Source organism: Paenibacillus sp. RC67, from assembly GCF_030020805.1.
Classification (GTDB): Bacteria; Bacillota; Bacilli; order Paenibacillales; family NBRC-103111; genus Paenibacillus_S.
In genome coordinates this window covers 1,406,931-1,868,303 of sequence record NZ_CP125098.1, presented here as the reverse complement: position 1 = coordinate 1,868,303, position 461,373 = coordinate 1,406,931, and the positions used below count along the sequence as shown (strand labels likewise).

Annotated in this window: 393 protein-coding genes, 2 tRNA genes, 11 pseudogenes, 2 riboswitches and 1 other annotated feature (1 of these 409 cut by a window edge); of the genes and pseudogenes, 121 read left to right on the top strand and 285 right to left on the bottom strand. The window is 46.0% G+C overall.

The features are described from left to right. From QMA13_RS08470 to QMA13_RS08445, 6 genes are all read right to left on the bottom strand, one after another. Positions 1-126, bottom strand: the beginning of a protein-coding gene (locus QMA13_RS08470; RefSeq protein ID WP_282940855.1) for a sulfatase family protein. 1,386 nt of this gene lie to the left of the window's left edge; only the first 126 of its 1,512 coding nucleotides appear in the window; the start codon lies at positions 124-126; the stop codon falls past the left edge of the window. Positions 127-308: 182 nt separating this feature from the next. Continuing rightward, a complete protein-coding gene (locus QMA13_RS08465; RefSeq protein ID WP_282940854.1) occupies positions 309-1,082 on the bottom strand; it encodes a diguanylate cyclase domain-containing protein in 774 nt (257 codons plus the stop codon). 14 nt (positions 1,083-1,096) lie between these two features. After that, complete coding sequence (locus tag QMA13_RS08460) at positions 1,097-1,450, bottom strand: hypothetical protein (RefSeq protein ID WP_282940852.1); 354 nt, start codon at positions 1,448-1,450, stop codon at positions 1,097-1,099. Between the two features lie 12 nt (positions 1,451-1,462). Next, a complete protein-coding gene (locus QMA13_RS08455; RefSeq protein WP_282943340.1) occupies positions 1,463-1,735 on the bottom strand; it encodes an EAL domain-containing protein in 273 nt (90 codons plus the stop codon). Beyond that, positions 1,726-2,193, bottom strand: coding sequence for an EAL domain-containing protein (locus QMA13_RS08450; RefSeq protein WP_282943338.1), 468 nt, complete (start codon positions 2,191-2,193; stop codon positions 1,726-1,728). The genes QMA13_RS08455 and QMA13_RS08450 overlap by 10 nt, the downstream gene beginning before the upstream one ends. Before the next feature lie 395 nt (positions 2,194-2,588). Beyond that, entirely contained in the window at positions 2,589-3,176 is a 588-nt protein-coding gene (locus QMA13_RS08445) for a sugar O-acetyltransferase (RefSeq protein ID WP_282940850.1), read from the bottom strand. 162 nt (positions 3,177-3,338) lie between these two features. On the opposite strand from QMA13_RS08445, the gene QMA13_RS08440 reads away from it, so the two are divergent. Together QMA13_RS08440 and QMA13_RS08435 are read left to right on the top strand one after the other, a co-directional pair. Continuing rightward, positions 3,339-3,992, top strand: a complete 654-nt coding sequence (locus QMA13_RS08440) for a TetR/AcrR family transcriptional regulator (protein WP_282940849.1) — start codon at positions 3,339-3,341, stop codon at positions 3,990-3,992. Positions 3,993-4,059: 67 nt separating this feature from the next. After that, a complete protein-coding gene (locus QMA13_RS08435; RefSeq protein WP_282940848.1) occupies positions 4,060-4,545 on the top strand; it encodes a hypothetical protein in 486 nt (161 codons plus the stop codon). A gap of 184 nt (positions 4,546-4,729) precedes the next feature. Here the strand turns inward: QMA13_RS08435 and QMA13_RS08430 are convergent, their stop codons facing one another. The 6 genes from QMA13_RS08430 to QMA13_RS08405 all read right to left on the bottom strand — a co-directional run bounded on the left by QMA13_RS08430 (position 4,730) and on the right by QMA13_RS08405 (position 9,637). Continuing rightward, a complete protein-coding gene (locus tag QMA13_RS08430) occupies positions 4,730-5,485 on the bottom strand; it encodes an HAD family hydrolase (protein WP_282940846.1) in 756 nt (251 codons plus the stop codon). A 14-nt stretch (positions 5,486-5,499) separates the two neighbouring features. After that, entirely contained in the window at positions 5,500-6,228 is a 729-nt protein-coding gene (locus tag QMA13_RS08425) for an amino acid ABC transporter ATP-binding protein (protein ID WP_282940845.1), read from the bottom strand. Next, positions 6,225-6,872, bottom strand: a complete 648-nt coding sequence (locus QMA13_RS08420; protein WP_282940843.1) for an amino acid ABC transporter permease — start codon at positions 6,870-6,872, stop codon at positions 6,225-6,227. The genes QMA13_RS08425 and QMA13_RS08420 overlap by 4 nt, the downstream gene beginning before the upstream one ends. Positions 6,873-6,877: 5 nt before the next feature. Then, a complete protein-coding gene (locus tag QMA13_RS08415; protein ID WP_282940841.1) occupies positions 6,878-7,549 on the bottom strand; it encodes an amino acid ABC transporter permease in 672 nt (223 codons plus the stop codon). 67 nt (positions 7,550-7,616) lie between these two features. Further along, positions 7,617-8,441: a transporter substrate-binding domain-containing protein gene (locus QMA13_RS08410; protein WP_282940840.1), complete on the bottom strand. Its 825-nt coding sequence runs from the start codon at positions 8,439-8,441 to the stop codon at positions 7,617-7,619. A gap of 29 nt (positions 8,442-8,470) precedes the next feature. After that, the gene (locus QMA13_RS08405; RefSeq protein ID WP_282940838.1) at positions 8,471-9,637 is read right to left on the bottom strand and encodes a mandelate racemase/muconate lactonizing enzyme family protein; all 1,167 of its coding nucleotides are present in this window, start codon (positions 9,635-9,637) and stop codon (positions 8,471-8,473) included. Positions 9,638-9,861: 224 nt separating this feature from the next. Here QMA13_RS08405 and QMA13_RS08400 point away from each other — a divergent pair, with 224 nt between their 5' ends. The 6 genes from QMA13_RS08400 to QMA13_RS08375 all read left to right on the top strand — a co-directional run bounded on the left by QMA13_RS08400 (position 9,862) and on the right by QMA13_RS08375 (position 14,923). Then, the gene (locus QMA13_RS08400; protein WP_282940836.1) at positions 9,862-10,188 is read left to right on the top strand and encodes a GntR family transcriptional regulator; all 327 of its coding nucleotides are present in this window, start codon (positions 9,862-9,864) and stop codon (positions 10,186-10,188) included. Then, on the top strand, positions 10,127-10,504 hold the full coding sequence (locus QMA13_RS08395; protein ID WP_349254221.1) for an FCD domain-containing protein: 378 nt from the start codon (positions 10,127-10,129) through the stop codon (positions 10,502-10,504). The genes QMA13_RS08400 and QMA13_RS08395 overlap by 62 nt, the downstream gene beginning before the upstream one ends. Positions 10,505-10,760: 256 nt before the next feature. Then, positions 10,761-11,612 (top strand): creatininase family protein, encoded by an 852-nt coding sequence (locus QMA13_RS08390; RefSeq protein ID WP_282940834.1) that lies wholly within the window; start codon positions 10,761-10,763, stop codon positions 11,610-11,612. A gap of 218 nt (positions 11,613-11,830) precedes the next feature. After that, entirely contained in the window at positions 11,831-13,147 is a 1,317-nt protein-coding gene (locus tag QMA13_RS08385) for an ABC transporter substrate-binding protein (RefSeq protein WP_282940833.1), read from the top strand. 71 nt (positions 13,148-13,218) lie between these two features. Beyond that, positions 13,219-14,097: a carbohydrate ABC transporter permease gene (locus QMA13_RS08380; protein ID WP_282940832.1), complete on the top strand. Its 879-nt coding sequence runs from the start codon at positions 13,219-13,221 to the stop codon at positions 14,095-14,097. Beyond that, complete coding sequence (locus QMA13_RS08375; protein ID WP_282940831.1) at positions 14,084-14,923, top strand: carbohydrate ABC transporter permease; 840 nt, start codon at positions 14,084-14,086, stop codon at positions 14,921-14,923. The genes QMA13_RS08380 and QMA13_RS08375 overlap by 14 nt, the downstream gene beginning before the upstream one ends. 189 nt (positions 14,924-15,112) lie before the next feature. On the opposite strand, the gene QMA13_RS08370 is transcribed toward QMA13_RS08375, so the two are convergent. From QMA13_RS08370 to QMA13_RS08355, 4 genes are all read right to left on the bottom strand, one after another. Beyond that, a complete protein-coding gene (locus QMA13_RS08370; RefSeq protein WP_282940830.1) occupies positions 15,113-17,380 on the bottom strand; it encodes an Ig-like domain-containing protein in 2,268 nt (755 codons plus the stop codon). A gap of 89 nt (positions 17,381-17,469) precedes the next feature. After that, positions 17,470-19,017 (bottom strand): extracellular solute-binding protein, encoded by a 1,548-nt coding sequence (locus QMA13_RS08365; RefSeq protein WP_282940828.1) that lies wholly within the window; start codon positions 19,015-19,017, stop codon positions 17,470-17,472. 39 nt (positions 19,018-19,056) lie between these two features. After that, entirely contained in the window at positions 19,057-19,923 is an 867-nt protein-coding gene (locus QMA13_RS08360; protein ID WP_282940827.1) for a carbohydrate ABC transporter permease, read from the bottom strand. A 16-nt stretch (positions 19,924-19,939) separates the two neighbouring features. After that, the gene (locus QMA13_RS08355; protein ID WP_282940826.1) at positions 19,940-20,848 is read right to left on the bottom strand and encodes an ABC transporter permease; all 909 of its coding nucleotides are present in this window, start codon (positions 20,846-20,848) and stop codon (positions 19,940-19,942) included. Positions 20,849-21,104: 256 nt separating this feature from the next. Here QMA13_RS08355 and QMA13_RS08350 point away from each other — a divergent pair, with 256 nt between their 5' ends. Then, positions 21,105-23,393: a helix-turn-helix domain-containing protein gene (locus tag QMA13_RS08350; protein ID WP_282940824.1), complete on the top strand. Its 2,289-nt coding sequence runs from the start codon at positions 21,105-21,107 to the stop codon at positions 23,391-23,393. A 151-nt stretch (positions 23,394-23,544) separates the two neighbouring features. Here the strand turns inward: QMA13_RS08350 and QMA13_RS08345 are convergent, their stop codons facing one another. The 5 genes from QMA13_RS08345 to QMA13_RS08325 form a co-directional block, all read right to left on the bottom strand. Next, entirely contained in the window at positions 23,545-24,777 is a 1,233-nt protein-coding gene (locus QMA13_RS08345) for an N-acetylglucosamine-6-phosphate deacetylase (protein WP_282940823.1), read from the bottom strand. A 4-nt stretch (positions 24,778-24,781) separates the two neighbouring features. After that, on the bottom strand, positions 24,782-25,555 hold the full coding sequence (locus tag QMA13_RS08340; RefSeq protein ID WP_282940822.1) for a glucosamine-6-phosphate deaminase: 774 nt from the start codon (positions 25,553-25,555) through the stop codon (positions 24,782-24,784). Continuing rightward, complete coding sequence (locus QMA13_RS08335) at positions 25,552-26,472, bottom strand: sugar phosphate isomerase/epimerase family protein (protein ID WP_282940821.1); 921 nt, start codon at positions 26,470-26,472, stop codon at positions 25,552-25,554. Before QMA13_RS08335 ends, QMA13_RS08340 begins: the two co-directional genes overlap by 4 nt. Before the next feature lie 38 nt (positions 26,473-26,510). Beyond that, on the bottom strand, positions 26,511-27,428 hold the full coding sequence (locus QMA13_RS08330; protein ID WP_282940820.1) for a Gfo/Idh/MocA family protein: 918 nt from the start codon (positions 27,426-27,428) through the stop codon (positions 26,511-26,513). 66 nt (positions 27,429-27,494) lie between these two features. Then, a complete protein-coding gene (locus QMA13_RS08325; protein WP_282940818.1) occupies positions 27,495-28,526 on the bottom strand; it encodes a Gfo/Idh/MocA family protein in 1,032 nt (343 codons plus the stop codon). 315 nt (positions 28,527-28,841) lie between these two features. On the opposite strand from QMA13_RS08325, the gene pdxK reads away from it, so the two are divergent. Further along, a complete protein-coding gene (gene pdxK, locus QMA13_RS08320) occupies positions 28,842-29,651 on the top strand; it encodes a pyridoxine/pyridoxal/pyridoxamine kinase (RefSeq protein ID WP_282940817.1) in 810 nt (269 codons plus the stop codon). A gap of 83 nt (positions 29,652-29,734) precedes the next feature. On the opposite strand, the gene QMA13_RS08315 is transcribed toward pdxK, so the two are convergent. Further along, the gene (locus tag QMA13_RS08315) at positions 29,735-30,961 is read right to left on the bottom strand and encodes an RtcB family protein (RefSeq protein WP_282940815.1); all 1,227 of its coding nucleotides are present in this window, start codon (positions 30,959-30,961) and stop codon (positions 29,735-29,737) included. A gap of 408 nt (positions 30,962-31,369) precedes the next feature. Next, complete coding sequence (locus QMA13_RS08310) at positions 31,370-32,560, bottom strand: MFS transporter (RefSeq protein WP_282940813.1); 1,191 nt, start codon at positions 32,558-32,560, stop codon at positions 31,370-31,372. A gap of 327 nt (positions 32,561-32,887) precedes the next feature. Here QMA13_RS08310 and QMA13_RS08305 point away from each other — a divergent pair, with 327 nt between their 5' ends. Next, positions 32,888-33,088, top strand: a complete 201-nt coding sequence (locus tag QMA13_RS08305) for a hypothetical protein (protein ID WP_282940811.1) — start codon at positions 32,888-32,890, stop codon at positions 33,086-33,088. A 47-nt stretch (positions 33,089-33,135) separates the two neighbouring features. Here the strand turns inward: QMA13_RS08305 and QMA13_RS08300 are convergent, their stop codons facing one another. Beyond that, positions 33,136-33,921 carry a DUF1906 domain-containing protein gene (locus tag QMA13_RS08300; protein ID WP_282940810.1) on the bottom strand — a complete coding sequence of 262 codons (786 nt, stop codon included), beginning with the start codon at positions 33,919-33,921 and terminating at the stop codon, positions 33,136-33,138. Between the two features lie 132 nt (positions 33,922-34,053). Here QMA13_RS08300 and QMA13_RS08295 point away from each other — a divergent pair, with 132 nt between their 5' ends. Beyond that, positions 34,054-34,659 carry a pentapeptide repeat-containing protein gene (locus tag QMA13_RS08295; RefSeq protein WP_282940809.1) on the top strand — a complete coding sequence of 202 codons (606 nt, stop codon included), beginning with the start codon at positions 34,054-34,056 and terminating at the stop codon, positions 34,657-34,659. 93 nt (positions 34,660-34,752) lie between these two features. On the opposite strand, the pseudogene QMA13_RS08290 reads toward QMA13_RS08295, so the two are convergent. From QMA13_RS08290 to QMA13_RS08280, 3 genes and pseudogenes are all read right to left on the bottom strand, one after another. After that, positions 34,753-35,931 (bottom strand): annotated as a pseudogene (locus QMA13_RS08290) (DNA-binding protein); the annotation flags it as partial. A gap of 49 nt (positions 35,932-35,980) precedes the next feature. Continuing rightward, positions 35,981-43,288, bottom strand: coding sequence for an immunoglobulin-like domain-containing protein (locus QMA13_RS08285; protein ID WP_282940808.1), 7,308 nt, complete (start codon positions 43,286-43,288; stop codon positions 35,981-35,983). A gap of 340 nt (positions 43,289-43,628) precedes the next feature. Further along, positions 43,629-44,597, bottom strand: coding sequence for a carbon-nitrogen hydrolase family protein (locus QMA13_RS08280; RefSeq protein WP_282940807.1), 969 nt, complete (start codon positions 44,595-44,597; stop codon positions 43,629-43,631). Between the two features lie 297 nt (positions 44,598-44,894). On the opposite strand from QMA13_RS08280, the gene pdxR reads away from it, so the two are divergent. Then, on the top strand, positions 44,895-46,331 hold the full coding sequence (pdxR, locus tag QMA13_RS08275) for a MocR-like pyridoxine biosynthesis transcription factor PdxR (RefSeq protein WP_282943334.1): 1,437 nt from the start codon (positions 44,895-44,897) through the stop codon (positions 46,329-46,331). A 77-nt stretch (positions 46,332-46,408) separates the two neighbouring features. Here pdxR and cyoE (QMA13_RS08270) read toward each other — a convergent pair whose 3' ends face one another. From cyoE (QMA13_RS08270) to QMA13_RS08245, 6 genes are all read right to left on the bottom strand, one after another. After that, entirely contained in the window at positions 46,409-47,287 is an 879-nt protein-coding gene (gene cyoE, locus QMA13_RS08270; protein ID WP_282940805.1) for a heme o synthase, read from the bottom strand. After that, a complete protein-coding gene (gene cyoD, locus QMA13_RS08265; RefSeq protein ID WP_282940804.1) occupies positions 47,284-47,610 on the bottom strand; it encodes a cytochrome o ubiquinol oxidase subunit IV in 327 nt (108 codons plus the stop codon). The genes cyoE (QMA13_RS08270) and cyoD overlap by 4 nt, the downstream gene beginning before the upstream one ends. A gap of 1 nt (position 47,611) precedes the next feature. Beyond that, positions 47,612-48,223 carry a cytochrome o ubiquinol oxidase subunit III gene (cyoC, locus tag QMA13_RS08260; RefSeq protein ID WP_282940803.1) on the bottom strand — a complete coding sequence of 204 codons (612 nt, stop codon included), beginning with the start codon at positions 48,221-48,223 and terminating at the stop codon, positions 47,612-47,614. After that, positions 48,220-50,205 carry a cbb3-type cytochrome c oxidase subunit I gene (locus QMA13_RS08255; RefSeq protein WP_282940802.1) on the bottom strand — a complete coding sequence of 662 codons (1,986 nt, stop codon included), beginning with the start codon at positions 50,203-50,205 and terminating at the stop codon, positions 48,220-48,222. Before QMA13_RS08255 ends, cyoC begins: the two co-directional genes overlap by 4 nt. Before the next feature lie 25 nt (positions 50,206-50,230). After that, positions 50,231-51,139, bottom strand: coding sequence for a ubiquinol oxidase subunit II (gene cyoA / locus QMA13_RS08250; RefSeq protein WP_282940801.1), 909 nt, complete (start codon positions 51,137-51,139; stop codon positions 50,231-50,233). Positions 51,140-51,342: 203 nt separating this feature from the next. Next, the gene (locus QMA13_RS08245) at positions 51,343-52,263 is read right to left on the bottom strand and encodes a hypothetical protein (protein WP_282940800.1); all 921 of its coding nucleotides are present in this window, start codon (positions 52,261-52,263) and stop codon (positions 51,343-51,345) included. Between the two features lie 169 nt (positions 52,264-52,432). Here QMA13_RS08245 and QMA13_RS08240 point away from each other — a divergent pair, with 169 nt between their 5' ends. Further along, the gene (locus QMA13_RS08240) at positions 52,433-53,335 is read left to right on the top strand and encodes a LysR family transcriptional regulator (protein WP_282940799.1); all 903 of its coding nucleotides are present in this window, start codon (positions 52,433-52,435) and stop codon (positions 53,333-53,335) included. A gap of 91 nt (positions 53,336-53,426) precedes the next feature. On the opposite strand, the gene QMA13_RS08235 is transcribed toward QMA13_RS08240, so the two are convergent. The 4 genes from QMA13_RS08235 to QMA13_RS08220 all read right to left on the bottom strand — a co-directional run bounded on the left by QMA13_RS08235 (position 53,427) and on the right by QMA13_RS08220 (position 55,053). Beyond that, positions 53,427-53,873, bottom strand: coding sequence for a FixH family protein (locus QMA13_RS08235; protein WP_282940798.1), 447 nt, complete (start codon positions 53,871-53,873; stop codon positions 53,427-53,429). Between the two features lie 237 nt (positions 53,874-54,110). Further along, positions 54,111-54,212, bottom strand: a complete 102-nt coding sequence (locus QMA13_RS08230; RefSeq protein ID WP_282940797.1) for an Mpo1-like protein — start codon at positions 54,210-54,212, stop codon at positions 54,111-54,113. A gap of 23 nt (positions 54,213-54,235) precedes the next feature. Beyond that, positions 54,236-54,562: a low molecular weight protein tyrosine phosphatase family protein gene (locus tag QMA13_RS08225; protein ID WP_282943332.1), complete on the bottom strand. Its 327-nt coding sequence runs from the start codon at positions 54,560-54,562 to the stop codon at positions 54,236-54,238. A gap of 5 nt (positions 54,563-54,567) precedes the next feature. Continuing rightward, on the bottom strand, positions 54,568-55,053 hold the full coding sequence (locus tag QMA13_RS08220) for a GNAT family N-acetyltransferase (RefSeq protein ID WP_282940796.1): 486 nt from the start codon (positions 55,051-55,053) through the stop codon (positions 54,568-54,570). Positions 55,054-55,508: 455 nt separating this feature from the next. On the opposite strand from QMA13_RS08220, the gene QMA13_RS08215 reads away from it, so the two are divergent. Continuing rightward, positions 55,509-56,471, top strand: a complete 963-nt coding sequence (locus QMA13_RS08215) for a cation diffusion facilitator family transporter (protein WP_282940795.1) — start codon at positions 55,509-55,511, stop codon at positions 56,469-56,471. A gap of 125 nt (positions 56,472-56,596) precedes the next feature. On the opposite strand, the gene QMA13_RS08210 is transcribed toward QMA13_RS08215, so the two are convergent. From QMA13_RS08210 to QMA13_RS08190, 5 genes are all read right to left on the bottom strand, one after another. Continuing rightward, entirely contained in the window at positions 56,597-57,727 is a 1,131-nt protein-coding gene (locus tag QMA13_RS08210) for a glycoside hydrolase family 88 protein (RefSeq protein WP_282940794.1), read from the bottom strand. Positions 57,728-57,784: 57 nt separating this feature from the next. Beyond that, positions 57,785-58,846 (bottom strand): LacI family DNA-binding transcriptional regulator, encoded by a 1,062-nt coding sequence (locus QMA13_RS08205; protein ID WP_282940793.1) that lies wholly within the window; start codon positions 58,844-58,846, stop codon positions 57,785-57,787. Between the two features lie 174 nt (positions 58,847-59,020). Continuing rightward, positions 59,021-59,785, bottom strand: coding sequence for a succinate dehydrogenase iron-sulfur subunit (gene sdhB, locus QMA13_RS08200; protein WP_282940792.1), 765 nt, complete (start codon positions 59,783-59,785; stop codon positions 59,021-59,023). A 2-nt stretch (positions 59,786-59,787) separates the two neighbouring features. Further along, entirely contained in the window at positions 59,788-61,545 is a 1,758-nt protein-coding gene (gene sdhA / locus QMA13_RS08195) for a succinate dehydrogenase flavoprotein subunit (RefSeq protein ID WP_282940790.1), read from the bottom strand. 16 nt (positions 61,546-61,561) lie between these two features. Continuing rightward, the gene (locus QMA13_RS08190) at positions 61,562-62,212 is read right to left on the bottom strand and encodes a succinate dehydrogenase cytochrome b558 subunit (protein ID WP_282940788.1); all 651 of its coding nucleotides are present in this window, start codon (positions 62,210-62,212) and stop codon (positions 61,562-61,564) included. A 305-nt stretch (positions 62,213-62,517) separates the two neighbouring features. Between QMA13_RS08190 and QMA13_RS08185 the strand changes: the two genes are divergently transcribed. Beyond that, positions 62,518-63,414: a LysR family transcriptional regulator gene (locus QMA13_RS08185; RefSeq protein WP_282943330.1), complete on the top strand. Its 897-nt coding sequence runs from the start codon at positions 62,518-62,520 to the stop codon at positions 63,412-63,414. Here QMA13_RS08185 and QMA13_RS08180 read toward each other — a convergent pair. The 3 genes and pseudogenes from QMA13_RS08180 to QMA13_RS08170 all read right to left on the bottom strand — a co-directional run bounded on the left by QMA13_RS08180 (position 63,398) and on the right by QMA13_RS08170 (position 66,765). After that, positions 63,398-64,672: a cation:proton antiporter gene (locus QMA13_RS08180; RefSeq protein ID WP_282940786.1), complete on the bottom strand. Its 1,275-nt coding sequence runs from the start codon at positions 64,670-64,672 to the stop codon at positions 63,398-63,400. The two genes, QMA13_RS08185 and QMA13_RS08180, sit on opposite strands and share 17 nt — an antisense overlap. Before the next feature lie 62 nt (positions 64,673-64,734). Further along, entirely contained in the window at positions 64,735-65,397 is a 663-nt protein-coding gene (locus QMA13_RS08175; protein WP_282940784.1) for a potassium channel family protein, read from the bottom strand. A gap of 16 nt (positions 65,398-65,413) precedes the next feature. Continuing rightward, a pseudogene (locus tag QMA13_RS08170) lies at positions 65,414-66,765 on the bottom strand (TrkH family potassium uptake protein). A 62-nt stretch (positions 66,766-66,827) separates the two neighbouring features. Beyond that, a riboswitch (cyclic di-AMP (ydaO/yuaA leader) is annotated at positions 66,828-66,977 on the bottom strand. 259 nt (positions 66,978-67,236) lie between these two features. Between QMA13_RS08170 and QMA13_RS08165 the strand changes: the two are divergent. Continuing rightward, a complete protein-coding gene (locus QMA13_RS08165) occupies positions 67,237-68,877 on the top strand; it encodes a CPBP family intramembrane glutamic endopeptidase (RefSeq protein WP_282940783.1) in 1,641 nt (546 codons plus the stop codon). A 50-nt stretch (positions 68,878-68,927) separates the two neighbouring features. On the opposite strand, the gene uvrC is transcribed toward QMA13_RS08165, so the two are convergent. Together uvrC and trxA are read right to left on the bottom strand one after the other, a co-directional pair. Beyond that, positions 68,928-70,901, bottom strand: coding sequence for an excinuclease ABC subunit UvrC (gene uvrC / locus QMA13_RS08160; RefSeq protein ID WP_282940781.1), 1,974 nt, complete (start codon positions 70,899-70,901; stop codon positions 68,928-68,930). Positions 70,902-71,023: 122 nt separating this feature from the next. Then, complete coding sequence (gene trxA, locus QMA13_RS08155) at positions 71,024-71,341, bottom strand: thioredoxin (RefSeq protein WP_028547380.1); 318 nt, start codon at positions 71,339-71,341, stop codon at positions 71,024-71,026. Between the two features lie 261 nt (positions 71,342-71,602). On the opposite strand from trxA, the gene QMA13_RS08150 reads away from it, so the two are divergent. Beyond that, positions 71,603-71,749 (top strand): YqzM family protein, encoded by a 147-nt coding sequence (locus QMA13_RS08150; RefSeq protein WP_282940779.1) that lies wholly within the window; start codon positions 71,603-71,605, stop codon positions 71,747-71,749. 69 nt (positions 71,750-71,818) lie between these two features. Here the strand turns inward: QMA13_RS08150 and QMA13_RS08145 are convergent, their stop codons facing one another. The 5 genes from QMA13_RS08145 to QMA13_RS08125 all read right to left on the bottom strand — a co-directional run bounded on the left by QMA13_RS08145 (position 71,819) and on the right by QMA13_RS08125 (position 75,519). Continuing rightward, a complete protein-coding gene (locus QMA13_RS08145; protein WP_282940778.1) occupies positions 71,819-72,235 on the bottom strand; it encodes an ester cyclase in 417 nt (138 codons plus the stop codon). 157 nt (positions 72,236-72,392) lie between these two features. Further along, positions 72,393-73,343, bottom strand: a complete 951-nt coding sequence (dnaI, locus tag QMA13_RS08140) for a primosomal protein DnaI (protein WP_282943328.1) — start codon at positions 73,341-73,343, stop codon at positions 72,393-72,395. A 24-nt stretch (positions 73,344-73,367) separates the two neighbouring features. After that, positions 73,368-74,879, bottom strand: a complete 1,512-nt coding sequence (locus QMA13_RS08135) for a replication initiation and membrane attachment family protein (RefSeq protein WP_282940777.1) — start codon at positions 74,877-74,879, stop codon at positions 73,368-73,370. Between the two features lie 128 nt (positions 74,880-75,007). Then, positions 75,008-75,205 carry a YwbE family protein gene (locus tag QMA13_RS08130; RefSeq protein WP_282940776.1) on the bottom strand — a complete coding sequence of 66 codons (198 nt, stop codon included), beginning with the start codon at positions 75,203-75,205 and terminating at the stop codon, positions 75,008-75,010. A 29-nt stretch (positions 75,206-75,234) separates the two neighbouring features. After that, complete coding sequence (locus tag QMA13_RS08125; protein ID WP_028547376.1) at positions 75,235-75,519, bottom strand: YuiB family protein; 285 nt, start codon at positions 75,517-75,519, stop codon at positions 75,235-75,237. A 215-nt stretch (positions 75,520-75,734) separates the two neighbouring features. Here QMA13_RS08125 and hemQ point away from each other — a divergent pair, with 215 nt between their 5' ends. Further along, entirely contained in the window at positions 75,735-76,481 is a 747-nt protein-coding gene (gene hemQ / locus QMA13_RS08120; protein WP_028547375.1) for a hydrogen peroxide-dependent heme synthase, read from the top strand. A 77-nt stretch (positions 76,482-76,558) separates the two neighbouring features. Here the strand turns inward: hemQ and QMA13_RS08115 are convergent, their stop codons facing one another. Both QMA13_RS08115 and QMA13_RS08110 read right to left on the bottom strand, forming a co-directional pair. Continuing rightward, entirely contained in the window at positions 76,559-76,834 is a 276-nt protein-coding gene (locus QMA13_RS08115) for a hypothetical protein (RefSeq protein ID WP_282940775.1), read from the bottom strand. Positions 76,835-76,836: 2 nt separating this feature from the next. Further along, the gene (locus QMA13_RS08110) at positions 76,837-78,027 is read right to left on the bottom strand and encodes an NAD(P)/FAD-dependent oxidoreductase (RefSeq protein WP_282940774.1); all 1,191 of its coding nucleotides are present in this window, start codon (positions 78,025-78,027) and stop codon (positions 76,837-76,839) included. 394 nt (positions 78,028-78,421) lie between these two features. Between QMA13_RS08110 and QMA13_RS08105 the strand changes: the two genes are divergently transcribed. Both QMA13_RS08105 and QMA13_RS08100 read left to right on the top strand, forming a co-directional pair. Beyond that, positions 78,422-79,408: an NAD(P)/FAD-dependent oxidoreductase gene (locus QMA13_RS08105; RefSeq protein WP_282940773.1), complete on the top strand. Its 987-nt coding sequence runs from the start codon at positions 78,422-78,424 to the stop codon at positions 79,406-79,408. A gap of 220 nt (positions 79,409-79,628) precedes the next feature. Further along, the gene (locus tag QMA13_RS08100; protein ID WP_282940772.1) at positions 79,629-80,600 is read left to right on the top strand and encodes an aldo/keto reductase; all 972 of its coding nucleotides are present in this window, start codon (positions 79,629-79,631) and stop codon (positions 80,598-80,600) included. Positions 80,601-80,657: 57 nt separating this feature from the next. On the opposite strand, the gene sda is transcribed toward QMA13_RS08100, so the two are convergent. From sda to erpA, 5 genes are all read right to left on the bottom strand, one after another. Then, positions 80,658-80,801, bottom strand: a complete 144-nt coding sequence (sda, locus tag QMA13_RS08095) for a sporulation histidine kinase inhibitor Sda (RefSeq protein WP_481858146.1) — start codon at positions 80,799-80,801, stop codon at positions 80,658-80,660. A gap of 275 nt (positions 80,802-81,076) precedes the next feature. Then, positions 81,077-81,367: a hypothetical protein gene (locus QMA13_RS08090; protein WP_282940770.1), complete on the bottom strand. Its 291-nt coding sequence runs from the start codon at positions 81,365-81,367 to the stop codon at positions 81,077-81,079. Between the two features lie 490 nt (positions 81,368-81,857). Further along, complete coding sequence (locus tag QMA13_RS08085) at positions 81,858-82,193, bottom strand: YolD-like family protein (protein WP_282940769.1); 336 nt, start codon at positions 82,191-82,193, stop codon at positions 81,858-81,860. 66 nt (positions 82,194-82,259) lie between these two features. Next, positions 82,260-82,502 carry a hypothetical protein gene (locus QMA13_RS08080; protein ID WP_282940768.1) on the bottom strand — a complete coding sequence of 81 codons (243 nt, stop codon included), beginning with the start codon at positions 82,500-82,502 and terminating at the stop codon, positions 82,260-82,262. Positions 82,503-82,726: 224 nt separating this feature from the next. Then, on the bottom strand, positions 82,727-83,104 hold the full coding sequence (gene erpA, locus QMA13_RS08075) for an iron-sulfur cluster insertion protein ErpA (protein WP_282943327.1): 378 nt from the start codon (positions 83,102-83,104) through the stop codon (positions 82,727-82,729). 425 nt (positions 83,105-83,529) lie between these two features. Here erpA and mqnE point away from each other — a divergent pair, with 425 nt between their 5' ends. Together mqnE and QMA13_RS08065 are read left to right on the top strand one after the other, a co-directional pair. After that, on the top strand, positions 83,530-84,630 hold the full coding sequence (gene mqnE / locus QMA13_RS08070) for an aminofutalosine synthase MqnE (protein ID WP_282940766.1): 1,101 nt from the start codon (positions 83,530-83,532) through the stop codon (positions 84,628-84,630). Positions 84,631-84,673: 43 nt separating this feature from the next. After that, positions 84,674-85,736: pseudogene (locus QMA13_RS08065) on the top strand (NAD(P)/FAD-dependent oxidoreductase). Positions 85,737-85,745: 9 nt separating this feature from the next. Here the strand turns inward: QMA13_RS08065 and QMA13_RS08060 are convergent. Next, positions 85,746-86,000: a YuzB family protein gene (locus tag QMA13_RS08060; RefSeq protein WP_282940764.1), complete on the bottom strand. Its 255-nt coding sequence runs from the start codon at positions 85,998-86,000 to the stop codon at positions 85,746-85,748. A 78-nt stretch (positions 86,001-86,078) separates the two neighbouring features. Here QMA13_RS08060 and QMA13_RS08055 point away from each other — a divergent pair, with 78 nt between their 5' ends. Further along, positions 86,079-86,324, top strand: coding sequence for a NifU family protein (locus QMA13_RS08055; RefSeq protein WP_028547362.1), 246 nt, complete (start codon positions 86,079-86,081; stop codon positions 86,322-86,324). 104 nt (positions 86,325-86,428) lie between these two features. Here the strand turns inward: QMA13_RS08055 and QMA13_RS08050 are convergent, their stop codons facing one another. The 5 genes from QMA13_RS08050 to QMA13_RS08030 form a co-directional block, all read right to left on the bottom strand. Continuing rightward, positions 86,429-87,226, bottom strand: a complete 798-nt coding sequence (locus tag QMA13_RS08050) for an SDR family oxidoreductase (RefSeq protein ID WP_282940762.1) — start codon at positions 87,224-87,226, stop codon at positions 86,429-86,431. Positions 87,227-87,334: 108 nt separating this feature from the next. Then, positions 87,335-88,075: a Cthe_2314 family HEPN domain-containing protein gene (locus tag QMA13_RS08045; protein ID WP_282940760.1), complete on the bottom strand. Its 741-nt coding sequence runs from the start codon at positions 88,073-88,075 to the stop codon at positions 87,335-87,337. Positions 88,076-88,310: 235 nt separating this feature from the next. Then, positions 88,311-90,074 carry a UbiD family decarboxylase gene (locus QMA13_RS08040; RefSeq protein ID WP_282940758.1) on the bottom strand — a complete coding sequence of 588 codons (1,764 nt, stop codon included), beginning with the start codon at positions 90,072-90,074 and terminating at the stop codon, positions 88,311-88,313. Positions 90,075-90,191: 117 nt separating this feature from the next. Continuing rightward, positions 90,192-91,106, bottom strand: a complete 915-nt coding sequence (locus tag QMA13_RS08035) for a COX15/CtaA family protein (RefSeq protein WP_282940756.1) — start codon at positions 91,104-91,106, stop codon at positions 90,192-90,194. Positions 91,107-91,453: 347 nt separating this feature from the next. Then, positions 91,454-91,798, bottom strand: coding sequence for a thioredoxin family protein (locus QMA13_RS08030; protein ID WP_349254205.1), 345 nt, complete (start codon positions 91,796-91,798; stop codon positions 91,454-91,456). Between the two features lie 181 nt (positions 91,799-91,979). Here QMA13_RS08030 and QMA13_RS08025 point away from each other — a divergent pair, with 181 nt between their 5' ends. Further along, positions 91,980-92,822 (top strand): SPFH domain-containing protein, encoded by an 843-nt coding sequence (locus QMA13_RS08025; RefSeq protein WP_282940752.1) that lies wholly within the window; start codon positions 91,980-91,982, stop codon positions 92,820-92,822. Between the two features lie 12 nt (positions 92,823-92,834). After that, positions 92,835-93,038: a type II toxin-antitoxin system antitoxin gene (locus QMA13_RS08020; RefSeq protein ID WP_282940751.1), complete on the top strand. Its 204-nt coding sequence runs from the start codon at positions 92,835-92,837 to the stop codon at positions 93,036-93,038. A 183-nt stretch (positions 93,039-93,221) separates the two neighbouring features. Here QMA13_RS08020 and QMA13_RS08015 read toward each other — a convergent pair whose 3' ends face one another. Continuing rightward, complete coding sequence (locus tag QMA13_RS08015; RefSeq protein WP_282940749.1) at positions 93,222-94,802, bottom strand: copper amine oxidase N-terminal domain-containing protein; 1,581 nt, start codon at positions 94,800-94,802, stop codon at positions 93,222-93,224. A 175-nt stretch (positions 94,803-94,977) separates the two neighbouring features. Here QMA13_RS08015 and QMA13_RS08010 point away from each other — a divergent pair, with 175 nt between their 5' ends. Next, positions 94,978-96,243 carry a DUF2515 domain-containing protein gene (locus QMA13_RS08010; protein ID WP_282940747.1) on the top strand — a complete coding sequence of 422 codons (1,266 nt, stop codon included), beginning with the start codon at positions 94,978-94,980 and terminating at the stop codon, positions 96,241-96,243. On the opposite strand, the gene QMA13_RS08005 is transcribed toward QMA13_RS08010, so the two are convergent. From QMA13_RS08005 to QMA13_RS07930, 16 genes are all read right to left on the bottom strand, one after another. Then, positions 96,244-96,690, bottom strand: coding sequence for a hypothetical protein (locus QMA13_RS08005; protein ID WP_282940745.1), 447 nt, complete (start codon positions 96,688-96,690; stop codon positions 96,244-96,246). 121 nt (positions 96,691-96,811) lie between these two features. Beyond that, positions 96,812-97,261, bottom strand: coding sequence for a GNAT family N-acetyltransferase (locus QMA13_RS08000; protein WP_282940744.1), 450 nt, complete (start codon positions 97,259-97,261; stop codon positions 96,812-96,814). Positions 97,262-97,344: 83 nt separating this feature from the next. Further along, positions 97,345-99,093, bottom strand: coding sequence for an alpha-glycosidase (locus QMA13_RS07995; RefSeq protein ID WP_282943326.1), 1,749 nt, complete (start codon positions 99,091-99,093; stop codon positions 97,345-97,347). A 142-nt stretch (positions 99,094-99,235) separates the two neighbouring features. Further along, on the bottom strand, positions 99,236-100,102 hold the full coding sequence (locus QMA13_RS07990; protein ID WP_282940743.1) for a CheR family methyltransferase: 867 nt from the start codon (positions 100,100-100,102) through the stop codon (positions 99,236-99,238). A gap of 14 nt (positions 100,103-100,116) precedes the next feature. Continuing rightward, the gene (locus QMA13_RS07985; protein WP_282940742.1) at positions 100,117-103,794 is read right to left on the bottom strand and encodes a response regulator; all 3,678 of its coding nucleotides are present in this window, start codon (positions 103,792-103,794) and stop codon (positions 100,117-100,119) included. Between the two features lie 201 nt (positions 103,795-103,995). Then, positions 103,996-105,672: a putative polysaccharide biosynthesis protein gene (locus QMA13_RS07980; RefSeq protein ID WP_282940741.1), complete on the bottom strand. Its 1,677-nt coding sequence runs from the start codon at positions 105,670-105,672 to the stop codon at positions 103,996-103,998. A 33-nt stretch (positions 105,673-105,705) separates the two neighbouring features. After that, a complete protein-coding gene (locus QMA13_RS07975) occupies positions 105,706-106,191 on the bottom strand; it encodes a DUF456 domain-containing protein (protein ID WP_282940740.1) in 486 nt (161 codons plus the stop codon). A 36-nt stretch (positions 106,192-106,227) separates the two neighbouring features. Then, positions 106,228-106,965: a Cof-type HAD-IIB family hydrolase gene (locus tag QMA13_RS07970; RefSeq protein WP_282940738.1), complete on the bottom strand. Its 738-nt coding sequence runs from the start codon at positions 106,963-106,965 to the stop codon at positions 106,228-106,230. Between the two features lie 13 nt (positions 106,966-106,978). Next, positions 106,979-108,856, bottom strand: a complete 1,878-nt coding sequence (gene asnB, locus QMA13_RS07965; RefSeq protein ID WP_282940736.1) for an asparagine synthase (glutamine-hydrolyzing) — start codon at positions 108,854-108,856, stop codon at positions 106,979-106,981. A 342-nt stretch (positions 108,857-109,198) separates the two neighbouring features. After that, positions 109,199-109,813: an SGNH/GDSL hydrolase family protein gene (locus QMA13_RS07960; RefSeq protein WP_282940735.1), complete on the bottom strand. Its 615-nt coding sequence runs from the start codon at positions 109,811-109,813 to the stop codon at positions 109,199-109,201. Positions 109,814-110,010: 197 nt separating this feature from the next. Beyond that, entirely contained in the window at positions 110,011-111,555 is a 1,545-nt protein-coding gene (locus tag QMA13_RS07955) for an extracellular solute-binding protein (protein WP_282940733.1), read from the bottom strand. Between the two features lie 80 nt (positions 111,556-111,635). Next, complete coding sequence (locus tag QMA13_RS07950; protein ID WP_282940731.1) at positions 111,636-112,511, bottom strand: carbohydrate ABC transporter permease; 876 nt, start codon at positions 112,509-112,511, stop codon at positions 111,636-111,638. 14 nt (positions 112,512-112,525) lie between these two features. Continuing rightward, positions 112,526-113,491, bottom strand: a complete 966-nt coding sequence (locus QMA13_RS07945; protein ID WP_481858145.1) for an ABC transporter permease — start codon at positions 113,489-113,491, stop codon at positions 112,526-112,528. Positions 113,492-113,610: 119 nt separating this feature from the next. Further along, the gene (locus tag QMA13_RS07940; protein ID WP_282940729.1) at positions 113,611-115,458 is read right to left on the bottom strand and encodes a sensor histidine kinase; all 1,848 of its coding nucleotides are present in this window, start codon (positions 115,456-115,458) and stop codon (positions 113,611-113,613) included. Between the two features lie 16 nt (positions 115,459-115,474). Continuing rightward, positions 115,475-117,094 (bottom strand): response regulator transcription factor, encoded by a 1,620-nt coding sequence (locus tag QMA13_RS07935; RefSeq protein WP_282940727.1) that lies wholly within the window; start codon positions 117,092-117,094, stop codon positions 115,475-115,477. 143 nt (positions 117,095-117,237) lie between these two features. Further along, a complete protein-coding gene (locus QMA13_RS07930) occupies positions 117,238-118,647 on the bottom strand; it encodes an FAD-dependent oxidoreductase (protein ID WP_282940726.1) in 1,410 nt (469 codons plus the stop codon). Positions 118,648-118,815: 168 nt separating this feature from the next. On the opposite strand from QMA13_RS07930, the gene QMA13_RS07925 reads away from it, so the two are divergent. Together QMA13_RS07925 and QMA13_RS07920 are read left to right on the top strand one after the other, a co-directional pair. Next, positions 118,816-119,322, top strand: coding sequence for a LacI family DNA-binding transcriptional regulator (locus QMA13_RS07925; RefSeq protein WP_282940725.1), 507 nt, complete (start codon positions 118,816-118,818; stop codon positions 119,320-119,322). Then, positions 119,315-119,860, top strand: a complete 546-nt coding sequence (locus QMA13_RS07920) for a substrate-binding domain-containing protein (protein WP_282940724.1) — start codon at positions 119,315-119,317, stop codon at positions 119,858-119,860. Before QMA13_RS07925 ends, QMA13_RS07920 begins: the two co-directional genes overlap by 8 nt. Positions 119,861-119,884: 24 nt before the next feature. Here QMA13_RS07920 and QMA13_RS07915 read toward each other — a convergent pair whose 3' ends face one another. From QMA13_RS07915 to QMA13_RS07900, 4 genes are read right to left on the bottom strand one after another with little or no spacing between them, the layout of a single operon-like run. Continuing rightward, on the bottom strand, positions 119,885-120,769 hold the full coding sequence (locus tag QMA13_RS07915; RefSeq protein ID WP_282940722.1) for a metal ABC transporter permease: 885 nt from the start codon (positions 120,767-120,769) through the stop codon (positions 119,885-119,887). Then, positions 120,766-121,734 (bottom strand): metal ABC transporter permease, encoded by a 969-nt coding sequence (locus tag QMA13_RS07910; RefSeq protein WP_282940721.1) that lies wholly within the window; start codon positions 121,732-121,734, stop codon positions 120,766-120,768. The genes QMA13_RS07915 and QMA13_RS07910 overlap by 4 nt, the downstream gene beginning before the upstream one ends. A 6-nt stretch (positions 121,735-121,740) precedes the next feature. After that, a complete protein-coding gene (locus QMA13_RS07905; RefSeq protein ID WP_282940720.1) occupies positions 121,741-122,508 on the bottom strand; it encodes a metal ABC transporter ATP-binding protein in 768 nt (255 codons plus the stop codon). Positions 122,509-122,532: 24 nt separating this feature from the next. Beyond that, positions 122,533-123,498 (bottom strand): metal ABC transporter solute-binding protein, Zn/Mn family, encoded by a 966-nt coding sequence (locus QMA13_RS07900; RefSeq protein ID WP_282940718.1) that lies wholly within the window; start codon positions 123,496-123,498, stop codon positions 122,533-122,535. Positions 123,499-123,750: 252 nt separating this feature from the next. Here QMA13_RS07900 and QMA13_RS07895 point away from each other — a divergent pair, with 252 nt between their 5' ends. After that, positions 123,751-124,983 (top strand): aminopeptidase, encoded by a 1,233-nt coding sequence (locus QMA13_RS07895; protein ID WP_282940716.1) that lies wholly within the window; start codon positions 123,751-123,753, stop codon positions 124,981-124,983. 174 nt (positions 124,984-125,157) lie between these two features. On the opposite strand, the gene QMA13_RS07890 is transcribed toward QMA13_RS07895, so the two are convergent. From QMA13_RS07890 to QMA13_RS07865, 6 genes are all read right to left on the bottom strand, one after another. Beyond that, entirely contained in the window at positions 125,158-125,697 is a 540-nt protein-coding gene (locus QMA13_RS07890; protein WP_282940715.1) for a hemerythrin domain-containing protein, read from the bottom strand. A gap of 119 nt (positions 125,698-125,816) precedes the next feature. Next, a complete protein-coding gene (locus QMA13_RS07885; protein ID WP_282940713.1) occupies positions 125,817-127,859 on the bottom strand; it encodes a peptidoglycan D,D-transpeptidase FtsI family protein in 2,043 nt (680 codons plus the stop codon). Positions 127,860-127,880: 21 nt separating this feature from the next. Beyond that, positions 127,881-128,594 carry an HAD-IA family hydrolase gene (locus QMA13_RS07880; protein WP_282940711.1) on the bottom strand — a complete coding sequence of 238 codons (714 nt, stop codon included), beginning with the start codon at positions 128,592-128,594 and terminating at the stop codon, positions 127,881-127,883. 170 nt (positions 128,595-128,764) lie between these two features. After that, positions 128,765-129,922, bottom strand: a complete 1,158-nt coding sequence (locus QMA13_RS07875; RefSeq protein ID WP_282940710.1) for a transglutaminase domain-containing protein — start codon at positions 129,920-129,922, stop codon at positions 128,765-128,767. Positions 129,923-129,967: 45 nt separating this feature from the next. After that, positions 129,968-130,390, bottom strand: coding sequence for a hypothetical protein (locus tag QMA13_RS07870; protein ID WP_282940709.1), 423 nt, complete (start codon positions 130,388-130,390; stop codon positions 129,968-129,970). A 51-nt stretch (positions 130,391-130,441) separates the two neighbouring features. Continuing rightward, positions 130,442-130,600: a hypothetical protein gene (locus QMA13_RS07865; RefSeq protein ID WP_282940707.1), complete on the bottom strand. Its 159-nt coding sequence runs from the start codon at positions 130,598-130,600 to the stop codon at positions 130,442-130,444. Between the two features lie 164 nt (positions 130,601-130,764). On the opposite strand from QMA13_RS07865, the gene QMA13_RS07860 reads away from it, so the two are divergent. The 3 genes from QMA13_RS07860 (at position 130,765) to QMA13_RS07850 (ending at position 134,032) form a co-directional block, all read left to right on the top strand. Next, a complete protein-coding gene (locus QMA13_RS07860; protein ID WP_282943323.1) occupies positions 130,765-131,931 on the top strand; it encodes an MFS transporter in 1,167 nt (388 codons plus the stop codon). Positions 131,932-132,072: 141 nt separating this feature from the next. Then, entirely contained in the window at positions 132,073-132,165 is a 93-nt protein-coding gene (locus tag QMA13_RS07855) for a YjcZ family sporulation protein (RefSeq protein ID WP_282940705.1), read from the top strand. 283 nt (positions 132,166-132,448) lie between these two features. Beyond that, a complete protein-coding gene (locus tag QMA13_RS07850) occupies positions 132,449-134,032 on the top strand; it encodes an S-layer homology domain-containing protein (protein ID WP_282940703.1) in 1,584 nt (527 codons plus the stop codon). A 119-nt stretch (positions 134,033-134,151) separates the two neighbouring features. On the opposite strand, the gene QMA13_RS07845 is transcribed toward QMA13_RS07850, so the two are convergent. After that, positions 134,152-134,934 (bottom strand): pirin family protein, encoded by a 783-nt coding sequence (locus QMA13_RS07845; protein WP_282940701.1) that lies wholly within the window; start codon positions 134,932-134,934, stop codon positions 134,152-134,154. A gap of 298 nt (positions 134,935-135,232) precedes the next feature. Between QMA13_RS07845 and QMA13_RS07840 the strand changes: the two genes are divergently transcribed. Continuing rightward, positions 135,233-135,601 carry a toprim domain-containing protein gene (locus QMA13_RS07840; RefSeq protein WP_282940699.1) on the top strand — a complete coding sequence of 123 codons (369 nt, stop codon included), beginning with the start codon at positions 135,233-135,235 and terminating at the stop codon, positions 135,599-135,601. 23 nt (positions 135,602-135,624) lie between these two features. Here the strand turns inward: QMA13_RS07840 and QMA13_RS07835 are convergent, their stop codons facing one another. The 9 genes and pseudogenes from QMA13_RS07835 to QMA13_RS07795 all read right to left on the bottom strand — a co-directional run bounded on the left by QMA13_RS07835 (position 135,625) and on the right by QMA13_RS07795 (position 143,271). After that, on the bottom strand, positions 135,625-136,548 hold the full coding sequence (locus QMA13_RS07835; protein ID WP_282940697.1) for an AEC family transporter: 924 nt from the start codon (positions 136,546-136,548) through the stop codon (positions 135,625-135,627). 21 nt (positions 136,549-136,569) lie between these two features. Next, positions 136,570-137,184, bottom strand: coding sequence for an SCO family protein (locus QMA13_RS07830; RefSeq protein WP_282940696.1), 615 nt, complete (start codon positions 137,182-137,184; stop codon positions 136,570-136,572). A gap of 83 nt (positions 137,185-137,267) precedes the next feature. Beyond that, positions 137,268-138,218: a heme o synthase gene (gene cyoE / locus QMA13_RS07825; protein ID WP_282940694.1), complete on the bottom strand. Its 951-nt coding sequence runs from the start codon at positions 138,216-138,218 to the stop codon at positions 137,268-137,270. Positions 138,219-138,496: 278 nt separating this feature from the next. Continuing rightward, positions 138,497-139,366, bottom strand: a complete 870-nt coding sequence (locus tag QMA13_RS07820) for an urease accessory protein UreD (RefSeq protein ID WP_282940692.1) — start codon at positions 139,364-139,366, stop codon at positions 138,497-138,499. Beyond that, a pseudogene (gene ureG, locus QMA13_RS07815) lies at positions 139,359-140,020 on the bottom strand (urease accessory protein UreG). The gene QMA13_RS07820 and the pseudogene ureG overlap by 8 nt, the downstream one beginning before the upstream one ends. Positions 140,021-140,061: 41 nt before the next feature. Next, positions 140,062-140,766: an urease accessory protein UreF gene (locus QMA13_RS07810; protein WP_282940691.1), complete on the bottom strand. Its 705-nt coding sequence runs from the start codon at positions 140,764-140,766 to the stop codon at positions 140,062-140,064. Between the two features lie 36 nt (positions 140,767-140,802). Continuing rightward, a complete protein-coding gene (gene ureC, locus QMA13_RS07805) occupies positions 140,803-142,578 on the bottom strand; it encodes an urease subunit alpha (protein ID WP_282940690.1) in 1,776 nt (591 codons plus the stop codon). Next, a complete protein-coding gene (locus QMA13_RS07800; protein ID WP_282940688.1) occupies positions 142,559-142,948 on the bottom strand; it encodes an urease subunit beta in 390 nt (129 codons plus the stop codon). Before QMA13_RS07800 ends, ureC begins: the two co-directional genes overlap by 20 nt. Before the next feature lie 2 nt (positions 142,949-142,950). Next, entirely contained in the window at positions 142,951-143,271 is a 321-nt protein-coding gene (locus tag QMA13_RS07795) for an urease subunit gamma (protein ID WP_282940686.1), read from the bottom strand. Between the two features lie 435 nt (positions 143,272-143,706). On the opposite strand from QMA13_RS07795, the pseudogene urtA reads away from it, so the two are divergent. From urtA to gerQ, 7 genes and pseudogenes are all read left to right on the top strand, one after another. Beyond that, positions 143,707-144,973: pseudogene (urtA, locus tag QMA13_RS07790) on the top strand (urea ABC transporter substrate-binding protein). A gap of 98 nt (positions 144,974-145,071) precedes the next feature. Continuing rightward, a complete protein-coding gene (gene urtB, locus QMA13_RS07785) occupies positions 145,072-145,977 on the top strand; it encodes an urea ABC transporter permease subunit UrtB (protein WP_282940685.1) in 906 nt (301 codons plus the stop codon). Positions 145,978-146,058: 81 nt separating this feature from the next. Next, positions 146,059-147,180: an urea ABC transporter permease subunit UrtC gene (urtC, locus tag QMA13_RS07780; protein WP_282940684.1), complete on the top strand. Its 1,122-nt coding sequence runs from the start codon at positions 146,059-146,061 to the stop codon at positions 147,178-147,180. Between the two features lie 153 nt (positions 147,181-147,333). Then, on the top strand, positions 147,334-148,122 hold the full coding sequence (gene urtD, locus QMA13_RS07775; RefSeq protein WP_282940683.1) for an urea ABC transporter ATP-binding protein UrtD: 789 nt from the start codon (positions 147,334-147,336) through the stop codon (positions 148,120-148,122). Continuing rightward, on the top strand, positions 148,109-148,804 hold the full coding sequence (urtE, locus tag QMA13_RS07770; protein ID WP_282940681.1) for an urea ABC transporter ATP-binding subunit UrtE: 696 nt from the start codon (positions 148,109-148,111) through the stop codon (positions 148,802-148,804). The genes urtD and urtE overlap by 14 nt, the downstream gene beginning before the upstream one ends. Positions 148,805-149,059: 255 nt before the next feature. Further along, a complete protein-coding gene (locus QMA13_RS07765; RefSeq protein ID WP_282940680.1) occupies positions 149,060-149,887 on the top strand; it encodes an aldo/keto reductase in 828 nt (275 codons plus the stop codon). Positions 149,888-150,032: 145 nt separating this feature from the next. Next, positions 150,033-150,497: a spore coat protein GerQ gene (gene gerQ / locus QMA13_RS07760; protein WP_282940678.1), complete on the top strand. Its 465-nt coding sequence runs from the start codon at positions 150,033-150,035 to the stop codon at positions 150,495-150,497. Positions 150,498-150,787: 290 nt separating this feature from the next. On the opposite strand, the gene QMA13_RS07755 is transcribed toward gerQ, so the two are convergent. The 13 genes and pseudogenes from QMA13_RS07755 to QMA13_RS07695 form a co-directional block, all read right to left on the bottom strand. Continuing rightward, a complete protein-coding gene (locus QMA13_RS07755) occupies positions 150,788-151,609 on the bottom strand; it encodes an ABC transporter permease (protein WP_282940676.1) in 822 nt (273 codons plus the stop codon). 5 nt (positions 151,610-151,614) lie between these two features. Beyond that, positions 151,615-152,427, bottom strand: a complete 813-nt coding sequence (locus QMA13_RS07750) for an ABC transporter permease (protein ID WP_282940674.1) — start codon at positions 152,425-152,427, stop codon at positions 151,615-151,617. Continuing rightward, the gene (locus QMA13_RS07745; protein WP_282940672.1) at positions 152,424-153,470 is read right to left on the bottom strand and encodes an ABC transporter ATP-binding protein; all 1,047 of its coding nucleotides are present in this window, start codon (positions 153,468-153,470) and stop codon (positions 152,424-152,426) included. Before QMA13_RS07745 ends, QMA13_RS07750 begins: the two co-directional genes overlap by 4 nt. 212 nt (positions 153,471-153,682) lie before the next feature. Next, positions 153,683-153,775 carry a hypothetical protein gene (locus tag QMA13_RS07740; RefSeq protein ID WP_481858142.1) on the bottom strand — a complete coding sequence of 31 codons (93 nt, stop codon included), beginning with the start codon at positions 153,773-153,775 and terminating at the stop codon, positions 153,683-153,685. Between the two features lie 185 nt (positions 153,776-153,960). Continuing rightward, on the bottom strand, positions 153,961-154,482 hold the full coding sequence (locus QMA13_RS07735) for a hypothetical protein (protein WP_282940671.1): 522 nt from the start codon (positions 154,480-154,482) through the stop codon (positions 153,961-153,963). A gap of 161 nt (positions 154,483-154,643) precedes the next feature. Then, on the bottom strand, positions 154,644-155,207 hold the full coding sequence (locus tag QMA13_RS07730; RefSeq protein ID WP_282940670.1) for a HupE/UreJ family protein: 564 nt from the start codon (positions 155,205-155,207) through the stop codon (positions 154,644-154,646). A gap of 24 nt (positions 155,208-155,231) precedes the next feature. Next, complete coding sequence (locus tag QMA13_RS07725; RefSeq protein WP_282940669.1) at positions 155,232-156,215, bottom strand: hypothetical protein; 984 nt, start codon at positions 156,213-156,215, stop codon at positions 155,232-155,234. A 212-nt stretch (positions 156,216-156,427) separates the two neighbouring features. Next, a complete protein-coding gene (locus QMA13_RS07720; RefSeq protein ID WP_282940667.1) occupies positions 156,428-157,438 on the bottom strand; it encodes a Gfo/Idh/MocA family protein in 1,011 nt (336 codons plus the stop codon). After that, positions 157,431-158,450: a Gfo/Idh/MocA family protein gene (locus QMA13_RS07715; RefSeq protein ID WP_282940666.1), complete on the bottom strand. Its 1,020-nt coding sequence runs from the start codon at positions 158,448-158,450 to the stop codon at positions 157,431-157,433. The genes QMA13_RS07720 and QMA13_RS07715 overlap by 8 nt, the downstream gene beginning before the upstream one ends. A gap of 16 nt (positions 158,451-158,466) precedes the next feature. Further along, positions 158,467-159,558 (bottom strand): ComEC/Rec2 family competence protein, encoded by a 1,092-nt coding sequence (locus QMA13_RS07710; protein ID WP_282940664.1) that lies wholly within the window; start codon positions 159,556-159,558, stop codon positions 158,467-158,469. Beyond that, positions 159,558-161,193: pseudogene (locus QMA13_RS07705) on the bottom strand (type 2 periplasmic-binding domain-containing protein). The gene QMA13_RS07710 and the pseudogene QMA13_RS07705 overlap by 1 nt, the downstream one beginning before the upstream one ends. A gap of 51 nt (positions 161,194-161,244) precedes the next feature. Next, the gene (locus tag QMA13_RS07700; protein WP_282940663.1) at positions 161,245-162,126 is read right to left on the bottom strand and encodes a carbohydrate ABC transporter permease; all 882 of its coding nucleotides are present in this window, start codon (positions 162,124-162,126) and stop codon (positions 161,245-161,247) included. A gap of 15 nt (positions 162,127-162,141) precedes the next feature. Next, positions 162,142-163,035 carry an ABC transporter permease gene (locus QMA13_RS07695; protein WP_282940661.1) on the bottom strand — a complete coding sequence of 298 codons (894 nt, stop codon included), beginning with the start codon at positions 163,033-163,035 and terminating at the stop codon, positions 162,142-162,144. 231 nt (positions 163,036-163,266) lie between these two features. Here QMA13_RS07695 and QMA13_RS07690 point away from each other — a divergent pair, with 231 nt between their 5' ends. Next, entirely contained in the window at positions 163,267-165,522 is a 2,256-nt protein-coding gene (locus QMA13_RS07690; protein WP_282940659.1) for an AraC family transcriptional regulator, read from the top strand. Positions 165,523-165,589: 67 nt separating this feature from the next. Here the strand turns inward: QMA13_RS07690 and arfA are convergent, their stop codons facing one another. The 3 genes from arfA to QMA13_RS07675 form a co-directional block, all read right to left on the bottom strand. Further along, on the bottom strand, positions 165,590-167,107 hold the full coding sequence (arfA, locus tag QMA13_RS07685; protein WP_282940658.1) for an arabinosylfuranosidase ArfA: 1,518 nt from the start codon (positions 167,105-167,107) through the stop codon (positions 165,590-165,592). Positions 167,108-167,252: 145 nt separating this feature from the next. Further along, positions 167,253-168,266, bottom strand: coding sequence for a LacI family DNA-binding transcriptional regulator (locus QMA13_RS07680; protein WP_282940656.1), 1,014 nt, complete (start codon positions 168,264-168,266; stop codon positions 167,253-167,255). Positions 168,267-168,375: 109 nt separating this feature from the next. Then, positions 168,376-170,151 (bottom strand): methyl-accepting chemotaxis protein, encoded by a 1,776-nt coding sequence (locus QMA13_RS07675; RefSeq protein ID WP_282940654.1) that lies wholly within the window; start codon positions 170,149-170,151, stop codon positions 168,376-168,378. 248 nt (positions 170,152-170,399) lie between these two features. On the opposite strand from QMA13_RS07675, the gene QMA13_RS07670 reads away from it, so the two are divergent. The 4 genes from QMA13_RS07670 (at position 170,400) to QMA13_RS07655 (ending at position 172,915) form a co-directional block, all read left to right on the top strand. Further along, positions 170,400-170,771: a GntR family transcriptional regulator gene (locus tag QMA13_RS07670; RefSeq protein ID WP_282940652.1), complete on the top strand. Its 372-nt coding sequence runs from the start codon at positions 170,400-170,402 to the stop codon at positions 170,769-170,771. Further along, positions 170,768-171,661 (top strand): ABC transporter ATP-binding protein, encoded by an 894-nt coding sequence (locus QMA13_RS07665; protein ID WP_282940651.1) that lies wholly within the window; start codon positions 170,768-170,770, stop codon positions 171,659-171,661. The genes QMA13_RS07670 and QMA13_RS07665 overlap by 4 nt, the downstream gene beginning before the upstream one ends. Beyond that, complete coding sequence (locus QMA13_RS07660) at positions 171,661-172,344, top strand: hypothetical protein (protein ID WP_282940649.1); 684 nt, start codon at positions 171,661-171,663, stop codon at positions 172,342-172,344. Before QMA13_RS07665 ends, QMA13_RS07660 begins: the two co-directional genes overlap by 1 nt. Positions 172,345-172,423: 79 nt before the next feature. After that, positions 172,424-172,915, top strand: coding sequence for a CcdC protein domain-containing protein (locus QMA13_RS07655; protein ID WP_282940647.1), 492 nt, complete (start codon positions 172,424-172,426; stop codon positions 172,913-172,915). A 112-nt stretch (positions 172,916-173,027) separates the two neighbouring features. Here the strand turns inward: QMA13_RS07655 and deoD are convergent, their stop codons facing one another. Next, complete coding sequence (gene deoD / locus QMA13_RS07650; RefSeq protein ID WP_282940645.1) at positions 173,028-173,741, bottom strand: purine-nucleoside phosphorylase; 714 nt, start codon at positions 173,739-173,741, stop codon at positions 173,028-173,030. Positions 173,742-173,966: 225 nt separating this feature from the next. After that, complete coding sequence (locus tag QMA13_RS07645) at positions 173,967-175,082, bottom strand: glycoside hydrolase family 88/105 protein (RefSeq protein ID WP_282940644.1); 1,116 nt, start codon at positions 175,080-175,082, stop codon at positions 173,967-173,969. 394 nt (positions 175,083-175,476) lie between these two features. Here QMA13_RS07645 and QMA13_RS07640 point away from each other — a divergent pair, with 394 nt between their 5' ends. The 3 genes from QMA13_RS07640 (at position 175,477) to QMA13_RS07630 (ending at position 178,113) form a co-directional block, all read left to right on the top strand. After that, the gene (locus QMA13_RS07640; protein WP_282940642.1) at positions 175,477-176,343 is read left to right on the top strand and encodes an alpha/beta hydrolase; all 867 of its coding nucleotides are present in this window, start codon (positions 175,477-175,479) and stop codon (positions 176,341-176,343) included. 227 nt (positions 176,344-176,570) lie between these two features. Beyond that, complete coding sequence (locus QMA13_RS07635) at positions 176,571-176,852, top strand: ArsR/SmtB family transcription factor (RefSeq protein ID WP_282940640.1); 282 nt, start codon at positions 176,571-176,573, stop codon at positions 176,850-176,852. 70 nt (positions 176,853-176,922) lie between these two features. After that, positions 176,923-178,113 (top strand): MFS transporter, encoded by a 1,191-nt coding sequence (locus QMA13_RS07630; protein ID WP_282940639.1) that lies wholly within the window; start codon positions 176,923-176,925, stop codon positions 178,111-178,113. Positions 178,114-178,222: 109 nt separating this feature from the next. Here QMA13_RS07630 and QMA13_RS07625 read toward each other — a convergent pair whose 3' ends face one another. The 4 genes from QMA13_RS07625 to QMA13_RS07610 form a co-directional block, all read right to left on the bottom strand. Then, a complete protein-coding gene (locus tag QMA13_RS07625) occupies positions 178,223-181,162 on the bottom strand; it encodes a pectinesterase family protein (protein ID WP_282940638.1) in 2,940 nt (979 codons plus the stop codon). After that, positions 181,074-185,801, bottom strand: a complete 4,728-nt coding sequence (locus QMA13_RS07620) for a pectinesterase family protein (protein ID WP_282940636.1) — start codon at positions 185,799-185,801, stop codon at positions 181,074-181,076. The genes QMA13_RS07625 and QMA13_RS07620 overlap by 89 nt, the downstream gene beginning before the upstream one ends. 443 nt (positions 185,802-186,244) lie before the next feature. Continuing rightward, positions 186,245-187,762 (bottom strand): extracellular solute-binding protein, encoded by a 1,518-nt coding sequence (locus tag QMA13_RS07615; protein WP_282940634.1) that lies wholly within the window; start codon positions 187,760-187,762, stop codon positions 186,245-186,247. A 296-nt stretch (positions 187,763-188,058) separates the two neighbouring features. Next, positions 188,059-190,395, bottom strand: coding sequence for a helix-turn-helix domain-containing protein (locus QMA13_RS07610; RefSeq protein ID WP_282940633.1), 2,337 nt, complete (start codon positions 190,393-190,395; stop codon positions 188,059-188,061). Between the two features lie 148 nt (positions 190,396-190,543). Here QMA13_RS07610 and QMA13_RS07605 point away from each other — a divergent pair, with 148 nt between their 5' ends. Continuing rightward, on the top strand, positions 190,544-191,386 hold the full coding sequence (locus tag QMA13_RS07605; protein ID WP_282940632.1) for a helix-turn-helix transcriptional regulator: 843 nt from the start codon (positions 190,544-190,546) through the stop codon (positions 191,384-191,386). 49 nt (positions 191,387-191,435) lie between these two features. On the opposite strand, the gene QMA13_RS07600 is transcribed toward QMA13_RS07605, so the two are convergent. From QMA13_RS07600 to QMA13_RS07590, 3 genes are all read right to left on the bottom strand, one after another. Then, positions 191,436-193,001: a glycoside hydrolase family 43 protein gene (locus QMA13_RS07600; protein WP_282940631.1), complete on the bottom strand. Its 1,566-nt coding sequence runs from the start codon at positions 192,999-193,001 to the stop codon at positions 191,436-191,438. Positions 193,002-193,017: 16 nt separating this feature from the next. Further along, complete coding sequence (locus QMA13_RS07595; protein ID WP_282940630.1) at positions 193,018-194,505, bottom strand: glycoside hydrolase family 28 protein; 1,488 nt, start codon at positions 194,503-194,505, stop codon at positions 193,018-193,020. A 150-nt stretch (positions 194,506-194,655) separates the two neighbouring features. Next, the gene (locus QMA13_RS07590) at positions 194,656-196,803 is read right to left on the bottom strand and encodes an endo-alpha-N-acetylgalactosaminidase family protein (protein ID WP_282940629.1); all 2,148 of its coding nucleotides are present in this window, start codon (positions 196,801-196,803) and stop codon (positions 194,656-194,658) included. A 277-nt stretch (positions 196,804-197,080) separates the two neighbouring features. Between QMA13_RS07590 and QMA13_RS07585 the strand changes: the two genes are divergently transcribed. Then, positions 197,081-198,457 carry a dipeptidase gene (locus QMA13_RS07585; RefSeq protein ID WP_282940628.1) on the top strand — a complete coding sequence of 459 codons (1,377 nt, stop codon included), beginning with the start codon at positions 197,081-197,083 and terminating at the stop codon, positions 198,455-198,457. A gap of 60 nt (positions 198,458-198,517) precedes the next feature. On the opposite strand, the gene QMA13_RS07580 is transcribed toward QMA13_RS07585, so the two are convergent. Both QMA13_RS07580 and QMA13_RS07575 read right to left on the bottom strand, forming a co-directional pair. Beyond that, complete coding sequence (locus tag QMA13_RS07580) at positions 198,518-199,177, bottom strand: MgtC/SapB family protein (protein WP_282940627.1); 660 nt, start codon at positions 199,175-199,177, stop codon at positions 198,518-198,520. Positions 199,178-199,230: 53 nt separating this feature from the next. Beyond that, complete coding sequence (locus tag QMA13_RS07575; protein WP_481858211.1) at positions 199,231-200,544, bottom strand: ABC transporter substrate-binding protein; 1,314 nt, start codon at positions 200,542-200,544, stop codon at positions 199,231-199,233. Between the two features lie 206 nt (positions 200,545-200,750). Between QMA13_RS07575 and QMA13_RS07570 the strand changes: the two genes are divergently transcribed. The 3 genes from QMA13_RS07570 to QMA13_RS07560 all read left to right on the top strand — a co-directional run bounded on the left by QMA13_RS07570 (position 200,751) and on the right by QMA13_RS07560 (position 204,096). Beyond that, positions 200,751-202,562 (top strand): cache domain-containing sensor histidine kinase, encoded by a 1,812-nt coding sequence (locus QMA13_RS07570; protein WP_282940625.1) that lies wholly within the window; start codon positions 200,751-200,753, stop codon positions 202,560-202,562. Continuing rightward, complete coding sequence (locus QMA13_RS07565; protein WP_282940624.1) at positions 202,534-203,340, top strand: response regulator transcription factor; 807 nt, start codon at positions 202,534-202,536, stop codon at positions 203,338-203,340. The genes QMA13_RS07570 and QMA13_RS07565 overlap by 29 nt, the downstream gene beginning before the upstream one ends. Before the next feature lie 63 nt (positions 203,341-203,403). Further along, a complete protein-coding gene (locus QMA13_RS07560; protein ID WP_282940623.1) occupies positions 203,404-204,096 on the top strand; it encodes a metal-dependent hydrolase in 693 nt (230 codons plus the stop codon). 221 nt (positions 204,097-204,317) lie between these two features. Here QMA13_RS07560 and QMA13_RS07555 read toward each other — a convergent pair whose 3' ends face one another. Next, positions 204,318-204,650 carry a winged helix-turn-helix transcriptional regulator gene (locus QMA13_RS07555; RefSeq protein WP_028549431.1) on the bottom strand — a complete coding sequence of 111 codons (333 nt, stop codon included), beginning with the start codon at positions 204,648-204,650 and terminating at the stop codon, positions 204,318-204,320. Positions 204,651-204,859: 209 nt separating this feature from the next. Between QMA13_RS07555 and QMA13_RS07550 the strand changes: the two genes are divergently transcribed. Then, entirely contained in the window at positions 204,860-206,026 is a 1,167-nt protein-coding gene (locus tag QMA13_RS07550) for an MFS transporter (protein ID WP_282940622.1), read from the top strand. Between the two features lie 136 nt (positions 206,027-206,162). Here QMA13_RS07550 and QMA13_RS07545 read toward each other — a convergent pair whose 3' ends face one another. Further along, positions 206,163-206,999 (bottom strand): AraC family transcriptional regulator, encoded by an 837-nt coding sequence (locus QMA13_RS07545; RefSeq protein WP_282940621.1) that lies wholly within the window; start codon positions 206,997-206,999, stop codon positions 206,163-206,165. Between the two features lie 725 nt (positions 207,000-207,724). On the opposite strand from QMA13_RS07545, the gene QMA13_RS07540 reads away from it, so the two are divergent. Beyond that, positions 207,725-211,054 (top strand): S-layer homology domain-containing protein, encoded by a 3,330-nt coding sequence (locus tag QMA13_RS07540; RefSeq protein WP_282940620.1) that lies wholly within the window; start codon positions 207,725-207,727, stop codon positions 211,052-211,054. Between the two features lie 92 nt (positions 211,055-211,146). Here QMA13_RS07540 and QMA13_RS07535 read toward each other — a convergent pair whose 3' ends face one another. After that, entirely contained in the window at positions 211,147-212,448 is a 1,302-nt protein-coding gene (locus QMA13_RS07535; RefSeq protein ID WP_282940619.1) for an MFS transporter, read from the bottom strand. Between the two features lie 265 nt (positions 212,449-212,713). Between QMA13_RS07535 and ssuE the strand changes: the two genes are divergently transcribed. From ssuE to QMA13_RS07500, 7 genes are all read left to right on the top strand, one after another. Beyond that, complete coding sequence (ssuE, locus tag QMA13_RS07530; protein WP_282940618.1) at positions 212,714-213,277, top strand: NADPH-dependent FMN reductase; 564 nt, start codon at positions 212,714-212,716, stop codon at positions 213,275-213,277. Between the two features lie 281 nt (positions 213,278-213,558). Next, a complete protein-coding gene (locus QMA13_RS07525) occupies positions 213,559-214,902 on the top strand; it encodes an LLM class flavin-dependent oxidoreductase (RefSeq protein WP_282940617.1) in 1,344 nt (447 codons plus the stop codon). Between the two features lie 46 nt (positions 214,903-214,948). Then, positions 214,949-216,298: an LLM class flavin-dependent oxidoreductase gene (locus QMA13_RS07520; protein ID WP_282940616.1), complete on the top strand. Its 1,350-nt coding sequence runs from the start codon at positions 214,949-214,951 to the stop codon at positions 216,296-216,298. Between the two features lie 79 nt (positions 216,299-216,377). After that, on the top strand, positions 216,378-217,742 hold the full coding sequence (locus QMA13_RS07515) for an LLM class flavin-dependent oxidoreductase (protein WP_282940615.1): 1,365 nt from the start codon (positions 216,378-216,380) through the stop codon (positions 217,740-217,742). Positions 217,743-217,776: 34 nt separating this feature from the next. Then, the gene (locus QMA13_RS07510; RefSeq protein WP_282940614.1) at positions 217,777-218,826 is read left to right on the top strand and encodes an aliphatic sulfonate ABC transporter substrate-binding protein; all 1,050 of its coding nucleotides are present in this window, start codon (positions 217,777-217,779) and stop codon (positions 218,824-218,826) included. A 178-nt stretch (positions 218,827-219,004) separates the two neighbouring features. Beyond that, positions 219,005-219,154 carry a hypothetical protein gene (locus QMA13_RS07505; RefSeq protein ID WP_282940613.1) on the top strand — a complete coding sequence of 50 codons (150 nt, stop codon included), beginning with the start codon at positions 219,005-219,007 and terminating at the stop codon, positions 219,152-219,154. A 106-nt stretch (positions 219,155-219,260) separates the two neighbouring features. Further along, the gene (locus QMA13_RS07500; RefSeq protein WP_282940612.1) at positions 219,261-219,821 is read left to right on the top strand and encodes an SMI1/KNR4 family protein; all 561 of its coding nucleotides are present in this window, start codon (positions 219,261-219,263) and stop codon (positions 219,819-219,821) included. Positions 219,822-219,929: 108 nt separating this feature from the next. Here the strand turns inward: QMA13_RS07500 and QMA13_RS07495 are convergent, their stop codons facing one another. The 5 genes from QMA13_RS07495 to QMA13_RS07475 form a co-directional block, all read right to left on the bottom strand. Further along, the gene (locus QMA13_RS07495) at positions 219,930-220,799 is read right to left on the bottom strand and encodes an ABC transporter permease (protein WP_282940611.1); all 870 of its coding nucleotides are present in this window, start codon (positions 220,797-220,799) and stop codon (positions 219,930-219,932) included. Between the two features lie 25 nt (positions 220,800-220,824). Then, complete coding sequence (locus tag QMA13_RS07490; RefSeq protein WP_282940609.1) at positions 220,825-221,598, bottom strand: ABC transporter ATP-binding protein; 774 nt, start codon at positions 221,596-221,598, stop codon at positions 220,825-220,827. A 185-nt stretch (positions 221,599-221,783) separates the two neighbouring features. Further along, positions 221,784-222,836 carry an aliphatic sulfonate ABC transporter substrate-binding protein gene (locus QMA13_RS07485; protein WP_282940607.1) on the bottom strand — a complete coding sequence of 351 codons (1,053 nt, stop codon included), beginning with the start codon at positions 222,834-222,836 and terminating at the stop codon, positions 221,784-221,786. A gap of 276 nt (positions 222,837-223,112) precedes the next feature. Next, positions 223,113-224,000: an NAD(P)-dependent oxidoreductase gene (locus QMA13_RS07480; protein WP_282940606.1), complete on the bottom strand. Its 888-nt coding sequence runs from the start codon at positions 223,998-224,000 to the stop codon at positions 223,113-223,115. Positions 224,001-224,254: 254 nt separating this feature from the next. Next, positions 224,255-225,571 carry an ABC transporter substrate-binding protein gene (locus QMA13_RS07475; protein ID WP_282940604.1) on the bottom strand — a complete coding sequence of 439 codons (1,317 nt, stop codon included), beginning with the start codon at positions 225,569-225,571 and terminating at the stop codon, positions 224,255-224,257. A gap of 484 nt (positions 225,572-226,055) precedes the next feature. On the opposite strand from QMA13_RS07475, the gene QMA13_RS07470 reads away from it, so the two are divergent. Further along, positions 226,056-227,069, top strand: a complete 1,014-nt coding sequence (locus tag QMA13_RS07470; protein ID WP_282940602.1) for a LacI family DNA-binding transcriptional regulator — start codon at positions 226,056-226,058, stop codon at positions 227,067-227,069. A 29-nt stretch (positions 227,070-227,098) separates the two neighbouring features. On the opposite strand, the gene QMA13_RS07465 is transcribed toward QMA13_RS07470, so the two are convergent. Both QMA13_RS07465 and QMA13_RS07460 read right to left on the bottom strand, forming a co-directional pair. Beyond that, complete coding sequence (locus tag QMA13_RS07465; RefSeq protein WP_282940600.1) at positions 227,099-227,659, bottom strand: VanZ family protein; 561 nt, start codon at positions 227,657-227,659, stop codon at positions 227,099-227,101. A 34-nt stretch (positions 227,660-227,693) separates the two neighbouring features. Further along, positions 227,694-228,611 (bottom strand): M15 family metallopeptidase, encoded by a 918-nt coding sequence (locus QMA13_RS07460; RefSeq protein WP_282940598.1) that lies wholly within the window; start codon positions 228,609-228,611, stop codon positions 227,694-227,696. Positions 228,612-228,799: 188 nt separating this feature from the next. Here QMA13_RS07460 and QMA13_RS07455 point away from each other — a divergent pair, with 188 nt between their 5' ends. Continuing rightward, positions 228,800-230,473 carry a ribonuclease J gene (locus QMA13_RS07455; RefSeq protein ID WP_282940597.1) on the top strand — a complete coding sequence of 558 codons (1,674 nt, stop codon included), beginning with the start codon at positions 228,800-228,802 and terminating at the stop codon, positions 230,471-230,473. A 114-nt stretch (positions 230,474-230,587) separates the two neighbouring features. Here QMA13_RS07455 and QMA13_RS07450 read toward each other — a convergent pair whose 3' ends face one another. The 6 genes from QMA13_RS07450 to QMA13_RS07425 form a co-directional block, all read right to left on the bottom strand. After that, positions 230,588-231,286, bottom strand: coding sequence for a response regulator transcription factor (locus QMA13_RS07450; RefSeq protein WP_282940596.1), 699 nt, complete (start codon positions 231,284-231,286; stop codon positions 230,588-230,590). A 65-nt stretch (positions 231,287-231,351) separates the two neighbouring features. After that, on the bottom strand, positions 231,352-232,575 hold the full coding sequence (locus QMA13_RS07445; RefSeq protein ID WP_282940595.1) for a hypothetical protein: 1,224 nt from the start codon (positions 232,573-232,575) through the stop codon (positions 231,352-231,354). Further along, complete coding sequence (locus QMA13_RS07440; RefSeq protein WP_282940594.1) at positions 232,562-233,122, bottom strand: RNA polymerase sigma factor; 561 nt, start codon at positions 233,120-233,122, stop codon at positions 232,562-232,564. Before QMA13_RS07440 ends, QMA13_RS07445 begins: the two co-directional genes overlap by 14 nt. Positions 233,123-233,381: 259 nt before the next feature. Continuing rightward, positions 233,382-234,380, bottom strand: coding sequence for a C-terminal binding protein (locus QMA13_RS07435; protein WP_282940593.1), 999 nt, complete (start codon positions 234,378-234,380; stop codon positions 233,382-233,384). Positions 234,381-234,405: 25 nt separating this feature from the next. Continuing rightward, complete coding sequence (locus QMA13_RS07430) at positions 234,406-235,674, bottom strand: MFS transporter (protein ID WP_282940592.1); 1,269 nt, start codon at positions 235,672-235,674, stop codon at positions 234,406-234,408. A gap of 41 nt (positions 235,675-235,715) precedes the next feature. Then, positions 235,716-236,729, bottom strand: a complete 1,014-nt coding sequence (locus tag QMA13_RS07425; protein ID WP_282940590.1) for a zinc-binding alcohol dehydrogenase family protein — start codon at positions 236,727-236,729, stop codon at positions 235,716-235,718. A gap of 239 nt (positions 236,730-236,968) precedes the next feature. Here QMA13_RS07425 and QMA13_RS07420 point away from each other — a divergent pair, with 239 nt between their 5' ends. Further along, positions 236,969-237,649: a GntR family transcriptional regulator gene (locus QMA13_RS07420; protein ID WP_282940588.1), complete on the top strand. Its 681-nt coding sequence runs from the start codon at positions 236,969-236,971 to the stop codon at positions 237,647-237,649. Between the two features lie 114 nt (positions 237,650-237,763). Here QMA13_RS07420 and QMA13_RS07415 read toward each other — a convergent pair whose 3' ends face one another. Beyond that, positions 237,764-239,101 carry a sulfatase family protein gene (locus QMA13_RS07415; protein ID WP_282940586.1) on the bottom strand — a complete coding sequence of 446 codons (1,338 nt, stop codon included), beginning with the start codon at positions 239,099-239,101 and terminating at the stop codon, positions 237,764-237,766. 182 nt (positions 239,102-239,283) lie between these two features. Here QMA13_RS07415 and QMA13_RS07410 point away from each other — a divergent pair, with 182 nt between their 5' ends. After that, positions 239,284-240,156, top strand: coding sequence for a helix-turn-helix domain-containing protein (locus tag QMA13_RS07410; protein WP_282940584.1), 873 nt, complete (start codon positions 239,284-239,286; stop codon positions 240,154-240,156). Positions 240,157-240,298: 142 nt separating this feature from the next. Here QMA13_RS07410 and QMA13_RS07405 read toward each other — a convergent pair whose 3' ends face one another. The 3 genes from QMA13_RS07405 to QMA13_RS07395 are packed head-to-tail and all read right to left on the bottom strand — an operon-like array spanning position 240,299 to position 244,347. Then, entirely contained in the window at positions 240,299-241,420 is a 1,122-nt protein-coding gene (locus tag QMA13_RS07405; RefSeq protein ID WP_282940583.1) for a Zn-dependent alcohol dehydrogenase, read from the bottom strand. A gap of 37 nt (positions 241,421-241,457) precedes the next feature. Next, positions 241,458-242,990 carry an aldehyde dehydrogenase family protein gene (locus QMA13_RS07400; protein ID WP_282940582.1) on the bottom strand — a complete coding sequence of 511 codons (1,533 nt, stop codon included), beginning with the start codon at positions 242,988-242,990 and terminating at the stop codon, positions 241,458-241,460. After that, positions 242,974-244,347, bottom strand: a complete 1,374-nt coding sequence (locus tag QMA13_RS07395; protein WP_282940581.1) for a lyase family protein — start codon at positions 244,345-244,347, stop codon at positions 242,974-242,976. Before QMA13_RS07395 ends, QMA13_RS07400 begins: the two co-directional genes overlap by 17 nt. 349 nt (positions 244,348-244,696) lie before the next feature. Here QMA13_RS07395 and QMA13_RS07390 point away from each other — a divergent pair, with 349 nt between their 5' ends. The 3 genes from QMA13_RS07390 to QMA13_RS07380 all read left to right on the top strand — a co-directional run bounded on the left by QMA13_RS07390 (position 244,697) and on the right by QMA13_RS07380 (position 248,665). Further along, complete coding sequence (locus QMA13_RS07390) at positions 244,697-245,452, top strand: IclR family transcriptional regulator (RefSeq protein ID WP_282940580.1); 756 nt, start codon at positions 244,697-244,699, stop codon at positions 245,450-245,452. Positions 245,453-245,857: 405 nt separating this feature from the next. Then, on the top strand, positions 245,858-247,189 hold the full coding sequence (locus QMA13_RS07385) for an MFS transporter (protein ID WP_282940579.1): 1,332 nt from the start codon (positions 245,858-245,860) through the stop codon (positions 247,187-247,189). Positions 247,190-247,258: 69 nt separating this feature from the next. After that, positions 247,259-248,665, top strand: a complete 1,407-nt coding sequence (locus QMA13_RS07380; protein WP_282940577.1) for an NAD-dependent malic enzyme — start codon at positions 247,259-247,261, stop codon at positions 248,663-248,665. 135 nt (positions 248,666-248,800) lie between these two features. Here the strand turns inward: QMA13_RS07380 and QMA13_RS07375 are convergent. After that, positions 248,801-248,872 (bottom strand) — tRNA-Lys (locus QMA13_RS07375). A 203-nt stretch (positions 248,873-249,075) separates the two neighbouring features. Here QMA13_RS07375 and QMA13_RS07370 point away from each other — a divergent pair. The 7 genes from QMA13_RS07370 (at position 249,076) to QMA13_RS07340 (ending at position 257,035) form a co-directional block, all read left to right on the top strand. After that, entirely contained in the window at positions 249,076-249,750 is a 675-nt protein-coding gene (locus QMA13_RS07370) for a response regulator transcription factor (RefSeq protein WP_282940576.1), read from the top strand. Positions 249,751-249,753: 3 nt separating this feature from the next. After that, the gene (locus tag QMA13_RS07365) at positions 249,754-251,196 is read left to right on the top strand and encodes a HAMP domain-containing sensor histidine kinase (protein ID WP_282940575.1); all 1,443 of its coding nucleotides are present in this window, start codon (positions 249,754-249,756) and stop codon (positions 251,194-251,196) included. Positions 251,197-251,239: 43 nt separating this feature from the next. Further along, positions 251,240-252,025: a DUF3919 family protein gene (locus QMA13_RS07360; RefSeq protein WP_282940573.1), complete on the top strand. Its 786-nt coding sequence runs from the start codon at positions 251,240-251,242 to the stop codon at positions 252,023-252,025. 25 nt (positions 252,026-252,050) lie between these two features. After that, positions 252,051-253,085: an ABC transporter substrate-binding protein gene (locus QMA13_RS07355; RefSeq protein WP_282940572.1), complete on the top strand. Its 1,035-nt coding sequence runs from the start codon at positions 252,051-252,053 to the stop codon at positions 253,083-253,085. A 102-nt stretch (positions 253,086-253,187) separates the two neighbouring features. Next, on the top strand, positions 253,188-254,846 hold the full coding sequence (locus QMA13_RS07350) for an ABC transporter permease (RefSeq protein ID WP_282940571.1): 1,659 nt from the start codon (positions 253,188-253,190) through the stop codon (positions 254,844-254,846). Between the two features lie 19 nt (positions 254,847-254,865). Beyond that, a complete protein-coding gene (locus QMA13_RS07345; RefSeq protein WP_282940570.1) occupies positions 254,866-255,954 on the top strand; it encodes an ABC transporter ATP-binding protein in 1,089 nt (362 codons plus the stop codon). 97 nt (positions 255,955-256,051) lie between these two features. Continuing rightward, positions 256,052-257,035, top strand: a complete 984-nt coding sequence (locus tag QMA13_RS07340) for an extracellular solute-binding protein (protein WP_282940568.1) — start codon at positions 256,052-256,054, stop codon at positions 257,033-257,035. 30 nt (positions 257,036-257,065) lie between these two features. On the opposite strand, the gene QMA13_RS07335 is transcribed toward QMA13_RS07340, so the two are convergent. The 13 genes from QMA13_RS07335 to QMA13_RS07275 all read right to left on the bottom strand — a co-directional run bounded on the left by QMA13_RS07335 (position 257,066) and on the right by QMA13_RS07275 (position 280,466). Then, positions 257,066-259,141 (bottom strand): glycosyl hydrolase family 95 catalytic domain-containing protein, encoded by a 2,076-nt coding sequence (locus QMA13_RS07335; protein ID WP_282940566.1) that lies wholly within the window; start codon positions 259,139-259,141, stop codon positions 257,066-257,068. 60 nt (positions 259,142-259,201) lie between these two features. Beyond that, positions 259,202-260,758, bottom strand: coding sequence for a type 2 periplasmic-binding domain-containing protein (locus tag QMA13_RS07330; RefSeq protein ID WP_282940564.1), 1,557 nt, complete (start codon positions 260,756-260,758; stop codon positions 259,202-259,204). Positions 260,759-260,830: 72 nt separating this feature from the next. Then, the gene (locus QMA13_RS07325; RefSeq protein ID WP_282940562.1) at positions 260,831-261,700 is read right to left on the bottom strand and encodes a carbohydrate ABC transporter permease; all 870 of its coding nucleotides are present in this window, start codon (positions 261,698-261,700) and stop codon (positions 260,831-260,833) included. After that, positions 261,700-262,551, bottom strand: a complete 852-nt coding sequence (locus tag QMA13_RS07320) for an ABC transporter permease (RefSeq protein WP_481858210.1) — start codon at positions 262,549-262,551, stop codon at positions 261,700-261,702. The genes QMA13_RS07325 and QMA13_RS07320 overlap by 1 nt, the downstream gene beginning before the upstream one ends. 351 nt (positions 262,552-262,902) lie before the next feature. Next, positions 262,903-265,203, bottom strand: a complete 2,301-nt coding sequence (locus QMA13_RS07315) for an AraC family transcriptional regulator (RefSeq protein WP_282940561.1) — start codon at positions 265,201-265,203, stop codon at positions 262,903-262,905. 254 nt (positions 265,204-265,457) lie between these two features. Beyond that, positions 265,458-266,753 (bottom strand): Gfo/Idh/MocA family oxidoreductase, encoded by a 1,296-nt coding sequence (locus QMA13_RS07310; RefSeq protein ID WP_282940560.1) that lies wholly within the window; start codon positions 266,751-266,753, stop codon positions 265,458-265,460. Between the two features lie 370 nt (positions 266,754-267,123). Next, a complete protein-coding gene (locus tag QMA13_RS07305; RefSeq protein WP_282940558.1) occupies positions 267,124-269,931 on the bottom strand; it encodes a discoidin domain-containing protein in 2,808 nt (935 codons plus the stop codon). A 158-nt stretch (positions 269,932-270,089) separates the two neighbouring features. Continuing rightward, the gene (locus QMA13_RS07300; protein WP_282940556.1) at positions 270,090-273,212 is read right to left on the bottom strand and encodes a glycosyl hydrolase family 95 catalytic domain-containing protein; all 3,123 of its coding nucleotides are present in this window, start codon (positions 273,210-273,212) and stop codon (positions 270,090-270,092) included. 12 nt (positions 273,213-273,224) lie between these two features. Next, positions 273,225-274,100, bottom strand: coding sequence for a carbohydrate ABC transporter permease (locus QMA13_RS07295; RefSeq protein WP_282940554.1), 876 nt, complete (start codon positions 274,098-274,100; stop codon positions 273,225-273,227). Positions 274,101-274,112: 12 nt separating this feature from the next. Next, positions 274,113-275,009 carry an ABC transporter permease gene (locus QMA13_RS07290; RefSeq protein WP_481858209.1) on the bottom strand — a complete coding sequence of 299 codons (897 nt, stop codon included), beginning with the start codon at positions 275,007-275,009 and terminating at the stop codon, positions 274,113-274,115. A 118-nt stretch (positions 275,010-275,127) separates the two neighbouring features. Next, entirely contained in the window at positions 275,128-276,744 is a 1,617-nt protein-coding gene (locus tag QMA13_RS07285; protein ID WP_282940550.1) for a type 2 periplasmic-binding domain-containing protein, read from the bottom strand. A gap of 250 nt (positions 276,745-276,994) precedes the next feature. Continuing rightward, positions 276,995-279,379, bottom strand: coding sequence for a helix-turn-helix domain-containing protein (locus QMA13_RS07280; protein ID WP_282940549.1), 2,385 nt, complete (start codon positions 279,377-279,379; stop codon positions 276,995-276,997). 760 nt (positions 279,380-280,139) lie between these two features. Further along, positions 280,140-280,466: a hypothetical protein gene (locus QMA13_RS07275; protein WP_282940548.1), complete on the bottom strand. Its 327-nt coding sequence runs from the start codon at positions 280,464-280,466 to the stop codon at positions 280,140-280,142. Positions 280,467-281,060: 594 nt separating this feature from the next. Here QMA13_RS07275 and gap point away from each other — a divergent pair. Continuing rightward, entirely contained in the window at positions 281,061-282,071 is a 1,011-nt protein-coding gene (gap, locus tag QMA13_RS07270; RefSeq protein WP_282940547.1) for a type I glyceraldehyde-3-phosphate dehydrogenase, read from the top strand. A gap of 252 nt (positions 282,072-282,323) precedes the next feature. Here the strand turns inward: gap and QMA13_RS07265 are convergent, their stop codons facing one another. Both QMA13_RS07265 and QMA13_RS07260 read right to left on the bottom strand, forming a co-directional pair. Further along, positions 282,324-283,274 carry a methylenetetrahydrofolate reductase gene (locus QMA13_RS07265; protein WP_282940545.1) on the bottom strand — a complete coding sequence of 317 codons (951 nt, stop codon included), beginning with the start codon at positions 283,272-283,274 and terminating at the stop codon, positions 282,324-282,326. A 315-nt stretch (positions 283,275-283,589) separates the two neighbouring features. Continuing rightward, positions 283,590-284,012, bottom strand: coding sequence for an Lrp/AsnC family transcriptional regulator (locus QMA13_RS07260; protein ID WP_349254220.1), 423 nt, complete (start codon positions 284,010-284,012; stop codon positions 283,590-283,592). Positions 284,013-284,181: 169 nt separating this feature from the next. Between QMA13_RS07260 and QMA13_RS07255 the strand changes: the two genes are divergently transcribed. Continuing rightward, entirely contained in the window at positions 284,182-284,664 is a 483-nt protein-coding gene (locus QMA13_RS07255) for a VOC family protein (protein ID WP_282940544.1), read from the top strand. Between the two features lie 141 nt (positions 284,665-284,805). Here QMA13_RS07255 and QMA13_RS07250 read toward each other — a convergent pair whose 3' ends face one another. The 4 genes and pseudogenes from QMA13_RS07250 to QMA13_RS36360 form a co-directional block, all read right to left on the bottom strand. Then, positions 284,806-285,201 (bottom strand): VOC family protein, encoded by a 396-nt coding sequence (locus QMA13_RS07250; RefSeq protein ID WP_282940542.1) that lies wholly within the window; start codon positions 285,199-285,201, stop codon positions 284,806-284,808. A 146-nt stretch (positions 285,202-285,347) separates the two neighbouring features. Then, entirely contained in the window at positions 285,348-285,695 is a 348-nt protein-coding gene (locus tag QMA13_RS07245; protein WP_282940540.1) for a hypothetical protein, read from the bottom strand. Positions 285,696-285,821: 126 nt separating this feature from the next. Continuing rightward, positions 285,822-286,019, bottom strand: coding sequence for a hypothetical protein (locus QMA13_RS36365; RefSeq protein ID WP_349254204.1), 198 nt, complete (start codon positions 286,017-286,019; stop codon positions 285,822-285,824). Between the two features lie 99 nt (positions 286,020-286,118). Then, a pseudogene (locus QMA13_RS36360) lies at positions 286,119-286,301 on the bottom strand (methyltransferase domain-containing protein); the annotation flags it as partial. 676 nt (positions 286,302-286,977) lie between these two features. Here QMA13_RS36360 and QMA13_RS36355 point away from each other — a divergent pair. From QMA13_RS36355 to QMA13_RS07225, 3 genes are read left to right on the top strand one after another with little or no spacing between them, the layout of a single operon-like run. Beyond that, complete coding sequence (locus QMA13_RS36355; protein WP_349254203.1) at positions 286,978-287,154, top strand: hypothetical protein; 177 nt, start codon at positions 286,978-286,980, stop codon at positions 287,152-287,154. 3 nt (positions 287,155-287,157) lie between these two features. After that, positions 287,158-287,580 (top strand): SRPBCC family protein, encoded by a 423-nt coding sequence (locus QMA13_RS07230; RefSeq protein ID WP_282940539.1) that lies wholly within the window; start codon positions 287,158-287,160, stop codon positions 287,578-287,580. After that, positions 287,577-289,169: an MFS transporter gene (locus QMA13_RS07225; protein ID WP_349254202.1), complete on the top strand. Its 1,593-nt coding sequence runs from the start codon at positions 287,577-287,579 to the stop codon at positions 289,167-289,169. Before QMA13_RS07230 ends, QMA13_RS07225 begins: the two co-directional genes overlap by 4 nt. Before the next feature lie 374 nt (positions 289,170-289,543). Here the strand turns inward: QMA13_RS07225 and QMA13_RS07220 are convergent, their stop codons facing one another. The 5 genes from QMA13_RS07220 to QMA13_RS07200 form a co-directional block, all read right to left on the bottom strand. After that, complete coding sequence (locus tag QMA13_RS07220; protein ID WP_282940537.1) at positions 289,544-292,765, bottom strand: pectinesterase family protein; 3,222 nt, start codon at positions 292,763-292,765, stop codon at positions 289,544-289,546. 74 nt (positions 292,766-292,839) lie between these two features. Next, entirely contained in the window at positions 292,840-297,684 is a 4,845-nt protein-coding gene (locus tag QMA13_RS07215) for a fibronectin type III domain-containing protein (protein WP_282943295.1), read from the bottom strand. 51 nt (positions 297,685-297,735) lie between these two features. Beyond that, positions 297,736-299,037 (bottom strand): S-layer homology domain-containing protein, encoded by a 1,302-nt coding sequence (locus QMA13_RS07210; protein WP_282940536.1) that lies wholly within the window; start codon positions 299,035-299,037, stop codon positions 297,736-297,738. Positions 299,038-299,084: 47 nt separating this feature from the next. Next, entirely contained in the window at positions 299,085-299,450 is a 366-nt protein-coding gene (locus tag QMA13_RS07205) for a cohesin domain-containing protein (protein ID WP_282940535.1), read from the bottom strand. Positions 299,451-299,472: 22 nt separating this feature from the next. Next, the gene (locus QMA13_RS07200) at positions 299,473-302,256 is read right to left on the bottom strand and encodes a pectate lyase family protein (RefSeq protein ID WP_282940534.1); all 2,784 of its coding nucleotides are present in this window, start codon (positions 302,254-302,256) and stop codon (positions 299,473-299,475) included. 1,013 nt (positions 302,257-303,269) lie between these two features. Here QMA13_RS07200 and QMA13_RS07195 point away from each other — a divergent pair. Then, positions 303,270-303,887: a TVP38/TMEM64 family protein gene (locus QMA13_RS07195; RefSeq protein ID WP_282940533.1), complete on the top strand. Its 618-nt coding sequence runs from the start codon at positions 303,270-303,272 to the stop codon at positions 303,885-303,887. A gap of 210 nt (positions 303,888-304,097) precedes the next feature. Here QMA13_RS07195 and rarD read toward each other — a convergent pair whose 3' ends face one another. The 14 genes from rarD to QMA13_RS07125 form a co-directional block, all read right to left on the bottom strand. Further along, complete coding sequence (gene rarD / locus QMA13_RS07190) at positions 304,098-304,976, bottom strand: EamA family transporter RarD (RefSeq protein WP_282940531.1); 879 nt, start codon at positions 304,974-304,976, stop codon at positions 304,098-304,100. A 278-nt stretch (positions 304,977-305,254) separates the two neighbouring features. Then, a complete protein-coding gene (locus QMA13_RS07185; protein ID WP_282943294.1) occupies positions 305,255-305,722 on the bottom strand; it encodes a GyrI-like domain-containing protein in 468 nt (155 codons plus the stop codon). Between the two features lie 204 nt (positions 305,723-305,926). Next, positions 305,927-306,484, bottom strand: a complete 558-nt coding sequence (locus tag QMA13_RS07180; protein WP_282940530.1) for a DEAD/DEAH box helicase family protein — start codon at positions 306,482-306,484, stop codon at positions 305,927-305,929. Positions 306,485-306,688: 204 nt separating this feature from the next. Next, the gene (locus QMA13_RS07175) at positions 306,689-307,117 is read right to left on the bottom strand and encodes an SMI1/KNR4 family protein (RefSeq protein ID WP_282940529.1); all 429 of its coding nucleotides are present in this window, start codon (positions 307,115-307,117) and stop codon (positions 306,689-306,691) included. Between the two features lie 389 nt (positions 307,118-307,506). Beyond that, the gene (locus QMA13_RS07170; RefSeq protein ID WP_282940527.1) at positions 307,507-307,995 is read right to left on the bottom strand and encodes a hypothetical protein; all 489 of its coding nucleotides are present in this window, start codon (positions 307,993-307,995) and stop codon (positions 307,507-307,509) included. A 249-nt stretch (positions 307,996-308,244) separates the two neighbouring features. After that, positions 308,245-308,610, bottom strand: coding sequence for a hypothetical protein (locus tag QMA13_RS07165; protein ID WP_282940525.1), 366 nt, complete (start codon positions 308,608-308,610; stop codon positions 308,245-308,247). A 195-nt stretch (positions 308,611-308,805) separates the two neighbouring features. Then, positions 308,806-309,594, bottom strand: coding sequence for a class I SAM-dependent methyltransferase (locus tag QMA13_RS07160; RefSeq protein ID WP_282940524.1), 789 nt, complete (start codon positions 309,592-309,594; stop codon positions 308,806-308,808). A gap of 282 nt (positions 309,595-309,876) precedes the next feature. Then, positions 309,877-310,206, bottom strand: coding sequence for a MazG nucleotide pyrophosphohydrolase domain-containing protein (locus tag QMA13_RS07155; protein ID WP_282940522.1), 330 nt, complete (start codon positions 310,204-310,206; stop codon positions 309,877-309,879). Between the two features lie 181 nt (positions 310,207-310,387). Beyond that, positions 310,388-311,383 carry a phosphotransferase enzyme family protein gene (locus QMA13_RS07150; protein WP_282940520.1) on the bottom strand — a complete coding sequence of 332 codons (996 nt, stop codon included), beginning with the start codon at positions 311,381-311,383 and terminating at the stop codon, positions 310,388-310,390. A gap of 319 nt (positions 311,384-311,702) precedes the next feature. Next, positions 311,703-312,119, bottom strand: a complete 417-nt coding sequence (locus tag QMA13_RS07145) for a hypothetical protein (RefSeq protein ID WP_282940517.1) — start codon at positions 312,117-312,119, stop codon at positions 311,703-311,705. Between the two features lie 193 nt (positions 312,120-312,312). Further along, positions 312,313-312,675, bottom strand: coding sequence for a hypothetical protein (locus tag QMA13_RS07140; protein ID WP_282940516.1), 363 nt, complete (start codon positions 312,673-312,675; stop codon positions 312,313-312,315). 127 nt (positions 312,676-312,802) lie between these two features. Continuing rightward, positions 312,803-313,438, bottom strand: coding sequence for a hypothetical protein (locus QMA13_RS07135; RefSeq protein WP_282940514.1), 636 nt, complete (start codon positions 313,436-313,438; stop codon positions 312,803-312,805). A 197-nt stretch (positions 313,439-313,635) separates the two neighbouring features. Continuing rightward, complete coding sequence (locus QMA13_RS07130; protein WP_282940512.1) at positions 313,636-314,007, bottom strand: VOC family protein; 372 nt, start codon at positions 314,005-314,007, stop codon at positions 313,636-313,638. A 158-nt stretch (positions 314,008-314,165) separates the two neighbouring features. Next, complete coding sequence (locus QMA13_RS07125; protein WP_282940510.1) at positions 314,166-314,885, bottom strand: SDR family NAD(P)-dependent oxidoreductase; 720 nt, start codon at positions 314,883-314,885, stop codon at positions 314,166-314,168. Between the two features lie 183 nt (positions 314,886-315,068). Here QMA13_RS07125 and QMA13_RS07120 point away from each other — a divergent pair, with 183 nt between their 5' ends. Beyond that, positions 315,069-316,334, top strand: a complete 1,266-nt coding sequence (locus QMA13_RS07120; RefSeq protein WP_282940508.1) for an IS110 family RNA-guided transposase — start codon at positions 315,069-315,071, stop codon at positions 316,332-316,334. A gap of 720 nt (positions 316,335-317,054) precedes the next feature. Here the strand turns inward: QMA13_RS07120 and ahlS are convergent. Beyond that, on the bottom strand, positions 317,055-317,903 hold the full coding sequence (gene ahlS / locus QMA13_RS07115; RefSeq protein ID WP_282940506.1) for an AhlS family quorum-quenching N-acyl homoserine lactonase: 849 nt from the start codon (positions 317,901-317,903) through the stop codon (positions 317,055-317,057). A 194-nt stretch (positions 317,904-318,097) separates the two neighbouring features. Here ahlS and QMA13_RS07110 point away from each other — a divergent pair, with 194 nt between their 5' ends. Further along, positions 318,098-318,496: a winged helix-turn-helix transcriptional regulator gene (locus QMA13_RS07110; RefSeq protein WP_282940505.1), complete on the top strand. Its 399-nt coding sequence runs from the start codon at positions 318,098-318,100 to the stop codon at positions 318,494-318,496. Between the two features lie 265 nt (positions 318,497-318,761). Here the strand turns inward: QMA13_RS07110 and QMA13_RS07105 are convergent, their stop codons facing one another. Next, the gene (locus QMA13_RS07105) at positions 318,762-319,106 is read right to left on the bottom strand and encodes a hypothetical protein (RefSeq protein WP_282940503.1); all 345 of its coding nucleotides are present in this window, start codon (positions 319,104-319,106) and stop codon (positions 318,762-318,764) included. 907 nt (positions 319,107-320,013) lie between these two features. On the opposite strand from QMA13_RS07105, the gene QMA13_RS07100 reads away from it, so the two are divergent. The 3 genes from QMA13_RS07100 to QMA13_RS07090 all read left to right on the top strand — a co-directional run bounded on the left by QMA13_RS07100 (position 320,014) and on the right by QMA13_RS07090 (position 322,069). After that, positions 320,014-321,027 (top strand): LacI family DNA-binding transcriptional regulator, encoded by a 1,014-nt coding sequence (locus QMA13_RS07100; RefSeq protein ID WP_282940501.1) that lies wholly within the window; start codon positions 320,014-320,016, stop codon positions 321,025-321,027. 120 nt (positions 321,028-321,147) lie between these two features. After that, complete coding sequence (locus tag QMA13_RS07095; protein ID WP_282940499.1) at positions 321,148-321,846, top strand: sensor histidine kinase; 699 nt, start codon at positions 321,148-321,150, stop codon at positions 321,844-321,846. Between the two features lie 146 nt (positions 321,847-321,992). Further along, positions 321,993-322,069, top strand: a tRNA-Met gene (locus QMA13_RS07090). A gap of 282 nt (positions 322,070-322,351) precedes the next feature. Here QMA13_RS07090 and catA read toward each other — a convergent pair. Next, positions 322,352-323,011 carry a type A chloramphenicol O-acetyltransferase gene (catA, locus tag QMA13_RS07085; RefSeq protein WP_282940497.1) on the bottom strand — a complete coding sequence of 220 codons (660 nt, stop codon included), beginning with the start codon at positions 323,009-323,011 and terminating at the stop codon, positions 322,352-322,354. Between the two features lie 435 nt (positions 323,012-323,446). On the opposite strand from catA, the gene QMA13_RS07080 reads away from it, so the two are divergent. Beyond that, complete coding sequence (locus QMA13_RS07080; protein WP_282940495.1) at positions 323,447-323,665, top strand: hypothetical protein; 219 nt, start codon at positions 323,447-323,449, stop codon at positions 323,663-323,665. 323 nt (positions 323,666-323,988) lie between these two features. On the opposite strand, the gene QMA13_RS07075 is transcribed toward QMA13_RS07080, so the two are convergent. From QMA13_RS07075 to QMA13_RS07065, 3 genes are all read right to left on the bottom strand, one after another. Beyond that, on the bottom strand, positions 323,989-324,402 hold the full coding sequence (locus tag QMA13_RS07075; protein ID WP_282940493.1) for an NUDIX hydrolase: 414 nt from the start codon (positions 324,400-324,402) through the stop codon (positions 323,989-323,991). Between the two features lie 586 nt (positions 324,403-324,988). Further along, entirely contained in the window at positions 324,989-325,447 is a 459-nt protein-coding gene (locus QMA13_RS07070; protein WP_282940492.1) for a hypothetical protein, read from the bottom strand. A 199-nt stretch (positions 325,448-325,646) separates the two neighbouring features. Beyond that, on the bottom strand, positions 325,647-326,012 hold the full coding sequence (locus tag QMA13_RS07065; RefSeq protein WP_282940491.1) for a hypothetical protein: 366 nt from the start codon (positions 326,010-326,012) through the stop codon (positions 325,647-325,649). A 426-nt stretch (positions 326,013-326,438) separates the two neighbouring features. On the opposite strand from QMA13_RS07065, the gene QMA13_RS07060 reads away from it, so the two are divergent. Further along, positions 326,439-327,656 carry an IS110 family RNA-guided transposase gene (locus tag QMA13_RS07060; RefSeq protein WP_282940490.1) on the top strand — a complete coding sequence of 406 codons (1,218 nt, stop codon included), beginning with the start codon at positions 326,439-326,441 and terminating at the stop codon, positions 327,654-327,656. Between the two features lie 340 nt (positions 327,657-327,996). Here QMA13_RS07060 and QMA13_RS07055 read toward each other — a convergent pair whose 3' ends face one another. Then, on the bottom strand, positions 327,997-329,001 hold the full coding sequence (locus QMA13_RS07055; protein WP_282940489.1) for a hypothetical protein: 1,005 nt from the start codon (positions 328,999-329,001) through the stop codon (positions 327,997-327,999). A gap of 188 nt (positions 329,002-329,189) precedes the next feature. Between QMA13_RS07055 and QMA13_RS07050 the strand changes: the two genes are divergently transcribed. Then, positions 329,190-329,591, top strand: coding sequence for a DUF6843 domain-containing protein (locus tag QMA13_RS07050; protein ID WP_282940488.1), 402 nt, complete (start codon positions 329,190-329,192; stop codon positions 329,589-329,591). A 234-nt stretch (positions 329,592-329,825) separates the two neighbouring features. Here the strand turns inward: QMA13_RS07050 and QMA13_RS07045 are convergent, their stop codons facing one another. Continuing rightward, the gene (locus tag QMA13_RS07045) at positions 329,826-330,284 is read right to left on the bottom strand and encodes a GNAT family N-acetyltransferase (RefSeq protein ID WP_282940487.1); all 459 of its coding nucleotides are present in this window, start codon (positions 330,282-330,284) and stop codon (positions 329,826-329,828) included. A gap of 138 nt (positions 330,285-330,422) precedes the next feature. On the opposite strand from QMA13_RS07045, the gene QMA13_RS07040 reads away from it, so the two are divergent. Further along, a complete protein-coding gene (locus QMA13_RS07040) occupies positions 330,423-331,616 on the top strand; it encodes an RNA polymerase sigma factor (RefSeq protein WP_282940486.1) in 1,194 nt (397 codons plus the stop codon). A gap of 188 nt (positions 331,617-331,804) precedes the next feature. Here QMA13_RS07040 and QMA13_RS07035 read toward each other — a convergent pair whose 3' ends face one another. The 9 genes from QMA13_RS07035 to QMA13_RS07005 all read right to left on the bottom strand — a co-directional run bounded on the left by QMA13_RS07035 (position 331,805) and on the right by QMA13_RS07005 (position 337,688). After that, the gene (locus tag QMA13_RS07035; RefSeq protein WP_282940485.1) at positions 331,805-332,413 is read right to left on the bottom strand and encodes a YdcF family protein; all 609 of its coding nucleotides are present in this window, start codon (positions 332,411-332,413) and stop codon (positions 331,805-331,807) included. A gap of 142 nt (positions 332,414-332,555) precedes the next feature. Then, positions 332,556-333,107 carry an HAD-IIIA family hydrolase gene (locus QMA13_RS07030; protein WP_282940484.1) on the bottom strand — a complete coding sequence of 184 codons (552 nt, stop codon included), beginning with the start codon at positions 333,105-333,107 and terminating at the stop codon, positions 332,556-332,558. A gap of 171 nt (positions 333,108-333,278) precedes the next feature. Then, positions 333,279-335,204, bottom strand: a complete 1,926-nt coding sequence (locus QMA13_RS07025) for an acetylxylan esterase (protein WP_282940482.1) — start codon at positions 335,202-335,204, stop codon at positions 333,279-333,281. Positions 335,205-335,221: 17 nt separating this feature from the next. Further along, positions 335,222-335,581 (bottom strand): WecB/TagA/CpsF family glycosyltransferase, encoded by a 360-nt coding sequence (locus tag QMA13_RS07020; RefSeq protein ID WP_282940480.1) that lies wholly within the window; start codon positions 335,579-335,581, stop codon positions 335,222-335,224. Between the two features lie 139 nt (positions 335,582-335,720). Beyond that, the gene (locus QMA13_RS07015; RefSeq protein WP_204822874.1) at positions 335,721-336,197 is read right to left on the bottom strand and encodes an NUDIX domain-containing protein; all 477 of its coding nucleotides are present in this window, start codon (positions 336,195-336,197) and stop codon (positions 335,721-335,723) included. A gap of 207 nt (positions 336,198-336,404) precedes the next feature. Beyond that, positions 336,405-336,638 (bottom strand): tyrosine-type recombinase/integrase, encoded by a 234-nt coding sequence (locus QMA13_RS36350; protein WP_349254201.1) that lies wholly within the window; start codon positions 336,636-336,638, stop codon positions 336,405-336,407. Then, positions 336,595-336,822 (bottom strand): hypothetical protein, encoded by a 228-nt coding sequence (locus tag QMA13_RS36345; protein ID WP_349254200.1) that lies wholly within the window; start codon positions 336,820-336,822, stop codon positions 336,595-336,597. Before QMA13_RS36345 ends, QMA13_RS36350 begins: the two co-directional genes overlap by 44 nt. 147 nt (positions 336,823-336,969) lie before the next feature. Continuing rightward, positions 336,970-337,248, bottom strand: a complete 279-nt coding sequence (locus tag QMA13_RS36340; protein WP_349254199.1) for a site-specific integrase — start codon at positions 337,246-337,248, stop codon at positions 336,970-336,972. A gap of 110 nt (positions 337,249-337,358) precedes the next feature. Further along, on the bottom strand, positions 337,359-337,688 hold the full coding sequence (locus QMA13_RS07005; RefSeq protein WP_282940477.1) for a hypothetical protein: 330 nt from the start codon (positions 337,686-337,688) through the stop codon (positions 337,359-337,361). Between the two features lie 371 nt (positions 337,689-338,059). Here QMA13_RS07005 and QMA13_RS07000 point away from each other — a divergent pair, with 371 nt between their 5' ends. Continuing rightward, entirely contained in the window at positions 338,060-338,836 is a 777-nt protein-coding gene (locus QMA13_RS07000; RefSeq protein ID WP_282940476.1) for a YheC/YheD family protein, read from the top strand. A gap of 681 nt (positions 338,837-339,517) precedes the next feature. Here QMA13_RS07000 and QMA13_RS06995 read toward each other — a convergent pair. The 4 genes from QMA13_RS06995 to QMA13_RS06980 all read right to left on the bottom strand — a co-directional run bounded on the left by QMA13_RS06995 (position 339,518) and on the right by QMA13_RS06980 (position 340,787). Then, the gene (locus tag QMA13_RS06995; RefSeq protein WP_282940474.1) at positions 339,518-339,667 is read right to left on the bottom strand and encodes a hypothetical protein; all 150 of its coding nucleotides are present in this window, start codon (positions 339,665-339,667) and stop codon (positions 339,518-339,520) included. Positions 339,668-339,757: 90 nt separating this feature from the next. Beyond that, positions 339,758-340,093 carry an NPCBM/NEW2 domain-containing protein gene (locus QMA13_RS06990; protein ID WP_282940473.1) on the bottom strand — a complete coding sequence of 112 codons (336 nt, stop codon included), beginning with the start codon at positions 340,091-340,093 and terminating at the stop codon, positions 339,758-339,760. Next, on the bottom strand, positions 340,077-340,469 hold the full coding sequence (locus QMA13_RS06985; protein WP_282940472.1) for a stalk domain-containing protein: 393 nt from the start codon (positions 340,467-340,469) through the stop codon (positions 340,077-340,079). Before QMA13_RS06985 ends, QMA13_RS06990 begins: the two co-directional genes overlap by 17 nt. A 135-nt stretch (positions 340,470-340,604) precedes the next feature. After that, positions 340,605-340,787 (bottom strand): hypothetical protein, encoded by a 183-nt coding sequence (locus QMA13_RS06980; RefSeq protein ID WP_282940471.1) that lies wholly within the window; start codon positions 340,785-340,787, stop codon positions 340,605-340,607. Positions 340,788-340,839: 52 nt separating this feature from the next. Between QMA13_RS06980 and QMA13_RS06975 the strand changes: the two genes are divergently transcribed. Then, complete coding sequence (locus QMA13_RS06975) at positions 340,840-341,325, top strand: hypothetical protein (protein WP_282940470.1); 486 nt, start codon at positions 340,840-340,842, stop codon at positions 341,323-341,325. A gap of 35 nt (positions 341,326-341,360) precedes the next feature. Here QMA13_RS06975 and QMA13_RS06970 read toward each other — a convergent pair whose 3' ends face one another. The 9 genes and pseudogenes from QMA13_RS06970 to QMA13_RS06930 form a co-directional block, all read right to left on the bottom strand. Beyond that, positions 341,361-341,645 (bottom strand): DUF4367 domain-containing protein, encoded by a 285-nt coding sequence (locus tag QMA13_RS06970; RefSeq protein WP_282940469.1) that lies wholly within the window; start codon positions 341,643-341,645, stop codon positions 341,361-341,363. 610 nt (positions 341,646-342,255) lie between these two features. Next, a protein-coding gene (locus tag QMA13_RS06965) for an IS3 family transposase (RefSeq protein ID WP_282940468.1) occupies positions 342,256-343,400 on the bottom strand; the annotation gives its coding sequence in 2 pieces (ribosomal slippage) (positions 342,256-343,127 and positions 343,127-343,400; 1,146 coding nt in all). A 216-nt stretch (positions 343,401-343,616) separates the two neighbouring features. Beyond that, on the bottom strand, positions 343,617-343,955 hold the full coding sequence (locus QMA13_RS06960) for an RING finger protein (RefSeq protein WP_282940466.1): 339 nt from the start codon (positions 343,953-343,955) through the stop codon (positions 343,617-343,619). A 353-nt stretch (positions 343,956-344,308) separates the two neighbouring features. Next, on the bottom strand, positions 344,309-345,982 hold the full coding sequence (locus tag QMA13_RS06955; RefSeq protein ID WP_282940464.1) for a DUF6138 family protein: 1,674 nt from the start codon (positions 345,980-345,982) through the stop codon (positions 344,309-344,311). Between the two features lie 943 nt (positions 345,983-346,925). Next, positions 346,926-347,306 (bottom strand): hypothetical protein, encoded by a 381-nt coding sequence (locus QMA13_RS06950; protein WP_282940463.1) that lies wholly within the window; start codon positions 347,304-347,306, stop codon positions 346,926-346,928. A 411-nt stretch (positions 347,307-347,717) separates the two neighbouring features. Then, positions 347,718-348,179, bottom strand: coding sequence for a transposase (locus tag QMA13_RS06945; protein WP_282940461.1), 462 nt, complete (start codon positions 348,177-348,179; stop codon positions 347,718-347,720). 251 nt (positions 348,180-348,430) lie between these two features. Continuing rightward, positions 348,431-348,640: pseudogene (locus tag QMA13_RS36555) on the bottom strand (DDE-type integrase/transposase/recombinase); the annotation flags it as partial. A 144-nt stretch (positions 348,641-348,784) separates the two neighbouring features. Then, positions 348,785-349,072: a transposase gene (locus tag QMA13_RS06935; RefSeq protein WP_282940458.1), complete on the bottom strand. Its 288-nt coding sequence runs from the start codon at positions 349,070-349,072 to the stop codon at positions 348,785-348,787. Positions 349,073-349,319: 247 nt separating this feature from the next. Further along, positions 349,320-353,255 carry a cadherin-like beta sandwich domain-containing protein gene (locus tag QMA13_RS06930; protein WP_282940457.1) on the bottom strand — a complete coding sequence of 1,312 codons (3,936 nt, stop codon included), beginning with the start codon at positions 353,253-353,255 and terminating at the stop codon, positions 349,320-349,322. Between the two features lie 384 nt (positions 353,256-353,639). Between QMA13_RS06930 and QMA13_RS06925 the strand changes: the two genes are divergently transcribed. Then, entirely contained in the window at positions 353,640-354,779 is a 1,140-nt protein-coding gene (locus tag QMA13_RS06925) for a response regulator (protein WP_282940454.1), read from the top strand. A gap of 408 nt (positions 354,780-355,187) precedes the next feature. Here QMA13_RS06925 and QMA13_RS06920 read toward each other — a convergent pair whose 3' ends face one another. Continuing rightward, positions 355,188-358,271, bottom strand: a complete 3,084-nt coding sequence (locus QMA13_RS06920) for a hybrid sensor histidine kinase/response regulator (RefSeq protein WP_282940453.1) — start codon at positions 358,269-358,271, stop codon at positions 355,188-355,190. Between the two features lie 560 nt (positions 358,272-358,831). Between QMA13_RS06920 and QMA13_RS06915 the strand changes: the two are divergent. Continuing rightward, positions 358,832-359,646, top strand: a pseudogene (locus tag QMA13_RS06915) (transposase). Positions 359,647-360,026: 380 nt separating this feature from the next. Here the strand turns inward: QMA13_RS06915 and QMA13_RS06910 are convergent. The 7 genes from QMA13_RS06910 to QMA13_RS06880 form a co-directional block, all read right to left on the bottom strand. Then, positions 360,027-360,314 (bottom strand): GNAT family N-acetyltransferase, encoded by a 288-nt coding sequence (locus QMA13_RS06910; RefSeq protein ID WP_282940452.1) that lies wholly within the window; start codon positions 360,312-360,314, stop codon positions 360,027-360,029. An 807-nt stretch (positions 360,315-361,121) separates the two neighbouring features. Further along, on the bottom strand, positions 361,122-361,754 hold the full coding sequence (locus QMA13_RS06905; RefSeq protein WP_282940451.1) for a hypothetical protein: 633 nt from the start codon (positions 361,752-361,754) through the stop codon (positions 361,122-361,124). A 204-nt stretch (positions 361,755-361,958) separates the two neighbouring features. Further along, entirely contained in the window at positions 361,959-362,426 is a 468-nt protein-coding gene (locus QMA13_RS06900; RefSeq protein ID WP_282940450.1) for a phage tail protein, read from the bottom strand. 214 nt (positions 362,427-362,640) lie between these two features. Continuing rightward, entirely contained in the window at positions 362,641-363,042 is a 402-nt protein-coding gene (locus QMA13_RS06895; protein WP_282940449.1) for an SRPBCC family protein, read from the bottom strand. Continuing rightward, positions 363,039-363,368, bottom strand: coding sequence for an ArsR/SmtB family transcription factor (locus QMA13_RS06890; RefSeq protein WP_282943293.1), 330 nt, complete (start codon positions 363,366-363,368; stop codon positions 363,039-363,041). Before QMA13_RS06890 ends, QMA13_RS06895 begins: the two co-directional genes overlap by 4 nt. A gap of 166 nt (positions 363,369-363,534) precedes the next feature. Beyond that, positions 363,535-363,822, bottom strand: coding sequence for an alpha/beta fold hydrolase (locus QMA13_RS06885; protein ID WP_282940448.1), 288 nt, complete (start codon positions 363,820-363,822; stop codon positions 363,535-363,537). 25 nt (positions 363,823-363,847) lie between these two features. Beyond that, positions 363,848-365,560, bottom strand: coding sequence for a methyl-accepting chemotaxis protein (locus QMA13_RS06880; RefSeq protein ID WP_282940447.1), 1,713 nt, complete (start codon positions 365,558-365,560; stop codon positions 363,848-363,850). 79 nt (positions 365,561-365,639) lie between these two features. Next, positions 365,640-365,724: riboswitch (cyclic di-GMP riboswitch) on the bottom strand. 273 nt (positions 365,725-365,997) lie between these two features. Here QMA13_RS06880 and QMA13_RS06875 point away from each other — a divergent pair. Beyond that, positions 365,998-367,029, top strand: a complete 1,032-nt coding sequence (locus QMA13_RS06875) for a BMP family protein (RefSeq protein WP_282940446.1) — start codon at positions 365,998-366,000, stop codon at positions 367,027-367,029. Between the two features lie 127 nt (positions 367,030-367,156). Here QMA13_RS06875 and QMA13_RS36335 read toward each other — a convergent pair whose 3' ends face one another. The 4 genes from QMA13_RS36335 to QMA13_RS06860 all read right to left on the bottom strand — a co-directional run bounded on the left by QMA13_RS36335 (position 367,157) and on the right by QMA13_RS06860 (position 369,439). Next, entirely contained in the window at positions 367,157-367,855 is a 699-nt protein-coding gene (locus QMA13_RS36335; RefSeq protein ID WP_349254198.1) for a CD3324 family protein, read from the bottom strand. Between the two features lie 15 nt (positions 367,856-367,870). Next, positions 367,871-368,545 (bottom strand): hypothetical protein, encoded by a 675-nt coding sequence (locus QMA13_RS06865; protein WP_282940445.1) that lies wholly within the window; start codon positions 368,543-368,545, stop codon positions 367,871-367,873. A gap of 194 nt (positions 368,546-368,739) precedes the next feature. Then, entirely contained in the window at positions 368,740-368,895 is a 156-nt protein-coding gene (locus QMA13_RS36550) for a DUF4083 family protein (protein WP_481858208.1), read from the bottom strand. 169 nt (positions 368,896-369,064) lie between these two features. Continuing rightward, on the bottom strand, positions 369,065-369,439 hold the full coding sequence (locus tag QMA13_RS06860; protein WP_282940444.1) for a hypothetical protein: 375 nt from the start codon (positions 369,437-369,439) through the stop codon (positions 369,065-369,067). Between the two features lie 1,105 nt (positions 369,440-370,544). On the opposite strand from QMA13_RS06860, the pseudogene QMA13_RS36545 reads away from it, so the two are divergent. Next, positions 370,545-371,317 (top strand): annotated as a pseudogene (locus QMA13_RS36545) (IS110 family RNA-guided transposase); the annotation flags it as partial. A gap of 62 nt (positions 371,318-371,379) precedes the next feature. Here QMA13_RS36545 and QMA13_RS06850 read toward each other — a convergent pair. The 3 genes from QMA13_RS06850 to QMA13_RS06840 all read right to left on the bottom strand — a co-directional run bounded on the left by QMA13_RS06850 (position 371,380) and on the right by QMA13_RS06840 (position 372,686). Then, positions 371,380-371,604, bottom strand: a complete 225-nt coding sequence (locus tag QMA13_RS06850) for a hypothetical protein (protein ID WP_282940443.1) — start codon at positions 371,602-371,604, stop codon at positions 371,380-371,382. Then, positions 371,601-371,927: a YbjQ family protein gene (locus tag QMA13_RS06845; RefSeq protein ID WP_282940442.1), complete on the bottom strand. Its 327-nt coding sequence runs from the start codon at positions 371,925-371,927 to the stop codon at positions 371,601-371,603. The genes QMA13_RS06850 and QMA13_RS06845 overlap by 4 nt, the downstream gene beginning before the upstream one ends. 222 nt (positions 371,928-372,149) lie before the next feature. Next, positions 372,150-372,686 (bottom strand): hypothetical protein, encoded by a 537-nt coding sequence (locus QMA13_RS06840; RefSeq protein ID WP_282940440.1) that lies wholly within the window; start codon positions 372,684-372,686, stop codon positions 372,150-372,152. A 93-nt stretch (positions 372,687-372,779) separates the two neighbouring features. Here QMA13_RS06840 and QMA13_RS36540 point away from each other — a divergent pair, with 93 nt between their 5' ends. Both QMA13_RS36540 and QMA13_RS06830 read left to right on the top strand, forming a co-directional pair. After that, positions 372,780-372,914 carry a transposase gene (locus QMA13_RS36540; protein ID WP_481858207.1) on the top strand — a complete coding sequence of 45 codons (135 nt, stop codon included), beginning with the start codon at positions 372,780-372,782 and terminating at the stop codon, positions 372,912-372,914. A 486-nt stretch (positions 372,915-373,400) separates the two neighbouring features. Then, entirely contained in the window at positions 373,401-375,887 is a 2,487-nt protein-coding gene (locus QMA13_RS06830; protein WP_282940439.1) for a winged helix-turn-helix domain-containing protein, read from the top strand. A gap of 324 nt (positions 375,888-376,211) precedes the next feature. Here QMA13_RS06830 and QMA13_RS06825 read toward each other — a convergent pair whose 3' ends face one another. The 3 genes from QMA13_RS06825 to QMA13_RS06815 form a co-directional block, all read right to left on the bottom strand. After that, positions 376,212-378,323 (bottom strand): ABC transporter ATP-binding protein, encoded by a 2,112-nt coding sequence (locus tag QMA13_RS06825; RefSeq protein ID WP_282940437.1) that lies wholly within the window; start codon positions 378,321-378,323, stop codon positions 376,212-376,214. Further along, positions 378,320-380,128, bottom strand: a complete 1,809-nt coding sequence (locus QMA13_RS06820; protein ID WP_282940436.1) for an ABC transporter ATP-binding protein — start codon at positions 380,126-380,128, stop codon at positions 378,320-378,322. Before QMA13_RS06820 ends, QMA13_RS06825 begins: the two co-directional genes overlap by 4 nt. A gap of 134 nt (positions 380,129-380,262) precedes the next feature. Beyond that, on the bottom strand, positions 380,263-380,589 hold the full coding sequence (locus tag QMA13_RS06815) for a hypothetical protein (RefSeq protein ID WP_282940434.1): 327 nt from the start codon (positions 380,587-380,589) through the stop codon (positions 380,263-380,265). A gap of 187 nt (positions 380,590-380,776) precedes the next feature. Between QMA13_RS06815 and QMA13_RS06810 the strand changes: the two genes are divergently transcribed. Further along, complete coding sequence (locus QMA13_RS06810; protein WP_282940432.1) at positions 380,777-381,757, top strand: metal-dependent hydrolase; 981 nt, start codon at positions 380,777-380,779, stop codon at positions 381,755-381,757. A 216-nt stretch (positions 381,758-381,973) separates the two neighbouring features. On the opposite strand, the gene QMA13_RS06805 is transcribed toward QMA13_RS06810, so the two are convergent. After that, positions 381,974-382,198 carry an alpha/beta-type small acid-soluble spore protein gene (locus QMA13_RS06805; protein WP_028549480.1) on the bottom strand — a complete coding sequence of 75 codons (225 nt, stop codon included), beginning with the start codon at positions 382,196-382,198 and terminating at the stop codon, positions 381,974-381,976. 151 nt (positions 382,199-382,349) lie between these two features. Here QMA13_RS06805 and QMA13_RS06800 point away from each other — a divergent pair, with 151 nt between their 5' ends. Further along, entirely contained in the window at positions 382,350-382,529 is a 180-nt protein-coding gene (locus tag QMA13_RS06800; RefSeq protein WP_282940430.1) for a DUF5325 family protein, read from the top strand. Positions 382,530-382,532: 3 nt separating this feature from the next. Here the strand turns inward: QMA13_RS06800 and trpS are convergent, their stop codons facing one another. Beyond that, positions 382,533-383,516 (bottom strand): tryptophan--tRNA ligase, encoded by a 984-nt coding sequence (trpS, locus tag QMA13_RS06795; protein WP_282940429.1) that lies wholly within the window; start codon positions 383,514-383,516, stop codon positions 382,533-382,535. A gap of 62 nt (positions 383,517-383,578) precedes the next feature. Further along, positions 383,579-383,856: a binding site (T-box leader), on the bottom strand. A 178-nt stretch (positions 383,857-384,034) separates the two neighbouring features. Here trpS and QMA13_RS06790 point away from each other — a divergent pair. The 3 genes from QMA13_RS06790 to QMA13_RS06780 all read left to right on the top strand — a co-directional run bounded on the left by QMA13_RS06790 (position 384,035) and on the right by QMA13_RS06780 (position 387,271). Next, positions 384,035-385,153: a permease gene (locus tag QMA13_RS06790; protein WP_282940427.1), complete on the top strand. Its 1,119-nt coding sequence runs from the start codon at positions 384,035-384,037 to the stop codon at positions 385,151-385,153. A 14-nt stretch (positions 385,154-385,167) separates the two neighbouring features. Beyond that, positions 385,168-386,139, top strand: coding sequence for a TIGR03943 family putative permease subunit (locus QMA13_RS06785; protein ID WP_282940426.1), 972 nt, complete (start codon positions 385,168-385,170; stop codon positions 386,137-386,139). Between the two features lie 184 nt (positions 386,140-386,323). Next, entirely contained in the window at positions 386,324-387,271 is a 948-nt protein-coding gene (locus QMA13_RS06780) for an aldose 1-epimerase (protein WP_282940424.1), read from the top strand. A gap of 96 nt (positions 387,272-387,367) precedes the next feature. Here the strand turns inward: QMA13_RS06780 and QMA13_RS06775 are convergent, their stop codons facing one another. The 3 genes from QMA13_RS06775 to QMA13_RS06765 all read right to left on the bottom strand — a co-directional run bounded on the left by QMA13_RS06775 (position 387,368) and on the right by QMA13_RS06765 (position 391,750). Further along, the gene (locus QMA13_RS06775; RefSeq protein WP_282940422.1) at positions 387,368-388,201 is read right to left on the bottom strand and encodes an alkaline phosphatase family protein; all 834 of its coding nucleotides are present in this window, start codon (positions 388,199-388,201) and stop codon (positions 387,368-387,370) included. A 184-nt stretch (positions 388,202-388,385) separates the two neighbouring features. Further along, positions 388,386-390,266 carry a rhamnogalacturonan lyase gene (locus QMA13_RS06770; RefSeq protein WP_481858140.1) on the bottom strand — a complete coding sequence of 627 codons (1,881 nt, stop codon included), beginning with the start codon at positions 390,264-390,266 and terminating at the stop codon, positions 388,386-388,388. Positions 390,267-390,439: 173 nt separating this feature from the next. Continuing rightward, positions 390,440-391,750: an ABC transporter substrate-binding protein gene (locus QMA13_RS06765; protein WP_282940420.1), complete on the bottom strand. Its 1,311-nt coding sequence runs from the start codon at positions 391,748-391,750 to the stop codon at positions 390,440-390,442. 111 nt (positions 391,751-391,861) lie between these two features. On the opposite strand from QMA13_RS06765, the gene QMA13_RS06760 reads away from it, so the two are divergent. Continuing rightward, a complete protein-coding gene (locus tag QMA13_RS06760; RefSeq protein ID WP_282940419.1) occupies positions 391,862-392,707 on the top strand; it encodes a helix-turn-helix domain-containing protein in 846 nt (281 codons plus the stop codon). A gap of 81 nt (positions 392,708-392,788) precedes the next feature. Here QMA13_RS06760 and QMA13_RS06755 read toward each other — a convergent pair whose 3' ends face one another. Further along, positions 392,789-393,328, bottom strand: a complete 540-nt coding sequence (locus QMA13_RS06755) for a hypothetical protein (RefSeq protein ID WP_282940417.1) — start codon at positions 393,326-393,328, stop codon at positions 392,789-392,791. Between the two features lie 132 nt (positions 393,329-393,460). Between QMA13_RS06755 and QMA13_RS06750 the strand changes: the two genes are divergently transcribed. After that, a complete protein-coding gene (locus QMA13_RS06750; RefSeq protein WP_028549492.1) occupies positions 393,461-393,688 on the top strand; it encodes an alpha/beta-type small acid-soluble spore protein in 228 nt (75 codons plus the stop codon). A 223-nt stretch (positions 393,689-393,911) separates the two neighbouring features. Here QMA13_RS06750 and QMA13_RS06745 read toward each other — a convergent pair whose 3' ends face one another. After that, on the bottom strand, positions 393,912-394,292 hold the full coding sequence (locus QMA13_RS06745; protein WP_282940414.1) for an O-methyltransferase: 381 nt from the start codon (positions 394,290-394,292) through the stop codon (positions 393,912-393,914). A gap of 244 nt (positions 394,293-394,536) precedes the next feature. Beyond that, entirely contained in the window at positions 394,537-394,929 is a 393-nt protein-coding gene (locus tag QMA13_RS06740) for a VOC family protein (RefSeq protein ID WP_282940412.1), read from the bottom strand. Between the two features lie 230 nt (positions 394,930-395,159). Between QMA13_RS06740 and QMA13_RS06735 the strand changes: the two genes are divergently transcribed. Further along, complete coding sequence (locus QMA13_RS06735) at positions 395,160-396,419, top strand: methyl-accepting chemotaxis protein (RefSeq protein ID WP_282940410.1); 1,260 nt, start codon at positions 395,160-395,162, stop codon at positions 396,417-396,419. Positions 396,420-396,537: 118 nt separating this feature from the next. Here QMA13_RS06735 and QMA13_RS06730 read toward each other — a convergent pair whose 3' ends face one another. Further along, positions 396,538-398,325: a M3 family oligoendopeptidase gene (locus QMA13_RS06730; RefSeq protein ID WP_282940409.1), complete on the bottom strand. Its 1,788-nt coding sequence runs from the start codon at positions 398,323-398,325 to the stop codon at positions 396,538-396,540. A gap of 158 nt (positions 398,326-398,483) precedes the next feature. Here QMA13_RS06730 and QMA13_RS06725 point away from each other — a divergent pair, with 158 nt between their 5' ends. Genes QMA13_RS06725 through QMA13_RS06715 form a run of 3 tightly spaced genes read left to right on the top strand, consistent with a single transcriptional unit; the run spans position 398,484 to position 400,051 of the window. Then, positions 398,484-398,663 carry a YycC family protein gene (locus tag QMA13_RS06725; RefSeq protein ID WP_282940408.1) on the top strand — a complete coding sequence of 60 codons (180 nt, stop codon included), beginning with the start codon at positions 398,484-398,486 and terminating at the stop codon, positions 398,661-398,663. A gap of 4 nt (positions 398,664-398,667) precedes the next feature. Continuing rightward, on the top strand, positions 398,668-398,907 hold the full coding sequence (locus tag QMA13_RS06720) for a hypothetical protein (RefSeq protein ID WP_282940407.1): 240 nt from the start codon (positions 398,668-398,670) through the stop codon (positions 398,905-398,907). Positions 398,908-398,959: 52 nt separating this feature from the next. After that, complete coding sequence (locus QMA13_RS06715; protein WP_282940406.1) at positions 398,960-400,051, top strand: diguanylate cyclase; 1,092 nt, start codon at positions 398,960-398,962, stop codon at positions 400,049-400,051. A 66-nt stretch (positions 400,052-400,117) separates the two neighbouring features. On the opposite strand, the gene QMA13_RS06710 is transcribed toward QMA13_RS06715, so the two are convergent. Continuing rightward, a complete protein-coding gene (locus QMA13_RS06710; RefSeq protein WP_282943289.1) occupies positions 400,118-400,813 on the bottom strand; it encodes a DUF2225 domain-containing protein in 696 nt (231 codons plus the stop codon). A 91-nt stretch (positions 400,814-400,904) separates the two neighbouring features. Beyond that, positions 400,905-401,300 (bottom strand): globin domain-containing protein, encoded by a 396-nt coding sequence (locus QMA13_RS06705; RefSeq protein WP_282940404.1) that lies wholly within the window; start codon positions 401,298-401,300, stop codon positions 400,905-400,907. Positions 401,301-401,797: 497 nt separating this feature from the next. On the opposite strand from QMA13_RS06705, the gene ylbJ reads away from it, so the two are divergent. From ylbJ to QMA13_RS06685, 4 genes are all read left to right on the top strand, one after another. Then, a complete protein-coding gene (gene ylbJ, locus QMA13_RS06700; RefSeq protein ID WP_282940402.1) occupies positions 401,798-403,039 on the top strand; it encodes a sporulation integral membrane protein YlbJ in 1,242 nt (413 codons plus the stop codon). A 50-nt stretch (positions 403,040-403,089) separates the two neighbouring features. After that, positions 403,090-405,636, top strand: a complete 2,547-nt coding sequence (gene glgP / locus QMA13_RS06695) for an alpha-glucan family phosphorylase (protein WP_282940400.1) — start codon at positions 403,090-403,092, stop codon at positions 405,634-405,636. Between the two features lie 141 nt (positions 405,637-405,777). Beyond that, positions 405,778-406,455 (top strand): flagellar brake protein, encoded by a 678-nt coding sequence (locus QMA13_RS06690; protein WP_282940398.1) that lies wholly within the window; start codon positions 405,778-405,780, stop codon positions 406,453-406,455. 97 nt (positions 406,456-406,552) lie between these two features. Then, entirely contained in the window at positions 406,553-407,380 is an 828-nt protein-coding gene (locus QMA13_RS06685) for an NAD kinase (protein ID WP_282940396.1), read from the top strand. A gap of 45 nt (positions 407,381-407,425) precedes the next feature. Here QMA13_RS06685 and QMA13_RS06680 read toward each other — a convergent pair whose 3' ends face one another. From QMA13_RS06680 to lipA, 4 genes are all read right to left on the bottom strand, one after another. After that, positions 407,426-408,277: an IS3 family transposase gene (locus tag QMA13_RS06680; RefSeq protein WP_481858139.1), complete on the bottom strand. Its 852-nt coding sequence runs from the start codon at positions 408,275-408,277 to the stop codon at positions 407,426-407,428. Next, the gene (locus QMA13_RS36535) at positions 408,274-408,459 is read right to left on the bottom strand and encodes a hypothetical protein (protein ID WP_481858138.1); all 186 of its coding nucleotides are present in this window, start codon (positions 408,457-408,459) and stop codon (positions 408,274-408,276) included. The genes QMA13_RS06680 and QMA13_RS36535 overlap by 4 nt, the downstream gene beginning before the upstream one ends. A 334-nt stretch (positions 408,460-408,793) precedes the next feature. Beyond that, the gene (locus QMA13_RS06675) at positions 408,794-409,402 is read right to left on the bottom strand and encodes a YutD family protein (RefSeq protein WP_282940394.1); all 609 of its coding nucleotides are present in this window, start codon (positions 409,400-409,402) and stop codon (positions 408,794-408,796) included. 133 nt (positions 409,403-409,535) lie between these two features. Further along, positions 409,536-410,444, bottom strand: a complete 909-nt coding sequence (lipA, locus tag QMA13_RS06670; RefSeq protein WP_349254196.1) for a lipoyl synthase — start codon at positions 410,442-410,444, stop codon at positions 409,536-409,538. A gap of 126 nt (positions 410,445-410,570) precedes the next feature. On the opposite strand from lipA, the gene larB reads away from it, so the two are divergent. Both larB and larC read left to right on the top strand, forming a co-directional pair. Next, complete coding sequence (gene larB, locus QMA13_RS06665) at positions 410,571-411,359, top strand: nickel pincer cofactor biosynthesis protein LarB (RefSeq protein WP_282940391.1); 789 nt, start codon at positions 410,571-410,573, stop codon at positions 411,357-411,359. Positions 411,360-411,361: 2 nt separating this feature from the next. Next, positions 411,362-412,438: a nickel pincer cofactor biosynthesis protein LarC gene (gene larC / locus QMA13_RS06660; RefSeq protein ID WP_282940389.1), complete on the top strand. Its 1,077-nt coding sequence runs from the start codon at positions 411,362-411,364 to the stop codon at positions 412,436-412,438. Between the two features lie 83 nt (positions 412,439-412,521). Here larC and larC2 read toward each other — a convergent pair whose 3' ends face one another. Then, on the bottom strand, positions 412,522-413,007 hold the full coding sequence (gene larC2 / locus QMA13_RS06655) for a nickel pincer cofactor biosynthesis protein LarC2 (RefSeq protein ID WP_282940388.1): 486 nt from the start codon (positions 413,005-413,007) through the stop codon (positions 412,522-412,524). Between the two features lie 205 nt (positions 413,008-413,212). Here larC2 and QMA13_RS06650 point away from each other — a divergent pair, with 205 nt between their 5' ends. Further along, positions 413,213-414,250, top strand: a complete 1,038-nt coding sequence (locus QMA13_RS06650; RefSeq protein ID WP_282940387.1) for a M23 family metallopeptidase — start codon at positions 413,213-413,215, stop codon at positions 414,248-414,250. 129 nt (positions 414,251-414,379) lie between these two features. Here the strand turns inward: QMA13_RS06650 and QMA13_RS06645 are convergent, their stop codons facing one another. The 8 genes from QMA13_RS06645 to QMA13_RS06610 all read right to left on the bottom strand — a co-directional run bounded on the left by QMA13_RS06645 (position 414,380) and on the right by QMA13_RS06610 (position 423,240). Beyond that, a complete protein-coding gene (locus tag QMA13_RS06645) occupies positions 414,380-414,868 on the bottom strand; it encodes an NUDIX domain-containing protein (protein ID WP_282940385.1) in 489 nt (162 codons plus the stop codon). 151 nt (positions 414,869-415,019) lie between these two features. Next, entirely contained in the window at positions 415,020-415,805 is a 786-nt protein-coding gene (gene yunB, locus QMA13_RS06640; RefSeq protein WP_282940384.1) for a sporulation protein YunB, read from the bottom strand. A 176-nt stretch (positions 415,806-415,981) separates the two neighbouring features. Then, complete coding sequence (locus QMA13_RS06635; RefSeq protein ID WP_282940382.1) at positions 415,982-417,031, bottom strand: Ger(x)C family spore germination protein; 1,050 nt, start codon at positions 417,029-417,031, stop codon at positions 415,982-415,984. Continuing rightward, a complete protein-coding gene (locus QMA13_RS06630; RefSeq protein ID WP_282940380.1) occupies positions 417,028-418,098 on the bottom strand; it encodes a GerAB/ArcD/ProY family transporter in 1,071 nt (356 codons plus the stop codon). The genes QMA13_RS06635 and QMA13_RS06630 overlap by 4 nt, the downstream gene beginning before the upstream one ends. Beyond that, entirely contained in the window at positions 418,091-419,437 is a 1,347-nt protein-coding gene (locus tag QMA13_RS06625) for a spore germination protein (RefSeq protein WP_282940378.1), read from the bottom strand. The genes QMA13_RS06630 and QMA13_RS06625 overlap by 8 nt, the downstream gene beginning before the upstream one ends. Before the next feature lie 191 nt (positions 419,438-419,628). Beyond that, positions 419,629-420,693, bottom strand: coding sequence for a dienelactone hydrolase family protein (locus QMA13_RS06620; RefSeq protein ID WP_282940377.1), 1,065 nt, complete (start codon positions 420,691-420,693; stop codon positions 419,629-419,631). 6 nt (positions 420,694-420,699) lie between these two features. Then, complete coding sequence (locus QMA13_RS06615) at positions 420,700-421,518, bottom strand: sugar phosphate isomerase/epimerase family protein (protein WP_282940375.1); 819 nt, start codon at positions 421,516-421,518, stop codon at positions 420,700-420,702. Between the two features lie 102 nt (positions 421,519-421,620). Beyond that, positions 421,621-423,240 carry a hypothetical protein gene (locus QMA13_RS06610; RefSeq protein WP_282940373.1) on the bottom strand — a complete coding sequence of 540 codons (1,620 nt, stop codon included), beginning with the start codon at positions 423,238-423,240 and terminating at the stop codon, positions 421,621-421,623. Between the two features lie 392 nt (positions 423,241-423,632). Between QMA13_RS06610 and QMA13_RS06605 the strand changes: the two genes are divergently transcribed. Continuing rightward, on the top strand, positions 423,633-423,860 hold the full coding sequence (locus tag QMA13_RS06605; protein ID WP_282940371.1) for a hypothetical protein: 228 nt from the start codon (positions 423,633-423,635) through the stop codon (positions 423,858-423,860). A 26-nt stretch (positions 423,861-423,886) separates the two neighbouring features. Here QMA13_RS06605 and QMA13_RS06600 read toward each other — a convergent pair whose 3' ends face one another. The 8 genes from QMA13_RS06600 to QMA13_RS06565 form a co-directional block, all read right to left on the bottom strand. Continuing rightward, a complete protein-coding gene (locus QMA13_RS06600) occupies positions 423,887-425,392 on the bottom strand; it encodes an extracellular solute-binding protein (protein ID WP_282943288.1) in 1,506 nt (501 codons plus the stop codon). Positions 425,393-425,425: 33 nt separating this feature from the next. Beyond that, on the bottom strand, positions 425,426-426,949 hold the full coding sequence (locus QMA13_RS06595) for an extracellular solute-binding protein (protein WP_282940369.1): 1,524 nt from the start codon (positions 426,947-426,949) through the stop codon (positions 425,426-425,428). 325 nt (positions 426,950-427,274) lie between these two features. Further along, positions 427,275-434,507 carry an OmpL47-type beta-barrel domain-containing protein gene (locus QMA13_RS06590; RefSeq protein ID WP_282940368.1) on the bottom strand — a complete coding sequence of 2,411 codons (7,233 nt, stop codon included), beginning with the start codon at positions 434,505-434,507 and terminating at the stop codon, positions 427,275-427,277. A gap of 42 nt (positions 434,508-434,549) precedes the next feature. Then, positions 434,550-435,077 (bottom strand): phage tail protein, encoded by a 528-nt coding sequence (locus tag QMA13_RS06585; protein WP_282940366.1) that lies wholly within the window; start codon positions 435,075-435,077, stop codon positions 434,550-434,552. A 16-nt stretch (positions 435,078-435,093) separates the two neighbouring features. After that, entirely contained in the window at positions 435,094-435,606 is a 513-nt protein-coding gene (locus QMA13_RS06580; RefSeq protein WP_282940365.1) for a phage tail protein, read from the bottom strand. A gap of 76 nt (positions 435,607-435,682) precedes the next feature. Beyond that, entirely contained in the window at positions 435,683-436,198 is a 516-nt protein-coding gene (locus tag QMA13_RS06575; protein ID WP_282940364.1) for a phage tail protein, read from the bottom strand. A 32-nt stretch (positions 436,199-436,230) separates the two neighbouring features. Beyond that, a complete protein-coding gene (locus QMA13_RS06570) occupies positions 436,231-436,524 on the bottom strand; it encodes a DUF6916 family protein (RefSeq protein ID WP_282940362.1) in 294 nt (97 codons plus the stop codon). A gap of 21 nt (positions 436,525-436,545) precedes the next feature. Beyond that, the gene (locus QMA13_RS06565) at positions 436,546-437,019 is read right to left on the bottom strand and encodes a GNAT family N-acetyltransferase (RefSeq protein WP_282940360.1); all 474 of its coding nucleotides are present in this window, start codon (positions 437,017-437,019) and stop codon (positions 436,546-436,548) included. Between the two features lie 150 nt (positions 437,020-437,169). Here QMA13_RS06565 and QMA13_RS06560 point away from each other — a divergent pair, with 150 nt between their 5' ends. Then, positions 437,170-438,849, top strand: a complete 1,680-nt coding sequence (locus QMA13_RS06560; RefSeq protein WP_282940358.1) for a PhoX family protein — start codon at positions 437,170-437,172, stop codon at positions 438,847-438,849. Between the two features lie 92 nt (positions 438,850-438,941). On the opposite strand, the gene QMA13_RS06555 is transcribed toward QMA13_RS06560, so the two are convergent. From QMA13_RS06555 to QMA13_RS06545, 3 genes are all read right to left on the bottom strand, one after another. Further along, positions 438,942-441,251: a helix-turn-helix domain-containing protein gene (locus tag QMA13_RS06555; protein ID WP_282940356.1), complete on the bottom strand. Its 2,310-nt coding sequence runs from the start codon at positions 441,249-441,251 to the stop codon at positions 438,942-438,944. Between the two features lie 441 nt (positions 441,252-441,692). Next, on the bottom strand, positions 441,693-443,066 hold the full coding sequence (locus QMA13_RS06550) for an ABC transporter substrate-binding protein (protein WP_282940355.1): 1,374 nt from the start codon (positions 443,064-443,066) through the stop codon (positions 441,693-441,695). Between the two features lie 160 nt (positions 443,067-443,226). After that, complete coding sequence (locus QMA13_RS06545) at positions 443,227-444,771, bottom strand: helix-turn-helix domain-containing protein (protein ID WP_282940353.1); 1,545 nt, start codon at positions 444,769-444,771, stop codon at positions 443,227-443,229. Between the two features lie 322 nt (positions 444,772-445,093). Between QMA13_RS06545 and QMA13_RS06540 the strand changes: the two genes are divergently transcribed. After that, entirely contained in the window at positions 445,094-447,088 is a 1,995-nt protein-coding gene (locus QMA13_RS06540; protein ID WP_282940351.1) for a beta-galactosidase, read from the top strand. Positions 447,089-447,288: 200 nt separating this feature from the next. Here the strand turns inward: QMA13_RS06540 and QMA13_RS06535 are convergent, their stop codons facing one another. From QMA13_RS06535 to QMA13_RS06475, 14 genes and pseudogenes are all read right to left on the bottom strand, one after another. Beyond that, entirely contained in the window at positions 447,289-447,933 is a 645-nt protein-coding gene (locus QMA13_RS06535; protein ID WP_282940349.1) for a thioredoxin family protein, read from the bottom strand. Between the two features lie 211 nt (positions 447,934-448,144). Then, positions 448,145-449,413, bottom strand: a pseudogene (locus tag QMA13_RS06530) (serine hydrolase domain-containing protein); the annotation flags it as partial. Positions 449,414-449,537: 124 nt separating this feature from the next. Next, positions 449,538-449,873, bottom strand: a complete 336-nt coding sequence (locus QMA13_RS36530; RefSeq protein WP_481858137.1) for a GNAT family N-acetyltransferase — start codon at positions 449,871-449,873, stop codon at positions 449,538-449,540. Positions 449,874-449,875: 2 nt separating this feature from the next. Next, on the bottom strand, positions 449,876-450,064 hold the full coding sequence (locus tag QMA13_RS06525; RefSeq protein WP_282940348.1) for a hypothetical protein: 189 nt from the start codon (positions 450,062-450,064) through the stop codon (positions 449,876-449,878). A 157-nt stretch (positions 450,065-450,221) separates the two neighbouring features. Continuing rightward, positions 450,222-451,031, bottom strand: a complete 810-nt coding sequence (locus tag QMA13_RS06520; RefSeq protein ID WP_282940347.1) for an inositol monophosphatase family protein — start codon at positions 451,029-451,031, stop codon at positions 450,222-450,224. Continuing rightward, positions 451,028-451,843, bottom strand: coding sequence for an HAD family hydrolase (locus QMA13_RS06515; protein WP_282940345.1), 816 nt, complete (start codon positions 451,841-451,843; stop codon positions 451,028-451,030). Before QMA13_RS06515 ends, QMA13_RS06520 begins: the two co-directional genes overlap by 4 nt. A gap of 23 nt (positions 451,844-451,866) precedes the next feature. Next, positions 451,867-452,631 (bottom strand): MgtC/SapB family protein, encoded by a 765-nt coding sequence (locus QMA13_RS06510; protein WP_282943286.1) that lies wholly within the window; start codon positions 452,629-452,631, stop codon positions 451,867-451,869. Between the two features lie 42 nt (positions 452,632-452,673). Then, positions 452,674-453,813, bottom strand: coding sequence for an ABC transporter ATP-binding protein (locus tag QMA13_RS06505; protein WP_282940344.1), 1,140 nt, complete (start codon positions 453,811-453,813; stop codon positions 452,674-452,676). A gap of 1 nt (position 453,814) precedes the next feature. Further along, a complete protein-coding gene (locus tag QMA13_RS06500) occupies positions 453,815-455,653 on the bottom strand; it encodes an ABC transporter permease (protein WP_282940342.1) in 1,839 nt (612 codons plus the stop codon). A gap of 29 nt (positions 455,654-455,682) precedes the next feature. Beyond that, positions 455,683-456,582 (bottom strand): sugar phosphate isomerase/epimerase family protein, encoded by a 900-nt coding sequence (locus QMA13_RS06495; RefSeq protein WP_282940340.1) that lies wholly within the window; start codon positions 456,580-456,582, stop codon positions 455,683-455,685. 36 nt (positions 456,583-456,618) lie between these two features. Further along, entirely contained in the window at positions 456,619-457,827 is a 1,209-nt protein-coding gene (locus QMA13_RS06490) for an ABC transporter substrate-binding protein (RefSeq protein ID WP_282940338.1), read from the bottom strand. Positions 457,828-457,858: 31 nt separating this feature from the next. Further along, positions 457,859-459,079 (bottom strand): ABC transporter substrate-binding protein, encoded by a 1,221-nt coding sequence (locus QMA13_RS06485; protein WP_282940336.1) that lies wholly within the window; start codon positions 459,077-459,079, stop codon positions 457,859-457,861. Between the two features lie 86 nt (positions 459,080-459,165). After that, positions 459,166-460,368 carry an ABC transporter substrate-binding protein gene (locus tag QMA13_RS06480; RefSeq protein ID WP_282940334.1) on the bottom strand — a complete coding sequence of 401 codons (1,203 nt, stop codon included), beginning with the start codon at positions 460,366-460,368 and terminating at the stop codon, positions 459,166-459,168. 84 nt (positions 460,369-460,452) lie between these two features. After that, positions 460,453-461,319 carry a phosphatase domain-containing protein gene (locus QMA13_RS06475; RefSeq protein WP_282940332.1) on the bottom strand — a complete coding sequence of 289 codons (867 nt, stop codon included), beginning with the start codon at positions 461,317-461,319 and terminating at the stop codon, positions 460,453-460,455. Positions 461,320-461,373 lie beyond the last annotated feature (54 nt).

The following is a 461,373-nucleotide window of genomic DNA, read 5'->3' as shown; positions in this document are numbered from 1 at the left end:
TGTGAACATCGTTCCCTGAGCAGCGAGTCGATCCAGATTGGGGGTTTGAATTTCAGGATTATGTGCCCCAATCGTGTTCCAATGCTGCTGATCGCTTGTGATGAGCAAAATATTTGGTTTTTTCATCCGATAGCCTCTCTTCTGCTTGTTTTATTTCATCATACAGTTCGAAGATCGCTTGGAAAATGGCATTTCGTCGGATGATCCTATTGTCATTTTGTCTGCTCTTTTACACATATCAAAGAGACTCGCCATATCCCTCTCCAAAAGAGATTAGCGAGCCTCCCATAGTATCGTTCTGTTGAATGTCATTTTTGTTTTTTCTCCGTGGACTGTAAGCTAGCTTTACTGAGACATTCCCGGTAAGACAGTGCAATCCCGTTATCGTCATACCCACTCAAAACTCCGATGGCAGCGGATATGGCGAATGAACTCAGAGAATCCATGCTCATAGGCTGAGACAATCGGTCTACAAGCTCCTGAACCTCCGAATACTTCCTTGTCGTAATGATAACAAACTCATCCCCACCGTACCGGCAAACGTAATCCTGTTCGTGCGCTGCTTCCTTAAGCAGTACGGAAAATTGGATCAGCAGATCGTCCCCGACAGCATGTCCGAACTTTTTGTTCACGCTGCCGAAATCATTCAAATCGATAAACAACAAGTAGAACGCTGTCCCCTCGTTAGCCAGATAATCGTAAATATACTCTATGTATTTGGACCGGTACAAATGGGTCGATTGATCAATATAGCTTCCTATCGTGCTTCTGAGCCTTTCCCGGGTTATAATGCCTTTCATCTCATTGCCGTCCTTCACGATAAGACGCTCCACATGGTGCTGTTCCATTGCATACAGAGCATTTCCGATAAAGGCCGTCTCAGATATTACCAACGGATTATGTGTCATCGCGTCGGCAACAATCCGATTAGGGTGTGCAGAACGGATGTCCCGAGAAGTAATGATGCCTACGACTTCCTCTTCATCGACAACGACCAGCGACCCGATCTTTTGCTCATTCATCAGGTATGCAGCGTATCTCACGCTTTTGCCGGAAGAGATGCAGCATACTTTTTCCGACATGATCTGCCCCACCTTCACTGAAGTTCAACCTCCCGTTGAATGGATATCGTAATGTTCAACTCCGCCTTCAATACCATCTGCTCATTGATCAGCCTGTCGGCCTCTCCGAGTATGATCTCCAGAAGCATCTGTTTATCCAACATCTCAAGCAGTGATTTTCTTAATAAAACCGCTTCCACCTTGGGATGATCTACTTTAAGTATCGAGAATTGCTCTGGCGATAACGCTTCGGCCATTCTTCTCACGGCCTCCGGGCCTATAGGAGCCCCCCTGCCGATAATCAGCAAATCCTGCATAGGAGGCACTTCGAATTCGGTTAATTTCATCGATAAGCTTGCTCTGCGAGAGTAATTCAATTTATTGCTCATGGTAAACTCCCTTTACAAAATGGATTTGGCGAACATAAGATTTTCCAATGGCTGAGGCTTGGCAAATAAATAACCTTGACCATAAATGACGCCCAGCTGCTCAAGGATTTCAAATTGCCGCTCGTTCTCAATGCCCTCTACTATGAGTTTGGATTGTTCGCCGCAAAAATCGGCTAGCATTTTGATGACTTTCTGTTTGCCTCTTGAATGCTCTAATCCGTTAGTAAAATATTTGGACAATTTAATATAGTCTGGCTCAAAGTCTACCAATTGTTTTAAAGAAATGGCTCCTTCGCCAACGTCATCGAAAGCGATGAGAATAGCTTTTTTTGCAGCAGCTTTAATATATTTTGATCAAGCAATTCCTTCCATGTATCAAACTCTTCAATCGCTTCGTTAATTTCAAAGACGATGTCCAGTTCATGGTTCGTGCGCTGTTGAAGAAGCAAATCCAGAAAGGAAGTAAAATCTTGATGCAGCAGCGTGGACGGATATATGTTAACAAACAGCTGACTTTTCTTAGCCATAGTCATCATTGCATTGCACTGCTCTACCGCTCCCAGAACGGATTGCGTATCCAGGTCGAACAGTTTATCGTCTTGACGTGCCTTCTCAAACAACTGCTCGGGATTTCCTCTGTTGCTTCGAATCAGTGCTTCGAATCCCAGTACCTCTCTATTGTTCATATAGACAATAGGCTGATATACATGCGAGAACGAGTAACCGGATTTTAAGTCTTGCATTGTCAATATTCCTTTCTTCCTATTAAAGGTACTTCATAGAGCTGTACAATTGTATAATTTTACAAACACATTATTCAATTTTAAATGAATTCTCCCTGCAAATCTAGCTATTGTATACATTAATCGACAATAATTTTACAATTGTTAGGTCAGACCGCCCTAAAAAAGACAAAATCTTCTTTTTTTCGCTCTAGTTCCTATTACCTATTAAATATTGAAAAAGAATTATTCATTGACCAAGTTCGTATACACAAAAAAATAACAAGCCAAACGAGGTGACCGCTTGGCTTGCTGCTGCTAGATTTATATGCTGCGAAAGTTGTCGCTTCCTATGAGCCTTTGGGGAAGGCTACCAACCTCTCCCAATGGCTCTACCACGTGAATCGGACTATTTATCAATCCCTGCGATATTTGGTTTTATCCGCTTCCGTAATTTCTCGGATGACACGGCATGGGTTGCCCACGGCAATAACATTAGCGGGAATATCCTTGGTGACCACGCTTCCCGAGCCAATGACAGTGTTATCCCCGATCGTCACGCCTGGCAGAACTGTTACTCCACCACCGATCCAAACGTTGCTCCCAACAGTAATCGGGTAGGCGTATTCCAATCCCTGATTACGCTGCTCCACATCCAGCGGATGGCCCGCCGTGTAAAAGGCGCAATTTGGCGCGATAAACACATTGTCGCCGAAAGTAATTTTAGCCCCATCCAGCATGATACTGTTATGATTGATATAGAAATTATCACCAATCTCGATATTGTAGCCATAATCGCAAACAAAGGGCTGCTCGATAAGAAACTGCTCTGACGTTTTCCCGAGCAATTTTTTCAACAGTGCTGTCCTCTCCTCCATCTTCTGCGGATGCAGTTGATTGTATTCATAGCACATACTCTTGGCATAAAGACGCTCTTCTATTAAAGCCTTGTCGTTATTAGCATCGTACAGCAGTCCTTTTTGCGCTTTTTCTTTTTCAGTCATGATCATTTCTCCTTTTATGTAGGGATTTTGAGGAAATTGAATTTGATTGTATTATATCGCAAGTTGGTGCAGAGGGAAAAATGGGCAATGTTGACTTACCCTGGCCCATAATTGTATTCTTATGCTGCACCAAACAAGTCAAATAAAAAGGTGAATAAAGACATGTCTCCTCGTACTAAAGAACAAAATGAAGAAATTCGTCAACAGCGGAAACAAGAAATATTACAGGCGGCTCTTCGCGTTTATGTCGATAAAGGCTATGCAGCATCTGAAATGGGAGATATAGCGGATCAATCCGGTCTTGCCCATGGGCTGGTTTTTTATTATTTCAAAAACAAGAAAACTTTGTTCCGTGAACTATATGAATATATGATGGATGAGTCCGAACGATTTACGAAGTCCTATTTTGAGCATGAGAGTCCGGATTTGGATTTGTTTAAAAATTATACCCGGATCGTTTGTGAGCGTGTACTGGATAATCCGGCAATCCCTCGCTTTTATACGCGGATTAGCTTGGATTTGCATCACTTGTACTCCCCAGATGAATTTTCTCCGTTCGAATGGGTTAAAAGCTTTATGCAGCCTATGACTCAAGCCATTGAAAAAGGGATCAGACAAGGTGCCCTTCAACAAGGCGACGCTAGCCTGATGGCTGTGCAATTCTGGGGGTCTGTCTCTCAAGGGATGCATTATTTGGATCAAATGCGGCAAGAGCTTGTCACTCATGGAATCCCTGATGCAGAATTGAAGGAACAACTGAGAAAAGTTTTGGATCAAGTGGTAGGGTCGTCCGTTGCTTTATTTAAGCATCCATAAATTTTTTTGATTTTAATATTGACTTATAAATCAATCAAAAATATGATGTCATAAGGAGGGTGATATTATGTTATTGGAAATAGAGCAACAGGAGTTTAATTCATTAGGTAGTACTGAGCTTTTTATTAGGTGCACGGAACCGACCCTTGTGCAGATGCGAGTAAGTGACCCATCTGAAAAAATTCAGATTATGACCGAGCTTAACCGTAGTCAACAAGCTATGTTTATGTTCAGATTGTTGTATCCCGCACAAAATTCAGCAGTTGATTATTACTCTTGGTTATCGTACTTGATCGAGCAACCAGGTTACTGGTCTGGCGTTATCAGCGGTTTGCGATTCTTTAGTGAATATTCCTTGATCCAACTGCTGGAGGAATCGGAAACGATTCTTGAAGCTCATGATAAGGGAATTCAACCCGAACACAATACGGAGCTTCAAGCAAGTCTCCACCCTCTATTTGCAAGATTTCAAAGCCTCCTTCCAGAAAGCATTGAGAGGATTAGTGGGTATATCCGATCCAATCCGGAGGAATTTGTTCAATTAATAAACTAATGAATCCGTTTTTTAGAGTCTCACCATGGACTTAATAAACACTTCCGGAATTAATAGACAAATTGTCAATCATCTCAAGGGTTAGGGTTAGACCCGGAAACTTATATTTGTGGGCGATAAGAAACAAGCGGACCCTTGAAAATCATTCAGAGGTCCGCTTTTTTTATTGCATTATGAATAATCATTACGAGAACACAATCTCGATTTCCGTTAACGAGCGAATAAGATAATCCGCTTCTTCTCTTAATATGTCTTCGGACCCTTCATGTGTAACCAGACCTACCGCAATGCTTCCCGCATCTTTGGCCATACGCATATCCACGATGGAATCGCCTACAACAACCATACTCCCCGGATCGATACCCAACTGTTTGCAAGCTAATAAGACCATATCGGGGGACGGTTTGCCATTCTCAACTTTTTCAGGAGTTACGATAAAATCCAAAGCTCCATGCATGCCTAGTAGCTCCATACAAGCTTCTGTTCTTAACGAACTGTCCGAAGTCAGTATGCCCACTTCCATGTCAGCGCTCTTTAATTGCATAAGCAAATCCGGAACGCCGGGAGCAGGGGCAAAAGCCTGGCTGTAATCCAACTTCTTATCGGCTTCTATGAATAAATCTCTGGCTAATTTCTTGCATTGAAACCAGGGCCAGCCGTACAATTGGAACATGACACCGGCAACCAGTACGATTTCTTCCTCAGTCGTAGCCACAGCCAGCACACCATTATAGTTGATTGCATCGGGGTGGATGAAACCCATGATGGATTCCCAGGCTTTTTCATGGCCGGAACCGACGATGTTCAAAAACAGCTCTTTGCGGATCTGATCCATATATCTCCAATAGCTCAGTGCGTCGAATAACGTTCCATCCTTATCAAAACCGACCGCCTGAGCTTTAATTTTATGCGTTCCAATACGTAATTCCGTGACCTTCATACAATCACTGCCTCCTATCGTTGGATGACTGCTTTAAGAAATTCTTGAGTTCTGGCATTTTGCGGATGGGTAAAGATGGTCTCCGGTGAACCTTGCTCAATAATACGTCCTTCTGCCATTACAACAACACGATCGGCTACTTCCCGGGCAAAATTCATTTCGTGAGTCACTATAATCATCGTCATGCCTTCCTTTGCCAGTTCTTTCATGACGGATAAAACTTCACCGACCAGCTCAGGGTCCAAGGCGGAAGTAGGCTCATCGAACAGCATCACTTTAGGTTGCATCGCCAGTGCACGTGCAATGGCTATTCGCTGCTGCTGCCCGCCCGACAGCTGCTCCGGGTATCGGTCTTTTTTATCGAGAAGGCCTACCTTCATAAGAAGATTCTCGACGATTTCCTTTTCTTGCTTTCGATTTAATTTACGTACATGGCGGGGCCCTAAGGCAATATTATCAAAAACGGTTAAATGCGGAAACAAATTGAATGATTGGAAAACCATCCCCACTTCCGTTCCCATCCTCCTGATAGTCCGTTTCTTCCCTGTTGCCGGTAGCCCCTCTATAGTAATCTCCCCCGAATCGATAGATTCCAAATGGTTGATGCAACGAAGCATGGTGCTTTTACCGGAGCCGCTCGGACCGATGACAACCACAACTTCCCCTTGTTTCACTTGAAGGGATACATCGTGAAGAATTTTAAGCTGACCGAACGATTTGTTCAGATGTTGTAATGAAATCATTTAATGTAAATTCTCCTTTCCATCCAGGTTACAAACAAAGAGAGCGGATAACATAGGATAAAGTATACAAGAGATATGCACAGTAAAATTTCAAATGGTTTGCCAGAAATATTCATAATCGCCTTTCCCTGATTTAACAGTTCCACATAACCGACGACGGATGCTATAGATGTGTCCTTGATTAGTGTGATATAAAATCCGATTAATGGCGGCAGGGCTACCTTTAAAGTTTGAGGAAGTATGATTTTGGACATGAGGAGAAGATAGGAGAAACCAAGAGCCTTGGCTGCCTCGAACTGCCCCTTGGGGATTGATTCTATTCCGGCTCTGAATATTTCGGCAATATATGCGCCTGAGTACAAAGTAAATACGATTGTGGTCGCTTCGAATACATTAATATTTACTCCAACATAAGATAAACCGAAATAAAACATGAATAGCTGGATGAGAAGCGGCGAGCCACGAAACAGTTGAATATACGCTTCAAATGGGGCTTTTAACCACTTTGCCCCGCTAGTCTTAGCCATGCTTACTATCAATCCGGCTAGTGTACCCAAAACAATGGCTGTAATGGAAAGCTTGCAAGTTACTATAAATCCGTCCCATAAAAGATATCGGTACTCATAGATTACGCTCCAATCCATAGTTGTCACCTTACTTCACGTTTAATAGGAAATAATCGGCGATTTGCCCAATGCAATACCGTGGAAACTATAAAATACAGCACATAATAAATTCCGGTAACGAAAACAAATATCTCTAACGTCCTGAATGTCTGACCGTTCAATATTAAAGCTCGGTCGGTAAGTTCTTTAACGTCAAGAATTGCGAGCAAACTCGTATTGAAGATAACCATAATAAACTGATTCGCGGTGACTGGAAAAATATGCTTGCATGCTTGCGGGAAAATGACATATTTAAACATTTGCGTGTAGGTAAGCCCTAAAGCTTTACTTGCTTCCCATTGCCCTTTGGATATCGATTGAATACCGGCTCTTATAATCTCCGCCATATAAGCTGAATTGTTGATGGTCAAAGCTATAATGCCTGCTTCAATGGGCGTAAAATGGATGCCGAACTGGGGAAGACCGAAATAAATAAAAAAGACTTGGACAAGAGCGGGTGTGTTGCGAATTAACTCCACATACATCGTTGAAACGAAGTAGACAGGATAGATTTGTTTATTAAACCGACATACCGCCAAGATAACCCCGAGAACAAAAGACAAAGCAAAAACGAGAACGGTTAACCACAGGGTCATAACAGCTCCCCCCACCAAATAATCCAGGTTGCGGATGGGGACAGACCAATCGAATATCATCTGGTTTCCTCCTTACAATAAGAGGCCCGCCTTTTTGGGGCAGCAGGCCTCGCATTCATGCTTGGTTCTAGTACTGCGGGTTAAGCGGGTAAGGAGGATTAATACCGAACCACTTGGTATATATCGTTTTATTCGTTCCTTGATTATTAATTTGGAATACGAAGAAATTCAAGTAATTCAACCAGTCCTGGTCTCCTTTGCGGACAGCTATGCCTTGATAAAGCGTAGGCACAAGCGGATCGCCGACCACTTTTAGCTCGGAGTAAAGCTTGGCCTGGTAAGCAAGGAAGCTCTCGTCCTCAACGAACGCATCGGCTTGGCCATTTTTAACCGCGAGAACGCATTCCGCGGCATTCGAGAAATAGGCAAGCTGTGCTTTGGGAGCAAGCTCCGTAACGGCTTGATTGGTCGAACCCTTTACTACGGCAACCTTCTTATCGTTTAGATCCGGGACTTGATGAATCGAGCTCTCCTTCTTGACCAGCATTTTCTCACTGGCAGCAGAATAAGGCGCAGAAACATTGACCTTCTGCAATCGTTCGTAGGTACGCGAGAAACTGCCTATAACGGCATCTACTTTACCTGTTTCAAGAGCCGGAATTCGCGCAGACGAATCGACGTCGATGATCTCAAGCTCCGCATTAAGCGATTTTGCCAATTCCTTGGCAATGTCTACGTCATAGCCTTGAGGATTGCCTTGGTTGTCTTTAGAACCAAACGGCGGGTACGAGAGAATGACTCCTACCTTTAATTTTTTGGATTGAATAACCTTCGATAAAATGGAACTTTCTACGCTGTTGCTCGTATTGGCGGTTCCTGTGAAAGAGCACCCTGTGACTGCAAGGATTAGTGAAGACAAGACTATCCATATACCAATATGAAATTTTTTCATATAGAGCCCCTCACTTCCACCATGAAGATTTATAGAAGATTTCCGATACGAGGAATAAATTCATCGTCTTGCTGTTGTGAATCATAGAATACCATCTCACGAACTTCTTCCTTCGAAAGTGCGGCCAAACGCTCCTCGCTCAAGTCTACGCCTAAACCTGGCTTGTTCGGAACAACCATTTGTCCGTTACTGAAGGACAGGTTCTCTGTTAAAACATCGCTGTGATAGTAATCGTAGTGCGTATCGTTGGCAAATGGAAAGTTTCGGGACGAGGCTATCAGATGGACATTGGCCATGGTTGCAATACCTGTCTCAGCCCAAGTTCCCGTAACGCACCAAATTCCGTTTTCATTGGCCAAATCGACAATTTGCTTGGCTTTCAGCAAGCCCCCTGCCTCGGAAGGATACACAGTGAATGCAGCAACGGCACGTTGATCAATTAGTTTCATAGCGCTTTCAAAATCCGTGCAGGACTCATCCGCAGTGATGGGTACGGACACGGATTTGCTGACCTGCGCCAGACCCTCGATATCATAATACGGAGTAGGCTGCTCCACCAATTGCAAATCGTATTTCTCCATCTTATTAATTGCCTTGATAGCCGTGGACACACTCCAATTCTGATTGACATCAATTCTTAGCTTGACGTTCGGGCCGACAGCAGCACGAATTTCCTTTAATCTCGCCGTATCGAATTCGACATCGCGCCCTACCTTGATCTTGATTTCTTTGTACCCCTGCTGTACGATTTCCTCCGCGTCTTTGGCATTGGCGAGCGGCTCGTCAATAAACAAATAACCTGCAAAGTCAACGCGGCTGCGATACATCCCGCCCAGCAAGTTATATAATGGAGTTTGCAGTACCTTGGCTTTGAGATCCAGCAGGGCAATATCGATTCCCGCCAAAGCATACAGCCCCAATTGCTTCCAATTGAGCGTATATTCCTCTAATCGGTGAAGAATCCACTCGGTTCGCATCGGATCGCAGCCTATAAGGAAAGGCTTGAACTCCTTCTCAACAATGGTTTGAATCGTTGGTATGGTTGGCCCTACACATTCCCCGATACCGAATATTCCCTCGTCTGTAATTAGTTTAACGAGTAGAGCCGGAGCGCTTCTTCTTGTCCCTCCCGACCATTTCGCCGGTTTACGAAATGGAATCTGTACTTGTGTTGTCATTACGTCAATAATTTTCATGTTTCTACCTCCCGCATGGATTAGGGTTTATTTTGCGCCATAAGGCGCAGCGCCCCTATTATTTTCACGATGCATGTAAAAATATAGTAGGGAACGCCTATGAACGGATTGTACCATCGCGCTTTTTTAATTGTCAACAATGACATTAACAAAAACGTTATTTGTTATTTTGCCATAACCATGTATAATGATAAAAGAACATTATTAGCGCAGGAGGATATGTGATGAATGAATACGGCTTTACCGTCAAGAAAACCGATACACTAAGAAATCAAGTGTACAAAGACATAAAAAGCGCAATCATAAGAGGCAAAATTGAACCGGGTACACGACTGAGGGAAAATGACATTTCCAAGGAAATGGGCGTTAGCAGAGGACCGATTCGTGAAGCCATCTTACTGCTCGAAAGAGAAGGATTGCTGGTAACTCAAACTCATAAAGAAACCATGGTTGCCAAAGTGGAGAAAGACGAAGTAACGATGTTATTAAATCCTCTCAGAGTTCTTCTGGAATCTTTTTCTATTCAAAAAAATCCTCCCGCTTCTTGGTGAAGCCCACTTTACTCAACTTGAAAAAATTCTCAATGAGCTCTACCAGGCGTGCAGACAGAGAGAAATCGAAGTTATTGTTGAGAAGGACCTGGAATTCCATGAATACCTGGTCTCGCTCACAGGCGAGCCCTATCTTATTACTCTTTGGAAAAGCGTATCCTCCAGAATTGTGTTTCACTTTATGACGAACACACGGGAACAGCATCAGGCTGACAATTTCACAAAATTGATTAATGAACATAAAGAGCTGCTTGAGGCTATTAAGACAAAGAATTGGGAGCATATTGAACCCATTTTAAAAGAGCACATTTATTGATTTTTTCTGCCACAACGTTGGACTTATCTTTCCAAATTACAGGTACAACAGAGCGAAACTTATTGGATGTTCATAACTCCAAGGGTTTCGCTATTTGCCGTTTGCGTAGGGTTCCCGACAAATGAATGAATGTGTTAATTTTCAAAAAAATCGATACTTTAATTGTTGACAATAACAATAACGTTTACTATAATTCCATTTGTAAGCGTGGTCATTTATAATTTTTGAACCAAAACTACATTGGAGGTTGATTGAAATGAGCACCAAACTACCGACATTTTTTTACGAAAAGCTGACTTGGGAAGAAATTCAACAGGGCATTGATGAGAATAGGGTCATTCTGCTTCCCGTTGGTTCCACGGAGCAGCACGGCAGACATTTACCGATGGAGGTCGATAACTATTTGGCAAGAGAAGTTGCGATCGGTGCAGCCCATTTGGTTCCCGACGACGTGCTGGTCATGCCTAACATACCCTATGGATTTAATACGCATCATATGGACTTCCCCGGACAAATCACCATAACCGGCAAAACCTTCATCGAATATTGCTTATGTGTAACCAAAAGCCTGATCTATCACGGCTTTAAAAAAATCATTATTGTAGACGGCCATGGATCTAATATGCCGTTCCTTGATATCGTGGCAAGACAAACCAATATCGAATCCAAAGGAATGGCGCTCTGCACCGCTTTGATTCATACCAGTCTGGCGCTGGATGTGGCAGGTAAGATCAGGACGACTGAAAAAGGCGGGATGGGCCATGCCTGCGAATGGGAAACTTCGATGTACCTGCACCTAAACGAAAAAGAAGTCAGGTCGGAGAAAATCGAGGACGAATACGGCTTGCCTGAATCGGAGTTTCATTGGAACGAACTGCAGGCACCCTCCCCTATTCTGATGATGGAATGGTGGACTACCTTCTCCAAGTCCGGCGTATCCGGAACCGCGAGTGCCTCCACGAAGGAAAAAGGAAAAATACTGTATGACACGACAATCGAACGACTAGCCCGACTGGTTAAGGAATTTAAAGCACGCGAAATTAGACCGAGACACGACAATCATCCTCGTAAGCCCGACCTTGAACTTGATAATTTGCTTCATTTTTAGAAGACCGGTGAAATAATGAGCGGAGGTTCTATTTGAATCTGGAAAAGCGGCGGTGTTCGCCTTTGAAAACGGAATCTCTCCGGCAACACGATGAAGATAATCAAAAGATTCCGATTTCAACAGCGATTGGAAGATCAAATGGCCGCCGTAGTGAATTCACCACAATTTTAGTAAGAACGGTGATGTGCTAACGATCGGCTTGAAAAGGAGGGGCAGAAATGAAAGGATTGCACCGTAAATTCGTCTTATGGTCTGCATGCCTACTTTCGACGCTGCTAATAGTAAGCGGTTGCAGCAAGAATGCGGAACTTATGAAAGATACTCAACCTAATAATAAGATCACATTGCGCATTTTATCCGTAGAGCAGACGGAGAAGCCCGAAGGGCCGGCAGAAAGAGCGCTGGCTGATCAATACGAAGCCCAGCACCCGGATATCAAAATTGAATTTATAAGCGTTCCCTATAACGACCTGTACAAGAAGGTTACGGCTCTTGCTACAGGAGGAGATTTACCTGATGCTTTCTTCAATACACCTGAGTTTATGAGAAACTCCTATAAGATGAAGATAACAACCGACCTCACTCAACTGCTCGGCAAGGAATATATCGCAGCATTTTACCCTAACATGATCAACGAAGCCAGTGTTGATGAAAAACTGCAGTTTCTCCCCTGGTTCGCTACACCTCAAGCTTTAATATACAGGGGCGATTGGTTTGAAAAAGAAAGAATTGCCCCTCCGGAGACATGGGACGATTTTCTTCAAGCAGCCCAAAGATTTACCAAGGACACCAATGGTGACGGCACTGTCGATCAATGGGGCTTTGGGATGATAGGCACGCGAAACTCTTCGGGAGCTGCGCGGTTCATACCATTTTTACGTACTTTCGGGGTAGATGAAATAAAAAAAGATTCCAATGGAAAGTGGATTACGGAGCTTAACAAGCCGCAAGCCAAAGAAGCGTTTCAATTTTTTGCGGATCTTAACAATAAATACGGAGTTGTCCCGCCAGGTACATTAGAGAACGGATTCCCTGAAATAGCCAATCTTATGGCTAACAACAAGATTGCAATGACAATTAGCGGCCCAAATGCCATGGGTACGATCACAGCACAAAATCCCGATCTAAAAGGCAAGCTCTACAGCGCCCCCCTTCCTAAGAAGGAACGGCATTCCGCTACCTTTGGTTTATTCGGTTATTCGATCTCGGAAAGCAGTAAGCATAAAAATGAAACGGCCGATTTTTTAAAATTTCTTGTTACGAAGGAAAATTCTTTGAAGTTTAACGCTATAAGCGGCCGTCTGCCCACCCGAATGGAAGTCGGGAAAGATCAGCAGCTAGCCAGCCCGGATTATGCAGGGTTCGTTAAAGCGATTGAGTATGCATTCCCTACTCCTGATTTTGACTCTTATTCGCAATTTAACGATATTGTAACAGAAGCTTATCAGTTGATGATCAGTAAATCGGCAACAACAGATGAAGCCCTGGCCAAAGCGGCAGGTAGGGCAAATGAACTGATTTCCAAGCAAAAATAATTCAGGTCGAACTACAATCGGCGTTTGGAGGGGCGGACTGTCCCTTCCGAATGCTAGGAGGGCGTATGCAGGTGAAGGAGTTGTTCGAAAAAAAACAATGGAGCGGGTATGTATTTATTCTCCCCTCAGTTATCACTTTAATGCTGTTAGTGACCTACCCTCTTCTATACGGAATATACATCAGTTTTTTCAACACTAACTTATTAAACCAGTGGGATTTTGTCGGCTTCAGCCATTATGTGGAAATATTTAGAAACCTTGAGTTTGTCAATCGGATTGTTCTCACATTGAAATTTACAGTTGCGACAGTCGGCGGCCATGTCATCCTAGGGGTAGGGCTTGCCATTTTATTGAATAGGAAGCTTCCAGGGCAAACGCTTTTCCGGGCCATTCTTATTTTACCGTGGCTATTGCCTGAGGTTGTTGTGGGTTTGCTATGGAAATGGATTTTCAATCCGATGTATGGGCTGATTAACCATTACTTGATCAAGCTTCATATGATTTCGGAACCATTCTCTTGGCTGAGCAATATCTCCGTCGCTTATGGCGCTGTCGTTATCGTCTGTATTTGGAAGGGCTTCCCTATGCTGATGCTTATGGTGCTGGCTGGTTTGCAAACGATCTCTGAGGATTTATATGAAGCGTCTAAGATAGACGGCTGCTCCGGTGTTCAGTCCTTTCGCTACATTACAATCCCCAGTCTGGTTCCTGTGTTACTCGTCTCCCTTATTCTAGATACCGTATGGTGGTTTAAGCATTTCACCATCATCTGGCTGTTAACGCAAGGAGGACCGGCTAACGAGACGAATATCGTGAGCATTGATATTTATAAATCAGCGTTTGACTATTTTGAGTTCGGTAAGGCTGCAGCAATGGCGGTCATCGTCTTATTCGTCTGTTCTTTTATAGGCTATATATACAGGAGGATGCTCAACCGTGACAACGACTAGAGGCAAAAAGTTGCTCCTTGACCTTCTCAGTTACTTTATCCTGATCGTATCATCTTTAGTTGTGCTCGTACCTTCTCTATGGATGGTTTCCACTGCATTTAAACCGTCGGAACTTGTTATGTCCACACCCTTGAAATGGATACCGGACAAGATAACGTTTACCTCGTTCCTTAGAATATGGGAGGATTATCCATTCGGTGATTATTTCTTAAACAGCGTGTACATAGTCATCGCGGCTACCGTTATTTCACTGATTTTCTCCGCATTGGCAGGTTATGGAACTTCACGTTTTACTTTCCGCGGTAAAGGTTCGTTTCTTACCTTTCTACTAATGACTCAAATGTTTCCGTCCATTATGCTGTTGATTCCCTTTTACAAAGTATTAAAAGCATTCGGTTTAATCGATACTCATCTTGGGCTGATCCTTGTCTATATTTCATTTACGATACCGTTTTGCACGTGGATGATGATGGGTTACTTCCAAAGCATCCCCAAAGAGCTGGATAGTGCCGCCATGATTGACGGCTGCAGCAGACTGCGTACTTTCGTACAAATCATTCTTCCTCTGTGCCTGCCGGGATTATCGGCCACTGCGATTTATGCCTTCCTCGTAGGTTGGAATGAGTACATGTTCGCATTTATCTTAACTACTTCCGAGAACATGAAGACATTACCTGTCGGCATTGCTCAACTAAACGGATTTTATAAAATAGAATGGAACGATATGATGGCTGCGTCCCTTGTGTCGAGCTTGCCTTTAATTATTCTATTTCTCTTTTTGCAAAAATATTTTATTAGCAGTTTGACAGCGGGAGCCGTGAAATAAAGGAGTGTCTCGGGCCGGACCGGCTTGCCCGTCTCGAATAAGGTTTCTGTGATTCGCCAATTCACTCCCCGGCATCATACCTGTTTTACAGCATTTAAATGGAATTCATAAAATACAAAAAAACACCGGCATCGAGGGACTTCATCTTCCAAGTCCCTCGATGCCGCTTTACAGAGCCTTAATTCCTGATTACCGAGGCGGATACAAGCTGACCGTATGGGGCTCATCGTAAGCCTGAGCCCAATAATAGCCCGGCGAGGTAACGCGTCGCGGCTCGAAGCCGACCTGTCTTCCTGACGGAATCGTCTCTGAAGTGAGGGTGATCATCCCTTTCGCGTCGGTCCGGCCTCCCGTGTATTTGCCGCCTGCGAACTGAAAGCGGCCTTCGATCAAGGCGTTGGCCAGCGGCTGCCCTGTATTCTTATCCACCGCCTGCATCGTAACTGCGGCGAGGGAGCCTTTCATCGTAATGCTCATCCCTGTGAGCACCATCGGTTTCAAGGCGGTTGTCTTCGTCTTAACAAGTGCAGGCATGGAAGCCGGGCCGATGTTCCCCTTCATATCCCGTGCAGCTACTTTGTAATAATAGACGGTGTCCGGGAGTAAGCCGCTATCACGGAATGTAAGCGATCGGGACTCCCCCGCCATTTGGTCTGGACCAGGTGTAAACCAGGGCGTCATACCGCGGTAGATGACATACCGATCGATGTCCGTATTATCGCTTGCCATGCCGTACGAAAGCTCGGTCCGCTGGTAATCAACCGCTACAGCTTTCAAGAGGCCGTGTACGAGAGACGGCGCTTTCGTATCGGCAGGCGGCTGCCAAGAGACGCTGCCTGGTCCCCAATAGGACGGCAAGGCGCGAAGCGAATCATAATGATGCATGGCGATCCCGCCGAACGATGCTCTGCTGCCGTATACGGCGTAGACCTTATCCAGCTCTGCCTCCATGACGGTTCGCCCTTCCTCGCGGAACGTAATCGTCTCCGGGTCGCCGCTGTTCGCAATATCGAGGGTTTCCACTGCAATGATGACCGATTGCGGCTTGCCAATCGAGTCCGCATAATCGATCTCGCCCTGTGCTCCGGCGATGATTCCTGCCGATCCGTCCGCCGTATCACGGTAATCCATAATCGATATGTAGTCGGTTATATCTTGCACATGCTCCGACAGCCATTTGGCGCTGCCTTTCCAAACGATGTTTTGTGCCTGCGCGGACGAATCGAACCATTTGGGGATCGCCGGTCCGAAGGGGAGATTCAATCCGGACGCATTGCGGCGGTCTATCATTTTCTGCAGCATATCCAGATATTGAAGCTGCAAGGACGGATAGTCGTCTTTAAAATCCGGTGAAATATAAGGCTCGATATCGGCATTCACCCCGTCGAAACGTTCATTGGAGGCAGAGGCTATGTTGTAGTTCAACACTCGCTCCATTTCCCGCACGGCTTTGTCATGATAGATCGTATAAGCCCCCATATAGGGTGGCGTCGTTCCCCCGGAAATACAGGCATACACCTGATAACCCTGGCTATGCGCCCATGCAATGAAATTTCTCAGCTTGCCGGGATCGTCCGCCAGTATATCCATATCTGCCATTGGTCCGACCGCCAAGTACAGTGTAGTAACCGGATCCGAGCCGAAGGTTGCCGTGTCCTTGGCGAAGGCATTCAGAACCGTCCTTGAGCCCGGATTCAGCAGCAGCCGATAAGCTTCCGGCTCCCAAATCCACATCGCCCGGTCCTGTGGCTTCACCGTTACCTGCTCGTGCGTGCCTCGCCCCACCGTCGCGTAGGTCGTACCGCTGAAGCCAGTGCGGCCTCTCACATCCGTCACCTTAGCCTCTATACTGCTCGTTACGTCTCCTAGTCCCTTCGTGTTCCATGAATATATATACTGCTTCCCATGACGGATCGCATGCTGCCACGGCCCGCCGTTCACTCGTACCTGAACGCTTATTACTGGTACATCGCCATAAACCGCAACGGTGACTGGAACCGTTCCGCTCAAGGGGTTCCCTTCTATTGGGCTCTCAATGATAACCTGCGGAGCCGCTCCTCGGGAAGGATCGGCCTGCAGCTCTAGCGTTTGACTCCACACTCCGTAACGCGTCTGTACGTCCGACCCGCTGGCGCGAAGCCGGACGACACCGCTGTAATCCCGCGTGTCCAGCTCAAAGCGCCATGTTCCCGCATCATCAGCGTCCGGGTCATCCATCGTTACGCTGACCTGGGACTCTCCGTTGATGCTAAGCTTGATGTCGTACAGGCCTGTGTAGGTGCCGGTCAGCACCATTTTCGGCCATGTGAGGCTTCCGCCTGAAGCCGGCGAATCGATTGTGATGGCGGAAGCCGCCCAAGCCGAAGGAGGAGGAACTACTAAAGAAGAACTTATAACTAGGAATGACAGACATACGGCCAAAATAAAGCGGCTCCAGACGCTTATTCTGCTTACCATCTCGTTAGCCTCCTTGTTAATAATGACGGTTCTCCCGATCGTTTCGGAAGAACCGTTCACTTTTGACACCTAATGCCTTGATGAAGAGCTTATGGCTTCAGCTGAGTGCTTTCCACCCGTTTGTACGCAGCCTTGTACGTATCGACCAGCTTTTGCACACCCAAATTGTTCATTTCCTCCACATATTTGCCCCACTCGCTCATGTTTCTTGTTCCGAGCACGAACTTGGCGAAGCTTTCCTCCCGATGCTTCTTAAGCGCCTGACCGGTTACGGACAGCACCTCGTTCTCCTTTTCCGTGAAGGACGGTCTCGGCTGCATCGCCGAAGGATCGTATTTGGCTGCTTCCTTGTACGCATTTTGCAAATCTTTGGAGAATAAGGACAGATGAGCATTGTAATCGATCCAGGTGTACGTCCCTCTGCTCGATTGCAGGCCGGTCTTTTTGCGCATTTCCGTCACATCAGTGAATTCGGGCTTGAATTTCTTTTGCCCATTTTCGTTAACGTAGGATTCACCTTCCTTGCCCCAGCTCGTCAGTGTCCGGCCTTCCTCCGTATAGAAGAAATCCATGTACGCCATAACATCCTTAATGTTTTTGGAGGTGGAGGCCACCGTCAACCCGCCATCCAAATAATGAAAGTAAGGATTAAGCTGCTTGCCGCCAGTCAGACCGGCCGGCGGAGCCATGAACTGCATGTTGTAATCGGGCCGTTCTTTTTGCATCGCATTGTTGAAGAAGTCGACCCGGCTAATATAGTCGATCGTAATGAACGATTTGTCGGTAGACATCGTGTCCTGCCACTGCTTCGTCTGAATGGACAGGAAATCAGGAGGAATAAGGCCTTCGGCGTAAAACCGGTGCCACATCTCCACCATCGCCTTATAGTTATCCTCAATCGGTCCGTATCGCCATTCCTTCTTGTCGAAATCGTAATAGGTTTCTGCTCCGGTTCCGAAGTTGGTTGTCAGATTCGTGTACATTTCATCGGGAATTTGACCGAAGCGAAGCGACAGTGGGTAGCTGTCCGGGTAAGCCTGCTTCAGCTTTTTCATCGCCTGGTACAGCTCTTCATAGGTTTTGGGCGGAGTCAGGCCGTTCTTCTTAAAAATGTCTTCGCGGTACAGCCAGATCATGCGGTTCGTTTCACCGAAGCCTTGATTCGGGAACATGTACATTTTGCCGTCCGCCGAAATCATCGCTTTCGCCTCGTCCGGATACTTCTCCATCCACTTTTTCAAATTGGGCATTTGACCCAGATAATCTAGAATGTTCACAAGTGCGCCCTGCTGCCCAAAACGGTCGGAATCGCTGCGGCTAGGCATGCTCATCAAATCAGGCAAATTGTTCGAGGCGATGGTCAAATTGAGCGTATCGTTCAGCTTGCCGGACGGGGTCTGCACCTGCAGCGTTACCCCCGTTTTCTCTTCGAGCCATTTCCAGATGGGCCAATCCTTGCTGTACGGGAACGTTGCGTTATTGTCGAGCAGCGCTGTGAACGTCTTCTTGGCCGGTGTTCCTGCCGGTCCGTTTGGAGCAGCCCCTCCTCCCGGTTCCTTCCCTTCATTCCCGCTGCAGCCGGCCACGACGGATAACGCCATGACGGAAGCGAGCGATAGCGATGCCATTTTGTTCATGAAGACCCTCTCCTTCATATAGGTTTGAGTAAAAAAAGGCTAACCTTTGACGGCGCCGATCATCGCGCCCTTGACGAAATATTTTTGAACGAACGGATACACGAGCAAAATTGGCAGCGTCGAGACCATAATCGTAGCGAATTTCAAAGAATCCTCGACCACCAGATTGTCTCCGCCGATACCGGTCACGCTTCCTGAGCTGACGCTTCCGGCCAGCACCAGATTGCGAAGCAGCACCTGCAGCGGGAACAAATCCGGATTGCGCAGATACAGCAGCGGAAGCATGAAATTATTCCACATAGCAACGGCATAGAACAAAGCGATCGTGGCGAACACCGCCTGCGACAGCGGGATGACTATGCGGAAGTAGATGCCGATATCGGTCAAGCCATCTACACGGCCGGAATCCTCCAGCTCCTTCGGAATACCGCTGAAAAACGTCCGCATCAAGATCAGATTCCAGGTGTTCACCGCACCAGGCAGCACCATGCCCCATACTGTATCCATTAGCCCTAGTGAGCGAACAACAAGGAAGGTCGGGATCATTCCCCCACTAAAAAACATCGTAAACACAATGAAAAGTGTAAGAAACTTATGATAGCCCATATCTTTGCGGGATAACGCATACGCTCCCATCGAGGTAACGATGACAGAGATCAGCGTCCCAAGGACGACGTATACGATCGTATTTTTATAAGCCAGCCATATTTTCGGATCGTCGAACACCAGCTTATACATCTTCAGATTAATCCCTTTTGGCCAAAGAGTCACTTCCCCCTTCATGACATAGACGTCCTGACTTAAAGAAACCGACAGCATGTAGACGAACGGATACAGCGTAATGACGATGACGCCTAGCAAAATGATGGTATTCACGATCGTAAACAAGCCTATTTTCTCTCTCACACTCACTCCCCCCTTGTTACCACAGACTCGTTTCTCCCACCCTGCGGCTAATAGTGTTAGCTGTCCAAATAAAGATCAGACTGATGATACCCATGAACAAATCGATCGCTGCCGCATAGCTGAAATTGCCCTGCTCAAGCCCCACCCGGTAGACGTACGTGCTGATAATATCTGCGGTGCCATAGGTCGCCGGATTGTACATGAGGAAGACCTTCTCAAAACCGATTTCCAGCACTTTACCGACGTTCAGAATAAACACAATGACGATCGCCGGTGCGATACCGGGTACGGTCACATGCCACAGCTTTCTCCAGCGATTCGCGCCGTCGATGCCCGCCGCCTCATAGAGCTGAGGATCAACCGCCGTCAAAGCTGCCAAGTAAATGATCGTCTCCCAGCCGATATGCTGCCAAATTTCCGAGATCACGTATACCGTACGGAACATACCAGGCTCCATCATGAAGTTGATCGGTTGAAAACCAAGAGCTTTGATCATCTGGTTAATCAGCCCGCCAGTAGGCGACAGAAACATGATGACCATGCTCGCCACGATCACATTCGAGATGAAATGCGGCAAATAGCTGACTGTCTGCACGAATTTTTTGAACAACACGGTCCGCACTTCGTTCAACAATAGTGCCAGCGCTATCGGTGCTGGGAAGCTGAACAACAGTTTGTACGCCCCCAGCAGGAAAGTATTACGAAGCAGCAGGAAAAAATCCGGGTTCTCCAGAAACATCCGGTAATACTTGAGCCCGACCCATTCGCTCGCCATAATGCCCTTGAACGTATTGTAGTTTTTGAACGTAATGACAAGACCGAACATCGGGGCGTACCGGAACAGAATAAAATACACAAGACACGGTAGAAACAGCAGCCAGAGATATTTGCTTTTGCGCCATGTTTTGGACAAGGACGCCGTCATTCTCCATACACCCCCTTGCATTTTGTCGTTGGCAGTCCATCCTGCTTGTAGGGCTATCATAATCCAACTGGAGGCCCGGAATAAATCTGCATGTTATTGATCCCATCCGCTTTTTCTTGATCAGATAGAGGAGTGTGCATGAAGTGGAGAAAGTGCATATTGTTCCGAACCGAAAAAACAACGTATGATAGAGGTACTCGCACCTGGAGACGTCAGTTTTCATTAGAGGTGACTACAGCGACGAAGGGTTGGAAGCATGATGGCCGAATTTGTCCCCAGATCGATCAAACCGAAATCCCTCTTTAGCAAAATGCTGACCGGCTTCCTGGTTGTCATCGTGCTTCTCGTTACCTTTAATTTTGTCACTTCCATTTATTTGAAAAATAAAATTCACGACGAGATCGTGAAATACAATGAGCTGAGCATCAACCATACCGTAGAAGGATACGAGAATCATTTCCGCTTATCGAAAAATATGGTGCTGGGGCTTAACCAGAACGACCGGTGGATCACCAACTTGAACATATTAAGGAAGGTTAAGGAGAACAACGGCTACGCCAGTATCGAAGATATTAAAGCCGAGCTGAAAACGCTCTATGCCAACCCGTTCCTCCAGTTCGAGAACGTCATTATCTATTTCAAGAACGATGCTTATGTCGTTGAAAAAGACGGCACCAGCAGCGCACAGGACATGTTCGGTAAATTTTACCGCAGTCCGGACTACCCGCTGTCGTTCTGGAACCGCCAGTTCGAGGAGCGCATCGGCTTCCGCGTGCTGCCCGCCTCCCGCTTCACCGAGAAATCCGCCGGGATCGAGACTAGTAAAGGGCTGCTGCTGCCGATGCTGATGAAGCCGCTGCCGTACAACGACATGTACCTGATCGTCATGCTCGACGCTCAGAAGTTGTTCCAAATTCACAATATTTCGTCTGATCAGCATTTCTACATATTGGACCCTGACGGACACCCGATCTACACGTCAACGCCAGATATGCCGATCGAGCCGTTATCCGCCTTCGATACGACAGGACAGCCTGTCATGAAAGGCCATTATTATTACTTTTTCCGCAAAGGTCAGGAGACCGGCTTCACCTATGTCAGCATGGTGCCGACCGAGTCGATCTCCCTGCAGCTGATCCGCTTGAATACCATTCTTATCTCGCTTCTCATCGTGGTAGCTCTTGTCAGCATTGCCGCTTCCGTCGTGTTCAGCCGGAGCCTCCAAACGCCCTTGCGTAAAATCATCGACTCGATGCAGGCTTGGGATACCGGAGAGGGGCAGTCAAAGCATGGGCCGATCCGCGAATTCGACCTGATCAGCCATAAAGTGAACCAAATGATGCAAACAAATAAAAGCATGACCCAGGACTTGGCTCACAAGACATCGCTGCTGCGCAAATACGCGCTAACCAATAAGCTCAAAAACATCCATATGAATCTGGCGGAGTTAAGAGAAATGGCCGATACGAGCATGCCGTTCATGATTCTTCTTTTTGAAATCCACTTCAAGGAGCAGTACGCGGAGCTCGGCATCGATCAGGAAAAAGGAACCTATTATATCCGTGAATTCATCGATAGCGTGCTGCTCCGATCCTACGAAGAATCGGTGACGTTCCAGATGGAGCGCAATCTCGTGCTCTCGCTTATTTTTACAGCGGATACCGAACAGGGCAGCGTCAACCAGCCTATCGATTATTTGAAAAACATGTTCGATATCGAGCACGATCTGTATTTGGTCACGATGGCCGTCAGCCCTCTATACCCAGCCTCCTCGGCGTTTACGACCGCCTACGAGGAAATGACGCAGGTCATCAAGCAGCGGAAGCTGCTCAACTTAACTCAAGTGATCCACGGTAAGCAGTCTATTCCTGAGCCATATCCTTTCACCGTTCTGATGGAGGAGGAGTTTCATACGAGGCTGATGAGCGGCCATGAGGAAGCCGTTTATGAATGGGTAGCCAAGCATTTGGAGCAGCTCGGCAAACGGGGGGCCCCAGTGGAAGCCTACTGGCAGTTTGCCAAGGAGGTTTCTCTGCAGACAGATAAGTCGCTGCAAAAGCTGAACCTTCACGGGCAGCGCGGCAGCGGCATAGTGAAGCCATCCTTCCATATGCTGAGCGGATTTTACAGCACGGAGCAGTTTCAAGAGTGGTTCGCTGCGCTGCTGCAGCCGGTCATTCAGCTGGTTCGAGAGCATACGGAGGATCAGGACCCGATCACCCGCTTCGTCATCGACTATTTGGACGCCCATCTGCATGAGGACATTACCCTCGATCTGATGGCTGACAAGCTGAATATTACACCAGGTTATTTATCGACGTATTTCAAGGAAAAGACGGGGATGAACTTTAGCGATTATTTGAATGATCTCCGTATTCAGCGAGCGAAGCTGCTGCTGGACAATCTGGAGCTGAAAATACAGGACGTGGCCGCTCATGTCGGCTATCAGAACGCCAATTCGTTCATCCGGATGTTCAAACGGTACTCCGGGATTACGCCAGGGGAATACCGCAAGAAATATGCTTCGCGGTTGTCGGTTGAATAAACGGAGTTAATGCTTACTGAACTGAAAGCTTACTTCTATTAAAAAAAGTCTCCGTCTTCCTGTGCAGTTCGATCTATCGCTGCTTGGAGTTCGGAGACTTTTGGACTGCCAATTCCTAGTTTAAATCCTTGATAAGAAGAGATCGTATCATCTACCGTTTACAAAGCGTTCCGTCTTCAGAGGCAGCAGCGGCATATTCGTCAGCAACGTGTGCAGCCTCATAGACCGGCTTGCCGCTCTTATAAGTCCTCTCTATTCGTATCCCATCATCGCTGCGACCAAAAAGCACAAGATCACCTGGAGCTCCCACGGCAAGCCCTTCCGCCGTTGGGAGCCCCATGCATTCCGAGGGCCGCAGCGACGCTAGCTCCCACGCTTCGGCGAAGCTGCACAGCCCCTCGGCCCACATGTGCCGAACCCCCGCCGTCAGCGGCAGCGCCGAACCGGCCAATAGCTTGGGCTGCCCGGACAGATGCAGCCGTCCTTCAGGAGTCAGTGTCACCCTTCCTCCGATATGCGTCTCGTACTCTCCCGGCTCCATCCCGCTCAAGTACACGGCGTCGCTGACCATCAGCAGCTTGGCGCCCTTGGCTCTAAGCGCCACCTTCAGCACAGAGGCCGGCAGATGGAAGCCGTCCGCGATGACGCAGCCCCACAGCCGGTCGTCCGCCAGCTGCTCCCAAATATAGTTGGGATGGCGCGGCAGCAGGGGATGGGCGCCGTTGCCGAGATGCGTCGACATGCTCGCTCCCGCCGCAGCCGCTTCCCTGATCTGCTCGGGCGCTGCCGACGTATGCCCGATCGATACTTTCACGCCGCTGTCCACACAGCGGGCGATAAATTGTGCGGCGCCGTCCCATTCCGGCGACAAGGTGATGATCTTGATGCGACCCTCGGCCGCATCCTGCCAGCGCTCGAACAAAGCCCAATCCGGGGCTTTGACGTAGCGGCGGTCATGCGCGCCGCGGGAGCCGTCCTGCGGCGAGATGAACGGGCCTTCCAGATGCAGGCCCGGGATGCATGCATTCAGCCACTCGCTGCCGCTGCAGGCTGCGGCTATCGTACTCATCGCCGCCTCAATCGCTTCGTCGCTGTTGGTTATAATGGTCGGACAGTAAGCGGTCACCCCCTCACGCCATAAGGCCTCAGTCAACTGAGCTACTGTTTTCTCCGACAGAGGGAGCGTATTCAGGTCAAGGCCGTTCCAACCGTTGACCTGCAAATCGACCAATCCCGGGGCAACCCACGGTAGTTCATCGGGATTCCCGTTAGCATCTTCGGATTTCGTTATCGCAGCAATCCGGCCTTGGCTCAGTTCGATCGAGATCCGCTCTCCTGTCCGGTAATGAATAGCTTCCAGACGTTCTTCTGTATTCTCCTTCACTGGGTCACCCTCCATACGAATCGCTGTCGACATAAAGCACGCAGCTTGGATGTCTGCGAAGAATGGACGCTGGGCAAGCCGTGGAGACCGGCGCGGTCAAGGTCGCCTGCACGGCCGCCCGCTTGGTCGGGCCGGGCACCATGCAGAACAGCTGCGCCCCGGCGAATAAAGCTGAGATCGTCAAGGTCAGTGCATGCGTCGGCACCGAGGCCAGATCAGGGAAGCAGCCATCATTCACCTGTTGCTGCCTGCACGCTTCATCCAGCTCGACACATTTGATGGTATGTGGATCTTCGAAATCGGCTACAGGCGGATCGTTAAAGGCGATATGCCCGTTCTCTCCAATCCCGAGACATACAAGATCAAGGGGGACTTCCCGTAAAAGGTCGGTATAGCGAGCGCATTCCTCCTCGACGTCGTTGCTTCCGTCGATATAATGAACTTGTCCCAAGCTGATTTTGTCAAAGAAGCGCTGATCTAAATAATGAGAGAACCGCTCCGGCGCATCTGGAGCGAGCCCTATGTATTCATCCATATGAAACGCTGTAACCCGGCTCCAGTCGATATCCGGCTCCTCGCAGAGTCGATCCAAAAACTCGTTCTGCGACGGTGCGGCGGCAAATACGATACGAATGTTCGCTTGGCTGCGCAGCCTGGCGCGTATCGCTTCGGCCGCAGCGGCAGCTGCCGCTTCCCCGAGTTCTCTGCGGTTCCGGTAAACTTCTACCTTTAACTGATCTACGGCAAAGCTGCTTTCCGGCAGCTGCAAGCTCCTCATACTTCTTCTCCTCCTCTATGCACTGAGCTCAGCCAAGTTGGCACTATCTCCTTCAGCAAGCTGAACAAGTGCTCCAGACACTGTCTGGAAGCTTGTTCTCCGCCTTCGGAGAAGGAATAACCGGAAGGGCGCTTTAACTGCTCCTCCGTCAATGTCGATTGTAAGCGGTAGTGGGTTTCCACCATCAAATACCCGTCATATCCATCTTCCAGCAGCTTTACAAGCAGCCCTTTATAATCGACCAGCCCTGTGCCTATGGCCACCGCTTCTATTTTCCCGCCTTGTCGGACAGCGTCCTTAAGATGGATGTGACACAGATGATCCTTCAGATGCCGATAGCCGTCAGGATACGGAATCTCGCCGTTCGGGTCCCATACTGCATTGCCGGGATCATAGAGAGCCTTGAAGTAGGGTGAATCGACCGCCTCCACCAGGCGCGCTACCATGGATCCGTTGGTGGCGTAGACTGCCGGGTCAAACTCCAGCATGAAGGTGACCCCTGATTCCTCCAGCAGCGGCACGATGCTTCTCAGCTCTTCGACGATATCCGTGAACACCGCATCGAACGCCACTCCTTCCTTCGCCCAGAAGCTGAAGCCTCGAACCTTCTGTGCTCCGAAGAGCTGCGCGATCGCCAAATCCCGAACCAATAGAGCCTTGCTCTGCGCGATTTCCTCCGGGTTATCCAGCTGGCATTTGAACACCGGCGTTGATAGCGCGCATACATGCAAGCCCGCTGCCTGAATCTGACGGTGCAGCTCATCCAGCCGTTCAGGCTCAAGCTGATGGAGCTGTACGCCGTCCACAGATCTCAGCTCCAGTGCCGTAAGCCCGAATTCCCGAGCCAAAGCTATCGAGTCTTCGATCCGCTGTGACACCTCGTCGGTTATAATGCCTAATTGAAAAGGCAACTTCATTGTTTGGTTCAGCTCCTTTACATGAGTTTGCTCTCAATCTAACAACCCAGCTTTACGACAGCACCCGTTTGCCTGCTTTCGTTAACCGCCTCAATAAACCGGATGACCTCCAACGTCTCCTTCATGTCGATAGGAGCTGCTCCCGTACGGAACATCTTCAAGATCGCTTCCAGCATACTGGCGTAATAAGGCTTCGGGGCAGCATACACATCGACGAACTGACTTGCCTTCTCTCTATGGACTAGCGCGCCGAACGTCCGGTTGCCCTTGCGGTTGCCGCGAATCGTACCTATTCTACCGTCTTCCCATACACCGACGACTTCATCGTGGTCGGCATTTGTGAACGCCCTCACCTCTTTGCAGCCTTTGCCCATCACAGCATACAGCATATCCGCTGTATGGATGCCGTACCAAAACAGCCCTGGCTGCGTCGGCTGCAGCTCCATCGGTCCGTAGCAGTCGGCCCCGATAATGCGGCCCCTCGCATCGTCCGCAATTGCTTCGCTAAGCCCCTGCGCGTAGCGGACAGACGAGCAGCTCATCAGCGGTATGCCGTGCTCGTTGGCGATCTCTGCCATCGCTATGGCATCCGCACTACTGACGGCAAACGGCTTGTCGATGAATACCGGCTTGCCGTAAGCCGCTATTTTCTCGAACTGCTCCAGATGGACCCGCCCGTCCACCGAGAGAAGCAGGATGGCGTCGGAACGCTTAGGTACCTCCTCGATCGTTCCGACCATCTCCACACCCAAGTCACCCCGCAGCTTGGCGGTAAACCCGTCGACCCGTGAATAGCTCAGCTCAAAGTCCGGAGAACCGCCGGGATAAGCGATCGTTACCGGCGAACCGGCAATATGATACGGATGCTTCGGATCATTGAGAAGCTCCGTAAAGGCTGGAGCATGACTTGTATCTAATCCGATCATTCCGATGTTTAATGTTTTTGTATCATTCATAAACTTCTCTCCGTTTCCTAATTCTTAAGAGACTTTTCAGCCATTCGCCTTCAGTAACTGTCTTGTTTAAAGCTTAATTTCCTTACCGGTCCTCGCCGATTCATAGATCGCCAGGATCAGCTCTACCGATTTACGCGCCTCTTCACCGGAGATTAACGGTTCCCGGTCTTCCCGGATAGCATGAATCAAGTCATCAATCAGAATATAATGACCGTCCTCGGAAATCGCCTGAGGGTTATCACTGCCCTCCGCTTTATGTTCGGAGCTTGCTGCAGGCGGCTCTTCGCCATCCAGCGTCTTCCAGAGCTTAATGCCGCTGTCCGCATAAATGATCGAGCCGTGCTCGCCATGGATTTCGAATCTCGGCTCCTGTCCAGGATTGACTGATGTCGCTCCTTGAATAACGCCGAAAGCCCCGTTCTTATAACGCACAACCGCAACTGCCGTGTCTTCAACCTCGATATCCCGGACAATCGGAGCCGCATAAGCGAATACGCTGTCCACATCACCCATGATCCAACGAATAATATCTACGCCGTGAACACCTTGATTCATTAAGGCACCGCCTCCGTCGACCTCCCACGTCCCCCGCCAATCGGCACTTTTGTAATACTCTGGGCTACGATAATATTTCAAATAAGCATCCCCCAGCACAAGCTTGCCAAGCTTGCCTTCCTTAACAGCCTGCCGTGTTTGAATCGCCAGCTCGGTCGTACGTTTCTGAAACACGGTAGCTAGCTTGACGTTATTATTGCGGCATGCTGCAATCATCCCATCCATATTCGCGAGTGTAATATCCAGCGGCTTTTCACATAATACATGCTTGCCGGCCTCAGCCGCAGCAATCGTTACTTCACTGTGGAGCCCGCTTGGCAGGCAGATGCAGACTGCATCTACATCACACTGCTGAAGCAGTTGATCGATATGCTCATAAATAAAAGGTACGCTATATTCGTCTGCGAGCTTCTGTGCTTTCTCCATCACGCTGTCCACAATAGCGACAAGTTCTGCTTCCGGATGGAGCTGAATCGCTCTTGCATGAAGTGGTGCAATAACTCCCGCCCCGATAATTGCAAACTTGATTTTGCCTGATCCCATCGATTATCCCCTCTCGGTTCCTTATGATCACAGCTGTACCTCAACGGTCCAAGCTGATCAGCAGTTTTGCTTCTCCGCTATCATAACGAACATAACAGCCTTAGCCTATCGCTTGTTTTTCTGCTTTTACCTCAGGATTCAGGGTATCGGAAAGATTGACGATGAATCTAATAAAATGAATATTCTTGTTTTTCCATTGAAAATTCCACGTAAAGTGATAGGATAAAGATTACCAACCTATGGTTAAGAAGACGTCTCAAAGACGATCGCTTACCAACCATTATTTATGCACATAGCTATAAGGAGAGAAGCATTATGAGTATGCACAAAGCATTAACGATTGCCGGTTCGGATACAAGCGGGGGCGCTGGAATTCAAGCCGATTTGAAAACGTTCCAAGAAAGAGACGTCTACGGAATGACGGTCCTTACGACTATCGTTACGATGGACCCTGCCAACAACTGGCATCACGGCGTTCATCCTGTGGCGCTGCCAACAATTGAAGCGCAGCTTCAAACCGTTCTCGGCGGTATCGGCGTCGATGCGCTGAAGACCGGCATGCTCGGGTCTGTCGAGATTATCGAGCTTGTGACCCATACGATTAAGAAGCAGGGCTTAAGCCGTATCGTCATTGATCCGGTTATGGTATGTAAAGGTAACGATGAAGCACTTCATCCGGAAACAACAGTTGCTCTAAGAGAGCTGCTTGTACCAGTGGCTGATGTAGTGACACCGAACCTATTTGAAGCCGCTCAGCTCGCTGACCGCGCTCCAATCAAAACATTGGACGACATGAAGGACGCCGCTCAAACCATTCACGCTTCCGGTGCTAAGTACGTTCTTATTAAAGGCGGAGCCAAGCTTGATCATCCGACAGCTATCGATTTACTGTATGATGGTAAATCCTTTGAACTGTACGAATCGGAAAAAATCGCTACAACCTATACTCACGGAGCAGGCTGCACTTATTCCGCTGCTATTACCGCTGAATTGGCCAAAGGCAGCGACGTCAAGCAAGCCATCTCCACAGCTAAAGCTTTCATTATGAGCGCGATTCAGCACGGCTTCCCGATCAATTCCTTTGTTGGTCCAACGATGCATTCCGCTTACAGAAAGTATCAATAATTTTATGTATGACAAAGCCCTGCTCATCTGCTTCCCTCTTTTTTAGAGCGAACAGATGTCAGGGCTTTACTAATTTTCTTCTCTTAATCCTTATAAGGGTCGAACTCATCCGCTCCAGCCATGCAGACGCCTATCGGTTTCAGCACATGTAGAACTTCAATCGTTTCCGCGTGAGCATCCAGCACATCCTGCAGCATACGATAGACGAACGGGCTCTCATCCGTTCCTGCTCCACGCAGCTCGACTCCGAAGCTTTTTACCGCCTCCCGCATTTGTGCAGCTGTTATTTGTCCTCCTGTTCGGCTTCGCGTTTTCCAGTTCATTTTCCCTGCAGCTTGGGTCCGGCTCATTATTCTCCCTGCCCCGTGAACGGTACTGTACAACGACTCACGATTTTCTTCCGTGTCTTTCCCACGTACAATGACAGAGATATCGCCCATGCTTCCACCTATAAAACCCATCTGACCTGGAGCTGAAGGTGTCGCTCCTTTACGCACAACGATAGTATCCTTTCCTTCATGCTGTTCTTTCCAAGCAAAATTATGATGGTTATGGACTTCTAAATCAGCCTCAGCACCCACTATAGACAGAAGCTGGCGAATTACATAGTCCCTTCCTGCGTACGCATACCGACCTGCAAGCTTCATAGCACGGTAATACATTTCACCAAGTTCACTGTCCATGTCAAGCAATATGGGCGGCTGATCCATCTTTTCTCCAGGCGCGTTACCCAAGAATTCGCGACCCGATGACAAATTCATAAAGCCGCTGGCCGTTTTATGACCGAAGCCTCGGCTTCCAAAATGATTTCCAAGCCATAAGCGGCCGGTTTCGATCTCCTGGAACAAATCCACATAATGATTTCCGCTGCCTACCGTTCCAAGCTGCTCACGGGCTAACGCCTTCAGCTTGTCATGCTCCTGACGTCCCACTGCCTTATAGACGGACCAATCCGGATCGTCGAACAGCTCGTGATCGACTCTTTCATTGTTGACACGTCCTACGCCAAAAGATATTTTCCGCGCGATCTCATCCATCACTTGTTGCAATCGCGGGCGGATGTCAGCAGCCATCAGATTCGTTCGGACCGCTTTATTGCCACAGCCGATATCATAGCCGACACCGGAAGGAGAAATCTGTCCATCGTAAGCAACAACGCCTCCAATTGGCTGGCTGTAGCCTTTATGATGATCTGCCATTAGGAGCGTTTGTACAACGTTCCCGTGCACTGAACAGGTTTTGGCCTGCGCCAAGGCTCCCGCATCCGGATTTCCCCATACTTTTACTCCGTCTATCGTTTGAAAAGTCATTCTTGCTCAACTCCTTGTAAACTACGAACTGTTGAATCCCACAGCCGTGTAATATTTGAATTCATTTTCCCACAGCTTCTACCTTTTGAACATGGCAAAAGTATTACGAGCAGGAGCATACCATAAGGAGTCGTAATTAAAAAATCCCTGAGGACAGGGATTCAGAGTGTCGCGAAACCAGAAAAACTTGAAATATTGCTAGTATACTCCAGTGGGGTATGCCCCTCCAGCCACTGTTGAAACCCGTGAATTTGATTAGAACTAGTGGTATATTCACGGATTTCAAAGACGGACGTAAACTCCTCCGAGGCATACCCCACTTACCTATATAGCATATTTCCCGAAGAATTAGGTTTATCGACAGACTCAATCCCTGAGGACAGGGATTTTCTTATTTTCTGCTACAATTTAACCTTGCAGCGTAGACGGCTTATTTTTTAACGATAAATTAGCAAGCACACCGGCGCACAAAAGTAAAATCCCCGTAACCCAGAAGACACTATGAATCGAGAATATCCCGCTAATTGCTCCGCCTACCAGCGGCCCCAGCATGCCCCCGAGCTGATTCGCCGTCTGGTTAAGACCAAAGGCTCGTCCACGGAAATCTGTTGGCGTAGACCGGACTACCAATCCGTTCAAAGCTGGGAATACCGCACAGAAAAAGGCGCCATATACAAACCGTACAATGGAGAAGCCCCAGATGCCGTGAAACAGGATTTGCGCCAAATTCCCAAGTCCTCCGACAAGCAGACCGATGACCAGTATTTTATGAAAGCCGATTTTATCCGCTAATTTGCCCCACCGCGGGGCAAACAATATACTTGCAATCCCGACCAAAGAAAACACAATACCTGCTAGCAGAGACGCATCCTTAGCCGATCCGCCAATTTGCACAATGTACAACGGCAGTACAGGCTCTATGGTCATTACGGAGAACTGTGTAAGCAGTGTCAGAAGCAGAACCGTCAAGAAAGGCTTGTTATTCACCGCCAGCCTCATCGACTCAATAATGGAAGTTCGATCCTTGCTCGGGACGAATTTTTCCTCATTGACCCAAAACAATACGAGCAATGTGCTTAGCAACACGAATACGCCCGCACTCGCAAAAGCTACTCTGCTATCGAAAATTTTGGAAATAATCCCTCCGAGCAGCGGGCCCATAATACTTCCTGTAGCTGTAGAGGTAGACATTAGAGATAGCGCGTAGCCTACATGCTTCTCAGGTGTATTGGTACCGACCAGCGCAATCGAGCCAGGAATAAAACCGCTCAACAGCCCTTGCAGCAAGCGCAGTACCAGAAGCTGATAGGAATTCGTTACCATGGATGTCAGTATGTAAATGACAAAAAGGACAAAGCCCGCACGAATAATCATAGGCTTTCGCCCATATTTATCCCCAAGAGCACCCCAATAGGGTGCAGAAATAGCACCTGCAAAAAACGCAGAGCTGAACAACAGGCCGGACCACAATTCAATATGCTGGCTTACACCGATATGCAACAGAAACAGCGGCAAAAAAGGAATAACCATCGAAAAGCTCGCTGACGTTATAAAGCATCCTACCCACAGGAGCCATAAGTTTCGTTTCCAGGTAACCATAATAGCCTCCGCAGTTGATGACTTTGTTAATCATTTCTTTACAAAGTTCATCGTATCACCCGCATTTCCTTCTGTAAACCCATATGGGTCCTTCGCCGCTGCGTATAATCCTTGTTCATCTATATTTTTTTATCAGGAGGTCCCTTAAATGCAATCGCTTCATAATATAAGAAAGAACCAGCCCACACCATAATAAACCCATTTAAACTGACAAATAGTTACTTTGGCTTTAATTTTTCGACGAATTCCTATAAAATTATGATGAACGCAAGTCTATGCCACTCGTCAGCGCATAATGGAATAGTCTAGGAAAAGAGGGTGGATTTGATGCCGAGATTGCTATATGAATATATTTACGTCAACATGTGGATCTTGTTATTTTTAACACTAATGTGGGCAAATGACGGTCATATTTCATTCTTTGAAGGCTGTCTTCTTATAGCATTTTCTATAACCGTGATGATTTTCGTTGCCAAAAAACAATTGCGTACCGCAGGCAGCGCCCGTTTCCGCAAGCCTCCCTTGTAATCGAGCTCCCCGTGGCCCATTGCCACAGGGATTTTTTATTATTGGCTTTATTCTTCCTGCTGCCCTGATGCTTTACGCAATTCGTTCGCCAAACGATGAAAGTCCTCTTTGCCAGCAGCATCGTTAATTGCCGCATAGCCGGCTTTCATAAAACCAATGAGCTTATTGGCATCGTCCGCACTCAGCATATAATTAGCCGGAACCGTACTCCACCAGCCTTCTTGTCCGTAAGATTCATTCAAATCGATGCCAACCCCATTAACAACAATATCGTTTAAATATTGATAAATGTTTGCGACAGCTGATTTCTTCCCCCCACTCCAAGCATAGGTTTGCCAAAACCGCGAACAAGCCCCTGCACTATAAACCGCTTCGACAACGGCATACGACCCATAAACCCCGGTATTATATCCAGGAGTGGCATCACTTGCTCCCTTAATATAGGCAATAACAGTAGACATTTGGGCAGGAGTCGCATCGAAGTCTACAGCAAAATAGATCGTACTGCCCTCAGGTTGGCCCATTTGCGCAGCTAAAGCCAATGCGGTAGCTCCATCGTTCAAGCCAGCAGTTCGCCCTCCTAACGCACGGTCTGCCGTCGTCTCAAATACGGAAACGATCTGCAGTCCCACATTGCAAATGGATGCAACCTCCTTCGTAGTTAACGCCTTCCAGCTGCTTGGCACGAGATAGCGAGCTACGAACTCATAGCCGTCTTGTTTAAATGCCGCGGCCGTACTATCCGTCAGCGGTGTTGCGCAATCGAATCCCTTGGCCATATCGTATCCTCTCCCCTCACTAGCTGCTAAACGCAGCGATTCTTTATAGTACAAAGTATGCGCAAGAAGTCGTAGAGTCCTCCTTCGGAAGCCCTACTATATGGAAACGGGCGACTGGTGCGCTTACTCTTGCAGCTGTAAAATTGAAGGTTCATAATAGGATAAAAAGCAGAAGGGGTGCGTGAAGTGTACCAATACATAGATCAGCAATATACGGAAGTTGACTTCAGCCATAAAGATTTGCGCGAAGGCGAGCTTCGCAATTGTACATTTATCCGCTGCCGATTCAGGAGTGCTTTGCTTGAGGAAATGTGGACTATCGGATGCCAATTCTCGGATTGCGATTTTACAGGAGCTCAGCTCAACGCTTCCGTTCATAATGGATCGGCTTTCACAAACTGCAGGTTTGCAGGAGCTACTCTATTTGTTGCCAAATTCGAGGAGTGCAAGATGGTTGGATCGGATTTCTCTGAATGTAACCTTGACGGCATTACATTATTACGTGGTGATTGGTCCTATACGAATCTGCGTCACAGCAATTTAAGCAAGCAATCCCTTCGCGGAATTCGCTTCGTAGAAGCTGATTTATATGAATGCAATCTGGAAAAATGTGATCTTAGGGATACTGACTTGACAAGGGCACAGTTGGGTAAAGTAAAGCTTCAAGGGGCAGACTTACGGGGAGCCGTTCTGGACGGCGTAAATTTCAAGTCATTCGATGTGAAAGGTGCACGTATGGATCCGGGACAAGCCATAGCGTTTCTGCGGTCATACGGGGCCAAAGTGGAGTGACTGGGACTCATTTGGAAAATTAAATAGGAGCTGCCGACTTAAAGTCGGGCAGCTCCTTCTTTCATTTGTGCTTTTGAAATTTATTTACTATTTGCTGTACCCGTACGATCCAGGGGCAAAGGTAGAAGGATCATACCATTTGTACCCTGCCGCTGGAGCGGACCAAGGCTCAGGCTGAGGCTCGATGCTTTGCTCTGGAATCTCGTTTTCCGGACCGGAAGTAATGATCGGAGTCACTTGATCGAGCTGCAAGCTTTGAACTTGGCCGAGGTTTTTGTACGATTCACTCTTAGCAAGCCAATTGATAACATTCACGAGAAGAACACCGTCATCGCCTTCTTTGAAGCCGTCGTAGGTTGTTTTCGCTTTGCCAGTATCCTCACGCTTATATTTCGGTGTTGCGTCTTCTACTGGAGAAGAATCTCCAATGAATGCAGCTTTACCTAGGCCAACCTTCGAAATGGCTACAAAAGGCCCTTCCGCTACGCCACCGCCAGCATAAACACCTTTATCCACTGCATTTGCCCAATTCACATTCGTCTTAGGCATATACACGATGCCTTTAGCTTTGAGCGGGTCCGTGATCAGGAGCGTACCGCCGGCATGCATTTCAACTTTACTCACACCGTTAGTAATACCAAAGGACTGAGACGGGCTAACAATATCCGCACTCGTCGCTTCGATGTCGCCAAGCGCATTATAACGGAATTTCGCGCCAAAATTTTGGCTAAGCCATTCTGAACTCACCACACCCTGCATCTCTTCCGACATACGTTCGCCGGAATCCATGCCTTTGGCCGGATCGTTCCATGCCCCGCGGCGATAGCCGTTCATAACTTCGGATGCATCCCAACGGTTTACGTTGCGGTCCGCATTATAATGGTCTGCGATAAAGAAGATGCTTCCGCCCTTTTGCACATATTCTGTCATAGCGGCTTGCTCAGATACTTTATATGGAATATTCGCTTCGCCTATTACCAATACGGCGTAGTCTTTCAAATCCTCGTAGGTGATCGGCGTAGTTTTGCGGAGCTCCTTCACATAATAGCCTTCCTTGGCTATCGCATCTGCAAAGTCAGAAAAGCCTCCGTCGATAACCCAGTCGGCCGCACCGGCCGTTTGTCCGTGAGTGTTGTCGAACAGCACTTTTTTCCCGTTAGGTACTCCCGTCGGATTAATGAAAGGAGCAGGATCGTTCGCTCCTTCTGCCCATACGGAAGGCAGTGCTGCTATATTCAGCGCCACGACCCCTGCCAATACGGTAGGGATCATGCGGCGCATAAGTTGACGCCATGTTTTCAATGCGTTTCCTCCTGTTCGGTTATGGTTTAACTGAAATCGTAACGTCGTCGATAAATACTTCTTTATTGTTATTGTCTACTTTAAGAACTGAGAAAATAATGCCATAATCACCTGATGTCTTTGGAGTAAACTCATAATCATAAAATTTCTCCCAAGTGGAAGTCAATACATGATATTTGGAATAGATGGGATCTACACTAGTTGTAGTTCCATTCACCAAAACATTACCGTTCCTTACTTGGGCATTCCCCTTGGCATAATAAGTGATAACATATGTTTTACCTTGTACCAGCGGAATAGCTTGGCTTACAAATCTCTCATGGCTGCTTCCATTATTCTCTAGTCTTACAGCATAGCTTCCCGAATGTGAATCTACCGTCTGATATACGCTGCCTGCTGAAATATTAGTACCTGCTGCCATCCAAGCATCAGGCTTTCCAGCAGTCCAAGATTCAAATCCACCATTAGCAATAGTTAAAGGACCGGTAGCCTGACTCACAGTCACATCTACGATAGGTGAAACCGTAACACCAGGAATCGCAACAGTAAGCTTGTGCGTGCCTACTTGATTCAGTGTCAATTTTACAGATGCAGAACCAGCTATGAACTGAACGGGAGCGGAATAAACGTTCCCATATACACTACTGGACACGCTGATTGCGATGCTGCCATTTAATGCATTGCCATCCTGACCCTTCGCATTCAGAATGCTTAGCGTGAAGGATTCACCTGCAGCAGGAGTATTGGGGGAAACGTTAAGTGTTGCTCCTGAAGGATCGTTGCTGGCTTTTTCAGTCACAAGCATATAGTTCGAATCACTTGTGTAGCCAGAGCCAGATGCGGAAATTTCCAGCAATGTACCTGCAGTTTGCGGTGCAATCGTTACAGAGAAATCTCCTGTTCCTGCCGCAGCGGCACCACTACCCAACGTTTTGCCTGCAGTGCTTACCGTTACGGTTGTTCCTGCTTTTGCGGTACCTGTTACTACGCTATCATTAATTGTAACTGGATTAACGTTTGGTTGTTCTTTTACCGCATTCACGGTAATCGTAAATGATTTCACAGCCGACTTATTACCACGAGTAATCGTTGCATTTAAGGCAACTTGTGTATCGGTAGTCAATGCGGAGCGAACAATTTTACCGTTTGCGATATTGACGATGGAAGCCTGTGCAGCATCGGCCAGCTGCCAAGTTACTTTGGTACCATCAACTCCACGGTCAGCAAGCACGACATTTTCTTCAACACCGTCATAGAAAACATATAGTACTGCTGCCTCATTCGCTACTGCTTGGGTATCGGAAATGGCTTGAGCCTTCACCGTTACCACGAATGTTTTGCTTGCCAGGTTACCGTTCAAATTCAAATTGGCAGTAAGAGTAACCGTTTGATCCGGCTCTCCATAGGCAGGTTGCTTCACTTGACCGGCCGCTGTTAGGATGCTTGTATTACTTGTGGTCCATGTAATAGCTGACCCGTTATTCCCTACTGTTGGTAATAAAAGATCTGCATAAACAGCAGAAACATCTCCCAGATTCAGAGTGCTTTTGTCAAGCTGTACTTTATCCGCATCGGATACTTTGCCTTGCTTAACGATATCTGCTGCAGAAAGCGGATAGATCTCAACGGTCGAGTTGAACATGACGGATACACCTGTTGCATCCACGATGTCTCCATTAGCAATCGCTCCGTTGTAATTCACTTTATACTTTTGACCATAAATTTTAATCAAATTACCATCTAAATCAGTTGCATCAAAATTGCTGCCAGACAAGTTAGATACGATTAAGTGCTTAACCGTCACCAACTGACCACCTTTGGCCGGAACCTCGGTTGCAGCAACAACTTGCGGAGCCGGAACATCCGTGTGGCCAATGATAATGAATACAGCCCCAGTTAGCTCAATTTCCCCGTTATACGTTGTTTTCACACCAGAAGAAATTGCAACTTGATCGCCAGGAACTACTGCAGTTTTCGTAGTAGGAGAGTAAACAAGAACCCCTCCTGTTGCATCCTGCATATAGAACGTGTTGGATGTGTCGCCTTTCGTTGTTACTACACCAGAAGTAGCTACTACCGCAGATTCCGCTTTACTTCTTACTTCAGCAAGCGTCAATCCATTAGCAGTTTGAGCTTTAACGATGACATCAAATGTGCGATTCGTCGAATACGTATTGCTAGTAACGGTAGCCGTCAATACTGCATTAGCATCCGGTTGTCCGATTGCCGGACGTGTTACAGTACCTGCAGTTGTTACCGCAGCGGCATTATTGGTTGCCCAAGTAATAACCGAACCATTAGCCCCTGATGTAGGCAATGTCAAATCTGACGTTACCGCAGACAAATCACCAAGGTTCAGTGCATCCGTATCTGCTTGTGCTTTTTGCTGATCGGTCATTCCCTGCTGATTGGAAATAATGACTTCCGATGCATTACGCGGAGCGATCTCAATGGTCGTATTCAGTAGAGTTGAGATTCCCGTTACGTCCACTACGTCTCCATTTTTAAGAGTAGGGAAGGTCACGCCGTACTTGGTTCCATAAATTTTTAGGACAACACCATTAGCGTCCGTACCATTAAAAGTACTTCCAGATAAACTGGAAACTTTCAAGTTTTTCACAGTAACCAATTGTCCACCCTTGTTAGCAACTTCACTAGCCGGGATGACGATTGGAGCTGGTGGCGTTATTGTTCCGGTTTTCTTAAATACTGCATTTTTTAGTTCAATTTCGGCATTATACGTAGTTTTAGTTGAAAAGCTGATAGTTACCTGATCTCCGACATCAACTGCTGTTTGAGTAGTCGGACGGAAAATATAGATTCCGCCTGTACCATCCTGTAAATAAAAACTATTGGTACTATCAGATTTAGAAATAACAATGCCAGAGGTTGCGGCATCCGTATTATCGGCCTTACCTCTGATTTCCGCGATGGAGTATACAGGTGTATTTCCACCACTTCCACCCTCAACCGTTTTGATGCGGCCTTCTGTTGCTGGATAAGCTATCGGTTGGTTTCCGAAGCTTTTCACGTAGTTAACTAGCGCAGGCAGATCTTCCGGACCAATAACCGGGTTCTTTCCGCGTTTGCCCATTTCCACATACTTCGCACCCGTCGCTGTATACATGAAGTTATTGACGGTCAAAGTGTAAGTCTTGTTTGGATCAATTGGAGATCCGTCTTTCAGCTTAATATCAGTTACCTTGAATGTGGATTTATCCCATGTGTAAGAGAAACCAGAGATACTGAAATCAGAACCGTATTGAGAAGAAATTTGCGCATTTAAAATTGGCGCCAAATCGGAGCCTTGTATTTCAACTTTTTGCAAGATGTTATTAAAAGGTAAAATGTTGAACAAGGATTCCCATGTAATCGGGCCAGCTTGCAAATCTTGACGGATTCCTCCGCCATTCATCATTGCAAAGTCAGTTCCCATTTCATTACGCATGCTATCGGCAATCAGGTTACCTAGTGCGTTATCTTCATAACTTGCATAACCACCGGCCATAGTTACGGATGCATAGCCCTCTACTTCATTCAGCTTAGGTGCTATGAGGTCGGAGAATTTCTTAATGGTTTGAGCTACTTGAGGGTCAGGACTTACTTTGGATTGATCGATAAAGACGATTTCCGCTTTTTTATCGACTATATCTCCTGTAGTAGGATCTACTGCCAAATCAATATCAAGCATTGCTTTACCATACTCATAAGCTTGAGTGACCAAGATGTCTTTACCGGATTTCGTTTTGACCATTCCATTAGCCAGCTTGTGACTGTGCGCGCCGAGAATAACATCGACTTCATCATCCACATTTTTGGCTAGATCTGCAGCAGGTCCTGTGATATTGCCTTTGTTGTCCATCGTTGCATCCATATGAGCCAGTACAACGATCGCTTTGACACCTTTAGCTTTTAATTCCGGAACGTACTTGTTAACTGCAGCCGTTTCATCCGTAAACTGAATGCTGCTGATGCCTGCCGGCATGACCATACCCGCTGCGGATGTCGTAACGACACCGATAAAACCTATCTGAACGCCTCCTACTTTTTGGATGAAATAAGGAGGAAGTACAGGCTTGCCTGTATCCTTGTAGGAAACGTTAGCCGCTACTAGCGGGAAGCCCATTCCCAAGTAGTCTGGAGTGCCTTTCGGTTCACCAGCGTTGATCAAGCGGAGCATTTCGTCTACACCTTTATCAAACTCATGGTTACCTACAGTACCCACATCAAAGCCGAGTGTATTCAAAATATCTACAGTTGGTTCTTCCTTGTTCAGAGCAGATACCGGAGAGCTTCCGCCCACTGCATCTCCTTCATGAATAAGGATTGTATTTGGATTGGTTGCTTGACGTTGTTTTAAATAGGTTGCAAAATAGTCCATACGGCCATAATTGCCGTTAAGTACATACTTGCCGTCACCGTTAATATCGGTATTAACAAAAGGATAGGTTTGATCGATTTTGCCATGAAGATCGTTAAACCCTAGCAATTGTACGTTAACTAATCCTGAAGGTGTGTTGAACGTTACGCTTGTGTCTTTTTGACCTACATCAGCTGTTCCTTTTTTGAAATCAAAATGCAGCTGGTATGTACCTGCTTCATCAGAGAATACGTAGATATTCTGATGAACGGTTGAACCAGTGACAGGAACGGTTACAAAATCGTTAGCTGCAAGATGATTCAACTCAATCCAATCACCGTTATTGTTCTTCGTCCAAAGCTGCGTATCGCTGTTGCGGTCAGAAGCTGCACGGAACGAGTAAGGCTCTTGGTAATGATCGAAATTTACCTGCATAGGAACGATGCCTGCAATGGATTGCTCCAAGGAAGCATTAAGATCAGCCTGTGTACGGTTCAATGTGTTGATGAGGCGTGTAGGCAATGGATTGCTTGGCAATCCTGTAATCGAGATGGCAGTGGACGGCTGTCCATTTGAATAAACTAAAATAATATCCGAAACATTCCAGGTTTGACCAGCTGCTAGAGTAACAGCTTCACCGTTGTATGACTCGTAACCGGACAGTTCTACTTTCAACGAATAAGAGCCCGGTTGAATATTGCTGATCACATATTCTCCTTGGCTTCCTGTAACAACTGTATAAGTTCCCAACGTTACACTTACACCAGAGAGTGGCTCGTGCTTATCGTTATACACAAATCCTTTTACGAGGGCCGTTAATGATTTGACTGTAATATTGAAGGTCTTTGTCGTGGAATAGCCATTGCTTGTAATTGTCGCTGTCAGAACAGCTTGGGCATCAGGCTGACCGCTGCTTGGCAGTGTCACAACTCCCGCTACAGTAACAACTCCAGCATTACTGGTTGCCCAAGTAATAACCGAACCGTTGGCTCCAGTTGCAGGCAGAGTCAAATTCGTCATCACAGCAGACAGATCGCCCAAGTTCAAGGCATCTTTATCCGCTTGTGCTTTTTGCTCATCTGTCATGCCCGGCTGTCCAGGCAATCCTTTAACCTTGAAAGTAAAGCTGATTTCCTGAACCGCTTTACCGATTGTAATCTTGACGGTAAGCGTTACAGTCGTATCCGTTTCACCGCGTGTAACTTTCACATGAACGCCATCGATGATTTTCAAGGCATCCGAGCTGCTAGTCCATTGCAGTGCTGCTTGGGATGCATTTAATACGGGCAAATCAAAATCAGCTGTCAGCTCATTGGACGATAGCTTATTTTTTAGCTCCATAGCGGCTTGCGCTGCATCCTTAATATTGGACAACAATTGGTCCAGCAAAGACTGAGCTGAAGCATCCGTAGTAGCTATAGAAGCGTTGCGGTCTTTGGAAACCAGAACTTGGCTGAAATCACCGTTCAAGGTCAGGTTACCCAGTACGTTCAAGCTCTGAACATTGTTTCCGGTACCAAGCTGCAACGTAGTGCCCGCTGCCTGTGGATTGACAGTAATGCTGCCAATAGTACCACTGCTCATTAAATCCAATGTCGAAGGAGAGATAACATTCAAATCTCCGAAAGAGGTAGTTCCCTCCGTTACTACATGGACGGGATTATCTTGGCCCGTTGCATTGATATTAACCGCCCCGGTTACTAGCACGTTCACAAAGTGAATCGAGTTCGCAGCACCTGATTTTACTTCAAGATTGCTGACCTTTACATTCCTCAGTGTGATTTCTCCGGATGGTCCCGGATCTAAAGTGAGTGTACCGTTAATAACGGAAGTTCCGTTAATAGGCCCATATGTACCGCTGGAAGTAATGTTAAAATCGGATTCATAAGTCCCTGCAAAAGCAAATGGATCGGAAGGATTGAATGGAAGCGAAGAGCTTCCTCCGGTTCTTACAGCTACTCCGGTTGCTTTGATGCCAGTTTGCTTGCCTTTGTATGTTAGATTATAAACTTGACCTGCCGTTTGAGCGCTTGTAGTAAGCTGGACAACATTCGGCATGCTTGACTTGATCGAAGCCGCTGAGACAGTTAGATCGTTATCGAATTGAAAATCCGTTGTGCTTACCGCATCAACCGGTGCTTTGAAAATGACTTCCATAGTCGTATTAGTGGTAGCGACAAGATCGCTTACAACTGAGGTTGTTTCTGCGTTGTCCTTGCCAGTTGAGCCTGTGGAGCCGCTGTTTGTGCCGCTGCCCGCTTTGTTGAGCTCTTCCGCTTTGCTCATGTACTTAGCATTATTGAGTTTAAATTCATAGCCTAAGCGCGCTAACGCTTGTCGTTCGGCGGTATCTTTCGGCTGGAACTTCACACCGCCTTTGCCATCATCTATACCCCCGATAAATCCGATTTTAAACGCAAACGCCACGTCAGCCTTCGCCCAGTCCGACACAGAGCTCATATCGCTAAGCTTTGCATCTGTACCACTTTGAGAGGCTTGCCCCTCAAGTCCAAACGAACGGATGAAAAAAGTAGCAAGCTCTTCACGCGTTACCGTTTTTTCAGGAGAAAATTGGTTAGCATCGGTTCCTTGCGTCACTCCGGATTTCACCAAAGCTCCAACAAAACCGCGGTACCAAGCATCCTGGGGCACATCAGTAAAACCAGCTGCTGAGGATGCATCCTCCTTCAGGCCCATTGACATGACTAGAATTTTGGCAAGCTGCGCACGTGTTACTGCATCATGCGGTTTGAAGAAACCTCCATCAAACCCGGATAAAATTCCCATTTCAGACAATGTCTGAATTTCTTTGACAGCATAAGAATCATTCAGATCCTTATACCCGTTGGCTGCTGCATCTTTGGTATCTTGAGCCATTACAGAAGCCCCGAATCCAAAGAACGTTGAGACCAGCAAACACCCAACTACCGATTGGGCCGCCCATTTCTTTACTCTCTTGTTAATCAAAAATAATCTCCTCTCTCCTTTGGGATACGAGCATTATACAGCATTTTTACTGACCGTCGTATAAATAAAGTGTAAATTATTTGTAAAATCGAACGAAAAATTATTAAAAAAATAGATCAAATAAAAAAGGGAGAACAGCCACCAGGCCGCCTCCATCAGTTTATTCCTTATATGGGATTATATTGACTAGATAAGTGATGCCGACAAAGTTAATTTAACCCTAATGCTTACAGCCGCACGTTGGACGGTCTCCAATTGGGACTGCTACCAAGCCTCTATTATGAGATTAATCGAAGTGGAAATATAAGACAAGAACCCTAAGGCCTGTTCGGTTCAAAGATTAGTTCTGGCCTTCTAATGTCCTATTAAACTGTACAATCTCTTGTTTCTTCTCATTCACAACCAATTGAAAAATATCCGGACGACTGTAATGCCCAACAACATCAAAATCGAACCGGCTTCGGATGATCTCGTTAAGATCTAATCTCGCAATTAAAATTCCTTCTTCATTATAGAGCGGTTCGACAATATATTCGCCAAGCGGGCCGACAACGGCACTTCCCCCTCTACTAAGAATGTCTCCATCATCCTTGATGTCCTCATAACAAGTCAAATCTGATGGATAAGACACCTTGGTTGCAAACTGATTGGAGGAAATAACATAACAACGGCCTTCACAAGCAATATGCCGTATCGTAGATTGCCAAGTATCGCGCGCATCTGCTGTAGGAGCAATATAAATGTCAATGCCTTTTGCGTACATCGCGGTACGGGCAAGCGGCATATAATTCTCCCAGCAAATCAAACCGCCGATTCTGCCGAAGGGGGTATCAATAACAGTCAGTGTACTCCCGTCCCCTTGTCCCCATAATAGCCGCTCGGATCCCGTTGGAACAAGCTTTCGATGCTTGCCTAGCAGTTCGCCATCCGGTCCGATGTACAACATAGAATTAAATAACGTGCCTGAACTAAACTCCTGATCCCGCTCCACAACGCCAATGACCAGATAAACCCCCAACTCTTTCGCTAAGTCGCCAAGAATCTGGGTTTCCACTCCCGGTATATCGATAGCGCTTGCCCAATAGCGTGCCCAGTCCTTTCTTCCGTCAGCCGTACGGCTTCCGACTCTTGTCCCGAAGCTCAGACCTCGTGGGTACCCCGGTAAAAACACTTCCGGAAAAACAATCAAATCCGCCCCTTGATTAGCCGCTTCCTTCGTCATGCTTGCAATCTTGTCCATAGCCGATTGTTTATTAAACAAGATAGGTGCGGCTTGGACGACTGCCACTTTCATAGTCTGTTTCTTCATTCGGTCATCCCCTCACTGTGCCGATGCACTTTGATAGTCATGAGCTATTAAAGAACTCACACTCCTCAACCCATTCCGATTTGATTACTATGTTAAAAGAAAACAGGTCAAAATAAACCATCCAAAATGAGTTAAAATAAACCCATCCACTTCGGATAGATTAAACCCATCCATGTTCAATAAATAGATAAACAATTGTCAACGTTACGATGCAAACCGGTACCTCTGCTTTTAAAATAGAATGGTATGATAAATATCACAACGACGTTTTATTTACGAACAAAGGGTGATGAAATGATGTGGAAACCCGACCGACAAAGCAAGAAGCCTATTTATGAACAAATTGCTGACCATCTGGAATTAAGAATTTCTTACGGCGAATTTCCCCCGGGCAGCTTGCTTCCATCCGAAAGAAAACTAGCTGAACAACTGGGTGTTAATCGAAGCACCGTCATTCTGGCGTTTTCCGAGCTTCGATCGATGGGTATCATTGAAAGTCGGCCAGGTAGCGGAACGCGCGTAAGCAGAACCAAGTGGGAAGCCATGCCGAAGCATACACCTAACTGGAGCCGGTACGCCGAGGGCGGGAGCTTTCTACCCAATCTGCCCTTTTTGCGCAGAATTCGGGAAGCGTTGACTCAGCAGCCCTCCTTGATTGATTTTGCAAGTGGTGAATTATCTCCGGATTTAGCTCCTGTTGACGAAATTGCGACTCTAATGAGCGAACATCGTTACACCTCTTATTTGGGCTATGACAATCCACAAGGCTATGTTCCGCTAAGAGAAGCGCTCGTTTCGTATTTGGATACGTATCGAGGAATCCAGACAACCGAATCATCCATTTTGATAACATCCGGCTCTCAGCAGTCGTTATATTTAATTACGCAATGCTTGTTGTCTCCTGGAGATGCCGTCGCGATGGAGGATCCTTCTTATTACTACTCCTTGCCGATGTTTCAATCCGCTGGCCTCCGCCTGTTTCGGCTGCCCGTTGACCCATATGGAGTGTGTCCCGAAGACATCCGTTCCTTATATAAAAAGCATCGTATCAAGATGGTTTTCATGAACCCCAATTTTCAAAATCCAACAGGGACTGTATTCAGCATGGAACGGCGTAAACAATTGTTTGACGTTACAAGTGAATTAGGGCTCCCTGTCGTAGAGGATGATCCTTTCAGTTTGACGGCGTTTGAAGGGGAATTTCCCATGCCGCTCAAGTCTATGGATAGGAATGGTTCCATTCTGTATATAGGCTCTTTTTCCAAAATCGCCGCTTCGGGTCTGCGAATCGGTTGGATGGTTGCCCCGCGTTCGATTGTGGAAAGGCTGGCGGATGCCAGACAGCAGATGGATTTTGGGCTAAGTGTTATTCCTCAACAGGTAGCAGCTCAATTTATCAAGTCATCGTACTTTAAGCCTCATCTGGAACGTTTACAAATCCAATTGCAGTTTAAAAGAGACCTGCTAATCGAAGCCTTACAGAAGGAACTACCGGATTTGGTTACTTTCATACCACCTCAAGGCGGGCTTCATTTGTGGTGTAAGCTGCTATACGAAGTGCCAGACGGTAAATTGCTTGAAGAAGCTATTAAAAAAGGAGTCGTTTTTGTTCCCGGCAGCGTGTATGGCTCGGATTCGGGCTTCGTTCGGTTCACGTATGCAAGAGCAAAAGCAGAGGAAATAAGTGCTGGAATCTCCAAATTCGCCGAAGCGCTACGGGAATTGATGGTCTAGCCTCCTAGTAACCATATAGCAAAAAGGTTGGCATTCTCCATGCCAACCTTTTTTCCATTCCTCCCATTTCGTTTAACTCAAAAAGGGCGCCCTGGCGTATCCAGAATCATTATGACAAACACAATCATCAAGTAATTGACCGAAAACAAAAAATTAGTTTTGGCCCAAGCATCGTTGTTGACGGTCATGCTCCCGCGAAGCGTATGCCATCCCCAAGCTGCACCTGCCAGCAAGGATACGATCAAGAAGACAGGCCCGGAATATCCAAATCCATAGATCAAAAGCATCGTCGGAAGCAGTAAAAAAACATAAGGAATCATTTGCAGCTTCGTTCGTTTGATGCCTTTTTGGACTGGCAGCAGCGGATAACCTGCGGCTCTATATTCTTCCACGCGCCGAATAGCGAGAGACCAGAAGTGGGCTGGCTGCCAAAGAAACAGCAGTGCGAATAAAAGCAGCGCTCCCGCATCTATCTCGTTGGTATACGCGCAATAACCGATAACCGGCGGTATCGCTCCGGATATCCCGCCAATCGATGTGCTCCAGGTAGAGGTTCGTTTCAACCACATGGTGTAGACAACCACGTAGACGAACATGCCGATAAGGCCGAGCCAGCCGCAAAGTAAGTTTACTTTCCAAAACAAAATAGCTTCTCCCGCAATCCCAAGCGCCAATCCGTATGCCAATGCGCTTCTGCGTTTAATCCTTTCCGTTGCAAGCGGCCGATCCTTGGTTCTGTTCATTTTTCGGTCCAGCCTATAATCCCATACATTATTCATGACACAAGAGGAAGCCATCGTAAGAGTGGTTCCTATTAAAGCCCACAGCAAAAGTGCCCAATCCACCGTCCATTTGGAGGCTAACCAGTAGCCCCCAAACGCGGCAATAAGATTTAATTGAAGAATGCGCGGTTTGGTCAGTTCAATCCAATCTTTGAATGAAGAGGTCTGGCTCATACAGCCACCGTGTTGTATAACATGATCCACATCGACCCTGCAACGATAACTATCAGAATCACGAGCCCGAGAAGGAGGGAAATCAGATTGTAGCGCGGCTTCTTCTCTTCCCGCAGATGCATGAAGAAAAACAGCTGCACGACCAATTGCAATACTCCGGCCGCCATCAATACTATAGCTTTCGTGCTTCCCGCAAGCCAGCCCCCTAACACAATGGCCACCGGAATGGCGGTTAGGATAATGGAGAATAAGAATCCTATCGTATACGATCGAAAAGATCCGTGCATTTCTTCCTGTGAATGAGCCGAATCCACGTGTGCCATCTTAGTTCACCCCCATCAAATAAACAACGGTGAATACGAAAATCCAAACCACGTCCAAAAAGTGCCAAAACAGGCTAATGATATGGACCTTTCGCTTGGTTACGGGTGTGATTCCTTTTTGGGTCAGTTGTATCATTAATCCGATCATCCATACCAATCCAATGGTCACATGCAATCCATGGGTACCTACCAGCGTATAAAACGCGGATAAAAAAGCGCTGGTGCTCATTGTTGCCCCTTCGTTCACAAACGCTGCAAACTCTTTAATCTCCAGTCCGATAAACAAAGCTCCAAGCATTGCGGTTAGGCCAAGCCATCCTATCAGTGCCCGCTGCTTTCCTTTGTGCATCGCAAGCACGGCCAAGCCGCAGGTATAACTGCTTGTAAGCAAAATCAATGTGCTGGCGATCACTCCATTCAATTCGAATAGATCGGCTGGACCCGGTCCTCCATTAGTGTTGTTTTTCAGTACGATATATGCGGCAAAGAAGGTGCCGAAAATCATAATATCCGTCATAAGGTAAATCCAGAAGCCGAATGTACGCATCTCCTCCAAGTCGGGGTGATCGTGATTCCCTGCTGCGGATGATTGGGTCAAATGGGTTCCACTCACGGTTTATTCACCTTCCTTATTGCCGCCTCCGTGCGCTGTATTTCTTTGACCGGAATATAATAGTCGGTATCATAGTTGAAAGAATGGACAAGCATGCAGGCTGCTACGCCCGCTAATCCAGGTATAATTAGCCACAGCCAATGGAACACGAAGCCAAATCCGGCCACAAACCAGAAACCTGCCATCACGATTGGAATGCCCGAGTTTCGAGGCATATGGATCGGCTCCAATGTTTGTGCAGAAATAGGAACACGTACAGCTTGTTCCCTGCGCTGCTTCTTCTCCCACCATTCATCCTGCTCCGATACATGTGGTATCACAGCGAAGTTATAAAGCGGCGCCGGTGAAGGAATGGACCACTCCAATGTACGTCCGTTCCATGGATCTCCCGTCGTATCGAGATTTTTCCGGAAATGCTTGACACCATGGGCAATTTGCCATACTTGGAACAGAAACGCAATCCCCATCAATCCAGCACCTATGGTAGATACTAGATTGAGTTCCCACCAGCCTTTATCCCAGCTATAGGTGACGACACGTCGAGTCATTCCCATTAAACCTAGTACATATTGAGGCATAAAGCATACATAAAATCCGATATTCCAGAACCAGAATGCCCACTTGCCGATCCGCTCGTTCAGCTTGAAACCAAACAACTTGGGCCACCAGTAATACAAACCGGCAAAGTAGCCGAACACGACACCGCCGATGATCACTTGATGAAAATGGGCGATCAGAAAGTAGCTGTTATGGTATTGAAAATCTGCCGGCGCAACCGACAACAGCACTCCCGTCATACCGCCTATTACAAAACACGGAATAAACCCGACCGTCCACAGCATCGGCGATTCGAAAGTAATTTTGCCTCGAAACATCGTAAACAGCCAGTTGAACACTTTAACCCCGGTGGGAATGGCAATCAGCATAGTCGATAAAGCGAAGAACGCATTGACGTCCGCTCCCGAGCCCATCGTAAAGAAATGATGCGCCCACACAAGAAACGATAAAACGCTGATAATCATCATGGCATACACCATCGATTTATAGCCGAACAGCTTTTTCTTGGAGAACGTCGCCACCACTTCGGAAAAAATACCGAAAGCCGGCAGTACAATAATATAAACCTCGGGATGTCCCCACATCCATATCAGGTTAATGTACATCATAGGATTTCCACCGCCATCCAGCGTAAAAAAGTGAGCTCCGGCATAGCGGTCCAGGAACAATAGCGCCAGTGTCGCTGTAAGGATAGGGAATGAGAAAATAATAGCAATACAGCTCGAAAGCACCGACCAAACAAACATCGGCATTTTCATCAGCTTCATTCCCGGCGCGCGCATCTTGATTATGGTGACGATAAAGTTGATACCGGTCATCAAGCTGCCGATCCCGGAAATCTGGATACCCCATATATAGAAGTCTTGTCCGACACCAGGATTGTACATCAGTTCCGAATAAGGCGGATAAGCGAGCCAGCCTGCGTCAGGCGAACCACCGATAACAAAGCTAAGATTGAACAGCATGGCTCCAGCGAAGAACAGCCAGAAGCTGAGTGCATTCAAGAACGGATACGCTACGTCCCGCGCCCCGATCTGTAGCGGCACAACCACATTGAACAGACCGAACATGAAGGGCATAGCCATAAATAAGATCATAATGACGCCATGCGTTGTAAATATCGAGTTGTAATGCTCAGGCTGCAGAAAATCCAGCTCTGGCACAGCGAGCTGTGCTCTCATCAGCAGGGCATCCACCCCACCGCGAAACAACATTAGAAAAGCGGAAAGAATATACAAAATGCCAATTTTCTTATGATCGACCGTCGTCAGCCATTCCCGCCACAGCCACCCCCATCTCTTGAAATAAGTCAGTGCAAATAAAATGGCCAACAGCGTCAGTACGATACTTACATCCGCCCCATAGATCAACGGATCACCGGTTACGAAAAATTCGGAAGCGAAGCTTTTGGCATGATCCAGCATGAAGTTAATTCTCCTTTCCTACAGTTCACTTATGCTCGTGCATAATAGTATTCATTTCCTGTACTGACATATCATGATGATGAGATGCCGCATATTTGGTTACGATCTTTTCAAACAGACCCTCGGGGAATGATGAGTAAGTTAATACTTTCGAAGAAGACGGCTCAGCTAACTGATTGTAGCCATCCAGTGTAAGTACCGGCGAGTCCGCTTTGACCCCTTTTACCCATTGATCAAATTGGTCCTGTGTTATGGAATCGACGTCAAAATACATTTTCGCAAAGTCCTTACCGGTAAAATTAGCGCCTGAGCCCCAAAATTTCCCTAGTTCATCTGCTTGCAAATAAAGCGTCATAGCCATCCCGGACATGGCGTAGATTTGACCGCCAAGCTGAGGAATCCAAAAAGAATTCATCGGAGAATCAGCCGTTATCTGGAAGCGGATAGGCACGCCCTTAGGGATTTTCAGTTCATTCACGGTAGCGATTCCTTGTTCAGGATACTGAAACAGCCACTTCCAATTCAGCGAAGTCACCTGGACCGTTATCGGCTTAACGTCTGACTTTATCGGTTTAGAAGGTTCTAAAGCATACGTGGATTGGACGGTAATAACCGCGATCGCCAAGATGACGATAATCGGAATCCCCCACCAGATAACCTCCAGCTTGGTGCTGTGTTCCCAATTCGGCGAATAGGCCGCCTTTCTGCCTTTTCTGTCTCGATAACGCCAAATGATGATAGCCGTAAGAATGAGAACAGGAACAATGACGATGGAGCATAGAGCGGTGGTCAGGAACATCAAATCCCTCTGCTGCTCTGCAATCGGCCCCTTCGGATTAAGTACGCTGACATCGGAACATCCGGTGAAAACGAACAGCACAACCATTAGCATAGATAGTGCTGCGAACCATCGCAGCGTTTGGGGTAATTTCATATTTCTCAACTCCTTGTATCAGCTTGCTTGCATTACGTATCACTCTAAAAGAGAGCAGCAGAAGTGTCACCAACCGCTTGAGGACATAGTCCCACCCTCCAAGTTCAACGTTTTGATATGAATTGGTCATAATTTGGACCTATTTTAAGAATGGTTGATGACCCGCCGACTCCGATCCATCCTGGATTGGAATCTTTATTTACTTACATAGAAACGTCCGTACTTTTAGATTTGGCTAGTGCATTATATTGTTTATAAACCGTTACTATAGCAAACATGAATATACATGTAACGAACGTTCCGAGCGGCAAATTCAAAACCATTTCTTTGGGAAGAATAAAGGGGAACAGTGGAAAGGCATAGATGGCAGGCATACGAATCTTCATCATCTTTTGCAAAATAAGCATTAGGGACATATCGAGTAATGTAATAACGATCAAAGACTCTATAGATAAAAACAATAAAGTACCGATCGTTGAAGATATCGTTAACGCTAATCCCTGCTTAAGCGCTATCGTTCCACTATAGTCCGCTTTCTGAAGCGATTCATAGACAACAACAAGGATCGGGGGAATGACGGCCAACTTTTCAAATCCAGTGATCCAGCAAATACCGAACCAGAGAAATGTTAAGCCTAAGAAAAAGATTGTGTTCTTATAAGACATGTTCACTTTCTTATTTAGCGAGCTATGCATTCCAAATAGGATGACTACAAGCATTAATACAAAGGTTGCTGCAAAAATCAGCAAGATCAACGACCCATCATGTGAATCCGTGATTAGAGGAAGCAGACCCGTGGCAAGCGATGGAGCAAAGTTCGATTGAATAAGACGTAAACAGAGCATGATAAGTACTAATGTAATGCCTACTTTCTCCAGATGAGCTAAGTTTAATTGATTGATAGTGAAGCCAATGACCGAAGTCATAGATGGTGCCAGACATATCTTGAGAGGATCTCTTAACCAATTGGGATCCCGATAGGCCCACATAGCAATAGCCATAGCCGCTATTTCGGGGAGAATAAACTCATGATTATGAAATATAACGGAGCAGCTAACCATACTGATGATTAGAGCAAAGGCAGCCGTGTATGAATAAAGATGAATTTTTCTATCTCTGTTCATTTACTTTCCTTCCTTGGCAAAGACCGCCCGTACCTATAACTCGATGTAAGTCTCTCTTGTCCATAATCCCATCCCCTTTCTCAATTATTTGAAGTATACCTTCGCAATGCATAAAATAATAATATAGGTTTTATATTATGCATTAACAAAATGTATAGAAGGTGCTGGAATGTCCATTAATCTGCATGCCTTGATGTTGTTTTATCATGTCGCTATGGCTGGGAGTGTTACAGAGGCATCCAAAAGACTTAACATCAGCCAACCCGCCATTTCAGCACAAATCCGAAATTTCGAAAAGCAGTATAGCGTTATTTTATTCGAGAAGAAGGGTAGAAACTTGGTGCTAACCCCTTTCGGACAAAAGCTTTTCAAACCAACAGAGAAACTGTTTATTTTGGAAGAACAGATCCAAGGAATGATAGAAGATTACCAAAGTCATCCTAAGGGGAAATTGCGGATATCCGGCAATTATCTTGCGACGAGTGTCCTCCTACCGAAGTGGGCTTCTCTATTTAAACAAAAATACCCTCAGGTAGAAGTCGAAATCTCGACAGTCAATTCACAAAATGCATTTGAGAGCTTGAATAATTACGAAGTAGATATTGCTATATTCGGGAATAGTAATATAACAACTCAAACTAGCCACTCCTTGCAGTGCTTGGAATTATACAGCGACGAATTTGTATTCGTAGTGGCGCCTAACCATAAATATGCAAATCAGCATATTACCATGGAAGAAATGATCATGGAACCGTTTATCATGAGAGAAGAAGGAAGCACGACTAGAAAGAGGTTAAATGAAGTATGTGCAGCTCACAACGTAAGTCCGCCAAGTATCGAACTGCAATTTAACGGACTAAATGAAACGATTCAGGCGGTTGTAGCGGGATATGGGGCTAGTTATGTTTCTCTTCTCGTAGCAAGCCAATTCATCCGTCGCGGTGAGCTGGCTATGGTAGAGGTTGAAGGGATTCGGCTTACTAATAAAATCGTGCTATGTTCCCACCCACCGGCTTATCTGGAAGGCTATATTCGCGATTTTATTTCAATCGTTCTTAAAAATAAAGCTTAGCAGGAAGAGTACACAAGCAAAAGAACCCCTTGGAAACAGTCATTTCCGCGGAGTTCTCCTGAGCTATCTAAAATATGAATTAATGACGACATTAGGACTGTGCTAGGCTACTGGAAGGAAGTACATCTTTAACGATCAATTCTTGTTCAGTTGTTGTAACATCACCTGCTTGATCCTTGACATGAGCTCGCACATAATAGGTTCCGCTCTCTGGAAACATCGTCTTAATACGATAAGTGCCGTCAAGCCAATGAGTCGCAGTAATCATTTGATGGTTCTCGCTATCTTTTTTCCAAAGCTCTACCTTGACATCCTTCGCATCTTTTACATTATTATTCCCTTGGGTTACATGGGTATCGATAAGAATAGCTCGTCCGGGCAAAAGCGCCTTCTGAACCGTTTTAACATCAACATTAACCGCTTGTGCTGAGCTGCTTTTTGTATCAATGGCTCCGGAACAAGCAGAAGACATAAGCAAACAAGCTAGACCGATGAGCGATAATACGCTTTTTCTCATATACTTCGTCGTCTTGATCATGTGTCAACCTCCTTTGGTAGCTCAAGTATACACAGACCATTCTTCCATTAATAATATATTATTTGTACGATGTATAAATAAAAGTAATGAATACACAAGAAAGTCCGTCAGAGCAGCTTACCCTAACGGACCCTTTTGGTTAGACTTAGACTCCAAACGTTATTCCATCCAACGCTTTAACACCTCTTGCCGCGTTATCCCTTCCAAAGTGCGTATGAAAAACCAAGCAAACCCGATTTAGAAACCGATATGCGGATAACGAAAGGAAGCCGGCTTATTGCCCTCGAAATAGAAATGCCCGATCCAGGATAGCAAGTAATGGAGGAAAGCAAGTAGCACGGTCCCCTCCAATCGTATAAATTTTAAATTTCGATATAATCAGCGACTCTTGATTCCAGAATTTCAATCAATTCTTCATCCATATATCGGTAATCATCAGGAATATCCAGACAGATCAGCTGTTTATTCATCATTTGAGCCGGAAATCGTTCCTTCAGTCTTCTTACATGCTTCTTTTCCATCGCAAAAATAATATCCGCCCAACCGACATGGCCTTCAGTTACTTTAATTCTTGCGCCTTCCTCTGTGCCCGCCGATTTAACCTCCACCCCGCATCGTCCCTTAAAAATGGTTTCTGCCGTTAAGCTTCTCCACTTATTTCTGCTGCACACAAATAACAATTGAAAAATACGTTTCACATCCCTTCAACATCGATTGCCAGCTCTAATAAGACTAATTTATTGCCCTGCTTATCCAAAAGCTCCTTAAAATCGAATGGCTTGAAGCCCATTTTATTATAAAAAAGCAGTGCTCTTGTGTTGATATTATGACACATGAGTCGTAACTGTCTGACTCCTCGATCCTGCTTGGCTTTTTGCTTCATTACGTTAATCAAGTAGGCTGCAGCCCCTTGCCCCCTATAGTCCGGTGCAATAATGACATTACCGAGATAACCATGTTCCCGCTCCGTTACATTATATAGGTTGCAGTATCCAACGACTTCCTGATTATGAGTGATGACGGTTGCATTGTACCGTTGACTAGCCACTTCCTCCATTTGTTCTGGCTGAACGGGATAGTTCCACTTCGGATATATAAAAAATAACTCCGACTCATTCTGAGGAAAAGTTGCAATGATTTGAAAATCTTCCTTTGCGACTGGACGGTTGTCGTAATTCATGGCTAGATCACTCCTTTATATGAGCAACTATCTTTTTGGGGATTACTTGGTTCAGCATTCTCACCCTTGAGTGTCCTATTCCCAACCCTATAAGCCAAAGAACCCCTAGGAAGCAACTCCAAATTCAAATATGGGCAAAAAAAGAGACCCGGCCAACGGGGCCAGGTCTTGAAGTGTTTATATTAAAAAGGGGGTCTTGGTTATTATAATACACAAGAAACATGTTAAAACGATAACAGAATTATTTCAGTTATGTAACAATTAAGAAAACGCTTACTTATAAAGGTTATCAATCAATTGAGAAAAGCTATCAAAACAATGATAAAACTTCTCAAAACGGTGATAATACCTCTCAAATCAGCGATAAACGCTCTCAATTAAAGTATTTGCCAAAATTCCGGACTTGACGTATAATCCGAACATAGAAAATTATCAACTAAGGCAGGTGAACATAGATGAAAGAGTACGATTACCATCATCTACATCATGTAAAAGAACAATCCAAATCCAAGAAAACATTATGGGTTACCCTAATCCTAACTTTGTTTTTTACGATCGTGGAAATTATTGGAGGGATTCTCTCCAACTCGCTCGCTCTATTATCCGATTCAGCCCATATGATATCCGACGTGCTAGCGCTGGGACTCAGCATGGTAGCCATTTATTTGGCTACTCGTCCACCTAATGCCCGGTTTACCTTCGGCTACTTACGTTTTGAAATCATCGCTTCCTTCTTGAATGGACTAGCTCTCGCTATTATTGCCATCGGCATTTTTGTCGAAGGGGTTCGCCGATTCTTACATCCCGAAGAGATTGATTTCAAGCTTATGCTCATTATCTCTTCCATAGGTCTTGTGGTCAACGTAGTACTGACCGTCGTATTAAGCCGCAGTATGAAGGAAGAAGAGAATTTGAACGTCCAGAGCGCGCTGTGGCACTTTATCGGGGATTTGCTCAGCTCTGTCGGTGTTATCATCTCAGCTACGCTTATTTATTTTACGGGCTTGCAGTGGTTCGACCCGTTAATCAGCGTTGTCATTGGCGGCATCATCTTTATCGGCGGCTGGAAAATCATCAAAGAGTCCTATATGATTCTGATGGAATCCGTACCGGATCGATTCAACTTGGATGAAATCCGCAGTGCAATCGCACAGGTAGAGGGCGTTGAAGATGTGCATGAAATGCACTTCTGGGCCATTTCCTCCGATCACTATTCCTTGACCGCTCACGTATTCATCGATAATAAAATACAACCGTTTTGCATTATTTTGGCCATAAACGAAACGTTGAAAGAAAAATACGGCATCGAACACTCTACAATCCAGATGGAAAATGCTAATATTCACCCGCATGGCGAATACGGCAAAGAGTTTTTACGCCATCAAGAGGAAGAAAAAACCAAGTTCAAACCCGTTTAATACCTTGTATCTCTTACTTTAAAGCAGCAGCCCCCTCAGTCTTTGCATGAAGCTTACGCTTCACTCTCAGAGCGAGGGTGCCTGTTTTTTATAGCTTATGTTGTTATATTATCGTCATTGCAGGATTATCTTTCGTACCAATATCCCTTGATTCCTTTTTCCATACGTACCAAAGCTTCCAGATAGTAATAGTCGCCCCAGATCATATAATCATCCGGCGCATTGTTGCCGCGGACATGGTAGGAGCCGTGCTCCAGGAAGCCTTCAGCATCAGGCTGTCCGATAGTAGCGTAGCCTTTGATTAGTCCTTTCAAAGAACGCTCCAGTCCTTCTTCCAGGAACTTGCGGTCTGCATCATCCGCATCCAGATGGGATAGCAGTTCAATCAAGCCGGCAGCCGTAATGGCTGAAGCAGAGCTGTCCCGTTCGGTTCCTTCGTGAATCGGAACGTTGAAGTCCCAGTACACAACATCATCTTCAGGAAGTCTTTCCAAGAAAAAGCGCGCCATTCTTTTCGACGTTTCGAGGTACAACGGATTTTTCGTATAGTGGTAGGAAAGCGCAAATCCGTACACACCCCAAGCTTGTCCGCGAGTCCAAGTGGAGCCGTCCTGATAGCCTTGATGCGTGCCGCCGCGAATCGCCTCGCCATTTTCCGGATTGAAATAAAATGTATGATAAGAAGAATCATCTCCGCGAACCAAAAATCTGCGGGATTTATCGGCGTGCTTAATCGCAACGTCTCTATATTTCTCATCGCCTGTTTGCTCATAAGCCCAGTACAGGAGTGGCAAATTCATCATGCAGTCGATAATGATTCTTCCGCCGTTTTGAGGATCGTCTTTAGGGCCCCATGCTTGAATGAACTGACCTTCTTCTCTCCAGCGAGTCATCAACCAATCTGCAGCTTCGATAGTAAGCTGTTTGGCCGCTTCATCACGCTCAATGATCCATTGTGCTTTGGAGGACAGGGAGTATAGGAAACCGATATCGTGATGATCGATTTGACTTTTGGCGTCCATCCGTTTGCGGAAGCTCGCTACCGTTTGCTCAGCTGCTTCTTTAAATACAGGATCACCGGAATATTCATAGCACAGCCACAAAATCCCCGACCAGAAGCCGTCCGTCCAATCGGTATTATCGTTGAGCAAGTAACGCCCGTCGTTGCTTACATGAGGGAACTGACCGTTATATTTTTCAATATTCGCTCTCGTCTTTTGTACTGCATCTTCAATTGCTTGCTGCCACATACTCATCCTGATCTCTCCTCTAATCATTTCATTTTGCTATACACCGTTTTTGCGATGAACACATTAAAGCTTTGCTGCGGTAGACTTTCGAAACGTAGGTATCAATGGAATTTTGATTTCGTGCTCTTCATGTTCTGGCAGCTGCGCAAGCTGCGGTGCCCTATCCAGCTTCTCCTCTTCTCCCAGCTCTCGAAGCATGAGACGAATCGCTAATTGTGCCTGCTGACTGTACGGGATGTCCAAGGTCGTCAGCTGAGGGTAACAGGAGGAGGAGATGATGTCGTTATTGATTCCGTGAATCTTATAATCCTCCGGTACCCGAATTCCTTGCTCAATAGCTGCCGACATGAATCGAAGCGCTACCAAATCGTCAAAAGCGAGAATTCCAACCGGACCCTTGCCTCCGCTCATTTCCTTCGTCTTCCGAACGAGCTCCTGAATCGGCTGCTTGTCTCCATCAATGACATAAGCAGAAATGTTATCGCCTGCTTGAGCAATCCCAGTTTGAAAACCAAGCAACCGCTGCTTATTCGTCTCGTGAGCTCTTGTCCTTTCCAAATAAAACAGCGTTCGGCAGCCCTGTTCCACTAAATGCTTGACCGCCATGACACAGCCTTCGGCAAAATCAAGATTGACAGCGCCAATAGCGATATCCTCGGGCCAATTCCAACCATTGAATAAGACAAGAGGCGTTCCATCGCTGACAATCTGTCTGGTCGTTTCTGTAGACATGGCAAGACCATGACAGAAGAGTCCGTCTACCCTGCGCTGCAGTAGCACCTCCAGATGCCTTTTCTCCATATCAGGATCATAGCCTCCGGCGGAAAAGACAGACATATGGTAGCCGAACCTATGCGCTGTACGCTCCATCTCTTCAGCAAAAAGACCGTAATAACCGATATAGCCAGGAACGATTAAGCCTAACTCATTGGACTTCTTACGGCTTAAGCTGGCCGCCATTACATTACGACGGTATCCTAGCTCCTCAGCGGCTTTCTCAACTTTGCGAATTGTTTCCTCCGACATAGGAACCTTACGGCGGTTCAATACATTGGATACGGTAGCAATGGAGACTCCGACGGCTTCTGCTATGTCTACAATTGTAACGGAACGGTGTTTGCTCATAGCCATTTCCTTTAATTGTTATTTAAACGTTTCAATTAAAACGTTTAAATAAATTGTATTCAATAAACAGCATCCAGTCAATCCTTTTTTTCTAACGCCGTCTTTCTATGCAGAAAAGCCCTTCTATGAGTATTAAGCTCACAAAAGGGCTTTTGATTGAATGAATAGATAAGACTACATACCAAGCCAGTTTTTGAACAATTGCTTTGTTGTATCCAAGTTCATTGCAGCAATCGAAGTTGTCAATGGAATGCCTTTAGGACATGAGCGCACACAGTTCTGCGAGTTACCGCAGCCCTCGATACCGCCATCTTCCATCAGGGTTTGCAGACGCTCAGCTGCGTTCATCTCACCTGTTGGATGAGCATTGAACAGACGCACTTGAGACACGGCTGCAGGTCCGATAAACGTCGTTTTATCGTTTACGTTCGGACAAGATTCAAGACAAACACCACAGGTCATACATTTGGACAGCTCGTAAGCCCATTGACGTTTGGATTCCGCCATACGTGGTCCAGGACCCAAATCGTACGTACCATCGATAGGAATCCAAGCTTTAACACGCTTCAAAGCGGAGAACATACGCTCACGATTAATAACCAAGTCACGAACGACAGGGAAAGTACTCATTGGCGCGATACGAACCGGCTGCTCCAGCTTGTCTACAAGCGCAGAACAAGCTTGGCGCGGCTTGCCGTTAATGACCATCGAACATGCGCCGCATACTTCCTCCAAGCAGTTCGATTCCCAACATACCGGCGTCGTTTTGCCGCCGCTAGCATTTACCGGATTCCGCTGCACTTCCATCAATGCACTGATGACGTTCATGTTAGGGCGATACGGGACTTCGAACTCCTCGGTATAAGGCTTGCTCTCAGGTGAATCTTGACGGGTAACAATGAATTTAACCTTTTTGTTGGTCGTATTCGTTTCTGCCATGATTAATGTCCTCCCTTCTTGTCTGTCGAGTAGTCGCGTTTACGCGGCTTGATCAACGATGTGTCTACATCTTCCCATTCGATAGTCGGGCCATCTGGTGTCCATTTGGCTTTCGTCGTTTTCAAGAAGTCTTCATCGTTACGCTCAGGGAAATCTGGTTTGTAGTGAGCGCCGCGGCTCTCGTTACGCAGCAAAGCACCCAAAGTCATCGCATGGGACAGCTCCAGCATGTTCCACAGCTGACGTGTGAACGCTACGCCTTGGTTGTTCCAACGAGCTGTATCCGTCATGCTGATGTTGCGGTAGCGCTGCTTCAATTCATTGATTTTGGCAATGGTTTCTTCCAGCTTCTTGTTGTAACGAACAACGGTCATGTTGTTAGTCATCCACTCACCAAGCTCTTTGTGAATCACGTACGCATTTTCCTTACCTTCCATTTTCAGCAAGCCTTCGTATTTGTCGGTTTGCTTCTTCTTCTCACGGTCGAAGATGGAGGAGGAGATGTCATCTACATGCTTGTTCAAACCTTTAATGTATTCAATCGCTTTAGGACCCGTAATCATACCGCCATAAATAGCAGACAACAGCGAGTTCGCTCCCAAACGGTTAGCACCGTGGTATTGATACTCGCACTCACCACAGGCGAACAAGCCCGGGATGTTAGTCATTTGGTTAAAGTCAACCCACATTCCGCCCATCGAATAGTGAACGGCAGGGAAAATTTTCATTGGAATTTTACGCGGATCGTCGCCCATGAATTTCTCATAGATTTCGATAATACCGCCTAGTTTAACATCCAATTCATGCGGATCTTTATGGGAAAGGTCAAGGTAAACCATGTTTTCGCCATTAATACCAAGCTTCTGGTCAACGCAGACTGCGAAAATTTCACGAGTCGCGATATCCCGAGGCACTAGGTTTCCGTATGCAGGATATTTTTCCTCAAGGAAGTACCAAGGCTTACCGTCTTTATAAGTCCAAATACGACCGCCTTCACCACGTGCAGATTCAGACATCAAGCGCAGCTTGTCATCGCCTGGAATCGCTGTAGGGTGGATTTGAATGAACTCACCATTTGCATAGTTAACGCCTTGCTGGTAAACCGCACTCGCAGCCGTTCCAGTATTAATAACGGAGTTCGTCGTTTTACCAAAGATAATGCCTGGACCACCGGATGCAAGAATAACGGCATCGGCACCGAACGTCAAAATTTCCATGCTGCGAAGATCTTGAGCAGACACGCCTCGGCAGACGCCATCGTCATCAACTACGGCTCCAAGGAACTCATAGTGCTCATATTTCGTAACAAGACCAGCAGTTTCCCAACGACGTACTTGCTCATCCAATGCATATAGCAATTGTTGGCCTGTTGTAGCGCCGGCAAATGCGGTACGGTGATATTGTGTTCCCCCGAAACGGCGGAAATCAAGCAAGCCCTCCGGCGTACGGTTAAACATAACCCCCATACGGTCCATCAAGTGGATAATACCAGGTGCAGCATCACACATTGCTTTTACAGGAGGCTGGTTGGCAAGAAAGTCTCCACCATATACTGTATCGTCAAAGTGCTCCCAAGTGGAGTCGCCTTCACCTTTCGTATTCACCGCTCCATTAATACCGCCTTGTGCGCAAACAGAGTGGGAACGTTTCACAGGAACCAAAGAGAACAGGCTTACGTGAACCCCGGCTTCTGCGGCTTTAATGGTAGCCATTAACCCGGCCAAACCTCCACCGACTACGATAACTTTTTGATTAGCCATTGTTGTTCACTCCTCCTTAACCTTTAGTCATCTGCGGCACGCTTTGGAATTCCGGATTAACAAACGCGCTCAGAGACATGATAAACATGATTGACATAACAACGAAAACAACCATCCAGATAACGGTGGATACCCGTTGCGCCCGTGGACCAATAGTTATCCCCCAGCTAACTAAGAATGACCACATTCCGTTGCTGAAATGGAATACCGCGGACACAATCCCAATACAGTAAAGCACGAAGAATAACGAGTTCGAAGCAATGTTATGCATTTGAATCCCGATTTCATCCTGCGGCAAGCCCAAAGTGATTTGCAGGCGTGTTTGGAAAAAGTGAAACGCCACGAACAAGAACGTAATGACTCCAGTTACGCGTTGCAAGAAAAACATTTGGTTACGGAAATAACCGTAGTTGGATACGTTATTTCTCGCTGTATAAGCAACATACAAACCATATACTGCGTGATACAACAAAGGAAGCCATATCCCTACAATTTCCAAAAGCAGCATTAAAGGCAAATCATGAAGCCAATTCACATGTTCCATGAACTTCTCAGGGCCTTTAGTTGCCGAGTAGTTCGTTAGCAGGTGCTCGATCAGGAAGAAGCCGACCGGGATTACACCAAGCAATGAATGCAGCTTGCGTGAAAAATACGAATTACGAAACATTGAAATCCTTTCCCCCCTCAAAAGTATGTAGATTTTTCAGTTCACATCATTGACAAACCATTTTTCATTGTACTCCCGCAAGAAACAAGCGTCAACATGATTCGCTACGCCTATTTTCCATGAATCGACAAATTTTTATGCAGTCCTGTTGAAAAAATGTGAACGATAAGTGACATACACCATAGTACTCCATTATCGCTTATAATGGAAGTGCCGATTATTTATATACTCTTATTCAGTTTTGACATATGCTATAAACTTAATCACAATAAGAAACCATTTTTATGAAAGAAGGGATTTTTTTGCTGGAAAATATCGATATTTTCGCCAAGGTTGTCGAGCTGGAAAGCTTGAACAAAGCGTCTCAAGTGCTCAATATATCCCAGCCTGCCCTTTCGCGTAAAATCATGAGGCTGGAAGAAGAGCTCGAGGTAGATCTTTTCATCCGCAAAGGGAAACGGCTGGAAATTACCAAGGCAGGCCAAATCGTTTACGAACACGCTATCGAGCAGCGGCATCTGGAAAGAAAGCTGATGCGCTCCATCGAGGAATTCAAAACAACTATTAAGCCCGCAAGCATTATTATCGGCGCCAGCCTGACAACGCTCCAATCGACACTTCCGGATCTCATTACGATCTATACTAAGAATTACCCCAATACCGATATTAAAGCCGTAACAGGCAAGACTCACGAAATTGTTCCCATGGTAAAAGAACGGAAAGTGGATATTGGTCTTGTCGCTTCCAAAATCGAGCATCCGGGACTTAAATGCGTACCTTTGTTTGACGATCATTTATGCCTTGTCCTGCCGCTTGGGCATCCTTTTGTAGATAAAGCTTCTATTGAAATCAGCGACCTGCATGAGCTGCCCATGATCCTATTTTCTCGCGGAACCTGGTATCGCATTTTAATGGATGAAATGTTTCACCGTTATGCGGTCCAACCCGACGTTAAAATGGAGATTGACTCGTTCGAGGCGATCATCCGTCTTGTATCTACCTGCAAGACAGCGACGCTGCTGCCGGAATCGTACTTGCGAAGCAACCTAGTCAAAGATAACGAGCTGGTCGTTCGTTTTATTCCTTCATTAGAGCAAATGACAAGAACGACCTCCCTGCTATTCACAGAAGAGGTAGTCCATCATCCATCAGCGGAACGTTTCATAGAGAAAGCCAAGGAATTTTTCAGACAGCCGGTTTAGGCTCGGAATTCAATCGGTCATCGGTCGATCCCTTTGTTTCCTCTATACCGAGCTTTTTGGCGACAAACGCGGTTGTTCCTGCCTGCAGCAAAATGGTTAAGAGGACAGCCAAGAATGTAACGGAAGAGATCACATCAGCGTGCTGAACTCCTAGCCCCGCCACCATGCCTGATAATGCGGCCGGAATAACCCCAGTCTCACGGACCCAGAACATGAACACGATCTCTCTCCAGCTCCACTTGGCTCTGCGGTCAGGAAGTGTACAGGCTAGCACAGCCAACGGTCTAGCAATTAGCATAAATACAGCGATGACAGCTAAGCTTGGCCACAAATGCGCCCAAATCACTTGAAAGTTAACCTGGCTACCGAGCAGAATAAAGATTAGCATACGCATGATTACGGTCATATTTTCGCTAAAATGGCCCATCTCATGCAGCTTGTCGTTCATATCCAGCCTGAACACATCCGAGTTGCCCCAGACAAGGCCAGCCGTAAAGGTCGCCATAAATCCGCTGACATGCAGTGTATCTCCTACCCAGTAGGAGCCCAGAGCTGTTACGACGAGCGCAATGGTGGCATAATCACGGAACCAGCCAAGCTTCAAATGGGCGGTTACAAAGGCCAACACCATTCCAATCACGGCACCGACCACTATACCGCCGACAGCCGTAACTAGAAACTCCTTCACACTCCCAACAATGGAGAATGCTTGGCTCCCCGTAACAATAGCCAACACAGTAAAGGTTAGAATCGAGCCTGTCGCATCATTAAATGCGGATTCACTTTCTACAGTCTCTCTCACTTTCGTTCGGATCGTCACCTGCTTGAACACAGGGATTAAAGTCGCAGGATCTGTGGAGGAAATAATAGCCCCAAGCAGCACAGCATATAATAACGGAATGCCTAGCAGCCAATGGGCTGCAATTGCGACCACTCCGCAAGTAATTAATACTCCTGGCACGCTCAATAACGTGACGGTTATCCATACCTTTTTCAGTCCGGACAGCCGGATGTTGCGTCCCCCATCAAACAAAATCAGTACAGAGCCTATCGTCAAAATAAATTGATTCGTCAATGAGCTGCTTGTCTCAGATACCCAATGCAGCCCTTGGCCTACAATGATGCCTGCAATAAGAAACAAAGCGACATCGGGCAGCTTCAATTTACCGGCGACTCTTCCAAAAATCATCCCTAATGTAAGAATTAATATTAACAATAGCAATATATGGTGGACTATTTCCGAAACGTCGTTTGCCATACTACCTTTCACTCCATTTGTCCCAGGTGTGCAGCGTTCCCGCTATGCCGGCCATAGTATTGTTATCGGATCACTTCACTCTCGAACAAATCAATCTGCTCGTTCGTTCCAATGATGACCATAATATCCTGTTCATCCAATGTATCCACAGCTGTTGGAGCGATAATGACACCATGCTTTTTATTAATAGCAACAACGCTGCATCCGTATTTTGCCCTTGGGTCCAGCTCCTTAAGCGTGCGCCCAGACAACCGTTTAGGCACTGAAAGCTCCGCGATCGTGTAGTCATTGGACAGCTCGATATAGTCGAGCAAGTTCGGGGAAACCAACTGATGCGCTACGCGAATTCCCATGTCCCTCTCTGGAAAAATGACGCGGTCGACGCCGATTTTATTCAGCACCTTCCCGTGGAGCTCCGTGAGTGCCTTCGTGACCACCATTTTAACACCTAGGTCCTTGAGCAGGATCGCTGTCATGATACTTGCCTGAATATCATCGCCGATCGAGACAACCGCACAATCAAAATTACGCATACCAAGCGACTTCAGCACATCTTCATCCGTAGAATCCGCGACGACTACATGCGTCAGCACGTCGCTCATCTCCTCCACGGCTTCCTCATCCTTATCGATCCCTAATACCTCGTAACCGAGATCCACCAGCTCTCTGGCCAAACTCGATCCAAATCTCCCCAATCCAATCACTGCATACTGACTACGTTTCATTGTCTTAATTTTTCCCCTATCCAATGGTAATTTTCCCTTCTGGGTATCTATACAATTCTTTTTCCGTTTTGGGTCCGAGGGCATATGCCAGCGTAAGTGGACCTAGACGGCCAGCAAACATCATTAAGGAAATCAATATTTTCCCGATATCGCTTAAATCCGTCGTCATTCCCATCGTTAAGCCCACCGTGCCAAAGGCGGAAGTGACCTCAAACAAAATCATTAGGAATGGATGATTTTCAGTCGTGGATAAAATCATCGCTACGAAAATAACCATAAATAAAGCGATCATCGTAAGCGTAATAGCTTTCAAAATACGGTCCTTACCTAAGCGGTAATGGAACAGAACAATATCTTCTTTTCCCCGTACCATAGCTATCATTGCACCAATAAGTGTTGTGAAGGTGGTCGTCTTGATACCGCCCCCCGTCGAGCCCGGCGATGCACCGATGAACATGAGAATGATCATGAAGAACTGTGTCGCCTGCCGCAAGCTTCCTAAATCCACTGTGTTGGCTCCTGCTGTTCTTGGGGTAACAGACTGGAAGAAGGCTCCCCAAATTTTCCCCCCCAGGTCAAGGACCCTAATGTTTTGGCATTCGTAAATTCAAAAATGAAGATGACCAGTGCCCCGACCAATACGAGCAATCCAGTCGCGCTAAGCACCACTTTGGAATGCAGAGAGAGCCGCTTGCTCTTTTTGTAATCCATAACATCAGCCATGACGATAAAGCCTAGACCACCTAATATAATTAACCCCATCGTGACGATGTTGACAACAGGATCATTCACATAAGAGGTAAGACTGGTGAACGGTCCATTGATGGATCCGAACAAATCAAAGCCTGCGTTATTGAAGAACGATATGGCATGCCAGAAGCCAAAATAAATACCTTTCGCGGGGCCCAAATCAAACGACCATCGAATGGAGAATATAATGGCTGCAACCAATTCAATCGTTAACGAGTAGCGAATGACCTTACGAATCAGACGGACGATCCCTTCCATGCTCCCTTGATTCATTGCTTCCTGCAAAATCAGCCGTTCTTTTAATGAAATTCGCTTCTTCAACGCAAAAGCAAACAAGGTCGCCATCGTCATAAAGCCCAGACCGCCGATTTGAATCAGCAGGATGATAACGATTTGTCCAAATTTGGTGAAAAAGGTTCCCGTATCAACAACAACTAGCCCCGTTACACAGGTTGCGGAAGTCGCTGTAAACAACGCATCGAGAAATCGCAAGGGTTTTCCTGACGCCGAAGCCATGGGCAGAGACAGCAGCGTTGCTCCAACCAGAATAATGGCTGCAAAGCCGATAACTAAAATTTGTGGCGGCGTTAGTTGAAATTTCTTCGTTACGGGCTTCATTGTTCACCTCAATTTCGTTTTCAGACAACAAAAAAAGACACTGGAAACCCAATGCCGTGTATAGGTTCCTGTAACAAAGCCTACGAGGTTAGCTGACGGATTCGGATGCACAGGTACCCTATCAATTCCATCTCGCGATCAATGGAATCGAATTCACCCCTTACTACAAATGGTTCCCCCGTTTTCAAAAAGAAATTCGGCTTTTTATTCAATTGATATGAATTATAATGTTCTTTTCAACTATTCACAAAGTCGCTTTTGCTCGAAAACAAGTAATAAACAGATTATTAGAATACTTGGCATGAAACAGATAGAGGTGTCGCTCTGCTTTTCTACGATTTTCCCTTCCTTGCTCTTAATTTCATTGGATTTTGGCTGGGCATGTATGCTAAGTTTAATGAATACAATGACATATCCTCACAAATTTATATTTTTTGTGTAAGCTTCTAATCCAAAGTAAGGAGACCTTTCATGGCAAAACGTCAAGCGGATTTTTCTCTAGTGATGTTAGCAGTAATCGGAATTATCCTGTATGTATCCATAGCTATTGCCTCTTCCTGGCTGCAGGACGAGCCGACGGGACAGGAGAAGGATGCATCACTTCCTGCCGTTACCAAACAGCAGGCCTCGGAGGCAGCCATCCACTTTGTTAAGGAGCGATTCGGGCTATCCACCGATTACCGAAGCGGAACGCTGTTTCAGTCCCATTCCGATAGAAGCGGCTATTTACAAAAGGAAGAGCTTCTGGATGATTACGTCAAGCGGTTTGCAGCCTACCCGATTGATTATTTCGAAGTAGAGATTAACGATAATGCCTCACAAACAACCTACTATGTGGATGTTAATTTTACTAATCTGAATATTATGGGCTGGAATGCATACACGGCCCCTTCTGCCAAGAAGCAGACTATCCCAACAGGTGCCATGGATTCTCAGGCAATTGCAGAAAAAACGTTGAAGGACCAAGGCTTTGTCCTAACCGATTTCACAATGATAAATCCAGTTCCATCATCGGAACAGCAAAAATCCGATGCGCGTGGCACCGGCTTCATCTATGAGAGCAACGACAAAAAGATCGGGGACGCCAAGCTGCGCCTTAGCATATCCATAGACAACGGCAAGGCCGTATCGTTCCATTCCTTTTTTTCGATTCCTACTTCGTTCACCGATTGGAAGGAGCAGCAAAACAACAACGCCTCTCAAATGACCCGGATTAGCCTTGGAGCGTCTGTCATTATGGCTGCTGCCGCTTTATTCATCGTCATCCGTTATCGTAAAGAACTAACCTTTCGTCGTGGACTCTTTTTGACCGTTCTTTTTCTCGGTATTTACATCAGCAATATGATTCCAGCTTTACGGACAATGCACTCCAATGGACCCTCTCAATGGGAGGCCATGTTTAACGTTTGGTTTCTTAATATCGTCATTACGATTATGGCGATCAGCGTTTACTTCTCATTCCAAGCAGGCCGCCATATGTGGCAGCGCCAGGGCTTAGTTACATGGCCTGTGTGGAAGGATTCCACCTTTGCTGCTCATGTGCGAACATCGATGATTCGGGGCTATCTGCTCTGTATTTTTATATTGGCCGTTCAGCAGACTTTGTTCTTTATCGCAGGAGAATACTTTGACGTGTGGGCTGTCAACGATCCGGCAGATTCGGTGCTGAATATGACTTGGCCGGCTGCATTTCCTTTGATGGCATGGGCTGCGGCCATTTCCGAAGAAGCGATCTACCGGCTTTTCGGGATTGCCTTCTTCCTGAAGCTTGTGCGCAATCGGTTCCTTGCTATATTACTGCCAAGCATGATTTGGGCACTTAGCCATACTCAATACCCTATTTATCCTGTTTACACACGTTTTGTAGAGGTAACGATTATCGGGATTATTTTCGGCTACGCCTTTTTGAAGTACGGCTTGATGACAGTTCTCTTTGCCCACGCAACGATGGACAGCATTCTAATGGGGCTATCTCTGTTTGATATGAAAAGCACACCGCTTATTGCAGTAGGCATATTCTATATCGTTTTCCCTGGTCTTGTAGGCTTAGCTGTAGCTTGGCTGCACACGAAATTTAGGAGGAATCCGCCGACCCTGAATCTGGATCATTAGACTCCTCCTCTTAGAAAGCTTGGTATGCTCTTTATTGTCCCGCAACGGAGCTATTCGTTGACATTATCATCCTGCTGCTCATCCAGCTCGTCGTTGTGATCGGCTTGTGACTCATCCTCTGCTTCACCATTCAGTGAACGCAAAATTTGCGACGCCAGCTTCTCCCCGATTCCTAGAGGCCGGAAATCTTCTATTCCGGCTTCTTTTATTTTTTTAAGCGAGCCAAAATGCTTCAAGAGCGCTTTGCGCCTCTTCTCCCCGATCCCTGGAATCGAATCGAGAGTAGAGACGACCATCGACTTCGCCCTCGTCTCCCTATGGAAGGTGATGGCGAATCGATGCACCTCGTCTTGAATTCTTTGCAGCAAATAAAACTCCTGACTATCTCGTGGCAGGGGGACAATCTCAGGCGGATCTCCCATCATCAGCTCCGCCGTCTTATGCTTAGCATCCTTGACCAGTCCGCAGACCGGGATATAAAGACCCAGCTCGTTCTCCAGCACATCGACAGCAGCCGAAATTTGACCTTTACCTCCGTCGATAACAACCAAATCAGGCATAGGCAAGTTATCCTTAAGAACCCGCTCGTATCTGCGGCGTACAACCTCACGCATCGTCTCATAGTCGTCAGGGCCTTGAACGGTACGGATTTTGTATTTGCGGTATTCCTTACGGTCCGGTTTGCCATCCGTAAACACAACCATGGCTGATACGGGATCAGATCCCTGAATATTCGAGTTATCGAAGGCCTCGATCCGGTGGATGACACCGGTGCCAAGCCATTCTCCTAAATTCTCCACCGCTTTAACCGTACGCTGCTCGTCTCTCTCGATAAGCCGGAACTTCTCTTCCAGCCCAACGCGGGCATTGTCGCAGGCCATATGAACCATGTTCTTCTTCAAGCCGCGGCGAGGAATATGGACCTTTACCTTGAGCCAGCTTTCCAGGGCATCCTTAACATCCGTTTTCAAGCTTTCAGCCTGTGCGCTGTCCTCATCTGTAGAACCCTCGACAGCAGCATCTTCAGCCGTTTCCCCAAGCTCTTGCCCTTGCTCTGGTTCCCCGGGCAAAAAGACCTCACGAGGCAGCGCTGGATTGTCACTGTAATATTGGGTAACGAACGAAACGAAATCCTCATACTCCTCCCCATAGTAAGGGAACATAGAGGCTCGACGCTCGATCAGCTTACCTTGACGCATGTACAAAATCTGCACACACATCCAGCCCTTATCAACGGCGTAGCCGAACACATCACGATCTACAACATCGTTCGTTGTAATCTTCTGCTTCTCCATAACGGCATCGATATGGACAATATGATCGCGCAGTTCTTTAGCGCGTTCGAAGTTAAGCTCCTCCGCCGCCTCGTGCATTTTACGGGTCAGATCCTGTTTAATCTCATCATGACCACCGTTCAAGAAGCGCGAAATCTCCTGAACCATGCGGTCATACTCTTCCTGGGCTACTTCATACTCGCACGGTGCTACGCACTGTCCAAGGTGGTAATATAAGCAGACGCGATCCGGCAGCGTCTTGCATTTGCGAAGCGGATACAGCCGGTCGAGCAGCTTCTTGGTCTGCTGTGCGGCAAATGCATTCGGGTAGGGCCCGAAATATTTGCCCTTATCCTTGAACACCTTGCGCGTGACCTCGAGCCGCGGATGCTTCTCGTTCGTAATTTTTATATAGGGAAACGACTTGTCGTCCTTCAGCAGCACGTTGTACCGAGGATAATATTTTTTAATCAGATTACATTCAAGAATAAGTGCCTCAACGTTACTTCCCGTTACGATATATTCAAAATCGGCTATCTCATTCACCAGAGCCTGCGTTTTGGCGCTGTGGCTTCCTGTGAAATAAGAACGGACCCGGTTGCGAAGCACCTTGGCCTTGCCGACATATATGATTTTATCTTCTTTATTCTTCATCAAATAACAGCCGGGCTTCTCCGGCAGAAGCGCCAGCTTGTTACGGATCGCTTCCGTTCGCCGTTTGCGCTCCTGCTCCTCTTCGTGCATCGTCATTGCTTTGACTTCTCCCTTCTACCAGCAAACCGTTGGAAAATGATCCTAAACAACAAAAAAGCTCTTTTTCAGCATAGCAGAAAAAGAGCTTTTTCTCATTAACAGTTTTCGTTAGAAACTGATTATTGATTGCGGGTTACAACGTTTTTCAAAGCGTCCTTCGATTGGAAACCTACCACTTTATCAACCGGTTGTCCATCCTTGAACACGATCAATGTTGGGATGCTCATCACTCCGAAACGGGATGCGGACTCAGGATTGTCATCCACGTTCACTTTAGCGATTTTCACGCTGTCCCCCATTTCTTGATCAAGCTCTTCCAATACAGGCGCGATCATTTTACAAGGTCCACACCAAGGGGCCCAGAAATCAACAAGAACCGTACCGGATCCTTCAACTTCATTCTTGAAAGATTGGTCCGTTACATTAACGATAGCCATTGTATGTCTTCTCCTTCCACCGGATAAAATAAAAATGTTGTCAACAAGTAAAGTATACCACAATACCCCCTATTTTCAACCGCCCATCGACTCGTCCATCTGTTTCCATCCGGCTTTAGCAATTCAGATCGAAAATAGAAAAACGTCGCATAATTGTCACTTTCACCTGCTTTACAATTATCTTCGAATTTGGGTATACTATTCATAATTAGGACTATGCACAAGACTTTCCTACGGAAATTCTTAAGGAGGAAATCAATAATGAGCGATCCAAAACACCCAGAACTTCACGTTATGGAAGAACCAACCAATGACTTTATGGACGTTGCATTGGCATTCGGCGCATTTTTCGGTGTTCTTCTGCTAATTGCTGTAGTCGCAACCGTTATTCAGGTTATGACACGCTAAGAGGTTATCAAAGGTCTGTCCTGCTGCTGAAGCCGCGGGGCAGGCTTTTTTATTTCAGCATACTATGAATCAAAGCATTCCCAACTGCTGCATAAGATGGTTTACATTGAAATAACCTCTAACCGAAGCAATTTTATCTTCTTGGATTGAGAAAATATCTACTCCTTCAATAGAGAACCGATTGCCCGTAGATGGGAACCCATTAAATGAACTTTGGTTCGTTCCGCTCAACACCCACTCGATAAAAGCCGTTCCATCTGGCTGCACGCCCGATCTGCCAGATTCAAAGCGCAGGTCAGGAAAGGCCGTCCACAAGCTTTTGGCATACACTCCTATCGCCTTGCCTGTTAAAGGGACACCTGTAGCGCTATCCTGATAGCTCCCCTCCTCAGTAAAGAGACTGATTAAAGCATCTTCATCATACTGATTCCACGCTACTATGTACTTTTGAATAGCTTGAGCTCCCTTTTCCGCAATCAGTGTCATAAGTTCCCTCCCCTATCTTCACCATAATGCTCCTATTATTAATTACCCATTATCGGATGATTTTTACAGGGGCAAGGTTCCAGAAACAGCCTTTTTTTCATAACAAAAAACCGGCCTGCAGCTGATGCCGACAAGACCGGTTCCATACTCTTATTGTTTAACTGCCACGCTTGTTATATCCGTTGACCAGAACAACCTCGACAAAAGGCCGGATACGATCCATAATTCGCCGTCCCTTGAATTCCTCGTCCCCGTCCTTGCTGGTGAAGCTGAAATGCTGCTCTAATGCCTTCAGATCATGATTGGAAGTGAAGAAGGTAGGCTTCCGGTTCATACGGTAATTCAGAATGGCCCCCATGACATGATCGCGCAACCATGGATTCAAATTCTCCGCTCCAATATCATCAAACACCAACAGATCCGTTTCCTTAAGAACATCAATCGTTTCCTTTAGCTTCATAGGGTCCTGGAACATTGCCTTAAGATCCTCGGCAAAATCAGGCATATAGACAATAGCCCCCGTAAATCCGCTCTTGGCCAGCTCATGAAGCATGTAGCACATCAGAAACGTTTTACCGGTACCAAAGGTTCCTGCCAGGTATAATCCCTTCTTCTGAAGCCCTTCCTGCTTCGTCTGCAAAATATAACTGATCAGCAGGTCGACCGCTTCCTCGCGGTTCGGATCTTTATCGAAGATTTCGGTTGACGAATATCCTTGAGAAAGCGCCTGCTCGTCTACATAAAAGCTGCGAATACGGCTTCGAATCGCGTCCTGCGATTGTTGGGCCACAAACTTTTTGCAGGATACTTTATAGTCGTACAGCCGGGGTCCTTTGTCAGATTCCTCTACGGACAGCATCGTATAGTGTCCTGTGAAATCATTCGGACATTTGTCCAGCCCCGGACAGCTGGAGCATGTGTTGTGCTCGGTCACATATTGATACAGTCGGTTCATATTGATCTTTATCGTGTAGTCATCCAGCATCGGATATTTGGCGCGAAGCTTTTGCACCAATGGATCAGCCATGATCTGCTTGATCTTTTCTTCCGCCTGCTGGCGGTATTTAGGATTAGGCAACGACCTCAACATTTCGCCGAGTGATTCCATGCCTTGCTGCACCCCTTCCCCGTCTTATAGCTTGCCGTCGAGCATTTGTGCTCTGCGGCGCATTGCTTCTCGTTCCTCTGCCGTACGCTGATTGGCCGTTACCGGATTGTCTCCCACCACTGGAAGCTGCGGCTTCTGTTTGCCGCTACCACGTACGCCACCCCGCTGGTTGCCTGACGCCGCAGCCGGTCTTGTTCCTCCGCGCGCTGATTTGGTTTCCTTGTACTTGTTCTGCTCACGGATATACTGTACTGCCTGTTCGTACGTGCCGACCTGCTTAGCCAACATATCCGTAACGCTGAATTCAATGGATGCCTTGGACCAGGAACGTTTATTTACATAGAGGTAATGAATGAGAACATTTATAACCTCTTCGCTTAACCGATAGTTCAGATCTACCTTGGACAATGTGTCCAACAAGCCGTCCGGAACCGTTCCTTTGGAAAAAATCTTCTCAAGAAGAAACGTATAGGGCTCATTGCGCAAAATGTAATTATATTGGTGCTGGTTGCACTCTCCCTGGAATATATCCGGTACCTCCAGATAAAACTCCATCTCTACCGCCTTGTCCTCGACTTCTTCAGACGGTACGGCTGATTCTGACGCCGCTGCAGCTCGCCCCTGCTCTACACGAGCCATATAGCGTGTCCGTTCTTCGGTACGTTTCTTGTCCTGCCGGAACACGGCATTCGCTTTATGCTGAAGCACCTCGAGCGCAACTTCTCCATCTGGGTCAAAAACGCCGTCCTCATCCAGCAAACGGCACATATCCGTCAAATACAAACCGTATTTCTTGGCGACATAATTGATTTTGGCCATTTGCTCAGGCTCGTATTTGAGCCGTTCCACATAGGAGCGATTCACTGACCCTCTCGGAAAATGCATAATAATATCCGAATACTGGAATCCTTTAATGACGACCTCTGGTCTCTCCGCAGGCTTAGAAGCTGCCGATTCGAACAAGGCTTGCTCCAGCTCATAATCAACCACCTGGGTATTTAGGCGGAACAGTTCATAGAACGGAACCGACAAATTTTCCGAGTTAGCCTGACTCAGCTCATCGAGATCCGGCAACACCAGCTCATCCTTTAATGAAAATACCATATATTTACCAACCTTGTCGCGCAGAAGCAGCGTCAGATGCTGGTTTTTGAAAAATTCGTTCGGTGAAAGCGGAGCATACAGCGTGTATTCGTACACATAATCATCCGATGCCTCAACGAACCGCCGGTTCGTTCTCAACAGTCCTATCGCCTCTAGCTTGGATGTCTGCTCTATGAAAAATTTACGTCCCCGCTCTCCGCCTTCCAGCTCCAATCCCAAGAACAGCTTGCGCTGCTGCTCCATCAAGGAGCACCCGACCTTATCGGCTGGAAGCTGCTGAAATAGCGTATGATACAGACTGATCGCAAAGGCTCCAATCATCGGCTGGTAGATAGTTGATAACATCTTCATATCCAGACTGCTCAATGAAAAATCGCGTATGACATAATAGCGATGATACTCCGAAAAGTGCAGCAAATTCGTAATCCGCATTTACTCAATCCCATCTTTGGTCTAACGTATTAACCTCCATTTTACCACATAAATCGACAGCTGCGCGATGAGTAGAAAAGAAAAAAACATGGTAAACGGATGCTGCCGCCACCATGTTTTTCACAAAACTAGTCCGCATTGATTTCCTTTACCCTGCCGACGGTCCCGTCCGTAAGGCGAACCTTAATTCCGTGCGGATGGCTAGGTGAATTCGTCAATATATCTTTCACTATGCCCGATGTGAGCTTACCTGAACGTTGATCCTGCTTCTGAACGATTTGGACCTTGATGCCTGGTATTACGTCTTTGCGCAGCTGGCCGTTCATGAGCAGCACAACCTTTCTATGGAGTTATATTAAAACATTCTGAAGCCTTTTTCACGAAGAGACTTAATAGTAGACCCGCTCAAAATAGCGCCGATTAGACCGCCGATAGCCGGAATATAATCCGCAAAGGAATATTCAGAAAGATTGGTAGTCAGCGAGCCTGTCTCCCAACCCCAATATATGACCAGTCCAATAACGAGAGCGATGTAACCGTAGATAGGGAACCACGTTGTTTTCATCAGCATGTTCAATATAAAACCGAGTCCGAAAAATAGCACGAACAACAGTACCGTTACGATGATCAACTGCAGCAATTCGGTCAACTCCTTTAATCAAAACATTAGATATAGTTATGTTTATTTTATATAACTTTAGTCATCTGGTAAAGTGAACGCTTCATGAACATGAGATTTTATTTTTACCCTGCTTTCCTTTCAAATACACGGCATTCATTTGCCCTTTAAGCTTGATTTAGATACAATGAAACAAGTTGTTAGTGAAAAATCTTACATATAAAGGAGTGTACCCCATGAGCGATTTAGTAAACACATTGGAAGGCTGGTACGTTCTGCACGATTTTCGTGCTATTGATTGGACAGCTTGGAAAAGTTTGACGAACCAGGAAAGAAACCGCGCCGAGGACGAACTGTACAGCTTGCTGGCGCAATATCAAAGTACGGAAGATCAGAAGCTCGGCAGTACTGCTTTCTACAGCATCGTAGGACAAAAAGCCGACTTCATGTTCATGCACCTTCGCGAGACGTTGGAAGAACTGAACGAGCTGGAAACAGCATTCAACAAAACGTTGTTTGCTCAAGTAACAGTTCCTACTTATTCCTACGTCTCGATCGTAGAGCTTGGCGGCTACATGGCCAAACCGGGCGTTGATCCAATGCAGGATCCAGATATCCTGGCCCGCTTGAAACCGATCCTTCCTAAAGCTAAGCATGTGTGCTTCTATCCAATGGATAAACGCCGTGAAGGCAACGATAACTGGTACATGCTTTCCACTGAGGAGCGCCGCAATTTCATGCGTGCCCACGGTATGATCGGCCGCAACTATGCCGGTAAAATCAAACAAATCATTTCTGGCTCCATCGGCTTGGACGACTGGGAATGGGGCGTTACGCTGTTCGCAGACGACGCTTTGCAATTCAAGAAAATCGTTCATGAAATGCGCTTCGACGAAACAAGTGCACGCTTTGGTGAATTCGGTGACTTCTATGTCGGCAATTTGCTCGACCGCACTAAAATGGAAGCTATGCTTAAGCTGTAAGCCAACAAAAACCGGGTTCGAGCGAATGCTCTTGAACCCGGTTTTTATATATGTTCTATGAGACTGTTATTCACAGGCTATTCATCTTCGTCATCGTCTTCAAACCTAGCATCACGGCTTGCTTCCGCCTTGCTTGCCAAATACGCTTCTGTATCCCGGTCACGCTGACGGGATTTCTCCTTCAGGCGCTCGATAGCTGGGATAATCAACGTATCGATTTCTTTTTGCACGGTATACACCAAATCATAACGGGTTTGGCTTTCGAGAAAATGGCCTACTTCTATGAGAGCATTGTAGCGATCGAGTTCGTCCCGAGTCAGCAATCCGCGTACCTGTACGCTGCAGTGCCGCATGATTAGAAGCGACCTTTCTTCAATACTAGTGGAATACCGCCGATAATATACAGGTATCGCATATCAACGATCTTTTTCATAACGGCAGCTGCTCCACCTTTAATTTTGCGTGAGCCTACAATGCCGATAGCTTCACCGCGTCCCAAGGATGCAACGGTTCCTTTGCTTTGGTATTCAAAGGTTTTGAGCTGCTCTCCTCGTATGGATGCAACCAGATTGTGAGCACATACATCCGCTTGCTGCATCGATATTTGCGCTGTCGGCGGGTATGGACGTCCTTCCGGATTCATCACGATGGAACAGTCGCCCAATACATAGATATGGTCATAACCTGGAGCGCGAAGCTGCTCATCGACCTTAATGCGTCCGCGCATCGTCTCAAAGCCCGCTTCATCGAGCATGTGATTTCCGCGAATACCTCCGGTCCATACAACCGTCGTCGATTTAATCTCCTCGCCAGTAGCTAGAAGAACGCCCTCCGGCGTGCATTCTTTAATAGCTGTCGCAATTTTGAAAATGACTCCTTTGTTCTCAAGCACTTTCATGGCATACTCCACTAATTCGGGATCGAAGCCCGGCAATGCAGTTGGAGCCGCTTCAATGTTAACTATTTTGACCAGTGATGGATCTACGTCATATTCCTTGCACAGCTGCGGAAGACGGTCTGCCAACTCGCCCACGAATTCAATACCCGTAAATCCTGCACCACCCACTACGAACGTCAAATAATCCGTACGGGAAGGCTCACGCTTAAACTTGGCAAATTGATATTCTATATGTTCACGGATAAAACGAACGCTGTTGATACTACGAATGCTTAGCGCATACTCTTTCAATCCGGGAATTCCAAAAGTTTCGGGCTCACCGCCCAAGCCGATAACCAGATAATCGTAAGACAACGTTCCTTCCTCCAGAATAACTTTCTTTTCATGAGGTCGGATCTGTACGACGGTGGATTTAACAAAATCAATCTTAAACTCGTCGATCAGCTTAAGAATATTTACCCGTGCGTTCTCCGGATTATCCGTTCCTGCCGCCGGCATGTGCAGATGGGTCGTAATGTAGTGGTAGTCATGTTTGTTAACCAGTGTAACGTCCGCTTCGTTATAATTTAATTCCTTCTGTAAGCGAATAGCCGTTACGATGCCGCCGTATCCTGCTCCCAAAATGACTATTCTTGGTATTCGACTCATGGTTTAATCCCTTCCATCACGTTATTTTCTGTATTGTATGATAGTACAAAAATGATTGTGAAAAATTACACAAAGTAAATTAAAATTCGATTTCCGCACCTTGATTTCAAAGAAATCCTTGAAAGAAAAAACATTTTTGTTCTTTATTTACAGTTAGCTTTTAATCAGTTCTCAAGACATAATATAATTTATATTGACAAATAGCAAGTATTATTTTGATTAAAAATAACGGAATAAACCTAGACCACATAAGGTATTATTACTGACCCTGCCAAATATAGTTTATCTCTATCTTCATTTTTTTATCTATAGCGTTTGGAACAGTTTCCCTTTATTCCCATAAGTTTTATAATATAGTTTGATTGATATTATGCCCCGGAGGTGTTTACTATCAATGCAAAACGAAATAGTTGATATTATCATTGTTGGCGGTGGTCCGACCGGTATGTTTGCCGCTTTTTACGGCGGTATGCGTCAGGCATCGGTAAAAATTATCGAGAGCATGCCTCAAATGGGAGGTCAGCTGGCTGCTTTGTATCCAGAAAAATACATTTATGACGTAGCCGGATTCCCGAAAGTGACAGCTCAAGAGCTGGTCAACAATTTGGCACGGCAAATGCAGCATTTCCCCATCGATATCCGTTTGGAAGAAAAAGTACTGAAGGTTGAGAAGAAAGACGAGCGTTTGTTTGAAGTTACAACGGATAAAGGCGTTCACCAATCCAATACCGTTATTATTACCGGCGGCGTGGGGGCTTTCGAGCCAAGACGTCTTGAGCTTGCGGAGGCTGCTAAGTATGAGAAGAAAAACCTGCACTACTTCGTCAGCGATCTGAGCAAGTTCGCAGGCCAAAAAGTTCTCATCAGCGGAGGCGGAGATTCCGCAGTAGACTGGGCGCTCATGCTTGAGCCAATCGCAGATAAAGTAACTTTAATTCACCGCAGAGACAAGTTCCGCGCACATGAGCATAGCGTTGAGAATTTGATAAATTCCAAGGTTGAAGTGCTGACGCCTAAAGAAATTACGGCTCTTCATGGTGAAGATACGATTACAAAAGCAACGCTTGCCGATTGCAAGTCCGGTGAAACCTTCGATTTGGACGTTGATGCGGTTATCGTCAACTTCGGCTTCATCTCATCCTTAGGCCCGATTGCGGAGTGGGGCTTTGAACTCGATAACGGCTCTATCGTTGTTGACTCGCGTATGGAAACCAGCATTCCAGGTATTTTCGCTGCGGGCGACATTACGACTTACCCTGGTAAGCTGAAGCTTATCGCCGTAGGTTTCGGTGAAGCTCCGACAGCGATCAATAATGCCAAAGTGTACATTGATCCGAATGCCAAATTGTCTCCTGGGCACAGCAGCAGCATGAAAATGTAATCATATACAGCTTTCAATCGAAGATGCTTCTTCGTTGATCTTTTCAACAGAAGCGTCTTTTTTTATTACCAAATATGGATACGCGCAACACCTTACTTTCAGTATACTAATACAACTAAATGTAACTGCTTACAATGCACTCTTGGTTTACTTATAATTACGGTAGGATGGCAAGAATCAAACAATCTAGTAATAATAACATGTTGGAGGCTGATTCATCATGAAGGTTAGACATCTACCAGGGACGGAATTGTTCCCTTCCGTAATTTGCCTAGGAACGTCCAGTTTCGGTGAAACGATTACTCGTGACGGTTCCTTTGCGCTCATGGACCGCTTCTTAGACCATGGAGGCAGCTTTCTGGATACGGCCAAGGTATACAGCGACTGGGTACCCGGAGAGCTAAGCCGAAGTGAAAAGGTAATCGGGCAATGGATGAAGGAGCGAAATAACCGAAGTCAAATCATCCTTGCCACCAAAGGCGCTCACCCCGAGTTGGATACCATGCATATCCCTCGTTTGTCGAAGGAAGATATTGCTCACGATCTGGAGCAGAGCTTACGGAATTTGCAGACGGATTATATTGATCTGTACTGGCTTCACAGAGACGATCCACAGCAACCGGTCGAAGGAATTATTGATGCGCTAAATGAATACGTTCATCAGGGAAAGATCCGGTATTTCGGATGCTCCAATTGGAGCTCGGAACGAATTGATGCCGCTCAGCAATATGCCAGCCAACAGGGCTTACAGGGCTTCGCAGCCAGTCAAATCAAATGGAGCTTGGCAACTTATCGCCCTGGAAATGATCCAACGATGATAACCATGAACGAAAGAGAGCTGGCTTATTATGAGCGAACAGGCTTGCCTGTTATCCCTTACAATGCTCAGGCCAACGGTTTTTTCAGCGGAAGATATACAAGTGAAATGCTCCAGGAGCCAACCGCAGACAACAAAAAGGTGTGGAAGCTGTGCAGCGAGAACAACCTTCACAAATTAAAAGCGGTCAAGGCCATCGCAGAACGGCTTCAGCTTACCATGTCTCAAGTAGCTTTAGGGTATTTGCTAGCTCATTCGTTTCCTGTGTTCCCAATATCAGGCTGCAAAACCGCGGCGCAGCTTGACGATTCTTGTGCGGCAGGCGATGTAGTGCTGGATAGGGATGCCTTCGAGGAACTGCGAAACATTGACTAATCTTAAACCGTACCACAGCTGAAGCCAATCGGACCAACAGCCAAAAAAAGAGCCAGGTCAATTGACCTGAGCTTCTCTATGAAAGTATTCCAAATTAAGCTGACGACGTCTGATCTCTTCCAACAACAATTCGACAAACTCCTGTTCCAACTGCAGGTTCAGTGCCTTGAAGTACGAATCGATTAAAATCTCATTGCTCATCAATCTCATTTAGATCACCTAACTTCGTTAAAGTAAAATTATAGTATCATGCCTAGAAAAATAGAACAAGCGTTCGAATATCCACAGCTTTTTGTGCATAACCTGTGCGCACACTGTTAATAAGTGTAATTTCCTGTATGATTATGGGGTGGATTATGTGGACAAGGTTATACACAGGTTATCCACCCTCATCATGATAAAAAAAATTAATTCAGAAAATGGAAAAAGCAGTCTTTCCTTATCAGAAAGACTGCCCTTTTTTTGCTGCATAATGGTTATGCAAGCGCATTTCCGGCATGACCCCAAGGAAGCTCTATCATTAGCTTTCTATTTTGCATACTAATAAACTCCAATTGAGGGTCAACCACAATGTAAGGATTGGATATATCACGCACGTCATCCCAGTGACATTGAACGCTCTTTCCTTGCTCCGCTCCTCTATTCATCTTACAGCCGCTGCAATAGTCCGTAATTTGAGATTCATTCAATCTCACAATTTTATTGCGCAGACAGCAGTAAACGTTTCCCGTCGTATTGGCAAGATTAATATGATTGATATGGGTCATTCGCATCTCCCTATTCCTGATGGATTTCATAGTCTTATGGCCGATATGTTGGATTATAAAGGATCTTTGCTGAAAAGGTGCTCGAAATTTGAAGTCAAAAAGTAAAAATTTTGTATTGTTTTCTGGAATGCTCCATAGCTTGACGAGAACCCCTTGCAAGAGAGAAAAAACGACGCCATCCGCAGGCATCGTCCAATTTTGTTATCGGGAAATGTTGATCCTCCGAAAAAAGGCCTCATAATGAGGTTCCCAGAGTGTCGAGAAACCTGCAAAACTTGAAATATTGCTAGTATACTCCAGTGAGGTATGCCCCTCCAGCCGCTGTTGAAACCCGTGAATTTGATTAGATTTTAGTGGTATATTCACGTATTTCAAAGGCGGACGTAAACTCTTCCGAGGCATACCCCACTTACCTATATAGCATATTTCTCGGAAATCAGGTTTCTCAACAGACTCAGAACCTCATAATGAGGTTCCTCTTCATTCATCGTTATTTAGCTAAAACGGATTCAGCGGTTAAATCGCTAGTAATAATCTCAATATCCATTACATCGTCAAATTGAATCCAGGTGTACTCTTCTTCATTCTCTATTCGGATCGTTCTATGTACTTTGTCCAGCTCGGTTATTTTGCCTCGGAACGTCTGGTCTTCGTATTCGCTCCAAACGGTCACTATATTCTCCCGCTCCGTAAAAATAGCTACGGCAAGAGTTCGTATAAGTGATTCCAGCTCCTGCTCGTCTTTCTCCGGGCGTTTTCTTTTATGCTGCTGTTTATTTATGTATGTAGGCTCATCAAGTTTTAAAAATGGATTGTTCGCTTTCATTACCTCACCTCTAAATAAGAACATTTGTTCTATTATTATAGAGATAACCGAGTTCAAAAGCAAATGTTAACGCCAGCAATTATTAAAAAAGGCGCTGAACCAACCTACATCACGATAGGTAAAGTCCATTCCAGCCCCTTCCCCTACCCATTCAAATCCTATGTATTTGGTTTTACCATGATCACTCACTACCACATAGTGACTATCCGTTTGATAATCAATGGGATAGTAGACTCCCGCTGTAAATAAAGGTTTATCTGAATATCCAACGGTTAAGTTGGCTCTTAAATACGACATTCGCTTCTCCATCTGTGGCTAGTTGTATATATTTTACAGATAAATTCTACGGTATCGTCTGGAATTCCTGCTGTGATCATGTACCATTTTTACAAATTAATAGAAAAATAGAAAAGAGCTTACGGAATTCTTCCGCAAGCCACTTTGTTGTTTATTTAAAACAAAAATAAAAGCCTCCCCTTCGGCACGTACCGTAAGAGGAGACTATAATTAAACAGTTTAAAAACCAGAGCCTATTACGCCTCTACTTTATCGTCGCATTTCTCCGGAGCGCCCTCTTCATCCTTCACTTTGAAGGAAGAGCCGCAGCCACAGCTTGCTACCGCATTCGGGTTATCGATGGTGAAGCCACCGCCCATACCGGATTCCTTGAAGTCGATCTCCACGCCATATAAATATTTGGAGCTGTCGGCGTCAACAACGACCTTCAAGCCGTTGATTTCAAAGCTTTTGTCGCCTTCCTGTGCTTGATCGTCAAAGCCCATACCATAAGAAAAGCCGCTGCAGCCACCAGCCTTCACGCCAAGACGCAAAAACAAGTTCGGCGTTCCTTCGTTCTCCAATAACTCTTTAATTTTATCGCATGCTGTATCGCTAATTTTAACCATGTTGATTTCCTCCTTGCTTTTATAAGTTAGCTTAAGTCAGCTTATTTAGAACATTCGTTTTTTTCATAAAGCTACTTCTATTACAGTATACTCCTTATAAGGATTCTGCTCAAGGACTTCCATCTAAGTAGAGCTTTATAAATTCATCCTGCCAGGCTCCTATGGCCTTTTGTCGAACTATGTATTGCTCGTCCCCATTATGAGGTTTATAATAAGATGTAATGTTTACTGGTTCTAGACTCTCCATTCTCTACTTCACGGAAATGTATGTGCAAGGTTTCACAGCTTCAGCTGAAGCACGTTATCCAACCGCTAGATGATGATCCGAGGGTCGAGCGGTTTTCTGGCATGCTATGCTACATCACCGGTTCCATGCGTGCTGGACACGTATTCTTTTTATATTATAACACTACTAATCTGGAGGTGGCTTTATGAGCATTGTAATTAGCAATCCTGATCAAAGGATGGCGGAGATCGCCGAGAAAGTAAAGCATGGAGAACGACTTTCCCTGGAGGACGGCGTTTTTCTATATCAATCCGATGATTTGTTGACTATTGGCCAATTAGCCAATGAAGTTAACTTAAGGAAGAATGGCAAAAAAGTTTATTTCATTGACAATATGAGCCTGTACTTCACTAACGTTTGTGAGGCGCACTGTGCGTTCTGTCATTTCCGCCGCGATGAAGGTGAAGAAGGAGCTTATACGCTAAGCCCCGAGGAAATGTTCGAGTATATCGACGCTCACATTCAACCGGGTATGCGTGAATTCCACATTGCCCAAGGGCATAATCCGCATCTTCCATTCGAGTATTATGTGAACTGCATCCGTGCTCTGAAGGAGCGTTATCCTGATGTAACAATTAAAGCTCACACAGCGGCTGAGATTGAGTTTTATTCCCGCATCAGTGGGTTAAGCTATAAACAAGTCCTACAGACTTTGATGGACGCTGGGCTTGCTACTCTGACCGGCGGCGGAGCGGAAATCCTATCCGAACGTTACCGCAAGAAAATGGGCGTAGGCAAAGCGACTACAGACCAATGGCTTCAAGTGCAGCGGGATGCTCATTCCCTTGGCCTTAAAACTCATGCAACCATGCTGTACGGATCGATTGAAACGTTGGAAGAACGTATCCAGCATATGATTTTATTGCGTGAGCTTCAAGATGATACGAACGGCTTCATGGTCTTCATTCCGAATTCTGTGCAACCTGCTAATGTCAATGCAGGCATTAAACGCCGTGTCGCGGCTTTTGACGACTTGAAAACCATCGCAATCAGCCGACTTATGGTTGACAACATTCAGCATATTAAAGCTTACTTCATCAATCTTGGTACTCAGCTTGCTCAAATCGCCCTCTCCTTCGGAGCTTCAGACGTTCACGGAACCATCGTGAAGGAAAGAATTAGTCATGCTGCAGGCGCATTGTCTCCAGAAGGTTTGACACGCGATGAACTTGTTTGGCTCGTTAAAGGAGCAGGCCGTATTCCAGTCGAACGCGATACCTTCTACAACGAAATTAAAGTTTACTAAGCTGAAACGGAAACGGATGTTCCTTATAGAAAGGGTTAACTAAATGAAGAAAATGGTTATATTAGGCGGCGGTTATGGCGGTTTGACCGTAGCGAACGAGCTGCTGGAAAAAGATTTGCCTAAAGACACGGTACTAGTACTCGTTGACCGCATGCCTTACCAAGGCTTGAAGACCGAATATTATGCTCTTGCTGCCGGTACGTTGGCCGATATCGATATTCGAGTGCAATACCCTGTAGACCCAAGACTAATTCTTAAGTTCGGTGAAGTAACGGGTGTTGATCTGGACAGAAAGCTAATTCTGTTCGAGAACGATGAGCCGCTTTCGTATGATTGGCTTGTTCTTGGTCTCGGCTGCGTCGACAAATATCACAACCTGGAAGGCGCTGAGCAATACTCAGAAAGCATTCAGACCCTATCCTCCACTCGTAAGACGTTTCAAAAAGTGAATGATATCGCTCCTTATGGTCAGGTTACCATTGTCGGCGGCGGACTCAGCGGCGTAGAAATGGCAGCTGAGCTGCGTGAAAGCCGTTCGGATCTGAATATCCGTGTATTGGACAGGGGTGCGAGTGTATTATCAGCATTCCCTGGCAAGCTTCAATCCTTCGTGCGCGACTGGATGCTGGAGCATGATATCGAAATGAGATCTCATATCTGTCTCAGCCGTCTAGAGGGGGGGAATCCTGTACAATCAGCAGGAGCTCATCCATACAGATGTCACCATCTGGACGGCCGGTATTCAACCAAGCCCGATTGTTCAGCAGCTGCAGCTTCCTAAGGACAGCCAGGGAAGAGTTGTCATCAATCCGTATCATCAGATCCCTGAGTATCCGGAAGTGTATGTAATAGGCGACTGCGCTTCTCTACCATTTAGCCCAAGCGCTCAAGCAGCGCAAGGACAAGGCCGTCAAGTTGCTGAAGTGATGAGAGCTGTCTGGAAAAACGAAACCCCTCGGCTTGGCAAAATCAAGCTCAAAGGGGTTTTGGGATCGCTCGGCAAAAAATCAGGCTTTGCATTATTGGGCAAACGTCCTATGACAGGCATGGTGCCTCGTGCTATAAAAAGCGGCGTGCTTTGGATGTCCAAGCGTCACTTCGGATAGTACAGACTGTTATTCACCCAAGAGATCGAACATCGCTTCGATCTCTTTTATTTTATTATCGATTTGAACCTCAAGCTCTTCTACGTTGGGTGCGGCAACAATTTCGCCATTAACTAGGGCATAAGGAAACATGTAGCATTCTCCGCAGTTACCAAGACATCCATATTCAATAACGTCATAATCCAGATTGGCTTCAAGCTTTTTCATCAGCTTTTCGGTGCCGTGGTGCATATTATTCGTACAAAATTCTATGATAGGTCTCATTGCTTGTCAGCCACCTTGTTAACCATTTTATTTTTGTTACTATTGTAATATAATAAGTATAGAAAGGAGTGAATCAAAATGAGTGAAAATGCACAAAGCACCATGTACGATGAAGTACTGGAAGTTTTAGATAAGTTGCGTCCGTTCCTGCAGCGCGACGGCGGTGACGTTGAGTTAGTTGATGTTGAAGACGGCATCGTTAAATTGAAGTTGATGGGTGCTTGCGGCAGCTGCCCAAGCTCGACCATTACACTGAAAGCGGGTATTGAACGCGCATTGCTTGAAGAAGTGGAAGGCGTTCAAGAAGTCGTTCAAGTGTTCTAATTCCATCTTCTTTGAGGATAGAGAAGTAAAAAGACCCTTTGCGTTCGTCTCCTTATCGGATCGATCACAAGGGGTCTTTTCCCGTTTACCCGCTTCCCACGGCTTCAATTAAAGCCGGACATCTTCTGAGAACCGATCATCGTACGAATAGGGTCTAACCCGCCTGACACATCCATAATGTTGCCTGTTATGAAATCGGAGCGCTCTTCGCACAAGAAAGCGATGACTCTGGCAATATCCTCTCCAGTCCCCGGTCGGCCGCGCGGTGACTCTTCATCCTGTTCGTGCTCTACCTCTGCGATGGTTTTCTCCTTATTGGCTCCTCTTATATCACCTGGACAAATCATATTGACAGTGATTCCTTGGGGCGCTTCCTCGACAGCTAACGTTTTGGTAAAGGAGACGAGCCCGACTTTAGCAGCGGCATAAACCGCACGATGAGGCCAGCCTCTTGCCTCGGCAGCATGTCCGAAACCGAAATGAACGATTCTCCCCCATCGTTTGCGTCTCATATAAGGGAGCACCAGATGGTCCAACTGCATGACGCCAAGCAAATTGCCTTGCATCAAATAATTGATTTCCTCTGGCTCATATTCAGCGAACAATCGACGTTCACGAACGAATGGGCCAGCGTTATTGATTAGTATATCGATACTGCCAAGCTCATCGATGGCATGATGGACAAGCTCCTTCATTTGCTCCTGAATGGTAACATCGCCTTGAAGGGCCAGACAGCGCACACCCTTGCTCCTAATGTGCTCCTTTAGCTCCATTGCCTCTTTATCGCTATTCACATAATTAATAATAATATCGCAACCGGAATCGGCCAGCAACAGCGCAGCCATCTTCCCTAACCCTTTGGCACTTCCTGTTATGAATGCAACTTTTCTCTGTTCGTCCATGAGCTTCCTCCTCATATGTTCTTTAGTCTTTCGAGATTCTCATATTCAAAGGTTTGGACGGACCTTTTGTACATTCTATTCAAAGTATAGAGGAACCATGCCCATCATTCAACCCTGTGACTGTTCATGTGGATAACGGCTGGAAGACATCGCCATTTTCGTTATATAAGTAAATATCATGCGGGCAGCATGATAAGTCATGTCGCAGCCGGATGAAAGGTCTCTGAGATGTTCCTGAATGTTTTCCGTCTGGATTCGTTGTTCTTTGCCGTTCTTTGCTTCAGCGGCTTTCAAGAGGTCATCCAATAAATCCGCATTGATCGTATGAATCTCCAAATTGCGTTCGCTTCGCAAACGTTCTACCGGGTCATTGAATTGTTCCTTCAGCTCATAAAGCTGTTCTTCTAGTTCAACATACAATCGATTCGTATGCATGTTCCTAAGCACGGTAAAATAAGAAAAACGCGCCTTAATTTCCTCAGTTTTAAGCCTGAACCGCTCATTCATGAACTGACCTAGCTTATCTAAAATTGCGAAAAGACGAATAATCGCATTTTTATAAAAGTAAAGGTGGCGATGATAGTCATCGAGCTCTTCTTCGTTCATTTCATCTAAATATACGGACCTGACCCGTTCTCCGAAGCGTTCAGCCGCATATTGGCTTTGCTCCAGCTCATCGAGCGATCTTATGAAACTGCCGCTCCATATCATATAGCGCCTCTCCTGGTGATTGCGCTCATTTTCCGGGATATCATTTATCAATTGAATATAGTCGCGGATCGATTGATTGGCTCTCTTCAGCTCGCCCTGGTCATTGCGGCGCGGGTCATTAAATAGCATTCTTAACATAATGCACAGCCTCCTTGCGGGCTTTGAGAAGCAGCGGATACGGACGCTTTGGCCTTCGAGCCAAACTATCTCGCTACTAAGCAAATAATTGTAAGTATACCCATAGAAACAGCTTGTTAATTATGCTCGGAGTCCCATTAAATGCCATCCCCCTTATAAAGTGCAAAAACCGATATGCTTCAGCAAACGCCGCAGCATACCGGTTACAAGAACCATCAAACACCAATCATTATATTTAGTTGAAATATTCGTTCCAGCGACTATCGACCAATTTCACAATATCTTCGCGCGGAATCAGCTCGTCCGGATACCCCGGCTTCATACGTGCATCGATAACGATAGGCAGCTCATAAGCCAAATGATGCCCATTAACCTGAGTTCGGGCAAAAATATCGCTGGCCGGGTTAAACCGAGTGAATACCGTCCATAAGAATGCCGTCTGGTTAGCTGTAGCTGCCTTGGCATCATCGACAAGGATAACGAGAGGCCACTGCTTCAAGCGATCGCCGGAATGCTCAACAAGCCGCTGAGCTAATTGGGGCTCCTGCACATAACTAGCCCCGGAGACAACGAGGCAGCCTCGGCAGTAAACCGCTAAACGGTCGATCTCTGGAATCTCCCCGGCTTCGTACGCACCTGGCAAGCTGCGAACGGGCTCTCCTACCCCAAGCATAATCGCTTTGCTTCCGTGGTTGAGACGGCCTCCAGTATAATCGAGTGTGTCATGGGAAGTATTGTTAAAAATAAATAGATCGCAAGACGGATCAAAGCGTTCCAGCACAGCCTCCAATAAAGGGGTGAACTGATCAAGAGAAATCGGCTGATCCGTAAGCATTAGAAATTTGGTCAAGGTCAGCTGACCTTGTCCCAAAATTGCAAAGCCAGTCGTTAATGCCTCACGACTGTAACTCTCACGAACGACTGCTGCTGCAAGGGAGTGAAAACCGCTCTCAGCGTACGTCCACAGTTCTTTGACACCTGGCATAACCATAGGGAATGCCGGTGAGAGCAGACGCTGTAGAAACTCTCCCAGGTAGTAGTCCTCTTGTCTAGGCTTACCTACAATCGTCGCTGGATAAATAGCATCCTTGCGATGCCACACATGATCAATATTAAACACAGGGAAATCATGTGTTAACGAATAATATCCGAAGTGGTCGCCGAAGGGTCCTTCAGGTCTGCGTACATGCGGCGGAACGGAGCCGCAGAAGGCGAACTCGGCCTCAGCCACAAGCCTGTGGCCCCCATTCGGATTTTCTACCATCGGCAGCTTCTGCCCGATAATGAGCGATGTGAGCATCAGCTCAGGCAGATGCTCCGGCACCGGCGCTATGGCTGATGCAATCAATGCAGGCGGGCCGCCCAGAAATACGGTAACCGGCAGCGCAGCTCCCCGCTGCTCCGCTTCGTAGTGATGGAAGCCGCCGCCCTTATGAATTTGCCAATGCATCCCTGTCGTCCGGTCATCATAAACCTGCATGCGGTACATGCCAAGATTATGATGTCCGTTAGCAGGATGCTCGGTATATACAAGCGGCAGTGTAAAGAACGGGCCGCCATCCTCCTGCCAGCAGGTCAGCACAGGCAGTCCTGCTAGCGGAGCATCTTTGCGCTGCTGCTGCATAACAGGTGCAGCCGATGAGGGTACGGTTTTAGTACCGACCTTCATCAGATCCATAAGAAGGCCACGTTCATTCCATAATGCTTTTGGCGTTGGAGGCATAAGCGTATCGGTTGCATTAATGATTTGCTTCATGAACTGCTCCGGTTTCGGGCCAAAGGCGAGATCCACTCTTCGGCTCGTGCCGAACAAATTGGTAACGACCGGGAATGAACTGCCTTTCACATTAGTAAATAAAAGAGCAGGTCCTTCCTCGTCAATTACTCTCCGGTGGATTTCGGCCAGCTCCAAATTCGGATCAACCGGGGCACTGATTTCTACCAGCTGCTTTTCTTTGCGCAGCGCTTCCACAAATGCTCGTAGATTCGTAAATACCATATGTCACCTTCTCCTTTTCCCCTAGCGTTATGTATAACGAATGGAATTTCATTACGTTTCTTTCAAACGAATAATAAAGGCTTACGCAGCTCATAAGAAAGCTCCGTAAGCCCGTCTTTAGCGGATACCTCTTCTGCCCTGCAAGGTAAGCACGCATAAGTAGCACAAGATTCCGAATAAGCAGGAGATGAGTATCGTGTGAAGCATACTTGCAAGCAAGTACCAGTCATACCCCATCGACAAAGTTACATAGCCGCCGCTGAATATTTGCAGCACGACGAAGATCAATGCCCATTTGCCCGCTTGATAAATATTATTCCTTGTTCCCATCTTTGCCTTAACGTTGAGATAAAACCATACGATAAGTAGAAGCATCAGAATCGCACCCAAGCGATGGATGAACACGATGAGCGTAGCTCCTGATAGCTCAGGAATAACTTGTCCGTTACATAACGGCCATCCTATACAGCCGCCTGCCGAATTCGTGTGTCTTACGAAAGCGCCTAAATACACAACCCCATAACAATAAATGGTAATAATCCATATCGCCCATTTGATTCCCGGTGATAAAGAATGATTTGTCTCCGACAGCATCGATCCGAATCGGGTATATACCAAGGCAAGCAGCAGTGTTAATGCAAAGGCTACCAAGGAGATCCCAAAATGCAGCGCAAGGGTTGCCGAGGATTGAGGCCACATCACAGCCATCGCCCCAAGAATCGCTTGAAGAATGGTAAAGAACATCGCTAAGCTCACAAACCATTTAGCATCTTTTCGGTGACTATATCGGAGTACCAAGATCAGTGTAACAAGTAAAATCATACCTACAATGCCTGTCACAAAACGGTGACTGTATTCAATGATGGATTCGATGGTGTAAGCTGGAACGAATTTTCCGTTGCATAACGGCCAATCATCTCCGCAGCCGCGACCCGACTCTGTTTTGGTGACCAGAGCGCCCATGATCAGAATCAAGAGCATTCCATACATACTGGCAAAGGAAAACCATTTCAACCATTTTTGCGTATTCATGTGATGAACTCACCTACTTTTTTAAGTCTCGACATGATGAGTCAAGTCAATCGCTCATGTTTCATTATAGCCATAAAACTGGAGCAAATCCATGCGGAATTGTTACAAACCATTGAAACAAACCATACGGTTTTCATAGCATTCCCATAAACCTAGACAGGCCGTGCGGTATGCAAAAATGACATTTTCTTGTCCGTGAAATAACCCCACAAAGTGGAGCCTTTAGCTTCGAAGAGGATTCAGGTACTTTGCGGGGAGCCCCGAAACTAATAAATTATTATAATGATGAAAAAAGCCGCCCTTTCTTCAGGTTATCCTGAACAAAGAGCGGCTTTTACATGGCGAATTTATTTCTTTAAAGCATCGGAAACTTCCAGAGCCCGATCGAGGAATTGCTCGATTTCGTCTCTTGTTTTACGTAATTTGCTTACGAAGCGAACCAGCTCCTGCCCTTCGCGAAAAGCAATAAAGCTAGGGATGCCGAGAATGTTCAGCTTCTCGCACAAATCAGGCACTTCATCACGGTCAAGCTGGATGAATTCTAACCGATCTTTATAAGCTTCCACCACTTCTGGCATGAAAGGGTCGATAAAGTGGCAGTCTTTACACCAGGTTGTTTTAAAAATAGCTATTGTCGGTTTAGCACCCGCTATTTTTTCTTGGAAAACTTGCTCGGAATTGACTTGTTCCATCGTATACACCACCTTAAATGAGTCTTTACAACCACTTTATAGCATGCCACATGAAATGTGTCAACGTGAGAATGCCTTTTGGTAAATACAGGAACTTTACAATTATTAACAAAAATGATATCATAAAAATATCAAAAGGATATTCATTTGATAACAAAACGACTCAGAAGGAGTGCTGAAAATGAAAGAACAAAAAGCGTGGGTTCTCAACGGATTTCTCGGGGTACTATTAATGGCAATCTTTGTTGCAGCAGGAATTGTTTTTTTGATTAACGATAGCAGCCTGCTTGGCGTTATTTCAATAATTGTCGGTGCAATCATTGCAACGGGAATTACTGTAGTTCAGCCGAATCAAGGCTATATCGTCACCTTCTTCGGAAGCTATGTTGGAACGATTCGCCAAAGCGGAATATGGTTAACCTTACCTTTCTCCGCGCGTAAGAAAGTATCGCTTCGGGTTCGCAACTTTAATAGCGCTAAGTTAAAGGTGAATGATATCGAAGGCAATCCGATTGAAATTGCAGCGGTTGTTGTTTTCAAAGTCGTCGATTCAGCTAAAGCTACATTCGATGTAGATCGTTATGAACAATTCGTTGAAATTCAAAGCGAAACGGCACTGCGCCATGTCGCTAATAAATATCCTTATGATGTGTTCGAGGATACCGGATATTCGCTGCGGGGCAATTCGGAGGAGATCGCGGAGGAACTCAGCAGAGAGCTGCAAGAGCGATTATCCGTTGCAGGGGTTGAGGTGATTGAAGCGCGTCTGACTCACCTTGCCTATTCCACGGAAATCGCAAGTGCTATGCTGCAGCGCCAGCAGGCTTCGGCTATCATCTCCGCACGCTCCAAAATCGTGGAAGGCGCTGTGGGTATGGTGCAATTAGCCATTGCACAGCTGCAAAGAGAAGGCGTCATTGAACTCGACGAGGAACGTAAAGCCGCTATGATCAATAATTTGCTGGTAGCTATCGTATCTGACCGTTCCGCTAATCCTGTCATTAATACCGGAAGTCTGTATTAAGGCTTTGCGCCTATGGCACCTAAGAAAAACTTCGCCCTGAGATTGGACCCGAAGCTGTATCAAATACTTGAACGATGGGCTGAGGATGAATTCCGCAGTGTGAACGGACATATTGAGTTCTTGCTGCGCGAAGCGGCATCACGTGCAGGTAGGCTTCCAGGGCCTCGTCCTCCCGGTATTCCGGCTGAACCAGCAGATTCCGTGGAAGAAGAATAAGGGCATATAATTAATAAATACGAAAAAGCCTGATCCGGCGGAATCAGGCTTTTTTTGTGCTTTCAGGACTAGCGTTTATGCTTCCTAGTGTATTGTTGAATCTGTTATGAGACGAGAAAAGAAGGCCGCTTCTCAGCGGCCTTCTTTTACACAATGCTTATGATTCCACAAGAAACGGATATACTAATCACGAGTAATAGTTACCATTTTAAGCTCTTGATTCCATTCAACCTTCGCTCCCATGCTCTCCGCAATGAAACGGACAGGCACGAACGTTGTACCGTTAGAAAGCTCCGCTTCCGTTTCCAGAGCTTTGATTGCTCCGTTTACGGATGCCTGCTTGCTGCCGATATTCAGCTTGATAACTGCGCCGCTGACAGGATCGGTAATGGTCACTTGCTTAGTAGCAGGGTCCCAAGCCACATCGGAGTCCAACTGTTCAGTAACAAAACGGACAGGCACCATAGTGACATCGTGACTAATGTACGGTTTTGTTGACTCATCATAGTAATCGTCCATGAACAGATTAATTTGTTTCTTCGTAATCCTCAAATCATTCTTAAGCAGCTGGTACAACTGAGATTTAGGGTCAAGCGCCGCAAGAATTTTGCTTGGTTTGCTGAGAGTGTTCATCTCCAGCAGACCAGCGCTAGTGTTGATCGTATCTGCAATGACTGGCTTGTTAATATTCCATGTTTCTTGAGTCGATGTAATTTTGATACCGCTTATTGGTTCATCAGTGCTATCAGGAACAGTAATCTTAACTTCCATAGTCGACTTGCGCGGCATAAGATCACTATCTACATAAAGATCAAATGTGAAACTTTGTTTGTCACTGAGCAGCGTTTGCAAGTTAGTACCGGCATTCGGTGAGCTTAGTGCAGATTGCAAGGATTGATCATAGTTATCGACAAGCTCTTTCAGCTTCGTTTGAAGGAAGGTGAAGGCTAATTCGACAGCCAATGTTTTGTTGTTCAAATAAGGGGTAATCATGTCATCCATCGGGCTGCCGCCTTGAGCCTTGCTTTCTTTCATTGCCTGCTGCACTAATGGAAGCACAAGATCATACAACTGACCGAGAATATCTTTCATTCCCTTTTCGTCTTTAAGTATGTTCGTTAAAAAGCCTTTAATTAGATCGGCTAACTCGTCGCCTTTAATTTCAGCATGAATCCGTTTCAAATTCAAGCCTTCGTTATTGACGTATTCCTTTGCATCGAAAATCGTTATATTTTTCGGGTTAGGCAGGTTGCCTCCGAAATAAGCTGCAAAGGATGGAGCCAAGTCGGTAGACTTTTTGTACAATTGTTTAATTTGCTCTTTCATTTCCTGGGATAGCTGATCTTGAATCTGATCCATGGATGATACGCTGTTATGTAGAATGATCGGCTTGTTCGCGCCCTCTACGGTAAAAATATAATCTTGCTCGGACATCACCAACAGAAACGGAATTTGTCCTTTGTTATATTCAAATGCTCCCTTTACCGATACATGCGTAGTATCCTGCTGCTTCATGTCGGTAATTTTCAGCTTCACATTGCTGAATAAATCCATCATACGCTTCTGCTCATCAGTTAGCTTAGCCGATGCGTTAGGAATCAGCTCCAGAGTCATCGTCTGCGTTCCTTGAGAAGACTTCACGCTTGCTGAGTTTTGAATCACCTTGTTCAGATCGACTCCGCTTACGGACTGACAACCTGCCAGAACCACAAGCATGACGACCAATAACAAAGGCAGCCATCGGTTCATTCTTTTGTTTTTCATTCCGTACCTCCATAAATTATAATAAGTGCGCGTTGCATCAAAGCATAATTATATACGCACAAAGTGGAAAAATGATTCGTTTTCACACATATATCTAATTCGACAGCAGGAATTCAATTCCTTTTTTTACCGATAATAAAGTGAAAGACTGCTGCAGGAAGGGCTGAAGGCGCAGATGAAGCGAGGGAAATTCAGATGGAACAGCTGGGATTTGCTTAGCAAGCTCGCAGACGTGCCCCATGAAATTGTCCAATGGACAAAAGAAAAAACTTCAACGCTGCTATATGAGAGCGCCCAGCTCGATCATATCGAAGGCATCCGCTTGCCTCAAGAGACGGTGGAAGAGCTGCGCTCACGGCTGAGTATAGCCCATTCAACGGCAACCGTACCTTTAACGAGCCCGCAAGCAAATACAGCGCTGCTTGATCGCATCCGTTCGACGACCACATTTCATAATCGTAATAATGTTACGAGGACGCAAGCTTACTTGAATATGTATCGGCAGCATCCTGAGCTGCATTGGTCGTTGTTAGCCCATATGGTCTCTCGCAATGGCGGCTGGAATATGACCGACTTGAAGGGAGAGCTGCTGCCTCATCTGCTGAACACTTCTCAGCAGGAACACTTATTTGCGTTTCTCGAAAGAGCTAACGCACTGATTTTCCAAGATGCTTATCCTCAACTGCTGCTGTACGAAGCCAGCTTGCACGCAGGCAAGCCGCTGTTTCATTATCTGCATCACTTCAACGTTTCCGCCCTCATGCAGCCGGTATGGGAGCAGTTCTGGGAGCGCCGTAACTCCGCTCTTCTGACAATGGCACTCATCGTAAACGAGCAGAATTATATCGAACAACGGGTTGTGCAGCATCCTATATTCCGCAAAACCGTGCTGGACACGTTTTTTTTCGGTGCACAGTCATTACTTCAGCTGAACCAAGTCGTGCTTCCTTACATGGATATTGGAAAGCTGCGAATGGCAGGTCTCATTCTGGAAAACTTCAGCCGACTAGAAGAACGGATCGAGGTCGGGAAGAAGCTGTACGCCATTTTATTCGGAATCCCTGTTGTAACAGAAGGGGCCTTGCAATTCGCATCAACCATTCACCATACCGGTTCCCGAGCGGATTATTGGCCTCACCTGTTCGCTCCCATTCGCCAAGGACCTCCCGTCCCTAGAGGGCAGCTCAAGGAATGGCTTGACGGATGCAGCCTCCGCCCAGGTGCTTCGCCTCTGTACAGCCCACGCTTGAGGGATGTATGGAGAGACCGCCCATTAGCAGCGGCTGAGGCAGGGGATTGGTACCAGCCTTCGAAGCGCGAGGAAAGCCTTGCCTATTTAACTTCGGTTGAGCCTCCGTTCTCCTTCGAAATGACTCATGAGTACTGCTTCGGCTTGAACAAGATTGAGCTTGCGGTGTTGGCTGGGGATTTGCTGCCATAATTATTCGTAGCGCTGCCACGTTTGGTAGGCATCAACCTCCTGAACTCTAGGGTCAAAGTTATATCGGTAATATTCGGCGGAATATTCATATTGCGGCTTTGATGCTTTACGATCCGTCTCGATAAGCAGCCTTATTCTCCAAACATGATCATTCCAGTGAACCTTGCGAGCAATCTCGTCAAGATTTTCCAATGTGGAGAATGCCTTGACCTTCACTAGAATGGACTCTAGCAGCTGCTCATTCGGCTCGCGGGACATGGCAACTCTGCATGTGAGCTGCGGACGCGTAAAAGAACAGCGAAAGCCCGTTATCATTTCGGACATCTCTCGCAGCTCTTTCTTTAAAGCTGTGGTGGAGGCTGTCGTAACTGAATACGTCTGGCTGCAAGCCGAAATTGTAGCTATAACCACACAGAAGATGCAATAAAGCAGCAACCTTTTGCTCATCTCATCCCTCCTTTGCCCAAGACGAAAAGAGTAACCTCAGCTCGCGACTCATCACACCCTGCAGCTGAATTTGGTGTAAAGAGAGACAACGTGTCGAGATTACTCTATCTTCATGAAATCATTAGCTTATTTCATAGACTAGCCAATCGGAACGATGGCCGCCCATTTTGTCATAAAACGACTGGGCTGCTGTATTATCCTGAGCTGTTTCCCAAGTCATATAGGCATAACCGTTAGACCTAATGTACTCCAGGCAAGCTTGAAACAGACCTTCGCCTATTCGCGAACCCCTTTGCGCTGAGGCTACAAACAGATCATTCATTATAGCAGCACGTTTCAACTGAAGGGTGCTGAAAGTGAAGTAGAGCGTCGCAAAGCCTACCAATACTCCTCCTTGCTCAGCTACGAACTGCATGCCGGAAGAGGGCTCCTGCTGCAAGTTTGCAATAAAAAGCCGAAGAGTACCCTCATCCGGACGCGGTCTTTCATAGAAGTCGATGTATTGGTACATCAACTGTATCAGCTGATCTGTATCTTTGGGTTCCACAGGTCGAATCGTTCTATCTATCATCTTTATTCCTATCTCCTTACTGTCTGTACTCGGTTACTTTTTTAATATAGTAACACGGGTAGCAGTAACTGCAAATACAAACTTTAACTCAAGCTGCGCCACAGAATACGGTAGCCGAGGGGCTCTAATTCAATGTTCATGACTCCATCAACAGGATGAACCTCCTCATCTGTTAATGCATCGCACCAATCATTGGTATCCATTGGATGCGAAAGCACTGTAGGTTCATCTGTATTATTCATCCATATCGTAAAATGCACGTCATCGCCGAGCCGCTCATAAATGACCCTTTTGTCCCCACGGTCTGCCTTTAGGAAACGAAAGCTTCCCTTAACTAATGCCTCCTGATTTCGGCGAAGCCCTATCAACAGCTTGTAAAAATCAAACAGCTCCCTATCTTGTTTCTCAGGGTCCCATTCCATGCATTTGCGACAATCCGGGTCGTCGTTGCCAGTGAGGCCAATCTCATCCCCGTAAAAGATACAAGGCGTTCCCATATACGTCATCAAAAAAACGATGCATAGCTTTAAGCGCCGCTTGTCTTCTCCGACCCTCGTTAGAACTCGTGGAGTATCGTGGCTGCACAGCAGATTAAATACGACTTCGTTCGTCTGCTTCGGGTAACGCATCAGTAATCCGCCCATGCTATTGGCAAACGTAGAGCCATCCATAGCCGATGATGAGAAAAATTCCAGCACTTTATTCGAAAACGGATAATTCATGACCGAATCGAATTGGTCACCCATCAGCCATTTTAAAGAGTCGCTCCATACCTCTCCTACTATGTATGCTTCCGGATTGGCCGCCTTAACAACCTTACGGAAATCCCGCCAAAAGTGGTGATCAATCTCATTAGCTACATCCAACCTCCAGCCATCGATGCCGATTTCTTTAATCCAGTATTCGGCCACGTCCAGCAAATAATGCTTCACCTTCGAATTAGCCGTATTCAGCTTGGGCATATTGCCAAAAAAACCAAACGTATCGTAAGTCGGGACTCCATCTTTAAACTCTAACGGATAGCTATTAACGTGAAACCAGTCAGCATACTTCGATTCTTCCCCTTTTTCCAATACGTCCTGAAACGGCGGAAACTGCTCACTGCAATGATTGAATACCGCATCCAGCATGACACGGATATTTTTGCTATGACAAGCATCCACCAGTTTGCGCAGCATCTCATTATCCCCGAACGATGGATCCACTTTTTTATAGTTAACCGTATCATATTTATGATAGGACGGAGCTTCGAATACAGGTGTTAAATAGATCGCATTGATCCCTAGATCCGCTAAGTAATCCAGCTTGTCGATGATGCCTTGCAAATCACCTCCGAACCGATTATCCATGGTTGGCTCTGCTCCCCAAGGAGACACACCTTCCGGGTCATTGGACGGATCACCATTAGCAAAACGATCGGGTAATATTTGATAAAACACCGCTGACTTGGCCCACTCAGGTACAGAATTCGTATCAATTGGATGAATATACGGGAAATCGTAGAAATCTCCGGTAGGCGTCGGCCGATCATGTCGGATATCATTCTCCGTCATCCACACGGTCTCTGACCCCGCTCGCAACCGAAAGCAATAGCTAACCCGTCGGAATGGCGGTTTAATGCTAGTTTCCCAATAGTCGAACCATCCGTCAGCAGCAGTCTTAACCAGCGAATACTCTGTGTAGGTCCGGTCCCAATCGTATTTATCGCCTGTCTCCGCTACGACCTCTTCCACATCATCGCGCTTGGTTCTAAGCCTCAAATGAATCATCTCATTATCGTAAGCATAAGCCCAATTGCTTTGTGCCACATGGTAAAAGCATTCCAACAGCATAGCGTCAGCCTCCATCCAGGGTTTAAGTTCTAACATCTCTTTAACCCTCGCGGTATTCCTCTAAACAAAAGCAAGCTCCAACAAAAAAACCTCCCAATCTCTCCTGAAGGAAAAAGTGGGAGGCTAGAAGGTTTCTCTATGGTTATTTGATTTTTCGATATATTTTTTCCGATTCGCTCAAAGGCTCATAATAGGCCTCGAAACCGGTGAACCGCATCGTCTCTCGTTCTCCAAGAACAAGCACGCCAAAGCGAGGGAGACTCTCGTGGAATAAGCTGTGAACCCGCTTCTGTAAATTCCGGTTAAAGTAAATCATAACATTTCGGCAAAAAATGACATGGAACTCATTGAAGGATTGATCGGTTACCAAATTATGCTTGGCAAAAATAACTTGCTTTAAGAGCGAGCTATTAAAGGTCACTTTATCAGCCTGATCGACAGCATAGTAATCCGAGAACGAGCCTCTCCCGCCGGATAAAATATAATTTTGTGTATACTGCTGCATATTGCTGAGTTGTACTTTCCCCGACTGCGCTTGCTCTAGCACTTCCTGATCTATATCGGTAGCATAGATGCGTGTCTTTTCGTATAGTCCTTCCTCCTGGAGAAGAATGGCCATGGAAAGCACCTCCTCGCCTGTCGAGCAGCCCGCATGCCATATCCGGATCGATGGGTACGTATGCAGGAAAGGCACTACCTTCGTTCGAAAATCCAAAAACAAGGAGGGTGTACGAAACATTTCGGTCACATTAATGGTCAAGCAGCGCAGGAGCTGCTCCATCGCTTGCGAGTTGTGCAGCACCAGATCCAGCAGGGCCGTGATCGAAGGCAGCCCCAACTGTCTAACAGTATGCGTAATGCGACGACTTATGGAATCGTAGGCATAATCTCGAAAATCGTTGCCATACATACGGTAAATACCTTCAAGCAGCAGCTCGATTTCGATCTTCTGCCTTTCATCATCAATAAGTTCTTCGGAATGTGGCGGATGGCCTGGGTAATCCGTCAACCTCTCCCCCCTAACTACTTATATAACCATACCTTTAACATGGAGAGCAGCTTTTCCGTATTAATAGGCTTGCTGATGTAATCGGAAGCACCGGCATCGATGCATTTTTGCCTATCCTCTTTCATCGCCTTCGCGGTGAGTGCGATAATCGGCAGCTGCTCGTGCACCGGATTGCTGCGAATTTGCTTCATCGCTTCATAGCCGTCCATTTCCGGCATCATAATATCCATCAGCACCAAGTCGATATCCGGGTTCATCTCCAGCACATTCAATGCTTCCCGTCCGTTCTCGGCATAGGTTACTTTCAATTTATGTTCTTCTAACACATTAGTAAGCGCAAATACGTTACGGATATCATCTTCTACCAGCATAATGTGCTTGCCTTCGAATACATCCTCCGCGTTGTTCAGCTTGTGCAGAAGCTTACGCCGTTCCTCCGGCAGCTGTGATTCGACACGGTGAAGATATAACGCCGTTTCGGCATATAGCCGTTCTTGCGATTTTACATTTTTCACGATAATGCTCTCGGCATACTTACGAAGCTCACGCTCCTGCTTCATATCCAAATCTTTGCCTGTAAAAATAATAATCGGCAGTGTTCGCAGCTTTTCTATATTACGAATCCGGTCCAGCAGCTCGAATCCGGACATGTCCGCCAGCTCCAAATCGAGCACCATGCAGTCAAAATGTACGGCATTCAGCTCTTGAAGCGCTTCTTCTCCATATCCTACCGCAGTAATAGCCACATCGTCATGAGCAATTAGTTCTACTAGGCTGTCACGCAGCGGCATATTGTCCTCGACAATAAGCAATCGTTTTGGAATCCGGTTCAATAAATCTTCTATGCTGTTAAATGCCTGCTCCAGCATTTCCTTGCTGATCGGTTTTTTCAAATAAGCCATGGCTCCCGATACGAGACTTTGCTGAGGCTCATCCACAACGGAAAGCACATGAACCGGGATATGGCGCGTTTCCGGATTTTGCTTGAGCATATCCAAGACGGTCCAACCGTCCATCACAGGCAGATGAATATCCAACATGATCATACTAGGCTTATAAGTGTACGCCAGAGCCAGCCCCTTATCTCCTTGTGTGGCTACTAAGCCTTTAAAACCACGGGAACGAGCCATCTCTAGAATGAAGCTCGCGAAAGGCGCATCATCCTCCACAATGAGCATGACCTTATCGCCCACCTCGATCTGCTCTCTATCGTCATCAACCTCACCAGGTGATAGCAGCATAGGATCGGACAATACGACTTGCGGTATCACAATATCGCTGATATGGGGAACATTATTGGAGCTTATTGTTTCCATGACCGCTGACTCTACAGCCGCGGCGACTTCTTGGGTCGTTGTAGCTAACACCATCGATTCGTCCTGATCGGTAATCGCTGGCATAAAGAGCGTAAACGTACTGCCTTGTCCGTTATAACTTTCAACGCGTATTTCTCCACCTAACAGCTGAGCAAGCTCTCTGCTAATGGTTAGTCCCAATCCGGTTCCTCCGTATTTACGGCTTGTTGTGCCGTCTACCTGTTGGAACGCCTCAAAGATCAAATCCTGCTTGTCCTCGGGAATTCCTATTCCAGTATCTGTAACTGCGAATGCAATAGCTGGCTGTTTGGCTGTACCCGGTACATCGGCAAATGCAAATTCCGTCATGTAAATGCGAAGAGCAACATGACCTTGTACCGTAAATTTAAATGCATTGGATAAAAAGTTTTTCAAAATCTGCATCAATCTATGACTGTCCGTATAGAAGAAAGGTGGCACATCAGCCCCAGGCTCGAAACGGAATTCGAGTCCTTTTTTCGTCGCAACCGGTTGGAAATTACGGCGAAGCATTCCTGCTATTTCATCAACAACGGTCATATCTACATTCAAATCAAGTTTGCCTGCTTCCACCTTCGATAGATCGAGTATTTCGTCAATCAGACGCAGTAGGTCACTGCCTGAACCATGGATAGTGTGGGCAAATTCAACCTGCTTGCCACTAAGGTTGCCGTCCTTATTCTCAGCAAGAAACTGCGATAAGATTAGCATGCTATTAAGCGGAGTCCGTAATTCATGAGACATATTCGCCAAAAACTCGGATTTGTATTTGGACATGGTTGTGAGTTCTTCGGTCCTTTTTTGCAAAACTTCCTTCTGTCGCTCAATCTCCACATTGACTTCTTCAGAAAAACGTACCTGAGCCTCTAGCTGATAGGAGCGCTTGGACAATTCGGTATTGACCTTCTCGAGCTCCTCCTGCTGACGTTGGAGGCGTTCTTCGGATTTCTTCAATGAATCATTGGAGGCTTTCATTTCCTCCTGCTGACTGATTAGCTCCTCTGATTGAGCTTGAAGCTCTTCGGACTGCGTTTGCAGCTCCTCGGTAAACGCTTGTGACTCGGCCAGTAAGCGAGCGATTTCCATTCGTCCTTGCACACTATTCACTGCAACACCGAATGAAGTTCGAATTTGCTCTAGCAGCTCTCGATGAAGATCATTGAACGGTTCGAAAGATGCCAATTCAAAAACAGCTTCTATTTGGCCCTCGTATTGTACAGGTGTAACCATAATACACTTCGGCGCTGCCTGACCCAGCCCTGAGGAAATCTGGATATAGGATTCAGGAATATTATCCAAGTGCAATATTCTGTTCTCTAAAGCCGCTTGCCCAACAAGCCCTTCTCCCAAGCGTATATCAGTCCTGCCTATCTTTGCACTACCTGCATAGGAGGCGATCTGAATAAACCGCTGCTGATCTCCTTGCCCTCTACGAATATAGAACGCCCCGTAAGACGCATTCATAATGATTGCCAGCTTGGTCACAAACAATCGGGCCAATTCCTCTAAATTGTTCACCCCCTGGTTCATTGACGCAATCTCCGCAATTCCCGTCTTTAACCAATCCTGTTTCTGGACATTGTCCAGCAGTAGATTGGTCGCCTCTGCGAGGTCGCGAATTTCATCTCTCGTCCTCACATCAATACGGGTATTCAGATTTTTCTCGGAAGAAGCAATTTGCTTGATGGCAAAGACCACTTGTTGAATCGTGCTAACGATAGATCGGGAAACGGTCATGGTCCCAACAATCGAGAGCACTAGTGCAAGCAGCATTAACAAATATAATTCAGTCTGAAGTTCATTGTTCTTAGACTCCAGATCTTCGACGCGGGTTGCCGTCAATTGCTTCTCAATAGTACGGAAATCGTCCCATTGGGTACGCATTAGATCCATGTATTTCTTGCCTTTGTCATTCTTGTAATACTGAAGCAATTCCTCAGTCTTATTATCCTTGCGAAGCGGAATTACAGTATCTCCGGATACAGACATCCATGTTTCAATATTGTTCTTGATAACGTCCAGATTTTTTTGTTGATCTGGATTATCGGAAAGACGTTCATAAAGCTGGCTGTAGCCCTGGCGCCAATTCTTTTTGCCATCATTATAGGGCTCTAAATAACTGCTATCCCCCGTGATGACATAACCTCTCTGGCCCGTTTCCATGTCGAGAATGTTCTTTTCGATTTGGTTGGCCAAATTATGCACTTCGATGTCGTGATCCGCAATGAAACGAACTTCTTTTTGCAGATCATAAATCCGATTCATAAGAAAAAAGATAGAAATACCCATACACAAAAAGACCAAAATATAACCTAGAGCGATTTTGGAACTGATATTCCATTTCCTGTTCTTCAGCATAGTTTAACCCCTTAAAAAAATACGAATGTTAAGATTCTCTGTATTATAACATATTTTCAAGATACAGCCGGGCGCGTAACATAACAGAAGCTTCTTAACTAGCCCAGGCGGGGAGACGATTTTCAGCAAAAAAAACCGCCGTTCCAAGGCATCTCAACCTTCAACGGCGGTTAGTTCATTTATTAATGATGACAATGGTTTCTAGCTATTGGACTTGGCTTTTTGAAGAAGTCTCGGCGCAACCCGTCCGATCAAGCGCTGAAGCGGACGCGGCATATGCTGCAGATCAGACAACCCTACTGTTCGAGTCACGAACAGTAGAAGCGGATAAGCGCCCCCTACGATAGCACATATAATGATCGTTTGAATACAAGCATCCCACCGCAAATTACCGAAGGGAGTTACATAACTCTGTGTCAGCCAATCTAATGCTATGCCCACGATAACCATGACTACAGTTGTAACTGTCAAGCCAACCCAGCGCCGTACTCCAAGCACCCGGAAAGCGACTTTCCCACGAAGGACTCGCAGGTTAAGCCAGGTCATAATAACGAAACATAAGCAGGTCGCAGCGATAATACCGTAAATGCCGATGGATGGTGCCAGTACAAAGCTGACAACCAGCTTCACCGCAATACCGGCAACCACATGCAGCATAAGCGCACGCATTTTGCCCATACCCATGAGCACCGCACCGGATGTCTGCATGACGATTTGAAATATAGCGCTGATCGTTAAGACAATAATGATCGGAGCCGCATACGTCTCTACGATCGCCGAATCCTTAGGTATCCCGAAAATGAAAGCATTCATAGGCGAGGCTGCCAGACAGATTAGAAGTACCATCGGCAGGCCGCTCAATATGGAAAGCTGAAGCACTTTACCCGTCTGATCGGAAACCTGATTCATGTCCTTTTGTGAATACGCGGACGAGATAATCGGAACAACGGATTGACTTAGCGCTACCGCTAGAATAATCGGAATCCCTGCTAAGGATTGCGCACGTCCTACCAGTATTCCAAGAATTTCCCGAGCACTTTCTTCTCCTACCTGATCTTTAAGCAGCAGCGTCACGATGGAAGAATCAATCGTATAGATCAGTGTTACCGTCATAGAGAAAATAACGATAGGAATCGAGAGCTTGAACATTTGACTGTATATCGTTTTAAAAGAAAGCGTGCTGCGTGCAACGCCTTCCTTGGAAGCATCGGTGCCTGCCGTCACAGCAGCCCCTTCAGCCGCATCACTGCGTCGAAGTCGCAGCGCATAATATACCATGACCGCTGCTGCCGCAATACTGCCGATTACGCCGCCAAACGATGCGCCGGCAACCGCCCACTCCACACTATGTCCAAGAAGAATATAGGCCAGTATCACTGAGGTCACGACACGGAAAATTTGCTCAATAATTTGTGACAAGCCATTGGGCATCATCATCCGACGGCCCTGAAAATATCCGCGCATAATCGCGATCAGCGGGAACAAGAGCAGTGCTGGGGCCAACGCCTGAATAGGAAGCAGCGCCTGCGGATTAATGATGCTCTCCGCATAATAAGGCGCAATGACGTACAGGAACAGCGTCATGACAACGCCAGCTGCGGCAGCAAACCACAGCGCCGCCCGATACACACGGTTCGCTTCAGCGTGGAGTCCAAGAGCTGTCCGCTCGGAGATCATTTTGCTAAGTGCGCTAGGAATCCCTGCCGTTGCGACAACAAGCAGCATTGAGTATAGGTTGAACGCGATTCCGTAAGCCGCCATCCCGATATCGCCTAACAGTAAAATAAGCGGAATCCGCTGTACCACGCCTAAAGCCCGTGCCACCAGCGCCGCCAAAGTCAAAATCAACGTACCTTTTACTAGCGAATCCTTTGCCAAGACTTTCCCTCTTCCCCAATAAAGAATGGATTGCTAAAATTTCAGCACCCAAATAACGAACAATATGATCATTAAGAGCTGTAAAATTACTTTAACGACTAGACCTGAGAAAAACCCAACCAGCGCGCCTACGCCGGCTTTTACTGCCTGTTTCCACTCGGTCCCAACGATCATTTCTCCAATCACCGCTCCAAGAAATGGGCCGATCAGGAGTCCTGCCACAGGAATAACGAAGGGCCCCAGCAGCAGGCCAATTGTACTGCCGATTACGGACGCTTTGGTTCCTCCAAATTTTTTGACCCCAAGCGCGCTAACCAAGTAATCAGCTATCATCAGTACTATCACAATCGTCGTTTGGATAAACCAGAACCAAAAGCCGAATGGTTCAAAACTAACCATCCAGCCATAAATGAAAAATGCCGCATAAATAGCTAAAGCTCCGGGAAGGACCGGATACACGGCACCGGCCATCCCAACAGCAAACAATAAGACGACGATTATCCAGGCAGCTACGACCATGAGCAGACACCTCGCTTCATTCCTTTTGCCCTCTGTTTAGGACAAAATATACTGTTCAATAATCCGCGCTACTCCATGCTCCTCATTCGATACGGTTACAACATCGGCAACCCGCTTTACTGAATCCTGAGCATTTCCCATTGCTACGCCTAAACCCGCCTCACGAATCATCGTAACATCGTTCAGGCTATCTCCCATTGCAATGACTTGGGACATCTCGATGCCCAACAATCCGCACACTTCTCTAAGACCACTTGCTTTGCTTATCCCTTTAGGATTGAGCTCAATGTTGCAGGGATGGGAATTCGTCACTTCCATCTCTCCCCACTCGATCATTTTCTCTCGAATCGCATTCAAGGTAGGCTCATCTTCATAGTAATAGCCAAATTTGAGCCACTGCTCGTCCCATACCTTATCAGTCCAGCGCTCTTTGTTGAAAAGTCCGTTAACGGAATATGCCCAATACCAAGTATCATATTTTAATGCAAGCTCACGCATTTGGATTACAAGCTCCGGCTTGAACAGACTCCGGCTGTGCAGCTTGTTTGGTGTAGACCATACCTCGCTGCCGTTAACCGCAACGATCGGCGACCGCAGATTCAGCTCTTCCACGTATGGCTGGACATTAGGGATGCCGCGGCCTGTTGCAAACATTACCGTGACACCTGCTTCTGCTGCGGCTTTGACAGCCTTGCGGTTCTCCTCTGAAACTGTTTTATCCTCCATCAGGAAGGTTCCGTCCATATCCAAAGCAACCAGCTTGTAATTACCCATGCAGCTATTCCTCCTATAACGCTTCTGCAAGCGTCGGTCTCGGCAATTCTTCCATATAAGTAACATGCCACAATGCGAACATGTAAATGGTCCATAAACGACGCGCATAGTCCCCTTGACCATTCTGATGCTTGCTCAGCATTTGACGAACCGTATCCAGATTAATGTAATCCTCGATACCGCTCGCAGCAATTTGCTCCATCATCACCTTGCCTTGGTTACCCTTTACCCAATCGCGAATCGGTACAGGGAAGCCTAGCTTCGGACGGGTCAAAATATTGTCGGGAATAAGCCCCTCCATCGCCTTGCGGAATATATATTTTGTTGTGCCTTCAGCAATCCGGTATCGAGCCGGAATTTTACGCGCCACTTCGTACAGCTCTACGTCCAAGAACGGAACGCGCAGCTCCAGAGAATGAGCCATCGTCATTTTGTCCGCCTTCATCAGAATATCTCCAGGCAGCCAAAGATTCATATCGATGTACTGCATCCGTGTAACCGGGTCTAGATGGCGGGTCTTATCGTAAAACTTCTTCGCGATCTGGAGCGGATTCGTGTAACTGCCCAGCATTTCACGGTCAATACGGACGATATCGGCTTTCATATCTTCGGTAAATATTTTGGCATTACCGATAAACCGCTCTTCGAGAGGAGTTGTTCCGCGCAAAATGTAATTTCTGCCGTACACTCCGTTAGGAAGAAGTCTCGCTAGAGCATGCATCATCCGTTTCAACGCATGAGGAAGCCGTTCGATTGGCTGCAAAGCCTGCGGCTCGCGATAGATGCGGTAACCGCCGAACAGCTCGTCGGCGCCTTCGCCTGAGAGCACCACCGTGACTTGCTCCCGTGCCAGCTGAGCCACATGATAAAGCGCGATAGCCGATGGATCGGCAACCGGCTCATCTTGATGCCATACAGCCTTTGGCAGCGTTTCGAAGAAATCCTTTTGCGTAATAATTTTGGCAAAATGCTCCGTATCCAGCGCTTGTGCCGTTTGACGAGCAATCTCGGTCTCATTGTTAGGCCCTTCAAAGCCTACGGAGAACGTGCGAATCGGCTCAATGCTGCGCATATGCGCCGCAATGGCGGTAGAATCAATCCCGCTCGACAAGAAACAGCCGCGCTCCACATCACTTTGCATATGATGAATAACCGAATCCTTCAAGCCTTCGCGGATTTGCTCCACATACTCCTCGAACGGACGCTCCACAGGCTCGAACATCGGATCCCAATAACGTTGGATTTTCATATCTCCGTCATACGTCACCGTTATGGAATGACCCGGAGGAAGCTTATGAATACCTCTGAACATGGTATCCGGTTCTGGAACATATTGGAATGTCAAATAATTCAGCAAGCTTTCCGTGTGAATCGTGCGATCCATCCCGTCGGCTGCCAGCAAGCTTTTAATTTCTGATCCGAACAAGAAACGTTTATTATTCTTGAAATAATAAAACGGCTTAATGCCGAATTGATCGCGCGCCCCGAACAACAGCTTTTTGCGGCGATCCCAAATGACGAAGCCGAACATTCCGCGAAGCTGCTTCACGCAGTCCTCGCCGTACTCCTCATACATATGTACGATAACTTCGGTATCGGAATGCGTCTTAAATATGTGACCTCTCTCTTGCAGGGTGTGACGCAAATACTTGTAATTGTAAATCTCGCCGTTGAACACAATCCACACGGTGTCATCTTCGTTGGCCATTGGCTGATGCCCTTCGCGAATGTCAATAATGGATAACCTTCTGAAACCTAACCCAATCCGGTTCTCGCTCCAAAATCCTACATCATTAGGTCCGCGGTGAATAATAACATCCGTCATCGCCTTAAGCATGGCTTGGGATGGTTCTCTATCTTCAAAATACATTGCTCCAGTAATCCCGCACATCGTATTGCTTCCTCCTCAAACGTCCGTACAGTAACGGTTAGAATTCGATAGTCTAGTATACCATATTCGCAGCGAGTTCAGGAAATGGAACCTAAAATCCGTCTTTTTTTCGTTTTTAACGCTTTAAGAGCTGCTGTATCTGAATTTAATGTTTCAAAAAAATCATAAGATTCAATGAAAAAAGCCTCCCTTTTGGAAGGCTCCAGAATAACGAGAAACCTATATAACTTAAGATGTCACGTGGTGCTCTGGTGGGGTATGCCCCTCCAGCCGCTTTTGAAACCCGAGAATTTGATTAGAAATTAAGTGGAGGTATATTCTCGAGTTTCAAAGGCGGATGTATTACAACTGCAACAAAAAGTCCGATACGAGCGAAGCAATCCGATGATGACCGGCTTCATTCGGATGCAATCCGTCCGAGGTGTACTGGGGCAATGTATCTTTAGTAAAACCACTCAAGGAGTATAGATCCAGAACGGGAATAGTATACGTTCGACCGATAAGCTTCACCGCTTCCACGTAGTCGATCAGGCGGTGTCCCGCTTCATTGACATAATGAATATCATATCCGTCTTTATCCCGCTGAAGAGGTGTCCATACCGATAGCTTTGCAGCCGGATTTTGACAGATGATATGTTCCACCACGGAAGCATAAGCTCCGAGAAATGTTCGCTCGTCGAAGGATCCCGGTACTCCAATCGGCTTGTTTAAACGAAAATCATTCACGCCGGCAAAAATTGTGACACAGTGCAGCGAAGGAGCAATTCGTTTCCCGACATGAACCGTAGCGCCATCGTCTGTTTCCCCGCCCGCTGTCATAGGACGGCCGCTTACCCCGTAATTCAATACATCACGAAACCCCACAGCCTTCTGGACAATCGGCTGATAGCCGAAGGCAGCGGTGATACTGTCGCCAAGTGTCCCCCACGTTTTTCCATGCCATATTAATTCATTCATAAATGCGTTCACTCCACCTTGCTCCCTTATTTAAGTAAAGCGCCCTCTGCTTCCAGTATGTACTGCATTGATGCCTGCAGGCCCTCCTCCGCAGACGACTACGTCAGCAACAATCCTTTTACCTTTATACTGAAACAAGCTGACACAAGTCTCCTGTGCGCCAGCCTGCTTGAAGTTTTATTCCCTTACTGTGCCGATTACTTTTTTACGGTTGCATACCAGTCGTTGACTTCCTTATAGCTTGCATCTCCACCGGCAGCTTTGAATTTTTGCTGAAACGCCTCCAATCCGCTCAGCGGCTCAGCGCCAAAGATCAGCTTCACGGTGTAATCGCTCACCATTGTATTTAGCTGTTGGAAATTTTTGGAGTATTCAGGCATGAATGGGGAGATGCCCAGCATATCCACTTTTCTCGTTTCCGGCGGCTGCTTCACGTTCAGATACTCCCATGCCTCGAACAAACGTGGATCTTTACGTACACGCGCCTGCCAGTAGGTCGGATAATTTTTCTCATCGACTCCCATCAGGAAGTTGTTCGCCTGGTTACGCTCATCGGTAAAGATAGGCAGGATCGGTGTATACGCTCCGTCCTTGAACGTATAGTGCTTGCCTTCTTCCCCGATAGCCATCAGCTTGAACGTATCTTTGTCCAGCTTGGCGTTGATCCATTTGATCGCATCCTCGGGATGTTTGGATGCTTTAGGAATAAAGGTGATCCTATCAAACCCGGCAGATGCCGAGTGACCCATTTTGCCGTCTTTTCCTTTTAGCGTCGGAATAAAGAACATCTTGCCGTCCGGCTGAGTTTTCTTCAGCGCATCCGCCACTGTTGGAACATCGGACCAGTTCAGCGGGATCATGCCCGCTCTTCCACTTGAAAACTTCTCTTTCATCGTTGCGTCTTTATTGACTCCGAATTCCTTATCTAGCAAACCTTGTTTGAACAAATCGGTCATAAACGACACATATTCTTTATAACCTGGATCGAGCACGCGGGGAGTCAGCTTGCCGTTGAGGTCATTGTAAAAGTTAGGCAGTCCAAAGGCACCAGCAATATTGGCTACGATCGGATCATCACCTTTAATCGTGAATGGGATATTTTTATCCCCGTTACCGCCAGGATCCTTCTCTTTGAAAGCTTTTAATACAGCTACCAGCTCATCCAATGTTGTAGGCGTTTTCATTCCTACTTTATCAAGCCAATCCAGCCTTATCATGAGGCCAGTACTAGCGAACGAAAGCGTTGTTGTCGGAATCGCATACAGCTTACCGTCAACTTTGGCAGCATCCAGCGTCGCCTGGGTAATCGACGATTTAATATTGGGACCAAATTTGTCGATCAACGGGCCAAGGTCGGTCAAAGCTCCTTTTTTTGCATAATCAGCATAGATCGCTTTGAACTCGCTCCCCCCCGTTGTCGTAACGGCATCATAGGGCTCGGAAGAAGCAATGAGCAGGTTCAGCTTATCCTGCGGTTTGTCCTGCGGCAGCATATCATACTGAACTTTGTAGCCCGTTTTTTCTTCAAGCAATTTGGCAACAGGATACGTATTGTAATCATCCTTCTGCCAGATTTGCAGCGATTTGAGCTGCGGCTTCGCTTCATTTTTGCTGCTTGCAGCCGTTTCGGTAGAAGCTGTGGAGGTGCCTCCGTTCCCGGTTCCTCCTTTAGTTGAAGAGCATGCGGTGGAAGTGAGCGTTACAGCAGTCAGCGCTAAGACAAGCCATTTCTTTTTGTTCATGTTGAACCCTCCTTGGATTTGTCCTCTATGGCATCAATTCCTCAAGCCGGGACCCCGGCCCATGAAACCTATCCCTTCATTCACCCTTTGACGGAGCCTATCAGTACGCCTTTAATGAAATATTTTTGCAAGAACGGATATACGAGTAAAATGGGTACGGTAGAGGCTATAACCGTAGCAGCCCGTACTCCTTCAGGCGAAACATTCATCAAATCGTCCACGCTCTTGTTGACGGCTGAAGAGGAATCGGCATCCATGACTATATCGCGTAAATACAGCTGGAGCGGCTTGAGCGAAGGGTCGTTGATGTACAGCATTGGATTGAAGAAATCATTCCAATAATACACTGCGTAGAACAACGCAATCGTCGCGATAACCGGACCGCTAAGCGGCAATATAATGCGAAACAAAATCGTGAAGGTGCGTGCTCCGTCTATTTTCGCGGAATCCTCCAACGCCTCAGGCAAGCTCTCGTAGTAGCTCTTGATCACCAGCAGATTGAACACGCTGATCGTGGCTGGAAGAATCAAAGACCATAAGCTGTTGATGAGTCCAAGATTTTTCATCAGCAAGTAATTCGGTATAATGCCTCCGCTGAACATCATCGTAAAGACGAACAGCACCATGATGACATTCATGAAGGGAAGATTCCTCTTGGACAGCGGATAAGCTGTCACAGCCGTAATGAGGATGGAGAGTGCCGTACCTGCGACCGTTACCAGAACAGAAATGATAAACGAATTCAAAAACTGGCTGGACGTCACTACGTACTCCATCGTCTTTAATTGAAAGCCCACCGGCAAAATGCCTACTTTTCCTGAGACAACCGCCCATTCCTCGCTTACCGATTTGGACAGCACATTGGCAAAGGGCAGCAGCGTAGCTACAGCCATCAGCAAGAGAAGCGTGTAGGAGAACAAATCCAGGCTAATATCGCCGATCGTTTTTTTGCGCATCGGAAGTTCCTCCTTTACCAAATGCTGCGCTGAAGCAGTTTTTTGCTGAGCATGTTGCCAAATACGATAAGCAGAAAGCCAACCACCGAGTTGAAGAGTCCGACGGCCGTGCTGAAGCTGTAATCCATTTTGCCAAGACCAATGCGGTATACATAGGTTCCGATAACATCACCAGTTTGATAGACGACCGGATTGTATAGCGTCAATATTTGCTCCGTGCCTGCATCCAGCAGATGGCCTATCCGCAAAATGAACATGAGGACAATAGTAGGCAAAATGCCTGGCAGCGTGATGTACCACATTTGCTTAATTCGTCCTGCTCCATCAATGGCTGCGGCCTCATATTGCTCCTGCTCGATGCCGGATATGGCGGCTATGAAAATAATGGCGTTCCAGCCGACTTCCTTCCAGCCTGCCGTGAACACGACGACACTGCGGAAAAAGTCATTATCGAGCAAGAAGGAGATCGGCTCCATTCCAAGCCATGCAATCATTTGATTGATGAGTCCTCCGGAAGGCGACAAAATATTGATGAACAATCCAGAAATAATGACCCAGGATAGGAAGTGCGGCAAATAAATGATGGTCTGAACCGTTCGTTTAAAGAACATTCTCCTAATCTCGTTCAACAGCAGCGCCACGACGATCGGGATTGGGAACAGCAATACGATTTTGTACATGCTGATGAGCATGGTGTTCAGAAACACCTGAATAAATTCTTCCGACTTTATCAGCTTGCTGAACTGCTCTAGCCCTACCCACTTACTGCCCGAAATCCCATCGAAAATGTTAAAGTCCTGAAACGCAATAACAATGCCGTACATGGGCGCATACTTGAATAGAAACAGAAAGATAAGACCCGGCACCAGCAAGATATACATGTCGAGATGGCTTCGGAATAGCTTCCAGCGGCCATCCTGCTTAATGTTAACTCTTGCCGCCTGCTTGTTGTCGATTTCGGCAGCCGTTGTGTTACTCATGGTAGCGTCACCTCCAAATGCTTATATTGTCATTATAGGAGGCGACGGACAGCGGCTGTAGAGGGTAAAGCTATGGTTTCTGGTTGAATCCTATGGAGTTTGGGGACAGCTTGAAGAAGTCACTTATTTGCCCCTCCGTCTTGCGATGGGTTGATCCTTACTGGTTTAAGCAGCACCTTCACTGTTGTACCCTCTCCCGGTCTGGAGCGTATGGATACACCAAAGCCTTCGCCTGCGAACAGCCGGATGCGCTCATTCACATTGTACAAACCGTATGAACTGCCAGTTCCATCCGTCCGGACTTGAGAAAGAGGCTCAACCAGCAGCCTTCCAGCAAGTTCTTCTTCCATCCCCGCCCCATCGTCGGTAACGGAAAGCATCAGGGATTCTCCTTCCAAACGTCCTTCAATGCGAATAAAACCTTTCCCCCAGCTAGATTTGCGAATACCGTGAAGAAGTGCGTTTTCCACTATCGGCTGCAGCGTCAGCTTGGGCATCATCAAATCCATCACCCTGGGATCTGCTTCAATAGTAAAATCAAAGCTTTGCGGAAATCGGCTCTGCTGAATCTCCAGATAGACTCTAGCCAAATTCAGCTCATCCTCGACGCTGACATTGTCTTTGCCTTTGTTCAAGCTAAGCCGAAAATATTTGGCTAGCGCATCAATCATTTGGCTGATATCCGTTGCCCCGCGTCCAACGGCAATCCAATTGATCATATCGAGCGTATTGTACAAAAAATGCGGGTTGATCTGGGCTTGTAACGCCCGAAGCTGAGCCTCCCGCTCCTGAACCTTGGCGGTATAGGTTTCTTCCATTAATCCTTTGACCTTAAGCATCATGTGGTCGACGCTCCGCTCCAAAAGGTTCAGGTTGCCCCCTTCCCGAATGTTATAGTCGTCCAACCGCTCGATGCCTTCCCGGTGTATAGCACGAATAACGAGCTGTACTCTGCGGTTCATTCCGCGGATCACGAAGGCTAACAGCACGAAGACAAGCAGCAGAAATAACACGGAAACACCCAACAGAACGGCTGCCCCCGAAAAACGGTTCAGTGTCACTGCTTGACGCGAAATTTCACCTGCCGGCACTTCCGCTACCAGCTTCCAGTTCGTGTTACGGATAGACGTATAGACCGCATATTTGCCCTCATGGCCCTGAGAAATCTTTTCTATTCCTTCCGGGGCCGAGGCGAGTCGGGATAGAAGCTCTGGAGCTGCAGCCGGCTGGCCGATCCTAGATTTATCCGCATGCCAAATAAGGGTACCGTCCTTGTCCATGAGATACAGTGACTTAGATTTGGACAGCTCCACCTTACCCAACAAATCGCCTACTGTCCGCTCGTTCATATCGACGATTAGGATTCCCGCAAACCGATCGTATCGCGTTGGATCACGCAGCATCCTTGCTGCGGAAAACACGTAGGCGTCGTCCCTGTCAATGTAATGCTCGTTGTAGGCCCCCGTCCATACGAGCGTGCCGCTCGCTTCAAGAACACGGGGATACCACGGGCGTCCCTTCAGTGATTCCACTGAAAAAAAATTAACCTTTTCTCCGGCATACAGCTTGGAGTCATCAACGAACAATCGGACCCGGAAAACGTTCTCATTGTTCTCCGCAACCTCGAGCAGCGATCGCAAATTTTTCATTACATCAATAGGAAAAGCCTCTTCCGACTCAACCAAATATTTATATAGACTGGGACTCATAAACAAAGAGTTGGAGGTGTCGCGCACACGATCCAATTGATACTGCAGGTTGATCCCTGCTTGCTTGATCGTTTGCAGCATCGTTCTTGTGATCTCCTGCTCCAGAATGGCGGAGGATTTCTGATAATAGGTATAAAGCAGAAAGCCGGCAGGTACTAAGATGAGCAGGACGTAAGCCAGCAGCCAGTTTCTGGCTTCAATCATGCCTCGAAGCAGCGCAGGCAGGTGGTGCATCCATCTAGGGTAGGCCCTTTTCATCCGAATCGATCCCCTTTTATGTCAACTGATCCCTGAAGCTGCTCGGCGTGAAGCCTGTATATTTCTTGAAAATTTTGCTGAAGTGGCTCGGATCGGAATAGCCGACCGCCTCGCATACCTCATAAAATTTGTATTGGGGATCGCCCAGCAGCTCCTTGGCCCGTTCGATACGCACCTTGGTCAAATATTCGTACACCGTTTCTCCGGTTTCCTGCTTGAACAGAAGACTCACATAAGTAGAGCTTAAATAGACGCTCGCCGCCACGTCCGCTACGGTGAGATTTTCGCCGTAACGATGATCCATCACTGCCCGAATGCGGTCGATGACGTTACGGGCTTTGCCGCTCCGCTTATCCTGAATCCGCTCGCAAACATCAAGAAGATGCTCTTCGAGCAGCAGACGCACATCACGGATCGTTTCCTGTTTATGAATTCGGCTCCAGAGCTCTGTCTCTCTCTTCTCCAGCTCCCGGTCGTTAATGTTAAGCTCCAGCAGCAGCCGGTTTGACAGTAAGATCAGCTCCAATGAAAAAATACGTCCATAATGAAACCCGTCCTTACGGTTTCGAGCTACACGCTCAAACCATATATCCAGCTCCTGAAGCAGCGGCTCCGGCTCTCCCGCCTTCAAAGCCGACGAAAATCGCTCGTTCTGTGACGTATCGAAGCGGTAAGGGCTGTCCTCGTCCGTTTCCAGACTGTCCATCGTGATGATGCGGTTTTTGCCCAGATACCATTTGCGATCAGTCGCCTCCCTAGCTCGCATATACGATATTGGCAGGGCGGTCAATCCAGTTACCCGCTCTCCAACGCCGATGGTTACGCTAATTTTTAAGTAACGGGACAAGTTGTCCCGAATATCCTCGGCAAGCAAAAACAGCTGATCCTCCACTCCCTCACGGTCGTTATGGCCATATACGATTCCGACGTATTCGCCGCTTCGGTTCTCGAAAGCGTATCCATCCAAATAGCTTGCAATAAGCTCCTGGCATACATTCAATACCGCATAGGCGAGCAGTTGCTGATCTCGGGCCGAGCGAACGTCAACAACATCGGCGCTATCGTCGATCTGCACGATGATAACCCAATACGACGCTTCCACAGGAAGTCTCAGGCCGAGGAAATCAAGGCGATCTTGTAACCCCAGCGGCCGTGCAGCTCCGTCACGAATCATCGACATAAGAAACTTCTCCCTCAACAATGGCATGCTTTGGGTCAGCTTCACCTGCATATCAGCAACGAGGCTCTGCTCTCTCCGCTCTTCCTCCAGCTCATCGGTGACGCGCTTGACTACCGTCTCGAGCTCCTGCATGTTGACGGGCTTGAATATATAATCGATGGCATTGACCTGCAGAGCAGATTTCAAGTAATCCGCGTCGTCGTGACCGCTTACAAACACAATTTTAATATGCGGGTATTTCGCGCGGATTTCTGTAGACATCCGAATCCCGTCCATGTGCAGCATCCGAACATCGGTCAGCACGATGTCCGGTTTGACTCTATCGACCAACTGCAGGCCTGCAAGTCCGTCGTCTGCTTCGTCTACTACCTCGATATGAAAATCACTCCAGCGAAAATAGTGTCGAAGGCCGGATCGGACATGCGGTTTGTCGTCCACTATGACAAGCTTATACATAAGGAAGGCCACCCTTCGTGATTTTGATTTCATTATCTTACAGGAGCACAAAAGAGAATAGCCCCGGGAGGCAAAAACTCCGAGGGCTGAATCCCTATATCTCTAGAGCACGTAGAGCAAGAAGCTGCATGTAATCAAAGCGGTCAAGCATTCTCCTCGTCGTAGGCGATATGCCCTGCAGCCATCTTAATTCCGCTATCAGCTCTTCCCGGCTCCTCACCTAGCCACGCTCCTTGCTCCACTAGCTTGCGCTGCAGCTCTTTTACCGGAACCTCGCGGAAGCCTGCTCCAGACACACCCGCCATCGCCGCAGCTGTACCCGCAGCCTGCCCCATGGCAAAGCAGTTGGGCATAACCCTAAGCGAACCCTGAACCGGACGATCGGAGGAGACGGATCGGCCTGCTACGATCAGATTGGATTTGCCCTGCGGGAGCATGCAGCGGTAAGGCACACCGTGTGATTGTCCTTTGGGCAAATGCTTGATCGTCATCGTGCTTGAGGCATTAGCCAGATGAATATCGATAAAATAAGAGTTTCTTGCGATATCGTCCTCGAACGTTCTCATAGATAAAAAGTCGTCCACTACAATCGTATAATCTCCTGCTATGCGCCGCGTCTCACGGATGCCGATCTGATCGCCCGAATGAACGAGAAATACGTTCTCAAAGCCTGGAACATACTTGCGCAAAAATCGGATTTGTGTGTCGATCAGCCTGCGGCCTTCCACGGCCGCCCGTGTCAAATCCTCCGCCTTGGAGCCGTCGATTCCGAAAATATGTCCAAAATTGAAACCAGCAACCGTATCCGAAATCCAGGCAATACCGGAAACCCGTTTCCGTCCGTCTGGTAAATCGCCGTTTTGTTGGGCTTCCACTATCGTTTTTTCCAGCTGGCCTCCCTGCCCCGTTTCCTTGATAAACTGGTCAAACCGGCTCTTATCGGCCCCTGTGACGACGTAGCACATCGTGCCCGGCTGAAGCTCACCCTGATCTCCTCCCAACAGAAATGGAACCCCGGCTAACGCAGCCAGATCCGCATCGCCCGTTGCATCAATGTACAGCTTCGCCTGTACGACGGAGCGGCCTGTCTTGTTGCTGATGACAAGCCCTTGAATTCGGTCACCGTCAAGAAGAACCTGATCGGCGAACGTATGGAAGAGCAGCTTCGCTCCACTCTCGAGCACTGCATCGTCGTAGACACGCTTGAGCGTTTCCACATCAATCGGCACCCAATCCAGCCGCTCCTTGTATCGACTGAGAAAATCGGCTCCTGCCGCCTGCTTCATCTTATCCAGCAGCTCCAAGCCGATTCCGCGGATGACCGGCTTGTCCCCATCCGTATACGGGCAAAAAGCCGGAACTAATGCCGCTGTTCCCATGCCCCCCAAATATCCTCTTTGCTCAATAAGCAGCGTATGGGCTCCATTGCGTGCTGCCGCGATCGCTGCTGCGATGCCTGATGGACCGCCTCCTACAACTACCACATCGGGAGTATACGATACGGGCAACTGCTGGGAAGGAACGGTAACCGTCGATTGGTGATTCGATAACATCTTGAACATCCTCCTTAACCCGACTCACGGGTTTATTTACCTTCATTATAGATTTCCGGTTGGAGGGAACTAGTTTAACTTTAGTTTCACTAAAAAAAGAGAACATGGTACGATGAAGCTAATTTGAGGAACTGCAATCGATAGGGAATACGAGGAGGAGTCGTAGGCATGCCGGTCCGCAAAAAAGTAACGCTGAAAACAATAGCTAATGAACTGGGGCTTACTATACAAACCGTATCCAAAGCGCTGAAAGGCAAGCCTGGAATGTCCGAAGCGACCCGACAGCTTATTGTCCTAACGGCTGAGAAATCGGGTTATTACACGAAGGAACAGATTCGCAGTCTGCGGCTGCAGCATATCGCCCCTTATCCAATAGAAAGACAGCGCTTCCTACTCGTTCAAACTCAGGAATCTGTCAATTACAATCGATTGCTGCTTGAAGGGCTGCATGAACGATTCGCTTCCTTCGGTCATCAGATCAATACGCTGCTGCTGCCCAAAACAATCCGCGAAAAAGCTATGGGACGATGGCTGGAAGAGCATGAAGTCCATTATGCTGACGGAGTCTTTATCGCTCCCAGCATACTGCCGAAAGCTTGGGAGAAGCCTCTGTTCGAGCTTGAAATGCCACGTATGCTGCTCAGCTTTCCTCCCCCCAGGAACCAGGGTGGATAGTGTCATTTGGGACGTATACGAGGCGACGTATCAATCGGTCGCCTATTTGCGCAGCATTGGTCATACGAACATCATGTATGTGGGGGACATCCAACTGCAGAGGGGGTTCGCTCTCCGCTGGCAGGCCTTCTGCCAAGCCATGAACGAATATGGAGAAGCCATTGATCCTGCTCTTCACTCTACACACCATCGAAGACCCGAGGCGGAATGGCTTGAGGAGCTAAAAGGGCAATTGAAGCGGCACAAGCCCAGCGCAATCATTTGCGGCATCGACGGAGAAGTGCCGCTGATACTTCGGCTTTGCACGCAGCTTGGGCTGCGAGTACCTGAAGATGTTTCCCTAATCGGCTTTCTGAACGAGCAGCGCGAGGACAGCCCGCTACCTGTATTCACGCGCCCGCTCTTGCCGATACGCGAAACAGGCTACCGCGCCGCAGACCGAATGCTGTGGCGGATAGCCAATCCGACATTACCCTATGAGCATATTCGTATTCAATGCGAAATGTTTGTCGGGAGCACAACCCGGACACACGACTAGTGTCCAGACTAACGCCCTTGAAGATTAGGCGGTTGTTTCCATCATGCTGCGCCGCTGCCTCAGCTTCCGCCAGACGACGCCGTGAGACGGCGAGAACAGCAAAGCCAGCACGAACAGGGCTCCAGCTACCGTAATCATGCAGCCGGCAATCGACGCGTCGAGCAGCATGGATACATAATAGCCCGCTATCGCGCTGATGATGCCTACAATCATGCTGTAGACAATCATGATGCTTAGTCGCTCCGTAAGCAAGTAGGCCGTTGCTGCAGGAACTACTAGCATGCCTACGACTAGAATGGCTCCTACACTCTCAAAAGAAGCAACCGTTGTAACGGAGACGAGTCCCATCAACAAATAATGAAACAAAACGACTGGGATGCCTACTGCAGCTGCCATCGCCGGATCGAAGGAGCAAATTTTAAACTGCTTATACAATAATCCGATTACCGTTCCGCTAAGTACCAGCACTAGCCCGAGTATCCAGACGGCTTTCGGGCCTATATCCATTCCTGCCAAGGTTATCGTATCCCAAGGTACTCGGATAATTTCACCGTAAAGCACGCAATCCAAATCGAGGTCCACCTGACGCGTATACATACTTACCAGTACGACACCGATGGAGAACAGCGCTGTGAATACAACGCCTATCGAGGCATCCGATTGCACTCCGCTTTGCTGAAACAGTTGGATGAGGAACACGGTGATCAATCCAAGTATAGATGCTCCTAACAGCATAAAGAACGAGTCGCGCGAGCCGCTAATCAGAAATGCAATGACAATGCCAGGCAGCACGGAGTGGCTGATTGCATCCCCTATCATCGCCATGCGCCTCAGCACGAGGAAGCAGCCTAATAAGCTGCAGGAGCAAGCAACAAGCGCAGCCGTTACGATAATCCAAAAATCGTTCATGCTCCCCGCCCCTCCTTTCCAGTTTCAAACGAAGCTATCTCTAAACCCCTTTGGAGCAAGGCTTTTTCCTCCAACACCGCTCTTCTAACCGATAGCCGCTGGAGTACTTTGGAGAGCACCCCTCTCCTAGGCGCAACGAGCACCGATACAACGAATAAGGCCGTCGCTGCCAAAACGCTAAGAGGACCTGTCGGCATATTGTTAGCCGTAGTGCTGACTAACGTGCCTACAAAACCGCTTACGGCTCCGAAGAAGCCAGAGAGCACGACCATCACGCCAAGACGTTCGGTCCAATACCTTGCCGTAACCGCAGGTGTAATTAGCAGCGCCGACATCAGCACGACACCTACCGCCTGAATGCCGACTACAACGGCTACAACGATCAGAAACATCATGAACTGCTCCAGAAAAGCAACAGGGTATCCCAATCCCTTGGCAAACCCCGAATCGAAGCTCAGCAGCTTGAATTCCTTAAATAGCAAGGCACAGACTACTAGCAGCACACCAGCCACTGCCGTCATAATAACGACATCCTTATGCACCATAGAAGCCGCCTGCCCGAACAAAAACTTATCCAGACCGCTTTGATTGCCGCTGCTGCCATGTTGAATCTGCGTTAACAGCACAATACCGAGACCGAAAAATACCGATAGAACGATCCCCAGCGCAGAATCCTGCTTTATTCGGGAGTTTCTTGTGACAAAGCCAACTCCGAATGTAGCAATTAACCCGGAAACAGCCGCCCCAATCAGGAAAAATGCAATCGACTTGGACCCAGTCAGCATAAAAGCGATACACACACCCGGCAGTGCTGCATGTGCTAGCGCATCCCCCATTAAGCTTTGCTTGCGCAGATAAGCGAAGCTGCCTAGCACCCCGCTGCTCAAGCCAAGCAGAATGCTGCCGAGCAAAATCCACTGCGTATTCGGGTCCGATAACAGCTCCAACCAGTTTATACCCGCCATCTTTCCTCACCTCGCACTGACGATAAGCGATTCATCGTCACGTTCTAACAGCGCTAATCTGCCGCCGTAGGTTTGCTGCAAATGTTCTTTTGTAAAAATATCCTGCGTCGGTCCGATCCCCATTAATTTCACATTGAGCAGCATCACCCAATCAAAATATTCCTTCACCGTAGCAAGGTCATGGTGTACGACCAGCACCGTTTTCCCTTGCTTTTTCAGCTCGTTAAGAAGGGTGATAATAGCCTTTTCCGTTGCGGCGTCGACACCGACAAATGGTTCATCCATGAAATACAACCGCGCATCCTGTGCAAGAGCCCGTGCTAGAAAAATTCGCTGTTGCTGTCCTCCTGACAGCTGGCTGATCTGTCTGCCAGCAAAATCGGCCATACCGACCTTTTCCAGACAGTCCATCGCTGTTTGCCGCTCTTTGGCACCCGGTCTTTTAAACCAACCCAAATGCCCGTAACGGCCCATCATGACTACATCCAACGCGTTTGTCGGGAAATCCCAATCCACCGATTCCCGCTGCGGTACGTAACCCACCATCTTACGCTGCTCAGTGTAACGTTTCCCGTATATGGACACCTCTCCGGTAACCCGCGGAATTAAGCCCAACGCCGCTTTAATAAGCGTCGATTTGCCAGCCCCATTCGGGCCGACGATGCCGACTAATTTCCCTTCCGGAATAGAAAAGGAAATCTCCCGGAGCACAGGCTTTTTCTGATAAGCTACCGTCAAATTTTCAACGCTCAAAGGAGCTTCTTCACGCTTCATATTTCATCCTCCCGTTCATCTTATTTATTTCAATGCCTTCACTATCGTATCCACATTGTGGCGTACCATCCCGATATACGTTCCTTCCGGCGTGCCGTCCTCACCCATTGCATCGGAGAACAATTCTCCGCCGATCTTCACTTCGTGACCCTGTTTTTTGGCGCCTTCAATAACGGCTTCAATAGACTTTTTCGGAACGCTAGATTCTACGAACACCGCTTTAATTCGATTGCTAACCAAAAACTCGCGCAAATCACTGACATCCTTCGAGCCGTATTCGGATGCCGTGCTAATTCCCTGCAGCCCCAAGACTTTAATGTGATAAGCATCCCCAAAATAACCGAATGCATCGTGAGCGGTTACCAGCACTCTCTGCGCTTCCGGAATGGAACCAATTTGTGTCATCGCATATTGGTCCAGCTCCTTCAGCTGCTTGATATAGGCTTCCGCATTATTCTTGTAATCCTCCGCGTGAGCAGAATCGAGTTTGCCTAATTCGTCCCGTATAACTTCTGCAGCCGAGATCCAGTGCTTGACGTTGAACCAAATATGGGGGTCGTGTGATGCCTCACCGCCTTCCCATCCTCTCAGCTGGGCTTCAGGAATATTTCTGGATACAGCGACTGTCGGCTTATCCTTTGCCATCTTCTCGAATATTTCCACCATCTTTCCTTCGAGATGTAGACCGTTGTAAAAAATCATTTGCGCCTGCTCCAGCTTCTTAACATCTCCCTGAGAAGCCTTATAAAGATGGGGATCGACTCCCGATTTCATGAGACCGGTTACTTCTACATGCTGTCCTCCAACCTGCTTTACCACATCGGAGATCATACCAATAGTCGTTGTGATTTTGATTTTGCCCTCTGCTTGACCTCCCTTTGTCTGCCCTTTTTCTTGGTCACCACATGCTGTTAATGCAATAGCTACCGATAAAAACATCAGTGTCATGATGAATCTCTTGAACGATGACGCAATGCCTCTGCTCCTCATGTTTCTCCAACTCCCATAGAATAATGTTTGTTTAGAACCAAAAAGTTTGCCTAATACTTAAAAGTTTCCCGTGATAATATTTGTTTCCTTTGTGCAACTTTAGTTTATTATATACAAAAATGTTTCCGTAGTGCAACAATTTTTTTCAAAGTCCGAATTTTTGTTGTGAAACGGTCCTCCGAAGGAACTTGGAGTTCTTCCCCTATTTTTGATAAGATATTAAAGAAAACATTTTTTAACAGGAGGCCTCTGATGGCAAATTTCGAACAGCAGTTGAATCAATATGCCGACATCATTGTAAACATCGGTGTCAACATTCAAAAAGGGCAAATCTTGGTTGTTAATGCGGCTATCGACGCGGCGGAGCTTGTTCGCTTGCTCGTCAAAAAAGCTTATGAAGCCGGCGCTCATCAAGTCAAAGTGAATTGGTCTGACGATACGGTTGCCCGCCTGCGGTATGATTTGGCACCGGACGCTTCTTTTCTGGAAGAGCCCAAATGGTATGCGGGGGAAATGCTGGAGCTTGCGGAGAAAGGCTTCGCGGTCATCAGTGTGGTTTCATCGGATCCCGATCTGCTGAAAGGCGTGCCTCAAGAACGGATTGTGAATCATCAGAAAACGTACGGTAAAGCGATGGCCAAATATCGTCAGTACATGCAATCCGATAAATTTAGCTGGTGTGTCGTTGCGGCTCCTTCCAAGGCTTGGGCGGCCAAAGTATTCCCGAACATACCAGAAGAAGAACAGCTCAGCAAATTGTGGGAAGCTATTCTCAAAACCGTACGCGTCGATCAGGCCGATCCAGTAGCCGCATGGGAAACGCACATCCGAACCTTAAACGAAAAATCCGATTATTTGAACGCCAAAAAATATAAGAAGCTGCACTACGTCGCACCAGGTACAGATTTAACTATCGAGCTGCCAGAGGGTCACATCTGGGTAGCTGCCGATAGTATTAACGAGCAAGGGAATGCTTTCGTCGCCAACCTGCCTACCGAGGAGGTCTTTACCGCTCCACTCGCAACAGGTGTTAACGGCAAAGTGTCCAGCACCAAGCCGCTAAGCTATGGAGGCAATATTATCGACGGGTTCACCCTTACGTTCGAACAAGGCCGTGTTGTCGATGTATCTGCCGAGCAAGGCTTGGAGACGCTGAAAGGGCTCATCGAGATGGACGAAGGGGCACACTATCTTGGAGAGGTAGCCCTTGTACCTCATCAATCTCCGATTTCACAATCGAATATTTTGTACTACAATACGCTTTTCGATGAAAATGCATCGAACCATTTGGCTATCGGCAGCGCGTATGCTTTTTGCTTGGAAGGCGGCAAAGGCTTGTCACAGGAAGAGTTGAAGGAAAGAGGTCTCAACACGAGCATGGCTCATGTCGACTTCATGATCGGCTCGGCGGAAATGAATATTTTCGGGGTAACAGCAGAAGGCAAGGAAGAGCCTGTGTTCCGTAACGGGAACTGGGCGTTCTAGCCTGTGTAGAAAGGGGGCGCTTTGCACGCCCTTGAGTCTGTTGTGATGCCTGTTTCCGAGAAATTTGCCCTATAGGGAGATGGGGTATGCCCCATCGGAGTCTAGTGGTAACATTTCAAGTTTCTTTAGGCTTCTTAACAAACCAAAAGGGGACGCTAAGCGCCCCCTTTTTTGTTATGAAAATAAATAATCGATATCGGTAAGTACTCGCTCCGTCAAAGGAAAAACAAACTCCTCTTCCTTCTCCAAATGATCTATCAGGATACGGCATGCATGAGTCAAATACGCTCCCGCGCGTTTGATCTGCATCGCATCGGAATCCGGCTTCAAAGCATGGACGGCTCTAAAAAACGCGTTCAAATGATCCATCGCCAGCTCGTGATCTTTTTCAAGCATCCATAATGAAGGTACGATCGAAGGCTTATTATTTTTGTGAAAATATATATTCAGAAAAGGATACAGCTCTTGCTCCTCCCAGTCCGAATGACGACTCAGCTCCTCTTGAAAAGCCATCGCCCATAGCCTTAAATGCACCAGCATCGCTCTTGCTTTGCCCTTGTCGGCTTCTTGTTCCGCCTGGATCGATTGCTCCTTCATATCAAGGAGCACCTGCATTAATTCGGTATGATCCTGCTTCAAACGCTCCACCAGCTCGGAAAGCTCCGTATAATGAGCGGTTCCCGACGTAACCTGAGGCTTGTAGTGCATATTCATGGTTCGCACCTCCAAGGAATGTGTAATAATCTATTCTTTACAGATTACTACGCTACCCCTTGGTTGTATGTGCGACTTATCACAATGGCTTGGTCCCTTTTTTTAATCTTGACGATCGATCAAGGCTTCTGCGTATCTGTTTTAGTTCCTTTCGGCACTCCGTCCAAGCCATAGGCTTGATCATAGGCGTCGAAAATTTTACGAGCAATAGGAGCTGCATTCCATGCTCCGAAACCACCCTCTGGTACGACTACTGCGATTGCAAGCTTCGGCTTCTCGGCAGGAGCATAAGCGATGAAGACCGCATTATCGATCATTTTACCGCCGACGGATTGGGTTGAGGTTCCCGTTTTACGGGCAACTGAGTATGGAAAGCCTTCGAAGCCCTGCACATTAACCTTCAGCATCCCCTTGGTAATTGAATCCCAATAAGCATTAGGGAATGTGGTTTCATCCAATACCTCCGGCTTAATCTCCTTGACCGGCTGAAAATCATAAGTTTCAATCTTGTCCACTAAGAGCGGCTTCATTTTTTTGCCGCGATTCGCTAATGTCGCCGCATACTGGGCCATCTGCAATGTCGTGTATTTCTCGTTCTGTCCCCAGGAAGCATATACCATCCGGGACTGCAGCGTCTCCTTCGTGTTCGTCTTGAACTCGCTGATCCCTGCAGATTCTCTAGGCAGTCCGCTGCCCGTCAACACGCCCATGCCGAACTTGTTTAAGTACGATTCCCATATATCGACGGCCTTTTGGCCGCTGCGCATATAGAGCGGATTCCCAATCATCGCAGACATGAATGTATTCGAAGAATGCCAGATCGCATCCGCAGCATTAATGGGTCCATAAGCGGCCCTGTCTGAGTTCGTCAGCTTGGCGTTATTGTCTTTACCGTAGCTGAATTCGCCAGTATCGTTGTAGGTCGTGCCGACCCCGAATAATCCTTCATTAAGGCCAATCAATACAGATAGTGGCTTGATGATCGAACCGACATATACGATGGATGTTGGATGGTTCTTCAGCTCATTCTCCGGATAATCCGGATAAGCGGTCGTAATCGTTCCGTTGTTGATAAAAGGCTGGATGCGGCGGTATTCATCTCCAGTCAATCCACCGTTCCACACGCCTGGATAATAATCCGGCATACTGGCCATAGTCACTACCCGTCCCGTATCAACCTCCATGGCCACGGCATAGCCAGCTTTAGCATTGGGAGCATAACCGTAATGGGAAGCACGGGCTGTTGAACTCTTGGCATAAACCAATTGATCCATAATCGCCTGCTGAGCAACCTTCTGCATGTCTTTATTGATGGTTAAAGTAAGGTTATTGCCTTTCTTGGGAGCTTCAATCGAAACCTTCCCTATGATCTTCTGAGAGGCGTTGACAGGATAAGTTTTCATCCCGTTTTTCCCGCGCAAATCTTCCTGATACATCAGTTCAATACCGTCGTACCCTACATCCTCGGTATCCAGATAGCCATCCGTATTGTTTTTATTTTTATAAAATTCAAGCCCGTTCTTTGGCTCCCTTGCTTGAGAAAACGGCCGCATATAGCCAACCAGTTGAACGGCGATTTGTCCGGGATCATAATTCCGAATACTTTCTTCCATGACCTCAAGCCATTTCAGCTCATCCCGATGCTCCAGCAAATAAGCAATCTCTTTATCCGTTAAACCGGATTTGATCCGCCGCGGAACAAAGGAATAGCTTGGAGATGTCGTCGACTTTTTGTCCAAATCGTACCCTACATCCATCGACTTAATAATGTCCGCAGCCGTCAATGGAGTTTTGGCAGGGTCGCCGAACTGCTTAAATAAGCTCTCCAGATTTTGAGCCAATGCGATAACATCATCCTTCTTCTGGTCCGATTCCATCCGGAAATACAGCGATTGTGTTGAGTTGGTGTAAGCTAGAGGGTAACCGTTGCTATCGAAAATATTGCCGCGGATCGGCGCGATTGGTGTATCCCGCTTGGTCGTCTGGGCTTCCTCCGCCTTCAGCTGCTTGCCCTCCACAAATTGCAGAATAGCTAGCCGAACGATAAGAACTGAAAATAAAAAGAATGTACAAAAGAACAATAAATTAATTCGAACGGTAAAATGACGCCGCTTGTTCGTTTCATGCTTTTGCGGATCATCCGTCGACATGGATTTTCTCATGATGTGACAGCTCCTTTAAAATTACGCGAGCAGCTCACGTAAAGAATGAATGCCTACGCCCGAATGATAATCGTAACGTTTGATTTTAACAGCATCGATACCCGCCTGATTCGGCGCCCAAATATCGTTCCTATCATGATCCCCGACGTACAGCACATCGGCTGCCGACAAACCGGAACGCTCCAATGCCAAATGGAAAATGGCTGGATCCGGCTTCTCCAAGCCGACCAGAGTCGATACAATGACAGGCTCAAAGTGATGCAAAATGCCTTTTTGCTCCAAAATGGTGGGCAATGTAGCGGCAAAGTTAGATATGATCCCAAGACGCAGGCCGCGCTCCTTAAGCGCGATAATGCTCTCATGGACATCTTCGAACAATTGGTAAGGCTCCGGTCCCGTGAACAAATCATACATTCCGTGACAGCATTCATGAATTTGATCCTCTGTCCACTTCTCCTCTTGAACACCGAGCTTCTCCAATATGTAGTTGTACAGCTTCATCCAAAAGGCACGGTCCGATTCCGGCGTACAGACTTCAAAAGGATCCAGCTGTTTGCCGTAATAAAACAAACGGAATGCTTCCGTAAATAAATCTCCCACCTGCTCTTCTCCGCGATGAAGGGAGCGGCTAGCCAAAAATTGCTGCATAATAATCCTTGAGGCCGGTATGGTCATCAGCGTATCTCCCACGTCAAAAAAGACCGCTTTATACGCTTCTAAAGGTTTGGGTAACATGGAATAGTACTCCTTTTGTTGTATTTCTCCTAAAGATATCCATAAATCATTGATAATTCGACAACTTTCCACCCAAATCGGGGCTATACAGTAGTTTATCACAATTTGTACGAAAGAGAAAAAGCCGGAATCCCTCTAAACTTAATTGGGGATAACCGGCCTGCCTATAGTTAAGCTTCACGAATATGTGTTTCATTGAAATTCGGCGGGTTAAACCAATTCCCTCCACTGGCAACCCAGGTCGAGTCTAACGGTACCCATTTTTTACTTTCCGACAAGTACACCTCGTTCCAAGCATGAGGACCATAGCCTCCTCGCCCATCATAGCCAAGTCCCGTTACCACCTTCACATCAAGTCCTGCGGAACGGGCCATAACGGCATACAACCGCGAGAAGTCAATACAGACACCTTCTTTGGTAGCGAACGTTTCCTCCGGAGTTTGCTCCTTCCAGATTCGCTTTTGCTCATATAAGTTGACCTTATCCCAATCATATTGAATTCGTGTTCCCACCCAACGGTAAAGCAGTCGTGCCTTTTCTTCGTCCGTACTGCCTTTGGCTGTTACTTCTTTGGCTGCCTCGGCAATATCATTCGGAATTTTGGCATCCAGTACTTCGTATTTGCGCTGCAGTATGTTATCAAATTCTTGCTCAACGGCTCTGGTAAACACGGGAAGCCTATTGGTGAGAAAATCTCCAGTTACAGGCCGAATGATCTCATTTGCCCCTTTTTGATACAAATCCGAGGCCTGAATGTAATTGGCTGCCGGTGTTTGCGGGAATAATGAAGCGGCAATAAACAGGATGGCAATGATAAGCAAAGAGCGTCCAGCCCCCGTTATACAGCCTATGACTCCACCCAGAAGACTGCTGATCACGGTAGGAGCCCCACTTCGTCGACGTGCCTCATGCCTCAATGTTTCTGCAACCCAACCATCCATCACGGGATCAATGATTCGATACAGCACTTGCTTAATCAGTACATAGCCGAGGACGAACAAGATACCATAACGAAGCAGCGTAAAATCTCGCGTACTTGTCATCAACGTATAATACAGCTGCTCGAAAAATCCGATATCTTTGGCTGGAATAGTCAGCTGCAGCGAAGTTAACCAAGCTTGTACCTGAGGTGATAGCCAGGATGCCAGTCTCCAGGCTAACAGCACGCTAACGACACTGGCTACGGCTTCCGCCACCATTAGCATCAAGTGACGAGCTGAAGAAGAAGCTCCACGAAACATTCCTTGAATGACGGATGCGCCCAGCGTTACCGCCAATAGTAAAGTAATCCAATTTGTCGATCCGATAACGCCGATCCAATCCGTCACGTTCTCACCTCATTAATATCAACCTTCTAAGTAGCAGGTTCTAGCTTATATCTTCGTATTTTTTTTCGCTTGTTCTATGAGTGCATTAACCACATCGTCCATTTTCATTGTAAAGGTTTGATTCATAAAGGTAACCTTAACCTCATTGGACCCCGGGTTTCCTTCCAGCTTCAAGCTTTTGGTCGTTACAGTAAAGGTTCCGTCCGGATTTTGCTTATATTGAGCGTCCTTCATTTCCCCGGAAATGGCTTTGATGGCCTGATTCTTAGCCTCAGCCGTCACAGCAGTTCCCATGTCCATCAGTTGATCCTTGTAATTGGCTCCATAGTAGAAAAGCCCTGCAATAACAGCCAGCACGATTACCCATTTTACTACTGTCTTAACAATTTTAATAACCAGAAACAAGACGACAATCGCCGCCACAATAATAAACCAACGTTCCTGTAAAAATGGCACCAAAAAATCCAACTTCCATCTCTCCCCTAATCTTAGCCTGTTTTCCTTCTCCCTTACCTTGCCTTACTGATCTTCTTCCTCTTTACGGCGCCTAAGCTCCGCAAGCTTTCTTTGAATTTGCTCCGACTCGTCCGTCTGTCTTGTTTTGCGGAACGTAGATCTTAATCGCATTAAAGCAAAAAGAACGATAATGACTACCATCATGAGTATAACCGGATCCACACTAAGCCGCCTTTCTTACTCATCAGCGCCCGCCATCTAATTGTACGCATACGGTCACAAAGAGTTGCAAAATAATGGTACTAACCCTACAGCTCGTCACGTACAAGTAATGATAAGGCATTCCAATGAAACGATACACAAACATGAGATACGAGGTGAAGATGTTGAAAACCGCAATATGGCTCTATTTGTTTATGTTCGTCGCCTTTTTCGATCTTCATGCGCAGTACCCCATTCTATCGCCGTTTGCCATTTCACTTGGTGCCGCCCCTTCTTTTATAGGGCTTATATTAGGTGTGTACTCTATCACTCATCTGCCAGGAAATCTGTTGGCCGGATATGGTGTCGATAAGTACGGCAGCAAACGGTTTATTGTGTTTAGCCTGATTGTAGCAGGTATCGTACTGTTAGTTCAATCCCGCGTTACCGATCCATGGCAGCTGCTCTATATCCGTTCTATAAGTGGATTCGTACTAGCATTCCTGTCCCCCGCCTGTTTGTCCATGCTGGCCAAGATCGCCAAGGATAAAGTACAGCAAAGCAAGCTGATGGCGGGCAACGGCTTTGTTCATACTATGGCATCGGTGCTAAGTCCGGCGGCCGGCGCTTACTTAGTAGCCAAGCTAGGTTTTGTCCAATCATTTACCCTTCTCGGCTGGATCCTTATTATTACCGGGGTGCTGGCTATATTCGGAGTCAAGGAAAAGCAGTATACCGAGTCTGCAGCGGAATTGTTCCCTCAGGTACACGGCGCTCCGTCAATCCCACAAGAAACCGATAGTGAGAATGAAACATTGAACCGGGCAATCCCATGGCTATTTTTTGGCATCCCGCTTGCCCTCTCCTGTTCGCAAGGCATTCTGTTTTTCGAGCTCCCTTTAATGAAAGAAGCCAGTGGATCGATCCTGACATCAGGTATCCTTTTCTCACTGGTGAGCCTCGGTGCCTTGGTAACATTGAGCATGCTGTTTATCAACCGCATCTCCGCCTTTTTACGAACAAGCATGGGAAGTCTTGCCTTGGCGCTGATCTTTTTTGGAATGTCAGTGAACTGGCCTATTCCTCTCCATGTATCTTTGTTCCTGATCGGTATGGCCAAAGGGGTCATTTACCCTGCTATCGCTTCCTTGTTAGCCAGCTTATCGAGCGCACAGCGGTACGGCCGCATTTTTTCCTTTTTATCGATCTCCTACTCCATCGGAGCTTTTATAGGTCCCATTGTTGCCGGACATCTAAGGAGTCATACCTCTCCATTTTTTATGGCCTTTCTCTGCCTAATGCTGGCTCTCAGCCTGCTTCCGCTCAAAACGTTCAAAACTGTCCAGGCCTGATAAATGTACCGTCACAACAAAGATTCCCTGTCGACTAACCATCTATTTTGCTGAAAATAGGTCAACACACAGACCATTACGCCACATCCACATATTATAAACCGTGTCAGGAGAATTCTTCTGAGTGAGGAGGTGGAATCAATGGGAGATGTAGGAGGTATCTTTACTTCGACAGGTGTTATCTTGGTCCTGTTCATTCTTTTGGTTATCGTACTGAGAGGCTGCTTTATCTAATTAAATACACTGGCAAACAAACCGTCCGTTTCGGACGGTTTTTTATTTTATGTTTCAAAAAAATCTCCCTAGGGTAAAGCATTGTTATGTCGAATCCGTATTCACTTTTTGAGGGGGTTAGATACTACTGGATTTAATTCCCAGATTTAGACGGCCCCAAAAGTTGAATTGCCTTCGAATGTTTGTAAATGAGAATTCGCGAGGAGGAGGTGAAAGTATTTCGATGCAGGAGCCTACTGGCAATTCAAAACATTTTTCAGGTAAAGATAGGAGTGAACCATTCATGAAGCCAGCTGTCTTTAAAAAGACGGCGCAAGTAACCGCACTGATGTTACTCATTTCGGCCTTGCTTCCCGTTCTAGCTTTTGCGGCGACCGGTTTTAAAGACGTCACTTACCGCAATGGCACCGTTTCCGGATCAGTCTATTCCGATGTATACAGCGTGAATGCGCAGGTGTACCTTTATGATCCAAGCGGAAATTATGTAGGTACAGCCAACACCGCTACTTATAGCGTATATGAGGGCGTGTACACCTACAATTTCTCATCAAGTGTTCCAAATATCCATAGTTACTTGAACCTGCTGGAAAAAGTAACGGATTCCGTTTACACCACAGTGTATAACACAACAAGTAGTGGCGGCGGCAGCGGCGGTAGTTCCGGCGGCGGTGGTGGCGGCGGATATATTCCATCCGGACCGAGCATCAACGTTCCTTCCGATGGTACTATTGACGCTAACACGCTGAAAACAGCCTTGACTAACAACGACGTTATTGAATTGGTATTGAACGGTGACATCGCACTGATTCCTGCCAAAGCTTTGGTTGACTTTGTAGGCGACAAAAACAAAGCGCTGAAAATCACCAACAGCAAAGGAACTTATACGCTTCCTATATATGTTCTGAATTTGAGTGATCTTGCTAGCAAGCTTTCCATTGACACAGATGACATGTTCATCAAAGTGGGAATCAGCGCTGCAAGTGACACGAACGTAAGCGACATTAAAGCAGCTGCAGAAGCGTTAGGCGCTACAGTAGCAAGCGATTCTGTTGACTTTACATTGGTAGCATTGGGCAGCGATGCCGACAAAACGCAAGCCATCGACCTGGGTAGCAACTACATCAGCCGTACGATTCCACTTGCAAAAGCAGTTGATTCTTCCAAAGCAACTGCCGTTGTATTCGATCCAACTACCAAAAAACTTAGCTTCGTACCTGCTTTGTTCTCTTCTTCGGATGACAGCAGCGAAGCTACTATCAAACGTAACAGCAACAGCATCTATTCTGTAATTGAAATGAACAAAAGCTTTGCTGACAGCAAAGGCCATTGGGCACAATCCTACATCGATTTACTTGCTAACAAGCTCGTCATTGACGGTGTTACTGACACATCCTTCGAGCCTGAACGCAACATCACCCGCGCTGAATTCGCAGCATTGGTCGTTCGCGCATTGGGTCTTGACCAAAACACAGGAGCAAGCTCCTTCACGGACGTATCTTCGACAGACTGGTTCTCCAGTGTAGTTGCAACAGCTGTTAAAGCTAAAATCATTGACGGCTATGAAGACAACACTTTCAGACCGAACCAGCCTATCAATCGCGAAGAGCTAGCTGCTATGGTTGTACGCGCATTGGCTTATGCGGGCGCTAAACCGGATGTATCTTCCGATCGTCAAGCAGAGCTGTTGGCTAAATTCAATGATGCCAACCAAATCGTTTGGGCTAAGCAAGAATTGGCCGTAGCTATCGAAGCAGGCATTGTAGACGGTATGACTGATACTACAATCGCTCCTACGAAACAAGCTACTCGCGCTCAATCTGCTGCTATGCTGAAACGTTTGCTGACGAAATCCAATTTCATTAACTAGGTTTTACCAGGTTATTCTCCACTCTCCATTTCTTCTCTATTAAATAAGACGGCCTGACAATATGTCGGGCCGTCCTTTTATTTTGCCTTCTTAAATGCCATGCGATACGTGGAGCTAGTTTATCTTTTTTGATATAAAGGGTAATCTACCTCGGTCGGAATCTCAATTAACACTATCCGCAAACCCTGTTCCGATCTCAGCAAAACATCCGTTGCTTGCTCGGAATCAGCTTCCAGAACAGAGAAATCGCGATGATTAAAATCCGTTGCTGCCATTACTCTCCCAACTTCGGCTTGAGACCAGCTTCCATCACCTCGGATAGCGAGTGCAGCCAAAGTACGTCCAGCAGATAATGAATACGAGTATTCTGCTCCAGCAGCAAGCTCAACATCCCACATCCGCACGTCCGCTACCAGCTGAACCGGTGAATCCTCGCCTATTACCGTCTTCACAGTTGCACCTTCAGATAAAGCTACAGGAAACTGCTCATGTTCATATTGATTGTACGTCGGAGTACGTGTCAAGGCTTCACGAATAAAAGGCTCGAACCATATTTGGAAACCTTCCGAGTTGGGACCAATGAAACGCTCGCTGTGAGAGACCCCGGAACCGGTCTGCATGACTTGAGCACCTCCTGCTGAGACAAGGCTTTGCGTACCTAAGCTATCTGAATGCTCGGCATGACCATGAACCATATAAGTTATAATCTCAAATGCTTGGTGAGGATGCATAGGAATATACCCTTCCTCCGGAGCCAGCGCCCATGCCCAGTAAAATAAAGGCCCTATTCTCTTCACTGCCGATCCTTCACCAGGAAACCCTATGGGTTTTAACTCGGTAATTTTTCCTCCATCAAAAGCTCCTTTGGCTTGTTTAGCTGGTGGATAAATGGTCAGTTTCATGTGTAGTCCTCCTTCTAACTATTTATAACTAATGTAAAAATGATAATCGATACTCGTTAATAACTTACTATTTTATAGTTACTGAATTAAGTATAATACAAACTAGCAGCTTTCGTCAACCATTGGTCGTTATAATTCCCAGTGAATCCACTTTTAAGACACAAGACCCGTTACCCCTCTCATCTGTTTATTCGACATTTCCTGGGAAATTACTGGCATTCTTTGTACTTGGAACCCATAATAAAACTGGATATACTACAGAAGTAGTCGAAATTATTGGGGATCAGGAGGTAACTGGATGACTATAGCTATTATTGTAGAAGGTAAAAACGACAAGAGCCGGCTGCGTCGGCTTTTATTAGAGGAAGTAACCATCTTGTGCACATTCGGATCGCTTAACACGGATCGGCTGGAGGATTTAAAGAAAAAAGTCGGTACTAGCGACGTCTATCTGTTCACCGACAATGATTCATCCGGCAAAAAAATACGGGGCATTCTGAGGGACACATTCCCCGATGCTGAACAAATCTATACTCGGCGAGGCTATGCTGGTGTGGAAGGTACGCCGGACGAATATTTAATTCAGCAATTAGAAAAAGCCGGTCTGGAAGAGTACATTATATACCCTCCACAGGATCCGGCCTTAGGCTATCCTACTTCTATTTAAATTACATGATTGTATTATTCGTCCTAAGCGATGAACTTCATCAAGTAGATGACCAGTGTCACAGTAAAAATACTAAGTATCGTCGAAGAAAACACCGCCTGAGAGGAAAATTCAGGCTCATTATCATACTCCACAGCAATTAAAACACTACTTAACGAAGTAGGTACAGAACACGATAACACAAGCGCTTGAGCCATAACGCCGTGAATCCCCATCATACTGACAATGGCGAACCCGACTGTCGGCCCTATCAATAAACGCAGTACGTTCGACAGCACAACATCGGATAGCTTTAGCTTCCATTTCATACTGCCTAGCTGAACGCCCAGCGTTATGAGCGCTGTAGCTATGAAGGCATTGGAAACATAATTGATTGGTGCATAGATCGGTTCCGGCACCGGTATGTGCAGCCAACGCATTACGAAGGCCAGTGGGATCATATAAATCACCGGCAGGGATAGAATCGTTTTCAACGTCTGCCTCGTATCCTTCTTGTGGGCGTTGACACTGTAAATGCCATATGTATTGGGCAGCAAATTTTGCATCATCATAATGATGATCTGGATAGAGAGTGTAAACGCATCCCCGACAAAGACAAGCTGGTTGAGGGGAATCGCATAATTGGCGCTATTATAAAAAATAACGCTGTTGCGCATGGCTGGCACCATTCCACCCTTATAGCCTCTCCACCGGATAACCACTTCAACCAAAATAAACATGGCGATAAAAAATAAAATAAAAAAAGCAAGCGTTTGGACCAATAGCCCAAACGTCAACGTCGATTCATATAGCATTTTAAATACAAGTGCAGGTGAAAATAAATAGAAATTAAGCTTTGACAAGGTTTTGATATCCAGCTTAAACGCTCGGTACAAAATAGCTCCCAGAGCGATCATAACCGACAGCGGGATCACATTGTTCATTAAGATGTGAGTAAAATACGTCATCCTTAGCTCCTTAATTCCGAACTATTCTTTGCTGAGCGTGATCATATCCTGGGCAATTTTATCTATATTAAGATCGGCGTCGTTACCGTTGTAATAGGTCCGTAAATCACCTTTTTTGTCAACAAGGAGAATGACGTTATTATGAGTAAAGTTTCCTTGCTGATCTTTGACAACCATAACACCGAATTTATTAGCTAAATCCATTGTTGCCGCTTCATCCCCCCGCAGGAAATACCAGCCCTTCGGATCCGCGTGATAACGTCCGGAAAATTCCTTCAATTGAGCAACCGTATCCTTAGTAGGATCGAAGGAAATAGATACGATGGCTGTTTTATCTCCAAAAACACCTTTTTTCACAAGCTCATCCTGTACTTTGGAAAGCGAATAGGTAGTAGGTGGGCAAACATCCGGGCACGTAGAGAAGAAGAAATAAATCAGCTTCGACTTTCCTTGCAGGTCCGTTAAGCCTACTTGCTTGCCATCTATATTTTCAAGCTTGAAATCGGGAGCTTTTTTAATGACACCCATCTTTTCTTCCTTGCCTTTTAATAGCATGTAACCGAACGTTCCGATCATAGCCAAAAGAATGACCATGGTTACAATTTTAAACACGTTACTTTGAGCTTTTGCATTCACCGTCGATCTCCCACTTTCTTCAAAAAAAATATCCCATGTTGCCATGGGATTAGTCACTTTATTTCACCTAAACTCCCGCCACATTATCCTTGTTTCACTGTTGTAATAACCATGATAATGAACAGCAGCGTCAAATAGTTAATGGAGTAAATAAACGTCTTTTTCGCCCATAATACTTCATCTTCTGCTTTAAAGCCCTTCATGGAAAGGAATGCCCAGTACAAGCCCATAATCACAGCGGCAATGAAAAAGAAAACATTCACATAGCCGTAAACATAAAGCAGCAATGATACAGGTACAAGCAATACGATATAGCGCATCATACTGATCTTAGTTACATAGGTCCCTCTTACAACAGGTAGCAGCGGAAATCCTGCAGCACGGTACTCTTCCATACGACGGATACCCAGTGCCCAGAAGTGCGGCGGCTGCCACAAGAACAAAATACCGAACAAAATCAAAGCTCCCGCATCGAGTGTCGGATGAACAGCACAGTAGCCGATTACCGGAGGCACAGCTCCTGAGAAGCTGCCTACAAAGGTGCTCCATACGGAAGTGCGTTTAAACCATGCCGTATAGATCCATACATAAACGAATAACCCGATCATACCGAGAAGCGCAGACATCGGATTGACGAGAAGCCATAGCCCCGACAAACCAATGACTCCCAAAATGATGCCGTAGGTCAGCACCACTTGCGGAGAAATTTTACCGGTCGCCAATGCACGCTTCTGTGTACGTGCCATTTTGATATCCATGTCCCGGTCCAAATAGTTATTGAGTACACAACCAGAAGCCATAACCAAGGCTGTTCCGATCATTGTATACAGAAGTTGAAGCCAGTTGACATTCCATCCGGAAGCAACCCAGAACCCGCCGAATGCCGTAATGGAATTTGAAAAAATAATACCCGGTTTGGCAAGCTGTACAAAATCTCTCCAAGTAACGGGTTCATGTTGAGTGGTCTCCAGTTGTGTTTCCGACGCCGCTGCTATCCCATCCGACGGAAGGTCAAGCCTCATTCGCTCTTCCACATTATAGCCCCCTTAAAGTTTCCCCGTAAGAAAACTTATATGTTCAAACAAAGATGAAGGAGGAACCTAATGTCCTCCGATTTGTCCTCTTAATAATATCAACACGGAACCCATTTGACAACAAAGTAGACCCGGAGTTCAAAATATTGTCGATATATATCCTTAAGCTCCTTATAAAACCCATTATAGGCAATAAAAAATGAGTCACTTTTGTGACTCACGGCCATTCTTGGTTTTTTCGACATCCTGTGAGCCAACTGGAGCGACCCCATTCTCTATTATTTACGTACAACAAATGGATCCCCAGAGAACAACCGACCTCGGGCGAATTTCCAGGCTCTTTCCAGAAATTCCTGTAATTCATATACCTTTACTCCCATTACCGATACGAGAATACCGTATTTGTATGTCCGGCTTATGCCATAATATAATGCTGATCCGCCGCTAGACACTAGATCGTCAGTAACGACTTTGTCCAAATAATCTCTCAATGCATCGGCGAATACGATATCAGCACGCTCGGAGAACACGTACAGTGTCCCGTAATGCGTGTAGTTTTCCCAACCACCAATATGTTGAAGCCGCTGCATGCTAGGCTCTATCCTTTGCTTGGCGCAATAAATTAATTCATTCTCATAATAAACGGTGAACTCGTTCTTATACTGAAGGTATTGAAAAAGCTCTCCTCGTTGCGTTCGTCCCGGGCATACAACCTCAGAGATGAGCAGTGTCGAATCATTCTCCATCCTAATTTCCGTACGACTGTCAAAGCTAGCGTCTTTATACAGCATTAACGGCTCCGGCAAATACTCGACATAGCTGCCTCGTGAAAGGTGAAGTCTCTGAATCTGCTGGCTAGGCCCGTCAGAATAACCCCCCTCAGCATCACAAAGCATAGGATGTACCTTCGTGTAAGACTGATTCGTAATAAATGCTTTCGTATTTTCCCCAAAGCGCCATTCCAGCTCATACGCGTCTCCGGACATAATGCCTGGGGAAGCATCCATCATATAGATCCCCAGTTGACCTTCATCAAATGAGAATGCTTTAGCAATTTTAAGCGGATAGGAATGATATCGGTCTCCGAGCCGTGTTACCCCGTCCACATCGGTAAACGAGGCAGCTACACGGCCGGTTACTCTAGGCATGACGATATTCCTTTTCGATCCATGCGACGATATCGTCAAGTCCCTGACCGCCGAACAGATTGGAAAATACGAATGGGCGGTCTCCGCGCATTTTCAACGTGTCTTCTTCCATGACAGCCAGACTGGCGCCGACATAAGGAGCCAAATCGATTTTATTGATAACCAGCATATCGGATCGGATGATGCCTGGGCCGCCTTTGCGCGGAATCTTCTCTCCTGCGCCACATCGATAATATAGATGAAGCGATCTACCAACTCCGGGCTGAACGCAGCAGCCAGATTATCACCGCCGCTTTCAATAAAGATAATATCCAAGTGGGAGAACCGAGCCTCCAGCTCTTCGATAGCCTCGAAGTTCATTGACGCATCTTCGCGAATTGCCGTATGCGGGCATCCTCCGGTTTCCACACCGATAATCCGTTCCGCAGGCAAAGCCTCCGAACGTATAAGAATGTTAGCATCCTCCTTCGTATAAATATCGTTCGTAATAACTGCGATGCTGTATTTATCGTTCAATTTGCGGGCCAGGCGCTCCACTAAAGCGGTTTTACCGGAGCCTACAGGTCCTCCGATTCCGATTCTCATCGGGCGTTCATGATGGGTATGCTTGGGTGTTTCCCATTGATGGTGGTGATGCGTTCCTCCTTGACACATAGGCGTTGCCTCCTTTTATATAATGAACAAATGATAAATAGTTACGACATAAATAATCGAGAATAGAGCGACTCGTGGCGCATCATGGCTATTTCAGCGGAAGGAACATTGGCATATCCGTCCTCATACGGATCGAGATGCCTTACATCCTGCCAAGCACATGAAATGACAGGCAGCAATTGAGCAAGCATTCGCTGTCCTTCGGTCTGACCTATCGACATCAATCTCAGACCACTATTAATAGAAGTCATCGTGCAAGTGTACAAATACCCTTCAGCAGCCATATCCAGCGGCACCTGCAGATGATAGCTGATCCATCCATGAATCAGGGGATGGGTACCGAAGCATTGCTTCGTTCGGATCGATTCCTGGAGTGGCTCCCATGGAAGCTCTGGGTGGATTGCTTTGGCTAATTGATTCAGCCTCCGTCCCATTTTGAGTACGCCTTCTCTCGTCTCTAACGCTGCACGCTGTACATGCTGTATCTGATCGACCTTCCATAATGACGGCCAATCCTGTTTAGGAGCATATAAATACACTGCTTTGACCGCGAGGGCATCGACCGGAGCCCAACTCTGCTTGAGCATCGTTTCAATATATTGTTGAAGCTGCTCCGGCTTCTGCACAGCTCCCAACTGCACAAGGGTCTCCAAGCCAAAAGAATGGGAGAATCCGCCGATGGGCAAAGCGGAATCCAGAAGCTGCACGTAGGAGAGCCATGATGTCGCGGACTTGTCAGTCTGCATGTGCGATTCCTCCTCCTGCGTTATGGTAGTTCCTTGTTAGAATAAGAAATACCGCTGCGCCATCGGCAGCTCCTGAGCAGGCTCACACGTAATTACGTTACCGTCCACCTTCACTACATAGGTTTCGGGGTTCACATCAATTCTCGGTGTTTCTCCATTATGAATCATGTCTTGCTTCGTAACAGTTCGGCAGTTCTTCACCGGCTCGATTCGCTTCTGCAAACCCAGCTCGTTATGAACGCCCTTATCGAAGGCTGCTTGCGATACGAACGTAATGCAGTGATTCAGTGCCTTGCCGAAAGACCCGAACATCGGTCGACCGAACACCGGCTGCGGTGTCGGAATGGAAGCGTTCGGATCGCCCATTTGCGCGTAAGCGATCAAACCACCCTTGAGCACAAGCTCTGGTTTGATCCCAAAGAACATCGGGCTCCATACGACTAGATCCGCCAGCTTCCCTACCTCAACGGAACCGACGAGGTGCGCTACGCCGTGAGTAATCGCGGGATTGATCGTATATTTGGCCACATAGCGCTTAATTCGGAAATTATCCTGTTCGAAGGAAACCTGCTCAGTCGAATGACCTGATGTGACCCCCTGGCCATGCGCTTCTGCTGATGGTTCATCCGGCGCTGACAGGTAGCCGCGCTGTTTCTTCATCTTATCTGCCGTCTGCCACGTGCGGAGAATAACTTCACCAACCCTGCCCATAGCCTGCGAATCGGAGCTTAACATGCTGAACACGCCCATATCGTGGAGAATATCTTCCGCCGCGATCGTTTCGGGGCGTATACGCGAATCCGCGAAGGCAACGTCTTCAGGAATGCGGCTGTCCAGATGATGGCACACCATCAGCATATCCAGATGTTCCTCAACCGTATTGATCGTATACGGTCGGGTTGGATTCGTGGAGGAAGGCAGCACATTGGACTCCGCTGCTGCTTTAATGATATCTGGGGCGTGGCCACCACCGGCACCTTCCGTATGATACGTATGGATGGTCCTGCCGCCAATGGTTGCCAACGTATCCTCCACAAAGCCGGACTCATTCAATGTATCGGTATGAATAGCTACTTGAACGTCAAAGCGATCGGCTACTCTAAGACAAGCATCGATAGCCGCAGGAGTCGTCCCCCAATCTTCATGCAGCTTTAACCCGATTGCTCCCGCTTCGACCTGCTCTATCAATGGCTCTACAAAAGCCGCATTCCCTTTTCCCGTAAACCCTAGGTTCATCGGGAACGCTTCCGCTGCCTCCAGCATGCGATACATATGCCAAGCACCGGGAGTGCATGTCGTAGCGCTTGTCCCCGCAGCTGGCCCCGTCCCCCCACCAATCATAGTTGTTACACCAGAGGCGAGCGCCGTCTCAATCTGCTGCGGACATATATAATGAATATGCGTATCAATACCTCCGGCCGTTATGATCTTACCTTCACCTGCTATCACTTCCGTTCCTGCTCCGACGATCATATTCGGTTGAACACCATCCATTAGATCCGGATTCCCTGCTTTGCCGATTCCAACAATGATGCCATCTTTAATTCCAATATCTGCTTTTACGATACCCCAATGGTCAATGATGATAGCATTGGTGATCAACGTATCCAGAACGCCATCGTCCCGAGTATGTCGGCTTGACTGCCCCATCCCGTCCCGAATAACCTTACCGCCGCCAAACTTGCATTCATCTCCAAAGACGGTGTAATCCTTCTCTATTTGTGCCCAAAGCTCGGTATCCGCCAATCGTACGGAATCTCCCATCGTCGGGCCGAACATCTGCGCATAAGCTTTACGATTGATTTGCACCATATGTTAGCGGGCCCTCCTTCCATACATCCAATCGCTGCTTGACTTCTTCGGACATCGAACCGTGTTCCGCCTTACCTTTGGACAAACCGTTTAAGCCGTAAGAAAGCTTTTCTCCACCCAATTCAACAAGCTGCACCGGTTTTTCTTCGCCCGGCTCGAATCTTACAGCCGTACCCGCAGGAATATCGAGCCTCATACCGAAGGCTGTCTCCCTATCAAAGGAAAGCCCGCGGTTCACTTCAAAGAAATGATAATGAGATCCTACCTGAATAGGTCTGTCACCTTTGTTGGTAACAAAGAGCCTCAAGGTCTTTTTTCCCTTATTCAATTCAATGTCCCCCGTACGGACACGATACTCGCCAGGAATCATCTTCAAACCCCCTTCGCTCTATAAACGATGGGGTGATGCACGGTGACCAGCTTGGTGCCGTCTGGAAAAGTCGCTTCTACTTGAACCTCATGAACCATTTCCGGCACACCCTCCATCACTTGATCTGCTGATAATATTTTTGTTCCATGCTGCATTAGCTGAGCAACCGTCAGTCCATCGCGTGCCCCTTCCAAAATTTCAGATGTGATCAAGGCAATGCTTTCCGGATAATTGAGCTTCACTCCGCGCTGCAGCCTGCGTCTTGCCAAATCGGCTGCTACCGTAATAAGCAGCTTTTCTTTTTCCCTTTCTGTTAAATGCATGATGAAGCGTCCTCCTTATCAAAACATATGTTACTTTATATAACATTAAAATACGAATATTCAAGAACCTTTTCGTTTATTATATTCGCAATTCCATCTCATGTAAACTGATAATGTTATATTTTATAACAATAACCCGGTTATATTTTCCGTTATTATGCATATTTTTACCCAAAATGATGATTTTCTGAATAAATACACAAAAGAAAACCTGATAATTTATTCATTTCTAAAATTTTATGTAAACTATATTGACATTTATGTAACGCGCAAACTATGATATGTCATGTGAGAATTATTCCCATGGTGGTTAAACTTCCCCAAATGGGATAAAGGCATCGCTCGAACAGGTTAGCCAGCCCCTCTATAAAAACCATACTGTCTATGGCGGCGAGCTTTCGATTGTGAATGAAATATGAAGAGGAGTGGATGGTCATGAAATTAAAGAGAAAAGGAATTCCCGTATTAATGGCAGTCTGCATGTCGATTTCAGCATTACTGGCAGGATGCGCCACTGAAACGAAGCCGGCAGCTGCTCCTGCTTCAACCCCAACAACCGCCAAAGCGGATACGGGAAAAGATGACACCATTCCAGTCGGTATTTTGCATTCACTTACTGGCACTATGTCCATCAGCGAGGTTTCTGTAAAAGATGCAGAAATGATGGCTATCGAAGAAATTAACAAAGCCGGAGGTGTACTAGGTAAGCAGCTGAAACCGATTATTGAAGACGGCGCATCGGATTGGCCTACTTTTGCAGAGAAAACGAAAAAGCTGCTGCAAAAAGACAAAACGGCGGTCATCTTCGGCGGTTGGACATCGGCTAGCCGGAAAGCGGTTCTCCCTTGTCGTGGAGCAAAACAAAGGCCTCTTTTTCTATCCTGTACAATACGAAGGACTTGAAGCATCCCCTAACATTTTCTACACAGGGGCTACAACGAACCAACAAATCGTTCCCGCGGTCACCTGGCTGTTACAGAACAAGGGTAAAAAATTCTTCCTCCTCGGTTCTGACTACGTCTTCCCTAGAACGGCCAATAAAATTATTAAAGAGCAGCTGAAAGCCGAAGGCGGCACCCTGATTGCTGAAGAATATACACCGCTTGGACATACGGACTACAACACCATTATTAGTAAAATCAAAAAAGAGAAGCCGGATGTTGTCTTCAATACATTGAACGGAGACTCTAACGTAGCCTTCTTCAAACAGCTGAAGGATGCAGGAATTACATCCAAAGACTTGACTACGTTGTCAGTGAGTATCGCTGAGGAAGAAATTCGTGGTATCGGCGCTTCCGTACTGGAAGGTCACTATACAGCTTGGAACTACTACCAAACAACAGATACGCCGGAGAACAAAAAATTCGTTGAAGCCTATAAAGCAAAATACGGCAAGGAACGTGTGACGGACGATCCGATCGAAGCTGGCTATTTCGGCGTCTATCTGTGGGCTGATGCTGTGAAAAAGGCCGGTAGCGTGGACGTAGACAAAGTGAAGGAAGCAGCTAAAGGTATTGAATTCAGTGCGCCGGGCGGCAAAGTCAAAATCGACGGTGATAATCAACACGTGTTCAAAACCGTTCGTATCGGTCAAATCCAGGCGGACGGCATGATTAAAGAAGTATGGAATTCAGGTCAACCCGTTAAACCGGATCCATTCTTAAAAACATACCCTTGGGGAGCAGAAGTAACCAAAAAATAGCCGCAGTCCAGTTCGAGCACTAAACAACCAATGAATCTTGAAAACGGGGCTGCCCCTTCAGCGGGCGGTCCCCCGTTTTATCACGGAGGATGAGGCCAATGAGTTTACTGTTTCTACAATTATTTAACGGCATCTCGCTAAGCTCCATCCTGCTGTTAATCGCGCTCGGTTTGGCTATTACGTTCGGACTGATGAATGTGATTAACATGGCGCATGGAGAGTTCATCATGATTGGCGCTTATATGGCTTATACGATCCAACAGCTGTTTCAAAAATTTATGCCTGCCTCAGCGTTTGGCTGGTACTTCGTTATTTCACTGGGCGTAGCCTTCACGGTCGCTTTTGGAATCGGATGGCTGCTTGAAGCCACATTAATTCGCTTCCTTTATGGCAGACCCCTCGACAGCCTACTCGCCACATGGGGCGTGAGTCTTGTGCTTCAGCAGCTGGCACGGCAAATCTTCGGTGCGCCCAATGTGGCTGTTAAAGCTCCGGAATGGCTCGACGGAGGCTGGGCGATCACCGCAGACCTTATGCTGCCGTATAAAAGGCTCTTTATTATCGGGCTCGTCATCGTGTGCATCACGGTTATCTATATTTACCAATACCACACTCGGGGTGGCCGCAATATGCAGGCCGTTATGCAAAACCGCAGCATGGCCTCGTGCCTTGGCATCTCGACTCGTCGTGTCGATGCGCAAGCCTTTGCCTTCGGCTCCGGCATGGCAGGTATCGCAGGCTGTGCGTTAACGCTGCTAGGTCCGATCGGACCTACGATCGGTACGTACTACATCGTCGATGCCTTCATGGTCGTCGTTCTCGGCGGCATAGGCAAGATCATCGGCACGGTCGCCGGAGCTCTGGGCATCGGAGTGCTTAACACCGCATTCGAGTACACGACGAGCGCAACCATCGGGAAAGTCATCGTGTTCACTCTCATTATCGCTTTCCTGCAATGGAAGCCTTCCGGACTTGTCACGATCAAGTCGCGTGCGCTGGATTAAAAGAGTGAGTTTCCTCTCGGAAACTCAGCCTATGCTTTCGAAGTCAGTTTTGCTTTCGCAAAACTCTCAGGAGTTGATACCATGACCATATCCAATACAAAAATGAAAATCGTCTTCAGCGTAATTCTGCTCATCATTATGCTGGCAGCACCTATGTTTTTGTCCGAATTCCGCCTCTCGCTGCTTGGCAAATTTCTGGCCTACGCCATACTCACCATGGGACTGGACCTCATCTGGGGCTATACAGGAATACTAAGCCTGGGACATGGCGTATATTTTGGGCTCGGAGCCTACTGCATGGCCATGCATTTGAAGCTGGTCGCTTCTGATGGTGAACTTCCCGACTTCATGTCTTGGAGCGGCATCGATAAGCTCCCTTGGTTCTGGGCACCCTTCCATTCCGCAGCCGGGGCTTTTATACTAGCGCTGCTAGTCCCTATGGCTGTTGCCTTCGTCCTTGGATATTTGACCTTTCGCAATCGCATCAAAGGCACTTTCTTCTCTATCTTGTCTCAGGCGCTCGTCATCATTACCGTCACCTTGTTCGTCGGCCAGCAAGGCTATACCGGCGGGACAAACGGACTTACTAACTTCAATACGTTTCTTGGTCTATCCGTAGCGGAGCATTCCACCAAGCTGGCGTTATACTACATTACCGTTTTTGTGGTCATTGGCACCTTGCTGCTCTGTCTATGGCTTGCCGGAACCCGGCTTGGGAAAATTCTCGTAGCTATTCGGGATGCAGAGAACCGCGTCCGGTTCATCGGCTACAACCCTGTAACGTACAAAGTGTTTATTTACTGCTTTTCCGCCGGACTTGCGGGCTTAGCCGGAGTGCTGTTTGTTCTTCAGGAGGGTATCATCTCTCCTGCACAGATGGGCATCGTACCTTCCATTGAAATGGTGCTATGGGTTGCTATTGGTGGCCGGGCTTCCATATTTGGGGCCATTCTTGGGGCAGTCATTACCAACTCGGCCAAAACAACCTTCAGTGAAGCTTATCCCGAGTGGTGGCCTATTATTATGGGGGCTATGTTTATCGTCGTTGTGCTCTTCCTGCCCAAAGGAATCGTCGGTACCTGCAAGCAGTTTGCTTCAAAGCGAGGATGGTTCCATCCCAAAGCCAGTTCCGCTCCATCAGCCTCGCCCCCATTGACGTATCCTGGTTTGGAGCCTGAAGTGAATCCGCTTCAAACGAAGTAGTCGAGAAAAACGAACCCTTTTGCCGGGACTTCAGCCGTTTGCATAATCATACCCACCGCATACTATGACGTGTTGCTCAAAGAGCGATGTTTTCATCCGGATAACTATATTCAATGATTAAGACTTCGGAAAACTCTAGGGAGGTCATAACCCATGATAAAATCATCAGCAAGAAAAGAAACGGCAGCCGAATTGGTCCGTATCGAGCAGCTAGAGGTAGACTTCGATGGCTTTAAGGCAATCCGGGGGCTCAATTTCTCTATTCAACCCGGAGAACTGCGCTTTTTGATCGGTCCCAATGGTGCCGGAAAAACCACACTGTTGGATGTACTATGCGGAAAAGTAAAGCCGTCCAAAGGAAAAGTAAGCTTCAAGCATACGGATTTGACCAAGTTTCAAGAGCATCAAATTGCGCAGCTCGGTATCGGCAGAAAGTTTCAAGCTCCTTCTATTTTCGTCACGCTGACGGTCTTAGAAAATTTGCTGCTTTCGATGCGCCAAAAACGCGGTTTGCTCAGCTCCCTTATTGCGAAAACAACGCCAGAACAGCGCGACCGCATCAAATATTATTTACACATGATCGGACTCGCTGAGAAAGCAAAGCAAGTCGCAGGCTCCCTCTCCCACGGGGAAAAGCAATGGCTTGAAATCGGCATGCTGCTTATTCAGGAGCCGGAGCTTCTGCTGCTTGATGAGCCTGCAGCCGGGATGACAGATAGTGAAACCGAAAAAACCGGAGAGCTGCTGCATAAAATCAGCAATCAACAAACCGTTATCGTCGTTGAGCACGATATGGAATTCGTACGCAATTACGCCAAGACCGTTACCGTTATGCATGAAGGTACGGTATTGCGGGAAGGAACGATGGAGGAGATTCAAAACGACGATAAAGTAGCCGAGGTTTATTTGGGCAGACGAGGTGAACGCGATGCTGATTCTTAATGCACTGGAGGCCGCATATGGCGAAAGTATGATTTTAAGGGGCGTTAATATGACCGTGGAGCCAGGTCAAGTGGTCTGCTTGATGGGACGCAACGGCGTAGGTAAAACGACGCTTATGAAGACCGTTATGGGCTTAATCAAGGCAAAGGGAGGCAGCATTTCTTATGCAGGGAAACCGATAACGGATTATACTCCAGATCGCCGTGCTAAAGCCGGAATCGGCTATGTACCACAGGGGCGAGATATATTCCCTCAGCTTACCGTTGAAGAAAATCTGCTGTTAGGACTGGAAGCTTCCATTAATCGCAAGCATAAAATACCGGAAAATGTCTATGAGATGTTTCCTGTACTGTGGGAAATGCGTCGCCGGAAAGGTGGGGACTTGAGTGGCGGACAGCAGCAGCAGCTTTCTATCGCCCGCGCACTCGTTGGAGAACCGGAGCTGCTGCTGCTCGATGAACCGATGGAAGGGATTCAGCCTTCTATTGTAATGGAGATTGAGAATGTTATTGAGTCGATAAAAGCACGCAGAGAAATGTCTGTTCTGCTGGTTGAGCAGAGCCTGACTTTTGCCACCCGTATTGCAGATTACTACTACGTGCTCGATAAAGGCACTATCGTTGCTGAGGGCAGCTCAACAGATTTAAGCGAAGAACAGGTTAAGAAACATCTTGCAGTGTAAACAGGGCAACGTATTATCGGTCAAGGGAGTTCTCCCTCACTTTATGCTTTCAACCTATGTTTGCCTCAGCAAATCATATGACGGCCTTTACCCCAGTGGGTATTAATAGGGCCGTCATTTTAATTTTCAACATACCCTTGGCGGTTCGTACTAAGAGGTCCCCTAGGCTGTGTTATAACCGTTACGCATTTTTTCCTGAAAAAGATATATGGTATGATGAATGAGGAAAACTTAACTTATGGAGGAGGAACCCTTATGACTCAGCATATTTCCGACAGCACCGTTCTTAGCAACGGCGTCAAAATGCCATGGCTAGGACTTGGCGTTTGGAAAACCCAAAATGGAGAAGAAGTCATTCAATCCGTTAAAGCTGCCATTCAAGCAGGCTACCGAAGTATCGATACTGCCGCCGCTTATGGCAATGAAGACGGCGTTGGCACAGCAATCAAGCAAAGCGGTATCTCCCGCGATGAATTGTTCATTACAACCAAAGTATGGAATTCCGATCAAGGGTACGATACTACCTTGAAAGCATTCGATGATAGCCGCCGCAAGCTGGGCCTGGATGTCATCGACCTTTATCTTGTTCATTGGCCGGTAAAAGGCAAATATAAAGATACTTGGCGTGCATTAGAGAAGCTGTATAAAGACGGCTCTGTACGCGCGATCGGTGTCAGCAACTTCCTGGTTCACCATCTTGAAGATCTCATTGCTCATAGCGAAATTAAGCCTATGGTCGATCAAGTGGAATTCCATCCGCTGCTCAATCAATCGGAGCTGCGAAGCTTCTGCCCGCAGCATCAGATTCAGCTTGAGGCATGGAGCCCGTTAATGCAAGGAAATCTCGATCTTTCTCTACTTAAGGAGCTTGGAGCCAAATACAGCAAATCGCCTGCACAGATCGTGCTGCGTTGGGATTTGCAGCATGGCGTCGTCACAATTCCGAAGTCAATTACAGCTCGCCGAATTCAGGAAAACGGGAATGTGTTTGACTTCCAGCTGACTCAAGACGAAATGGCACAACTTGATGCATTAAACAAGGATCACCGCTTCGGACCGCATCCGGATCATATTAACTTTTAAACCTATAATGATAACCTGTAGCAGCTGCCGTTCCTATACACGGCGGCTGTTTGTTTTTTCAACAAAACAAGTCTAATTGTCCAAGCCATCATAATAGGTATTAATGTAGGAGTAATCATTCTTGTCTAAGGAGGAATTTGTGAAGATGATAAACAACCCTTACAACAATGTGGGACCCCAGCAATTCCGCAGCTATGGCGGATACCCAGGGTATCCGCAAGGCTTTCAGGGGTATGGTCAGGGTCAACAAGGCTCACAGCCGATGCCCCCTCCCGGCCCTAGCGGAGCGTACATAGCACAAACGCCTGGCGGCGGCTCAACTCCACCCATCTCTCCGCCTGGGATATTGCCGATCGAGCAGTCCTATATCGAGAATATTTTACGCTTGAATCTCGGCAAAATGGGTACCTTTTACATGACCTATGAAAACAACAGCGAGTGGAACGCCAAAATTTTCAAAGGACGCATTGAAGCTGCCGGACGTGACCACATTATTATCAGTGATCCGAAGACAGGGATGCGCTACCTTCTTCTGATGGTCAATCTGGACTACGTAACCTTCGATGAAGAGCTGGCGTACACTTATCCGTTCGCTCCAACTCCACGTTAAAACGGACCACAATAAAAAAGAGTGCTTAGCAGCACTCTAGGTTGACAAGAAACCCATAAAACTTGAAATATTGCTAGTATACTCCGGTGGGGTATGCCTCTCCAGCCGCTGTTGTTCTCGGAAAATTTTCAATTTATTCGCTTTACGGCGGAGATTTCCCAAGAACAAAGGCGGACGCTTTCGCTCCTCCGAGGCATACCCCACCTACCTATATAGCATATTTCCCGGAGAAACAGGTTTCTAGACAGACTCAGAGTGCTTAGCAGCACTCTTTTTTATGTGATCAAAGACTATCCCGCTACGCTCGAATAACGCTTTATACCGAAGCTCCAAATGCAATAAGTTATAGACATCACCACTACCGCCGTAGCAGGTACTACCCACAGCGCCCAACCGTATTGTTCAGGCCTGAGCAAGAACGCTGCTGGAAAAAAGCTTCCGATGGCATAAGGAATCAAATACGTCAAAAGCCCGCGAAGCAGCGGATGAAAAATTTCCAACGGATACCGTGTGAAATCGTAGAGCCAATTGACAGGATAAATGACCGAACGTATTTCCTGAACCCAGAAGGTCAACACACTTATCGTCAAAAGAACAGCAAACTGGATCACCGCGCTGCTGATCAGTGCGATAATCACGTACAGCACCATCCCGACAGACCAATGCATGTCCAGATGAGCAGCTGCGAAGCCCATAATCGCAATTCCTGTAACCAGCTGCCCAACACCGTTCAGTTCCTGTGAACCTCCTATCGTCTGAAACAGCACTCCAACCGGGCGTATCATCATAACATCCAGCTGTCCGCGACGAATCAGACTCGTTAAGGAAAAAGGAGCATTAAATAATGTCTGATTCAGCGCCTTTCCTGTTGCCGCTAAACCAAATATAAATACAAGCTCATAAAAGCTCCAATCCGCCAGCTTAGGTATGCGCTGAAAGATGATTGACAAAAATACGAGCGTACTCCCTTGAGCAATAATCCCAGCTATCAAAGCAATCAACGTATCCGCCCGATATTCTACTAACGTCTTGAAATATATTTTCAAATATTGTCCATACATCCCTATTAAATAGGCGGCTTGCTGAACCCCATTGCGTTGTGGCGCAATCATTGATATTACCCCCCGTTGATCGTTAACCGCTTGGCAGCCTTCATCCAAAGCAACCGGCTGATCAAAATCATTACAAGAGCCCAACCCAGCTGCTCCAGCAGCGACTGAACCATATCCCAGCCCGTCAGACGTCCCGTATAAATCGACAGCGGTATGTAAGCCATCGACTGAAATGGCAAATACTCCATCACTTTGCGCAAGGTATCCGGAAAGAACTCAAAAGGAATAAGCGTACCCGCAAAAATATCCACTACCGCTCTCTTGGCTAACTGAACGCCAAACGTATTGGTCGTTATAAATGAAATCATCATAATGATGGAATTAATGCTGAACGCAACGAGAAAACCGATACAGAGACTGATCCCAAAGCCTAAGGCCGCGGTTATGTCCGCTGGAGGTGATACACCTAATATAAAAATCAGCAGCAGCATCGCCGGGATATTGACCCATAACATTTCCACAATGAAAAATCCTGCCGCCTCCAAAAACCGCTGCGTTTGAAAATCGACGGGCCGAATTAAATCGAGCACAATATCGCCATTCTTGACTCTTTGTGCCATAGCATAGGTTGGAGCCCTCTCCGCAGGTGACCAACGGGCAAAATTGATCGCTTGTCCTACCATCACATAAGTGATCAACTGCTCCCATGGCAGTGCCGTATCTGTCGAATAAAGATAGATCGCCTTCCAGAGCATATAATACATCACGCTGAACATGAGAGTAGAAAGCAGCGTCATTATAAAATCAAAGCGAAACTGCATCCTTTGGCGGACGGCAATCTGCGACATGCCTACCATGCGTTCCACGGCTTGCATCATCTGCTTGATCCCCCCATGGTTGCATAATCCGCTTTCGGCTTGACCTCAATGCCTTCCCGGTAAATGCGGCTGATTAGCGCATCGATGTTCTCGTCCTGCATGGTTAAATCCCGCGGGTCCGCCTTTTGCAGCAGCAGTCTTAGCAGCTCTGACGTATCTGTCCGGTGCTGATCATACGTTACTTTAATAACCTGCTCTTCCGTATGTACGGAAACCTCTGCCATTCCAGCAAATACTCCAGCTGCCGCTATAGCCGCTTGCGCGTCCGGGAACACGGCTCGAATTTGGCGCTCCGTCGCAAAATGATCTTTAATATATTGAAGGCTTCCATCGTAAATCAAGCTTCCTTTATCGATAATCATCGTGCGCGAACAAAGTCTCTCAATATCATGCATGTCATGGGTTGTCAAAAGCACAGTGACATCTTTCTCACGGTTTATACTTTGAATAAATGACCGGATGCGTTCCTTGGCAACCACATCTAGACCTATCGTCGGCTCGTCCAGAAACAAAATCTCGGGTTCATGCAGCAATGCTGCCAATATTTCACAACGCATTCTTAGTCCGAGCGATAACGTTCTTACAGGTCGTTTCAATAGATGACCGACTTCAAGTACGTCCGAAAAGTCTTTTAAATTTTTATGATAGCGCTCCCATGGAATGCTATACATATACCGCAGCATATCAAAGGAATCATGCACCGGAAGATCAAAGAGAAGCTGGCTCCGTTGTCCGAATACGACTCCGATTTGATAGCTGCTAAGCTTCCGGTTCTGCGTCGGCACCCTGCCAGCCACTCGAATATCTCCACCGCTCGGTTCCAGGATTCCAGTAAGCATTTTGATGGTGGTCGATTTCCCTGCTCCATTGGGACCCAGATAAGCTACACTCTCTCCCCTTTCAATCGAAAAGCTAATGTCCTCTACTCCCACGACCTCACGCTTTTCCGGGCTTATCAAGCTGCGCAGCGCTCCAAATCTCCCTGAACGTCTTACATTTGTCTCAAACACTTTTCTCACGTGATTCACTTCGATTAATGACATTCTCTATCATCTCCCCCTGAAGCTTGTGAAGCGGATAATGTAGTATTATAGCAGATAATTTCCATTTTTAGCATATAAAACAAAAAAATCTGATCGAAATCAGAATTTTTCCGTTATTGAACTATTTACGCGCGCTATCTATCAAACACAGCATTCCAATTCAGCTCCTTGTTATAATCCGAATCCCATAGCCTTACGAACCTCTTCGCTCTTCAGGCTGGAAGCCTACATTTAATGACATGATCAATAATGCGCAGCACGGCAGGCTGGAAAGGTTCCGTCAAGTAGAAAAGCCGTTCATTCATCCGATCCGCAGCCATCACATAGCAGTTAGATGAATCTGCATTTTAACAATAGTTTAACACAGCAGCTTTGCAAAGATTCAACATCTTGCACCATCGTTCGTGAGGCATATTGAATGAATAAACAAATAAGCCGACACTCCTGATACGGAGGTCAGCTTAAAATTTCCTTTTGCAAGCGTAAGCATTCATGGAGCCGATTGCGAAACGGCTTCTTCTGGGGACTCTTCAGAGCCGGATACAGGTGAAGATGCAGTCGCAGGCACAGGACCCACTCCAATCAATTCATTGGTTTGCACCATAATCTGTCCCTCTGCTGCCCAGAACGTCTTAAGCTGCCGCTCTAGCTCAGCAAACTCCGGAAGCGCTGCAAAATTCGGGGCATATCTTGCCTTATCCAAGTACAGCATCGCCTGCTTAAAGCTATCGTTCGCCGGATACACCAGCTGATGTGCCCAAATCCGGATCGACTTCAAAGAATAGCTGTCCGTTGACAGGAAGCATTCTACAAAGCCTTGAGATCGATAATGAAAATAAAGCCCCTTATTAAAAAAATGATGAAATCCGTTCCATGCCTGAGGAAGTACTAACTCCCTTCTCTTTGTAATCTGAAAAAGAATGTCCTGGATCTGCTGGCCGCTCACACTCAGCTGCAGCAGCAATCCATACATTTTATCGAATGAAGCAGCGTACGGTTTATTCAATGCCATTGTACTAGATTCCACCTTTGCCTATGGATATCTTTACTATATGCACCATAAGCCTAAACTGCCTCACCAAGGTCTTGGTCATGTGTGTGACACTCCGCTCATTATGCAAAACTTGGCATCCATGTGTCCATGAGCATCATAAAAAGAGCTTTAAGATCACGTCACGCCATCCAGCCTAAACGCTGTACGACCCAGTACAGCCCCACGGCGAAAATACAAGCTGACGTTCCTCTGAAAAACCACGAATAGACCGATCTTTGCCGCCTCAGCTGCGCAAATAGTGGAAGCAGGATAGCAACAACTCCGAGCTGTCCGAGTTCTATTCCTACATTAAATGAAATAAGCGATGTGACCAAATAGCTTTGGTGAAACCCGATTTCGCTAATCGCGCTGGCAAATCCGAGACCATGGATCAGTCCGAACAGGAAAGTAAGCACCCACCGCCAACGAAACGATTGGACGAAAAAATTTTCAATAGCAACATAGCATATCGTAAGAGCTATTCCCGTTTCAATCCATTTAGGATATACCGGAACGAGACCGAGCGCAGCCAAACAGAGCGTTATGCTGTGGGCAATCGTGAATGCCGTAATGATTTTTAAAATGACCGTAAACCGCTCTGCTGCGATAATTAAAGCCAATAGAAAGAGCAAATGATCGTACCCGGTAAGGATGTGTTCCAGCCCCAGATTCATATACATGAAAATGACCGTCATGATATCCATATGCCTTGCCCTCTCTTTCCAAAATTATTGGACCAGCCAAGCTGTTACGAACACAAGAATAAGCATCGGCTTGTACAGCAATCTCATTCCCATTTCACTGATCCAGCAGTTTCCAGTCGATGCAGGAAGCTGCATGACACCGATATGCAAAACATAGAGTATCCCAAGCCATGCAAGCCAGCCACCGGATGCGTATAGAAGCAGAGAAACCATTTTGAACTGATGATTCAGCTCCAGCTGCCCAATCAACGAAATGGAGCCGGTGCCCCAAGCCAATCCGAACAGTGCAGAAGTTAGCCTTACCTTACTCGTTAAATCCTTCATAAGCCGATACATAATAACCCCACCAAGTGCAATCAATACACCGTAATGAAGCCATTCGACAGGAAGCCTCGGGGACAGCTTATCCGCAGCAGTAAGTCCGATCAAGCTGTATAGTGAAGCGATGGATAGTGAAATAAACGATTCTTTCATAGATCTTATAGGGAACACAATGCATAACAAAATAAGCCACGCGAACACACTGCGAATCGTATGTTGAGCACCGAATGTCACGTAGGCTCCCAGTAGCGCTGAATGAAATTGAAAGTTACCATCCGGCAAATATCGGATAGCTCCAGAATCCTTTTCGACAATCCAGTGCCCGACAAGCTCGTGCCCCTCCTTATATAACTGAATGTAATTCTGATGACCGTCATCTATATCATGGATAAACAAATCATATAGTATCGACAAATTGCCCATCGGCATCGGGGAAACGAACACAAGAATCATACGGACAACGGTATCCTCCGTCTGTTTCTGAACCGTCGTCTGAAGGCTTAACACATCGACATCCATACGCTGCTCATTATTAAACAGCTCAAGATGTGTCTTTACATATTCAGTAATATCGTTTTTATGCGCTGCGAGCTCTCCGTCGTCCAGCAGCTCATCACCATTCATGTCATACTTCAGCATGATCGGAAACGGCAGGAGCAGCTCATATTCCACCCTATTGTCTTTCATGGTGAGATACGAGTATCCGTTATTATAGTTGTGCGCCTGAACTGATGGATAGGATAAAAAGACCAACAGTACACATCCAATGAAACCTAAGATGAAGCAACGGCTCACCGGCTACCAACCTTTCTTAACCAACGATAACGTAAAGTTATTTACAAATAACAAACGGCGCTATATCCATGCTTACCAAGCCATGGATAAACGCCGTCCGCGTACTATCCTAATATCTCGCTCATATCGATAGCAGCTTTTCTTTTAACGGATTCATAAGCAGCCAATGCAACAGCAGCGGAATGCATGCCGTCTTCACCACTGATAGGTACTTCTCCGTTTTCTTTGATAGCTCGCACAAAGTCCTTCAGCATATAGGCATCCATCCGGTCGCCCCAGTGGCTCCACTGCGCTTTCTCAGCGTCGTTGCTGTACACTTCGTTCTTCTGTCCGAACGCATCGACACGGATAACTCCGTTCGTTCCTATGAGCTCCATCGTAACGTCACCCCAGAACGGGAATGACTTGCTGCGTGACCAGCTCGTATCGAGCACGGCGATGACGCTGTTCGCGAAGGTAACATGCACCATCCCCGAGTCCTCTACGGGCAGATCATGGAACAGCGTCCCCATCTCCGCGTAAACTTGAGATGGCTCGCTCCCAAGAAACCAACGCATCAGGTCCATGACATGGACCGTATGATCCAGCACTGCTCCGCCTCCGGACAAGGAAGGATCTACGAACCAACTCCCAGGCATCGAACCTCGGTTCGTGCCTTTAATGGCGACGATCTGACCGATATCACCACGATCCACAGCTTCCTTCGCCTCGACTACCGCTGGCAAGTACCGACATGGAAACGCGGTCATCAGGCGAACCCCGTTCTCTTCACAAGCTTGGATCATCGCCTTCATATCTTGTACCGTGGTACCGAGCGGCTTCTCGCAGATTACATGCTTGCCTGCTTTAGCAGCATCTATAGTTAGCCTTGCATGATGAACATTCTCCGAGCAGATGACAACCGTATCCAACTGCTCCAGCGCTAGCAGGTCGCCATAATCTTCATAATAAACGATTCCGTGAGAGTCAAGGATAGGCTGCACTCTCTGCTTATTTTCATCCGAAATACCTACGATTTCAACGTCTGGCATCGACACCAGCTCACGGAAATAGCTGCGCCCGTGGGAATGGGCAAAGCTGATCATGCCAATCTTTACTTTCTTTGATTTAGACATGTGGCACCCCTCCTTTCAAGCCGAATCCGTTTGCGTCCATTCGGACAGGTTGACCCGATTGAGCGGAAGTTAGTGCGGCAAAAGCGATTTCCATCGCCTTGTATGCATCCTCCGTACTGACGATCGGCTCTGTTCCCTTCAGAATACAATCAGCAAAATGCTCCAATTCATAATAATACGGGTCGTGGTAAGCCGGACTCCTCGGCACAGCAACACGAGGCCTATCTTCATCCGGTTGACGCGAAGTTTGCACCCGTAAAGAAACTGCATCATCCGAATGAAAGCGGAGAATGCCTTTTGTCCCAGCAAACTCGACTGCCGTCGTAAACGGCCCAGGATATCCCCAATACCCTTCCAGATTCGCTATAGCCCCTTTATTGAAGCGAAGCGTCACAAGCGCATAGTCCAATGACTCAGACGTCCGTTTCATCGCAAACACTGAATCGACCTCTCCAAATACGCTGCGCATATAATCGATGTCATGAATCAACAGATCGAGAATGACACCTCCGCTTTTCTCCTCGTCATAGTACCAGGATTTCGCACGTCCCGGATGGCCGCCGATCCGCTTGGTATGCATAACGCCCGGATCTCCAATCACACCCGCACGCACCTTGGCGGCCAAATCCTTGTAGCTCGGAAAAAACCTCACCACATGGGCGATAAACAGTCTTACGTTGTTTAAACGGCACGCTGCGATCATCTCCTCCGCATCAGCAAGAGAAGGAGCGATCGGCTTCTCGCATACGATGTGAATACCCGCCTGCGCTGCCTGCAGCACGAGCGGTTTATGCAGGTAAGTCGGCACGCAGATGCTCACCATGTCCGGTTGCTCTGCCGCCAGCAAATCTTCAAAGCTCGTATAAGCATTAGTTCCATTCGAAGCGGCTATTTTATCAGCCAGCTCCTTGTCGATATCGCATACTCCGACTAATTGGACTCCTTGAACGGAGCTCCAGTTGCGTGCGTGTGTTCTACCCATAATACCGCAGCCTACAACAGCTACCTTCATATGACATGAACTCCTCTCACTTCTCATCCATTTGTGTACCTGCCATACCCGATTTGATAGGACGCTTGCCCTCTCGTTCCGTTACGACATTCAGCGTCTTGCCATCTGAGGTGATCAGCACATTACCGTGCATACCGGTAGAATATGCTGTAATTCCTTTCTTCTTGTAACGCTCCATCAGATTCGGACTGACGAACAGATTCTGACTTAAAACAGAAATTTTCGGACTCACCGTTTTAAGAAAAATGTCCGATGAAGATGTCGACTCATTACCATGATGCGGCGCATGCATCATATCACTCTTCAGCTTCGGTTCCGCAGAGGAGCCAATGAGCTCCAACTCCCGATGTTTATAAATATCCGCAGTAAACAGGAACGAAGTATCTTTATAGGTTAGCTTGAACACCAAAGCAAAATCATTAATTTCCGCTGCTGAGTAAGACTTAATAGCATCAGGCAGCACTCCCTTGGGAGGACTCAACACTTCAATGGACACATCACTGCCCAGTTGGAAATTGGAACCTTCCTCGAGAAAGGTGACCGGAATCTTCTTCGCGTTGACGGCTTCCATCGTTCTACGGTAGTAGCTTGAATTGGTATAAGGGAAGTTCTCCATATAAAACGCTTTCACTTCTTTGCCGTTAACCACTGAAGCAAATCCGCCGATATGATCGGAGTGCGGATGGGTGTTGAGCGCAATATCAATGCTATTGATCCCGAGCTTGGTCAAATACTTCACTACCTGATGACCCGCATCATTAACCCCTGCATCGATCAGCATGGTCTTCCCGTCGGGCGATTGAATGACGATGCTGTCACCCATAAGCACTTCACCATCCAAGTACAAATACCGAACGGTCAGCATCCCTTTATAGAGGGATGCATCGAACACCTCATCGGTTCGTAACTTCTCCTCAGGTGCCGTGCTTGGAGCTGCGCTGGAGACCGCAGCCGGCTCCGCCTGCTGAATCGGCTTCCATTGATACAAACCGACTCCTACCAACGCGAGCAGCACCAGCACTGCCCCGGCCAGCTCGAGCCGTTTGCGTAAACGGCTCTTGCCGACCGGAGTACCTTCATGTTTCCATTCAGGCTCCCGGTCCGTCATTATTTTTTACTATACCTTTCATAAGCGGCTTGGTATGTTTTCATGTATTGATCCAATCCCATTTTTTGCACGGTTGCGACATATTTGTCCCATTCATCGAACGATGCGGACCCATTAACGAACTTCGCTTCCATCTCGGAAACGTAAGATTGAATGTCTTTACCTACAGAGGACATCAGCTCGGTCTCTGCATCGGTGAAGTTAAAGTTGTTCCAAATTTCTTTAACAGCGTTAGGTTGAGCCTTTTTCCCGGTTGCCACTGCTTCCGGAAGCGTCTCGGAGCCTTTGAAATATTTTTCCTGCACATAGCCCGGGTAGCTGCCTCCAAGCCATGTAAAGTATTTAGCTAATGCTTGGTCCTGCGTCAGGCCCTGAGGGTTTTTCGTAATATCATCTACGTACTCCATCTTGCCATCGGAGCTTTCTTTATAGGTAACGTCCTTCTGACCCATGAAGTAAAACTTCGCGCCTTCCTCGCTGTAGAAATAATCCATCCAACGCAAGGTAGCTTCCGGATTTTTGTTCTTGTTCGTAATCGCAAATGCACCCACATGGACCATTGGCACTTTGACATGAGAATACAATTGATCGCCTTGAGGCCCTTTCAGGGCGCCTAAGCCGATAAATTTTTTCTGATTCATCAATGTCGCCGGATTCGGAATAACGGTGGAACCGAGCACTCCTTTCTGACCTTTAGCGTATAGCGCGCTGTCCTTAATCGTGAAGATTTCCTTATCCAACAAACCCTCGGCATACAGCTTGTTCACATACTGCAGCATTTCCTTATACTTCGGATCTGTCTTGGTGAATCTTAACTTGTTCGTTGCAGGATCAACATCAACATAGGCATGTCCGAGACCTCGGTTTCCAAGCCCCCAAGCTCCCTTCACCTGATTGATCAGGTTGCCGATGCCAGCGCTGCTATAAGGTATTTCATCCTTTTGACCGTTTCCGTTAAGATCCGTATCTTTTACTTTCTTCAAATATTGGTAAAATTCCTCTGTTGTTTTCGGTTCTTCCATGCCGAGCTTATCCAGCCATTCCTTGTTAACCCACAGCGGCGTACCGATCAGCATAGGTAAGAAGGAAGGATCGTAGAAGGAGGGAAGCGAATAAATATTGCCGTCCGGCATCGTCAGCCCTTTTTTAATATCCGGGTATTTATCCATCAGCTTCTTGAAATTCGGCGCATATTTATCGATCATATCGTTCAGCTTGATGAATACCCCTTGGCTTCCATATTTGGATAGTTCGGCTGCAGACAATCTGGCAGAGTAGAAGGCATCCGGATAATCGCCGCCGGCCAGAACGAGATTTTTTCTTTTCCGTTAAGTTTTCGAAGGGAACGAGCTCGAAGGTCACATTCATATTGGACATTTTGGCGTATTCTTTCCATACCAGCGTATCTTCGAACTTGTTACCGTTGGTTGCGGATTTACCTGTAAAAAACTTCAATGATATCGGCGCATTCACGATCGGCATCCCGCTAGGATTGACGCTCTTGTCCGCAACTGCTGCACCAGGCTTCGCCCCTCCAGAGTTATCCGTATTCGACGAGCAGGCGGCAAGCATTCCCCCGGCCATCGTCATTGTCAGCATGGAAGCGATCCACTTATTCCGTTTGTTCATTACCATTTCCTCCTCAATCATTCCCAAGATTAATTATAGCGTGAATCGTAAACATAGTTATCCCTTAATAGCTCCTACCATAATGCCTTTGACAAAATATTTTTGTAAAAAAGGATAAAGCAGCAGCACCGGCAAGTTAGCGACGATGACCGCCGCATATTTGATCGCTTCCGCATCCATGACGCTCTTGGCAAGCGTAGAGTCGCTGACATCGACCATCTCCTGCATCTGCCCTTGCACGAGAATCTCCCTCAATATAAGCTGCAGCGGGTACTTGGCCCGATCTGTCAAATAGATAAGTGCGTTAAAATAAGCATTCCAGTGGCCTACACTGTAGAACAATACCATCACGGCAAGAATCGGAGCTGATAAAGGCAGTACGATGCGCAGCAGCGTCTGCATATTAGAGCATCCGTCGATGGAGGCAGATTCCTGAATTTCATTAGGAATACTGTTCTGAAAAAACGTGCGCATGATGACAATGTTCCACACCGATACGGCTGATGGTATGACCAGCGCCCAGAAGGTGTTCAGTATCCCCAGCTTTTTGACCAGCAAATACGAAGGAATCATCCCCCCGCTGAAGAACATCGTGAATAATATGAGCGCCGTGAACACATTTCGCCCAAGGAAGTCTTTACGGGACAATGGGTACGCCGCAGCTACCGTCATAACCAGATTGATAGCTGTTCCAACCAAGGTATAGGCAATCGTGTTCATGTAACCGGACAATATTTCTTTATTTTGAAAAATCCGCTCGTACCCTACGACCGTCAACCCCTTGGGCCACAGCCATACCTCTCCCCGGATAACCATCTCGGGACTGCTGACCGATGCAATCAATACAAAGATCAGGGGGTACAGAACGGCTGCGGTGACTAACGCCAGAATCAAGTTAATGCTAATCTCTATCCCTTTATCCGTCCGGCTTTCCAGCATTGCAGCTCCCCCTCTCTACCATAGACTTGTTTCGCTGACTTTGCGCGCAATCCGGTTTACCGACAGCAGCAGAACAAAGTTGACCACGGAATTGAATAATCCGACCGCCGCGGAATAACTGAATTCCGCCCCAAGAATACCGCTTCGATATACATTGGTGGATATGACATCCGATGCCGACATGTTCAGCGAGTTTTGCATTAGGAACACTTTCTCAAAGCCTACTCCAAGAATCGAACCCACGTTCAGGATCAGCAGGATAACGACCGTAGGCAGGATTCCAGGCAGATTAATATGCCATATTCGCTGCAGCCGGCTTGCCCCATCCATCCTTGCGGCTTCATGAAGCTGAGGATCAATGCCTGATAATGCAGCCAAATAAATGATCGAGCTCCACCCCATTTGCTGCCACACGCCGGATAATACATAGACCGTCTTGAACCAAGCCGGCTCCGTCAGGAAGGAAATCGGCTCACCTCCGAACCATTGGATGAGGATGTTGATCATTCCGCTTTCCGGCGCAAGAAACATCATAATCATCCCGACCGCTACGACCGTCGATAAAAAATGCGGCGCATAAGTTACCGTTTGAATAAAGCGCCGGTAGAGGCTCGAACGCACTTCATTAATCATGAGCGCCAGCAGGATGGGAACAGGAAAACCGACGAGCAGTTGATACAAGCCGATCCCGAGTGTATTTTTTATAATCCTCCAAAAATAAAAGCTGGAGAAAAAACGTTCAAAATGTTTGAACCCGACCCATGGACTCCCCCATATTCCTTTAGTTGCAATGAAATCCTTGAATGCAATTTGAACCCCATACATTGGCACGTACTCGAATACGATGAAGAAAATAAGGACCGGCAGGAACAGCAAATACAAATCCGCATTTCTTCGTATTCGTTTCATCGCTGTATTCATGGTCACCTTCCTTTCTGCGTTAAACGCTCGTGGTGGTCTGTTCCTGTTTCGGATCATACGACGTTCAGGCACGCTCTGACTATTGTCTTTTCTTTTGTTTTCGGGCTTTACCTTGGTTTCTAAAAAAATGATAACAATCTAAAATCTTGTTCCTTCCCTGTGCTAACCGCATCCTGTAGAATAGAAAGAACAACCAACGTTGCCAAAGGGGTCTCTCGAATGAAACGAATTCAAACCAAAAAAACATCTTTGTTTTTAACCATCCTTATTAGCTTTTTGGTCATCATTCTGTTGTTCTTCACGTTCAACATGGTTGCGTTTGCCTTCTTTAAAAGCAAGTATCAGGATGAGCTTATCCGCTTCAACCGACTCAGCCTGCAAAATACAGCGGAACGCTACAACACCCATTTTGCTCGAATCAAGTCCGTTTTATATAAGGTTTACAATGACACGGATGTTACCGGATTTAACCGGCAGCTATTGTCCAAAAGGGATCTGGAAGTCAACTATCTTCAAGGGAAAAAAATCATAGAAGCTTTGCGTGCAGAGGTCTACAATCCGCAGTTGTTTCTGGACAATATTATGGTGTACTACGGCACTAACTCCTTTACCCTGGATAAAGAAGGCAGCAGCGATGCGGAGGATCAATTCAATCTGCTGTATACGAGCGGGATCTATCCTTTGTCGTTCTGGAACTCTCAGCTGAGCCAGAAATCTAATTTCAACCTGCTGCCTGCCTCCGGGTTTCAGACCACCTGGAACATGCCGGACAAGAAAGAACTGCTCCCCATCAGCTTCAAGCTTCCGGACAGCAGCTATATGGTTACGGCTTTTTTGGATATTAACAAAGCTCAGCAGGCTTTCTTTGACGATAAAGATGAGGCACGTCAATTCATCATTTTGGATAAAGACAAATCCGTTTTATATCAATCGTCTAAGGACACGTCAGCTTCTCAGTTCCCTATCTTCTCCTCCGGTCTTGATTACGAGTTGAAGAACGGCATTTATTATTTTAAGGAAAAAGACAGTGAAGGACTGACTTACATTACCGCTGTGCCCAATGCCGCTATGGCAGCTCAGTTAAATCGCCTGATGGTCACTTTGCTGGTCATCTTCATCATGTCGCTGGCCATCGCGTTGGTTGTCTCTTTTTTCTACAGCAAACGGATTCATCGACCGGTCAAACAGTTAATCTCATCTATCGTGAACGGGCAATCCGCTGACCTGACCAGCTCTATCAGTGAATTTGCCTTTATTCATCAAAAAATTCTCGATCTGGCGTCCGAGAAGAACACGATTCAGACCGAGCTGTCCAGCAAGCAGTCGATACTCAAAAGCTATAATTACATCAATAAGCTGAAAAGCATCAATACAGACATTAACGAATGGAAAGGTTTTATTGCAGCAGAGGAAAGCTTTACGATCGTACTCTTCATGCTCCGGTTCCGAAGCGGCTCCTTCGATGATACGATATTGAAAAAAGATCGTGCTGCCTATTACTTCAAGGAACATATTTCGCTTATTTTCTCGGAGAAAATCCCGGGTTGCCATACGTTTCAAATGGAGAAGAATCAAATATTGACGGTCATTAACGGCCGATATGAAAGCGACATAATGGAAGAGGTGCTGCAGGAGCTTAAAGTCGTGTTCGATCGGGACAGCAAGTACAGCCTGTTTACCGTAGCCGTTAGCTCTTGGTTCGAGCATTCGTCACAGTTCAATCATGCTTACCGCCAAGTATTGGAGATTGTCCGACAGGCTAAGCTGGTGGAAGAGACCCAGATCATGTTCGGAAGTCGCCTTCTTCCCGCTACCTTTACTTTAAGCCCTGCCCAGGATCAGGAACTGAACGCCTGCCTTCAGGCAGGGGATGAGGCAGGCTCTATAACGCTTATCGGAAGATTTCTCGACGATATGTATGGCAAAGAGGCCAGCGTAACGCAGTTTACATTATTTGCTGAATCCATCGAAGCGAAAGTATGGAAGTTCATGGATATTTACAAAATTGAGCAGGGAGACTCGTGGCCGCTTAAACCATTGATGCAGCAATTAAAGGAATGCTGTACGTTAGAGGAATATAAGAAGGTATACAGCGAAATGTTCGAGCTCGCAGCCTCCCTGATTACGGAGAAAAAGGGGGAAAGTGACCCGATCATTACCTTCGTTATGGATATTCTTCATACCCAGTATGGTGAAGAGCTATCTCTCGATTTCTTGGCGGATAAGCTCAATATGTCGAGTGCCTATTTATCTGTGTACATCAAGGAGAAGACCGGAACGAACTTCAGCGATCACTTGAATGATATCCGGATCCGCAAAGCCCAGGAGCTATTGTCCAGCACCGATACAAGCATTAATGACGTAGGTCAACAGATCGGCTACAGGAACACTACGTCATTCAACCGGATGTTCAAGAAATGGACCGGGATGACGCCAAGTGAGTATCGCAGAACCGCTATGGTTGCTCAGGGGTGAGAAGTGAAAAAGGACAAGCTCGCAGAAAGCGACCTGTCCTTTGTTGTATAATCGATAGATTAATAGATTAGTGTTGTTGCTTAGCCAAGCGGATGACATTCCAAGAAAACTTCGGTAATAAGGATTCGATAATACCGTCTTTAACTTGAGCGTTGCCGCGGTTATGAGGCGCTACACGATTGGTGTGAGTCACCGTATTTCTTGCTTTGACATCATTGTCTTCAAGCACGATATGCTCAACTACTTGGTAATCCTTGAAGTTGCGGATATCGCATTCCAGCAATAAGGATTCGCTCAAATGACGGTTGACGGCGAAGATGACCAGCTCATCCTTCTCTTCATTGTACACAGCGGTCGATTCCAAATACGGAACGTCCGTGAAATCTTTACTATCGTACTTTGGAGACGAAACAATAGGATTAAGCGCCACGCCTCTGCCATACACGGAAGTATGCATGTATGGGTAGAAAATCGTTTGCTTCCAAGCTTCGCCGCCCTTTTGGGTCATGATAGGGGCGATTACGTTCACCAGCTGTGCCATGCAGGCAATTTTGACGCGGTCAGCGTGCTTGAGCAAAGTAATCAGCATGCAGCCTACAAGGATTGCATCCTCAAATGTGTACACATCCTCCAACTGTGGCGGGGCAATTTGCCATGGGTCCAGCTTTCGATCAGCATCATGAGAATGGTACCATACATTCCATTCGTCAAAAGATAGATTGATCGTCTTCTTGCTCCGTTTTTTAGCCTTCACGTAGTCGCAAATAGCGGTTACCGAGCGGATGAACGCATCCATATCAAGGGAACGGGCTACGAAGTTAGCCGTATCGTTATCTTTATTGCCGTAATAAGTATGTAGCGAAATGTATTCTACATGGTCATAGGTATGATCCAATACCGTCGCTTCCCAATCGGCAAAGGTCTTCATTCCTCTGCTGGAGCTCCCGCATGCTACAAGCTCAATGGTAGGGTCCACCCATTTCATGACCTTTGCCGCTTCGCAGGCGATACGCCCGTATTCCTCGGCGGTTTTATGCCCGATCTGCCATGGACCGTCCATCTCGTTGCCTAAGCACCAAGTCTTGAATTTATGCGGCTCCTTATAGCCGTGAGATATCCGCAAGTCACTCCAATACGATCCGGATGGATGGTTGCAGTACTCTACCAGATTTCTTGCTGCATCGATGCCGCGTGTTCCGAGGTTGACCGCCATATTCACTTCGGTATTGGCCTTCTTCGCCCAATCAGCAAACTCGTTCGTGCCCACTTCATTCGTTTCAATAGTTCTCCATGCGAGCTCCAACCGACGTGGTCTATTCTCCAGGGGACCTACTCCATCCTCCCAATTGTAGCCGGACACAAAGTTACCGCCAGGGTAACGTACTATCGGCACATTCAGCTCTTGCACCAGTTCAATGACATCCTTACGGAAGCCCTGCTCGTCGGCGAGCGGGTGCCCCGGCTCATAAATACCTTCGTAAACCGCACGGCCCAAGTGCTCAATGAACGACCCGTAAATTCTTTTATCGATGGATGAAATAATGAAATCCTTATCTAAAATCATCGTTGCTTTGCTGCTGCTCATAAGTGTACATCCTCCTTAGAAATGTCATTGTATTTGGGCCGTGTGCGTACACGGTTTAGGGAAAAAGAGTGCCCCTGAGGGTTGATTATGCTCCTTCACCCGTTTCCGTGTGCGCACACGATAAAAGCCGAAAAATTTACCGGGATCAAATGGATTCACCGGTAATGATTTGATACGGCAGCAGCGGCACAGGTGTACAGGTACCTTGCTCGATCTGCTCGATCATGCATTGAATGGCTCTGGAGCCGAATTCCTCTACAGCATATTCCACTGTAGTTAAGGCAGGCGAGACGTACTTCAATACGTCGATGTTATCGAAGCCCATGAGCCCTACATCATCTGGAATGCGGAGGCCTCTGCTTTTCAAATGATTCATTACTTCCAAAGCGTAAATATCGCAAGAGCATATAATGGCCGTCTTCGAATTGCCCGCGAGGTCAAGCTGACTTATAGCCCCGATGTAATCTTTATTCGTGATGATGATCGGCAATTGCTCGATCCCGCTTTCCTTTAGCCCTTCCAGGCAGCCAGCAAGCCGTTCCTCCTGCGTGAAAATGTTCGTCCTTCCGCGATAAGATAGCGGCGGGCATACATAGATGAAACGCTCGTATCGCTTCTCGCAAATATAGCGAACGGCCTCTTTCATCGCCTGCCGGTCATCGATACCGATGTAGCTCCATTCGTCGGACACATAGTTGCATATTGTGACGATGGGGATGCTCAAGCTTTTTAAATAAGCGTTGAATGCTTCTCCTTGGTTAATAGCAAAGATGATAATGCCATCCACCTTGCGAAGGAGTAAGTGCTCGATGCACTTCTTCTCGTTCTCCGGGTCTTTATTCGTGAGCACCAGATCGACAAAGTAGCCTTGCTGTCTGGAAGCCGCTTCTATCGAATTCATCAGCTGTGAAAACGATCGGTTGTACAGATCGAACAGCACAACGCCGATGGTCATCGTTCGCCCCTTAGCTAAGCTTCTCGCCATGTGATCAGGCTGATAGTTCATTTGCTCGGCAACCTTCAATATTCGAGCCTTGGTCTTCTCGCTGATTCCTGGCCGATGGTTCAGGGCGCGATCCACGGTACCGGGAGATACCCCACAGAGGACTGCAATTTCTTTAATCGTAACTCCCATAGCTCCTCCTAGAACAGTGCGCATAATATCCAAAACCTCTTTTCGTGTGCGCACACGAAAAGGATACTAAAATCAATATAGGCTTATTTGCCATCACTGTCAATCCTATTCCAAGGCTTATTTTGGGATTTTTTCACACAGTAAACATCTTGACCTGCTGACGCAAATTTTGAGATATCGCACTCAATGCATTCGCCGATTGAGCCAAATCGTTCACAGATTCAAGCTGCCTGTCCGTAACTGTCACAACGGATTGAGCGGCAGTGGCTGAATGCTGGGCCGATTGATTCATTTCCTTAATGGAGGCATGAGCATGCTCAGCGCTGTCTGCAAGCCTTTGAGCCGCATGGGAAATCTGTTGAATATTCGTGCTCACCTCTTCAGCACTTTGCACAATATCTGTGAAGGATGATTCTGCATGGGTCATAGAAGCTAATCCGATCTCCGCTTCGTGCATCCCTTGCTTCATAGTCTCTGCTACTTTATGGGTGTCGGCTTGCACCACTCTAATAATGCCGGCGATATGCTGACCCGCTTTGGCCGATTGGTCCGATAGCTTCCGCACTTCGCTGGCAACTACAGCAAAGCCTCGACCATGCTCTCCTGCTCTCGCCGATTCAATAGCCGCATTCAAGGCAAGCAGACTCGTCTGACTGGCCAGCTCACCGATCAGTTGAACAATGCCGCCGATTTGCTGCGAGTGTTCTCCAAGCTGCTTCATCCCTTGCTCCGCACGCATCACAACAGAACTAATATTACGCATGGCATCCATAGCCAATTGCATCGATGCATGGCCTTCCTGGGCCTGCAGGGAAGCTTCCGCGGCGACGTCGGACACTTCTGTAGTAGACTCGGCTATAAGCCGTACGCCTTCAGTCATGGCTTCAATCGATTGTCCAGTCTCGCCTGCGCTAGCCATTTGATGCTCCGATCCAATGGCTACGATTCGAATCGATTCGCTAACCTCTCCAGCAGCTTGAGCATTGTGCTCACTATAGCTGAGAAGCTGCTCAGAAGAAGCAGCCACCGCATTCGAGGCATCATGAATATGCAATATGGTGGTCCGCAGTTGCACCCTCATCTGATTCAGAGAATGCACGAGCTGTCCGATTTCATCCCGATTATTGACTTGTAGAGAGGCACGGGACAGGTTCCCCTGGGCAATATGCTGAAGAGCTTCTGACACCTGCCGGACGGGATTAGCCACGTTGCCCGCCATCACGACTGCTGTTACGATCGATACGATAACCGTAAGCAGCATTGTGATCCCGATCCCTCTCACCGCGCTGTCATACAACTGCTGGCTCTGTCGAGTAGACGCCTGCGCACCGTCCTCATTCAGCTTAACTAATGTATCGATCTCCTGCTGCATAGCTTTATAGGCTTGCTCTGATTTGGTTAGCATAGCTGTAATTTGACTTGCATAGGCACCAGCCCCTTCAACGAAGTTGACTCTGTTAGCCATTACAAAGGAATCTGAGTACACGTTTTTGTATTCGGACCACCGCTGCTGCAGCTTTTCCAAATGCTCTTGGTCTTCCTGATTTCCGGCTCGCTGTCCGTACAGCTCAAGAAGATCGTCAATTTGCTTGAAGATAGTACCCGATTCCGGCATGAACATCTTCTTCTTGTCATCACTTGGCTCCATGATCATTGTGGCTTGAAGAGCCAGCATATGTTTCCCCAGAAGGTTAATCTGGTTAATGGTTTTAATCCCGGCCATCCATGAACCTGTAATTTCATTCATTTCCTGCTGCATTAAGGACATCCGACTCATAGCGGTTGCTCCTACAATCAACAGCATTATGATTATGACCAGGAAAGAACTAATTAATTTTTTTCGAACGGTCAGTTGTGCAGCGCCACTCACAGCCTTCAAGTTCAATAGTCGCCCTAAACGATTACGCATCAAAAACAATCCCCTCTATGCTCTCAGTTGTACACCCATTTATTACAAAACTAGTTTCAGTTTACTAGCTTAAGTAATGAGATATGTTATCTGAAACTAAAGGTTATGTTAATTTTATCTATGTAAAATATTTAGATCCATAGATTTATTCTATAGTCTAATGACCATTGACAAATATGCCTCTCGCTTATATAGTTAGTTACATGAGTAATTAACCAGTTTGGTAATGGAGAGTTGGTGAATACATTATGGGGTTGATAATAGATGACAGCCGTCCGATCTTCGTGCAGATCGCCGAAAAAATCGAGGACGACATCGTAGAAGGGCGGCTGCCCGAAGAATCGCAGGTTCCTTCAACGAATCAATTCGCCGCCTTTTACCAGATCAACCCGGCAACGGCTGCTAAAGGTGTCAATCTGTTGGTGGATCAAGGAATTTTGTACAAGAAGCGAGGGATCGGTATGTTTGTATCGACGGGAGCCCGTGAAGAATTGCTGGAAAAGCGGAAGCATCAGTTTTATGAGCAGTTTGTCGTGACAATGATCCGGGAAGCGGAGAAGCTTGGGATAACGAAGGAGCAATTGACGGAGATGATCCGGAAAGGAGATGCCTATTCATGAGTTATGTTGTTGAGGTTCAAGGACTTAGCAAATCATATGGCAGCGTCAAAGCGGTTGATAATATCAGTTTTGTCATCGAATCCGGCAAAATTTACGGGCTGCTCGGAAGGAACGGCGCCGGAAAGACGACGATCATGCATATGATCACAGCACAGCTGTTTCCTACGCACGGAGATGTGAAAGTGTTCGGGGAAGCTCCTTATGAGAACAACGGTGTTCTGAGTCAAATCTGCTTTATCAAGGAAAGCCAGAAATATCCGGAGCACTATCGGATTGAAGACATCATGAAGCTTGCTCCAACCCTCTTTCCGAATTGGGATGAGGAATTTGCCTATTCCCTCATCGAGGAATTTCAGCTTCCTCTGAAGCGAAGAATCAAGAAGCTGTCGAGAGGAATGCTCTCCTCCGTAGGTATTGTTATCGGCTTGGCAAGCCGGGCACCTCTAACTATATTCGATGAGCCATATTTGGGGCTTGATGCCGTTGCAAGAGGCTTATTTTATGATCGATTACTTGAGGATTATGCCGCATATCCAAGGACGATTATTTTATCTACCCATCTGATCGATGAAGTCAGCCGCATGCTGGAGCATGTCATCGTCATTGATAAAGGGAAGCTGATTCTTGACGAAGAAGCGGATTCACTGCGTGGGCAAGCGGTTGCCGTGGCAGGTGCGGCTTCTGTAGTCGATGCTTTCATAGCCGGTAAACAAATCATCTCAAGCGAGCCGTTCGGCGCGTTAGTTACGGCTACCATCATGGGAAGCTTGAGCGATGAAGAGCGGAGGCGTGCGGCAGATCAAGGATTGGAGCTTGTTCCGGTTTCCTTGCAGCAGCTGGTCGTACATCTCACAAACGGGAAATTCAATAAAAAGGCGGTGGAAACCTGATGAATCGCGTTTCAGCCATTATCAAAATGCATTTAAGAGACAAGTGGATATCGTTCTTTCTCCCATGGGCCATTCTGCTCTCAAGCTTTCTTATTAATGTGTTTATAAGCTATTTGATCCATAACCAACAGTCATTTTATACCGGAGGTCTTTCATCAATTTTCATAAGCATTACGATCATTGGCGCAGTTACGATGGCTCATACCTTTCCATTTGCCCTTGGCATGAGCGTACGGAGAACCGATTATTTTCTAGGCACTTCCTTAGCCGCGATACTTATCAATGTGGTTTCCGCCCTCTTGTTGAGCTTATTATCGGTTGTGGAGAATGCTACGGATGGCTGGGGGGTCAAAATGCATTTCTTCAACCTGCCTTTGCTTGATACCTTCAATGTGTTAGGACATTTCGTGGTTTATTTCGTTCTCCTGATGCATCAGCACTTTCTTGGATTTGCCATCTCCAGTATCCATCGCCGGTTTGGCTTGGTAGGATTATTCACGTTCTTAGCCGCTGCATTAATTGTGATTAGCAGCCTTGCACTTCTATTGACTCATTATAAGCTATGGGTAGGAATCGCTCTCTGGTTTGTCGGACACTTTGCCCTATTCCTAGGTTGTCTGGCGCTGGCGATTATCCTTTATGCATTGGTTTCCTATGCTCTGCTGCGCAGGGCGACAGTTTGACTCCTTTGAAACGGGTTCCTTCAGTACTCGAATAATACCCAAGCAAACTTAGCACAATAACATAAATTGGGGGTAGATTATGACGACTCAAACGTTAATCCAATTCATCATCATTGCCGCAGTCATTGTACTTGTCGTCTGGCTCAGATCCCGGCGCCAAAATAAGCCCATACGGAGTAAAGGCTATCGCATGCTGCTCCCCTTGGTTCTGCTGCTCGTCGTTTTCGGCTTTTCAATCAATTCCTTAGCCCATATTCCCAATCATCCGTTCCAGCTTCCTGCGATATGGGAGATGCTGATTGCCGGCGTTCTCGGAATCGCCCTAGGCAGTATTATGCTCTATCACACAGGGTATGAGAGACGTGAGGACGGATTGATCTATGCCAAGCGCAACAAAAACTTCAAGTACGTGATCATCGCGGTCATTTTGATCAGGGTGGGCTTGTCCCAATATTTCAAAGGCCTGGATTATACCGAATTCACCGTATTGACCATGGTCATGGCATACGTATATATCTGTGTGTGGCGTATAGGCAGCTTTATTAAATTCCGTCAAGTTAGCCATAGCTAGCAGGTAAAAGCACTCAATATTAACAATATGATGACACAGCAAGAGCACCTCCAAATGGGGAAGTGCTCTTTTTAAAATTCTTTGTTAGAGGGAAGTCATATCAGTAACAATATTAATCTTCACTAGTCGCAGCTTCAAGCGCAACAACGATCATATCATTAAACGTTGTTTGGCGCTCCTCCGCTGACGTATCTGCTTCACCGCTGAACAAATGGTCGCTAACCGTGAGAATCGACAAGGCCTGTACGCCATATTTTGCTGCTATCGTGTACAATGCAGTAGTTTCCATTTCTACCGCCAGTACGCCGTATTCGGCCATCTTTTTGACCAAATCCATGCTGTCCCGATAAAAAGCGTCTGCCGTCAGGACGCTTCCGACTTTTATAGAAAGGCCTTTTTCTAATCCGGCAAGATAGGCTTGTCTTAGCAGCTCAAAATCCGCATGAGGGGCATAATCACATCCAGGAAAAATATGCTTGTTCATGTTGGAGTCTGTACTCGCCGTCATGGCGATGATTACATCACGAATTTTCACATCCTGCTGAATTCCACCGCAAGTCCCTACACGAATAAGCTTCTTGGCTCCATAATCCCGAATCAATTCATTCGCGTAGATCGAGATGGACGGCATCCCCATGCCAGTTCCTTGAACGGAGATACGCTTTCCTTTGTACGTTCCCGTAAATCCGAGCATGCCTCGAACCTGGTTATAACAAATAACATTATCCAAGTAAGTTTCCGCAATATGCTTCGCACGGAGCGGATCTCCTGGCAATAAGATAGCTTCTGCAATTTCGCCTGTTTGGGCGTTAATATGGATACTCATTTAAATACCGTTACATGTTGAATGTAGCGGTATTCACCTCCCTTTGTCCTACTTTTATTTACTTTACGGTTTATAATGTACCATGAAAATGAAAATTGTTCTAACCTTGAGTTAAAGAGCTTTCCGGTAGCTCCGCTTTGCTTCCCTATAATAAAAAAGAGCTGCCTCTCGACGTTTGCCGAAAGACAACCCTGTACTGTATTCATGCTGCAACCATTATTTTTGCTATTCGTCCGCAGCTTCAATTTCAAGGCAAGCCATAATGAACGGAGCTGAGCCTTTCGGATCGTCTCTGCGCGTAGGCTCGCTGATGTAGTATGCGTAGGAGCCGTCACGGTAAGGTCTATTCCCAAGGCCTGCCACACTGCAAATGTGATCGAGATACCAGTTGCCGTTCTCGTCTTTGCCTACACAATGTTCGATGAGTCCAGCATGTCCGCGGCGTGCCGCATTCAAGGCGTCTTTACCCAAGTAGCCTTTGCGTGCGCCTTTGGCTAATGCACAAACGAACATCGAGGAACCGGAAGCTTCCAAGTAGTTGCCTTTACGGTCCCCATGATCCACCACTTGATACCACAGACCCGATTCTTGATCCTGATAACGCATGATAGCTCCAGCCAAACGATGGAAAATCCCGACGATTTGTCCGCGTTTTGGATGATCCAAAGGCAAGAAATCGAGCACGTCTACGATCGCCATTACGTACCAACCAATAGCACGGCCCCAGAAATGAGGAGAGCAGCCGTTTTCTTTATTAGCCCAACGCTCTTCCTTAGTCTCATCCCAGCCATGATAGAGAAGTCCAGTAGCCGGATCGCGGGAAACCTTTTCCATCAATAAAATCTCGTTAGCTACATCGTCATACCATTCGTGCTCACCGGATAGCTTAGCGTAAGCTGCGAGCAGCGGAGATGTCATATATACACCGTCCAGCCACATTTGGAACGGATAAATTTTCTTATGCCATAGCCCGCCTTCGCTTGTACGAGGGTGACTTTTCAGTTGAGTAACGAGCAGCTCGATAGCTTTTTTATATTTTTCCTCGCCCGTTTTTTCATATAACAAGAATAAGGATTTGCCCTGATTGATTTGATCCACGTTATATTCATTCAACTCGTAGGTATCAATCGTTCCGTCTTCATGGATGAACAGATCCATGTTCTCTTTAATGTAACGATAATACTTATCATCGCCTGTTTTCAGCCACAAACGCTCCATCGCAGTCAGTGCGCATCCGTTTTCATAATTCCATCTTCTTCTTTTTTGAAACGGCATATCGGAAACGATAGGGTATTTTGTCATAAAGGAATCTGCCATTACTGTAGACCAAATCGTACTCATTATTTAGTTCCTCCTCTTATTTGATTAAAAGTTGGGTCATTTACACTTTTTTTCTTCTTATAGCCAACAGGAGCCTCACATTCGCCCCCGATAATCTGGATTGTCGTGCAAAAGGCTGTCTACATAGTTTCTTCGATATTACATTAGCATATCTAAAGACAAGAAGCCTTACGTTTTTTGCTGTTTTGTAGACAGAAATAATAGTATATTGTTCCGTTGGGCGTTCAAAAGCCCCCTGCCCTGCTTCATACCACTATTTAGACGCGTGAGGCTTAACAATTGTAACTGCAATAGCAGGCGTATTCCAACCTTGCAAGAATGATGTGAAAGTCAAATAATAAGGGTAAAAAATGATCCAAAGAAGTATTATGATAGAACAAGGAGGGTGATTTTTATGGAGAATGAAATTTTGTTATTTCCAGGTGGTGCACCTGGATCTGAGAATTTGGAGATAGAAGAAATTATTTTCGAAGAACCATGGGACCAAAATAAATACAAAAAGATTGTTCAGGGTGTAACGGCCCCATCCATTATTCCTTATATTCCGGAAAAACCTAACGGAGTTGCACTTTTAGTTATACCAGGAGGCGGCTACAGAAGACAGGTTCTCAATCTGGAGGGTACCGATATCGCAGAATGGCTGAATTCTTTCGGGGTAACGGCGTTTGTTTTAAAGCACAGAATGCCAGTTGACGGACATAGGAATGCATCGGATGTTCCGCTTCAGGACGCTCAAAGAGCCATAAGAATGATTCGCGGCAATGCATCCCGATTTGGAATAAACCCGGATAAGATTGGCGTCATGGGATTTTCTGCAGGCGGTCATCTCGCGTCTACCTTAGGAACCTGTTATGACAAACCGGTTTATGAGCCTGTTGATACTATGGATAGCTTTAGTGCAAAGCCTAGCTTTCTTGTGCTTTGTTATCCTTTTATATCCACAAAGGGTTGGGAGCTTGATAGGGCGTGGTTAAGTCAGAGGCCAGCCATATTTACCGAATTGCTTACGAAATATAGTACCGATGAGCTTGTTACCAAGGATACCCCCATTAGCTTTATTATGGTTGCAGATGATGATGCAACAACGCCTGCAGAACACAGTGTGAACTTCTATCTAGCACTTAGAAAAGCAGGTGTTTCTGCGGAACTGCATGCTTATAAAGCCGGGAAGCATGGTTTTGGCATGGGGACTACGGAAGGTCCGGTAAAAGGTTGGACTGACGTATGCAGGAGTTGGCTGGAGACAGTCCTGTCCTTATAATAGTGGCTGTCGAAGCAGAATCCTCCCTCCATCTCCATCTAGGCGAGATTCTGCTTCTGCACTCTGAGGAAGGGAATGTCCCCAGTGCTTCTGCTCTCGTAGAAGAAGGTTTATAAATTTATAATTGCCCAATTCCAAAATAAGTTATTTACTTCCACTGAAAACTGTGGTATTTTAAATTTCGATACATATAGAAATATCTAACTAAGGGCAAAGGTGAGGTTACTATGGTCGAGGAAAACGCAGATGTTCGGCAAGCCGTCAAAGTATACAAAGCACTTGGGGAACCAACCCGGCTCAAAATTGCCTTACTGCTAACCGAGGAAAGGAATCTGTGCTGCTCAGATATTATGGGTAAGCTGGAATCCGTCGCCGGCTCAACACTGTCTCATCACCTGAAACAGCTGACTGATAGTGGACTGCTGGATCTTCGCAAAGACGGTACGTACATTTATTACAGTGTGAACCGTGAGATCGCGCAAAAATATGCACCCTATTTGTTGGAGTAATTTTTTTAGTCTTTATTTCTATATTTATAGAAATATAAAAATAATAAAAGTGGAGAGGAGCAACACCATAATGTCCTATGCATGGAAAATTTATATGCTTGCGGCTGTCAGCTTCCTGGTCGGCACGTCGGAATTTATTATTGCAGGAATTTTAGATAAAGTTGCAGCAGATATCGGGGTTCCCGTATCCGCTGCGGGTCAGCTCATTACCGTTTTCTCGCTCGCTTATGCCTTTGGGACTCCTGTTCTGATGGCTATCACATCTCGGATGGAGCGGCGAAAGCTGCTGGTCTATTCCCTCGGGGTATTCGTTATTGGCAATGCAATTGCCGTTCTATTACCGGGGTTTGCCTTCCTGGTTGCTTCACGTATCATTTTGGCGCTTAGCACCGGCGTATTCGTCGTTACCGCCTTGACGGTTGCATCCAAGCTTGCTCCTTCAGAGAAGCAGGGCAGCGCTATCGCTACTCTTGTGATGGGTTTTTCAACCGCACTGATCGTTGGAGTTCCGATTGGTAGAGTCGTCGCTTCCTTCTATGACTGGAAGATGGTATTTGGAGGAATTGGCGTGCTAGGGTTGTTCGCCATGCTTGCTGTGTCCCTCACTATACCGAAGTCTGAGGGAGAGGAGCCCGTGCCGATAGGCAAACAGCTCGCGCTGCTGAAAGAGCCGAGAATCGCGGTGGCACTGCTTATTACGTTTTTCTGGATCGCTGGTTATGCGATTGCTTATACCTACATCTCCCCTTTCCTTCTAACGGTTACCGGCATGAGCGAGCAAGGGGTAAGCATAGGGTTGTTCGCTTTTGGTATCGCCAGCTTACTTGGTTCCAAATTCGGGGGCTACAGTACAGACAAATGGGGCGTTCCCCGTACGTTGATCGGGGGCATGCTGGTTCACGCGGTAGCTCTGGTCCTCATCTCCGTTGCTGGTCAATCTCCCGCCTTCATGATCCCGCTGCTTGTGCTGTGGTCCTTCTCAGCCTGGTCGTCTGGGCCGACCCAACAATATAATCTGATTCAACAGGCACCGGAGGCTTCCGGGATTATGCTCAGCTTGAACAGCTCTGTGCTGCAATTGGCCATGGCAGCAGGCGCTGGCATTGGCGGAGTTGTCGTGGAGCAAGCATCCCTCACATCCATCAGCTGGATAGGAGCAGCTGGAGTGACCGTCGCTGCTGCAACTGCTGCCGCATCCTTAGGGCTGTCGCGATCAGAAGCACGGCGCAAAGCAGAGAAACGTAAACTGCAAGGAGTATAAGGCTCCCATGCTAAGTTGAAGCACTTCGTTCCAATGCTCTGCGGGACGCCTAAGCTAAATTAGAAAACCGCGAGATCGTAATATAGCTTTACGACCCCGCGGTTTGGTATTAGTTAATAAAATTTAATTTCTGAAGCATTCTCATCAGCATTACGGCTGCTTGTGCTCGGGTGGCAAGCTCTTCTGGAGCGAATGAACGCTCATCAGTGCCTTGCATAATACCTGCTTTCACAGCCCATCCAACTGAGGTTTGTGCCCAGCCGCTGATCGATGAAGCATCTGAGTAGGCTTGAGATAAACTCGCTGATTCGGTTGTGCTCATTCCCGCGAATTTTGCTGCCCTTTCCACCATAACGGCCATTTGCTCTCTCGTAATGGTCGCGTCAGGCTGGAACTGACCTGTTTCAAAGCCTTGCACTAACCCTGCTGCCGCTGCTGTACCAACTGCACCTGCATACCATGTATCAGCTTTCACATCGGTAAATGCAGTACCTGCCGCCTGTTCTTGGAGACCAAGTGCACGAACCAGAATAGACGCAAATTCAGCACGAGTGATCGAACGATTCGGTTCAAATGCATTCAAGGAGCTTCCTTGAATAAGCCACTTGGAAGCGAGCAATTCTACTTCCTTTTGCGCCCAGTGATCTTTCATGTCTTCAAAAGCTTTAGATGATTCAATAATTGCATATACGCCGTTGCCAGGGTGCATCCATTTTGCCTTTGTTACCCCGTTCTCTGTCACAAAAAGAGTAGGCACAAAGTTCATTCTACCTGTAACCGGATCTACGATTACACCAGTTACTTTATTAGGATCAACAGCCTTAGAAAGAATCATCGTGTGGGCAATATACAAGCCGCTGCTCAGCACCTCCTGCGCTGCACCATTCACTGTAATTGATAAACGATATTCCATCGGCTGCTGAAGCAGCGTCCCTCCTGCTTGTTTCGCTTGAGCAGCTGCAAGCTGCTGAACCTGTTGATTCGCTTGACTTATACTCACAAGCAGCGTCCCCTCCTTCGAGTTGGCGGTTGCCAGCATGGAGATGACTTGAAGAGGCAGCTCATAGGAAGCCGATTTGGTATTGATAATAACAACTGCGTTTGGTGATGCTGCCGCAGCTTGATATAAGACTTGAGAAGGCAGTGCAACATTCACAGATGACGAAGAGCTCAGATCCAATACCACAGCAGTTGTCTTTTTATTGGCTGATTCTTTAAGAGCTTCGGCAAGCTTAGCCCCGTCAACCGTTACCTTGGAGGATACCGTTCCATCTGGATTCGTTTCATTCTTCACTTGCATCGCATCAGTCGGCAGCTTCACTTGCCCGTTCGACGAAGCACCTGTTGCTCCGTTATCTCCGCCCATAGAGGTACTTCCACTACCGGTGCCGTCACCACTGCTCGCTCCTCCGGTAGAAGGACCACGACTACTGCTGCTATAGGTTCTTACAGCAGCAGATAGAGGCTGACTGCTATTTCCTGCTGCATCCATCGCCGTTAATTGGAACGTATAGGGGGCTCCAGGCAGCAGCTCTGTTACGGTATAAGACTGAGTATTGCCGTCTAAGACTACCTCAATGTTGTTCCATACAAGCTTGTATTGCGCTATTCCAGCATAGTCTTTTGCGGCAGGCCAATTCAAAGCAATTGACGTATGGGTCACGATGCCTGCACTTAGCGTACCGCTGCTCCACACCGGCGCTTTCGTATCCACGACCGTCACGTTCACACCCGTGCTGTACGTCGAGTACGTTACACTCGTTACCGTTGCTTTTGCCGTTCCCGGCTTCAAGCCGCTAATAAGCCCTGTTGAGCTTACACTCGCTTTGTCATTACCGCCTGACCATATTACTTTCTGGTCCACTGTTGCAGGCTGTACCGTCGCTTGGATCTGTACCGAGTCGCCCGCTTCCAGCTGCACGATCGATTTATCTACCGTGATGCCGGTCGCTCCTTGTCCGGGCTTAGGTGGATTAGTACCTGGATCAACATCGGCCTTCGCTGTTGTCGCCACAGTCGATAAGCCGTTTGCACTTTCATTTCCTGCCCCATCCCTTGCCGTTACCTTGAACGTATATGCCGTATCGGCGTTCAACCCAGATATTGGAAGGCTTAGCATATTGCCTTGAACAGTATTATTCAACTGACCATTTACATAGATCGCATAGCTGCTCACACCAACAAAGTCCGTTGCCGCAGGCCAGCTTAATGTCACTCCGCTGCTTGTGATGCTTCCAACCGACAAGCGGCTGCCTGCGTTCCACACCGGCGCTTTTGTATCCACGACCGTCACGTTCACATCCGTGCTGTACGTCGAGTACGTTACACTCGTTACCGTTGCTTTGGTCGTTCCCGGCTTCAAACCGCTTATAAGCCCTGTTGAGCTTACACTCGCTTTGTCATTACCGCCTGACCAGGCTACCTTCTGGTCCACTGTTGCAGGCTGTACCGTCGCTTGGATCTGTACCGCTTCTCCCGCTTCCAGCTGGACTGATGGCTTATCTACCGTGATGCCTGTTGCTCCTTGTCCCGGCTTAGGTGGAGCCGCCGTATCTGCCCATAGCCATACAGAATCCTTCGGATTCCAATTATCAGCACCTGCGAGGGTGGACTGAATAGTGAACTGCTCTGCTTCTGTGGCAGTCAATTGTTTTGACCATGTATAACGCTTGTCAGCATTGGCCCCAAGCCCTTTGCTTAAATACTCCGCATATCTTGCCGTAGCTTCATTTGCAGTATTTCCCCAATTGTTCCAACCGTTTGGCTTAATGTGGTCACCTATTGTACTGTTAATATAGGTTACGCTAGCATTCGGACGCCATGGTCTCCCAAGCTCGACTTGTGCCGTTAAGCCGGGATCGGCTGTCAATGTGCTGTTAATAAATACATAGCCGGGTTGACCGTCAGCAGAAGAGGCTGCCGTCACATAGCCAGGTGCTCTGCTGTGAAGAATGGAATTCTCAAACACAGCCGGAGAGCTGCCAAAAAATAAAATCGACGCTGCCCGCAATATAACTGTCCGTAAAATACTGTCTGCCTTTATCGGCAAACAACGTGTCTTGGTAACCGAGCAGCTTCACATTGCGATATATGCCGCGATCCCCTTCAGCATACAGTGCAACCGCTTGACCCGCTGTGAGTCCCGCGCTGTTTTCAATCGTCATATTTTCCAATGTAAAATCGGTTCCGCCGGCTCTTAGTGTGTAGCTGCCGTTGGTGCCCAGCTCCGTTCCATTCGGACCAGGAGTCTTGGCTGAATCTCCGTTCACCAGTACGGTTCCGTCGCGACTTTCCCCTATCATGGTGATCATTTTCTTGGAAGAAGTAATATACAGCTTCTCATGATAAGTCCCGTTATTAACGCGGATGATGGTAGGGATTGTACTGTTGTCCGGTACCGCATTAACCGCCTCGGTAATGGTAGCATAATCTCTCCTATCAGCTGCATTTTGTGACACAAGAATCACATTTGTAGGTACTGCTTTAACCGGCTCCGACGTATAGCTCGAACCTTTATCATTCAACGCTGCGACCGCATAATAATATGCAATCCCTAGAGTCAAGCCATGGTCTGTAAATGCTGGTGCTGTCACATTGCTGCCTACTGAAGTATAAGGTCCGGTTTTACTCGTGCTGCGAACGATTTGATAGGATGAAGCTCCGCTTACAGCGTTCCACGTCAGTGTAACCTGCTCTTTTCCCGCTTCAGCCTTCAGACCTGTCGGCACGTCCGGCTGCCCAAAGGCTGCCCCTGGCTTTACAGCAACAACAGACGAATCCATTCCTGTCGCATTTGCTCCAGCAGCAGACACTTTGTAATAATGCGGTGTCCCATCTGTAAGATTTTTGTCCATATAGCTGGTTCCCATTGCATTAGAAGTAATAACCGTATAAGTTCCATCTGGAGACGACGAACGTTTCACCACATAATGATCAGCTCCTGGGATAGAAGACCATTGAAGCGTCACTTGACCGCTTGATGCTTGAGCCGTCACTTGTGGCGTATCCAGAGGGGCATAGGCTGAAGCCGTAATTGGTGCCGAGTTCGCTCCCTCTCCCCCTACGTTGGTTGCTGAAACAACATAGGTCGACGACGTGTTATTAGTCAACCCTCCTACTCGATAGGAATTTCCGGTAATTTTTGTTGCGACAATTTCAAATGTCCCCGGTGGGTTGATCGCTCTTTTCACCGTGTAAAAATTAACATTGTTCATCACATTCCAGCTTAAATCAATCTGTGAATTTCTTGATTCTGCTCTCAAACCACCGGGTGCAGATGGCTTCTCCGCTGTTTCTGTCGGCGTCACCTGCACTTGATTGGAATTGCCTGTTTCCCCTCCAACTCCATTAGCGGTAATAATATAGTAATAGGTAGTATCATTTGTCACTGTAGTATCGATATAAGAACTTCCAGTTACATTGGCTTTAATGACCGTATAAGGACCACCGCTCGTCTCGCTTCGCTTAATGTTATAAGAGTCAGCGCCTTGAGGCTCGGTCCATGTCAGCTCAACAGCTCTATTGCCCGGTAACGCCTTCAGTCCTTTTGGAGTCGCCGCCGGTTCGACGTATACTTTCATATTATCGAAATAGAAGCTTCCGTTTCCTCCACCAGGCGTTTTGGACAATATACGACCTATTCCGTAATCCTTGAATTTGGTTGTTGTAAAGTCAAAGGTTTGCACGAAGGCATTGTCGATATATATATCTACCTTATCCGCTGCTACATTAGCCACCAATTTCATGTTGTGCCAGGTCTTAGTGCTTTGCGGAGGGTCCATCAGCTTAAAATAGTTACTGCTTCCTTTATTGTAAGTTAAAGTATATGAGCCTGAAGCTGCAGGCAGGGTCGGCTTCCTGACTTCGATAGCAAAAGCCGTCTTCGATCCATCTGCATTCTGCACTTGAAGCGGTACCGAGGTTCCGGACTCTTCCGGGAAATAAAAATCCGTATCAATAATCACGGTCCCGAATTGAGGTGTGAACTTTCGGATAAATTGAGTATTCACATTGCTTTTGTCATATAAATACAGTGCTTTGCTCGATGAATTCCCTGTTGAATCTGCCGTTACTCCTGAAACGACCACTTTATTTAGGGATGTTTGCGGATTTGGCGTTATTTCATAGTTCGCCGGTGTCGTATCCAACGTGACATTTTCAAAATCTTCATCAACATAATAAATCGGTTCTGGTTCTCCCGTAGGCTCTATGCTGATCTCGGAAGAGTCGAAGCTTTCTCCCTTACTATTCACAGCACTGATTACATAGTAATAAGCCTTACCTGGTATTAGCTTCGTATCCGAGTAGCTTGTATTCGTAATGTGGGTCGCTATAGTAGTGTAAGATCCGCCCGATACATCACTGCGCTTCACATTATAGGAATCTGCTGAAGCGTCCTGATCCCAGCTGAGTACAGCTGATTTATCCCCAGCCGTGCCCTTAAGGCCTGTCGGTTCTGCCGGATAGTCTGCTTCCAAAGCATGGATTTCTACGCCGCTAAAGCGAGATGTATTATATTTATCAATATCATTATCGACCTTGGAAGCATCTGCTGCTAAGCCGTAGAACACATCGTCAGCCATATCGATAGTAATGGTACCGATTTTTTGCCAGTTAACCGCATCGTCCGAGATAAGTCCTGTGAATTTATCCCCAAGCCGAACCAGCTTAACCCAATAAGGCGTATTAATGAACGTTTCCGGTTCAATTCTGGCTGTCTTTCCTCCCATAGAGGAACGGCTGATCATGACACCTTTTTTACCCATTTTTACATAAGGAATGGAGAGGAAAGCCATTTTGGATGAAGGATCAAGCGATTCACGAATCATCACGCCCGCTTCCGCGTTATCATCCGTTCCAGTCACCTGCTCTACTCTTGCAATAATTTCTCCATTGCCGATTTGCTTCTGATAAGCATATTGAAAAGCATCCGACGCCCCATCGATATCTCCAGCTGATTTGACCGTAAGTGTTTTAGAGTCAGCACCTAGTTGGGTATGCCCTTTAATTCCCACATTTCCAATATCCTTCGATTGCCACGGACCTAGCGACCCGGTTGTATTGACATGAACCGTCACATTATCGGATTGTGTCCCGACACCGGTATTATCGATAGCGCGAGCGACCACATAATGTGTCCCATCCTCGACATTTGTCCAATTATAGCTATAGGGGGCATTGTTAGCCTCGCCTACCTTCGCTCCGTCTATGAAAAATTCAACTTTGGCTATACCGTCCTTATCACTTGCCGTTGCATGGATCATTACATCACTACCGGCTTCTTTGATGATATTGTTTGCCGGAGAAGTGATCACCGCAATCGGATTATCGATATTGCTGCCAGAAGCATTGCCTTTTTCAACCAGATCGTTCAAATAAACCTCAAGATTCGTATAGCCTTCCGGAGAAAGCGTTGTTGCATTGCGGTCATTTGGATTCGTCGAGGAAAGCCCGTGTGCCGCCTCCCAAGCGTCATCCATGCCGTCACTATCTTGGTCCACAACCGAAGAAACAACCTCCGGATATTCGGCAAAGCCTCCCACTTCTTTCGGAGAATTAATGTGCTGCCCGGTTCTATTCTTGACGTCGTTAATAACCCTTGCATCAATAGCATCCCGTTTAGGCAGCGTGGCACCCACGTTGGCCAGTACACTAACATAAGCATCTTGAGCTGATTCCGGAACGTAGCCGGCAACATCGGCTCTGGTGGATTGCTTAGAAGATAATGGATCAATTACGCTTAAAACCCCTTTCCAGTTATCGGCGGTAACATCCGGGTCGCCATCCATATAGTTGCCGTTGATGAACATTTTGCTTTCAGGAATGACCTCGGTGAACAAAATATTACGCACGTTGCGATAAGTATTCGGACCGTATTTATAATAGTTATGGTCGAGATTGTAGAAGCCCTCTCCACCTCCGTAAGAGGAAGCAAAGCCCCAGTTATAAATAACATTGTTAGTTGCATCCGTTATATCAAGAAGCTGCTTTATGGTAGGAAACCGTGGATTGCGGCTTACGCTATGGGCGATCAGGTTATGATGGAACGTAGCGTTATTTCCTCCCCATATACCCCCATACCCGTGACGTCCTTTATGATGGCTCGTCATCAGCATGCTTTCTTCCGAAATAGACCATTGCACCGTTGTATTTGTATTCTCATACAGACTTACTACTTCATCGACGGACCAGCTAAACGAACAATGATCAATAATGATGTCCTTGTGATAGCGTACTCCGAACGAATCATCCTCACTTGCAAAACGGTCGCCTAAACGAAAACGCATATAGCGTATGATGACGTTGTCCGCTTCGATGCTCGTCGTGTAATCACTTACCGTGATACCGTCCCCGGGGGCGGTTTGTCCAGCAATAGTAAGATTGGAGCCCAATATTTTGAGGGATTCCTTCAAATGAATGGTGCCACCGACACGGAATACGATGGTACGGTTGCTTTGACTCACTGCGTCCCGTAAGGAGCCGGGAATGACGACTTCACCTTTTTTATAGTCGGCCAACGTATTCACGATATATACTTCTTGACCGCGTCCGCCAGTCGTATATTTGCCTCCCCCTTCGGCTCCCGGAAATGCGGGCAACTGCGATTCGGGTGTGTCTGCAAATACTTGAACGGGCACAAATGATAGCATCATAGCAGCTATTAATACATAACTTAAAACCTTTTTCAAAATACTTCCCCTCCTATGCAGCCTTTGTAAGCAAATACTTCTTTAAAATGGATACGGTTACAAAACATCGTTTTTGAACTATTCTTTATTGCCCTTCCACCCCCCGATCCTTGATTTCTCACCCTATTGTGGCGTTACTTGAAAACGCTCTAATAAAATTTAACCTATTACGATCCGATTATGCTCCGAACCTTCATACATAGCTATACCTCCAAGACAACTTCATCGTGATACAGCCAGAATATTATTCGGTATCCACGGCTATAGCTTATATATAACTTGCGATACGCTCGATTTAACCATCCGTTAACTAAATGAGAGCACCGCTTTAGCGCCCACACGGTTGAGCGGATGCTCGCCGCTTAAATAAAAAAACATCCTTCCCGCAATGCGAGACCTGGATGTCTTAGATCGGTTGTTTGTAAGGAGATGCGTATTAACACTTACCTTTTTAGGCTTTTCTCGTAAGCCTCCTTGTACTCTTGAGCCATTTTGTTACCGCCAGCTTTTTTCCATTTTTCGATTTCTTCTTTCCATGCCAGCTCATCGATTTTTCCCATAATGAAGTTGGTTTCCGCGTCATTAATCATTTGCTCGAGCAGCCTGCCTCTTTCGGAGAAGGTCGCTGAATCCAGTGTCAACGCCGGGTTTGCAACGATGTATTTCTCGTTTTCTTTGGTTATTTGATTGTTTTTGCGGAACAGATCCGTCTGCTTCATAGGCTTCGTAATGTTATAGCTTTCGTTACGCTGAGGCAGCGTGTCCCGGTAAGGCTTTACTTCTTTGGCATCTGCTTCGGGATCCAATGGCGCCGTAAACTCCCCCTTGTCCTCCCAGTGCCTGCCTTCAATTCCTTTGACAAGTAATGTCGCCATCTGGGGATCAAGCAGTTTATCCATGAATGCAAGCACCTTTTTCATCTCATCGACCGATGTTACTGTATCCTTCGGAATGGCAAGAAAGCCGGCGTTGCCGCTTTCACCAGGCAGTCTTCTGCCATTGGGGCCTTCTAAGGCGGCCACCTCTACCACTGGGGAAGGTACGCTCTTCACCAGTTTGTCCTGCATAGTTTGCGCATTCCCCCCGGAAATGCGGATAGCTGTATGGCCCGATTCGAAAGCTTTGTCAATTTCGGCTGCGTCAACTACTGCGAAGTCCTGGTTAATCAGTTTCTCATCATACAGCTTACGGAACAGCTTCATCGTATCAAAGAAGGGCTCAGTCATAAATTCCGGAATAAAGCTGCCATTCTCCACCTTCCATTTATTCGGTCCGCCTTGGGTAACCGAGAGACGGGTCAAGGTCGAGGAGGCATCTTGATTATATCGTTTGTCCAGCATGAATCCATACGTATCCTCTTTACCGTTTTTGTCCGGATCGACCTTGGTCATTATTTTGATCACGTTATACCAATCATCAAGGCTTTTGGGCAGCTTCACACCTGCAGCCTCGAACCAATCCTTACGGTAATGAATGGCAGCGCGACCCAGCTCACGGAATAGCGGAACCCCATATATTTTGCCGTTTACGGCAATGTTATCGTAGAACTGCTGATTTTGCGCAGACAAGTTTTTATAATCGTTTAAATAAGGTCCGATCTCCCAGAATAAATCTGATTTCAATACCCCAGTAATTGTAGCCGTATAGTTCAGCTTAATCAGCTTAGGCAGCTCATTGGAAGCGATCATTACATTCACTTTCTCGTCATAGCTGGAGGTTGGAATCCATTGAATTTGCAAATCGGTATTCGTATAAGCTTGAATTGCTTTCTTCATAGCGTTATCTTTAGGTGGAATTTCTCCTACCTGATTCACAACCAGGGTTAGCGGATACGGTGGGCCGGTATCATTTGCCATTGCATCTTTCATTCCATCCGATGATTTCTCGCCAGAGCAACCCAGCAGTAAGGATAGCAACAGAAATAAAGAGCCCCATGTTAGTATCCACCGCTTATTCCCCATCTGCGAGCCCTCCATTTTACTCTGTCTCTATTGTGACCTACCCAATTCATTAAAAGTGATGCGCCGGCCAAAAGTCTGATATTCACGTATTATCCAACGCGAGTCTATGTATGGCTATAGCTTGCATTTAACTCTTTTTACGCACAATCGCTGGGATAAGCTAATACAACAATGTGATTCGACAATAGTCTGCACATAACTCTACTATAGCCCTTAACAAACTTGCGTGGTAAAGAGTTAACTCAAGTGCAGGCCATTCGGCAGTTATAGCTTCTGGTTGCGAGACACCACACCTTCTACTTATCAAGCAGCTCTCTGTATTGTCCTGGGGTCGTCCCGAATGTTTTACGGAAGGTGCGTATAAAAGCACTAATGTTCTTATACTGAAGCTTTTCGCCGATCTCCGAAATTTTCATCGTCGTTGTCTCCAGCATGACCCTCGCCATATTCATCCGGTATTCGGACAAGTAATCGCTGAACGACACCCCCATTTCTTTTTTGAATACACGACTTAAATAAACCGGATGAAAATGTAACGCAGCAGCGCACGACTCCAGCGTAATTTCTCCGTCGTACAGATCATGGATCATTTTGACGATACGGTCGGCAATATTTACATACTGGCTATCTGCCTTCTCGGAAAGCAATGTGATAATGGGAGCAAACAATCGGGATTGAAACCATAGAGCAATTTCCTCCCGGGTTTGCAGCTTTAAGAGACGCTCTACAGCACTTTCACCATCCAATATTCTCCTCACAGACACTCCTTGGTCTTGAACAATATGCAATATTCGTGACATGAGCTGAACGAGCAATATATGATGCTCACTCATGTAGCCCTCATTATTCAAAACAGAGGATAAATACTGGTTAAAAATATCAACAGCCTTTTCCAGCTTGATCTCCTTAAGCGCTTGAATGAGCTGATCCTCCATCAACTTCAGATGAGAGTATACAGCCGACTCTACCTCTTCGTTGTGCTCAATATCCTCATAATGGGCGATAATATCTGGCCCCAAGCTGATCCTGCACTTCAATGCAGCTATGCTTTCGCCATAAGCCTTAACCGTCTCGGATAACTGGCTGAAGGCCCTACTAATCCCAACGCTGACTTGAAGCTGCAAATACTGCTCCACTTTGATTTTGATCAATTCAGCAGCCTGATACATATACGTCTTCAATTGTTCTGGATCATCGGTTGCTGCCGCCAGCAAAGTGACTTGAGAGGTGCCGAGCAGTATCGGGCTGAACCGTCTCCCGGCAGGCAGAAGCTCTCCAACTATGTTATTGATAGCGAATAAAAGCAGCTCGCGATCCTGCTCCTGGTATCGCGTATCCTGCAGATTATCGATCTGCAGTGTAAGCACCCCAAGACGCTTCCATTCGGTTGGAAAACCGTAAAGCCTGGAACGGTACAAAAAATCACCGTCAGAGATTTGACCCGTAAACAGCTTCAGAACAAAAAATTCCTTCAAATGCCCCGATTGTCCCTGCATCTGCTCTTCCAAGCGACTGCGGGACACTGCCAACGTTTCAATGCTTCCCTTGATGTATTCCAGCTCATCTCTTTTAGCGCCTTCATACGCGTACTCCAACTCGATCTTTTGCGTTAGCTCCAGCAAGCCGCGAATCGGCGAATACATGCGTCGGCTTCCGAAATATCCGATGATCAATACAATGATGAAGATAAAAGCGCAAGCAGCAACGGTAAGCACAGCAATTTTTTTCGTATCCTTCGTAATTTCAGCAATGGAAACGACAGAGACGTAAGTCCATCCGTTATAGCCGGAAGCACGGTACAGCACTGCGACTTCCTTTCCATTTAGCGTTGCATTCAGAAAACCTTGCTTCGGCGATGTACCGCGAACCTGCCCCAGGACGTTGCGATTAATTTCTTCATAAGCTGCTTTTTGATCCGGTGAGGACACAAAAGCTTGCCCTGAAGAGTCCAGAATATAATTATCCGTGCTCCCTGCACTGCTGTTCGGCATCAATATGGACTGTAGGTCTGCAGCTGCTACCTGAATAATGATCAAACCTCTTGGCGTGCTCGTTCTTGGCAGCAGCGGAATTTTCTCTACCAGACTGACCGTATCCAATGTCGGATCCTGCCCTGTCTTGGACCGATTGACGGGAGCATCTTCATCCGAGGACTCGCTTGAAGGGTGAGCCCACTTTTGTGTACTCCAAAACATGCTTGCAGGGTGGGCTGCGTAATTGAGGAATTCGCTTTTATTCCCATACTCGCTCAGCTTCTTCATGACCCCGAGGTTCACGACCCAATTCTTTTCCAGATTGACAAGATATGCCTGCTTTATAACGGAGGTGGACTGCAAATTAGTTAGTTCTGCCGTAAGCTCCCGCACCTGAATGAAATCTTCACCTGTAAGAGAACCGTTCATAGCCGTTTGCACTAACCAAGAATTAGCCAGCTGGGTTGCCGACATCTCTAATGATTTCAACGTTTGCTCGACCCGCATTTGAGTTTGCAGCAGCAGCTGCATATTGCCCTCATTGACCTTTTTCTCCATATCCTGTGATAACAAATAATAAGAAACAAGACCTATAAATACGGTTGGCAGCGCCCCAAGCAGGAGACTGAAGCTAAGCAGCCGAACTAAAAATTTGGACATCTTCTTATCCCCCTTCCCTTGCGTTGCAACCGTTAGTTCGAGCATAAAGCAGAGTTCATCATTATCAGCTTGGTAATCCGGCTGTTATACCTACCCTTGCACTCCCGACCTTGTCTTGCTATGCTAGGCGAAGAGGGGGGAACCCGCATTGAATACGGATTTTGAAATCCATTTTGCCAAGCAAGCCGAGAATCCGGCAATGGATATGTACCATTACCATGACTTTTATGAAATTTATTATTTGTTCGGCGGAGAACGCTACTACTATTTAGAAAATCATATATATCACGTAACCAAAGGGTCCGTAGTTTTCGTAAATAAGAATGATATTCATAAAACACTTGAAGGCGGAGTAGGACATGATCGGGCGGTCATTTACTTTACAGACCGATTTTTAAGCCGGTTTCAACCGGAACAGCTGAGCTTGCTGCTGTCCCCTTTTCGCTCAAGCAGCAAGGTGATCCCTTTCAATAACCAACAGCAGAGCTTTATCGAGAACCTGCTTTTTCAAATGAAGAAAGAATATATGGACACTAAGCTGCCGGGCCGGGCGGAATTCTTCGAGGCGCTGCTCGTTCAATTGCTGCTCTATACGTCCCGAATCTGCATGGAATCCGAGCAAATCACGCCAAAGCCGATGGATGGCAAAATGACGGAGATCATCCGTTACTGCAATGAGCATTATAGGAAACCGCTTACTCTAGAAACCGTATCTTCCCAGTTTTTTATAAGCCCATACTATTTCAGCCGCTTGTTCAAACGCTCAACGGGGTTCCACTTCCCGGAATACATCAATACACTTCGCATCCGTGAAGCACAAAGAATATTGAAGGAAGAACATGGTAAAATGATCGACATCGCTGAGATGGTCGGATATTCCAGCATTACGCACTTTAATCGAACGTTCAAGCAAGTAACGGGCATGGCACCGCTTACGTACAAAAAAATGATTCAAATCGAGCCGGACGGTAAATCCCGAAGCGAAAAGTAAAGATGGATACGGGACCGGTATGGATACCGATCCCGTTGATGTATCCCGTCTATTCGATTCGGAACCAATCGAAATCCGCAAAACCTTTGGAGCTGGACGAAGCATCTTGTTTTAAGCAGAACAATCCTAGCTTAGCGCCAACCCAATGACCAGGAACAGCTTCGAATGGTTCTCCGATCGCTGTATAGATTGTTCCATCCAAGCTGTATTCGAAGGTGCACTGCGCCTCCAGTACGACCTTGACTCTGAAATATACCGTCTTCGTGGAAGCAGGTATCGCGATTGTCTCAGCCGTTTCTTCAGAAGAACCTTCCTTGTTGCCTCTTCCTTTGACGAATACGAGCTGCAGCCCTTCTTCCAAGGATTCCAAGGCCACATAACGGTAATCGTGGCCAAATACCGTCAAACCAGCTCGTTCATGTGCCGTACCAGGCGTGAATTCCAGCTTGGCTGTTGCCGTAAATTCTGGCGCAGGCAGCTTCTGACATAGAATGCTTGGCACATCATAGAAGGTGTTCGTTCCTTCCCTAAGCGGCTGCGCATGAAGTCGAAGATGCCCCGGCCGATCTTCAAGAGAGTACCATTCCGTACGGTTATTCGCCTGCCACTGCCATTGGAGTCCCAATACAGACTCTTCGAACTCGTCACTAGTTTCTGGTACTGCTGACGGATACTCATGTCCAACATTCGGTTTCTTATGAACAAGCACCGGCTCGCCGATCCCGTCTCCGTTCGTATCGATGCCCATGACCGGCCAGTCATTCTCCCATGTCATTGGCTGTAGATGAGCAATCCGTCCGTACGCCTCGCGGTCTTGGAAATGAATGAACCAGGATTCTCCTGACTCCAGCTCCACATACCCACCCTGATGAGGACCATTAACAATGGAATCTCCTTGATGAAGAACAATTTTATCCTCGTAAGGTCCAAAAATATGTTTAGACCGCAAAATGGTCTGCCATCCTACCGATACGCCGCCCGCTGGAGCGAAGATATAATAATATCCATTACGCTTATAAAATTTCGGGCCTTCAAGAGTTGGATGATTCTCCGTACCATCAAAGATCAAAGTTCCTTCATCCAAAAGTGCTGTGCCATCTGGATTCATCCGACACACCTGCAGCTTGCTTTTGATGCCACAGCGGCTTTTGGCAAAAGCATGCACCAGATAAGCTTGACCGTCCTCATCCCAGAACGGGCATGTATCTATATAGCCCTTGACTTCCTTCACCAGATGCAGAGGAGTCCATGGACCCGCAGGATTGGTCGCCGTTGTCATAAAAATCCCTTCGTCCGGCGCGCCGAAATAAATCCAGAACTTCCCATCGTGATAGCGAATGCTTGGAGCCCAAACTCCGTCTCCATGACGTACACCATCAAACTCTTGTGGAAGCTCTTGGATTGCATGTCCAATAAGCGTCCAGTTCACTAAATCCTTCGAGTGAAGGATAGGAAGTCCTGGCGTGCTGTTAAAGCTGGATGCCGTCATGTAGAAGTCTTCCCCTACACGAATGACATCGGGGTCCGAATAATCGGCGTAAATGATCGGATTACGGTAAGTTCCGTCACCCAAGTCGGCATACCAAACCGGTTGTTGTTGACTGCTGACACTCATGTTTTCCAATCTCCTTTTACTTAGATAATGTCTCGAACCCATAAGCTCGAGGTCCTTCGCACTCTTTGCCTGCAGCGTCTTCAAAGCGAATGTTTCGGCAGTTCCGCTCCATAAATTCTGTGTCCGGCTTAGCCGCCACCTTCACTTCACGGAACACCAAATTTTCCGCATCGATACAAGTCAGTCCTTCATCCGCAGCCACAGTCACTCTTTCGAAACGCAAATTTTGCAAAAGCATTTCCGGAAGTCCACGGATGAAAATTCCTTTTTCAGCTCCGGAGCAGTACGTATCCGTTATCGAAATGTTCCGGAAGCATGGAGTTTCCTCCGTCACCGGAGCCATATCGGCGTATTCCTGCTTAATTTCGTAATACATATCGAAAACTATGGCGTCTTTGATAATATCTTTCATCCAAATATTGGATATTTTAATGTTTTCAACCATTCCGCCGCGGCCTCGGGTGCTTTTGAAGCGCAGTCCATTGTCGGTACCAATAAACGTGCAATCCGATACGTTCACATGCCGGATGCCGCCGGACATTTCACTGCCGACCGTAAAACCGCCGTGGCCATGATACACTGTACAATTGCGGATCGTCACGTATTCGGTCGGCACGCCTGTCCGCCGTCCTTGTTCGTTCTTGCCTGATTTAAGACAAATCGCGTCGTCACCAACATCGAAGGACGAATCCATGACGTTAGCGTACCGGCATGATTCCAGATCAAGTCCGTCTCCATTAACGGAATACCATGGATTGCGCACAGTGACATGACGAATCGTCACATGCTCACACAGTCGCAGATGCAGGTTCCAGCTGCCAGAGTTTTGGAAGGTCGGCCCCTCCAGCAATACGCGGTTGCAGCCCGTCAGTCCAACCAAAACCGGACGCAAATACACTTTATAAGGCTCATAGGCAGCAATTTCCATCACGCCTTCAGCCTGCAATGCCTCGGTCACACGCCTTCCTTCGCTCGCCTCCTGCGTCGGCCACCATAGATTATTGGCATCAACGAAGCCTCCAGAAGCAACTATATGTCTCCATTGACGGTCGGTCATCTTATGTTTCTTGACGCACCGCCAGGCATCTCCCGAGCCGTCGAAAATTCCTTGGCCCGTTATGGCAATATCCGTTAAGTTCTCACCGTAAATAGGAGGCATCGCTCTTACAGCCTGCAGCCCCTCATAATTGCTCAGAATGAGTGGGTAATCATCAAAATCACGGCTAAAAGTAACAAGGGCCCCTTCCTCAGCTTGCAGCCTTACTCTGCTTTGCAGCCTGATTGGTCCTGTCAGCCAAATTCCTTTGGGGATGATGACGGTTCCCCCGCCGGCAGCCGCGCACGCCGCCACTGCATCATTAAAAGCATCTGTATTTTTAACTATCCCGTCGCCTATTGCTCCGTAATCGGTAACGGAACAGGTCCATTCTGGGAAAATAGGGATGCGGACATCTTCTGTACGGAAACCCGCATTGCTCGCATCCATGTTATGTTGCTCAGTCATCGAGAAGCTCCTTTTTCATTTCCATATAAGGCCGGATCCGACTTGCTGCATGCAATAACATTGTAAAGCAATTCCACTGCACGGTTCTACACAATACATGCTCAGAAAAAAGCAACTTAACAATTCTTGCACTCAGGGCTGCCAAACAATCTAGCGATTTACGGGTTCCGTTCCCGTCGGAAATAAAGATACTCCTTGATCTGCTTGTAAAGTCAGCTTGATTGTCCCATTGACGACAGGAATATGGATCGGCTCTCCTGCAAGCCCCTCAAGACTAATTTCATAAAGAACAGCTTGAGATAGTTCGCTCCAGGTATCCGGAAGCTGCCATTCCTTCTCCGTATACCCATGCTTACTGTACGCAATCCATTCGGCAGCTTCTTCGTTCCACAGCGCTGGAAACAAGACGTCGTCCCCATCCCGAAGTATACGATTCTCTTGTCTAATGATCCGATAATTGTCCCCATTGGAGCTTGTGACCTGTTCCGAGAAATGAATGATGTCGGAATCCTCTTCCAACCGCTCTAAACGGTTTAAAAAATACCAAGGAAGTGTATTTAACGCAAAGTCTTGAAGGAAACCTGCAAGTTGGGCAGGGTCCTGCTTCATAATGCTTTCTCCGAGCATACTTGATCCGAAACGGGGATCGCCTCCATCACCGCCAACATACAAACTGGCAGGCACCTGCAGCTGCTCCTGCGTTTGGAATCGGACATGCCATGCAAACGGCTGAAGCCCGATTAAGGGATCGCTGCGATAGCTTTTGTCAAATTCAGCGGTGAAATCTATCCCTCGTTCCCTGAAATAGCGGATGATCTGCTTCTGGGTCTCGATTTCCTTCTCGACTGGAATGCCGTGAAACGGACTAATCGGATCGATCTGCTGACGCGGAATATGCTGGTGGAACGCATCGACATGAATTGTCCCAGCATCTTGTACAGGCAGCAGCTGGAGCAGCTGGTCGATACGTCTTTGGGTTAGTCCCTCTTCCCACTCCCTTGTGTAACTAATCGGGTATCCCCATACATAGGTGCGCAGGGTTCCGTCTTCCATCCTCGCAATAATATCCTTGTCCACATATTCCTGCCATAACGGGCTTGTATCACTGGCATCTAACAAGTTGATATGCAGGCTGACCGTCGTATGGTATTGGCGCGCTTCGCTCATCAACCATTTCAGGCTGTCTTCCGCAGCCGAATCTTCCTTGCGCTTCAGCTTCTCATTGACGACATGGAGCGCCGGATAGCCCGTATCATGCCCTTCGAATTGCCAGCCCACCAAGTAGATGATTTTGGGGATGCTTCTTGTCAAACGATCTACCTTTTTTATGATTTCGAGAGCCTGCTCGAATGTGATGAACACCTCGCCCTCCCGATTAGCCATGAACATTTTCATCGTCAGCGTTTGATGGTACGCAAAGTTGAAGGGTCGGTCCGGTGCAAACTCCACTGTTATCTCGGCATCGGCCGTCCTAGTCACTCCATCCATGGTGACAAGCACCGTAACCGTTGCTGTTCCTGCTGACTCGAGCTTTGTCCCTGCCCGCACTTCTGCACCTGTTGGCGTCGGCAGAAGCGAAGCGATTCTACTGGCATTGCTTGCTATGTATTGGATCTGCGCATAACGAAGATCGGCTTCACTTCCATCACTCATGATGCCGCTTAGGGTTAGGAATGCCCGGCCATCCAACCTCAGGATCGATGTATCCGCTGTCAATATGACGGAATTTAGCTGTAGCCGGGAGTCTTTATTCCCCTCGTTGACTAACAGTTCTGTTATCGAGCGCTGCAGCCTAGCTTGAGCAGAATCAAGCCCAGCTTGGCTTGCTTGCGAGTTTGCACACAGTCTCTCTGCCTCAAGTATGGCATCCCTCAGAACATTCAGCGGCTCCGTACCTGCATGAGCCAACTTCCGCTCCGCTGCCTCATACTGCTGCTTTGCTTGAACTAGTACACTTTGCAGTGATGCAGTATAAAGCATAACGGATGACGCAAGACCTGGAACGATAAGCTGAAGAGGCACGGTCTCCGCTGAACCTCCATTAGCCTGCTCCACCACTCCAAGAACCAGCATCACGACGGTATCCTGCCCAATGACCGGAAAAATTTGTGCATCTTTAGGGATGACATCTTCTCTGCTTGAGCTTATGATCCGGATCTCAAACCCCGAAGGTACTGTCGGCAGCGAGAGAATGGTTTGCCCCTGGGCCGGAGCATCCAACGATTGAATAGATGCAGCTATAGCTGCTGCGGCTGATGATTCCGGTTTACAAGACTCCTGATGACCTGATAAGTTCAATTGAGCTCACTTCCTCTTTTATCGATTTATTTCGATTGTAATCAGAATATTGCTGAAGACTTAAGATAACCATGCATTCATGATCAGCATAACGGATCTGACAAGTTCCGTAAACCCGGTTTTTCCCTGCTCTATCACCTTACATCCATCCTCATTATTCGGTCTCAACGAGAAACTATGATATATTGAAATCAACCTCTGTTAAAGTTTCGAAAGAGGAACGACTACATACACAATCAGAAGAACCCAAACTATTAATTTTTGAGGTGAATCGTTTATGGAATCTGCATTGCAAGCTTATTTGACAGAGCATCGGGACCGCCATTTGGAGGAAGTGATGGAATTTGTCCGCATTCCAAGCATTAGTGCGAGTACGGAGCATAAGCCTGATATGACAAGAGCCGCCGAATGGTTGGCCGAGGCGCTTCGCAAAGCTGGTTTGGAAAATGTGGAGGTGCTAGCTACCGCAGGGCATCCTGTTGTTTATGGGGATTGGCTTCATGCACCCGGTCAGCCAACCGCTCTGATCTACGGTCATTATGACGTACAGCCTGCCGATCCTTTAGATCAATGGAATACCCCTCCGTTTGAGCCCGTTATTCGTGACAATAAGCTGTATGGCCGTGGCGCAACAGATGATAAGGCGCAGCTCTACACTCACGTTAAAACGGTTGAGGCCTTTCTACAAACTAGCGGGAAGCTTCCTGTCAATGTGAAGTTCTGCATCGAAGGGGAAGAAGAAATTGCTAGCCCAAGCCTTCCAGCCTTTCTGGAGAATCAAGCCGAACGCTTGAAGGCCGATGCCATCGTTATCTCTGACGGGCCTATGCACGACGAAGGTATTCCTTCGATTTGCTACGGACTAAGAGGACTATGCGGCTTTCAGCTCGACATCCAAGGGCCGAAGAACGACCTGCACTCCGGCTTGTACGGCGGTGGTGTTGCGAATCCAACGATTGCACTAGTCCAACTGCTCTCCTCTATGCGTTCAGATAATGGACATATTACGATCGAGGGCTTTTATGACGGAGTCAATGAATTATCCGAAACCGAACGCGCCGCATTCCGAGCGCTTCATTTCGATGACGCTAAGCAAGCCAAAGATTTGGCAGTTCCCGAGCTGACTGGTGAAGAAGGCTTCTCGTTCCTTGAGAGGACAACAGCCCGCCCAACGCTCGAAATTAACGGCATCTACGGAGGATACCAGGGCGAAGGACTCAAGCCTATCGTTCCCTCAACGGCTGGAGCCAAAATTTCCTGCAGACTGGTCGATAACCAAGAGCCTGACGAGGTTATGAAACGGATCGAAGCTCACATCCAAAAGCACAAACCGGCAGGCGTGACGGTGAAGGTTCAGCAAACTCACCGCGGTAAACCGTTCTATATTTCACCGGAGCATCCCTATATCCAAGCGGCTGCACGGGCATATGAATCTGGATTCGGCACAGCCCCGGTTTATATTCGCAGCGGCGGCTCCATACCAATCGTGGAAGTATTCGCGCGAGTACTGAGCGCTCCTGTCGTCATGATGGATTTCGGACTCCCTGGAGAGAACATGCACGGGCCTAACGAGCATTTCCATCTGGAAAATTTCGATAAGGGTATCGCAACCCTATGCCAATACTGGCAGGAGCTGCATGCAGCAGCTAAATAATGCATGTATAACAAGAGACCGTCCCTATTAGGATAGCAGGGACGGTCTCTTTGAGTTAATCTAATGAATTTCGATCGATTTGACGATCCGGTTTTCTTGTATGAACGTAAGGAAATCTTCAACGCCATAAGCGCCTGGAAGTCGCACCAGCATGACCAAGTGAATCATATCGTCCGAATGCTCTTCAACCTGTAGACTCAACACTGTAATATTTTTTTGCTTCAGCATTTGCTGAATGCCTTCCATACATCCGGGTATGTTCGAAATTTGCATGGTGACCTGCTCCGTCTTCGGCGAAGCCAACCAATTGAATCGGCGATGCAAAATGATTTGCGCCAAAATAATAATAATTGTCGCCCCGGCTCCCATTAAGTACATACCCGAACCAATCGCCATGCCAATACCTGCTGTTGCCCAAATGCCTGCTGCGGTCGTCAATCCTTTAACCGTATGCTTATGCATAAAGATCATACCTGCTCCAAGGAAGCCTACTCCGCTAACGATTTGCGCAGCGATACGGGAAGGGTCAACCACGAGGTTCTCCCATCCTATCTGATCCTGAAAGCCATACTTGGAGATGCACATCATGAGAGATGCTCCGATTGCAACAACGAAATGAGTTCGAATTCCCGCTTCTTTCATTCGGTTTTTGCGTTCGTATCCTATGAATGCTCCGCAAATGCCGGCAATAATAACGCGTATTAAATAATCATATTCCATCGATTCAGCCTCCTGTCATCCTTCTTATTACCCTAAATCGCCGTGCGAGTACTCTATTGGAATGGCTGCAGCTCCTTATCCGCTTCGTTTTGGGCTTGCTTAAGGGCTTCGGCTGGGGACTTTCTGCCAGATAAAGCCTCCTGAATCGCCTCTTCCAGCACTCTTATCACTTTTTCGTTATTGTGTGTAGACAGCTCCTCGTCTGCATAGACGAGCTGATCTCTTGCGACGAGCGCGGCGGGATATTGCTGTGTGTAACTTTTCATCCTGTCCGTATCATAAGCGGATTTGCGAACGGCAACATAGCCGGTGTCCATGCTCCATTGAGCTACCCTCTCTGGCTCCGTCATCCAGCGTACAAAGATCCATGACGCCTTATGCCGCTCTTCGCTCGTTCCTTTGAATATATAGAAGTTGCCGCCTCCGGTTGGAGTGGCGAAACGCCTGCTCTTCGGTGGGAAGGCAACGTGAAAAGGAAATGAGGCCGTCTTTCTCATGTTGGTCAAATTCCCGGAAGTATAGTACATCATAGCTGTTTTGCCGCTTAAAAAATCGGCTGGAACTGCTGCCCAATTAAGCGGATGTATCGGCATCACATGCTGTTCTCTGGAAAGACGAAGCCAATACTCCAGTGCACCCGCATTTTCGGGAGTATCGAAATATACCTGCTTACCGTCGGGAGACATCAGCATACCCCCGTTCTGCAAAGCAAGCATTTGAAACATCCACGTAGAGTTCGTGCTTCCCGAGGAAGGTATTTCAATCCCCCACCGCTTATCGGTGGTCAGTTGCTTGGCGACACGTCTCAAGTCGTCCCATGTCTCCGGAGGCTTAGAGGGATCAAGTCCCGCTTCACGAAATGCATCTGCGTTATAGTACAGCAGCACAGTGCTGCGTTGAAAGGGAATGCTGTAGGTATGGCCTCCCGTCTGGGAATTCACGAGGAAAGGCTCATAGAAATCCGACAAGTATGCGGTTCCGCCCTCTTTGGCTATAAACGGATCCAATGAAACTATGGCATTCATATCAAGCAAGGTGAATAGCTGCGTGGAAGGAAGCACGGCTACATCCGGCGGATTGTTTCCTAATACGGATGCTTGCGTTTTGATTGTTGCATCGTTGTAGTTGCCCATGTAAATAGGCTTTACGCGAATATCCGGATACTCCTTCATGAACTGCTCCACCATGCCTTCCAGGGTTGCCGTCACCGGGCCTCCGACATCGATCGGATAATAAAAAGTCAGCTCCGTCTTCGTCTTAGGTGGCGTTTCAGAGCCTCCCTGCAAAGCAAATTTATTGTTATTGCAGCCAACTGCTAGAAGGACCGTGATAAGAATAACGGCGGTAGCTCTAGTACTCATCCTTATTTTCATATCCATCTTCCTTCATTGCTTCGGTTTCCATCATTATAGGGAAATCCATTATGGATAGAAACCCTCTATCCTTAAGGAAAGGTACTAAATGTTAAGGTAGGAGCCTTTCCGCGAAACCTTTTATGATAAAATAGAAATTCAACAGCGGCGGATCGCGCCTCTGCGAGTTACAGTACAAAAAAGGACTGCTGCCTATGTCGATGACGTTAAGAAAAAAAATTGTACTTATGTTCATTTTATTGATAGCCATCCCGCTCATAGCCCAAGGAATTATTACCTACATAGACTTTTCCTCATCCGTGGAACGCAAGACCGTTGACTATACGGTTCAAATTTTAAGCCAAATTAACCGAAGTATGGATCAAACACTCAAGGAGCAGATGCAAAATTTATCGCTTCTTCCCTTATACAATACCGAGGTCCGCAATATCCTGGATAAATACAGCGACCCGCAGCTCTCTCCAGCAGCACCTACTCTTGAAGAGCGCAGTCAAATGTTTCACGCTATCGCCGGCACAACCTCCTACTACTCCGAAATAAGAGGCGTTCAAATCATATGCAATAACGGGAGTCTCTTTTCCAGTATGGATCCTTATCTGGTCCGACCCTCCATTCGTTGGGATCACGAGCCTTGGTATGATAAAGTTCAGCAAGGCAACGGAGAATGGGTGCTCATCCCTCAGCATCGACCGGACTACCTATTGGAGGATTCCAAATCAGGGCCTTATATTGCCGCTGCACGATTAATTCGGGAACCGGGCTCAAAGCAGGTCAAGGGCTTGGTGAAAATCGACTTTAGACTGGACGTGTTCCAAAATATTTCGGAAAATTACCGATTTGCCCAAATCGGCAATCTGATGGTGCTTAACGAGAACAACGAGCTGTTCTATGAACAAAATAACGAGCATTTGAATGACCAGACCAAGTCCCTTCTGCTGCAATCGGGTCTGCCTAATGAAAATGGGATTGTTAGCAGCCGTATACCGGGGGCCTCCTTTTTGACAATCGTTGATCGCTCTTCTTTTTCCGGTTTGAAAGTCATCAGCTTTATCCCGGTATCATCGCTCCATCAAGAGACTGAGCAATTCCGACGATTTACGCTGCTTACTCTGATTGTCTGTTTGGCTGCTGCATGCGGTGCCGCTATATGGTTCTCCTATAAGCTGAGCCGCCCGCTCATTGAGATGAAGGAGAAAATGCATTTGGTCGAGAAGGGGAAGCTGAAGCAGCAAATGACGATTCATTCTCAGGACGAGATTGGGCAGCTTAGCAGCGGCTTTAACCGGATGTCGGAGGAAATCGATCGCCTTGTAAATGAGGTATATGTCGTCAGGTTGAAGGAAAAGGAAGCACAGCTATCCGTCCTGCTGACACAGATGAATCCCCATTTTTTATACAATACCTTGGAATCCATTAATATGATGGCCATTCGAAGAGAAGCATTTGAGATCTCCGATATGGTGTCATCGCTTGGTCAGCTTCTCCGTCATTCTATCGGTACATATAGTCGGCTCGTTTTGTTGGAGGATGAAATCGCCTCCATCGCTTCGTATGTGAGCATTCAGCAGCTCCGGTACGGTGACCATCTTAATGCCGTTTTTCAGGTAGATGAAGCGCTGCTTCCTCTCTACGTTCCCAAGCTGCTGCTGCAACCGTTGGTAGAAAATGCCATTTACCACGGTATCGATGGAATTGACCGACCAGGTACGATCTGGATCTCCGCGGCGCGTTTCGAAGATGAGCTTCTGCTAACCGTGACGGATAATGGCAAGGGGCTTACCGAAGATGAGATTGAAGCGCTGCAGCAGAAGATCTCCACTCCGGGTCCAGAGGAGGAATCGACGAACGGATTGGCTTTGCGTAATATGAATCAACGATTGGTCCTTATGTTCGGAGAGCAGTACGGATTGCTTATCGACGGAAGCCCAGGGCAGGGCGTGTCTATTACAGTCTCTATTCCAGTAATTGAAAGGAGCGAGGACTATGTACAAAGTGCTGCTAGTGGAGGATGAGCAGTTAATTCGTGAAGGGATCAAACGACTCATTGAGCAGTTATCCAGTGACTTTACCGTCACAATGGAAGCGGTTAACGGTAAAGAAGCGTTAGCTTACTTAGGCAGCGGGATGCCTGATCTGATCATTACGGATATTCGCATGCGCGAGATGGATGGACTCTCTTTTATACAAGAAGTCCGCAAGCGCTATGCGGAGCTCCCTATCATGATCATCAGCGGCTATCAGGACTTTCATTATGCCCAGCAAGCGATTCGCTGTGAGGTAACCGACTATTTACTGAAGCCGATCAATCGGCGGGCCTTTTTGACGGCATTGGAGAAAATTCTCGGTAAGCTTAATAAAATGCACGGCATGGATTCTAAGGAAGACGGAAATGAGGATCCGGCCGCCTCTGTCTTTAAAGGAAATCATAACTTTACCATTCGAACCGTAAAGGAATACATTACCGCTCATCCCGAGGACGATCTGAGCCTCAAGATGATCGCCGACTTCATTGATCTGCACCCTGCCTACCTCAGCCATCTGTTCAAAGGTGAAACCGGCCAAAATTTATCCGATTATATTACCGACGTCCGGATGGAAAGGGCCAAGTATTTATTGTCCCGCACTCATTTGAAGGTATACAACGTAGCTCGGCTGTCCGGCTACCAGAGCCCTAAACACTTTGCCCTCGTCTTCAAGCAGCAGGTCGGCATGACTCCAGGCGCTTATCGGGATTCGGTAGGAGGCGATGGCATGCAGGCTGATGTTGAAGGAGTCGGCCCCCCTGTTTGAATGCTGTTCATGGGTCTATTATAATAAAACATAAGATCAAAATAATAACCAAGAGGTGCCGTTATGTTAAAAGTGGAATATCATGGCCATTCCTGCGTTCAGCTGTCTGACGGAGAGCATTCCCTTATCATCGATCCGTTCCTCACCGATAACCCTTCGGCTATCGTCAAGCCGGAATCGATTCGTGTTCAGCATGTATTGCTCACTCATGCTCACGCCGATCATATTCAGAATGCTGTAGAAATTGCCAAAGCAAACGACGCTACATTGATCGCCATCCATGAGCTTGCTACCTATCTGAGCTGGCAGGGCGTGAAAGCTAGAGATATGAATATCGGAGGCCGCCTATCGCTAGGCTTTGCAGAACTGCAAATGGTCCAAGCCTTCCATAGCTCCGGTATCATTGATCACAATAAGCAGGAAATCATTTATGCTGGAATGCCAGCCGGCTTTATTATTCGCTGGAACGGCCACACGATATTGCATGCAGGAGATACGAACCTGTTCCTGGATATGAAGCTGATCGGAGAGCGCAATTCCATTGACTTGGCATTCCTTCCGATCGGGGACCTGTTCACCATGGGACCAGAGGATGCTGCTGTAGCAGCCGAGTGGCTGCAGGCCAAGCAGGTCGTTCCTGTGCACTACAATACCTTCGAGCTGATTCAACAGGACGGGGCCAACTTCGTGGAAATGCTGAAAAGCCGCGGAATTCAAGGAACTGTTATGCATCCTGGAGAGCATATTACTTTATAAGCTCAAATCAAAAAAGCCTGTAGACACCTTTCCCTAGGAAAGCCGTCTGGAGGCTTTTTTTGAATCGCTCTCCATATCCTAGACAAATTTTGTTCGTTCTACCCATTTCATTGAAAATGTAAACTATGCGAGCTAAGACCACACAAAAAAGGCCCTTGCAACTATAGCGCAAGCACCGTCCCAAGCAGCCAGCCGACTCTCTTGAAGAGCGGCTGGTTTTATTATGGCTGTTGGTTACCCCATTTCACCACCCATTTATCCATCTCCTTTAAGGCTGCCCGGAAGTCAATCCCCTTTTCTGTTAGAGAATACTCCACAGTCACCGGCACAGTAGGGAAAACTTCACGTCGTACGACCCCGGTTTGTTCCAAATGGCGCAGCGTATCCGTCAGTGACTGGGTTTTAACGATAGCTACATCTCTTTGCAATTGTTTAAATCTTCTTGGACCTTTATGCAGCTCCGCAATGATTAGAAAGGCCCATTTGGCACCAAGAATCCGAAGCACCTCGCATATGTTGGAGCCAGCAGGTTCGTTATCTTGTAAAGGTTCCATCCGAAGAGCACCTCACTTACAATTAGTTAGTTAGTCCATTTATCAGGACAATATCCAAATACTTTGCCTTCTTTCATTATTATACTGACCTCCTTATAATGTCAATCAAGGGATCAACATAGAAGTTAAACGGCTGATCAGGCATGAGCTAGCCATCCTGCTGCACCCGTTCGCTTTAAGGAGAGATCCGTAGAAAGGAATGATAACAAATGAATCGTTTATATATTTATCTTCTTGCTTTAGGGGCTTTCGTTACAGGTACCGCAGAATTAATCGTCGTCGGGATATTGCCTGCCATTGCCAGGGATCTCAACATTTCTATAGCTTTGGCCGGGCAATTAATCACTATTTTTTCTCTTGCTTTTGCTGTTGGAACTCCTGTTGTAGTAGCAGTAACTTCCCTCATTAAACGTAAAACGGTATTGATAAGCTCATTAGGTGTATTTATCATAGGTTCCCTGATTTCTTTTGCAAGCTCCGATTATGCTTTCTTAATTAGTTCAAGAATTATTCTGGGACTAAGTGCAGGCGTGTATACCGTCGTTGCATTTAGCTCGATTGCCAAGCTGGTTCCCCCTGAAAAAACAGGCAGCGCCATCGGTATGATAGCGCTCGGTATAAGCAGCGCCATGGTACTGGGAGTTCCTATAGGCGTTATGATTGCTGAATGGTGGAGCTGGCAGGCGATCTTTGCCGTTCTTGCGGTAGTCAGCTTATTAGTTCTGCTTGGAATGGCCCGGTTACTTCCGCAGATTGCCGGGGACATCCCGATCCCTTTTCGACAGCAGTTCAATGTATTTGGTAATCCGGTTATTGTAAGTGGGCTGATTCTCTCCTTGTTTATGACTACAAGCTGCTCGCTTATGAATACTTATTTAACCCCATTTTTATTGGACATTCTTCATATGCAGGTATCGTCTATTAGCCTCATGATGTTTGCGCTAGGTATTGCGGGCGTAATTGGTTCTCGGATCGGAGGATTCGGAGTTGATCATTGGGGTACCGTTCGAATGATTTCAATCTGTTTGACGGTTCTAGCTGCTTCTCTGGCACTGCTTCCTATATTTCATTCTTCGTTAATGGTCGGAATCCTCCTAATCATCGTTTGGATGATCGCAATGTCGATGATGGTTCCAGCCATTCAGACCTATTTTATTCAACAGGCTCCTCAATCGTCCAATCTGGTTCTCGGATTGAATACTTCGATACTTCATTTAGGTATAGCCATAGGTGCAAGTGCGGGAGGCATTGTTGTTAATACTACATCTACGGTTTTTTACCATCCATGGATTGCTAGCTGCATCATAACTGCCGCCTTGGCCATTGCGGTACTATCGTTTTCTCTTCGTAAAAAGAATGTCTCGGAACCGGCATAATCCGTTGCTGACTGTGCTGAAAGAATCTGATCCTTCCTTTCAGCACAGTCTTAATCGACAATTTTCTACAATCACAACAACAACCTGTCGTTTTTATACAACGAGATTCGTCATTTTTCGACTCTATGTAATTCAATTATTTAACTTGATATATCTTACGAAAAGCGGTCGGAGTTAACCCTTCGCTCCGCTTAAAGATTTTTATAAAATAGCTTGGATGGTCGAATCCCACCATCTCCGCAATGCTCTTAACCTCATGATTCCCCTTAGCCAGCAGCTCTTTCGCTTTTTGAATACGAATACGGTTAAGATACTCTATCGGACGTGTTCCTAGCGTTTGCTGAAAAAGCACACATGTATAGGGAGTGGATACGCCCAACTGATCTGCCAAGTCCTGCAATGTAATGGTTTGGCTGTAATACTGATCGATATAAGCCAAGGCCGGCTGAATCATCTCATAGTACTCGTCATTGGTATCGTTGCTGGAGAAATTTGCGGAGCAGCGATGCAAGTCCAACAATAGTGCATACACGGATTGTGAGCAATCATGGCTCAATGGGGCCCTTTTGGCATTAAACAAGGCAAGCATCTCTTGGATTCGGTTCAGAATTTGGTCCGGGTTGGCAATATCGAGTACAGTGGACTCGTGAAAATGAAGCGTTCGCAATATTTCTTTTGCTAGTCTGCCTTGGAACTCAATCCACTGCACAGTCCACGGAGACTCAATGGCATAATAATGATGAGGTACCGTAGGAAACAACAGCATGCCTTGTCCTTCGGACACGGTTATTTCCTTATCGTCCATTTTAAGAACCCCTTGTCCATTGAGGCATTGAATCCACTGAAAAGTAGGCACACCGTTCCTTCGATTGACTTCCGGCTGATTCCTCCAACCCCCTATGGACGCTATATAGAGAGGCAAATGTACGTCTACTTCTGACGGTGTATTCCATATGTTCCGGCTAGGATTCAATTCTACCACTCCCCCTAACAGTTTAATATTGTTATATTATCACAAAATAGTCTGATTGATTCCATAAAATATTAGATGTTATTATGAATCATGTCATAGGGGCACACAATTTAAATAATTAAACTAATTTTGATCTTTAATGAAAATGAGGACAAGATTAGCATGGTTCCAATGGTTTTCTATCATAAACTATGCTTTTCTTTACTGGTAATATTTGCAATTAGTAAGACTATTATTATTGCAAGCGCTTTATTTTTAAGGGGTATAATACGACACAAGTACATTCAAAAAATAATACTTTTTATCTTCTTCTTTCCGTCTGAGGACCTATAAGATCCATTCTGCACATCGTGCTTGCGATACTGGCTTGGCACCAAATACCTAATTAGCGTGACACGGAACACAACCCCTTTCCAAATTCAACCAGATCATATTCTCAACTTTAGAACTTACGTGAATCTATGTGCTTCATTCGGCTGTACCCTATTTTGTAAATTATGAACATGCTCTCGCTAACTTTTTCCTATTGTAAGCGCTAACACTTTGGTTATCAAGGAAATTTATTCTATTTCTTCAAAAAAATAAGATGCTTGCGTCTGTTAGCTGAGGCTCATCGCACGCACTTTATTATAGATAACTCCAAAAGAGAACAACAAAAAAGAGAGAGATTTAAGTGATACCGAGTGGGTTCAATACAACAAAAAACATGTTATGGAGGGTCAGCAATGAAACGTATTCTTTCTACGGTTTTATCTTTATCGATGGCATTTGCAATGGTACCTAGTGTCGTAGGAGCGACAGACGCTCCCAAGGATTCTTCATCCTTCAGCGATCTGAAGGATCTCGATGCGGCATCGAAGGCCAAATTTGATGAAATGCTTAAAGCAGGTATTCTTGACGGAGTACAAGATGGGGTCTTTGGTCTTAAAGATAAAATGACTCGTGCACAGTTTGCTAAAGTCGCTTCGCTTATTTTTCAGTTAAAAACAGACATGACATTAAAGACATCTACTTTTACAGATGTATTATCTGATGATCCTAGCAATGGTTACGCACTGCCATACATAGATGCTATTTCCAAAGCAGGCATTACCGATGGATACGGAGAAGGGCTGTTTAATCCAGGAGGACAAGTAACCAAAGAGCAGTTGGCTGCTTTCTTGATCAAAGGTTTGAAGCTCGATGCCAAGCTGAAGGAAACAAAAGGCGTTCAGGATGATACCGTATCGGATTGGGCAAAAGGCTATGTCGCTCTAGCGATCGAGAATAAGCTGATGTCCAATGGAGCCACTGGAAAATTCGACGGTACTTCACCTGTCACCCGTGATTTGCTGGTATTCTCGGCCTATGAAGCCCGCAAGCTTAATACAGCCACCAAGATCGAAACGGTAACGAAGGTCTCTATAGACAAAGCCGAGGTGACCGGAGCCAAGACAATTACCGTCACGCTTAACGGAGCGTTGGCGGATACCAGCAAGCTGAATGCAACCGTATCCCGGGGTTCGACGGCCGTTCCTGCAGCAGTAAAATGGAATGACACCAAACATCAGTTTGCAATTGTAACAGAAACCGCCATGAGTGAAGGAACCTATACTGTCAAGCTGGAAGCCGTCAAAGATGGCGGTTTATCGGTAGATAAAGGAAAAGCAGACGTCACCGTGCAAAAGGAGAACATAACCAAAATTGATTTTCTCTCTGCATCCGATTCGATTGCTAAAGGAAATAAAGTGACCATCTCTTTCAAGGCGATGAATCAATACAGTGAACAATCCGATATTCCTGCTTCCCGATTTGAAATTAAGACCAGTCCAAATTTAACAATTCAGTCGTCCGTTAATGATCAAACGTTTAGCATTAAGATCGATGATGATTCCTTTGATCGTAACGATAATATCTTTTTCACCATTTCAGCACCTGACAACACAACTCATGCGAGTAAAGCCTATCGGGTTGGAGACAAGCAATCGGTTGCTAAAATCGAATTAGGAAAGCTGAATCTGAAAGGCGGCAAGAAAAAGCTGGAATCCGGAGATTCTGCAACCCTTGATTACAAAGCCTACGATCAATATGGATTCTTGGTGACCGATCTTACTACACTGCGTGAGGAAACGATTACCTCTGTCACTGGAGCCTACGCCCTTGAGTCAGGGTCGATAACAGAAGGCAAGACTCGGGTGGACAAAGGCTTCGGCTTCTATGAAGACGAGGATAATGACAATAAGCCGGATTTGAAGATCAATACGGCTCAAATAGATTCCAGGTCATCTTCCTCTGACCAAGAAATGACACTTGCGGTAACAGCTAATGCAACTGGACAAACTGTGACAACGAAAATCGTTGTGACTCCTCTTAATGTCCCGTATGATATTAGCTTCGGCAAACTAAGCACGAATGTGCTTGCATGGGGGGATGACGATGCCTATCTTCCTATTGAGGTCAAAGATAAATCTGGGAATGTATTGAGTACCGATGATGTACTACAATTCGTCAATGACATTCGCATATACAGCTCGGGTTCAGCAAGAGTAAACGTGGACTCAAGAGTAGATACCGAAGGTGTGTTCAAAGGAAAAATTAAAATTGGCAGCCTCAAAGTCGCAGATGAGGACACTCGCAAAGCAGGCTCTCTGAAGATCGAAGCCATTATAGGAAATTCGGACAAAAAAGCCAGCTTCAATACGACTGTATCGGAAAAAAGATATCCGGCACAAGTTTACGTTTCCTCCGAGCCTAAACAAAAAATGCTTCCTTCGATGACGGCTTTTGGAATCTCAACTAATAACATGCTGACGGAAAACAAAATGAAGCTGAAATTTAAAGATCAGTATGGTGAAGACTTCGACAAAGATTATTCTGGCTATGAAGTTGATTTAAATCTAAAACGCACTGGCGGTACCGTTACCAATGCCGTGTACTTTTCTAAGGGATCTTTTACAGGGACACCGACATGGGCCTTAGCTGCTGATGAAGCTTCATCCAAGTATCCAAGCGTTCTTACGTTCAAAGGCGACGATACTCGTGCCGAAGGCTACAGCGCTGCAAGCAACACGATCAAATCCATTAGGGATACAGATCTCACCTTTACACCGATTCCTGGAGATAATAACGAGGTTACGTATCAGATGACGGCGAGGCTATTCAAATCGGATGCGAGCCGTTCTGAGATTTCATCAGTAACACGTATCGTCGATCTAATTGAGGCTAAGAAAGCAGATAAATTAACATATTCATTAAAAGCCTTTGCAAACGGGCTTGTTGCCACTGACGAGCTTAAAATGGAAACGTTCACAAGTAATCCGTCAGCTAGCTTAGCACCATTCACAACGCCAATAGTAAAAGCTCCGGTAACGGACATCGACGTATTGAAAGGATATTTCGCCGGCAAAATTGAATTGTCAGCTACCAACTCGACGAATGATAATGTTGCCCTTCCGAATAACCTGATTCAACAAATCAGCGTAACTGGTGGAGCAGCCGTCCCTATTGCCAAAATTAAAGTAGACTCGTTCAACTTTGATGCTTATGGAATTGTGGGTGTTTATGAAGGCACTGCCGATGTAGCTGTCACCTTCATCCCTTCTAATGCTGCTGGCACTCGCTTGGCTACATTAAGCAAAATTCAGATCAAAAAAGACTATGCAGCAACTGCTTCCCTCACAGCAGGCGAAAACGGCAAGGCCAAAGAAATTTGGTTATCCCAGTTGAACAATCTGGCTCTCCACTCTGGAGATTCTGCAGTAAATGGAGCCACACAACGCAAGAAAACATTCGGAGACTTAAAGCTTAAGGATCAATATGGTTACACCGAGTATAAAAACTATGGTGTGTATCGTTCAGCGGATTTCTATGGCACTAAATTTGCTATTAGCAATGCCAAATGGTCCGATCCCGCGAATCCAGGTGTTCTTCGAATCGATATTGACACTAAAGCGGGCACAGGTGTTTACGTATATGAGCCGGGTCCAGGCGGAAGCCGTATCATCTCTTTCACTGCTACTGTGTTTAGTGGAAACAAATCTCAATCCGTAGATGTATATCCGGATCCAGAGCACTAACAGTGCAGATTTTACAATATTTGTAAATTATACTTTGAGTAATTACACTCTCAAAAAGCGTCCTGTTCTTTTGGACAGGACGCTTTTTTCTCTTACGCCGATTCTACTGTTTTACGCGATTCTGTAATCTTCTTGGCTTGGAAGGTCAGCATAATGAAATGCAGGAAGAACACCGCAGAGATAATATAAAACACAATCGGAATCCCCATATTGCTTGCAACAACGCCTCCGAACAAGGAGCCTATTACATTGCCTAATGAATTGGCACTTGCATTATAGGAGAAGACGCTCCCTTGAATCGTGGATGGTGTCAAGCTCCGCAGCAGCGAACTGATCGCTGGAATTAAGCCACCTACGCACAAGCCAGACAAGAATCGTGCTCCCATTAAAATCCACGGATTAGAAATCTGTGCTTGAGGAATATACAATACAGATATCAGCAAGAGCGAACATAGCAAAATGGTTAAATGACCGTGCTTATCCCCCAGCCTGCCTAAGATCGGAGCGGCAATCATCGTTCCCAGAGCACTGGAGGCGAAAATAAGCCCTGCCATAATTTCCACATGATTGTCTATATGCATGCTTTTGACATAGAGCGTAATAATAGGACTGATACTCTGAAAGCTTGCTGCAATGAGAAATGTAGAGATGAATAACGTTAATATGGCCGGTTTATGCTTCATAACCTCTTTTAAGCTAGCTCTCTCTGGTTTCTTCTCCTTTGATGCTGTCCACTTCAAATCCTGGAAACGGAATTTAGCATATTTCCGCGTTTCTTTGACCCCAAACAATACGAATAAAGCGGCAATAAAAATGAAAAAACCCGTAAAAAAGAACGAATTCCGCATTCCCAGCCATTCGGCCATAATACCGCCCAGCAAGGGTCCGAGCAGCTGTCCTGAAACCTGGCCCGTCTGGAGCGTCCCCAGTGCTTTACCTACTTGCTCTTTTGGCGTTTCAATAGCCATGAGAGCCACCGCACAGGTGGAGAACCCGCCCATTGTACCAAAGAGAGCTCGAAGCAGCAGCAATTGAAGCGGCGTATGGACCAACCCCATGGCGGCAATGATAATTGCCAGACCGAAGCCCGACCGAATCATGGTTATCCTTTGACCATATTTATCCGAGAATTTTCCCCAAAAGGGTGATACGATGGCGATCATCAAATGATTGATCCCGAAAATCATGGCAGCCCATAGAGCGGCCTGCTTCACATCATGAATGCCAAGCTCCTGAACATACAGCGGCAAAAATGGAATAATCATCCCGATCCCGACGGAGCTGAAAAATGTACCGAACCATAATATGAACAAATTGCGCTTCCATGCTTCCATCCTGGATAGACCTTCTTTACTAGTAAATTGTGCAACAACCCTCTGGAATGCACTAGCCATAAGGACTATTGTTAGATTACTCCCAAAGAACGAAAGAAACCATGGATTTCCATGCTGTGAAACATGTACTATCTTGCTTTTGCTTGGGATTAAGATATTACTTGACGGCTCTCAAATGGGATGGTACGATCAAAACATCCATTATTCATACTTATTTACTTGGTTTTAATTCTATATGTCGACCAGCTAACTGGAGACTCCTTTACCCGCTTCTTGGGCTTGGAGTCTCTTTTTGATTTTATTATTATGAAGGAGTGAACTCTCTATGGCCAAAATTGCTGTGATTTCTGGAAGCCCCTCCGTTAGTTCTCGTTTGAACGGAGTACTTCAAAGCATTCAATCCCAACTTCTTACGGCTGGACTCGAATTGCATTGGATCGATGTCCGCAGTCTTCCACCAGAGGACCTTATTTACACTAATTTCAAAAGTCCTGCTATTATAGAAGCTATCAATCAAATAGCTGGTGCTGATGCCGTAGTCGTTGCCACTCCCATTTATAAAGCCTCTTATACCGGTGTAATCAAGACCTTTCTGGATCTGATTCCTCAAAAAGGGCTTGAAGGTAAAGTCATTCTCCCTGTCGCTATTGGGGGGACGATTGCCCACCTGCTTGCGCTGGATTATGCACTTAAACCTGTGCTTGCCGCATTAGGTGCAAGGATTCAGCTGGCTGGCGTTTATGCCCTCGATACGCAGGTTCAACGGAACGAAGACGGTACGTTCGAGCTGGATGAGGAGCTTGATCAGCGCCTTACAGCCTCCACTGACGAATTCATTCAAGAGGTCCGATTTCGTCTTCAGCTAGGCTCGCTGGCGGCTCAGTCATAAATAGCGCCAGAATAGACCGAAGCCTGTAAAACTTGATTATCTCGAAAACACTGGTTTCTCGACAGCCTCGCCGCGTTCGCACGCGGTTTTTCTTTTACACAGAAATAATTTTACTTTTCCTACTTGAATTGTCGGATTAATAGTGCTAATATTTCTATCAACATCATTAATCCTTTTCAAAGCGCCGATTGGATAACCAAAGGCTCCCGCTGTCGTTGTTACACATAACGTCGACAATAACGGGAGTCTTTTCATTTTTTCAGACCAGGGGGAGTTACCATATGAGTACAGCAAAACGGGAAATGCACCTTAATTTATTCCTTGTCCCTGCAGGACACCACGAAGGAGCTTGGAGACATCCCGATACCGAGGTGAACCAGCTTTTACAGTTCGAGCATTTTCAACGAATCGCCCAAAAGGCAGAGCAAGCCAAATTCGATTCATTATTTATGGCCGATCGATATTCTGCATCCAAGAAAGCCGTCGCTTACGGAGCATTGACTGGACTTGAGCCTCTCACTCTTCTAACGGCTCTCTCTGTTGTAACAAAGCGGATCGGACTCATCGCCACCGTATCCACAAGCTTTAACGAGCCTTTTAATGTAGCGCGCCGATTTGCTACGATCGATCATCTAAGTGATGGCCGAGCTGGCTGGAATATCATCACATCCGGTACCGATGAGGAAGCGAGGAATTTTAATTTTGAGCAAATTCCTGGGCATGCAGAGCGTTATGAGCGGGCGCAAGAGTTCGTCGAAGTGGCGGCACGCCTGTGGGATAGCTGGGAAGAAGATGCATTGATTCTCGATCAAGCTGCCGGAGCCTATGCTAATAGCAGCAAAGTACATGAGCTGAATCATAAAGGAGAGCATTTCTCCGTACGTGGTCCACTCAACGTTTCCCGTTCACCACAAGGTCGCCCTGTGCTCGTGCAGGCTGGTTCCTCGGAGGATGGACGCCACTTTGCTTCGACGGTAGCGGATGCGATTTTTACGGCTCAACAAACGCTTGCCGATGCTCAAGCATTCTATGCCGATGTCAAGGCTCGCGTTCGCCAAAGCGGGAGAAATCCTGAGCACGTCATTATCTTGCCGGGCATTTGCCCCATTATTGGCGAGACCGAAGCTGAAGCCAAGGAAAAGGAAGCCAAGCTTCATGAGCTAACCAATCCAAAGTATAGTCTGCTGCAGCTCTCCAATCGTATTGGCTTTGATCTCACCTCCTATCCGTTGGATGGACCGATGCCGGATGTGCCGGAAAATGACTTGTCCCGTGGACATCAAAGCCGGGCACAGCTCATTATCGAGCTTGCCCATAAAGAAAACTTGACCCTTCGTGAGCTGCTCTTGCGTCTTGCGGGAGGACGCGGTCACCGTACTATTGCAGGTACCGCTAAGCAGGTTGCCGATGAGCTTGAAGTTTGGTTCACGGAAGGAGCAGCCGATGGTTTTAACATTATGCCTCAATTGATGAATGGCGGCTTGGACGATTTCATCGATCACGTCGTGCCTGAGCTTCAACGTCGCGGATTGTTCCGCACAGAGTACACAGGCCGCACACTGCGTGAGCATTACGGACTGCCTCATCCGCAAAATTCATTCGCTGCACTACCGCAATATCAATAAATAATCAGTGTATAATCTGATCCGGCTTAAGGAAGGGAGAATTCTTATGAGTGGTAAAGCAAGACAAATGCATTTAGGCGCCTTTTTATTCGGTGTCGGGCACCACGTCGCAGCATGGCGCTATCCGGATACGGATGCGCAGGGCATTCTGGACCCTGCATTTTACGAACGCTTCGCCAAGACGGCGGAACGCGGGAAATTCGATATGCTGTTCCTGGCAGATTCATTGGCCTTGCTCGGAAGCTCCCCTTCCCACACGGCTTCCGTCCGCCCGGAGCCTATTACCCTGCTATCCTATTTGGCAGGTGTCACCCAACGGATCGGCTTGGCCGCCACAGTCTCGACAACTTATCATGAGCCTTACAATTTGGCTCGAGAATTTGCCACCCTCGATCATTTAAGCGGAGGCCGGGCAGCTTGGAATGTCGTTACGTCAAGCCGCAATGAGGAAGCAGCCAATTTCAGCAAGGAAAAGCATCCGGAACACGCTGTTCGCTACGCCCGCGCAAGGGAGTTTATCGAAGTGGCGACTTCCTTATGGGACAGCTGGGAAGATGATGCTATCCTCTTAGATCGAGCGACCGGCCAATTCGCCCATCCGGATAAAGTACATCGAATCGATCATCAAGGGGAGCATTTCAGAGTCCGTGGGCCGCTTAATGCACCGAGATCGCCCCAGGGGCGTCCGGTTATTATCCAGGCAGGCTCATCCGACACGGGTCAGCAGCTGGCAGCGGAAACCGCTGAAGTTATTTTTACCGCATGGCAAACGATTGAAGAGGCACAGCTTTTTTATCGCAATGTCAAGTCGCTGCTTGCAAGGTATGGAAGGTCTCAGGATGATCTGAAAATCATGCCTGGTATTTTCCCGGTCATCGGCAGCACAGAAGCCGAAGCGAGAGAAAAGGAGCAATTGCTGCAGCAGCTGGTGCTCCCTCAAGTCGGTTTATCTATGCTATCCGGCTCGTTGAATGTCGATCTGAGGAGCTATCCTCTCGACGGTCCTTTGCCGGAGCTGCCTGAGCTCGAAGCCGTTAACGGCGGTAAAAGCAGGTTCAAGCTCGTTTCGGATATGGCCAAACGCGACGGGCTTACGATACGACAGCTGATTTATCGGGTCACTGGAGCACGAGGTCACCGAACCATCTACGGTACCCCCGTACAAATTGCCGATCAGCTGCAAGCATGGTTCCAGGGAAGTGCTTGCGACGGCTTCAACATCATGCCCCCATATTTGCCGGGAGGCTTGGAGGAATTCGTGGATCAAGTCATTCCCGAGCTGCAAAATCGCGGACTGTTTCGAACGGAGTACAGCGGTTCAACGCTTCGCGATCATCTTGGTTTGGACCGTCCTTCCAGTAAATTTACAAGCCCTTCATCGTCCTCTATCCAATAAATGTGAATCCTACTTACCCTGTTTCAACAATCAACTAACTTGTAACAAAACTCATACTTAAGCAAGGAGTGAAACGACTATGGGAGAAACAAAACGTCAGCTCCATCTCGGAGCCTTCCTATATGGGGTAGGGCATCACATTGCTGCATGGAGATATCCCCTGACAGATTCGCTAGGATTGTTTACCTTTGAATTTTATAAACGATTTGCGCAAACGGCCGAACGCGGGAAATTCGACATGATTTTTATCGAGGATATCCCCTCACTGCCCGAGCAGCTTAAAACCGCCGTCCAATATACCGTCCCCGTCCGAGCCGAACCGCTAACTCTGCTGTCCACCCTTGCTTCTGTCACCTCGCATATCGGATTAGCCGGTACCGTGTCTACAACCTACAGCGAGCCCTTTCATGTAGCCAGAAAATTCGCTTCCCTCGATCATTTGAGCCGTGGCCGTGCTGCCTGGAACGCCGTTACAACGAGTATGGAGATTACGAGCCAAAATTTCGGCCAAGATCATCATCTCGATCATGCTGTTCGATATGAGCGTGCCCAAGAGTTCGTGGAAGTTGTCACTTCCCTGTGGGACAGCTGGGAGGAAGGAGCGCTCCATATAGATAAAGCCTCAGGCCTGTTCGCCGATGCTGACAAAGTGAATGCCATCCGCCATCAAGGCAAATTTTTCTCCGTACAAGGCCCCTTGTCCATTCCTAGGACTCCGCAAGGCCGTCCCGTACTTGTACAGGCCGGCTCCTCCGAGACCGGGCAAGATTTTGCTGCCAAAACAGCAGAAGTCGTATTTACGGCATGGCAAACTCTTGAGGAAGCACAAACGTTCTACAGCAGTCTAAAAGGACGTCTTGGCAAATACGGACGCAAACGGGAAAGTCTAAAAATATTACCCGGCATCCTGCCGGTTATCGGTTCAACAGAACAAGAAGCACGTGAAAAAGAAGCTTACCTTCAAGAGCTCGTGCTGCCCGAAGTCGGCCTATCTATGGTATCCAGAACACTAAGGGTGGATCTGTCTTCCTACCCTCTCGACGGTCCAGTTCCCGATCTTCCAGACGCAACTAACATTAATGGAGGCAAAAGCCGTTACCAGCTTCTAGTCGATATGGCGCGTCGCGACAAGCTGACTATCCGGCAGCTCGTAGCCAGAGTTACAGGGGCGCGTGGCCATAAAACTATACACGGTACACCTGAGCAAATTGCAAATCATCTGGAAGACTGGTTCACTAATGGGGGCTGCGACGGCTTCAACATTATGCCTCCCTATTTCCCTGGCGGACTGGATGAATTCGTCGATCACGTTATCCCTATACTGCAAAAGAGAGGCTTATACCGAACAGAATACAACGGAACGACACTGCGCGATCACCTGGGACTTGAGATTCCAGGAAATAAGTTCCAACAAGAGCGTCACAAGCAGCAGCAAGCCAATTAAGCATGGATTCAGTTATTATAAGGGGGTTATCCACATGGCAGCGAGAAACCATAAAGCAATCCATTCCACTCTACTCGGCATTATCATCTTTACAATGGCGCTAACCGGCTGCGGTAAGACTACTTCTTCCGATACCCTATCCGCTGCTCAAGCAGGAAGTACGGAAAAGCCAAAAGAGAAGATTGTCGTCAATATAGGCGTCCAAGGCAAAACAGGCATTCTTCCTTATGCAAGAGACAAAGGTGCGTTCGAGAAAGCTTTTGCTGCTGTTGGAGCTGAAGTAAAATGGAATGAATTTGCAAGCGGACCTCCGCATTTTGAAGCCTTGGCCGCCGGGCGTCTGGACTTCGGTTCCGTTGGAGGGACTCCTGTTGTATCCGGTCAGGTGGGAGGCATCGATTTCAAAGCCATTGCTGTGACGGGAGACGGCAAGAAAGGCAATATGATTGTCATTCCCAAGAACAGTCCGATCAAAGAGCTCAAGGACTTGAAGGGGAAAAAGATCGGGGTTGCCAAAGGCAGCAGCGCATACAACTTCCTTTATCTGGCCATAGACAAAATTGGGCTCAAGGGCGATGATGTCAAAGTCATTCAGCTTCAGCCTGACGAAGCAAGACCAGCCCTTGATTCGGGTGCTATTGACGCCTGGTCGATCTGGGAGCCTTACGCAACAACTGCCGTTTTTCAGACGGGGGCGAAAATATTGGTGACCGGTCAAGATTTGAATATTAACGCTCCTGGCTTCCTTATTGCCCGCACCAAATTCACCAAGGATCATCCTGACTTAACCGTATTATTCCTCAAAACTTATGAAGAAGTGCGCAAATACTATGCAGAGCATACCGACGAAGTGACCGAAGAGCTATCTAAATCTCAGAAGCTGGAACGGGAAATCATCAGCACCGTACTGAAAAACACGGAACCGCTCCTTTCTCCAATCACACCAGAATTTGCCAAGGCCCATCAAGAGCAAGCCGATTTCCTCTTCTCCGTTGGCGCTATTAACAAGAAGCTCGATACGAGCCAAGTACTCGAAAGCAAATTCGTAGAACAAGCATTGAAGGAGCTGAAGGATAAAAAATAAGTGTCTTCATTATGTACAGCGATCGTTATAGTTTCATAATTATAAATTGGCGGGTCAACGAAATGTACATTTGGTTGATCCGTCTTTCTTTTGGAATAATCTCGTATGATATTGTAATATAAGGTTTAACTAATTTAACGAAATGGAATGATGCATCATCAACTACATTATACTGGACTTGGAATCCACTTGCTGGGAGAATGACAGATCCAAACAGAATGAAACCATTGAAATTCGAGCCGTCAAAATCAGCAGTAAGCTGGAAATGAAGAATACGAACTGGTTGAACCATCCTATTAGTATTAAGCATCAGAGCATAGGAAGCTGATCGGTCGAGACCGGGAATATTGCCAAGCTTTTCGTCAAGCTATATCATAAGCTGGAGTTCAAATAAAATGTAGCTATCAATCCAAAAGATACGGAGGGCTTGATTCATGTGGAGCAGCATCTTTGAAACCGAATATATGAAAAGACCGGAAGCAGCCTTGGAAGAGCTTCGTCAATTTCTTACTAATTGGAATGAGAAATTATCAGAAGCGGAAATTGCCGAGATCGTCAGCAGACAAAGCAATCCGTTTCCTGTTAGCCACGAGCTGCATAGCCAATATCAGCCGTTTGATCCCGCTTTATGGATTATGCCGCAGAAGCAGCTGCCAGGCAGCTATTTGGAGTTTTTGAAGTATTCAAACGGCGGGGAGTTTCAAACCGGAGAGCGATATTTTCAGTTTTTCAGCACAGATCAGTTTAGAGAATATAATCTAGCTTATGAACTGCCGGAATATATGAAGTTTGCGTCATCCTTTGCTATGGATGGCTGTGGTAATCACTATCTTTTTGATATGAGAGAGGATATGACAGACAATGAGTACCCTATTCTTGTCGCACATTCGGGGTACTTGGATTACGAGGGAAGTGTTCATGTCGCTAATTCTTTTCTTGATCTCTGTAGGGGGAGAACTTCAATGGATGATGAAATGAATAAACGCTGGGAGTAAACGAGCCCAATCGTTAAGGGGAGGCTAGTGGTTGCGTTACATCGCTTTAATCCCCTACCCGCTCCCCTTCCTTCAGCTATTTTATTTCGTGTTCCTTCTATTATAATGCTATCCGTTATAGCTATCGCGCCATTTCAACAGCTTCTTCTCCAATAGCCTCACTAATGAATCCGTCATCTTTCCTACGATAGCAAAAATAATGATGCCGACAAACACAATTTGTGTCTGGGAGAACTGTCTTGCATCCATAATTAAGTAGCCAATCCCTTCACTTGATCCCATCAGCTCAGCAACAACAAGCCCCAGCCAAGCTACCCCAAGAGACAAGCGCAAGCCTAACAGCAAATTGGGCATCGCTGCCGGGATCACAAGACGGGTAATTTGGTTCCAACGATTAAATTCCAAGATGCGAGCTACATCAAACAGCTTGGAGTCAGCGCTGCGGATCCCCAAGAACGTGTTCACGTACAATGGAAAGAACGCTCCTTTGGCAATCAGCAATATTTTGGACAGCTCTCCAAAGCCGAACCATAATATGAATAGCGGTGTAATCGCCAAATGCGGGATCATGCGCAGCATCTGTACCGTAGGGTCCAACGTTTCCTCTGCCCTCCGGAACAAACCGCTCACTAGTCCTAACAGCAGTCCAAGCCCTCCCCCCAGCAAAAATCCTACTGCCGCACGGTACACGCTAATTTTCAAATGCTTGACCAGCTCTCCGGAGGCGGTCAGTTCGATAAAAGCCTGGAAAATCGCTAATGGGGTAGGCAGCAGCGTTTTGGAGATAAGCTCCAAGCTGCCGGCAATTTGCCAGATGATCAGTACAGAAATAGGCAGTATTAAGCCTCTGATTATAATCGCCCACTTGTCGTTGCGCTTTTGACGAGCTGTAGTATCCTTGGGAACAGGTTGTTCCACCTTGCCTCCTATAGCTTCAGCATTCGCTGCTCCCGTTATCGTACCTGTTGAATGGATCATTCCAATCACCTCTCTGAATTGTTTATTAAATTCCCGAGCTGTCTATCAATTCAAGCTCATCGACTCGTTCAAACTCGTTCAGCACTTTATGGCGCATTTCCTGAAAGGAAGAGGTCGTCTTTTTCCTTGGGAATGGGAGATCTACAGGAATAATTTTGCGAATCGTTCCTGGACGGGCGTTCATAATAACTACCCGGTTAGCCAGAAAAACCGCTTCATCGATATCGTGCGTGACGAGAATCATCGTCGTTCTGTTTTGCTGCCAAATATCAAGCAGCACCTCCTGCAGATGACTTCTTGTGAAAGCATCCAACGCGCCGAATGGCTCATCAAGCAGCAGTACCTTGGGCTTGCGGAGAAGCGCTCTGGCTATAGCTACCCTTTGGGACATTCCTCCGGATAATTCACGGGGATACGCCTTCTCGAATCCTTTTAGCCTGACAATCTCAATCAGCTCATCAACTTGACGCCGAACCTCAGGGTCGCTCAAGCGCAAATCGGCTGCAATGTTCTTCTCGACGGTTAACCAAGGAAACAGACGGTGCTCCTGGAAAATAAATCCCTTATCAATGCTTGGTCGATCGACAGGCCGATTCTCCAGCAAAACCGTTCCCTCATAGCTTGTATCTAGCCCTGCAATAATTTTCAGCAAAGTACTTTTGCCGCAGCCACTGGGTCCGATAACGGTAACGAACTCTCCTTGTTTAATGTGAAGCTTAATATCGTGCAGCGCTTGTACGGAGCCTTGCGGAGTAGGGAAATGTTTATGCAGACCATAAATTTCTAGCGTATTGGACATAGGATAATCTCCTCTCGGGCTAATCATTGAAACAGAAAAGAGACTCCCCTTCATAGCCAATAGATCCCCTATGAGGGCCTACAGCTTAAGGAAGTCTCCGGTGGTCCGGTTGACCAGGTATGTTTAATAGAAAAGAGAGGCGGCCTTTTTACACAAAAAATTAAGGTCAGCCTCTTTGTCACACGTTATTTCTGTTCGGCTTTATACTGCTCTAACGCCTTATTAATATATTGGTTATTGACGACCTTCGATGTGTCGATCTTTTTCTTGATTGCGCCTTGCTCATAAATCGAGTTGGCCGTGTCCTGCTGGATTTTTATTATTTCATCCGTAATAGGCATGTTGGTCGGTTCCGTATTTTCTATAACCTGGCGTATAATTTCGCGGTCTACCTTCTTCAGTTGAGCATAGACGTCAATGGCCTCCTCGAGGTGCTGCTTCTGCCACTGCTGCGTCTTTTCTTCAACTTTAAGATACAACGTCACAAGATCCGGATGCTCTTCAGCGAATTTGTTGCGCACGATCTGGAAGCCTGCGCCTTTAGCATCAAAAGAAGTCCCATCCACCAAGACTCGAGCTCCATTCAGCACCTTCTGAGTGGACATAAACGGTTCCCATATTCCCCAAGCATCTACAGAACCTGTCTCGAAGGCAGGCTGAGCTTCATCCGGTTGAAGCGATATGATCTGAACGTCGGAGGGCTTCAGGTTAGCCTTTTCTAACGCTTTATAGACGACGGTTTGAGCTGAGCTCGCTTTGGCAAACGCGATCTTCTTCCCTTTGAGGTCTTGAATCGTCTTGATTGGACTGTCTTTTTTCACTAGGATTGCATTCCCTTTGGAACCGAAGCTCGCAGCTGCGATTTCTGTAAAAGCAACGTCGGCTGCTTGACCAGAAATGACTGGAAGGTCCCCCACCCTGCCAAAATCAAGCCGATTCGAAGCTATTGCTTCAAAGTACGAAGGTCCGCTTTGAAATTCAATCCAATTCACCTTAGCTCCTACCTTGGCGAATTCCTCTTCGAACCAGCCCTTCTGCTTAGCCAGCAAAATCGGCCATATGCTTTGTTGAATTCCGATATTGACGACCAGGGGCTCCTTCTTGCTCGCGCTGGTTGGCGCTGCTCCGTTATCGGACTTGCTGCTGACCTCTGTTTTTTGTGAGCTGCCGCAGCCTGCAAGCAGCAGCATCCCCCATGTTATAACTAAAAAAAGTGACACCCATTTTATTCTTCTCATATTGAACTCCTCTTTCCGATCCCATCTTTGTAGTTAACACAAAAAAACCTTACTGTGCTGCTTCCACTAAACAATAAGGCCTTCGGTTTTCCGATCGGCTAAAAGGATACTATGAAATTACCCTTGATATATCTTCATGATAATGCCTTTAATTCCAATGTGTCAACTAGGAAATTAATTTATCATCTTTTTTGCTTCATTTCCTCATTAGAAAGACAGGCATAATAAAAGAGGGAACCCTATAAAGGACTCCCCCTTCTTACAAGCTGATATGCTTTAAATCTGCTGCTGATAAACCTTAAACAAAGCCTGCGTGCCGCTATCCTCTTCCCCCATCTGAGCCAGCTTCTCATAGAGTGAATGGGCAAGCGACAATCCCGGAAGCTCCAGGTTCATTTCCTTCGCAGAGTCCAGAGCAATTTGCATATCCTTAATAAAATGCTTCACATAAAAACCGGGTGCAAAGTCCCCATTGAGCATTCGAGGAGCCAGTTGGCTCAGGGAGAAGCTTCCTGCTGCTCCTGTCTGAATGCTTTTCAACACGGTGGACGGATCGAGTCCTGCCTTTTGGGCATAGCTCAGCGCTTCGCAAACGCCCATCATATTGCATGCAATGGCGATTTGATTGCACATTTTCGTAAATTGTCCCGAACCGGCAGGTCCTTGATGAACGATTTGAGTACCCATAGCTTCAAGCACGGGAGTCGCCTGATCAAAGGCTTCCTTGGTGCCGCCCACCATGATCGATAAACGAGCTTCTCTAGCTCCGATATCCCCGCCTGAAACCGGAGCATCTAAGGAAAGCATTTCCCGCTTCTGTGCCTCTTCTTCTATACGCTTAGCCAGCGTTGGACTCGAGGTTGTCATATCTATAATAAGAGTACCGGGTTTAGCATGAGGAATAATGCCTTGTTCCCCCAGACACACTTCTTCTACGTCTCGAGGATAGCCGACCATTGTGATGATCACGTTGCATAGTGGAGCTAGCGTTGAAGGTGTGTTATGCCATTCCGCACCTTGAGCAACTAGTGATTCCGCCTTTTCCTTTGTTCGACTGTACACATGGAGCTTGTATCCTTTGCTCATTAAATGTCCTGCCATGCTTTTGCCCATGACACCTGTTCCAATAAAACCAATTACCGTATTTTGCGCAGTTCGTTCCAAGATGAAGTCCCCTTTTCGATAAAATAGGATTGTTCCCTCCGAACATAAGAGAAAAGACATTCCTCTCCCTCATTCAGAAAAGAAAATGTCTCCATCGGTACGGTCGACATCAGCTGCATCTATAATCCTGTCTACAAACTAACACTGCCAAGTTGCATTGTCAACTTCTGAACATAGGAGTGCTTCCTTACAAAATAGAACAAGAGACAGTCTAAAGGCTGCCCCCTGTGCTTGAACCGATTCATTGTAGTTGATTACTTACTTTCTGTTTCTATCTTCTTATTCACTTGCTCCTGACCTGTTCTAAGAGCCGTATTCAAATCGGTTTTGTTCTGCAGCAGGTCTGTAATCTGACTCCGAATGGCGTCCTCCACGAACGTGTCATATTTGGTTTTTGGCGAAGCCGTTGCGAAGGTATTGCTGAATACAGCATTTTTGATGTTCTTATCCTTCATTGTCGTTTCTTGCCCGAATACTTGCTTAATGGCGTCGTTTTTCAAAATGGTAATACCGCCTGATTTGGAAAATTGCGTTTGATATTCATCCGTAATAAACAGCTTCGCTACTTCCATGGCTTCATCTTTATGCTCGCTCGTAGAAGTGATGAACATATAGGTCGGATACGATTGACTGCCGATTTTCGGATTGTCCTTGAAGGTAGGCAGTGCCGTTACATCCCAGTTCATCTCACGGGTCCAGTCGTAATCTCCGTACATGAAGCTGAACATCGCGACGTTGCGGGTTTTGGAGAACTCGTCAATGTATGGAACTTTGTACCACTGTTTTTTGAGATCCTCCAACACTTGGTTGTAACCGTCGGATTGCATCGGCTTGATCAACGTTTCTTGAACGAGCTTTTTCCAAGCGTCGGTTTCGAGCGTTGCTTTCTTAGTAGCACCATCCACATTCGCAAGGGATAGCGGATTCAATCTCAGGAAGTGATTGATTGATGTCGTGTACCCAACATAGTTCACACCGTTATCGCTCCGGGTCAGCTTCTGCGACAGGGTCGCCAGCTGATCCCAAGTCATGCCGTCCTTAGGATATTCAACACCGAATTTATCGAAAATATCTTTATTATACATTAAGACCAAGGCACTGTTGCTGATCGGAAGACCGTACAATCCCCCCATCACTTTCACGGCATCGATAGTCGAAGGCTCGAACCGGCTTAAATCCACGTTATGCTTTTTGACCAAGTCACTGATATCTTGATTCAGACCAATATCCAGCAGGGAGCCCTTTAACCCGATTTGCCCAATAGAATCGATGAAAATATCAATTTTCGTCGTGCCGCTCGTAATCATCTCTGCCAAGCTCACGTTCTTGTCCTTAGGGACAAATTTAACCGTGACATTCGGCAGCTTCTGCTTTATGTAATTTCCATACTGCTTTTGAAACTGTTCCTCTGGCAGATTCCCGTTATGATAGAAGTATAATTCCACCGGTTTCATATTGGCTGCGGCTGCCGCTTCGCCCGCTGCAGCCGGCTCTGTCTTCGAGCTGGAACATCCTGATAAAATCGATCCAAGCAGCAGCGTCCCCGCCAACGCTAAAGTGTGCTTTTTCATTAAATTGACCTCCCTATGCGATTCGTAAAACCGCTTTCATAATTGATACGTTTCAACAACCGACCGACGATGATACAACGCCTCATTTTTTTGTTCTACTTGAGGTGCATTGTCTTGATAAAGGCACTTCTTAGCTTGGTAAATAAGTGAAATCGATTTCATGAAATATTATACTCAGCAGTTGGAATAATTGTCAAACAAAAGATACAAAAAACTTGTATAGTCTTTATGTTTATAGTCACTTTCTTTAATATCACTTGTATATCAGAGATAAAACAAACAGCAGCTTTATATGAAATCGATTTTACATTTACCTCTAATTTTTTTCACATCTTCCAATCACAGTTCATAATATCAAACTCCTTATATAAGCTTTATTATCCTATCGATATACTCCACTAACTATGAACAGGATAGTATTGCAATCGATTTCTTAATAGGTTATAGTCTTCTCAGAACTTAATTCCTTATAAGGTTGATGAGAATGGACATAAAAATCGTCGATGTAGCTGCCAAAGCAGGCGTATCTCCCGCAACAGTGTCCCGGGTATTGAATAACAACAGCAATGTTACTTCCAAGACAAAAGACCGAGTCCTGAAGATTATTCATGAGCTTGGCTACCAACCGAACGCAGCTGCCAAAAATCTGCGTTCCCAGAAAGCAATGGCTATCGGCGTTATCGTTCCCGAGATTAACAATTCTTACTATGCTGAAGTGATCAAAGGCATCGAAAACCAGGCTTACGCGTTGAAATATAAAGTTCTTATATGCGATACGTCAAACAACAAAGAGAAAGAGCTGGAATTCATCAATCTGCTCATGAATAAAACTGTTGACGGTATGATCCTCGTTACTCCCATGATGTCTGATGAAGAAATATGTCATTGGGCGGATATGGATTATTGTATCGGCATTGTAGGTCGGTATATTGAGCATGATAAAATTCCCTGTGTCTACACGGACAATGTGAAATTTTCTAAAGAAGTGGTCAACCACCTCGTAGAGCAAGGGCATAAGGAAATCGCCTTCTTAAGCGGTTATGCGGATGCCATTGACAGCTATGAAAGATTGGAAGGCTACTTGAAGGGCTTGCGCGAGCATCATATTTCATTCCGTCCTGAATGGATAGAGAATGGAAACTTTAATAAGCTGGGCGGATACGAGGCTTTAAAGCGGCTTGTAGACAAACAGGTCAGCTTCACTGCCATCTATGCGGCTAACGATGAAATGGCTCTTGGCGTCTATCAAGCCTGCACAGAGCTTGGGATTAAAATCCCCGAGCAGCTTGCCGTTATCGGCGTTGACAACAATCGCATCAGTCGATATATCTCCCCCCAATTAAGCACGGTGAATCAACCGAAGAACAAAATGGGCGGCGCTATCGTCGATAGACTGATTCATCAATTGGAGAGAGGCGAAATAACGGAGAATCGCGTAATTATACTCGAGTCTCAGCTCATCGTGCGGGATTCCTCTCGAAACCCTGCCTTGTCCTAAGCAAAAACCGGTTGCTTAACTGGTTGCACTCATTCCTTTATGGACTCCAGCTTTCGGCTGGAGTTTTTTAACTTTGCTGCCACGGGGCGGCCGGGTTGTACCCGCAAAGTGAACAGCCGGAACAGAGTATAGCCGATCATGGCTCCTGTTACATTCAAGATCACGTCATCCACATCGAAGGTTCCTATCGACAGAACAAGCTGCGTGACTTCAAAGCCGCTGCTCAAAAAGAACGCTATCCAGAACATGCTTATCCATGCTCTGCGAAGGCTTAGGAATACCATGGGGACCAAAATGCCTAGCGGGATAAATGCTTCAATATTGCCGATGAGATTATCCGGTGGAAATTGCCACAGGTCAATTGTATGATTCAGATCCCTTGTAATTTCCTTGAACGGGATTATATTCCCCCCTGCATGGAAACGTTGCAGTATATCATTCGGGTTGTGCCAATTACGCTGAAGCCGCTCCATCAAATAATCCACTTCTATAGGACCGAATTTGAATAAAATCACTTTAACCAGCACATACAAATAAATCGCTAGTAGGGCTGGCAGTGCGATATCCTTCCCTAGCTTGGTTGGTTTCATAAAATCCCCTCCCGCTTCTGTCAAGTCTGTGTTGTTATGGAGACATCGTTACAATAATTCCGTCCACGTTATTGCCTGAAATGTCATAGCGCCGTTGATCAGGGATCGAAATCGTCATGTTTTTGGCATAACGATAATATTCGATCTCATAGTAGATTCCTTCTATTTGGATAGATACATTCTTTTGCTCCTTCAAATAATCCAAATACTCCTCCAGCGTCATATTTTTATCCTTCATAATAGCGCTGTGAGGCAAGCCGACATAGCGGAAATGCCATGGCTCGTACTGAATTCCTGTGATGGCCGTCTTGTCCTTCGGATAGCGCAGAATAAAGCCATATTTCCACGCACTTTTAAGCAGCCACTTCCCTTCAGGCGCTTGATTCATCTCCATCTGTGTAGATCCTATATCCATGGACAACCCCAGATTATGCTCACTGTTGCCTGCTGGCAAAGCGTAATCGGAGCCCATCTCCCGGTACAGCTCCTCCTGCTCGTTTTCATCCCGATAGCCGCTGCTAATCATAAAATGCCGAACGCCATCTTTATCAGCAGCCTCTATCATCTCTCCGAACGATTTCGTCACTGCCTGGGATAGCCGAATCGTGTTATCCAGCAGACCATAGCCTTTTATCAGCTCTTTATGACTAAACAATCGGATGATATCCGATTGAACCCCTTCTTGATGTACGGCATATTTTTTATTGACCAGAACCAGCTTCCCCTTGTACATCTGGTCCTTCGCGATCGAAATCGTTGTTTGTTTAGACGGTTTAGTCTGTTTATCTTGATTAATCTGCTTGTCCTGCTTCTTTTGAGCAGAATCAGAGTTCGACAACTGAGCCTTTGGTTCTTCGTGTTCCGGGCTTCCAGCAGCATCCTCCATTTTATGTTGAACAGACTCATAGCCCAGCAGCAGCAAGACTACGACCAGAAAGACCCACTTCTTCATCTTCATTTCCTCCTTCACTAATATCCATCTAGGATAGAGGAAACCTTTTAAAAAGAATTTGGATAATCCTAAAGTTTTTCTTAAAATAACAAACTCATGACTCACCACTAATTGCCACGAATAGGAGATCTGTGCTTGGTTCAATCTATGCATGAAAAGTACTGGAATCATGGACGGGGGGATATTTGTTGAGCAGCGAGAAGAGTAAATTGTCCATTTTCGCCCTTGGAGGCGTTAATGAAATCGGTAAAAATATGTACGTACTGAGGTACGGGGACGATATCGTCGTCATTGACTGTGGCTCTAAATTCCCTGATGAAAGCCTGTTAGGGATTGATCTCATTATCCCAGACATCACTTATTTAATGGAACACAAAGATAAAGTACGCGCCTTGATCGTGACCCACGGACATGAGGACCACATCGGCGCTATTCCCTATATATTGAAGCAATGCAGCATGCCCATCTACGCGTCGCGATTAACTATAGGGCTCATTGAAATTAAATTAAAAGAAGCCAGATTGCTGGCAGATACGCAGTTAATAGAAATCACCTCGAAATCGTCCGTTGACTTAGGTTCCATCAGCGCGACCTTTTTCAAAACCAATCACAGCATTCCCGATTGTCTAGGCATCGCTTTCCAAACGCCGGAAGGGACGGTTGTACATACCGGAGATTTTAAATTTGATCTTACTCCCGTAAACGAGCAATACCCGGATATTCACAAAATGGCTGAAATCGGCAAAAATGGTGTGCTCGTTTTATTATCCGAAAGTACGAATGCAGAGCGTCCCGGGTTTACTCCATCCGAACGAAACGTTGGAGAATCCATTGAAGAGGCCTTCGCCAAAGCGCGGCAAAAAGTAGTCATCTCCACGTTCGCCTCTAACGTTCACCGGCTTCAGCAAATTATAGACGCAGCTATGTTAACTAATCGCAAGCTGACCATATTAGGAAGAAGTATGGTGAATGTAGTGAGAATTGCTTCGGAGCTCGGATATTTAAACATTCCCGAAGGCATGCTTGTAGAAGCCGGAGAAGCAGCCGGTCTGGAAGCCGAACGTGTAGCCGTTCTATGCACGGGAAGCCAGGGAGAACCGATGGCGGCTCTAGCCCGCCTGGCGTCCTCCACACACCGGCAAATTAAGATTATGCCTGGGGATACCGTTATTTTATCTGCAACCCCGATTCCTGGGAACGAGCGCAATGTGGCGCAAATCGTCGATAATTTGTTTCGCCTGGGGGCCAATGTTATTTATGGCTCCGGCACGGTCACTGGTATGCACGTTTCGGGGCACGCCAGTCAGGAAGAGCTCAAGCTGATGCTCACCTTAATGAAACCAACTTATTTCATTCCAATTCATGGGGAATACCGGATGCTTCATCAGCATCGCTTGTTGGCTGAGGCCGTCGGAGTGAACTATGAGAACATCTTCATCCTCAGCAACGGAGATGTCGTGGACATCGAAGATCAAACCGCCCGTCAAAGCCGGAAGGTACCTGCGGGAAATACATTCGTAGATGGCTGGGGTATCGGCGATGTGGGCAACATCGTGCTTCGCGACCGGAAGCATCTCTCCGAGGATGGTATTCTTGTCGTAGTTATTACATTAAGCCGAACCGAAGGACATATTTTATCCGGACCGGATATTATATCGCGCGGCTTCGTGTACGTCCGGCAGTCGGAAGCACTTCTGGAAAATGCCAATCGGATAGTCAGTGAAACGATCAATAAGCTGCAGGCGGAAAACATCTATCAATGGTCCTCGCTTAAAGTGAGTGTAAAAGATGCTTTGGGACGTTATTTATATGAGAATACCGGAAGAAGACCGATGATTTTGCCTATTATTATGGAAATATAAGCCCCATTGACGCAAACCAAAGCTCCCCCTTGATGTGCTGTGTAGAACATCAAGGGGGAGCTTCTGTATTGGATAGCTGAACGACTATATTCCTGCTGCTTCTAACAGATCATCTCAGCCATTAAACGTATATCCTACACCCCATACGGTTTTGATGAGTTTATTTTTGTTGCTATCATCGCCAATTTTTTTGCGAAGCGTACGGATATGCACCATAACGGTATTGTTGCCACTCTCATAATAAGCCTCGCCCCACACATGCTGAAAAATATGATCGGCGCTGAATACTTTCTTGGGATGGCTGGCCAGCAAATACAAAATATCGAACTCTTTAGGCGTTAATTCGATAGGCTCACCATATAGAACCACTTTTCGCTGATCAGGGTAGATGCTTACTCCGCCCGCTTCCAATATATCTTCATTTTCAACGGAGGGGCGATTCAGCTGCATGTATCGGCGAAGCTGTGCGTTCACTCGCGCAACCAGCTCCATCGGATTGAACGGCTTGATCATATAATCGTCGGCACCCATCACAAGCCCCGTTATTTTATCCATATCCGAAGTTTTAGCGCTTAAAAATATGATAGGCATATGATAGTGCTCACGGATTTGCCGCGTGACCTCATATCCATCCAATTTAGGCATCATAATATCCAAAATAGCTAAATCAATCGGTTGGGATTGAATAACGCGAAGAGCCTCTTTCCCATCCGGGACTTTAATAAGCTGGTACCCTTCTTTTTCTAGATGCAGCGCAATCAGATCCGCAATCTCGGCCTCATCATCCGCTATCAGAATGGTAATTCGTTTCATTCTTATCCGCTCCTGTACAATATCGACCTGACTATTATTGTTTCCTATTCATTATGAAACCAACGTCATTTCCCAAGCAATATTTTCGCACGCTGCTTCCATAACTCGATAAACGGTTCGTCTACGGCCCATTGTATCATGACTATAGATTCATTGGCAGCCAGATTAACGGACAGCAGTGGTGTAGGGATCAACTGACCATTGAACGGATACACGACAATGTCCTTCGATGACACGATACCGACCATTTCCCCGTTTGGCGAAGAAAAGGCATCTACTGCATCCGGTTTCGTTCGCTTAATATCACTCCAGCTTGCTGATAGCTTATCGTAGGAAACAACTGATTCAGGCAGCTTTAATGGAACTTCTTTTAGCTGGAGTGGAGCTTGGGTCAGCTCAGTTCCCGGAGTGTACGTTGAAACCTGAGGAACCCACTGTCCCTCTTTACGTGTAATGGTCCAGCTTTCGCCTTGCTCCTCCTGCAAATCCGCGGCTAACGAGCGGCCGTACAGCTTATTTAAAGAAACATGAGGTTCCTTATCGGGTGTAAGGGTGAATGAAAGCTTCGTTTTTGTTAAATCCTCCACATCCTTGACCCACACATAATCATGCGCCGTTTGTTTGCCTTTATCTTTTTGCTGTACGGTTTGGGATACGGATAAATACCGATTCCCAGCAAAAACAAGCTTCTCCGTCAGGTTCGCCTGTTGCAGTGAAGTTCCCTTTTCTTGAGCTGGATTCCTATTCTTTTCGGTTGCAACGGAAACAGCCAGCTTCTGATATGTCGCATCAACGCTTTGCATATTTTGAGGACCAATTCTCATAAACTCCGTTTTATACGGCATCAAAATTCCATTGCCTTCGGCCGCTTTGCGAAGCTCTCCATGCTCCTCCGCCACCAGCAGCGTACGGTATGTACTGTATTCCGGATTGACACCCTCAGAAGGATGATCCTTTCTCAAACCTATTAATACAGCAGACCGGATCGGGTCCGCCTTGATCGTCGTATTCAGCAATGGGAGCGCAGACTTGGGAATGAAGGATTCGTTCGCCGAAACATCTGCTGTAATCTCCGCAAGAGGACTATGCCAATCGAAGGACAAGAATAGCGCGATTGCAACTAGAGCAGCACAGGCACCGGCACTCCAAGGTAACCACTGCTTCTTCTTCCTGCCGGCTTGTTCGTCTATACGCTCCCCGATCCGCTTCTTTAACGAATCCGAAAATCCATGCCGGGTCAGAGGTCCATCAACCATCCCTTGTTTCAATTCGTCGTCAATCGGCTCCATTGCTTTGATTCTCCTTCTGTTTGACCATTTTTTTGCGGGCGTGGAACAATCTAGACTTGACTGTTCCTTCTGTAACATCTAAGATTTGCGCAATCTCCTTCATCGAAAGCTGGTAATGGCCATGTAAAATCAGCACCTCACGATACTTGACGGGCAGCTTCAGTACGCACTTCCACATATCGTTGACTGCCATCTGCTCAATGACCGTTTGTTCCGTGGTCGCTTGCGTGCTCGAAGGAGCTATGTATTCCATCAGGGTTACCTTCCTATAGAAGGCCGATCTTCGATAATCCACCGTCATATTGCGCGTTATGGTCAAAATCCATGTTTTCACAGATGATTCTTGACGAAATGTATATAAATTACGATACACCTTAATAAATACTTCCTGAGTGATGTCATCGGCTTGATCCCACTTACGCGTCATACTAAACGCATAATTCCAAACATCTTTGCCGTAAGCGAGCATCAGCTCTTCTAATATCGCCTTTTTATCAGAGCTTGCTGATAAATATCTCAAATATTCCAAATTTGCTTCCGATTCCAATACTGCCACCTCAATTATGGACGATCCATCCTCTAGATTGGTTCAATCCTCACTATGCTCTAATGCTCAATGACCCTGCACTCCGCTTATCTCTTTCTCTTGCCTCTAATTATAGGCGATATATATAGACGATGGAAACAAACAAAAAGTTCACTTTTTTTCATATTAATAGTTCTTATACATCAAGGAGCTTCCCGGAATAACAAAAATGGCCCTGCTATCGGAAGCAGGACCTTTCATGATGAAATAATGTTAAATTTCATTTAAGTTTTTCTTGAAGGTGCACCTGATGTCTGACATCACGGTTGAAGAAATAATCAGGGTAGAAGCCGGAGAGAACATCTACGATGTTCTGGGCAACCTTTCCCTTCAATTCTCGCTCGGACTCTTCCGAGTACCAGGCGACGTGCGGATTGAGGATGACCTGTTCCATGTTCAACAGCGGATTATCGGGATGAATGGGCTCGTTCTCCAGCACATCCAACCCTGCACCAGCAATTCGCGAAGAACGAAGCGCCTCAATAAGTGCCTGCTCATCCATTAACGGACCTCTGGAAGTATTGATGATTACGGTTTCAGGCTTCATCTGACTGAACTGCTTGCTTCCGATCAAACCTTGAGTATCTTTCGTTAATGGCGCATGAACGGAAATAAAATCAGCCGTTTGGCACAAGGTGTCCAGATCTACAAGCTCCACCTGATGCTGAGCAGCCAGTTCAGGACTCATGAATGGATCATACGCTTTTACCTGGAGTCCGAACGCCTTGGCTTTCGCGCTAAGATTTTGAGGGATCTTACCGAATCCGACCAGTCCCAATACTTGTCCCCTCAATCGGTGGATTGGGATCGACTTTTTATAATCCCATATGCTGCGCTTCACATAACGGTCGAGCAAGGATACTTTACGAGCGCAGGCTAACAATAAGGCCAGTGCATGATCCGCCACTTCATCCAAGCAATAATCGGTGCAATTGGCGACAATGATGCCCTTTCGTGTAGCCGCTTCCACGTCGATCGTATTGACACCTACGCCATAGCGGGAAATCACCTTGCATCTGTTAAGCTGCTCGATTACACGTTCAGTAATGGGTGCATATTGATTCAAAATTCCGTCGGCATCCTTCGCGGCTTCGATAACCTCTTGTTCCGTTTTGCATTGCGCCGTAATAAATTCCACGTCAAGCTGTCTTAGCACATCCCGCTCGATTTGCAGGCTGTTATATTCGTAGTCCGTAATAACGACTCTGAATCGGGCCATACTCATTCACCTCTATCCGCATTCACTACTTATTGTTCACTGCTGCAGGATTGTTTTTATCACTAATTGGTTTTACAAAAAAGGCAACACATAAAGCTCCGATCACGGCTATACCGCCAGCTAGTAGGAAAGCACTTGTAAATTTGCCAGTCGATTGAACAATGAAACCCGTCACTGTAGGACCGATAATACCGGATATGTTAGCAAGAAAATGCATGAAACCGCCTACACCGCCCACACGTTTCTTTTCCACTGTATCTTGAATGATAGACCAGTAAGTGATAGCAGTAAGATACAGGAAGAATACAGCCAGTGCCATTAAGGTAACGGCTCCTGTAGTAGTAGTAACTAAGCCTGCAAATCCGATACTTACAGCAGAACCGAGCAAGCAGGTTACCAATACAACTTTACGGGAGAACAATGCATTGCCTGTCTTTTTATAAATAAAATCGATAATAAATCCACCCAAGGTAAAGCCAATGAAGCCTACTGTCCAAGGAATCATGGTAGCAAAGCTCATTTCTTTAACGTTCAAATGTCTTGCATCTATCAAAAAGCTTGGGAACCAAGTCAAAAAGAAAAACAAAATATAGTTGTAAGCGAAGAAGGCGACAGCCGTAAATAAAACCGTCGGTTGTTTCAAGTAAAAGGACAATGGAGTTTTGCCAGACTTGCCGACAGGTGCGTTGACTTGAACCACATCATCGTCCTCCTCATCGACTTCCTGGTTGCTTGGAAGCTCTCTTACGAACTTAACCCAAATGGCTGTCCAGATCAGACCGATAAGCGCGATGACAACGAACGAAATTTTCCAGCCCCAATTCAAAGCTACGATACCGACGACCGGTCCTGATAGCGCCCCCCCAAGAGAGGTACCGGCCATAGCGATGGCCAATGCTCTTGCCCGGGATTTCTTTGGAAACCAGTTGTTGACCATTTTGCTTTGGGATGCGGAAAGAGGACCTTCTCCCATACCAAATAAAACGCGTGCTATAAATAGCGAGATAAAGTTAAAGGTTAATGCCGTCACACCGGCAAAGATGGACCAAAAGGTCATCGATGTCGTTAGTACCTTTTTGGCACCGAAATAATCGGAGGCGTAGCCTCCAATGAAGTTAAATATCGCATACCCGATGAAAAAACTACTGAAAATCATCCCCATATGAGCTGCATCAAGCTGAAGATCCTTCTGAATGAACGGTGCCGCAATGGATAGCGCCGAGCGGTCCATGTAGTTGATAACCCCAGCAATAAACAGCATCACTAATATAAAACCGCGTCCTTTAGATAACATTGTGGATGTCCTCCCTATTATGTCTTATTTTTACCAAGTCGTTATAAAGTTACAACCGCTTTGATAATATTGGACTCAGGTTTCAAGAACGTTTCGAACTCGTCGATCATCTCATCAAATGTCGTTCTTGCAGAAATGAAGGAATCCGTATCCACATTCCCTTGTCTTATCGCGTTCATCACATGCTCAAAATCTTCCCGGGTAGCATTGCGGCTTGAAAGAAGCGTCATCTCGCGTTTGTGGAAATCTGGATCGAAGAAGCTAATATCGCCTTGAACCAGTCCTACATATACCAGTCTGCCGCCATGAGCTACGAATTTGAATGCATTCATCATAGAACCTGCGCTGCCTGTAGCATCAAACACGACAGTAGGGAAAGAACCTTCGGTAATCGCTTTAATCTGACTCTCAGCATCTTCCGAAGCTTTGACTGTATAATCTGCATCCGCCCATTTGGAGCAAAATGCTAACCGTCCTTCATTCATATCCAAAGCGATTACTTTGGCTCCTGCTTGTTTTGCAAAATTCATCACACCCAGGCCGATAGGTCCTGCGCCAATCACAAGTGCATATTCTCCAGGCTGAATCGCTACACGTCTAACGGCATGCGCTCCAATGCTGAGGCACTCTACAGTAGCTGCCTGATCCAGGGTAATATCGTTCGTCTTGATCAAGTGTGTAGTTGGGAGCGATACATACTCCTGCATTCCGCCATCTGTATGAACACCAAGCACTTGCACTTGCTCGCAGCAATTCGGTTTGCCGCTACGGCATGCAATACAATGCCCACATTCCAGATAAGGCAGGACCGTCACTCGATCTCCAGGCTGCAAATCACTGGCTGGGTTATGATTTTCTACAATTTCTCCGGCCAACTCATGACCAAGAACTCTAGGGTATGAAAAAAACGGCTGACGCCCGCGGTATGCATGAAGATCGGTTCCGCAAATCCCTACGCGGCGAATCCGAACTAAGGCTTCACCCGCTTTTACCGTTGGCATCGGTACTTCCGTCATTGTAAATTGGTTTGGTTGCTCGCAAACAATACATTTCATCGTAATATCTCCTTTTTGTTCAAAAATCGTAAGCATAGTACCTTCAATTTCATCTAATGTGACATATCACATGTAACATGTTACATATTACGCTTAATAAAGATACCTCATGAAAGCCTTTTCGTCAATACCTGCTTTAAGCCTATTTGCGGAATGCGGTTTGACCTAATTTGCAAAAATCAATTATAATTCTATTAACCATGAATTCTCGGGTGTAACGCGGAAAGAAGGTAATAACCTTGAGTAACACTATAGTTGAAACGTCCCTATTAGCCACGCAAGTGTACAAAGTATTGAGACAAAATATTATGGGCGGAAAATATGCTCCAGGTGATAAGCTGGATATTCATAAATTAGCCTCCGAATTTGGAGTTAGTCGTTCCCCGGTCAAGGATGCGTTCAATCAACTGGTCCACGATGGATTAATTGAGGTTCTGCCGCGTAAAGGCACTTATGTAACCCAATCGAACCCAAAGGATTTCGTGGAAATTCTTGCTGCCCGTCTCATGATAGAAACTTGGGCAATCACTCAGGTCATCAACACAGTATCCGAATCGCAAATAGCGGACCTGCTGCAGATTACCTCTGAAATGGACGAGCTCGTGAACAATCAAGAGATCGACCCTTTTCCATTTGAAACGTACAGCAAGCTGGATAAGCAATTTCATCAAACGATCGTAGAATGGACAGGTAACACAAAAATTTTAGCCATTTACACTTCCTTGAACGCTCACGCCACCTTAGCGCGGGTCGTTTATTCCACGTCTTTGGAAAGCACGAAGAAGCGTCATAGTGACCACAACCGGCTTTGTGAAGCGTTGCAGCAACGTGACTTGAACTCATTTACCGGCATTTTACAAGCCCATATTGAAAGTATGAAGAAGGAAGCCCTCTCCCGCTGGAATCAGCTGGACGGTTAGATTGGCCTTGTAGTCCCATCATACGTAAAAAACCGGCTTTATCCGCATTACGCAGATAAAGCCGGTTTTTGCATTTAGCGGTACCTATCGGTGTCCGCGTGTCTAGCATTCTTCTTAATAAGGCAGTGGCAAAGCTAAAGAGTCCCCTGCCCACCTCTGCCATTGGATCAACTCGTGGTGTAATTCCTTCATCTTATCGGTATTGTCCGTGAGTCCTGATACATCGTCCATTTCCCATGGATCCTTCTCCAGATCAAAGAGCTGTATCTTAACCTTTGTTGTGTCCTCCGGGCTGATATAGTAGATAAGCTTCCAACGCTCATCTTTCACCATACGTTGAAGGTTCTTATATGCAGAAAATACGGTTTTACGGATTGCGGATGATTCATTATCCCTCTGCACCATATAGGGCTGCAATGACAACCCTTCCACTCCAGCCGGGACAGCGGTTCCGGTTAAATCGCAAAGCGTACGATAAATATCTATCTGGCTGTGCAGACCCGAGACGGTTTTATTTTCCGAAATCCCCCTCCCTTTCAGGATAAGCGGAACCCGAATACTGTGGTCATACAAATTTTGCTTGCCCATAAGACCATGCTGTCCTACGGCAAGACCATGATCCGCGGTATAGACTATGATCGTATCTTCCGATAAGCCACGTTCCTCCAGCTTCTGCATTACTTTCCCTACTCGATCGTCCATATGAGTAATCATCGCATAATAATCCGCGGTATGCCGTTGAACGGCTTCTGGCGTTCGCGGCCAAGCTTCCAGCTGCTCGTCACGAATCTTCATTTCCCCGTTATCAAAAGGATGAACCGGTAACGCATTCGGCGGCAGTGGGATGTCTTCATCAAGATATTCACTACGGAACTCCTCAGGCGCTGTCCTAGGATCGTGCGGCGCCGTATAAGCCAAATACAGCACAAACGGCATTTCGCTATCGTGCTCCTCCAAGAATCGGATAGCCGCATCGGTGAATATATCCGTGGAATGCTCCTTCAAGGTGTAGCGCTGATCATTCGAATAGTTTCCCGTCGGATCGAACTCCTGCAGCGGCACTTCATAGTGGCTGTTCATTCCCCCGAAAAAAATACGGCTTCCTCCGGCAAAGCACCGATTAAACGCCTGGGTACTATGATGCCATTTGCCGACACCATAGGTAAAATAACCAGCCTGACGCATCGCCTCGGGCCAAAGGACAAACCCTGGATCCAGCGCATTTTCCTTAACACAGCGAAAAACACTTGCTCCCGAAAGAATGCAAGACCGCGATGGCATGCATAGCGCCGCACTCATCCCACCCATAATATGCGTCTGCTCGAAACGCGTCCCCATGGATGCCAGTGCATCCAAATTCGGTGTGCTTACAGACTTGTCCCCTGCGCACCGAAGCGCGCTGTAACGGTGATCATCAGAAATAATAAATATAACATTAGGCTGCTTGGACATCCTGTCACTCCCTATATCTTTGTTTTTTTAAGAGTACAAGACCCATCGCTTTTATCCCATGTCATAATGGCAGAAACGCATGTCAAAAAAGTACAATAACTTAGCCTGATCTTATATTTATTGACAGTTAATCTAACTAGTCATTATGATGATTTTATTGAATCCAATGCAGGAGGACAATCATGTCAAATAGGTATACTCCTTATACCTCCGTTCAAGGGCTTGAACAGCTGCTTGGAGAGATGCTTGCCAAAGCTTATGTTATTCGCATTATGGCCAGCTATAACGTGAGCGTAAGTACCAATTGGCTTATTCGCGAGCGGATGCTGGACGATTTTCACATGCTGTACGTTGTCTCCGGTTCCGGGACTTATATCGTGGAGGATATGGCTGTTGAATTGACACAAAACAACGTATTATTTATATCCAATCAGGTAAGACATCAGGCATTCCGTAATAAGGACATTCCTTTTAGGATCATTCCGCTCCGTTTTAGGCTGTATGCTCCCAAGGATGAGAAATGGATAACCGATCGTGCCGATCGATTTTATCTTCACTTTACTCCGCGTAACGGCTTTGCCATGCAGCAGCTTTTTGAAAAGATACATACGTATAACCAGCTTCAACCATCCGTTATAAAGGAAACATTATGTCATTCAGCCGTCGCTGAAACATTAGCGTCTCTTCTTCTTGAGCTTGAGGGGCTGAACCGACCTTATCCGTTACATCCCGGCTTAAGTAAAATAAAGCAAGCAATAGATGAGCATCCGGCAGAACGATACAGTCAGCGGGAGTTGGCGGATATAGCCTCGCTCTCTCCCAAATATGTCTCCGCTCTATTTCACCAAGTCTTCGGCCTGCCGTTAAAGGAGTATGAGATTCGAACTAGAATGGAGTATGCCGAATACTTGCTTAAGCATTCGAACCATTCTGTGAAAGAGCTAGCTAATCTGCTCGGATACCCTGATCCGTATTCTTTCTCCAAGCAATTCAAGCAGTATAGAGGCTATTCTCCCTCTTCGGTTATTCTTAGTACCCGAGGCGGGGATCGGTAGAATTCTGAAGTACGTCCGATTTGCTGGCATGAAGGTGCAGATGCTATGATTCGGAAATTGAAAAAAGGCAGATCTAGACTATCTAGATCTGCCTTTTTTCATATAAAAAATATAGGATAGCGAGAATCATCTGATAAACATATTATTTCCCTGAAGGAAACTCGACTACAGTACGACCTACGTTGATGCAGCAGCTGTCGTGGAACGCATCAAACGCCTTGTTAATGTCTTCAAGCTGAATCCGTTCCAATACAAGATCATCCAAGTTAAACTTGCCATCCAAATAGAGCTTGGCAATAATCGGGAAATCGCGAAACGGCTGCGTATCGCCGTAGAAGCTGCCTTTCAGCACTTTACCGACACGGTGGAAGCCGCCTGCTGGCAGGTTCAATTCCTTTGATGGATTGAATGCCCCAATAACTACAACGGTTCCGCCTTTCCGAGTTCCTTTCCATGCGCTTTCAGTCGCTTTGGTGTTCCCTGTGCAGTCAATGGCAAAGTGTACACCAAGTCCGCCTGTCATAGCCTTCAAGGTTTCTTCTGCATTTTCCTCACCCACGTTAATGGTATGAGTAGCTCCGAATTTCTTGGCAATTTCCAGGTTAGCCGGTTTCATGTCGCAGGCAATGATTTTGGAAGCTCCGGCGATTCTGGCGCCTTGAATCGCATTGACCCCAACACCTCCGATTCCGAATATGGCAACGGTAGAGCCAGGAGTGACTCCTGCTGCGTTAACCGCCGCGCCATAACCGGTAGCTACGCCGCAGCCGATCAAGGAAGCTTGTGCCAGAGGCATTTCATCCGGTAGCTTGACGCAGGACATTTCCGGAACAACCGCATATTCCGCGAAGGTGGACAGCAGCGAGTTATGGTAGATTTTCTCTCCGTCTTTGCTTAGACGAGTCGTTCCGTCCAAAAGCGTACCGTCGAACATAGGACCGAAAGCCGATTCACACAGATGGACAGCACCCGTTACGCAAAACTCGCAGGTTCCACAGTAAGGCACCCAGCTCAATGCTACTTTATCCCCTGGCTTTACTTTCGTCACGTTAGGACCAACGGATTCCACGATCCCTGCTCCTTCATGTCCGAGAACCGTCGGGAAAGGTGTCGTTGCATCATCAAGCGCGTTCAAGTCGCTGTGACATACGCCCGTTGCAGCTATTTTGACAAGCACTTCATTGGCTTTAGGTTCATCCAAAGTAATTTCTTGAATGGCAAGTGGTTGACCGACTCCCGTCATAACGGCAGCTTTGATTTTCATTATGGTTTCCTTCTTTCAGTGGGATGACCTTGCAGTATTAGTAAGCAAACCAGATCGCTCTTGTTTTGGTATAGGATTGCAACGAATGAACAGCGTACTCTTTACCCCAGCCGCTTTGCTTCACGCCGCCGAAAGGACTTGCGAAGTCGTAGCAGCCATATTTGTTCACAAAGACCATGCCTGCTTGCAGCTTGTTTGCCACACGATGAGAACGGGATGCATCGCCGCTCCACAGACCGGCTCCCAACCCGTAAATGGAGTCATTCGCAATAGCTACAGCCTCTTCTTCCGTGTCGAACGGAATGACGCACAATACAGGTCCGAATATTTCTTCCTGAGCAATTTTCATTTTATTGTCTACTTCAGCAAAGATAGTCGGACGGATGAAATAGCCGTTCTCATTGTCGCCGGTCATATCCCGTTTGCCGCCCGCTACAAGACGTGCGCCTTGAGCGATTCCGCTCTCGATGTAGCCAAGAATGCGCTCCATCTGTTTTTTGGATACTTGCGGTCCTTGATTCGTTTCCGGATCGAACGGGTCACCCAGCTTGTAGCTGTTAGCCAATTCAGCCAAACGTTCAACCACTCGATCATAGATGTCGCGATGAGCGATCAGACGAGTCGGCGCAGAGCATTTTTCCGCTTTATGGGTGAACAATCCGTAGAAAGAGCGTTCAATAGCGCCTTCCAGATTAGCTACATCACTGAAAATAATGTTAGGCGATTTACCGCCAAGCTCCAGCGATACCGGCTTCAGATTGGTGTCCGCGGAATCGCGTACAAGCTGTTTGCCTACATTCGTGCTGCCTGTAAATGCCACTTTATCTACATCCATGTGTCGGCTCAGGAACGAGCCTGCTTTGCCGTCACCTAAGATCAGATTAATGACACCTGGAGGCAATACGTTGGCTTCATGCAAAATCTCGAACAAACGGATTACCGAGAAAGAGGTTTCTTCCGATGGCTTAAGAATGACCGTATTGCCCATTGCCAGAGCAGGAGCAAGCTTCCAAGCGGCCATATCGATCGGGAAGTTGAACGGCACGATCTGAGCGCATACACCGATAGGATCTCTTGTCGTAATGCTAAGGAAGTTACCTTCTACCGGATTGTTTTCTCCATAATACTTGTCGGTCCAGCCAGCATAATACTCGAAAATATCAATAGCTTCTTGCACGCCGTCCTTGTAGGACTCGGTGTACAGCTTTCCGTTATCCAATGTTTCCAATGTCGCCAGCTCCGCTTGATGCTCTTCGATCAGCGCGCTGATTCTACGCATTACTTTCGCCCGCTCTTTGCGAGTCATCGTGCGCCATGCCCCATTCTCATTATCAAAAGCAGCGCGAGCCGCAGCGACCGCCTTGTCCACGTCCGCTTGCTCCGCTCCTTGGTAAGTACCGTTAACTTGCCTGTTGGCAGGGTTGGTAGAAGTAAACTTATCGTTGCCTGTACTGTCCACCCATTCGCCATTAATGTAGAGTTGTTTGGTTTCCTTCAGCCAGTTCATGGCCCATTCCAGCTTAGGTTGATCGATGCCTTCAAATAGAGCTTTCTTATTCATTTGGCTCATTCTCAATCCCTCCATTTTGGGAAAACCGTTTGACGCCTTCCCGTCCTTGTTCTTTTATTAATTTGGATACAACGCTGTATCCATATTTCTCCTTTAAGTCGACAACCAGCGGAATAAAGCTGTTGGACAGCTCTTCGCACCGTGTCTCGTTTGCCGTAATTCCTGACAAGCATTTGTCTACAAATAGGGTCAGTGATTTCTCAAGCATGCCTAGAGCATCCAATATATTAGCGCCCGCCGCTCCTTCGAATACATTCAAATCCACATCGGCGTGTTCGAGTGCCGCCTGAACGACACGATCGCACCCCATGACTTGAAAGCAGCTCTGAATGACGGTCTCCGGTACAACCGGATTTACCTTACCTGGAAAAAACGACGATCCTGCCTGTACGGCTGGGATTGTAATCTCTGCGAAACCTGCTTCCGGACCGGAAGACAAGAGACGTAAATCTTTGGCGATCTTCAGAAGGCTCGTTGCAAGCAAGGTAAGCTGTGCGGAAACCTGGGATAAATCGTCTATGTTTTGCGCCGCGTCAAACAAGTTGTCGCGACGGTGTAAGTTCATTCCTGTAACCTGGGACAGCATATCGATTACGATGTCCCTGTAAGGCTCTGAAGCTCCGACTCCGGAGCCGATGACCGTCCCGCCGAGATTGACACGAGATAGCTCCTCTACCGCATTCGTTAGCGATTGATGACGCCGTCGCACAACAGCTGCGTAGCCGCTGAACGTCTCTCCGAGTTGAACCCGCATGCCATCCTGTAAGCAAGTCCGCGAGATCGTTGTAATATCCAACAAGCGTTCAGCTAGTGCGTCCAATTCAGTCTGGACTCTTGTTAATACAACATGGAGCCTTGAATACGTTTTGGTAATGGCAAGTCTCATGGCTGTATGACATACGTCCGACGTTGATTGCGAAGCATTCACATGATCGGTTGGATTAACGGGAGAGTATGTTCCCCGCTTGTTCCCCCACCGTTCATTCGCCAGGTTGGCTATGACTTCGTTCACATTCATGTTGGTGCCGATTCCGCCTCCGCCGTGAAGAATATCAACAATAAATTGTTCTCGATGCTTCCCGCTTAACAACTCGTTGCAAGCCTCTTCAATCGCGGCTGCTATGGATTCTTCAATCTCTCCAACGGTCCGATTAGCCAAAGCTGCCGCTTTCTTGACCAATGCGAGAGATTCAATATAATCCGGATATTGCTGGAGCAAGCGTCCAGAAAACGTAAGGTTGGTCACGGCCCTCATCGTTTGAATTCCATAAAGAGCATCTTGCGGAATTTGCATGGTGCCGAATGAATCCGATTCTTGTCTTGTTCCCTGCAATCTATCGTAGGTAATACAGACCACCTCCCAAAGATTGAAACTTCTTGCAACGCTTTCATCCCGTCGATGACTCGGCAGTCTGCAGATAAGGCATAATCCTCAAGCTATACAGCCCCTACCCATATAGCTTGAGAACACGTATTACATCACTCTGCATTTTTCATATTGCGAACATTTGGTTCATAATACGAACTTCGTGATTATTATAAATCGGCTTTCCGGTCATGTCAATCCAACTATTTTCCGTAATTTCCACCCGCTATCTATCAGTATTTGAAGTAATATTAGGACAATCTGTATAAACGAATAGCGTTAAACCCAATAACTAAGCTATAATGACATCATAAATTGAATCATGGAGTGCAAAAATTGAATGAAACAGGACAACTCATCCGTTCAAGCAGTCGACCGGGCGCTCTTGCTTTTGCAATTGGTAGGGGATAGCACCGAACCCGTTTCCATCGTCGATCTGGCTGATAAATCAGGCATGAATCGAACAACCGTATGGCGACTGATAGGAACGCTAGAAAATCACGGCTTCATCGAACGCGATCCGTTGACAAAAGGCTATTTGCTCGGCTATGCAGCCAATCGACTAGCCGCTCAGGCTCCCCAGTACGGGTCGTTGATCCGTCGTGCACGTAAAAGCATGGAGGAATTGCAGGAGAAAACACAGGAAACCGTGCTTCTCAGCGTGCCCAAGCATTATGGAACATTGACTATCGACCAGATTGATCCGCCGCACAGCATCCGACTCGTTGATTACGTAAACGCATTTCTTCCACTGCACTGCACATCCAATGGAAAGCTGTTGCTTAGCTCGTTTTCCAAGGAAGAACTCCATTTTTTTCTGAATCAGCCTATGGATAAGAGAACACCGTTTTCTATTACAGACCCTACTTTATTACTTGAAGAAATAGAAAAGGTGAGAACTACAGGCTATGCAACGGCGATCCGTGAATTGGACGAAAATGAAAACGGCATCTCCGCTCCGCTCTATAATAAGCAGGGCCGCCTTGTCGCTTTCCTGAGCGTATGCGGACCTAGCTTCCGGTTCACCGACGATAAGGTCCTGGCATGCACCAATTCTCTCCTCTCAGCGACAGAAGAGATCTCAAGCCATTTGTAAGAGAAATAGGAGAAAAAAAGAACCTGGTCCGTATTAAAAAACGGCTTCAGGTTCTTTTTCCTGTTTTCTCCCTCTTGAACTTCTTACTCGCGTAATAAACCTGCACAATTTAAAACATACTAGAATGTCTATAATCCAATCGTGTCCCATACGGCAATAGCCATGTGTGAAAAATTATTGACAACTTGGGAGAGACAATCATATAATTCAGGTGTAGTTCATATTACGAATTTATTGTTCATATAATGAACAATATTCATTCCCTTTTTCTTGCTATCACGTTGATGAGGTCATACCCAATCTGCAAAGCCTTCAAGTTTTAAAATTACATCATGACGTGGATCGCCAACCCCTATTCTGGCGAAAAATGTGTAACGCCCATCTACTTACAAGGGGGAAACCAACTTGAACGTTAACCAATCCATAAAAATGGACGACGCGCCATTAAGCAAATTCCATATCAAAATGGCCGGTCTTACCTTTGGCGCTCACTTAACTGACGGGTACGTATTAGGCATAATTGGAATCGCTTTCAGTTTAATCAAACCACAAATGAATCTCGATTCATTTTGGACAGGCTTAATCGGCAGCTCTGCTTTAATTGGACTCTTTTTGGGAAGCCTAGTATTCGGATACATTTCTGACTTTATCGGCAGGCAAAAAATTTTCGTGCTCAGCTTTATTATCATTACCCTTGCATCCGTTTTACAATTTTTCGTTAACAGTCCGACTGAGCTCTTTATCTTACGGGTATTAATAGGGATCGGGCTAGGCGGAGACTATAGTGTAGGACATACCATGCTCGCCGAATTCTCACCGAAAAAACATCGCGGCGTTCTGCTCGGCTCCTTCAGTGTTATATGGACAGTAGGATATGTCGGATCGACGCTTATCGGAACTTATCTGCTCAGTATGGGACCAGAAGCCTGGCGTTGGATGCTTGCATCGTCAGCTGTTCCTGCAGTGATCATTCTTTTCCTGCGTATCGGTACTCCCGAATCTCCGCGCTGGCTTATTAACAAAGGGCGTGTTGAAGAAGCAAGAAACATCGTTATGAAACATCTAGGTCCAAACATTGTTCTTGATGATGAGACACCTGCCAAAGCTGAAAAAGGAAGCTTCGCCGTGTTGTTCAGCAAAGAGTTTAGAAAGCGTACCGCGTTCAACTGCTTGTTCTTTGTTTGTATCGTCATTCCATACTTTGCTATCTATACGTTCCTTCCAGCCATTCTTGAAGTCATGGGACTTAGTGAAGGCTTTGGAACCGACCTTCTGTTGAATTTGCTGCTTCTGGTCGGAGCCTTTCTCGGTATTTGGTTTACAGTGAAGTTTTCACGCAGAGGCTTCCTGATCGGTTCATTTATCGTACTGGCTGTTGCCTTGTTATTGCTTACGATTCTGCCAGGTAATGCGACTGTATTGATGATTATTGTTTTCAGCGTTTTTTCATTAATTATGTCAGCTGTGAGCAATCTGGTCGGGGTATTCCCTGCCGAGAGCTTTCCTACTGAAGTACGCTCCAGCGGGGTCGGTCTTGCTACATCGGTTAGCCGGCTAGGTTCAGCGATTGGTACATTCCTGCTACCTATAAGCATCGACGGCTTTGGCATTAATACTACGATGCTTGGACTTACCGCCGTTTTAGTCATTGGTGCTATTGTTTCCATCGCATGGGCTCCGGAGACCAAGTACCTCTCCCTTTCTGAAGCGAGCCATGTTGCAGGTGAAGATAGCTAAACAAAACTAACAAAGTCAATACCACTACAATAGATAAAATACATTATATAGGAATGGATGAGAGTAGAGATGTCACATACTAGTATTGTTTTGCGTGTGGAGCTGTTTCATGAAACAACCACCTTCGGTGATGTTGCTTCTGCAATCAGTAAAGCTTCCGGGGACATTACGTCCATCGACGTCATTAGGGCAGGGAAAGAATCTTCTATTCGTGACATTACCGTCGATGTAGCGGAGTCTAACGAATCCAGCGTGATTGATGCCTTATCGAAGCTGAACGGGATTAAATTGATTAATGTATCGGATCGTACGTTTCTCGTGCATTTGGGCGGTAAAATTACAACACAGCCTACGCTGCCTATCAAAAACCGCGAGGATTTATCCCGTGTGTATACTCCGGGGGTAGCCAAGGTTTGTACCGCTATTCATGAGAATCCGAAAAAAGCGTTCTCGCTAACGATCAAACGCAATACCGTTGCCGTAATCACAGATGGAACAGCTGTTCTCGGACTTGGCGATATCGGCCCTCATGCAGCCGCGCCTGTAATGGAAGGCAAGGCGATGCTGTTCAAGCAGCTTGCTGGAGTCGATGCATTCCCGATTTGTCTTGATACCAAGGATACGGAGGAAATCATCCGTACCATTAAAGCGATTAGCCCAATATTCGGCGGCATTAATCTAGAGGATATAAGCTCTCCACGCTGCTTTGAAATCGAAAAAAGGCTTGGAGATGAACTCGATATCCCTGTCTTTCACGATGATCAGCACGGTACCGCTGTAGTTGTCATTGCGGGTCTGTTGAATGCTTTGAAGGTGGTTGGTAAGAGGATTGATCAGATCCGTGTCGTCGTTAACGGCATCGGGGCAGCCGGCGTATCTATTTGCAAAATGCTGCTCGGGTCCGGTGTAACCCGTCTCGTTCCCGTAGATCGGGAAGGTGCCATCGTTCGCGGCGGAACTTATTCCCACCACCCGATGTGGCAGTGGTTATCGGAGCAGCCTCAAGTTGAAGCAACAGAAGGAACGTTAAAGGATGTTCTACAGGGTGCCGATGTGTTCATCGGAGTATCCCGAGGCGGGATCTTGAATGCTCAAGATATCCAAACCATGGCTTCGGATAGTATAGTATTCGCCATGGCGAACCCTAAGCCGGAAATTGATCCGGAAGAAGCACTGCCACATGTAGGGGTATTCGCTACGGGACGAAGCGATTATCCGAATCAAATCAACAATGTACTTGTGTTCCCCGGCATTTTCCGCGGGGCGCTTGACTGCCGGGCCAAGAGCATCAATGAGCCTATGAAGCTCGCCGCTGCGCGTGCTATCGCTGCGGTAGTGACAGAAGCTGAGCTCAACAAGCATTACATCATCCCGAGCATATTCAACGAGCGCGTCGTCACCAACGTACGGAAAGGCATTATCGAAGCCGCCATCCTGACCGGAGTGGCTCGCAGAATTCCGCCGGATTTCAGATAAAAGTTTGTTAAAGAGCCTCTTCGGTAAGCGAAGAGGCTCCTTTTATTGTCTGATCATAGATGCATGGTTAGATTGTTTCAAAAAAAGCCCTCTGTCCCAAAGGAAAGAGGGCTTTGCGTATGAATATTTGTTGGATAGGCCCGGTGGGGGTCGAACCCACAACCTACCGGTTAAGAGCCGGTTGCTCTGCCATTGAGCTACGGACCTAAGTACAATAGTATTGTACCACATATTCAATAAAGCAATCAAATGAATTGTCACGTCACGTCACGTCACGTTACCTCATCGCCATCCGTTTCCAATCATCCAAGCTTTACAACAAAAAAGACTCGTGTAGAATGAACGTATAAACTAACGTTAATGATCACGGACTACAGAACTATAATCGTTTACGGAAAGGAAGCCTCCCGGTGAACATTTTAATTATCGAAGACGATTCCAGCATCCAAATGCTGCTGAAACTCAGCCTAGAAGTCGAAGGCTTTCAACCCATCGTTGCCGGCACCGTTAGCGCTGGGCTAAGCGAGCTAGCCTCCACCCCTATCGACCTGATCCTGCTAGATCTGATGCTGCCTGATCAATCAGGATTCGAGCTGTTGAAGCAGCTTCGGCATACTTATAAAGATATTCCGGTCATTGTTCTGACAGCCAAGAACGAAATGAACGATAAAATACTCGGCTTCCAGCTCGGTGCCGACGATTATTTGACGAAACCTTTTGAAACACGGGAGCTGATCCTGCGGATACGCGCCGTCATGCGTCGCATGAAAGCGGATACAATAGAATCTTCTGCTGATTGCCTTCAGATTGGTGTGCTGGAAATCGACCGGACCGAGCGTACTCTCAAGGTAGCCGGCAAGCTGGTGAAGACGACAAGCAAGGAGTTCGAGCTCATGTGGCTGCTATGTAAAAATCCGAAAAAGGTGTTCTCCCGCGAGCATCTGCTCGATCAAGTATGGGGCTACGAATATTATGGACAAACGCGTGCCGTAGATATGCTGGTGAACCGTCTCCGGGAGAAATTGAGACCCCATGAGCATGTACTCGCCACCGTTCACGGGATGGGCTATAAGCTGGAGGTCTAAATCATGAGGCTGCGCAATAAATTGTTCATTCAGCATATGATCACCATTATCATGCTGTTAGCAGCAATGTACGTGGTCATTAATTACACATTGAGCAAAAGCATGATTGAGCGCGATACCCAGACTTTAAGCCAATACTACTCTCTGCATCGAATCGAGGCGCTCAAGATTGTTAATGATAAAAAAATTAGCATTGAACAGCTATTTTCAGGTACATATGCACCCTTGATTGCATCGCATTTGGCAGCCAACAGCAACTTTCAAGTGCAGTTGTTCGACTCCGAGGGTACTATTGTCGGGGATAGCGGTAACAGGGAAGATTTGATCAAGCGAAGTGACATTGACGCTGCGCTCGACGGCCAGACTGCATCGGTCATCACCGAGGTTGAAGGCCAGAAGCTGCTGATCTATGCCTCCCCTTTTACCTTTGAAGGAAAAATTGTCGGCGGCTTTCGCTACCTTCTCGATCTGAACCAGCATGAGCAGACGTTAACCGAAATGCGTCGCTGGTTCATTGGCGTTGCGGTGGGATGCCTACTGATCGCCCTACTGGCGAGCTACTCCTTCTCGTTCTTCATCATGCAGCCCCTGCAAGCGCTCCAGCAGGCGCTGAAGCGAGTAGCCGTAGGCGATTTCAGCCGGAAGATCACCGTACGCAGCCATGACGAAGTAAGGGAGCTCGCGAACGATTTCAATCAGATGTCCAGGGCTCTGCAGGAGCATATCGAGCTGCTGCATTACGAGCAGGGCAAGCAGAAAAAGTTTTACGATAACGTAACTCATGAGCTGAAAACGCCGCTCACCTCGATTATGGGATTTTCCGATTTAATCGACAAGCTGGAGCGGATCGATGATATCCGCAGCTGCAATGGGTATATTCGCAAAGAAAGTACTCGTCTTCTGCAGATGGTTGAGGAGCTGCTTCACTCTTCTCTCAAAGGCGACGAAGCATGGAGAGTGCAGACGGAGAACGCTGACCTTGCCGCTGTGCTTGCAGACAGTCTGCAAATCGTCGAACCGACGCTGCAAAAGTCTCTGATCGCGACGACGCTATCCATGGAAGCCTGCTATGCCTATTTCGATCCGAAGCGCACCCAACAGGTGCTTTTCAACTTGATCGACAATGCAATCAAACACAGCGAGTGCACTCAGCTCCATATTGAGCTGGAATCCGAGAGCGTGGACGGCAGCAGCATTATTCGCATTTCCGACAACGGGAAGGGCATGACCGAGCAGGAAGTTCAGGCTCTATTTCTTCCGGCCGAGCAAAAAGAACACCGTCCGATATCGAGCCATTCTCATGGACTTGGTCTGCCGCTGTGCAAGCAGCTGATGGAGCTGCAGGGTGGAAGCATCCATATCCGCAGCAAGCCTGGACAAGGCACCGTGGTTCAGCTGCATTTTCAGACGCAAAAATTGCCTTCCCCCGTTTTGTTACAAAATTGATACAAACCTACGATTTTTTTGAGATAAAAGGAGAGTATTCTACATGCAAGAGGAGAAGAAAGGGCTTTCATGGTTACGTCTCATCTTGTTACAAATCGTCATCGGGTGTACACTGATCGGTATCTTTGCCTATTTGTTCCGCACCGGCGTAGATGAAGTCAGGATTATTCCCCGGGAACCGAACAGCCGTGATATGTTCGACGGCGTTCCTATGCGTATGAACATCACTTATCCCGGGATCGGCACTATCTCCATCGAGGATCCGAAAGAGCTTATTGCGTGGAAGGAATCTTTTGCCCGCCTGCTCAGCTCAGGCCGTCAGGAAAACCGTGCAAACGCTTCCCGTTTGCTGCTATCTGGTTCCATAGCCTATCTGGATCAGGAAGACGTCTCGTTCCAGATAGGAACAAGCGGCTTTCTTTTCGGTTCCGATTCGGTGAACTCGTTGGAGGTTAGCGCAGAGATCCGCAAGCTTCAGAATATGCTGATAGACAAAACATTGACTGCGGATACGGTAAGTGCAGCGATCGACAATGCGGAGCATGAGGTTTTCAGGCTGGAGAACGGCGTTCTTACACCGCTGTCTGCCAGCGAACGAGCCTCTCTAACGATGCAAATGCGTACGTCCGTGCGACTCATCGACTTCAGTCACTTCAATTTCACTGAAGAACCGCCGAGCTCCCACTATGTCGTGCAGCTTGCCGGAGAGGAGAAAAACCGTAAGCATTGGCTGCATATCGATCGATATGACAACGCTTACTTCGTTGTCTTTGATTTGCTCGACGAGACGAACCATAAAGCCTATTTCAAGCTAAGAGAAGCCTCCTAACTTATTGAGGGGATGGTTGGTAGAAATGGCTAGAAAGAAAAGCAACAGCTCGGTAATGATCGTTTCCGTTATTATCGTTGTCCTGATAGCAGGATTTTTCACTTACAAATCAGGGATGTTCTCTGACAAAGCTAAAGGCAAGATTACCGTGTATTCGATTTTCCAGGAAGAGGAAGCGCGTAAAATTCTTGATAAGTTTAAAGCCGAAACAGGCATTGATTACGAAGTACTTCGCCTGCCAAGTGGAGAAGCGGTAACTCGCGTTCAGAATGAAATGGGCAAGCCGCAGGCTGACTTCCTGATGGGCGGTCCTGCCGACTCTCATGAAGTACTTAAGAAAGCAGGTGCTCTGGAGAGCTACATTTCGAAGAACGCGTCAGACATTCCTGACAACATGAAGGATAAGGAAGGCTTCTGGACCGGATTTTACTTAAATCCTGTTGCCATCGGCATTAACGAGCAGCGCTGGAAAGAGAAATATGGAACTGCCCCTTATCCGCAAACGTTCAAGGAGTTGCTGGACCCTAAATTCAAAGGCGAGATCGGCATGTCCGACCCTGCCACATCCGGTACGGCTTACACCGCCGTCGCTTCCCTCGCTCAAGTATGGGGCAAAGATGAAATGCTCAAGTACGTAGGGCAGCTTCTGCCTAACCTGAAAGAAAGACCGAAGTCCGGCATCGAGCCGATTCAAAAAGCTGCTAAGGGTGAGTACACTATCGGTGTTACGTTCCTCGGCGACCAGTTAAAGATCAAAAACCAAGGCAATCCAATTGTGAGTATCGTTCCTGAAGCTGCAGGCTACGAAGTAGGCGGCCTGGCTATTGTCAAAGGTGGACCTAACACAGCTAACGCTAAGAAGTTAATGGACTACATGCTTACCAAAGAGCCTGGTGTCCTTTACAGCGAGTCCGCAATGGCTGTTTCTGTAAAACCTGGCGTTCCTGTTCCGAAAAACGGTATCGATATTAAAACAACGAAGTACAATCAATCCTACAGCTTATGGAAAGCGGCCGATCAGCGTAAAGAGCTGCAGGACGCATTGAAAGACTTGAAATAAGCCGTCGGTATTCCCGGGATGCTGTTAGAGTCCGTGCAGGCTTTGTCCTCTCGGACTCCCCTCCCTCACAACAATGAATTCGGAAGGTGGTCATAGCCTCCTATGATTATAGAAAAAACAGGCATGGGCGCATCGGTCGGTCGGCTGGTCAAAGATCCTTCTTCCCTGATTTTGGTTCTCATCAGCTTTGCCGTGCTTTGTCTCTTTGTCGTGTATCCTCTCATTTATGTCGTAGCTTTGCCAGGCGCGGACAACTGGATAACCTTTTTCAGCAAAAGCCGTTACGGTACCGCTCTGCTTAACACCGTCGTCAGCTCCACCTTATCCGCTCTGACCGCAACAGTATGCGGATTTATTTATGCGTATTCGATCCATTACAGCAACATCAGAGGAAAGAAATTTTTCCGCTTCATCGCTTTCCTCCCGATCCTTGCGCCGTCGGTCATGACCGGTCTCGCCTTCTTGCTTTTGTTCGGCAGAGGCGGCATGGTTTCCCAATGGATGAAAGCCTGGTTCGGCGTTGAGCTTGATCTTTATGGCCTGCCGGGACTATGGATCGTACAGACGATCTCCTATTTCCCGCTTGCTTATATGACAATTACCGGCGTCCTTCGAGCTATCTCTCCCAATCTTGAAATCGCAGCACAAAACTTAGGTGCCCGTGGTTTCCACCTATTTCGTACGATTACACTCAAGCTGGCGCTGCCGGGTGTCATTAACGCTTTCCTGCTGGTAGCCATCAACTGCTTCGCGGATTTCGGGAATCCGAAGCTGATTGGCGGCAATTACTCGCTTCTGGCCGTTGAAATTTATGGTGAAATCATTAATAATGAGCCGGGTCTCGCATCCGTCATGGGTATTATCCTGGTCATCCCTGCCCTGCTCGTGTTCGTCATCCAGAACAAGCTGCTGTCCAAGGGCTCCTATTCGACGATTACAGGCAAGCCGGTATCGGGTCTGAACCGAGTGACGACGTCCCGCAAAACCGATATCGTGTTGTTTACGTTCAACAGCCTCATGTCCGTCTTCATCCTGGCGATGTTCGCCATTACGATTTTGTTCGCTTTTACCAACAATTTTGGCCGGGACAACACTTTTACATTAGACCATATTATGAAAATTGTATTTAATCCGTCCAGTCCTGCCGTTATGAACAGTCTTGTGCTGTCGTTAGTCAGCTCGTTCCTTGCTGTCGCCTTTGCGCTTGTATTAGCCTATGTTATCGTCCGCAAGCCTTTTCCAGGCAAAAGATGGCTCGATTTCATCGCCGTACTGCCGATTGCTCTTCCTGGTACATTCGTTGGACTGGCGTTAATCGTCGCTTTCAGCTCAGGACCTATCGTCCTTCAAGGATCCGCTGTCTTGATTATCGTAGCCATGCTGCTCAAGCAGATGCCTGTCGGCTATCGAGGACTGACCGCATCATTCAAGCAGGTAGACAAATCGATTGAAGAAGCAGCTACGAACCTGGGTGCGGACAGCAGAAAGACACTCACTACGATTGTCTTCCCGATGCTGCAAAAAACCGTCGTCGCCAACTTCGTCTATGCTTTTATGAAAAATATGAACACCTTAAGCACCATCGTGTTCCTGATTACCCCCAAATGGGTTGTCGCCGCGGTCTCTATCTTCAACTATGCTGAGACCGGCACCTATTATTGGGCAGCCGCAGTCGCCGTAGGCTTGATGGGCGCGACACTGGCAACGCTCGGTATTATGAAGCTGATATTCCGTTCAAAGGTTAAAATATTTGATTTCTAAAACGTCAGGAGTGAGGCGCATGAGCTCGCAAGTGTTACTCGATTTGAAAAATGTCAACAAAGTATTTGGCGATAATCACGTCCTCAAGCAGATTCATCTGCAAATTGAACGCGGTAAATTCATTACATTCCTTGGGCCGAGCGGCTGCGGCAAAACAACGCTGCTTCGCTCCATCGCAGGCTTCTATACGATTGATGAAGGCGAGATTCGCATTGACGGCAAGCTCGTTAACGATCTTCCTCCTTATAAGAGGGGAACACCGATGGTGTTCCAAGAGTACGCTCTCTTCCCGCACATGACCGTATTCGATAATGTCGCATACGGTTTGGATATTCAGAAGCGGCCTGAGGCGGAAGTACAAGAGCGCGTCGCTGGTGCGCTTGCCAAGGTAAAGCTGACCGGGCTGGAGGAGCGTTATCCGCACCAAATGTCCGGTGGCCAGCAGCAGCGCGTTGCGATGGCACGGGCGCTTGTCATGAACTCGCCGATCATCCTGCTCGACGAGCCGCTCTCCAACCTGGACGCCAAGCTTCGCGAGGAGGTTCGCGTCGAGCTGCGCACGATCCAGCAGGAGCTTGGCTTAACCGTCATTTACGTTACGCATGATCAATTGGAAGCTTTGTCGATGTCGGACTACATCGTGGTCTTCAACAAGGGCGCCATCGATCAATACGGTACGCCACATGAGATTTATTATAAGCCGCGTACACCTTATGTCGCCGATTTCATAGGCACAACGAATTTTGCGGATGCTGTCGTACAGCAAACCGCCAGTGGGCAAGCTACTGTTGAGTATGCTATCAAAGGGAAGACACGTACTGCAGTAGCTACTAGTGATGAAGCCGTACAGCCGGGCGAACAGGTGCTGCTCAGCATCCGTCCTGAATCCATGCGCATCAACGCTGCTTACACCGACACCGATTTTGTCATCAGCGGCTTTGTAAAATCCTCCATGTTCCTCGGCGAGAAGGAGCGTTATTTTATTCTCGACGATACGATGAAAGAATGGATTGTCGACGTTTATGATATCGGTCAAACCCGCTTCGAGGGGAATGTTATGATCAGTGCAGCCGCAGAAAAAATCCATTTGATTAAAACCACAGCATAATTTATGATTCAACCAAAAGGAAACTTGTGTTTCCTTTTTTGGCTGTTCAGGAGGAGGCAGGATCATGCGGAAAAAGGAATGGCTCATCGCGTTGGCATTGGTCATAGCAGTCGCTGCCGGCATTATGCTGTTCAGCGAAAAAAAGAGCAATCAGCCGCTTAAGGTGTACGTTATTTTCCAAGAGGATGAGGGACGCATATTGCTGGAGACGTTCAAGAAAAAGACGGATCAGCCCTATGAGCTCATCCGTATGTCCAGTGGAGAAGCAAGCTACCGCTTGCTGACGCTTGGCAAAACGGGCATCGACGTCGTGCTTGGCGGTCCTGCCGACCTTCATGAGCAGCTGAAGAACAAGAGCAAATCCGTTCACTACCTGTCCCCCGCTGTCGGCAGTATCCCTGCCAAATACAAAGACAGCGACGGCTACTGGACAGGCATGTATATGGGCGCTCTCGCCATCGGCGTCAATCAGAGCGTGTGGCAGCGCGATCCTCAGCTGGCCTCCCTGCCAATGCCGCAGCAGTACGAAGACCTGCTGCGGCCGGAGCTAGCGGGCAAGATCCAAATTCCCGACCCGGAAACATCGGGTACGGGATACACACTGCTTGCTTCGCTCGCGCAGCAGCGGGGTGAGCATGAGGCCATCAGCCTCATGCAGAAGCTGAAGAAGCAAAGCGCCTCGACAACGTTCGCCGGCATCACAAGCGCGCAGCGTCTAGCAGAAGGCGAGGTCGCTGCCGTCGTCAGCTTCCTGGGCGACCAGCTGCGCTTCAAAAACTCAGGCTACGATATACGTTCAGTCATCCCACCGCAGGCCGGCTGGGAGATAGGCGCTATCTCAATCCTAAAGGGTGGCAACAACCCAGCTGCAGCGAAGCAGTTCGTCGACTTCATGCTGTCGCGCGAGGTTCAGGCGGATTATATGAATATCGCCTTCTCTTTTCCGGTTACACCCGACATTCCTGTGAATCCGCTGCTCGCTTCCGTCAAGCTGGAAAATTTATATCCCGCGTACCGCTTCGATATAGCAGCTCGTGTCCGCGAGCAGTTGATGAACCAATGGCGAACCGGGGTGGAATAAGGGAGCGCGAATCTGCTTTACTTCCTGATGCTACAGTCGTTGATGCAGTCCTTCACAACGAACCGTCCAAGTACCGTCTGATGGGAATCCCGGAGCATGTGTGTCCGGACCATCCTGCCATCCGCAGGCCATGAGCGCGACAGCTGCCAGCAGTCCACCGTTACCAGGCAAATAAGCAAGCAGATTATCGCGTTGATAATTGTGGCCGTTAGGCAGGTAAGTGTTCTTCGTGGCGTTCATCAACAGCAGGTCAACGGCCCTATTCCCATCACCGAGACGAGCTGCCGTCATAGCCGACATTGGAAAGTCCCAGCCCCATGAGGTATCCCACTTCCATTCGGTCACCACTTTGTTCAAAGTCGCCCGCATCACATCGTGGTCAACCGCTTTGCCGGGAAGAATCCCCAGCGCGCCGAGCATCGAAGGATGGTCGATATTCATCTTCGTATACGTATCCGGGCAGCGCTCATGCGCCATATATACGCCTTCTTCCCCTACAGGCAGCGGGGCAAGCCCGTCCCGTATCCGCTCCCAAAGAGCTTCCGTCGGCATCCCGAGTCTCTCTCTCCACTTCAAAGCGATCTCTAGGCCATGTCTCCAATATTCGAGTTCAAACGTAGGATTGATCGAATCCTCCCCGCGATGATTCTCCTGAGCGGGAATCACCGGCGGTCCAAGCACATAAGCCTTGCGATCGGCATCCCATACGGCAAAAGAAGCCATAAACCGCGCACTTTCCATGACGACGTCCTTCAGCCAATCCAGCGTTTCGCGGGTCGGCTCCGCCTGGTAGCATAGCTCTGCAAGATCAATTGGATGCGGCTGCTGCCAAATGAGCAGCGCTCCGATCGGTGAAGGGCTTTGCCGGCCTTCAGGCCCTACCATCTTCGGCCATCTTGCGCCCTCGTACCCCTGCGAGCGGGCCAGCTTCTCAGCGACCGGAAGAATCCTCCGATACCAATCGAGACTCTTCTTCAACAACCCGATGCGGCCCCACTGCGCAAAATGTGCCGCATGCCACCAATGCATCTCCAGGTGGAACTTGCCGAACCAGCTATTGTACAGCAAACCTGTCTCCTGAGGAGGAAGTGACCCTGCACAGTGGATTGCCGTCAAAAATTGCGACAGCACGATACGACGCTCCAGCTCGAGGGCTCGTGCGTCTTGGCTTTCTGCCAGCTCAATCACGCCTCCGTCGTTCCAGAATGCCTCCCAGTGGAGGCTGCTCTCCACTTGAATCGCATCGGCAGGTAGCATCTCAATCTCTCCTCCGGTTCTAACGAACCCGAAAGTGAAAGAGAATGTTTCTGTTAACGCCGAAGGGGTCAGCGAAAATGAGTGCTTGGCACCACGGCTCAACTCTGCGCTGTCAGACCATTTGACATCCATTCGATATCCGTCGCTATCCATCGTTCGTTCAAATACGGCCTTTCCCGACGAAACGTCGGCAACCTTCGTCTCGTGGGTTTCATCACGCCCCCACTCCACGGCCATGCATTTGCCCCAGTTACGAGATACCGGCTCCGGATCTGGAAAAGCAATCTCAATACATAGTCGGCCTTGTGCCAAAAGTGGTGAATCAATCTGGATACCAATCTGGTCACTATGTGGGTGACAGCACGTTATCACCTGTACCGCCAATCCTTCTACTCGAAAGCGGCTCGTAATGGTTCCACTCCACATGTCGAGCGTTTGCTTGGCATCCTGCACATCGGCGATGGCTATCCGTTTACCATCTTCTGCCCGAATAACCAGCCCAACCCGACCTAACTGAAGTCGATGGGGATTTTGCCGGAGCCAATGAAATACCTCTTCCTGACCTTCAGGATCGGTTTCATAACCGACCTTACGACCATAGGTTTCGTATTCCTTCAACCGAAGCTCCTCCAACTGGTGCTTATCCGGATTACCGGAACTGTGCCATCCCCACTGCGATTGAGTTCCTAATGGGAACGTGTAGTCGTTGGGAAAGCTCTGCATTCCGGTCAAATCTACGGTGTAGGCGATTTCGCTATTGCCTACAGAAAGTGGTGATAATGGGTCCAGTGCGTGAATTACAGGGTTATGTCGAGTAACCAGTGCTTTGCGGTCAATGCTCGATTTCATTACAAGCTCTCCTTATCATAACGGCATTGCCCTCAGCAAGAAGGCAATGCCGCCATATGGTTATTGTTTACTGTATTTTTGCACTTTGTCGTACCATTCCTGAACACGTTTGGTTACAGCGTCACCGCCGGATTTATTCCATTTGTCCACGAACTCATCGAACTTCTCAATCGGCCATTCACCAATAATGATTTTTGCCAAATACTCCTGGAACAGCTTATGCGATTGAATGTCAGGGAACCCTTCGTAGACGGAGCTCGGCATTCCATCGCCTGCGATTCTCCGTGCGTCTTTGGTTCCAACCTCAAAAATATCCTTGACCATCTTGGCTTGATCTTCCGGATAAAGCTGATCCAACCGTTTGTCCATCGATTCCTTCGTCGTGAAGTTTTGCATATCCAACGCGAGCGGTTTGTCTTCGGTTTGCGGCAGCAGCTTCTTCTTACCGTTCACAACCTCATGCTGAAGTCCTTCAACACCGAATCGGACGAAATCTTCATTGGCCGGGTCATAGAAAAAGTCGAGCAGCTTCAAGGAGTACGGTGCCAGCTTCTCGGAAGCCTTCGGAATCAGCCATTCGGCTTCCCCAATGCTTTTCTGGGTGATAAATCCGTTAAATCCGTCCACCTTCGGTAAGGCTAGAGCCGTCACATAAGCATTTGGCGCCGTTTTGCGCATGGCGTCCACTTTATCCTTCAATGAAGCAGGAAGATGATACCAGTTACCTACTAAATTGTTGTTGATTTTGGCTTGCCATACATCGCCTTTATTCAAGAATGTTTCGTTATCCAGCAGCTTTTGCGAATACAGCTCTCTCATAAAACCGATGGCTGCTTTCATATTTTTCGAAGTGCCTGCATATTGGATTTTGCCTTCGTAAATATCCCACTCTGGCTTCCCTTCCCACATGGCGACACCGTACATGGCGAACAGATGATCCATCCAAGTTCCGAATTCCCGGCCCAATGTCGGAATTTCATCCGCTTTGCCATTGCCATTCGGATCCTGATCTTTGAACGCTTTTAACAAAGTAACGTATTCATCCTTCGTCTTAGGCATACTTAAGTTCAGCTTGTCCATCCAGTCTTTGCGGATCATCGGAACCCGTTCCGGGATCATGTACACCTTGGGAACATAATAGATTTTGCCGTCCGGCGAGGCCGTACGCACAACATCCCAAGCTTCCTTCGGAATGCTTTTCCATACGTTCGGCGCATATTTAGGCAGCAAATCGTCAAGCGCAAGAGCTCCGCCCTGCTGAATGATCGTCTGCTCCACGCCGCCAATCGGACGCATAATATCCGGGAGATCGCCCGAAGCGATCATCACATTAATGTTTTCTGTAGGATCAGCTCCCGGTGGGCTAGTGGATAGCGCGTACTGTACCCCCGTTTTTTCAGCAACATATTTTACGTGAGCATTATTGTTGTCGGGAATCGTTCCCTTACCCATATGGGTTTTAAATACTTTAACGGTAACAGGACCGTTTCCTCCTCCTTGCGCGGCGTTCCCTCCCTCCGATTTGCCTGCTGTACTGCAGCCGGCTGCGGATAAAGCCGCAAGGATTAGAACCATTGCTGGAGCAATACTTTTCTTCATACGTTTACGTTTGGACATGCTTGACTCACCCTTTCGTTTCTAGTTCCCTTAAGCTCTTATATATTAAGCCGGGGCTTGGCCTAACTAACGTTATCCCTTCACCGAGCCGAGCAATGCTCCCTTGACGAAGTACTTTTGCAAATAAGGATATACCAGCAAAATCGGAACCGTTGCAAAAATGATTGTCGCCGCCTTCAGCGTCGTTGCATTAAAATCGAATGTCCCGATCATCTGATTAACAGGAAGAATCTCCTCCGTATTCATAAGGTACTCCCTCAACTTCATCTGCAGAGGCCACAAATTCGGATCGCGTATAAACATAACCGCCCTTTGGAATGTGTTCCAGTAGCCGACAGCGTAGAACAAACTGACCGTCGCCAAAACAGGCTTTGACAAAGGCAAATAAATTTGGAATAAAATCCGGAAATCGTTGCAGCCATCCATTTTGGCCGATTCGTCCAGTTCCTGGGGCATCCCCATAAAGAACGTTCGGATAATAATCATATTAAAGGTACTAATCAAGCCCGGAATGATAAGGGACCAAACTGAATTCAGCATCCCAAGCTCCCTGACGGTAAGGAAGAAAGGAATCATCGGAGCATTGAAAATCATCGTGATCACTATGAGCAGCATGACCTGCTTGCGAATGAGAAACGCCTGCTGTGCAAGCGGGTAAGCCGTCATGACGGTGAACAGCATACTCAATAAGGTACCAACGACAGATATAAATATCGTCACCCAGAAGGAATGCCACAAATCCTTTTTGTGTAAAATGAAATCCCAGGATGCTGTCGTAAACTCAACCGGTAGTATAAAAACTTGTTTGGCGTCGGCAGCGTAAGGCGAACTGAACGATACGGCAAGCATTTGAATCAGCGGGAACAGCATGGTCAATGAAGCTACTGCAAGAACCGCATAATTCACGACACTGAAACTTTTTTCTCCTAATGTTGGCTTCATCACCACAACCCCTGTTCCATTTTTCTTGCAAATCGGTTGAAAATCCATAGCAGAACAAATCCTATGACGGATTGGAATAAGCCGATAGCCGTCGTTACGCTGTACTGCGCTTGCAGAACACCTGCACGATATACGTAGGTCTCAATGATATCCCCTACCGAATAAGTCATCGGCGTCAGCAGGTTGTATACCTGATCGAATCCAAGCTCCAGAAAGTTGCCGATCCGCAGCAGGAAAAGAACCAAAATCGTTGGAAACAGCGATGGCAGCGTAATGTACAATGTTTGCTTCCATCGGTTCGCCCCATCAACAACCGCCGCTTCATATAGATGTGGGTTTACCCCGGCCAACGCCGCCAGATAAATGATCGTGCCCCAACCGATTTCCTTCCAAATCCCCGAGATGACTAGAATCGAGCGAAAAAACCGTTGTTCCTGCATATACAGGAGCGGCTCCAACCCGAACCATCCTCTCATCGTGTTGGCAATTCCCTTAGTGGCTAACAATTCAAATACGATCCCGCCTACCACGACCCATGATAAAAAGTGGGGAAGGTAGAAAAAGCTTTGAAACGTCCGCTTTGCGAGCGCTGAACGCACTTCATTAAACAAAAGGGCCAGTATAATCGGTGCTGGAAATCCGAATACAAGCTGATAGAACGCAATTAATGCGGTATTTCTAAGCACATTGTAAAAATCCTTATAAGTAAATATAAACCGGAAGTTATCGAGCCCGACCCATGGACTGTCAAAAATCCCCCTCATAATCTGATATTTCTGAAACGCTATGACGCTTCCTGCCAACGGTACATATTTGAAAACGATATAAAATACGATGCCGGGAAGAATCATTAAATACAGCAGCCCGTGTTTCCTTATGTTTTCGAGATACCGATTTTTTGACACTCTCGCTGTTGTTGCTGTGTGACCTGCCTTCTCGCTGAGCATCGCCCTGGCCATATGCAACCGACCACCTATCTGTATGGATTTGTTCATTGACGTTTATTATCTTAGCCCGGGCTCCGAGTCTGAAACAACACATCGTTTGACCAATTCATGCGCAGATTATGCAATAGGGACCATGCCTGGAGGATCGGTTTGTCCTTTGGAGCATCGGTTGATTGTCCAAACATATCTCTTATTGTTACTGACAAAAAGCACCTCCCCGAATAGCCGCTTCATGCGAACTGAGGAGATGCTCATTTACGAATTCAAACTGTTGAACGTAGCATCATGATTTCGTATCAGCTCCCTGTATTTCCCGGGAGTGATATCTTTATATTTTCGGAATACGCGAATAAAGCTGTTTTCATGCTGATAGCCGACCATCTGTGCAATATCCGATATTTTACTGTTTGTTTCCAAAAGCAGCTCAGCAGCACGTTCGATTCGAAGCTTTGTAAAATATTCGTGTATCGTTTCGTTCGTTTCCTGTTTGAATATTTGACTCGCCAAGCTAACGCTGATGCCAATGGAAGCTGAAATCTCTTGAACACCTACATTTTCTCCCAGGTGCTCTTTCATATAATCGATCATGTTCTGTACCATAATAAACTCTTTGCTTTGGATCAGATCGCCGAAGCGTTCGGCCAAGGATTTCGTCTGTTCGGTTAAGATGTTTCCGATATCATGAAGATCCATGGTTCGATAGGAACGGTCCACATCCGGTTCTTCCCAAACCCCAGGCTCTTTCCCGCGAGTAATCCGGTTCAGCTTGGCCGTGACGGTATCAAGGAATGAGAGCGCCTCAGATGGATACCAATAGTCTTCCCGGATATCATGAAGAATCCGTTCCAGAATACGCTGTGCCCGCTCCTCGATACCCGTTTCGATAGAGCTCGTCAAGTCATCAATGATAGCCTCGTTAGCAAAGGTATCGGACATTTCATGCTCTGACACCGCTTCGTAAGAAATGACACTGCCATAGCCCCGATATAATCTGTAGCTAAGCGCGTTGTCCGCTTCGTAAATCGCCAACTTAAGCTTGCCTGCTTCCGCATGGGGCTCGCTGTATCCAACCGATACGCTAAAATTAAGCAGACGTCGTATAATCATCACGGTTTCAGTCAGCTTCTCTTGCAGTGGCTGCGCTGTGCCGGCAATAGGCTGAAGCAATACGGCCGTCTGATCTCTTCCCAAATCTACACAAACGTTCCGCCAACCAGTAGACAGCAGCTCCGAAGCGATGTTTGCCAGTGCGTATTTAAGCAACAAATGATCTTTTTCCGGAAAACCCTTTGCCCATTCCGAATAACGGTCAATCGAAATGACAGCTACGGTAAGAGGAACATCAGACCACTCCGGAAAATAGCTCTTCCATTTCTCAGATATTTCACGGTTCGATTTCATATTCCCTGCAAACATATCATGCAAAAATTTAGAAGATGCTTCAGGCATCGTTTGCCGGACAAGTCCAGCCAGCTTTTCATGGTCTTTAAGGAGCTTGCCCGTGATTTTCTCCAAATCGATCAGATCCGGGCTGACCTCGTCCTGTCCGTAAGTCGTGAGCATCTTCCGCATCCTCCGTACCGGCTTAAAAGCAACGGAATGCGTGTAAAAGATCCCAATGCCGCCAAATACTAAGGCAATAAAAGATACTGCGATGACCACATTACGGATCGATGTCGACTTAGCCAGCAAATTGTCCTGTGGAACAAACGATACATAATCCCACTCCGTAACAGGAGAACGGGCGTGGGAAACTAACAGGCGCTTGCCGTTTTGGACAAAATCGCCGAACGGTTCGCCATTAAGCTGCTGCAGCGCCTTGCGCACCGTGCTTATTTCGATCGTCCCCTTGCCTGCAGAGTAGATCGGCTCGCCTTCCTTGCCAAGGATGAATTGCATCCGATTCAAGCCGGATACATATTCGGGATTCATGTTATTGAATAACGGATCGCTTTTAAAATTGACTGCAACAATCCCTTTAAACTGTCCCTGGATCAATATTTTGCGGAACAAAGTCACTTTATTAGAGGCGGGGTTATTCCCGGAAGCAGCCACTACCCGGGAACTTACAAGCATGAGCTTATCTCCAAACCTTTCAGCCACATCAACCCAATCCGAATCGGCGAACGTTACCGCCCTGGAGCTGAAGCCTTGGGGATAACCGACAAAGCTTTCGCGGGCTCGGTCATATATATAAATGCTCTCGATATAAGGCGAGTTGCCCAGCAGCGTCTCAAGAAACTGATACAGTTGATTGATGTTGCTATACGAGTTCTGCTCCTGCATCGTCAAGAAATTATAGACGTTGGATTGCAAGGCTACCTTGATGGCAATATAGTTCGTATCTTGAATATATTTATCTATATAATTCATACCAATACGCAAAGACTGATGCTGCGGCTCGCTTAATTCACTCTGCAGTACAGATTTCGACGTATAGTAAGACGTCAGACCGACCGCTAAAATAATCAAAGAAACGAAAATCGTCAGCATCAAGACCAGTCGGGTTTGTGTGTCCGATAAATAATATTTCAGCCATTGTGCAGGCTTGACCATAGCTTCCCCCCGCCTTCTGTGCAGCTTGATTGTCTAGGATACGCGTTGGGTCTCCATTATTGACGCCACTATTATTGCAACTTCTATGAGTCACTCTATTTCATTTAGGTTCAACATAGCGGTTCGGAATCCCTTTTTTTCTCGAAACATATCCCCAAATGTCCTGTTCGCTGGCTGCTTCTAATATGAAACCCCGACACATATTTCTATGCGGCGGGGTTCACGATCCATATATATCTACATGCAGCTATTGCTTAGGAATGGAATTGTACCAAATCATCAATCCTCACCGCTTCTCCCTTACGGATGGAACGATTTGCCGCGATCCCTGTCAGAATGGATCGAGCTCCATCAATATGATTGGCAGCGCGGTTGAACCTATCCTCCACCGGGGTACCAAAAATATCATTTAGTAGTATCGGATCTCCTCCGCCATGACCGCCTTTACCTTCTGCCACTTCTACTTCATACGGCTTTCCGAACATTGGCTGCACTTGGATGGATCTGTGCTTCACAGCTCCTTCTTGTGCTTTATCTCCACCTGAATTGACATAGGCTTTCTCGCCTACTACCATTTCAATTCTGCCCTTGGTACCGTTAAATGCAATACGGTAGCCTTCCCATGGCATGTAGCAGTTCAAGGAATAGGTCAATACGGCTTTATTTTTATAGCGGACCAATACACCCATCGTGTCCTCAATATTAATGCCGTCGCTGAATACGCTCTGATCGCGTCGGTAGCCATCTTCATGCTCTGCATCCAAGTACATGGCTTTCAAGTGTGGGTTTGTATCCAATTGAAGCGCAAACGGATCTTCCGCTGCCACCACATTGTTAGTTCCCCGATCGTAGAACTTTGTTACCCCGCGCTGTTCGGCATTTTCCCGACCATAGAAGAGCAGATCTCCGAAAGCAAATACCGATTCAGGCTCGGAGCCGATCCAAAAATTGACGAGGTCGAAATGATGTGTCGACTTGTGCACCAGAAGGCCTCCGCTGTTGCGTTTGTCACGGTGCCATCTGCGGAAGTAATCCCCGCCGTGTTTGGTGCTAAGCAGCCATTCGAAATGGACGGAGAGCACCTTTCCGATCGTACCGTCGGCTATAAGCTCGCGAGCTTTCGTATGATGCGGTGCATAACGGTAGTTGAAGGTAACACGTACATTTTTACCCGTCCGTTCAACCGTATCCAATATTTGCTGGCATTTATCTTCATCTACCGTCATCGGCTTCTCCGTAATAACATCACAGCCCAGCTCCATAGCCCGAATAATGTACGTATGATGCGTACGGTCCACACTCGTTACAACAACGGCATCCGGCTTCATCTCTGCAATCATGCGATCGAACTCATCCGATTTATATGTCTTTACCGGGGCATGATCATATTTTTCCTGCAGCATCCGATTGGCATAATCCATGCGCGTTTGGTTAATGTCGCAGAATGCCAACAGCTCCGACGTTTCCTTAAATTGCGTCACTATCGCCGAATAGAAGAACTCTGCTCTTCCTCCGGTTCCAACCAATACGTATTTTTTCTTTTGTGTCATTCTTTCCACCCTCTGCTGATCATTATATTGTTTGAACGTATTCATCCCAGTTCCATTTGCAGGATAAAACCTTATTAATAGTTCCATCCATAACAGGTACTCTTGTCGGGTCGGTTCATGAATTACGGGTTTATGATATCGAATGGCCATTTGCCGGACAACCATTCATTTCGCCATCCAATGCGCAATTTAAGCAAAAAGACTTAATACTGTACGATTGATTGATCTTGTGCAAGATCGGTTTGTAGGCTGAACGCACCAATAAAAAAATCTTCCCCATGTATCGTGAGGAAGATTTTTTTTCATCATATAATCCGCTAGTCTGGGCTTATTCATTTTCAGGAACAATCGTTATAGGAGCTCAGTGACTTTAATGGCTAGCGTCTCCATATACCTTGAACTCATAGCAGGATGCACTTCCTCCACTGTAGCTGGAGCCCGTTACGGTAATTCTGACATACCTGTATGTGGCGCTGAAGGTATCCGTTGTTAAGCCTTGGGTCGTATTTCCCGTCCTATCCAGAATGGTCGTATAGGTTATATCATCATTACTGCCCTCGATCTTGTACTGGTATGATCTTGGATATGTTGTACTGTTGTACCAGTAGCTTTCGAGCTTGGTAATATTCATGCTGCTGCCGAGATCAACCTTCCACCACTGCGGGTACGTGTTCGTTACTGCCGCCCATCGGGTAGAGTCATTCCCGTCATTGGCATTGCTAATATTATTCCCTGTTTGCACCGAGCTCGCCGTCGCTGTCTTGCCTTGCGATACAATTCCTGTTCGGGTGGTTGCGCTTACCATTGAACTCCATGCGCTTGAGCCTTGGCTGTTCTTAGCCCTTACCTGATAGGTATGGGTTGAGCCTGCTGCAAGTCCTGTATGGGAATAAGGACTGCTAACGTTACTAATCGTTACGCCGTCAACCAAAAGGTCATAGCCTGTAGCACCTGAAGAGACGCTCCAGCTGACATTGACCTGTGATGTGCTTGCAGCAGCCGCAGTCAAACCCGTTGGTACTGACGGGAGGTTGGGATTCGACGCTACCGGGGTGATGGTCATAAGCTGAGGATTACTTGCGTCGAACTTCATACTTTGCAGGGCCGCTTGGCCTGAGGCAAACTCGACTCCCAGGGCGCTTGCTCTGTTGACCAATCGGTACTTGGTGATCCCGCTTAAGCTTGTATACGTTGCTGCTGAAATCGTAGATGAGGAAGACGAAGGCGTAAGGTAGGCCGGGGTTGCATTGCCAATAGGAAGAAGATACCATTGGTCGCTGCCTCCTGCTGCTCCATTCCCACCATTTGCGTTAGGATTAGCATTGGCATCCGCTGCACCGGTGGTCACTGAAGCTCCCATCGCTCGCGTTGCTGCTGGCGTCGTTCCGGTTCCTTTCAGAACCTTACCAGTAGATGCATTCTGAAGACGGTAGAAGCCGCTGTTTTTTGAAGAATCAAACTCGTCAGGAACGGGAACAAATAGCCACTTATCCGCCGTACCATCCTTAAGCGCATTTCCCCCAATGGAGATGGTATAGGTGGATGATGGTGAAATGGCAGCTCCATTTTTATCCTTTGGCGGATTGTACGTGGAATAGTAAGTTTGACCAGCACCAGGATCCGCTGTGGAGTAATTGATTTGTTTGCCCGACAAATCAGAGATCGTCCTAAAGGAATAACCGCTGACTTGTTGATTCGTCAGGCTACCGGTGTCGATTTGGGACAAATAGCTGCCTACGGTAGCGGGCAGTTTCCCTACAATTTTAAAAGTGTCCGGAGCGCCTAAATCATCCGTCTCATACACGTATCCGTCATAGCCGACGGAACGATATTTGCCGCTATACGCATTGTAGGAGAAAGCATTCTCATATTGCGTATTGACCGGAACAAACAGCCTTTGGGACGATGTATTTTTAAATATAGGAGTGCTGCCGCCAGGAGTGACGGTAGTCAAGTATCCGGTCGAATTGTTTTCTTGCTTGATGGTTACTTTGCCGTTCTCAATGGATATGGTCATCGTTGCATCCAAAGCAGGATCGGAGTAGGAGACGGAAGGAATGCTGGTTCCGCTTGCATTTTTAATCGTGGCGTTGACTGTATTCGCAGTGTAGGTGCTGCCAGCGGCGTCCTTGAAGGTAAAGTCTCCACTGCTTGGAATTTTCTCGTAGCTGATGCTTAAGGCTGAGCCGTCCATTCCTGCACCTGTTAAAGTCAGACTATCCGTTGCTGGCGTATAATTCACCGTGAGATTATGATCACTGCCAGCGCCCATAGGACTGCCTATCCAGCCTGCATAACCTTTAAGCGCGGATCGGGTCCATGTCCCGTTGTACCAGACATCCCATGAGCCTTCAGCCATCTTGGCGCTGATCGGAGAACGGGCGAGGCTGAAGTAGGTGAGAATATTGGAATAGCCCGGTTTCCAATTGATGTGGTTATTGTAAAGAACATAGAAATAGCCATTGACATTATCCACAAAAAGGCGGGTACCGGCAACACCGTAGGACCAAGTCGAACCCGGAAAGTTGCTTGCAGTTGCTGCTTCATTGCTGTCATTCCATGGTGAAGTAGCTACCTGCCCAATCAGCTTCCATGTAACGCCCTTATCCGTCGAGTAAGAAGCCAGGACGCGGTTGTTATGGAGACCTGAAGCGATTCGGTCATTTGTAGTCGGACTGCCTGTTGCAAATGGATTAAATTGATACTCATCGTTGGTTAGGGCGTACCAGTAACCTGTATCCGGGTCGATCCATACGCCGATCCCATCGTTATGGTCATCCTGATAGGGAGTAGGAATGCCGTAGGTTTGATCGATCTTGTAATTGATGGTACCCGGCCTGTTCCAGTAGGAATTATAAGTGGTTGTAGTGCCCCAATTGGTATTCAATGCACCCAAATCCGTATTCGTGTTGTACTTAATCCAGGAGCCTCCGCTATCGGATTGCTCATAGTTGGCGACCGAGTACATCCAGTGAAACTCTCCATCTTGATCGACGAATGCCGAGCCGGCAATATCCGCTTTGCCTGCAGTGAGGCTCGGGACGGCTGAATTCTGCACATAAGTCGGGAATTTCTCTGTCCCTGCATAAGCAGTCGTGAACCCTCCCAATACTTGGGCCATCAAGAGAGCGGGAATCACGATCCGAGCTGCCTTTTTGACTTTCTTTTTCATTCGCATACGATTACCTCCTCATATAGGTTTTGTCGAAGGTCCTTCGGCCTTCTTTCCTTTTCCCTGTGGGCGGCAGGGGTGAGTCGGATTCTTGTTTCAGGAGGATACAATCCGCCTGCCTCGGCTCCTAGAGGTACATTCATCCCCCCTTTCGACACCTTCCATTACAAATATGAATAGTTTTTATTAATCACCAGCAAGTTCACTCTCCAGTGCAAGCCTGCGTTGGAACGGAACCTAAGGGTCACGTAACCGTCTTTTCTTTGGATAAGCGGTATGATATCCGTTGCATATTCTCCTGCTTTAAGCATTTTCTCCGTCTGCCATAACCATTGTCCCTCGATTTCAAGTACGGTAAAGGATGGTGTAGTGCTGTCCCCGGATACAATTAGCAGATCGTACCTCCCTTTGGGCAGCTCGACGATAAATGCAGCTTCTTCCATACCTCCTACGAAATCCCGGCGAAGCATGTCCGGCCCCCCACGATCTACCGCCGTGATGTTGTCTGGGCTTTCCCAACCCATCCCGTTGCGGGGTGTAAAGATGGTTTCTGGCGTTACTTTGCGAAAGGTTTGTCCAAGCACCCCTTCGACATGAACCTGACGGGGGAGAGCTTGGTTATAATCCTTGAGCAATTGCTCCGGCTTGACCCCGAAGTCGAGCCGATAGGCGGCAAGCCTTGATTCTCGGCTATTGCCTGCATAATAGTCAAAGGTGAAATGATCAATCAGCCGGTAGTGATGAGTGTCCTTGTCTTTACCTAGGAATACTCTCCGGTGGGTATGAGCCTCATGAACGCGTGGATGCACGTCGCCTTCAACGGTGGTACATTCCTCTCCTACCGAATGCGCCGGTGGCCTATCGGGCTTGAAAGCATTTGCCTGCGAATAAAGGATATACTCGCCTCCGCTAACCGTATCGAAGTACAGTTGTCCGTCCAGCAGGACATACTCCACTGCTGTCCTCGTTGAAGCCGCAACGTATGAGATGGAGACGCGCTCCTCTTCGGTAAACGGATTGTGTAGTACGGCCTTGCCGCCTGCTTGGCTTCGGATCGAGATCCAGACCGTTCGTCCTTCCTGCATTCTGGCACTGACCTCGAACCCTCCGACAGCCAGTAATCCGCGGAACTCGCAATCGCTCCATTGCCTGTAAGGACGAATCTGTTCACCGGCATGATGATCGTACAGGCCAACCGTCCGTTCCGGCTCATTCCCCCCTTGTGGCATAGCCGGGAAAACCTCAATCACGCCGTTGTAGCTTTGCAGCAGCATCTCGTTCACGGCAGCGACGATTTCACCGGAAGCTTCCATCATGTGTGGATGGTACAGCGGCTCATTCGTAATGTTGCAGTAATTCATCCAGCGCTCCGTCTCTTCCGCGAACAACCCGTTGCACCTTAGGGACAGGTCGATGCCTTGCTCGTACAGCAGGCGAAGCGCGGTATCCCCTTGGCCCATACGGGAGGCCGTGCAGGACAGCCAGCCGAACTGGAACATCCCGTATTCCGTATTCTCCTCGGCATAGCGGAGCGTGTTCTCAGCCCGCTGTCGGAGCGACATATCGCTGTATTTGTTGATTTCACCGATCGGATAAATCGGCATAAGAAGCGAAGGATGCCGTAGATGCAGATCGGCTGGCGCCCAATCAGAATCGAGCAGCACATCACCGTAGTGTGAAGAGATGCCGCAAGGATAAGGAGCAAGTCGGTTCGCAATCTCCCTCCACTTATAGCGGTCTTCAGCAGCTTCATCCAGCTGCTCATTGGCCTCTGCTGCAATTTGCAGTAAATATTTGACCGACGCCAACGTGCACGTTGAGTTGCGCGTAAGGGGTCCCTGCTCCGGTGAAATATCCGGAAACACCTCGTACTGCCCCTTCTCCGCATTGTATTGCAAATAGCCTTCGAAAAACCGAGCAATCCGTTGAAACAGCGGATACGCCTTCTCCCGCAAAAAGCCCATATCCATGCTGTAGCGGTAATAATCCCAAACAAACTGCGCGCACCACGGCCATATGCTGAAATACAGTGCATGCGGGTAATCCCCTGCAATCCCTTCCAATCCGTAGAATTGTTTCGCCATCTTCTCGGCATTGGCGGCGTAGGTAAGCAGCCCTTCATTGAATGCTTCGGCTACTTCCAAATGGTTTGCTGTGTACAAGGGCCAAAAGGCGGCTTGAATGTTGACGTCCCAATACCACATGCTGCCCCATTTGGTCGGCTGCTTGATGTCCCACAAGCCGTTTAATCCGCAGGCTTGCTCTGGCATGGTGCCACCCCTGCCGCTGCAACAGGCGAGAGCATACAGGTTGATATGCCATAAATCCTCAAGCAACTTGTCGGGCAGCGTCACCGATGACCTTTCCCAAAAGCTTCGCCAATGCTTCTGATGATACTTCTTCATGTCCATAATCCGTTCCTTGGACTTATTCGAACGCTGCAAAGCGGTGTGCAGCAGATCATCGGCCTGCTCTTCCGTTACCACCGTCGTAAGGAGAGTCAAGCATTCCTCTGCGTCTAGAAGCCTTATGCTTGCATTGTCCGGCGAACATTCTAGACTGCCCTTCGCTCCGATCAGCCTCAACATCACGATGAAGGAAAACGAGCGATAAGCCTCCTTATCCTCCCCATAGGGATAAAACGAGCCTACATAGTAAAAAGTCGACTCATTATGCTGATGATAGGTTACGCTCATGTCCACATAGCGTCTTGCCGGGACTGTCAGGACAATGGATTCTAATAAAGAACCGGATGTTTGTCTGATTTCCGTTACGAGATCATCATGGTCCTGAGCTACGAATGTACTAGCATCGAGCTTCTTGTCCTCCTTCTCGATTTGAAGGTGCACGACTCCCTTCCCCACATCGAGCTGCAAGGAATAAGAATCCGGCTCCTCCAACTCTGTTGACGGATGCAGGTGGATTTCTCCGGTCGGATAATGGGAGGTACCTCCGTGCGGTTTGCCATATTTGCGGTACATGCTGCTGTTGGACAAAGCGTCGCCGTACAGAAAGATGGGCCCCTCTCCGGGATCGCGGTACATTTCCTTTGCTCTTTCCTTGAGCTGCTCGAAAGTACGGCCATATTGAACGCTATAGTCGCGTCCTTCTCCTTGCAGGTATTTCTTGCTGTATCGATGGAGCTTGCGATAATACACCTCGTAATGATTAAGCGCTATCGTTAGCCGCTGATCCTCGAAGTACATCATGCCGCCAAAATGTCCGTTGCCAAGCGGCAAAGCCTCATTCCAGCCGCTCGGCGCATGATTGAATGTCACTGTTGTCACCTTAGGTTCCTCCTACCCTTTGATCGCCCCGATCATGACCCCTTTGACAAAATACTTCTGCAGGAAAGGGTATAAGCAAATGATCGGCAGCGTTGAAACGATGATCGTTGCGTATTTGATCGTTTCCCCAATGGCATATTTGTCGTCGCTGGCCGAGCTGGTCATCATCGAATCGGTGCTGTTAGCGATCAATATGTCGCGGAGAACAAGCTGAAGCGGGTACTTCTCACTATTCCGCAAATAAACGAGCGCATTGAAGTAAGAATTCCAATGTCCTACCGCGTACCACAGAATCATCACGGCTATAACCGGCATAGACAGAGGAATAACGATACGGAATAATATCGTCCAATCTCCCGCTCCATCCATTCTCGCCGACTCCTCCAGGCTGACCGGAACGCCCTGGAACGAGGTTCTCATGATGATCATATTGAACGTATTGATGGCGCCGGGAATGAGAAGCGCCCACATCGTATTCATCATTCCTAGTTGATTGACTAGCAAGTAGCTTGGAATCAATCCGCCGTTAAATACCATCGTCACTACGATGAAGAACATAAGGATATGTTTGAAATACAGATTCGGTCTGGATAGGACATAGGCGCCGATCGCCGTCATCACAAGGTTGATTGCCGTTCCTACTATTACATACAGAAGCGTATTCTCGTAGCCTTTTATAATCATCGGGTTGCTAAACACCGCTCTGTATGCGCCGAGATCGAAACCGGCTGGGCCGAGCAGTATCCCACGATTTTGCAGAAATGACGTCGCTTCGCTGAAGGATGCGAACAGAACGTACAAGAACGGATAAAGCGTCACAATGCATAGACCGATCATCAGAAGCGTGTTTAAATAGCTGAATGCACGTTCCCCCAAGGTTGGTTTCATTTGCGTATCTCCTTACCAAAGTTTGTTCTCGCTAAGTCGCTTAATGACATTATTGGCTGCCACGATCAGAATGAAGCTTACGACAGAGTTGAACAGACCGACAGCCGCTGTAAAACTATAGCTAGCCTCTAACACCCCTTTGCGGTATACATACGTCGATATGACGTCCGCCGTCGAATAGGTCAGAGGATTATAGAGCAGCAGCACCTTCTCGCTGCCAACCGACAGCATGTTGCCCATTTGCAAAATAAACAATATGGCAATCGTCGGCATGATGCCCGGAAGCGTAACATGCAGCGTCTGCTTCCAGCGACCGGCTCCATCGATCCGTGCCGCTTCGTACAGTGTCGGATCAATGGCAGTGATTGCCGCAAGGTAAATGATCGAGCCCCAGCCGATGCCTTGCCAAATCCCGGACGACACGAACAGAAACCGGAACCAGCCAGCCTCCTTAAGGAAGTCGATCGGCTCGATGCCAAAGGAGCCGAGAATCTGGTTAATGAGGCCTGTGCGGCCAAGGAAATCGATCATCATCCCAGCCAACACGACGATCGAAATGAAGTGCGGTAAATAGGAGACGGTTTGCACGAACCTCTTGAACAAGCTGCTGCGGATTTCGTTCAGCAGCAGTGCCAGCAGGATAGCCGCCGGAAAGCTGAACAACAGCTCGTAAACGTTGATCAGAATTGTGTTCTTGATCAATCGCCAGAAGTAAATTCCATTGAAGAAGCTTTCAAAATGTTTAAATCCAACCCACGGGCTTCCCCAAATTCCTTTTGCCGGCTGAAAGTCCTTAAAAGCGATTTGCAGGCCGTACATCGGCCCATAATGAAAAATGACATAGTAAGCTATGACTGGAAGTGCCATCAAATAAATGGTCCAATGCCGCCGCCAATCAGCGCGCATCATTTGCAGCGCAGTCGGGTTGCTGAAGCTTCTCGACATCGTTTCTCCCTACCTTTCTGTCTGGGGCTGCGGTGAAGTCAGGGAAGATGAAATTGCGCTCTCCCCCAACCGCGTCACCTGTTTAGCGCTTGTTGAAGCGTTCAAGCGCCGTTTGCTGAATTTTAATGGCATCGTCGATGCCCATGCTTTGAATTTTTTTGACGTACTGATCGAAGTTATTGATCGGTTCCACACCCATAATGAACTTCAGCAGCATTTCATCCTTGTACGTATTGATATCCGTCATGATGGAGGCAAACTTGCTGCTCTCGTCCTGTGTTGGGGTTACAAGCGGCATCTTGCGCTCTGCTGTCGGCTTCGACCAGATAGCTAATGCGTCTTTCTGCTGCGGGAGCGCTAGATATTGCAATTGGAAATTGTCACTGAGTACGAACGGTGCACTCCACGTCGCCCGGGTATACTTGGCAATGGCTTGCTGGGAGCTGATGCCGCTCGTCGGGTTCAATACTTCCGGTTTTAATACGGCCTTGCCGTTCTGCATCGTATAGCTTTGGCCCTCAATACCATAATTAAACAACAATTCGCCTTTTTCCCCATAAGCGTAATCCAGCCATTTGACCGTTTCGATAGGGTTTTTGTCACTTGTCGTAATAGCTGCGCCAATACCGTTAAAAGCAAAATCCTTCTGCCCCCAAATCACTTTATCTCCGGACTTCAAGACGGGATAAGGAGCGGCGACAAGATTAAAGCTCGGATCTTTATCTTTCATTAGGCCAGCATATTTGCCGATCCCCCCGCCGTTGAAAGTGGCTGTTGCGCCGAGCAGGTTCGTTGTCATTTTGTTGTCGAGCAGCTTGGCGTTCGGTGCCGCAAAATCTTTATCCAGCAGACCTTCCTTGTACCACTTGTTCATCGTAATGAGAAAATCCTTAAATTCCGGCTGAATAGGACCGAATTTTACTTTGCCGCTATCCTGATAGAAGCTGTTATTAATGCCCCATGCGCCAAGGAAGGGAGCGTCGGTATTCAATAAGTCTTTATCCAGGTTGATCGGAATTTCGTCCGCTTTGCCGTTGCCGTTCGGATCTTTCTCTTTAAACGCTTTCAATACGTTGTACCATTCGTCAATCGTCGTCGGTGTTTTCAAGCCGAGCTTATCGAGCCAATCCTGACGAATCGCAGGGCCAAAAAATACCCTAACCTTATCGTCACCACGCAGGAACGGAAACGCATATAGGCTGCCATTGTCGGTTGTGATTTGCTTCTTCCAGTCAGGATGATCAGCAAGCAGCTTCCTCAGGTTCGGAGCATATTTATCAATCAGATCATTCAGCTTGATGATTTTATTATCCTGAATCGCTTTCTCCGGACCGCCTGGATAATCGGTCCAGCCGTATTCGATGACATCCGGCAGCTGGTTCGAGGCAATCATCAGGTTAAACTGCTCCTTCGCCTGCGCCGAATCCAGTGGAGGATGCTGGAATTCCACTTTAACCCCGGTTACTTTCTCCATTTCTTTATACATTTCCATGTCAGCGTATGTCTTCATCTGCGCTGCAGCCGCAGGATGATTCGCCACCCAATACGTCAGTTGAGATAGCTTCGGCGGCTGCGATTCTTTGCCGTCCTGCTGCAATACGGATGGGGTCCCTCCGCTTTGCCCGCTGCATGCGGCAACCGAAACCGCGAGCGCGGCAACCACCATGGCGAAGCTTGCCCTTCTCATCTTTTTGTTCATTCTCTTGCCTCCCTTTGATTCGTTGATGGTCTATTGTAAGGTGGAAGCCCCAGCGTGTCGTTGCGGCTTCTGGTTTCAAGTGTATAATCAGAATCCCGGTTCTGCCTACTTTCTCCTTTTCACCTGCGTTGTACTTTCGTAAGAAATGCGGGGATGTATAAAAGAAATCAGTCCTACATTAAAAATCGTCAGTGGATGTCTTCAACAAGAAGCGGGTAAGGAAAAAGGCAGTCTCTTTGGAGACTGCCCGCTATTCATCTGGACTGGTCATGTCCGACCTGATCGTTTCCCTATATTTCCCTGGCGTAACTCCTTCCAGCTTCTTGAACGCTCGGATGAAGACGACGTCGTTATTGTAACCGACCATCTGTGCGATTTGCGCGATCGTCAGACTCTTATTGTCCATGAGTCTCTTCGAGGCCTTAATTCTCTTGTGAGTGATATAATCGAGCAGATTTTGCCCCTGATTTTTCTTGAAGAACGTAGAAATATATTGCGGCGTCATCTGGAAACGATCCGCAACCATCGCAAGTCCAAGGCTCGGATCGCTGAGACCGCGATCGACGAAGTCGACCATGTCCTGCAGCAGTTGTATGCGATGATCGGACCTTTCAACGTTAAATGATCGGGTGAGTGTTTCATACAGCTCCTTCGTTTTCAGCTGCATCCCCTCCGCAGTCGAGTGACTAAACACAGCTTTGATCGGGTCGAAATCCTTGCCAAGCACGTCCAACTGATTCGTGTTCGTTGAGTTTAAAATTTTCAAAAACGTACTTATGACATTGAAGAACAAGCATTTACCGAGCTCCGGTGTGAAGTGACTAGAGTCGAAGTTCATTGAGTATATTTTATCGAGCAGCTTCACGACATTATCGGTATCCCCGCTGCGCACAAAGTTGGTTAGCTGTATTTCGATTTCAAGCGGATAATAATAGTGCTGTTTGGTACTGGCAATATCCTGAAAATGAATGATTGCGTTCTTCCCCAAGATCAGTCTGTACTCCAGCGCTGCAAGCGCTTCCGGGAAAGAATCTCTAATCGCTTTAGGTCCTTGATGAATCCCCCCGGCAGCGACGGTTATACCAATTTTGAACCTTTGTGAAATCATTTCATAGAGGGACTGAACGATATCCCGAATTTCGGCTTCCGCGATCTCCTCCCGCTCCTTCTCCAGATTGATTAGAAGTGCGAGCCGGTCCCGGTCAAGCTCTACGGGAAAGCCTTTGTGGGGATGCTCGATCAGATCGACGCCTATATTGGATACGATAAACCTTGCCAAGGCCCATTGCTGCTCGTTTTCCTCGGTATAGAGATGAATATCCTCTATTTTGACAAGCACAACGGCGAATCGATCACTGATAAACATCAGATCCATAAACCGCAGCGAATCTTCGTTCCCCGCAGATACGTCCACATCCATATAACCGTGCAAAAGACGGGATAAGTAGTTCGCGCGGATGAACGGCGTTTGCTTTGTCAGCTTGTTTCGCAAATGCTTCTCTTCATGAATCGAACCCTCGATGGTCTGGCGAATAAACTCGTACTCGTCAAAAGTAGGCTGCCTGCTCATATGTTTGCATTGCATGATCGCATTCACCGTTTTTTGTAGCGGTTTATAGCTGCGGTATACCCCGGCGATGACGGCAAGCAGACCGGCGATCAGGCACAGGACGAACAAGCCTAGGGACCATCTTTGAATTTGATTGACCTGCTGCATGAATACATCGCTCGGCGTGATAGATACATATTTGAAGCCAGCTCTCTGCGATGACACGAACGATACCATCTGATCTATGCCCGCCAGCTGGTAGGTGAATGGAGCATCGGTATGCTCCATTCGCTTGAGCAGCTCGTCGGGAAACGGCGTCGCGCTCGTGCTCATGATCGTTTGGCCGTCGTTGTCAATAATATAGATGGCGCTGTTACTGGCCGATTCGAGCTGGGCGAACATGCTCTTGATCTGATCGACATCGATCAGAACGATAAAATTGCCGAGATTATCAGCCTGTGAACTCACGGGAAGCGTTTGCGCATAGACGATAACATCCTTTGGAAAATTTTCAATACTCGCTAACGGGTTAAGCCCACGGGCAAGGGAAGTTACCGGCAAGTAGGACGCCTTGTGCAAACCAGTCAGAAGTCCTATTCGCCACTGCTCGTATGACTGGCCTTTAAACGTGTAATTGGTTGAATAAAACGTGTGCGAGTCGGTAAGCAAGTCCGCTTTGACGATCTTATCGCTCCGCGAGAAATAGACGAAGTAATCGAAAATAAAGCTGCTGGTCATGCTTCGGTACCGAGTCATTTTATCCCGCATGAACTCGATAAACTGATACTCGTCAGCGCTGCTCGCATGATCGGGAATCTTCAGCATGTAATCCAGCTTGGGATCAAACACGACTTGACGCGATAAAATATCCACTTCCGACAATTTGTTGTCTAGCAGGAGCCTAAGCTGCTCCAGCATCGCCGCGTTGGAGCGGTTCGTGCTATTGTCTAAACTCCGCTCAACCTTAGCATACAGAAACAGCCCCATGGCCATCGGAATTAGCAGAATGAACAGGTTGGAAACAATCAGGGTCTTGAGCGCATTTCTGCGATTGCCGAACAAGCGTAAATGAAGCCTTAGTCTCAAAGCCGTTCACGTCCAATCCTGAAAGATCGTATAGGAATAGTCCTTAAGCAAATTTACCTAAATAATAATATGCAATCCAAACATGCACAATCCGAATTATAAAAATAATAATGACAGCTGGGAACAGACCGTTTTCGAATATTTCACTTAATCCCTTTAACTTCCGATTTAAGTCCACCTTTTTTGAAAATACCGAAATGATAATCTCTGTATAGTAGTGATTCTGAAATCCAAAATGCCTTAACTTTGAATTTCTTTGATACCTCAAGTGGGAGCTTCTCATCTAATATAAATCGGGCATTTATATCAAAAATTAACGTCCATGGCCCAACTTGACCAACACCAAAGCAACCCCATATTCCATGCCATTCATTTCACCTCTTTAATTTTGCGTTCAGGTGATGAGTTCGACATAAACTATCAATTACCTTTTAATGGATGGAGCTATAACCAACCTGTCAAATACGCAGTGAAGCTGCCGCTCATTTTAGCGACAGCCTCATATCATTCCAGTTAACGTAGACCTACACCTACGATTCCGAATTTATCAAGTGCAACCTGTTCTATTGCACCATCAATGCACTACCGATTCCAAGACGGCGTAAGATTACGCTTGTAGCATGGTACGATAGTGATTTTGCTGGCTGGCTTCATTTACTCTCTAGGTCAAACCATTCCTTTTTCGTTGAAAAAAATAACGAGGCTGCCTCTCTATGCAAGCAAGGCAATGCCCCAAGAGAGCTGCTGGCTCTGCGCACCATCATTTACCTTTCGCAGTCCTTCTTTCTATTCCAAATGTTTTATATCCAATTGATATGGGAGCTATCACAATCAAAGCGTAAGTTATTAAACCAAACAAGGTGTTTGCTGACCCTAATACAGCTAAACTGTAAATGAGAAAATAGGCATATAGATAGGTATGGATTAATCCCCCTAAGCCCCCAAGTAATATATAGAAGACTTGTGAGTTGTTTCTAGCATTCTTTAAACCAAAATAACTGAAAAGAAATCCGGTTGTAACCAGTAATACTGTAACAAATATTAATACTAACTTTATATAAGTGTTTTCAACTAATGCTGATGTCATGTGTAGTGGCCATATGATCAATAAAACAATGAACCCAAGCACAGTAAGACGATTTTTTTCATTTGCAACCCCCTTGATTTTGAAATCATTTATGCAAATACAAGGAAGCGTATTGAAAAATGAAAGCAGCATTATTTACATTAATAGTACCATAATACAGTTAATAATATTCCATAATTAGGATAAATTTGAGCTTAGAAATGTGCATATCCTTACTCCTTAATATCCAATGAAATTACAATCTGAGATTGACGTGCTATATTGAATGCGATTCTTGCCATTTGCAGTGTTATTACTTAGGGAACGGTATTTTAGTGTAAATGGGGGTAGACAATAAAAAAAATTTGAGTTACATTTGGATAATACAGATAGATTATTAATTTAATCTTGTCTATATGGGACGTAAAATGTCTTTGAGGGACAATTAATGTCCCAAATCCTTAAATAGAACCCTTGTTAACAAAACTATTTAATCATGTCACTATGGGACGTAAATTGACTCACATGGACATATAACGTCCAACAAAATTTATTGTTTTCTCGGTAAATCACCGCATTTACCTTGAAATAAATTAAATAATTGGAGGTAATTTTATGACAATCAAAATTGGAATTAATGGATTTGGCCGTATTGGTCGTAATGTTTTTCGAGCAGCATTAAATAATCCTGAAATCGAGGTTGTAGCCGTAAACGATTTGACGAACGCTGAAACCTTAGCACACTTGCTGAAATTTGATTCCAACCAAGGTGAATTAGCAGCACAGGTAATTGCATTGGATGGACATATTTATGTGAATGACCGCAAAATCACTGTTTTGGCTGAACGAGAACCTTCGCAGCTCCCATGGAGAGATCTCGGAGTTGAATTAGTAATTGAATCGACTGGAAGATTTACAGATAAAGCAAAAGCAGAAGGGCATATTACGGGGGGAGGAGCTAAAAAGGTCATTATTTCGGCGCCTGCAACGAATGAAGATATTACCATTGTGATGGGTGTGAATGAAGAAAAGTATATCCCTGAGCGGCATCATGTCATTGCAAATGCTTCTTGCACAACAAATGCTTTAGGTCCACTCGCTAAAGTACTCCATGATAAATTTGGAATTAAGCATGGTCTGATGACAACCGTCCACGCATACACAAATGATCAGCATGTTCAGGATCAGCCTCATTCAGACTTAAGACGTGCACGGGCAGCAGCAGTTTCGATGATTCCTACTTCTACGGGTGCAGCTAAAGCTATTGGTTCCATACTGCCTGAGCTCAAAGGGAAGCTAAGTGGTTACTCTCTGCGTGTACCCACTCCCGTTGTGTGTCTAGTTGACTTAAACGTTGAAGTGTCTAAAGAAGTTACAGTCAAAGATGTAAATAATGCGCTAAGGGAAGCGTCTGAAGGTTCTATGAAGGGAATTCTCGGTTACAGTGAGCTTCCATTGGTTTCAATTGATTATCAAGGAGATGACCGTTCATCTATTGTTGATGCACTGTCTACTTTTGTAATTGATGGTACGATGGTAAAGGTCCTCTCTTGGTATGATAATGAATGGGGCTTCTCCAACCGAGTGGTTGATCTTGTTCATTACATTGCTAAAAAAGGCATATAACACACGAAAGATTTGGGGGAAGGCGTAGATTAAAAGCTGTCTTGTCCCAGTATTCGATGTGCTCCATTACATTTGCAAAGCTACCCTCTACCTCTTTAGTCCGCGCCTACCATACGTTAAAATATGGTCAGAACACAAAAAATAGTTATTAGATTAAATCAAAAAGTGAACCGATGGCGGACTAGGACTTGAAGGTTAAGTCCTAGACTGCTGCTGTTTTTATTGTGCTAAAGATCTCTGTTAGTGCAATGATTATTGTAGTGAACTTATTACGGTTCTTTTCAGCTTCTTGTCTAACATAGATTTTATGTCCCTAACCAGTTGTATAGATGCCTCTATTTCTATTTTCCTTGTTGAGACACTTTCAACACTACATCCAACAGGGATTCTTTTTTCCAATGCAAAATCTAAAATCTCTTCAAAGATTTTTTGAGACAATCTGATTGATTTTTCCAGTACATCGTTTGAGTATTTTAGTTCATTTTCTAACCAAGTTGGTATACTTATTCCTAACCATTTCATGAATTCCAAAGTTTTCTCAGATCCGCAGGGGGCAAGGTTGAATAAAATAGGTACCATTTCTAATCCGTTATTTGTACAGTAATAATAGTAATCCGATAAGAAATTTTTCGATGCTTCTACATTATATGTTGCCTGTGATACGAAAAAGGCACATCCGTTTTGCATCTTATTTCTAACCCGTATGTGCTCATCATTCTTTTTCATGTGTCTTTCAGGTATAACTACTCCCCCAAAAGTTAAATTGCTGTTTAAACTCTTGCTTAATTTAGAAGCTTCAGAAAGATCTAAGTCTATCTCCTGCTTACTGGAAGAAGCACCTACATATACTGAATATCTTTCTCTATCTATGTCGGCTTTGACCCATTTTATGAACTGTTCTTCACTATATCTACCCACGCAGCGATATATTATTTGGGGAACCCGGAGTTGGTTTAAATATTCATAGCTATATGTTGCAGGATCAATCGTTGGCAAATACGGAAAAGGCCTTTGTTGCTCAGCTCGATCAGCTTCTTCCTGAACATCGTAAAGAATTAATGCATCGATTTCGAGATCATTTATTCTTTCAACTTGCTTCAGTGAAATCTCTTCTATCTTTTCTGGGGTATTAGCTATCTTCGGTGGCGTCATACCATATGTTAAAATGCCAGCCTCTCTACCCAATATTTTTTCTTTAAGCATTTTCTTTTCACCCTCCAGAACTGTAGGATCACACCTAGCCAACTAGGCAGTTAAGACAGTAACCATTTTTTCATCTCACCTTGGATATAGTAATGATAGCATTGTCTATCGGCTAAAAGATAATTTCTTATTCCTATAACCTGCTATAGTCTGAAGCTATAACTAAAGTACGGATTCAGTTGCATACAACAAGCAGATCTATTACCCATTGCGAGTACCTGTCCGACGACATCCCTGATTTCCATCGCTACCGCTATCCTCACAGTACAACGCGACTGCCGATTCATACCTGCAGCCGCGCGTCTTAGTTGTTTATTAAAGCAAAACTCTATGTTCCAATATACTCTTCAAACTGATATGAGACTTTGAAGGTCCTAGCTTTATAAGCGAATCTTGAAATTCAGCAAGCTCCTCAATGGATGCTGTTTGTACCTTGATGAGATAATTATATTCTCCACTGATGCGAAATAAATCAGTTACTTCCCTGGCATCCTTACAAAAATCAACGATCTCTTGGCAATGTTCTGTTTTTAATAGAATAAAAGTCGTCGTACCCCGGTTCAGATCCCTTAAATTAAATACCGTAGTATACCCAGAAATAATGTTTTTCTCTTCTAACTTGATAATCCGTTCTTTAACGGATGGTTGAGACATGGAAACTTCTTTACTGATTTGAGAAATAGACATTCGTGCATTGTGCTGAAGTAATTGCATGATCTTTTTATCAATATCATCGATTGGATGCTCCGTATCAAGGACCTCCTAACCCATTTTAATAAAATAACCTTAATCAACTCATTTACCTTATATTTAATAACTATATTACTACAAAATACTTATCTTTCGTATGTATTTGACGTACTAATATCACTATAATAAAACCATCTTATATAAGGAGAAATTGTAGATGAGCATAAAAGGCCTTGCACATGTGGCTATCCAAGCCAAGGATTATAAAGCGACTATTGCGTTCTATACTGAAGTTTTAGGGTTCGAGTTAGGTCATCACTGGAGTCTGCCATCCTTTCAGCTCAAAGAAGCTTCCATGCTGGTTTCACCTGACCAAAGAACCTGTATTGAAGTCTTCGATAACGAAGCGATCATCCCTGCTCAAGGGAAGAAAGCATTGTCTGAAGATGATATAGCTCACGGAGCGTTATTACATTTCGCCTTCTATGTAAATAATGTAAATGAAATATTTCAAAAAGCCCTTGCGCATGGAGCAAAAGCTTATATAGAACCAGGCTGCCTTTCTCTTGGCGAACCGCCCCTTGTCGTAAAGAATGCTGTCATTCATAGTCCCAATGGGGAAGTTATCGAATTTATTGAGGATGTTGATTTTGATATTTCTGCCAAAGCTTTCGATGCTCATGCAAACCAAGCTTTTTAACAAAAAAAACTTGCCGTCACAAAAAGGAGCTTCCTCGATAGGAGCTCCTCCACTATCATTATCCGATAGTTGAATTATGAATAAACGAGTGTTCTCACCGTTCTTCTTTCCACGGGACCCTCGAACATACCTTTCGATAACTTACTGCTTCGTAATCATCCACGTGACACCGAATTTATCTACGACTTCTCCATAATAAGCCCCCCATGGCTGAAGAGCGAAAGGATACTTGCTTTCGCCACCCTCGCTTAGATGGGCATATGCCTTTCTGGCTTCTGACTCATCGTCATAGGTCAAAGCAAGACTGATACTGCGGTTATACGAAACCGGCTCGAATGAATCGGAAATCATTAGCGTATTCATCCCCGCCACTGTCAAAGCCAAATGCATGACTTTATCCTTCATTGCCTCGGGTGTTCCCGGTGTCTCACCGAATGTGGTGAGAAACTGAATTTTGCCACCAAGTGACTCGATGTAAAAATTCGCCTGACCTCTTGCATCCTCCGACATCAGATAAGAATGAATTTGTGCTCCCATGTTTAACAACCTTTCCACTTGAATTTGTCCTTACATAAATAACGACGAATGGAACATGGTGAAATCGACAAAGGAAGTAAATATTTTTTTATATTGTTTTTTAGTTTGTACATTGGGTCTTGTAAACTCAAAACTTTGTGCTTGTTTTACGCAATAAATGGGGAAGCAATCAGAAGAACAGCTAATAGAGAAAGGAGAGCAGTTAGAGTCCTTGGTAGTTTTTTGTTTTGTGTAGATTTAAACCACCCTCCAAATTGAAATACATTTCTATAAAAGACAAACAAAATTAAGAGATTACCTATCAAATAAACCGAAAAGTAATCCTCTATTTGAATTTTAATAGGAGCATATATTAATTGTTCTACCCACCCCAATACTCCAAAACCAATAGCCAGAAAAATGACTATCCTTACTAATTCCAGTAAAAATAAAAAGGGTTTAGCCAAAATTACATCAACTCCCTTTAGTTTTATTATCCACTTGTATATTTCCATTCAGTCCCCCGGTACTTACATATAAAAACATTTATTTTATGAAGATGTAATAGGAGCTGCAGCTCCTTCATCGTTTGTATAGAGTCCTTCATTGAAATAAAATATCCGCTAGCGGAATGATCCTTGTTAAGCTAATATTTTTATTCCATAAATATATCTTAATTTATATGTTCTTATTGCACCATTTGAGTATTCAAAGTTTTCTTGTATTGATCCTGTCTCAATGATGTTAGTTTCCTTGAAATGATTTTTCAGATCGTCTTCACTAAAAAAATGTGCTAACTTTCCATTCTTATATTCAAATGTATTCTTTTCTACTTCCATTCCTTTACCAAAAGCCGCATCTTCGTCTGAAAAGCATGTAAAATAATAAATACCTTCCTGACCTAAATGCTCGATGCACTTAAGTATTAATTTTTCTCTATCAATATCAGTGAATAAATGTAGAAGGTCGTAGCAGTATACAGCATCGTACTGCTTGTTGGTGACTGATAAATCAAATATAGATTCTTCGATAAAACAGCTCCTGTCATCCCATTGCCGTGCAAGTATAACCGCCTCTGATGAAAGTTCGACTGCATCTACCTCAAATGTATCGGAGAGTATTTTTGTATTTCTACCGTAACCTGCTCCTGGGACTAGAACTGTCCTGATGGTGCTTCAAAAATAGTTCCTTCGCATGATACGCTGTTTCACTTGGTTGTTCTCCCCAGATAAGCCCTTCACTCATAAATCTCTTATTCCAGTATTCTTTCATGGAATACCCTCAATTCTATGTGACTTGTATTGTGCTAATTTTAACTACATTATATTTAATTTTTATTGTACTATATTTTGGATTTTATGGAAGTTTTTTCGTATGTAACATAACTGTCCATTACTTCAACGATCTGGAGCAGCTCGCCACGGCGCCAGCTCCAACTGAAGTCATTTCACTGTCGTAGCGGAATTATCTGCAGTCCGCAGAACCAGGTTGTTCAAAGCAATCGCGCGCTGCAGTAGATCCTGCAAAGCCCGTTCACTCAATTCTCCATGTTTTCTGAAGAAGATGACACTCCTCATAATTTTGTACTTGAAACTTACGTAACGGAATGTCTTATGATGTGGATACCGGTAAAAACCTCGCGCAAAAAAAAGGGGATGATCATGAAACGGGAGTGGAAAGTTGGAGAACTTGCGAAATTAGCGGGATTAACAGTTCGAACATTGCGATACTAACGACCAGGTTTATACTCGCCATCCGGTCATACCGACTCCGGAATTAGAGCATGTAGCGAGCCTTATGGAGAGAAAAGAACCGTTGACCATTCAAGAATTCACCAAAATATTGAGCGCCATGAGGATGAGCCATCATAAATATTTTGCCGAGCGGGAAGCGAACTGGGAATCCCCTCTCGATCAGCTTGACGACTTTCTTGGCGAGCATCCAAATGACGATCTCCTAGGGAGGACAAAATAACCCATGAACGAACGATCTGTAAAGTATTCAACCTTTGTTATCGAGAAAAATTATAGTGCATCGCCCGAGCGGGTATTCTCCGCCTGGTCGGACCCTTCCGCCAAAGCCCGTTGGTACCCGAAAGCCGACGAGTTCGACTTGCAGGTTGGTGGTCGGGAAATCAACCGCGGCGTTTACACTTTCGACGCTTGCTACCAAGAGATCGTTCAGGACAGTCGCATCGTTTATACTTACACCCTGGACCAAGGAGAGACACGGATGTCAGTCTCCTTGACGACAGTAGAAATAAAGAGATCGGACAACGGCACTCAACTCATCTATAACGAACAAGGAGCTTTCTTCGATGGTCACGATCTACCAGAACATCGTGAGCACGGCACAAAATTTTTGCTAGATAAGCTGGGCTTGGAGCTGCAGAACAAATGAACAACACATTGCATGGAAATGAAATGAAGGCTGGCATAAGGGAATGGATAGGGCTTGCGGTATTAGCCCTGCCTGCCCTCCTTGTCACGATTGATCTCTCCGTAATGATTCTCGCGCTGCCGCACATTGGTGCCGACCTCGGTGCCGATAGCGCTCAGCAGTTGTGGATCATCGACATCTACGGATTCATGCTCGCCGGGTTCTTGATCACCATGGGGACGCTGGGAGATCGAATCGGTCGCCGTAAACTGCTGTTGATCGGCGGGAGCGCATTCATGGTAGCATCGATATTGGCAGCATTCTCCCGAAGTGCTGAGATGCTCATTGCAGCCCGCGCAATACTCGGTATAGCCGGAGCGACTGTATCTCCTTCTACACTAGCCTTGATTAGCAACATGTTCCGTGACCATAAGCAGCGCTCCCTTGCCATCGGCATATGGTTAACGTGCTCTATGGGTGGCATGGCGCTCGGGCCTGTGGTTGGGGGTATCATGCTAGATCACTTCTGGTGGGGCTCGGTGTTCCTTCTGGGCGTGCCGGTCATGTTGCTTCTACTAATAACCGGACCCATACTGCTGCCAGAATACCGGCACCCCGAAGCCGACCGGCTGGATTTGACCAGTGTTGCGTTATCGCTGGGCGCCATCCTGCCGATCATATACGGCCTCAAGGAAATCGCTAAGTATGGTCTGCAGATGCTGCCTGCGCTGTTAATACTAGCGGGCGTCGTCCTAGGCACGGTGTTTGTGTCGCGGCAGCGCAGGCTGACGAGTCCTCTACTCGATTTACGCTTGCTCGCGAGTCCCGGATTCAGCGCTGCACTGGGGGGCATGTTCGGTATTACACTGACAGGCGGGACCATGCTCTTTATCGCGCAATACCTCCAATTCGTGCAAGGAATGTCGCCGCTTCAGGCAGGGTTGTACACGCTCCCTGGGGTATTTGCCTCGATGGTCGGTATGTTTTTCTCACCGCTAATCGCACGCCGGATCCGACCGGCGCGTCTTATCGGAACGGGACTACTGATATCGACCGCGGGCTGTTTTCTGCTAACTCAGGTGAGAGTTGAATCAGGCCTCACATTGCTGGTGCTCGGGTACATCTGCTTTAATATAGGTTCAGCCCCGCTACCAAGCCTGTCCAGCGACCTTGTCATCGGATCGGCCCCGCCAGAGAAGGCAGGATCGGCGGCCGCCATGCTGCAAACGAGCGGCGAATTCGCCTTCGCACTGGGCATCGCAGTCTTAGGCAGCATCGGCACGGTCATTTACCGCAACCAGGTGGCGAACTCTATCCCCTCCGACTTGTCGGCGTCCGCCGTACAAGCTTCCCGCGACAGCCTGGCAGGTGCTACGGCTATAGCGGAAGGCCTCTCCGAACAAGTCGGCAAGACACTGCTCACGGGAGCACGAGAAGCCTTTACAAGCGGGATGCACGCCGTTGCGGCAGCCAGCGGCGCCATCATGCTTATTACCATCATCCTTGTCGTTACGCGGCTTCGGCACGTACGACCAATCGGAAAGACTCAGTCTACCCAAGCCGACAGTATAACAGAAGTTGCGCCCAGAGCTGCCAAAGAATCAAGTTAGTTGCACTGATTCGTAGTCATGCTTACAAAACCGGTCTTCATGTTTTGGAACTATTCAAGGCAAGTGCTTCGGCTCCTTGCAGATCAAGAGATTTGTCGGGAATGGGATCAAGTTCTTGTTATTTGGTTTTGACAAGAACTTGATCCCATAAACCACAAAAGCCGCGATTTACGCGGCTATTAATGAGATAATGTTCTTGTTACCCAAAATTGTTTGCTGTTATTGCAAATTCAGTCTTATCTCAGTTTGATTTACATCTGAAATTGCTCCAAGTCTCTCCATATTCGTTTCGATTAGTTGGCAGATAGCGCCTATGCTGCACCAAACAAACCGACCGCAGCCTCGCCACGATCGTTTGTTTGGCCGTTCATTACTTAGTTGTCAAGTATATGACTTGCTACAATAGCCAAGTCAAGAATATCGATAATGCCATCCCCGTTGAGATCCGCAACTACATAAATATTCCAGTTCGGATCGTCTTTCGTTTTTCCATAATACTGCGCTACGATAGCCAAGTCTCCGATGCCGATTACACCGTCTCCGTTCAAATCTCCCGGTAATTTGGCAATGACCGATGCCTTAAATTGTGTCAAAGCTGCGTAAAGCTCGCTTGTTGCTTGCTCTACCTGCGCTGCACTCACATTGGCATTGTCAGCGGTTTGGCTTGCCTTCAAGATGGCCGCCATAAGAGTCGCTTTCGATCCTGCCGGATAGTTTCCGGCAGCTGCTCCTTCTTTTGCCGCATCATGGGTGCTTTGTGCCTCTGCAATCAGAGTGCTTAACGCCGTCTTATCGATATGGGGGATTCCCACAGTATGTGTAATTCCGTTTACATCCGTTTCCTTCCCATCGGCGAGACCAAGCACGATACCGGTCAGAGCGATTGACGTCCCAGACGATGAAACGCCCGGCTTGACTCTCCATTGCAGCTTCAGCACATCTCCGTTCGCATCCACTTCCTGGCCCGTACTTGCCGCAATAAACCGGACTTTGCCTTCAATCGACGTGTCCACAATATAGAAACCGTATTTCAGCGATTCCGCAGTTACGAACTCCACTTTGGACGGATCATAGCCGAAGGTCGCTTGTTGGGCATATACCGGCTTCGTCACGCCTTTCAGTCCGTAATTCATCTCGAATGCTCCACCGGCATTTACTTGGCTATCCCCGCTCACAACGGCTTGCACGCCATCGGATGGCTGCGGATAGGAAATTTCAAACTTGCTGTACACATTGCTGTTTCCGTTGGAAACAGTTCCCGACCAGTACGCACCGGCTCCACCAAAATCATTGGGAGCAATGGTCTCCTCCAAGAATAACACTTCGTCGTCAACGTCATTATTCGCGCTCACTGTAAACTTATTGCCGATAACCTTGAGAGACATAGAAGTGTTGGGCTTAAACACGCCGGAAAGCACCTGCGTGTTGCTGACTGGAGAGCCTACGCCATCGACATGTTTGTAAATCTGAAACATCACTTTTTCTGTAGACTGCGAAGTTCTCCAAAATCTCAGGGAATATCCGTTTTTGGTGCGCGGATCGTATTTAATAAAAATATCTGATTTTTGGATCGTATCTCCATCAACTCCGGACCCTGGGCTTCCGAAGCCTTGGCCGCCCGTTTTTTCGGGCGTCATCTTCAGATTGATTTGCATGTCTCCGGCTTTCGCATCCTGCTGATAAAGAAGAGATGCGCCTTGCGAGCCTACTCTGACTCCATAACCGTTGTCAAAGCTATCCCCAGCAACAGATGTCCATGTGCCGAGAACCGTCCATAAACCGCTGACGTACGAATTGTTAGCTGTCGTTACAAAGTTTCTAAAGTTAGGAGCAACGGTCGTTGAGTTAATGTCCGATGCCGCTATTGGTCTTGCGGCTACTGCATCTACAGCAGCGCCGGGATCGCTGATTTGATGCTTGGGTGCGACACTTACCCGAATGTATTTGCCTATATCGCCAGATGTTAATGTGTACGACTTCAACGGCTCATTGCCTCTGCTCACCGCTACCGCCCTTGAATTCGTTCCGATAGCATCGTCACTAATATACCAATTAATTACGGACTGATCTTCTTTGTTCCCTAAGTCCAGAGCGTAATTAACACTAATGGTTCCTTTCGTTGGAGATTTTAAAGTCGGTTGTTCGATAAATACAGGCGGATCAATGTATGCGGGCTCTACGAAAACATTCGCCGTGATATAAAAACCATTGGCAGCCTTAGCTTTCACCGTAACGTACTCCGCTTTATCCGTCTTGTTATTACCTGTTACAACAACGCTCGGACCGGTTGTTGCGCTTAAAGTGATTAAATCCGAATCCGTTGACCAGGTTATCGTCTTGTCAGGCGCTCTTGCTGGCGATACGGTTGCGCCGATCGTTGCTCCGGGCCCGCCGGTACGAATAGAGGGAGATCCCCCGGTCATAGCCATTCTATAGATCAAACTTCCTTGGCCCAAAGCCTCGTATTTATCTTTGACTCCTGCCGGATCCCAGTCATCCGCTGCACCGGTGGGGGTCGCCCGTAGAAGATTCCACGGGTTGAAGGCTAGCGCCTCTTCGTCCGATAATTCTCTAGATCCATTGAAGGTCGGTACCGTTGTTACGCCATCCGAAATTACGGCTGGATTGCCCTTCGCATCCTTGGATTTGTATGTAAGGGAGTATAGATTAGGGCGAACGATGGTCCCCCAGCCTTTAGCCACCCACGAGTTGGGGGTTTCCGGCGTGTATACGGGGAACACGCTATTGATAACGGCTACTGGGTTCGATACGCCTTTATAGAAGCCCACGCCGCGATCCGATATAAACTTCGTGTTGATAAAGACAACCCCTGAAGCCGCTAGGACCGGTCCGTTTCCTGGCGGGAAAGCAATCTTCGAGTCTTCCCAGACGCTAACCGTACCGCCCCCGAGGAAGTCTGCCGTACCCTCTAAATAACAATTTTTGCAGTAGGAACGGGTTGTCTGTAAAAAGAAGGTGTCCAGTCTGCTGAGAAATGCAACATTCTCATACGTGTGCTTGTCCCCAGACGACTGAAGTGCTACTGCCTGCGTTTCAACGCTGGATCTCTTGTACAGATTTTTGCTTGGATCACCTGGATATGCGTAATCAATATTACAATAGTTAAGGAACGTCAGGTTCTTGGCTGTAAATCCGGTTGCATTGACAATGATCACATACCCGTTATTGGAGGTGGTATCCGTACCTGCTCCCTGCTTGTTTCCTCGATTATCTGCGAGCACAACCTTGCTGCGATCCTCGGTAAGTCCGAGCAAGGTAATGTAATTTTTCGTAATAGTGAGTCCGGATTCCGTTTCTGTTCCCGTAATATGATAAACGTCCGGCTTAATTCCGATAACCGTCTGTTTCGCTGCCGTTCCGGCAGGGGCAGCCGCATATGCCGCTTGCAGCGTTTTAAACTTTTTGTTCGCAGGGTCGTCCTGTGGAAGACTGCTATCTACAAGGATGTCGTACGCATAGGTTGGTTGCGGCAAATGGTTATCCTCGGCGGAAGCAGCAAGGGCGAATAATGCGGTAGAACACAACGTGACAGCCAATGCTAGCATAACCGTTCTCAATTTGTTTGACAGATTCATCTGTTCATCTCCTTATGGTATGCAGGAGGGAGGACAGAACCTCCCTCCTCTTTCATCAAACCATACTTGAACTCTTATTGAACTTCTAGAATTTTTCTGGCGATCGCCGAAATATCGGCAATATCTATCTCGCCATCATGGTTCAGGTCTGCAACTTTGTAGATGTTCCAATTCGAATCGGACGAGTTCTTGCCGTAATATTGTGCGGCCAAAGCTAAATCCCCGATGCTGATTTTGCCGTCTCCGTTCAAATCTCCTGGGATTCCGGTAATCTTCGATGTGGTGAAAGTCTGCATCGCTGCATTCAGATCATTTCTTGCAAGTTCTACTTGCTGTTGAGTCGCTTGTACGTCATCAGCAGTTAATTGCGCCCTGTTAATAGCTTGAAGTAATGCGGCCTTCGAACCTGCCGGATAATTTCCGACGTTAGTCCCTTCTACTGCCGTATCATGTGCGGCTCGAGCCTCGCTTATCAAGCTAGTCAACAAGGCTTTGTCAACATTGACGTTAATAATAATGTCAACGAAGTGGGTAACCGGGGCTAACGTTTTTTCTTCCTGATCACTGGCGATAACGACTCTGGATAAGGTGATTGGTGCAGTTCCCGTTACCGAGACTTGTTTAGCCTTCCAATGCAGCACGACCAAATCGCCTTCGGTATTCACTGCGTTACTCTCTCCAAGACTGGCCAATATCAATCTGACTTTGTTTGTGCTCACTTTCTCTTGAGCGACGATCGACAGAGTGTTCTTGAGGGAATCTGCAGAAACAAATTCCACTTTGCTCGGGTCATAAGTTATAGTTATGTCTTGCGCGTAGATTGGGCTACTCACATCTTGCAGTCCGAAGTTCAGGTCGAACGGATTTCCGGATTGTACCGCATTCGTTCCGGTGAGTGTGGCAATGCCTGTCATACCTGCCGAATCACCTGCCGTTGTAATGGCCAAGACCGGTCCGGTACCGGTCCACTTCGAGCTTCCATCGCCCGCCTCTACTTTAAACGTATAGTTTGTTCCAGGTGCAAGACCCGTCACTGTATACGATGTTGAGGTTGCAGGAACCGTATTCGCTGAATTGACCGGAGTAAACTTCACATCGCCCTCGATCGGCTTTCCATTCTTGTATATCCTGTACCCCGTAACACCGATATCGTCCGTTGCCGGTGTCCAGGTCAATGTCACGGCTGTATTGGTTAATCCGCTTGCGGTAATTTTACTATTCGATGGCCACTTCGGCGCGCCGGTATCATACGGCTCTGCGGTAGTTATCTGTAATTTGTACGGATACTTCGCTTTATTACCGTAGGCGTCTACCGCTTCGACCTCCATCGTGTAAGATGTGGCGAACGATAGTCTAGTCACATTGAAGGTAGTCGCACTTCCTGCCACAGAGCCCTTAATCTGCCCATTGGCATAAATGACATACTCCTTCACCGGAGTCGTTGCTGCCGTCCACTTAATATTGGCCCATGTGGTATTCGCTGAGCCAACAAGCTGGATACTGCTGCTGCCGGTCGGTACTGTCGGAGCAGCTGTACTTGCCGCCCCTATCGTCAGCGTTGGAGCGCTTGGTCCAGTCGCGGTCCAGTTGCCCGTCGCATCCATAGCTTCCACTTTGAATGTATAGGTCAACCCCGGAGACAATCCGGTCACCGTATACGTATTTGTGGTTCCTGCAACGCTGTTGGTAATAACCTTGCCCTCTGCAATCACGCGATAATTTGTAATAGCCGTATTATCTGTTGCCGGTGTCCAAGTCAATTTCACCGATGTATTGCTCTCTTCGGAGAGCGTGAGCGTGCTGCCGACCGGCCAGACTGGCGCCGACGCTGCATTCTTTGAAACATTGTCCATCGTAGTCGTACCGGTATAGGTAAGTCCAACCGAGTTGACGATCTTCCAAGGACTTGCAATGTCGTATACGACATCTTTAAACGAGCTGTTTCTCATATAGCTAATATTCGCTGGCTTCACGGCGGAATTGCTGTTGCTGTAAAACTTCACGTTGTCAAAGTGAATGCCTTCATGAAATCCGCCATCAACCCCGGCCACATTGATCGAATCGCCCTTATAGCCTTCTACTGTCACATTTTTAACCGTAATGTCTCTAAATTGGGCGGTTTTAGAAGCTGGCTCGAATTCGCTGACCGAGTTAACATCGGAATAAGAAGACGTGAAGATGAATGCTTGATTTTTTCCGTTTTTCATAGCTGTATCCCGGAAAATTACGTTTCTTCCTCCGCCTCCGGTCGGGGTATTCGTCTTGGCGCGCAGTCCGATTTCCGTCTGGTTCATGACGTTATCCTCTGCCAGGATATTTTCAATCCATGCGCCGGTGTGGCTCCCCATAACGACGCCGCCATGACCTTCTCTCATATAGTTATTGAATATCCATGCATTGCGGGTCGGTTGTTCCTGCTCCGCAACTGCACCCTGCCCGGCGGCAAAGTTGATGTTGTCGTCCCCCGTATCGAGCACGTTGTTAAATACCGTCAGACCGTCCCCTCCGCCGAACTCGATTCCATCCGCGTTATTATCATCGAAGGTCAACAGCTTCGTTCCGGCAATCGTAACATGGTTGGATTCAAGGTTAACCAACGTATGGTTAGATGGATTCAATGCCGTAAAGCCGCCGTAGAACGCGTTGTCAACGCCCCGCAGCGTAATCAGGTTCGATCTGGAAGCATAACCATTGGCTTGCGCGTTCGTTTGCCCCGTGAAGAAATTGTCTCTTGCATAATCCGTTTGAGCCTTAGCCAGAACTCCATACGTCCCGTAGTTGCTATTGCTGCTTGAAGGCTGCTCTGGGAAAAATCCATCGTTAACCTTCGGCGGATTATTCCATTTCCACCCGTTTCCGTCAATAGTACCTTCTCCAACAATTCGGATATTTTTGAGGCTTCCGTAATCATAGGTGTGTGCATTGATGAGAGAATAATATCTCGGAACCGTTGAGTAATCATACAAGTAATAGTCGAACGGGTAGTCCTGAGGATTCTCTGAACCGAGCAGCGTTGCGCCCGTACCGATCTCGAAGGTCAAATCGCTCTTTAGGAAGATCGCTCCGGTTTTAAACACTCCGGTTCCGCCGGGAATCAACACCTTGGAGCCAGGGGTGGCATCGTCTATGGCTGCTTGAATCGCCTTGGTGTTTAACGTTACTCCGTCGCCTACAGCACCATAATTCACAATATTGAATACTTCTGGCACCCGGGTCGTTGATTGAGTTACCGGATTGCTGGCCGGCGATTCATTACCGAGAGCATCGACGGCTTTTATCGTATAAGTATAAGAAGTATTCGATTTCAGTCCGGTAGCCGTGAAATTATGCATCGATACTTTTACATGCTTGTTTGTGTTATCTGCTTGATAAAATTTGTCAATCCATTCTTTAGCTGGTGAATGCTGCAATGTATTCTGGTTCGCCGTCCCGATGAACTCGCCGTTCTGGTAAACGTTGTAATCGACAATGCGGGAGTATTGCTCCGGCTTATCCCATACCAAAATGATGCTCTTCTCATCATACGCCAAAGTCGGAACTCTCAGATTTACCGGTGCGAGCAGCGCTTCTGATTTATTACTAGGCGTTGCCGCGACTTCTGTTCCTTTTGGGCCTTCTCCGGCGCTATTCCCAGCGATTACCGTGAAATAGTGTATCGTATCATTCTGCAGTCCATTAAAGGTGTACGAAGTGGCTGTGGTTTGATCAACCATCGTATAACTCCCAGGGGATGTACCCGCTTTAACCACATAATAGGTCGCTCCGCCCACCGTACTCCAGGATAGCGCCACACTTCGGTCCCCCGCAGTAGGTTGGGACAGGCTTGGCGCTGATGTTGGCGCCGTTATAACTAAGGCGGGGGTGGTAACGGAAACCTCGCCTCCATTCGGACCTTCTCCGGTACTGTTAACTGCGCTGATCGCAAAATAATAGGTAGTGCTTGGCTCCAATCCGGTAACGGTCGTTGACAGGCCGGAAGTGGATTCCGTCTTAACGTTATAATTTCCCGGAGCCTTACCTACTTTGACGTTATAGCTTGTCGCACCGGATACCGCACTCCATGAAAGAGGTACACTGCTGCTATTGAGCGGTGTAATCGGCATCGTAATGGATGGCCCCGTATCCGGCTTAGTCGGAGGATTACCCGAACTGGCCGTCGCCGAATCGAAGATAACCTTGGAACCCGAGCCGGTTCCTCCCGTACCGCCTACAGTAAATTTAATTTGTTCAAAAGTCGCTGACACCGAGGAAACAGCGAACCCTACGTTGGCAGTCAATTTATTTAAAGCATAGTGGTTGTTTGCGTTACTGGTAAAATTGGTTCGACTAGTCCATTTAGATCCGTCGTCAGAATATTCGAATGCAAGCTTCGATGAAGACCCGGCTCCTGTTCTCGTCATTCTTACGTAAAGCGAATTGCTTGTAACCGCAGAGTTTCCTCCACCATTAGAGGTGTCTACTCTTCGATAATCCCGAACCCTGGTATTTCCTGAATTGCGATCAAGCCCCATCGATAAATGATTGGAATTGCTTTCCGTACCATCCCGGACCATCATCATGGCCCATGTATTAGAGTCCGTCAAAACGCCTGACATAGTGATTTTTGCTGTCAACTGATAGTCCTTGCCAACGGCTTCACCGAACGGCATATAAACATATGCGATATTGTCGTTATCGGCGGTTAATTTCCCGGCTGCCGCAGATAAGGTAAACTTGCCGTTGTCAAAACTGACATTTGTGGGTCCCGGATCGTAAACGCTGTCCGTCACGTCCATCATCTTTACCGCTTGCCAGCCATCTGGTAAGCCGGTCGCCGATACGGGGACCGTAGCCGCCGATGCGTCCGTAATCCCGAATGGAATACCCGAGAAAACCTGAAGAACAAGAAGCAGAGCTAACAGTGCACTAACTTTTCCCATCTTTCTCACAGCATTGAACACCTCCGAAGACTATAAAAACCGGGCGAATACTTAATTAATAAATTGCAAATATTGCAGCATACGTTTTAAAATGGTGGCTGCCTGAGCTCGTGTTGCATTTTCATTCGCCGCGAAGGTATCCTCTGACATTCCTTGAATGAGGTTGGCTGAGAGCGCCTGCGAAACGGCTTCCTTAGACCAATCGCTAATTTGCAAACGATCGGAGAAGCGGTTCAATAACGAAGCGTCTGCCTTAACTTCCTTGCCCCCCGCATGTATTGCACGGATCATCATCGAAACCAATTGTTCTCTTGTAATTTTGGCATCCGGTTGGAAGGTACCATCCTCATATCCATTGATCAATCCGGCCTTCTGGGCAGCTCCTGCAGCACCAGCAAACCAGTCCTTCGAGCTGACGTCTTTAAATCCATCGGCCTTCGTCTCCACAAAACCAAGGGAGCGAACAAGCAAGGTAGCGAATTCAGCCCGCGTAATGGGCGCATCCGGTGCAAACGTGTCGCTTGTCTTTCCATTCACAATCCATTTATTGGCCAGCATCTCCACATCGTTCTTCGCCCAATGATCCTTCATGTCCGCGAAAGAATGGTTCGATTGAATAACGGTAAATGTTCCGTTATGGGGAGAACGGATCACAACCACACTCTCTCCGTTAGTCACCGAGAAGACGGAGGGAATAAAATGAATTTGGTTGTTCTCATCCATCCAGACAGCTGTCGAGTTATTCGAATTGATGGATGTATTGCCCATGTGTAAAGCACGTTCTACATATACGCCGCCAAAGTCACGCAATTCCTGACCGTTGACCGATACGTTAAAGTCTATTGGAGACGATATCAAGGATTTTACTCCGGCGTTCTGCAACGATTTATTAATTGCGTCCTTTGTCAGTCCGGCCACGTTAACGATCGATACCGTAACGACCCCGTCCGACTTCATGTTTTTCAACACGCTCAATGGCAGGTTATATGTCGCTGCATCGGTTTGGATCTGTATGATCCTGTTTAACTTATTATTAATCGCATCGATTAAAGCGCTTGCCGGCAGTTCTACCATGACAATTGGATCGCTGCTCTGCACTACAATAGGAACAATTTGGCCGGAACTTGCGGAAGATAACGCACTGGCCAATTGACTTCCATCGATGCTCGCTCTCGTTACATCCCTTCCATCTTGCGACGTTCCTTTCGAAATTTGCATCATTTGGTTAACATATGGAGCGCTGCTACCTCTTGAGGTGCTGCTCGATGGACTTCCAGGCGGTGTAATAACAACAGACACCTTTGCGTTCGCCGCATATTGAGTCTTGACCAGCTGACTATCCACCAATTTCACTGTTCCTAGCTCGATGGAGGCTTCCCCTTGTTTTTTTGCAATAAAGCTTAGGGTACCGAAGGTGATATCCCCATTCTCACCGGGCTTATTCCCTGTCTTGGTATGCGCGAATTGAATCTTCCCTCCTGTTGATCCACGATCGCCGGAACCGAAAATCCTGGAATGCCGGCCTTTACACTATCTTTTTCAAACTCTAGCAGATTGGGGTCATAGGCGATGTTGATTTCATAGGCATATACATCCTTGACTTCTTGTCCTTTAACAGTAATCGAAATTTTATTCCCCACGACTGTGATACTGTTTGAAGCTGTGACAGAAGCAAGAAGATCGGTTGCTCCCATCACTGCCTGCGGAACAAGCAATACAACAAACAGTACTATCGCCAAACTCAACGAAAACGATTTACGTATCATGATTGAAATGCTCCTCCATTAGTTACTCTTGATCGATTAACATTCGAGCCACAATGGCCAAGTCTAATAGTTCTATCTTGCCGTCTTTGTTCAGATCCGCAATCTTGAAATCGTTCCAGTTTGGATCCTTATCGGATTTTCCATAATATTTCGCCATAATGGCCAAATCGAGAATAGAGGTTTTACCATCCCCGTTCAGATCCCCCGTGATGTTTCCAGGGGCTTCCGTGACGATTCCCGCCTTTACATTTCTGTATTGGATCGGCTTAATGCCCCCATTGGATGTTTCCCCTCTGAATGAGGTAATATCTTTAGCTGTCGGATCATACAAAGGAGCACCTGCAAGGTAAAGCTGACTGTTAATATAAACATCAACCAATTTGGCATCCATATCGACAACAATTCTGATGTTGTACCAAACGTTATGGCTCAATACGAGCAAATGATTCGTATTCGTCTCGTCGGCTCCATTTTTAACCGAATAGTATAAGTTTCCGCTCTGGCTGTCTACTCTCAGGCTTACCACTACTTTTCCGTCCGAATCCAACAGTCGGATCGGTTTCGAATCCTCCGGCGGAGCCTCTTTAAAGTCGATATCGAACACGAATTTTCCCAAAAATGGAGTTTCGGTTGTATTTTTGGTTAAATTTTTCGTTACCACTGTTGCAAAATTGCTGTTCGAATCTTTGAGGAATAAAGACATTGGGCCTTTGTTGGAACCATCGACATCTCCGCTCAAAAACTTCACATAATTTTCGCCGACAGAGGCGCCGGGAGTACCGGTTTTGCTTCCGACATAGCCGAAATCTTCAATTGGCGTATCTTCCGTTGCATTGTCAAAAATGTCTTTAACGACCCAATTCACACCGGGAACGATGGCCGCTGCGGCGGCTTTATCCTCCGATGCCGCGGACTTTGCGCTCGATCCAAAATAGTTAACCGCTTGAACCGCAAAAGAGTACGTTGTACCAGTATCGAGGCTGCTCAAAAGATAGAATGAGTCTCTAACATTCGGAATTGCCGTTGTCTCGTTGGTTGTTTTGTTTGTTAAGGTTATGGTATAGCTATCCGCATTCGGAACATCGTTCCACGAAACCTTAAACGACTTGTCAAGCCTTTGCAGAGTAGGCTTTGAAGGCACATCCGGGAGAGCAGCTTTTATCGTTTCCTGTCTGCTATCGATACTTATTGCATTACCGCTAGATGCCGTTACCGAAACATAATAAGCTGCACCCAAACTAACCGATCCTACCGGAAGTGTAACAGAAGGCATATTGGCGCTTACTTCCTTAAACGGACCGTTTGCCGATGTGGAGTATTTCACCTCATAACCGGTTGCACCTTGTACGCGGTCCCATGCCAGGTCAATACCTTTGGCCGTGAATGTGCTTTTAATGTTTGTAGGCGTTTCCAAAGTGTCAATAGTAAAAACGGGCTTTTTCTCGACGCCTGAGTACCGTTCAATATCCGATTTAGCCTTATCCGCGTTGTCGACTGTATACGTATAGCCAGGAATCCGATCCGGATAAAAGCTCCAGCTATAAGCTTGTCCCCGATTAGGCACATTCGCTGCATCCTCATAAGTTGCCTCTAACAATTGGTCATACAGCCCGCCGGTTCCTACGATTTTATTCGTATCAGTCACCTTCATCAATCCCAGCGGGTCATTGGACAGCAGATTGTTCAGGCTCTTGTCCAAGGGGCTTCGCGAATACATAGCTACAATCGGTACATTCTGAAAGTAGTTGCCTTCGAGCAGCACTTGCGCTTCAGATGTGCTCGCCGCACCGTAATTTATAATATCTGTATAATAGTTATTATAAACATGCACCTTGCCGAACCTTACTCGTGGATGTCTTTCCTGTGTGCCTTCAAACCAGTTATGGTGTATGGTGACGCTGAGTTTTCCTCTGTCTGAGCTGGTTGCACTCCAGCCTGAGCCGATTAACATCGTTTTTTCATGTTTGGAGTATCTATTCCACGCCATCGTAACCAGGTCAGAAGCTGATTTAATGTCAGTTAAACCGTCCTTGCCATTGGAAAAATTATTATGCTCGAAATAAATATTTTTGGAGCTTTGTATGTCTACCCCTTTAGTTATAAGAGCGTTTCTTATCGTTAAGTTTCTAACAATGACATTACTGCTAGCTTTAAAAATAAAGCCATAGCCGTCTATGATCGCATCGCTACCTAAGCCTACAATCGATACGTTATGTACATCTTGAAGGGTAATATCGGCGTTGCCCTTCAGCAAGCCTTTCACATAAATCGTTAAATAGGGAGATTTCGCAAGCGTATTGGTTGTATCTTTACGCTCGGCAATTTTCGTTTTCAGCTCATCATAGGTGGTTACGATGACATAATCTGTGCTAAGGTCTCCACCTGTTGTACCGTCTCCCGTAGCAGCCCAGCCGTCAGCGGGATTAAACGCATCTGTTTTTTGGGATACCGCGTGTGAAAAATCACTTACAGTGTTGCTAGTTTTGGCTTTAATTTTAAAATAATAGGTCTGCCTCCCCTGCAACTTCTTGCCATTCGAGAAATGAACCTCATGAATAGTGCTTTTCACACCCGCTTCCGCCAATTCATATGTTCCATTAGCTGCTTCAGACATGTAGATGTCATAAGCTTCGGCATTAGCAACACGATTCCATGCGAGTGTTACGCTATTAAAACCTGGGGCTGTCTGGATAACTGTCGGGGGATCCAGAATCAAATCTGCAGCACTTGCCACCTCCTTCGGGCTTGCGTTAAAAAGCAGTAGTAATGCCAGTAAAACAGAAGATAGCGCTTTCAATACTTTCATTAAAATACCGCACCTCTTTTCTCGGGTCTCTATTTCCTGCAATCTTTTAGCCCCTTGCTCTGCAAGTTTTGTGTACTACTTATCAAAGTAAGCCATTTTTTCAGTATAAGTAAATAAACTAGTTTTAACTTCTTTTAACTTAAATTATCATTTTTCAACATTTCTCCTCTTTCCGACAAAAACATGATCTATTGATCATCCTCGTGTTGTAGGACTTCATGTAATACCTTGCATCAGTTTTCAGAAGTTAAATAAAGCTCATTGTATAATATGAATTAAATGAATAAGGCTCTCCTTAGATCGTCGGGATAACATCGCATCTTAGTAGGTCTTGGTTTGATTCTCGGTGCTACTACCTAATGCCATACCTGCCAGCTGTTCACATAAACAAGACGACACTAATCGCACTGCGGGAACGGGTACAAATCACACTCCGGCACATGCCTAACCCAAAACAAAACAACCCAAAAAGGAGCCGCTATTACGGATCCTTTGTTTTAGTTGGGTCGATAGTAATGAAATAGTGAACTAAAGTATGCCCGTTTCTTAATATAACAGTAGAGGATCTGTCGTTAATCCATCTCCCCTACTGTTATATATCATTTTGTATTCCTTTGATTGACGATATTTCCCGCTTCATCTAATGTTACTTCAAAAGATACTGACTCAAGGTAATCATGCATGTCCGCCTTCACCTGTTCGTCCACTTTGATTACCTGGTCATTTTATATAAAATAAGGCGAAAAGGACATGTTGCCACACTGTGCAAATTGACCTTTTCACTACTAAACATTTATTACTCAAGCCGCTTTCTATACTCTACCATACATCATTGCATTTCCGGTTAGTCACCGCAGACGGCAACGAGACGTACGTTTGGGTCATGCTTGTCGCCGCGAAGCCGTAAGCTCGTCAATTGGACTATCTACACCAATGAAGAATGTTTGTGTGTTACACTAAGTATGATCAACAGGCCAGAAGAAAGACTTAGACCAAGGGAGACACCCTACCAAATGAAGAAATGGTTCACTATCTGCATATATCTCGTGCTCATACTCATTGTCTATGTATTCAAGGATGAAATTTTGCATTGGATGCAGTATGGGGATGCGCCTGTTCTGCTTATTTTTGCGGCTGCGCTCGGTTTTATTATCGTACCGGTCATCCCCTACAAAATAGTTATCGGCATGCTCGGGTTTATGTACGGTCCTTTGCTGGGCGCTTTGATTAGTTGGACGGCTGCTTCCATCGCGTCAGTCATTGTTTTTTGGCTGGCACGCTACTTGTTCCAAAAGCAGGGCCGTGCTTACTTGTCCAAGTACGAGAAGCTGGAAAAGCTCCAAGCCGCGATTGAAAAAAATCCGTTCCTGACTATTTTATTGGCTCGACTGATCCCGGTTATCCCTCAGGCTGTCGTTAATGTCATTCCTGCCATTACTTCCATTCCGGTCGTTACATTCGCTGTTGCGTCCGCATTGGGCAAAATTCCTGCTATGCTCCTGTTTGCGTTCATCGGCAGCAATCTGTTTGCTAGTACTAGCAAGCTCGTTTTGTCCGTCGGCGTGTATGTTCTTTTTTTGGCGTCCGTCTACGTTATCTACCGCGTTTGGCTCAAGAAGCGATGGCATTAAATCCAAGAATAGCTCAGTAACATTCCCGATAAGAGTTTTTTTGAAGTGTCTGCCGTTATCCACCAAGAAGCAGACTGCCGCTGCAGTCTGCTTCTTAGTCATTGCACTATCGTACCCGTTAGCTTAACCCCATACAGAAAACAGCCATCTCCTCCCCAGCGGACGGAAATGGCTGTTATTACGGTACCGGGTGGCTGGACGTGTTTGCCGTCAGCGCGGCTTCGCGAGTTTCGTGCCGCGAACTGATGCCGTAGCGTATACGACAAGCGCTGTCCAGATGAGCGCGAAGCCGATGAGAAGAACCGGCGAGACCGATTCCTTGAACACGAATACGCTCAATAACAGCATGATCGTCGGCCCGATGTATTGTACGAAGCCGAGCGTGGACAGCGCCATCCGGGCGGCCGCTCGCGCAAAGAAAAGCAGCGGTAGCGCTGTTACCACGCCGGAAAGAAGCAGTTCGACGAACGTGGATACAGGTAGCGTCCATGCCGTCGTCTTTCCCACGGTGGCCAAATAGATCCAGTAGCCGAGCGAAACGGGCAGGACTACAGCCGTCTCCGACAGCAAGCCTACAGAAGCGTCTTGTCCGATCTTCTTCTTCGCGAGGCCGTACAAGCCAAACGTCGCGGCCAGTGAGATTGAGATCCATGGGAACCGTCCGTAGTCGATGGCGATGATGAGCACCGCGGCGCCAGCGATGGCAATCGCGAGCCATTGACCACGGTTTGGCTTCTCACGAAGGAAGACAACCGCAAGCAGCACGTTCAGCAACGGGTTCAAATAATAACCGAGACTTGTCTCGACGACATGGTCGTTGTTGACCGCCCAGATGAAGATGAGCCAATTAGCAGCGATCAGCAGTCCGCTAGCGGTGAGAGACAGCAGGAGCGAGCGGCTAGCCGCAATCCGCTTCAGGTCACCCCAGCGACGCTGGATGGTGACGAGAATACCCATGAAGACGAACGACCAGACAACCCGATGTGACAGAATCTCGCCTGCCGGCACATCGTTAAATAACTTCCAATAAAGCGGGAGAACCCCCCACATGATATACGCGATAATAGCATTGAACAACCCGTTGTTCATAATCAATTTCCCTCTTCTCACTCCGATGTCTTAACGGATTATACGCCTCGATCATCGTTTAAGTAAAGGGATTAATATTTTGGCCCAAATAATATGTACGGTATTGTATCACTTATTATAGGAAGGATGGCATCTCGTGAATTTTGCTTCTGTACGCATCATTATCGTCGTCGAGTTCTATGAGATAATCTTAGGTATTCGGCGGAACGCCCAAAAGGCGGTTTGTTGAATTATCGTACCTGTTAGCGGAATCGTTTATTTATACAGTAACAAGCGGATTAAATAGCTGGTATATAGATATCTATTTGAGCATCCTCTCGTTCTAATTTATGAATATCATTCCAATATTCGATATCAATAGGTCTCACGCCATACGTGCTATTTATATAATCATACGTAGAGCCAAGCTGCGATTCTGCGCCTTGATGTACGATTTTGATAAAACGACCTGCAGGTAATGTGTAATATATCATACCGTTAGGTATCTCTCCGAAGGATTCCACCTCGTAGGCAATCACATGCTGATACGGTACATTGGGAGTCCACCGAACTTCATGAGGATATATTTGAACTAAATACATCCCTGATCCCAGTCTGTTTTGGATTTCAGACTTTCGTTTGTCCAATTCCTCACGCAGCGTTCCGCCAATCTTTGATTTTATAAGATTGTTGAGACTTTCCATTAATGAAAAACCAACCAACTTGATTTCTTCTCTTTCGACTGTATCGACTTGGTAAGTGTTAATAATTAAAACCTCCTTATGGCACGGTAAATTATATCCATACCTATTTTATCGAATATATGTTCGTTTCAGAAGATCAAATTATATTTTATTCACTTCCATTTTCCATATTAATTACTGCCCTTCAGATTAATGTAAAAGGAGCTGCTACCGCTTGGCAGACGCTTCTTGCTGGGTTGAACTATCGTACTCCGTTAGCAGAATGGCCTAAAGCTGAAATCGCTCTTTAATTATTAATGCCGTCTCTTCTGGTGTTCGATTGGTTGTTTGAATTCGAATGTGGTTTTCCCTTGTGATCTCACCTGGTAGTGAGTTTAAGCGGTGATTTTCCATCGTATGAAGTAAATCCTTTTCCGATTGTTCGATGTCCCGTTTCGTCGGCTTATGTTGTAAACGATGAGGGGATTTATTCCGTGCGAGCCTCTCCCCAATGTCCGCCTCAAGTTCTACAAAACATACCTCATGCCCATTAGATTCAAAAATGTTACAGATTTGTTCGACAAATTTCCAGTCACCTGGTAAATTGAATCCCCATACGTATGTAAACATGAACCCAGCACTATTGCTTTTAGACATCTGCTCAAAGATTTCCTTACGAAATAAACCTGCCAACCTCCACATCTCAGGTCCAAAACCAAAGTAAGGATGAAGCAGTTCAATCGTCTGATGGTTGTGGAACAACTTCAAAGGCGTGATTTTCTCTAGTTCATGGCCCACAGTCATCTTACCCACGGCCTGCGGACCAAATATAAGTATGAACTTCATTTTTAACCGCCCTTTCTTACCTACTCTAATGAAAGATATTTCCAGATTACACCATGTATAAAGTGTGGACAAGAGCAAAATTATTTCAAGTTAGGTTAAAGGATTCTGCCTGTTACTTCAATGAAAAACGGCAGCCATCGTCTAGAAGGCTGCCATCGTGTTTTATTGAGCTATCGTACCTGTCGAAATGCTATGGGTTTTGATTTATACACTAATTGTCCCATTTATCCAGCCTTTTATAAAACTAGATAGAGAAGTACTTATCCATGTTCTACTATCATCTTCATGGTTCCAAACATAAATATCGTTTTTTACAATCTTCCCGTTTAGAATAGGAAAAGCAAATTGGTCTCCATTTCCTGCATCAGCAAAGAACAAAAGGTGATCGAATGGCATGTAAAGCTCTTTAAAATCATTTTTTTTCCGAAACTCAAGATTGTCCTTTTTTATCCGTTCAATTGTCCAAATAATGTCACACCCGTACTCATCAATTACTCCGTTACTCTCAAGCAATAATCCCTTTAATGATTTTGGAAGTTCGACATGCAGCATACTTTCTAATTCTAACAATTGAGACTCTGTGACAGGTAATTGAAACTTGTATTTTTTAGTCAGTTCTTTGATTAGATCCACCCACACGGTTTTCACGATCCTTGTTTTAAAAATTTAAGTTAAAGATCCATATATTCTTTGATCAAATATTCTCTCTCACATTATAAACTCCTTCACTTCACAAAAAAATTACAGTCACCTGCCACGCTAACCTGCCCTTTAGTTGAGCGGTGACATCATTAAGACAACAACCCTGCTACAACCTAAAAGTAACGAGGGTAGAGTTCTCGCCGGCGTTCCCCGCGCAGCTGGGCGTATAATTGAAATAGAAAATTTCAAATTACTACTCCTAGTTTTGAGAGAACCCGACCCATTTCATCAAAATGTTCTTTGTCGCTTGAAGCATAAATCAAATCAAAACTATCGTCATTATTCATCACCGTTATTATGCTGTCATCGTAATTCCCATACTATTCGATGCCAATCCAATGTCGAAAGGAAATACCTTTGTTTTTAAAATTTTCACGAATAATATCCAAGTCGGTTTGTTCAATGGAATAGAACGATTTACAGCCGTATTCAAGAGCGTATACGGTTTGCAAATAGGCCATCGCATGAAAAAAATCGGTCAATGTTTCAAATTCCATTTCCCATACCTCTTCATCGTAACTCATATAGACAGGGGGATTGGACCTGTATAAATCGTTCTTATGGATTCCCCAGACACAGGCACGCTGATTCTCGCAATAAAAAATTAAATATTCGCTATGCTTGAAGTATTGGAATTGCTCGGGCTTGATCAAACTATCTTGCGTATGATTCAGCCACTCGTCTTTACCGAGTTCCAAATAATAATCTATAAACACCTGGGGCAATTCACCAAAATTATTGTTAATGGTTTGTATCTCGTCATGACTAAACCCGTTTCGTTTCGTAATATGAAACAGCTTTTTAATCATTGTAAAATCAGTCAGCCGCATCACACCTTATTCTTGTATAATTTGCAACCGATTGACTTAAGAATATTCCAAGTCGGTCTCTTAAACCATCAAGGGGGCATGTTATATATTTTATCATAGTTTTACTCCACTAATCTGCTCGTTACTTCAATAAAAAAGAGGAACTGCACTACTGCAGCTCCTCAACTATCGTATCCTTTTTATGTAATATGTTCAATGGGTATGGTTGTACTAATCTGCCCAGTTAGATTAATCTTTAGGGGCTATTCTATAACCAACCATGTAATAATCAGCCGTTGGAGAGTCATTTTTCAGGTAAAGTTCAACATCATCTTTTTTGACCCCAACACTACATAAACTAACGGATATTTCAAAGTACTTAGCACCGTGTATTGCATCTACACGTATACTACCCTCATCTTTAATCTTTTGTGTTATTAGTTCGTTAATCGAGGATATTCGTTCACAACTATAAGTAGCAAATTCTGTACTGTAAATAGTCTTAAGAGAAGCAACTATAACGGAATGTAGCTGTTGTAACAAGGCTTCTTCAAGTTGTTTTTCTCTAGCTTCTGGGCGAGTAGCGAATGTTGGAGTTGGACTACTTAATAGCATGCATGTAAGAACAAATAAGCATAAGAATAGCTTAAACTTCAAAGAAATCACCCTGATATTTTTCTGGTATGTTACCCCAGTTAATGAAAAATATCCATATATGTCTACGCGGCTGCCGATCGATGCCGGCAGCCGCGTTTTAGTTGTTTTATTAAGCTAACATGCCCGATAGTTTAATGACCGAATTACTCTTAGTTATTTATAAGTCGTAATGACTGATACGGATAGTTCTTCGGTAAATATACCAGTTGAATCAATATCTATTAAAGCGGATTTCAATTCATTTTCAAATTTCTCCAGATTCTCACCAAAAAAACGTTTGGAGGCATATGAAGTGGAATACAAATTTCCGAGAATAGTGTCTATGGTCCAATTGTAGGAATAACTCGGTAAAACGTGTCTTTCAACATCCCTAAATCTAGATTTTGTAATGGTGTCCTCGAATCTTTCTTTGGGAGGCGTGTAAGTACTATTACCAGCTCTTCTTTCATCACCTAGCCAAACTTTTACTATTTCAGCTACCTTAAGCTTCCAATGTAATGGTTCACACTTATCAATATCATAATCAATAATAGCAATACCGCCATTATCATCAGAACTGTTATATAGGATTTCTAAAATCGATTCTCTATCCATCCAATGAAATGCTTTTGCTATTAACATGAGTCGAAAAGACCCCCAATCACTCGAACGCTCTTCTGCCCTTCCTTGTAACCAGCAAGCGTTATCCACTCTGTTAACATTGGACAAATGGAGTGCTTCATTTAGCATCTCCGGTTCAGTATCTACACCTATAATTTCTTGGAACCAATCATTAAATTTTAAAGTTAATTGACCTGTTCCACATCCTAAATCAAGCAAACGACCTTCACCGTTAAGTGAAAACTTGTTTACTAAGAAACGCAATAGTGACGAAGGATAAAGAGGTCTGTATCTAGAGTAATACCAGGCAGTACCTTTAAATAAATCTGCACCATAGTCCATCAATATTGTCAGTCCTTCTCTCTAAATGAATTTACAGTAGACTAATCATTTTACAAGATTTCTACTTATCAGTCATTAGAGAGTATTATTATAGTTAATTTTTATAAATCCTTCTACAATTTCCGATTCAGAAGAAATCGACATGTTAAAGAATCTCGTCACGCTCTACTGCCCTTTAGCGTAACAAGGCCGACGGGTTGAGCCGCCAGCCACGCATCGTCTTTTTATCGAACTCTCGTGTCGCGTTTCGTATATGAAGTAAAGAATAACTCTGTTATTCCTTTAGATGCGCCTTCCACCATATTTATATCCTCTTGCTTTATTTTTCTCCATCTTACTTTCAATTGCTGTAGCAAGGTCAAGATTATATTCTCCACATGCATTAAAAATCCTTATACAGACATCTGCTAATTCCTCGGTTATGTTGGACCACATAACATCTTCCGAATCTTTTCTGTATGCTTCAAGTGCTTCGGATAATTCTGAATGCATTAGAGCGATTAATGTTCCAAATTCTCTTTTTTCCTCGTGCCAACCATTTTGTTTTGCAATCTCAAACGATTCACGGCAAAGCTCATTAATTGTTTTATTATTAAATAAGTCTGAACCCATTTGCTCATCACCTCGTTTTCAAAATGTAATTAATTACCTATTCCATTCTATCAAAAATCAAATCATATTCAACAATCCTGCCAGTTAGCTATCTTATGAAGCATTAGAACTTCGTTAGTATTGAGAGAGTGCTGATCGGCTGCTTACTTTGTTTTCTGTAATTAATTACATGCAGGCTTTTCTAGTTTGATAAACCTACTTGATTGATTTGATAAAAAACCATTCTGCCTTTAAGTAAAGATCTACAAAGTTCAATCAGGCTTGGTATATGTTCGCGTATCCACATATGCTTTTCTTCTCTGCTTATCAGAAATGCGTAGTAATCACAAATATTCAAAAACATCAAGTCCTCTAACTGTACGATGTCTATTCTTCGTGAAATCATATTAGAATAGCCGGAAAGCAGATCATCCCGTAATTCATTTTTTATAAAAAGGGCAGCCAAAGCGACATCCATTGCGTAATATCCAAACCCGGATAATCCGAAATCAATGAATGATATTCCCTTTGATGTACGGATTAAGTTGCTATAGTGAATGTCGGAATGGATGAATCCCCATGTTTCGGAACTCTTGCTCAACCCTTTCATCCGATCGTATACTAGCGAAATGGCCTCTTTAAGAATTTGAAATTCCACGGTAGCGATCACACCCATTCCTTCGCCTGATTGCAATTTGGTCAACATGTTATTTATCCACGCGAGCCCATATTCGGGTCTTATAAAACTTGGACCTTTTTTAAAATTCCACGAAAACTGATGTAAATCTGCAATACGCTTTCCTAAGGTACTAACCATTTCCTTATTGGTGAAATCTATTTTGGACATGGTATCCCCTATAACCCATTTCAATACGGAACAATGCACTTCCTCGCGTTCAATGACAACGCTTGTTACGAGTTCACCGTTTAGATTCGGAACAGGGATTTGAACAGGTAATTCGGATTGAGACGACCAAGATAACAAATACTCTAGTTCCGACTGAATCGCCTCACGTTTGTTTTGTACACCCTGCATGTTTATTGTTATTGGTTTATGCATTCGTAACAAGTAAGTATCTTCAGTTCCCCTATCCATTATCTTGTAAGTAATGTTTTCATTATGACGGATAAATTCAACGATAGGCTCGAGAAAAGAAAATTTCAGTACAACTTCTTTAAAACATTCAGTATAATCCATAGATTGTCACTCCTTTGCATTTTAACCTATCGTTCCTTGTTGGCTATACTTATAGTGCAATCGCCGCGGTTGCTTAAATAACATACAATTTTTTCAAAAAAAGTAATAGACTTATACTGAAATTATTTATGGAATATTATGTATCTAAGGGATTTTTCGGGGTACATTTTCGCAATCTTGATTGGTGATATTGAGTAAACTGGCACATCATTTGGGCCGGTTTTATTTTTTGCCCGTTACTTCAATGGAAGACGGCAACCGATGTGTCAAGCCGGCTGCCGTCGTGTTTGATTGAACTATCGTTCATCGTTAGTTCAGCCTATTTCTGCACTTTTTCTTTAACAAATTTATCCAAAAAAGCTAAAATCAAACCTATACAAGTGAACACCAAAATAGATGTTTCAATATTAAGCCCGTATTCTCTTACGAAAAATTCACCGTAATATTTTTTAAAAATCCCAAATCCACAAATCCCACCCAGACCAGCGTAGCCAAACAGTTTGGTAAAAACATTACTGTTTAAGAACTTGTCCACGAGTAAACCCAAAACAAAAAAGGAAATAAAATAAAATGGGAAAGCCAAAAAACTACCGAAAGTAACAGTTATGTAGCTAACATCTATATAGAGAGAAGTTGTTATTTTACTACCTTCAATGGTTTCTAATATCCATAAACCTATACCTGTTAAAATCGAAAAAAACAAACCTAAAAATAAGTGACGTGTTGTTGTATTCATAAGAATTCACCGCCTTTATATGTCGATTGTGTTTACCTCCTTAAGACGAATATTAACGGGGAAAAGTTTCGAATTGTGCCTTCGTCTATGATGAATACTGCCCGTTAGCTCAACAACAAGTCTTATTTTTGGTAATAAATTAAATTTAAAAAATCCCCCTGCAGTCAGGAGGAAGTTAAACGGGATGATGCCCTTATGATCTTACCTTGGATTTCCACATACGATATAGCCCGAAAACTAAAAAGCTATAAGCAATAATCTCAGATATATACTTTATTGAACTATCAGTATAAGAAATCCAGGCTACCAATTCACCCGTAGTCATTCCCAATGTACGTTCAGTGGTATTATCCAAGGAAATATAATTTTTAATTATTCGTGAAATAAAATAAGGAATAAAGAAGGAATAAATCTTTCCAATAATTATAAAGAGAAAAAAATAAAATCCTCCCGAAAATGAATATTTCTTACATTGAATAAGTCCAAATAATAAAGCTGAAAACAGCACAAAAACCAGAATAATATTCATTACAATAAAAATAGTTAACATAGCCAAAAGATCATCTCCTTTCGCTTTTACCCTTAATACGCTTCCAACTATTGGAAGTTACGCTATCCTGCCTGTTACTTCAATAAAGAAAAAAGGAGCCGCGTTGAAGCAGCCCCTGCATTATCGTTCTCCGTTAGTTTAACTTTTCGATGTGAACGCTGACAATCGTCTTCCAAGTTTCATGGGGGTGGTAACACATCCCTGAGTTGAGATATATTTCTTTTCGATTCCCCTTTACTTTATACCCTTGCTCTTCTACATATTTTTCAATTTCTTTGAGAGTCAGCTGAGTATCACGATAATGTCCAACATGAAGTTTTTGCGCACAAAGAACAGAATTTTCTCCAATTAACTTCGTTTCAGAGATTTTCTGCCCACGTAAATTCCTTTCTACTTTAGCTCGTGCCTCTTCGTACATTTCCAAAGTAATACAATCTGGAACTTGCATCATATATGTTACTGAATGCTTATTATTTTCAAAAATACCATGCCAAATGATTTCGTGAGGCATCAGCTTAAATTTATAACCCAGAGACCTCTTTGAAATCTGCTTTAACTGATTAACAATTTTCACTACAATCCACTGTTCATCTGTAGGTTCAGGGTGACTAACCCAATTCATATGAAAAGCCGTATTCATTTCCTGCGATACATAATGAAGCTTAGGAATTTGCTGAATATGTACATGTCCTGGTTTCAAAGCATAGACTTGAGGATATATCTTTCGATTATCATGAGTGATTTGTTTAATTTGTACACTACACTCCAAGGCTTAGCCTCCAGTCAATAGCTTTTTTTATCAATCAGATTTTCCAATATAACTCTCCCGTTAAGTAAACTATCTTTTGACTTACAGGAACAAATTTCATGCATTATACTGCCCGTTATTTTAATGGTCATTAATAAAGGAGCTGTCCTGGCGGCAGCTCCACACTATCGTTCTCGTTCCATTAAAGAAGAATTATGTTAAATAGCTATGACATTGATGATATTTCCATCTAAATCCCAGAAATCAAACAGTTTCATTTCTTTAAACTCTGTATCGGAATCAACACCTGTTACTTTGACGCCTTTTTCTTTCAGTGTCTGATGTAACTTTTGTATGTTCTTAGTAGCAAAGTTAAACGGTACATAGCCGTCATTTGGAGCGTGGTCTTTAACTTGTACAAGATGGAAGCCACAATTCGAAGCGATTGCGAGACCTGCCATACGTTGATTTTTCCAACGTATTTTATAACCAAACACTTCTTGATACCATTCTACAGAAGCTTCAAGGTTCTTGACAGGCAGAAATACCGCGTCAATTCTTTCAACTAGCTTTTCATTTGCTTCAGTCATTCTTTCGTCACCACCAAATTGGATTATAAGGAATATTTATCCAATATAATACCGCACATTTGTTCGATTTGTAAATGATCGTTTTTATTCAGTTTATGGGTGTGTTATTCTGTTATATTCAACTATCGTTCTGCGTTAACTTAATTAAAAATAATTGACTATGCATTCGCATCAAACATTGCTGGGATATTTATTTCTTTTACACAAGAAGCTTTGGAAAGGCTTATGACGCATTTAACTAATGAAACGATATCTTGAAGGGGGATTTGTGTATAATTGTAAGCTGACAAGACTTTTTCAATTCCATCCTCTAAAGGAACTTGGGTAGCAATTTCACCAGGGTTTATACAAGTTACACCGATTCCAAACTTTTTAACATGTTCCCTTATGGAATTGGCAATACCTCGCAAACCGAACTTAGACGCTACAAATGAAACTTGTGTAAAATCATTATTCTCAAGTCCTGCAGTAGAACCAATTAAAACAATTTTTGCGTTAGCCGACTTTTTTAAATTCGGTATGAGCTTTTGTATACATTTAATTGCGGCAATTACATTCACATTTATGATTCTTGAAATTTCATCTGGGTCATCTTTCTCAAAATCATAGTCTTCTCTAAATCCGTTGCTCTCCCATATCCCTGCATTAAATATTAATACGTCTATGATGTGGCCATTTATTGTATTCGCAATCAGATTGTATGCATCAGTTTTCGATAAATCAGCTTCTATCCAATATCTATTGATTCCATCGTTAAGGTTTAAACTAGTAGGATAACTCCTAGAAACTATCCATACATTATCACCGATTTCTGGCAATCTTTTAACAAAGGCATCACCTAATCCTTTGCTCGCTCCAATAATAATAAAATTCTTCATGGAAGTTGTTTTTTCCTTTCATTTTTTAATTCAATTATTATACCATACCTTTGCAATTATCCTGCCCGTTAGAATTCCTGTAAAATGAATAATTTGGCGTTTGAACAAAAACGAGCGCCTCGGTACGATGGGGTTGCACACGAGGTCATAGCCTCAAATAGCCCATCAGGAGGTCGCTCTACTATGAAGTTTAAGGCTCAGGACAAGCAAAATCAACTCATTGAAAACATTACCTCTTCACATTTGGTCATCGGCGTAGATATTGCTCAGGAAAGTCACGTCGCTCGTGCAGTCAGTTTCCGGGGCATTGCTCTTGGAACTCCATTGGAGTTTACTAACAATGACGAAGGTTTTCGGCTGTTCAGTCGTTGGATTCAAGATCTGCTTAAGTCTTACAAGTTGAGCAAAGTTATCGTCGGCATGGAGCCCACTGGCCATTACTGGCTGTGCCTTGCGCGCTGGCTTACAAACAAAGGCATTGAGGCTGTTCTCGTAAACCCCCATCTTGTCAAAAAGAATAAAGAAAATCGCGACAACACCCCGTCAAAAAGCGACCGTAAAGATGCTCTTGTCATCGCAGACATGATCAAAAACGGCTACTATTCTCCCGTACGTTTCAACCCAGAGACATACGAAGAACTGCGGATCCTGATGGCCAATCGGGATACGGTTACTAAACGGCTTAACAGCGCAGTGAACCAGATACATCGCTGGGTAGATATTGTGTTTCCCGAACTTCGGCAGGTCTTTAAAATCCTTACCTGTACAAGTGCCATTGCTACATTAAGGCTATTTCCTCTTCCGAAGGACATTAGCCGTCTAACAACAGAGCAAGTCATTGCCGGTTGGAAGCAGTATGTACAGCGTCATGCCGGTTTATGGCGGGCTGAGCAGCTCATTGCACTGGCAAAACGAAGCGTCGGTGCTACAAAAGCTCTACATGCCTACAAGCTGCATTTGGGTCAGCTTCTTGAAGAATACGATTTAGCGACGCGCCAACTTGAGCTTATTGAACATGAACTTAAGCTTGTTCTTGAACGCATCCCTTATGCCCAGAAAATGCTTGCGATTCTAGGCTTAAATGCAACCAGTTTAGCAGGTGTGTTGGGGGAAGCAGGTGATCTAAGTGGGTATACACATGGGAATGCCCTGCTACGTCATGCAGGACTTAACTTGGCTGAAGCCAGCTCTGGGAAATGGCGTGGAAAAATGGTGCTCAGCAAGCGCGGACGCCCACGTTTGCGACGCTTCCTTTATCTTATGACGATGTGCATGGTCATGACCAATCCGGATGTCAGAGCCCTGCACCATTACAATGTCCAAGTGAAAAAGTTAAAAAAAATGAAATCCATTATGAAACTATGCGGTAAAGTGGCAAGAATGCTAGTCGGGCTGGCTAAGAGCAATGAAGTATACAACTCTACAAAAGTATTTCTTCCAGTAGCTTAAGAACTGTTTCTTCACCAGTTGATGTATTCGCAGGATGGATAAGAAGCACGGAGTATCGGGAGACGTTACGCAAAAGGGCTCGGACCCATTCCGTTAGAAATACCGACCTCCACCCCTTAGTTAGATGTGACGAAGGAATGAAAGGGCTTAGACCCGTTGAGACATGGGAGCGAGAATCTCTAAGGGCAGCATGGAGACGTGCATAATATGGAATAATCTGGGCGAGTTTACATCCCTTCTGTTCCCGCATGCCCTTATAGGGTACAACTAGTTCCCGCATGCTCTGTTTCTCTTATCTCTCAAATAACTAAAGGTGAAATCCTGCGAATTCATGAGCTAGAGTGTGAAAACTACATCATATTGAGGGAGCTTAATAAAATGAGCAGACTGCGGTAGTCTGCTCAACAATGTAAAGTATTCAACTATCGTACCCGTTAGTTCAGCAGCTTCCATTGTAAATTTGATATCCGGCCTTCTTATAGAGATTTGATCAAATCCATCGTTTCTCTTGCAGCCTCATCTACTTCACTTACTTTCTTGGAGCTTTTGGAATTAAATGCCCTGTTAGATATATCTGGCTTTAGCTTAAGCAAAGTGTCCTTTGGTAATTTACTTACTAGTCCTGTGACTGGTTCAAAAAAGCGAAGCGTAACTATGAGATCCAAAATCCGTCGCAGGAAGTTAATTAGCTAAGAGTTCAGTTTGGCTCAAATAACCTTCTTATTCGTAGTATCCTTCGGTTGATTTGCGCAATTGCTTGAATTGATTATCATCATGTCCGAACCACACTTGGGAGTTTGTTCGGCTAGCTAGCGTACGGATTCTTTCGACTGTGTTCCGGTAACCGATTGAATCATAGATAATGCCCGGCGGCTTGACCGGTGGACCGTAACTCTCAGCCATATAAATGGTGTCCGAAGCGAGGATGATCCCGCCTGTTTCGGGCATTTCGATATGCAAGCCTAACATACCCCAAGCATGGCCGCTTCCAAAATTCATAATTTTGATGCCTTCAGCCAGATCGAGATAATCTTCATTGCGTTTGACCGTTTTCCATTGTAAATGGTTTTTGATCCAAGCATCGATGTCTGCCCAAACGTAAGCCCCCTCTTTTTCATTACGTGCGTAGCTCTGCAGTGTGCCATTCAGTTCATCTTCGTGGACAATTATTGTAGCGTTCGTGAACATCTCTAGACAACCGGCATGATCCAGATGCAAATGAGAGGCAATGACGTATCGGATGTCCTCAGGTCTTACGCGGAGCTGCTCTAGTCGGTTATGCAGGTAACATTCCTCACTTGCCACCCAAGGGGACGCTTGTTGGGTGGATTCCGCCCAGCGTCCTTCAACGCCCATGGAATTCGGATTGCAAGCCGTATCAAATAAAATCTTCCCCTCCGGATGGTCAATCAACACCGTATAAATCGGAAATTCCACAAACTGCGTCGCCGCGTTAGGATTGCTAACCGTTGCTGGGTTATGCATGTTAATCAACCAGTTTTTGTCCATGCTCATACGACCGTTATCCATCACATACAGCTTAGGGCGGGGTTTTATGATATTCGACATGTTCATTTCCTCCCAATAAATGAATTTAGTTATCATCCTCTTCAAGATGTCAGCCTTAGTAATGAACTAGGCGCAATGGGCTTAATGCTTGCTTTGCCTATGATATAGTCATACAATAATGCATAAACTAAACCTACGTAAGTAGGCACTTTAAAGTGTCCTGTGAACTTCAAGGTGCAGAGGAGGGAAATCATTTGACATCTTTGGTCAAACCAAAACACCCCAACATCTCGCTTGCGGTGTGTGGCTATAGTAAAGTGCTTGACATTATCTCTAATAAATGGACCGCGCTTATCATTTACGCAATGGAAAACGGAAGTATCCGTTACGGGGAAATGTTGAGAAGAATCGAGGGTGTTTCCAAAAAAATGCTGACTCAAACCCTGCGTAAGCTTGAACGCGATGGACTGGTTCAACGCCATATCACGCCATCCGTTCCACCAATGGTTGAATATTCACTCACTCCTCTAGGAGAAACTTTACTCCAGCCGATGAGAGAGCTACGGCAATGGGGAAGAGAAAATTATGTGCATGTTGAGGCAGCAAGAGTCAACTACGATCTAACTTACGGTGACGATTTACTTCCTCAATAAATTAAAGTTCTATAGAAGCAGATACTTTCTTTGGAGTAATGGTTTTTATTTTTAGTCCCCACAAAATGCAAAAAGAAGAACTCATAAACTGAAGAAAAGCGACTTGTTAAGAGTCGCTTTTCTAATAATGCATATGGAGGTTAACCGTGAGTGCGCAAAACCATAATTAGACAGAGTGACCCGATGACTCCTCTAGTTATAGCTTACTTTATTAAGTTATCGTATCCGTTCAATATCAAAGCTAAAACCGTCCGTCATTCTTTTGTTATTCCTTCATTCCGTCGTCGGAGGCTGCCCACTGACTTTTCGATTTCTTTATTCCTTGCTCGTATCGTTCGCAAATTTTCGTCAATGCTTCCTTGCGAGCTTTATCGACCCTTTCTTCCGCTTGACGTTCGTGCATTTCCTTCTGTTCCTGACTAATCTTGTACACATTCACCGTTATGATCTCGCCCGTCTCCATAATTTTCTCGCCATCTTTAAACACGGTCCCCCACCTCTTCGTATTTTCAAATAATATAGCCTTTACATCACGAAGCGAAAAAAACACCTCACTTCCACTATTCCGCTGCTCGACCATCCAATTTTCAACATCATTTAATGTTATCATAAATTTTTTGCGGTTATATTAAACAATTCTGCCCGTTACTACAATAAAGAAAAAAGGAGCCGCGTTGAAGCAGCTACTGCACTATCGTTCTCCGTTAGCGCAATCAATAACATCAATTGAAGGATCTTTTTTGCCGTGGTCCTTTAGGCATGTAATTAATCTTTTAATTTTACAACAGCATTATTTATGATCATTTCGAGTTCTTGAAGTGTGGTACTAACATCTCTATTTTCTAAAATCATTTTCTTAAACGAATCGGTTACTAACCGAACTACTTCCTTTTCAAAGACGCTTGTTTCGACTACAGGATTAGCACCTTCGAACATGGCGCTCTAAAGATAACTGCCCATTAGACAATGCTTAGTCTCCCCAATTCACTGATGGCAAAGAAATATTCAATCTCTAAAAATCTACCTTCGATTTCCTTGCATTTTTGCAAATGCTCGAATACTTCTTCATTTCCCATTTGTAAACACTTGGTCCTCAAATAAAATTCACCCCTGCATCTTTCCCAAATATTCATAATTGGATGAGTTGTTATTGCCTCAGTCAATTGTTCTTCTATTATTTCGTTTAATAGGGGTAGTACCAGTGTAGCTGTCACCAGGGCAAAGTATATCGAAATAGACACAGGCCCGTTTTCTCTCCAATCAGCCGGACAGTTTATATCCTTCTGTCACCACCTAGACGTAAATTTGGGTAGAACCAGTTAAGCTTAGACTACACACAAACTACACACAATGCATTTTGATATATACTTAAATGGAAAACCTCTCACTCAAAGGACGACCACCCCCGCTATCCTAGACAGAGTATTTTTGTGACTTGACGAGTATTACAAGATAATGTTATTTTTAGTTTGTCATAACGTTTCCACCACAATGCGGACAAACTGGAGTTATTTTCTATGAACATAACCATTAAAGATGTCGCCAAAGAAGCGAACGTATCGATCGGCACCGTCTCGCGGGTGCTGAACGGAAAGGATCGCGTGAGCAAAGCGACAAGAGCCAAGGTCGAAGCGGCGATCGCAAAGCTGAACTTCAAGCCCGACCGCATCGCCCGCACGATGGTCCGCAAGCAGACCCAATCCATCGGCCTGATTGTTCCGGTTCTTTCCAACGAATATTGGGCCGCCCTTTCCGAGCAGGTTCAAGAAGCAGCCTGGGATAAAGGCTATACGCTTCTCCTGTGTACCGCCGGGTACGATTTGGACCCTCATATGAACTGCATGGCGACGCTTGCTGAGAGGAAGGTGGACGGCATCATTGCGGGCATCCGCATTTATGAGCCGAAGGAGCTGCGAAAGTTGCAAAAGATAGATTTGCCCGACATAGCCATCGTTTCGATAGGGGGCCATAAACTTCCGAATGCCGACTATATCGGAATTGATCATTTTAACAGTTCGGCCAAGGCTGTCGAACACTTGATCAGACTGGGTCATACCCGCATCGCGTACATCGGACAATCTCCCTCCGACCGGGAGTGGGGATACCGCCATGCGCTGGGGTCAAGCGGCATCACCGTCGACAATACTTTGGTTGTGCGCAGCCAGCATTGTTCGTTTGCTTTCGGCGCCGAAGCGGTAAACCACCTTCTGGAAGAAGGTAGGCATTTTACGGCCATCTTCTGCTGGAACGACATGACGGCCCTCGGAGCCATTCAAAGCCTGGAGCTCGCGGGATTGTCGATTCCCCGCGATGTGGCCGTCATCGGGTATGACGACATTCCGATGGCCGCGCTGGTCAAGCCCGCTCTCACGACGGTGCGCCAGCCGCTCAAGGACATCGGTAAAACGGCGGTCAGTTTGCTGATTTCTCGGATTGAAGACAAAGAAGACGGCGGTAACCGATCCGTCGTTTTTTCCACCGAATTCATCGTACGGGACAGCTGCGGTGGGAAAATCGGGTGCCTGTCGTGACGACTTGCACCTGCCTTTTTGATCGTTTTGTCATAACGTTTTTACATAATTCATATATATATCAAAATGGGATAGATGACTATATCAGATGCAACAATCCTAAATAACGGAGGAGCATGTATGATTGAAGATTTTGAAAAGTTCCCAGTTACCGTTATGAACCTTTTAGAAGATTACTTGGCAAATGCAATAGCTCCAAAACTTCATATTAATCAGGATTTTATGTTCAACATACTAAATACTATAGATTGTTATGCGATTCTTGGAGGGGTAGAGGAAATATCGGAGATTCTAAAGTCTTATTCGTTTATTCTACGTTACATTTTTTATGTGGAAAAAAAATACGCGACAATCAATGAGGAAATTCTCTATATAGAAAATTATTTGAAATTATTGAGCTATCGACAGCAAAATATTAAATTTATTTTGAAGATACCACAAGAACTGAAAGACTCCCAAATCTTAAGGTTAAGCCTTTTTCCATTAGTAGAAAATTGTATATTTCATGGCTTCAGAGATGGAGTTAATGAAGATTGCTACGTAGAAATTAAGGCATCAATCTTGCAATCGAATCTAATTATTGAAATTAGAGATAATGGTGTTGGAATACCCCCACAAATAATAAATAAAATATTCAACGAAATGGAAGAAGACATCATTAATGCTACACTAAGAAATAAAAAGTCAGGAAATGGCATATTAAATGTACACAATAGAATCCGATTATCTTATGGTAAAAACTATGGTTTGAATATTAATACTAAAGAGGGGCTAGGGACCATTATTGGCATAAAATTACCATCTTTTTATAAATATTAGTCAAATTATCCTGCCCGATAGCTTAACGCCCCAGTGGTGTCGGGTATTACATAAAGCTTCTCAGCCAAGGCTTGCATGTTGGAGTGAATTGCTGTATTATAAGAACTCTGGTCGACGTTAATGATCACAGTGCTCGATTATACTTTCGCGGGGTGGAGCAGCCCGGTAGCTCGTCGGGCTCATAACCCGAAGGCCGCAGGTTCAAATCCTGCCCCCGCAACCAACTTACAATTCAAGCTCGTCACATAAATAGAAATGCCTTCAATCCACAATCAGTGGTTTGAAGGCATTTTTGCATTACACTTCTTCATACTTTGAGGATGTCTAATAGATCGCTCCAGTTAACGATCCGCGGGATATCAGATTCTTGTTCATATCCTAATCATCGATATCCCCATAGCTCTTCTCCCCTTTAGCGTGGAAAAGTCAGCCGATCGCTCTGGCCGGCTGCCTACGTAGAATTTGATTCAACTATCGCTCTCCGTTTGCGGAATGTGGTAGCTAATTAATTGTTTGGCAACCATTTCGTACAGGTATCTGCACGTAATTGTAGCTCATTATACAGCAAGCCGGCATGGTAGCCGTCGCAAACGGCATGATGGAATTGTCCCGATAATGGCAACAGTATTTTTTCGTCATGCTGAAAATATTTCCCCATTGTAAAGATGGGTAGTAAATAGGTTCCCTCGTTATAGACGTTCAGGTTAAAGCCCGTGAAGCTGACCCATGGGATGCTAGAAATGGGGAAGGTGTTTGGTGGTTCGTTTGTTTTGGCAGCAAATTGTTTAACACTTCCGTACTTTTTCATATCATCAAGATAACGACTGTAGAAATCATTAAAATCTTCACCGTACAAAGTCCAGATGCTTGAAAAAGTCTTATCATCATCATGGAAAATTGTAAAGCTAGGAGACAAACTGTCCCAACAACCTAACCTACCCTCAGAATCAAGACATGTGCGAAATTCACTGTGGCGGTTTACCACCGTAGTTATCATGTGGATTAGTGCTGGGTACAGCTTAATCCCCTTATTCTTAAGTTCTGCCAGCAGCCGGGTAATGTCAATATTTGCAGTCATGCTATAGGTGCATCTGACATTGTATAAATAATGTTCAAAATAGGTTTTTCTACTCCAGTTATCAATGACAATCGGATTGAAAATCATTTATTATAACCTCCTAAAATTATTGCGTTTTTCATTTTAGGAGGTCTGATCAACTGATTTAACCATATGCTCATCACAATCCTAATACATTATTTTTTCTACTGCTACTACATAGACTCTGTAACGTTGAGTATACCATCATCATAGCCAAAACATCAAAAATATAGCTTACAGATTGCTATCTCTGAGACATACCCAAGATGACTAAACTGTTATGTTGTATTAATCTGCCCGTTACTTGGTCCATAATAGCTGGATTTGCAAGAGGGGTCCTGTGATAGCTGCCCCTCCGTTCGCAATTAAATCTCATTATAGAATTATTCGAATGAACGATTCGCCAATTGATCAAACAATAGTTCAAACCGACATGTATACATATAAGTACAAATGAAAATTATATCAAGGTGTCCAAAACCATGATCAAAGGAGAAAAAAATGCCACAACAAGTCGATACGAACCAATTAAAGAAAGCGGAAGCAATGACGACCCTTGCCAAAGAACTTATTACACAGGCTATTGAGAAATCAGCAGCAGATCCCATGCTATGCGAAGAAGCTTTAAAACAAGCATCTACCGAGATAGCACAAGCTCAGACTATGGTAAGTCAAGTACAATCCTCTCTTCAATCCCAACAAGCTCAACAATCCAATTGATTGATTCCAGGTACTATTCCAAATTTAAGTATTTGACTGGATAAAAAATCAAACAGCGGCGGCCGAGACTTGAAAAAAGTCTTAGACTGCCGCTGGTTTCATTGAACTATCGTACCCGGTTAGCTCAATGACTTACACCATTTAAGAACTGCCTCATCAACTTCATCAATGTAACATGCAAACCAGAAAAAGAATGGGATTACATTTTATTAATCCGTCTGGCTTCCTAACCTTCAGGAGTCAGCGGCAATTGGTTATTTGGGGACCCATTGCTGCTGTATACGTATAGGTAGTTCAATAAATAACATGATTTCAATAAAGATTTAAAATGCACGACTTGTAACTTGCCCATTAAACTCCAAAGCATCTAAGACCCTTATTCGATGAGTCTCACTTAATTCTGATAAATGCATCCACCTAAATTCGGAGTGTTCATAATTAAGTGTTATTTCCATTTCCTCAGGGATTGAACAGCGAAAAATCGCTGCTTGCGAATTATACTTACTGTGATAATAAAATCCCGTTAATACTACATCCCTTACATCTATTCCAAGTTCTTCAAGACATTCTCGGTGTAATGCCTGATGAATGGTTTCGCCAGGCTCAACACTACCACCAGGGAAACTCCACCCCTTATCTCCATAAGTCCTCTTTAATAGCAGTGTTTGTCCATTGGAATTAAGTATTATTGCATGGGCACCAAACCTAAAAGTATCGTTAAAAGCCAAGCATATCACCCCTTTTTAGTCTACATAAATATTAACACATATTGGAAGAAAACTGCCTGTTACTTCAATGAACATCAAAAAAGGAGCTATCCTTGAGGCAGCTCCATACTATCGTACCCGTTAGTTTAATTTAACTTACATACATGGATGATTTTCATCGGGGAGATACCCACAGACTCTGATGATTCTCTCTTGTAACATCTGGTCTCTTTGGGTAGTGCCAACCAGTATCGAAACATAAGGTTGGAATCTCGTTTCGATAATCATTTCTGCAAGTTTAACTCGAATATTCATACCAATTAGAGAATAAATCAATGCTCCGAACAGAAGAACAACAATAAGGAACGTAGTAAGGATTCGCTTATTGATTCTCATCACCTTTCCTCCATTTCAAGTTATTAGACGTTGAAGAAATTGAAATGTTTCGGTTGCTTTTTATTGGGCATTAACTGAACGATACTGCCCGTTACTTCAATAGGCCGCCGATCGCCGGCAGCCTACTGAATCACCTATTGTGCTCTTGTTTCCCGGTTGGGAAAGGCTACCGCTTATGTTGGCAGCCTTTTGTCAATCAGTTATCCAATAATTTAGAGAATTATTTTCTTTTTAATAATTTATGAATACTCGAAGGCTTTAAACCAGCTTGAATAAGTAATTTGATATTGAAACCCGACTTCCCATAGCTTAAACGATACCAGTAGTAATTTATGTATTCTATCACGGAAAAAACATAAATTAACATACCTAGAAATAGGTCTCTTTTATTCTGTGCAAGCATTACCAATAAAATAACTACTAACACAGCCAAAAGAAGATTCGTTCTTCTTAGCATGATTAGGGTTTTCCGCATTAACAATGATTTCTCTTTACCTAATGATTGAGATCTAAATACCCAATACAGCACACCTTGAATTAATTGAAACACAAGGAATGATAACGCAAGCAAGCTCGCGAATCCTAAATCTAAATAAAGTTTAAATACAACCAAAAAAGTAAAAGCAGCTACTAACTCACCCAACGCTAGATTCAACAGGTGTTTTCTTAGTTTTCTCATAAAACTCCTTTTTAAAGATCACCAGCAGTCTTAGATCAAATTCATTTTACCATAGTAGCTTGTTAAGCATAACTGCCCTTCAATAACATCAAAAAGGAGCTATCCTTGCTCCACACTATTGTACCCTTTAGTGCAATGAAACTTACGAACTTGGCTGTCCAGACCGTTTCTGCCTCCATATTTGGAGCATTTAGGTATCTCATTTGAATTGCTTTGTAAGAATCAATTCTAGCCAATTTTCTAGAGTTTCTTTAATCTCAAAACGATTTTTTGACCGCTTTTCCTTCATCGTATCCCAATTATCATTTACGACTACCAGTAAGTACTCTCCGTCGGCTCTAGAATCTGGAGACCATCCTAAATCGATAATAAGTCTTTCCTGTCCACGTTTCGGCACAATCCATTCGCCCTGCACTAACTCCATCTTATTGATTTGCAACAAATCTTCGGTGAAATAGTGCCAATTCTTGATATATCCGTTTTCATCTGGTTCTGGTTCAACATCATGAAACTTGTTATAGCAAATAGCAAAACCTGCTGGTATCCGAAGTTCAATTAATTCCATTTTCTTAGCTCTCCTCTACTGTCTTTACATTTATCTGCTTTTATCTATTCGTACGGAAGCTGTTGAACCCCTCAGCCGTATTAACGTAAACTGCCCGTTAGTTGAGAAAAGGTAACCGACATAAGCCGGCTACCTTTACAAAGTACTCATTGAGCTATCGTACCCGTTAGCCACACATGCAGCGCAAGCGCTGCACCACAGATGATGAAAATGGGACGAAGAATCCGTCAATACTGCTACCATGGCTGGGAGAGGAAGGTCGATAAGCTATGGTGCCTTAGAGCCCATCCGTTAGTCTGACTCCAACGATCACGGTGCATCACAGATTGTCGCTCCCTTTCGGGAAGCACTCATGGGAGATTAATCCTACTCTGATTGTTGCACCAGCCTCTTACCTATTTTAGCCGTAGAGAGGACGTCATTAAGGTGGAAGTTGTCATTGAACGGGCATGCGGTATGGACATTCATAAGGATAATATTACAGCGTGCATCCTCACTTCTAAAGGAAAGGAGATTCAAACGTTTTCAACTAAAACGGTGCATCTATTGCAACTCATTGATTGGATTAAACAACATGAATGTTCCCACGTTGCGATGGAAAGCACAGGCGTATTTTGGAAGCCAATCGTCAACCTGCTTGAAGCTGAGGGCATTGAATTTTTAGTGGTGAATGCCCAGCATATGAAGGCATTGCCTGGACGTAAAACAGATGTCAAGGATTCGGAATGGATCGCCAAGCTTCTCCGTCATGGACTACTCAAAGCTAGCTTCATTCCAAACCGAAATCAACGTGAACTTCGAGAGCTTGTTCGGTATCGCCGCAGCATCATCGAAGAGAGATCCAGACAACACAATCGCATTCAGAAGGTCCTCGAAGGAGCAAACATTAAGCTTGGCTCCGTTGTCTCGGATATTATGGGTGTCTCCTCTCGTGACATGCTGCGTGCCATTGCAGATGGCGAAGATGATCCCGAAAAACTAGCGAGCTTCGCTAGGCGTACCCTGAAGCGGAAAAAGAACGAACTCGAACTTGCTCTTCAAGGTTATGTAAACCCCCACCAACGTCTGATGATTAGGACCATTTTGACTCACATTGATTTTTTAAGTGAACAGGTAGAAGCTCTCGACAAAGAAGTTGCTGCGCGGGTGGAATCTTTTCAGGAAGATGTTGAACGGTTAGATTCAATCCCTGGAGTAGCCACTCGAATGGCAGAGCAAATCCTAGCGGAGATTGGAACGGACATTAAACAACAGTTTCCCAGTGCAGCGCATTTATGCTCTTGGGCTGGATTGGTACCTGGACATAATGAGAGTGCAGGTAAAAAGAAATCTGCCAAAACCACAAACGGGAACAAGTATCTTAAATCTGCTTTGGTAGAAGCAGCCCATTCCGTTGCAGCATCCAAGAACTTTCTCGGTGCGATGTATAGACGTACTGCCGCACGAAAAGGTAAAAAGCGAGCAGCTGTAAATGTTGCTCATGCTATGTTAAGGATTGCGTTTTATCTACTAACTCGTAAAGAAATGTATGTGGATCTTGGTGAGGATTACTATGACAAACAGAAGCAACAATCTATTGTAAATTATGCCGTTCGTAGACTGGAGTGCCTAGGTTATTCAGTGACGATTGCGGCTAATTCCTAGTTCCCCCCACCTTTAAGACGCTTTTAAAAAATGAATGAACTGCGTCTTCTTTAGTGCAGCCATTTTCTGAAACTGCGGTTTTAATTTTCATGGGAGAAATGTATGTGGATCTTGGTGAGGATTACTATGACAAACAGAAGCAACAATCTATTGTAAATTATGCCGTTCGTAGACTGGAGTGCCTAGGTTATTCAGTGACGATTGCGGCTAATTCCTAGTTCCCCCCACCTTTAAGACGCTTTTAAAAAATGAATGAACTGCGTCTTCTTTAGTGCAGCCATTTTCTGAAACTGCGGTTTTAATTTTCATGGGAGCTTAATCCCTTTTGCGTACATCCATATTACAGCCGCTTAAATTTAAAGAGATCAAGTAAGGCATAGAAGAATCTGAGTGTATCTTCTTGAGAAGAAATTTTATCTTCATATGCTTCGTACAGTGCATTTGCACGAGCATGGTTTTTATTCAAATTACCGCCATGAAACCCATAGACAGCACGCGAAAGCGTCCAAGCAAATGAAGAGCAATCAAGGTGTCTCTTCTGGGTTGCTTTTCCTGCCGTTGTTTTCCATGCCCATACTTCTCCTAAGGCTATCAACGCCATTTCGGGAGTACTGGCGCTGAAATTCGGGTGGAATCCTTCCTCAAGGCCGATCTGTTCTACTTCTTTCAAGCTAACAGTATTCGCTCGACTCAAACTCAGATCCTTTCGCATTAAATCACGAATCGAAGGGAAATGAACGTTGGAAAATTTCAATAATTCTTCTTTCCAGAACCATGAATCCTCATCTGTCGTGTTCGAAAAATCGATTGCTAGCACCTCGTCCAGTTGGCTTTGGGATAACTGCGGCAGTTCCTCATAATTATGTGATACATTTGAGAATGGTAAAGTTTCATTGTAGTAGCAAACGCCGTCTTTGCAACCATAGACGATTCTACTTCCTGTATCACCATAGACCATTTTTTCTTCAAAATCAGCAGGTGATGCTTCCTTCACATACTGAACGAATGTTTGCGCAGCCAGAAGGGTTGAAGTATCTCTGTGATGGCTTCCGATCGCTAGGCCACTTGATCCTTCATAAACAGTGAATGTATAGGCTTGTCCTGTGTTGTCTGTCGCTCTAATGGCGTACTGGAAAGCATTTTCGGCATTCGAAGTCTTGAAATTTGGTTCCCCAAACAAAGTCAGCAGAGAGCCTCTAAACTGAGCAGTTTCTTGTCCAAATCCGACCTCCGGGCTTATAATTTTCGAGCTTCCAAGCTTAAATTGTTGGATCTCTATTGCTTGAAATATATACATCCTTTTAACACCTTCCTTGTTAAGTAACGCCTTGATAACTTCCATCATACGGAGAAACGGATTTTACAACAACTATGTGGAGAAGAAGCGTTGTAATTATTAGTTGTCTAGTACTACGTTCTACTGCCCGTTAGTTTAACGGTTTCCCACTAATTTACAACGTATGAAATTGGTAACTTTTTGTATATTTTTGCGTCAATACTAATGTACTATCCCATTGAAAGGAAGAGTTTCATTTGAAGAAGTATGTATTTATATCCTTAACAATAATGGTACTAGGCTTAATCTTTCTAATAACTACAACAAATAAAAATCCACTTCATATTTACCTCTTACCAGAAAACTTTGTTGGAGAAGTAAGAGTTACTTTTGACCAATCAGATTACCCACCACTTACCAAAGAAAGAAATACATTTATTTATCACATACCTAGGTCAGGTAAGTTGAAAACCTCAAATACCATGGAAAGTGGACCTGTTGAGGTATACTATGTTGACAATCAGGGTCAGCGTAAGAAAGTAAGCCATGAGCATTTTTCTGGGGTGTCTTCGCATGGTGGAGGCGAAGATAATCAAACAGTTGCAACATTCTTTATTGGTACAAAAGAACAATACGAAAATTATGTGAAACAACAATAATGTTGCTAGGAACATTGGATGATTATTAATAATTTGAGAACCATCATTCCGTTATCCTGCCCGTTACTCAACGAAAGACGGCAACCGATCGTCTGGCCGGCTGCCGTAGTGTTGATTGAACTATCGTTACCCGTTAGTTAATTCCGTCGCCGATGTGATGAAACTTTAAACATAATTTCCTTTAAACCTTCTGTGTTGGCGTATTGAATGTAATTACGGATATCTTAATTTAAACTACAAATTCTTATAATAGATTTTGGTCATATCTCCCATCACCATTGGTGCAGTTTCCATGAATGTCCATCCTGTATTTTCATAGTACTCGTTATCATTTGTAGAGATAAGATATAATTTGGTAAAGCCTAACTTTTGAACAACTTTGATGATGTGATTTTGCAATAAAATATCTATCCCTTGATCCTGCATATCTTTTTTAACAAATAAATTCGTCATCCACGGAAACAAATCTTGTCTGCAGCGCAAATCATTTGTCCAAATCGCTATCGTACCGACCAATCTGTCACCAGAAAGCGCGATATACGTTAAAGGAACTCGATCGTGTTGAGCAGTATGAATAGTGGTGTACTTCATATTTTCTTTCGTTTGGTATTTACCCCATTTGTGCCAAAACCATTCACTTACTTCATCTACATACTCCATCCGATCTGCCAAATTAACAATTTGAATATCCATGCTTTTCATCAACCTCCATAATTTTTCGACTTCACCACATTAGACACGCGAAAGCCACAGAAAGCCACTTATCAAAAAAAAAATGAATCGTGGCTTTTTCCTCTCGCCGGGTGTCTAATATATGGGAGGAGGTAATAAATGGACCCTCGAGAACGTTTTGAAGACGTTATTGCACTATATTATGACAGAATCAAGAGATATCTTTCACTAAAGATAGATGCTCACTGCGCTGAAGATTTAACCCAATTAACATTTATAAAAGCATATGAAAACCATCACGCTTTTAATAGTGAATCGACTTTATTTACTTGGTTATTCAAAATAGCAAATAATAATCTAAAAAATGAATACCGGAGAAAGCATCGAAATCATAAGTCCATTGTTGAGATCGAGCAGCATCATACCTTTGTTAGTTTTGAATTTACAGAAAATGTTGAACTGCGAATCGATATTTCAATGGCATTAACATGCTTAAATGAGCTGGATCGTGAGATTATATCTTTACACTATGACGGAGGCTTTAAACTATTCGAAATATCTGAAATGGTTGGTTTGAGTTTAAGCGCTGTTAAAAATCGCTTATATCGTGCTTTAAAGAAATTAAACCATCAATTCCATTATGATGTTGAAGTTAACAACGCACCATCCGCTGCTGCTTTCATTCATCTAGTAAGCGCCGGTCATTCTGTCGGCAGCGATCCTGCAAATAAACAAGTGTATCAAAACATTATCGACCATATGAGCCTCAAAGTTGGGCAAATATTTAACTTAGTGAAGGCGAAGCCTTCAAAAAAGATTACCATCGAAATTTATGAAGACCTTCAAGCCTTTCATCTGGCTGTTAATGAACCGAATGCTCCGAATTGGTTCATGGGCGTTGTCGAGGGAAACACGATTAAAATCACATCCCCTCTCCAACCTGGTCCAGAACACACGTATGAATCGATTCTAAAATCAGTTGTTCATCTTTTCACTATATGCTTAGTCAAAGAGATAAACCCTGCTACCCCTAAATGGATATATCAAGGACTAGGTGGTTATCAAGCAGAATTAATGACTGAGCGATACATTAATAAGTCTATCGTTCAGCTAGTTAAGCAAGGTCTGATCCCTAGCTTAGAGGATTTAAGTGATAATAGCTGGGATTTCGAAACAAAGAAAGGGTTTCAATTCTCCTATACACTCGTTGAATTTGTATTAAAGCAATATGGAGCAACCGTCTTAAATAAACTAATTAGAAATCCATCTGACCTTGAGAACATTTTTGGTTGTACAGCTTCTGACTTTTGTCACAAATGGAGAGAATCGTTGGCTGATAGATTTAGGGAATAGTGAGACATATTCCCCTTATTTTACTATTTAGGAAAGCACCATATATTTCCTGCATTATCCTGCCCATTAGGTAAACGCCCAGCAGGACATTTGTATAAAATTCAATATTTTGTGAACATGTAAAAAGGAGCTGCCACGGCAGCTCCTTCATCGTTTGTATAGAGTCCTTTATTCAACTAACGTACCCGTTAGTTCAACTCTATGTCAAAATCTCTTAATTGCCCGTTCCTTGTGTATGTGATAATTTTTCTGCACTCTTCTCGTACCCTCACAGTTCCTTTTTCACTCAGGAACCAATTGTCTCTTGTTGTGCTCTGGTCATTTACTGGACAAAATGTATAAGCTATTGAAGCAGGCAAATAAGTCATCATGGTCATAAAAGAACGTCGCATATGGTAAGCAGTTGTAACAATTAAAATTCTTCGAATGTTTGCTAACCCGATGCTGCTCTCCAATATTTTAGAAGAAAATAATACATTGTCTCTTGTATGCTTGGATAATGGTTCGACCAAAATATCCATTTCTGAAACTCCATGTTTTTTTGCTTCCTCGCTCATCACCATTGCTTCGACATCATGTTGTCCGTCCCACTGTACCCCTCCAGAAAATAAGATTTTTGAAGCTCGCTTCTCCTTGTATAGTTCAATCGCTCTAGGACATCGATACTTTAGACTTTTTTTACTTCCAAACACAAAAATTATATCGCCATTAGCTCCGTCATCAACTAGATTATTAAATAGTATCGAATCAATATGATAGCGAGGAAGCTGGTCATAATCAAACTCCGAAATCAACAAACACAATCACACTCCTTTAAAAAGAACTCATCCACTCATACGTTTCCGTAGTTCAGAAATTACGTTAAACTGCAGTTAGCTGAACAGGCTGTCGATGATCTCGGCAACCTGTTGTCATGGTGTTATTGTTTAGCGTAAAGCGTCATACCAATTCTTGATTTTTACGAATGCTACCAACTAGCCATTTTGCAGCATCTAAGAGGTCCCTCGCAACAAAATCTGGTGAGGCTTGCTCATACCACTTGTGACGGTATATCTCCAAAGATTGTTTGCCCCAGCCTGTCTCTACAAGGATTCTTTTGGCTCCGACTGCGGCAGCTGCAAGCATATCTGTAGAACCCACGTCACCAATAACAGCACATTGAGTAAGATCTAGTTCATGCTCAGTTGCTGCTTTTTGAAGCATGCCTGGTCGTGGTTTATGACACTCACAACCCTCCTCAGGCTCATGAGGACATATATAAGCCGCATCGAATCCATAACTTTCAAATTCTTTTTGAAATTCTAATTCCGTCGCTAGTCCTCTAGTAATATTGTGTTGATTAGTAAGGGCAAATATTTTGATTCCATGATCTTTTAATAACTTCAGTGCCGCTAAAGACGAAGGGAACAACTCAAAATCTTGAGGATGAATGAAGTGACCATTCCCACCTAAAGTTCCGTCACGATCCACAAAAACAGCCTTAAGTATCAACAAAATATCCCCCTTATAGTAGATTACACAAATATGGTAATTCCCTTTATGATTGAATTATCCTGCCCTTTAGCTCAATCAGAGCGGGTGTAAGAGAGCTATCAACTGTACAATGAAATTCAGCCAAACAAGGAATCCGTACTTCTAGCGGGGGATATCGCTTCGTTTCTATTACTCAACTAACCCAGGCCATTCTGCTAACGACTTAACGTGCCATATCCCACCTGGATGACCGATTCGACGATATAATTGCTCTGTCCAACGGTACGTTTCCGGTCTTTGCCCAATAAACACCAGTGGCTTCGGCCAAAGTAATCCGGCAACTTGTGGCAAATCAGTATAACGTAAGCTATGAATTATTTCTATCGCCGGACCGGTTCCATTCGGTTCACTTAGAGCATTTTGTGTGGCAGGTGGATTCTGTATAATGACACCAGCAATCTGATCATCAAGCAGCGCAGCATAGAGAGCGACGGCAACCATCTCTCCTTTGGCAGCCAATACCACTCGTTTAGGATCTATTTCACGAAAGGAACGAACCGCCTGAACTCCTCGTAAAACGTCCCAAACTCTCATGGAAGCAATCGTCCGTCCTGTCCAATTAGATGCACGACGTAAATGCAGACTAAGTTCTGGACCCCATGATGTATCCCCTGTACCTCGCGGATCGATTCTTGTGCGTACCCATTTATCGTCCAATCCCTCTAATAGAGGATAACTTTTTAGAATGCCGCGGGCCGCACCAGCTTCTCTAAGGGCAATCACCACCGGAGCAGGGGATGAAGAAACTGTTAGAGGGCAGAGTAGTTCACCATTTAACCGCCAATATGAATCAGGCGAAAAGGAAAATTTATGTGTACTCCAATAAGTTTCCTTGTCTATATAGCTCTGCTCTATTCGAACATCAACAACTTCATGGTCTTGTGTAAAAGCGGAAAAACTTTCTGTATACAGTTTTTTTACCAGTTCATCCCTCTCAAAATTTAATTCTCTTTGATTTCTAATCATATATGTCTTCGTCAAGGGGATAAACCAATCCTGAACCGTGGTTGACTCATCATTAGGAGGATTAATGCCGTTATAGACAAGCAAATCTTCATTTTTTTCTTTAAACCCATCTACGTCAGACAATTCATTATGAATAGTAGTAGGCATCAGATGGCTCATGAAAAAATGAAAAATCTCCTTACGCGAATCGGAATTATAGGAATGAGGACCGTAAAACATCATCAACCCGAGCTTGTCTTCTGCTCCGACTTGTTGATAAAACAATTTTAGCTTCTCATATACAAGATGTATCGAATCACTCTTAAATAACTTATCCGCAGATGCACTTACAATCAAACATGGGCGCGGTGCAATGAGGGCATACATTTCAATCATCGACCAGCCATATGGATTAGTGGGAATCATGCAGTCACAATGATCATCGATTGTACGTTCACTAAGATGAGAGGCTAGGGTTCCGGTACCACAAGAAGGTGCCACTATCTTTACCCTATCATCCGCGCAAGCAGTCCACCAACTTGTTGCTCCACCTCCTGAGATTCCCGTCATTCCTAAACGCGTCTCGTCTACTTCTTTCAACTCGCTGAGTAAATCTAAGCCTCTGATGGCGTTCCATACTTCCACGCCTGCAGGCGAATATCCCCGGCTAATCCAGTGAAAACATCCATGATTGTTTGTACCGTAATGTTCACCGAGCACTTCACCATTTTGAATGGTATCTATAATTAGTGTGACAAAACCCAATTGAGCAAACTTCCGGGCATGCTCTTGATAGTGAGTCTTTTGGTTCTTGGCGTGTCCGCAGACATAGATAATACCAGGTACAGATCGAACAATGTTATTCGGTACATACAAGTTTCCCGCAACATATAAACCTGGTAAACTTTCATAATATAATTTGTCTACTCTGTATGTATCTCGCTTCAGCGTCCCTGTAACTTTTATGTTTAAAGGAGAGCGTTCTTGTTGTAGGTATTGATCAATTCCTAACATCCGATGAAACTGACGTTGTTTTTCTTTTCGCCAAATTTGCAATTCTGATTCCGTAGTGAATTCTGGTAATGGGCGAGAAGTCATTTGCTCCGCCACTTGGACTAAATACTCCCTCATATGCATATTAAGTTACCCCCAAGTAGATAAGATCCGTTTTCGTCAGGGCAATGTGCTCCGTACTTGAGCAACCTTAGCAAGGTATCATAACCAGTAATACGTTCAGGAAGATTTCCTCCTCTTAAACGAGACGCCCTAACAATCCCAATACCATCAGCTGTTATTAGACCAGCTTCATCTACAATTGAGCGTAACGAACTATCCTTCTGACAAGCCATTGTGATCTCTGGATTTACTTTAATAACATGGAATAGTTCTGATTTATTCTGTTCGATTTCGTCACTAAGAGTTTCCACAGTTCCGTCAAGTGTGAGTTTTGGAAACCGAATTCCCATTATCTTTGCATAGCTTTCCATTGAGACATACCACCTTTTTTAGATAATATATCCATATTTTAACACAAGTTATGTTCAACTAACCTGTCTGTAACGTAACAAAGCTGCCGTTCAAAGCGGCAGCTTTTTCATGGTGTAGTTATTTCGCTATCGTTACCCGTTACTTCAACAACTGTGCCCATAACATCTTTCCATCACTAAAAGTTCCCGTCCAAACATTGTCTGTTTTAGAATTATGGAGATAATGTTCATACATTAGTTTTAAACTCAAAGACATCTGCAAATTAGCCATTTCTGATAATTTCACCCAATGTAATTCACCTTCATCGCAACTACTTATAGTTCTAGTGTTCGAATCACCAAAGAAAATATAATGTTGATTTAGTTCATCTTCTTTTTGTCGCAGTAGTATGTATCGCAATGTTAAATTTTCAATTTCAATATGAGATATACCCGTCTCTTCTTCTATTTCACGTAAACAAGAATTTTCGGGTGAACCATGCTCGTGTGGCTCAACATGACCTCCGATACACGACCATAAGCCTGGGGCTATCTTTTTGTTTTTTGATCGTTTGAGCATTAACACATCATCATTATTAATAAGAAAAGCTCCAGTCATTGTCCGAACACTTATCATCGTAATAACCTCCGAATCCTGAATCAATCACTTTTCTAGATTTCTCTATAAGTGTTATAAATCCTTTCTACATTTAGCATACCTTATCATTCAACAGGCCGTCCAGTTGCTGGCTGCCTGTTCGTTTTCATAACTGCCTATGTCGCCACGCTAACCTGCCCTTTTGTTGAGCGGCGGCTTCATTAAGACTACAACCGCTGCTACAACCTAAAAGTAACGACGATAGAGTTCTCGCCGGCGTTCCCCGCGCAGCTGGGCGTATATTTGAGTGGTTGATGCTTTTTCATGCCCCAACATGCCTTGAATGAAATCTAATGGCGCTCCGTTATCAAGGAGCTTGCACGCATAGGTATGACGAAACCGATGTGGATATACATTAGCTTCGAGTTCTCCCCGATCAGCAAGACGTTTTAATGCCCACCTGATCGTCGGAATAGCCATCCGTTGTAGGATGTGTATCAGTTACAAATAAGGCCTTGCAAGAGTCCTCACGGCTCGCGAGGTACTTCTTCAACCACACTTTACATTCGGTGGTAAAGTAAACCTCTCTTTGTTTTGAACCCTTGCCATTTACAATTGCGGAGCAGTTCTCCCAGTTCAGATCTTCGATGTTCAACTTCTCCACCTCTCCAATCCTTCAGCCGGTACTATCTATATAGGAACTCTAGAAGAGCCCTTTCCTTCAGGGACTGGCAAGAGATTTTCAAGTGAATGACATCTTCCTCAATCAAAAAATTAGGAATACGCTTGTCCATTTTGGGTTCGCGTAGCTTCAAAGAAGGTTCGATGATAAGTATGTCTCTTCATAGGCAAAGCGGAACAAGGAACGAACAAAACGTATGCGATGTGCTAGACTGCTGGGTTTCAAGCGATCGGACTGCTTTGCCAAGTATTCTTTCAACAAGTTCAAAGTAATCTCAGAAATATCCAGGTCTCCTAGCTCTCTTACAAGCATCTTGAACTGAAGGGTGTAGGCTTTCAATGTACTGGGACTAAACCCTTGGATACGTTTATCAGCTTCATACAGTCGCCATAACTTGCTTAAAATCATAAATAAAACCTCCCATAATAGCTACTAAATCTAGTTTGCTTCTTATGGAAGGTTTTAGACTGACTTTATTAAACTATCGTACCCGTTAGTTGAACAACAATAATAAGTTTCTAGCCAATGAAAATCACAGCATTTTCTCGTCCAAATGCCGTTGGTAGTTTAGTAATTAACAAATCGATACGGTAAAGGATATGTGCCTGCTTCACTTCAAATAAATTGTGAAGTGACCACTCTCTAATTTGCAGCAGCTCGTTAATGACTTTATCCAAATCTTCTTTCCTTATATCTATTCCCCATGAAAATTGCTCTACCCACTTTAATTGCATTGCTTTTATCGCAGGGACCCAACACTCATTAAAAAATGATTCAGATGCCACAGGTATTGAGAACACCCTTTCTAATTCATCAGTCGGATCTAATATATAGGCTACTACTGACATGATGGGAAATTCACTCCTTACCCAAACGAACAATGATCCCAATATTACCATAATTGATACTCTTCTGCCCGTTCGTAACACAGCAGCCGAGGCGCCTGCATTTTTGCGATGCTCCTTTTCGAACTAGTAGCGATTCGTCGAGAATTTCCATATATGGTGTGTAATACTATATGAAAATACAGTAGAATCATAGGATCGTCAATGAAACTTGTAAATTATAATTACATTGTATTTTGTATATATGTAAATTGAGCTTTCCGTACTCAAAAAACCACCCTCTCCTGTCGGCACGAGGGGCCATTCGCGGAATTTGACAAGCGCACACGAACTTCTGCCAAGCAGGTCATATAGTACTGGGGAGGTGATTCATTGTGTTCAAAAAGAACTATCGCAGCCGCACTATCAGAGCCAAGCTGCGGGTCTGCCGATATTTGTCCGCGAATCGTTCGCTGAAAAAAAACATTCCCCTTACAAGGCTGTTCACGCTCCCCAATATGAGAAAGATGACGGCTAGCCATTCCTCGCTTTATATTAAGCCAGATATCGGTTCGCACGGAATCGGCATCTTCAAGCTGACGCGGACGCGAGGCGGGTTCAAGCTGCGTTCCTCGCAGCGGGGCAAACGGAGCAGCCGGTTCAATTCAGCGTCTTCCGTTTACCGGCATATACTGGCGAAACGCCAGGGGCGAATGATTATTCAGAAGACGGTACGTCTTGACCGAGCGGGAGAAAGACCGTACGACATTCGCGTTATGGTGCAGCGTAAGCCGGGAGGAAGCTGGACATGTACCGGGATGGCGGCCAAGGTCGGACGGGCGGGCAAGATTATAACCAATTATTATCAGGGCGGAGAACTAATGTCGATGGAGTCGCTGCATAATCGAAAAGGACTGCTGGAAGAACAAGGCAAGGCACGCATCCGCCATTTAACCCGCAAAGCGCTGGACGTCGTACGGACGCTAAGCGCCAAACAATCGGGCATGTGCGAGATGGGCGTCGATTTCGCCTACGACCGAAGCGGGCGGCTTTGGGTGCTGGAAGTGAACAGCAACCATCCTCAATTCCATCCGTTCAAAAAGTTCGACCGAGCAGCTTACGACCGGATGATGCATTATGCCCACAGCTATGGCAGGAAAAGCGCAAAATAAGTAGTGCGAGGGCACTCGATAACCCGGGTTATCAAAGGGAAAGGTGAAAAAGTTGGGGTCTGTAAAATGAAATGTGGTACCTTTGAAATGATTTCAAAGGGGACATAAGTTCCATAACACCTGCCGCTGCGCCTGCATTTTTGCGATGCTCCTTTTCGAACTCGTAGCGATCCGTCGGGATGTTATAAAGTTCTTGTCATTGAGCTTTGACAAGAACTTTATAACATAAATTAAAAAAAGCCGCATTTTAAGCGGCTTGTAATGTATTCAAGTTCTTGTCACCCAGTAGCCACCTCTTGATAACGATTATATATAGGAACATTTACACAAATGTTCCTATATATAAAAGAAAATCCTGATTTTTCAAGCTTGTTGGCACATTTGTGTCATTGGATAATTTTATTCTTTGCGTTTGTGTGTCACAATCAATTGGTTTGATTTTGTTATTATAGTTTCCAGATCGGCTTCCTACGCCAAAGAAAATAAAAGGCGCTGACGAACCATATGATAAGAATAATCAAAACGTAGAAAAACTTTTTTAATCTTTCTAACTTAACTTGAAACACACTAAACCCTCCACCCTAATTTAAGTAGGCTTGAAAAGCCTAAAGGTATGTGACTGGCCTTTCTGCTATATGAATTTATAAGAACTCCTTGTAAATCCCCAAAGTGCTTGCTTTATTATGGAGTAAGAGTGCCTTTTTTCACACCAATTTTTTCGCTATTATGATCGATAAAATCTACTAAAACAATGGTTGTTTTATAACCGCAGTTGTAAGGTGCTCTGGTCGGTACCAGAACATGAACATCTATTATCAATGTTTTGATCATACGCTGATTCCCTTTGAATAATTGCTGAATTAGACGATTCGCTGTGGGAGCAGTTACATAAAACTCGTCATAGCATTGCTAAATGTAATATTAGTAAAGTTTTGCATCAACCAAATCAATGATAAGCTCGCCATTATCGTCACGTGTGAAACTGATCTGTAGTTTTGAAATATTCGTAATATCTATATCAATATTTTTCGGAAGATCTCCGCCTTTAAGGTTTCCAAGTACTGTTAACTCTTTACCATCACCTATTATTTTTAAAGTCCCTAGTGCATTACTATTTTTTGTTTTATCGTCAATACCTACACTTCCTGTTAACTTTGTATACTTTCCTTCCAAATTATATTCGATTGAACCACTTTTAATTGCAGTACGTTGTTCAGTATTAAATAAAGGCAATACCACTTTAATACCATTCTCCATATGGAGCACCTGCAATTTGAAGTACGTTATTATAAAATGCCCCCCCATTTGCGCCTTCGTTTTCTCTCGCAACTGATAGATCCGTCAAATTATCGAATCTCCCCCCACCTGTTCCTATCCAAATTGTACTACTTGCCTCCTCCCACTCTACCTTTTTACCAAACGATTCTCCAACAAACCGGAGCGGTACATAGGTGGTTCCATTATAAATAAATCCTTGTTCGCTACCCACTTTCTTTTCTACTCCATCAAACATATACTTAAAATTTTTAAAATATACATCAATTTGAGTGGTGTCTGAAGCATATACGGCAGTGCCGATTAAAGACCCACAAGTAACAACGCCCAAAATAAATCCTTTTATTTTATCATTCATTATGAAAGTTACCTCCAGAAGATGTATTTTCAAACTCATTTCCTTCTTAATAATATCATTTATATAAATTTTGAAATCAATGGAAGCCTGTTGAGATTTCTCAACAGGCCTCTATTGATTCAATTATAAAATTTCTTAAAAAGCTCTTACAGCAACGTCATAACCGTAACCAAAACCACCATCGCCGTCGTCCGAAACGATTCGAACGGTGTAGGTTTGACTCTTATTTGCCGGTGTAAATGTATTTTGATATTGCCAACCATTTGATGAGGAGGTATGACCGTCTGCAACTGGATTATTAGATTGATCCGTTAGCATATTACTTTGTGTTTATAATTATGGACTGCATACTAAAGTGAAGGGGATTAATATGAACAAAAACAAAAGGATCGGTAGTTTTTTATTTATTGCTTTATTCGCATTGTTTATGTCTGCATCTGTTATCAACGCAGAACCGGCAAAGCCAAATGGTGCTAAAACATCAGCGCCTCCAGAAACAAATTCAATACAAATTCAAGGGATATTTGATCCAAATGATATTTATCTTCAGAAAGGCTGGAATTCTATTGGAGATAATGGAAATCACCAAATTGGCCTTTCTGCGACAACAATTGCCAACCAGTATGTGGATCAAATTGGAGTAACCTATTATCTTCAGAAATGGACAGGTAGTACATGGGAAGACGTGGACCGGGGTGTTACACAGAGTTTTAGGGACGATGATCAATTCACGAACACATTAACTTATACTGGTGAATCGGGATATTACTATCGAGGAGTAACCATTCATTGGATAAAAAAAGGAAATGTGTATGAAGATGGAACAGTAACAAGTTCAACAGTTCTCTTAAAATAATTAACAGCTAGAGGACAGGGGTTTGCCCTGTCCTCTTACTTAATACTGTTAGCAATTTTTATGACTTCCTCTTTAGGAAGATCACCAATAATAATTATTACAACATCCCCAAGCATAAAATCTAAATTCACAAGATCGTTTTTTACAACCGTTAAATAACCAGTCCCTGAATTCAAATTGATTTTTTGAATTTCTCCTGCATCAGTATTGGAAGTAGAATTCACAGTGGAATCTTTATTTAGCTTGTTTAATACGATTTTATATGTTTTCCCCTCACTGCTAATGTAATTTAATGGGGCTCCCAGATTAAGAGTCTCCATTTTATCGCATAAGTTTCCAAATCAAAATCCAACACCTTTATAGTTGAGAGCGAAATTGTAATGAAATTTCCCGCTCCATACAAAATCATAAAGATTCCTGTTGCCCATACTACTGGAATAAATCCTGGGTCACGGTTTAATGCCATTTGATAAATTTGTCCACCCAATGACTTGACCCCGATCATTCAACCAGCAGCCCAGTAAAAACTCATTAAAGCAAAAAGCAATGTTCATACAATACCGGCATAAATAAACCATGTTGTACGCAATCTCATTTTCATTCTTACCTCACTTATTTTATTCGCGTAACACATAACGTTGTCGATGGGAAATTTAGTGAATAATTCCTTTATTATACTTAAAGGCCGGATCCTTCATTCAACTTGCTGCTGACGAAACTTACTCGATGAGGAAGCACATTTTTTAAACCTAGCCCTTCCGCCGAATCAATTGCGGGAGGAGCTTTTCCTTTACATTCACACAGATGGATGTATATATTTTGATCGATGATTAAAAGTAGACAGCTCGTTTTAAAATACACAAAAAAGCCCACGAGCGATGTGCGGGACTGCACCCCATCTGTGAGACAGGGATCAAAACACCTTTCAAGTTAAGCGGCCAGTCGTCGGAAATCAGCCGGCGACTGGTTATTTAGTTTCGCTTGAATGCGAATTGAGTTATAGTAAGTGATGTACTCTCGAACGGTTTGTTCAACGATTGCCGTCGTTGTACAAGTGAGCCCTTCGAGATAGAATGTTTCAGACTTTAGTGTGGAATGAAACGATTCGATGGAGGCATTATCAGCGGGCGTTCCCTTGCGGGACATGCTCATGGTAATGCCTTTTCCTTTTACGGCTTCTTGATACGCCTGAGACGTGTAGACGCTGCCTTGATCGCTATGTAGCAGCATCCCTGGTTGATTCGGAAGCTGGCTTAGCGTGTCCAGTACAAATTCAGTGTCCTGCTTGTCAGCTATACTGTAGGCCACAACCTCTCCGTTATACAAGTCCAAAATGCTCGATAAATACAACATCTTGCCGCCGAAGGGCAAATACGTAATATCCGTTACCAACTTATTGAACGGTACGTCTGCTTGAAATTGCCGTTTTAACAGATGTTCTGCTGGTTGTGCTGGCTGTCCAGTTGGTTTGCGTTTCTTGATCTTGACTCGACATTGCAATCCTTCACGCTGCATGATTCGCTGCACGCGTTTGTGGTTGATTGACTGTTCCTTTTGAAGCAGCGCGGTGATCTTGCGATACCCATAACGAAATTTGTGCTGTTTGCAGAGTTGACGTATCTTCTCCACAATTGGATCCGCTTGCTTCGTCTCATATGTCGCTTTCCAACGATAGTACGTAGCACGTGCAATCCCTAGCAATGCACAAGCCTGTTTTACAGACAGTTCTCCTCGAATTGCTTCCATCCAGGCGATTACGGCCTCAGGTGACACATCCTCTCCAACGCCTTGTACTTTTTTAGCACATCCAACTGCTGTTTCAGAAACCGGTTCTCCGCCTTCACCTTCTCGAGTTCTGAAGCATACTCAGGGCCTTTACCATAGCTGTATTGCTTGCCGACAGGTTGCTCAAGCCGATGAAGTTCACCCTTGCGATGCCACGCCACCCAAACCTTCAACTGTGTCACATTCTTAATCCCGAGCTCATCCATAACCTCTCGAACCGACACACCAGCCAATCTCATTCGAATGGCTTGCATCTTTACTTCCACCGGGTAGCTGACTCTTGTTGCCAATGCAAAAACACCTCCAAAGTTGTCCTCCATATCTTACGACAGGGGGCCATTCTCTTGAAGGTGTTTTAATTTGTCTCACGTTATGGGGTCAGTCCCGTGCATTGTCCGGGCTTTTGATAAGGCTCTTATTTTATTTTTTGCAATTCCTTTAATCCTTTTTTGCAATCTGATACAGAAAATCCCTCATCTTTGCAATTTTTTAATGGGTCATTACTCTTACCCTTTACTGTTATTGCAAGAACCGAAGATTATTATAATAATTAATATAATAACAACTATACAACCAATTCCTGCCCACTTGCTTATAACTGCTTCATTATTTGGAATAGTTGCATTTTCAAGATTTGTATATGAAGCATTTTGAACTTGGATTTTTTTCGTTTTTTTTATTTCATCAATTTTCTTTTTTTTAGCAACTAACTCGATTGCATTTTTTAATTTTAGTACAGATAGATATTTCTCCTTGTCCATTCCGTTGACTTTAATCCCACATTGATTGCAATACAAACTATCTCTTATTAATTCATTTCCACAGCTTCTACAGAACAATGCCATACTTATTCTCCTAATAGTTAAAAGTAAAAGCCAGGGGCTGATTGCCCCCACCCGCTTTCCATAACATGGACAACCCTTCCGGACAGCTAGATGATTTACAAATTACATTGGAAGCCGCAATCAAAAATGGTAGTTGTCCTGGAATCCTTCTGCAGGTGACACCATTATTGCAACCATTCAGACCATTAACTGGGATGATGAACAAGTGAAATCCTTTCCTCTTGGCACCTTTGAGGTGGGTTCTGCCACATTAAACCTGAGAATCCCAAAACAAGAAAATTTATATTCAAGTACATATTGAGTTTCGAGGTTAGTTTCTTTCGAATCAAAAGAAATTCCGCCCTGGCGTACCGTCAGGCTTTACCCGCCGCCTTTAGCAGACGAAGCAGCAGCTCCTTGCGCGGTTCCTGCTCCTTGCGAGCCAATGCAGCCAGCTTCTCCGCCTTGCCCCAGATCGGGTACAGCACCCGCTCGGCCTCGTAATCCGTCAGGGCCTCTACATGCTGCACCAACAGCGACAGCTTGTCTTCGCTTTCCAGTTCCGGCTGAATCTTCAGCTTTAGCGAATTGTGAGAGCGCCGCAGGCAGGCGACCAAGGCGGGAGTCGAACGTTCCGTTACGCCATGGGTTTCGGCAAAAACGGCAGTGTACTTGTCCTGCACCAGCTGATGCTCATCGTCCACAAGGGCCATGTAAGCTTCGACCAACGGAAAATACCGCTCGGCCGAAAGTCCCAGCCCGAATACGGCATAACTGCCCGGCATTACGCTTTTTTCGCCTTCCGTATCCTCGTACCATTCAAACTCTTCCATCGCCTCACGAGCGTATTCCTCCAATAACGGATGCAGCTCGGAATAAGCCAGCGCATTCGCAAAAAAACGGTGCGTATCCGATTTGGCAAGCCCCATGACGGGCAATACCTCTCTCACGCTTGATTGTAGCTTGATTTTGTAGCTTTTCGGGAAGCCCTTTCGGAGCAGGGAGAGAATAAACGAAATCGCCCGTTCGTACGCCCCGGCTTCTTCCTTGCAAATAACGACCGTAATGAGGGAAAAAACATCGTTAGCCTTGCATTCGGCCAACTCATGACACATATGGACATCTTCTTGCGAGAAGCTGTCGCTGCCCTCCTTCAGCATGCGCTCGGCCTTGCCGCTGCCAAGTTGCGTCGCCAGCTCCAGAAAAGTCTGGCCCTTGAATTTGCTGTAGCTGGGCTCGTAACGAAGAATCATCACCGCGCCGTACAACAGTAAGTCGACAGGCTGATTCGGCTCATCCTTGTTCTCCAGAGCAGCATCCGGCTTGATTTTATAATCATTGATCCTGTATTCGAAACGGGTGAAATCGTAGTAACGTCGCAGGAAGACATTCTCGGCCCAGCCGGTCAAGGCCCGGATGATATTTCTTCGATGATCCGCCAGCGCTTGCGTCCGTTCTTTGTTCAGCTCCTGAATCCGGTCAAATAAAGCAGTCATCCTTGCCACTTCCGGTTCGTGAAACAAATATGGGTCCAGCAGATGACGCATCAAAAAGAAGGTTTCCAGTGGCTTTGTCGGGTAAGAGCCCTTCTCTAATTTTTTCTCGATATAGGACTGAATTCGTTCCAAAAGCTGCCGCTTTTTCTCTTCATATACGATTTCCAGCACCGTTAATTTCACGCGCCCGTCTGTCGTTGCGAAGGTTCCTTGCAAGGTAAACCGGTAGTCGATCAACGGCGACGTCTCCAGCTTGTCCAGCTTCTCTTTTACGATTTCCGCCAGCAGGGGCTGAACCTCATGCAAGACCTGCTCCCGCGTAAATGGTGTGGCCTTTATCGACTTGCTGCCTGCAGCATTCCGTCCAGAATTCAAACTGTCAACGCGGGTCCTGCCCGGCCGGTAATCCAGCATAACGCCGCTAAATATGCCCATTTGCAGCGTGGTTCGCTTGACCGCTTCCTCCACGTCCTTCCGATTTTCCTGTTCGTCAAACCATTCATGAATCGCCGTTTTCATCTCTTCCAGCGCTTCTTCCTGCAATGTGTTCATCGTCTCCCGCCTTTCCACGTGTTTCAACAGCTGATCTCGCCATGCCCGTCAACGTATCTATTTTAAAAATACGGATTAACGTTCCCATGTTCCTATTATTTTACATGCCGGCACATTCCAGAACAATGAGCCTAACGTCCGGTAGCTTTTTCTACCTTTATGCACACCCGGTTAATGAGGAGACCCTCTACTCCTTTTCATTCAGTGGGCAAGATTTGGTCCATACGAAAACCAATATAAATATGGAGCATTATTTTTCTATATATCACGATTACTACATCGAGAATCTGGACAAGCATAGAGATAAATTGTTCATAGCACCACATGAAATAAATGCCTGCAAAAATCTTACTATGGAGCTGTTAAGGTCAATAGAGGGTAAATCGACCAAGCTGGCAATGCCTCCGGAAGAAGGGTTAGAGGCTGTATTGCAGTTGATAAATGACGTTGATTATTTGATTCATATCTACTCCGAAAACAAAACAACGTTATTCGGTATCATGAGAGACTTTCTCTCAGACAATTGCTCCAACCCGTATAGCGATCATTGTTTCAGTACTTTGCTTCAAAATTATGTCTCTTATATCCTTTATTCTCTTATATCCTTTATTTTACGTTTGATGAAATTCATGATTTGGTAGATTACTTTAAAGGCACTCCGTTATGGTGCGGAATGATCATCAATAAAATCTTTACGGATGCCATCTTTATTAAAAAGATTATGAAGCAAAACCATATCGATATTACCGAGTATAAGAATGTAATCGAATTTTTCGACGAGTAGGCCCGAAGGATTTATCTCTAATCCAAAAGCAATTCATTCGTTCCTTAGGCCAGCGATTGACTAAGTTAGAAAAGACAAGCGATGGCTTCAGAGAGTTTCCCGAATATAACGAATTAGCAAACTTATTGACTGACGGATAAAAGATCGGGTTTACTTCATTTAAGGAAAATCAAGTCTGTTATCGATGACACGGAACATCTCCCTACACCGCGCCGGGAACCGGGCATCCAGTTGCTCCCACTGTTGATTCGGCAAAATCAAAAAGTCGTGAGTATCGGAAAAATACGAATCCGCAAAAAGACGAATTTCATATTTATCCCTGATCAACTCCTGAAACCCGCGAATCGTGATATAGCGATCTTTTCCTGTAAAGGTGAGTGCAATCGAATGCAGTTGTCCATTGTAGGTAATATCCAGCCCTTTGTCCGTAGTCACCACCTCGACCACCTCATTTGGAAGCCGTTTACCGAATAATCGGACAATCTCCTCGTCATCCTCTCGCCAATCTACGGTGACGCTGTATGCGAAAGCGAACACCATCGGAATTTGCTCCTGGATCGCCAGCTCGTTCGCTAGTTTAAGGGTTTATCCCACGTAAACTCACTCATTCGCAGGTTTTCATCACTTTAGAATGTAGTGGTCCGTAGGAAATATAGCTTTTTTACCCGCAAGGTTAGTGTTTTGGGCATGCGGAAATAGAAGAAACGAACATTTTGGGACATTTATCCAATTATACTCTGCTGCACTCATCCTTCACAAGATCCCTGGAAGTTTACCATCCCACGGCTCGACGGGTCCCTGCCCTAACATTCCTTCGTTACACTTATCCAAGGTGTGGAGACCGATAGCGTTTAGCTGATGGGTCTATGCCCTTATCGGGTACGAACTCGGTCCTCCGTGCTTTCTTTTTCTGAAATCCTGCGAATGAATCAGTCTACGTTATTTCACTTTTTATGCTGCTTGTACGTATGAGCAGATTGTTTTTTCAGGGGTGAACGAGTCTTCGTTCTGAACAATTCCGACAAGGATTCGTGCCAGCTTCCCCAGTACTTTGAATATGGACCGCTGCTTGCTCATGTGCTTAACACGAACATTGTTTTCATGCAGTTGCCGGAAGACGGGATTGGTTCCTACCAGTGTCAGTGTGGCTAGATACAAATATTTTCGTAGCTTTGCATCTCCGCGTTTCGAGATCACAATCTCTCCCTTGCGCTTTCCTGACATGCTTTCTGCCAGATTTAAGCCGGCTCTCCTCAGCAATTGGCGCCCGTGGGCATATTGTTTCAAGTCACCGGCACTAGACAGAATCGCAGCAATGTAAATCGTACCAAGACCTTTGATCGAGCGAAGTTGGTTCACCAGCGGTATTCCTTCCAGTATCGTTCCGAGTTCCCGTTCAAACTGCTCTAACAAGCGTTTTAGGTCTTGCTTTGCCTCTCTTAGTGCAACAGCCTCTCCTACACTCTGTCTGGCTTTATAGAAGAGTTAAGCGGCCTTCTGTCTGCCAGTGGTACCGCCGGCTCGCTTCATGTTTATTCTCCAACCATGAATGACCCCTACAATAGTTTGGCCACACAGATCGGACGGTGACGGAAATGCTTTGAGGGTTGCAATTGACCGCGTACATGTCCAATCCTTAAAGACAGAAGCGTATTCTCTAGATAAATGAGTTCTTTTTTTAATACGCTGTGAAATGATTCGATACATGCATTATCGTAACAATTTCCTTTACGACTCATACTGCCTGCCATGCTGTACGTTTTCAGCCGTGCTTGATATTCATGTGAGACATACTGGCTCCCCCGATCCGAATGATGCAGGACGCTGCCCTTCGGGCGTTGGTGGCGATAAGCTTGATCTAACTCCTCCAAAACAAGCGTCCAATTGCTTGCGCCGCTTACTGCGGTTACTTTCCTTTCGCCTTATCCATTCGTAGTAACCGCTTCGAGATACATTGAAAACGGCACACATCTTCGCGACACGGAGATTGAAGCGGTGATCATGGATGAATTTGTAGATCAGCACCGGTCTTTTGCGAAGTAGTGCATCGCCTTTTTAAAAATTTCGTTTTCCTCTTCCAGGTCACGAAGCCGCTTTTGGAGGTCTCGCAATTCCTTGTCCTCCAGCTTCAGTTGACCACTACCTGGAAATGCGTGATGGCCATCTTGCTTAAATTCAGCAATCCATCGGTAAATGGTGTTCTGATGCAAATCCATTTCCCGGGCTACCTGCGCCACCAACTTCCCTTCCACTTGAATTAGTCGTACGGTTAGAAGTTTGAATTCCTTGTTGTATTTTTTCGTCATGTCGGATACCTCGATTATGAATGCTTTTATTGTCGCATTCTCGCTTCTTTGTGTCCAATGTAAAGTCTAGCAGCGGTTGTTGATTATAAATTGCCATAATTTAATTAGATTAGAAGGTTGAGGTTATTGGGATGTGATAGATGCTCTATTATTTAGCTATAATTTTATGGCCACGATTTCAACTAAACGGTTCTAAAAAAACAACCATTGACGACATGAAAGTCGACAATGGTTGTTCAGATAACTGTTACTTATCGATCAAACTGGTTGTTTTCAGCATTCTCTCAATCAGCGCTGCTGCTTCCGCCCGCGTTATATTATCTTGCGGCTTCAGCAATTGGCCGGCGCTTCCTTCTACAATACCAGCGCGAATCATCCGGGCAACGATCTCGCGCGCCCAATCGGAAAGATCCGCCGCATCGCCGTACACCGATAGCGCCGATGCGATCTCGGTCTGGCTCATTGCCGCACTTTGCGGCTTAATCAGGTTGTAAGCCCGGGCGACCATCGCGATTCCCTGCTCCCGGGTAATCTGCTGTTCGCCACGAAACATGCCGTCTTCATAGCCCTCCACGATACCGAATTCGCTGGCGACAGAGACGCCAGTGCGATACCAAGCGGTGGAAGTAACGTCGTGGAATGCATTCTGTGCGGCTTCCTGACCTATTAACCCCATGCCCGTTACGGACATAATTGCAAATTCTGAACGGGTGATATTACGATCCGGCGAGAATACGTTGTTTCCGGATCCGGCAAGAATGAGTCTGGCGGCAACATTGTTGACCGTCATATGCGCCCAATGGCTCTTAACGTCATTGAAGTCCTGTGGATTCCAAATGACGGAGTAGCTGCCATGGCTCCGCAAATCCTGAATCTTCGCAAAATACCGGTCGCTGATTTTCGTAACGACAGTCGGTACATGGTGTACGGTTCCGTCCGGGCTCACAATCACCCCAGTCGTAATCCGGTTCGGGTCGATACCTTCGGGAAGCGCAATGTATCTTGCCGCATACCCGCTCAATTGCTCTGCACGAACAGTCTGTCCTGCGTGGGAGAAAGTCAAATCCAGATCGACCGGATTCACTAGCAGCTCATAACCATTAGCCGTTGCACGGCTGCGTGCATTGTCGATTAAGGCTTGTTTCGAACGCTGAATGTGGATATTCACGGCAATATCGCCAAGCGCTGTCTTGCTAAACTGACTTGCGATCGCGCCGAGGTCCAGCTGGCTGCTAGGCACCGGATAGATCGCCAGCAGGTTCCCGATTTCCAGGCTCGAGCCGGTATCCTTCATCTGCTTGACCATCGCTGCCGTCAAGCCTTGTACTTGAACATCTCCGTCGCCCGGAATGCGAACCGCCAGATTTTGTGCGCCCCCTTGGGATAAGATGCCAGTGAGCTTGTCACCATCGATCTTAACGGTTGTGACCGTCCGGTCTCCGGATGGCTCCGTCGTTTGTGTTGCAAACGAGGACTTGTTATCGTTCACCGTTGTGATGATATCGCCGGAATTGGAAGCACTACCGCTTCCGCTTCCACTGCCCGGTCGATGGCTGCTTCCGGAGGATACTCTGTTTACGGTGATCGTATATTCCTTGATATGGCCGTCCCGGTCCGTCACCTTCACCGTTACGGTGTTAACACCTATATTCAGCGGAAGCGACGAGCTTGTTGCACCGCTGGCCACTTCGCTATAAGCTCCTCCATTGACGCTAATCTCGATCTTCGCTCCCGGATCGAGCGCTACAGGCATCCATTGCAGCTGATATACGCTGTTGGATACGGTCATCGTATAAGCTCCCGTATTCGAATCGAAGGCTGGGCTCAAGCTACCAATGGAAGGAGTCAGTGATACCAGTTTGTTCGTGGTCCGCATGATTTCCATCGTATAAGTCGACCGCTTGCCGTCCGGTCCGGTTACTTCCACCTGAATCGTATTCAGGCCTTCCTTGAGCGGCAAGTTCTTCCAATCTGAGGCGCTGACCAGGTTGCCGTTCAAGGTAACGGCGACCTTGCTGTCCGGCTGGAGCGCTTGCGGGTCGATACCGACCGTAGACACTTCGTGCGATACGATCGCCTTGTAATTCAACTGCCGTCCGTCGAATGCCGGGGTCAATGCGATCGGATTCCCTTTCTCATCGCCCACACTGAGCGAGACGAGTCCGACATTCGCCGAAACTAGACGATTTCGTGCATCGTTCAGAGCCTCTAACGCCGTATCGATCTCTGCTTGCGTAGCGTTAGGATCACTTAGTACCTTCTCGGCCTGCTTCAGCTCATCCTGCAGTGCCTGCCAGCTCTCCGGCGTATAGGCCGCCGGGTTCAAATGCTCGCCGTTAATGTCGTCCGCTCTCTTCTGCAGTGCGGCTTTGTCGACGGTCTTGTTTGGTTTCATGATTTCAATTCGGTACGTATTCTGCTTTCCGTTCGTGTGAGTAACGACGATTTCTATTACATTCAAACCCTGTTGAAGCGGCAAGTTCGCCCAATTTGCTGCATCCACTGGTTGACCGTTGAAGATAACCTTCGACGTACTGTTCTCGTCGTCCGCCTTTGGAGCGATGGCGACGCTATAAACGTCTTCCATTACCGTTGCCGTGTAATTCAGATGCGTTTTCCCGTCAAATTTCGGGGTCAACGAAACGGGCCGGCCGGATACTGCCGGAGGATTTCCATATACAGCCTCTGCAACACCCAGGTTCAAATCGGTCAGCACCGGCTCCTTTTTCACAAGGTTTGTGCAGGCCGCCTCCAGCGCAGTCAAAACATCATTGACTTGCTTCTGAGTAGCATTCGGATCGCCTAGCACATTCTTTGCGTTATTCAGCGCATCCTGCAATGCCTGCCAGCTTGCCGGAGTATAGTCGGTTGTCCGCAAGTTCTCTCGATTGATCTGATCGACTGTTGCTTGCAGCTGTGTTTTATCTACAGCCGGCTCTCCGGCCATAACCGGTGCAGTCGCTGCGCTCGTTACGCTGCCTGTCGCATGCGTACCGTCGGCTGTGACCGTTACGGTGATGACTCCACCCAAGTCATTTGCGGTTAACGCGTAGCTTGAACCCGTCGCATTCGTGATGGCGACTCCATTACGGTACCACTGGTAGGTCGGCACATTACCTGTTACGTTCGGAGTATATGTGATTCCCGTTACATTCGCCGTCAACGTCTGACCGACCTTGGAAGTTCCATTGATGGATACGCTGCCTCCCATCACCGGAAGTTTGATATTTTTCGTGGCAGTAATGATGTTACTAATGACACCGGGATTATACTCAACAATAACTCCCGGGTCTTTATATGTGCCACTACCGTGTATATTAAGTACGGGTAAGTAACCTATTTTGGTATTATTTGTATCTAGTACAAGTGTAATATGGTCATAGGATCCATTAGGTACAATCTCATTCGAGGTATCAAGACCTGTTTGGTAACCCGTTGATACATACCTTGTGAAGCTACCAACAGAAGTGTCCCAATTAGGTGAGTAGGTTTTGGTAGCGCCAATAAAGCTTATAAAATACCAGCTTCCTGACCAGAAACTCTTAAATTCTTTAAACATACTGGCAATCGCAAGCATTTCTCCAGGATTATTTGCTGCTGGCTCTACAAGATGTCCGTTAATGCTCGCTGCAGTAGTTACAGCATCCTTAAACGCCATGGTATTCTGTCTTGCTACATAAACAAAATAGCGTCCATTGTAGATACGCACAGAGGTTTTTCCATCGGTCAATGGCGCCCCTGGCGTTACATTGACGGTGACACTTTGAGTTTGCCCTGAAACTTGTGTAAATGTCATATTTCGAATTGCATCTTGAATGTCTTCATAAGTAGTACGACCCGAAAAATTGAACACTCTATTTGTAGGTGTAGATTGGTCAGTAACAATGGTACTAATTTTGATACCATCAACCAATTCGGTAATACCGTTTGAAAGAGTTCCAACAGCAATTGAGCCGCTATTTACAGCTACAGTAAAGTATCCGCCGGCTGTATGAACGACGCCTGTGCTTCCGAATGCAGCATTGGGCAGCTGATAGGTTGCTTTGGTTACCCTAACAGGATTACCAAGATCAAGTGTTGGTGTTGTTGCCGCTTTTACTTCTAATGGATGAAAAGGGATCATCGTCAGTACCATAACAATTACCATTAGAAGAGATAACATTTTTCGGTTTTTTAATTTCATTTTTTGTTTATTCCTCCTATCGAAAGCCTATAGAAAATGACTTCTTTCTGTTTAATCCATTTGTTCAGCAATTTTTTCAGTTGCATCACCTCTCCCACCATGTGCATTTTTCTATTGCTATTTTTGTCATTTGGGCAATGCCCTTATATCTATTAATGCAATAAAACAACAATAACGGAGAGACCGTTAAAGAGGTATTCTCTGAACTACATTATAGACAAGCCTACTAACCAAACTCTAACCATAGTTAATTGGGTTGGATTAAAGCACACCGTAACACCTCTGTATCCATTTGGTATTGACAACATTCCTATATAATAAGAAAGCTATCTTGCCGATATAGATATGAAATGACTATACAATATGGATGGAGGCTGCTATGGAATGAAAGTCATGCTGGTAGACGATGAGCGGTTGGCGTTAGTCAGATTAGAAAACATGCTTGGGGAGTATGGGGATTGCAAAGTGATCGGATCATTCTCAAGGGCTGAGTTAGCGATCAATCATATCAGCGAGTTCCAGCCTGATGCCGTCTTTTTGGATATTCACATGCCGGGATTGAATGGCCTGAGGGCAACAGAGCGGATACACACGATCTCACCGAATACGAAAATCGTTTATGTGACTGCCTATGACGAACACGCGGTTGAGGCATTCGAACTAGGGGCAACTGATTACTTAGTGAAGCCGTTAAGACGCGAGCGATTGGGCCAAACAATAGAGCGTCTACGGGAACGTATTTCGATAACGAAGTCTTCAAATGAAGCACGTTTATTATATCATTGCTTAGGAGCCATGCAGATTCGGAAGACGGACGGGGAATTGGAATTCCTGAAGTGGCGGACGATGAAAGCGAAAGAACTGTTTGCCTACTTGCTATTTCATCGGGAGAAAGTAATTAATAAGAATACTTTGCTGGAGTTACTATGGCCGGAATTGGATGATTCCAAGGGACTAGCCAACCTGCATACAAGTATTAATCGAATTCGCAGCGCATGGAAAAACACATTTGGAGACGGTTATATCTCGATCCGATATTCACAGTATGGGTATATCCTTGAGTCGAAAGAACTGCGAATCGATGCTGAAGAATGGGAGCAAGAGCTTCGCCAATTAAGCCCTGTTTCAATCGAATATGTCACAGAACATCAGCGACTGCTCGATATGTATCGTGGAAATTTCTACGAAGAGGATAATTATGTGTGGGCGGAGGGAGAACGCCAAAGACTCAAGGCACTATGGTTGCAACTTGCCCGGCATTTGGCGCAATTTTATTCTTCTCATGACATGAATATAGAAGCACTTAAAGTTTACCACCAAATACAAGAGCGAGATCCTCTGAATGAAGATAGTTATCTCGAGCTTATGAATATATATGCCCGACTAAATGACACAGATTCTGTCGATAAACAGTATCAATTTATGATTCGAATATTGAATCAGGAAGCTGGCGTCGATCCTACTCCTGCAATATTGGAATGGTATGTACGATGGAAAAATGATACAAAAGTGTGTTCCGTCTAGACGGCAGTTCTTCCATGAAAGCTGTTTTTGGGGAAGTATTAATCTGATGTAGTTAGGAATTGGTTATACAGGAACCAAAACGTTGAATTTGTCGAGTGGCGATTATTTCGATACATTAGTTGAGGAGCTGAGCGATAATCGAAAATCCAGCTCGAGAATTTACCCCAAAATGAAGATAAGCTTCTGACGATTGAACTGGAATCGTATACGGACGAATGGGAGGCAACATTATTCTTTAATGAACGAACGGAGACTTCAGTTTCTACTAAAACGATGATCGAAAGCAACACTGAAACGGCGCCTAGCCGACCGACAACAGTTTGTCGGCCAGTTAATTTGAATCTTGGTACCAGCGCGCCATTCAGTCTATAATGGATAAGGAAGATAACTTTGCGTTAATTATATAAATTAAGCTCTCCTCTCATTTTTTGCAACTACAAAGCTGACGATAGTACCTTGATTTGGAACACTCCGGATTTGCAACCCTTTGCCGTATAATTGCTTTAATCTCCGATCCGTATTGAACAAGCCAACTCCTGTCCTATCCCCCATCCGTCTTTCGAGTACACGCTTTACCGTTTCCTCATCCATCCCCACTCCGGTATCAGCTATCGAAATTTCTGCCTCGTGTTCGTTCTCGGTAATCCGAATATGAATTTCCCCACCTTCATCTAGACTTAGTATGCCATGACGTATTGCGTTTTCGACAAGAGGCTGGACGGAGAGCGGAGGGACTTGAAAACGAAGCTTTGTGCTCACCTCCCACCGAATGCGTAGTCTATCCTCAAAACGTTCCTTTTCGATATACAGATATGAGCGAACAAGACCAAGTTCATGCTCAAGCGGAACGAGTCGCTCCAAATTCCGAAAGTCGAAGCTTGCCCGCAAGTAATGACCGAATGCTTCAAGCAGCGCGCTCATTTTCTCGTTATCGATTTCGCTAAGCGCAGCTATCGAATTAAGGGTGTTGTGCAGAAAATGGGGTTGAATTTGTGCCTGAAGCCATGCCGCTTCCATGCGCAGTTTTTCACGTACCGATTGCTTTAATACAGTCAGTGCCCGTACCCGGGACTTTAATTCCATCGCATCTACTGGCTTCGTCACATAATCGTTCGCACCTGACCGGAATCCGGCTTCTATGTCTTCCTGTCGGCTACGAGCAGTCAGGTGCAGAATGGGTAGCTCCGAAATAGAGAAGCGCTCTCGAAGGATACGGGACAATTCGTATCCAGACATATGTGGCATCATGATGTCGGTAACGATCAAATCCCATTCCCTCGTATCCAGAATGGCAAGTGCATCACGACCACTTACAGCCGTAACGACATTATAATTTTCCAAAACAAGGAGATTTCTCAATATATTTAAATTGACAACATCATCATCTATGACCAGAATATTTGGCCGATCCGAACCGGCATCCGATTCCGGTTGTGAAATGTCACTATGAGGTGCGGAAGAAACGGAAACCGCTATTTCTGTATCGGCCGATACCGAGGCGATGAATTCCGTCCCGTTTTGTGGGATGTAGGGATCGGATAGCCGCAAGGTAAAGCTAAAAACCGAACCTTGCCCTGGGATGGAGTGTACCTCCAGCGTGCCTCCGTGCAGCTCCACCAATTGCTTGCATATGCTTAACCCGAGCCCGATTCCGCCTCCAACCGCCGTAATGCTGGAGTCTCCCTGTTCGTAGGGTGCAAATATCCTTTGTTGTGTATCTTGGTCCATTCCGATGCCGGTATCGACGACGACAATGCTCGCCTTATCGTCCTTGACCTCGGCTTTTATTAGGATATGTCCTTGATTTGTATATTTCACCGCGTTGTGAATCAAATTGAACAAAATTTGCGTAAGCCGGTTTTCATCGGCGATGACATTTGGGAAGTTGGCAGGGATGTCGTTGATGATACGAATTGGCTTGCCCTCCATCATGAAACGAAGCATATCGGTTATGCCGGACACGACTCCTTGAACGCGGACACTCCCCGTCTGTAATCGTATACCATTCTCCTGAAGCCGCGTCATGTCAAGCAGATCGTTGAGCATGTACGACATTCGTTTGCCTACAGTAATAAGTAACTTCATGTTTTCTCTGCTTTTTACGTCTTGTTCGTTAATTCCGGTATCCATAACGATCTGGGCGATGTTAAGGATGCCGTGCAGTGGATTGCGTAATTCATGAGATGTGTTGGCTAGAAAATCATCTTTCATCTTGTCCGCTTTTTGCAGCTTCTGTACGAGCTTAGCCGTCTGAGCGGAAATTCGGAAATAACGTTTGAACCAGAACGTCGCAAAAGCGAGGAACGCGATTATTAGGTCGATCGGGTAATAGCCTATACTTAGTAGACCTTTAAAATAACCTCCAATTACATTAGACATGACACTAACTAAACCAAGCACCAAATATATAGCGTCCTTATCACTCTTTATGGTCGTACGAAACGAAAGCGTGAGAACAAACAAACAAGCAAATAAATCTATGAAGTAGTATACAGATAATAAACTTACTGCATCTCTGGCTGGCAAAAGCACAACCGATATTGCCGCAATTACACAAAATAAGAGGAACCAGTGGAACACTCTGTTCTTCACATGTTCCGGTAAAAGAACCCTCGCAAACTGTGACAGAAATGCTCCTACTCCAATAAAAGATAGCAAAATCAATTTAGTGGACCACTCATAACTGATGGCCGGCAGCCATACAAGCAACAGTTTATCATCGTCAAGCATTGTCATGAGAACGGCGCAAATAACGAGCATAAAGAAGGAAAACATTACTTTATGCCTGGTTCCGATCAGATAAAGAATAAGTGCATACAAGGCATGGAGCATCAGAACGACACACACAATGATCTGCATATTAATGGAAAACCATGTTTCATTATGCACTGCATGCTCACTGCCAAACTTGAACGATCCGACCACACCGCCTAGTTTGCTATTATCATAATTCGCAACTTGAACGACTATATCGATTTCCCCGGTATTGGCTTTGAAAGTAGCCGTGTAGGGCATGCTTTGTGCAGAATATTCCTGCTTGATCTCTGCCGGCTGCCCAGCCTTAGCCAGTAGACGCCCGTTCACATACAGTTCGGACGAGGTGCGCACGCTTGAGACACGGATGCCATAGGTTAACTCATTTTCCGGGTTGACTTTGATGCGCAAGCGATAGGAGCCATAGCCATACGGCGAGTTGTTAACCGATAAAGCCGGGCTCCAATCTCCTGGAACATGAATGAATGTTCTCCCCTCATTGGATGAGATTGTGTTTGACTCACTCTGCATTACAAACTTGCCGGGATAAAACTCCCAATCACCGTCTAATGTAACTGTACGATCATTAGCGAAGTCGAGACCGCTCAAATCCAATTCCCCACGAACCGCAAGAGGATGAATTGGCGGCGCTTGAAAAGTAGCCCAAATGATACGAATTAGAATTAAGACGATAAAGAATGTTCCAGTAATAAAGATTGCTTTTCTTTTTGTCATCATAGTTCCACTTACTTCGACAAAAATCTTGATATTCCTTTGGATTTCTTTGAAATGTGATTATGAAAAAGAGCAGGGATGTCGCTCTGCCCTCTTGTATGACCATATGTTCCAAATTTTCAGGTTAGTTAAGCAGCAAAAGGCTTGATGTTACCCCATCTGATAGCTAATTCAACCAAACTATCGCTACCTATCGAAATAATTCTACAGTTTTCTGCGGCAGCTCTTTTCCGTATTCAAGCAATTTTTCACCCGTTGATTGTAAAGGGGAAATGCGCTTCTATGCAAAGCTTTCGCCGTGCGCAGGAATCCAAGCTGCACGGGGGCTTGGCCCTGCCATTATATTTTCACCGGCTAGAATATGAGTGTTTCTGGGTACGACGAGTGTAACGAAAGGCTGCTGATCTTCTGGCTGCCGCTGTTGATTGTTGAGCTATCGTTTCCCGTTAGAATTCCTGTAAAACGAAAAATTTGGTGTTTGAACAAAAACGAGCGCCTCGTTACGATGGGGTTTCGCACGAGGTCAAAAGCCTCAAAAAGCCCATCTAGGAGGTCGCTCTATCATGAAGTATAAGGCACAGGACAAACAAAATCAACTCATAGAAAACATTACCGTTCATCATCTGGTTGTTGGCGTAGACATCGCCCAAGAAGCCCATGTCGCACGCGCTGTCAGCTTTCGAGGGTTAGCTCTGGGAACTCCCCTCGAGTTCGGTAATCATCGTGAGGGGTTCAGGCTATTCGAGCGCTGGATCCAAGATCTCCTCAAAACCTACAATCTAAGCCGCGTCATGGTTGGCATGGAACCAACCGGTCACTACTGGTTCAGCCTTGCACGCTGGCTTGTTGACCAAGGTATTGAAGCTTTCACGTTTAAAAGCTTCACTTAGGGCAATTGCTCCAAGAATATGACCTGGCCCAGAGCCAGCTTGAGCAGATTGAGCATGAGGTCCATCTCATTCTTGAACGTATTCCTTATGCTCAGAGGCTGCTTGAAATACGCGGCGTTAACGCCACGAGTCTTGCTGGTATACTTGGTGAAGCTGGTGATCTAAGTGGATATACGCACGGAAATGCGTTGCTTCGCCATGCTGGATTGAATCTAGCTGAGGCCAGTTCTGGGAAGTGGCGTGGAACAATGGCGCTCAGCAAACGGGGATGTCCTCGCCTGCGTCATTTTCTCTATCTCATGACAATGTGTATGGTTATGACTAATCCGGATGTTAGGGCTTTGCACCACCATAATGTTGAAGGAAAGAAGTTAAAGAGGATGAAGTCCATCATGAAACTGTGTGGTAAAGTCGCCCGCATGCTTGTTGGACTAGCCAAGAGCGGCGAAGTTTACGACTCGGCCAAGGTCTTCCCGCAAGCAGCCTAACAATAATCTATCCTCACCGGCTCATGCATTCGCAGGATGATAAGAAGCACGGAGTATCGGGAGACGTTACGCAAAAGGGCTCGGACCCGTTCCGTTAGAAAGACCGACCTCCACCCCTTAGTTAGATGTGACGAAGGAATGAAAGGGCTTAGACCCGTTGAGACATGGGAGCGAGAATCACTAGGGCTACGTGGAGGAATGATATGGGTGTTTGACACCACACCTTTGTTCCCGCATGCCCTTTCTACGATCCTCAGCTATCGGCTCCTACGTATGCTCTTTTTGCTCGCATTTACTAAGGGTGATATCCTACGAATACATGAGTCTGAGTGAGGAAACTAAATCATTTCGAGGGAGCGCAACAAAAATCTATTCGTCCTCTATTTGTACTTCGGAATTTCAAACCACTGTTTTATCACTTGATCGCCATCAAACTCAGATGTTGTTTCGTTGTATTTTATAGACTGTTTCTTATAAACACTGTACCAAAAATGAATTGCTGCTTTATTTTCAACTAATTGCCATATCACATATTTACCCGGAAACAATTTGAATATAAGTTTTATCGCAGCTTCACCAATTCCTTTTTTTCTAAATCCTCTCAAAACGAATAATTCGCAAACTTCATTATCAACGTCTTTCGGAGCTGTGGGTGGATGGGAGAGCAAGACAAATCCGACTCTCTGCTAATTTTCCATTATAAAGTAGGGATGTCTGTCTTTTCGTTCCCACCAAGAATCGGAAACATAGTTAGGAAAGAATCCACTTTCGCTAATCTTTAAAAAATTGCTAAACTCCGATAGATCATGTAAATAAAACTGATAAATATTGCGTAATATCTCTCTTTCTTCAGGTTGAACCATCACAATCTCGGTCGACATGACGTTACTCCTCTTTTGGACAATTGAAATCAAATACTAACCCAATGAAATGCTCTATCATATCTGCAACAATTTATCCAGATATTCCCACTAACCTGCCCAGTTGAACAAAGGCAGCCGTTTGCACTAACCGGCTGCCATCTTATAGTTATTCAGCTATCGTACCCGTTAGTTTAATTTAACTTACATACATGGATGATTTTCATCGGGGAGATACCCACAGACTCTGATGATTCTCTCTTGTAACATCTGGTCTCTTTGGGTAGTGCCAACCAGTATCGAAACATAAGGTTGGAATCTCGTTTCGATAATCATTTCTGCAAGTTTAACTCGAATATTCATACCAATTAGAGAATAAAACAATGCTCCGAACAGAAGAACAACAATAAGGAACGTAGTAAGGATTCGCTTATTGATTCTCATCACCTTTCCTCCATTTCAAGTTATTAGACGTTGAAGAAATTGAAATGTTTCGGTTGCTTTTTATTGGGCATTAACTGAACGATACTGCCCGTTACTTCAATAAAAATCAAGAGGAGCTGTCCTTGCGGCAGCTCCACGCTATCGTATCCGTTAGTTCAATCCGCTACGACTTTACAAATCAGGAGGTAGCTTATATGTAACATTGCCGTTTCCGTCCAGAAACTCCATTCTAGGATTATCATTTTTATCCACTAGCATTCTTATCCGTTGTTTTCCTTTACTATCCATCAGACAAATCGTTACTTCCCCTTTTTCATTCTTCCCCATGAATGCTCGTTGTGTACTTCCTTCCCATAGTGCGTCAATCTCTTTCTTTTTTGTTTCATTATCTTTGTTTGATTCATTGATTTCTTTTAGTATTTTTAATTGCTCAGATAGTGGAATCTGTGGTCTATCCTTTATTTTGAATCCGTAAGTCATTACTCCGTTCTCATTATAGTAAGACATTGTGACAACTTCATCTTGCTTATATTGGTCAAAAGTTAATGAAGCAGAAGACTTGTAGTGACCATTTTCATCCTTCTCACTTCCGAATATCAATCCACCGCATTCGTCACCTTCGCCGTTATAAAACATAATTCCAGAAATCGGCCAATCTTTTCTATGTCCGGGCAGAATATCCTCACCGTCCATCATTGCTGGAGGGATGTTTTCTTTATTAAAAAGTGTCATTTTTATATTTCCGTCTTTGTCAACAATATTGAGGTTTTCAACGTCAATCCTTTCAAATCTTTCCCTTTTCATTTCTTTTCGCCTCCCACTTTTTCTTTTCCACTTCCTATTCGATGGAAATATTGATTATTCCTTCCATATAGCATAACGCGGCTGCCGATCGCAGCCGCGTCTTTGTTGGTTTATTGAGTTAACGTACCCGTTAGCGCAATGTGGTGTAGCGCGGTGTTGCGAACGAAATATCGTATCCACCGCTATGCTTGCGTTTTGCTTCTTCTAATATTCTCTCTTAATTACAAAAAACGTGCCTCGAATGGTTCCAGCTAGTTTTGACTTCTGTCTAGCAAACTTAAACTTCTTCTCTTCTAACTCCTTTGGTACCTCCATCCCCTCAGAAAGCTTAAAACCAACGGCCCGCTTCTTAGGGTCATCAACCGTATACAGGACGTTGACCGCTAGACCATCCTCATAAAAGACGAAGGTCCATTTGATATTTTCCACTTGAAGACGCGACGTTTCTAAAGGTTTGGCTTCAAACTCAATATCACGTTCTTCTTTCAAAATTCTGTTCACATAATCAAGGGTCTCCTGGCTTTCACTAGCTGGTACCACCGTAAATTCATGCTTGTATTTGTTCATGAAGTAACGAGCTTCATTCGCACGTAAACCAGCAAGCGCATCTGCTACAGGTGAAGATTCTAAACCAACCGTAGACACATTTTTAAAATCAACAATATAGGACATTTTTATCGCTCCTTTTATCACTTTTTTATATCAACAGGAATCCACATTTCACTAAAAACTAAGCCGTTCGGATTATGTTGATTCGAGTCATTCAAGATCCAATTATATTGGCTGCGATAGTTCAAGCAATTGAAATATTCGTTAGCTTGCAATTATGTTGCAATCTTGTCCCATTGGTGCGAACAAAGCATTGAATATCTGAATCAGAATTGTATTACAATTCAACCAATACTTTTTCAAGCTGTCCGCACATGCTCGTCCAGCCGTATTTTGCGCCTCCGAGCGCTTGAACTTTGTTGAAGCCGGTTTGATCAAGATGCAGATGAACAGTTCCGTCTTTATGTTCTCGCAATGTCCAGATGATCGTAGTGTTCTCTCCGCCGCTGTCCCAAGTATATGTCAAACGGTGCGGCTCGACGACTTCCAGCACTTCGCAATGGATGATGCCATCCCACCCTTCTACCGGTTCCCTTCGGAACTGAAAACGGTGGCCGACAATCGGTTTGAAATCGTTGTCCATAACCCATTTCGCCAGCTTATCGGAGTCGGTCAAGGCGTTCCACACCTGCATGATTGAACTTTTGAACTGAAAATCGAGCGACAGATCTTGCTTCATTCCTGTTCCTCCTTAAGAAGTTGATCCAGACGAACCATATTTTGTTTCCAAAACTTCTCGTAGTACGACAACCAATCCTGAAGCTCCTTCAGCGGTGCGGGATTGAGACGGTTTCGCGTCTCACGGCCGACTTTACGCTCACTCACGAGGCCGGCTTCCTTCAAAATCGTCAAATGCTTGGAGACTGCGGTTCGGCCCATCGCAAAATGCGGAGTTAACCGATTGAGCGGCAATTCTTCCGCATCCGCCAGCAGTCGAATGATTTCACGCCGGGTCGGATCGGCCACGGCATAATAGACATCCCGTGTCTGTGCAATTGCGCTCATCATCTCTCACTCCCTCGCATGAAATAAATTACACCAAATGGTACCTTTATTTTAGGACACTATATAGAGTCCCGTCAATAAGAAACATCCACCTTCTTTCCGTAGCTAATCAACCGTTCTCATGCGAAGATGAAAAAATACTATTGACACGACCCCAAATGGTGTCCTACACGAGCAGCATTAGCAAATCATGTACAAGATCAAGCGGTTTCGTAGGTGACGACGATTGACCCGTTCCCCGACCATCAAAAGCGATAACTTTTTTTGTACGCGCTAATTGCGGAACGACGAACTTCCATACCCTCATGCCCACTCCGGGACTGTGTAGGAGAACAATCGGGTCGCCTGAGCCCTGTATCGTGATATAGGCAGACAAAGGTATAGCTTTGAGCAGAGGAACAAGATTTTGTAATACAAAAACCGCTGTTGGTCGAAACCAACAGCGGTTTTTCATTGTACAATCCCCGGCGACAGGGCGTTCAGCTCTTAAAACGTAAAGTTATTTCATGCAGTTCTTGAGCCATCCGCGTCAACGCATTCACGGATTCAGCAATTTCTTCCATCGTAGCTAATTGCTGCTCCGAAGCAGCCGCCACACCTTCTGTCTTCGAGAAGGCGGCGTTCGTAATGCTGTTCATATCATGCAGGGAAGCGGTAATCTCCTCTGTGCCCGCTGACATTTGCTCCGATGCGGCAGAAACCTCCTGCATCTGATAAGCCACCTGCTGTACCGCATTCATGATATTGCGGAAGGCTTCTCCTGCTTCCTGCATAATCACAGTTCCGTGTTCAACCTCTCGGCTCCCTTTTTCCATAGCTGTAACCGCAGAGCGAGTTTCGCCTTGAACTTGCTGAATGATCTCCGCGATTTGTTCCGCCGATTGTCTAGATTGCTCGGCCAGCTTCCGAACCTCGTCGGCAACGACAACAAAGCCTCTTCCGTGTTCGCCCGCTCTTGCAGCTTCAATCGCTGCATTCAAAGCAAGCAAATTGGTTTGCATCGAAATATCAGTAATAACATCAACGATTTGACCGATTTCCTGAGATCGTATACCCAACTGGTTAACAACCTTAGACGAATTGTTGACCGATTCTCGGATCAAATCCATTTGGGACATTGCTTTCTGGATCGAAATATTGCCTTCCTCGGCTTCCTTGGAAGCTTCCATGGACATGGAGGATACATTGCCCGAAAATTCTGCAATCCTGTTAATGCCTGTCGCCATCTCTTCCATTGCTCTAACGCTTTCGGTAGTGCTTTGCAGCTGCTGATCGGCACCTTCAGCAATGTCTTGAATGGCCGCAACGACATGATGGGTGGTTTGGCTGGATTGTTCAGAACTTGCTGCCAACTGCTCCGAGCTCGCAGACAAGTTTTGAGACTCGAGGACGATCTTTGCAATGATTTCTCTCAAGCCAGTGATCATCCCGTTGAAATCCTTTGAAAGAAGACCGATTTCGTCTTTGGATTGGTATGTAGCATTAACCGTTAAATCTCCGTCCTGTGCTTTAGCCATCAATTGTTGAATGCTGCGAACAGGTCTTGTGATCATATTAGCAATGCCGTATCCAATCAAGGAACATAAAATGACGGCAAGCAATGTAACGACAAGGATGATGGAAATAGCCAGCTTGGAGCTTTGAATACTTTTGTCGTAAAAGATTTTTGCGTCGTCTTCATTGAACTTAACAACGTTCTCTAAACTTTTGATCATTTCAGCACGTATCGGCTTGAACGAATTCACATATTCCTTATGCGCCGCTTCTTTTTGATTGACAACTGCTAAGTCATCTACTTTTTTCTTAGCTTCGTTGTTTTTAGGGATTAAATCGATAAAGTTCTGGTACTGCTCTTGCGCTCTCGGAGATAGCGTGATCTGCTCCAGCGTTTTTCGTGTCGCCTGATTTTTATCACGGGTTTGAGTAATTTGCTGCTGGATTTGCTTGATGATGGCTTCGTCTTTGGCCAGCAGTAATTCAAGCTGTAAAGAATCCATTTGTGAATTACCGAACAAAAGCCCTTCGACCAGGCTGTTCGGAATCAAGGTTTCTTCGTACATAGCACGGGCATTGCTAGCCATCTTGTCCATGACGAAATAGCCTGTAATGCCGATAATGAGCAGGAAAACAATGGAAAGACCAAGCATTCCGCCAATTTTCGTTTTGATTCTCAGATTCTGTATATACTTCATGATCCTAGCATCCCCCTACTGAGATATTACAAAAATAAAAAATCCATCCCCAAAAAAAGGGATGGATTACCCCCCAATTTTCGGTGGCCCGGCTGCCGTAGATCGAAATCCTTAGGTCCGTGGCTTTGCGTCCTCCTCTTTCGAGAAGTTTGCCTTTTCGTGATATGGGTATTCTTTGGCCAAAGTATAATATAGCATTTTGAAAAATACAAGACCTCTTTACTAAAACTAAATACTTACTTTACGTACCGAAATGTCGAATTTTAGTGCAATCGTCATGGACGATATCGGGAGAATAGGCCTGCAAATGATGTTATTGCGCAATTATCGGTTTTATTCCCTATATTTATTTTCGGCATTATTTGACAAAAAATGAAGTCTAGTTTATTCTCTGATTTGTCCGGACAAAACTATTTTTTGGAAACGAGGGGTACATCTTGAGAAAACTTCTTTCGAAATTGGCTTTGTCGAGCTTGGCTTTGGCACTTGTCTTTTCATCCGGTTTGTCTACAGCAGAAGCTAGCAAAGGCCCGTCACACACCAATCATAAAAAAGCAAAAGTCGCTCTATTAATTCCGGGTTCCTCCAAGGATGGCGGCTTTATGGAATCTGCTTACCGCGGATTGGTTAAGGCAGAAGAGGACTTCAAAATCAAGGCAACCTATGTGGAAAATATCCCGCATGATACCGCTCAAATTGCGGACGCATTACGCGCATTGGCTAAGAAAAAACCGGATATGATCATTGCTCATGCAGGGCAAAGCTCGGAAGCCGTGAAGCTAGTAGCTAAAGAATTTCCAAAAATTAAATTTGTTAATACGCAAACGAATTTGACCGGTGATAACCTGTCCAGCTATCAGGTAAAACAAGAAGAATCCGCATGGCTGGCAGGCGCAGCAGCTGGACTTCTCACCAAAACGAATGTGGTTTCTCATATTTCCGGTGCTCGCGTAGGTCCTGGTCTGTTGGGACGCGCAGCATATGCCGACGGTTTGAAATACACGAATCCTAACGCAACGCTCCTTACCACGTTTACAGGTGATCAGGAAGATGCCGATTTGGCGAAACGAGTTGCGCAAGCGCAAATTAACGCGGGCTCGGATATGATCTTCACCATGCTGAATACAGCTCGTTCCGGGGTTACGGATGCAGCACGTGAGAATGGCGTGTATCAATTCGCTAACGTTCGCGATTATTATGCCGATGCACCCGATGTTTTCATTGGATCTGCGATTTCGGATGCAAGCTTGACAGTATACGGAGCAATCAAGGATTTGACCGAAGGTAAGTGGAAGCCGAATATGGTGAAAAAAATCGGACTTGAAAATCCGGATGCCGTTCGACTTACCTTGTCCCCTATTGTTCCACAAGACGTGAAGGATAAAATTGCAACGTTCGCCGAGAAAATTGAATCAGGTGAAATTGTTATTCCTTCCGAATATACCGGTCCTGAATTTACGAATTATTAAACCATCGTTCAAATATCGTATCGTTTAAGTGAATCTCATCATTCGTACGTTGAGCACTTCTTTAATCCCGAAAGGGTTAGAGGAGTGCTTTTTTAGCTATCATGTCTCTATAGTACGTCAATCAAAGTCATACTTTCTCAACAAAAAATAATACGGTTCCATAGTATTTCATAAATCTTTTATAATCGTTATTTCCTTTCAAAACAATAATGGTCGAATAAGCATTTACTTTGCGTTGCTTTAGTGCGCCCATTAACTCTTTCTGTACGGTGCAATAAAATTTGCCTTCTGCATATTGAATAAGAAGCGGTGGGAGAGCGGCTACAGGGTCCTCATCTTCATCTACATGATCTTCCCCGGACTCTATTCCATCACGCTGAATAAGACGCAGTGGAAACTTAACAACTCCAAAATACAGATGATCTTCGTTCATGAAATCATGTAAAATGGGAGCAGCTTTTCGGGTAAGCATTAGATAGCATTGAATCCATATTTCGATCATCCCGACATTCGCATATTGTACAGCTGATTCTATAGTCGGAGAATAGGTTAAATGCCTATCATTTTTCTTTGAATAGATGATTTTCTTAATGGAATCCAAGGATATAAAGTAATCGTCCGCAAGCTCCGAAACCGTAACTCCATGGGCATACTTATTGCGAATCATCAGGTTGCGCCGTTGCAATTGATCTCGGTAACCGGACGCTTCGCCCCAAGCCCTTTTTTCCTCTCCAGAAGGAATATATAGAAGTTTTCCTGCCGCGTATTTCTGGATTTCTTTCAATAGTTCTTCTGGTAATACATCGCAGGCATTCTCATATTTCATCTCATCACCATCTATTTAGGCGTATAGCCGATCTTTCAGCTCTCTGATGGATTTCATGATGGACATGCACGATTCCGTATCATCAATCGAAGCATGCCAACGCAAGGTATCGATCCCTTTATAATAAGCCATACATAAGAATCTTTCTTTAAAATCGGGTATGATGATATCCCTTTTTTTGCAATACTCAACGAACAATTCCGGTATTTTTAAGTAAGGCTTATTTAAGTCCATAATGGCAAAATCCAAAAGGAAATCGCAAATGCCGGATCTGCTCCAATCAGGGAAACCGACCATGGTCTTTCCATCTGTGATCATATTGACGAAAAACGTATTGTTATAAACCAAATAACGTCTTCCTTCACAATAACGAATTCTATCGTCCATTTCCTTGAAGTATTTTTCGAAAAATTCACGCTCTAAAACCGTCGTTTCAAACATTTCTTTCCAGTTATACCAGTAGCCTTCTTTATCTTCTACAAAGGTATCAATCAGGAATTCTCTGCAGGTCCCATATTCTGTTGTACATTCATCATTAAACTGACCATAGCCTTCTACTCCTGTTATATCCGATGAACTAATTTCTAAAATCTCGTCAAAAAACAATTCATAGCAATCTGCAAACTGTTTTGGAGTTAATTGATTTGCAACAAATCCATTCGGTGTCATACTTACCTTTACAGAAAGCATCGATTTAATTATATTGTCCTTCCCCATCCTTTTTCCCCTTTTCCTTTTCAAATTATAACAGTTGCGCAACTGATATATGAACATCATATCATTGGGAATGTATGGGATATAGGCAAGGAATATCTTAAATCAACATTACACATAGGTTAATAATTACTGTTTACAGTCAGTCCCTTGTGCACCTTGAAGGATTATCATTTCCTTTGATCATTTTGTTGATCTATTAAGGTATCCATCTTCTGTTCCAGCCTCCTTAATGTATCGTTTGAAACTTTGCTCCTATCGACTATACCCTTAACAAATCTATATAAACTAAAGAAAAATAATAGGATTAACCCTAAAAATACCATCTGGGCAATCATAGATGTCCAAGAAAACATGGTTACCACCCTCCTTATCATTTCTACGAAATATTCGTTAAATACATCGGGAGATTCTTTAAATCAAGCAAAAGAGGAGCTGCTGCGATGCTAGCCCCTCAACTATCGTGTCCCGTCTTATCAGTAATGGTTAGCGAGATCATTTCTTTCTCATAACTAATAGAAGTATTACTATTACTATAAACAGGCTAATTGAAAATAAGTGTCTTTGAATTAATCTTTCCAAGTAAGGAGCATCAATCATTACTCTCCATAAGCTCCAACACTGATAAAATAAACATCCCATATAAATAGATAATGCCGTTATCCATCCCCAGTTTCTTTTACTTAGAAGTACTATTCCTGGGACTAGCCACGCCAGGGAGCTTATTAAAAAAGAGTAAAAAACATGATACTCCCCAATTGAGAAATCAGGCTGGGCTGTAAAAATCAGCTTTAATGCTTGAGATAAAAATAAAATACCTATGGTTATTTGTAATATTGAAAACGATTTGGCAAAGCTAACCTGACTCAACACTCAACCTCCTCACCAAGCAAAAAAGGTCCTCTTCAAAATATACCATATATTTACATTTTTAAACAACTAATTTATGTGATATTATCCTCCCTCTATGGAGAATCACATTACTCTTAAATGCTTTCTTTTGAAGTCTTATTCCTGGCATTAACGTAATCTCCCCGTCAGCATAACACGGCTGCAGCCACGTCTTAGTTGATTATTTTTTTTAGTTCTCCGTTAGTTACTGGGGGACAAATCACAAGTGATCGACTGTCTTCATTATCTTAGGCAAGTGCACAGTCAAATAGTTATTCACCCACATAACATGGGATACGAGTTAATTTAAACTTCTTAAAAGGGTGTGGAATTCAATGTTTTTTATCCCGCAACCACAGGTGTACATGAGGCAACCGCTATCTCCTCCACCAACGTTCATCCCCCAAAAACCTGCGGTATCCTATGTAATTGACTGTTTATATGAGTACACATACGTCTGGCTATTGAACGGAGACCATTTCTGGTTTTATCCTACTCGTGTAGAATATGGTGAAGTATCAGGTTATAGGTGGGATGGAGCCTTTTGGATGTTTTACGGAATTGACCCAAGAATCATTGATGCCGTGGCCTGCCCCCCAATTCCTACCCTTTACTGAATTTCATTTCACACGACCTCCTGCCTGATAGCAGGAAAAGGCAGCCGCTCAATCGCTATTGGCTGCTTCCTTGTTTATTGAACTCTTGTTCTCCGTTAGTATCAATTTATCTTATCCTAATGAGGTATCTGGTTGGCCACATGTACCATATAAACTATATAATTAGAGCACATGACTCGGTATGTGTATCCCAGTTTGAGGCATAGTAAAATGCTAGATTGAAATTAACAAATTTTTGAACGGAGGGTGAATCATTTGAGCCATTGTTTATTTATTATAAAAGCAAATAACTTAATAAATAAACAAGAAGCCGCATTCACCCACAATATGATTTAACAACTCTATATTTGTCATTATTTTATAAATATGGTATGTTTACATTTCTATTTTCGAATAGATTTTGAATGAGATGCTTCTGTTTATTTAACAGGAGCATCTTTTTTTTGTTGAAAACTTGGGGTGATGTAGATGTCAAGGATTTCGAATGGATCGCCAAACTTCTCCGTCTTGGACTACTCAAAGCAAGCTTCATTCCAAACCGAAATCAACGCGAACTTCGAGAGCTTGTTCGGTATCGCCGTAGCATCAGAGAGAGCCAGACAACACAACGGCATTCAGAAGGTGCTGGAAGGAGCAAACATTAAGCTTGGCTCCGTCGTCTCGGATATATGGGTGTCTCCTCTCGTGACATGATTAAGACCATTTTAACTCACATTGATTTTTTGAGTGAACAGGCTGAAGTTCTCGACAAAGAAGTTGCTGCACTAAACGGTTAGATTCAATCCCAGGTATAACCACTCGAATGGCGGAGCAGATCCTGGCGGAGATTGGAACGGACATTAATCAACAGTTTCCCAGTGCAGCGCATTTATGCTCTTGGGCTGGATTGGTACCTGAACATAAAGAGAGTGCAGGTAAATAGAAATCTGCCAAAACCACAAACGGGAACAAGTATCTTAAATCTGCTTTGGTAGAAGCAGCCCATTCCGTTCCTGCATCAAAAAACTTTCTCGGAGCCATGTATAGACGTACAGCAGCATGAAAAGGTAAAAAGCGAGCAGCAGTAAATGTTGCTCATACTATGTTAAGGATTGCGTTTTATCTACTAACTCGTAAAGAAATGTATGTAGACCTTGGTGAGGATTACTATGACAAACAGAAGTAACAATCTATTGTAAAGTATGCCGTTCATAGACTGGAGTGCTTAGGTTATTCAGTAACGATTGCGGCTAATTCCTAGTTGCAAAGCATTTCACCCACACCTTTCAGACGCTTTTAAAAATGAGTGAACTGCGTCTTCTATTATTCACGAATATAGATTCGCTCACCTGTATCCGGGTTGTAATAAACTCGCTGCTTCTCATGCGTAACGGGATCTACGCTAACTTCCTCCGTGCGGATAAACCCATTGGGAATAACCCCAGCCTTTCTTTTTTTGTAACGTTTGTCATAGACAAGCACAGATAAAATAATGATGATCAGAACAATGACTAACTGAACGCCATAATAGCCTAGGATCCAATTCATTCTCTTTCTTTTTCAACCACTACGGCGGTGCCGTATGCTACGATTTCACCCATTGATTTTCCAATTTCTCCTGAATCAAAGCGGACCATCACAATGGCATTCGCGCCCATTGCCTGAGCGTTTTGTACCAAGCGGTCCATGGATTCTTTCCGGAGATCTTCTAGCAACGAAGTGAACTGTTTGATTTCGCCTCCCACCAAACCTTTGAATGCTGCTTTGATGTCAGCGCCAAGCCCGCGACTCCTAACAATCAGTCCAAAGCACATTCCTTTGACTTCTTTGACTTTATATCCTGGAATGTTTTCGGTCGTAACGACGATCATGTGTATACTCTCCTTTAAATTTTTTTCCATTATTTTAACACATTAATTCTGAAATTATTAATAAGCTTTATTGCTCTAACCAGCCAGTCAGCACAACGAGGCTGCCGATCCATGTCAGCAGCCTCGTTCTTCTGAGCTATAGTGTCCCGTCAGCGTAACTGAAAAGACTTTAATAATTTATAAAGCGGTTTTTTAACCCTACCCTTATGCCCACAGTATCTTTCAATTCAACTTGTTATTTTGTGATGAGACGTACTTACGAAAATAATCAACAAATGGGGCATAAATATTTCGAACCTCATGAATTTCATTCTTAAACTCTTTTTTAATAATTTCTGCTTGTTTTATTTCCAAATCAATTGAGTATTCGCTCTCTTCATAGTCACTCAGCTTATAATAAAAAAATTCACACTCACGTTTAACTAACTGATATCCGTCAGCAAAGTCACCAGATTCTTTCAAGAAAGATGCCCATGAAAGTTCCTTTCTTTCATACCTTAAAAACAGACAGCCCACATGAAAATCATATAATGAATTTGGGAAAGTTTCAAACGGTTCCGAAAAAGCATACGTATTTGCAATTGTAATTGCATCTCCAATATACTTTTTTATTGCAAGTTCGATAATCCAATATGGAGGTCTATCCATGTTTTCAATGACTTCATCACAAAATATGAAATAGTGCTTATACCATATAAGCTTTGATTCAAGCATAATGCCTATTTTTCTTGCGAATTGTCTGTTAAGTTCTACGATCATAGGTCACCTCCAGACATTTTAATTGTCTTGCTCTACCTCATTTTGATACCACATTGACTTCCTCTCTGAGCCCAAGAGGTTGCCAAAAGAGTCATCTCAGACCAAGAAGACATAGAACGATTAGATTCTGTACCTGGTATTGCAACTCGGATGGCTGAACAAATACTAGCTGAAATAGGAACAAATATTAAACACCAATATCCAAGCGCGGCCCACTTATGTCATTAAACAGCACTCGTACCCGGACATAATGAGAGCGCAAGCAAACGAAAATCTTTAAAAGGAATGAAAGGAAAGAAATAATTAGAATCTGCATTAACAGAAGCCGCACATTCTGTAGGTGCAGTGGCCAAATGACATTAATTTTTGATGCTATCTAAAATTGATTTAACAAAATCAGTTTTAAAAGAAGATAACTGCCGTTAATAACGTGTCTCCAATTTACAGTCCAAGCAAGCCCCTCCTTTCACGCTTACCAATCTATCTAAGCAAGTTCATACAAGCCATCTCCATGTCAACTTTTTTTACATAAATAAGCATGCGAGGTGAAAATGAAGTATAATTGGAAAGGATACCAAATTACTTAAAAATCACCAAGTGAACTTTTTTCAGATTGCTTGCATTTTTGCAAAATTCGGAGGGATTCCAGTGTTTGTAAGTACGAAATTTCATATTCCCCATGTGCGTAATAAATTGGTTTCCCGACCGAGGCTAATGAACAATCTTGATGAAGGGATGAACGCTAAGCTAACGCTTGTTTCCGCTCAGGCCGGTTACGGGAAAACTACTGCCTTGTGTGAATGGGTGAAACAATGCCGTGCGCATGTAGCGTGGATTTCGTTGGATAAGCAGGATAATGATTGGACTCAGTTTTGGAATTACGTTATCGCTTCCATTCAGGAAAGAGTGCCCGGCTTTGCTATAGAGGTTCTGCCTCTCATTGAAAAAGGAACTTCGCTGTCCTTCAGCCATGCCATTACGGCGCTAGTGAACGAGCTGAATCGTCTGCCCGGCGAACTGGTTATCATTTTCGACGATTATCAATTCATTGAACTTGACGCTATTCATCAGTCACTGATTTATTTGATCTCTTATTTGCCGTCTCATATTCATATATATATCGCAAGCCGATCCGATTTGGCGTTTCCTACCGCCAGGCTTCTGGCCAAAGGTGAACTTCATCAAGTCATCATGCAGGATTTGAGGTTTCAACTGGATGAAGGAATTATTTTTTTTCGTGAAACTACGGAATTATCGCTAACGAATCAGCAGGTGATGGAGCTGCATGATCAGACAGAGGGTTGGATTAGCGGGCTGCAGCTCGCAGCGATTTCGCTGAAACGCAGCAATAATATTGCCGAGTCGATTCATCAATTCGGCGGTAAGCAGTCCCATATTGCGGACTATCTGCTGGAAGAAGTGTTTCAACATCAATCGGAGCCCATGCGCTCATTTTTAATGGAGACCTCGATTTTAAACCGGATGAACCGTTCTTTGTGTGAGGCTGTAACAGGTCAGATGAATAGTCAAGCATTATTAGAAACGTTAGAACAGCTGAACTTATTCATCCACCCTTTGGACGACCAAAGGAATTGGTACAGGTATCATCATTTGCTTTCTGCATTTTTACAACAAATATTGTACAGAACAAACCCGAATAAATGGGCACAAGCACATATTCATGCGGCGAATTGGCTAGAGAAGCATGGATTTGACGAAGAAGCGGTAGAGCATTTTTTAGAAGGAAAACAGTATGCGGATGCCGTGCGGCTGATCGAGAAAAATCTGCACATCTTGATGCAATTCAAGAGTATTGCGTTGATGAAGTGGGTTTCCGTTTTACCGGAAGACTGCTTTGCGGAGAAACCTATGATCGAAATGTTTTATATTTCTGTATTGCTGGGTGTAGGCAAATGGGAAGCCGCTTTTCAAAGAGTCGAGCAAGCTAGAGCCCTGTTTCAAGCACTAAAGGAGAAACTCACCGATGCAGAATGGAATCGGATTATGGGGAATATCTACTTTTTCAGCGCAATCACCTCTTATCTTCAGAAAGACTTGGTACGGACGTCAGAATACTTTGAGTTAGTTGAACGACATGTGCCGGAGGGCAGTTTTTTTCAAACGATGGGGCGTAACAGGTATCAAGGCTATGATTCGTTCGACGATCATCTGGCGTTTATCAATGATCTTCATGCGGCCCATAAGTTTTTGCTGAAGTGGATTCAACATTGGGAATATAAAGCAGAGTACCCTTTTGTCGGTTTTTTGTACGCTACTTATAGTAAATTGCTGTATGAGTGGAACATGCTGGAGGAAGCAGAGTTTTATGTAAGTCAGGCACTCGGACGTAAGGACGTGCAGCCTTTTGCCCGGATTATGATTCATCTTGCTGTCAGTGCCTCGCGGATTCAACAAGCCAAAGGGAACGCCAGCCTTGCCTCCGAACTGCTTCAGAAGCTGAAGTCTCAGATTGATTCTCCGGATTATGATTTATTTATGTTGAAAGTTGATGCGGAGCAATCGTATTTATCCCTTCGACAAGGCTCATTGGAATACTCGCTTGATTGGCTGCGAAGATGCGGTTTATCGCATACGGATGAGGTTTCACTGAGTCGTTTGGCAGAGCATCTAGTTTTGGCTAGAGTGCTTACAGTATGCTGGAGGATGGAAGATGCGCTGTATCTGTTGGAACGGATGTATCTGTTACTATCCGAGGAGGATCGTCTGCGGGATCGAATCAAGGTATTGATTCTGCAAAGTATGGCTCTTCAGCGTCTGGGGCAATTGGACACAGCTCTGCAACGGCTGGAGACTGCTTTACAATTGGGGGAACCGGAGGGCTATGTCCGCAGCTTCATTGATGAAGGTCCTGAGATCGCTGACATGCTATCCGCTTATTTAAAATTACACCAGGGCGGTCCATCCGGAAATGCCGGTTCGGTTTCGATACGTTATGTTAAGCAGCTGCTTCTTGCTATGAATGTGACGGTGAAAGAGCCACTAAAAGAATTGCTCACCGAGCAGGAAAAAAGAATTATGCGATTGATAGCAGAAGGATTATCGAATAAGGAAATCGGCCATCATTTGAACATCACAGGTGAAACCGTAAAATCACATATTAAAAATGTATATAGAAAGCTGCAAGTCAATAATCGATTGAAGGCGCTGCAGCGTACCAAGGATCTAGAGACGCTGGTCTGAGTGAAACTTTTGGTTTGAGTCCCCCGATTGGGGGATTTTTTTATTACCCAATAGACTGTTGCTTGAACTAGAACTCTATTTTAGCAGTATGTGGTCCGACGGATATAAAAAAACAAGGCTCCTTGAATTTGACTTCAAAGCAGCCTTGCTTAACATTCCCTTTATTTTCTCTTTCGCGCCCGCATATTCAGCAGAACAGTTATTGCCTTTGCGCAATACAGCATCACACTGGCCTCACCCAGCATATTGCCGGGCTTTATAAACTGGAGAGAAGATCCTCTATATGCATGAATAATAATAAAAAAAGAAGCAATTTATTTTCTCTTACTTCGCCGCTGGCATCGGCTTCTGCTCCTTATACTGCAGCTCATACAGGCGGTAGTAATAACCGCGTTGAGCCAACAGCTGGTAGTGGTTACCGATTTCACGCACTTTGCCTTTGTGCATAACGACGATTTGGTCGGCATGCTGAATCGTGGACAAGCGATGAGCGACAATCAAAGTCGTTCTACCTGCAGAAATGTTGTGAAGCGCATCCTGCACGACGATCTCAGTCTCCGTATCGATGTTCGACGTCGCCTCATCGAGAATAAGAATTTCCGGTCGGAAAGCAATCGCACGAGCAAAGGATAGCAGCTGCCGCTGACCCAGCGACAAGTTAACGCCGCGTTCGCCAAGAGGCGTCTTGTATCCCTGAGGCAAATCATTGATATATTCATCAATGTGTACCATTTGAGCGGCTTCGCGGATTTGCTCGTCCGTTATCTCCTTGTTATTCAAACGGATATTGGATGCAATATCTCCAGTGAACAGGAAGACATCCTGCTGCACGATACTAATGCTGCGGCGTAACTCGTCGAGCGGAATTTCCCGGATATCGACACCGTCCAGACGGATGCTCCCTTGTTGAATATCATAAAATCGGTTGATTAGCTGAATGATTGAGCTTTTGCCTGCCCCCGTTGCTCCGACGAAAGCTATCGTCTGCCCAGGCTGAATCGTAAAGCTAACATCCTTTAGTACCCAATCTTCGCCATTATAGGCAAACCATACGTGATCGAACGTAATCTCACCGCGCATCTGCTTCGGTAAGCTTTTAGTGACAGGCGCATCTACGATGGAAGGCTTTTCGTCCAGCATATCGAAGATTCTTTCCGCCCCTACCATCGCTGTCTGAATCTGGTTATATTTCTCCGCAAGACTCATAAGTGGCTGGAAGAACTGACGGACATAATGAGTGAAGGCATACACGATACCGAAAGTTATCCCGCCCTCAATCACGCTCGCCCCCCCATACCACAACAAGAGAGCAATTGCGACGTTACCCAGGAATCCAATTGCGGGCTGGAAAATCGAGTTGATGATCGTTCCTCTCATCCCAGCGCGGTAAAATCCCGTATTATGGTGATCGAACTGTTCCCACTGCCTCTGTTCGCGAATAAAGAGCTGGGTAATTCGGATACCGGATAAATTCTCAGCCAAAAATGAGTTCAAGCGGGACAAGATCACCCTCGATGTACGCTGAGCTTCCCGTATAACGGAACGATACCAAAACGTAAGCACTGCTAGAAACGGAATAACTGCAAAAGACAGCAGCGCGAGCTTCATACTCATTTGCATCATAATAGCGATAGTCCCGATTAAAAAGATGACGTCCTTAACCAAGTTCACAACAACCTGAGAATATAGTTGGTTCAGCGACTCCGTATCTTGAGTAACCCTAACAACTAACCGACCAACCGGGTTGCGGTCAAAATACGACATCGACATCCGACTCAAATGGTTGAACAGCTTTTGCCGTATGTTGAAAATGATCGTTTGGCCCGTAAATTGAAGCAGGTTACTTTGCAGGTAATTCAGAATCGAACCCGTCACAACGGTTAGAAGAAACAATATTCCTAGTGTAGTAAAACCGCTATAATCCTGCTTTTTAAAGGCATCCAGCGCATTTTCGTCCATTAGAATTGCGTCAAATGTCTTGCCATCCGCATTCAGGCGCGTGGGGTTCGTCTCCTGCTCCAACTTGACCTCCGTTTGCTGTGTAGGCAGCCAGCCTGAGATCATGTAGTCCTTGTTCCCCAAATTAACGATCTGCTTCTTTTCCACCCCATCAGGGATCGCTGCCTTCGCCGCTGCATCTGGGTCCAGCCTGACGTAGCTGCGGTTATCCCAGGAGGCCTCAGCCCCCCCATACACCTTAAGCTTTTCGGTTTGACTGTTCTCCACCGCGAGCATTGGCTTGTGCAGCCCGTTAATATGACCATCGATGGCTATTTTCATCAAATAAGGTCTAGCCAAATCAGCAACCACAATTAGAAAAGATAGCGCGATACACAGCATGATCATTTTCCAGTAAGGTAAGGCATAAGACATTAGCCGGGTTAGCAGTTGGCTGTCTTTGAAATTTTTGACGTCTTTCTCTTTATGAATATTCATGCCCCTGCTCCCCTCTGTAAAAGCCCGCCTTTGGAATGTTCATGCTCTTGGCCTTCTTGGCGCTCCGCCTCTTGATCCAACAGCTGTTTATGGTACATATCCGCATAAATTCCATTTAGGCGAAGCAGCTTCTCATGAGAGCCGGATTCCACGATTTCTCCTTCATCCATGACCACGATTTGATCCGCTCCTTGAACAGAGGAAATCCGATGCCCTATAATTATCGTCGTTCTTTTGTTCATCACGGATTTCAAGCCTTCGAGAATCAAATCCTCCGTGATCGTATCGACCGCCGATAAGCTGTCATCGAATATAAGAATGGAAGGCTTCTTAATAATGGCCCGGGCAATGCTGACACGCTGACGCTGTCCTCCGGACAACGATATGCCGCGTTCACCGAGAGCCGTATCGAACTGCTCCGGAAATTCCACGATATTATCGTATACCTGCGCTACCTTGGAAGCTTCGACTACCTGCTCATCCGTGTAAGGCTTCGGATCGAAGCCGATATTGTCACGAATGGTGGAAGAGAACAAGAACTGATCCTGTGGAACGATTCCGATTTGGCCGCGCAGCGTTTGCAACGGAATTTCATGAATATCCTGCCCGTCGATGAACACCGTTCCTTTGGGCGGATTGTACAGACGGACCAACAGATGCACCAGCGTGCTCTTCCCGCTGCCGACTCTTCCGACAATCGCAAGACTACTCCCTTTTTTCACTTTAAGAGAAATATTTTTCAATGTCGGACGAACTGCTTCAGGATAAGAGAAGGTTAGATTACGGATTTCGATCTCTCCATCAATATCCTTAATGTCCTGCTTCGCCACGACATCATCGACAATTTCCGGCTGCGTATTGAAAATTTCCATCAATCGAAGCTCAGACGCTTTGCCGCGCTGCAACAAATTGACGACTTTGCCTAAGTTTTCGATAGGTCCCATTAAGAGAGATAAATAAGTATTAAAAGCAACGAATTCGCCCAACGTAATGATGTTTTTGAGCACCATAATACCTCCAAGCACGACCGATACGAGAAAGCTAAAGCCCACAATGCCTGAGCTCAGCGCACCGAACAGCGAGTTGGATTTGACGAATTTGCGGTTCATGTCTACCGCATGCTGATTGTCCTGTGTGAACAGCTTGCTTTCCTCTTTTTCCTGCACAAACGCTTTTACAACTCGAATACCTGCCGTAAATTCCTGCACACGGCTAGTTAAATCCGAGATGGCCCTCTGCATGTCCACCGACTGCTGCTGAATGCGCCTGTTAAACTTATATGCCAATAGACTTAGCAATGGCAGCGGCAGCATGGTAAGCAGTGTCAGAAGCGGATTGACGGAAGTGACCATGGCAATGACCGAAATGACAATCAGCATCATGGACTCCATAATGTTGAAATACCCTTGCATCGTTACCTCGCGGACAACGCCGACATCGCTGATAGCGTGGGACATCAAATCCCCGATCCGTTGATTGTTAAAATATTGCGCCGACAGCTTCTCCCAATGGTTGAACAGTTCTCCTCTTACTCGCATTTCCAGCATTCGGGATAAGCGAAACAAGTAAATCCGGCTTGTCGAACGAAAGAAAGCGATTCCTAGACCGACGGCAATCATCCAGACAGCGAACTTCATCGTCTCGTTATACGTCAGTGTCGAATTCTGCAATTTGTCTGTGAATTGACCGAGCATAAGCGGAATAAGCAGCTGCAGCAAACTTGATATGGACAATAATGCAAATCCCATCAGGTAAGGCCATCGGTTTCTCTTTACATGCTCCCAAAAAATGTTACGCCTCTCCATCCGTAATTCCCCCCGCGGTATTCCCCATTATGCCTAATTCTATAAGCAAAATCTGAGTCTTGTATATAAGCTAATGTTAAGATTACCGCGATTGCTCTCAAGTTGCCATGGATTTACTTGCTTCATATTATGGACTATTTTACTTTTTCAAAATGCCAAATATGAACCTTTTCGTTTCCTCCCTTAATCCATTCATCTAGCTTATTCCACTCCGTTTGGCCGAATGGATTGTTCATGAAAGCTGACTGACCCTCCTCTGATGCCTCTCTCCTTCTTGCTTGCTTCAACAATATGTACTGCTCTTTCGACAAGCCTGTCCATATTTCGACGAACAAGCCCGGCTGATCGCTTCCTTCATAAAACGCCACATTTTCATATTGCGCCCGAACTTCAGCCATCCAAATTGAATAATTTGACGTGTAAGCGGGTAAGATTTGATATTCAACAAATACTTTAGACATTTTTTCACCCCGTTGCTTTATTTTAAACAATAAAATGATACACTAATAATATGCTCTCAAGCCTGCTTTTCTCAAGAAAAAAGAAGAAAGACAAGCAAATCTATGCTAAATCTTTCTTACAGAAAGCTCAGTTGATGCTTACGATGAAAGCTTTCCTTTGGAAAGCTCTTAGGAGGAGACAAACACCATGGACAGCGGGACACACCTAGTGATAGGATTCGGGTTAGCCGGACTGGCTTACATCGACCCTGTCGTTGCAGCGGACTCTACCGTTTCCACTGCCGTATTAATTGGAACCGTACTGGGATCGCAAGCGCCCGATGTAGATACGCTGCTTCGTCTCAAAGGCAATGCTATTTACATTAAAAATCACCGCGGTCGCTCCCATTCTCTACCCGCTCTTCTCATATGGACCGCACTTATTACGCTGGGGCTTATGATTGGGTTCCGCGGCCTCCCATTATGGCATGTCGCTATGTGGGTATTTATCGCGGTGGCGTTCCATGTGTTTACCGATTTGTTCAATACGTACGGGACGCAAGCAATAAGGCCGTTTTCGGAAAAATGGATTTCCTGGAACATCATTCATATATTTGATCCGATTATTTTTATCTCCCATCTTATTGCTATATTCATGTGGTCCGTTCATTTGGTCCGACCTGAGATCATTTTTCCAATTTTATACATGATCTTGGCCGTATATTATATTTGGAGATCGTGGTATCATCATTACTTGGAGTCTCATTTGTACCAAAAAGATTCCAGCTATGAAAAGGGCGATCGCTATTACCTGATTCCAACCTTTCATTTATATGTTTGGCAAATCGTTAAGAAAAAAGCGGACGGCCATTTCGTTCTCGGTGAATACAGACATAATAAGCTTAAATGGGTGGATGAAACGTCATGCGCGGTTCATCCGGCTGTCGATGCATCCAAAAAGCACAAGGATATCGCCTCCTTCTTATATTTTACTTCCTTCGCTTGCGCAGAAATGCGTAACCACGAATGGGGCTATGAGGTACGATGGATTGATGTGCGTTACCGTCACCGGAGACAGTATCCTTTTGTCGCTGTAGTCATGATGGATAAAGAACTGAACTTTCTGGATTCTTACGTTGGCTGGCTGAGTGATTCAAGGCTTGAGAAGAAGCTGCGTGTCAACACGTAAGAGCTTGGTGCTTCTACGAGTATTTTCTCAGTCCATAGCTCTATTAAGATCGTTGACGTTCGTTAGGGCTGTTGCGACAGCCCTTTTTCATTTCTTTCTCCTTATTAGAGGCGGACAAGCTGTCTTAGTCTCTGCCGTTAAAAACAATGCAACAAAAAAGCCCAAGGATTGCTCCTTGAGCTTCTATGATGATACGTTGAATCAACAACCATTCGATTAACGGAATTGACCTGCCAGGGATTGCTCCGCGATTTGTACCAGACGGCGAGTGATGTGACCACCGATCGCGCCCGTGTCACGGGATGCCATGTAACCGTAGTACCCGTCTTGTGGGATTTGAATACCCAACTCTTGAGCTACCTCATACTTCAATTGATCTAAAGCTTGGGAAGCTTGTGGAACTACCAATGTGTTACTGTTGCCGGATTGTCCTTGTGCCATGATGATCAGCACTCCTTTCAATCTGAATGATATCTTTGATGTATTTGCAAGCTTGCAAAGTTATTATGTGACGTACGCCAAAAACTATTCACTCATTTTGAAAAATGTTTTTTGATTTTCAAATACTCTTCAGAAAGGCGGTGCTTCCCGCATGAACAAAGGACTAGCTCTCTTCTTCGCCATCGTAGGAGCCTTGCTTTTAGCCTGCATCAGTCTCGGTCTGAGTCTAGGAAACGTTTGGCTCGTCCTGCTCTTCACGATCTTATCTATCGGCTTTATCGGCTTCGGCTTCGTCGTCAAAGCGAGGATGAGAAGACGTAACGGCAATTAAAGATTATCGGAGAATGAAACCCATTTTTTCTTTGACGGTATTCAAGATTTTCTCCGCTTCCACTGAGGCACGCTCAGCTCCTTGGCGTAAAATGTTACGAATTTCTCCTGACTTACGAATGTCGTAATATCTTTGCTGAATCGGCTCAAGATGAGCGACAACCTGTTCGGCCAGCTCTTTTTTGAACGGTCCGTAGCCTTGGCCTTCGTATTGAGCTTCGATATCCGCAATGGATTTATCGGAGCATTGAGCATAAATACTCATCAGGTTACTAACCTCAGGCTTGTTCTGAGGATCAAATTTCACTTCACGACCCGAGTCGGTAACGGCTCGGCTTATTTTTTTGCGAATGACATCCGGCGCATCGAGCATAGCGATAAAGCTGCCTTGGTTCGTGCTGCTTTTACTCATTTTCTTGGAGGCATCGTCCAGTGACATGATCCGTGCTCCAACCTTCGGAATGTAAGGATCCGGAATGGTGAATGTGTCGCCAAAACGTTGATTGAAGCGGTGTGCCAAATCACGCGTCAGCTCCAAATGCTGCTTCTGATCGTCACCTACTGGTACCAGATCGGCATTGTACAGCAAAATATCTGCAGCCATCAGGGAAGGATAAGTAAACAAGCCCGCTCCTACGGATTCTTTTCCCTCCGCTTTATCCTTGAATTGAGTCATTCTTTCCAACTCACCCATATACGTTAAAGTAGTCATCAACCATCCGAGCTCTGCGTGCTGGTGAACCTGCGATTGCAAGAAGACGGTCGCTTTGGCTGGATCGAGGCCTGCCGCGATATATAGTGCAGCTACTGCTTCCGTTTGCTCGCGGAGCGCCGCTGGATCTTGGGGTACCGTCACCGCATGCAAATCTACTACCATAAAGTAGCAGTCGTGCGTATGCTGAAGCTCCACATAATTTTTCATCGCTCCGATATAGTTTCCGAGAGTCGGTAGGCCGCTTGGCTGCATGCCAGATAATACTCTTTTCATGATGAATTCCTCCTTGGAATCGTTCTATTTTCAATTTTCCACGCAAAAAAGGCCCTCCCGTCGCAAGGGACGAAGGACCGTGGTGCCACCCTAATTTGCCTAACTTCGACACGTATGCACGTATCGTATCAGTTAAGCCTTAAGCTCTTGTAACGGAGAGTAACCGGACCAGCCTAGGACCAGGGCTGCTGCAAGCCTACACAGCTTGTGCTATTGTGCGCCTAATCGTTCAACTATCAGCTCCAGGACCCATTCAACGCCACCTATCTACCGATTCACAGCACCCACCGGCTCTCTGAAAGACTCGTTGTCGTCTACTTGCTCCTGTCATTGCTTATACTTGTTATAATGTGCAGTTTGCTTCTTGTTATCATAAACAAACGATCCTCCGGTGTCAATCCTCCCCCTTTGTACATTAATTTCTTTTGAAAAATTTGTATTTCGCCTGTCCTATATACCGCCCGTCCAGCATATTATATAATAATAATAATTACGAATTAGAAAGGGAGAAATGTCCATTGCAAACTACGCTCATGCGCTGGGGCACCAATATACTTGCCCTTCTATGCGTTATCATGCTTTTGCTTATTTACACCCAAAAGCAGACGCTGGATCTCAGCTTTCTTAGCAGCCCTGCGATGCAAAGCTTCAAAACATTATTTTTAAGCATCATTCTAGAGGCATTTCCCTTTGTCCTGCTTGGCGTACTTGTCTCCGCTCTGCTCCAAACGTTCGTCTCTGAGCAAACAATTCGTCGCCTTGTTCCGAAAAATCCAGTCCTCGGCATTTTATTTGCTTGTGTCGTCGGCATCATATTTCCATTATGCGAATGTGGGATGATCCCCGTGATTCGAAGGCTGATGAAAAAGGGCATGCCCGTCTATGTAGCCGTCGTTTTTATTCTGGTCGGTCCGATCATTAATCCCGTCGTCTATGCCTCTACGTATATGGCCTTTCGCAGCCGTCCAGAAATCGCTTATTCCCGTATGGGGCTTGCGTTCATCGTAGCACTTGCTCTTGGTCTGATCGTGTACAAGTTTTTCAAAGCGGATCCGCTGCGCGGCTCTTTGCCGGCTTCAGCCGCTAGCCACGGGCATCATTCACACGAAAATAATCACCATCACTCTCACCACCATGACCATGATCACAAGCATCAGGACCATCATCATGCTCACGAAGGCGGCACACACGATCATCATGCTCATACTCATTCCCGTACAGGTGTCACAGGTCGTTTCTTAGGAGTGTTAGGTCACGCATCGGACGAGTTTTTTGATATGGGAAAATATTTAATTTTTGGAGCTATGATTACCGCGGCGATACAAACCGTCGTATCGCGTGAAAGCCTCGTGTCGATAGGGCAGGGCGATATCCAATCCCATTTGTTTATGATGGCTCTTGGCTTCATCCTATCGCTCTGCTCGACATCGGATGCTTTTGTTGCATCCTCTTTCACATCTACTTTCTCTACAGGATCGCTGCTAACTTTCCTTGTGTTTGGACCGATGCTGGATATTAAAAGCACACTGATGCTGCTATCTGCTTTTAAAACCAAGTTCGTACTGAAATTATCGTTATTGATCATCCTTGTTGTATTTGTATGCTCGATTCTGTTCGAACGAATATTTTTGACATAAAGGAGCGTGACCCTGTGAGTCCGCGAATATTAAGCCTTCATCACCTAATAAAATCCGCGATCCTCTTTGGATTCGCCATGTATATTGTGTACCTGGTCAAAACGGATAACATCCTGTTCTATATCGCTCCACGGATGATCGATTATGTTAAATGGTCTGCATTCGGACTGTATGCCATTGCCGTCTATCAAGTGTACCTGGGAATCCGCTCCTTTTGGGGGACAGCCGCCGAATGCGATTGTGATCACGACCACACCCCCTCTTCATCTCTGCTCAAAAATACGGTCATCTACGGATTATTCGTCGTTCCGTTATTGTTTGGCTTCCTGCTGCCGGATACGTCCATGGGAAGCAGTCTTGCAGCTAAAAAAGGCATGAATTTAAGCAGCTCCAGCAGTGTAAAAAAAGAGGCCGTCAGCGCGGTGCCTAATCCTCCCGCTTCACTGCCCCCTTCGCCTTCATCTGGCTCGGGAGCATCCGGGGCTACAATACCATCAACACCGGCAAGCCCCAAAACCGAAGCGGCGTCCTCAACCAATTTGGATGAAATGTTCCCTTCGGATAAATTTACCGAACACTATGCCAAGTACGCCAAACAAATCTATAAGTCCGACATAATCAAGGTAAAGGAAGATCTATTTCTTGAGACATTAACAACGGTAGATTTATACATAGATCGATTTATAGGTAAAAAGATGGAGCTCACCGGATTCGTCTACCGGCAGGAGGATATGAAAGACAACCAGTTCGTCGTCGGCCGCTTCTCCATCCAATGCTGCTCCGCCGATGCGGCGCCATTCGGTGTGTTAGTTGAATATGACAGGGCCAGCACGTTCGCCGACGATGCCTGGGTTACTGTCACTGGCACCATTCAAAAAACAAAATTCAACGACATGGATATTATGGTGCTCAAGGTTGAGAAAATTGCCAAAGCCGAGCCGTCCAAATCGCAGTACGTTTATCCTAATTTCGATTTTGGCACTTGATGGCGGAAGATTGAATACAGAGCGGCCTCAGCGGTTTAGTGCTGAGGCCGCTCTCAATTGATTCTCGCTTAACTCTTGTTTTTCATCATGACAGACAGAGCCTGCTTTGATACAATAAAGCGGAAGAGCTAAGCACCTTACATACTACCGTTCATTCTTACACGGAAAAGGAGACTTTTTTCTCATGATCAAGCAAATAGACTGGCAGGGAACACCTGCCTACACCCTTGAGAACGATAAGCTGATCGTATCGATCTGCCCTGCACTCGGCAACAATGTTTACAGCATTTGGGATAAAACGCTGGAGCGTGAAATGCTTCGGGTACCCGCCTCCCCTGGCGAAATGGAGCAGCAGCCGGTTCAATTCGGCACACCGATCCTGATGCCACCGAACCGGATTCAAGAAGGCCGTTTTCAATTTAACGGACAATCGTATCAATTCGATGTGAATCATGCCACTGGCAACCATATTCACGGTATGCTGCGCAGCCAATCTTGGACCGTTACTGCCTCAGGCGAACAAGACGGCAAGGTATTCATTACCTCTGCTATCCATCTTGCAGACGATGCTAACGTTCAACGTCAATATCCTCATCCGTTGGAGCTGGAAGTCACTTATGTGTTGGAGGGCAGCCGTCTAAGCCAGCAATTGAAGGTTCTGAATAAAGGAACTACACCTGCTCCTTTCGGCTACGGACTTCATACTTGGTTTCTGTTGGACGGCGAGCCGGAGAACTGGAAGCTAACGCTGCCTGTCAGCGGTATTTGGCAGCTTGATGAAGCGAACCTACCAACTGGGGATATCGTTCCGCTCGGTCAATACGAAACCCTCCTTGAAGGCGTGACTCTGAAGGGCCATAATCTGGACACTGTGTTCCAAATCGGCGACCATCCGTGTCTGGCCGTACTGTCCAAGGAAAATGTTGAGATTCGTTACAGCGGCTCCAAGCTGTTCAAGCAATGGGTCATTTACACCAAGGGCGAAGCACATGATTTCATCTGCCTTGAGCCTTACACTTGGGTCACCAACGCTCCGAATATCGACCAGCCTGCAGAAGTTACAGGCTTACTCGGAATCGATCCAGGAGCAGCATTGGAGCTTGAAGTCATCCTTGATGTAGTATATAAATAACGATAAAGAGACTGTAACCGGAAGCAAATTGCTGCTCGCGGTACAGTCTCTTTTTTTAACTCAATAATCTGAGCTTAGTATTCGCTCCATTTATGATCAAGCTGTAAACCATCCTTCAGGCACTCGTGCCTCCCACTCCACAGGAGGGGTTATACCCATTGCTCGGCATGCAACTGCTGCCGTATCCAAAAGTCCAAGCTCCTCTGGGGCCTCGGAACCTGCCTCAATCCCTGGACCTGCGCAAGTCCAAAATACCGTCTTATCCAGTGGTTCATCGCTGCCATGCCCTTTAGGATTCAGGCCACCTCCGCCGTGATCCGTCGTAATAATAACGAGGCTATCGTCAAGCCAACCGGCTTCTTCCATCGCGTCGAATATTTTTCCGCTAAACCGATCTGTTTCCGTAATGGCCTCCAGGTAATCCGGTGTGCCAAAGCCAAACTTGTGACCGGCATAATCCGGATAATCGAACTGCACAAATAACAAATATAAATCCTGGTTGTTTCTTATATATTCGGCTACTGCCTCTCCCAGCTCAACATCGGGCAAGGACACTTTATGTACTCCGATACCTTCTTCAATAATCCCGTCCATAATCGGTTGCCAGCATGTAAAGGCCGCTAATTTGCGCCCCGGATAAGCCTCATGGGCCAATTTGAAAAAGGATGGGTATGGCGAATCATCAGGATACCGCTGGTCGGCCGCTATATCATTATTCAGCATATGCTTATCCGGACTCACTCCATGCAGCAGCGATCCCCAACATTGTGCGCTAATCGTCGGTGATACGGTCTGCGCCCGTAAGGTTGAAGCCCCTCGCTTCATCCATTGATCCAAATAAGGCGTTGAAGTATGCTGAACAAAGCTGCCTGCACCGTCCCAACCGATCACAATGACCCTTTTGATAGGACTTAAATTTTGCTCGCTCATGTTCCTCTCCCCTAACCCGATAGTTTTTTCCAAACTTCCCTGCTCTTTTATTGTATTAAGAATTTACAATTAGTCAACACAAAATACAACTAAACACAAACAAACACATTTATATACAAAAAGAAAAAGCACGAACTCGGCAGTATCATCGCCAAATTCGCACTTTTTATTAACGGTTATTAAGTTAAGGGGTATACATATTCGGCTGCGCCGGAGTACTCATACCGGTACCGAGGAAATAGCTCGTATGCGGAGGCTGATTATAGCCAACATTTTGCCACGCTACACCCAACCGGTATACTGGATCATGCATTAACGTGTACAGTCGTGTGCTAGTGACATCTGTAGTTGTATAAATTCTCAGCGCAGTGCTATCTGTCGTTCTCCATATTACTTCCTCGCGCCAGTCGCCCAGCAGATCCGCCTGCAGCGTAGGCGTCGCTTTGGTGCCGTTGTTAGAAGCCGTTCCGGTTGCAGTCAAGAGGTTCGTCGTAGTGGAGTTGGTGTAGTTCCATTTATCAATACGAATGTCATCCAGCAGCTCTCGGGACAAATCTCCGTCCCACCAAATGCCGAAGTTCGTGGAAGATGGAAGCGTTGTACCTATTTTGGTGCCTGTGCTTGTGTACAAGCCTCCATTCGCCCATACTTCTTCGCCAGGATAACGAGGGTCGATATCGGCGGACATCCCTCTTCCAACGTCTTTGCCGGCGTAGACGCCCCAAATCGTCTGTCCTGTTTTGGCATCACGATACTCCAATCCGTAAGGAGAGGAAGTATCCTCGTGTACCTGGAACACCTCTAAGCCCGGACGATTGGGATCTAGGTCGCCTACGTGCATAGCGTCTCCATGACCTAGTCCCGTCGAATAGAGCTTGCCGCCATTATCGTCAATAGCCATCGCGCCGTAGATGATCTCATCCTTGCCATCTCCATCGACATCCGCGACACTCAAGTTATGGTTGCCTTGGCCCGCATAAGCGGAATTGCCAGAAGTATTCGAATCGAAGGTCCACAGCTTCGTCAATTGGCCACCGCGCCAGTTATAGGCTACAAGCACTGTGCGGGTGTAATATCCCCGAGCCATGACTAAGCTTGGTTTTTGACCGTCCAAATAAGCGATGCAAGCAAGGAAGCGGTCGACACGGTTGCCGTAATTGTCACCCCAATCACTTACAGTGCCACGAGGAGGATCGTAGTTGGTCGTTACGAGTGCCTTCCCATCCGTCCCCCGGAAGATGGTCAAAAATTCGGGACCGGACAATACCCGACCTGTCGAGTTGCGATAATCCGCCGTTGCACTACCGATGACTACGCCGGTGCCGTCCTTGGTACCGTCAGCTGTTTTCATCGCTACTTCGGCTTTACCGTCTCCATCCAGATCGTAGGCCATAATTTGCGTATAATGTGCCCCAGCGCGAATGTTATTCCCCATACTAATTCTCCAAAGCCGTGTGCCGTTCAATTTGTAAGCATCTACAAACACTTCGCCAGTATAACCATCCTGTGAATTATCCTTGGAATTGGAAGGATCCCATTTCAAAATGATTTCATACTGACCGTCACCATCCAAATCAGCTACCGTAGCGTCATTGGCGCTGTAGGTGTACGCCGTTCCATCAGGACTTGTGCCCCCTGCTGGCTTCTGCAAAGGCACCGTCAAATAGTTGGTACCCCACACGCTTACCGTAGGCGAAGCCGTTTGCTCCACCCCTCCTACCACAGCACGAACGTAATAGGTCGAACTAGTGGTGCCTCCGGTGTCCTGGTAATTCGTGCTAGTAGTAATCGGAGAGCTGTTGAGCTTCGTTCCGTTTCGATATAAGTTGAATGAAGTGCTGCTTGCTTCCGTACCGAGCAATCGCCAGCTTACGAACACGCCGGTACCCGTCTTCACGGCAACCAAGCCACGATCCAGCTTTTCCATTTGTCTGGCGACGCCAGCGGCAGAAGCCTGTTGTGGGCTTACGAACGATTGCAGTGGGAGCAGAAATGAACTTGCAAGGACGCAGCTGAGCAATACTGTACCTGTTCTTTTCAGCCTACGTTTCACATTTTTCAGCATGAATTTACCTCCTTAGAGTTTTCTTAAAGAAAACTTGCTTCATAAGCATTAACTTAGAGTTTTCGTCAGAAAAACTTACTTCGTAAGCCGTGTTTAGATCAGGATGTATCGCTGATCGATCTCATCATTTCACCCCCCATTAAAATATCGCTGCTGTAGCAGCCCTATTTCATTTATTTAGCTCTTGCATCCTGAATTCGTTTGTTAGCCTCCTCTTCCGCCCTCCGTAACGCCGTATTCATATCTCCATTTAACGCATTGGTGACTGCTTGGGTATAAGGGGATTCGAGCGTTAAGTCATAAATCGATTTATAAGGGATCGGAGCAAATTGGTTGTAAAAAATCGCTTTTAAGTTTTTATCCTTAAACTTACTCTCCGTACCGAACATCTTTTTGATCTCTTCTTTTTTGACTGCCGGCATGACCCCCATCTTGGACAGCTTGGCTTGAACCTCTTCGGATGCCAAATAAGTAATAACGTCCATCGCTTCATTTTTGTGCTGACTGTTTGTGGTCACGCTGAAATAGGTCGGATACGGCTGTGACCCTACACCCGGCAAGTCTGGGAACGTCGGCAGCGATACCATATCCCAGTTCATCGTTTCAAAGTTTTTATCAATAAATATACTGGAGGATAACAACGCAAACGTTGCTACCTCATATGTTTTGAAGAACTCATTTGTATAAGGGGCTTTATTGGTCGCTTTGACAAAATCATTCCAACCCCCGGCAACCTGAGGCTGCAGGAACACCGTATCGATAAACTTGCTCCACTTCTCGTTATTGATAGTTGCATTCCCCGACTTCTCATCCACGTAAGGCAAAGACAGCTGATTCATCCGGAAAACATGCGTTCCCGAAGAGGCATAGCCCGCAATCTGCTTGTTGCCGTCATTACGGACCAGCTTCTTCATCAAATCGGTAAACTCTGGCCAAGTCATTCCGTCCTTAGGATAAGGAACACCGGACTTATCGAAAATATCCTTGTTGTAATACATCACTACATTGTTGTTAAACACGGGAATCCCGTACATTTTACCACCGGATAGCTTATGCATTGCATCGACCGTACTAGGCTCCATCGTACTCAAGTCGAACTTGGTCTGCTTAATCAAATCGTTCATATCATACTGAAGTCCGTTGCCTATAAGACCACCGGTTAAAAAGCTGATCGAGTCAAAATAAATATCCATTTGTTGTCCGGCAACCAGCATTTCTTTAATCCCATACTCTTTTTTTGAAGGGATATATTTGATAGTATAATTGGGAAATTTGGATTTGATAGCGTTTCCAAATCGTTCGTTGAAGCTATCCTCCGAATCACCACTGGTTGACACAACAACAAGTTCTACAGGTTCATTCGATTTGGGTTTAACTGCGGGAGCATCGGCAGCCTTGCTCTCTTCTTTTCCTCCGCTGCATGCGGTTAACGAAGTTGTTAGTGCGGCCATAACGAGCAACAGAGATACTTGTTTTCTAGACATACGGTCTTACCCCCTGTAAACGGATACATTTTTTACCCGATTTTTTTTGAATGTATTGATTTGCTTTTGAGTTCATTATAATATACACGTAAAAGGGGGGAAATGATGGATATGGCTAGCTTTTTGCACAATACTGCTAATGAGAATTTGACTACCGTGCCGGGGATATTAATTTCGGATCGCTACAAGCGGCCTCATGGCTACAAAGTCACAAGGTCCAAGGGAACTGAGGATTTTTACTTAACGTATACATGCTCTGGAAAAGGTATTTTCCATAACGGAAGCGAGTCGCATGAGTGTGCTCAAGGAGAGATCAGCATTATTACGCCCGGAACGCCTCATTACTATGCAACCTCCGAAAATGAGATCTGGCAGTTTTATTGGTGCCATTTCATCCCCCGGGAAGAATGGATGCCTCTGCTGCAGCTGCCGGAAGCGATCAAAGGCATTAAATGGGCGCGTATCGATACGGAGCTAATGAATATGCGGATTTCCTCCGCTTTTTCCAGTCTGATACAGTACAATCTTGAGACAGGACCTTTCGCGGAGCGCCTAGCTACTAATGCATTGGAAGAAGTACTGCTTCTCATTGCGAGCAGCCGTGCCGTCAAGCTGCAAAACATCGACCCTCGCGTTCAGGAAACGCTCGATTTGCTGTCCCAGCAATATTATAAGCCTTTTACCATAGCTTCCTTAGCCTCACAAGTCAATCTGTCTCCTTCCCGCTTCGCTCATTTATTCAAGAAACAGACGGGTGAATCCGTCATGGAAATGCTTATACGAATTCGTTTGCAGCACGCCAAAAAAAGGCTGGAGCTCACCCCTCTGTCTATTGCGGAAATCGCCGCAGAGGTAGGATTCAACAACCCGTTTTATTTTACACGCCAATTCACTTCGTTCTACGGCTGTCCTCCAGCTACCTTCAGAAGAAAGATGAAATCGATGCAATCTATGTAGTTGTAGAGTTGGCCTGACGACCGCATTCATCTCGCCGATTATGGTTGGTAAGACGAATGCCGCCTTTATCAATGTTTCTGCTCACGGATCTGCTGTCAACAGCTCACGGATCACCTTAACCGTATCAGCGAAATAGGGCCGGTAATCCAAGCCTTCCACGAAATCTAAATACTTTTTTGCAATAGCAACGACTTGTTCTTTATACGAATCAGCTGATACGCTGTATAAGCCAAGCTCCTTAGAAGACTCCTGCTCTCGCTCCTCCAATTCCGTCAACTCCAGCGTTCCGTCTCCCATATGCTTTACACGAAAAGAGTAAGCTCTGCATTCCGGATCACCGCAGCCGCAGCAAAAAAACGGAATACATTGCCACCTATCTGGAGCAGACCAACGATTGGGCTCCACATCGGATCTTGTGCTGAGCAGCAAAGCCGGCAGACCGACGTCCACGCACAACGGTTCATCTATAAGTACTTCCCCGTCTATTTCCAGCTTGACATCCGCTTGAATAATTTGCAAATCCGAATCCCATGACCATCCATTATACGTCAATTCAAACATACGTCTCTCTCCTCTCGCTGCCAAAGCATTTGCTACGTTGCCTTTTGTAAGTCTCTTCATTATAAAAAAACGAGAAACACTTGTATAGAAGCATCCCATTTGCGGCATATAACGCTGCTATAAATTTCCAATTATTTCGTGCGTATAATTTAACTTTTGGTACATACTACCTAGTGAACGGAGGTGATTACAATGGCACAAGGACAATCCCGCAGCAGCAATGCTTTAGTGGTACCGCAAGCTTCCCAAGCTTTGGATCAACTGAAGTATGAAGTGGCACAAGAATTGGGAATTCAAATTCCTCAAGACGGTTACTATGGTTTCATGGCAACTCGTGACACTGGTGCAATCGGTGGCCACATCACTCGTCGTCTTGTTCAAATCGCTGAACAGCAATTGGCAGGCAAGTTCACAAGATAATGATTCACTTCCATACTTACACAAGGGGCGACTCCTACAGAGCTGCCCCTTTTTATGTTTTGTTCACTATGCCTCACCTCATAATGAAAAACCCCGCCGACGACAGCTGCCAGCAGGGAAACCGATATTAGAAAAACAAATTAAATGAAATAAGGAATAAGGAATAAAGTGCAAAATCGAATTGGATATCGGTTTTTAGTCATATACATCATACAAAAGAAAACTAAATTTTACGTTTTTTGTCCGCATCAGCAACTATGCTCGCCATATTGTAATTCGATTCAAAGGCAACACTAGTGCAAAGCGTATTCTTCTTCATCGCGAATTCGAACAATATTTCTCCGTGCGTCCATCTTTTCAACTTCAGAGACTCCATTGCCGTTTGACGAAACGATTGCACATGGACCTCCGATAAGCCCGAGTCCATAACTTCCAAATGGTTCCCTTTACTCTCTACTGGAAATGCCCTAACCCCGAATTTACCGATTACATTGTTGCGGATTTGCACAAAGACCGTCCCTGAAGTCAGATGAGCTAGCTCCTCCCTAATCTCACGGAAAACAAATTCCAGCTGTCTGGCTAAAGGTACATTTTCTAAAATCATCAACATCCTCCTATCTAGTTCGTTTGTAATAAAATAAAGAAAACTTTATGTAATTCTAGTGCTGTAGCCCTATTATATGTAAAATTTAAGTGTTAATCAACAATAAATTACAATTTTCTGAAAAGTTCCCATAGTTCTACAAAATACAACACAAACAGACAAGCACCTGACGGCGATTGCCTGCTGTAATCGTGTTTTCTAACCGATTCGAAGGGAAAGTGCGACTCATTTAGAGCCATATTTTTTATAACTCGTCACACGTTTCCGCATTCAGTTCAATCATATTCCGGTCCGGATCCAACACGTAAATTTGCGGAAATCCGGCTTTCGGGTGAGGCCTTGCTTCATGTGGAATCCCTTTTTGCTTCAACCATTGGATGGTTTCCGAATAACTGCGTACACGAATAGCAAAATGCCCGTCGCGAGTATGAATGTCGCCTTCCCTCAAGGTCTCTCCATTATGAACGATGAGATGGAGCTGCTGGCCATTAGGGCCTAAAGCATACCACGCACCTGGAAAATCAAATGGCGGGCGCTCCATTTCTTGAAGCCCGATAATTTCCTTATAAAAAGTCTTCGCCCGTTCCAAATCCCGTACGCAAATACTGACATGATGAATGCCTTCAATTGTAATCATTTTTGATTCCTCCCCAATAAGCTAGTAAGCTAAAAAGCCGTGATACTCCACAACATTGTGACTTTTGGCATATTCCCAAGAGAAGATGTTATCAGGTCACATTTCTCTCGTTCTATATACCCTATTTTCAAGAAAAACACTAGGACATATTCTATAGACCATGGTACTTTTGGGTGATATAATGCATCATAGTAAGATTTTAACATTTCATTCCTGAAGGGGACATGCTGATGAACTGGATACAAGCCTTGTCATTTAAAAAGAAACTGCAGTTCGGCTGCTACACGCTGGTTACCATTTATTCCATCGCATTGCTGATTGTCATCATTCAAACTTCAGAGCATCTTATTGCAGGTATTTCGTTTCTCATCTTGATGATTGGGCTAAGCTTCCCTTTTATAAGCTGGTTTGAGAGAACGCTTACAGACCCGGTTAATACGATTTCTCGAGTCGCTTTGAACGTATCCAAAGGAGACTTTTCCCAAAAAATACACGTTCAAACAGACGACGCTCTGGGTGAGCTCGGTACAGCCTTCAACAAAATGATGGACAAACTCCGCGATATTTTGCAGGATACCGGCAATATGTCGAAGCATGTCTTCGATTCAAGCCGCGATATTTTCCTGAAGAATGAGAACTTGAAAACCGTGCTCGAGCAAGTCGCTATTTCCTCTAATGAGCTAGCATCCGGTGCTAATCAAATATCGGAGGAGATTTCGGGCATTTCCGTAGCAACCAAAGACATCGAGCAAAAAGTCACCGCCTACACAACCTCCACCAAAGATATGGATTCCCATTCCGGACAAATGCTATCTCTTGTTGAAAAAGGAATGCAGTCCGTTGAATCGCAAAGCGAAGGCATGAAACGCAACGTTACTGCGACGGCTAATGTCTCGCAAACGATTGATCTACTCGCACAGCAAGCCAACGGCATTTCTCAAATAACAAGGACGATCTCGGATATCGCAGAGCAAACCAATCTGCTCTCGTTAAACGCCTCTATAGAAGCTGCAAGAGCAGGTGAACATGGAAAAGGCTTTGCCGTTGTAGCCCAAGAAGTTCGCAAGCTCGCGGAAGAATCGACAACCTCGACCAAGGAAGTATTCCAACTGGTAAAAGGCATTGAACAAGGCATCCGTCAAGCTCTGACCCATATGGCTGAAAACGAACAAATCGTTTCTCAGCAAACGCAATTGATCCTGGAAACAGAAACGGTCTTCGGTGAAATCGTACATAGCGTCAAATTCATCTCAGAGCAAATCGCTTCCTTTGCTCGAGAAAGCGAACAAATGCTGGATAGCGCGCAACGTATCTCAGGCACGATGGAAAGCATCTCGGCGATAACCCAGCAGTCTGCTGCCGGTACCGAACAGGTATCTGCCTCCATGAATGATCAAATTAACGAAGTACAGGTGATTGTTGAACAGTCTGAGCAAATGACCAAGCTGGTCACTCGATTGCAGCAAACCATGCAAGTGTTCAAATTATAACTACATACCTTCCAACCCTAATTGAGGGTGGACAGAAAGGCCGGGGCGCAAATGTCCCCGGCTTTTTTTGATGCGGATGCCTGCCTAGCCAGCCTATCTCACCGGCAGTATCTCAAGTTTATTCGGTTAAGCTCATAAACGCTTTGACATCCTCGACAGATAAATCCATCGCACGCTGCCAGAAATCGGGTTGGCGCAGATCGACACCCAAATGCTTTTGGGCAAGCTCTTCTACCGTCATACTGCCCGTATCGCGCAGCATGGCGATATATTTATCCTCGAATGCCTCTCCTTGTCGCAGCGCCTCTGCGTAGATACCAGAGCTAAACATGTACCCGAACGTATACGGGAAATTGTAAAATGGTACTTCCGTGATGTAAAAATGCAGCTTCGAAGCCCAGAAATGCGGGTGATACTCTTCAAGGGCTTGGCTGTACCCTTCCTTCTGAGCCTCTATCATCAGTTCATTAAGACGCTCCACGCTAACGATTCCTTTGGCTCGCTCTTCATAGAACCGCGTTTCAAACAAGAACCGAGCATGGATATTCATATAGAAGGCCACCGAGCGTTGAATCTTGTCTTCAAGCAGCGTGAGACGCTCTTCTTCCGTTGCAGCGCCCTTGACAGCCGCATCGGCGACTACCATCTCCGCGAAGGTTGAAGCTGTCTCCGCTACATTCATCGCATATTCCTGCGCCAAGGCAGGCAGATCATTCATGACATGCTGATGATACCCATGACCCAGCTCGTGAGCGAGTGTAGCCACGTTCGATGCTGTGCCCGCGTAGGTCATGAAAATACGAGTTTCTTTGGCGATTGGGAACGAGGTGCAGAATCCCCCAGGTCTCTTGCCTGGACGATCCTCCGCTTCGATCCAGCCTTTCTCGAACGCCATAACGGCAAAATCGGCCATCTTCGGACTGAAGCGTCGGAACTGCTCAACAATCAGCTGAGCTCCTTCATCATAGCTGAAATGCTTGCTGCCTTCACCCACAGGAGCATCCACGTCATACCAGCTCAGCTTCTCTATTCCGAGCAGCTTAGCCTTGCGCTCCAAATATTGAACGAAGATTCCCTTGCTCCGATCGATAACTCCCCACATCGAATCCAGCGTTTCTTTGGACATCCGGTTAATGGCTAGCGGTTCCTTATGTATCGTATCCCATCCACGGCGTTCGTAGAGTTTCAACCGAAAGCCTGCCAAATGGTTCAGCGCATCGGCGCAATAATCAGCGTGCTCTCCCCACTGCTTCTCCCAAAGCTCGAATAATCGCTGACGTACAGACCGATCTGCGCTGTGCATCCGGTTAGCGGCTTGACCCGCAGATAGCTCCAAAGTTTCTCCATTCTCTTCCCATGGGACCCGGAATTTGCTCACTGTCGTATTATATGCTTCTCCCCAGCCGTGATAGCCGTCGATAGCCAGATCATTGACAAGAGCTTCCTGCTCCGGAGGCAGTTTGTCTGCAGCCTGCTCGCGACGTTCTGTCAACGGAAAAGCAACATTCTGAAGCTCTGTACTCGCCAAAAGCTTCTCCCACACCTCATCCGGGATTTCCGTTAATATTTGATCAAATCGGGTCAGTTCCGATGCGTAGGAGGCTGATAACGTCTTGATTCGACCGGCTAGTATGATGGACTTTTTATCTGCCTGATTCTCAGCGGCAAGACATCCAACGAACGAGTCCGCTTCCCTAATTTTTTTCAAGATCGATTGAAGTAAATCTAGTGCTGGCATCAAAACGGAGGTATCCGCAGCTTGAGGCGCTTGCAGCCCGTCCAAAATGGTAGATAATGACTTCAAATCTTTTTCAAGTGCTTCCAAAAAAGCATGAAACGCCGAGGATCCGCTTCCGCCTGGGAAAAAACGCTCCAAATTCCATGTCTGCTGCAATGGTGTTTTCATGCAAACATCGCACCTTTCCTCAAAATTAGATACAATACATATTAAACCATAAAAAATGCGGAACCCAAAATAGCAAATCCACCAAATTTTGGTTGAATTGTTATCGCGGGTGTGTTTAAATGGTGACTATAGATCTATTGACAGGAGTGAAAGACAACATGAAACCATTACAGATCTCGCCAGAAACAGCACAAAAACTGGCCAAACAGCTTAACGTTCCTTTGGAGCATCTCATGCACATGCCCCAGCATATTTTATTACAGAAGCTTGCCGAGCTTGCTAAAATCGCTTCCACCAGCGATAAAACAGATGATGACAGCTCCAAACAGGAGTCTTAAGCTTATGATTCCTTTTCAAAACACATGGCCTTATGAGCAGATTCAGCAGGATATTTATGTCCATGAGTGTCCTTTTTGCAATGCGTCTAATGTACTACTTCCTTTCAAGAAAAAAGATTTGCTTGAAATTATTGAAGGAGCCAAGAAGCTGCTGGTATTCAACTGCTGTCATAATAAAATAACTATTGTAGATGCCGATCAAGATTATTTGCTTTCCAATCAGCCTTTAAGAAATCGACGCTGAATGAAGGTTCGTGCAGCGGATGCTGACTCTGATCAGGAGTGGAATAAGACGCATGTACTATATTTCCTTTACGCACGCCTGCACCTTGATTGCATTAAGCTATGTAGCTTTAAAATTGAAAAATAGGCTGTTCATGGAGCGACATACGATGCTCATCGCTTCCCTATTGACGGGAATTGCCTGCATTGTTATGATGCTCCAGCCTTTTCCAAACGATAGTTTATTAACCGATTTGCGGTTTGCACCGATCATCATGGCCGGTTTGCGGTTTGGCTCGGTTGTTTCGCTGCTGTCTGCCATCTTGCCTTCTTTGTATATTTTTCATATCGGGGAGCCGCTTGGTTTAGTCCGGATTATGCAGGATTTGGTTCTTCCGGCTATAGTTAGCTCGCAGTTTTATAAAAAAGACCATGATTCCGGTTATGCGATGATTCCTTTTCAAGACGGAATTAAGATCTGCGTGATCATGGCTGCCATCCGTCTCGGCATTCAAGCTTACTTACGGTATGAATTGACGCCCAGTCTGATTGCTTCGCACCTCATCATGCTGGCCCTTTCTGTTCTGGCCATTCTAGTATTGATTGTGATGTACAACGACGATAACCGGTCGATGATCCTGCAGCGCCGCTTTGAGCTGCTTGCCAATCAGGATGGTCTTACTGGACTGCCGAATCTGCGAAGCTTCATGAGCATCGCGCGAAATACGTTCCAGCAAAGACCGATATCCATCATGATGATCGATATCGATAATTTCAAACGATACAATGATACATTCGGCCATTTGCAGGGAGACAAGCTGCTTCGTGAAGTTGGGCAGCTGCTCCGCTCCCTAATAGACGAGCGCGATTATGCAGCCCGGTATGGCGGAGAAGAATTTATTGTTATGAGCCATACGGTTGACTTTCCCCAGCTAGAGCAATACGCGCGAAGGCTGTGCCATGCGGTTGCAGCGCATCCGTATCAAGGTACTTGTTCGACACCTACGACGATTTCCATCGGCATCTCCGTCTCTGGAAGCAGCAAGGATGATCTGCTGCGAATTATTTCTGAAGCGGATGAGGCGCTCTATATTTCCAAGAACAATGGAAAGAACCGCCATACGTTTTACATAACCGAACCACCCCTGGCAATAAATAACGCATAATGGATCATTCAACCTGAGAATGAGCATTATGCGTTATTTGTTTGCGTATGTATGTTAATTTTTACTTTACTCCATCATTTCCTGAGGAAGCTCCAGTCTCTCTGCAAGCATTTCCTCGCGGGTAGCAGCCCATTGTTCCCGGGAAGCTCTAATCATTGCAGCATCCATAATCCGCTTGTCGTTAATGACTCTGCCGAACCATTTGACCGCTTCATTATATTTCTTGAGTCGGCGATTCAAATCTCCCATTAAATACATAAGGCGGGCATTGTTAAGATCGGCGCCCTCCGTTTCAAATACCCCTGTATAAGCATCGAGAGCAAACTGCAAAAAGCGATTTTCCTGCTCCTCATCCTGCTTGTAACGATATAGCCAAGCGATATGATGCAGCAAGCCCGCAATAATGCGGCCCTTTTCATTTTTTAACTGAGCACACAGCAGAGCGAGCTTGTAGGTATACAATGCATCATCCCAGCTTCTCTCCAAGCCATAATCCTTCACGGACCATTGTGCCGCGACCTTAGCCTTGAACTGCTCTCTCTGTACAGGAGAGAATTGAGTCGAAGTATTCTCCGTACTGGCGTATCCACAAGATGGACATACCCTTACGACATAGAAATCAGGGTTAATATCTTTGTAATGAATGCAGAAATCCGTGTCCGTATGCTTCGCTTTCTTGAAGCTCGGCCTTACTCTTGACGTCTCGAAAGATGTTTCGCAGTACGCGCAATCCACCTTCACCTGAAATAAAGGCTCGACCACAAGTCCACTTCCTTTGTCATCTAGTTTGTCATCTGTCGCAATGATTTGGAATGGCAGCCAACCATCCATAAGTCATGATGCCATTCCGAATTTACATGTTACGGTTTATAAAATGATACGCCGGCCCCTTCAGCCTTTCAAGTACAAACGCTTGAAGCTCCGCGTCTAGCCCTACCTGAGTTAAAGCCTGCTTCATACAGCCAAGCCATGCGTCTGCATGCTTCGAAGTAATTCCGAATGGCATGTGGCGTGCGCGCATCATGGGATGTCCATGCACGTCCGAATATAACGAAGGTCCGCCAAAAAACTGTGTCAAAAACATATATTGCTTCTCCATAACCGGATCAATATGGTCCGGAAACAAAGGCCCTATTAACGGGTGAGCCTGTACCAGAGGGTAAAACTCCTCGACGATCCGACGAAACGTCTCTGCCCCTCCCAATGCCTCATAGGGTGTTATGCCGCGCGATTCCTGCTGATCGGACATCTCGTCTTCTCACCTGCTCTTTTCTAAATGTATCTAGACCTACTTCCTTTATAACACAAAAAAAGATGCTAATGCATGCGCGATTAGCATCCAGACCTTAGAAGAAACCGCAATATCCGAGGCATTAACTTTCCAAATCCTCTTCACCGGAGGTCATTAAGGTTTCCCTAATGACATAAACGAACGCACATACGAGAATTCCAGCAATCACACCTGTCATTTGACCAACTCCTATTCTCATATTGGTACTATTGTACCATAGTTGTTCTTTAAATTCAGCAACTCCAAAGCAAAATATCATATTTTTCTGACAGTTTGTCCTCAAGGCATTGGAGGCATGTCTACCCATTGTGTTTCATATAAGTAAATGATGGTTGTACACCTGCTGGAGCAAAAGTTCAATGCATGGTTACGATGCTCGTTTATTATGAAAAACTCAAGCACATGCTTTCGATGCCAGTTTTTGCTGGCGCAAAAACTCTTAGGAGGATCACCTCATGATAAAAAAATACAGCTCGCTCACCTTGATCTCGCTGCTGATCCTAAGCCTTATGTTCCTCATGCTTCTGTTTCCAACTGAGGTACTCCGCGCATCCATCAAAGGCTTGTCTATCTGGTGGGACGTTTTATTTCCGGCATTATTCCCTTTTTTTGTAATTTCCGAAATATTACTTGGCATTGGCATTGTTCACTTCTTCGGCATGCTGCTCGATCCCTTGATGCGTCCAGTGTTTAAAATTCCAGGCATCGGGGGCTTCGTCGTTGCTATGGGCTTTGCAGCCGGTTACCCGATAGGAGCCAAACTCACCTCGCAGCTGTGGGATCAAAAGCTAGTGAACCGCGAGGAAGGCGAGAGGCTCGTTGCCATCACGACTACGTCCGACCCTATATTTTTGATCGGCGCCGTGTCCATAGGTTTTTTTCATGATGCAAGTCTATCAGGTATTCTTGCAACTGCCCATTACGGAACGGCGATGCTGATTGGATTGCTCATGCGCTATCACGGTAGGAAACGGACAGCGGCCGCTCCAGCCGTTTCTATCAAGGCCTCCACTCCATCTCAGCCCATTTGGATTCGAGCGTTTAACGCTATGCATGACGCACGAATGAAGGATGGGCGGCCCTTGGGGGAGATGCTGCGACAAGCAATTTCCTCTTCTCTACAGCTTACTTTTGTCGTTGGCGGTCTGGTTGTTTTCTTCTCTTCTGTTATGGAAGTGCTCGCCTCTGCGAATATCATGAACATTTTCTACATAGGGATTAATGCGGTGCTTCAACAGTTTGATGTCCCGCTCGCACTCTCCCAAGCGGTTGCTAACGGTTTTTTTGAGGTTACACTGGGTGCTAAAGCCGCGGGAGGGGCTGGCGCTCAAATTCCGCTCGTATACAAAGTTGCTATCGCTGCCTTCGTATTATCCTGGGCCGGATTGTCGGTGCATGCTCAAATTGTCAGCCTGCTGCACCGCACGGATTTAAGATACATTCCATTTTGCTTATCCCGCTTAGCTCACGGCCTTATGGCCTTCGTTGCCGTATTCTTTCTGTGGGAGCCAATGCAACCCTCCCGAAGTACCTTGGCTGCATTCGTTCCTGCGATAGATGTTACGTCACCGTTAACTACTTTATGGAGATTTACAGTGCCATGGGGATTGCTGACTTTTGCCTGTGTATTTATTTTTATCGCCGTGTTATTCAGCGTGCATTATGTGGTTAAGCAATGTATGAAGAGGTTGATATAACAAGATAATAAGACCGTCTAAAGACGTACGACGTAAAGGATGGTGAACTTATGAGTACGAAATTTCCATGTGCTTTCTTGCATCTGCCCAAAGCATTAGAGCGCCTGCCGGAGCTAGCCTACAACGTATGGTTTAGCTGGAATTCTGATGCATTGGAGCTTTTTGCCCGAATAGACCGGAAGCGTTGGGATCAAATTGTACATAATCCGGTGCGTTTGCTTTTGGAGACTGAACAAGAGATATGGGAAGCGTTAATTCGGGATGAGGACTTTATCCATCATTATGAACGGGTTATTGACCAATGGGACGATTATTGCAATGAGCCGACCTGGTTTCAAAAAACGTATCCTGACGTTCAACAGAAAATTGCTTACCTATCCGCTGAGTTTGGCTTTCATGAGTCACTTCCGATCTATTCGGGCGGCCTTGGCATTCTTGCCGGAGATCATTGTAAATCTGCAAGCGATCTCGGAATTCCACTCGTTGGAATTGGCCTCCTTTACAAGAAAGGATATTTTAATCAAAAGATTAATTCTGAAGGAAGGCAGCAGTCAGAAACCATCACATATGACTTCTCCAAGCTTCCCATTCTCCCCGTCCTGAATGATCAAGGTGAAAAGCTGACAATTGAGGTTCCACTCGCCGACCGTATCGTCAAGCTTCATATTTGGCAGGTACTCGTGGGGCGTAATTCTAATTATTTGCTCGACGCGGATATCGAAGATAACAGCCCATGGGATAGAGAGCTCACCGGTCAGTTGTATGGAGGGAATCAGGATATTCGCATCGCTCAGGAAATATTGCTTGGTATGGGTGGTGTTAAGGCGCTTCGGGCACTGAATCTGCCTACAGCGGTATACCATATTAACGAAGGGCATGCCGCTTTTCAAGCTATCGAACGAATTCGCGAGCAATTGGAGGCCGGTGTGCCGTTTCATGTAGCTGTCGAAATCATTCGTGCCAGCTCTGTATTTACTACACATACACCTGTTCCTGCCGGACATGATGCATTTCCTCTACCTATGGTGGACTATTATTTCAGCTTTCTGTTTTCCCGGTGGAAGCAGCATAAACAAGCTTGGATGCGTCTTGGACTTGAGGAAGCAAAGCCATTATTCAATATGACGCATTTGGCGTTAAACACCGCGGCGCTCCGCAACGGAGTCAGCAAGCTTCACGGCCAAGTATCACGAAATATGTTCCGGTCCTTCCATGGCAACATCGGCGAGAAGGAAGTGCCTATCGGTCACATTACGAATGGTGTTCATATGACTACCTGGTTGGCCCCGGAGCTAAAGGAGCTTTTCAGCCGCTTTTTACCGGGAACATGGCTTCATAATCAAACTAACCTTGATTTGTGGAAATCACTTGAAATAATGCCTTCAGAATCGTTGTGGGAAGTGCATATGCAATTAAAAGAAAGACTGATTCGTTCCGCTCGAGCCAATCTGAGGGAACAGCGCAGACGCAACGACTTCCCTGCCGAAAAGGTAGAGGAAGTGCGCACCTTCCTATCGCCTCATGCCTTAACCATTGGCTTCGCCCGCCGGTTTGCCACTTACAAGCGAGCTAATCTGATTTTTAATGATCTGGGTCGGTTGGATCGTTTGATCAATAATCCTGATCGTCCTGTTCAGCTGTTGTTTGCAGGTAAAGCCCACCCTGCCGACCATCCTGGTCAGGAAATGATAAAGGAGATTTATCGAGTAGCTCAATTGGACCGTTTCCGCGGTAAAATCGTTCTTCTTGAAAACTACGATATGAATTTGGCGCGTTACTTGGTTCAAGGGGTCGACGTATGGTTGAACAATCCGCGCAGACCTTATGAGGCAAGTGGAACGAGCGGACAGAAAGCCGCTATGAACGGAGTGATTAACTTCAGTGTACTGGATGGCTGGTGGGAAGAAGGCTACGACGGCAGTAACGGTTGGAGTATTAACGGCAATAATGATGCCGATTGGCAGACTCAGGAACGGGATAATACGGAATCGATTTATCGTACGCTGGAGCAAGAAATCGTCCCTCTCTATTACAATCAGGGCAAAGTTCCGCACCAATGGGTCGCCCGTATGAAACGATCCATCCAAACCTTGGCTCCCGTTTATAATACGGATCGCATGGTGATGGATTACACGAATCACACCTACATTCCGTCATTGAAGCGCACTCTTGCTTTTATTGCCGACGACTACGATACAGCAACCAAAGTTGCGGATTTCAAACAGTTTATTCAGTCCAATTGGCATTACGTCCGCATCATGGAAGTAAACGACAATGCAAGCAAGGCCTCAGTTAGCAAATCGCCTTTGACGGATTCGCGGCAGCAGGTAAAAGAAGTGACCGCTACGGTCCGATTTGGCCCCATCTGGTATAAGGACACGGCTGTTGAGTTGGTATACTTTGAAGAAAAAGAAGGTGAGTGGCATCCCATCGTCGTGACCATGGAGCCATCCAAGGAACTCGAAGACCGAATCGTTCAATTCCGGGCTGCCATCCCCTCCCACCTGCGCCATCGAGCCCATTTCTCGGTTCGCGTTCACCCTGTCAGCCCTAATTTTGCAACTTCGTTTGAGATTCCATTAGTGACAACTTTGTGAACTTGACAGCTCCCTGCTTAAGACCTAAATAGGACTTAAGTAGGGGGTTATTTGCGTTTTCGCTTGATCCGGCATTGTGTTCTCCGTGAATATTGATTATTATGGAATTAATGTTTACTACTATTACATAATGGTGATCCTATGAACTGGAACCAAGCTTTATCATTTGAAATGGTTGTACCTCGAATGAGCTGCAATCTCATTATTGTCGGTGAGACTAAAGAAGGAATGCCGTTCTGCTATGAGGACAGCTTCGTCTTGCAAAAGGTGGAAGAGCAGCAGCTCGTCGCCACTATGGAGTTTCACACGATGAATCCATTAGAAAAACTGCACCACGTGTGCTTTATCGAATTCTCGTTCCGTGAACGTGGAATTCTTTACTACGCGTTCGTTGATCTGCTCCATGTGGAGACCAAACGTAATGTCTGTTCTTTGACATTATCTGCGCCACAGGATTTGAGTACATTTCAAAACCGCAGATTTCAACGTATTCATCTTCCGGTGCGGACTCCTCTTACCTGTCGGATCATTGGCGTTCGTAAAGCTTCCACCCATCAGGGAATCGCATTCTCCGGACAAATTCAGGATATTTCCGCAGGCGGCCTTTCGTTTATTACGAATACCCGGATTTTTTATCCGCTGTTTATCGAGCTTAGCTTTGTCCTTCCCGATCACCCGAACAAATTCGTCATTAATGGCGAAATCGTCCGCGTGACTCACTTCAGCAATGATTCGTACCGCATAGCCGTCGAATTTCGCGATGTTCCGGAAAGCTTAACCCACCAGATCGATGAGTACTGCTCGCGGTCAGAGGACTAACATGGTATGCTAAGAGGACGGGTTTTCCTTCGGAAAACCCAAGTCTACGCTTTCGAAGTTAGGTTTTCCTTCGGAAAACCCTTAGGAGGATATTCATTTGAGATATAATGTGGTACACCGCGGCGATGAAGTGTCCTTCCAATTAATGCAAACCTTCCACAAACTCGTCCAACATCACGGTCTGGTACACGACGAAAAGGAACCTGATGTCGTGTTATCTATCGGCGGTGACGGAACGATGCTGCATGCATTTCATCAGTACAAGGAGCAGTTGGAAACCATAGCATTCGTCGGCATCCATACAGGCCGGCTTGGTTTTTTTGCGGATTGGAAGCCTGATGAAGTGGAACTCCTGGCAGATTTGATGGGAGAAAGTTCCCGGCAAAACGACCTTCGTGTCGTCAAATATCCGCTTGTGGAAATTCAAATTACGACAGCTCAAGGAATTGAAACGCAATTAGCCCTTAATGAATTTACGTTAAAGGGTGTGGATGTCACACTGATGGCCGAGCTTCATATTAACGACGAGCCATTCGAGACGTTCCGTGGGGACGGTATTTGCATCTCTACGCCCGCAGGCAGTACAGCCTATAACAAAAGCTTGGGCGGAGCTATCGTGCATCCATCACTGGATGCCATTCAAATCGCTGAGATCGCGTCCATAAATAACAGAGTGTTCCGAACGCTCGGCTCTCCGATTATTTTGCCTAAGCATCACCACTGCGATATTTATCCGCGAAGCCATCAAATGATTCTGCTCTCCCTCGATCACGTCATTATGCAGCGAAATGATATCATATCGATTCGCAGTATGGTCGCCGCAGGGAAAAAAATAAAGTTTGCCCGCTTCCGCCCGTTCCCTTTTTGGAGCCGTGTACGCGAAGCGTTTATCGGATATGAACCTATCCAGGAAAGAAAGCCTTGACCTTACCGGTGGTCATACCCCTGTCAAGTAGACAGATGAAAAAAGCTAAGCTGCCAACGCGCACCGGTACTCTATCGGTGCACGTTGTTTTAATTTGGCTTGAAAACGGTGGTAGTTGTACTCGTAAATATATTCTTCCACGGCTTGCCGAATTGCCGCTCCTGATTTAAACTGGTTGAGGTACAACTTCTCTGTTTTGAGATGCGAAAAGAAGGATTCGATGCACGCGTTATCCAGGCAGGTTGCTTTGCGAGAGTGGCTGCCTTTAACGCCGAATGCCTCTAATCGTGTGTTGTACGCCTGAGACGTGTATTGGAAGCCCTGGTCCGAATGGAGCACGGCCTCTGAGACGTCTCTTTTTCTTGTCCACTGCGTAATCGTATCCAGCACAAGCTGGAGATCGTTACGTTCAGACAATTGCCAAGCGACAATCTCGTTGTTGAAAAGATCTTGAATAACAGATAAGTAATGGAAATTCGTTCCATCGGAAATATAGGTAATATCCGTGACCATTTTTTGCTGCGGTGCCGTAGCATGGAATTGTCGCTTTAAACGATTTGGATACACAACAGAAGGCGTGTAGTTGGACTGTTTCCGCTTCCTACGTATGACCGACTGGATCGATAATTCTTTCATGATCCGGCATACTTTCTTGTGATTTACTTTGTAGCCAGCCTCCCACAAGGCGGTCGTCATCCGAGGGTAGCCATAGTAGGGATGTGCAAAATGGATGGCCATCATGTGTTCCTTGATCTCATGATCCTTTTCTTGACTTGCCTTTCGCTGAGGCTGTGTGGCTCTCCATTTGTAATAACTGGCCCGTGGTATTCCCGCAATAGCTAACAGGACTGTAATGCCGTGCTGGTGGCGCAGCTCCTCCATGATTCCATAATTCATTCGTTGGGTTGGCGCTTCTCCTTTACTAGATTTGGATACCGCTTTTTTAAGTAATCCACCTGCGCCTTCAGGTAATCTCGTTCTTCCTCAATGCTTTGGAAGGACGTGCGTGGCCGCCCTTTCATTGGATTTGGCTCACTTTTACGCACATCGAACGACTCTCCGTTTTGCCATTTCCTCACCCACACCTTCAGTTGAGAACAGTTACGGATCCCTTCTCGCTGAGCTACCACCTTGTAACTCGCAGAACCCTCTACATACGCTCTAACCCGCCTTTAATTTGAATTCTTCTGTATACGTTTGAAATGTTTGTCCTTTTTTAGCCATGAAAAAATCCCCTCCAAGTGGCACTCAAGCCTCCATGATAACATGAAGGTTTTTTTGAGTGTCTACTTGAAGGGGATAATACCACCGGTCCAGGCTTTTTTCATTATGGCCCCATACACAAAATAGGCGTCAAAAAGCCAGTCCTGTGTTAGGACTGGCTTACTTTTAGCCACTATATAAAATTGCAGCTTATTGCTTCACATGCTGCTGCTGATTTTGTTGAGCTTGCTTTTGCTGTTGAGCTTGCTTGTGATGCTGATTACGATGCGGTCTTTGACTCGTTTGATTTTGATTATTTTCTTTATGCTGGTTGTTGGAATGGTTCCGGCGAGGCTGTTGATTTTGGTTCTGCTGCGGCTGTTGAGTCTCCCTTTGCTGCTCTCGATTTGTCGAAGGCTCTCGCTGCTGCTCCCGGTTCGCTGAAGATTCCCGCTGCTCACCTTGAGCCTGTTCGTTTGCCGGTGGTTCCAGCTGTTCCTGGTCCGCCTGCTCTGTGGTTTCCTGTGGCTGATTCGCTTGCTGCTTGTTCGGTACTTTCTCAATAATAAAATAAGCGCACCCAAAATTGCAGTATTCATTCAGATAATCCTGCAGCGTCGCAATAGAGGTCTCTTTGGTCGCTTTGGGATGGGTATCCTTAAAAAAACCGCGCAGGCGCAGCTGGTTGTATCCCCAGTCTCCGACAATAAAATCATAACGCTCCAGCACCTCGCTGTAACGATCGCGTAATGCATCTGGCTTCCAGCCGTTTTTATGGTCAACTACCACTTCGTACGTTTTATTGGATATATGGATCACTAATTTGGGTCCCTCCTAAGAGTCCGGTGAAAAACTGCACGCTGCGCGGGCGGATGATTTGACTTAACGCTGTTGTCCCCGGAATTATAAATGGTATAATACGGACCGAAGTCGTCCCGGGGCTGCTGTCAGGCTACGCTTGCTGAGCTGATTTCACTTGCTCATGTGCATGATAAGAGCTGCGTACCATGGGTCCGGATTCGACATGGTTGAATCCCCGCTTCATCCCTATTTCTTTCAGTTCGGCGAACTGAGCGGGTGGATAATATTTGGAAACTGGCAAATGATTCAAGGAAGGCTGTAAATATTGACCAATCGTCATAATATCGCATTGAACCTCTCGTAGATCATCCATCGTTTGCAATATTTCTTCCCATTCCTCCCCCACACCCAGCATAATACTCGATTTGGTAGGAATTTGAGGCGCAATTTGTTTGGAACGCTGGAGAAGCTCCAATGATCTACGGTATTTGGCACGGGCACGGACCTTGTCGGAAAGCCGTTCCACCGTCTCAATGTTATGATTGAGAATATCCGGCTTGGCTTCAAGCACCGTGCGAAGCGAAGACTCGTTACCCAGGAAGTCAGGAATCAGCACTTCTACACTGCACATCGGATTACGCTTCCGGATCGCTGTAATCGTTGCTGCAAAAATAGAGGCTCCTCCATCGGACAAATCGTCTCTTGCTACCGAAGTGACTACGACATGCTTGAGTCCCATCTGCTCCGCAGCTTCTGCTACCCGTTCCGGCTCTTGAAGATCAAGCTCCGTCGGAAGTCCCGTTTTCACCGCACAGAATCGGCAGGCACGTGTACAAATGTCACCTAAGATCATAAAGGTCGCCGTACGATTCGCCCAGCATTCGTGAATGTTCGGGCATTTCGCTTCTTCGCAAACCGTGTGCAGCGTTTTGCCGCGCATCATATTTTTTAATTCTTTAAAATTGTCGCCGGTCGTCAGCTTAATCTTGAGCCAGTCCGGTTTTCGCTCTATTTGACGAGTAGACATAATTCTGTCCCTGCTTTCTAGTTCTTTGTCCAACCTCTTTGAAGCTATTATATCAACGAACGTCAGAACAATCCACTTTCCATTTTATTTGTGATACACTAGGAGAGACATTATGACAACAATTCCAGTACAAATCATATTCGGAGGAATGCGTTTTTTATGATAAATGTAGAATCAATTCTAAAGCTCGTTCGTTCTGGGGATCTTGACGTATCCGAGGCACAAAAACATCTGGATGAAATCATGAGTCAAACCTCCATAGATGATCGAGTCGATGATCTTGGCTTTGCCCAGCTCGATCTTGACCGAGAGCGCAGAACGGGCTTTCCTGAAGTCATATATGGGGAAGGCAAGACAGCGGAGCAGGTTGCCATGATCTTCGAACGATTGATGCAGCAATCGGACCGTGTATTAGCAACTCGGATCAGCCAAGAGAAAGCCGACTATGTCCAAAGCCAAATGAACGGCGTGACCTACCATCAAGCGGCTCGTGTATTGACCTGGTACGGTTCGGAAGCGGCTCGCAAGCCTGAAGGTAAAGGCTATATTGCAGTAGTATGTGCAGGAACATCCGACCTGCCGGTTGCTGAAGAAGCAGCTCTGACTGCCGAGATTATGGGCTGCCGCGTAGAGCGAATATTTGATGTTGGCGTAGCCGGAATCCACCGTTTATTCCGGAGACTTGACGTTATTCGTGACGCGACTGCTATCGTTGTCGCAGCAGGTATGGAAGGTGCTCTGACCAGTGTTGTTGGAGGACTCGTATCCAAGCCCGTCATTGCTGTTCCAACTAGTGTCGGCTATGGCGCAAGCTTTCAAGGATTAGCCGCGCTGCTGGCCATGCTTAACTCTTGCTCCTCCGGTGTTTCTGTAGTCAATATCGATAACGGCTTTGGGGCAGGCTACAATGCAGCTCTAATACATAAAACTACATTAAAGAGGGATTAACTATGAAAATAGCCTATCTGGATTGTTTTTCAGGCATTAGCGGCGATATGACCTTAGCGGCTTTGGTAGATGCAGGCGCGGACCGCGCTTATATTGAAGAAGAGCTGCGTAAACTTGAAATCGAACCCTTTACATTAGATTGGAAGCGCGTCAACAAAAAAGGAATTTCCGCCTTAAAAATGGACGTTGTGCTTGATCCCGAGACAGCACCCACCCACCACCGCCATTACTCGGAGATTGTCAAATATATCCACAGCGCAGGGTTAAATGAGCGTGTAGTTAAGCTTAGCTTAGCGATTTTCGAGAAAATCGGGGTGGCGGAAGCAAAGATTCACGGTATTCCTGTTGAGAAGGTTCATTTCCACGAAGTTGGAGCCATGGATTCCATTGTAGATGTCATTGGTGTCGCACTGGCTATGGACTCTCTGGACATTGAAAAAATCTTCTCATCACCGGTACCACTTGGATCAGGTACAATACGCTGTGATCATGGAATCTATCCGGTTCCTGCACCGGCTACTTTAGAGATGATGCGTGGACTCCCGATTGCTCCAACCTCTTACGCCGTTGAAATGACAACACCGACAGGCGCTGGGATTATTTCCGGACTGGTGGATGAATTTACGAAGGGATTTCCTCCGATGATCGTTGAATCGATCGGCTATGGCGCAGGCACTCGGGATTTGCCAAACCAACCTAACGTTCTGAGAGTGGTTATCGGCAAGGCCGACCCATTCATGCATAAATTCCAACTGCATCATGAGGCCCTACAGCCAGTTGCTGATCACAATCACGATCACGACCATCATCATCACCATGATCACGGACATTCGCACGATCATCATAATCATGACCACGAACATTCGCATGATCACCATGGGCATGACCACGGGCACTCTCACGATCACCATGAGCATGACCACGGACATTCACATGCTCATGATGATCATTCGCATAATCATCATGAGCATGACCACGAACATTCGCACGATCATCATCACCATAAGCATGAGCATGGACTTTTGCACGATCATGACCATGAAGACTGCAGCACTAACTCATCATGCGTGAAGCAATAACCATGTTTTCGCCAAAAAGAACCGTTCGAAAAAATTCGGACGGTTCTTTAATATGACTCCAACGAGGTTTTTAAGCTTCAACCTCAAACCTCAGGCTTCTCTTCTCCGTTTAAAAAAAGCCGCCTAACCTCGTCATATACTCGCTTAAGTGGAACACCATTGCTCTTCGCGGCTAGCTCACACTCCTTAAATTCAGGCGCAAACTGAACCATCTTTCCCTTATGGTAACCTACTTTTACGCTAATTGGCCCCCAAGGCGTTGCAATCTGCTGAAACTCTCTCCCAAGCCTGTGGCAGGAGGCACGTAAATATCGCAGTCCGATCGTCGTTGTCTCGCGAAAAATAATATCCTCCATCCGCTCAAGCTCATTCTCATCTGTAAGCACGTTAAGCATGATGCCCGGGCGTCCTTTTTTCATTATAATTGGAACCCAATATACATCGTTCGCTCCCGCTTCAAACAGCATGTCTCCAATATAAGAGCATAGCTCCGGATTCATATCGTCAATATTAGCCTGCAGCAGGAGCATTCCGTCATCCGTATGCTCTTCCCTGTGTTGAAATCCCAAGGTATATCCCTCCCATAACAGTTTTTCTCTGCAGTTACTTATAAATTCCATCATTATATCAAATATTGTGTACTCTGAAAATAAATCGTTATGTTTCCTTCTGTCTCTGTTTTGGATAAAATGCTTAATCTCTTCGCATCCTATGTTTAACTATGGATGAATGGACTGTAAAAGTCATATGCCCAATTGTGGAGGTTAGACACTTATGGCAGCGAGATGGATGAGCTCTATCCTAATTCTTTCGTTATGCAGCAGTCTGTTCCTTGGAACGGCTTCACCTGCATTGGCCGCTCCGGCAGCCAAAGCTTCGAAGCCAGGAACGGAAAGCAAAAATATGAAGGCTATTTTTGCCGACCGCAAAGATTTATTCGATAAGATTAGCGCTGTAACCGGTATACCATGGTATTATCTCGCAGCTATCGATCAGTACGAGCGTACCATTAATTTGGCCCGCAAGCGCCCTCAGAGCAGCGGACTCATAGGCATTCATTTCACCGAGCTTCAATGGTGCGGAATGATGAACCCGGATCATGAGGATACCAATGTGGGCACCATTGCCCTATTTGATGGGATTGGCAAAGACGGCTCTGGAGATGGCAAGGCAGACAGAAAAAACGACCAGGACCTGCTTTATTCCATGGCCAGTCTCTTGCTGAAGTACGGCTCTGTAGAAGAAGATCTGCGCATCGGATTGTGGGAATATTACCAAAACACGAGAAGTGTGGAGCGAATCCAGCAATTCGCGAAAATATATGGCAAATATGATACCCTCGAACTGCATGAGCATGCTTTCGTTCTCCCTCTCAAAGCAGACTACTCTTATCGCAGTACTTGGGGAGCGAGCCGCGGCTGGGGCGGCTATCGAATTCATGAAGGAACCGACCTATTCGCAAGTTATGGCGTTCCCGTTCGAAGCGCCGCCTACGGCATCATCGAAGAGATGGGATGGAACCCTTACGGAGGTTGGCGAATAGGAATACGCGACCTTAACAATGTATATCATTATTACGCTCATTTGTCAGGATTCAACAAGGAAGTCAAGAATGGCGATATCGTCCCTCCCGGACAGATCATCGGGTATGTCGGCAGTTCCGGATACGGTAAGCCCGGTACATCAGGAAAGTTCCCTCCACACTTGCATTACGGTATGTACCGCGACAATGGCTTAACGGACTGGTCCTTTGACCCTTATCCGCACTTGCGGAAGTGGGAACGCGAAGAACGAATGCGCAAAAAGAAATAAGCTATTGAAGCCCCTCTATCGAAATCAAAGTAAAACAAGACCGCCTTACTGCAGCCTGAGCGGGCTGTACGGAGGGCGGTCTTGACTTATTGCAGGTTTGAGCATAGGGACAATTGGAAATTCTCTACGTTATATCGAGCTTAAAATTCTAACCTTGTCTTCCAAAGCCTCTTGAGCGTCTTCATCCCAAACCACTGAGATTTCAAAGGTACCTTCCTGAAAAAATAACGGAAATCTACGCCTAAACCATGGCTGCATCGGCAATTGCAAGGCTTCATCAACTGTAACCCATGCAAGCTCCCCTTCCGGAGGATTTTGCAGCAGCTCGCCTTCAAAGGCTTTGACTAGATAATTAAATACAATATATCTATAATTGGTTTTTGGAACGACATATTCATCTACGCCTTTATAAATCAGATCCTCAGGTCGAACTTTCAACCCTGTTTCTTCCCCTACCTCTCGAGCAGCCCCTTCAGTAAAGCTTTCAGGAAAATCTAGCTTCCCGCCAGGCCCTAGGTACCCAGGAAAGCCTCGTTTATCCGGGCGATTGATCAACAGAACCTTATCTCCATCTTGTACCAAGCACATCGTATACATCCCATAGGTAACGCCATTCATATTGTATCGATCTCTCCTCTATTAAGCCTTGACTAATCGTCGCAATTTTAATGCTTTTAACATTCTACAACGCAGCCCCTTTTCCCTTTATTTTCCATTAAAAAAACCGATCGGTCAATGAAGTCAAATACCGTCGGTTTTTCCTTACTTGCTATTTTACCGGGAGCTCGGTACTTGTCTTGCCATGCGTACCAGATTCCGCCCCATCCTTTGTCTGCTGACCGTTCATGCGAGGCAATGATAAATTCGGCGGGGGCGTATTGCTGCCTGTCGAATTTCCTTTGCCGTCAAAATAATACGTCGGGACATCACCTACGATCAGCGCGTAAGAAACAGGCACTTCAGTTTCTACGACCTCGGGCTCGGAATCAAATGGAATAATAATACTAACTTCTGCCGTGACGTGAATATAAACCTCAACAAGAATCATATTAATACCCGCGTTCTGGTATCTTGTATTCAAATCCACCTTGACGTTGCCTGCCGGTACGAGCCTCACCGGAATATTCGGACCGAATGAAGCAATGATAGAGCTGTTCATAGCCTGACCTAGCGGTATATGCTCAGGAATTGCTTGAAGCTGGGTAAGCTGACTTTCTACCGTAGCAATAGTATCCGCTGTTATCCGCATATGCTCGGCATAATTGAGCATGAATCCGGTTGTTTTCCCGTTCTTGTCGGTTCGCCAGTCGATCAGTTGTTCCACGTTGGTGCCGCGTGCAATCCGGTCTGAGATTGCCGTATTAATAGCCTGCGTGGCTATTTGCTTTACTCGGACTTTTGCTAGGTTGGTCAAGGGTGGCCGCAAGTTTTTCTCAATATAAACGAACGACTGCACCGTAAATAAAAAGACTATGATGAGGAGAAGCAGCATATTCCGTTTTATCTTTTTAGCACCTGTTGGACTGCTCCTCCATCTTCGCCTAAGCACCAGCATCCGCGGTATCCCCCTAACGTGCGCAAAGCTTCCTATGCGGTCATAAGACATCCTCAGCATGTACGTTAAAGCTTATGCGCATCGGTGGAAAAAAAGAAGACCTCTATCGGGGCGGACTTGCGCTTCCGCTTCCTGACAGCCAGCCTACTATATGGAGGCCCCTCTCACTTGAATACTCACCTCAGGTTACCGGTATTACGAATGTTGATCTCCAGTGTAAATTCGTGCTTCAGCTTGGGGAACCATTCTTCTTTCCAATGGCTTCTTTGTTGGTCCGTCATACGATTTGTAAAATATTGACCGAGTCCAAGAATATCGGATTTTTGAGCTTGCGTTTTTTTCATTAGCTGTTCAAATCGTTTTCGGATTACCGCTTCCAGCCCTTTTTTGATCTCCTCCTCGGTTGGATTCCCTTTTTCCTCCTCAATGACGACACTCATTTTCATCTCGCTACGCAGCCTGGGAACGTCTTTCCATGCCGCATGGTTAGATACAGTAGTCTTTACAACGGTAACGGAAGCTTGATCTGTCACCTCTACTATTCCTCCGATAAATAATCCTTCGAACAAGTTATAAATTAAAGTCTCATCGCGAGAAATTCTAGCCACCATTCGATCTTTGCGCATCATAGCGGAGCCGTGAAAATCGAATAATGTATCCACGCCCTTGGATATTATCGGGATAGCTACATCCTCCGTTTCCGAATTCAAGCTGCGGAAAGCTTTCCACAGAGGGACAATTGAAATATTGGGTGTCCAACCCGCTTCCCTGCTAAAGAAATCAAAAGCAGCAGCTCCGACATTGGTCGCCCTTTGGTCAGCCATTAATGATTCCAGACCTTCAGCAATCGCTACCAACACCTTAGGAGAAATTTCTCTTGAGCGAAACGCATATTCGGTAATGTCCTTAATCCCTTTTTGGGCAATGCTTTCTGTCAAAAGAACCAGTTTTAAATGAAGCAGATCAATGCTGACCTCAGCTTTGGTACGCATAATGTCAAACGCTTTGGAGATGGTAGGAGCTTCTGCTTCAATGACTCTGAATTTCTTTTCTCCCGGCTGAGGAATACGAAGGATAACTTTAAAATTTTCCTTGTCGCCCTCGCTAATCCCCATAATGACCGGGAGCAGCCGTTTATTGATATCTTTATGCCCACCCCCGCAGCCCGTAAGAAGAGAGGCACAGAAGCATACGAGCATCAGTCGGGCAAGCATCTTGACCGTCAAACCCGTCTCCCCCTTTTCACCTTGCTTAGGACAAAAACAAACATTGGGATCACTAGCATACAGTACATAATGGTTGCTGAGATGTAGGTTTCCACCTGCCCTATCCACTTCCAGCTTGGAATAAGCATACCGGTGATAAACACGGCTACAATCAGTAACGCAGTAATCCATTGATTGTTAATTGGCAAATACAGCTTCTGCACCAGCTTACTGAACATCCATGCCGCAAGCGATGTATATAAGAACGACCCAATGAGCGCAGCAACCGTGTAAAACAAAGTTAATCGATCAAAAATAAGCCAGGAAATCTCTATTGTATCCATGACGGCAATTGTGGGGTATTCCAGCTTAAATGCGGATTTCTGACCAAAAATCAAAATGGGACCGTAAACCGACAATAAATAAACAGGAAGCAAGCTGACGTACGTCCACAGCAAATATCTTTTTTTTTGAAGAGCAGGGAATTTATGAACAGGAATCATTCCCAGAAACAGAAAGGATGAGAATGAAAGCATACTAAAATAAAATTTACTGCTCGACAAAAAGTCCATTTTTTTATTCAAAAGCGGAAGTGCATAACGATAGTCCCAATTTTGAATGGAGGCGGCAAGTGAGAATAAAATCAACGGAATACAAAGGACAAATAGGATCAGGCTGGCCCTAAATATCGCATGGACTCCCTTCCAGGCGCCGTAAAAGACCAGCACCAAAAGCGCCATGACCGACCATAAAGGAAACCTTGGAAGGAAAGTGATAATCACCATTTCAGAATGGTGCCACATAATTAGGGTAATGTACAAAAACAAATACACGGCGAATGGAAGCAGCAAAATACGCGCAACCCATTTCCCCGCAGCGTCTTTGAATATGTCGATCAAATCCTCTTTCCGGAAATAAAATAGACCCTTGACATAAAACCAAATCAAAAGACCTTCAAAAATATAGCCAAGTAAGGTCGGCTCCCAAAAACCCGAGGTCGTTGAAGCGATAACCTTCCCTGGATAAATGAATACGGCCAAATCAAAATGAATCATGAAAAACGTGGTCAATAAAGCATATTTACTCATCGGGAACACGTTCCTTCACACTTAAGCTTAGAAAAGGCACTTGATATGTGGTGACCCCTCCCAAATAAAAGCAAATCCATACTACACCAACAGCAATCCCCATCACACCATACATGGAGCTTAGGAACAAGATGACATATTTCATGATTCGAACGGATACGGCATTCTGATAACCGGCTAAAGTCAGATTTGCAATCATCGTTGCCGCCAAAATGATAATAAGCAAATTACTGACTAATTTTGCCTGTACGACAGCTTGACCAAGAACGATCCCACCGACCATCGTAATTGTAGGTCCGATGCTTTTGGGCAATCGAATACTGGCTTCAACAACCATCTCCATAATAATCATCATAAGAAGCACCTCAACCAGCGCGGGGTAAGGGACTCCTTCTCGGCTCTGAGCTACAGACAAGCCCAATTGTATACGAAGCACTTCAGGGTTAACTGATACGATAGCCACATACAGCGCAGGCATCAGCAGGGTAACAATCATTCCAATTATTCGAAGCAAACGGTAGAACCGCATAAACAGGATAGGCTGGTTTTTATCTACCTTAACGGCCCAAAAATCAGAAATGATCACTGGCAGCGAGAGCGCAATGGGAAAATGATCCACCATGACGATAGCTTTGCCATCCAGCAGATCATGCATCGTTTCGGCAGTAAGCTCGGTAGAAAGGTAAGTAGGTATGAGCGAATACCGTGGAAGCCCCAGTACTTTGGTTAATTCTTGGATATTGTAGGCTTCCTCGTCCTTTCCATTTTCCAAATGAGTGACTATTTGTTGAATAACCTTGGGATTGGCCTTATTCTTCACATAAAAAAGGCCAACACTGCAAGGGTTTTCCTTCCCGATGGGGAAGGTTTGTATGACCAAATCCTTGTTTTTGAGCTGCTTACGGATAAGCCCGATATTCGTCGACAAGTTTTCCGTGAACGCATCGAAGGAGGATTGAAGCACATTTTCCGCTTGAGGCTCGGATATGCTGCGTTCAAGCGCAGGATGTGCCGGATCGAAGGTTATATTCTGAGATCCGTCTTCCGTTAAAAAAACCACCATTTTCCCATTGAGGAGGTCTTCTATGATACCAGCCGACTCTCTGTTCAAGCTGCCTTTCAGAGGAAATAGAACCTTATGCAGCGGAACGCTAGAGTCTTTATATCTAGAGGCCAATAGATTCAGAGTTTCTTGTGTTTGCTTATAGTCAACCAGCGACTCGAGATAGCATACACTGACCGTCTGCTCAAGCAGGACCATAGAGTTGGTTATAAAATCAGCTTGATTTCCAAAGCACTGAACAACCTTCTCCATAGTCTTCAATTGATCTCCTTGCATGACCTCTCACCACCTTTTTTTATAGGTTGGGATTATTCTCCTGTTTTTATGCACCGAATAGACCTCGGCTAATATAGTTCAGTGTTCCAGCCCATTTGGACGTAAAAAAGACTCGACCGCCTTCGTGACGGTGAGCCCTTATCTATTATAGATATAAAAAAATACCGAAATAACACTACTATCCGAAGCTGTTAAAGCTCTAACTTCGATGCAAGCCAATCATAAGATAGCGCACCGGAAATTTCGTGCTTTCCTTCAAATATATCGTACTGGAACTGTGAACCTGCTCCTACATCCTCATAAACCTTCTGCAGCCGTGTAATAGCCTCACGGGAACCCTTAATTGGAAATACTGTATCCACCGTGCCCGATTCAACGAAAAGAGGTCTAGGAGCAATCAATCCGATCCAATCCGGCATTTCCCCATATTGCAGCAGCCCAGAGACATAGTTGTCCAAGCAATGATTCCGGTCCATGATACTGGCTTTGAAAATATTCGCATATCCGCTAATGACCGTTGCTTGTATGCGTTCATCGATTGCGGAAGCCAGTGCGGTTACCATGCCGCCTCCGGACATTCCCATGCATCCGATACGATGCGGATCGACTTCATCCCGAGTCTGAGCATAATCCAATGTGCGCAGCAGTTCATACACTCTGATCCCAGCCAAGGACTGTCCCATAAGCATGAGCGATGACGCCAGCCGGAAACAGGAATTGCTGGTAGGATCCGCTTGGGCATCCTGCTCCAATCTGCGATCTCCGAAACCGAGCAGCTCCGGAGCAATGACGACAAAGCCCATTTGTACGAGCGAAATCGAGAAATGCTTGTACAAATTCCAATTGCCCGTATTGTCCAAGCCGTCTGCCGTTAAACCTACCACTTCCTTACTGCCGAAGCCATGTCCGTGAACAGCAAGAACGGCAGGTCGTTTGCCGCTACCCGTTGTCTCCAATTCCTTAGGCACCAATACGTAAGCGAGCATCGTTAAATCGTCATAAGTAGAGAATGCGACTCGCTCGCGGATATATTCTCCGCAATCTACCGTTTCCAGCACTACTGGATTGAGGTCTGCAGGATGTCCCGGCAATGGACCGAGTAGTTCTTGCAGCTTCTCCCTCATTTGGAGCTTCGCCTGTTCACGATCCCCTCCCATTCCGAAAAAGGACGTGTGTCTGCTTGCATTCTTCGAGTACAGTCGATCCAGGAACGTATTGGGTCTCGATAGTGACAGGGATTCCTTTTCCATAGACATGAACGTCTATACCCCCGCCCGGTACCGCAACACGTATTCACGGGAGAAATCCATATTTTCCATATCTACGCCTTCCAATGTCATATGTACAAGCGGTTTATGCTGACGAACCAGATCCATGAACATCCCGTAGTCCAGCATACCTCTGCCAGCAGTAACGGTAGTAAGCTTGCCAGCCTCGTTCACCTTCATATCTTTGGCATGCACGCTCACGATGCGATTGCCCAGCAGACGAAATGCTTCCTGCATAACCTCATGCTGGCGTTCGAAATTGTCTTGGGTCATCAGGTTAACCGGATCGATGACGACTCCGATGTTCGAGGATGGAAATTCATCTATCAGCTCCGCCAATTGAGGTGCAGAACCGATCAAGTGACGATTAGCGGCTTCCAGACCGATAAATGCGCCCCATTTCTCCGCTTCTTCCACGAGCTCCTCGACAGCCGATTTCAGCCGTTTAGAATAGCGGTCATATTGATCCGTATCCGGAACTCCTACTTCCGTAGCTACAATCGCCGTGCCAAAATGTTTAGCCATGCGAAGATGCTCTTTAAACCGGTCTACATTATGTCTGAATGCTGTATCATCCAACTCAATCAAGCTGACATAACAGCCCAGGACGGGAATCCCGACTCCGTTTCTGTCGAAGGCTTCGGCAATACTGTTGCCTAAGCCAGGGCTCAGCTTTCCTAAGCTGCAATCCACGTCCGAAATCGCTTTGGATAAAGCGAGCTGAACATATTTATATTGATATGAGGCAACCTTGGCCGCCAATTCTGCGTACGGGAGCGTGCCTACATTGTGTGCTAAAATACCTACGGACATTTCCAGTCATCTCCTTTTTTATAGCAAATCTCTTATCATGATACCAGTTTCAGTCTTCGCTTTAAAGTATAAAAGAGAATCCGTACATAGCGGATTACTCGTTTATTGAGCAGCATGGCTCTTTACTCTCGTGTACATGAAGGTGTTATCGGTCATATGTCCTTGTCCATCATAAGCAGCGGCAAAGAAGGGTCTGCCTCCACAATAGATCGGCATCCGACTGCGCATTCCTTGCAGCTCTGCTGCTAGATGGAGTAGGGCCAGCGGCTCTAACGCATCCAGCTTCGCGTATTCATGGTCGGCGCTCGGCATAAACAGTCCTCGATGGAAGCGGTACAACAGCAGACGGTCTCCAATTTTTTGCGCAAGCTGCAAAAATTTGCGCTGCTTCGTCGTCTTGAACAGCTCCAGCATGACGAAGATCCCATGAGGATGAGTGCATTGTACTTCCATGTTCAAAGCAGGCCCATTAACTGCGGAATCCCCTATATTTCCGAATCCAAGCCCTTCAGCTATACTTCTCGCAATCGTCCAGAGCTCTTCTCGACCAGACAAGCGATAAGCCGTTACGTATGACCACAGCAGCAGGTAATCGGCTTTATGGGCTTGCATTTGCTGTCCTGCTCGTCCGTAGTAGCCGCTCTTTTCCATAACCAATCCTGTCAAACGTGTACCGTTGGTCAACATAGGATGAATGGAATAGTCCGAGAAATCGTAAGCGTATTTACCGTATGCCATCAAGTCTTGAACAGCCCAATCCAGAAAATCTTTGCCTGCCTCACCCAACGTCTCGGTTAAGGTCATCCGGCATAAAGCAGCCTCGCCGATGATCGTGTGCGCTTGGTTTGCCGTAGTTAAAGTCGCTTCTATCGGTGCATGCTCCTTCAATTGCTCGCCGAATTGGTCAATAGCACGGTCTCCCCGCTGCCCTGGGAGTACCGAAATGCTGAATTGATAGCCCCCAAGTCCCGTCGTCTCATTTCTTGTTTCCACATACCGGTGAGCCAAGCGCTTAGCCCACATCAATGGTTTCTCTTTGGCTCCGAAACGGTGAAGCATCGCAGCAGCATAGTACAGATCACTGCCTGCATTAATGAAGGTCAAGCCCTTTCCAGTAAAAAACACAGGAGAATCAACCTTATATTCCTGCTCCCAAGCAGAGTGCTCTTGCCCATTCCTGTCATCGGGTTGACCGTGACGGCTGAATTCAAGATTGCTCCAATCGGCAATATGCCCTTCCCACATTGCTTCGATATAAGAAGCGGTTTCCCTCGGATCGACACGGTTCATCAGCTCATAGTACGGGTAGTGGCATTTCAATTCATGCTGGGGCCCCTTATCTGCCGCAAAAACCTGCTGCTTTCTTTCCAGATCGAAAGCCATATGACCTCCCCAACACATCAGTCGGCCGTAACGAAGATTATCGAAGGAATAACGGACAGCGCTTTCAGCGGCAGTCTTATAACGAGAATCACCCGTCAATTCACTCAATCCGTCCAAGGTTCTCAGCCAGTTTTGCTGATTTGCAAGGTTGGACAACGTCCAGGTCTGCCCCTCCGAGAGCCACCGAACCGGTTCATACGTCTCCGAATGAACCCCATCCACAAAAAGCGGAGTCGCCTCTGCGCCATATCGGTCACGGGCTTTGTCCATCATCAAGTCAGCGTAGTGCTGCACCGCTTGAATGTATCTTTGTGCCGTCTGTTTCTCCTTTTCTTTCATCTCAACCGCCTCCTCCTGCTGTTATGGCTTATCGCAAATCATTCTTTTGTAGTTAACTAATACGTCTGCTTGATGAAAATATGCGCAGCAGCCAAGAGACTTTCGTCTTCTGACTGCTGCGCATTCATGCTCATATGTTTAATTGTACCGGGAAACCTTATTTTTTTCCAGTTTTAACATACATACTAAAGTAATCATTAGATCACATTTTTCTCTTCGTTTTCCGACCTCACATCAAGTAGCATCGGATCTGAAGGATTATTACACCGGCACACTTATTCAAAATATGCATAAGGATTTATATTTTTTATGCATTTCCATCATAACAAATCCTGTGTTACAATCGTTTTGTCACAAAGTGTTCGAAATTCCAAATTTAGAAGGTGATGCTTGTGCATACGGATATTGCTGTTCTGCTTTTTATCCTATTGCTATCTGCTGTATTTTACCTGCCTACCTATTTCAGCTCCCGAAAAAAAGCAAGAAACCCAAAAGTAACGGATATTCAAGAATTCCGGGATCAACACAAAAATAAAATAAAACCGACCGAAGTGAAAAAAAGAAAAGACTTCCCTGAGTCCAACCACTCGTGGGAAGCCTTTTTTAGAGACGTGCAATAGCCCGTTGTCCAATGTCTCTATACTGCTTATTTTTTGCCGGCTTTGGCATACGCAGCCTCGTATTCTTTGATCACATCGGCTCCGCCTGATTTGAGCCATTGATCGATTTCAGCCTGCCATCCTGCGTCATCTATCTTACCCATAATATATCTCGTTTGAGCATCCCATATGAGCTGATCCAATTCTTTTCCACGTTCGGACACCGTTGCCGATGTCAATGTCAAAGCAGGATTAGGAATCGCATATTGAATGTTATCGCGAGTCATTCTGGTTCCTTTTTCGCCCAGCGGGGTGTCCTTCTGTTCCGCCACATTAAAGCCTTCGATATTAACCAAATTGTCGCGGTACGGCTTCACTTCTCTCTGATATGCGGTCAAATCCGTAAATACGGTCTTATCGCCATCTACTTTCTTATAGTGCTTTCCTTCAATTCCGCGCAGCTGCAGCGTGGACATTTCAGGATCCATCAGCTTATCCAGGAAAGCAAGCACCTTCTTCAGCTCGTCTTCGGTTTTGACTGAAGATTTAGGAATTGCGAGAAAGCCAAAATTACCTGGCTCACCCGCTAAACGAATGCCTTGAGGGCCTGTAAACGGTGCTACATCATACTCTCCCGTAGTCACCGCTTTCACTAATTTATCTTGGTAGCTCTTCCCATTGTTAAAAACCCCGTTAAGCTTCATTCCCACTTTGCCTGCATCCATCAGCTTAATCGCTTCCGTATCATCAAACACAGCGAAATCCTGATTGATTAACTTTTCCTCATACAGCTTCCGGAACATTCTCATCACATCATAATAGGGCTTGGTCATAAATTCTGGAGTGAACTTGCCATTCTCCACACCCCACCTATTCGGAGCCCCCTGGCTTACGGCAATGCGAGTGAGGACCGGTTGAGTGCCTTCATTATACTTTTTAAATAAAACAGTGCCGTAGGTGTCCGCTTTTCCGTTCTTATCCGGATCATTCAGCGTCTGCGCTCTCAGAACGTTATACCATTCATCGATGGTAGTAGGAAGCTTCAGCCCCATTGAATCAAACCAGTCCTTACGGTATACAATGCCTGCGCGGCCGATATCACGGAAATTAGGAATCCCGTAAATTTTACCTTCCACAGAAATATTTTCGTAATACTGCGGGTTTTGGACGGACAAATTTTTATAATTTTTAAGCAGGGGACCGATTTCCCAGAACAAGCCGGATTGGATGGCACTGATGGTTGTCGGTACATAGTTAAGCTTCATTATTTTGGGCATTTCGTTGGCTGCTATCATCACGTTAACCTTATCATCAAATGCGGATTGCGGGATCCATTGGATATCCAGCTTTGTATTCGTGTACTTCTCAATGGCCTGCTCAATTTCATTGCCCTTGTTCGGAGTATCCCCAACCTGCATTAAGGCCATGGATATATTGAACGGATTATTCGCAGCCGATTTATTGGTTCCACTTTTTGTAGTGTTATCTCCGCAGCCTGCTGCAATTCCTGCTGTCAGAACGGCTGTGCTGAGGACGGCGATCCCTTTTTTCAGTCTCACTAACGAACCTCCTACCACAAAATATCCTCATGGTTTACTCTTCGCTGCAGCGTAAGCCTCTTCATACTCTTTAATCATCATATCTCCGCCTGCTTTGCGCCATTTATCGATTTCAGCCTGGAATCCAGCATCATCGATCTTCCCCATTATATACTTTGTTTGAGCATCCATCATTAAAATCTCGAGTTCTTTCCCTCTCTCGGTATAGGTTGCCGAATCCAGACTTAAAGCAGGATTAGGTACCGCCCACTTCAAATTGTCTTGAGCGATTCTGGCACCCTTCTCGCCGAGCTCTGTGTCCTTCAAGGGAAGCACGTTATAGCCTTCATTATTAAATAAGATATCTCGATACGGCTTTACTTCTTTTTGGAAGGCCGTAAAATCTTTCATTTCTGTTTTACCGTCGGATGTTTTGACATAGTGCTTGTTCTCCACACCACGAAGCTGCAATGTAGACATCGGCTCGTCCATCAGCTTATCGGCGAAAGCGAGTATTTTCTTCAAATCCGCTTCGGTTTTCACTGTTGATTTCGGGATGACGTACAGTCCGTTGTTGCCTACCTCTCCCGCTACTCGAACTCCCTTAGGACCTGTTGGCGGCATAACATCAAACTTCCCGTTCGGATTGTTCTTCACCAGACGATCCTGCATACTTTTACCATTGCTGGCAACGGCGATTCGAATAGCACCTTTACCTACATCGTAAGCCTTTTCAACCTCTGCATCATCCAGAATCGCAAAGTCTTGGTTAATCAGCTTCTCACTGTATGCTTTTCTGAAGAGCTGCAGCATGTCCATAAATTCTTTGGTCATAAACTCAGGCGTGAACTTCCCGCTAGCGTCTACACCCCATTTATTCGGCGCGCCGAAGCTGGTTGCAATACGGGTTGTTACAGCTGCAGAACCATCATTGTATTTTTTGGCGAGAATCATTCCATACGTGTCCGCCTTACCGTTTTTATCCGGATCTCCCGTAGCCACCGCTTTGAAAACGTTATACCATTCCTCCGGCGTTGTCGGGGGTTTAAGTCCCAGAATATCAAGCCAATCTTTGCGATAGACAATGGCGCTTCGGGCGATATCCCGATAAATAGGAAGACCGTATACTTTGCCGTCCACCGCAATATTATCGTAGAATTGGGCGTTTTGTGCAGACAAATTTTTGAATTCCTTCAAGTAAGGACCTATCTCCCAAAATAAACCCGATCTCATCGCGCTAATCGCTGTAGGGATATATTTTACTCTAAGCATCATCGGCATTTCATTAGAAGCCATCATAATATTTACTTTATCGTCGTAAGCCGCAGTCGGAATCCATTGGATATCCAAATTCGTGTTCGTGTACTTCTCTATAGCCAATTCCACTTCGTTATCTTTCTCGGGAACATCGCCAACCTGCGCCGTAGCGATGCTTATCGTGAATGGAGGGCTGCTGTCGGCACCTTTTTTAATCGAATCCGTAGCACCTGTCTTTCCACTGCTGCAGCCTGTGATGATTCCATTCAATAAGAATAGAGCCAAAGAAGATACAACCCATTTCTTGCTCTTCATTTCTTTAAGGTCCTCCTCTGTCTCAAGATGAATACTGATCTCACTCGGAATCATAAGCGACTAGAGCGTATCCGTCAAATGCAATGCCTTATTAAAAACAAAACGTTTACTTCAATAATAAACTCTCTCCCCTCATTATGCCGTCAAGAGCCATAACAATCCATATACACTTTTCAACCAAAATAACGGTAGGAATAGCCCATACAGAAGGGGGATCGGATTACGTATTCATAAAAAGAAGGCTTCCCCTCAGCCATTACCAATGGCTTGGGGGAGCCCCTTTTCTCATCAGATCCAACTATCATGCTTAATGACAGTTTATAAGTTAACCGTTAATCAAGCTCGTCTTAACAAGCAGACGGTATAAAATGACAGCCGTTTCGGCGCGGGTCATATCGCTTTTCGGCTTCAAGCCATCATCACTGCCTTGGATCAAGCCGCTTTGTACCGCTTGAGCTGCTTCACGCAGCGCCCAATCACCAATCTCCTCTTGATCCTGGAAGCCGGACAAAATCGCTTTAGGATCGGCGGTATTGAGATTCATCGTTTGCCCTGCAAGCTTGGTTGCCCGTGCAATAATGACAAGTGCTTCTTCCCTTGTAATCGTCCGGTCTGGACGGAAGGTACCGTCTTCATAGCCGGATACGAGACCGAACGCGCTGGCTTGTGCAACAACACCGGCATACCACTCATGATTCCGTACGTCGCTATACGTTCCTGCTTGCTGCCCTTGATCGGAGAGTCCCAGCGCGCGGATGACAATAGCTGCAAACTGAGCCCGAGTAACTGGTGAATCCGGGCTGTACTTCCCGGCCGCAACTCCTTGTACGACCATGCGGGAAGCCATGTTATTCACTTCGCGCTGTGCCCAATGTCCCGTCATATCATCAAAAGCTTTGGCATTGGCAATCACGGTATAAGTGCTGTTCGTTAAGCTGCTGATCTCAGCAAACGATCTGCCATCATGGTTGGTAACTCGAGTCGGCACATGATACACCGTTCCGTCTTGCTGCACCACAACCGCTGTTGTAATCCGATCCGCATTCACATCGGCCGGAACTGGAAGCTCTCTTCTAACCATGCTGCTAAAGACATGGATCTCAGAGGTTCTGTCCTTATACACCGCGGTGACTGTAAAATCAATCGGTGGGAACAGGATGGAATATTGTCCTTCTTTGGCCCGCTCTTGCGCCTGTTTTACAACTTCTGCTGCAGTCTTGGAAATCGTAATTTTGAGCGAAATATCGGCCGGATTCACTTGAGGACCGAACTGTCCTGCTATCGCATCCATGCGTAATGCACTAAAAGGTAAAACATAGTTGCCCAAATTGGACTGAAGCTGCAGCGTTGCCGCGCTGTTCTGCAGCATGCCTACAGTTGCGGAATCCATATTCAGAACAGCACGATCGTTATCCCCATTTATTACAACCGTAAACGAAGGCTTGGAGCCTGCATGCTCTAGCAATTCCTTGACTTTGTCGGAATCCATGGTTGCAGTCGCAACAAGCTGTCCGTCCACCTTTTCAGTTACCACAGTGCCTAAATCATCAATCGTCTTTCCGTTGAATTGTCCCTTTAAATCGGTATTCGGATCAGTCACAGCAGGGACTGTACCCGAAGAGCCAGAACCCTTCGAAGGATTTGAAGGATAGTGAATCGGTTCGCGATATACTGTAATCGTATAAGTGTTAGTTGACTTCCCGTCTTCTGCAACTACCTTCACTACAATCGTATTATAGCCTTGTTGAAGAGCAATCGGATCACTAGTCTTACCGCTGCTTATAGAGATACCGTTGATCATTAGGGTTGCACGCGGTTCATACACAGACGCCGTGACCGTTGTCGCATACACCGCATTCGTTACATTCATATTGTAGCTGAACACTTGAGCGTTGAACGCCGGTGTTAACGATCCTGTAGATAACGAGAGCGATGTTAGCTCCGCCCGGTTCGAAACGCTCTTGGGAGAAATCGTGACTTGAACCGTTCCAGAAGCTGAAGCCCTTTGAATATCGTACACAGAATACGTTACGGTATCGGTGCCTGTAGCATTTGGTATTGGCCTGTATTCAAAATCTCCTGTGGTTGTGTTCAACAGAACGAATGTACCCAGCTTACCTTGTGTATCCATACTATAAGTCAGCGCATCTCCATCGGGATCATGACCTATCAACCTGCCTTGAACCGTTGTGTTCATGGCCGTTGTCAGTTGAACCGTTCCAGCGCTAGGCGGATGGTTGACTGGGCCTGTACCCGGTCTTATGTTGATCTTCATTATTGCAGGCACAGCAGCTAAAGTCTTGCCATCCGAACCGTTCCATTCAAACGAGTCTTCTCCTGCCCAGCCCGCTTGCGGCTTGTAAGTAAGATTCGTTAAGTCAGCTAGATAAACGGCTTGATTGACCGTCGCTGCTCTTCCATTCCACTGCAATACGCCATAAGCCGGTAGGGACAATAATTTGATTTGTACAAGTGCATCTCCATCTGCATCTATGAATGGAAAATCCGCAGGAGAGAACGTCAACTCAGTATCTTGAGTTCCATAAACCGTATGACCAGATACCGTCGGAGCATGGTTTATTTGAGTTACTGTAATCCATTGAGTATCCGAATTGCCCAGCAAATCCTTGACATAAACGGTATAGTCTCGATTCTCCGTAACCTTAAAGCTAACCGGATTATTTTTACCTAAAACATTGCCGCTGCCAGCTTCGAAATAGGTGTTATCCAGTCGTCCCGGTGCCCATTTGATCGTATCAATTCCGTTCGAGCTGCCGTAAACGGCTGAAGTAACCGTAATTTCAAACTGTTCATATGTAGAATCTACCGGCACTGCTCTAAGCGATATCGTTGGTTTTGTCCGGCTAATGTTCTGGATATCAATCGTTTCAATGCTATGGTTACCTGCCAGATCTTTCGCATAGACGGAATAGATGCCGTTATTGAAAATTGCAAAAGACGCCTTATTTTCCGATACGATTAAATCATTGCCTGAGGCTGCAAAATAAGCGGCATCCCGGATGCCATCAGCCCATTTTAACTGTAAGGAGTTACCTTTCTCTTCCCAGTACACCGTTGCGGTTACGGATACGGTAACTTGGCCGTTAGTTAATCCGCTTGGTGAGAAACTCAGCTCCAATCCGGGCACATCGCGTACGATCTGCGTAATTTCAATCTTCTGTACAGTTTCATTCCCCGCAGCATCTTGAACATATACAGAGTACATACCGTTATCATGCGCATTGAACTTCAAATCACCCACAGGCAGAGCTTGCCCTCCGCCTCCGTTGAAGAAAGCAGCCTGTTGGTCGCCTGGTGTAAACTTCGCTACAGAAACCGTATTACCCTGGTTCTGGCCGTATACTGTTGCCGTAACGGATACACCGACGTCTCCATTAGTCAATGAAGAAGAGTTCGGTACGAGCTTAACCTTTGCCGCTGATTTACTGATGTTTACCGTAGTATCCGCTGTGGCAAGATTGCCTGACTGATCTTCAGCCTGAAGCATCATTTTGTAATGTCCCGCTTCAGTAAAGGTAAGAGCCCCGCTGTATTCGCTCCAGCTTGCTTCATCCTCGAGCTTGTACCGCAAGTGACTCAGCCCACTTCCATTATCGTTGGCGCTTGCCTGCAAAGTCACATCCTGTGACGTCCACGCACCGGTAACGTATGGTTGACCGTTAGATGTCATGTCGACTGCAAGACTTGGTGCGGTCTGGTCTATTTTGACAGTAAAGCTTTGCAGAGTGACATTCCCCGCATTATTTACCGCCTTGACTTGAACGTCGTAAGTTCCGTCGGACGTTAAATCAAATGCTCCTGTATAATTGATCCAGCTCGTACCGCCATCTATCGAATATTGCTTGGAGCTCAGGCCACTTACCATATCCACAAATGTAGCTTCAACAGTCACTGTCTGCTTGCTCCAAGTGCCTTCCGTGTAATTAGCATCACCAGCTTTTAGTTCCACTGATAAATTAGGTTTCGCTGCATCAATATTTACGGTTACGTTAACCTGAGAGGTGTTTCCAAGCTGATCAGACGCTTTGATAACAACAGCATACGTACCATCCGCGGATAGGGTAACAGGTGCCGTATAATGTTCCCAAGTCTTTGCACCATCTAATGAATATTGCGTAGCATCTAACCCTGATCCATTTACATTATCATTAGCTGTAACCTGCAAAGTCACATCCTGTGACGTCCACGCACCGCTAACGTATGGCTGACCGTTAGAGGTCATATCGACAGCTAGACTTGGTGCGGTCTGATCTATTTTGACAGTAAAGCTTTGCAGAGTGACATTCCCCGCATTATTTACCGCCTTGACTTGAACGTCGTAAGTTCCGTCGGACGTTAAATCAAATGCTCCTGTATAATTGATCCAGCTCGTACCGCCATCTAATGAGTATTGCTTGGAGCTCAGACCACTTACGGTATCTGCAAATGTAGCTTTAACAGTCACTGCCTGCTTGCTCCAAGTGCCTTCCGTGTAATTTGCATCACCGGTTTTGAGTTCCACTGATACATCAGGTTTTGCCGCATCAATATTTACAGTTACGTTCACCTGAGAGGTGTTTCCAAGTTGATCAGACGCTTTGATAACAACAGCATACGTACCATCCGCGGATAGGGTAACAGGTGCCGTATAATGTTCCCAAGTCATTTCTCCATCTAGTGAATATTGCGTAGCATCTAGCCCTGAGCCATTTACATTATCATTAGCTGTAACCTGCAAAGTCACATCCTGTGACGTCCACGCACCGCTAACGTATGGCTGACCGTTAGAGGTCATATCGACTGCTATACTTGGTGCGGTCTGATCGACCTTAATAATGACTGATTTCTCTGTCATATTTCCTGCTGTATCAGAAGCTTGCGCTTTAACGGAATACACGCCGTCCGTCACGGTAACTCCTGTCGTGTAGTTATTCCACTTCGTACCGCCGTCCAAGGAATACCGCAGCACAGGTTTCAACGGCTCTTGGCTGCTGCCATTATCGTTTGCGCTGAGCTTGAATGTAACTGGCTTGTTCACCCAAGTATCGCTAGGATAAGCTTGACTGTCTACCTCCATCGTAACGTCCAGCTCTGGAGCGACTGTGTCTACTTTTATAATCCAGCTGGCTAAGCTTTCATTTCCGGCATTATCAGTTGCACGGGCCTTAACGTTATAGACTCCGTCGGTTACCGTCACAGGGTTACTGTAGCTGTTCCAAATGGTTCCGTTATCCAAAGAATATTGAACAGATGCAATTCCACTCGTCGCATCGCTTGGCTGAAGCTCCAGTGTCACGCTCTCCGTTGCCCATGTGTCGCTGACATAAGGCGCGCCGACGTTAGTTTTCACCAAAGCTCCTAAACTTGGAGCCGTCTGATCAATCTTCACATTGAGGCTTTGTTGGGACGTATTGCCTGCATGGTCTGTCGCCCTGAATTGCACGTCATAAGAGCCATCCGCACTGATATTCAAAGGATTGTTGTAATCAGTCCAACTGACGCCTCCATTCAATGAGTATTGGCGTAAACTCAACCCACTGCCACTATCTGTGGTCGAAGAAGCATCCATGGTAACAGACTTTTTACTCCAAGTACCGCTCGTATAATCACTTCCGCCTGATATTAACTTCACCGACAAAGTAGGCTTTGTCGTATCAACTTTCACAGTGTAATTCTGCTGAGCTGTATTGCCGAGCTTATCGACCGCTTTAACTACAACCTGATACGTACCGTCAGCTGTTATGCTGACCGGTGCTGTATAATCGTTCCAATTGATTCCGTTGTCGAATGAATATTGAGTGGAGCTTAGCCCGCTGTCATTATCCGAAGCGGTGATCTCCAGATCAACTGGATTCGTCGCCCACGTATCGCTTACATAAGGAGCTCCGTTCGAGTTCAAGCTCGTCGAAAGTGACGGAGCCTGTTTATCCAGCTTGACTGAGTAGCTCTGGAGTTCTTCATTCCCCGCATTGTCGGTTGCCTTAATATGTAGCGAATACTGCCCGCTGGTGGCAATCGAAATCGCCACATTATCCGTGAACGTTTTCCATGTGCCTCCCCCGTCAATGGAGTACTGCCTTGCATTTACGCCGCTCGTAGTGTCGCTGGCAGCAGCGGCCACAATAATATCGTCTTTCGTCCATGTCCCGTCAGTGTAGCTTTGTCCGCCAGATGTCAAGCTTACGCTGAGAACAGGCTTCGTTTTATCCAGCTTCACTTGCACCGCTTGTGACTCAACCGCATTGTGGAGCTGGTCTTCTTGCTTATAGATCGTCGTATAATCACCGTCCGTCGATATGGTGATCGGGCCTTTATTCCAAGTCGCTCCTCCGTCGATCGATGCATCCGTTGCGATCGTTACATCCTTCGTCGTCCAGCTTCCCCCTATGTAGGCCTTGTTGTCTGAGGTTTGCATCGGACTTGCAGGCGAAAGCGGAGGCACAGGACTCGAGTTCATTCCAATAGAAGGGGTAGAAGCCGGAAGATTCCCAGCGAATTTCGTATTGGTTATAACCGGATTGCCGTTTTGAATAAATAATCCCGGCCCTTTGCCTGTCGTCGAAATGTTATTTGTAAAAGTCACATTCGTAAGCCCGGTCGTTTTAGCGGGATCAAAGACGGTCAAGAACATACCGCCGCCGTCACTGTTAGACGTATTTCCCGTAAAGGTCGTACCGGTAAGTGTCGCAGGGGCATTAAGATACAACCCGCCGCCGATCCCGTCATCAGATGATCCTAATGCTTTATTTTGATTAAAAGCACTGTTCACGATCGTGATGGTGGCTGAGTTGCTGGGCGAGCCCGCTAATATAGCCAGACCGCCGCCTAACTCTGTCTTGGCTGTATTCGTAACAAATGATCCTTGATCAATTTGTACGTCCAAGTCTCCTTCTATATACATGCCGCCGCCTCGTTCCCCGGCAACGTTCGAGGTAAAATCTGTATTTACTATGGAAGCCTTGGCTCCCGCCAGACCGGTCACGTATAAACCGCCGCCATACCCTGCGCCCGTCGCGTCTTCGGCCGTATTGTTCTTAATCATGCTGCCGTTAAGAGTCAGTACATTCCCGGCTTGAAGCTTGGCAGCAATGGCACCGCCACCATAACCATAAGCGTCAGGAGTTGCCTTACCATTCTGGATTGTTAATTTGTTAAACGTAACGCTCACACCTGATATGACAAAGGCTCGCTTTGCTTTACCATCAATGATCACTTGGGTAGGGTCACCATTCGTTCCGTTAATCGACACACTATTGTTTGAAATTACAATAGGCCCCTGACTCAGCTCATACGTACCTGTACCTAGAGCAATCGTATTCGGACCTGCTGTAGCGTTGCTTTTCTCGATGGCTGCACGAAGCGTACATTTGGATGCTACTGCGCAATCCCGATCCGTCTGATCCGTCAGATTGTCTACTGTAAAAGTAGCAGCTGACGCCTTCGCCGTGATCCCTATGGTAAGACAAGCAAGTATAAGCAGTATGCTGCCGATTTTCAAGATAAGCTGTTGTCGCTCTCTTCCAATTAAGCTACCTGTTAACTCGAGATGCTTTGGCATTGTAACTCCCCCTTTCTTCTCAATTTCTTGCAAACTACACAACTACGATCGTGGTGGAAAGACTCCTTGCAGCGCAATAATAAACGTCAATCCCAGATAAGGCTGTCTGTTGTTGTGAGCCTGATTCCCTCCCGAAACACCCATAGATAATCCACTCATAGGTAACGTAGGTGCTGCCGTATCATAAGCCGACCCAGTTGTTGTGTTCGCCCACACAACTCCATTCTGAGGAGCTGGTTCTGTTCCACTAGTGCTTGCTCCGGCACTCATAGCATTATGCGTATGCTGCGGCATTTCAGAAGAAAGCAGCGTTACGGTCTCGCTTCCCTCCGATTGCCCGATGACATAATCCGATAGGCCCTCCCCATTGCCTTGCCCCAGCGGTACTCTGCCCTGCAAATCAGGCAAACCAAAGGTGGACTTGCCATCTCCGCCGTAGTTTGTGCCCAGCAATGAAAACAAAGCCGTATTTTGCGAAATAGGCATTAGCTGTCCGTTACATAAAGCCCACCCTTTAGGTGCGAAATTGCCTGCAAAGATACGAATTTCTGCTACAAATGGTGCTGACACCGTTTGACCCCCTAACCTAGTTCTGTGATGGAAAAACTCCTACTAGTGCAATACAAAAGTTCAAAGTCAAATACGGCTGCATATTGAGATGCGGCTGATTGCCTCCTACTGAGGATACCGCGCTCGGATGAAGTGCGTTTTCTCCCATATTTAAAGTGCTTTGTCTGCTATACGAGCTCGCGGCCGTCACCGCCCAACTGTTGTTTATAGCAGTAGGGGTAAGAGCAACTTTGCTGCTTCCTTTCACTTGATGCGTATGTGCCGGCAGCTCATTCATTATTAGTGTATGGGCAACCTCGCCGCCAACTTGTCCCAAATTAATGCCGTTGCCTGTATGTACCGGGGCCCTGCCTTGTAAATTCGGAAGAGCGAACGTTGTCCGTCCATCGCCGCCGTAAGTCGTACCCAGCAATGAAAATAGCGCCTGATTTTGGCCAATTGTCATTATCTGACCGTTGCACAACGCCCATCCTTTGGGGGCAAAGTTGCAAGAAAAAAGCCTAATTTCAGCTAACATGGGCATTCCCATAAAACATTGTCCTCCTTACTATTGGATGATAAAAAATGATAGAATTAGAAATCGTACACATTGAACATTGAGAATCTTAATTCTGCGAAGGGTAAATTCCATACAAACTAATAATAAAATTGACCGCGAGGTAAGGCATCATGTTCTCGTGTGGTTGACTGCCGCCGGCAGGCGAAATGCTACCTGGATTCATAGGCTGCGGAGAATTGGAGGGTGCGGCAAACTGATTCAAAGTAGACTTCGCCCAAAAGGCATCTTGGGGAGAGTTCGTATTTCCTCGTTTCGGTTGCCCGATCATTGCATGGGTGTGAGCAGGAATTTGATTGACTGTGAGAGTAACCTGCTCTGTTCCGCCCATTCCTCCCAGTTGATACGAATTTCCATTTGACATCCCTGCATGTATCGGAATCCGTCCTCTCAAATCCGGTAAAGCAAAGGTCGATTGACCATCTCCACCATAAGTAGTGCCTATTAAATTGAATAGCGTATCGTTTTCTGATATGGGCAAGATTTGCCCCTGACATAACATCCAGCCTGCGGGAGCAAAGTTTCCCGCGAACATCCGGATTTCCCCAACGTATGGATCAGCCATCTCATGTTCCTCCTTTTATATTAAAATTTTGATTAACGGCTGACTAATAGATTAAATACAATTTCATAGCAGAAGCCATCGCTATCCTGCCCTATCGGAACCATAAACAAATCATGCTCCCCCAATTTTTCATGCTGCAGCCTATATAGTTGCTGCGGAAGAAACGGTGCCTGTGGTCCTGTTAGCTGCAACGAGAATTGCTCTATTTCAGGCCCAATAGCCAATTCATCGATACTCTTAAGCTGCAGAGACACTTCCATTCCATCCAACACAACAATAAAATTCGTATTTACTGCTTCTCTGAAAGCAGCTAGTGAAAACTCCATGGTTACGATTTACCCCCTTTGTTATTTAATATAGGCAGGCTGCCATTCCATTGCTTCGTACACTTCTGTTGACTGATGGACTCGAAACCCTAGCCGCTCATATAAGCTTTTGGCAGGGTTACCTATCCTAACATGAAGCTGTACAGATTTATCCAATGCCACCGCTTGGGATTGCAATTCGCGTATTAACCGAGTCCCTATACCCTGGTTACGGTAATCCAGCAGCATCGAAATATCGATCAGCAGCATGGACTGTGCTGCTTCTGCTGTTATGAGCCGGCCTATCGGCCTGCCGTCCAGTTGTACGATCCGATGCTCTGCATTCGGATACTGCATACGGTATGAACGCTGCTGCATCTCAAACTGCATGCCAAGAAACGCCTGTTTCTCGGTATCATTCCATCCGAAGGCGCTAATTTCTTCATTGCGGACATTGGCGTACAAGTCGTATAAAAAAGGATCATCGTCAGGAGTCGACAATATCTGAGTAATCATGTCTCACCTCTAGAGTCATATTAGCGAGGTACACTATATACATAAGTCTTAGTCCCTATTATAATGTTTATAACCTCTCTTTTACTAGATATATTTTCATATAAATAGCTTACATATCATGTGAATCTACAAATTCAAAGGAGGATCATAATGAACGAAAACAAGCAAATTTCCCGACGCTCCTTTTTGGCATATGTCGGCTCGGGAACGGCTACACTGCTCGCCGCCTCCTCTGGCCTCGGCCTATTCAGCGGCAAAGCATCAGCTGAGGAGAGTCCTAAGGCTCTTTTTAGTTACCCAAGCACCCCTCTGACCACATCTCCCGGACTCATTGAGCCATCTAATCAAGACGAGCTTGTACTACCCAAAGGCTTCAAATCCCATATTCTCGCAGCATACGGCGACACCATCAATGCAAAAGGAGATACGTTCGGCTTCAATAACAGCTACACCTGTTATCACCCTATTGATGGCTCCTCTGTCAACGGCTTACTCTGGGTGAACCACGAATCGACAGATCCTTTATGGGTAGAAGGGAGCAAACCGAACGGACATTACTCCCCATCGCAAATTCAGAAGTTACTATACAATCAAGGCGGTTCGGTCATCGGCGTTTATCGCGATACGGATGGCACTTGGAAATTGGACAAGACATCCCCTTACGCTCGCCGGGTCACGGGTCTGGAGGCAATTGATCTGGCCGGACCGGCACGTGGCGCTAAATCGGTTCATGGGGCTAGCCGAGTTCAAGGTTCTCTAGGCAACGGTTCTGGAGGCAAAACGCTCTGGGGCACACAGCTCTCTGGAGAGAGAAGCTTTGCCGACACCAGCCGGGAGCTTGGACTGCCTCAGACGCACTATGGCTGGGTAACTGAGATCGATCCTTTCGACACCAGCTTCAAGCTGCGTAAGCAAACGGCACTTGGACGGTTTCAACATGGCAGTATCGCAATGAGTCTCAGCAAGGAAGGCCAAGCTGTTGTCTATATGGGAGACGGCGCTGCTTATGCCTGCATCTATAAATACATAAGTAAAGGCACCTACGCATCAGCCAAAGGAAAAGCCAATTCCGAGCTGCTGACTGAGGGTACGTTATATGCCGCAAATCTTGTTCATGGACGCTGGGTTGCCCTATCCATTGATGCTGTGCGTGACGCATTGAATGACCTGCATTTCCAGCTCCCTGAACCCATCGAATACACCAGGGAAGAGTTGCTGGAGCTGTTTAAAGAAGAAGCGGATGTGTATGTGTATGCTGGTGAAGCGGCGCTCATTCTTGGCGCCACACCTTCCGACCGTCCGGAAACCGTACAACTCAGCCCGGAGGAAGGGACATTGTTCATCACTCATACAAACAATGTTCGGCATGGCAACCTGCATGGACAGATTAGCCGCCTCATCGAGAAGGACAGTAATTATGGAGCGCTCGAGTTCAGCCTGGAGACCATTCTAAGCGGCGGACGCCAAGGTGAATTCAGTTCTCCGGACAGCTTGATCGCAGATCATCTCGGCAATCTGTGGGTTGGCACAAACATAGCTCCTGGTCAATTAAATCAAGGAGCCTACACCGATTTTAAAAATAACGGTTTGTTCGCCATCGTTTCACCGGTTTCGCCCAAACGCAAAATAATGCAGTTCGCTTCCGCTCCGAACGACGCTGCACTCGTCGGTCCTTGCTTTACACCCGACGAACGCTCCATGTTTGTAGCGGTACAGCATCCGGGTGCAAATACAACCGAGGCTTCCAAACCTACGAGCCGTTGGGGCAGCCTCCCAGGCAGCCATGCTCCTCGACCGGCCGTTGTCGTAATAAGCGGGTTTAATTACTAACTCTATTTATTAAGCAGCAAAAGGGCTGTCCCTTCGTCATCTATGATGAACATTGGGATAGCCCTTTTTTTGTGCTTATATCGTTTTAATGCTTAATCTTTATTATATTGGTCGCGATACTGTCCTGGCGTCATCCCTACAATTTTACGGAACGTTCGTATGAACGCGGTCGTATTGGTATAGTTCAGCTTTTCCGCGATTTCCGATATTTTCAAGCTCGTATTTTCCAGCCATGTTTTGGCCGTATTCATGCGGTATTCAGCCAAATATTCGCTGAAATTAATGCCCATCTCTTTCTTGAACACCCGGCTTAAGTAAACCGGATGGAAATTCAATATCGACGCGCAAGCCTCAAGCGAAATATCCTGGTCAAACCGTTCATGTACGAGCTTCGCCATTTGATTGGCTATATTGACGTACTGCGACTCAGCCTGATGATTCAAGAAGCTGATGATCGGCTCAAACAGCTCCACTTTGAACCATTTGATAATATCCTCCAACGTATTTAATTTGAGGAAATGGTCTATCGTCGCTTTGCTGCCGAGTACCTTCTTCACAGAGCCGCCCTGCTCCTGTACCAGTTGATATACTTTAGAAATTAGCTGCATCATAAGCGCCGGATACTCGTTAAAGTGAATGCCTTTCTCGACGATGACGGCAATATATTTATCGAACACCATATCTACACGGTCGACTTCACCCAGCTTGAGTGAATTTACGAGCTGATCTTCAAGCAGCTTCAACTGAGTGTAGACGGTAATCTCCATTTCCTTCTTGCCTGCATCAATATCCTCATAATGAACTATGATTTCATTACCTAGGCTGATTCTGCACTTCAACGCCTCAAGACATTCCCCGTAAGCCAATACCGATTCCGTCGCTTTCTCGAACGGTCGGCTTATTCCAATACTGATCGGCAGCTGCAAAAATTCGTGAATCTTTTGCTTAATCATTTCAGCCGTCTGGAAGAAATAGGCTTTACGCTCAGCTTCATTGTCGGAACGACAAACGAGCAGCGTCACTTGCGATTGATCGAGTAATACGGGACTGAACCTATCCTGCTGCGGAATCAGCTCTCCGACCATATTGTTAATGGCGAACAGCAGAAGTTCCTTATCATGATCGCGATACCTGCTCTCCTGCAGCGTATCGATCTGTACCGTTAGGACACCAAGACATTTCCACTCTGTAGGGAAGCCAAACTTTTGTGAACGGTAGGCGAAGTCACTGTCCGAGATTTGTCCCGTAAACAGCTTAAGCACAAGAAACTCCTTCAACTGGCTGAATTGCCCACGCACCTGCTGCTGCAGCTGTTTCTCCGTACTGAATAACGTTCGGAAGCGCTGTTCAATCCGGACAATTTCGTCCTTGTGCTCCTGACCCTCCACCTCGATTTGCTTCGTGAATTCGAATAATCGTTTGATAGGTGAGTACATACGTCGGCTGCCGTAAAAGGCAAGAATCCCAACCAAAACGAAGATGACCGTGCATGCTATAAAAGTAACCCAGGCAATTTTCTTCGACTGCTTCGTAATATCCTGGATGGATACGGCAGAAATGTAAGTCCACCCGTTATAAGGCGAAGATCGGTACGAAATGCCTAATTCTTTATCATTGACGTATGCGTTAAAAAAACCGGAATCTTCCTGCGTCTCGCGAACCCTATCAGCTACTAGCGCATGAATAGCCTGATTGTTGTCTACCTCGTTATCCTCTAGCAGGAAGTTGCGACCTTCCCTGTCCAATACATACACTTCACCCAGCTTCTTGTTGTTCATCAACAGGTTCTTGACCTGGCTGTTCAATATTTCTACAACGAGAAGACCTTTGGGCTGGTTGGTCATGGGGATGACTGGAATTTTATAGACCATCCGAATTACAGGTGGTGTAGACGCTTCCTGAGTGTTGCCTTCCTCATCGACTGGCTTGTCCTGTGATTTGGGACTTTGGGTTATCCAAAACAAACTGTTCGGATACTTCGCATAAGAGGTCAATACATCCCGATCAGGGTAAGTGCTGAGACGCCGGAATGTAGAAAAGCTGACCATCCAGTCCATATTGAAATTAATCAAATAAGCTTCCCTTACACTCGTAAACGTCTGCAGGTTGTACAAGCCTTTGGATAAGTCACGAAGCTTCGCGAAATCATCATAGCTCAAATTCTCATTCACGGACGAAGCGACCAACGGTGAATTGACAAATTGAAGGGAGGTAAGTTCCAACGTTTTCAGAACCTGCTCGACCCTCATCTGAGTTTGCAGCAAAACCTGCATGTTTCCGTCTTTGACTTTATCCTCTATATCGCCAGAAGCTATGAAATAAGATATAAGGCCAATGGAAATAACAGGAATCGCCGCTACTATGAAAGTAAAACTGATCAAACGCACTAAATATTTCGGCATCTGACGATTCCCTCCTGGGAGCAGCCTGGCAGCTCTAGCTGCTCTCTATTTTATGAAACCGCTTAACATCCTAGAAAGAACGATTGGCAGCGGAGATGGACTGTATTTATAAAACTATTACTTCAGAACTACAGATAACGTACTGTACATGAGAAAAAAGCCCCTAATTGATTGTTCTTGTTTAGTATACCAAACCACCATTAGTTTGCTTCGGTTCATTATACAGTAATGCTTAGGGTACTGCAATCAACAAAGCCGCGTACTTTATCTTAAAAAACAGTGAGTTACACTATATAAAATTCACTTTTTATGACTCAATTCCTCCTTCTATCTTGGTATACGTTACGATTACAATCCATAGTCCAAATTTAACTTTTGCAGCCAAATAAAAAAAGCGCTTCGGAATACATCCCGAAAACGCCTGATTTGTTCTTCAAAGGCTTATTTTTTCTTCTCCGTTTCAATGGCTTTGTTAGCCGTTTCTTCCGCTTTCCGTAAGGCCGAGTTAATATCCGTCGCGTCGGTAGCCACTTCAACAATGGCCGATTCCAACGGTTTTTGCGCAAGAGGCTCTAAGGAACTGCGCGATGAGCTTGCCGCCGGAGTAAGGAAGTAGGTGGATTGGAAATTAATATTTTTCACCTTTAAATCCTGCCCCATCGCTTTGCGGATTTGATCGTTTTTCAATGAGGTCATTTCGCCTCGCTTGGACACAATCATCTGTAATTCATCGGATGTCAAATATTTAAGGACCTCCATGGCAGCATCCTGCTGCTTGGAAATGGATGCGATATTCCAGAAAGTCGGGTACGATTGCGTTCCTATCTTCGGCGAATCCTTGAATACTGGGGAAGAAACCATATTCCAAGTCATTTGATCCAGCTCATTCGTGTTGGCTGAGTACAAGTCGGACAGGTAAACGAACATAGCGAGATTTTTTTCTTTGTAAAACTCATTTTTGTATGGCATTTTGTTGGAGTTGGAGGCGACAAATTTTTTATAGTCCGGCATATCCCCTTGAGCCTTATAAATGCCCTGATATATCCGTTTCCAGCGTTCCTCCTGCGCCAAGGATTTCTCTGTCTTCGGATCTACGGCACCTACGGAAAGCTGATTTAACCTAATATAGTGCAGCGGTGAAACGACGAGCCCCAAATACGTTTTTCCGTTATCCGTTCTGGTCAGCCGTTTGGCTATTTCAAGCGTTTCTTCCCAAGTCATGCCGTCTTTCGGATAAGGCTCTCCGAAGCGATCGAATATTTCCTTGTTATAGTAAGTCACCATTGTCATGTCGTTCACCGGCAGACCGTATATTCCGCCCTTGGCCAGCTGCCGCATAACATCGATCGAGCCCTGATCAAATCGGCTTAAATCCACGTTATGCTGCTTAAGCTTATCGCTGATATCCATTGCCAAGCCAGGATTGATAAGCCCATCAAAAATATTCCCTGAGCTTTCGTATATGATGTCGATAGGTGTGCCTGCGGTCATAAGGTCAGTGATTAGACTTCCGGTAGCCTTTTTAATATATTTGAATGTGTAGTTAGGAAATTTGGCTTTTAAATATTTCCCATAGTTTGCCTCAAACGACTCTTCGCTTAGCGCGCCGCTGGACGTAATTGTCAAATCTGCTTTTTCCGGAGCCAGGGATTGTTGTTTGGGGGTTTCTTCCTTCTTCCCGCTATCCGCGCCGCTGTTTCGACCAGCACTGTTTCCGCCGCAAGCGGTTACCGTCAAAGAAAGCATGGCTAACCATACAATAGAAGTAACGGCTTTTCTTTTATAATATGTTGCTCTGCCCTTTCCCATGTTCATTCGAACCCCTCCTAATTTGTTCTTTCAGCTCTTTTTTGAACTATCAACAACAGAATATAAGAGAGTATCATTACGGTCTATCATCTTATGTATACCTGTGTATCAAAGATGATCTTGTGATTATCTTTGTAATCCTATGATTATTCAATGGATAGCCGACTTACTCGAATACAGGCTCATTACCCCTTTCAGCCCTATAGGCCATCTCATCAAATATCGGCTTTCTGCCATATTTCATTCTGAACTCTCCCGGCGTCATGCCTTGCCCTTTACGGAAGGAACGGATAAAGTTCTGGGAATTTTTATACTGCAGCCTACAAGCGATTTCCTTGACCGGCAAGCCGGTCTCAATAAGCCATTTACGTGCCATCTCATGCCGTTGTTTAGCTAAATATTCACTGAATGTGATGTTCATTTCTTTATTAAAAAGGCCGCTTAAATAATTCGGATTATAATGCAGCCTGGAGGCTACAGCTTCAAGTGACAATTCGGTATCATATTCTTCACGAATCATGGTTACGATCTGATCAAGCAGATTTTTTTTATAAGATTTCATGTTCCCCTCTAATGTAGTCAGACATGGATCCATTAATACTTGCTTAAACCAACGTTCGATCTCGGCTTCGGATTGCAGCTTCAAGACTTGCTGGATCAATGATGTACGGCTGTTCTGCCAAATATCGAATACGATTCCCCATTGCCGCATGTGCTCCATAAATGCAAATAATAAGCGTACCATGGACATCTCCAACATTTGCGGACTGCCGGCATGACGAACCATTTCCCTAACAACCTGATGTAAAAGGTTATCCGCTCTCTCGATCTCGCAATTCTTGACTGCCTCCAGCCATTCCTGCTCCAGCTCATGCGGCAGCGGATATAGGTTCGTGGTTCCTACAGTTGGTTCTTCGTAATAATAAACGGACTGCTTAGCAGTCCAAATGCGGTATTTAAGAGCTTCCAGACTTTCTTGATAGGCATCGGGAATGCCCATCCGGTCTACAAACGCAGAGCTTACCCCTACACTTATTTTAAGAGACAAATACTGTGAAACTGCGGTCTGCACCATCTCAATCCAAGTATCCATCATAGCTCTGAACATCTCTTTATTCTGGGTAGAACTTGCCGTCAAAAGAACAATCTTATCCTCGATCGAAACCGGAGTTAAACGCGAAGCGGTAGGAATGAGCTCCTCCATTACATTGCGAATGGCAAATAGAAGCAAATACCGGTCATTCTCGGCGAATCGAGTCTGTTCTAACGGCTCCATGCGAAACGTCATGACAGAGAGCAGCTTTTGTTCCAAAGGAGCCCCACCGATTAGAGCCAACCGAGTATGCAGCTCGGGCTGCGTATAGCCTCCCAGGAACAGCTGCTGCAAAAAATAACGGTTCAGCAGCGCTGCCTGATCGTCCAGTTGATGCTCCAGCCTCTGTTTCATATCCGTTAAATATTGAAGCTGCGCTGCCATTATGGCATCCGGTTTACTTTTTTCCTCTTGCTTGTCAATCAGGGGCTCTGGATCAATAATGCGCCTCTGCAAATAAAGCAGCCCCATCATCATCAAAGCTAAGCAGCCTGAGATGAGTACATACAAATTCCAAGATGAACCTTTCCCTGTAAACAATTCCGCGATAGCCAGTGTCGTGCTGCAAACAAAACAGAGACTAAGGCATTTGTAAAAGAGCTTGCTTGCTCGAAGCAAAGTATCAACCTCCTTGGGAAACAACTGCTTTCATCGTTTATCTCCATTCTAGCTAAATTTGTATGCCACACCATCAGCCTGATTTAACTTGTTCATGAAGAACCTGAAAAAAGCCATTTGAGCATATCGATGTTACTGGGAAAAAGACAGGCAAAACCGTTCGAAATCAGTGATTTTCAAAAAAGTGCAAACAAATCAATAATGTTTAAGGAAATGGGCGGGGGGTAACAAGAATCTTCAATTGAACGTTAGCCCATAGTTTAATAAGATGATTAAAATCGAAGAATAAAGTTCATTTAACTGAAGGCTGGAGAGATGAGAAATGGAAAAACGATTATATCACGGAGCTGCCTTTTATCCGGAATTATGGAGTGCAGACGTTATCGCTCAGGATATTCGGCTCATGAAGGAAGCTGGTATTAATGTAGCGCGGATTGGAGAATTCGCTTGGTCCAAAATGGAGCCCGAAGAAGGTCATATTGATATGAGCTTCTTCGTTAATGTAATCAACCAACTTTACCAAAACGGGATTCAAACCGTCATGTGTACCCCGACGCCGACTCCCCCGATCTGGTTTACTCACGGGCACCCGGAGCGTATGTATGTGGATGAGAACGGTACGGTGATGGGCCACGGCTCGAGACAGCATGCATGCACCAACCATGGTTATTTCAGAGAACGAGCTGCCATCATAACCGAACATATCGCTAAAGCGGTTGGCCCTCTGCCAGGTGTCATCGGTTGGCAGATCGATAACGAATTCAAAGCGCATGTGGCCGAGTGTATGTGCAGTACCTGCCTAGGTTTGTGGCATCAATGGCTGCAGGAGCGCTATGGGACCGTTGAAAAGTTGAATGAAGCTTGGGGAACAGACATTTGGAGCGAATATTACCATACTTTTGAACAAGTACCGCAGCCGGGAGCGGCACCGTTCTTGCATAACTCTTCATTGAAAACGATGTATCAATTATTCTCTTATGAAAAAATCGCGGAGTTTTCGGACGAGCAGGCTGCTATTATCCGGAAGTATTCGAAGGCGCCAATCACTCATAACAGCAGTGTAGCCTTCCATGTAGATAATGAGCGTCTGTTCAAAAACTTAGATTTCGCCTCGTTCGATACGTATGCCAACTTTGATAATGTGCCGGGGTACTTAATCAATTGCGATCTGTTCCGCAACTTCAAGCAGGGCAAAGATTACTGGATCATGGAAACAAGCACTTCATTCAGCGCTTCGTTAGAAAGCTATGCCAAGCCGCACCCGAACGGTTACCTTCGTTCAGAAGCTGTTGCCGCTTACGCGCTTGGTGCAGAGGCATTCTGCTACTGGCTGTGGCGTCAGCAAAGAGCAGGCTGTGAGCAGCCTCACGGTTCCGTCCTAAGCGCATGGGGTAAGCCAACTATCGGCTATCAAAGTGTCCTGGAGGTAGAACAGGCTCGTAAGCAGATCGAACCAGTCATTGTAGCTTCACGGCCAACTCAAGCCGAAGTGGCCATCACTTATTCAGACCGCTCCAAGGCGTTTCTCAAAACGGAGCCGCACCGCAAGCTGAATCATCGCGGTCTCGTTACTTCCTTTTACGAGCGCTTCGTATCTATGGGGATTCATCGCGATCTGACTCCGGAAGGAGCTAATCTTGATGGCTATAAGCTGCTTTTTACTCCGTTCCTTCATTATGTCTCACCAGAATATAGAGAACGTGCCAAGGCGCTTGCAGAACGAGGCGGGGTTTGGGTTATCGGACCGCTTACAGGAGGAAGAACCGAGAATCACACCGTACATACCGATGCTGCATTAAGTCAAGAGCTAGAGCAGCTAGCCGGAATTGAAACCTTATATACTTATCCGATGGAAGGCACCAGTACGCTCGGGAGCGCATTTGGTGTATCCGCACCGCTGGGAATGTGGAGCTCGGTATTTGAAGCAGCTGGAGCATCTGTCATAGGTACTTTAGAGGAAGGATTAGCACCAGGCAAAGCCTTTATAACTGAATACCGCTGTGGCAAAGGCAAGATTGTGATGCTCGGCTCTATGCCAACCGGAGAAGAAGGAGATCTCCTGCTGCGCAAGCTTATTGATCACTATGCAGCGGTGGCCGAGGTAACGCTTAGAACCGACGTGACTTCCGGCACTATTGTAGCACCAAGACATACGGACACTCATGACCTATGGGTCATTGTTAACATGAATGGCAATGGAGGAACCGTTACAGTACCTGAGCCAGCGATAGATGCCTTGACACAAACCAATGTTCAACCAGGTACGTTGGAGATAGGTACTTTCGAATATCGAATCCTACAATTTCCTCGGCAATAATTTCATTTGAGCATGCGAAAAAAGCTGAATTCACCCTTGCGTGAATCAGCTTGAGTTTGTCGGGAGAAACCTATGAAGCATCTGAAGTTTATGTGGTACTCCGGTGGGGTATCCCCTTCCATCATCCATCTTCTGAATAATCAGATCTCTCGACAGCCTAGAGCTAAGCTGGTTCACTTTGCGTGAATCAGCTTTTTATTTTAGTGGGTAACCGTCAGCTTAACATCGTCGATTCCAAAATGATTCAACGTTTTTACCAACGCCAACCTCATTTTTTCCTTATCACCTTGCTGCTCATCTTCTCTTGTCATACGGATCGTAATTTCTCCAAAGCTTCCATTGAATTGAACCAGCTCAAGTGATGCCGATGCAGGGAACGGATTCTCAAAGCCCTCCTTGCGTACTTTCAGTAAAATCTGAACTGCCGTTATACGCGGCGCACGAACGGAGGTTTTATTAGCCTGCTGTATTTCTACGGCTTCAAGGGAATCTTGGTTATAGAGGTAGACCGTATAGGTTTCTACAGTCTCGACATTCGCTTCGTACGATTGGCTCCCCTTAATTTCTTTTGAATCCAACTGTTCCAACAGCTCGAGAATATGCTCCGTTTCCTGGAAACCCTCTACGCGGTACAACTCTTTGCCTTCATGATCAAGGAATAGTGTGGTCGGATTGGTCTTGATACGATACTCATTCGTAATCTCGGTTTGAATATCGACGTATATCGTTTCAAACTCGATTGTGATCACTTTTTCTTTGACTTCCCTTAATACGGTTCCCATAGACCTGCCGGTCGGACATGCGCTTAATGTGAACAAGATGATTTTATTTACTTTATGTTTCATAGTTGGCACCTCGACTTTCATATCATTGTAACGTACTTGTCCTTACATACTAACACATTGGATACCGCATGGGGTATTTGTCATAGGGATTTATGAAGTATAAGAAAACCGCCTTTCGGCGGTGTCTAAGTGTGAATCTATATCTTGTGAAGCCATCTTATAATAAGGCGTTCCGTTATGATAGGTAGATTATTGTGGTGAGTACCTACACTCATGCACCTCCCACCGTCCCTGCCGGTATAAGATTTAGTGTTTTTCCAAATAAACGAAGCTCCCCACTAACCACGCTGCCGCCTGAATCATGAACAAACTTCAGTTTCCCCGCAGCACCAACGGTTCGGAAGTTCATTATTCTCTCGTGATAGACTGTTTTTATAGGCTTAAGCTCGTATTTATACCAAGGCTCATAAGCTATGTATAATTTCGTTTTTTCCAAAGTAATTACAGGGTTAAATTTTTTGCTATCGGTTGAATAGCTGCCGATATAAGCATGATATAATGCAGTATCCATTTCGACGTAGGAAGAAGTTTGAGGAATAGGAACCTCTTCTCCAAGAACCATGCGAGCCAAATCTTTTAAGATAGCAGCTGGTTGGGAAGGATGAACATTGCACATCGCAATGATGGTCAAATCTTCATCAATAATGGTCTTATACTCTGTCATAAAGCCATCGATCCCGCCGCTATGTCCAATGAGCTTATATGCTCGCGATGAGCTGGTTATGAGATTTTCATTATTGATGTTTAACCCGTACCCATAGCTCGTTACTCTGTTGACTGAAACATGTGGAGTTATCATTAAATCACGCGATATTTCGGAAAGAAGCGTACCTCCATGAAAAGAGCGATCCCACAAATACAAATCCTCTACAGTTGAATATAAATTGCCTGCTCCAGCATAAATGGACATATCTATGAAATCAGCATGCACATAATCCCCCCAAACCTTGTAACCGGAGGCACGATGAGGCAGTATCATATCGTATTGATCGCATCCTGTATTATACATACCTAAAGGTTTGAAAATAGCATCGCACAAGTAGTCGCCGAAGCATTCGCCAGTCACTAGCTCAATAATTCGCGCCAGCACAACGTATCCTGAATTACTATAAAAAAACTTTTCTCCCGGTTGGAAATCTAGTCGTTTATGCTTAAAACGGCTCAGTGTCGTCTCAGGTGGAGAGTCATGGCGAACAATGGACCGATATTCTGGAAAATGAGTGAAGTTAGGGATTCCTGATGTGTGTGTTAGAAGGTGGTGAATCGTTATTTGATCTCCATTCAGATAATCTGGTATGAAACGACTTAATGGTTCATCTAGCGATAATCTTCCCTGTTCGTGAAGCAATAATATGGCGGTGGCTGTAAATGGTTTACTCACGGAACCTATTCGGAACTTCGTCTGCGCTTGATTAGATACTCCATGCTCCCTATTAGCCAAGCCCCAACCTTTACAAAGCAGCTGTTTTCCTGATTGTGCTACGAGAAGGGCCCCACAAAATCAATCTATGCTCGCTTGTCCCTCCATATAGGCTTCTAATTGCTCCTCCAATAATCGTTGATCCATCGGTTCGTCCCCTTTTTCCTCTACTAAGAGGGTTGCATTAGGAATGACTATCCATTATTTCAGAAACGGTAAAAGTTTGGACATAGAACATCTGCCCTTCCAGTTCCCTCTCTCGCTCGATAAAAGAGATATGATTCTTTTCATACACTCGATGCCAAAATTTGCGGGCCGAAGTGTTTCTAATCACTTGAGTAACCAAATATCTCTCTGGGTACATTCGAAATAATTGTTTTACGGCCTCGGACCCAATACCTAGGTTTCTATATTTTCTCAAAATAAAAAAGGAATTAATGTAACATTCATAGTCTTTTCTTGCAGGATTATCTTGCAGGATTATAATGAAATAAAACAAAACCGACAATTTGGCCGTCATTTTTAATAAAATATGGCTTCAGGTGTTCCTTCTCCCAAAAAATGATCTATATTATGGAATTCGAACTTGCCCGTATCCGGATTAAAACATTCGTATTCGTTAAACTCCGATAGATCATGTAGAAATAAAGAAACCATATGGACTAATACACTCTTTTGCGGATACGCAGCTAGTTCTAGAGTTACGATCATAAAATTCTCCTATCGTACTGATGTGTTTATTATAATGTAAAATTTACCATATTATCCCTTAAAACCCATAGAGAAAGAATCGTTAATATAGAACCATGCTCCCCTTTTCATAACACAAAAAAAGCCGACTTGCGCAAGGCAAATCCGCTTTTTTTACTTATACCCCTATCGGTATCATAGGCTTTAACAATGCATCGTGAACACTTCCGTTGCTCCCGACGATATGTTTTACACTCAAATTATACGGATTTCCCATCGTATCCGTGACCCTGCCACCGGCTTCTTCTATTATAAGAACTCCTGCCGCAATATCCCATGCATTCAACCCATACTCCCAAAATGCGCCCAGCTTGCCAGCTCCAACATAAGCCAAATGCAGTGCAGCCGAGCCAAGTGAACGGATAGAACGACACTGAGGAGCGATCTCCTGAAGGCTTGTCATGACCGCCTGCCGGTTTGCCGCTTTGGATGGAAACCCTGTCCCTACTACCGTTTGTGCCAGTTCGGCCGCATCGGAGACGGCAATCGGGTTACCGTTCATAAAAGCTCCTTTTCCTTTTTCCGCCCAGAAGATTTCGTCTCTGCACGGGTCATAGATAACCCCGACAATAAGCTCTCCGTAGGAAGCCAATGCGATGGAAACCGTAAAGCCAGGAATCCCCTGCACGTAATTATTCGTGCCATCAATCGGATCGACGATCCAGATGAACGGCTCTGTCTTCGCCTGCTCCAATCGGTCAGCCAGCTCTCCTGCATGGGCGAATGATTCTTCTTCTCCAAGAAAGCTATGCTCCGGATAAGCTTCCTTCAACCGCTGCCTTATCAGCTGCTCCGACGCCTTGTCAATTTCCGTTACGACATCAAATACGGAGCTCTTTTGCTCGGTGGAGAAATCCGTGCCCATCTTCGAGTGGATCATCTGCCCAGCCTCTCGCGCTATTCTCCCTGCTATTTCCAAATAGCTCATGCCAGCTCTCTCCTCTTCTCGATAAAATCTCCAATGATCGCAGCAATGGCATGCCGTTCATGGTGTACGGTTACCGCATCGGCGGCTGCCGCCAATTGGGGATGAGCATTTTCGACGGCATAGCCGAGATCAGCCTGTTGGATCAACGCCAGATCGTTCAAGTTATCGCCTACCGCTATCGTGTAGGGATGGTCGATTCGCAATATACGCAGAAGTTCTATCAAAGCCGTTCCTTTGGTTGTATGCTGAGGTAATATTTCCAAATAGTTCGACTCCGAATAGACCATCTCGCAAGGCAAGCCGCTGTCTAGAACAGCCTGCTCCAGCTGTTTAACTTTATCTATCGAAGAGCTAATAATCATTACCTTCGTTACTGGCTCTGCTATGATGTCATCGGTGAAAGGCAAGCAGACCACGCCGTCCTTGTGCTCATGCTTCTCCAGAACTGCGTTGCGTACAGGCGCATACACTTGGCCGTTACGATACACCAGCAGCGCCATATCATCGGAGGCTATCAAGCTATCCATGAATTGAGACCAGAGTGAAAGCGGGATAGTAAGCTTTTTTTCATACAGTACTTTTTTCGTTACCGGGTCCACAATCTTGGCGCCGTTATATAAAATGACAGGCACATCGACGCCAAGCTTTTGAACAAAAGGCTCTACGGCATCCTCCATCCGTCCTGTTGCCAGAGTAAACAATCCGCCCATTTCCTTAAACCGCCTAATGGCATTTTCATTCTCAAGACTAATTTGATGCGTTTGATTCAATAAGGTTCCGTCCAAATCGGAAATGAGTAGTATATTTTTCACATGTTCCAGCCACCCTGTCTGTTTTATAGGGAAAGAGAGTTCTCTTTACTTCCACCTGTTTTCAGGCCTGAGACCAGCTGGGATTCCAAAGATATAACGACGTCCATGGCAGCGATTTGTTCCATTGCGGAGATCAACTGCTCCTGCTTTTTCATTTTCAAGCTGAAATGCAGGTTCATGGGTGGTGAAGCGGAACTGTCACTAGACGCGTGCTCGTCAGGCATCATTCTCAAATTCGCAATCTGAACATCATGATCGCCGAAGATAGACGCTATTCTGCCTAATGCACCGGGTTTATCAATAATCTGGATATCGACATCGTGATATCTGCGGTTTCTCATCAAATGCTTCTCCCACTTATTCAACAAGAACAAGCTGATCAGCACGAGGAAGGTACAGAAGAACGCACCTGTATAAAAACCTGCGCCTACACTAAGGCCGATAGCAGCTACAACCCATACGGATGCCGCTGTCGTCAAGCCTTTAATCATGTTGCCGTTGCGCAGGATAGCTCCCGCTCCCAGAAAACCGATACCGCTGATAACCTGTGCCGCCAAACGGGCAGGGTCAGTACGCACATTCGCCTCATTGACAAATTGGGAAAAACCATAGCTGGACAGCAGCATGATCGTAGTCGATCCCAGGCAAACCAGAATATGAGTACGAAAGCCTGCTGCATGGTTGCTCCATTCCCGTTCCATCCCGATCAAACCGCCCAACACGACGGCCAATATCATTCGGAGCACCAGCTCCCAGTGTGTAATTTCCCAAACGCTTCCGCTTACCATTGTCAATGTCTTTCTCTCCCAGCCCAGTAAATTAAGTTATCATCAAATAATATTTCGTTTCCGTTCGCTGCTTGGTGCAGACTCGCTCACTCGCGGAATAAGCCTTCCAGTTTCTTTATCGTACACATTCACCTTTTCAGGCGGGATCGTAACCCAGACAACCATGCCGACCGGATAATCCAACTCGCCGATAAGCTTTACCAACAAAAGATTGTCCCCGCGGGTCGTAAGTTGGATCAATGTTTCCGAGCCAGCCGGCATTACGGAATAGACGCTTAAAGGGAAGGCACCTTCACTTTTATCCGTCGATATACGAATATCTTCCGGATATACGGCCAATACGGTCTTACCGGATGCAGGCTGTACGCCTGGAATAACCAGAGTGCCAAGCTCGGATTCAGCAGTTAGACTCCCGTTATGATAGGCTGCGTCCGCATCGATAAAATTGATTTTGGGATTGCCGATGAAATCCGCAACACGTAAATCAACCGGATGACGATAAATATTCCTTGGGGTGTCCACCTGCACAAGGTTGCCCTCGAAGAAAATCGCGATCTTGGTCGACATCGTTAACGCTTCAACTTGATCGTGAGTAACGTAAATAATCGTCGTCTTCAACTCGCGGTGCAGCCGCTTCAGCTCCGCTCTCATCTCCAGTCTCAGCTTGGCGTCCAAATTGGACAGCGGCTCATCCAGGAGTAAGATTCTCGGCTCGGTCACAATGGCTCTTGCAATAGCAACCCGCTGCTGCTGACCGCCTGATAGCTCGGATGGATAGCGGTCTTTGTACTGAATGATCCGCATCTTTTCCAAAGCGCTTTCCACCTTGGTGCGAATTTCCGCTTTAGGCGTTTTATTAATGGAAAGTCCGAAGGCAACGTTATCGAATACTGTCATATGAGGCCACAAAGCATAGCTTTGGAATACAAGATTCAATCCGCGTTTGGAAGGAGGGGCATAGTAGCCTTTGGCTCCGTTGACCATTTCCTTGCCGTTGATCGTCAGGATGCCTCCCTCCGGATTCTCCAATCCGGTGATCACGCGAAGCGTCGTCGTCTTGCCGCAGCCTGAAGGACCGAGCAGCGTCATAAAGTCGCCGTCCTCGATAAATAAATCCAGATCCTTCAGTATATGATTGTTGTCAAAGTATTTATTAATCTTCTTCAGTTGAATTCCGCTCATATTATCCTCCTATGCCCTTCGAAAGATCGGCTTTGCCGTACTTCGTCGCAACAAAATTCGTAATCAATATAATTCCGATAATAATGATAACGATAGCGTCAGCATATTGCTGGTAACCCTTCTCCGCGTAGCGGAACGTCAGTGTCGTCAACGTGCTTGTCTTCGGCGTCACGAGCAGGATGATCAGATCCAGTTCCTTCATTGCGCTTATAAACAAGAGCAGGAAGGCGCTTATGAGACCCTTGCGGCTAAGCGGCACCATGATGTTGAAGAATCGCCGGAACCAGGAGGCCCCGTGCAGCTTGGCTGCTTCCTCCAGCTCTCCGCTGATTTGCAGCATGGTGCTCGTACCCGATCGGGTAGCGAATGGCAGCTCTTTGACGATCGTAATTAAGATGACGATGGACAAGGTTCCGTACAAGGCGGGAAGCAGCAAATGCGGCTGTGCGAACATGGACAAATAAATGGCGGCGAAGGAGATGCCTGGAATCAGGTAAGGCATGAATGAAAGCTGCTCTACCAGTTTTCCGGAAAGCGTTTTCCTTCCTTTGGAAATAACATATCCGAATATTAAACCCATTATAGCCGCGATTGAAGCCGCCAGCAATGCGATTTGTAAAGAATTTTTTAAGCCCAGCCAAATCGTATCGCTTTTCAAAATTCCCACTTCACCGGAAGCGATAGAGAAGTCCGAATCACCGAACCAATAGTGTGTTGTCAGGTTGCTCAGACTGTAGTTGCCGTCCTGCAGCATGAACGTTTGCCATAAGAGAAGCAGCAAGGGAAAAATACCCGCAGAGAACATAAACAGGAAGACGGCAGCGACAGCAGGAATTTTCCAGCGTCCGAGAGGATTCAAGTTTTTCCTTGAATCTTTGCCCCCAATGGTGGCGTAGCTCTTGCGCTTACCGATAGCGCGTTGGTTGAAGTAGATGGTCAGTGACGAGATGATAATCAGGATCAAGCTCAGCACGTAAGCATCGGAGATCATCCGGTTCTTCATACTGCCGTAAAGCATGGTCGCAATCGTATAGTATTTGACCGGAAGACCGAGAAACGCTGCAGCCCCGAACGTTCCCATACTTTTGGAGAAGGTCAATATTAATGCCGAAAGGATAGCAGGAAGCACCAGCGGGAACGTAATTTTTCTAAGAATGGCGAAGCGGCTTGCTCCCAAAATATCAGCTGTTTCTTCCAAGCTGCTGTTGATCGAGCTGAGGGATACGGCAATGAGCAAATAAAAGAAGGTGTAATAGTGAGCAACCAGCACGATGGAGATCGGAAGAAAGCCGTACGATATCCAGTCAGGAGGATTGATACCGAATACATACTGCAGCATCCCCTGCGTCCCGCCCACGCGGTCATTCTTGAATACGATCAGCCAGGCGAACGATTTAATCCAGGAAGGCAGCATGTAAGGAATAATCGCCAGGAACGCCCATGCCTTCTTGTAAGGAAGATCGGTTCGTGTCACGAGCCACGCCAGGCCGCCTCCGATAATCATAGAGAAAATCGAGACGAATATTGCGATATTGAAGGAATTTAACAACGGTTTGTAAAAGATCGATTGGCTGATATCACTGTACAGCACATGCATCCAATGATTTAGCGTCAATTCACCTGGTACGGCTCCCGGATTGGCCCTAATATCCTCCTGATGCCATGTGAAGGTGTGCGATACAATTTCCCACATAGGAATAACAATGGTGTAGCCAAGAAAAATAATGGCGATAGTACTGATCAAATATAACGGATTCGTAAAAAAGCCTTTTATCAGATTGACGGCACGAGTCATCGAGTACTTGGGAGCCGACCTGCCTGAATATTCGATATTGTTCACCTCTTACACCCCTTTACAGCCCATTGCTGTTATGTTGTCGATTCGAGTAATGCCGCAGCCTGCAATCGTCTGACCGAATCCAGAACATGCGCGCATAGCGATTGGTCCTGATCGAACTTGTTCATTGTGAGCTCCAAATTGTATTTTCCTTTATATCCAGCTTGCTGAAGAGCTGAGACATAATGCTCCAATGGGAGACTGTTCCTGCGTGTCAAAGGATTATGAGTTCCCGTCGCTCCCATGCCGTGAATATGCGTATGGATGGCCTTTTGCAAAAATTCAGCGGGAGGCAAATCGAGCATCGGCTCCTCCGGCAGCTCTTTCAAACCGTGTACATCCAGCAGATTCGAGTAAAAATGCCCCATATCCCAAGTGATACCGACATAAGGGCTGTTCACCTCGTTCACAATCCTTAGAACGCCCTCAATGGAGTCGCCGGGATCTACCTTACTCGACTTTTTGCGATTATTCTCAATTCCGATACGAAGCGGAAGCTGCTCGGCATCTATCATCCCGACCCAATCCTGCAGAAGTTCGACCGTCTGGCGATGAAGCTCCTCCTCCGAACCTGTCTTGGCATCGAAGGCATGCAGCGCCATCGTCAAGCTATCCTGATATTTGTGAAAATGCTTCAGCACATAGGACATAGAAGGATAAATTTCGGCGAATCGGGAGCCCGGATGCTCCCCCGCCACATGCCCGTGAATCGTCACTTGAAGCCCTACATCCCAAATGGTTTGGATAAGATCACGATAAGCCCACTCGTCCGCCCCCCGTGGCAATATCCTGATTTCGATCGATCCTACTCCACTAGACTTCAGCGCATCCAGCAGCAGCTCCACCCGGTCATAATGAGCAATTAAATCGTTGGGACTGTCCTTGCTCGATTTTCCAAGAAATACAGGGCTTTGTATCGAAAACCCTAACATAGGCCAACACTCCGTTTCGATTGTGTACTTGTCGATCTATTGATTCTTGATCCAGAAATTGACGACATCCTGATACACCTTGTAAAATTTCTCGCTGTCGTACTGCCACACATTCAGCTCATTGATGTTTTTGCTGTTCTTGTGCTGCACATCAGAGCGGGTCATCCAGGAGCCGATTTCGTTAAACGGCGCTGTGCCTTCCCCTTTGCCATCCGCTTCCCCAGCCATCCATCGCAGCAGCAGCTTCGCCGCATTAGGATGGGGCGCTTTGTTGCCTACGAATAGCAAGCCTTCGTCCACGACCGACAGCTTCGGCTTCATATCCCAAATGATGTCGGCCTTCAAGCCTTTGTCCGCCATTTTGCGAATGTCTCCCGACACGCCGATGAACACGGGAGCCGGTTTGTTCGGCGCTGCTTTACCAACTGCATCTTGACCGTCACCGCTCGCTTTGACGAGAATGACGTTTTTGTAGAAACGCTGTAAAAATTCATAGCCCGCGTTCGGGGTTCCATTCAAAACGATGTCCGAACCGAACTTCTCTTTGTAGGCTTTGGCCATTTCATCTGAATTGACAACAAATGCTACAAACATATCCATTTGCGCCGGAGACTGAAGCGGATCAACCATGAGCACCCTGTTCTTCCATTCCGGTGTCGTCAAATCCCACCAGTTATTGACCGGAGGCGTCTTGTTCTGCTCTGTGTTGTAGAACAACGTACGGAATTCCAGATACGGAACGAAAGCGATCCCTTTGCTCCGCCACGGCTCGAAGACATGCGCTGCGATATCATCGGGAAGATATTTGAACAGCATGCCTTTCTTGACCAGCTCTTCCTCGATGCCTCCGCCTACTTCTTTCGTTAACACCAGATCAGCATTGAAAATGCCTGCCGCCTGCTCACGAATCACCTTATCCATAATGACATTGGACTTTAGATCAAACGCCTCCAGTTGGATGCCGGGATATTTTTTCTCGAACGTCTTTTCCACATCGTTAATCCGCCCTGAAGTCGAATAAACCGTTACTTTCCCTTCTTTTTTAGCTTTTTCGTAAAGCTCATCCACCGTCTCTGTCTTATATAAGCCGTTCTGTTCCGCCCACTCCGATTTGCCTTGTCCTCCTGTGGCTGCTCCTCCGCTTGCTGCTTTATCTGTTGAAGTCTTGGGGGTTGAAGTGCTGCAGGCTGCGATTACCATGCTGAAGGTCAGAAGCAATGCGCAAGTCATCCTCGCTCTTTTCATTAAAATCCCCTGCTTTCCTATAGTGAGTTCATCACTGCATTTTGAGCCAAAACTCTCTGAACTTCACAAAATTTTTGTAAAAAAAGTCGGAGTCATAATCCCACACATGGAGTTTATCGATCGGAAGCTGGTCGGTCCGTCCGTTATCGGTTCGAGTGGACCAGGAGCCCATCACATTAAAAGGCTTGAATCCGTCCGCTTTCCCATCGGCTTCCCCAGCCATCCAACGAATCATCAGCTTGGCTGCATTGACGTTCGGCGCTTTATCTGCCACGTACAAGTAAGAAGGTCCAACTACCGATATGCGTGGAAGCACGTCATAGGTAGCAGCTATGCTCATCTTTTTATCGACGACATCTCTCAGCTTGCTGGATGCGCCTATGCCTATAGGAGGTTTTCCTTGGCTCGTGACGCCAACAGCTTCCACTACTTCGTCGCTTGACTTCATTAGAACGGGGTCATTTTTAAGGAAACGTTTGATGAACTCATAGGCGGCATTTTCCGTTCCTTCAAGGACGATGTCCTTGCCGAATTTATCTTTGTAGGCCTGCTTCATCTCATCCGCATGCTGGACCATGGCGAGGAATAAATCCATCATATCCGCCGAATCGATCGGATCGTTCAGCAGCACCTTGCCCTTCCACTCCGGCATTGTCAAATCCCACCAGTTCGTGACGGGAGGCGTTTTGTATACATCGGTGTTGTAGAAGATGGCTCTTAAACTGAAGTACGGCACCAGACCGCTGCTCTTGCTCTTATAAGGCTCGACCATCTTCGCTGACAAATCGGTCGGCAAATATTTGTGAACCAGCTTCTTCGTAGTCAGCTCCGTGGAAACAGCACCGCTGGCATCCTTGACGAAGATGACGTCGGCATTGTAAATGCCCGCAGCTTGCTCCCGAATCACCTTCTCTACAATATCATTCGTCGACATGTTAAAGGCTTCCACCTTGATTCCCGGATATTTGGCTTCAAAGGTCGCCTTCACATCTTTAATTCGGCTGGATTGGGAGTACACAACCACTTTGCCTTCCTGCTTCGCTTTGGCATACAGCTCGTCGACGGTCTCCGTCTTATTCAAACCGTTCTTCTCTGCCCATTCATTCGCTGCCTGAACGTTTCCTGCCGCCGCCTGCTTGCCGTTGCCTTCCGCTTGACTTCCTTTTCCAGGAGCGGCATTGCATGCAGCAAGCATGAACATCATCGAAAAGGCAACCAGCAACGCGTTAACCGCCTTGCGCTTTTTTCTCATTGTGATGAAGCCTCCCGTTTCCTAATTTACAGGCACATCCATCGATGATAACGTTTGCAATTCATTCTCTTGCGGTTGCAGTCCGTTTACTGCTGCTTCAGCCAGAAATCACGAACTTTAGGCGAGTTTTCATAGTAGAAGACCGGATCATATTTCCATACATTCAGCTTCGCAAGAGGTAAATCTTCCACCTGCTTCACATCCGATCGTGTAGGCCATGCCCCCCAAATATTGAACGGCTTCAGCCCGTCGGCATTGCCGTCTGCCTCTCCAGACATCCAGCGAATGAGCAGCTTAGCCGCATTCGGATGCTTCGATTGATCTCCCACATAGAGGAGCGCCTGCTCCACATGAGACACCTTCGGCTTAATATCGTAGGATACACCTAGCTTCAGTCCTTGCCCTTGCGCTTCGCGCAGCTTGGTGGAGACAGCCAGCCCGATGGGTGGCTTGGTTTGCCCTGTTTTACCGACTGCTTTGACGATATCTCCGCCCGAATTGGTCAGGATGAGATCGTTTTTGGATAACCGGCGAATAAATTCGTATCCCGCATTCGGTGAACCGTTCAATTCAATGTCCTTGCCGAATTTATCTTTATAAGCCTGCTTCATATCTTCCGCATTTTGTACGAAGGCCAGGAACAAATCCATAGTATCCGCCGATTTCATCGGATCGCTTATCATTAAGCGTCCTTTCCATTCAGGTGTTGTGACATCCCACCAATTCGTGATCGGAGGTGTTTTGTACACATCCGAGTTATAGAAGATCCCTCTAACTTCAACATAGGGGACAAGTCCCTCTACTTGAGATTTATAAGGCTCCACCATCTTACCGACAAGATCGCTTGGCATATATTTGTGTACGATACCCTTTTTCAGCAGCTCCATCGTGAAGGTGCCGCCCGTGTCTTTCGTGAAAATAACATCCGCATTATAAATACCCGCGCCATGCTCACGGACCAGCTTCTCCAGCATATCGACCGAGCTGATGTTGTAGGCTTCCACTTTCACGCCAGGGTACTTGGCCTCGAAAGAATCTTTGACATCACTAACCCGACTGGACATGGAGTATAGGACAACGCTGCCTTCCTCTTTTGCCTTGGCATAAAGCTCTGCCGCCGTCTCCGTCTTATTCAATCCCGCCTTCTCAGCCCAACCCGCTGACGCTCCTGAACTCCCCTGAGCGCCGGTGCTTTTGCTGTTGCCCCCTGACCCGCCACATGCGCTTACAGTTAATACGATAGAACATAACAATGCCGCCAGGGTTGATCTTCTTATTGTCTTACTCATGGATACCCCCCTTTTTAATAGTACACTCGGTTTGATTAAGCGCTTTCTCCATTGGACAATGACAAGCTCCTCTCAGTAAAACGATCAGGAGCCTTGTTCTTCATTCCATTGTGACCAAGAAGTCTCATACTGGTTGTGTGCGTTGTGAACGCAATAAGTGTAAAAATGTCGGATAAACGCCAGCCGTTCCTGGGCCGCTTCATATTTGTACGTATCATTCGGGTCTATCCGGTTGAAATCTCTTCCGCCGATAGCGTTGTTTCGATTTAAAATATCGTGTAGACTTACGTTCACCGCATTATTCATCATGTCATACATACAGAAAAACGTGCTGGCACGACCAACGCCTCCGCGACAATGAAAATGAAGCCACATCCCCTTCGGAAGCTTTTGGACCCAAGCAATGAACCGATCCACTTCCGCGTCTAAAGGGCGATGATGATCTGTAACAAAAAAACGCTGATACTGGACTCCCTCTGCTTGTGCCAAAGCCTCTTCGCTCAGCACCTGTACAGGCTGTTCAATTGGATGCTCTATGAATACCGACTTGCCTTCGACATAATCAAATCGTATGGATTCTTCTTGAAGCAGGCTGTTCAGCAGCCTGGCGTTTACTGTCTGCACCTCTTCGTTCGTCAGCCCTTTATTCACACCATTGTGGGTATCAAGCCAGTTGACCGCCATCCCGTTGACGAACCCATGGCTTTCCTGCCGCAAATCCACTAGCATGATAGGCACATCCCCTACGCTGCGTATAAGACTCTTCAGCTCCTTTTGGGAATACTGACCGCTTGCCGATGCCTGAAGCTCTCTAAATCCCGTTAGATCGGGCTCACCTCCGGCTTCTGTTGGCACCAAGGACGTGGACATACGAAATCGTTTGGGCAGACGATCGATATCTTCCCTCTCTACGACCAAACGGATCACAACGCTTGCCTCCGTGTTTGACATACTATGCCGACCTCCTGCGATTTACAAAATCACTGACGATAAGTAAGCGTTATC

Bases quoted from the DNA above. Each gene is read 5' to 3' on its own strand.
- QMA13_RS07845 (WP_282940701.1), bottom strand. From the start codon at position 134,934: ATGAAACTGACCATTTATCCACCAGCTAAACAAGCCAAAGGAGCTTTT.
- QMA13_RS08410 (WP_282940840.1), bottom strand. From the start codon at position 8,441: ATGAAAAAATTTCATATTGGTATATGGATAGTCTTGTCTTCACTAATC.
- QMA13_RS08245 (WP_282940800.1), bottom strand. From the start codon at position 52,263: ATGAACAGAGATAGAAAAATTCATCTTTATTCATACACGGCTGCCTTT.
- QMA13_RS07145 (WP_282940517.1), bottom strand. From the start codon at position 312,119: ATGAATACAACAACACGTCACTTATTTTTAGGTTTGTTTTTTTCGATT.
- QMA13_RS07795 (WP_282940686.1), bottom strand. From the start codon at position 143,271: ATGCATTTAACAGAAAGGGAAAAAGAAAAGCTGCTTATTACGGTAGCA.
- QMA13_RS08000 (WP_282940744.1), bottom strand. From the start codon at position 97,261: ATGATAGATAGAACGATTCGACCTGTGGAACCCAAAGATACAGATCAG.
- QMA13_RS07645 (WP_282940644.1), bottom strand. From the start codon at position 175,082: ATGAGTACGATTTGGTCTACAGTAATGGCAGATTCCTTTATGACAAAA.
- QMA13_RS36550 (WP_481858208.1), bottom strand. From the start codon at position 368,895: ATGGTATTTTTAGGGTTAATCCTATTATTTTTCTTTAGTTTATATAGA.
- QMA13_RS06880 (WP_282940447.1), bottom strand. From the start codon at position 365,560: ATGAAGTATATACAGAATCTGAGAATCAAAACGAAAATTGGCGGAATG.
- QMA13_RS07120 (WP_282940508.1), top strand. From the start codon at position 315,069: ATGAAGTTTAAGGCTCAGGACAAGCAAAATCAACTCATTGAAAACATT.
- QMA13_RS08405 (WP_282940838.1), bottom strand. From the start codon at position 9,637: ATGAAAATTATTGACGTAATGACAACACAAGTACAGATTCCATTTCGT.
- QMA13_RS06745 (WP_282940414.1), bottom strand. From the start codon at position 394,292: ATGATTTTAGAAAATGTACCTTTAGCCAGACAGCTGGAATTTGTTTTC.
- QMA13_RS08220 (WP_282940796.1), bottom strand. From the start codon at position 55,053: ATGAATTACGACAACCGTCCAGTCGCAAAGGAAGATTTTCAAATCATT.
- QMA13_RS07840 (WP_282940699.1), top strand. From the start codon at position 135,233: ATGACTATAGCTATTATTGTAGAAGGTAAAAACGACAAGAGCCGGCTG.
- QMA13_RS07600 (WP_282940631.1), bottom strand. From the start codon at position 193,001: ATGAGTGTCAGCAGTCAACAACAACCGGTTTGGTATGCCGACTTGGGT.
- QMA13_RS06845 (WP_282940442.1), bottom strand. From the start codon at position 371,927: ATGATCGTCGTTACGACCGAAAACATTCCAGGATATAAAGTCAAAGAA.
- sdhB (WP_282940792.1), bottom strand. From the start codon at position 59,785: ATGGCAGAAACGAATACGACCAACAAAAAGGTTAAATTCATTGTTACC.
- QMA13_RS07935 (WP_282940727.1), bottom strand. From the start codon at position 117,094: ATGTATAAGCTTGTCATAGTGGACGACAAACCGCATGTCCGATCCGGC.
- QMA13_RS07250 (WP_282940542.1), bottom strand. From the start codon at position 285,201: ATGGGAGCACAAATTCATTCTTATCTGATGTCGGAGGATGCAAGAGGT.
- QMA13_RS06920 (WP_282940453.1), bottom strand. From the start codon at position 358,271: ATGATGACAAAAAGAAAAGCAATCTTTATTACTGGAACATTCTTTATC.
- QMA13_RS06925 (WP_282940454.1), top strand. From the start codon at position 353,640: ATGAAAGTCATGCTGGTAGACGATGAGCGGTTGGCGTTAGTCAGATTA.
- QMA13_RS07510 (WP_282940614.1), top strand. From the start codon at position 217,777: ATGGCAGCGAGAAACCATAAAGCAATCCATTCCACTCTACTCGGCATT.
- QMA13_RS07285 (WP_282940550.1), bottom strand. From the start codon at position 276,744: ATGAACAAAAAGATGAGAAGGGCAAGCTTCGCCATGGTGGTTGCCGCG.
- QMA13_RS08460 (WP_282940852.1), bottom strand. From the start codon at position 1,450: ATGAGCAATAAATTGAATTACTCTCGCAGAGCAAGCTTATCGATGAAA.
- QMA13_RS06850 (WP_282940443.1), bottom strand. From the start codon at position 371,604: ATGAATTGGATCCTAGGCTATTATGGCGTTCAGTTAGTCATTGTTCTG.
- QMA13_RS07975 (WP_282940740.1), bottom strand. From the start codon at position 106,191: ATGGTCGTAGCTGCCTGGATAATCGTCGTCTTATTGTTTGCTGTTGGG.
- QMA13_RS07435 (WP_282940593.1), bottom strand. From the start codon at position 234,380: ATGGCCCGATTCAGAGTCGTTATTACGGACTACGAATATAACAGCCTG.
- QMA13_RS07640 (WP_282940642.1), top strand. From the start codon at position 175,477: ATGGAGAATGAAATTTTGTTATTTCCAGGTGGTGCACCTGGATCTGAG.
- QMA13_RS08150 (WP_282940779.1), top strand. From the start codon at position 71,603: ATGAGCGATCCAAAACACCCAGAACTTCACGTTATGGAAGAACCAACC.
- QMA13_RS06590 (WP_282940368.1), bottom strand. From the start codon at position 434,507: ATGCCAAAGCATCTCGAGTTAACAGGTAGCTTAATTGGAAGAGAGCGA.
- urtC (WP_282940684.1), top strand. From the start codon at position 146,059: ATGACCATATCCAATACAAAAATGAAAATCGTCTTCAGCGTAATTCTG.
- uvrC (WP_282940781.1), bottom strand. From the start codon at position 70,901: ATGACGATGCACGAAGAGGAGCAGGAGCGCAAACGGCGAACGGAAGCG.
- urtB (WP_282940685.1), top strand. From the start codon at position 145,072: ATGAGTTTACTGTTTCTACAATTATTTAACGGCATCTCGCTAAGCTCC.
- QMA13_RS07855 (WP_282940705.1), top strand. From the start codon at position 132,073: ATGGGAGATGTAGGAGGTATCTTTACTTCGACAGGTGTTATCTTGGTC.
- yunB (WP_282940384.1), bottom strand. From the start codon at position 415,805: ATGCTGGTGCTTAGGCGAAGATGGAGGAGCAGTCCAACAGGTGCTAAA.
- QMA13_RS06890 (WP_282943293.1), bottom strand. From the start codon at position 363,368: ATGAGCGCAATTGCACAGACACGGGATGTCTATTATGCCGTGGCCGAT.
- QMA13_RS06550 (WP_282940355.1), bottom strand. From the start codon at position 443,066: ATGAACATGGGAAAGGGCAGAGCAACATATTATAAAAGAAAAGCCGTT.
- QMA13_RS07155 (WP_282940522.1), bottom strand. From the start codon at position 310,206: ATGGGTTCAGACTTATTTAATAATAAAACAATTAATGAGCTTTGCCGT.
- QMA13_RS06580 (WP_282940365.1), bottom strand. From the start codon at position 435,606: ATGGGAATGCCCATGTTAGCTGAAATTAGGCTTTTTTCTTGCAACTTT.
- QMA13_RS07490 (WP_282940609.1), bottom strand. From the start codon at position 221,598: ATGTCCAATACGCTAGAAATTTATGGTCTGCATAAACATTTCCCTACT.
- QMA13_RS06780 (WP_282940424.1), top strand. From the start codon at position 386,324: ATGATCAAGCAAATAGACTGGCAGGGAACACCTGCCTACACCCTTGAG.
- QMA13_RS07290 (WP_481858209.1), bottom strand. From the start codon at position 275,009: ATGATGCGCGCTGATTGGCGGCGGCATTGGACCATTTATTTGATGGCA.
- QMA13_RS07800 (WP_282940688.1), bottom strand. From the start codon at position 142,948: ATGATTCCTGGCGAGTATCGTGTCCGTACGGGGGACATTGAATTGAAT.
- QMA13_RS07595 (WP_282940630.1), bottom strand. From the start codon at position 194,505: ATGACTGAGCAACATAACATGGATGCGAGCAATGCGGGTTTCCGTACA.
- QMA13_RS06840 (WP_282940440.1), bottom strand. From the start codon at position 372,686: ATGATCGTAGAACTTAACAGACAATTCGCAAGAAAAATAGGCATTATG.
- QMA13_RS06810 (WP_282940432.1), top strand. From the start codon at position 380,777: ATGGACAGCGGGACACACCTAGTGATAGGATTCGGGTTAGCCGGACTG.
- QMA13_RS06930 (WP_282940457.1), bottom strand. From the start codon at position 353,255: ATGAAATTAAAAAACCGAAAAATGTTATCTCTTCTAATGGTAATTGTT.
- QMA13_RS07460 (WP_282940598.1), bottom strand. From the start codon at position 228,611: ATGAAGAAGTGGGTCTTTCTGGTCGTAGTCTTGCTGCTGCTGGGCTAT.
- QMA13_RS06905 (WP_282940451.1), bottom strand. From the start codon at position 361,754: ATGAAAAGGGAAAGATTTGAAAGGATTGACGTTGAAAACCTCAATATT.
- QMA13_RS07700 (WP_282940663.1), bottom strand. From the start codon at position 162,126: ATGCTGGAAAGCCGGACGGATAAAGGGATAGAGATTAGCATTAACTTG.
- QMA13_RS07205 (WP_282940535.1), bottom strand. From the start codon at position 299,450: ATGATACGTAAATCGTTTTCGTTGAGTTTGGCGATAGTACTGTTTGTT.
- QMA13_RS06985 (WP_282940472.1), bottom strand. From the start codon at position 340,469: ATGAATGATAAAATAAAAGGATTTATTTTGGGCGTTGTTACTTGTGGG.
- QMA13_RS08235 (WP_282940798.1), bottom strand. From the start codon at position 53,873: ATGATCAAGACGACGAAGTATATGAGAAAAAGCGTATTATCGCTCATC.
- QMA13_RS07015 (WP_204822874.1), bottom strand. From the start codon at position 336,197: ATGATAAGTGTTCGGACAATGACTGGAGCTTTTCTTATTAATAATGAT.
- QMA13_RS07495 (WP_282940611.1), bottom strand. From the start codon at position 220,799: ATGATCCATTCAACAGGTACGATAACGGGAGCAGCGAATGCTGAAGCT.
- QMA13_RS06750 (WP_028549492.1), top strand. From the start codon at position 393,461: ATGGCACAAGGACAATCCCGCAGCAGCAATGCTTTAGTGGTACCGCAA.
- QMA13_RS07725 (WP_282940669.1), bottom strand. From the start codon at position 156,215: ATGAAAGACAATAGGGTGGAATATGAGCTGCTCCTGCCGTTTCCGATC.
- QMA13_RS06645 (WP_282940385.1), bottom strand. From the start codon at position 414,868: ATGAATGGCGTTACCTATGGGATGTATACGATGTGCTTGGTACAAGAT.
- QMA13_RS07960 (WP_282940735.1), bottom strand. From the start codon at position 109,813: ATGAATGAATTAATATGGCATGGAAAAACGTGGGGGACACTTGGCGAC.
- QMA13_RS07215 (WP_282943295.1), bottom strand. From the start codon at position 297,684: ATGGGAAAAGTTAGTGCACTGTTAGCTCTGCTTCTTGTTCTTCAGGTT.
- QMA13_RS07750 (WP_282940674.1), bottom strand. From the start codon at position 152,427: ATGATGCAAGCCGTGGAACGCATGGTAGGCATGTCGCAGATTGCCGTC.
- QMA13_RS06680 (WP_481858139.1), bottom strand. From the start codon at position 408,277: ATGAATTATGGAATCATGGAGGAGCTGCGCCACCAGCACGGCATTACA.
- QMA13_RS08280 (WP_282940807.1), bottom strand. From the start codon at position 44,597: ATGAAGAAACAGACTATGAAAGTGGCAGTCGTCCAAGCCGCACCTATC.
- QMA13_RS07665 (WP_282940651.1), top strand. From the start codon at position 170,768: ATGAGTTATGTTGTTGAGGTTCAAGGACTTAGCAAATCATATGGCAGC.
- catA (WP_282940497.1), bottom strand. From the start codon at position 323,011: ATGATTTTCAATCCGATTGTCATTGATAACTGGAGTAGAAAAACCTAT.
- QMA13_RS08330 (WP_282940820.1), bottom strand. From the start codon at position 27,428: ATGAATGATACAAAAACATTAAACATCGGAATGATCGGATTAGATACA.
- QMA13_RS07610 (WP_282940633.1), bottom strand. From the start codon at position 190,395: ATGTCCAAATTTTTAGTTCGGCTGCTTAGCTTCAGTCTCCTGCTTGGG.
- QMA13_RS06955 (WP_282940464.1), bottom strand. From the start codon at position 345,982: ATGAACACATTGCAGGAAGAAGCGCTGGAAGAGATGAAAACGGCGATT.
- QMA13_RS07890 (WP_282940715.1), bottom strand. From the start codon at position 125,697: ATGAATATGCACTACAAGCCTCAGGTTACGTCGGGAACCGCTCATTAT.
- QMA13_RS07410 (WP_282940584.1), top strand. From the start codon at position 239,284: ATGTCAAATAGGTATACTCCTTATACCTCCGTTCAAGGGCTTGAACAG.
- QMA13_RS07930 (WP_282940726.1), bottom strand. From the start codon at position 118,647: ATGTTATCGAATCACCAATCGACGGTTACCGTTCCTTCCCAGCAGTTG.
- rarD (WP_282940531.1), bottom strand. From the start codon at position 304,976: ATGAACAACGGGTTGTTCAATGCTATTATCGCGTATATCATGTGGGGG.
- QMA13_RS06630 (WP_282940380.1), bottom strand. From the start codon at position 418,098: ATGAGTAAATATGCTTTATTGACCACGTTTTTCATGATTCATTTTGAT.
- QMA13_RS07555 (WP_028549431.1), bottom strand. From the start codon at position 204,650: ATGGAACCTTTACAAGATAACGAACCTGCTGGCTCCAACATATGCGAG.
- glgP (WP_282940400.1), top strand. From the start codon at position 403,090: ATGAGTACGAAATTTCCATGTGCTTTCTTGCATCTGCCCAAAGCATTA.
- sda (WP_481858146.1), bottom strand. From the start codon at position 80,801: ATGAGCAATGAGATTTTAATCGATTCGTACTTCAAGGCACTGAACCTG.
- QMA13_RS06865 (WP_282940445.1), bottom strand. From the start codon at position 368,545: ATGCTTTCTGTAAAGGTAAGTATGACACCGAATGGATTTGTTGCAAAT.
- QMA13_RS06505 (WP_282940344.1), bottom strand. From the start codon at position 453,813: ATGAGCGGAATTCAACTGAAGAAGATTAATAAATACTTTGACAACAAT.
- QMA13_RS07820 (WP_282940692.1), bottom strand. From the start codon at position 139,366: ATGCCTAGAGTAACCGGCCGTGTAGCTGCCTCGTTTACCGATGTGGAC.
- QMA13_RS08240 (WP_282940799.1), top strand. From the start codon at position 52,433: ATGTCCATTAATCTGCATGCCTTGATGTTGTTTTATCATGTCGCTATG.
- QMA13_RS08110 (WP_282940774.1), bottom strand. From the start codon at position 78,027: ATGAGTCGAATACCAAGAATAGTCATTTTGGGAGCAGGATACGGCGGC.
- QMA13_RS08035 (WP_282940756.1), bottom strand. From the start codon at position 91,106: ATGAATACGCAAAAATGGTTGAAATGGTTTTCCTTTGCCAGTATGTAT.
- QMA13_RS08465 (WP_282940854.1), bottom strand. From the start codon at position 1,082: ATGTCGGAAAAAGTATGCTGCATCTCTTCCGGCAAAAGCGTGAGATAC.
- QMA13_RS06995 (WP_282940474.1), bottom strand. From the start codon at position 339,667: ATGATCAAAACATTGATAATAGATGTTCATGTTCTGGTACCGACCAGA.
- asnB (WP_282940736.1), bottom strand. From the start codon at position 108,856: ATGTGCGGGATTACTGGAGCAATGTATTTTGAAGATAGAGAACCATCC.
- QMA13_RS07710 (WP_282940664.1), bottom strand. From the start codon at position 159,558: ATGACGGACCGGGAGCCTGAATGGAAACATGAAGGTACTCCGGTCGGC.
- QMA13_RS08420 (WP_282940843.1), bottom strand. From the start codon at position 6,872: ATGGATTGGAGCGTAATCTATGAGTACCGATATCTTTTATGGGACGGA.
- gerQ (WP_282940678.1), top strand. From the start codon at position 150,033: ATGATAAACAACCCTTACAACAATGTGGGACCCCAGCAATTCCGCAGC.
- QMA13_RS07345 (WP_282940570.1), top strand. From the start codon at position 254,866: ATGAGCTCGCAAGTGTTACTCGATTTGAAAAATGTCAACAAAGTATTT.
- cyoE (WP_282940805.1), bottom strand. From the start codon at position 47,287: ATGAGCCAGACCTCTTCATTCAAAGATTGGATTGAACTGACCAAACCG.
- QMA13_RS08355 (WP_282940826.1), bottom strand. From the start codon at position 20,848: ATGACGGCGTCCTTGTCCAAAACATGGCGCAAAAGCAAATATCTCTGG.
- QMA13_RS07400 (WP_282940582.1), bottom strand. From the start codon at position 242,990: ATGAGCCAAATGAATAAGAAAGCTCTATTTGAAGGCATCGATCAACCT.
- QMA13_RS07580 (WP_282940627.1), bottom strand. From the start codon at position 199,177: ATGGAATATGATTATTTAATACGCGTTATTATTGCCGGCATTTGCGGA.
- QMA13_RS06775 (WP_282940422.1), bottom strand. From the start codon at position 388,201: ATGAGCGAGCAAAATTTAAGTCCTATCAAAAGGGTCATTGTGATCGGT.
- QMA13_RS07995 (WP_282943326.1), bottom strand. From the start codon at position 99,093: ATGCTGTTGGAATGCTTTTACCATGTGGCACAAAGCAATTGGGCTTAT.
- QMA13_RS06950 (WP_282940463.1), bottom strand. From the start codon at position 347,306: ATGGTGTTCGCTTTCGCATACAGCGTCACCGTAGATTGGCGAGAGGAT.
- QMA13_RS07720 (WP_282940667.1), bottom strand. From the start codon at position 157,438: ATGTCTAAATCAAAGAAAGTAAAGATTGGCATGATCAGCTTTGCCCAT.
- QMA13_RS07585 (WP_282940628.1), top strand. From the start codon at position 197,081: ATGGAATCTGCATTGCAAGCTTATTTGACAGAGCATCGGGACCGCCAT.
- QMA13_RS07520 (WP_282940616.1), top strand. From the start codon at position 214,949: ATGAGTGGTAAAGCAAGACAAATGCATTTAGGCGCCTTTTTATTCGGT.
- QMA13_RS07630 (WP_282940639.1), top strand. From the start codon at position 176,923: ATGTCCTATGCATGGAAAATTTATATGCTTGCGGCTGTCAGCTTCCTG.
- QMA13_RS36365 (WP_349254204.1), bottom strand. From the start codon at position 286,019: ATGGAAGTAGAAAAGAATACATTTGAATATAAGAATGGAAAGTTAGCA.
- QMA13_RS07570 (WP_282940625.1), top strand. From the start codon at position 200,751: ATGACGTTAAGAAAAAAAATTGTACTTATGTTCATTTTATTGATAGCC.
- QMA13_RS06595 (WP_282940369.1), bottom strand. From the start codon at position 426,949: ATGAAGAGCAAGAAATGGGTTGTATCTTCTTTGGCTCTATTCTTATTG.
- cyoD (WP_282940804.1), bottom strand. From the start codon at position 47,610: ATGGCACACGTGGATTCGGCTCATTCACAGGAAGAAATGCACGGATCT.
- QMA13_RS07045 (WP_282940487.1), bottom strand. From the start codon at position 330,284: ATGGATATTCAAATTGTTAATTTGGCAGATCGGATGGAGTATGTAGAT.
- QMA13_RS07550 (WP_282940622.1), top strand. From the start codon at position 204,860: ATGAATCGTTTATATATTTATCTTCTTGCTTTAGGGGCTTTCGTTACA.
- ssuE (WP_282940618.1), top strand. From the start codon at position 212,714: ATGGCCAAAATTGCTGTGATTTCTGGAAGCCCCTCCGTTAGTTCTCGT.
- QMA13_RS06800 (WP_282940430.1), top strand. From the start codon at position 382,350: ATGAACAAAGGACTAGCTCTCTTCTTCGCCATCGTAGGAGCCTTGCTT.
- QMA13_RS07070 (WP_282940492.1), bottom strand. From the start codon at position 325,447: ATGAGAAAACTAAGAAAACACCTGTTGAATCTAGCGTTGGGTGAGTTA.
- QMA13_RS06535 (WP_282940349.1), bottom strand. From the start codon at position 447,933: ATGAAACATAAAGTAAATAAAATCATCTTGTTCACATTAAGCGCATGT.
- urtE (WP_282940681.1), top strand. From the start codon at position 148,109: ATGCTGATTCTTAATGCACTGGAGGCCGCATATGGCGAAAGTATGATT.
- QMA13_RS07320 (WP_481858210.1), bottom strand. From the start codon at position 262,551: ATGATTCTTCCCGGCATCGTATTTTATATCGTTTTCAAATATGTACCG.
- QMA13_RS08050 (WP_282940762.1), bottom strand. From the start codon at position 87,226: ATGGACGAACAGAGAAAAGTTGCATTCATAACAGGAAGTGCCAAAGGG.
- QMA13_RS06575 (WP_282940364.1), bottom strand. From the start codon at position 436,198: ATGGCTGATCCATACGTTGGGGAAATCCGGATGTTCGCGGGAAACTTT.
- QMA13_RS08030 (WP_349254205.1), bottom strand. From the start codon at position 91,798: ATGGAACAAGTCAATTCCGAGCAAGTTTTCCAAGAAAAAATAGCGGGT.
- QMA13_RS07445 (WP_282940595.1), bottom strand. From the start codon at position 232,575: ATGGAGCCGATTGACGACGAATTGAAACAAGGGATGGTTGATGGACCT.
- QMA13_RS07730 (WP_282940670.1), bottom strand. From the start codon at position 155,207: ATGGATATCATGACGGTCATTTTCATGTATATGAATCTGGGGCTGGAA.
- QMA13_RS08045 (WP_282940760.1), bottom strand. From the start codon at position 88,075: ATGTTAAGAATGCTATTTAATGACCCGCGCCGCAATGACCAGGGCGAG.
- QMA13_RS07180 (WP_282940530.1), bottom strand. From the start codon at position 306,484: ATGAAGTTCATACTTATATTTGGTCCGCAGGCCGTGGGTAAGATGACT.
- hemQ (WP_028547375.1), top strand. From the start codon at position 75,735: ATGAGCGATTTAGTAAACACATTGGAAGGCTGGTACGTTCTGCACGAT.
- QMA13_RS08210 (WP_282940794.1), bottom strand. From the start codon at position 57,727: ATGAGTATGTGGCAGCAAGCAATTGAAGATGCAGTACAAAAGACGAGA.
- QMA13_RS07690 (WP_282940659.1), top strand. From the start codon at position 163,267: ATGAAACGAATTCAAACCAAAAAAACATCTTTGTTTTTAACCATCCTT.
- QMA13_RS08090 (WP_282940770.1), bottom strand. From the start codon at position 81,367: ATGACCCATATCAATCATATTAATCTTGCCAATACGACGGGAAACGTT.
- QMA13_RS08350 (WP_282940824.1), top strand. From the start codon at position 21,105: ATGATGGCCGAATTTGTCCCCAGATCGATCAAACCGAAATCCCTCTTT.
- QMA13_RS08020 (WP_282940751.1), top strand. From the start codon at position 92,835: ATGGCACCTAAGAAAAACTTCGCCCTGAGATTGGACCCGAAGCTGTAT.
- QMA13_RS06935 (WP_282940458.1), bottom strand. From the start codon at position 349,072: ATGACGAAAAAATACAACAAGGAATTCAAACTTCTAACCGTACGACTA.
- QMA13_RS06765 (WP_282940420.1), bottom strand. From the start codon at position 391,750: ATGTCTAGAAAACAAGTATCTCTGTTGCTCGTTATGGCCGCACTAACA.
- QMA13_RS36350 (WP_349254201.1), bottom strand. From the start codon at position 336,638: ATGGCTATTCCGACGATCAGGTGGGCATTAAAACGTCTTGCTGATCGG.
- QMA13_RS07065 (WP_282940491.1), bottom strand. From the start codon at position 326,012: ATGGAATTAATTGAACTTCGGATACCAGCAGGTTTTGCTATTTGCTAT.
- dnaI (WP_282943328.1), bottom strand. From the start codon at position 73,343: ATGGAATCACTCGGCGAAATGTTGAGGTCGTTGCCTAATCCTAAATAC.
- QMA13_RS06715 (WP_282940406.1), top strand. From the start codon at position 398,960: ATGTACTATATTTCCTTTACGCACGCCTGCACCTTGATTGCATTAAGC.
- QMA13_RS06610 (WP_282940373.1), bottom strand. From the start codon at position 423,240: ATGAAAGAAAAGGAGAAACAGACGGCACAAAGATACATTCAAGCGGTG.
- QMA13_RS08445 (WP_282940850.1), bottom strand. From the start codon at position 3,176: ATGACTGAAAAAGAAAAAGCGCAAAAAGGACTGCTGTACGATGCTAAT.
- QMA13_RS07895 (WP_282940716.1), top strand. From the start codon at position 123,751: ATGGCAAATTTCGAACAGCAGTTGAATCAATATGCCGACATCATTGTA.
- QMA13_RS07170 (WP_282940527.1), bottom strand. From the start codon at position 307,995: ATGATTAAAAAGCTGTTTCATATTACGAAACGAAACGGGTTTAGTCAT.
- QMA13_RS07275 (WP_282940548.1), bottom strand. From the start codon at position 280,466: ATGACATCAGCATTAGTTGAAAACACTTATATAAAGTTAGTATTAATA.
- QMA13_RS06625 (WP_282940378.1), bottom strand. From the start codon at position 419,437: ATGCAAGGAGATCAATTGAAGACTATGGAGAAGGTTGTTCAGTGCTTT.
- QMA13_RS07955 (WP_282940733.1), bottom strand. From the start codon at position 111,555: ATGAACAAAAAGAAATGGCTTGTCTTAGCGCTGACTGCTGTAACGCTC.
- QMA13_RS06730 (WP_282940409.1), bottom strand. From the start codon at position 398,325: ATGAAAACACCATTGCAGCAGACATGGAATTTGGAGCGTTTTTTCCCA.
- mqnE (WP_282940766.1), top strand. From the start codon at position 83,530: ATGAGCATTGTAATTAGCAATCCTGATCAAAGGATGGCGGAGATCGCC.
- QMA13_RS07515 (WP_282940615.1), top strand. From the start codon at position 216,378: ATGGGAGAAACAAAACGTCAGCTCCATCTCGGAGCCTTCCTATATGGG.
- QMA13_RS07485 (WP_282940607.1), bottom strand. From the start codon at position 222,836: ATGAGAAGAATAAAATGGGTGTCACTTTTTTTAGTTATAACATGGGGG.
- QMA13_RS36340 (WP_349254199.1), bottom strand. From the start codon at position 337,248: ATGATTTTAAGCAAGTTATGGCGACTGTATGAAGCTGATAAACGTATC.
- QMA13_RS07040 (WP_282940486.1), top strand. From the start codon at position 330,423: ATGGACCCTCGAGAACGTTTTGAAGACGTTATTGCACTATATTATGAC.
- QMA13_RS08415 (WP_282940841.1), bottom strand. From the start codon at position 7,549: ATGATATTCGATTGGTCTGTCCCCATCCGCAACCTGGATTATTTGGTG.
- QMA13_RS07945 (WP_481858145.1), bottom strand. From the start codon at position 113,491: ATGAGTAACACAACGGCTGCCGAAATCGACAACAAGCAGGCGGCAAGA.
- QMA13_RS07675 (WP_282940654.1), bottom strand. From the start codon at position 170,151: ATGCGTAATCGTTTAGGGCGACTATTGAACTTGAAGGCTGTGAGTGGC.
- QMA13_RS06740 (WP_282940412.1), bottom strand. From the start codon at position 394,929: ATGATTACAATTGAAGGCATTCATCATGTCAGTATTTGCGTACGGGAT.
- QMA13_RS06805 (WP_028549480.1), bottom strand. From the start codon at position 382,198: ATGGCACAAGGACAATCCGGCAACAGTAACACATTGGTAGTTCCACAA.
- QMA13_RS08390 (WP_282940834.1), top strand. From the start codon at position 10,761: ATGAGCACCAAACTACCGACATTTTTTTACGAAAAGCTGACTTGGGAA.
- QMA13_RS07125 (WP_282940510.1), bottom strand. From the start codon at position 314,885: ATGAAGAATTTTATTATTATTGGAGCGAGCAAAGGATTAGGTGATGCC.
- deoD (WP_282940645.1), bottom strand. From the start codon at position 173,741: ATGAGTATCCATATTAACGCCCAAACAGGCGAAATTGCAGAAGCTATC.
- QMA13_RS07230 (WP_282940539.1), top strand. From the start codon at position 287,158: ATGAACGAACGATCTGTAAAGTATTCAACCTTTGTTATCGAGAAAAAT.
- QMA13_RS07950 (WP_282940731.1), bottom strand. From the start codon at position 112,511: ATGCGCAAAAAAACGATCGGCGATATTAGCCTGGATTTGTTCTCCTAC.
- QMA13_RS08215 (WP_282940795.1), top strand. From the start codon at position 55,509: ATGAAAGAGTACGATTACCATCATCTACATCATGTAAAAGAACAATCC.
- QMA13_RS07405 (WP_282940583.1), bottom strand. From the start codon at position 241,420: ATGAAAATCAAAGCTGCCGTTATGACGGGAGTCGGTCAACCACTTGCC.
- QMA13_RS07765 (WP_282940680.1), top strand. From the start codon at position 149,060: ATGACTCAGCATATTTCCGACAGCACCGTTCTTAGCAACGGCGTCAAA.
- pdxR (WP_282943334.1), top strand. From the start codon at position 44,895: ATGTGGAAACCCGACCGACAAAGCAAGAAGCCTATTTATGAACAAATT.
- QMA13_RS07335 (WP_282940566.1), bottom strand. From the start codon at position 259,141: ATGAAATCGAGCATTGACCGCAAAGCACTGGTTACTCGACATAACCCT.
- QMA13_RS07695 (WP_282940661.1), bottom strand. From the start codon at position 163,035: ATGAAACGAATACGAAGAAATGCGGATTTGTATTTGCTGTTCCTGCCG.
- QMA13_RS07905 (WP_282940720.1), bottom strand. From the start codon at position 122,508: ATGAAGCGTGAAGAAGCTCCTTTGAGCGTTGAAAATTTGACGGTAGCT.
- QMA13_RS06770 (WP_481858140.1), bottom strand. From the start codon at position 390,266: ATGCTGAAAAATGTGAAACGTAGGCTGAAAAGAACAGGTACAGTATTG.
- QMA13_RS07670 (WP_282940652.1), top strand. From the start codon at position 170,400: ATGGGGTTGATAATAGATGACAGCCGTCCGATCTTCGTGCAGATCGCC.
- QMA13_RS08370 (WP_282940830.1), bottom strand. From the start codon at position 17,380: ATGGTAAGCAGAATAAGCGTCTGGAGCCGCTTTATTTTGGCCGTATGT.
- QMA13_RS07360 (WP_282940573.1), top strand. From the start codon at position 251,240: ATGCAAGAGGAGAAGAAAGGGCTTTCATGGTTACGTCTCATCTTGTTA.
- trpS (WP_282940429.1), bottom strand. From the start codon at position 383,516: ATGAAAAGAGTATTATCTGGCATGCAGCCAAGCGGCCTACCGACTCTC.
- QMA13_RS07165 (WP_282940525.1), bottom strand. From the start codon at position 308,610: ATGCTATTAAGTAGTCCAACTCCAACATTCGCTACTCGCCCAGAAGCT.
- QMA13_RS07020 (WP_282940480.1), bottom strand. From the start codon at position 335,581: ATGGAAAGCTATGCAAAGATAATGGGAATTCGGTTTCCAAAACTCACA.
- QMA13_RS08100 (WP_282940772.1), top strand. From the start codon at position 79,629: ATGAAGGTTAGACATCTACCAGGGACGGAATTGTTCCCTTCCGTAATT.
- QMA13_RS07465 (WP_282940600.1), bottom strand. From the start codon at position 227,659: ATGAAACCAACCAAGCTAGGGAAGGATATCGCACTGCCAGCCCTACTA.
- QMA13_RS06560 (WP_282940358.1), top strand. From the start codon at position 437,170: ATGAACGAAAACAAGCAAATTTCCCGACGCTCCTTTTTGGCATATGTC.
- QMA13_RS07810 (WP_282940691.1), bottom strand. From the start codon at position 140,766: ATGCAGACTGACAAGTCCGCGACATCATGGCTCTCCTACGTGCAGCTT.
- QMA13_RS08010 (WP_282940747.1), top strand. From the start codon at position 94,978: ATGAAGCGAGGGAAATTCAGATGGAACAGCTGGGATTTGCTTAGCAAG.
- QMA13_RS08040 (WP_282940758.1), bottom strand. From the start codon at position 90,074: ATGGTATTTACGAATCTACGAGCATTTGTGGAAGCGCTGCGCAAAGAA.
- QMA13_RS07315 (WP_282940561.1), bottom strand. From the start codon at position 265,203: ATGGTCAAGCCTGCACAATGGCTGAAATATTATTTATCGGACACACAA.
- QMA13_RS07255 (WP_282940544.1), top strand. From the start codon at position 284,182: ATGAGCATAAAAGGCCTTGCACATGTGGCTATCCAAGCCAAGGATTAT.
- QMA13_RS07380 (WP_282940577.1), top strand. From the start codon at position 247,259: ATGTCACATACTAGTATTGTTTTGCGTGTGGAGCTGTTTCATGAAACA.
- QMA13_RS07680 (WP_282940656.1), bottom strand. From the start codon at position 168,266: ATGCGCACTGTTCTAGGAGGAGCTATGGGAGTTACGATTAAAGAAATT.
- QMA13_RS06480 (WP_282940334.1), bottom strand. From the start codon at position 460,368: ATGAGTAAGACAATAAGAAGATCAACCCTGGCGGCATTGTTATGTTCT.
- QMA13_RS08005 (WP_282940745.1), bottom strand. From the start codon at position 96,690: ATGAGCAAAAGGTTGCTGCTTTATTGCATCTTCTGTGTGGTTATAGCT.
- QMA13_RS07470 (WP_282940602.1), top strand. From the start codon at position 226,056: ATGGACATAAAAATCGTCGATGTAGCTGCCAAAGCAGGCGTATCTCCC.
- QMA13_RS08180 (WP_282940786.1), bottom strand. From the start codon at position 64,672: ATGGCAAACGACGTTTCGGAAATAGTCCACCATATATTGCTATTGTTA.
- QMA13_RS07095 (WP_282940499.1), top strand. From the start codon at position 321,148: ATGATTGAAGATTTTGAAAAGTTCCCAGTTACCGTTATGAACCTTTTA.
- QMA13_RS06830 (WP_282940439.1), top strand. From the start codon at position 373,401: ATGAACAATCTTGATGAAGGGATGAACGCTAAGCTAACGCTTGTTTCC.
- QMA13_RS07390 (WP_282940580.1), top strand. From the start codon at position 244,697: ATGAAACAGGACAACTCATCCGTTCAAGCAGTCGACCGGGCGCTCTTG.
- QMA13_RS06555 (WP_282940356.1), bottom strand. From the start codon at position 441,251: ATGCCGAAATATTTAGTGCGTTTGATCAGTTTTACTTTCATAGTAGCG.
- QMA13_RS07310 (WP_282940560.1), bottom strand. From the start codon at position 266,753: ATGACACAAAAGAAAAAATACGTATTGGTTGGAACCGGAGGAAGAGCA.
- QMA13_RS06485 (WP_282940336.1), bottom strand. From the start codon at position 459,079: ATGAGAAAAAAGCGCAAGGCGGTTAACGCGTTGCTGGTTGCCTTTTCG.
- QMA13_RS08450 (WP_282943338.1), bottom strand. From the start codon at position 2,193: ATGCAAGACTTAAAATCCGGTTACTCGTTCTCGCATGTATATCAGCCT.
- QMA13_RS07985 (WP_282940742.1), bottom strand. From the start codon at position 103,794: ATGCTGAAGAACAGGAAATGGAATATCAGTTCCAAAATCGCTCTAGGT.
- QMA13_RS08385 (WP_282940833.1), top strand. From the start codon at position 11,831: ATGAAAGGATTGCACCGTAAATTCGTCTTATGGTCTGCATGCCTACTT.
- sdhA (WP_282940790.1), bottom strand. From the start codon at position 61,545: ATGGCTAATCAAAAAGTTATCGTAGTCGGTGGAGGTTTGGCCGGGTTA.
- QMA13_RS06705 (WP_282940404.1), bottom strand. From the start codon at position 401,300: ATGTCCGATCAGCAGGAATCGCGCGGCATAACACCCTATGAGGCATTG.
- QMA13_RS06495 (WP_282940340.1), bottom strand. From the start codon at position 456,582: ATGTTAGGGTTTTCGATACAAAGCCCTGTATTTCTTGGAAAATCGAGC.
- QMA13_RS08055 (WP_028547362.1), top strand. From the start codon at position 86,079: ATGAGTGAAAATGCACAAAGCACCATGTACGATGAAGTACTGGAAGTT.
- QMA13_RS06975 (WP_282940470.1), top strand. From the start codon at position 340,840: ATGAACAAAAACAAAAGGATCGGTAGTTTTTTATTTATTGCTTTATTC.
- QMA13_RS07910 (WP_282940721.1), bottom strand. From the start codon at position 121,734: ATGGCGGGTATAAACTGGTTGGAGCTGTTATCGGACCCGAATACGCAG.
- QMA13_RS36335 (WP_349254198.1), bottom strand. From the start codon at position 367,855: ATGAAATATGAGAATGCCTGCGATGTATTACCAGAAGAACTATTGAAA.
- QMA13_RS07540 (WP_282940620.1), top strand. From the start codon at position 207,725: ATGAAACGTATTCTTTCTACGGTTTTATCTTTATCGATGGCATTTGCA.
- QMA13_RS07330 (WP_282940564.1), bottom strand. From the start codon at position 260,758: ATGTCCAAACGTAAACGTATGAAGAAAAGTATTGCTCCAGCAATGGTT.
- QMA13_RS06525 (WP_282940348.1), bottom strand. From the start codon at position 450,064: ATGATCGTAACTCTAGAACTAGCTGCGTATCCGCAAAAGAGTGTATTA.
- QMA13_RS06620 (WP_282940377.1), bottom strand. From the start codon at position 420,693: ATGTCTATGGAAAAGGAATCCCTGTCACTATCGAGACCCAATACGTTC.
- QMA13_RS08315 (WP_282940815.1), bottom strand. From the start codon at position 30,961: ATGACTTTTCAAACGATAGACGGAGTAAAAGTATGGGGAAATCCGGAT.
- QMA13_RS07150 (WP_282940520.1), bottom strand. From the start codon at position 311,383: ATGGATTATACTGAATGTTTTAAAGAAGTTGTACTGAAATTTTCTTTT.
- QMA13_RS07635 (WP_282940640.1), top strand. From the start codon at position 176,571: ATGGTCGAGGAAAACGCAGATGTTCGGCAAGCCGTCAAAGTATACAAA.
- QMA13_RS08105 (WP_282940773.1), top strand. From the start codon at position 78,422: ATGCAAAACGAAATAGTTGATATTATCATTGTTGGCGGTGGTCCGACC.
- QMA13_RS07560 (WP_282940623.1), top strand. From the start codon at position 203,404: ATGTTAAAAGTGGAATATCATGGCCATTCCTGCGTTCAGCTGTCTGAC.
- QMA13_RS08060 (WP_282940764.1), bottom strand. From the start codon at position 86,000: ATGAGACCTATCATAGAATTTTGTACGAATAATATGCACCACGGCACC.
- QMA13_RS07655 (WP_282940647.1), top strand. From the start codon at position 172,424: ATGACGACTCAAACGTTAATCCAATTCATCATCATTGCCGCAGTCATT.
- QMA13_RS36530 (WP_481858137.1), bottom strand. From the start codon at position 449,873: ATGACGGCCAAATTGTCGGTTTTGTTTTATTTCATTATAATCCTGCAA.
- QMA13_RS07105 (WP_282940503.1), bottom strand. From the start codon at position 319,106: ATGATAACATTAAATGATGTTGAAAATTGGATGGTCGAGCAGCGGAAT.
- gap (WP_282940547.1), top strand. From the start codon at position 281,061: ATGACAATCAAAATTGGAATTAATGGATTTGGCCGTATTGGTCGTAAT.
- trxA (WP_028547380.1), bottom strand. From the start codon at position 71,341: ATGGCTATCGTTAATGTAACGGACCAATCTTTCAAGAATGAAGTTGAA.
- QMA13_RS06990 (WP_282940473.1), bottom strand. From the start codon at position 340,093: ATGGAGAATGGTATTAAAGTGGTATTGCCTTTATTTAATACTGAACAA.
- QMA13_RS08145 (WP_282940778.1), bottom strand. From the start codon at position 72,235: ATGACACTGATTGCGGAAAAGGGAGCTCAAGCTATTCAAAAGTACATA.
- QMA13_RS07535 (WP_282940619.1), bottom strand. From the start codon at position 212,448: ATGGCTAGTGCATTCCAGAGGGTTGTTGCACAATTTACTAGTAAAGAA.
- QMA13_RS07885 (WP_282940713.1), bottom strand. From the start codon at position 127,859: ATGAGAAAATCCATGTCGACGGATGATCCGCAAAAGCATGAAACGAAC.
- QMA13_RS06895 (WP_282940449.1), bottom strand. From the start codon at position 363,042: ATGAAGCAAGATCTGTCGCTCGATTTTCAGTTCAAAAGTTCAATCATG.
- QMA13_RS07245 (WP_282940540.1), bottom strand. From the start codon at position 285,695: ATGGAAATATACAAGTGGATAATAAAACTAAAGGGAGTTGATGTAATT.
- QMA13_RS08190 (WP_282940788.1), bottom strand. From the start codon at position 62,212: ATGTTTCGTAATTCGTATTTTTCACGCAAGCTGCATTCATTGCTTGGT.
- QMA13_RS06820 (WP_282940436.1), bottom strand. From the start codon at position 380,128: ATGGAGAGGCGTAACATTTTTTGGGAGCATGTAAAGAGAAACCGATGG.
- QMA13_RS06690 (WP_282940398.1), top strand. From the start codon at position 405,778: ATGAACTGGAACCAAGCTTTATCATTTGAAATGGTTGTACCTCGAATG.
- QMA13_RS06735 (WP_282940410.1), top strand. From the start codon at position 395,160: ATGAACTGGATACAAGCCTTGTCATTTAAAAAGAAACTGCAGTTCGGC.
- QMA13_RS06900 (WP_282940450.1), bottom strand. From the start codon at position 362,426: ATGTCCTATATTGTTGATTTTAAAAATGTGTCTACGGTTGGTTTAGAA.
- QMA13_RS06520 (WP_282940347.1), bottom strand. From the start codon at position 451,031: ATGAGCTATTTGGAAATAGCAGGGAGAATAGCGCGAGAGGCTGGGCAG.
- QMA13_RS06970 (WP_282940469.1), bottom strand. From the start codon at position 341,645: ATGGAGACTCTTAATCTGGGAGCCCCATTAAATTACATTAGCAGTGAG.
- QMA13_RS06885 (WP_282940448.1), bottom strand. From the start codon at position 363,822: ATGAAAAACCGCTGTTGGTTTCGACCAACAGCGGTTTTTGTATTACAA.
- QMA13_RS06475 (WP_282940332.1), bottom strand. From the start codon at position 461,319: ATGTCAAACACGGAGGCAAGCGTTGTGATCCGTTTGGTCGTAGAGAGG.
- QMA13_RS07755 (WP_282940676.1), bottom strand. From the start codon at position 151,609: ATGATTGCGCCACAACGCAATGGGGTTCAGCAAGCCGCCTATTTAATA.
- ureC (WP_282940690.1), bottom strand. From the start codon at position 142,578: ATGGTGCAAATCAATCGTAAAGCTTATGCGCAGATGTTCGGCCCGACG.
- QMA13_RS07900 (WP_282940718.1), bottom strand. From the start codon at position 123,498: ATGAGGAGCAGAGGCATTGCGTCATCGTTCAAGAGATTCATCATGACA.
- QMA13_RS07500 (WP_282940612.1), top strand. From the start codon at position 219,261: ATGTGGAGCAGCATCTTTGAAACCGAATATATGAAAAGACCGGAAGCA.
- QMA13_RS08310 (WP_282940813.1), bottom strand. From the start codon at position 32,560: ATGGTTACCTGGAAACGAAACTTATGGCTCCTGTGGGTAGGATGCTTT.
- QMA13_RS08435 (WP_282940848.1), top strand. From the start codon at position 4,060: ATGTTATTGGAAATAGAGCAACAGGAGTTTAATTCATTAGGTAGTACT.
- QMA13_RS06720 (WP_282940407.1), top strand. From the start codon at position 398,668: ATGATTCCTTTTCAAAACACATGGCCTTATGAGCAGATTCAGCAGGAT.
- QMA13_RS07005 (WP_282940477.1), bottom strand. From the start codon at position 337,688: ATGTCAGTAGTAGCCTATATATTAGATCCGACTGATGAATTAGAAAGG.
- QMA13_RS08440 (WP_282940849.1), top strand. From the start codon at position 3,339: ATGTCTCCTCGTACTAAAGAACAAAATGAAGAAATTCGTCAACAGCGG.
- QMA13_RS07450 (WP_282940596.1), bottom strand. From the start codon at position 231,286: ATGAAACGAATTACCATTCTGATAGCGGATGATGAGGCCGAGATTGCG.
- QMA13_RS08305 (WP_282940811.1), top strand. From the start codon at position 32,888: ATGCCGAGATTGCTATATGAATATATTTACGTCAACATGTGGATCTTG.
- QMA13_RS06650 (WP_282940387.1), top strand. From the start codon at position 413,213: ATGGCAGCGAGATGGATGAGCTCTATCCTAATTCTTTCGTTATGCAGC.
- QMA13_RS08425 (WP_282940845.1), bottom strand. From the start codon at position 6,228: ATGATTTCATTACAACATCTGAACAAATCGTTCGGTCAGCTTAAAATT.
- QMA13_RS07350 (WP_282940571.1), top strand. From the start codon at position 253,188: ATGATTATAGAAAAAACAGGCATGGGCGCATCGGTCGGTCGGCTGGTC.
- QMA13_RS07525 (WP_282940617.1), top strand. From the start codon at position 213,559: ATGAGTACAGCAAAACGGGAAATGCACCTTAATTTATTCCTTGTCCCT.
- QMA13_RS08085 (WP_282940769.1), bottom strand. From the start codon at position 82,193: ATGAAAGCGAACAATCCATTTTTAAAACTTGATGAGCCTACATACATA.
- QMA13_RS08175 (WP_282940784.1), bottom strand. From the start codon at position 65,397: ATGAAACGTAGTCAGTATGCAGTGATTGGATTGGGGAGATTTGGATCG.
- QMA13_RS07970 (WP_282940738.1), bottom strand. From the start codon at position 106,965: ATGGGTAATTACAAGCTGGTTGCTTTGGATATGGACGGAACCTTCCTG.
- cyoA (WP_282940801.1), bottom strand. From the start codon at position 51,139: ATGAAATTACCCCAAACGCTGCGATGGTTCGCAGCACTATCTATGCTA.
- QMA13_RS06980 (WP_282940471.1), bottom strand. From the start codon at position 340,787: ATGCTAACGGATCAATCTAATAATCCAGTTGCAGACGGTCATACCTCC.
- QMA13_RS06815 (WP_282940434.1), bottom strand. From the start codon at position 380,589: ATGTCTAAAGTATTTGTTGAATATCAAATCTTACCCGCTTACACGTCA.
- QMA13_RS06510 (WP_282943286.1), bottom strand. From the start codon at position 452,631: ATGGTAAGCGGAAGCGTTTGGGAAATTACACACTGGGAGCTGGTGCTC.
- larC (WP_282940389.1), top strand. From the start codon at position 411,362: ATGAAAATAGCCTATCTGGATTGTTTTTCAGGCATTAGCGGCGATATG.
- QMA13_RS07615 (WP_282940634.1), bottom strand. From the start codon at position 187,762: ATGGGGAATAAGCGGTGGATACTAACATGGGGCTCTTTATTTCTGTTG.
- QMA13_RS08080 (WP_282940768.1), bottom strand. From the start codon at position 82,502: ATGGAGAAGCGAATGTCGTATTTAAGAGCCAACTTAACCGTTGGATAT.
- QMA13_RS08205 (WP_282940793.1), bottom strand. From the start codon at position 58,846: ATGAGCAAACACCGTTCCGTTACAATTGTAGACATAGCAGAAGCCGTC.
- QMA13_RS07475 (WP_282940604.1), bottom strand. From the start codon at position 225,571: ATGAAAAAGCACACTTTAGCGTTGGCGGGGACGCTGCTGCTTGGATCG.
- QMA13_RS08135 (WP_282940777.1), bottom strand. From the start codon at position 74,879: ATGCGGATTACGAATTTGCTGCACTTTTCGGAGTATCATCGCTATTAT.
- QMA13_RS07925 (WP_282940725.1), top strand. From the start codon at position 118,816: ATGCCGGTCCGCAAAAAAGTAACGCTGAAAACAATAGCTAATGAACTG.
- QMA13_RS08340 (WP_282940822.1), bottom strand. From the start codon at position 25,555: ATGAGGAGCTTGCAGCTGCCGGAAAGCAGCTTTGCCGTAGATCAGTTA.
- ylbJ (WP_282940402.1), top strand. From the start codon at position 401,798: ATGATAAAAAAATACAGCTCGCTCACCTTGATCTCGCTGCTGATCCTA.
- QMA13_RS07295 (WP_282940554.1), bottom strand. From the start codon at position 274,100: ATGAAACCAACCTTGGGGGAACGTGCATTCAGCTATTTAAACACGCTT.
- QMA13_RS07195 (WP_282940533.1), top strand. From the start codon at position 303,270: ATGAAGAAATGGTTCACTATCTGCATATATCTCGTGCTCATACTCATT.
- QMA13_RS08335 (WP_282940821.1), bottom strand. From the start codon at position 26,472: ATGAAGTTGCCTTTTCAATTAGGCATTATAACCGACGAGGTGTCACAG.
- QMA13_RS07355 (WP_282940572.1), top strand. From the start codon at position 252,051: ATGGCTAGAAAGAAAAGCAACAGCTCGGTAATGATCGTTTCCGTTATT.
- QMA13_RS06960 (WP_282940466.1), bottom strand. From the start codon at position 343,955: ATGGCATTGTTCTGTAGAAGCTGTGGAAATGAATTAATAAGAGATAGT.
- QMA13_RS07415 (WP_282940586.1), bottom strand. From the start codon at position 239,101: ATGTCCAAGCAGCCTAATGTTATATTTATTATTTCTGATGATCACCGT.
- QMA13_RS06565 (WP_282940360.1), bottom strand. From the start codon at position 437,019: ATGATTACTCAGATATTGTCGACTCCTGACGATGATCCTTTTTTATAC.
- urtD (WP_282940683.1), top strand. From the start codon at position 147,334: ATGATAAAATCATCAGCAAGAAAAGAAACGGCAGCCGAATTGGTCCGT.
- pdxK (WP_282940817.1), top strand. From the start codon at position 28,842: ATGAGTATGCACAAAGCATTAACGATTGCCGGTTCGGATACAAGCGGG.
- QMA13_RS06570 (WP_282940362.1), bottom strand. From the start codon at position 436,524: ATGGAGTTTTCACTAGCTGCTTTCAGAGAAGCAGTAAATACGAATTTT.
- QMA13_RS08025 (WP_282940752.1), top strand. From the start codon at position 91,980: ATGAAAGAACAAAAAGCGTGGGTTCTCAACGGATTTCTCGGGGTACTA.
- QMA13_RS07080 (WP_282940495.1), top strand. From the start codon at position 323,447: ATGCCACAACAAGTCGATACGAACCAATTAAAGAAAGCGGAAGCAATG.
- ahlS (WP_282940506.1), bottom strand. From the start codon at position 317,903: ATGTCGAATATCATAAAACCCCGCCCTAAGCTGTATGTGATGGATAAC.
- QMA13_RS07880 (WP_282940711.1), bottom strand. From the start codon at position 128,594: ATGTTACCCAAACCTTTAGAAGCGTATAAAGCGGTCTTTTTTGACGTG.
- QMA13_RS07850 (WP_282940703.1), top strand. From the start codon at position 132,449: ATGAAGCCAGCTGTCTTTAAAAAGACGGCGCAAGTAACCGCACTGATG.
- QMA13_RS07305 (WP_282940558.1), bottom strand. From the start codon at position 269,931: ATGCGAATGAAAAAGAAAGTCAAAAAGGCAGCTCGGATCGTGATTCCC.
- QMA13_RS07660 (WP_282940649.1), top strand. From the start codon at position 171,661: ATGAATCGCGTTTCAGCCATTATCAAAATGCATTTAAGAGACAAGTGG.
- QMA13_RS07745 (WP_282940672.1), bottom strand. From the start codon at position 153,470: ATGTCATTAATCGAAGTGAATCACGTGAGAAAAGTGTTTGAGACAAAT.
- QMA13_RS08015 (WP_282940749.1), bottom strand. From the start codon at position 94,802: ATGAAAAACAAAAGAATGAACCGATGGCTGCCTTTGTTATTGGTCGTC.
- QMA13_RS08130 (WP_282940776.1), bottom strand. From the start codon at position 75,205: ATGAACGGCCAGCTGCGCAAAGACGTAATACCAGGCATCAAGGTCCAA.
- QMA13_RS07715 (WP_282940666.1), bottom strand. From the start codon at position 158,450: ATGAAGGTAGCTGTTGTAGGCTGCGGTATTATGGGTAGAACACACGCA.
- larB (WP_282940391.1), top strand. From the start codon at position 410,571: ATGATAAATGTAGAATCAATTCTAAAGCTCGTTCGTTCTGGGGATCTT.
- QMA13_RS08400 (WP_282940836.1), top strand. From the start codon at position 9,862: ATGAATGAATACGGCTTTACCGTCAAGAAAACCGATACACTAAGAAAT.
- QMA13_RS08325 (WP_282940818.1), bottom strand. From the start codon at position 28,526: ATGGGATCAGGCAAAATCAAGTTTGCAATTATCGGGGCGGGAGTTATT.
- QMA13_RS07130 (WP_282940512.1), bottom strand. From the start codon at position 314,007: ATGACTGAAGCAAATGAAAAGCTAGTTGAAAGAATTGACGCGGTATTT.
- QMA13_RS07200 (WP_282940534.1), bottom strand. From the start codon at position 302,256: ATGAAAGTATTGAAAGCGCTATCTTCTGTTTTACTGGCATTACTACTG.
- QMA13_RS08430 (WP_282940846.1), bottom strand. From the start codon at position 5,485: ATGAAGGTCACGGAATTACGTATTGGAACGCATAAAATTAAAGCTCAG.
- QMA13_RS07220 (WP_282940537.1), bottom strand. From the start codon at position 292,765: ATGAATCTGTCAAACAAATTGAGAACGGTTATGCTAGCATTGGCTGTC.
- QMA13_RS07325 (WP_282940562.1), bottom strand. From the start codon at position 261,700: ATGAAGCCAACATTAGGAGAAAAAAGTTTCAGTGTCGTGAATTATGCG.
- arfA (WP_282940658.1), bottom strand. From the start codon at position 167,107: ATGAGCAGCAGCAAAGCAACGATGATTTTAGATAAGGATTTCATTATT.
- QMA13_RS06540 (WP_282940351.1), top strand. From the start codon at position 445,094: ATGGAAAAACGATTATATCACGGAGCTGCCTTTTATCCGGAATTATGG.
- QMA13_RS07565 (WP_282940624.1), top strand. From the start codon at position 202,534: ATGTACAAAGTGCTGCTAGTGGAGGATGAGCAGTTAATTCGTGAAGGG.
- QMA13_RS07100 (WP_282940501.1), top strand. From the start codon at position 320,014: ATGAACATAACCATTAAAGATGTCGCCAAAGAAGCGAACGTATCGATC.
- QMA13_RS07225 (WP_349254202.1), top strand. From the start codon at position 287,577: ATGAACAACACATTGCATGGAAATGAAATGAAGGCTGGCATAAGGGAA.
- QMA13_RS08165 (WP_282940783.1), top strand. From the start codon at position 67,237: ATGGCAAAACGTCAAGCGGATTTTTCTCTAGTGATGTTAGCAGTAATC.
- QMA13_RS07265 (WP_282940545.1), bottom strand. From the start codon at position 283,274: ATGCTTAAAGAAAAAATATTGGGTAGAGAGGCTGGCATTTTAACATAT.
- QMA13_RS07430 (WP_282940592.1), bottom strand. From the start codon at position 235,674: ATGTTATCTAAAGGACGCGGTTTTATATTAGTGATGCTGTTTATTGCT.
- QMA13_RS06755 (WP_282940417.1), bottom strand. From the start codon at position 393,328: ATGAAGAGACTTACAAAAGGCAACGTAGCAAATGCTTTGGCAGCGAGA.
- QMA13_RS06725 (WP_282940408.1), top strand. From the start codon at position 398,484: ATGAAACCATTACAGATCTCGCCAGAAACAGCACAAAAACTGGCCAAA.
- QMA13_RS06825 (WP_282940437.1), bottom strand. From the start codon at position 378,323: ATGAATATTCATAAAGAGAAAGACGTCAAAAATTTCAAAGACAGCCAA.
- QMA13_RS07940 (WP_282940729.1), bottom strand. From the start codon at position 115,458: ATGAAAAGGGCCTACCCTAGATGGATGCACCACCTGCCTGCGCTGCTT.
- QMA13_RS08365 (WP_282940828.1), bottom strand. From the start codon at position 19,017: ATGAACAAAATGGCATCGCTATCGCTCGCTTCCGTCATGGCGTTATCC.
- QMA13_RS07365 (WP_282940575.1), top strand. From the start codon at position 249,754: ATGAGGCTGCGCAATAAATTGTTCATTCAGCATATGATCACCATTATC.
- QMA13_RS07055 (WP_282940489.1), bottom strand. From the start codon at position 329,001: ATGATGGAAGTTATCAAGGCGTTACTTAACAAGGAAGGTGTTAAAAGG.
- QMA13_RS07915 (WP_282940722.1), bottom strand. From the start codon at position 120,769: ATGAACGATTTTTGGATTATCGTAACGGCTGCGCTTGTTGCTTGCTCC.
- QMA13_RS07740 (WP_481858142.1), bottom strand. From the start codon at position 153,775: ATGAATGAACGGCTTTTCTACTTGACGGAACCTTTCCAGCCTGCCGTG.
- QMA13_RS06615 (WP_282940375.1), bottom strand. From the start codon at position 421,518: ATGTCCGTAGGTATTTTAGCACACAATGTAGGCACGCTCCCGTACGCA.
- QMA13_RS06490 (WP_282940338.1), bottom strand. From the start codon at position 457,827: ATGAAAAGAGCGAGGATGACTTGCGCATTGCTTCTGACCTTCAGCATG.
- QMA13_RS08115 (WP_282940775.1), bottom strand. From the start codon at position 76,834: ATGCGGCACTGCAGCGTACAGGTACGCGGATTGCTGACTCGGGACGAA.
- QMA13_RS07425 (WP_282940590.1), bottom strand. From the start codon at position 236,729: ATGAAATGTATTGTTTGCGAGCAACCAAACCAATTTACAATGACGGAA.
- QMA13_RS08255 (WP_282940802.1), bottom strand. From the start codon at position 50,205: ATGCTGGATCATGCCAAAAGCTTCGCTTCCGAATTTTTCGTAACCGGT.
- QMA13_RS07735 (WP_282940671.1), bottom strand. From the start codon at position 154,482: ATGGCATTGAATAAACCGTACGCTGCTTCATTCGATAAAATGTATGGA.
- QMA13_RS06760 (WP_282940419.1), top strand. From the start codon at position 391,862: ATGGCTAGCTTTTTGCACAATACTGCTAATGAGAATTTGACTACCGTG.
- QMA13_RS07160 (WP_282940524.1), bottom strand. From the start codon at position 309,594: ATGGACTATGGTGCAGATTTATTTAAAGGTACTGCCTGGTATTACTCT.
- QMA13_RS07835 (WP_282940697.1), bottom strand. From the start codon at position 136,548: ATGACGTATTTTACTCACATCTTAATGAACAATGTGATCCCGCTGTCG.
- QMA13_RS36355 (WP_349254203.1), top strand. From the start codon at position 286,978: ATGGAGAGAAAAGAACCGTTGACCATTCAAGAATTCACCAAAATATTG.